At 73.8% G+C, this 451,259-nt stretch carries 446 protein-coding genes, 9 tRNA genes, 2 pseudogenes and 1 riboswitch (2 of these 458 only partly in view); of the genes and pseudogenes, 170 read left to right on the top strand and 287 right to left on the bottom strand.

Annotation, left to right across the window (positions count from 1 at the left end):
- The 20 genes from RM425_RS03375 to RM425_RS03280 form a co-directional block, all read right to left on the bottom strand.
- Positions 1–3,349 carry the 5' portion of a DNA-directed RNA polymerase subunit beta' gene (locus tag RM425_RS03375; RefSeq protein ID WP_311343763.1) on the bottom strand. It extends 569 nt beyond the left edge of the window, so 3,349 of the gene's 3,918 nt are visible here — the first part of the coding sequence; its start codon is at positions 3,347–3,349; the stop codon falls past the left edge of the window.
- Between the two features lie 93 nt (positions 3,350–3,442).
- Positions 3,443–6,949 (bottom strand): DNA-directed RNA polymerase subunit beta, encoded by a 3,507-nt coding sequence (gene rpoB / locus RM425_RS03370; protein ID WP_311343762.1) that lies wholly within the window; start codon positions 6,947–6,949, stop codon positions 3,443–3,445.
- Positions 6,950–7,362: 413 nt separating this feature from the next.
- Entirely contained in the window at positions 7,363–8,064 is a 702-nt protein-coding gene (locus RM425_RS03365) for a hypothetical protein (protein WP_311343761.1), read from the bottom strand.
- A gap of 121 nt (positions 8,065–8,185) precedes the next feature.
- A complete protein-coding gene (locus RM425_RS03360; protein WP_311343760.1) occupies positions 8,186–8,878 on the bottom strand; it encodes a hypothetical protein in 693 nt (230 codons plus the stop codon).
- A gap of 49 nt (positions 8,879–8,927) precedes the next feature.
- Positions 8,928–10,214 (bottom strand): MlaD family protein, encoded by a 1,287-nt coding sequence (locus RM425_RS03355; protein WP_311343759.1) that lies wholly within the window; start codon positions 10,212–10,214, stop codon positions 8,928–8,930.
- Positions 10,211–11,503 carry an MCE family protein gene (locus RM425_RS03350; protein ID WP_311343758.1) on the bottom strand — a complete coding sequence of 431 codons (1,293 nt, stop codon included), beginning with the start codon at positions 11,501–11,503 and terminating at the stop codon, positions 10,211–10,213. The genes RM425_RS03355 and RM425_RS03350 overlap by 4 nt, the downstream gene beginning before the upstream one ends.
- Positions 11,500–12,735 (bottom strand): MCE family protein, encoded by a 1,236-nt coding sequence (locus RM425_RS03345; protein ID WP_311343757.1) that lies wholly within the window; start codon positions 12,733–12,735, stop codon positions 11,500–11,502. The genes RM425_RS03350 and RM425_RS03345 overlap by 4 nt, the downstream gene beginning before the upstream one ends.
- On the bottom strand, positions 12,735–13,766 hold the full coding sequence (locus RM425_RS03340) for an MCE family protein (RefSeq protein WP_311343756.1): 1,032 nt from the start codon (positions 13,764–13,766) through the stop codon (positions 12,735–12,737). Before RM425_RS03340 ends, RM425_RS03345 begins: the two co-directional genes overlap by 1 nt.
- A complete protein-coding gene (locus RM425_RS03335) occupies positions 13,766–14,824 on the bottom strand; it encodes an MCE family protein (protein WP_311343755.1) in 1,059 nt (352 codons plus the stop codon). The genes RM425_RS03340 and RM425_RS03335 overlap by 1 nt, the downstream gene beginning before the upstream one ends.
- The gene (locus RM425_RS03330) at positions 14,821–16,200 is read right to left on the bottom strand and encodes an MCE family protein (protein WP_311343754.1); all 1,380 of its coding nucleotides are present in this window, start codon (positions 16,198–16,200) and stop codon (positions 14,821–14,823) included. Before RM425_RS03330 ends, RM425_RS03335 begins: the two co-directional genes overlap by 4 nt.
- A gap of 4 nt (positions 16,201–16,204) precedes the next feature.
- The gene (locus RM425_RS03325) at positions 16,205–17,071 is read right to left on the bottom strand and encodes an MlaE family ABC transporter permease (protein ID WP_311343753.1); all 867 of its coding nucleotides are present in this window, start codon (positions 17,069–17,071) and stop codon (positions 16,205–16,207) included.
- Positions 17,071–17,886: an MlaE family ABC transporter permease gene (locus RM425_RS03320; RefSeq protein ID WP_449495068.1), complete on the bottom strand. Its 816-nt coding sequence runs from the start codon at positions 17,884–17,886 to the stop codon at positions 17,071–17,073. Before RM425_RS03320 ends, RM425_RS03325 begins: the two co-directional genes overlap by 1 nt.
- Positions 17,883–19,013: an ABC transporter ATP-binding protein gene (locus RM425_RS03315; protein WP_311343752.1), complete on the bottom strand. Its 1,131-nt coding sequence runs from the start codon at positions 19,011–19,013 to the stop codon at positions 17,883–17,885. Before RM425_RS03315 ends, RM425_RS03320 begins: the two co-directional genes overlap by 4 nt.
- Before the next feature lie 320 nt (positions 19,014–19,333).
- The gene (gene rplL / locus RM425_RS03310) at positions 19,334–19,723 is read right to left on the bottom strand and encodes a 50S ribosomal protein L7/L12 (RefSeq protein WP_311343751.1); all 390 of its coding nucleotides are present in this window, start codon (positions 19,721–19,723) and stop codon (positions 19,334–19,336) included.
- Positions 19,724–19,740: 17 nt separating this feature from the next.
- A complete protein-coding gene (gene rplJ, locus RM425_RS03305; RefSeq protein WP_311343750.1) occupies positions 19,741–20,355 on the bottom strand; it encodes a 50S ribosomal protein L10 in 615 nt (204 codons plus the stop codon).
- Between the two features lie 394 nt (positions 20,356–20,749).
- A complete protein-coding gene (gene rplA / locus RM425_RS03300; RefSeq protein WP_311343749.1) occupies positions 20,750–21,469 on the bottom strand; it encodes a 50S ribosomal protein L1 in 720 nt (239 codons plus the stop codon).
- A 95-nt stretch (positions 21,470–21,564) separates the two neighbouring features.
- Positions 21,565–21,996 (bottom strand): 50S ribosomal protein L11, encoded by a 432-nt coding sequence (gene rplK, locus RM425_RS03295; RefSeq protein WP_311343748.1) that lies wholly within the window; start codon positions 21,994–21,996, stop codon positions 21,565–21,567.
- Between the two features lie 99 nt (positions 21,997–22,095).
- Positions 22,096–22,977 carry a transcription termination/antitermination protein NusG gene (nusG, locus tag RM425_RS03290; protein WP_311343747.1) on the bottom strand — a complete coding sequence of 294 codons (882 nt, stop codon included), beginning with the start codon at positions 22,975–22,977 and terminating at the stop codon, positions 22,096–22,098.
- Between the two features lie 44 nt (positions 22,978–23,021).
- Positions 23,022–23,537: a preprotein translocase subunit SecE gene (gene secE / locus RM425_RS03285; protein ID WP_311343746.1), complete on the bottom strand. Its 516-nt coding sequence runs from the start codon at positions 23,535–23,537 to the stop codon at positions 23,022–23,024.
- Positions 23,538–23,610: 73 nt separating this feature from the next.
- A tRNA-Trp gene (locus RM425_RS03280) sits at positions 23,611–23,686 on the bottom strand.
- A gap of 199 nt (positions 23,687–23,885) precedes the next feature.
- Here RM425_RS03280 and RM425_RS03275 point away from each other — a divergent pair.
- The gene (locus RM425_RS03275; protein ID WP_311343745.1) at positions 23,886–25,139 is read left to right on the top strand and encodes a pyridoxal phosphate-dependent aminotransferase; all 1,254 of its coding nucleotides are present in this window, start codon (positions 23,886–23,888) and stop codon (positions 25,137–25,139) included.
- Between the two features lie 3 nt (positions 25,140–25,142).
- Here the strand turns inward: RM425_RS03275 and RM425_RS03270 are convergent, their stop codons facing one another.
- From RM425_RS03270 to RM425_RS03230, 9 genes are all read right to left on the bottom strand, one after another.
- Complete coding sequence (locus RM425_RS03270; protein ID WP_311343744.1) at positions 25,143–26,567, bottom strand: M1 family aminopeptidase; 1,425 nt, start codon at positions 26,565–26,567, stop codon at positions 25,143–25,145.
- A complete protein-coding gene (locus tag RM425_RS03265) occupies positions 26,564–26,992 on the bottom strand; it encodes a MaoC family dehydratase (protein WP_311343743.1) in 429 nt (142 codons plus the stop codon). The genes RM425_RS03270 and RM425_RS03265 overlap by 4 nt, the downstream gene beginning before the upstream one ends.
- Positions 26,989–27,429 carry an FAS1-like dehydratase domain-containing protein gene (locus RM425_RS03260; protein ID WP_311343742.1) on the bottom strand — a complete coding sequence of 147 codons (441 nt, stop codon included), beginning with the start codon at positions 27,427–27,429 and terminating at the stop codon, positions 26,989–26,991. The genes RM425_RS03265 and RM425_RS03260 overlap by 4 nt, the downstream gene beginning before the upstream one ends.
- Positions 27,430–27,462: 33 nt before the next feature.
- Positions 27,463–27,627, bottom strand: a complete 165-nt coding sequence (gene rpmG / locus RM425_RS03255; RefSeq protein ID WP_091770212.1) for a 50S ribosomal protein L33 — start codon at positions 27,625–27,627, stop codon at positions 27,463–27,465.
- A 106-nt stretch (positions 27,628–27,733) separates the two neighbouring features.
- A tRNA-Met gene (locus RM425_RS03250) sits at positions 27,734–27,807 on the bottom strand.
- A gap of 58 nt (positions 27,808–27,865) precedes the next feature.
- A tRNA-Thr gene (locus RM425_RS03245) sits at positions 27,866–27,938 on the bottom strand.
- A 79-nt stretch (positions 27,939–28,017) separates the two neighbouring features.
- Entirely contained in the window at positions 28,018–30,558 is a 2,541-nt protein-coding gene (locus RM425_RS03240) for a putative bifunctional diguanylate cyclase/phosphodiesterase (RefSeq protein WP_311343741.1), read from the bottom strand.
- A 438-nt stretch (positions 30,559–30,996) separates the two neighbouring features.
- Positions 30,997–33,072 (bottom strand): hypothetical protein, encoded by a 2,076-nt coding sequence (locus RM425_RS03235; protein ID WP_311343740.1) that lies wholly within the window; start codon positions 33,070–33,072, stop codon positions 30,997–30,999.
- A complete protein-coding gene (locus RM425_RS03230; protein WP_311343739.1) occupies positions 33,069–33,353 on the bottom strand; it encodes a hypothetical protein in 285 nt (94 codons plus the stop codon). Before RM425_RS03230 ends, RM425_RS03235 begins: the two co-directional genes overlap by 4 nt.
- Positions 33,354–33,503: 150 nt before the next feature.
- Between RM425_RS03230 and RM425_RS03225 the strand changes: the two genes are divergently transcribed.
- Positions 33,504–33,935: a pilus assembly protein TadG-related protein gene (locus tag RM425_RS03225; protein ID WP_311343738.1), complete on the top strand. Its 432-nt coding sequence runs from the start codon at positions 33,504–33,506 to the stop codon at positions 33,933–33,935.
- Positions 33,936–33,985: 50 nt separating this feature from the next.
- On the opposite strand, the gene RM425_RS03220 is transcribed toward RM425_RS03225, so the two are convergent.
- Positions 33,986–34,067 (bottom strand) — tRNA-Tyr (locus tag RM425_RS03220).
- An 86-nt stretch (positions 34,068–34,153) separates the two neighbouring features.
- Between RM425_RS03220 and RM425_RS03215 the strand changes: the two genes are divergently transcribed.
- The 3 genes from RM425_RS03215 (at position 34,154) to RM425_RS03205 (ending at position 36,649) form a co-directional block, all read left to right on the top strand.
- A complete protein-coding gene (locus RM425_RS03215) occupies positions 34,154–34,645 on the top strand; it encodes a YajQ family cyclic di-GMP-binding protein (RefSeq protein ID WP_311343737.1) in 492 nt (163 codons plus the stop codon).
- 343 nt (positions 34,646–34,988) lie between these two features.
- Complete coding sequence (locus tag RM425_RS03210) at positions 34,989–35,780, top strand: CHRD domain-containing protein (protein WP_311343736.1); 792 nt, start codon at positions 34,989–34,991, stop codon at positions 35,778–35,780.
- Positions 35,781–35,791: 11 nt separating this feature from the next.
- Complete coding sequence (locus RM425_RS03205) at positions 35,792–36,649, top strand: class F sortase (protein ID WP_311343735.1); 858 nt, start codon at positions 35,792–35,794, stop codon at positions 36,647–36,649.
- Positions 36,650–36,775: 126 nt separating this feature from the next.
- Here the strand turns inward: RM425_RS03205 and htpX are convergent, their stop codons facing one another.
- Complete coding sequence (gene htpX, locus RM425_RS03200) at positions 36,776–37,654, bottom strand: zinc metalloprotease HtpX (protein ID WP_311343734.1); 879 nt, start codon at positions 37,652–37,654, stop codon at positions 36,776–36,778.
- A 165-nt stretch (positions 37,655–37,819) separates the two neighbouring features.
- Here htpX and RM425_RS03195 point away from each other — a divergent pair, with 165 nt between their 5' ends.
- Positions 37,820–39,832, top strand: a complete 2,013-nt coding sequence (locus tag RM425_RS03195; protein WP_311343733.1) for a 2-oxoacid:acceptor oxidoreductase subunit alpha — start codon at positions 37,820–37,822, stop codon at positions 39,830–39,832.
- Positions 39,829–40,929, top strand: coding sequence for a 2-oxoacid:ferredoxin oxidoreductase subunit beta (locus RM425_RS03190; RefSeq protein ID WP_311343732.1), 1,101 nt, complete (start codon positions 39,829–39,831; stop codon positions 40,927–40,929). Before RM425_RS03195 ends, RM425_RS03190 begins: the two co-directional genes overlap by 4 nt.
- 240 nt (positions 40,930–41,169) lie before the next feature.
- Here the strand turns inward: RM425_RS03190 and pdxR are convergent, their stop codons facing one another.
- On the bottom strand, positions 41,170–42,651 hold the full coding sequence (pdxR, locus tag RM425_RS03185) for a MocR-like pyridoxine biosynthesis transcription factor PdxR (RefSeq protein WP_311343731.1): 1,482 nt from the start codon (positions 42,649–42,651) through the stop codon (positions 41,170–41,172).
- Between the two features lie 81 nt (positions 42,652–42,732).
- On the opposite strand from pdxR, the gene RM425_RS03180 reads away from it, so the two are divergent.
- Positions 42,733–43,419 carry a pyridoxamine 5'-phosphate oxidase family protein gene (locus RM425_RS03180; protein ID WP_311343730.1) on the top strand — a complete coding sequence of 229 codons (687 nt, stop codon included), beginning with the start codon at positions 42,733–42,735 and terminating at the stop codon, positions 43,417–43,419.
- Here RM425_RS03180 and RM425_RS03175 read toward each other — a convergent pair.
- The 19 genes from RM425_RS03175 to RM425_RS03085 form a co-directional block, all read right to left on the bottom strand.
- Positions 43,403–44,611, bottom strand: coding sequence for a PQQ-dependent sugar dehydrogenase (locus RM425_RS03175; protein WP_311343729.1), 1,209 nt, complete (start codon positions 44,609–44,611; stop codon positions 43,403–43,405). The genes RM425_RS03180 and RM425_RS03175 overlap by 17 nt on opposite strands.
- Positions 44,612–44,623: 12 nt before the next feature.
- Positions 44,624–45,679, bottom strand: coding sequence for a polyprenyl synthetase family protein (locus RM425_RS03170; protein WP_311343728.1), 1,056 nt, complete (start codon positions 45,677–45,679; stop codon positions 44,624–44,626).
- Between the two features lies 1 nt (position 45,680).
- On the bottom strand, positions 45,681–47,240 hold the full coding sequence (nuoN, locus tag RM425_RS03165; RefSeq protein WP_311343727.1) for an NADH-quinone oxidoreductase subunit NuoN: 1,560 nt from the start codon (positions 47,238–47,240) through the stop codon (positions 45,681–45,683).
- Positions 47,237–48,868: an NADH-quinone oxidoreductase subunit M gene (locus RM425_RS03160; RefSeq protein WP_311343726.1), complete on the bottom strand. Its 1,632-nt coding sequence runs from the start codon at positions 48,866–48,868 to the stop codon at positions 47,237–47,239. Before RM425_RS03160 ends, nuoN begins: the two co-directional genes overlap by 4 nt.
- Positions 48,869–48,991: 123 nt before the next feature.
- Positions 48,992–50,899: an NADH-quinone oxidoreductase subunit L gene (gene nuoL, locus RM425_RS03155; protein WP_311343725.1), complete on the bottom strand. Its 1,908-nt coding sequence runs from the start codon at positions 50,897–50,899 to the stop codon at positions 48,992–48,994.
- A 20-nt stretch (positions 50,900–50,919) separates the two neighbouring features.
- Positions 50,920–51,219, bottom strand: coding sequence for an NADH-quinone oxidoreductase subunit NuoK (nuoK, locus tag RM425_RS03150; RefSeq protein WP_311343724.1), 300 nt, complete (start codon positions 51,217–51,219; stop codon positions 50,920–50,922).
- Entirely contained in the window at positions 51,216–52,043 is an 828-nt protein-coding gene (locus tag RM425_RS03145) for an NADH-quinone oxidoreductase subunit J (protein ID WP_311343723.1), read from the bottom strand. Before RM425_RS03145 ends, nuoK begins: the two co-directional genes overlap by 4 nt.
- Positions 52,040–52,678 carry an NADH-quinone oxidoreductase subunit NuoI gene (gene nuoI, locus RM425_RS03140; protein WP_311343722.1) on the bottom strand — a complete coding sequence of 213 codons (639 nt, stop codon included), beginning with the start codon at positions 52,676–52,678 and terminating at the stop codon, positions 52,040–52,042. Before nuoI ends, RM425_RS03145 begins: the two co-directional genes overlap by 4 nt.
- Entirely contained in the window at positions 52,671–54,137 is a 1,467-nt protein-coding gene (gene nuoH, locus RM425_RS03135) for an NADH-quinone oxidoreductase subunit NuoH (RefSeq protein WP_311344025.1), read from the bottom strand. Before nuoH ends, nuoI begins: the two co-directional genes overlap by 8 nt.
- On the bottom strand, positions 54,137–56,671 hold the full coding sequence (locus RM425_RS03130) for an NADH-quinone oxidoreductase subunit G (RefSeq protein WP_311343721.1): 2,535 nt from the start codon (positions 56,669–56,671) through the stop codon (positions 54,137–54,139). Before RM425_RS03130 ends, nuoH begins: the two co-directional genes overlap by 1 nt.
- Positions 56,668–57,996, bottom strand: a complete 1,329-nt coding sequence (gene nuoF, locus RM425_RS03125; protein WP_311343720.1) for an NADH-quinone oxidoreductase subunit NuoF — start codon at positions 57,994–57,996, stop codon at positions 56,668–56,670. The genes RM425_RS03130 and nuoF overlap by 4 nt, the downstream gene beginning before the upstream one ends.
- A gap of 3 nt (positions 57,997–57,999) precedes the next feature.
- Positions 58,000–59,040, bottom strand: coding sequence for an NADH-quinone oxidoreductase subunit NuoE (nuoE, locus tag RM425_RS03120; protein ID WP_311343719.1), 1,041 nt, complete (start codon positions 59,038–59,040; stop codon positions 58,000–58,002).
- Positions 59,037–60,356 (bottom strand): NADH-quinone oxidoreductase subunit D, encoded by a 1,320-nt coding sequence (locus RM425_RS03115; RefSeq protein ID WP_311343718.1) that lies wholly within the window; start codon positions 60,354–60,356, stop codon positions 59,037–59,039. The genes nuoE and RM425_RS03115 overlap by 4 nt, the downstream gene beginning before the upstream one ends.
- On the bottom strand, positions 60,353–61,102 hold the full coding sequence (locus tag RM425_RS03110) for an NADH-quinone oxidoreductase subunit C (protein WP_311343717.1): 750 nt from the start codon (positions 61,100–61,102) through the stop codon (positions 60,353–60,355). The genes RM425_RS03115 and RM425_RS03110 overlap by 4 nt, the downstream gene beginning before the upstream one ends.
- 120 nt (positions 61,103–61,222) lie before the next feature.
- Positions 61,223–61,897 carry a NuoB/complex I 20 kDa subunit family protein gene (locus tag RM425_RS03105; RefSeq protein WP_449495067.1) on the bottom strand — a complete coding sequence of 225 codons (675 nt, stop codon included), beginning with the start codon at positions 61,895–61,897 and terminating at the stop codon, positions 61,223–61,225.
- Positions 61,898–61,919: 22 nt separating this feature from the next.
- Positions 61,920–62,282 carry an NADH-quinone oxidoreductase subunit A gene (locus RM425_RS03100; RefSeq protein ID WP_449495075.1) on the bottom strand — a complete coding sequence of 121 codons (363 nt, stop codon included), beginning with the start codon at positions 62,280–62,282 and terminating at the stop codon, positions 61,920–61,922.
- 96 nt (positions 62,283–62,378) lie between these two features.
- The gene (locus tag RM425_RS03095; RefSeq protein ID WP_311343716.1) at positions 62,379–63,641 is read right to left on the bottom strand and encodes a geranylgeranyl reductase family protein; all 1,263 of its coding nucleotides are present in this window, start codon (positions 63,639–63,641) and stop codon (positions 62,379–62,381) included.
- A gap of 112 nt (positions 63,642–63,753) precedes the next feature.
- Positions 63,754–64,413, bottom strand: a complete 660-nt coding sequence (locus tag RM425_RS03090) for a phosphoribosyltransferase (protein ID WP_311343715.1) — start codon at positions 64,411–64,413, stop codon at positions 63,754–63,756.
- A 183-nt stretch (positions 64,414–64,596) separates the two neighbouring features.
- Positions 64,597–65,319: a demethylmenaquinone methyltransferase gene (locus RM425_RS03085; protein ID WP_311343714.1), complete on the bottom strand. Its 723-nt coding sequence runs from the start codon at positions 65,317–65,319 to the stop codon at positions 64,597–64,599.
- Positions 65,320–65,354: 35 nt separating this feature from the next.
- Between RM425_RS03085 and RM425_RS03080 the strand changes: the two genes are divergently transcribed.
- Positions 65,355–66,605, top strand: coding sequence for an isochorismate synthase (locus RM425_RS03080; protein WP_311343713.1), 1,251 nt, complete (start codon positions 65,355–65,357; stop codon positions 66,603–66,605).
- Positions 66,606–66,624: 19 nt separating this feature from the next.
- On the opposite strand, the gene RM425_RS03075 is transcribed toward RM425_RS03080, so the two are convergent.
- The 4 genes from RM425_RS03075 to RM425_RS03060 form a co-directional block, all read right to left on the bottom strand.
- Complete coding sequence (locus RM425_RS03075; protein WP_311343712.1) at positions 66,625–67,572, bottom strand: discoidin domain-containing protein; 948 nt, start codon at positions 67,570–67,572, stop codon at positions 66,625–66,627.
- Positions 67,573–67,611: 39 nt separating this feature from the next.
- Complete coding sequence (locus RM425_RS03070) at positions 67,612–69,357, bottom strand: streptophobe family protein (protein ID WP_311343711.1); 1,746 nt, start codon at positions 69,355–69,357, stop codon at positions 67,612–67,614.
- Between the two features lie 101 nt (positions 69,358–69,458).
- Positions 69,459–71,156 carry a 2-succinyl-5-enolpyruvyl-6-hydroxy-3-cyclohexene-1-carboxylic-acid synthase gene (gene menD / locus RM425_RS03065; protein WP_311343710.1) on the bottom strand — a complete coding sequence of 566 codons (1,698 nt, stop codon included), beginning with the start codon at positions 71,154–71,156 and terminating at the stop codon, positions 69,459–69,461.
- Positions 71,153–72,118: an o-succinylbenzoate synthase gene (locus tag RM425_RS03060; RefSeq protein WP_311343709.1), complete on the bottom strand. Its 966-nt coding sequence runs from the start codon at positions 72,116–72,118 to the stop codon at positions 71,153–71,155. Before RM425_RS03060 ends, menD begins: the two co-directional genes overlap by 4 nt.
- A gap of 125 nt (positions 72,119–72,243) precedes the next feature.
- On the opposite strand from RM425_RS03060, the gene menE reads away from it, so the two are divergent.
- On the top strand, positions 72,244–73,389 hold the full coding sequence (menE, locus tag RM425_RS03055) for an o-succinylbenzoate--CoA ligase (RefSeq protein ID WP_311343708.1): 1,146 nt from the start codon (positions 72,244–72,246) through the stop codon (positions 73,387–73,389).
- Complete coding sequence (locus RM425_RS03050; RefSeq protein ID WP_311343707.1) at positions 73,390–74,262, top strand: 1,4-dihydroxy-2-naphthoate polyprenyltransferase; 873 nt, start codon at positions 73,390–73,392, stop codon at positions 74,260–74,262. It abuts the gene before it with no gap.
- 3 nt (positions 74,263–74,265) lie between these two features.
- Here RM425_RS03050 and RM425_RS03045 read toward each other — a convergent pair whose 3' ends face one another.
- Both RM425_RS03045 and RM425_RS03040 read right to left on the bottom strand, forming a co-directional pair.
- Positions 74,266–74,598, bottom strand: coding sequence for a DUF4229 domain-containing protein (locus RM425_RS03045; protein WP_311343706.1), 333 nt, complete (start codon positions 74,596–74,598; stop codon positions 74,266–74,268).
- Positions 74,599–74,657: 59 nt separating this feature from the next.
- Positions 74,658–75,095 carry an Lrp/AsnC family transcriptional regulator gene (locus RM425_RS03040; protein ID WP_311344023.1) on the bottom strand — a complete coding sequence of 146 codons (438 nt, stop codon included), beginning with the start codon at positions 75,093–75,095 and terminating at the stop codon, positions 74,658–74,660.
- 110 nt (positions 75,096–75,205) lie between these two features.
- On the opposite strand from RM425_RS03040, the gene RM425_RS03035 reads away from it, so the two are divergent.
- Positions 75,206–75,427: a hypothetical protein gene (locus RM425_RS03035; RefSeq protein WP_311343705.1), complete on the top strand. Its 222-nt coding sequence runs from the start codon at positions 75,206–75,208 to the stop codon at positions 75,425–75,427.
- Position 75,428: 1 nt separating this feature from the next.
- Here RM425_RS03035 and RM425_RS03030 read toward each other — a convergent pair whose 3' ends face one another.
- From RM425_RS03030 to RM425_RS02960, 15 genes are all read right to left on the bottom strand, one after another.
- Positions 75,429–75,728, bottom strand: a complete 300-nt coding sequence (locus RM425_RS03030; RefSeq protein ID WP_311343704.1) for a hypothetical protein — start codon at positions 75,726–75,728, stop codon at positions 75,429–75,431.
- A gap of 141 nt (positions 75,729–75,869) precedes the next feature.
- Complete coding sequence (ccsB, locus tag RM425_RS03025) at positions 75,870–76,835, bottom strand: c-type cytochrome biogenesis protein CcsB (protein WP_311343703.1); 966 nt, start codon at positions 76,833–76,835, stop codon at positions 75,870–75,872.
- Entirely contained in the window at positions 76,825–78,429 is a 1,605-nt protein-coding gene (gene resB / locus RM425_RS03020) for a cytochrome c biogenesis protein ResB (RefSeq protein ID WP_311343702.1), read from the bottom strand. The genes ccsB and resB overlap by 11 nt, the downstream gene beginning before the upstream one ends.
- Positions 78,430–78,445: 16 nt before the next feature.
- Positions 78,446–79,264, bottom strand: coding sequence for a cytochrome c biogenesis CcdA family protein (locus RM425_RS03015; protein WP_311343701.1), 819 nt, complete (start codon positions 79,262–79,264; stop codon positions 78,446–78,448).
- A gap of 1 nt (position 79,265) precedes the next feature.
- Positions 79,266–79,841, bottom strand: coding sequence for a TlpA family protein disulfide reductase (locus tag RM425_RS03010; RefSeq protein WP_311343700.1), 576 nt, complete (start codon positions 79,839–79,841; stop codon positions 79,266–79,268).
- Entirely contained in the window at positions 79,838–80,497 is a 660-nt protein-coding gene (locus tag RM425_RS03005; protein ID WP_311343699.1) for a histidine phosphatase family protein, read from the bottom strand. The genes RM425_RS03010 and RM425_RS03005 overlap by 4 nt, the downstream gene beginning before the upstream one ends.
- Positions 80,494–81,864 (bottom strand): glutamate-1-semialdehyde 2,1-aminomutase, encoded by a 1,371-nt coding sequence (hemL, locus tag RM425_RS03000; RefSeq protein ID WP_311343698.1) that lies wholly within the window; start codon positions 81,862–81,864, stop codon positions 80,494–80,496. Before hemL ends, RM425_RS03005 begins: the two co-directional genes overlap by 4 nt.
- Complete coding sequence (locus RM425_RS02995) at positions 81,861–82,364, bottom strand: hypothetical protein (protein WP_311343697.1); 504 nt, start codon at positions 82,362–82,364, stop codon at positions 81,861–81,863. Before RM425_RS02995 ends, hemL begins: the two co-directional genes overlap by 4 nt.
- A 4-nt stretch (positions 82,365–82,368) precedes the next feature.
- A complete protein-coding gene (gene hemB, locus RM425_RS02990; protein ID WP_311343696.1) occupies positions 82,369–83,397 on the bottom strand; it encodes a porphobilinogen synthase in 1,029 nt (342 codons plus the stop codon).
- Positions 83,394–84,938 carry a uroporphyrinogen-III synthase gene (locus RM425_RS02985; protein ID WP_311343695.1) on the bottom strand — a complete coding sequence of 515 codons (1,545 nt, stop codon included), beginning with the start codon at positions 84,936–84,938 and terminating at the stop codon, positions 83,394–83,396. The genes hemB and RM425_RS02985 overlap by 4 nt, the downstream gene beginning before the upstream one ends.
- A 61-nt stretch (positions 84,939–84,999) precedes the next feature.
- Positions 85,000–85,977: a hydroxymethylbilane synthase gene (gene hemC, locus RM425_RS02980; protein ID WP_311343694.1), complete on the bottom strand. Its 978-nt coding sequence runs from the start codon at positions 85,975–85,977 to the stop codon at positions 85,000–85,002.
- Positions 85,974–87,338: a glutamyl-tRNA reductase gene (locus RM425_RS02975; protein WP_311343693.1), complete on the bottom strand. Its 1,365-nt coding sequence runs from the start codon at positions 87,336–87,338 to the stop codon at positions 85,974–85,976. Before RM425_RS02975 ends, hemC begins: the two co-directional genes overlap by 4 nt.
- A 73-nt stretch (positions 87,339–87,411) precedes the next feature.
- Positions 87,412–88,071, bottom strand: a complete 660-nt coding sequence (locus tag RM425_RS02970) for a redox-sensing transcriptional repressor Rex (RefSeq protein WP_311343692.1) — start codon at positions 88,069–88,071, stop codon at positions 87,412–87,414.
- 245 nt (positions 88,072–88,316) lie between these two features.
- Positions 88,317–88,580, bottom strand: coding sequence for a glutaredoxin family protein (locus RM425_RS02965; protein ID WP_311343691.1), 264 nt, complete (start codon positions 88,578–88,580; stop codon positions 88,317–88,319).
- Positions 88,570–90,180 carry an AMP-binding protein gene (locus tag RM425_RS02960; RefSeq protein ID WP_311343690.1) on the bottom strand — a complete coding sequence of 537 codons (1,611 nt, stop codon included), beginning with the start codon at positions 90,178–90,180 and terminating at the stop codon, positions 88,570–88,572. Before RM425_RS02960 ends, RM425_RS02965 begins: the two co-directional genes overlap by 11 nt.
- Before the next feature lie 193 nt (positions 90,181–90,373).
- On the opposite strand from RM425_RS02960, the gene RM425_RS02955 reads away from it, so the two are divergent.
- The 3 genes from RM425_RS02955 to RM425_RS02945 all read left to right on the top strand — a co-directional run bounded on the left by RM425_RS02955 (position 90,374) and on the right by RM425_RS02945 (position 93,426).
- Entirely contained in the window at positions 90,374–91,126 is a 753-nt protein-coding gene (locus RM425_RS02955; RefSeq protein ID WP_311343689.1) for a sigma-70 family RNA polymerase sigma factor, read from the top strand.
- 112 nt (positions 91,127–91,238) lie between these two features.
- The gene (locus RM425_RS02950) at positions 91,239–92,417 is read left to right on the top strand and encodes a DUF5667 domain-containing protein (protein ID WP_311343688.1); all 1,179 of its coding nucleotides are present in this window, start codon (positions 91,239–91,241) and stop codon (positions 92,415–92,417) included.
- Positions 92,418–92,502: 85 nt separating this feature from the next.
- Positions 92,503–93,426, top strand: coding sequence for an HAD family hydrolase (locus tag RM425_RS02945; RefSeq protein WP_311343687.1), 924 nt, complete (start codon positions 92,503–92,505; stop codon positions 93,424–93,426).
- 160 nt (positions 93,427–93,586) lie between these two features.
- On the opposite strand, the gene RM425_RS02940 is transcribed toward RM425_RS02945, so the two are convergent.
- The 6 genes from RM425_RS02940 to RM425_RS02915 form a co-directional block, all read right to left on the bottom strand.
- On the bottom strand, positions 93,587–94,495 hold the full coding sequence (locus RM425_RS02940; RefSeq protein WP_311343686.1) for a lysophospholipid acyltransferase family protein: 909 nt from the start codon (positions 94,493–94,495) through the stop codon (positions 93,587–93,589).
- Positions 94,488–95,594: an NAD-dependent epimerase/dehydratase family protein gene (locus RM425_RS02935; protein ID WP_311343685.1), complete on the bottom strand. Its 1,107-nt coding sequence runs from the start codon at positions 95,592–95,594 to the stop codon at positions 94,488–94,490. The genes RM425_RS02940 and RM425_RS02935 overlap by 8 nt, the downstream gene beginning before the upstream one ends.
- Positions 95,595–95,604: 10 nt before the next feature.
- On the bottom strand, positions 95,605–95,703 hold the full coding sequence (locus RM425_RS02930; RefSeq protein WP_012854759.1) for a 30S ribosomal protein bS22: 99 nt from the start codon (positions 95,701–95,703) through the stop codon (positions 95,605–95,607).
- A gap of 307 nt (positions 95,704–96,010) precedes the next feature.
- The gene (locus RM425_RS21780; protein ID WP_311343684.1) at positions 96,011–96,355 is read right to left on the bottom strand and encodes a helix-turn-helix domain-containing protein; all 345 of its coding nucleotides are present in this window, start codon (positions 96,353–96,355) and stop codon (positions 96,011–96,013) included.
- A gap of 343 nt (positions 96,356–96,698) precedes the next feature.
- Complete coding sequence (gene proC / locus RM425_RS02920) at positions 96,699–97,517, bottom strand: pyrroline-5-carboxylate reductase (RefSeq protein ID WP_311343683.1); 819 nt, start codon at positions 97,515–97,517, stop codon at positions 96,699–96,701.
- A complete protein-coding gene (locus RM425_RS02915) occupies positions 97,514–98,260 on the bottom strand; it encodes a hypothetical protein (RefSeq protein WP_311343682.1) in 747 nt (248 codons plus the stop codon). The genes proC and RM425_RS02915 overlap by 4 nt, the downstream gene beginning before the upstream one ends.
- Before the next feature lie 79 nt (positions 98,261–98,339).
- Here RM425_RS02915 and RM425_RS02910 point away from each other — a divergent pair, with 79 nt between their 5' ends.
- Positions 98,340–98,891 (top strand): type 1 glutamine amidotransferase domain-containing protein, encoded by a 552-nt coding sequence (locus tag RM425_RS02910; protein WP_311343681.1) that lies wholly within the window; start codon positions 98,340–98,342, stop codon positions 98,889–98,891.
- 21 nt (positions 98,892–98,912) lie between these two features.
- Here the strand turns inward: RM425_RS02910 and RM425_RS02905 are convergent, their stop codons facing one another.
- Positions 98,913–99,920, bottom strand: a complete 1,008-nt coding sequence (locus RM425_RS02905; RefSeq protein WP_311343680.1) for a hypothetical protein — start codon at positions 99,918–99,920, stop codon at positions 98,913–98,915.
- The gene (locus RM425_RS02900; protein ID WP_311343679.1) at positions 99,920–100,864 is read right to left on the bottom strand and encodes a Ppx/GppA phosphatase family protein; all 945 of its coding nucleotides are present in this window, start codon (positions 100,862–100,864) and stop codon (positions 99,920–99,922) included. The genes RM425_RS02905 and RM425_RS02900 overlap by 1 nt, the downstream gene beginning before the upstream one ends.
- Positions 100,865–100,952: 88 nt before the next feature.
- Between RM425_RS02900 and RM425_RS02895 the strand changes: the two genes are divergently transcribed.
- Positions 100,953–101,861 (top strand): hypothetical protein, encoded by a 909-nt coding sequence (locus tag RM425_RS02895; RefSeq protein WP_311343678.1) that lies wholly within the window; start codon positions 100,953–100,955, stop codon positions 101,859–101,861.
- A 21-nt stretch (positions 101,862–101,882) separates the two neighbouring features.
- Here the strand turns inward: RM425_RS02895 and RM425_RS21590 are convergent.
- Positions 101,883–102,245 (bottom strand): annotated as a pseudogene (locus RM425_RS21590) (helix-turn-helix domain-containing protein); the annotation flags it as partial.
- Positions 102,246–102,902: 657 nt separating this feature from the next.
- Here RM425_RS21590 and RM425_RS02885 point away from each other — a divergent pair.
- A complete protein-coding gene (locus RM425_RS02885) occupies positions 102,903–103,121 on the top strand; it encodes a hypothetical protein (RefSeq protein WP_311343677.1) in 219 nt (72 codons plus the stop codon).
- A gap of 10 nt (positions 103,122–103,131) precedes the next feature.
- Entirely contained in the window at positions 103,132–103,326 is a 195-nt protein-coding gene (locus tag RM425_RS02880) for a DUF3072 domain-containing protein (RefSeq protein WP_311343676.1), read from the top strand.
- A 24-nt stretch (positions 103,327–103,350) separates the two neighbouring features.
- Here RM425_RS02880 and RM425_RS02875 read toward each other — a convergent pair whose 3' ends face one another.
- Positions 103,351–104,037 carry a response regulator transcription factor gene (locus RM425_RS02875; RefSeq protein WP_311343675.1) on the bottom strand — a complete coding sequence of 229 codons (687 nt, stop codon included), beginning with the start codon at positions 104,035–104,037 and terminating at the stop codon, positions 103,351–103,353.
- Complete coding sequence (locus tag RM425_RS02870; protein WP_311343674.1) at positions 104,034–105,248, bottom strand: sensor histidine kinase; 1,215 nt, start codon at positions 105,246–105,248, stop codon at positions 104,034–104,036. The genes RM425_RS02875 and RM425_RS02870 overlap by 4 nt, the downstream gene beginning before the upstream one ends.
- A 185-nt stretch (positions 105,249–105,433) precedes the next feature.
- Here RM425_RS02870 and phoU point away from each other — a divergent pair, with 185 nt between their 5' ends.
- Positions 105,434–106,099: a phosphate signaling complex protein PhoU gene (phoU, locus tag RM425_RS02865; protein ID WP_311343673.1), complete on the top strand. Its 666-nt coding sequence runs from the start codon at positions 105,434–105,436 to the stop codon at positions 106,097–106,099.
- 204 nt (positions 106,100–106,303) lie between these two features.
- On the opposite strand, the gene RM425_RS02860 is transcribed toward phoU, so the two are convergent.
- From RM425_RS02860 to mshA, 4 genes are read right to left on the bottom strand one after another with little or no spacing between them, the layout of a single operon-like run.
- Positions 106,304–107,059 carry a phosphoglyceromutase gene (locus tag RM425_RS02860; RefSeq protein ID WP_311343672.1) on the bottom strand — a complete coding sequence of 252 codons (756 nt, stop codon included), beginning with the start codon at positions 107,057–107,059 and terminating at the stop codon, positions 106,304–106,306.
- Between the two features lie 58 nt (positions 107,060–107,117).
- The gene (locus RM425_RS02855) at positions 107,118–108,689 is read right to left on the bottom strand and encodes an MFS transporter (protein WP_311343671.1); all 1,572 of its coding nucleotides are present in this window, start codon (positions 108,687–108,689) and stop codon (positions 107,118–107,120) included.
- Positions 108,686–109,237, bottom strand: coding sequence for a YbjN domain-containing protein (locus tag RM425_RS02850; RefSeq protein WP_311343670.1), 552 nt, complete (start codon positions 109,235–109,237; stop codon positions 108,686–108,688). The genes RM425_RS02855 and RM425_RS02850 overlap by 4 nt, the downstream gene beginning before the upstream one ends.
- Positions 109,234–110,571: a D-inositol-3-phosphate glycosyltransferase gene (gene mshA, locus RM425_RS02845; protein WP_311343669.1), complete on the bottom strand. Its 1,338-nt coding sequence runs from the start codon at positions 110,569–110,571 to the stop codon at positions 109,234–109,236. Before mshA ends, RM425_RS02850 begins: the two co-directional genes overlap by 4 nt.
- Before the next feature lie 104 nt (positions 110,572–110,675).
- Between mshA and RM425_RS02840 the strand changes: the two genes are divergently transcribed.
- Together RM425_RS02840 and RM425_RS02835 are read left to right on the top strand one after the other, a co-directional pair.
- Entirely contained in the window at positions 110,676–111,464 is a 789-nt protein-coding gene (locus RM425_RS02840) for an SDR family oxidoreductase (protein WP_311343668.1), read from the top strand.
- Between the two features lie 8 nt (positions 111,465–111,472).
- Complete coding sequence (locus tag RM425_RS02835) at positions 111,473–111,949, top strand: DUF3995 domain-containing protein (protein ID WP_311343667.1); 477 nt, start codon at positions 111,473–111,475, stop codon at positions 111,947–111,949.
- On the opposite strand, the gene RM425_RS02830 is transcribed toward RM425_RS02835, so the two are convergent.
- Positions 111,946–112,953, bottom strand: coding sequence for a UDP-N-acetylmuramate dehydrogenase (locus RM425_RS02830; RefSeq protein WP_311343666.1), 1,008 nt, complete (start codon positions 112,951–112,953; stop codon positions 111,946–111,948). The genes RM425_RS02835 and RM425_RS02830 overlap by 4 nt on opposite strands.
- A gap of 34 nt (positions 112,954–112,987) precedes the next feature.
- Between RM425_RS02830 and RM425_RS02825 the strand changes: the two genes are divergently transcribed.
- A complete protein-coding gene (locus tag RM425_RS02825) occupies positions 112,988–113,851 on the top strand; it encodes a class I SAM-dependent methyltransferase (protein ID WP_311343665.1) in 864 nt (287 codons plus the stop codon).
- Positions 113,852–113,881: 30 nt separating this feature from the next.
- Here RM425_RS02825 and RM425_RS02820 read toward each other — a convergent pair whose 3' ends face one another.
- The 14 genes from RM425_RS02820 to RM425_RS02755 all read right to left on the bottom strand — a co-directional run bounded on the left by RM425_RS02820 (position 113,882) and on the right by RM425_RS02755 (position 129,219).
- Complete coding sequence (locus tag RM425_RS02820) at positions 113,882–115,060, bottom strand: Kelch repeat-containing protein (RefSeq protein WP_311343664.1); 1,179 nt, start codon at positions 115,058–115,060, stop codon at positions 113,882–113,884.
- Between the two features lie 43 nt (positions 115,061–115,103).
- Complete coding sequence (locus RM425_RS02815) at positions 115,104–115,979, bottom strand: hypothetical protein (protein ID WP_311343663.1); 876 nt, start codon at positions 115,977–115,979, stop codon at positions 115,104–115,106.
- On the bottom strand, positions 115,976–116,485 hold the full coding sequence (locus RM425_RS02810; RefSeq protein WP_311344022.1) for a SigE family RNA polymerase sigma factor: 510 nt from the start codon (positions 116,483–116,485) through the stop codon (positions 115,976–115,978). Before RM425_RS02810 ends, RM425_RS02815 begins: the two co-directional genes overlap by 4 nt.
- Positions 116,486–116,612: 127 nt before the next feature.
- Positions 116,613–117,203 carry a TetR/AcrR family transcriptional regulator gene (locus RM425_RS02805; protein WP_311343662.1) on the bottom strand — a complete coding sequence of 197 codons (591 nt, stop codon included), beginning with the start codon at positions 117,201–117,203 and terminating at the stop codon, positions 116,613–116,615.
- A 35-nt stretch (positions 117,204–117,238) separates the two neighbouring features.
- Entirely contained in the window at positions 117,239–118,660 is a 1,422-nt protein-coding gene (locus RM425_RS02800) for an amidase (RefSeq protein WP_311343661.1), read from the bottom strand.
- A gap of 76 nt (positions 118,661–118,736) precedes the next feature.
- Positions 118,737–121,016 (bottom strand): penicillin acylase family protein, encoded by a 2,280-nt coding sequence (locus tag RM425_RS02795; RefSeq protein WP_311343660.1) that lies wholly within the window; start codon positions 121,014–121,016, stop codon positions 118,737–118,739.
- Positions 121,013–121,996, bottom strand: a complete 984-nt coding sequence (locus tag RM425_RS02790) for a carbohydrate kinase family protein (protein WP_311343659.1) — start codon at positions 121,994–121,996, stop codon at positions 121,013–121,015. The genes RM425_RS02795 and RM425_RS02790 overlap by 4 nt, the downstream gene beginning before the upstream one ends.
- A complete protein-coding gene (locus tag RM425_RS02785; RefSeq protein ID WP_311343658.1) occupies positions 121,993–122,952 on the bottom strand; it encodes a cyclase family protein in 960 nt (319 codons plus the stop codon). Before RM425_RS02785 ends, RM425_RS02790 begins: the two co-directional genes overlap by 4 nt.
- On the bottom strand, positions 122,949–123,617 hold the full coding sequence (locus RM425_RS02780; protein ID WP_311343657.1) for a class II aldolase/adducin family protein: 669 nt from the start codon (positions 123,615–123,617) through the stop codon (positions 122,949–122,951). Before RM425_RS02780 ends, RM425_RS02785 begins: the two co-directional genes overlap by 4 nt.
- 5 nt (positions 123,618–123,622) lie before the next feature.
- The gene (locus RM425_RS02775) at positions 123,623–124,864 is read right to left on the bottom strand and encodes an aminotransferase class III-fold pyridoxal phosphate-dependent enzyme (RefSeq protein ID WP_311343656.1); all 1,242 of its coding nucleotides are present in this window, start codon (positions 124,862–124,864) and stop codon (positions 123,623–123,625) included.
- 107 nt (positions 124,865–124,971) lie between these two features.
- Positions 124,972–126,591, bottom strand: a complete 1,620-nt coding sequence (locus tag RM425_RS02770) for a gamma-glutamyltransferase family protein (RefSeq protein ID WP_311343655.1) — start codon at positions 126,589–126,591, stop codon at positions 124,972–124,974.
- The gene (locus RM425_RS02765) at positions 126,555–126,851 is read right to left on the bottom strand and encodes an amidase family protein (RefSeq protein ID WP_311344021.1); all 297 of its coding nucleotides are present in this window, start codon (positions 126,849–126,851) and stop codon (positions 126,555–126,557) included. The genes RM425_RS02770 and RM425_RS02765 overlap by 37 nt, the downstream gene beginning before the upstream one ends.
- Positions 126,852–126,886: 35 nt before the next feature.
- A complete protein-coding gene (locus tag RM425_RS02760; RefSeq protein WP_311343654.1) occupies positions 126,887–127,948 on the bottom strand; it encodes an amidase in 1,062 nt (353 codons plus the stop codon).
- The gene (locus RM425_RS02755) at positions 127,945–129,219 is read right to left on the bottom strand and encodes a pyridoxal phosphate-dependent decarboxylase family protein (protein WP_311343653.1); all 1,275 of its coding nucleotides are present in this window, start codon (positions 129,217–129,219) and stop codon (positions 127,945–127,947) included. The genes RM425_RS02760 and RM425_RS02755 overlap by 4 nt, the downstream gene beginning before the upstream one ends.
- A 99-nt stretch (positions 129,220–129,318) precedes the next feature.
- On the opposite strand from RM425_RS02755, the gene RM425_RS02750 reads away from it, so the two are divergent.
- Both RM425_RS02750 and RM425_RS02745 read left to right on the top strand, forming a co-directional pair.
- Entirely contained in the window at positions 129,319–130,290 is a 972-nt protein-coding gene (locus RM425_RS02750; protein WP_311343652.1) for an NAD-dependent epimerase/dehydratase family protein, read from the top strand.
- On the top strand, positions 130,290–131,129 hold the full coding sequence (locus RM425_RS02745) for a spermidine synthase (protein WP_311343651.1): 840 nt from the start codon (positions 130,290–130,292) through the stop codon (positions 131,127–131,129). The genes RM425_RS02750 and RM425_RS02745 overlap by 1 nt, the downstream gene beginning before the upstream one ends.
- Positions 131,130–131,151: 22 nt before the next feature.
- On the opposite strand, the gene RM425_RS02740 is transcribed toward RM425_RS02745, so the two are convergent.
- The 7 genes from RM425_RS02740 to RM425_RS02710 form a co-directional block, all read right to left on the bottom strand.
- A complete protein-coding gene (locus RM425_RS02740) occupies positions 131,152–131,436 on the bottom strand; it encodes a DUF2516 family protein (protein ID WP_311343650.1) in 285 nt (94 codons plus the stop codon).
- 118 nt (positions 131,437–131,554) lie between these two features.
- Complete coding sequence (locus RM425_RS02735) at positions 131,555–132,352, bottom strand: hypothetical protein (protein ID WP_311343649.1); 798 nt, start codon at positions 132,350–132,352, stop codon at positions 131,555–131,557.
- Positions 132,349–132,894, bottom strand: a complete 546-nt coding sequence (locus tag RM425_RS02730; protein ID WP_311343648.1) for a helix-turn-helix domain-containing protein — start codon at positions 132,892–132,894, stop codon at positions 132,349–132,351. Before RM425_RS02730 ends, RM425_RS02735 begins: the two co-directional genes overlap by 4 nt.
- Positions 132,895–132,980: 86 nt before the next feature.
- On the bottom strand, positions 132,981–133,964 hold the full coding sequence (locus RM425_RS02725; protein WP_311343647.1) for an asparaginase: 984 nt from the start codon (positions 133,962–133,964) through the stop codon (positions 132,981–132,983).
- Positions 133,965–134,028: 64 nt separating this feature from the next.
- On the bottom strand, positions 134,029–134,586 hold the full coding sequence (locus tag RM425_RS02720; RefSeq protein ID WP_311343646.1) for an RsiG family protein: 558 nt from the start codon (positions 134,584–134,586) through the stop codon (positions 134,029–134,031).
- Between the two features lie 60 nt (positions 134,587–134,646).
- A complete protein-coding gene (gene ygfZ, locus RM425_RS02715; RefSeq protein ID WP_311343645.1) occupies positions 134,647–135,768 on the bottom strand; it encodes a CAF17-like 4Fe-4S cluster assembly/insertion protein YgfZ in 1,122 nt (373 codons plus the stop codon).
- Positions 135,765–136,262, bottom strand: a complete 498-nt coding sequence (locus tag RM425_RS02710; protein ID WP_311343644.1) for a Fur family transcriptional regulator — start codon at positions 136,260–136,262, stop codon at positions 135,765–135,767. Before RM425_RS02710 ends, ygfZ begins: the two co-directional genes overlap by 4 nt.
- A gap of 38 nt (positions 136,263–136,300) precedes the next feature.
- On the opposite strand from RM425_RS02710, the gene RM425_RS02705 reads away from it, so the two are divergent.
- From RM425_RS02705 to RM425_RS02695, 3 genes are all read left to right on the top strand, one after another.
- On the top strand, positions 136,301–137,149 hold the full coding sequence (locus tag RM425_RS02705) for an aminotransferase class IV (protein WP_311343643.1): 849 nt from the start codon (positions 136,301–136,303) through the stop codon (positions 137,147–137,149).
- Between the two features lie 80 nt (positions 137,150–137,229).
- Positions 137,230–138,726 carry a Na+/H+ antiporter NhaA gene (nhaA, locus tag RM425_RS02700; protein WP_311343642.1) on the top strand — a complete coding sequence of 499 codons (1,497 nt, stop codon included), beginning with the start codon at positions 137,230–137,232 and terminating at the stop codon, positions 138,724–138,726.
- A gap of 317 nt (positions 138,727–139,043) precedes the next feature.
- Positions 139,044–139,778, top strand: coding sequence for a hypothetical protein (locus RM425_RS02695; protein WP_311343641.1), 735 nt, complete (start codon positions 139,044–139,046; stop codon positions 139,776–139,778).
- Positions 139,779–139,781: 3 nt separating this feature from the next.
- Here the strand turns inward: RM425_RS02695 and RM425_RS02690 are convergent, their stop codons facing one another.
- The 3 genes from RM425_RS02690 to RM425_RS02680 form a co-directional block, all read right to left on the bottom strand.
- A complete protein-coding gene (locus tag RM425_RS02690; protein WP_311343640.1) occupies positions 139,782–141,536 on the bottom strand; it encodes a DUF885 domain-containing protein in 1,755 nt (584 codons plus the stop codon).
- Positions 141,533–142,081: an FABP family protein gene (locus RM425_RS02685; protein WP_311343639.1), complete on the bottom strand. Its 549-nt coding sequence runs from the start codon at positions 142,079–142,081 to the stop codon at positions 141,533–141,535. Before RM425_RS02685 ends, RM425_RS02690 begins: the two co-directional genes overlap by 4 nt.
- A gap of 136 nt (positions 142,082–142,217) precedes the next feature.
- A complete protein-coding gene (locus tag RM425_RS02680) occupies positions 142,218–143,147 on the bottom strand; it encodes an NAD-dependent epimerase/dehydratase family protein (protein WP_311343638.1) in 930 nt (309 codons plus the stop codon).
- Positions 143,148–143,275: 128 nt separating this feature from the next.
- On the opposite strand from RM425_RS02680, the gene RM425_RS02675 reads away from it, so the two are divergent.
- The 3 genes from RM425_RS02675 to RM425_RS02665 all read left to right on the top strand — a co-directional run bounded on the left by RM425_RS02675 (position 143,276) and on the right by RM425_RS02665 (position 146,025).
- Positions 143,276–143,953, top strand: a complete 678-nt coding sequence (locus tag RM425_RS02675; protein WP_311343637.1) for a TetR/AcrR family transcriptional regulator — start codon at positions 143,276–143,278, stop codon at positions 143,951–143,953.
- Positions 143,954–144,712, top strand: a complete 759-nt coding sequence (locus RM425_RS02670; protein WP_311343636.1) for a DUF4184 family protein — start codon at positions 143,954–143,956, stop codon at positions 144,710–144,712.
- A 71-nt stretch (positions 144,713–144,783) separates the two neighbouring features.
- On the top strand, positions 144,784–146,025 hold the full coding sequence (locus RM425_RS02665) for a PP2C family protein-serine/threonine phosphatase (protein ID WP_311343635.1): 1,242 nt from the start codon (positions 144,784–144,786) through the stop codon (positions 146,023–146,025).
- 107 nt (positions 146,026–146,132) lie between these two features.
- Here RM425_RS02665 and RM425_RS02660 read toward each other — a convergent pair whose 3' ends face one another.
- The 5 genes from RM425_RS02660 to RM425_RS02640 form a co-directional block, all read right to left on the bottom strand.
- Positions 146,133–146,426 carry a DUF1416 domain-containing protein gene (locus RM425_RS02660; RefSeq protein WP_311343634.1) on the bottom strand — a complete coding sequence of 98 codons (294 nt, stop codon included), beginning with the start codon at positions 146,424–146,426 and terminating at the stop codon, positions 146,133–146,135.
- A gap of 6 nt (positions 146,427–146,432) precedes the next feature.
- A complete protein-coding gene (locus tag RM425_RS02655; protein WP_311343633.1) occupies positions 146,433–147,260 on the bottom strand; it encodes a sulfurtransferase in 828 nt (275 codons plus the stop codon).
- Positions 147,261–147,496: 236 nt separating this feature from the next.
- Positions 147,497–147,838: a thioredoxin family protein gene (locus RM425_RS02650; protein ID WP_311343632.1), complete on the bottom strand. Its 342-nt coding sequence runs from the start codon at positions 147,836–147,838 to the stop codon at positions 147,497–147,499.
- A gap of 53 nt (positions 147,839–147,891) precedes the next feature.
- Entirely contained in the window at positions 147,892–148,584 is a 693-nt protein-coding gene (locus tag RM425_RS02645) for an LmeA family phospholipid-binding protein (RefSeq protein ID WP_311343631.1), read from the bottom strand.
- 10 nt (positions 148,585–148,594) lie between these two features.
- Positions 148,595–149,446 carry a hypothetical protein gene (locus RM425_RS02640; protein ID WP_311343630.1) on the bottom strand — a complete coding sequence of 284 codons (852 nt, stop codon included), beginning with the start codon at positions 149,444–149,446 and terminating at the stop codon, positions 148,595–148,597.
- A 169-nt stretch (positions 149,447–149,615) separates the two neighbouring features.
- Here RM425_RS02640 and RM425_RS02635 point away from each other — a divergent pair, with 169 nt between their 5' ends.
- Both RM425_RS02635 and mshD read left to right on the top strand, forming a co-directional pair.
- Complete coding sequence (locus RM425_RS02635) at positions 149,616–150,359, top strand: winged helix-turn-helix domain-containing protein (RefSeq protein WP_311343629.1); 744 nt, start codon at positions 149,616–149,618, stop codon at positions 150,357–150,359.
- 7 nt (positions 150,360–150,366) lie between these two features.
- A complete protein-coding gene (gene mshD / locus RM425_RS02630) occupies positions 150,367–151,281 on the top strand; it encodes a mycothiol synthase (protein ID WP_311343628.1) in 915 nt (304 codons plus the stop codon).
- A 13-nt stretch (positions 151,282–151,294) separates the two neighbouring features.
- Here mshD and tatC read toward each other — a convergent pair whose 3' ends face one another.
- The 4 genes from tatC to RM425_RS02610 all read right to left on the bottom strand — a co-directional run bounded on the left by tatC (position 151,295) and on the right by RM425_RS02610 (position 154,339).
- The gene (tatC, locus tag RM425_RS02625; protein WP_311344020.1) at positions 151,295–152,167 is read right to left on the bottom strand and encodes a twin-arginine translocase subunit TatC; all 873 of its coding nucleotides are present in this window, start codon (positions 152,165–152,167) and stop codon (positions 151,295–151,297) included.
- 74 nt (positions 152,168–152,241) lie between these two features.
- The gene (gene tatA, locus RM425_RS02620; protein ID WP_311343627.1) at positions 152,242–152,505 is read right to left on the bottom strand and encodes a Sec-independent protein translocase subunit TatA; all 264 of its coding nucleotides are present in this window, start codon (positions 152,503–152,505) and stop codon (positions 152,242–152,244) included.
- Positions 152,506–152,542: 37 nt separating this feature from the next.
- Positions 152,543–152,821, bottom strand: coding sequence for a twin-arginine translocase TatA/TatE family subunit (locus RM425_RS02615; RefSeq protein ID WP_311343626.1), 279 nt, complete (start codon positions 152,819–152,821; stop codon positions 152,543–152,545).
- A gap of 90 nt (positions 152,822–152,911) precedes the next feature.
- Positions 152,912–154,339, bottom strand: coding sequence for a PhoX family protein (locus RM425_RS02610; protein WP_311343625.1), 1,428 nt, complete (start codon positions 154,337–154,339; stop codon positions 152,912–152,914).
- A 201-nt stretch (positions 154,340–154,540) separates the two neighbouring features.
- Here RM425_RS02610 and RM425_RS02605 point away from each other — a divergent pair, with 201 nt between their 5' ends.
- The 5 genes from RM425_RS02605 to pstB all read left to right on the top strand — a co-directional run bounded on the left by RM425_RS02605 (position 154,541) and on the right by pstB (position 159,600).
- Positions 154,541–155,179, top strand: coding sequence for a flavodoxin domain-containing protein (locus RM425_RS02605; RefSeq protein ID WP_311343624.1), 639 nt, complete (start codon positions 154,541–154,543; stop codon positions 155,177–155,179).
- A 339-nt stretch (positions 155,180–155,518) separates the two neighbouring features.
- Positions 155,519–156,634: a phosphate ABC transporter substrate-binding protein PstS gene (pstS, locus tag RM425_RS02600; RefSeq protein WP_311343623.1), complete on the top strand. Its 1,116-nt coding sequence runs from the start codon at positions 155,519–155,521 to the stop codon at positions 156,632–156,634.
- 116 nt (positions 156,635–156,750) lie between these two features.
- Positions 156,751–157,701: a phosphate ABC transporter permease subunit PstC gene (pstC, locus tag RM425_RS02595; protein WP_311343622.1), complete on the top strand. Its 951-nt coding sequence runs from the start codon at positions 156,751–156,753 to the stop codon at positions 157,699–157,701.
- Positions 157,701–158,783 (top strand): phosphate ABC transporter permease PstA, encoded by a 1,083-nt coding sequence (gene pstA, locus RM425_RS02590; protein ID WP_311343621.1) that lies wholly within the window; start codon positions 157,701–157,703, stop codon positions 158,781–158,783. The genes pstC and pstA overlap by 1 nt, the downstream gene beginning before the upstream one ends.
- A gap of 37 nt (positions 158,784–158,820) precedes the next feature.
- The gene (gene pstB, locus RM425_RS02585) at positions 158,821–159,600 is read left to right on the top strand and encodes a phosphate ABC transporter ATP-binding protein PstB (RefSeq protein ID WP_311343620.1); all 780 of its coding nucleotides are present in this window, start codon (positions 158,821–158,823) and stop codon (positions 159,598–159,600) included.
- Positions 159,601–159,714: 114 nt separating this feature from the next.
- Here the strand turns inward: pstB and RM425_RS02580 are convergent, their stop codons facing one another.
- A complete protein-coding gene (locus tag RM425_RS02580; protein WP_311343619.1) occupies positions 159,715–161,589 on the bottom strand; it encodes an LCP family protein in 1,875 nt (624 codons plus the stop codon).
- 183 nt (positions 161,590–161,772) lie between these two features.
- On the opposite strand from RM425_RS02580, the gene RM425_RS02575 reads away from it, so the two are divergent.
- The gene (locus RM425_RS02575; RefSeq protein WP_311343618.1) at positions 161,773–162,699 is read left to right on the top strand and encodes a hypothetical protein; all 927 of its coding nucleotides are present in this window, start codon (positions 161,773–161,775) and stop codon (positions 162,697–162,699) included.
- 66 nt (positions 162,700–162,765) lie between these two features.
- Here the strand turns inward: RM425_RS02575 and RM425_RS02570 are convergent, their stop codons facing one another.
- Positions 162,766–163,230 (bottom strand): DUF2795 domain-containing protein, encoded by a 465-nt coding sequence (locus RM425_RS02570; RefSeq protein WP_311343617.1) that lies wholly within the window; start codon positions 163,228–163,230, stop codon positions 162,766–162,768.
- Positions 163,231–163,268: 38 nt separating this feature from the next.
- Positions 163,269–163,478 carry a hypervirulence associated TUDOR domain-containing protein gene (locus RM425_RS02565; protein ID WP_311343616.1) on the bottom strand — a complete coding sequence of 70 codons (210 nt, stop codon included), beginning with the start codon at positions 163,476–163,478 and terminating at the stop codon, positions 163,269–163,271.
- 308 nt (positions 163,479–163,786) lie between these two features.
- Between RM425_RS02565 and RM425_RS02560 the strand changes: the two genes are divergently transcribed.
- From RM425_RS02560 to cysD, 6 genes are all read left to right on the top strand, one after another.
- A complete protein-coding gene (locus RM425_RS02560) occupies positions 163,787–164,608 on the top strand; it encodes a siderophore-interacting protein (RefSeq protein ID WP_311343615.1) in 822 nt (273 codons plus the stop codon).
- Positions 164,609–164,793: 185 nt separating this feature from the next.
- Positions 164,794–165,516 (top strand): response regulator transcription factor, encoded by a 723-nt coding sequence (locus tag RM425_RS02555; RefSeq protein WP_311343614.1) that lies wholly within the window; start codon positions 164,794–164,796, stop codon positions 165,514–165,516.
- Complete coding sequence (locus RM425_RS02550) at positions 165,513–167,063, top strand: sensor histidine kinase (protein ID WP_311343613.1); 1,551 nt, start codon at positions 165,513–165,515, stop codon at positions 167,061–167,063. The genes RM425_RS02555 and RM425_RS02550 overlap by 4 nt, the downstream gene beginning before the upstream one ends.
- Positions 167,056–167,766: a PaaI family thioesterase gene (locus RM425_RS02545; RefSeq protein WP_311343612.1), complete on the top strand. Its 711-nt coding sequence runs from the start codon at positions 167,056–167,058 to the stop codon at positions 167,764–167,766. Before RM425_RS02550 ends, RM425_RS02545 begins: the two co-directional genes overlap by 8 nt.
- A 4-nt stretch (positions 167,767–167,770) precedes the next feature.
- On the top strand, positions 167,771–168,508 hold the full coding sequence (locus RM425_RS02540) for an inositol monophosphatase family protein (RefSeq protein WP_311343611.1): 738 nt from the start codon (positions 167,771–167,773) through the stop codon (positions 168,506–168,508).
- 83 nt (positions 168,509–168,591) lie between these two features.
- Positions 168,592–169,500, top strand: coding sequence for a sulfate adenylyltransferase subunit CysD (gene cysD, locus RM425_RS02535; RefSeq protein WP_311343610.1), 909 nt, complete (start codon positions 168,592–168,594; stop codon positions 169,498–169,500).
- On the opposite strand, the gene RM425_RS02530 is transcribed toward cysD, so the two are convergent.
- Entirely contained in the window at positions 169,491–169,712 is a 222-nt protein-coding gene (locus RM425_RS02530) for a hypothetical protein (protein WP_311343609.1), read from the bottom strand. The two genes, cysD and RM425_RS02530, sit on opposite strands and share 10 nt — an antisense overlap.
- A 68-nt stretch (positions 169,713–169,780) precedes the next feature.
- Here RM425_RS02530 and RM425_RS02525 point away from each other — a divergent pair, with 68 nt between their 5' ends.
- On the top strand, positions 169,781–171,094 hold the full coding sequence (locus tag RM425_RS02525; RefSeq protein ID WP_311343608.1) for a sulfate adenylyltransferase subunit 1: 1,314 nt from the start codon (positions 169,781–169,783) through the stop codon (positions 171,092–171,094).
- A gap of 63 nt (positions 171,095–171,157) precedes the next feature.
- Here RM425_RS02525 and RM425_RS02520 read toward each other — a convergent pair whose 3' ends face one another.
- Positions 171,158–171,325 carry a hypothetical protein gene (locus tag RM425_RS02520; protein ID WP_311343607.1) on the bottom strand — a complete coding sequence of 56 codons (168 nt, stop codon included), beginning with the start codon at positions 171,323–171,325 and terminating at the stop codon, positions 171,158–171,160.
- Between the two features lie 87 nt (positions 171,326–171,412).
- Positions 171,413–171,802 (bottom strand): ATP-binding protein, encoded by a 390-nt coding sequence (locus RM425_RS02515; RefSeq protein ID WP_396137016.1) that lies wholly within the window; start codon positions 171,800–171,802, stop codon positions 171,413–171,415.
- 190 nt (positions 171,803–171,992) lie between these two features.
- Here RM425_RS02515 and RM425_RS02510 point away from each other — a divergent pair, with 190 nt between their 5' ends.
- Positions 171,993–172,370 carry a hypothetical protein gene (locus RM425_RS02510; RefSeq protein ID WP_311343605.1) on the top strand — a complete coding sequence of 126 codons (378 nt, stop codon included), beginning with the start codon at positions 171,993–171,995 and terminating at the stop codon, positions 172,368–172,370.
- A 12-nt stretch (positions 172,371–172,382) separates the two neighbouring features.
- On the opposite strand, the gene hrpA is transcribed toward RM425_RS02510, so the two are convergent.
- Entirely contained in the window at positions 172,383–176,321 is a 3,939-nt protein-coding gene (gene hrpA, locus RM425_RS02505; RefSeq protein WP_311343604.1) for an ATP-dependent RNA helicase HrpA, read from the bottom strand.
- Between the two features lie 167 nt (positions 176,322–176,488).
- On the opposite strand from hrpA, the gene RM425_RS02500 reads away from it, so the two are divergent.
- The 4 genes from RM425_RS02500 to RM425_RS02485 all read left to right on the top strand — a co-directional run bounded on the left by RM425_RS02500 (position 176,489) and on the right by RM425_RS02485 (position 181,287).
- A complete protein-coding gene (locus RM425_RS02500; protein ID WP_311343603.1) occupies positions 176,489–177,076 on the top strand; it encodes a hypothetical protein in 588 nt (195 codons plus the stop codon).
- Between the two features lie 128 nt (positions 177,077–177,204).
- Positions 177,205–177,684 (top strand): MarR family winged helix-turn-helix transcriptional regulator, encoded by a 480-nt coding sequence (locus tag RM425_RS02495; protein ID WP_311343602.1) that lies wholly within the window; start codon positions 177,205–177,207, stop codon positions 177,682–177,684.
- The gene (locus tag RM425_RS02490; RefSeq protein WP_311343601.1) at positions 177,681–179,438 is read left to right on the top strand and encodes an MDR family MFS transporter; all 1,758 of its coding nucleotides are present in this window, start codon (positions 177,681–177,683) and stop codon (positions 179,436–179,438) included. The genes RM425_RS02495 and RM425_RS02490 overlap by 4 nt, the downstream gene beginning before the upstream one ends.
- 52 nt (positions 179,439–179,490) lie before the next feature.
- Complete coding sequence (locus tag RM425_RS02485; RefSeq protein WP_311343600.1) at positions 179,491–181,287, top strand: acyl-CoA dehydrogenase; 1,797 nt, start codon at positions 179,491–179,493, stop codon at positions 181,285–181,287.
- 142 nt (positions 181,288–181,429) lie between these two features.
- Here the strand turns inward: RM425_RS02485 and RM425_RS02480 are convergent, their stop codons facing one another.
- Entirely contained in the window at positions 181,430–181,597 is a 168-nt protein-coding gene (locus tag RM425_RS02480) for a hypothetical protein (RefSeq protein WP_311343599.1), read from the bottom strand.
- A 205-nt stretch (positions 181,598–181,802) separates the two neighbouring features.
- Here RM425_RS02480 and RM425_RS02475 point away from each other — a divergent pair, with 205 nt between their 5' ends.
- A complete protein-coding gene (locus tag RM425_RS02475; RefSeq protein WP_311343598.1) occupies positions 181,803–183,308 on the top strand; it encodes an MFS transporter in 1,506 nt (501 codons plus the stop codon).
- Between the two features lie 106 nt (positions 183,309–183,414).
- Positions 183,415–184,434 (top strand): YihY/virulence factor BrkB family protein, encoded by a 1,020-nt coding sequence (locus RM425_RS02470; RefSeq protein ID WP_311343597.1) that lies wholly within the window; start codon positions 183,415–183,417, stop codon positions 184,432–184,434.
- 463 nt (positions 184,435–184,897) lie between these two features.
- On the opposite strand, the gene RM425_RS02465 is transcribed toward RM425_RS02470, so the two are convergent.
- A complete protein-coding gene (locus RM425_RS02465) occupies positions 184,898–185,398 on the bottom strand; it encodes a hemerythrin domain-containing protein (RefSeq protein WP_311343596.1) in 501 nt (166 codons plus the stop codon).
- Between the two features lie 19 nt (positions 185,399–185,417).
- Positions 185,418–185,603, bottom strand: a complete 186-nt coding sequence (locus RM425_RS02460; RefSeq protein ID WP_311343595.1) for a hypothetical protein — start codon at positions 185,601–185,603, stop codon at positions 185,418–185,420.
- 131 nt (positions 185,604–185,734) lie between these two features.
- Here RM425_RS02460 and RM425_RS02455 point away from each other — a divergent pair, with 131 nt between their 5' ends.
- From RM425_RS02455 to phaZ, 3 genes are all read left to right on the top strand, one after another.
- Entirely contained in the window at positions 185,735–186,916 is a 1,182-nt protein-coding gene (locus RM425_RS02455; protein WP_311343594.1) for an acyl-CoA dehydrogenase family protein, read from the top strand.
- A gap of 203 nt (positions 186,917–187,119) precedes the next feature.
- Entirely contained in the window at positions 187,120–188,814 is a 1,695-nt protein-coding gene (locus RM425_RS02450; protein ID WP_311343593.1) for a PHA/PHB synthase family protein, read from the top strand.
- Complete coding sequence (gene phaZ, locus RM425_RS02445) at positions 188,798–189,622, top strand: poly(3-hydroxyalkanoate) depolymerase (RefSeq protein ID WP_311343592.1); 825 nt, start codon at positions 188,798–188,800, stop codon at positions 189,620–189,622. The genes RM425_RS02450 and phaZ overlap by 17 nt, the downstream gene beginning before the upstream one ends.
- Positions 189,623–189,629: 7 nt before the next feature.
- On the opposite strand, the gene RM425_RS02440 is transcribed toward phaZ, so the two are convergent.
- Positions 189,630–190,520 carry an ABC transporter substrate-binding protein gene (locus RM425_RS02440; protein WP_311343591.1) on the bottom strand — a complete coding sequence of 297 codons (891 nt, stop codon included), beginning with the start codon at positions 190,518–190,520 and terminating at the stop codon, positions 189,630–189,632.
- Positions 190,521–190,617: 97 nt separating this feature from the next.
- Here RM425_RS02440 and RM425_RS02435 point away from each other — a divergent pair, with 97 nt between their 5' ends.
- Genes RM425_RS02435 through RM425_RS02420 form a run of 4 tightly spaced genes read left to right on the top strand, consistent with a single transcriptional unit; the run spans position 190,618 to position 194,630 of the window.
- Positions 190,618–192,333: a phosphatase PAP2 family protein gene (locus tag RM425_RS02435; RefSeq protein WP_311343590.1), complete on the top strand. Its 1,716-nt coding sequence runs from the start codon at positions 190,618–190,620 to the stop codon at positions 192,331–192,333.
- The gene (locus RM425_RS02430; RefSeq protein ID WP_311343589.1) at positions 192,330–192,899 is read left to right on the top strand and encodes a hypothetical protein; all 570 of its coding nucleotides are present in this window, start codon (positions 192,330–192,332) and stop codon (positions 192,897–192,899) included. The genes RM425_RS02435 and RM425_RS02430 overlap by 4 nt, the downstream gene beginning before the upstream one ends.
- A complete protein-coding gene (locus RM425_RS02425; protein WP_311343588.1) occupies positions 192,896–193,975 on the top strand; it encodes a lysylphosphatidylglycerol synthase transmembrane domain-containing protein in 1,080 nt (359 codons plus the stop codon). Before RM425_RS02430 ends, RM425_RS02425 begins: the two co-directional genes overlap by 4 nt.
- A gap of 7 nt (positions 193,976–193,982) precedes the next feature.
- The gene (locus RM425_RS02420; protein WP_311343587.1) at positions 193,983–194,630 is read left to right on the top strand and encodes a phosphatase PAP2 family protein; all 648 of its coding nucleotides are present in this window, start codon (positions 193,983–193,985) and stop codon (positions 194,628–194,630) included.
- Positions 194,631–194,640: 10 nt separating this feature from the next.
- Here the strand turns inward: RM425_RS02420 and RM425_RS02415 are convergent, their stop codons facing one another.
- The gene (locus RM425_RS02415) at positions 194,641–195,258 is read right to left on the bottom strand and encodes a hypothetical protein (protein WP_311343586.1); all 618 of its coding nucleotides are present in this window, start codon (positions 195,256–195,258) and stop codon (positions 194,641–194,643) included.
- A gap of 295 nt (positions 195,259–195,553) precedes the next feature.
- The gene (locus RM425_RS02410) at positions 195,554–198,223 is read right to left on the bottom strand and encodes a putative bifunctional diguanylate cyclase/phosphodiesterase (protein WP_311343585.1); all 2,670 of its coding nucleotides are present in this window, start codon (positions 198,221–198,223) and stop codon (positions 195,554–195,556) included.
- Positions 198,224–198,385: 162 nt separating this feature from the next.
- Here RM425_RS02410 and RM425_RS02405 point away from each other — a divergent pair, with 162 nt between their 5' ends.
- Positions 198,386–198,520, top strand: coding sequence for a hypothetical protein (locus tag RM425_RS02405; protein ID WP_311343584.1), 135 nt, complete (start codon positions 198,386–198,388; stop codon positions 198,518–198,520).
- A 5-nt stretch (positions 198,521–198,525) separates the two neighbouring features.
- On the opposite strand, the gene RM425_RS02400 is transcribed toward RM425_RS02405, so the two are convergent.
- The 6 genes from RM425_RS02400 to RM425_RS02375 all read right to left on the bottom strand — a co-directional run bounded on the left by RM425_RS02400 (position 198,526) and on the right by RM425_RS02375 (position 202,246).
- Positions 198,526–199,692, bottom strand: a complete 1,167-nt coding sequence (locus tag RM425_RS02400) for an NAD(P)/FAD-dependent oxidoreductase (RefSeq protein ID WP_311343583.1) — start codon at positions 199,690–199,692, stop codon at positions 198,526–198,528.
- Entirely contained in the window at positions 199,689–199,940 is a 252-nt protein-coding gene (locus tag RM425_RS02395) for a helix-turn-helix domain-containing protein (protein ID WP_311343582.1), read from the bottom strand. Before RM425_RS02395 ends, RM425_RS02400 begins: the two co-directional genes overlap by 4 nt.
- The gene (locus tag RM425_RS02390) at positions 199,940–200,434 is read right to left on the bottom strand and encodes a DUF2975 domain-containing protein (protein WP_311343581.1); all 495 of its coding nucleotides are present in this window, start codon (positions 200,432–200,434) and stop codon (positions 199,940–199,942) included. Before RM425_RS02390 ends, RM425_RS02395 begins: the two co-directional genes overlap by 1 nt.
- Positions 200,435–200,529: 95 nt before the next feature.
- Positions 200,530–200,748 (bottom strand): hypothetical protein, encoded by a 219-nt coding sequence (locus RM425_RS02385; RefSeq protein WP_311343580.1) that lies wholly within the window; start codon positions 200,746–200,748, stop codon positions 200,530–200,532.
- Between the two features lie 166 nt (positions 200,749–200,914).
- Positions 200,915–200,987 (bottom strand) — tRNA-Lys (locus RM425_RS02380).
- Positions 200,988–201,364: 377 nt separating this feature from the next.
- On the bottom strand, positions 201,365–202,246 hold the full coding sequence (locus RM425_RS02375) for a Rieske (2Fe-2S) protein (protein ID WP_311343579.1): 882 nt from the start codon (positions 202,244–202,246) through the stop codon (positions 201,365–201,367).
- 183 nt (positions 202,247–202,429) lie between these two features.
- Here RM425_RS02375 and RM425_RS02370 point away from each other — a divergent pair, with 183 nt between their 5' ends.
- From RM425_RS02370 to RM425_RS02345, 6 genes are all read left to right on the top strand, one after another.
- Positions 202,430–202,951 (top strand): GtrA family protein, encoded by a 522-nt coding sequence (locus RM425_RS02370; protein WP_311343578.1) that lies wholly within the window; start codon positions 202,430–202,432, stop codon positions 202,949–202,951.
- A 54-nt stretch (positions 202,952–203,005) separates the two neighbouring features.
- Entirely contained in the window at positions 203,006–204,547 is a 1,542-nt protein-coding gene (locus tag RM425_RS02365) for a metallophosphoesterase (protein ID WP_311343577.1), read from the top strand.
- A 23-nt stretch (positions 204,548–204,570) separates the two neighbouring features.
- A complete protein-coding gene (locus tag RM425_RS02360) occupies positions 204,571–204,906 on the top strand; it encodes a hypothetical protein (RefSeq protein WP_311343576.1) in 336 nt (111 codons plus the stop codon).
- A gap of 102 nt (positions 204,907–205,008) precedes the next feature.
- Positions 205,009–205,081 (top strand) — tRNA-Glu (locus tag RM425_RS02355).
- Positions 205,082–205,098: 17 nt separating this feature from the next.
- A tRNA-Asp gene (locus tag RM425_RS02350) sits at positions 205,099–205,175 on the top strand.
- Positions 205,176–205,197: 22 nt separating this feature from the next.
- Positions 205,198–205,271, top strand: a tRNA-Phe gene (locus RM425_RS02345).
- 39 nt (positions 205,272–205,310) lie between these two features.
- On the opposite strand, the gene RM425_RS02340 is transcribed toward RM425_RS02345, so the two are convergent.
- Both RM425_RS02340 and RM425_RS02335 read right to left on the bottom strand, forming a co-directional pair.
- Complete coding sequence (locus RM425_RS02340) at positions 205,311–206,282, bottom strand: glycosyltransferase (protein ID WP_311343575.1); 972 nt, start codon at positions 206,280–206,282, stop codon at positions 205,311–205,313.
- 227 nt (positions 206,283–206,509) lie between these two features.
- Entirely contained in the window at positions 206,510–207,223 is a 714-nt protein-coding gene (locus tag RM425_RS02335; protein WP_311343574.1) for a phosphodiesterase, read from the bottom strand.
- Between the two features lie 288 nt (positions 207,224–207,511).
- On the opposite strand from RM425_RS02335, the gene RM425_RS02330 reads away from it, so the two are divergent.
- Positions 207,512–207,727, top strand: a complete 216-nt coding sequence (locus tag RM425_RS02330; RefSeq protein ID WP_311343573.1) for a hypothetical protein — start codon at positions 207,512–207,514, stop codon at positions 207,725–207,727.
- A 66-nt stretch (positions 207,728–207,793) separates the two neighbouring features.
- Here the strand turns inward: RM425_RS02330 and RM425_RS02325 are convergent, their stop codons facing one another.
- The 8 genes from RM425_RS02325 to RM425_RS02290 all read right to left on the bottom strand — a co-directional run bounded on the left by RM425_RS02325 (position 207,794) and on the right by RM425_RS02290 (position 217,177).
- Positions 207,794–208,777 (bottom strand): phosphotriesterase family protein, encoded by a 984-nt coding sequence (locus RM425_RS02325; RefSeq protein ID WP_311343572.1) that lies wholly within the window; start codon positions 208,775–208,777, stop codon positions 207,794–207,796.
- Positions 208,778–208,850: 73 nt separating this feature from the next.
- A complete protein-coding gene (mftG, locus tag RM425_RS02320; protein ID WP_311343571.1) occupies positions 208,851–210,347 on the bottom strand; it encodes a mycofactocin dehydrogenase MftG in 1,497 nt (498 codons plus the stop codon).
- A 17-nt stretch (positions 210,348–210,364) separates the two neighbouring features.
- Positions 210,365–211,681 (bottom strand): class I adenylate-forming enzyme family protein, encoded by a 1,317-nt coding sequence (locus RM425_RS02315; protein WP_311343570.1) that lies wholly within the window; start codon positions 211,679–211,681, stop codon positions 210,365–210,367.
- A gap of 79 nt (positions 211,682–211,760) precedes the next feature.
- Positions 211,761–212,630, bottom strand: coding sequence for an MBL fold metallo-hydrolase (locus RM425_RS02310; RefSeq protein WP_311343569.1), 870 nt, complete (start codon positions 212,628–212,630; stop codon positions 211,761–211,763).
- Positions 212,631–212,753: 123 nt separating this feature from the next.
- Complete coding sequence (locus RM425_RS02305; protein WP_311343568.1) at positions 212,754–214,049, bottom strand: M23 family metallopeptidase; 1,296 nt, start codon at positions 214,047–214,049, stop codon at positions 212,754–212,756.
- 226 nt (positions 214,050–214,275) lie between these two features.
- Positions 214,276–215,097 (bottom strand): ATP-binding cassette domain-containing protein, encoded by an 822-nt coding sequence (locus RM425_RS02300; protein ID WP_311343567.1) that lies wholly within the window; start codon positions 215,095–215,097, stop codon positions 214,276–214,278.
- Positions 215,094–216,152, bottom strand: a complete 1,059-nt coding sequence (locus RM425_RS02295) for an ABC transporter permease (protein ID WP_311343566.1) — start codon at positions 216,150–216,152, stop codon at positions 215,094–215,096. Before RM425_RS02295 ends, RM425_RS02300 begins: the two co-directional genes overlap by 4 nt.
- A 23-nt stretch (positions 216,153–216,175) precedes the next feature.
- Positions 216,176–217,177 (bottom strand): sugar ABC transporter substrate-binding protein, encoded by a 1,002-nt coding sequence (locus RM425_RS02290; protein WP_311343565.1) that lies wholly within the window; start codon positions 217,175–217,177, stop codon positions 216,176–216,178.
- Positions 217,178–217,320: 143 nt separating this feature from the next.
- Here RM425_RS02290 and RM425_RS02285 point away from each other — a divergent pair, with 143 nt between their 5' ends.
- Positions 217,321–218,385, top strand: a complete 1,065-nt coding sequence (locus RM425_RS02285; protein WP_311343564.1) for a Glu/Leu/Phe/Val family dehydrogenase — start codon at positions 217,321–217,323, stop codon at positions 218,383–218,385.
- A gap of 163 nt (positions 218,386–218,548) precedes the next feature.
- Positions 218,549–218,776 (top strand): DUF3073 domain-containing protein, encoded by a 228-nt coding sequence (locus RM425_RS02280; RefSeq protein ID WP_311343563.1) that lies wholly within the window; start codon positions 218,549–218,551, stop codon positions 218,774–218,776.
- 99 nt (positions 218,777–218,875) lie between these two features.
- Here the strand turns inward: RM425_RS02280 and purM are convergent, their stop codons facing one another.
- The 4 genes from purM to RM425_RS02260 all read right to left on the bottom strand — a co-directional run bounded on the left by purM (position 218,876) and on the right by RM425_RS02260 (position 223,294).
- Complete coding sequence (purM, locus tag RM425_RS02275; RefSeq protein WP_311343562.1) at positions 218,876–219,934, bottom strand: phosphoribosylformylglycinamidine cyclo-ligase; 1,059 nt, start codon at positions 219,932–219,934, stop codon at positions 218,876–218,878.
- Entirely contained in the window at positions 219,931–221,469 is a 1,539-nt protein-coding gene (purF, locus tag RM425_RS02270) for an amidophosphoribosyltransferase (protein WP_311343561.1), read from the bottom strand. Before purF ends, purM begins: the two co-directional genes overlap by 4 nt.
- Positions 221,470–221,567: 98 nt before the next feature.
- Positions 221,568–222,206, bottom strand: a complete 639-nt coding sequence (locus tag RM425_RS02265) for an MBL fold metallo-hydrolase (RefSeq protein WP_311343560.1) — start codon at positions 222,204–222,206, stop codon at positions 221,568–221,570.
- Complete coding sequence (locus RM425_RS02260; protein ID WP_311343559.1) at positions 222,203–223,294, bottom strand: S-(hydroxymethyl)mycothiol dehydrogenase; 1,092 nt, start codon at positions 223,292–223,294, stop codon at positions 222,203–222,205. Before RM425_RS02260 ends, RM425_RS02265 begins: the two co-directional genes overlap by 4 nt.
- Before the next feature lie 203 nt (positions 223,295–223,497).
- Between RM425_RS02260 and RM425_RS02255 the strand changes: the two genes are divergently transcribed.
- Both RM425_RS02255 and RM425_RS02250 read left to right on the top strand, forming a co-directional pair.
- Positions 223,498–224,913 carry an OFA family MFS transporter gene (locus RM425_RS02255; protein ID WP_311343558.1) on the top strand — a complete coding sequence of 472 codons (1,416 nt, stop codon included), beginning with the start codon at positions 223,498–223,500 and terminating at the stop codon, positions 224,911–224,913.
- Entirely contained in the window at positions 224,910–225,071 is a 162-nt protein-coding gene (locus RM425_RS02250; protein ID WP_311343557.1) for an MFS transporter small subunit, read from the top strand. Before RM425_RS02255 ends, RM425_RS02250 begins: the two co-directional genes overlap by 4 nt.
- Positions 225,072–225,126: 55 nt before the next feature.
- Here RM425_RS02250 and RM425_RS02245 read toward each other — a convergent pair whose 3' ends face one another.
- From RM425_RS02245 to rsgA, 11 genes are all read right to left on the bottom strand, one after another.
- Positions 225,127–225,894, bottom strand: a complete 768-nt coding sequence (locus tag RM425_RS02245) for a thioesterase family protein (RefSeq protein ID WP_311343556.1) — start codon at positions 225,892–225,894, stop codon at positions 225,127–225,129.
- 57 nt (positions 225,895–225,951) lie between these two features.
- The gene (locus RM425_RS02240) at positions 225,952–226,341 is read right to left on the bottom strand and encodes a sterol carrier family protein (protein WP_311343555.1); all 390 of its coding nucleotides are present in this window, start codon (positions 226,339–226,341) and stop codon (positions 225,952–225,954) included.
- On the bottom strand, positions 226,341–228,710 hold the full coding sequence (purL, locus tag RM425_RS02235; RefSeq protein WP_311343554.1) for a phosphoribosylformylglycinamidine synthase subunit PurL: 2,370 nt from the start codon (positions 228,708–228,710) through the stop codon (positions 226,341–226,343). The genes RM425_RS02240 and purL overlap by 1 nt, the downstream gene beginning before the upstream one ends.
- A complete protein-coding gene (purQ, locus tag RM425_RS02230) occupies positions 228,707–229,378 on the bottom strand; it encodes a phosphoribosylformylglycinamidine synthase subunit PurQ (protein WP_311343553.1) in 672 nt (223 codons plus the stop codon). Before purQ ends, purL begins: the two co-directional genes overlap by 4 nt.
- Before the next feature lie 7 nt (positions 229,379–229,385).
- Positions 229,386–229,625: a phosphoribosylformylglycinamidine synthase subunit PurS gene (gene purS, locus RM425_RS02225; protein WP_311343552.1), complete on the bottom strand. Its 240-nt coding sequence runs from the start codon at positions 229,623–229,625 to the stop codon at positions 229,386–229,388.
- A gap of 128 nt (positions 229,626–229,753) precedes the next feature.
- Positions 229,754–230,632 (bottom strand): DUF559 domain-containing protein, encoded by an 879-nt coding sequence (locus RM425_RS02220; RefSeq protein WP_311343551.1) that lies wholly within the window; start codon positions 230,630–230,632, stop codon positions 229,754–229,756.
- A gap of 123 nt (positions 230,633–230,755) precedes the next feature.
- Positions 230,756–231,631, bottom strand: coding sequence for a phosphoribosylaminoimidazolesuccinocarboxamide synthase (locus tag RM425_RS02215; protein ID WP_311343550.1), 876 nt, complete (start codon positions 231,629–231,631; stop codon positions 230,756–230,758).
- Positions 231,628–232,935, bottom strand: coding sequence for an adenylosuccinate lyase (gene purB / locus RM425_RS02210; protein ID WP_311343549.1), 1,308 nt, complete (start codon positions 232,933–232,935; stop codon positions 231,628–231,630). Before purB ends, RM425_RS02215 begins: the two co-directional genes overlap by 4 nt.
- Positions 232,936–233,003: 68 nt before the next feature.
- On the bottom strand, positions 233,004–233,402 hold the full coding sequence (locus RM425_RS02205; protein ID WP_311343548.1) for a hypothetical protein: 399 nt from the start codon (positions 233,400–233,402) through the stop codon (positions 233,004–233,006).
- Entirely contained in the window at positions 233,399–234,667 is a 1,269-nt protein-coding gene (gene purD, locus RM425_RS02200; RefSeq protein WP_311343547.1) for a phosphoribosylamine--glycine ligase, read from the bottom strand. The genes RM425_RS02205 and purD overlap by 4 nt, the downstream gene beginning before the upstream one ends.
- 25 nt (positions 234,668–234,692) lie before the next feature.
- Positions 234,693–235,724 carry a ribosome small subunit-dependent GTPase A gene (gene rsgA, locus RM425_RS02195; protein ID WP_311343546.1) on the bottom strand — a complete coding sequence of 344 codons (1,032 nt, stop codon included), beginning with the start codon at positions 235,722–235,724 and terminating at the stop codon, positions 234,693–234,695.
- A gap of 268 nt (positions 235,725–235,992) precedes the next feature.
- Here rsgA and RM425_RS02190 point away from each other — a divergent pair, with 268 nt between their 5' ends.
- Positions 235,993–237,021: a glycerophosphodiester phosphodiesterase family protein gene (locus RM425_RS02190; RefSeq protein WP_311343545.1), complete on the top strand. Its 1,029-nt coding sequence runs from the start codon at positions 235,993–235,995 to the stop codon at positions 237,019–237,021.
- A gap of 244 nt (positions 237,022–237,265) precedes the next feature.
- On the opposite strand, the gene RM425_RS02185 is transcribed toward RM425_RS02190, so the two are convergent.
- Entirely contained in the window at positions 237,266–238,555 is a 1,290-nt protein-coding gene (locus RM425_RS02185; RefSeq protein ID WP_311343544.1) for an adenylosuccinate synthase, read from the bottom strand.
- A 111-nt stretch (positions 238,556–238,666) separates the two neighbouring features.
- Between RM425_RS02185 and RM425_RS02180 the strand changes: the two genes are divergently transcribed.
- The 3 genes from RM425_RS02180 (at position 238,667) to RM425_RS02170 (ending at position 241,303) form a co-directional block, all read left to right on the top strand.
- The gene (locus RM425_RS02180) at positions 238,667–239,281 is read left to right on the top strand and encodes a hypothetical protein (protein WP_311343543.1); all 615 of its coding nucleotides are present in this window, start codon (positions 238,667–238,669) and stop codon (positions 239,279–239,281) included.
- A 157-nt stretch (positions 239,282–239,438) separates the two neighbouring features.
- Positions 239,439–240,509: an ABC transporter permease gene (locus RM425_RS02175; protein ID WP_311343542.1), complete on the top strand. Its 1,071-nt coding sequence runs from the start codon at positions 239,439–239,441 to the stop codon at positions 240,507–240,509.
- Positions 240,506–241,303 carry an ATP-binding cassette domain-containing protein gene (locus RM425_RS02170; protein WP_311343541.1) on the top strand — a complete coding sequence of 266 codons (798 nt, stop codon included), beginning with the start codon at positions 240,506–240,508 and terminating at the stop codon, positions 241,301–241,303. Before RM425_RS02175 ends, RM425_RS02170 begins: the two co-directional genes overlap by 4 nt.
- Before the next feature lie 46 nt (positions 241,304–241,349).
- Here the strand turns inward: RM425_RS02170 and RM425_RS02165 are convergent, their stop codons facing one another.
- The 5 genes from RM425_RS02165 to RM425_RS02145 all read right to left on the bottom strand — a co-directional run bounded on the left by RM425_RS02165 (position 241,350) and on the right by RM425_RS02145 (position 245,169).
- Positions 241,350–241,493, bottom strand: a complete 144-nt coding sequence (locus tag RM425_RS02165; protein WP_311343540.1) for a GPGG-motif small membrane protein — start codon at positions 241,491–241,493, stop codon at positions 241,350–241,352.
- A gap of 181 nt (positions 241,494–241,674) precedes the next feature.
- Positions 241,675–242,097, bottom strand: a complete 423-nt coding sequence (locus RM425_RS02160) for a DUF3151 domain-containing protein (protein ID WP_311343539.1) — start codon at positions 242,095–242,097, stop codon at positions 241,675–241,677.
- Positions 242,097–243,131 carry a class II fructose-bisphosphate aldolase gene (gene fbaA, locus RM425_RS02155; protein WP_311343538.1) on the bottom strand — a complete coding sequence of 345 codons (1,035 nt, stop codon included), beginning with the start codon at positions 243,129–243,131 and terminating at the stop codon, positions 242,097–242,099. The genes RM425_RS02160 and fbaA overlap by 1 nt, the downstream gene beginning before the upstream one ends.
- 61 nt (positions 243,132–243,192) lie before the next feature.
- Entirely contained in the window at positions 243,193–243,813 is a 621-nt protein-coding gene (locus tag RM425_RS02150; protein ID WP_311343537.1) for a pentapeptide repeat-containing protein, read from the bottom strand.
- 3 nt (positions 243,814–243,816) lie between these two features.
- Positions 243,817–245,169 (bottom strand): FAD-dependent oxidoreductase, encoded by a 1,353-nt coding sequence (locus tag RM425_RS02145; RefSeq protein WP_311343536.1) that lies wholly within the window; start codon positions 245,167–245,169, stop codon positions 243,817–243,819.
- A gap of 91 nt (positions 245,170–245,260) precedes the next feature.
- Between RM425_RS02145 and RM425_RS02140 the strand changes: the two genes are divergently transcribed.
- Positions 245,261–246,109, top strand: coding sequence for a class I SAM-dependent methyltransferase (locus tag RM425_RS02140; protein WP_311343535.1), 849 nt, complete (start codon positions 245,261–245,263; stop codon positions 246,107–246,109).
- 5 nt (positions 246,110–246,114) lie between these two features.
- Complete coding sequence (locus tag RM425_RS02135; protein WP_311343534.1) at positions 246,115–247,215, top strand: bifunctional GNAT family N-acetyltransferase/NUDIX hydrolase; 1,101 nt, start codon at positions 246,115–246,117, stop codon at positions 247,213–247,215.
- A gap of 5 nt (positions 247,216–247,220) precedes the next feature.
- Here the strand turns inward: RM425_RS02135 and RM425_RS02130 are convergent, their stop codons facing one another.
- Positions 247,221–248,645: an FAD-binding oxidoreductase gene (locus RM425_RS02130; protein ID WP_311343533.1), complete on the bottom strand. Its 1,425-nt coding sequence runs from the start codon at positions 248,643–248,645 to the stop codon at positions 247,221–247,223.
- A gap of 92 nt (positions 248,646–248,737) precedes the next feature.
- On the bottom strand, positions 248,738–249,292 hold the full coding sequence (pyrE, locus tag RM425_RS02125) for an orotate phosphoribosyltransferase (protein WP_311343532.1): 555 nt from the start codon (positions 249,290–249,292) through the stop codon (positions 248,738–248,740).
- Between the two features lie 69 nt (positions 249,293–249,361).
- Here pyrE and RM425_RS02120 point away from each other — a divergent pair, with 69 nt between their 5' ends.
- Positions 249,362–249,820, top strand: coding sequence for a hypothetical protein (locus tag RM425_RS02120; RefSeq protein WP_311343531.1), 459 nt, complete (start codon positions 249,362–249,364; stop codon positions 249,818–249,820).
- Here RM425_RS02120 and RM425_RS02115 read toward each other — a convergent pair whose 3' ends face one another.
- On the bottom strand, positions 249,821–250,516 hold the full coding sequence (locus RM425_RS02115) for a hypothetical protein (RefSeq protein ID WP_311343530.1): 696 nt from the start codon (positions 250,514–250,516) through the stop codon (positions 249,821–249,823).
- 89 nt (positions 250,517–250,605) lie between these two features.
- A complete protein-coding gene (gene clpB, locus RM425_RS02110; RefSeq protein ID WP_311343529.1) occupies positions 250,606–253,197 on the bottom strand; it encodes an ATP-dependent chaperone ClpB in 2,592 nt (863 codons plus the stop codon).
- Between the two features lie 197 nt (positions 253,198–253,394).
- Here clpB and RM425_RS02105 point away from each other — a divergent pair, with 197 nt between their 5' ends.
- Both RM425_RS02105 and RM425_RS02100 read left to right on the top strand, forming a co-directional pair.
- A complete protein-coding gene (locus RM425_RS02105) occupies positions 253,395–253,850 on the top strand; it encodes a MarR family winged helix-turn-helix transcriptional regulator (protein WP_311343528.1) in 456 nt (151 codons plus the stop codon).
- A gap of 85 nt (positions 253,851–253,935) precedes the next feature.
- Positions 253,936–254,370, top strand: coding sequence for an OsmC family peroxiredoxin (locus RM425_RS02100; protein ID WP_311343527.1), 435 nt, complete (start codon positions 253,936–253,938; stop codon positions 254,368–254,370).
- A gap of 90 nt (positions 254,371–254,460) precedes the next feature.
- Here RM425_RS02100 and RM425_RS02095 read toward each other — a convergent pair whose 3' ends face one another.
- The 7 genes from RM425_RS02095 to dnaK all read right to left on the bottom strand — a co-directional run bounded on the left by RM425_RS02095 (position 254,461) and on the right by dnaK (position 261,459).
- Positions 254,461–256,053: an MDR family MFS transporter gene (locus RM425_RS02095; RefSeq protein ID WP_311343526.1), complete on the bottom strand. Its 1,593-nt coding sequence runs from the start codon at positions 256,051–256,053 to the stop codon at positions 254,461–254,463.
- A gap of 62 nt (positions 256,054–256,115) precedes the next feature.
- On the bottom strand, positions 256,116–256,607 hold the full coding sequence (locus RM425_RS02090) for a MarR family winged helix-turn-helix transcriptional regulator (protein ID WP_311343525.1): 492 nt from the start codon (positions 256,605–256,607) through the stop codon (positions 256,116–256,118).
- A gap of 117 nt (positions 256,608–256,724) precedes the next feature.
- Entirely contained in the window at positions 256,725–257,204 is a 480-nt protein-coding gene (locus RM425_RS02085; RefSeq protein ID WP_311343524.1) for a MarR family winged helix-turn-helix transcriptional regulator, read from the bottom strand.
- Entirely contained in the window at positions 257,201–257,650 is a 450-nt protein-coding gene (locus RM425_RS02080) for a heat shock protein transcriptional repressor HspR (RefSeq protein WP_311343523.1), read from the bottom strand. Before RM425_RS02080 ends, RM425_RS02085 begins: the two co-directional genes overlap by 4 nt.
- Positions 257,647–258,876, bottom strand: coding sequence for a molecular chaperone DnaJ (dnaJ, locus tag RM425_RS02075; RefSeq protein ID WP_311343522.1), 1,230 nt, complete (start codon positions 258,874–258,876; stop codon positions 257,647–257,649). The genes RM425_RS02080 and dnaJ overlap by 4 nt, the downstream gene beginning before the upstream one ends.
- A gap of 22 nt (positions 258,877–258,898) precedes the next feature.
- Positions 258,899–259,591, bottom strand: a complete 693-nt coding sequence (gene grpE / locus RM425_RS02070; RefSeq protein WP_311343521.1) for a nucleotide exchange factor GrpE — start codon at positions 259,589–259,591, stop codon at positions 258,899–258,901.
- Positions 259,588–261,459, bottom strand: a complete 1,872-nt coding sequence (gene dnaK / locus RM425_RS02065; RefSeq protein WP_311343520.1) for a molecular chaperone DnaK — start codon at positions 261,457–261,459, stop codon at positions 259,588–259,590. Before dnaK ends, grpE begins: the two co-directional genes overlap by 4 nt.
- 327 nt (positions 261,460–261,786) lie before the next feature.
- Here dnaK and RM425_RS02060 point away from each other — a divergent pair, with 327 nt between their 5' ends.
- The 3 genes from RM425_RS02060 (at position 261,787) to RM425_RS02050 (ending at position 266,911) form a co-directional block, all read left to right on the top strand.
- Positions 261,787–262,788: a type IV toxin-antitoxin system AbiEi family antitoxin domain-containing protein gene (locus RM425_RS02060; protein WP_311343519.1), complete on the top strand. Its 1,002-nt coding sequence runs from the start codon at positions 261,787–261,789 to the stop codon at positions 262,786–262,788.
- A gap of 347 nt (positions 262,789–263,135) precedes the next feature.
- Positions 263,136–265,436 carry a (Fe-S)-binding protein gene (locus RM425_RS02055; RefSeq protein WP_311343518.1) on the top strand — a complete coding sequence of 767 codons (2,301 nt, stop codon included), beginning with the start codon at positions 263,136–263,138 and terminating at the stop codon, positions 265,434–265,436.
- A gap of 143 nt (positions 265,437–265,579) precedes the next feature.
- The gene (locus tag RM425_RS02050; RefSeq protein ID WP_311343517.1) at positions 265,580–266,911 is read left to right on the top strand and encodes a CynX/NimT family MFS transporter; all 1,332 of its coding nucleotides are present in this window, start codon (positions 265,580–265,582) and stop codon (positions 266,909–266,911) included.
- 27 nt (positions 266,912–266,938) lie between these two features.
- On the opposite strand, the gene dcd is transcribed toward RM425_RS02050, so the two are convergent.
- From dcd to RM425_RS02035, 3 genes are all read right to left on the bottom strand, one after another.
- A complete protein-coding gene (dcd, locus tag RM425_RS02045) occupies positions 266,939–267,523 on the bottom strand; it encodes a dCTP deaminase (protein ID WP_311343516.1) in 585 nt (194 codons plus the stop codon).
- Between the two features lie 357 nt (positions 267,524–267,880).
- Positions 267,881–268,183 (bottom strand): hypothetical protein, encoded by a 303-nt coding sequence (locus RM425_RS02040; RefSeq protein ID WP_311343515.1) that lies wholly within the window; start codon positions 268,181–268,183, stop codon positions 267,881–267,883.
- 154 nt (positions 268,184–268,337) lie between these two features.
- Positions 268,338–270,317 (bottom strand): hypothetical protein, encoded by a 1,980-nt coding sequence (locus tag RM425_RS02035; protein WP_311343514.1) that lies wholly within the window; start codon positions 270,315–270,317, stop codon positions 268,338–268,340.
- Between the two features lie 332 nt (positions 270,318–270,649).
- Between RM425_RS02035 and RM425_RS02030 the strand changes: the two genes are divergently transcribed.
- Positions 270,650–270,723: transfer RNA gene (locus RM425_RS02030), tRNA-Gly, on the top strand.
- 49 nt (positions 270,724–270,772) lie between these two features.
- Here RM425_RS02030 and RM425_RS02025 read toward each other — a convergent pair.
- Positions 270,773–272,842: a putative bifunctional diguanylate cyclase/phosphodiesterase gene (locus tag RM425_RS02025; protein ID WP_311343513.1), complete on the bottom strand. Its 2,070-nt coding sequence runs from the start codon at positions 272,840–272,842 to the stop codon at positions 270,773–270,775.
- 140 nt (positions 272,843–272,982) lie between these two features.
- On the opposite strand from RM425_RS02025, the gene RM425_RS02020 reads away from it, so the two are divergent.
- Positions 272,983–273,429, top strand: coding sequence for a universal stress protein (locus RM425_RS02020; protein WP_311343512.1), 447 nt, complete (start codon positions 272,983–272,985; stop codon positions 273,427–273,429).
- A 93-nt stretch (positions 273,430–273,522) separates the two neighbouring features.
- The gene (locus RM425_RS02015; protein ID WP_311343511.1) at positions 273,523–275,157 is read left to right on the top strand and encodes a GAF domain-containing sensor histidine kinase; all 1,635 of its coding nucleotides are present in this window, start codon (positions 273,523–273,525) and stop codon (positions 275,155–275,157) included.
- Positions 275,158–275,167: 10 nt separating this feature from the next.
- Here the strand turns inward: RM425_RS02015 and RM425_RS02010 are convergent, their stop codons facing one another.
- The 4 genes from RM425_RS02010 to RM425_RS01995 form a co-directional block, all read right to left on the bottom strand.
- Positions 275,168–275,797 carry a response regulator transcription factor gene (locus RM425_RS02010; RefSeq protein ID WP_311343510.1) on the bottom strand — a complete coding sequence of 210 codons (630 nt, stop codon included), beginning with the start codon at positions 275,795–275,797 and terminating at the stop codon, positions 275,168–275,170.
- A gap of 66 nt (positions 275,798–275,863) precedes the next feature.
- Positions 275,864–276,892 carry a type III polyketide synthase gene (locus RM425_RS02005; RefSeq protein ID WP_311343509.1) on the bottom strand — a complete coding sequence of 343 codons (1,029 nt, stop codon included), beginning with the start codon at positions 276,890–276,892 and terminating at the stop codon, positions 275,864–275,866.
- Positions 276,893–276,928: 36 nt separating this feature from the next.
- Positions 276,929–277,636, bottom strand: coding sequence for a methyltransferase domain-containing protein (locus RM425_RS02000; protein WP_311343508.1), 708 nt, complete (start codon positions 277,634–277,636; stop codon positions 276,929–276,931).
- A gap of 4 nt (positions 277,637–277,640) precedes the next feature.
- The gene (locus RM425_RS01995; protein ID WP_311343507.1) at positions 277,641–277,982 is read right to left on the bottom strand and encodes a DUF3140 domain-containing protein; all 342 of its coding nucleotides are present in this window, start codon (positions 277,980–277,982) and stop codon (positions 277,641–277,643) included.
- Positions 277,983–278,028: 46 nt separating this feature from the next.
- On the opposite strand from RM425_RS01995, the gene RM425_RS01990 reads away from it, so the two are divergent.
- The 12 genes from RM425_RS01990 to RM425_RS01935 all read left to right on the top strand — a co-directional run bounded on the left by RM425_RS01990 (position 278,029) and on the right by RM425_RS01935 (position 285,573).
- A complete protein-coding gene (locus RM425_RS01990; RefSeq protein ID WP_311343506.1) occupies positions 278,029–278,529 on the top strand; it encodes a DUF6328 family protein in 501 nt (166 codons plus the stop codon).
- Positions 278,530–278,574: 45 nt separating this feature from the next.
- Positions 278,575–279,501, top strand: a complete 927-nt coding sequence (locus tag RM425_RS01985; protein WP_311343505.1) for a ribokinase — start codon at positions 278,575–278,577, stop codon at positions 279,499–279,501.
- 69 nt (positions 279,502–279,570) lie between these two features.
- Entirely contained in the window at positions 279,571–279,720 is a 150-nt protein-coding gene (locus RM425_RS01980) for a hypothetical protein (RefSeq protein ID WP_311343504.1), read from the top strand.
- Positions 279,721–279,802: 82 nt separating this feature from the next.
- Complete coding sequence (locus RM425_RS01975) at positions 279,803–280,720, top strand: metal ABC transporter solute-binding protein, Zn/Mn family (RefSeq protein ID WP_311343503.1); 918 nt, start codon at positions 279,803–279,805, stop codon at positions 280,718–280,720.
- A gap of 100 nt (positions 280,721–280,820) precedes the next feature.
- Entirely contained in the window at positions 280,821–280,958 is a 138-nt protein-coding gene (locus RM425_RS01970; protein WP_311343502.1) for a hypothetical protein, read from the top strand.
- Positions 280,959–281,127: 169 nt separating this feature from the next.
- Positions 281,128–281,754 carry a TetR/AcrR family transcriptional regulator gene (locus RM425_RS01965; RefSeq protein WP_396137015.1) on the top strand — a complete coding sequence of 209 codons (627 nt, stop codon included), beginning with the start codon at positions 281,128–281,130 and terminating at the stop codon, positions 281,752–281,754.
- 36 nt (positions 281,755–281,790) lie between these two features.
- Positions 281,791–282,216 (top strand): hypothetical protein, encoded by a 426-nt coding sequence (locus RM425_RS01960; RefSeq protein WP_311343500.1) that lies wholly within the window; start codon positions 281,791–281,793, stop codon positions 282,214–282,216.
- Between the two features lie 321 nt (positions 282,217–282,537).
- Entirely contained in the window at positions 282,538–282,708 is a 171-nt protein-coding gene (locus tag RM425_RS01955; protein ID WP_311344034.1) for a hypothetical protein, read from the top strand.
- Positions 282,705–283,064, top strand: coding sequence for a LapA family protein (locus tag RM425_RS01950; RefSeq protein WP_311343499.1), 360 nt, complete (start codon positions 282,705–282,707; stop codon positions 283,062–283,064). The genes RM425_RS01955 and RM425_RS01950 overlap by 4 nt, the downstream gene beginning before the upstream one ends.
- A 141-nt stretch (positions 283,065–283,205) precedes the next feature.
- Positions 283,206–285,050 (top strand): acyl-CoA dehydrogenase, encoded by a 1,845-nt coding sequence (locus RM425_RS01945; protein ID WP_311343498.1) that lies wholly within the window; start codon positions 283,206–283,208, stop codon positions 285,048–285,050.
- Positions 285,051–285,163: 113 nt separating this feature from the next.
- Complete coding sequence (locus RM425_RS01940; RefSeq protein ID WP_311343497.1) at positions 285,164–285,415, top strand: hypothetical protein; 252 nt, start codon at positions 285,164–285,166, stop codon at positions 285,413–285,415.
- Positions 285,412–285,573, top strand: coding sequence for a hypothetical protein (locus RM425_RS01935; protein ID WP_311343496.1), 162 nt, complete (start codon positions 285,412–285,414; stop codon positions 285,571–285,573). The genes RM425_RS01940 and RM425_RS01935 overlap by 4 nt, the downstream gene beginning before the upstream one ends.
- Before the next feature lie 49 nt (positions 285,574–285,622).
- Here RM425_RS01935 and RM425_RS01930 read toward each other — a convergent pair whose 3' ends face one another.
- Positions 285,623–288,598 (bottom strand): EAL domain-containing protein, encoded by a 2,976-nt coding sequence (locus RM425_RS01930; protein WP_311343495.1) that lies wholly within the window; start codon positions 288,596–288,598, stop codon positions 285,623–285,625.
- 351 nt (positions 288,599–288,949) lie between these two features.
- On the opposite strand from RM425_RS01930, the gene RM425_RS01925 reads away from it, so the two are divergent.
- The 3 genes from RM425_RS01925 to RM425_RS01915 are packed head-to-tail and all read left to right on the top strand — an operon-like array spanning position 288,950 to position 292,306.
- Positions 288,950–290,536, top strand: a complete 1,587-nt coding sequence (locus RM425_RS01925) for a chitinase (protein WP_311343494.1) — start codon at positions 288,950–288,952, stop codon at positions 290,534–290,536.
- 20 nt (positions 290,537–290,556) lie between these two features.
- A complete protein-coding gene (locus RM425_RS01920) occupies positions 290,557–291,444 on the top strand; it encodes a 3-methyladenine DNA glycosylase (RefSeq protein WP_311343493.1) in 888 nt (295 codons plus the stop codon).
- Positions 291,445–291,475: 31 nt separating this feature from the next.
- Positions 291,476–292,306, top strand: coding sequence for a tyrosine-protein phosphatase (locus tag RM425_RS01915; RefSeq protein WP_311343492.1), 831 nt, complete (start codon positions 291,476–291,478; stop codon positions 292,304–292,306).
- 12 nt (positions 292,307–292,318) lie between these two features.
- Here RM425_RS01915 and RM425_RS01910 read toward each other — a convergent pair whose 3' ends face one another.
- From RM425_RS01910 to pdhA, 7 genes are all read right to left on the bottom strand, one after another.
- Entirely contained in the window at positions 292,319–294,385 is a 2,067-nt protein-coding gene (locus RM425_RS01910) for a sensor domain-containing diguanylate cyclase (protein ID WP_311343491.1), read from the bottom strand.
- A gap of 255 nt (positions 294,386–294,640) precedes the next feature.
- Positions 294,641–294,790 (bottom strand): hypothetical protein, encoded by a 150-nt coding sequence (locus RM425_RS01905; RefSeq protein ID WP_311343490.1) that lies wholly within the window; start codon positions 294,788–294,790, stop codon positions 294,641–294,643.
- Between the two features lie 200 nt (positions 294,791–294,990).
- Positions 294,991–295,452 carry an SRPBCC family protein gene (locus tag RM425_RS01900; protein ID WP_311343489.1) on the bottom strand — a complete coding sequence of 154 codons (462 nt, stop codon included), beginning with the start codon at positions 295,450–295,452 and terminating at the stop codon, positions 294,991–294,993.
- Between the two features lie 106 nt (positions 295,453–295,558).
- Positions 295,559–295,942 carry a VOC family protein gene (locus RM425_RS01895; protein ID WP_311343488.1) on the bottom strand — a complete coding sequence of 128 codons (384 nt, stop codon included), beginning with the start codon at positions 295,940–295,942 and terminating at the stop codon, positions 295,559–295,561.
- A 93-nt stretch (positions 295,943–296,035) separates the two neighbouring features.
- A complete protein-coding gene (locus RM425_RS01890) occupies positions 296,036–297,517 on the bottom strand; it encodes a dihydrolipoamide acetyltransferase family protein (protein ID WP_311343487.1) in 1,482 nt (493 codons plus the stop codon).
- Between the two features lies 1 nt (position 297,518).
- Positions 297,519–298,523, bottom strand: a complete 1,005-nt coding sequence (locus RM425_RS01885; protein WP_311343486.1) for an alpha-ketoacid dehydrogenase subunit beta — start codon at positions 298,521–298,523, stop codon at positions 297,519–297,521.
- 79 nt (positions 298,524–298,602) lie between these two features.
- Entirely contained in the window at positions 298,603–299,766 is a 1,164-nt protein-coding gene (gene pdhA, locus RM425_RS01880) for a pyruvate dehydrogenase (acetyl-transferring) E1 component subunit alpha (RefSeq protein WP_311343485.1), read from the bottom strand.
- 214 nt (positions 299,767–299,980) lie between these two features.
- Between pdhA and RM425_RS01875 the strand changes: the two genes are divergently transcribed.
- Entirely contained in the window at positions 299,981–300,460 is a 480-nt protein-coding gene (locus RM425_RS01875; protein ID WP_311343484.1) for an Lrp/AsnC family transcriptional regulator, read from the top strand.
- 72 nt (positions 300,461–300,532) lie between these two features.
- Here RM425_RS01875 and RM425_RS01870 read toward each other — a convergent pair whose 3' ends face one another.
- Positions 300,533–300,778 carry a DUF3253 domain-containing protein gene (locus RM425_RS01870; RefSeq protein WP_311343483.1) on the bottom strand — a complete coding sequence of 82 codons (246 nt, stop codon included), beginning with the start codon at positions 300,776–300,778 and terminating at the stop codon, positions 300,533–300,535.
- Between the two features lie 93 nt (positions 300,779–300,871).
- Here RM425_RS01870 and RM425_RS01865 point away from each other — a divergent pair, with 93 nt between their 5' ends.
- The 5 genes from RM425_RS01865 (at position 300,872) to RM425_RS01845 (ending at position 304,430) form a co-directional block, all read left to right on the top strand.
- Positions 300,872–301,528: a hypothetical protein gene (locus RM425_RS01865; protein ID WP_311343482.1), complete on the top strand. Its 657-nt coding sequence runs from the start codon at positions 300,872–300,874 to the stop codon at positions 301,526–301,528.
- Positions 301,525–302,043 (top strand): hypothetical protein, encoded by a 519-nt coding sequence (locus tag RM425_RS01860; RefSeq protein WP_311343481.1) that lies wholly within the window; start codon positions 301,525–301,527, stop codon positions 302,041–302,043. Before RM425_RS01865 ends, RM425_RS01860 begins: the two co-directional genes overlap by 4 nt.
- Positions 302,044–302,080: 37 nt before the next feature.
- Positions 302,081–303,157, top strand: a complete 1,077-nt coding sequence (locus RM425_RS01855) for a hypothetical protein (protein ID WP_311343480.1) — start codon at positions 302,081–302,083, stop codon at positions 303,155–303,157.
- A 39-nt stretch (positions 303,158–303,196) separates the two neighbouring features.
- Positions 303,197–303,715, top strand: a complete 519-nt coding sequence (locus tag RM425_RS01850) for a hypothetical protein (protein ID WP_311343479.1) — start codon at positions 303,197–303,199, stop codon at positions 303,713–303,715.
- Positions 303,716–303,806: 91 nt separating this feature from the next.
- A complete protein-coding gene (locus tag RM425_RS01845) occupies positions 303,807–304,430 on the top strand; it encodes a pyridoxamine 5'-phosphate oxidase family protein (RefSeq protein ID WP_311343478.1) in 624 nt (207 codons plus the stop codon).
- Positions 304,431–304,437: 7 nt separating this feature from the next.
- On the opposite strand, the gene RM425_RS01840 is transcribed toward RM425_RS01845, so the two are convergent.
- Together RM425_RS01840 and RM425_RS01835 are read right to left on the bottom strand one after the other, a co-directional pair.
- A complete protein-coding gene (locus RM425_RS01840; protein WP_311343477.1) occupies positions 304,438–305,763 on the bottom strand; it encodes a serine hydrolase domain-containing protein in 1,326 nt (441 codons plus the stop codon).
- A 78-nt stretch (positions 305,764–305,841) separates the two neighbouring features.
- Positions 305,842–306,177 (bottom strand): DUF3817 domain-containing protein, encoded by a 336-nt coding sequence (locus RM425_RS01835; protein WP_311343476.1) that lies wholly within the window; start codon positions 306,175–306,177, stop codon positions 305,842–305,844.
- 112 nt (positions 306,178–306,289) lie between these two features.
- Between RM425_RS01835 and RM425_RS01830 the strand changes: the two genes are divergently transcribed.
- A complete protein-coding gene (locus RM425_RS01830; protein ID WP_311343475.1) occupies positions 306,290–306,520 on the top strand; it encodes a hypothetical protein in 231 nt (76 codons plus the stop codon).
- Here RM425_RS01830 and RM425_RS01825 read toward each other — a convergent pair.
- Positions 306,490–307,662, bottom strand: a complete 1,173-nt coding sequence (locus RM425_RS01825; RefSeq protein ID WP_311343474.1) for a C40 family peptidase — start codon at positions 307,660–307,662, stop codon at positions 306,490–306,492. The two genes, RM425_RS01830 and RM425_RS01825, sit on opposite strands and share 31 nt — an antisense overlap.
- 305 nt (positions 307,663–307,967) lie before the next feature.
- On the opposite strand from RM425_RS01825, the gene RM425_RS01820 reads away from it, so the two are divergent.
- Positions 307,968–308,864, top strand: a complete 897-nt coding sequence (locus tag RM425_RS01820) for a YhjD/YihY/BrkB family envelope integrity protein (protein WP_311343473.1) — start codon at positions 307,968–307,970, stop codon at positions 308,862–308,864.
- Between the two features lie 8 nt (positions 308,865–308,872).
- On the opposite strand, the gene RM425_RS01815 is transcribed toward RM425_RS01820, so the two are convergent.
- The 6 genes from RM425_RS01815 to RM425_RS01790 form a co-directional block, all read right to left on the bottom strand.
- Positions 308,873–310,927, bottom strand: coding sequence for a HelD family protein (locus tag RM425_RS01815; protein WP_311343472.1), 2,055 nt, complete (start codon positions 310,925–310,927; stop codon positions 308,873–308,875).
- 579 nt (positions 310,928–311,506) lie between these two features.
- Positions 311,507–312,175, bottom strand: coding sequence for an acVLRF1 family peptidyl-tRNA hydrolase (locus RM425_RS01810; RefSeq protein ID WP_311343471.1), 669 nt, complete (start codon positions 312,173–312,175; stop codon positions 311,507–311,509).
- A complete protein-coding gene (locus tag RM425_RS01805) occupies positions 312,172–313,434 on the bottom strand; it encodes an alpha/beta fold hydrolase (protein WP_311343470.1) in 1,263 nt (420 codons plus the stop codon). Before RM425_RS01805 ends, RM425_RS01810 begins: the two co-directional genes overlap by 4 nt.
- A complete protein-coding gene (locus RM425_RS01800; protein WP_311343469.1) occupies positions 313,435–314,649 on the bottom strand; it encodes an MFS transporter in 1,215 nt (404 codons plus the stop codon). It lies immediately after the preceding gene.
- A gap of 191 nt (positions 314,650–314,840) precedes the next feature.
- Positions 314,841–315,347 (bottom strand): SRPBCC family protein, encoded by a 507-nt coding sequence (locus RM425_RS01795; protein ID WP_311343468.1) that lies wholly within the window; start codon positions 315,345–315,347, stop codon positions 314,841–314,843.
- Positions 315,344–315,673, bottom strand: coding sequence for an ArsR/SmtB family transcription factor (locus tag RM425_RS01790; protein WP_311343467.1), 330 nt, complete (start codon positions 315,671–315,673; stop codon positions 315,344–315,346). Before RM425_RS01790 ends, RM425_RS01795 begins: the two co-directional genes overlap by 4 nt.
- Positions 315,674–315,746: 73 nt before the next feature.
- On the opposite strand from RM425_RS01790, the gene RM425_RS01785 reads away from it, so the two are divergent.
- Positions 315,747–315,950, top strand: a complete 204-nt coding sequence (locus RM425_RS01785) for a hypothetical protein (RefSeq protein ID WP_311343466.1) — start codon at positions 315,747–315,749, stop codon at positions 315,948–315,950.
- A 67-nt stretch (positions 315,951–316,017) separates the two neighbouring features.
- A complete protein-coding gene (locus RM425_RS01780; protein WP_311343465.1) occupies positions 316,018–316,260 on the top strand; it encodes an acyl carrier protein in 243 nt (80 codons plus the stop codon).
- 45 nt (positions 316,261–316,305) lie between these two features.
- On the opposite strand, the gene RM425_RS01775 is transcribed toward RM425_RS01780, so the two are convergent.
- A complete protein-coding gene (locus tag RM425_RS01775; protein ID WP_311343464.1) occupies positions 316,306–316,866 on the bottom strand; it encodes a TetR/AcrR family transcriptional regulator in 561 nt (186 codons plus the stop codon).
- A 56-nt stretch (positions 316,867–316,922) separates the two neighbouring features.
- On the opposite strand from RM425_RS01775, the gene RM425_RS01770 reads away from it, so the two are divergent.
- Entirely contained in the window at positions 316,923–317,897 is a 975-nt protein-coding gene (locus RM425_RS01770) for a DUF2867 domain-containing protein (RefSeq protein WP_311343463.1), read from the top strand.
- A gap of 64 nt (positions 317,898–317,961) precedes the next feature.
- The gene (locus tag RM425_RS01765) at positions 317,962–318,924 is read left to right on the top strand and encodes an NAD(P)H-dependent flavin oxidoreductase (protein ID WP_311343462.1); all 963 of its coding nucleotides are present in this window, start codon (positions 317,962–317,964) and stop codon (positions 318,922–318,924) included.
- 85 nt (positions 318,925–319,009) lie between these two features.
- Here the strand turns inward: RM425_RS01765 and RM425_RS01760 are convergent, their stop codons facing one another.
- From RM425_RS01760 to RM425_RS01750, 3 genes are all read right to left on the bottom strand, one after another.
- Entirely contained in the window at positions 319,010–319,702 is a 693-nt protein-coding gene (locus RM425_RS01760; protein WP_311343461.1) for a DsbA family oxidoreductase, read from the bottom strand.
- A gap of 150 nt (positions 319,703–319,852) precedes the next feature.
- The gene (locus RM425_RS01755) at positions 319,853–320,230 is read right to left on the bottom strand and encodes an FKBP-type peptidyl-prolyl cis-trans isomerase (RefSeq protein ID WP_091768897.1); all 378 of its coding nucleotides are present in this window, start codon (positions 320,228–320,230) and stop codon (positions 319,853–319,855) included.
- 77 nt (positions 320,231–320,307) lie between these two features.
- Positions 320,308–320,703, bottom strand: a complete 396-nt coding sequence (locus tag RM425_RS01750; protein ID WP_311344019.1) for a VOC family protein — start codon at positions 320,701–320,703, stop codon at positions 320,308–320,310.
- Positions 320,704–320,850: 147 nt separating this feature from the next.
- Here RM425_RS01750 and RM425_RS01745 point away from each other — a divergent pair, with 147 nt between their 5' ends.
- From RM425_RS01745 to RM425_RS01725, 5 genes are all read left to right on the top strand, one after another.
- Complete coding sequence (locus RM425_RS01745) at positions 320,851–321,243, top strand: VOC family protein (RefSeq protein ID WP_311343460.1); 393 nt, start codon at positions 320,851–320,853, stop codon at positions 321,241–321,243.
- 100 nt (positions 321,244–321,343) lie between these two features.
- Positions 321,344–321,805: an SRPBCC domain-containing protein gene (locus tag RM425_RS01740; RefSeq protein WP_311343459.1), complete on the top strand. Its 462-nt coding sequence runs from the start codon at positions 321,344–321,346 to the stop codon at positions 321,803–321,805.
- Between the two features lie 5 nt (positions 321,806–321,810).
- Positions 321,811–322,170, top strand: a complete 360-nt coding sequence (locus RM425_RS01735) for an ArsR/SmtB family transcription factor (RefSeq protein WP_311343458.1) — start codon at positions 321,811–321,813, stop codon at positions 322,168–322,170.
- 14 nt (positions 322,171–322,184) lie between these two features.
- Positions 322,185–322,628: an SRPBCC family protein gene (locus tag RM425_RS01730; RefSeq protein WP_311343457.1), complete on the top strand. Its 444-nt coding sequence runs from the start codon at positions 322,185–322,187 to the stop codon at positions 322,626–322,628.
- Between the two features lie 79 nt (positions 322,629–322,707).
- Positions 322,708–324,435 carry a glycoside hydrolase family 13 protein gene (locus tag RM425_RS01725; protein WP_311343456.1) on the top strand — a complete coding sequence of 576 codons (1,728 nt, stop codon included), beginning with the start codon at positions 322,708–322,710 and terminating at the stop codon, positions 324,433–324,435.
- A 118-nt stretch (positions 324,436–324,553) separates the two neighbouring features.
- On the opposite strand, the gene RM425_RS01720 is transcribed toward RM425_RS01725, so the two are convergent.
- Together RM425_RS01720 and RM425_RS01715 are read right to left on the bottom strand one after the other, a co-directional pair.
- Positions 324,554–325,333 (bottom strand): alpha/beta fold hydrolase, encoded by a 780-nt coding sequence (locus RM425_RS01720; RefSeq protein ID WP_311344018.1) that lies wholly within the window; start codon positions 325,331–325,333, stop codon positions 324,554–324,556.
- A gap of 117 nt (positions 325,334–325,450) precedes the next feature.
- Positions 325,451–326,821: an acyl-CoA dehydrogenase family protein gene (locus RM425_RS01715; protein ID WP_311343455.1), complete on the bottom strand. Its 1,371-nt coding sequence runs from the start codon at positions 326,819–326,821 to the stop codon at positions 325,451–325,453.
- Positions 326,822–326,930: 109 nt separating this feature from the next.
- Here RM425_RS01715 and RM425_RS01710 point away from each other — a divergent pair, with 109 nt between their 5' ends.
- Positions 326,931–327,590: an NUDIX domain-containing protein gene (locus RM425_RS01710; protein ID WP_311343454.1), complete on the top strand. Its 660-nt coding sequence runs from the start codon at positions 326,931–326,933 to the stop codon at positions 327,588–327,590.
- 20 nt (positions 327,591–327,610) lie between these two features.
- Here the strand turns inward: RM425_RS01710 and RM425_RS01705 are convergent, their stop codons facing one another.
- From RM425_RS01705 to RM425_RS01695, 3 genes are all read right to left on the bottom strand, one after another.
- Positions 327,611–328,984 (bottom strand): hypothetical protein, encoded by a 1,374-nt coding sequence (locus tag RM425_RS01705; protein ID WP_311343453.1) that lies wholly within the window; start codon positions 328,982–328,984, stop codon positions 327,611–327,613.
- A gap of 1 nt (position 328,985) precedes the next feature.
- Complete coding sequence (locus RM425_RS01700; protein ID WP_311343452.1) at positions 328,986–329,504, bottom strand: SigE family RNA polymerase sigma factor; 519 nt, start codon at positions 329,502–329,504, stop codon at positions 328,986–328,988.
- A gap of 75 nt (positions 329,505–329,579) precedes the next feature.
- On the bottom strand, positions 329,580–331,535 hold the full coding sequence (locus RM425_RS01695; protein WP_311343451.1) for an acetoacetate--CoA ligase: 1,956 nt from the start codon (positions 331,533–331,535) through the stop codon (positions 329,580–329,582).
- A 63-nt stretch (positions 331,536–331,598) separates the two neighbouring features.
- Here RM425_RS01695 and RM425_RS01690 point away from each other — a divergent pair, with 63 nt between their 5' ends.
- Positions 331,599–332,003, top strand: a complete 405-nt coding sequence (locus RM425_RS01690; RefSeq protein ID WP_311343450.1) for a DUF2237 family protein — start codon at positions 331,599–331,601, stop codon at positions 332,001–332,003.
- A gap of 6 nt (positions 332,004–332,009) precedes the next feature.
- On the opposite strand, the gene RM425_RS01685 is transcribed toward RM425_RS01690, so the two are convergent.
- Positions 332,010–332,210, bottom strand: a complete 201-nt coding sequence (locus tag RM425_RS01685; protein WP_311343449.1) for a hypothetical protein — start codon at positions 332,208–332,210, stop codon at positions 332,010–332,012.
- 127 nt (positions 332,211–332,337) lie between these two features.
- Here RM425_RS01685 and RM425_RS01680 point away from each other — a divergent pair, with 127 nt between their 5' ends.
- From RM425_RS01680 to RM425_RS01655, 6 genes are all read left to right on the top strand, one after another.
- Positions 332,338–332,832 (top strand): glutathione peroxidase, encoded by a 495-nt coding sequence (locus RM425_RS01680; RefSeq protein WP_311343448.1) that lies wholly within the window; start codon positions 332,338–332,340, stop codon positions 332,830–332,832.
- 68 nt (positions 332,833–332,900) lie between these two features.
- Positions 332,901–333,611, top strand: coding sequence for a mycothiol-dependent nitroreductase Rv2466c family protein (locus RM425_RS01675; RefSeq protein WP_311343447.1), 711 nt, complete (start codon positions 332,901–332,903; stop codon positions 333,609–333,611).
- A 78-nt stretch (positions 333,612–333,689) separates the two neighbouring features.
- Positions 333,690–334,751 carry a FecCD family ABC transporter permease gene (locus tag RM425_RS01670; protein ID WP_311343446.1) on the top strand — a complete coding sequence of 354 codons (1,062 nt, stop codon included), beginning with the start codon at positions 333,690–333,692 and terminating at the stop codon, positions 334,749–334,751.
- Positions 334,748–335,830, top strand: a complete 1,083-nt coding sequence (locus tag RM425_RS01665; protein ID WP_311343445.1) for a FecCD family ABC transporter permease — start codon at positions 334,748–334,750, stop codon at positions 335,828–335,830. Before RM425_RS01670 ends, RM425_RS01665 begins: the two co-directional genes overlap by 4 nt.
- Positions 335,831–335,843: 13 nt before the next feature.
- Complete coding sequence (locus RM425_RS01660; RefSeq protein ID WP_311343444.1) at positions 335,844–336,683, top strand: ABC transporter ATP-binding protein; 840 nt, start codon at positions 335,844–335,846, stop codon at positions 336,681–336,683.
- Positions 336,684–336,791: 108 nt separating this feature from the next.
- On the top strand, positions 336,792–337,799 hold the full coding sequence (locus tag RM425_RS01655; RefSeq protein ID WP_311343443.1) for an ABC transporter substrate-binding protein: 1,008 nt from the start codon (positions 336,792–336,794) through the stop codon (positions 337,797–337,799).
- Positions 337,800–337,886: 87 nt separating this feature from the next.
- Here the strand turns inward: RM425_RS01655 and RM425_RS01650 are convergent, their stop codons facing one another.
- Positions 337,887–339,800 carry a BCCT family transporter gene (locus tag RM425_RS01650; protein WP_311343442.1) on the bottom strand — a complete coding sequence of 638 codons (1,914 nt, stop codon included), beginning with the start codon at positions 339,798–339,800 and terminating at the stop codon, positions 337,887–337,889.
- A 191-nt stretch (positions 339,801–339,991) separates the two neighbouring features.
- Between RM425_RS01650 and RM425_RS01645 the strand changes: the two genes are divergently transcribed.
- The 8 genes from RM425_RS01645 (at position 339,992) to metX (ending at position 347,681) form a co-directional block, all read left to right on the top strand.
- On the top strand, positions 339,992–340,795 hold the full coding sequence (locus RM425_RS01645) for a thioesterase family protein (RefSeq protein ID WP_311343441.1): 804 nt from the start codon (positions 339,992–339,994) through the stop codon (positions 340,793–340,795).
- A gap of 61 nt (positions 340,796–340,856) precedes the next feature.
- The gene (locus RM425_RS01640) at positions 340,857–341,762 is read left to right on the top strand and encodes a mechanosensitive ion channel family protein (RefSeq protein ID WP_311343440.1); all 906 of its coding nucleotides are present in this window, start codon (positions 340,857–340,859) and stop codon (positions 341,760–341,762) included.
- Positions 341,759–342,280, top strand: coding sequence for a hypothetical protein (locus tag RM425_RS01635; protein ID WP_311343439.1), 522 nt, complete (start codon positions 341,759–341,761; stop codon positions 342,278–342,280). Before RM425_RS01640 ends, RM425_RS01635 begins: the two co-directional genes overlap by 4 nt.
- Before the next feature lie 85 nt (positions 342,281–342,365).
- The gene (locus RM425_RS01630; RefSeq protein ID WP_311343438.1) at positions 342,366–343,283 is read left to right on the top strand and encodes an ABC transporter substrate-binding protein; all 918 of its coding nucleotides are present in this window, start codon (positions 342,366–342,368) and stop codon (positions 343,281–343,283) included.
- 17 nt (positions 343,284–343,300) lie between these two features.
- Positions 343,301–344,254 carry an amino acid ABC transporter permease gene (locus tag RM425_RS01625; protein WP_311343437.1) on the top strand — a complete coding sequence of 318 codons (954 nt, stop codon included), beginning with the start codon at positions 343,301–343,303 and terminating at the stop codon, positions 344,252–344,254.
- Complete coding sequence (locus RM425_RS01620; RefSeq protein ID WP_311343436.1) at positions 344,251–345,027, top strand: amino acid ABC transporter ATP-binding protein; 777 nt, start codon at positions 344,251–344,253, stop codon at positions 345,025–345,027. Before RM425_RS01625 ends, RM425_RS01620 begins: the two co-directional genes overlap by 4 nt.
- 109 nt (positions 345,028–345,136) lie before the next feature.
- Positions 345,137–345,255, top strand: a riboswitch (SAM riboswitch).
- A 42-nt stretch (positions 345,256–345,297) separates the two neighbouring features.
- Positions 345,298–346,590: a bifunctional o-acetylhomoserine/o-acetylserine sulfhydrylase gene (locus RM425_RS01615; RefSeq protein ID WP_311343435.1), complete on the top strand. Its 1,293-nt coding sequence runs from the start codon at positions 345,298–345,300 to the stop codon at positions 346,588–346,590.
- Between the two features lie 17 nt (positions 346,591–346,607).
- Positions 346,608–347,681, top strand: a complete 1,074-nt coding sequence (gene metX / locus RM425_RS01610; RefSeq protein WP_311343434.1) for a homoserine O-acetyltransferase MetX — start codon at positions 346,608–346,610, stop codon at positions 347,679–347,681.
- Here the strand turns inward: metX and RM425_RS01605 are convergent, their stop codons facing one another.
- The 5 genes from RM425_RS01605 to RM425_RS01585 all read right to left on the bottom strand — a co-directional run bounded on the left by RM425_RS01605 (position 347,682) and on the right by RM425_RS01585 (position 351,738).
- A complete protein-coding gene (locus RM425_RS01605; protein ID WP_311343433.1) occupies positions 347,682–348,071 on the bottom strand; it encodes a VOC family protein in 390 nt (129 codons plus the stop codon).
- A 97-nt stretch (positions 348,072–348,168) separates the two neighbouring features.
- A complete protein-coding gene (locus RM425_RS01600) occupies positions 348,169–348,702 on the bottom strand; it encodes a gamma carbonic anhydrase family protein (RefSeq protein ID WP_311343432.1) in 534 nt (177 codons plus the stop codon).
- A 52-nt stretch (positions 348,703–348,754) separates the two neighbouring features.
- Positions 348,755–350,104: an NADP-specific glutamate dehydrogenase gene (gdhA, locus tag RM425_RS01595; protein WP_311343431.1), complete on the bottom strand. Its 1,350-nt coding sequence runs from the start codon at positions 350,102–350,104 to the stop codon at positions 348,755–348,757.
- A gap of 61 nt (positions 350,105–350,165) precedes the next feature.
- Positions 350,166–351,056, bottom strand: a complete 891-nt coding sequence (locus RM425_RS01590; protein WP_311343430.1) for an NAD(P)H-hydrate dehydratase — start codon at positions 351,054–351,056, stop codon at positions 350,166–350,168.
- Positions 351,037–351,738: a histidine phosphatase family protein gene (locus RM425_RS01585; protein WP_311343429.1), complete on the bottom strand. Its 702-nt coding sequence runs from the start codon at positions 351,736–351,738 to the stop codon at positions 351,037–351,039. The genes RM425_RS01590 and RM425_RS01585 overlap by 20 nt, the downstream gene beginning before the upstream one ends.
- 137 nt (positions 351,739–351,875) lie before the next feature.
- On the opposite strand from RM425_RS01585, the gene RM425_RS01580 reads away from it, so the two are divergent.
- A complete protein-coding gene (locus RM425_RS01580) occupies positions 351,876–352,475 on the top strand; it encodes a YdeI/OmpD-associated family protein (protein WP_311343428.1) in 600 nt (199 codons plus the stop codon).
- Here the strand turns inward: RM425_RS01580 and RM425_RS01575 are convergent.
- The 8 genes from RM425_RS01575 to RM425_RS01540 all read right to left on the bottom strand — a co-directional run bounded on the left by RM425_RS01575 (position 352,463) and on the right by RM425_RS01540 (position 360,764).
- The gene (locus RM425_RS01575; RefSeq protein ID WP_311343427.1) at positions 352,463–353,929 is read right to left on the bottom strand and encodes an APC family permease; all 1,467 of its coding nucleotides are present in this window, start codon (positions 353,927–353,929) and stop codon (positions 352,463–352,465) included. The genes RM425_RS01580 and RM425_RS01575 overlap by 13 nt on opposite strands.
- Positions 353,930–354,007: 78 nt before the next feature.
- Positions 354,008–355,036, bottom strand: a complete 1,029-nt coding sequence (locus tag RM425_RS01570; protein ID WP_311343426.1) for a C40 family peptidase — start codon at positions 355,034–355,036, stop codon at positions 354,008–354,010.
- A gap of 146 nt (positions 355,037–355,182) precedes the next feature.
- Complete coding sequence (locus RM425_RS01565; RefSeq protein ID WP_311343425.1) at positions 355,183–355,500, bottom strand: hypothetical protein; 318 nt, start codon at positions 355,498–355,500, stop codon at positions 355,183–355,185.
- A gap of 213 nt (positions 355,501–355,713) precedes the next feature.
- Positions 355,714–356,016 carry a hypothetical protein gene (locus RM425_RS01560; protein WP_311343424.1) on the bottom strand — a complete coding sequence of 101 codons (303 nt, stop codon included), beginning with the start codon at positions 356,014–356,016 and terminating at the stop codon, positions 355,714–355,716.
- Between the two features lie 286 nt (positions 356,017–356,302).
- Entirely contained in the window at positions 356,303–357,277 is a 975-nt protein-coding gene (locus RM425_RS01555; protein ID WP_311343423.1) for a hypothetical protein, read from the bottom strand.
- Positions 357,274–357,768, bottom strand: coding sequence for a sigma-70 family RNA polymerase sigma factor (locus RM425_RS01550; protein WP_311343422.1), 495 nt, complete (start codon positions 357,766–357,768; stop codon positions 357,274–357,276). The genes RM425_RS01555 and RM425_RS01550 overlap by 4 nt, the downstream gene beginning before the upstream one ends.
- 93 nt (positions 357,769–357,861) lie before the next feature.
- Positions 357,862–359,253 carry a metallopeptidase TldD-related protein gene (locus RM425_RS01545; RefSeq protein WP_311343421.1) on the bottom strand — a complete coding sequence of 464 codons (1,392 nt, stop codon included), beginning with the start codon at positions 359,251–359,253 and terminating at the stop codon, positions 357,862–357,864.
- Positions 359,250–360,764, bottom strand: coding sequence for a TldD/PmbA family protein (locus tag RM425_RS01540; RefSeq protein ID WP_311343420.1), 1,515 nt, complete (start codon positions 360,762–360,764; stop codon positions 359,250–359,252). Before RM425_RS01540 ends, RM425_RS01545 begins: the two co-directional genes overlap by 4 nt.
- 42 nt (positions 360,765–360,806) lie before the next feature.
- On the opposite strand from RM425_RS01540, the gene RM425_RS01535 reads away from it, so the two are divergent.
- Entirely contained in the window at positions 360,807–361,625 is an 819-nt protein-coding gene (locus RM425_RS01535) for an MBL fold metallo-hydrolase (protein WP_311343419.1), read from the top strand.
- On the opposite strand, the gene RM425_RS01530 is transcribed toward RM425_RS01535, so the two are convergent.
- Positions 361,609–362,700, bottom strand: a complete 1,092-nt coding sequence (locus tag RM425_RS01530; RefSeq protein ID WP_311343418.1) for a flavin-containing monooxygenase — start codon at positions 362,698–362,700, stop codon at positions 361,609–361,611. The two genes, RM425_RS01535 and RM425_RS01530, sit on opposite strands and share 17 nt — an antisense overlap.
- Positions 362,701–362,831: 131 nt before the next feature.
- Here RM425_RS01530 and RM425_RS01525 point away from each other — a divergent pair, with 131 nt between their 5' ends.
- Positions 362,832–363,185 (top strand): cupin domain-containing protein, encoded by a 354-nt coding sequence (locus RM425_RS01525; RefSeq protein WP_311343417.1) that lies wholly within the window; start codon positions 362,832–362,834, stop codon positions 363,183–363,185.
- Here RM425_RS01525 and RM425_RS01520 read toward each other — a convergent pair.
- The 5 genes from RM425_RS01520 to RM425_RS01500 all read right to left on the bottom strand — a co-directional run bounded on the left by RM425_RS01520 (position 363,121) and on the right by RM425_RS01500 (position 366,985).
- On the bottom strand, positions 363,121–363,588 hold the full coding sequence (locus RM425_RS01520) for a DoxX family protein (RefSeq protein ID WP_311343416.1): 468 nt from the start codon (positions 363,586–363,588) through the stop codon (positions 363,121–363,123). The genes RM425_RS01525 and RM425_RS01520 overlap by 65 nt on opposite strands.
- Positions 363,585–364,085, bottom strand: a complete 501-nt coding sequence (locus RM425_RS01515) for an SRPBCC family protein (RefSeq protein WP_311343415.1) — start codon at positions 364,083–364,085, stop codon at positions 363,585–363,587. The genes RM425_RS01520 and RM425_RS01515 overlap by 4 nt, the downstream gene beginning before the upstream one ends.
- A complete protein-coding gene (locus RM425_RS01510; protein WP_311343414.1) occupies positions 364,082–364,435 on the bottom strand; it encodes an ArsR/SmtB family transcription factor in 354 nt (117 codons plus the stop codon). Before RM425_RS01510 ends, RM425_RS01515 begins: the two co-directional genes overlap by 4 nt.
- 82 nt (positions 364,436–364,517) lie before the next feature.
- Positions 364,518–365,660 carry an FAD-dependent monooxygenase gene (locus RM425_RS01505; protein WP_311343413.1) on the bottom strand — a complete coding sequence of 381 codons (1,143 nt, stop codon included), beginning with the start codon at positions 365,658–365,660 and terminating at the stop codon, positions 364,518–364,520.
- A gap of 26 nt (positions 365,661–365,686) precedes the next feature.
- The gene (locus RM425_RS01500) at positions 365,687–366,985 is read right to left on the bottom strand and encodes an amidohydrolase family protein (RefSeq protein ID WP_311343412.1); all 1,299 of its coding nucleotides are present in this window, start codon (positions 366,983–366,985) and stop codon (positions 365,687–365,689) included.
- A gap of 72 nt (positions 366,986–367,057) precedes the next feature.
- Between RM425_RS01500 and RM425_RS01495 the strand changes: the two genes are divergently transcribed.
- The 3 genes from RM425_RS01495 to RM425_RS01485 are packed head-to-tail and all read left to right on the top strand — an operon-like array spanning position 367,058 to position 369,017.
- On the top strand, positions 367,058–367,735 hold the full coding sequence (locus RM425_RS01495) for a DedA family protein (RefSeq protein WP_311343411.1): 678 nt from the start codon (positions 367,058–367,060) through the stop codon (positions 367,733–367,735).
- Positions 367,732–368,400, top strand: coding sequence for an HAD-IA family hydrolase (locus RM425_RS01490; RefSeq protein WP_311343410.1), 669 nt, complete (start codon positions 367,732–367,734; stop codon positions 368,398–368,400). Before RM425_RS01495 ends, RM425_RS01490 begins: the two co-directional genes overlap by 4 nt.
- A complete protein-coding gene (locus RM425_RS01485; protein ID WP_311343409.1) occupies positions 368,397–369,017 on the top strand; it encodes an alpha/beta hydrolase family protein in 621 nt (206 codons plus the stop codon). The genes RM425_RS01490 and RM425_RS01485 overlap by 4 nt, the downstream gene beginning before the upstream one ends.
- Positions 369,018–369,129: 112 nt before the next feature.
- On the opposite strand, the gene RM425_RS01480 is transcribed toward RM425_RS01485, so the two are convergent.
- The 4 genes from RM425_RS01480 to mftF all read right to left on the bottom strand — a co-directional run bounded on the left by RM425_RS01480 (position 369,130) and on the right by mftF (position 374,589).
- Positions 369,130–370,359 (bottom strand): SRPBCC family protein, encoded by a 1,230-nt coding sequence (locus RM425_RS01480; RefSeq protein WP_311343408.1) that lies wholly within the window; start codon positions 370,357–370,359, stop codon positions 369,130–369,132.
- 107 nt (positions 370,360–370,466) lie between these two features.
- On the bottom strand, positions 370,467–371,717 hold the full coding sequence (locus RM425_RS01475; protein WP_311343407.1) for an MFS transporter: 1,251 nt from the start codon (positions 371,715–371,717) through the stop codon (positions 370,467–370,469).
- 5 nt (positions 371,718–371,722) lie between these two features.
- Positions 371,723–373,009 carry a multidrug effflux MFS transporter gene (locus tag RM425_RS01470; protein WP_311343406.1) on the bottom strand — a complete coding sequence of 429 codons (1,287 nt, stop codon included), beginning with the start codon at positions 373,007–373,009 and terminating at the stop codon, positions 371,723–371,725.
- Positions 373,010–373,137: 128 nt separating this feature from the next.
- Complete coding sequence (mftF, locus tag RM425_RS01465; protein ID WP_311343405.1) at positions 373,138–374,589, bottom strand: mycofactocin biosynthesis glycosyltransferase MftF; 1,452 nt, start codon at positions 374,587–374,589, stop codon at positions 373,138–373,140.
- Between the two features lie 116 nt (positions 374,590–374,705).
- Between mftF and RM425_RS01460 the strand changes: the two genes are divergently transcribed.
- Complete coding sequence (locus tag RM425_RS01460; RefSeq protein WP_311343404.1) at positions 374,706–375,704, top strand: iron-siderophore ABC transporter substrate-binding protein; 999 nt, start codon at positions 374,706–374,708, stop codon at positions 375,702–375,704.
- A 39-nt stretch (positions 375,705–375,743) separates the two neighbouring features.
- On the opposite strand, the gene mftE is transcribed toward RM425_RS01460, so the two are convergent.
- Together mftE and RM425_RS01450 are read right to left on the bottom strand one after the other, a co-directional pair.
- Complete coding sequence (gene mftE, locus RM425_RS01455; RefSeq protein ID WP_311343403.1) at positions 375,744–376,436, bottom strand: mycofactocin biosynthesis peptidyl-dipeptidase MftE; 693 nt, start codon at positions 376,434–376,436, stop codon at positions 375,744–375,746.
- Positions 376,437–376,497: 61 nt separating this feature from the next.
- Entirely contained in the window at positions 376,498–377,265 is a 768-nt protein-coding gene (locus RM425_RS01450) for a response regulator (protein WP_311343402.1), read from the bottom strand.
- 173 nt (positions 377,266–377,438) lie between these two features.
- Between RM425_RS01450 and RM425_RS01445 the strand changes: the two genes are divergently transcribed.
- Both RM425_RS01445 and RM425_RS01440 read left to right on the top strand, forming a co-directional pair.
- Entirely contained in the window at positions 377,439–377,816 is a 378-nt protein-coding gene (locus RM425_RS01445; protein ID WP_311343401.1) for a YchJ family protein, read from the top strand.
- 37 nt (positions 377,817–377,853) lie between these two features.
- On the top strand, positions 377,854–378,333 hold the full coding sequence (locus RM425_RS01440; RefSeq protein WP_311343400.1) for a pyridoxamine 5'-phosphate oxidase family protein: 480 nt from the start codon (positions 377,854–377,856) through the stop codon (positions 378,331–378,333).
- 14 nt (positions 378,334–378,347) lie between these two features.
- On the opposite strand, the gene mftC is transcribed toward RM425_RS01440, so the two are convergent.
- Genes mftC through mftA form a run of 3 tightly spaced genes read right to left on the bottom strand, consistent with a single transcriptional unit; the run spans position 378,348 to position 380,052 of the window.
- Positions 378,348–379,598 carry a mycofactocin radical SAM maturase gene (gene mftC / locus RM425_RS01435; RefSeq protein WP_311343399.1) on the bottom strand — a complete coding sequence of 417 codons (1,251 nt, stop codon included), beginning with the start codon at positions 379,596–379,598 and terminating at the stop codon, positions 378,348–378,350.
- Entirely contained in the window at positions 379,595–379,903 is a 309-nt protein-coding gene (gene mftB / locus RM425_RS01430) for a mycofactocin biosynthesis chaperone MftB (protein WP_311343398.1), read from the bottom strand. The genes mftC and mftB overlap by 4 nt, the downstream gene beginning before the upstream one ends.
- 32 nt (positions 379,904–379,935) lie before the next feature.
- Positions 379,936–380,052 carry a mycofactocin precursor MftA gene (mftA, locus tag RM425_RS01425; RefSeq protein WP_311343397.1) on the bottom strand — a complete coding sequence of 39 codons (117 nt, stop codon included), beginning with the start codon at positions 380,050–380,052 and terminating at the stop codon, positions 379,936–379,938.
- Between the two features lie 123 nt (positions 380,053–380,175).
- On the opposite strand from mftA, the gene mftR reads away from it, so the two are divergent.
- Both mftR and mftD read left to right on the top strand, forming a co-directional pair.
- A complete protein-coding gene (gene mftR / locus RM425_RS01420; protein WP_311343396.1) occupies positions 380,176–380,778 on the top strand; it encodes a mycofactocin system transcriptional regulator in 603 nt (200 codons plus the stop codon).
- Between the two features lie 141 nt (positions 380,779–380,919).
- On the top strand, positions 380,920–382,155 hold the full coding sequence (gene mftD / locus RM425_RS01415) for a pre-mycofactocin synthase MftD (RefSeq protein WP_311343395.1): 1,236 nt from the start codon (positions 380,920–380,922) through the stop codon (positions 382,153–382,155).
- Positions 382,156–382,163: 8 nt separating this feature from the next.
- Here mftD and RM425_RS01410 read toward each other — a convergent pair whose 3' ends face one another.
- Both RM425_RS01410 and RM425_RS01405 read right to left on the bottom strand, forming a co-directional pair.
- A complete protein-coding gene (locus tag RM425_RS01410) occupies positions 382,164–382,688 on the bottom strand; it encodes a hypothetical protein (protein WP_311343394.1) in 525 nt (174 codons plus the stop codon).
- 67 nt (positions 382,689–382,755) lie between these two features.
- Positions 382,756–384,189, bottom strand: coding sequence for a bifunctional 3-(3-hydroxy-phenyl)propionate/3-hydroxycinnamic acid hydroxylase (locus RM425_RS01405; RefSeq protein WP_311343393.1), 1,434 nt, complete (start codon positions 384,187–384,189; stop codon positions 382,756–382,758).
- Positions 384,190–384,348: 159 nt separating this feature from the next.
- Here RM425_RS01405 and RM425_RS01400 point away from each other — a divergent pair, with 159 nt between their 5' ends.
- A complete protein-coding gene (locus RM425_RS01400; protein WP_311343392.1) occupies positions 384,349–385,476 on the top strand; it encodes an NDMA-dependent alcohol dehydrogenase in 1,128 nt (375 codons plus the stop codon).
- A 337-nt stretch (positions 385,477–385,813) separates the two neighbouring features.
- Here the strand turns inward: RM425_RS01400 and RM425_RS01395 are convergent, their stop codons facing one another.
- From RM425_RS01395 to RM425_RS01380, 4 genes are all read right to left on the bottom strand, one after another.
- A complete protein-coding gene (locus RM425_RS01395; RefSeq protein ID WP_311343391.1) occupies positions 385,814–387,694 on the bottom strand; it encodes an AAA family ATPase in 1,881 nt (626 codons plus the stop codon).
- 101 nt (positions 387,695–387,795) lie between these two features.
- The gene (locus RM425_RS01390; RefSeq protein ID WP_311343390.1) at positions 387,796–388,470 is read right to left on the bottom strand and encodes an LPS-assembly lipoprotein LptE; all 675 of its coding nucleotides are present in this window, start codon (positions 388,468–388,470) and stop codon (positions 387,796–387,798) included.
- Positions 388,471–388,569: 99 nt separating this feature from the next.
- Positions 388,570–389,238 (bottom strand): phosphotransferase, encoded by a 669-nt coding sequence (locus RM425_RS01385; protein WP_311343389.1) that lies wholly within the window; start codon positions 389,236–389,238, stop codon positions 388,570–388,572.
- Between the two features lie 39 nt (positions 389,239–389,277).
- Positions 389,278–389,847 carry an MOSC domain-containing protein gene (locus RM425_RS01380; protein WP_311343388.1) on the bottom strand — a complete coding sequence of 190 codons (570 nt, stop codon included), beginning with the start codon at positions 389,845–389,847 and terminating at the stop codon, positions 389,278–389,280.
- Between the two features lie 70 nt (positions 389,848–389,917).
- On the opposite strand from RM425_RS01380, the gene RM425_RS01375 reads away from it, so the two are divergent.
- Complete coding sequence (locus RM425_RS01375; RefSeq protein ID WP_311343387.1) at positions 389,918–391,213, top strand: M18 family aminopeptidase; 1,296 nt, start codon at positions 389,918–389,920, stop codon at positions 391,211–391,213.
- Positions 391,214–391,297: 84 nt separating this feature from the next.
- On the opposite strand, the gene RM425_RS01370 is transcribed toward RM425_RS01375, so the two are convergent.
- The gene (locus RM425_RS01370; RefSeq protein ID WP_311343386.1) at positions 391,298–392,134 is read right to left on the bottom strand and encodes a PRC and DUF2382 domain-containing protein; all 837 of its coding nucleotides are present in this window, start codon (positions 392,132–392,134) and stop codon (positions 391,298–391,300) included.
- A 340-nt stretch (positions 392,135–392,474) separates the two neighbouring features.
- Between RM425_RS01370 and RM425_RS01365 the strand changes: the two genes are divergently transcribed.
- On the top strand, positions 392,475–393,284 hold the full coding sequence (locus RM425_RS01365; RefSeq protein ID WP_311343385.1) for a DUF3097 domain-containing protein: 810 nt from the start codon (positions 392,475–392,477) through the stop codon (positions 393,282–393,284).
- A 36-nt stretch (positions 393,285–393,320) separates the two neighbouring features.
- Entirely contained in the window at positions 393,321–394,760 is a 1,440-nt protein-coding gene (locus RM425_RS01360) for a hypothetical protein (RefSeq protein WP_311343384.1), read from the top strand.
- A gap of 59 nt (positions 394,761–394,819) precedes the next feature.
- Here RM425_RS01360 and RM425_RS01355 read toward each other — a convergent pair whose 3' ends face one another.
- The 6 genes from RM425_RS01355 to RM425_RS01330 form a co-directional block, all read right to left on the bottom strand.
- The gene (locus tag RM425_RS01355) at positions 394,820–395,629 is read right to left on the bottom strand and encodes a M15 family metallopeptidase (protein WP_311343383.1); all 810 of its coding nucleotides are present in this window, start codon (positions 395,627–395,629) and stop codon (positions 394,820–394,822) included.
- 91 nt (positions 395,630–395,720) lie between these two features.
- Positions 395,721–398,399 carry an FtsX-like permease family protein gene (locus RM425_RS01350; RefSeq protein WP_311343382.1) on the bottom strand — a complete coding sequence of 893 codons (2,679 nt, stop codon included), beginning with the start codon at positions 398,397–398,399 and terminating at the stop codon, positions 395,721–395,723.
- Positions 398,396–399,124: an ABC transporter ATP-binding protein gene (locus tag RM425_RS01345; RefSeq protein ID WP_311343381.1), complete on the bottom strand. Its 729-nt coding sequence runs from the start codon at positions 399,122–399,124 to the stop codon at positions 398,396–398,398. Before RM425_RS01345 ends, RM425_RS01350 begins: the two co-directional genes overlap by 4 nt.
- Positions 399,121–399,696 (bottom strand): PadR family transcriptional regulator, encoded by a 576-nt coding sequence (locus RM425_RS01340; RefSeq protein ID WP_311343380.1) that lies wholly within the window; start codon positions 399,694–399,696, stop codon positions 399,121–399,123. The genes RM425_RS01345 and RM425_RS01340 overlap by 4 nt, the downstream gene beginning before the upstream one ends.
- Before the next feature lie 186 nt (positions 399,697–399,882).
- The gene (locus RM425_RS01335; RefSeq protein WP_311343379.1) at positions 399,883–400,734 is read right to left on the bottom strand and encodes an aldo/keto reductase; all 852 of its coding nucleotides are present in this window, start codon (positions 400,732–400,734) and stop codon (positions 399,883–399,885) included.
- A gap of 72 nt (positions 400,735–400,806) precedes the next feature.
- Positions 400,807–402,060, bottom strand: a complete 1,254-nt coding sequence (locus tag RM425_RS01330; protein WP_311343378.1) for an MFS transporter — start codon at positions 402,058–402,060, stop codon at positions 400,807–400,809.
- A gap of 134 nt (positions 402,061–402,194) precedes the next feature.
- On the opposite strand from RM425_RS01330, the gene moaA reads away from it, so the two are divergent.
- From moaA to RM425_RS01315, 3 genes are all read left to right on the top strand, one after another.
- On the top strand, positions 402,195–403,250 hold the full coding sequence (moaA, locus tag RM425_RS01325) for a GTP 3',8-cyclase MoaA (protein WP_311343377.1): 1,056 nt from the start codon (positions 402,195–402,197) through the stop codon (positions 403,248–403,250).
- Between the two features lie 5 nt (positions 403,251–403,255).
- On the top strand, positions 403,256–403,501 hold the full coding sequence (locus RM425_RS01320) for a MoaD/ThiS family protein (RefSeq protein WP_311343376.1): 246 nt from the start codon (positions 403,256–403,258) through the stop codon (positions 403,499–403,501).
- Positions 403,502–403,677: 176 nt separating this feature from the next.
- Positions 403,678–403,872 (top strand): hypothetical protein, encoded by a 195-nt coding sequence (locus RM425_RS01315; RefSeq protein ID WP_311343375.1) that lies wholly within the window; start codon positions 403,678–403,680, stop codon positions 403,870–403,872.
- On the opposite strand, the pseudogene RM425_RS01310 reads toward RM425_RS01315, so the two are convergent.
- From RM425_RS01310 to RM425_RS01245, 14 genes and pseudogenes are all read right to left on the bottom strand, one after another.
- A pseudogene (locus tag RM425_RS01310) lies at positions 403,793–404,451 on the bottom strand (PP2C family protein-serine/threonine phosphatase). The gene RM425_RS01315 and the pseudogene RM425_RS01310 sit on opposite strands and share 80 nt — an antisense overlap.
- A 145-nt stretch (positions 404,452–404,596) precedes the next feature.
- Positions 404,597–405,376: an SRPBCC family protein gene (locus RM425_RS01305; RefSeq protein WP_311343374.1), complete on the bottom strand. Its 780-nt coding sequence runs from the start codon at positions 405,374–405,376 to the stop codon at positions 404,597–404,599.
- A 13-nt stretch (positions 405,377–405,389) separates the two neighbouring features.
- A complete protein-coding gene (locus RM425_RS01300) occupies positions 405,390–406,253 on the bottom strand; it encodes an FAD binding domain-containing protein (RefSeq protein ID WP_311343373.1) in 864 nt (287 codons plus the stop codon).
- Between the two features lie 31 nt (positions 406,254–406,284).
- Positions 406,285–408,780, bottom strand: coding sequence for a xanthine dehydrogenase family protein molybdopterin-binding subunit (locus RM425_RS01295; protein ID WP_311343372.1), 2,496 nt, complete (start codon positions 408,778–408,780; stop codon positions 406,285–406,287).
- Positions 408,777–409,277 (bottom strand): (2Fe-2S)-binding protein, encoded by a 501-nt coding sequence (locus RM425_RS01290; RefSeq protein WP_311343371.1) that lies wholly within the window; start codon positions 409,275–409,277, stop codon positions 408,777–408,779. The genes RM425_RS01295 and RM425_RS01290 overlap by 4 nt, the downstream gene beginning before the upstream one ends.
- Positions 409,278–409,393: 116 nt before the next feature.
- Positions 409,394–410,515 carry an XdhC family protein gene (locus RM425_RS01285; protein WP_311343370.1) on the bottom strand — a complete coding sequence of 374 codons (1,122 nt, stop codon included), beginning with the start codon at positions 410,513–410,515 and terminating at the stop codon, positions 409,394–409,396.
- The gene (locus RM425_RS01280; RefSeq protein ID WP_311343369.1) at positions 410,508–411,650 is read right to left on the bottom strand and encodes a vWA domain-containing protein; all 1,143 of its coding nucleotides are present in this window, start codon (positions 411,648–411,650) and stop codon (positions 410,508–410,510) included. Before RM425_RS01280 ends, RM425_RS01285 begins: the two co-directional genes overlap by 8 nt.
- Positions 411,643–412,575: an AAA family ATPase gene (locus RM425_RS01275; protein ID WP_311343368.1), complete on the bottom strand. Its 933-nt coding sequence runs from the start codon at positions 412,573–412,575 to the stop codon at positions 411,643–411,645. Before RM425_RS01275 ends, RM425_RS01280 begins: the two co-directional genes overlap by 8 nt.
- The gene (locus tag RM425_RS01270; protein ID WP_311343367.1) at positions 412,572–412,997 is read right to left on the bottom strand and encodes a molybdenum cofactor biosynthesis protein MoaE; all 426 of its coding nucleotides are present in this window, start codon (positions 412,995–412,997) and stop codon (positions 412,572–412,574) included. The genes RM425_RS01275 and RM425_RS01270 overlap by 4 nt, the downstream gene beginning before the upstream one ends.
- Complete coding sequence (locus RM425_RS01265; protein ID WP_311343366.1) at positions 412,994–413,572, bottom strand: nucleotidyltransferase family protein; 579 nt, start codon at positions 413,570–413,572, stop codon at positions 412,994–412,996. The genes RM425_RS01270 and RM425_RS01265 overlap by 4 nt, the downstream gene beginning before the upstream one ends.
- 136 nt (positions 413,573–413,708) lie before the next feature.
- A complete protein-coding gene (locus RM425_RS01260) occupies positions 413,709–414,755 on the bottom strand; it encodes an ABC transporter ATP-binding protein (RefSeq protein ID WP_311343365.1) in 1,047 nt (348 codons plus the stop codon).
- A gap of 16 nt (positions 414,756–414,771) precedes the next feature.
- Complete coding sequence (locus tag RM425_RS01255; protein WP_311343364.1) at positions 414,772–415,572, bottom strand: ABC transporter permease; 801 nt, start codon at positions 415,570–415,572, stop codon at positions 414,772–414,774.
- On the bottom strand, positions 415,569–416,312 hold the full coding sequence (modA, locus tag RM425_RS01250; protein ID WP_311343363.1) for a molybdate ABC transporter substrate-binding protein: 744 nt from the start codon (positions 416,310–416,312) through the stop codon (positions 415,569–415,571). Before modA ends, RM425_RS01255 begins: the two co-directional genes overlap by 4 nt.
- On the bottom strand, positions 416,309–416,701 hold the full coding sequence (locus RM425_RS01245) for a TOBE domain-containing protein (RefSeq protein WP_311343362.1): 393 nt from the start codon (positions 416,699–416,701) through the stop codon (positions 416,309–416,311). The genes modA and RM425_RS01245 overlap by 4 nt, the downstream gene beginning before the upstream one ends.
- Before the next feature lie 226 nt (positions 416,702–416,927).
- Between RM425_RS01245 and RM425_RS01240 the strand changes: the two genes are divergently transcribed.
- The gene (locus tag RM425_RS01240) at positions 416,928–417,206 is read left to right on the top strand and encodes a hypothetical protein (protein WP_311343361.1); all 279 of its coding nucleotides are present in this window, start codon (positions 416,928–416,930) and stop codon (positions 417,204–417,206) included.
- Between the two features lie 4 nt (positions 417,207–417,210).
- Positions 417,211–418,635, top strand: a complete 1,425-nt coding sequence (locus RM425_RS01235) for a phospholipid carrier-dependent glycosyltransferase (protein ID WP_311343360.1) — start codon at positions 417,211–417,213, stop codon at positions 418,633–418,635.
- Here the strand turns inward: RM425_RS01235 and RM425_RS01230 are convergent.
- Positions 418,573–419,817, bottom strand: coding sequence for a glycosyltransferase family 87 protein (locus tag RM425_RS01230; RefSeq protein WP_311343359.1), 1,245 nt, complete (start codon positions 419,815–419,817; stop codon positions 418,573–418,575). The two genes, RM425_RS01235 and RM425_RS01230, sit on opposite strands and share 63 nt — an antisense overlap.
- 112 nt (positions 419,818–419,929) lie before the next feature.
- Here RM425_RS01230 and RM425_RS01225 point away from each other — a divergent pair, with 112 nt between their 5' ends.
- From RM425_RS01225 to RM425_RS01210, 4 genes are all read left to right on the top strand, one after another.
- Entirely contained in the window at positions 419,930–420,613 is a 684-nt protein-coding gene (locus RM425_RS01225; protein WP_311343358.1) for a hypothetical protein, read from the top strand.
- 145 nt (positions 420,614–420,758) lie between these two features.
- Positions 420,759–422,498, top strand: a complete 1,740-nt coding sequence (locus RM425_RS01220) for a RecQ family ATP-dependent DNA helicase (protein WP_311343357.1) — start codon at positions 420,759–420,761, stop codon at positions 422,496–422,498.
- A 104-nt stretch (positions 422,499–422,602) separates the two neighbouring features.
- Positions 422,603–424,267 carry a carbamoyltransferase family protein gene (locus RM425_RS01215; RefSeq protein WP_311343356.1) on the top strand — a complete coding sequence of 555 codons (1,665 nt, stop codon included), beginning with the start codon at positions 422,603–422,605 and terminating at the stop codon, positions 424,265–424,267.
- A 112-nt stretch (positions 424,268–424,379) separates the two neighbouring features.
- A complete protein-coding gene (locus RM425_RS01210; protein WP_311343355.1) occupies positions 424,380–424,847 on the top strand; it encodes a DUF4383 domain-containing protein in 468 nt (155 codons plus the stop codon).
- 118 nt (positions 424,848–424,965) lie between these two features.
- On the opposite strand, the gene RM425_RS01205 is transcribed toward RM425_RS01210, so the two are convergent.
- On the bottom strand, positions 424,966–425,166 hold the full coding sequence (locus RM425_RS01205) for a hypothetical protein (protein WP_311343354.1): 201 nt from the start codon (positions 425,164–425,166) through the stop codon (positions 424,966–424,968).
- A gap of 91 nt (positions 425,167–425,257) precedes the next feature.
- Between RM425_RS01205 and RM425_RS01200 the strand changes: the two genes are divergently transcribed.
- Complete coding sequence (locus RM425_RS01200) at positions 425,258–425,632, top strand: DUF1801 domain-containing protein (RefSeq protein WP_311343353.1); 375 nt, start codon at positions 425,258–425,260, stop codon at positions 425,630–425,632.
- A 3-nt stretch (positions 425,633–425,635) separates the two neighbouring features.
- Here the strand turns inward: RM425_RS01200 and RM425_RS01195 are convergent, their stop codons facing one another.
- Both RM425_RS01195 and RM425_RS01190 read right to left on the bottom strand, forming a co-directional pair.
- A complete protein-coding gene (locus tag RM425_RS01195; RefSeq protein WP_311343352.1) occupies positions 425,636–425,851 on the bottom strand; it encodes a hypothetical protein in 216 nt (71 codons plus the stop codon).
- Entirely contained in the window at positions 425,848–426,390 is a 543-nt protein-coding gene (locus RM425_RS01190) for a GNAT family N-acetyltransferase (protein ID WP_311343351.1), read from the bottom strand. Before RM425_RS01190 ends, RM425_RS01195 begins: the two co-directional genes overlap by 4 nt.
- Before the next feature lie 78 nt (positions 426,391–426,468).
- Between RM425_RS01190 and RM425_RS01185 the strand changes: the two genes are divergently transcribed.
- Both RM425_RS01185 and RM425_RS01180 read left to right on the top strand, forming a co-directional pair.
- Positions 426,469–426,777: an ArsR/SmtB family transcription factor gene (locus tag RM425_RS01185; RefSeq protein WP_311343350.1), complete on the top strand. Its 309-nt coding sequence runs from the start codon at positions 426,469–426,471 to the stop codon at positions 426,775–426,777.
- Positions 426,762–427,145, top strand: a complete 384-nt coding sequence (locus RM425_RS01180; RefSeq protein ID WP_311343349.1) for a VOC family protein — start codon at positions 426,762–426,764, stop codon at positions 427,143–427,145. The genes RM425_RS01185 and RM425_RS01180 overlap by 16 nt, the downstream gene beginning before the upstream one ends.
- A 25-nt stretch (positions 427,146–427,170) precedes the next feature.
- Here the strand turns inward: RM425_RS01180 and RM425_RS01175 are convergent, their stop codons facing one another.
- Positions 427,171–428,757 carry an LCP family protein gene (locus tag RM425_RS01175; RefSeq protein WP_311343348.1) on the bottom strand — a complete coding sequence of 529 codons (1,587 nt, stop codon included), beginning with the start codon at positions 428,755–428,757 and terminating at the stop codon, positions 427,171–427,173.
- Positions 428,758–428,988: 231 nt separating this feature from the next.
- On the opposite strand from RM425_RS01175, the gene RM425_RS01170 reads away from it, so the two are divergent.
- The 4 genes from RM425_RS01170 (at position 428,989) to RM425_RS01155 (ending at position 434,041) form a co-directional block, all read left to right on the top strand.
- Positions 428,989–429,939 carry an acyl-ACP desaturase gene (locus RM425_RS01170; protein WP_311343347.1) on the top strand — a complete coding sequence of 317 codons (951 nt, stop codon included), beginning with the start codon at positions 428,989–428,991 and terminating at the stop codon, positions 429,937–429,939.
- A gap of 229 nt (positions 429,940–430,168) precedes the next feature.
- Positions 430,169–430,972: an exodeoxyribonuclease III gene (locus tag RM425_RS01165; protein ID WP_311343346.1), complete on the top strand. Its 804-nt coding sequence runs from the start codon at positions 430,169–430,171 to the stop codon at positions 430,970–430,972.
- Positions 430,973–431,038: 66 nt separating this feature from the next.
- Positions 431,039–431,785 (top strand): peroxide stress protein YaaA, encoded by a 747-nt coding sequence (yaaA, locus tag RM425_RS01160; protein ID WP_311343345.1) that lies wholly within the window; start codon positions 431,039–431,041, stop codon positions 431,783–431,785.
- 129 nt (positions 431,786–431,914) lie between these two features.
- Positions 431,915–434,041 carry a SpoIIE family protein phosphatase gene (locus RM425_RS01155; protein WP_311343344.1) on the top strand — a complete coding sequence of 709 codons (2,127 nt, stop codon included), beginning with the start codon at positions 431,915–431,917 and terminating at the stop codon, positions 434,039–434,041.
- Here RM425_RS01155 and RM425_RS01150 read toward each other — a convergent pair.
- On the bottom strand, positions 434,038–435,702 hold the full coding sequence (locus tag RM425_RS01150) for a DEAD/DEAH box helicase (RefSeq protein WP_311343343.1): 1,665 nt from the start codon (positions 435,700–435,702) through the stop codon (positions 434,038–434,040). The two genes, RM425_RS01155 and RM425_RS01150, sit on opposite strands and share 4 nt — an antisense overlap.
- A gap of 62 nt (positions 435,703–435,764) precedes the next feature.
- Between RM425_RS01150 and RM425_RS01145 the strand changes: the two genes are divergently transcribed.
- A complete protein-coding gene (locus RM425_RS01145) occupies positions 435,765–437,183 on the top strand; it encodes an amidase (protein WP_311343342.1) in 1,419 nt (472 codons plus the stop codon).
- Between the two features lie 118 nt (positions 437,184–437,301).
- Here the strand turns inward: RM425_RS01145 and RM425_RS01140 are convergent, their stop codons facing one another.
- From RM425_RS01140 to RM425_RS01125, 4 genes are all read right to left on the bottom strand, one after another.
- Complete coding sequence (locus tag RM425_RS01140; protein WP_311343341.1) at positions 437,302–438,678, bottom strand: glucose-6-phosphate dehydrogenase; 1,377 nt, start codon at positions 438,676–438,678, stop codon at positions 437,302–437,304.
- A complete protein-coding gene (locus RM425_RS01135; RefSeq protein WP_311343340.1) occupies positions 438,675–440,534 on the bottom strand; it encodes a glycoside hydrolase family 15 protein in 1,860 nt (619 codons plus the stop codon). Before RM425_RS01135 ends, RM425_RS01140 begins: the two co-directional genes overlap by 4 nt.
- A gap of 104 nt (positions 440,535–440,638) precedes the next feature.
- Positions 440,639–445,630 (bottom strand): NAD-glutamate dehydrogenase, encoded by a 4,992-nt coding sequence (locus tag RM425_RS01130; protein WP_311343339.1) that lies wholly within the window; start codon positions 445,628–445,630, stop codon positions 440,639–440,641.
- Between the two features lie 57 nt (positions 445,631–445,687).
- Positions 445,688–446,059 (bottom strand): phage holin family protein, encoded by a 372-nt coding sequence (locus RM425_RS01125; RefSeq protein ID WP_311343338.1) that lies wholly within the window; start codon positions 446,057–446,059, stop codon positions 445,688–445,690.
- A 115-nt stretch (positions 446,060–446,174) separates the two neighbouring features.
- Between RM425_RS01125 and RM425_RS01120 the strand changes: the two genes are divergently transcribed.
- Both RM425_RS01120 and RM425_RS01115 read left to right on the top strand, forming a co-directional pair.
- On the top strand, positions 446,175–446,633 hold the full coding sequence (locus RM425_RS01120; protein WP_311343337.1) for a hypothetical protein: 459 nt from the start codon (positions 446,175–446,177) through the stop codon (positions 446,631–446,633).
- Between the two features lie 75 nt (positions 446,634–446,708).
- Positions 446,709–447,902 (top strand): ATP-binding protein, encoded by a 1,194-nt coding sequence (locus tag RM425_RS01115; RefSeq protein ID WP_311343336.1) that lies wholly within the window; start codon positions 446,709–446,711, stop codon positions 447,900–447,902.
- Between the two features lie 18 nt (positions 447,903–447,920).
- On the opposite strand, the gene RM425_RS01110 is transcribed toward RM425_RS01115, so the two are convergent.
- Positions 447,921–449,756: a SpoIIE family protein phosphatase gene (locus RM425_RS01110; protein ID WP_311343335.1), complete on the bottom strand. Its 1,836-nt coding sequence runs from the start codon at positions 449,754–449,756 to the stop codon at positions 447,921–447,923.
- Between the two features lie 139 nt (positions 449,757–449,895).
- Between RM425_RS01110 and RM425_RS01105 the strand changes: the two genes are divergently transcribed.
- Positions 449,896–450,333, top strand: coding sequence for an ATP-binding protein (locus tag RM425_RS01105; RefSeq protein WP_311343334.1), 438 nt, complete (start codon positions 449,896–449,898; stop codon positions 450,331–450,333).
- Between the two features lie 262 nt (positions 450,334–450,595).
- On the opposite strand, the gene RM425_RS01100 is transcribed toward RM425_RS01105, so the two are convergent.
- Both RM425_RS01100 and RM425_RS01095 read right to left on the bottom strand, forming a co-directional pair.
- Positions 450,596–451,087, bottom strand: a complete 492-nt coding sequence (locus RM425_RS01100; RefSeq protein ID WP_311343333.1) for a hypothetical protein — start codon at positions 451,085–451,087, stop codon at positions 450,596–450,598.
- A protein-coding gene (locus RM425_RS01095; RefSeq protein WP_311343332.1) for a response regulator crosses the window boundary here: on the bottom strand, positions 451,084–451,259 show its end. It continues 187 nt past the right edge of the window; 176 of the gene's 363 nt are visible here — the last part of the coding sequence; its start codon lies off the right edge, out of view; its stop codon occupies positions 451,084–451,086. The genes RM425_RS01100 and RM425_RS01095 overlap by 4 nt, the downstream gene beginning before the upstream one ends.

Here is a 451,259-nt window from a genome sequence, read left to right as displayed (position 1 = left end):
GGGGGCCCATGATCCGCAGCACCTCGTGCGGGTCGACCGCACCCTCGGTGAGCTGCTCGCCCACCTCGACGTGCGACCCGTCCTCGACCCGCAGCCGCGAGCGACGCGACAGCTTGTCGTAGACGACCTCGTCCGAGCCGTCGTCCGGGGTGATGGTCAGCTTGCGGAACTGCTCGCTGTCCTCGATCCGGACGGTGCCGGCCAGCTCCGCGATCGGCGCCTTGCCCTTGGGGACGCGGGCCTCGAAGAGCTCCACCACACGCGGCAGACCGTGCGTGATGTCGGCACCGGCCACACCACCGGTGTGGAAGGTGCGCATCGTCAGCTGCGTGCCGGGCTCGCCGATGGACTGGGCGGCGATGATGCCGACGGCCTCGCCGACGTCCACCAGCTTGCCCGAGGCCAGCGAGCGGCCGTAGCAGGTGGCGCAGGTGCCCAGCAGGGACTCGCAGGTCAGGACGCAGCGGACCTTGACCTCGGCCACGCCGGCGTCGATCAGCGTCTGGATCAGCACGTCACCCAGGTCGGCGTTCGCCGGGGCGATGACCGTCCCGTCCTCGGCCACCACGTCGGCGGCCAGGGCGCGGGCGTAGACGCTGGTCTCCACGTGCGCGTCACGAGTCACCGTCACGCCGGCCCCGTCACCGGACACCGTGCCGATCGGCATGACGACGCCGCGCTCGGTGCCGCAGTCCTCCTCGCGGATGATGACGTCCTGCGACACGTCCACCAGACGACGGGTGAGGTACCCGGAGTCGGCGGTCCGCAGGGCGGTGTCCGCGAGGCCCTTGCGGGCACCGTGCGTGGAGATGAAGTACTCCAGCACGGACAGACCCTCCCGGAAGTTGGCCTTGATCGGCCGCGGGATGATCTCGCCCTTCGGGTTGGCGACCAGACCGCGCATACCGGCGATCTGGCTGATCTGCATCATGTTGCCTCGGGCGCCCGAGTTGACCATGACCCAGACCGGGTTGGTGGTCGGGAAGTTGTCCACCATCGCCTGGGAGACCTCGGCCCGCGCACGGGTCCAGATCTCGATCAGCTCGCCACGACGCTCGGAGTCGGTGATGACGCCGCGCTCGTACTGCTTCTCGATCTTGGCGGCCTCGGCCTCGTGCCGGTCCATGATCTCGCGCTTGGCCGGCGGCGTGACGACGTCGTCGATGGCGATCGTGACGCCCGAGCGGGTCGCCCAGCGGAAGCCGGCCGACTTGAGGGCGTCCAGCGTCGCCGCGACCTGCACCTTGGGGTAGCGCTCGGCGAGGTCGTTGACGATCGCCCCGAGCTCCTTCTTCGGCACCTGGTAGTTGACGAAGCGGTAGTCCTCGGGCAGCGCCTCGTTGAACAGCACGCGGCCCAGCGAGGTCTCCACCAGCGCCGGCGCACCCGGCGTCCAGTCCTCGGACTGCTCCCAGGCCGGGTTGGCCTTGCCGTTGTCGACGCCGAACACCTCGTCGAGACGGATCAGCGCGCGCTCCTGCAGACCGAGGGCGCCCATGTCGTAGGCCATGACCGCCTCGGAGGCCGAGGAGAACGACGCCGGCGAGCCACCGTCGGCCTCGTGCCGGCTCGGCACCAGGGTCGTCACGTGGTACAGGCCCAGCACCATGTCCTGGGTCGGCGCGGTGATCGGACGACCGTCGGCCGGGCTCAGGATGTTGTTCGAGCTCAGCATCAGGATCCGGGCCTCGGCCTGCGCCTCGGCGGACAGCGGCAGGTGCACCGCCATCTGGTCACCGTCGAAGTCCGCGTTGAACGCGGTGCAGACGAGCGGGTGGATCTGGATGGCCTTGCCCTCGACCAGCTGGGGCTCGAAGGCCTGGATGCCCAGGCGGTGCAGCGTCGGTGCGCGGTTGAGCAGCACCGGGTGCTCGGTGATGACCTCTTCCAGCACGTCCCACACGACCGGGCGCGCACGCTCGACCATCCGCTTGGCGGACTTGATGTTCTGCGCGTGGTTGAGGTCGACCAGCCGCTTCATGACGAAGGGCTTGAAGAGCTCGAGGGCCATCTGCTTGGGCAGACCGCACTGGTGCAGCTTCAGCTGCGGGCCGACGACGATGACCGAACGGCCGGAGTAGTCGACGCGCTTGCCCAGCAGGTTCTGGCGGAACCGGCCCTGCTTGCCCTTGAGCAGGTCGCTCAGGGACTTCAGCGGACGGTTGCCGGGACCGGTGACCGGGCGGCCGCGACGGCCGTTGTCGAACAGCGCGTCCACGGACTCCTGGAGCATCCGCTTCTCGTTGTTCACGATGATCTCGGGAGCGCCGAGGTCCAGCAGACGCTTCAGCCGGTTGTTCCGGTTGATCACGCGGCGGTACAGGTCGTTCATGTCGCTGGTGGCGAAGCGGCCACCGTCGAGCTGCACCATCGGGCGCAGGTCCGGCGGGATGACCGGGACGCAGTCCAGCACCATGCCCATGGGCGAGTTGCGGGTCTGCTGGAAGGCCGCGACCACCTTGAGGCGCTTGAGGGCCCGCAGCTTGCGCTGACCCTTGCCGCTGCGGATGGTCTCCCGCAGCGAGGTGGCCTCGGCGTCGAGGTCGAAGCCGGAGAGCAGCTTCTGCAGCGCCGCGGCGCCCATGCCGCCCTCGAAGTACTCGCCGAAGCGGTCGCGCAGCTCGCGGTAGAGGCTCTCGTCGGCGATGAGCTGCTTGACCTCGAGCTTGCGGAAGGTGTCCATCACCTCGTCGAGGCGGTCGATCTCCCGCTGCGAGCGGTCGCGCAGCTGGCGCATCTCGCGCTCGCCGCCCTCGCGCACCTTGCGTCGGACGTCGGACTTGGCGCCCTCCGCCTCGAGCTCGGCCAGGTCGGCCTCGAGCTTCTGCTGACGGGCCTCGACGTTGGCGTCGCGCTGGCCCTCGAGGTTGGACTTCTCGGCGCTGATCTCGGCCTCGATGGTCGGGAGGTCGCGGTGCCGCGCCTCGTCGTCGACCGAGGTGATCATGTAGGCCGCGAAGTAGATGATCTTCTCGAGGTCCTTGGGCGCCAGGTCGAGCAGGTAGCCCAGGCGCGAGGGGACGCCCTTGAAGAACCAGATGTGGGTGACCGGCGCGGCCAGCTCGATGTGGCCCATCCGCTCACGACGCACCTTGGCGCGGGTGACCTCGACGCCGCAGCGCTCGCAGATGATGCCCTTGAACCGGACCCGCTTGTACTTGCCGCAGTAGCACTCCCAGTCCCGGGTGGGACCGAAGATCTTCTCGCAGAAGAGACCGTCCTTCTCCGGGCGGAGGGTGCGGTAGTTGATGGTCTCGGGCTTCTTCACCTCACCGTGGCTCCACTGGCGGATGTCGTCGCCGGTGGCCAGCCCGATGCGGAGCTCGTCGAAGAAGTTGACGTCGAGCAAGGTGTGACCCCTTTCAGGGGCTAGTGCTTCGCTTCTATGACTAGGAGTGGGTGGCCGGCCGGCCCTGATCGCTCAGGGCCGGCCGACTGCCGATCAGACGTCTTCGACGGACGACGGCTCGCGACGGCTGAGGTCGATGCCCAGCTCCTCCGCGGCCCGGAAGACCTCGTCGTCGGTGTCGCGCAGCTCGATCGCGTTGCCGTCGCTGGAGAGGACCTCCACGTTGAGGCAGAGCGACTGCAGCTCCTTGAGCAACACCTTGAACGACTCGGGGATGCCCGGCTCGGGGATGTTCTCGCCCTTGACGATCGCCTCGTACACCTTGACGCGGCCGAGGATGTCGTCGGACTTGATGGTGAGCAGCTCCTGCAGCGCGTAGGCCGCGCCGTAGGCCTGCATCGCCCAGCACTCCATCTCGCCGAAGCGCTGGCCACCGAACTGCGCCTTACCGCCCAGCGGCTGCTGGGTGATCATCGAGTAGGGGCCGGTCGACCGGGCGTGGATCTTGTCGTCCACCAGGTGGAGCAGCTTCAGGATGTAGACGTAGCCCACCGCGATCGGCTCGGGGAAGGGCTCCCCGGAGCGGCCGTCGAACAGCCGCGCCTTGCCGGTCTCCTTGACCATCCGGTTCCCGTCACGGTTCGGCGTCGTGGAGCCGAGGAGGCCGATGAGCTCGTCCTCCTTGGCGCCGTCGAACACCGGCGTCGCGGTACGCGTGCCCGGCGCGGCCGACTTCGCCGCCTCGGGCAGGTTGGCCGCCCAGTCCGGCGTGCCCTCGACCTGCCAGCCCTGCTTGGCGATCCACCCGAGGTGCATCTCCAGGACCTGGCCGACGTTCATGCGGCCGGGCACACCCAGCGGGTTCAGGACGATGTCGACCGGGGTGCCGTCCTCGAGGAACGGCATGTCCTCCTGCGGCAGGATCTTCGAGATGACGCCCTTGTTGCCGTGGCGTCCGGCGAGCTTGTCGCCGTCGGAGATCTTGCGCATCTGGGCGACGTAGACCCGGATCAGCTCGTTGACGCCGGCGGGCAGCTCGTCGCCGTCCTCGCGGGAGAACACGCGGACGCCGATGACCTTGCCGGACTCACCGTGCTTCACCTTGAGCGACGTGTCGCGGACCTCGCGCGCCTTCTCGCCGAAGATCGCGCGCAGCAGCCGCTCCTCGGGGGTCAGCTCGGTCTCGCCCTTGGGCGTGACCTTGCCGACGAGGATGTCGCCGGGGACGACCTCGGCACCGATGCGGATGATGCCGCGCTCGTCGAGGTCGGCGAGGACCTCCTCGGAGACGTTCGGGATGTCCCGGGTGATCTCCTCGGCACCGAGCTTGGTGTCGCGGGCGTCGACCTCGAACTCCTCGATGTGGATCGAGGACAGGACGTCGTCCTGCACGAGGCGCTGCGACAGGATGATCGCGTCCTCGTAGTTGTGGCCCTCCCACGGCATGAAGGCGACGAGCAGGTTCTTGCCCAGCGCCATCTCGCCCTGGTCGGTGCAGGGACCGTCGGCGATGACCTGGCCGACCTCGACGCGCTGGCCCTCGTCCACGACGGGGTTCTGGTTGATCGAGGTGCCCTGGTTCGAGCGCTGGAACTTCAGCAGCCGGTAGGTCTGACGGGTGCCGTCGTCGGCCATGACCGTCACGTAGTCGGCGGTGGAGTCCTCGACCACACCGGCCTTCTCCGCCACGACGACGTCGCCGGCGTCGACCGCGGCACGCAGCTCCATGCCGGTGCCCACGAGCGGGGCCTCCGAGCGGAGCAGCGGGACGGCCTGGCGCTGCATGTTGGCGCCCATGAGCGCGCGGTTGGCGTCGTCGTGCTCGAGGAACGGGATCATCGCCGTCGCGACCGAGGTCATCTGCCGCGGCGAGACGTCCATGTAGTCCACGTTCTCGGGGGCGAGGTAGTCGACCTCACCGCCCTTGGTGCGGACCAGGACGCGCTCCTCGGCGAGGCGACCCTGCGCGTCGAGCGGGCTGTTGGCCTGCGCGACGACGAAGCGGTCCTCCTCGTCGGCGGTCAGGTAGTCGATCTGGGTGGTGACCTGGCCGTTCTCGACCTTGCGGTACGGCGTCTCGATGAAGCCGAAGGCGTTGACCCGGCCGAACGAGGACAGCGAGCCGATCAGGCCGATGTTCGGGCCTTCCGGCGTCTCGATCGGGCACATCCGGCCGTAGTGGCTCGGGTGGACGTCGCGGACCTCCATGCCGGCGCGCTCACGGGACAGACCGCCGGGGCCCAGCGCCGACAGGCGGCGCTTGTGGGTCAGGCCCGCGAGCGGGTTGGTCTGGTCCATGAACTGCGACAGCTGGCTGGTGCCGAAGAACTCCTTGATGGAGGCGACGACCGGGCGGATGTTGATCAGGGTCTGCGGCGTGATCGCCTCGACGTCCTGGGTCGTCATCCGCTCGCGGACCACGCGCTCCATGCGGGAGAGGCCGACCCGGATCTGGTTCTGGATCAGCTCCCCGACGGTGCGCAGGCGACGGTTGCCGAAGTGGTCGATGTCGTCGGTGCCGTGATCGGGCTCGCCGGCGTGCAGGCGCACGACGTACTCGATGGTGGCGACGATGTCGTCCTCGGTCAGCGTCTGCGTGCCCTGGGCCACCGAGACGCCCAGCTTCTTGTTGACCTTGTAGCGGCCGACCTTCGCGAGGTCGTAGCGCTTCGGGTTGAAGAAGAGGTTCTCCAGCAGCGCCTGGGCCGACTCGCGCGTCGGCGGCTCGCCCGGACGCAGCTTGCGGTAGATGTCCAGCAGCGCCTCGTCCTGCCCGGCGATGTGGTCCTTCTCCAGCGTGGCCAGCACCGTGGGCGACCACTGGAAGTGCTCGCGGATGCGGTCCTCGCCCCAGCCGAGCGCCTTGAGCAGCACGGTGACCGGCTGACGGCGCTTGCGGTCGATGCGGACGCCGACGGTGTCGCGCTTGTCGACGTCGAACTCCAGCCACGCACCGCGGCTGGGGATCACCTTGGCGCTGAAGACGTCCTTGTCCGACGTCTTGTCCAGCGACTTGTCGAAGTAGACGCCGGGGCTGCGGACGAGCTGGGAGACGACGACGCGCTCGGTCCCGTTGATGACGAACGTGCCCTTGCTCGTCATGATCGGGAAGTCACCCATGAACACCGTCTGGCTCTTGATCTCGCCGGTGGTGTTGTTCATGAACTCGGCGGTGACGAACAGCGGCGCCGCGTAGGTCATGTCCTTGTCCTTGCACTCCTCGAGGGACGCCTTGACGTCCTCGAAGCGCGGGTTGGAGAAGGACAGCGACATGGAGCCGCTGAAGTCCTCGATCGGCGAGATCTCCTCGAGGATCTCGGCCAGGCCGCCGACGGCGGCCGCCTGCTCCTCGGGGGAGAGCGTCTCGCGCCACTCGGGGCTGCCGATCAGCCAGTCGAAGGAGGTCGTCTGCAGGGCCAGCAGGTCCGGGACCGCGAGCGGCTCGGAGATCTTGGCGAACGAGACGCGCAGCGGGGCGCCGGGGATCTTCTGCTGGTCGGCCTCGCCGGTGCGGGGGCCGTCCTGCGGTGCGGGGGCCGTGCTGGTGGTGCCGGACTCGGTGGTGCTGGGGTTGATGCTGGTGGGGCGAGAGCCTGCCAAGATGCGTCCTTCCAAGGACCTCACGACGTGCGGGCGGTGGGTGCGGGTCGTCCTGGGTCGTCGTCGGTGATGGCGAGGCTGTCCGCGACGGCCGCGAACACCCGGATCGACGGTCGGCGAGGGAGGCACCGGTGTGGGTTCCGGGCACCCGTCGTGACCCGTCTCAGCGGGCAGGCAGTCAGAGGGCAGCGCAACAGGAGACCCTACCCCTGCTGTTGCGTGATGTCCACGCCAGGGGTACCGGTGCGACCGGCGCCACAACCAGGCGCGACACGGTCCGCGAACCGGGGCGGTGCGCCCATGATGCCAGCCGCCCGGGCAGCCTCCGACCGCCACGCCGACCAGCGGCGGAAGGCCCCCTCGCAGGGGCCCGCCGCGAGCGTGCGAGCAGTGGGGGGCGAGGGGGTCCTCTTTCAGCTCGTGGTGAGCACCGTGAGTTCGCTGATCTTCCAGTCGCCGTCGACGTCGACCAGCGTCACCCGGACCGTCTGCACGCAGGACTGGGCCCCCTCGGGCGTCACCTGGCACTCCGACCCTTCGGGGGCCGGCTGGGTACCGCTGTTGACCGATTCCAGGACGTACTGACCGAAGACGACCACCGTCGCGGAGTCCTGGGACTCGTCGACCTGCTGCAGGCCGATGTCGAGCACCTCGTAGCGGGTCGTCGCCGACACCTGCTCGTAGGAGCTGATGATGCCGCCCTCGGTGAGGTCCCGCTCGTACTGCTCGCGCAGATCACCCGTGAGGGCGTCCAGCTTGCCCTGCACGCTGCCCTCAGAGTCCTCGTAGTCGTAGGCGTAGACGGCCTGGATGCCGTCGCGGGCGGCAGCGAAGATCTCCGGGTCGACGTGGGACGGGTGCAGCCGCTGCCAGAGCAACACACCCCCGCCGGCGGCGGCGAGCACGCAGAGGAGCGCCAGGACCAGCGCGGCGGCCGGGACGCGGCGCCGGACGCCTGCGCCGGGAGCCGCGGCGGCACGCGCGCCCGCGGACGACGAGGTGCGCCGAGTGCGCGCCCGCGCCGGAGCGGCGGTACCCGCCCCCTCCTGCTCCGGGACCGATGCGCCCGCGGTGGTCGGGACCTCCGCCGTCGCCGGCCGGGTCGCCGGGTCCACGGCTTCCTCGCGTTCCCGGCGGCTGCCGGCGACACGGGGCCGGGGGCTGGGGCGCGGAGCCGCGGGACGGGCCCGGGGCGAGGGCCGTGGGCGCTCGTCGGGGGCGCGGTTCTCGTGACCGTCACTCATCGCCGGCCGACCCCGTTCCCGTGATGCCGGACAGCAGCCATCGATCGCCCGGCTTCTCGAGGTTCACCTCGAGCCGGTACCGCGAGATCTGCACCTGCTGGCTGGCCGCGCTCTCCTGCGTCGCCTGGATCACCAGCAGGACGGTCGCATCGTCGGCGTCGGCCCGGGTGACGCCCGCCCCGATGATCTCGGTGTTGACGACGGCCTCCAGGTCGGCGATCTCCTGGCGCCGGTCCTCGAGCTCGGCCACCGACGCGTCGCGGAGATCCCCGGTGGCGACCCGCCTGATCTGCTCGATGTCGTCGTCGAGGGTCAGGTAGTCGAAGGACGTGAGGTCCACGACGCCGGACCGGGCCGCCTGGAGCGCCTCCGCGTAGTCGCCGGTGCGGACCGCCGAATCCCCGGGACGGGTGAACCAGAGGAACGCCACCCCGGCTGAGAGCAGCACCAGCAGGGTCGCGAGTGCGGGCAGCACCGGGACGGACAGCCGGAACCGCCGCCCGTCCACCAGCGGCTCGCGATCGGCGCCCTGCTCGCCGGCGTCTCCCGCGTCGCCGGTCCGGTGGCCGTCCGCCGCTGTCCGCCCGGCGATCTCCTCGCCCGGCGCACCGGCGGCTCCGTCCCCGGCAGCCGGGGACGTCGCCTCCTTCTCGGCCCGCACGCTGGGCCGCTCATCGCTCGTCACCCGGGTGATCCTCCTCGACCGTGATCGGTGTCGGCCTTCGGCATGCCGGTCACCCCTCGATGCTGGAGAAGGGAGTGGCCTGGAGCAGTCCGCCCAGGAGGTCGGTGATCGGGGCGAGCGGCGCAGGGGGCGCGGGGAGCCCTCCCCCGTCGGCCTGACCCGACTCGGGGCTCGCGGCCTGTCCGCCGTCCCGGCCGATGTTCTGCTCGCCGCGGATGTTCGACCCGGTCTCGTCGTAGCCGTCCCCGGGTGCGGGGTCGACGCCGTTGATCACGCCGCAGCCCACGGCGTCGGTGTCCACGGCAGCGACCGCCCCTTGCGTGGGGGTGGTCGCGCTCTGGACGTAGCCGGTGGTGCAGGCGTGCGGCTCCCCCGCGTTCAGCACGAAGCCGAAGTGGGAGCGCAGGACGCCGTCCTCGTCGCGGCGGACGACGGTGAACCCGCCGGTCACCGCGTCGGGGTAGGTGACCAGCATCTGCTGCACGCCGTCGAGCCGCGGGATCATCACCCCGTTGAGGATGTCGAGGTTGCGGACCAGCGACCCGAGGCCGGGGCCGGCGTCGTCGACGAGGGTCTGGAGGGCCTCCCCGGCATCGGGCGCGTTGACCACGATCTCGCGCAGGTCCGGGTCCATGTCGACCAGGGTGTCGGTGATCAGCCGCAGGTCGGCGGCCCAGGCGCGGATCGCCGAGCGGCTGTCCCGCTGCGTGTCCAGCACGGTCTGGCCGTCGGTGATCAGCTCCAGGGTCTGCGGGAGGGACTCCGTGGCCCGGGCGAGCAGCAGGTTCCCGTTGTCGATCAGGCGCCCGAGGTCGTCCCCGGCGCCCTGGAAGGCCCGCCCGAGCTCCTCGATCACGATCCGGAGGTTCTCCTGGTCGATCGAGCCGACCAGCTCGTCGAGGTTGAGCAGCATCTGCTCCACCGGGACGGGGGTGCTGGTCCGTTCCATCGGGATGACCGCGCCGTCGTCCAGGTAGGGCTCCCCCTCGCTGGTGGGGCGGAGGATGACGTACTGCTCCCCCACCGCGCTGCGGGTGGCGACCGCAGCCTCCGTGTCGGCGGGGATCGGCTCGGCGTCCGGATCGATGCGGAGCACCACGCGGACGCCGTCCTCCACCACCTCCATGTCGGTGACCCGGCCGACGGCGACGCCCCGGTAGGTCACCTCGGCGTTGACGAAGATGCCCCCGGAGTTCTCGAAGTCGGCCGCCACCTCGTAGCTGCCCCCGAACAGGACGCGGTCCAGGCCGACGTACGTGAAGCCCAGGTAGGCCATCCCCACGACGGCGAGGGCGGCGAACGCCAGCAGCTTGAGCTTGGTCGCGCGGGCGATCACGGTCCCACCTCCGAGACCAGGGGAAGACCTGGCAGGCCGGCTGACCGGTCATCCAGCGGCAGCTGCTCCAGGAGCTGCCCGGGGATGTCGCCGAGCCCGGGCAGCCCACCCTGCGGCGACGGGGCGGCGGGCGTACCCCCGCCTCCGGCCGTGGACGTCCCGCCACCTCCAGCCGCCTGGCCCGTGCCGGCGTCGACGCCGCACCTGCCCTGGCTGAGGGCCTCCGTCAGCGGGAGTTCCCGGAGCGCGCCGCTCTGGTCGACGACGTACCGGCACAGCAGCTGGGTGAGGTCCAGGTCCACCGTCGCGGTCATGTTGGTGAACAGCGCCACGCCACCGGACTGCGCCTGCCGGTAGTTCAGCGCCGACAAGGAGCTGTCGGGGAACGGGTAGGTCAGCAGCAGCTCCAGCGAGTTCGCGAGGTCGGGGCCGGCCGCGGCGAGCTGGGTGAGGATCGGCTGCAGGAGCTCGAGGTCCTCGATCGTGTTGGCCGCCGACGCGTTGATGATCCGCGTGCCGACGTCACCGAGGCGGGCAAGGCCTTCGAGCATCGACACGAGCAGACCCCGCTGCTCGTTGATGACGTCCAGCCCGGGGCCGATGGTGTCCAGGGCCGTCTCGATGGTGGCCGTGCGCTCGGCCAATGACGCCGAGAGCTCGTCGGCGCGGTCGAGAGCACGGTTGATCTCGGCCCTCTGCTCGTCCAGGCCACCTATGAAGGTGTCGAGCTGGTCCAGGGTGTCCTTGATCTCGGCTTCGCGTCCTGCCAGCGCCTCGCCGAGCTCGCGGTTGATCGTCTGGAGCTGGGTGAGACCGCCGCCGTTGAGCACCAGGGACAGGGCACCGAGGAGTTCCTCGACCTCGACGTTGCGGTTCGTGCGGTCCAGCGGGATGCGCGACCCGTCGTCCAGGCGCCCCTCCGGCTCCGCGTTCCCCGGGGCGGCCAGCTCCACGTACTTCTCACCGAGGAGCGAGGACTGCTGGATCGCCGCGACCGCGTTGGCCGGGAGGTCGACGTCGCCGTTGACCTCGATCGTGACGACCGCCGTCCAGTTCTCCTCGTCGAGCTCGATGGCGTCCACCCGCCCCACCGGCACGTCGGCGACGCGCACGCCGGACTGGGGCACGAGGTCGAGGACGTCGAGGAACTCGACCTCCACCGTGTACGGGTCGTCGCCGAGGTCGGCACCTCCCGGGAGGCTCACCGAGTACGCGCCGCGGAAGCCGCAGCCGCCGAGCAGCAAGACACCGGCCGCCAGTGCACCGACCCGGTGCAGTCGGCGGTTCACGGGGCACCCACCGGGAGGACCGGCGGGAGCCCGGGCAGCACGCTGCCGCCCCCACCGCGTCCACCGAGGAGGGCCTCGCGCAGCTCCTCGTAGTCCGGGACGCCGTTGCCGTTCAGGTCGTCGACGCTGCCGTCGGCATCGGCGTCACCGGAGAGCAGGCGCGAACAGACGTCCTGGACCGTGTCGCGCAGCGGGCCCGTGAGGTCGGGGAGCGGCAACGGCAGCTCGAGCTGGATCCGGCCGGTCTGGGCGAGCAACCCACACACGACCACCTCGGCGTTGAGCGAGCCGAGCCCGTTGTCCCGCGTGTCGAGCGTGCCGTAGTCGGGGTTGTAGGCGCGAGCGAGGTTGCTCAGCGCCGCAGGCGCCACGTCGAGCACCTCGGCGAGCTTCGCGCGCTGCTGCACCAGCACCAGGGTCACGTCCGCCAGCCGGTCCACGTTGGTGGTCAGCAACGTGGTGTTGTCGCGCACGAAGCCGGCCACGTCACCCAGCGCGTCGCTGAGCAGCGCCACCGCCTCCTGGAGGTCCGCCCGCTCGCCCTCGAGCAGATCGGCGACCGCGGCCATGTTGCCGTTGAACTGGCCCACCTGCGCGTCGATCGTGGCCAGCGCGCTCGTGAACGTCTGCAGGTTGTCCAGGGAGCCGAACAGGTCGTCGCGGTTCTCGGCGAGCGTCTCCACCGCCCGCGAGAACCCGGTGAGGGTGCGGTTCAGCTCGTCACCGTTGCCTTCCAGGTTCGCCGCCCCGACGTCGAGGAGGTCGGACAGTGCACCGTTCGCGTTGCCTCCGCTGGGGCCCAGTGCCGCCGACAGCTCGTCGAGTGCGCCGTACACCGCGTCGAGCTCCACCGGGATGGCGGTCCGGTCCAAGGGGATGTCGGCGCCGTCCTCCATCGTCGGCCCACCGTCGTAGACCGGGGCCAGCTGCACGTAGCGGTCGGAGACCAGCGAGGGCGCCAGGATGATCGCGTTCGCGTCGGCGGGGACGTCGTAGTCCTCGTCGATGCTCATCTCGACGCGGACCTTGTCGCCCAGGGGCACCACGTCGTCGATCGTCCCGATGGCGATGCCGAGCACCCGGACGTCCGAACCGGGGTACAGGCCGACCGTCTCGTCGAACCAGGCCGTCACCCGGTACTGACCGGCCGGGCGCAGGATGGTCCATCCCACCGCGACCAGGAGCACGAGCGCCGCCGTCAGGGCGACGGCTCGCTGCAGGCTGCCGCTCATCACCGGCCTCCCTCGGTCGGCGTGCAGCCGGTCACCGGGGTGCCGGTCGCACCGCAGACCGCTGCGCCGACGACGGTGGGGATGAGGTCGTTGACGAAGCTGTCGAACCAGCGGCCGTTGCCGAGGGTGTTCGTAAACACCCGGACGAAGGGCGCCAGCTCCTTCACCGTCTCGGCCAGGGCGGCCCGGTTGCGCGACAGGATGTCCGTGACCCGCGAGAGCTGCTGCAGCGCCGGGGTCAGCACCTCCCGGTTGTCCTCCACCAGGCCGGAGAGCTGCCCGGCCAGCTGCTGGGTGCTCTCCAGGACGGAGTCGATGAGCTCGCGCCGCTCCTGCACCTCGGCGAGCAGCGTGTTCGAGTCGAGGATCAGCCTGGTGAATTCGCCGTTGCGGTCGGCGAGCACCTCGGTGACCTGGCGGGTCGCCGACAGGAGCTCGCGCAGCTCCGCATCCCGCGAGGCGATGGTGTCCGAGAGGCGGGCCAGGCCCTCGAGCGAGGTCTGCACCTCCTCGGGCGTCTCCGCGAAGGTGTCGGCCAGCACCTCGAAGCTGGTCGCGAGCTGAGCGGTGTCGATGTCCTGCACCGTCGTCGAGAGGTCGGCGAAGGCCTCGACGACGTCGTAGGGCGACGCCGTCCGTTCCAGGGGGATGCGGTCGTCGGGGTCCAGCTCCTCGGCCCCCCGGGGGACCAGCGCCACGTACTTGGCACCGAGCACGGTCTCGATCTTGATCGCCGCCTCCGACCGGTCCCCGACGAACGCGTCCTTAACCCGGAACTCGACGGTCACCGCCCCGTCCTCGAGCGCGAGGCTCTCGACGTTGCCGACCTTGACCCCGGCGACGCGCACCGGGTCGTCGGCCTGCAGGCCGGCGGCCTCGGAGAACTGCGCCTTGTAGACCGTCCCCCCACCGATCAGGGGCAGCGACTGCGCGTTGAAGGCGAGGAGCACGACGGCAGTGACCACGGCGAGGCTCACCGCACCGACGATCACCGGGTTGCGGTCTCGGAAGTTCGTGGACCGGCGCGCCATCAGCTGCACCCCTCCGCACCGCTCTCGAACTCGAACGTCTGGGCCACCGGCGCCCCGCCGAGCGGCGTGGCGGGCAGCGTGACGGTGCCCCCGGCGCGACACAGGAAGAAGTTGAACCAGCTGCCGTTGATGGCGGTCCGCGTCGTGAGGTCGAGCTTGGCCGGCACCGTCTGCAGGAACCGCTCGACCACGTCGCCGGTGTCGCCGAGGTTGCGCGACAGGTCGTCCAGCGCCTGGATGTCGGCGGTCAGCGGTGCCCGCGCGTCCTCCAGGAAGCCGCTGGTGGTGACCGCCAGCTCGTCGATCGCGGCGAGCGAGTCGAAGATGACCTCGCGGTCGCCGGCCAGGCCGGTCACGAACTGCTGGAGGCTGACCACCAGGCCGGACAGCTGCTCGTCCCGCGCGGCGAGAGTCCCCATCACGGTGCTCAGGTTGTCGATCACGCTGCCGATGACCTGGTCACGGTCGGCCAGGCTGCTGGTCAACGACCCCACGTGCCCGAGCAGGCTCTCCACGGTTGCCCCCTCGCCCTGGAACACCTGGATGATCTCGAACGAGACCCGGTTCACGTCTTCCGGCGAGAGCGCCTGCAGCAGCGGCTGGAAGCCGCCGAACAGGATCGTGAGGTCGAGGGCGTTGGTCGTCCGTGCCAGCGGGATCACCGCTCCCGCGGCGAGGGTCTCGCCACCGGCTCCCTCGCCCTCGGTGAGCGCGATGTACCGCTGGCCCACCAGGTTGCGGAAGCGGATGGTCGCCTCGACGCTCCGCGGGAGCGGCACCGACTCGCCGACCTCCAGTTCCACCTCGGCGACCGGACGGTCCGTCCCCTCCGCCACCCCGATGCCCACCACCTGGCCGACGCGGACACCGGCGATGCGCACCTCGTCGCCCTCGACCAGCCCGGCGACATCGGTGAACTGGGCCCGGTAGGTCAGCTGCTCCCCGTAGCCGGCATTCGTGATGGTCGTGATGAGGACGTAGGCCGCCAACACGGTCACCAGCGCGAAGGCCACCAGCTTGGTCAGGGGGGCGGCCAGGCCCCTCAGCTGGCCCTTCATCGGAACATCACGTTCTTCCCCCGCAGGACCGGCGCCAGGGTCGCAGCAGCCAGGTCGGACACCTCACCGGGCTCCTCCCCCGTCTGGTACGCCAGGATGCTGCGCACGAAGTCCAGCTCTGCGGTCGAGCCGGCGAGCACGTCGGGCAGCGACTGCCCCCGCTGCGCCGCGCCCGGCACGTTGTCCGGGTTGCCGCCGTCGTCGGCCCCGCCCTCGTAGCAGGCCGGCTCGTCGCGCATCTCGCTCTCCGGGGACTCGACGCCGTCGAGGGGCGGGTACGGGCAGTAGTACTCGCCCGCCTGCGCCTGGGCGATCTCCCCGTCGATGTCGTCCAGCCCACGGCAGTCCGGGGCCGCCGTGTCGGCGTAGATCGGCTGGTCACCCGGCACGTAGGGGTTCCGCGGCGGCAGGGTGAACACGATGTTCAGGTTCAGCGCCGGGTCCCCGTCGGTGCCGAAGGTCTCGCCGATGCGCGGGACCGACTCGGCGAGCCCGTCGAGCAGGCACGGGTAGATGGGCGAGTACTCGGCGAACAGCCCGAGCACCGGCCGCGAGGTCTCCGCCAGCGAGATGAGGCTGCGCTCGTTGCGCTCGAGGAAGCCCGCGGTCACGTTGGAGGAGCTGGTGCCGACCGTGAAGGTCCGGCGCAGCTGCTCGGCCTGGTCGACCACGGTGGAGTTGGTGACGGCGAGGTCGTCCAGGACGGCGAGCAGGTCGTCGGCGGCGCTCTCGTAGGTCTCGGCGAAGTCCGCGAGGCCCGAGATGTCGGCCTGCAGCTCGGGTAGCACGGTGTTGATCTGCCCGATGTACTCGCCGGTCGCGGCCAGGTTCGCACCGAGCTCGTCACCGCGGCCGCGGAGGGCGTCGGCGACCGCGCCCAGGGTGAAGGCGAGGTCCTCCGGCGCCACCGCCTGCAGCAGGGGCAGGGTGTCGTCGATGACCCGCTGCAGCTCGATGGCGTTGCTGGTGCGGTCCTGGCCGATGACGTCGCCGTCGGCCAGTCGCTCCGCGCTCGGGTTCTCCGGCAGCTCGAGGGACACGAACCGCTCGCCGAAGAGGGTCTTGGGGAGCAGCCGCGCGGTCACGTCGGCGGGGATCTGCTCGAGGTGCCCGGGGTCGAGGGCGAGCTCGATGACGGCGCCGTCCACGCTGGCCCGCACGTCCCGCACCTCGCCGACGATGACGCCGCGCACCTTGACGTCGGAGGCCTCCTGGAGCTGGTTGCCCGCTGTGTCGGCCTCCAGCGTCACCCGGGCGACGTCGGCGAAGGCCTTGTTGTACTGCGCCACGGCCAGACCGAGGAGGAGCGCGAGGACGACGAGGAACGCCACGCCCTGCAGGCGGGTGCGGATGACCTCGGCTCGGCTGCTAATCACGGCGTCACCCCGCGATCCGGACGGTCGTGGTCGAGCCCCAGATGGCCAGGGACAGGAAGAGGTCGATGACGTTGATCGCCACGATGGAGAAGCGCACCGCCCGGCCGACCGCCATGCCGACGCCCGACGGGCCGCCGCTGGCCCGGTAGCCGTAGTAGCAGTGGGTCAGGATGACCACCACGGCGAACACCAGCACCTTGAGGAACGACCACAGCACGTCCTCCGGGGGGAGGAACAGGTTGAAGTAGTGGTCGTAGGTCCCCGTGGACTGCCCGTACGCCTGCGTGACGATGGTGCGGGTGGCGAAGTAGCTGGTCAGCAGGCCCAGGACGTAGAGCGGGATGACGGCGATGAAGCCGGCGATGATGCGGGTGGTCACGAGGAACGGCAGCGAGGGCACACCCATGACCTCGAGGGCGTCGATCTCCTCGTTGATGCGCATGGCGCCGATCTGTGCGGTGAACCCGCAGCCGACCGTCGCCGAGAGCGCGACGCCGGCGACCAGCGGCGCGATCTCGCGGGTGTTGAAGTAGGCCGACAGGAAGCCGGTGAAGGCCGCGGTGCCCAGCTGGTCGAGGGCCGCGTAGCCCTGCAGGCCGACGGCGGAGCCGGTGAAGAAGGAGAGCGCCGCGATGACCCCGACCGTCCCGCCGATGACCGCCAGCGCCCCGGTCCCGAAGGTCACCTCGGCCAGCAGCCGCATGACCTCCTTCTTGTAGCGCCGGAGCGTGCGGGGGGTCCACGCCAGGGCCCGGCCGTAGAAACCGAGCTGGTCGCCCAGGTCGTCGAGCGTCTCCAGCGGTCGCCTGCCCGCGCGCCTGAGCCGCCGCAGGCCCACCTTGACCCGGTCCACCGGGGAGAGGAGTGCCATCACTGCCCCTTCGGCGGGACGAGCTGGAAGTAGATCGCGGTCATCACGAGGTTCACCGCGAAGAGCAGGATGAAGGTGATGACGACGGACTGGTTCACCGCGTCACCGACGCCCTTCGGGCCACCTCCCGCGTTGAGGCCCTTGTACGACGCCACGATCCCGGCGATGAGCCCGAACACGAGTGCTTTCGTCTCGGAGGCCCAGAAGTCCTCGATCTGGGCCAGCGCGCTGAAGGACGCCATGTAGGCCCCGGGTGTCCCGCCCTGCAGCACGACGTTGAAGAAGTAGCCGCCCGCGACGCCGACGACGCTGACCAGCCCGTTGAGCAGGACCGCGACCAGCATGGCGGCGAGCACCCGCGGGACGACGAGGCGCTGGATCGGGCTGATGCCCAGCACCTCCATCGCGTCGATCTCGTCGCGGATCTTGCGGGCCCCCAGGTCGGCGCAGATGGCGGAGCCACCCGCGCCGGCGATCAGCAGCGCCGTGACGATCGGGCTGGCCTCGCGCAGCACGGCGAGGACCGAGGCCGAGCCGGTGAAGGACTGCGCGCCCAGCTGCCGGGTGAGCGACCCCAGCTGCAAGGCGATGACCGCGCCGAAGGGGATGGCCACCAGCGCCGTGGGGATGATCGTCACGCTCGCGACGAACCATGCCTGCTGGATGAACTCGCGCAGCTGGAACGGCCGCTTGGGCAGCGCCTTGAGGACGTCGAGCGCGAAGGCGAACAGGTTGCCGCTGGCGGCCAGCGGGCGGGTGGGCGAGAACTTCCCGTCGAGGAGGCCGGGCGCCTTCGGCGCGTCGCCGGTGCTCACGACTCACCGCCCGGCCTCGGCAGCACGGCGGTGGCGGTCGTGCCGGTGGCGTCGGCCTGGAGAGCCCAGTGCCGACCGCCCTGACCCGGGGTCGGCGCGAAGACACCGGCGTCGGCCTGCGCCAGCAGCTCCTCGGGGAGCGACTGGCGGATCGCGGCCTGCGTGGTCTCGTCGAACTCGTGCAGCATGCGGGCCACGCGCTCCTGCCGGCGCCGCTCGGCCCGACGCTCGGGCAGCCCCTCGGACGGGGTCAGCTGCGGCGGTACGGCCTCGCCGCCGCTGGCGCCCTTCGGGCCGATGCCGTTGTGCGAGTCGCCGCCGCGGGCCTCCAGGGCAGCCATCTCGGCCTCCACCTGGGCGACGTCCTTCTCCTCGCTCATCCCGATGGGCCCCTCGCGGCGGCCGTTGAGGAACTGGCGGACCACCGGCTCCTGCGAGGTGAGCAGCTGCTCGCGGGGGCCGAACATCACGAGGTGCTTGCGGAAGAGCAGACCCAGGTTGTCCGGCACCGTGCGCGCCGTGCCGATGTCGTGGGTGACGATGAGGAAGGTCGCGTCGATCTGGGCGTTCAGGTCGACGATCAGCTGGTTGAGGTAGGCCACGCGGACCGGGTCCAGGCCGGAGTCCGGCTCGTCGAAGAGGATGATCTCGGGGTCGAGCACCAGGGCCCGGGCCAGGCCCGCACGCTTGCGCATCCCGCCGGAGATCTCGCCGGGCAGCTTCCCCTCGGCGCCCTGCAGGCCGACCATGTCCATCTTCTCGAGGACGATCCGCCTGACCTCGGACTCGGACTTCTTCGTGTGCTCCCTCAGCGGGAAGGCGATGTTGTCGAACAGGTTCATCGACCCGAACAAGGCGCCGTCCTGGAACAGCACCCCGAAGAGCTTCCGGATCTCGTAGAGCTTGTGCTCGCTGGTCCGGACGATGTCGGTGTCCTTGATGACGATCGAGCCGCGCTCGGGCTTGAGCAGGCCGACCAGCGACTTCAGGAACACGGACTTGCCGGTGCCGGACGGGCCCAGCAGGACGGAGATCTCCCCTGGCGGCAGGGTGAGGGTGACGTCGCTCCAGATGTTCTGGCTGCCGAACGACTTCGACAGACCCTCGACCTCGACTGCGACGCCCACGATCCCCGCCTCCCGCTCGGCATTTCTGCCGGTCCCCGTCCCGTCGCATCGACGAGCTTCGGCACAGTGCAGCGGCACGGCCCCCTCTGCATCCGGAGGGTGCCGTCCACGCACTGACTACTCGTCGGTAACGAATGCGAAGCGCAGAGGTTACGTGTGTCACGCCTTTCACGTGACCCGGATCTCCATGCACTTCCTCCGGCGGTGCGGCGCGTTCCCTCTCCCGGGGGATGCAGCAGGGGCCGCCCTCCCGAAGGAGGACGGCCCCTGCCGTGCGGTGCGAGTGGTGCTACCCGGCGATCAGGACCGCCGGGTGGGGGTCACTTGACGGTGACGGTGGCGCCGGCGCCCTCGAGGGCAGCCTTGGCCTTCTCCGCGGCGTCCTTGGCGACCTTCTCCAGGACCGGCTTCGGCGCGTTGTCGACCAGGTCCTTGGCCTCCTTGAGGCCGAGGGACGTCAGACCGCGCACCTCCTTGATGACCTGGATCTTCTTGTCGCCGGCAGCCTCGAGGATGACGTCGAACTCGTCCTGCTCGGCAGCGGCCTCGGGAGCGGCACCGCCACCGGCGGGGCCGGCAGCCGCGACGGCCACGGGAGCAGCAGCGGTGACCTCGAAGGTCTCCTCGAACTGCTTCACGAAGTCGGACAGCTCGAGGAGGGTCATCTCCTTGAACGCGTCGAGCAGCTCTGCGCTGGAAAGCTTGGCCATGTCGATCTCCTTCTGGGTCAGTCGTCGCTGGCCGCGTCGGCGGCGGCAGCGTCGGTCTCGGGGGTGGTGTCAGCAGCAGGTGCGTCGTCAGCGGCAGGAGCCTCGGCAGCCGGAGCGTCGGCGGCCTTCTTCTCCTGCAGCGCGGCGGCGAGGCGGGCGACCTGCGACAGCGGGGCCTGGAACAGCCCGGCAGCCTTGGTGAGGTTGCCCTTCATCGCGCCGGCCAGCTTGGCCAGCAGGACCTCACGGGGCTCGACGTCGGCGAGGCGGGTGACCTCGGAGGCGTCGACCGTGCGGCCGTCGACCACGCCGCCCTTGACGACGAGCAGCGGGTTGGCCTTCGCGAAGTCGCGGAGAGCCTTGGCGCCCTCGACCGGATCGCCCTCGATGAAGGCGATCGCGGTCGGGCCGTTGAGCAGCGGGGAGAGGTCGGAGAAACCGACCGAGTCCGCAGCCCGCTTCGTCAGGGTGTTCTTGACGACGGCGTACGTGCTGCCCGCACCGAGGGAACGGCGCAGCTCGGTCAGCTGCGCCACGGTCAGCCCGCGGTACTCGGTGAGCACCGCCGCACTCGAGTTCTGGAACCGCTCGGTGATCTCGTCGATCACCGCGGCCTTCGCCTGCGTGGGCATGGGCCTCCTCTCGTCTGTCGGGCGACCGCTGGCCGGCCGCGCGAACGCGGACGATCGGCGCCCCGGAGACGAGGAACGCCCCGGCGCAGCGCGCACGGGGCGAGAGGCAGGCGCGAGGGCCTGTCGATCGAACCGTCCACCTGCGCGGGTCGCCCGGAACTCCGGGACCTTCGATCGCACGCGGACGTGCGACGACCAACGGTCTTGGGGGGAACGGCTGCAAGAGTACGCGATACCCGCACCGGACCGCCGCCCGCCCTGCGATGACCGTCCCGGCGACCACGTCGCCGGACGCACGGAGGCCCCGCCGCGCGTGCGCGTGGCGGGGCCTCCGTGGCCTCGTCCCGGGGCCCGCCCTGAGCTTGCGAAGGGTGGGGAGGACGAGGTCCTTCTGTTACTGGGCGGGCTCGTCCGCCAGCATGTTGCGGGTGCGGTTCGGGTCGACCGGGATGCCCGGGCCCATCGTCGTGGAGATGGTGACCTTCTTGACGTAGCGCCCCTTGGCCGAGGACGGCTTGGCCCGCAGCACCTCGTCGAGGGCGGCCGCGTAGTTCTCCACCAGCTTCTCCTGGTCGAAGGACGCCTTGCCGATCACCAGGTGCAGGTTGGCCTGCTTGTCGACGCGGAAGTTGATCTTCCCGCCCTTGATGTCGTTGACCGCCTTGGTGACGTCGGGGGTCACCGTGCCGGTCTTCGGGTTCGGCATCAGGCCACGGGGGCCGAGGATGCGCGCGATCCGGCCGACCTTGGCCATCTGGTCCGGCGTCGCGATCGCGGCGTCGAAGTCGAGGAAGCCGCCCTGGATCTTCTCGATCAGGTCGTCCGAGCCGACGACGTCGGCGCCGGCGGCCTCGGCCTCGGCGGCCTTGTCACCGGTCGCGAAGACGATGACGCGGGCGGTCTTGCCGGTGCCGTGGGGCAGGTTGACCGTGCCGCGGACCATCTGGTCGGCCTTGCGGGGGTCGACGCCCAGCCGCATCGCGACCTCGACGGTGGCGTCGTAGGACGTCGTCGACGTCTCCTTCGCCAGTGCGGCGGCCTGGAGCGGGCTGTAGAGGTTGTCCCGGTCGACCTTCTCGGCCGCGGACCGGAACTTCTTGCCGTGCTTCGCCATGGTGGTTCCTCTCGCCCGGTCGGTGCCGGGGATCGTGTGGTTCGCGGGCCAGGCGTGGCCCTCCCACGAGTGCTGGTGGAGCGGTGGTGCAGGGATCAGCCGGTGACCGTGATGCCCATCGAGCGGGCGGTGCCGGCGATGATCTTCTCGGCCTGGTTCAGGTCGTTGGCGTTGAGGTCGACCATCTTGGTGGTGGCGATCTCGCGGACCTGGTCACGGGTGACCGTGGCGACCTTGGTCTTGTGCGGCTCGCCCGAACCCTTCTCGACACCGGCGGCCTTGAGCAGCATGCGCGCCGCCGGCGGGGTCTTGGTGACGAAGGTGAACGAGCGGTCCTCGAAGACCGAGATCTCGACGGGGACCACGTCGCCGCGCTGGGACTCCGTGGCGGCGTTGTAGGCCTTGCAGAACTCCATGATGTTGACGCCGTGCTGGCCGAGCGCCGGACCCACGGGCGGCGCGGGGGTGGCCGCACCGGCCTTGATCTGGAGCTTGATGACCGCGGTCAACCGCTTCCTGGGGGGCATGTCCGTTTCCTTAGGTGACGTGCGTGCGTGGACGTGGATGGAAGGCCCCGGTGCAGGGTCCCGGCCCGAGCGGAGCGAGGGCCGGGGGGCACCGGGGTCCTACAACTTGCTGACCTGGTTGAACGACAGCTCGACGGGCGTCTCGCGGCCGAAGATGGAGACCAGCACCTGCAGCTTCTGCTGCTCGGCGTTGATCTCGTTGATCGTGGCGGGAAGGGTCGCGAACGGCCCGTCCATGACGGTGACGGACTCGCCGACCTCGAAGTCGACGAGCGCGGCCGGCGCGGCGGCGGCCGGAGCGGCCTCGCCGCCGGTGGTCCGGGCGGCCTGCGGGGCGGTGGCCGGGACGAGGATCTTGACGACCTCGTCGAGGGTCAGCGGCGAGGGCTTGGACGTGGCGCCGACGAACCCGGTGACCCCGGGGGTGTTGCGCACGGCGCCCCACGACTCGTCGTTGAGCTCCATGCGCACGAGGAGGTAGCCCGGCAGCACCTTGCGGTTGACCTGCGCGCGCTTGCCGTTCTTGATCTCGGTGACCTCCTCGGTGGGCACCTCGATCTGGTAGATGTAGTCCTCCACGTCGAGGGACTGGATGCGCGCCTCGAGGTTGGTCTTCACCTTGTTCTCGTAGCCGGCGTAGCTGTGCACGACGTACCAGTCGCCGGGCGCGATCCGCAGCGCCTTCTTCATCGCCTCGGCCGGGTCCTCGTCGGCCTCCTCGGCGACGTCGGAACTCTCCGCCGGCGCGGCCTCCGGGTCGGCGGCGAGGGTGTCGGGGTCACCGCCCTCGATCTCCGGGACCACGTCGGCGGCCTCGGTGTCGAGGTCCATGGCGGCGGTGTCGCTGGAGCCCTCGGCGGCACCGGTCTCACCCACGCCGGTCTCGACGTCGGCGGCGCCGCGCTGCTCGAAGCGGGCGTCGTCCAGGTCGGTGCCCTCGACCGCGCTGTCGAGGTCGTTGGGCTCACGGGGGTCGGTCACAGATGTCTCTTCCTTGTCGGATGGCGTGCGGGCGCGGGCGGAGGTCAGCCGAAGACGGCGATCACGCCTCGGGAGAAGAGCAGGTCCATCCCGGCCACCAGCGCGACCATGAACGCCACGAAGACGATGACCACGGTCGTGTAGGTGATCAGCTCGCGCCGCCCCGGCCAGATGACCTTCCGCAGCTCGGCGACGACCTCGCGGAGGAACCGGCCGATGGAGCGCTTCCGCCGGATCTCGTCGGCGCGGGCGCGCTCGGCCGCGGCCCGCGACCGGGTGCCTTCGCCGTCGCGGCCGGCGGGCCGGGACGCGGAACGCGCCGCATGGCGCGAGCCGGCCGGCTCGTCGTCGTCCTCATCGGCGGTGATCCGTCCACCGCGGCGCCGGGGCTGGTCGGCGACGACCTTGTCCTCCTCCGCCGAGGCCTCGGCGGCCACCGCGTCCTCGGCCGCCTCGAGCTCATCGGCGTCGTCGACGCCCGGGGTCTCGCGGTCGAGCTGCTCGTCGGTGAGCTCGGCATCGCGAGGGTCGTCCTCGCGTCCCGGCTTCTCGTCGCTCACTGCGCCTCGCTCGCCTCGTGGTGGCGGTCGCTCGGGTGAGCGACCGGGTGGTCGGTCGATACCTGCCGTGCGGTGGCAGGGGTGACAGGACTTGAACCTGCAGCCTGCGGTTTTGGAGACCGCTGCTCTGCCAATTGAGCTACACCCCTAGTCCCCTGGGCGGGGCCCGGGACCGCCCGCCTCACCACGGCAGCGCGGGGCCTCGCAGAGGTTCCGAGGCACGCCGGTGGCGGGGTCAGCTGCCCCAGGTCGGCCAGTGTACGGGACCGGGCGCCGCGGAAGCGAACGTCCCCGGACTGCGACGGAGACGGCTCGCTCGGAGCGGCGGACCTTTGACACGATGGGGGCATGACCGCCGTGTCCCCGGACTCGTCCACCCCGTCCTCCGAGCTGCCGCCCGCCCAGCGGCGGATCTCCCGTCGCATCGCGGGGATCGCCGAATCGGCGACCCTCGCCGTCGACGCGAAGGCCAAGGCGCTCAAGGCGGCCGGCAAGCCGGTGATCGGCTTCGGTGCCGGCGAGCCGGACTTCCCGACGCCGGACTACATCGTCGAGGCGGCCGTCGCAGCCGCCCACCAGCCGGCGATGCACCGCTACACCCCGGCCGGCGGGCTGCCCGCGCTCAAGGAGGCGATCGTCGCCAAGACGGCCCGCGACTCGGGCCTCCAGGTCACCCCCGCCCAGGTGCTGGTGACCAACGGCGGCAAGCAGGCGGTGTACGAGGCGCTGGCCACGATGCTCGACCCGGGTGACGAGGTGCTGCTGCCCGCGCCTTACTGGACCACCTACCCGGAGGCGATCCGGCTCGCCGGCGGTGTCCCGGTGCCGGTCGTGGCCGACGAGCAGAGCGGCTACCTCGTGTCGGCGGCCCAGCTCGAGGCCGCCCGCACCCCGCGCACGAAGGTGCTGCTGTTCTGCTCCCCGTCCAACCCGACGGGCGCGGTGTACCCGGCCGAGCAGGTCGAGGAGATCGGCCGCTGGGCGCTCGACGCCGGCCTCTGGGTGCTCACCGACGAGATCTACGAGCACCTCACCTACGGCGGGGCCACGGCCCCCTCGATGCCCGTGCTCGTCCCCGAGCTGGCCGACCGCTGCGTCGTGGTGAACGGGGTGGCCAAGACCTACGCGATGACCGGCTGGCGGGTGGGCTGGATCGTGGGGCCTGCCGACGTGGTCAAGGCCGCGACCAACCTGCAGTCGCACGCCACCTCGAACGTGGCCAACGTGTCGCAGGCCGCGGCGATCGCCGCGCTGACCGGCGACCTCTCGGCCGTGGCCACCATGCGCGAGGCCTTCGACCGGCGCCGGCAGCTGATCGTCTCGATGCTCCGCGAGATCCCGGGGGTCGCCTGCCCGGAGCCACAGGGCGCCTTCTACGTCTACCCGTCGGTCAAGGGGCTGCTCGGCCGGTCGATCGGTGGCCGTACCGCCGGCTCGAGCGTCGAGCTGGCCGAGCTGATCCTGGAGCAGGCCGAGGTGGCCGTCGTCCCGGGCGAGGCCTTCGGCACCCCGGGCTACCTGCGGATGTCCTACGCGCTGGGCGACGAGGACCTCGTCGAGGGCGTCACCCGGATGCAGCGGCTGCTCACCAGCGCGGACTAGCCGCTAGTCGTCCAGGGCGCCGGCCTCTCCGAGCACCTCGAGGGCCTCGGGGAGGTCGGCCAGGGCGTCGGCGACGTCGTCGGGCGTCGCGATCGCCCAGGCGGTGGCGTCGACGTAGCAGCGCACCGCCGCGTCGAACCCGTCGGCGCCGGCGGCCTCGCGTGCCGCCATCAGCGTCGCCCCGCCCTTGCCGTAGACGTAGGCCACGTACTGCTGCTGGGTGCGGACCTCGTCCATGGCCACGCCGACGTCACCCCGTACGCCGAGGGCCGGCTCCAGGTCCTCGGCGGACGACGGGTTCACCACGGCCTCGGCCCAGGTGGCGAACGCCTCGTCGAGCCACGGGTCGCGGAACTGCGAGTTGCCGACCATCCCGTAGAACCACATGTGCGCCACCTCGTGCACCAGCACCTGGCGACTGGGCGAGGCCTGCAGGATCGAGCTCGGATACTCGATGCCGCCTCCGTAGTCGGGCAGCTGCGGCACGGTGAGCGTCTCGTAGGGGAAGGGGCCCAGGAACTCCTCCAGGTCCGCGATCGCCTCGACGGTCGCGTCGGCCAGCTCCCCGGCGGTGGGCTCGGCCTCCGGCAGTGCGCCCGCGGTCACCCGCACGCCGCCGGGCGTCGTCGCCTCCGCGGTGGTGAACCGCCCGACGGCGACGCTGACGTCCCGGGCCACCGGCTCGGTGGACGTCCAGATGCGCCGTTCCTCGCCGTCGACGGCGGTCGGCTCGGCCTGCGCGCCGGTCATCAGCACCGTGAGGTCCGCGGGTGCCTCGACGCGCACGGTCGTGTCCGCCGCCGGGCTGACGGTCGTCTCCCCGGAGACCGGCACGAACGGGTCGCGCGCCCACCCGACACTGGGCTCCCAGGCGAGCAGCGGGGCGCCACTGGCCCACCACGAGACGCCCTCGTCGGCCCCCACCCGTTCGAACTCCCCCGTGCCCAGCGTGAGCGTGAAGTCCAGTTCGACCTCGGTGGTCTCCCCGGCCTCCAGCGGCTCGTCCAGCTCGACGACGTAGGCCCCGCCCGGGTCGGACGCGCCCAGCAGCTCGTAGCCCGATCCGGCGACGTCGTCACCCCGGACCGCGTCGACGACCAGGCGGGAGCCCGCCGCCGAGACGTCGGGCCCGTTGGGCACCAGCCGGAAGACCAGCTCCTCGACCGGCAGGTCGGGGGTGAAGGAGACGGTCTGCGTGCCGGTCACCGTCCGCAGGTCGTCGGCCAGCCGGAAGTCCAGCGCGATCCGCGGACGATCGGGATCGGGCCGGGCGCGCTCGCCGCAGGACGCGTCGTCGCCGGCCGGCGCCGGTGCCGGGGACGCCGTCGCGGAGGTCGGTGCGGTGACCGTGTCGGCGAAGGAGGTGCAGCCGCCGAGCAGCAGGGCGACGGCCCCGGCGAGCGCGGCGTTCCGCCAGGGGCGGCTCATGCCAGGCGGACGACGGCGCGTGCGAGGGAGAGGACCTTGTCGCCCCCGCTGGTCACCGCGAGGTCGACGCGCACCCGGCCGTCCTCCAGCAGCGCGCCCACCGTGCCCCGCACGGTGAGTTCGGCGCCCGCGTCGTCGTCCGGGACGACGACGGGCCGGCCGAAGCGGACCTGGAACTCGACCAGAGCGGCCGGGTCCCCCGTCCAGTCGGTGACCGCGCGCCCGGCCAGCGCCATGGTGAACATGCCGTGGGCGATGACCCCCGGCAGCCCGACCGTGGTGGCCACCCGCTCGTTCCAGTGGATCGGGTTGAAGTCGCCGGAGGCGCCGGCGTAGCGGACCAGATCGGCCCGGGTGATCCGGTACAGCTGCTGCGGGAGCTCGGTGCCGACGACGACGTCGGCGCGGCGCACGGGCCCGCTCATGCCCTGGCCACCAGCATCGACGTCGCCGTGCAGACCGCCTCGCCGTCCTCGGTGGTCAGGTCCACGCGGGCGGTCAGCAGGTCGTTCCCGGCGACGGTGCGGGCCGCGTCGATGGTCGTCGTCGCGACCAGGCGGTCCCCGGCCCGGATCGGGCGGTGGTGGGCGAACCGCTGCTCGCCGTGCACCACCCGGCCGTAGTCGATGGCCACGTCCGGGTCCTGGAGGACGACCATCGCCGCCTCGAGGCTCACCGCGATGGCGAAGGTGGGCGGTGCGATCACGTCGGGGTGCCCGGCCGCCCGGGCGGCGTCCGCATCGCGGTACAGCGGGGAGGGATCGCCGATCGCGGCGGCGAACTCGGCGATCTTCGCCCGGCCGACCTCGTAGACGGCAGAGGGCGGGTAGCTGCGCCCGACCAGTTCCCGGTCCAGCGCCATGCTCCCGCCCTCTCGCTCAGCCGCAGACCGTGATCAGCGGGTCTCGCGGTGCAGCGTGTGCTTGCGCTCGCGCGGGCAGTACTTCATCAGCTCGAGCCGGTCGGGGTCGTTCCGACGGTTCTTGCGGGTGATGTAGTTGCGGTTCTTGCACTCCTGGCAGGCCAGGGTGATCTTCGGGCGGACGTCGGTGGCTGCCATGGGGCGCTCCTAGCCTTGTGGGACAGGACCCGGGACCGGGCCTGCTGTCGTGCCGGCACGGGTGCCGACACGACGACGGACCCCATCGTGCGGGGTCCGTCGGGAGTAGCGGTGACCGGACTTGAACCGGTGACACAGCGATTATGAGCCGCTTGCTCTACCAGGCTGAGCTACACCGCCGGGACGACCTGCGGCCCGGTCTCGCGACTGGACCGGCTGGTCAGCTTACTTGTTGTAGAGCCCCTTTACGGAATCGAACCGTAGACCTTCTCCTTACCATGGAGACGCTCTGCCGACTGAGCTAAAGGGGCGTGCTCGGAAGCCGGGAAAACTGTACCTCGCGGGTGCTCCCCGGTTCACGAGGGGGGTGCCCACGCGTCGCGTGCCGCCTCAGCCGCGGACGAACAACCGGCGGTGGGCGGCCCCGGGTGCCGCCGACCGCACGCCGGTGCGGGCCAGCAGCCAGTTCTCCAGCCGGTCGTCGGGCAGCGGCCGGCTGACCAGGAAGCCCTGGAGCTTGTCGCAACCCATCTCCGTCAGCAGGTTGCGGGTCATCTCGTCCTCCACGCCCTCGGCCACCACGCGCAAGCCGAGGTTGTGCGCCAGCTCGATGATCGAGCGGGCGATGAAGGCCTCCCCCTGGCTGGTGGACATGCCCAGGATGAAGGACTTGTCGATCTTGACCTCGTCGATGGGCAGCTGGCGCAGCTGGGACAGCGACGAGTAGCCGGTGCCGAAGTCGTCCATCGACAGCCGGAGCCCCAGGTCGTGCAGGTCGGCGAGCACGGTGCTGTCGCGGACCGAGTCGTCGACGACGCTGCCCTCGGTCAGCTCCAGGGTCAGCAGCTCGCCGGGGACGCCGTGCCGCTGCAGGGCGCCGCGCACGCGGGCGACCAGGTCGGGCTCGGTGAGGCAGTGCACGGAGAGGTTGACCGCCACCGAGAGGGCGATGTCCTGGTCCAGCCAGCGCCGGCAGCGGGCCAGCGCCAGGTCGAGGACGTGGTCGGTGACCGCGCCGATGCGGCCGATCTGCTCGGCGAGGTGGATGAAGTCGTCCGGCGGGATCGATCCGTACCGCGGGTGCGCCCAGCGCACGAGCGTCTCGACGGAGACGATGTCGGAGGTCTGCGCGTCGATGATCGGCTGGAAGACCACGCTGATCTGGCCGTCGGCCATGGCCTGCTCGATCTCGGTGCCCAGCTGCAGCCGGCGCAGGCTCTGCTGGTCGAGGACGGGGTGGTAGCTGGCCACCCCGCCGGAGTCGGTCGCGGCGAGCAGGGCGACGTCGGCCCGCTGCATGAGCGTGCCGGAGTCGGTGCCGTGCACCGGCGCCGAGGCGACGCCGATGGTGAGCGTCACCTCCAGGTCCAGCCCGGCGACGCGGACGCGGGTGGCGGCCGCCTCGCGCAGCCGGCGCGCGGCGCGCTCCGTGGCGGCCAGGGACAGCCCGGGCAGGAGGACGGCGAAGCGCTCGCTCTCCATCCGGGCGACCAGCGCCTGCGGCGGTGCGTGCTCGCGCAGCAGGCCCGCGGTGACCAGGAGGAGCTCGTCGCTGGCCGCGTGGCCGAGGGTGTCGGTGACCTCGGTGTAGTTGCCCAGCGCGGCCAGGATGAGCCCGGCACGGCCGCCGGCGGGGTCCGCCGCGAGCAGGTCGTCGATCTCGGCGGCGAGCCGCTGTCGGTTCGGCAGGCCGGTGAGCCGGTCGTGGTCGGCGTCGTAGCGGATTTGGGTGAGCAGCTGCTGGTGCCGGATGGCGGCGTTGACGTGGGTCAGCATCGAATCCATCGCGGCACGGTCGCTGTCGGCGAATGAGACGACGTCGCTGCTGCGGTCGCAGATCTCCAGGTAGCCGGGCTCCCCCGCGGCCGTCGTCAGCGGCGCCGCGAGCAGCTCGGAGACCCCACGCCTGGCCAGGCCGGCGGCCTCCTGCTCGTCGACCCGCCCGGCGGACACCAGGATCGGGCCGTCGGCGGCCAGGACGGCCCTGCGGAAGACGTCGTCGGGGTCGCCCGGCCCGTCGTACCAGGCCTCGCCGCTCTCGGTGGCCACCACGAGGCGGGGCGGCTCGTCGAGGTAGGGGGGCAGCCACAGCGCAACCCGTTCGGCGTTGAGCAGCTCGCGCAGCGAGCGGACGATCTGCATGGTGCCGGCCTCGTCGGCGGCCACCTGCTCCACCTGGCGGGCGAACCCGTAGACGCGCTCGAGCGACTGCCCCTCCCGGGTGACGGTGGCGAAGCGCCGGTACACCAGCACCAGCGCCGCGGCCAGCGGGGCGATCAGCAGCCACGACCAGGCCGTCGCGTCCACCAGCAGCAGGATGGACAGGCCGGCCAGGACGGCGACCGGGCCCACGAGGACGACCGGCGCGAAGACGCCCGTCCACACCGAGCGGCCCGGGTTCCCGTGGGTGGCGGTGATCGCGCCCATGACGAGCAGCGCGCCGACGACGTCGGCGGCCGCGATCGCCAGGAGGTAGGACAGCCAGGTGGCCGGCTCGGCGATGTCGCCGACGGGCAGCACACGCAGCACGGCCACGGCGACGCACACCTCGATGGCGGCGACCGCGACGTTGAAGAGGATCTTGGCCGCGGGCAGCTGCTGGACGACGAGCACGACGGTCACGGCGGCGGCACGGGCCACCGCCGTCCACACCCCGCCGATCTCGACCAGCGCGATGACGAACGCCACCTCGCCCGCCGAGCAGTCGAAGCTGTGCCGCCGGATCTCGAAGTGCAGGGCGATGTACTCCGCGGCCACGAAAGCCAGGAACATGGCCAGGACCCCGGCTGCCGTCGGGGTCTGCGGGCCTCCCGGCAGCACGAGGAGACTCAGCGGCACGGCCGCCGCGACGGCGAGCGAACCGGGTGCCCACGTACTCGTGAGCACCGGTCGCCGGTGCGGCGCGCGGGCATCCTGCTCGGCCACTGTCACCTGCGTTTCCCTGGGAAGATGGGCGCGCGAAGGCTAACAGCGGCGGGCGCTGGGGGGACCCTTCCCTGACTCGTGCGGGTCAGAGTCGGCACACCGGCGCCCGGGACGACTGCGGGGCAGCCGGTCGGTGACCGGCTGCCCCGCAGGGACGTGCGCGGAGGCGGGCGGGAAGCCCGGACCTCACAGGTGGGTCAGCAGCCCCACCGGAAGCCGCGACCCCACCGGAAACCACGCTGCGTGTTGCTGGTCATGACGTCTCCTTCAGCAATGAATGACTGGTCTGCGGCAGTCACTTACGCGCGGGGACAGAGCGTCGTTCGGTACGGACCGCGCTGGGGACATTGCTGCCCGTCACCCTTCCGAGGCAAGCATCGATGATCACGACAGAGTGACGATCTTGCATGTCGTCACTCTGCGTATAGGTATATCAACGCTGGGTCAATCGATCGGGTGACGTCGGTCCGGAACGGCATCCACGAGATCCCGCATCTCCTCCACCAGCTCGCCCCCGAGCTCGATGACGTCCCGGGCGCGACCACCGCCCGGCGCGAGGTCGGCGGCCAGGCCCATCCAGTCGATCGGCGGCGGGTCGGGCGCGGTCGGCGTCCCCAGCACTGCGGCGACCTGCCGGTAGGCCGCCGCCTGGGGCATGTCGGCCGACACCGCGACGTGCTCACCGTCGTCCGGAGCCGCGTCCCAGGTCCCGTCCGCGTCCGCGACGACGGACAGCACGGACACCGCCCTGCCGATCGGGCGCGCCCACACCGGCCCGATCTCCAGCGCTCCGGTGACCACCTCGGTGATGCGGAGGCGGCGTCCGGCCTCCTCCTGGGCCGTGAACTCGTCGAGGGCGTGGACCAGGCGCTGCCCGTACTCGCGGACGGCCAGGTAGCCGGCACCGACGTCCCCCGGCCGCGCCGGGCCGGCTCCCGCTCCCCCGGCCGGGGAGACCACCGCCTCCGGGACGACGTCGTCCAGCACGACGGCGGCCTCCGGCTCCGCGCTCAGGTACCCGAGGCCGCGCAGCAGGAGCTGGTCCCGCTGTCCCGTGCCGGTGGCGGCCCGGGACAGCGGTTCGACCACCACCTCCGGACGGGCGGCCACGGCTGCGGCGAGCGCCGGGGCGACGCCGGCGGCCGTGGTCCGGTCGACGGTCCAGCCGGTGGGGTCGCCGTCGTCCCCGAGCCCGGTCGCGAGTGCCCGCAGCCCCGAGCGCACGACGTCCGCGCCGTCGTCGCCCGGCTCGCCGGCCGCCCGGTCCACCAGCGCGCCGAACGCCGCGCCGTCGTCATCCCACGAGCGGTGCAGCAGATGGGTCCAGGTCGGCTCCGCACCGAGCAGTGCCGCGGCCGGCGCCGGATCGTCGGCCGCGGCGAGCCGGACGAGGACCTCCTCCAGCGGATCCCCCGGCGGTGCGGGAGCAGGCTGCGGACCGAGCCGGTCGACGATCCGCTCGGCGCCCAGCGCGCGTTCGCGCGCGACGATCTGCCGGCCCCATGCCCGGACGGTGGCCGGCGGGGGCCCGGCCCGGTGGTCCCCCCGCCCGGCCGCGAGGACCACGCCCATCCCCAGCGCCACGTGGTCGCTCTCCAGGCTGCGGACGTCGTCGCGGTCGACGTGCCGGGCGTCGCGCACCCGCGCCACCGCGCCGGCGGCCCCGGCCGGGACGGGAGCACCGAGGACGGCGGCCATCGTCCGGGCGAGCGCGCTGCCGGCGGACAGCGAACCGTTCCCCAGCTGCCGGAGGACGTCGCGTAGCCCCCCGGCGCCCAGTTCGGTCAGCACCGCCGAGGCGAGCGCACCGTCGCCCGCCCAGGGCAGCACCTCGCGCGCCGCGGCCTCCAGCGCGGCAGTCCTCTCCAGGTCCGAGCCGTGCCCGGCGCTCCCGAGCTCGGCGGCGAAGTCCCGGCCGCGCTGCCCGAGCAGCGCCTCGTGCCAGCCGGGGAGGAGCTCCCCGAGGTGGTTCTCCACCCGCGCCCGGTCGCCGGGTCCGCCGCTGCCCCCTGCGACGGCGCTGCACGCGGCCAGGACGGCGGCCGTCGCCGCGGCGTCGTCGGTGACCTCCGCCCGGATCGCGACGGCGACGACGCGCCGGGCGGCCTCCGCCCGCTCCAGCTCCTCGAACGGGTCCGCCCCGCCGGCCGCCGGATCGACCACCCCGCCGATCCGCAGCGCGGCAGCGGCGAGGTCGTCCTCCTGCGCACGCCGGAGGACGGCGAGCTCGTCGCGGGCGTCCTCGAGCAGCCGCTGGTGACGGGCCAGCCGGGCGCCGGCGCACAGCAGCGCGTCCGCCGCGTCGCGGGCCAGCTCGCCGACGCACCGGACCTGCGCCGCCGCTGCGTCCGCGTCCCGGCCGGTCCAGGACGACGCGGTGGCCAGCTCGCCGGGCACCTGCGCACCGAGCTCGGCGAGGAGGGCGCCGGCCGCCTCCAGGCGCGCGGCCAGGTCGGCGAGCGCACGCGGGTCCCCCGGCGGCGGATCGAGGGGCACCGGATCGGGTACCAGCGCGGTCACCGGCCGGGCTCCGCTCCCGGGCCGGGGACGAGCGCGGCGTCCAGCTGCAGCCACGAGTCGGCGACACCGGTGACGGTGGTGCCGAGCCGGTCGAGCTCGGCGGCCAGCGCGGCGGCCAGCGTGCCGTGGCACTCGAGGAAGAGCCCGACCGGCGTCTGCAGCGGCCCGTCCACCCCGGTCGCGTCGAGGAGCCGGGCGCGCACCTCCTGGGCGGTACCGGCCCGCCCGGTCAGCGACCGGCCCAGCGCCCGGACCTGCTCGGCAGGCATGTCGATGCTCACCGGCGCAGTGTGTCCGCACCCGGGCGCACCCCGGACGGTCGTCCACAGGGGGATCCGCACCGGCCGCCGCCACCCGATCGGGTGTCCACAGCGTCCACAGGCTCTGTCCACAGGTCGTGGACGACGGGCCGGGCCCCCTACGCTCCCCGCGTGCGGAACGGCAGGGACGACGTCGAGCGCGGCTCGACGCTGCCGTTCGTGCTGGTCTGCTGGCTGGTCGCCGCCCTCATGGTGTTCGGTGCCATCGCCGCCTCCGACGCCTTCCTGGAGCAGCAGGAGGTGCAGGCCGTGTGCGACGGCGCCGCGCTGGCCGCGGCCAACCAGGCCGACGAGGCGGCGATCTACGCCGGTGGGCTGGGCACCGCGCTACCGCTCACCCGCGCCGGCGCGCAGGCGGCGGTGGCCGACCAGCTCGGCGCGGGCGTCTCGGCCCTGGACGCGTGGTCGGCCGAGACCGACGGCGCGGAGGTCACCGTCCGCTGCACCCGCTTCGTCGACGTCGCCTTCGGCTGGCTGTTCCTCGGCGGGGAGCAGCTGGAGCGCACGGCCACCGCCAGCGCGCGGGCGCCGACGCTGGGCTGAGACGGCGAACGGCCCCCGACCGGAGGGTCGAGGGCCGTTCGTACCGGGCGTGGCGGGTGAAGGATTCGAACCTTCGTAGGCTAAGCCGACGGATTTACAGTCCGCTCCCATTGGCCACTCGGGCAACCCGCCGTGCGGTGGTACCGGAGCAGAATACAAGACGGCGGTCGCCGACCTCGCCAGTCCCGAGCGGCGCCCGCCCGATGAGGGGAGTTCCCATGGCCGATGCGTCCTTCGACGTCGTCAGCAAGGTCGACCGGCAGGAGGTCGACAACGCGCTGAACCAGACCGGCAAGGAGTTGTCGCAGCGCTTCGACTTTCGCGGCACCAACGCCACCATCGCCTGGGCGGGCGAGGAGGGCGTGACGCTGCAGGCCGACACCGAGGAGCGGGTCGCGGCCGCGCTGGAGGTGTTCAAGGAGAAGCTGATCAAGCGGAACATCTCGCTCAAGGTGCTGGACGCGGACGAGCCGCAGTCCTCGGGCAAGAGCTACAAGATCTCCGCCCGGATCAAGCAGGGCATCGAGTCCGACGTCGCCAAGAAGATCTCCAAGCTGATCCGCGACGAGGGCCCGAAGGGTGTGCAGGCGCAGATCCAGGGCGACCAGCTACGGGTGAGCGGCAAGAAGCGCGACGACCTGCAGGCGGTGCAGCAGCTGCTCCGCGGCGCCGACCTCGACGTCGCCCTGCAGTTCGACAACTACCGCTGACGCGCCACGTCTCCGCAGTTCGGAGCGCCGCTACGGCGCCTCGGTCCGCACGAGTGCCCAGCGCGGCGGCCATCAGGTCGCCGGCTGCGGCGCGCGTGCGGCCGTCGGCCGCGGGCCAGCGGTGCGAGTGGACGCCGAGCAGTTCGCCGGGGCCGCCGGGTTCGCGATGGCCGGGGGCCGCGAGCGAGAGTCGATGATCAGTACGCGGCACGGAACCCTGTCTTGTGCAATCTTCTGGCGTGGGTCACAGCAGGGGGGTCGGCTACCGATAACAGGTGTGGAAGTCCCGCCTCGACGGCGCCCACACCAGCGGCACCGCGGGGACATCGATGAGAGGTCCACCGTGAACCGCATCACGCGCGCAGCCCTGACCGTCCCGATCGTCAGCCTCACCGCACTGCTGGCGGCAGCGGGTCCCGCCATGGCCGCAGAAGGCTCGGCCCGGGCCGACCTGACACCCGTTCCGGTCAACCCCGTGACTGCCAGCGGCCAGGGGACCGTCCAGATCTCCGGCACCAACCTGTCGTTCACGCTGGCGGCCCAGGGCCTGCTGGCGGACGCGCCGCACGCGGCGCACATCCACTTCGGGGCGACGGCCCGCAACGAGTGCCCCACGGCGTCGGACAACAACGCTGCGGCGCTCGCAGGTGAGACCGACCCCCACACGCACTTCACCACCACCGAGGGCGCTCCGGCCTACGGCGAGATCGTGGTGTCGCTGACCACCTCGGGCGACACCTCCCCCGCCTCCGGCCTGGCCGTGGACCGATTCGCCGTCGGTGACGACTTCGAGTACTCCCGCGGGGACGTCCAGGTGAGCCAAGAGGTCGCCGACGCCATCCTCTCGGGCAAGGCCGTCGTCGTCATCCATGGCGTGGACTACGACGGAGACGGCGCCTACAGCGCCGGGGACCGCGGGGTGTCCGATCTGGACGCGTCGCTGCCGGGCGAGGCCACCGACCCGGCCCTGTGCGGCGTGCTGAAGGCCACGCCCGCCGGCGGGGTCGCCGCCGGCGACGGAAGCTCCGCCACCGACGAGGCCAGCTCGCTGCCCTACGTCCTCGGCGGTCTTGCCCTCACCGCGGCCGGTGGCGCGGCCTTCGCCGCGCGGCGGAACTCCCGCACGACCGCCTGATACCCAGGCACATGCCCGACCGCCCACGCACCGCCCGCCCCGGCTCCTCGGAGACCGGGGCGGGCGGTGCGGCGCGGATCGTGGGTCCGTATCCGCCACCACCACCGCCAGCGCGGACGCCGGTCAGCGACGCCGGGATCCTGGATCTTCTCGCCCGACCGCCAGCTGTCACCCGCTACGGACGATCCGCGCGCCTCGGCCCCGGAGCGAACCGGCCCCGTGCCGGCCGAGCCTGGGCTGCTGCCTCCGTCCTGCTCGCCGCCGCGAGCGTCGGAGCGGTCGTCCTCTTCCCGCAGGACGCCGGCCCTTCCGCCCGCCTCGCCGCTCCTCTCGCCGTCGAGGCTGCTCCGCTCACCGGGGCGCCGCCCTTGCAGGGCCGGTCGGTCTCCCCGGCCGCCGCCCCCCGGGAACTGCCGGCCAGTGAGCCCGTCCGGTTGCAGATTCCGGCCCTGGGCGTGAGCTCGGAGATCATGACGCTCGGCCTCGAGAGCGACGGGAGCATGGAGGTCCCACCCGGCGCCTATCCCGTCGGCTGGTACGACGGCAGCCCGACTCCGGGGCGACTGGGACCCGCCGTCCTGGCCGGCCACGTCGACTGGGAAGGCGAGCCCGGAGCCTTCTACGGGCTGCGTGAGCTGCGCGCCGGGGACACGGTCGTCGTCGACCGCGCAGACGGCACCGTCGCCACCTTCCGGGTCGACCGGGTCGAAGAGCACCCCAAGGACGAGTTCCCGACCGAGGAGGTCTACGGCGGCATCGACCACGTGGGTCTGCGACTCATCACCTGTGGGGGCGCGTTCGAGGACGACACCGGGGACTACCAGGCCAACGTCATCGCCTTCGCCAGCCTCGCAGAAGCCACGGACTGAGAGTCGTGGGCGGCCCGAGGCGACTGCTCCGTTGCGCTGACCGATCCAGCGCCGGCAAGGCGGGTTCCTGCCACTGAGCCGGCCGACCGGGTGCTCGACGCCGGCGGCGGCCGCCGGCGGCGCCGGTCAGTGCTGGCCGAGGTCCCGGGCGATCGCCTCGAGCCGGGCGATCCGCTCGGGCATCGGCGGGTGCGAGGCGAACATCGACGCCATGCCCTGACCGCGGAACGGGTTGGCGATCATCAGGTGGCTCTGGGTCACCAGCCGGTCCTCCTGCGGCAGCGGTCGCGCGCCGGCGCCCCGCTCGATCTTGCGCAGCGCCGACGCCAGCGCCAGCGGGTCCTGCGACAGGTGGGCACCGGTGGCGTCGGCCTGGAACTCGCGGCTGCGGCTGACGGCCATCTGCACCAGTCCGGCGGCCACCGGACCGAGGAACACCAGCAGGAGCCCGCCGAGGGCGTTGCCGCCGCCGCGGTCGTCCCCGCCGCGGCCGCCGAACAGCGAGGCGAACATCGCCATGTGCGCCAGGTAGGTGATGACCGTGGCCATGGCACCGGCGACCGAACTGATCAGGATGTCGCGGTTGTAGACGTGCGAGAGCTCGTGCGCCAGGACGCCGCGCAGCTCCCGCCGGTCGAGCAGCTCCAGGATCCCCTGGGTGACGCAGACGGCGGCGTTGCGGGGGTTGCGGCCGGTGGCGAACGCGTTGGGCTGGTCGGTCGGGCTGACGTAGAGCCGCGGCATGGGCTGGCGCGCCTCGGTCGCCAGTTCGCGCACCATCGCGTAGAGCTGCGGCGCCTGGGTCTCGGTCACCGGGAAGGCGCGCATCGCCCGCAGCGCGAGCTTGTCGGAGTTGAAGTACGCGTAGCCGTTCACCCCGAGCGCTACGACCAGGGCGATGAGCAGCCCGCTCCGGCCGCCGACCAGGGCACCGGCAGCCAGGATGAGCCCGCCCATGAGGCCGAGGAGGACGGCGGTCTTGAGTCCGTTGTTCCAGCGCTGCACGACCTCCTCAACGGCGTCGCGCCGGACGCCGTTCCCGCCCCCCGCCCGGAGGAATGCGGAGCTCCACCGGGTGGTTGATGCAGGTGAATCTGGAATCACCTTCCGGTCTCTGTACCGGGGGGTGCCCCTGCGCACGTAACCTCGGCCGGTGGAGGTACACCACTGATGACTGCCAGCACCCCGCCGCCCATCGGCGCGCCCCACGACGACGTCTCCGCGACGGCCGCGCACTCGGCGACCGGCGGGCTGGTCAAGAGCGTGGTCGCGCTCGACCGCGTCGTGATCCGCCTCGCCGGTGACTCCGGCGACGGCATGCAGCTGACCGGCAACCGGTTCACCAGCGAGACGGCGTCCTTCGGCAACGACCTGTCGACCCTGCCGAACTTCCCCGCCGAGATCCGGGCGCCGACGGGGACCCTGCCGGGTGTCTCCTCGTTCCAGCTGCACTTCGCCGACCACGACATCATGACCCCCGGGGACGCCCCCGACGTCCTGGTGGCGATGAACCCGGCGGCGCTGAAGTCGAACCTCTCCGACCTGCCCGGCGGTGGCCTGCTCATCCTGGACTCCGACGAGTTCACCCCGCGCAACCTGGCGAAGGTCGGCTACGCGACGAACCCGCTGGAGGACGGCTCCCTCGAGGGCTGGCAGACCGTGCCGGTGCCGCTGACCTCGATGACCTTGGACGCGCTGGCCGACTCGGGCCTGGGCAAGAAGGAGGCCGAGCGGAGCAAGAACATGTTCACCCTCGGCCTGCTGAGCTGGATGTACCACCGGCCCACCGAGGGCACGATCCGGTTCCTGGAGCGGACGTTCCGCCGCAAGCCCGAGATCGCGGCGGCCAACATCGCCGCATTCCGCGCCGGCTACAACTACGGCGACACCACCGAGGCCTTCGCCGTCTCCTACGAGATCAAGCCCGCCCCCATGGCAGCGGGGAAGTACCGCAACATCTCGGGCAACCAGGCGCTCGCGCTCGGCATCGTCGCCGCCGGGCAGCGCTCAGGGCTGCCGATCTTCCTGGGCGCCTACCCGATCACCCCGGCCTCGGACATCCTCCACGAGCTGTCCAAGCACAAGGCGTTCGGCGTCCGCACGTTCCAGGCCGAGGACGAGATCGCCGGCATCGGTGCGGCGCTGGGTGCCTCCTTCGGCGGCGCCCTCGGCGTGACGACGACGTCGGGACCCGGCGTGGCGCTCAAGGCCGAGACGATCGGGCTGGCGGTCATGACCGAGCTGCCGCTGCTCATCGTGGACGTGCAGCGCGGCGGCCCCTCGACGGGGCTGCCGACCAAGACCGAGCAGTCGGACCTGCTGCAGGCCATGTTCGGCCGCAACGGCGAGGCGCCCCTGCCGGTCATCGCCCCCCGCTCGCCCGGGGACTGCTTCGACGCCGCGATCGAGGCCACGCGCATCGCGCTGACCTACCGGACCCCGGTCATGCTGCTCTCGGACGGCTACCTGGCCAACGGGGCCGAGCCGTGGGCGGTGCCCTCGACCGACTCGCTGCCGGACCTCACCGGCACGGTCGGGTTCGCCACCGGGCCGAACGCCGAGTCCACCGACGGCACCCCCGAGTTCCACCCCTACCTGCGCGACCCGGAGACCCTGGCGCGCGCGTGGGCGGTCCCCGGCACCTCGGGGCTGCAGCACCGCATCGGCGGGCTGGAGAAGGCCGACGGGAACGGCAACATCTCCTACGACCCGGCGAACCACGACTTCATGGTCCGCACGCGGCAGGCCAAGATCGACGGCATCGCCGCCTCGATCGGCCCGACCGACGTCGAGGACCCGGACGGGGACGCGACCGTCGCCGTCATCGGCTGGGGCTCCACCTACGGCCCCATCGGGGCCGCCTGCCGGCGGATCCGGGCCTCGGGCCGCAAGGTGGCCCAGATCCACGTGCGGCACATCAACCCGTTCCCCGCCGACCTCGGCGAGGTCCTGGCCCGGTACGACCGGGTCATCTGCCCGGAGATGAACCTGGGGCAGCTCGCCCTGCTGCTGCGCGCGAAGTACCTGGTCGACGTGCAGAGCCACACCCAGGTGAGCGGGATGCCGTTCCGGTCAGCCGAGCTGGCCGCGGTCATCCAGGACGCCATCGACACCACGAGCACCGACACCACGAGCACCGAGGCGGTTCCGGCCGGAGCCGCAGCGAACGGAGCCATGCAGTGACCACGCTGGACACCCACGTGCACGACCTGGGCATGCCCGGGAACCCGATCTCGGCCGCGGTGGCCACCTCGGTCGCCGTCTCGGGCGAGAAGAAGACCGACCTCAAGGCCAAGGACCTCAAGACCGACCAGGAGGTGCGCTGGTGCCCGGGGTGCGGTGACTACGTCATCCTCAACGCGGTCCAGAGCTTCCTGCCCAGCCTCGGCATCGCCCGCGAGGACATGGTGATCGTCTCGGGGATCGGCTGCTCGTCGCGCTTCCCGTACTACATGAACACCTACGGGATGCACTCGATCCACGGCCGCGCCCCGGCGATCGCCACGGGCCTGGCCGCCTCCCGGCCGGACCTGTCGGTGTGGGTCGTCACCGGTGACGGCGACTCGCTGTCCATCGGCGGCAACCACCTGATCCACGCGCTGCGCCGCAACGTGAACATGACGATCCTGCTGTTCAACAACCGGATCTACGGGCTCACCAAGGGCCAGTACTCCCCCACCTCCGAGGTCGGGAAGGTCACCAAGTCCACGCCGATGGGCTCCATCGACGCGCCGTTCAACCCCATCTCGCTGGCCCTGGGCGCCGACGCCACCTTCGTGGGCCGGGCGATGGACTCCGACCGCAAGGGGCTCACCGACGTGCTGCGCCAGGCGGCGGAGCACCAGGGGACGTCACTGGTGGAGATTTACCAGAACTGCAACATCTTCAACGACGGCGCCTTCGAGCTGCTCAAGGACCCGACGACGGGCACCCAGTGGTCGATCCCGCTCGAGCACGGCAAGCCGCTGGTCTTCGGGCCCGACGGTGCCGCCTGCGTCGTGCGCGACGACTTCGGTGGATTGCGCATCGCCGAGACCAACCAGGTCGCCGCCGAGGAGATCGTCGTCCACGACGCGACCCGGGAGAACCCGGCGTACGCGTTCGCGCTGTCGCGGCTGTCGTCGCAGGACCTGCGCTACACGCCCATGGGCGTGTTCCGCTCGGTCCAGAAGCCGACCTACGACGGGATGATGACCGAGCAGCTCGACACCGCCCGCGTGCAGGGCGACGCCGACCTCGACGCCCTGCTCGGCGGCGGCGAGACCTGGACCGTGCAGTAACACTGTCGTCCTCCGGACGACACCGCGGCCACGAGCCGTACCCGGCCGCGCTGAGCCGATCCGTCGGCCCTGCGCGGCCCCCTCCGGGGCCCACTCGGGCCGACACCGCACCACGGGCCCGTCTCCCCCCGGGGAGGCGGGCCCGTCGCGCTCCAGGGCGGGCATGCTGGAGGCATGGAGCGGTACGAGCGAGAACCCCTTTCCCCCGCCGGTCAGATCGACTCGTGGGGTGACCTGGCCTCAGGGCTGCGGTCCAACCGACGGGGCCGGCGCCGTGCGTTCCGGATGCTGCTGTGGCTGGCTCTGGCCATCGCGCTGACCGGGCTGGTGCTCATGCTCGCCTGATCCCCGGCCGGCGGCCCGGAGCACCGCGGTCAGGACGGGGAGCGCCCGGTCGAGCTCGGCCCGGGTCGGGGCGGCGAAGCCGAGCACCAGACCGGCCCGGCGGTCCGGACCGTTCCCCTGGTGATGGCGGCCGAGCCCGTCCAGCGCCAGTCCCCGCCGGGCCGCGTCCGCGCGGACGGCCTCCTCCGTCGCGGGGTCCGCCAACTGCACCACCAGGTGAGCACCGGCCGGGTCACCCTCGGCGACGCACCCGGCGGCGGCGACCGCGGCACGCACCTGTTCGCGCCGGCCGGCCATCTCCCGGCGCAGCCGCCGGAGGTGACGGGCCAGGTCGCCCGAGGCGGCCAGCGCGGCGAGCACCCGCTGCCCCGCGCGGGCGGGGCGGATGGCGGTGGCGGTGCGGCGGGCCAGCAGGTCCGCGCGCAGCGGCGCGGGGGCCACCAGCCAGCCGACGCCCAGCGTCGGGCTGAGGATCTTGCTCGAGGTGCCGAGGTGGACCACGACGTCGGGTCCGAGCGCGCCGAGCAATGGCAGGGGGGCGACGTCGAAGCGGAGCTCGCCGTCGTAGTCGTCCTCCAGCACCCACCAGCCCTCCGCGCGCGCCCGGGTGACCAGGGCCAGCCGTCGTGCGGCGGACATCCGCCGGCCGGTCGGGAACTGGTGGGCCGGTGTGCAGTAGACCGCGGCCAGACCGCCCGGCAGGGCGTCGACGACCAGCCCGTCGTCGTCGACGGGGACCGGGACCACCTCGATGCCCGCGTCGCGCAGCGCAGCCACCGCGCGCGAGTAGCCCGGGTCCTCCACGGCGACCCGGCTGCCCGGCGGCAGGATCCGCGCCACCTCGCCCACGGCAGCCGAGGTGCCGGCCGTGGCGAGCACGTCGTCGGGGCCGGCGACCAGCCCGCGGTGCCGCAGCAGGTGGTCCCCCACCGCGGCCCGGAAGGCGGGGTCGCCCGCCGGGTCGGGGCGGAGGTCGGGCGGCTGGTCCCCCGCCGCACGCCAGGCCCGCCGCCACGCGGCGCGGTCCAGCACCTCCAGGCAGGGCGACCCGGCCCGCAGGTCGACCAGCGCGGGCGCCGGCGCGCCCGGTCCCCGCCCGGGGCGTGGTGCTGCCGGGGTCGACGGCACCGCGCCGAGCACGAACGTGCCCACGCCGCGGCGGCCGCCGGCCCAGCCCTCGGCGAGGAGCTGGTCGTACGCGGCGCTGGTGACGGTGCGGCTGACGCGCAGCGCGGCGGCCAGCTCCCGGGTCGAGGGCAGCCGGTCACCGGGCCGCAGGGCGCCGCCGGCGGCGGCCGCCCGCAGGGCGTCGGCGAGCTGCACGGACAGCGCCGTGCCGGATGCCCGGTCGAGCACGACGGGCGGGATGCCGGTCACCGTGCCCCCTCCCAGTGGCCTGCCGGGATGCTAGCCGATTGGCCGTTCCGGAGGTCCACTCCGGCGTCCAGGATCGGGAGCATGGTCTCCGCCACCCCGCTGTCCCCGACCCCGCGCAGCACCGTCCGCCGGGGCGCCAAGCGCGCTCGCACCGACCGCGGCGACCTGTACGCCGTCCTCGACGCCGGCCTCGTCGGCCACCTGGCGGTCGTGCTCGACGGCGCCCCGGTGGTCCTGCCCACAGGCTACGGCCGCTCCGACGACACCCTCTACCTGCACGGCTCCACCGGGGCCGGCACGCTGCGCGCGGCCACGGCCGGCGCTCCGGTCTGCTTCACCGTCACGCACCTGGACGGCGTCGTCTATGCGCGGTCGGCGTTCCACCACTCGCTGAACTACCGGTGTGCGGTGGTCCACGGCACGGCGCGACCGGTCACCGACCCCGACGAGAAGCTGCTGGGCCTGCAGGTGCTCACCGAGCAGCTGGCTCCCGGCTCCTGGACCGCCACCCGGCAGCCCGACCGCAAGGAGCTGGCTGCGACGGCGGTGCTGGCCCTGGACCTCGCCGAGGCCAGCGTCAAGATCCGCACCGGTCCGCCCGGGGACGACGAGGCGGACCTGGCCGCTCCGGGTGATTCCGATCCGGTGTGGGCCGGGGTCCTGCCGTTCCGGACGGTGTCGGGGACGCCCGAGCCCTGCCCACTCCTGCCCGTCGGCGTTCCCGTCCCGGGCCGGGTGCGGAACCGGGCGCTCAGCCCGCCGGCGTGACGCGGAGCAGCTGGTCGGAGCCGCCGCCGTTGTCGGTGGTCACGTAGAGCGCACCATCGGTGCCCTGCTCGACGGTGCGGATGCGCCCGTAGTCGCCGTCCAGCTCAGGCAGCCGGAACTGCTCGGTGAGAGTGCCGGACTCGTCCAGGCGGAGCGCCAGCACGTGCTCGCCGCGCAGCGCGCCCAGCAGGAGCAGTCCGTCGTAGTCGGCCCACTGGTCGCCGTCGAGGAAGGTGCCGTCGCTCGGCGCGATGGGCGGGGCGCCGGAGTCCCAGACGGCCGGCACCGCACCGTCGATCTCCGGGTCGGTCATCGGGACGCTCTCGTCGTACTCCCCGTCGCCCACCGGGTCCCAGCCGTAGTTGCCGCCGGGCTGCAGCAGGTTGACCTCGTCGTTCCGGTCGGGGCCGTGCTCGACCGAGTACACCTGATCGGTGCCCGGTCGGACGGCCAGACCCTGCACGTTGCGGTGCCCGTAGGTGTAGATCAGGTCGGCAGCCCCGTCGTCCGGCGCGGCGAACGGGTTGTCCGGCAGCGCCTCCCCGGTCGCGGAGTCCGCCCGCAGCACCTTGCCGGCCAGCGAACCGAGGTCCTGCGGGAAGGTGCTCACGGCGTTGTCCCCGGTGCCCACGAGCAGCGCCCCGTCGGGTGCGAACTCCAGCCGGCAGCCGCCGTGCCGGCCGATGTCCTCGTTGACCGGGATGCCGCCGATGAGCGGGTCCTGGACGCGGTCGGCGGCCTTCCATTCGTCGTCCATCGTCCAGGCGATCACCTCGATCGAGGCATCGCCGCCGTCCGTGACGCCCTGGCACGTGTAGAACCGCCGGTTCTCGGCGAAGGCGGGGTCCAGCGCCAGGCCCATCAGGCCGGTCTCCCCCACGGCGAACAGGTCGCCGAAGTCCGCCGCCACCTCCTGCACGGTGCCGTCCGGCAGCACCGCGGTGAAGCCGCCCGCGCGCTCGTCGAGCAGCAGCGTGCCGTCCTCGGCCTGCGCGACGTCCCAGGGATGGTCGAGCCCGTCGGCCACCACCTCGACCTCCAGCGACGGAGCACCGGTGGGCGCCGAGGTCGTGGGGGGCGTCGACACGGACCCCGCCTCCTCCTCCGCCGTCGACGAGGCGGAGCAGGCGGCGATCAACAGCGCGGCCCCCATGCAGGGTCCCGCCACGAGCGTGCGAGTGGTGGGGGGCATGGGGGTCCTTTCTCAGCTGGTACGCGTCACCACGTAGTCGCACAGCGCCGACAGCGCGTCCCGGACGTCCCCCGCCGGTACGGCGGACAGCCGCGCCCGGGCCCGGTCGGCGTACTCGCGCAGGACGTCGGTGGCCCGCTCCAGCGAGCGGGATGCGCGCAGCAGCCGCAGCGCCTCGGCGTGCTCGGCGTCGTCGGTGACCGGAGCGGCGACGAGCTCGCGCAGCCGTGCCTCCGCCGGGTCGTTCCCGGCCAGGGCGAACAGCACGGGGAGGGTGGCGATGCCCTCGCGCAGGTCGGTCCCGGGCGACTTCCCCGAGGCGCCGGCGACGCTGACGATGTCGATGAGGTCGTCGGAGAGCTGGAAGGCCACCCCGACCTCCTCGCCGAAGGCGGTGAGCGCCTCGACCAGGTCGTCGCCGACCCCGGCGAAGGAGGCGCCGAACCGGGCGGAGGTGGCGACCAGCGAGCCGGTCTTGTCGGCCAGGACCTCGAGGTAGTGGCCGACCGGGTCGTCGCCGGGCTGGGCACCCACCGTCTCGCGGATCTGGCCGGTGACCAGCCGCTCGAACGTGCGCGCCTGGATGCGCACCGCCTCGGGGCCGAGGTCGGCCAGCAGGTCGGAAGCCCGGGCGAAGAGCAGGTCGCCGGCGAGGATCGCGATGCTGTTGGTCCAGCGGCTGTTCGCGCTGGGGGCACCGCGGCGCACGGAGGCCTCGTCCATGACGTCGTCGTGGTACAGCGTCGCCAGGTGGGTGAGCTCGCAGACCACCGCGGCGGAGGTGACCTCGGGGCGGTCCGGATCCCCCAGCTGCGCGGCCAGCAGCGCCAGCATCGGCCGGAACCGCTTGCCGCCGGCCGCCATGAGGTGGCCGGCCGCCTCGCGCACGAAGGGGTGCTCGCTGCCGACCGACTCCGCCAGCGCGGACTCGACCCGGGCGAGCCCCCCGGCCAGGGCCTCGCCCAGGGCGCCGTCGGGCAGCCAGGGCCCCATGGTGGAGGCCGGCGTCGAGATCCGGTGCCAGACCTCCGTGGGGGTGCCGTCGGCTGCGGCACGGGCTCCGGTCATATCAACCGACGAATCTAGCCGCCTGCTCGGCCAGGTCGAGCACCGCCCCGGGGAGGATGCCGAGCGCGAGGGTGGCGCTGGCCGTGACGGCGAGCACGACCGTCGTCGGGATGCCGGGCACGCCCACCGTCGGTCCGTCCGCCGCGGGCGGCGAGAAGTACATGAGCACGATGACCCGCAGGTAGAAGAACGCCGCGACGGCGCTGGCGAGCACCGCCACCAGCACCAGCGGCCAGGCGCCCTCCTCGACGGCGGCGCGGAACACCGCGAACTTGCCGGTGAACCCCGCGGTGAGCGGGATCCCGGCCAGCGCGAGCAGGAACAGGCCCATCACCGCGGCGGTCAGCGGGGACCGCGACGCCAGCCCGGCCCACTGCGACAGGTGCCCGGCCTCGCCGTCGCCGTCGCGCACCAGGGTGAGGACGGCGAAGGCGCCGAGCGTGGTGAGCCCGTAGGTGACCAGGTAGAACATGGTTGCCGCCAGGCCGGACCCGTCCTCGCCCGCGCCAAGCCCCAGCACACCGGTGAGCAGGAAGCCGGCGTGCGCGATCGAGGAGTAGGCGAGCATCCGCTTGAGGTCGGTCTGGGTGAGGCCGAGGACGGCGCCGACGACCATCGACACGATCGCCACCCCGTAGATCAGCGGCCGCCAGGTCCACTCCTCGGCGCCGAACCCGACGTAGAGCAGCCGGAGGATCGCGCCGAAGGCCGCCACCTTGGTGCAGGCCGCCATGAAGGCGGTGACCGGGGTCGGGGCGCCCTGGTAGACGTCGGGCGTCCAGCTGTGGAAGGGCGCGACGCTGGCCTTGAACAGCAGGCCGACCACGAGCAGCGCGAGCCCCAGCACGAGGAGCACGTCGCTGCCGCCCCCGGCGGTGGCCTCGCGGATCTCACCGAGCCGGATGGTGCCGGTGGCCCCGTAGACCAGCGCGAGCCCGTACAGGAAGAACGCCGAGGCGAACGCACCCAGGAGGAAGTACTTGACCGCCGCCTCCTGCGACAGCAGCCGCCGCCGCCGGGCCAGCCCGCTGATCAGGTACAGCGGGAGGCTGAGCACCTCCAGCGCGACGAACATGATCAGCAGGTCGTTCGCGGTGACGAACACCATCATGCCGCCGACGGCGAAGGTGGCCAGCGGGTAGACCTCGGTCTGCACCCGGGTGGCCGTGAGCTGGTCGCGGTCCCGCGGGCTGCCGGCCGGCACCGCGACCGAGGCCACGAAGGCCGACCGGGCCGGGTCCAGGCCGCGCTCGGCGAACAGCAGCACGGCGAGGACCGCGAGGCCGGTGACCGTCGCCTGCAGGAACAGGCCGGCCTTGTCGACGGCGAGCGCGCCGCCCGCAGTGACGTCGCCGGCGCCGTCCCCCCACTCGTGGGTGGCCGCGTACACCAGCGTGGCGGCCAGGCCGCCGCCCGTGCCGACCAGGGCGACGGCGACCTGCACGGGGTGCCGCACGTCCCGGGGCACGAAGGCCTCGACCAGCACGCCGATGCAGGCGGCGCCGAAGACGATCAGCAGCGGCGCCAGCGCCGCCCACGAGAGGTCAGGGGCCTCGATCATGGGGTCCCTCCGAGGTCGTCCAGGGTCGCGACGACCGCCGGCTCGATGATGTCCAGCAGCAGCTGGGGTTGGACGCCGAGCACCACGACCAGCACCACCAGTGGCGCCACGACGGCGATCTCACGGCGGCTCAGGTCGCGGAACCGCACGGCCGCGACGGTCGGCGCGGACAGGACGGCGGTCGCCCCGCCACCGCCGGTCGTCGTCCCGTCGACCGGGTCGTGCCCGTGCCCGTGCTCGTCGGCGGTCATCGGAGCCACGACCCCGCGGGCCGGCCCGTGCATCGTGCGCTGGTACATCAGCAGGATGTAGAGCGCGGCCAGGATGATGCCGACGGTGGCCAGGATCGTGTGGACCGGCCGCTCGGGGAACGAGCCGATCAGCACGAGGAACTCGCTGACGAAGCTGTTGGTGCCCGGCAGCGCGAGCGAGGCCAGGCCGGCGACGAGGAAGACCGCCGCCAGCTTGGGGGCCTGGGCGGCGACGCCGCCGTAGTCGCCGATCTGGCGGGAGCCGCCGCGGGCGATCAGCATGCCGACGACGAGGAACAGCAGGCCGGTCGCGATGCCGTGGTTGACCATGTAGAGCACCGCGCCGGTGGCCGCCTCGGTGGTGAAGGCGAAGATGCCCAGCGCGATGAAGCCGAAGTGCGAGATCGACGTGTAGGCCACGAGCCGTTTCATGTCGCTCTGCCCCATGGCCAGCAGGGCGGCGTACAGGACGCCGACCACGGCCAGCACCAGCACCAGCGGCGCGAAGTACCGCGACGCATCGGGGAACAGCGGCAGGCAGTAGCGCAGGAACCCGAAGGTGCCCACCTTGTCGAGGACGCCGACCAGCAGCACCGCTCCGCCGATCGGCGCCTCGGCGGCGGAGTCGGGCAGCCAGGTGTGCAGCGGGACCAGCGGCGCCTTGATGGCGAAGGCGACGAAGAAGCCGAGGAACAGCAGCTTCTGCACGCCGGGGTCGATCTCCAGTTCGCGCAGCGCGTCGAAGGCGAAGGTCCCCTCCCCGAGCTGGCTGTTGCTCACCACGTACAGCCCGATGACCGAGGCCAGCATGATCAGCCCGCCGACGAGGCTGTAGAGGAAGAACTTCACCGCGGCGTACTGCCGTCGCGGCCCGCCGAAGCTGCCGATCAGGAAGTACATCGGGACGAGCATCGCCTCGAAGAAGACGTAGAACAGGAAGACGTCGGTGGCGGCGAAGACGCCGACCATGAACGCTTCGAGCAGCAGCAGCCAGGCGAAGAAGAAGCGCATGGAGCGCTCCGGTGAACCGGCCGGCGCCTCGTCGGAGCCGGGCGCACGGTCCTCCCAGGAGGCGCCGATGACCAGCGGCACCAGCAGGCCGATGAGGAGGAGCATCACCAGCGCGATGCCGTCGACGCCCAGGGCGAAGTCGACGCCGAAGTCGGGGATCCAGGCCACCGACGTCGTCAGCTGGAACCGTTCGCCGCCGGTGTCGAAGGCGATCGTGGCCAGGACGGCGAGCACCAGCACGACCAGGCTCACGCCCAGGGCCAGCTGCTTGGCGATCAGCTCGCGGCCCTTGGGCAGGGCAGCGACCGCAGCCGCACCGATCGCCGGCACGGCGATCATCGCCACGAGGAACGGGAAGTCAGCCACGTCCTACAACCTCTCCGTTCGTCCTCGGGAAACTGCGCTGTCCGCTCCGTGCAGCCCGTTCGCCACCGCGGCGCGCTCCGCTCCTCGCTCGTTCCTCGCTGCGATGCTCGGGCCCCTGTCCGCTCATCCCGACGTCACCGCCAGCAGTGCACCGGCCACCAGGACCGCGCCGCCGAGCATGCCGAGCGCGTAGCTGCGCACGAACCCCGTCTGCGTCCGGCCGAGCCGCGAGGAGGAGCCCCCGAGCCCGGCGGCCAGCCCGTTGACCGCGCCGTCCACACCGCGGTTGTCCACCCACACCAGAGCGCGGGTGAGCCACTGACCGGGGCGCATGACCAGCGACTCGTTGACCGTGTCCGCGTAGAGGGCGTTGCGGGCCGCCCGCGTGACCGGCGAGACCCGCACCGGGGCCTCGGTCGGCACCTCGCGGCGGCCGACGAACAGCCAGGCCGCCAGCACGCCGAGGAGCATCACCACGGTCACCACGAGGCCGACCGTCGCCGGCGCCACCACGTGCGCCGCCTCCTCCGGCTCGCCGAACACCGGCTCCAGCCAGTCCGACAGCGGGAAGGCCTCGACCAGGAGGAACCCGGCACCGATGGAGCCCAGCGCCAGCACGACCATCGGCGCGGTCATCACCGATGGGGACTCGTGCGGGTGGACCCCCTCGCGCCAGCGGGCCCGGCCGAAGAAGGTCATGAGCATCAGCCGGGTCATGTAGAAGGCGGTGAGGCCGGCACCGAGCACGGCCACGCCCCCGAGGACCCAGCCCCAGACGTCGTCCCGGTCCAGCGCGGCCTCGATGATCGCGTCCTTGGTGAAGTAGCCGGACAGGAACGGGAAACCGATCAGCGCCAGGTAGCCCAGCCCGAAGGTGGCGAAGGTGATCGGCAGCTTCTTCCAGAGCCCGCCGAAGCGGCGCATGTCCACCTGGTCGTCCATCGCGTGCATGACCGACCCGGCACCGAGGAACAGACCGGCCTTGAAGAAGCCGTGGGTGAGCAGGTGCGCCAGGCCGGCGACGTAGCCGGCGGGGCCGAGACCGACGGCCAGGAACATGTAGCCGATCTGGCTCACCGTCGAGTAGGCGAGCACCTTCTTGATGTCGTCGAAGGCGCACCCGGCGATGGCGCCGATCAGGAGCGTGATCGCCCCGACGGCGAGCACGACGGTGCGCGCGGTCTCGGTGAGGTCGTAGATGGGGGCCGAGCGGGCGATCAGGTAGACGCCCGCGGTGACCATCGTGGCCGCGTGGATGAGCGCCGAGACCGGGGTCGGCCCCTCCATGGCGTCGGGCAGCCACGCCTGCAGCGGGAACTGGCCGGACTTCCCGCAGGCACCGAGCAGCAGCAGGAGCCCGATGGCGGTGATCGTCCCGCCGGCCAGCGTGCCCACCGCACCGAAGACGCCGGCGTAGGACGTCGTCCCGAGCTGGGCGAACATGATGAAGATCGCCAGGGCCAGGCCGACGTCGCCGACCCGGTTCATGATGAAGGCCTTCTTGGCCGCCGTCGCAGCCGCCGGGCGGGTGTACCAGAAGGCGATGAGCAGGTAGGACGCCAGACCGACGCCCTCCCAGCCGACGTAGAGCGCCACGAAGCTGTTGCCCAGGACCAGCAGCAGCATCGCCGCGACGAAGAGGTTCAGGTAGGCGAAGAACCGGCGTCGCCCGGGGTCGTGCGCCATGTAGCCGATCGAGTAGACGTGGATCAGCGCGCCGACGCCGGTGATCAGCAGCGCGAACAGCGCCGACAGCGGGTCGTAGAGGAGCCCGGCACGGACGTCGAGCTCACCGGTGGAGATGAAGGTGAACAGGTCGACGTCGACCGATCGCTCCTCGACGTCGGTCAGCTGGACGGCGCAGAGCACGGCCAGCAGGAACGCGCCGACCACCGTCGCCGTCCCCAGCAGGTGGCCCCAGCGGTCGGTGCGCCGGCCGCCCAGCAGCAGCACCGCAGCACCCGCCAGGGGCAGCGCGATGAGCAGCCAGGACCAGCCGAGCAGACCCTCGGCGGGCAGTGCCTCAGACACAGATGTCCCCGTCCCGCGCGTCAGTACTTGAGGAGGTTGGCGTCGTCGACCGAGGCGGACCGGCGGGTCCGGTAGATCGACATGATGATGGCCAGGCCGATGACGACCTCGGCGGCCGCGACGACCATCACGAACAGGGCGATGATCTGGCCGTCGATGGTGCCGGTGGTGCGGGCGAAGGTGATCAGGGTCAGGTTGACCGCGTTGAGCATCAGCTCGACGCACATGAACACGACGATGGCGTTGCGCCGCACCAGGACGCCCACGGCACCGATGGTGAACAGGATGGCCGCGAGCACCAGGTAGTAGGTCGGTGTCATCGGTGCTGACCGCCTTCCCGGCCGCCGGGGATGTCGCTGGGCGCCGGGTCCAGCGTGCCGAGCGCGGCATCCGGCGAGCCGAGCTGCTCCCGGCCGGTGGGACGGGGCATCTGCTCCACCTCGCCGGGCTCGATGCCCGTGGCGTAGCTGTCGGTCGAGGTACGCCCGTCGGGCAGCAACGCCGGGGCGGCGACGGAGTTGGCGCGGGCGTACACGCCGGGGCCGGGCAGGGTCTGCGGCCGGTCGGTGAGGAACCGGGCGCGGGAGAGCTCTTTCTGGCCGCGCCGGGTGCCGGGCTCGCGCTCCATCTGGGTGTAGATCAACGCACCTACCGCCGCGACGATCAGCAGCGCCCCTGTGATCTCGAAGGCCAGCAGGTAGCGGGTGTAGAGCAGCTCGGCGATCGCGACGACGTTGTCGTTGCCGCCGTCGTCGCCCAGGCCCGTCACGACGATGTCCTCGGTCGCGCGGGCGATGCCGGCGCCGACCAGCGCGGCGAAGCCGACGCCCAGCACCGCCGCGGCCACCCGCTGACCGCGCAGCGTCTCGACGACGGAGTCGGAGGAGTCGCGGCCCACCAGCATGAGCACGAACAGGAAGAGGATCATGATCGCGCCGGTGTAGACGATGATCTGCGCGGCGCCCAGGAACGGTGCGGACTGGATGACGTAGAAGACGCCCAGCGACAGCATCGTGGTGACCAGCCACAGCGCCGAGTGGACCGCGTTGCGGCTGAACACCATGCCCAGCGCCCCGGCCAGGGCGACCGGGCCGAGCACCCAGAAGGCGACCGTCTCGCCGGTGCCGATGACGACGTCGTTCACGCCTTCTCCCCCACGACAGCCTCGGCCGCCGATCCCGCCTCCGGCACGCGCAGGTAGTAGTCCTTCTCGTCGTCCCCCAGCCGCATGGGGTGCGGCGGCTGCTCCATGCCGGGCAGCAGCGGCGCCATGAGCTGCTCCTTGGTGTAGATCAGGTCCTGCCGGTTGTCGTCGGCGAGCTCGAAGTCGTTGCTCATCGTCAGCGACCGCGTCGGGCAGGCCTCGATGCACAGCCCGCAGAAGATGCAGCGCAGGTAGTTGATCTGGTAGACCGCGCCGTACCGCTCGCCCGGGGAGTAGCGGGCCTCCTCGGTGTTGTCGCCGCCCTCCACGTAGATGGCGTCGGCCGGGCAGGCCCAGGCGCAGAGCTCGCAGCCCACGCACTTCTCGAGCCCGTCGGGATGGCGGTTGAGCACGTGCCGGCCGTGGTAGCGCGGCTTGGTCACCTTGGGCTCGAACGGGTACTGCTCGGTGGTCACCTTGCGGAAGATCTGGGCGAAGGTGACCCCGAACCCCTGGAGCGGGGCCGGGATCAGGCTGTCGCGGACCGTGCGCTTGGCCAGGTGGCCGGTCGAGGGCCGGGCCACCTCACTGCCGCCGCGGGTCGCGGGCGTGCGCCCAGGCCGGTTCTCAGACATCGGGCTTGTCCTCCTCGACGGTGGTGGTGCCGCGCCGGCCGGTGGCCACGACTGCGCCGCCCTCGCCGGCGGGCTGGTGCCGAAGCCGGGGCGACGGCGGCACCGTGAGGTCCATCGGCGGTACGGGGAAACCACCCTCGGCGCGGCTGGGCCCGCCGGTGGGACGGCGCTGCGCTCCCGCGGGCGGGAGAACCTCCGGCTCGTCCGAGACGGTGTGCACCCCGCCGGCGGCGGCGTGCTCCGCGGCGACGCGGGTCTCGCGGTTAGCCGCCCGGCCACCCAGCGCCATGGCCAGCAGGACCAGGAGCGCGACCGGGACCCCGATGAAGAGCGCGACCTCGCCGGTGGAGAGGTCGGTCTCCCGGGAGACGGTCCGCATCGTGGCGACGACCAGGATCCACACCAGGGCGACCGGGACGAGCACCTTCCAGCCGAACCGCATGAACTGGTCGTACCGGAGCCGGGGCAGGGTGCCGCGCAGCCAGATGAAGAAGAACAGGGCGACGACGACCTTGCCGAAGAACCACAGCATCGGCCACCAGCCCGAGTTGGCGCCGTCCCAGATGGAGAGCGGCCACGGCGCCCGCCAGCCACCGAGGAACAGGGTGGCGGCCAGCGCGGAGACGGTGACCATGTTGATGTACTCGGCCAGGAAGAACAGCGCGAACTTCAGCGACGAGTACTCGGTGTGGAAGCCGCCGACCAGCTCGCTCTCGGCCTCGGGGAGGTCGAAGGGCGCCCGGTTGGTCTCGCCGACCACCGCGATGGCGTAGATGACGAAGGAGACCGGAAGCAGGACGGCGAACCAGCTGGGCCCGGTGAACTCCAAGCCGAAGAGGGAGACCTCGTTGCCGTCGGCCTGGGCGGCGACGATCTCCGAGGTCGACATCGACCCCGCGTAGAGGAAGACGGCGACGATCGAGAGCCCCATCGCGATCTCGTAGCTGATCATCTGCGCCGCGCTGCGCATGCTGCCCAGCAGCGGATAGGTCGAGCCGGAGGCCCAGCCGCCGAGGACGATGCCGTAGATGCCCATCGCCGAGGAGGCGAGGACCACCAGCACACCGATCGGTGCGTCGGTCAGCTGGAGCGGCGTCACCTCGCCGAAGATGCTCACCGCCGGGCCCATCGGGATCACCGAGAAGGCCACGAACGCCGGGACCGTCGCGATCACCGGCGCCAGGAAGTAGACCGGCTTGTCGGCCAGCGCCGGCATGATGTCTTCCTTGAACGCCAGCTTCAGCCCGTCCGCGAGGCTCTGCAGGTAGCCGCGCGGGCCGACCCGGTTGGGGCCGATCCGCTGCTGCATGCGGGCGACGACCTTGCGCTCGAACACGATGGCGAACAGTGTCAGCAGCACCAGGATCACGAAGACGCCGACGACCTTGATGAGGACGATCCACCAGACGTCGTTGCCGAAGTCCTCGAGGGTCGGCTGCTCGGGGCTGGCCAGCAGCATCACGCCATACCTCCCGCCGGGGTGGCAGGGGTGGGAGAGGACATCGTCGTGGCCCCGGTGGGCGAGGACACCCTGGCCGCCGCGGCGAGGCGGACGACGGCGCCGGGTCCGGTGCCCAGGTGCGTGCGCACCTCGCTGCCCGGGGAGCGCATCGGCAGCCAGACCACGTGGTCGGGCATCGGGGTGACCAGCAGCGGGAGGGTGACCGAGCCGGCCGGCCCGGTCACGGTCACCAGCTCGCCGTCGGCGACGCCCAGGCGCGCGGCGGCCTCCGCGCCGAGCCGGACGACCGGCCGGCGGGCGGTGCCGGAGAGCTCCGGCTCGTCCCGCTGCAGGGTGCCGACGTCGAGCAGCTGGCGCCAGGAGGCCAGCAGCGCCTCGTCGGCGCGCAGCGACGGCGCCCCGGCGGCGCCGACGTCGGGACCGGCGATGCCGGCCGACCGCGCCGTGCCCAGCGCGGCGAGCTCCGCCCGTGCCGCCTCGGGCGTCGGCAGCCGCAGGTCGACGTCCATGAGGTCGGCCAGGCCGTGCAGCACCCGGGCGTCGCTCAGCCTGCCGGTGTCGTGCAGCGTGGCGTCGAAGGACCGCGCCCGGCCCTCCCAGTCGAGGTAGCTGCCGGCCTTCTCCGACGCCGCGGCGACCGGCAGCACGACGTCGGCCCACTCGGTGACCGCCGTCGGGAACATCTCCAGGCTGACGACGAAGCGGGCCTCCGCCAGCGCGTTCTCGGCCAGCACGGGATCGGGCAGGTCAGCGGGGTCGACACCGCCGACGAGCAGCCCGGCCAGCCGCCGGTCGCGCACCGCGGCGAGGATGCCGGTGGTGTCCATCCCCGGTCCCGGCGGGATGGCGTCCGCATCGATCCCCCAGCGCGCGGCCACCTCGGCACGGGCAGCGGGGTCGGCGACCGCGCGACCGCCGGGCAGCAGACCGGGCAGGGCGCCGGCCTCCAGGGCGCCACGCTCGCCGGCGCGGCGGGGGACCCAGGCGATGCGTGCGCCGGTGGCCTCCGCCAGCTCGAGCAGCGCGGTGAACGCACCGGGGACCTCGGCCAGCCGCTCCCCCGCGAGGACGACGGCGCCCGGTGTCCGCAGCGCCTCCACCGCCGGGCCGCCCCAGGTGCCGGCGGCCAGCGCCTGCAGCGACCGGGCCTCCGCGCCGGGCAGCGTGGTGAGCACCGTGGCCTGCAGCTTCTGCGCGGCCCGCGTCGGGAAGGGCGCGAGGTCGAAGACCTGGGTCTTCGCGGTGCGCACCGCCCGGCGCAGCCGCAGGAAGACGATCGGTGACTCCTCCTCCGGCTCGAACCCCGCGAGCAGGACGACGGGAGCGGTCCCCAGCTCGTCGTAGGTGACCCCGCCCCGGCCGGGGCCGGTGCCGGCCACCGTGCCGGCCAGGAAGGCCATCTCCTCCGCGGAGTGCGCGCGGGCGCGGGCGTCGACGTCGTTGGTCCCCAGCGCCACGCGGGCGAACTTCGCGTAGGCGTAGGCGTCCTCGACGGTCAGCCGTCCGCCGGGCAGCACCCCGACGCCGCCCGCCTCGCGCGCGGCGGCCAGCCCGGCGGCGGCCGCGGCCCACGCCTCCGGCCAGGACGCCGGCTGCAGCGTGCCGTCGGCGCCGCGGACCAAGGGCGTGGTGAGCCGCTCGTTGGAGGTGACGTAGCGGAACGCGTAGCGGCCCTTGTCGCAGGTCCACTCCTCGTTGACCGCCGGGTCGTCACCGGCCTGGCGCCGGGTCACCTTGCCGCGCCGGTAGTCGGTGCGCATCGAGCAGCCCGACGCGCAGTGCTCGCAGACGCTGTCCTCGCTGCGCAGGTCGAAGGGGCGGGCGCGGAACCGGTACTGGGTGCTGGTCAGGGCGCCCACCGGGCAGATCTGGGTGGTGTTGCCGGAGAAGTAGGACTCGAACGGCTCGTCCTCGTAGATCGCCACCTGCTCCAGCGCCCCGCGCTCGAACAGTTCGATGAACGGGTCGCCGGCCACCTGCTGCGAGAACCGGGTGCAGCGGGCGCAGAGCACGCAGCGCTCGCGGTCGAGCAGGATCTCGGTGCTGATCGCCAGCGGCTTGGGGTAGGTCCGCTTCTCGTCGACGAACCGGCTCTCGGTCCGCCCGTGACCCATCGCCTGGTTCTGCAGCGGGCACTCGCCGCCCTTGTCGCAGGTCGGGCAGTCCAGCGGGTGGTTGATCAGCAGCAGCTCCATCGTGCCCTGCTGCGCCTTGTCGGCCACCGGGCTGGAGAGCTGGGTGCGCACCGCCATGCCCTCGGTGACCGGCATGGTGCAGGAGGCCACCGGCTTGCGCTGACCCTCGACCTCGACCAGGCACTGCCGGCAGGCGCCGACGGGCTCGAGCAGCGGGTGGTCGCAGAACCGCGGGATGAAGACGCCCACCTGCTCGGCGGCACGGATGATGAGGGTGTCCTTGGGCACGGCGACGTCGAAGCCGTCGATCGTGCAGTGGACGGCGTCCGGCGGGGTGTGCGGCCCGGGGGCGCCGGGCGGGACCGCGGGCGCCGGGGTGGGGTTCGTCAGGGTCATGACGGGGCTCCGACCGGCTCGAGGCGGAGGCTGCGGCCCAGCCGGGCCTGCTCCTCCGAGGGCAGCAGGGCGACGTAGTCGTCCTTGAAGTACTTCAGCGAGCTGGCGATGCAGCTGGTCGCACCGTCACCGAGGGCGCAGAAGGAGCGGCCCAGGATGTTGTCGCACGTGTCGAGGAGCAGGTCCAGGTCCCGCGCGGTGCCCCGGCCGTGCGCGATCCGGTCGAGGATCTGCACCAGCCAGTAGGTGCCTTCCCGGCAGGGCGTGCACTTGCCGCAGCTCTCGTGCGCGTAGAACTCGGTGAACCGCAGGGTGGCCTCGACGATCGAGTCGGTCTCGTCGAACACCATCAGCGCGGTCGTGCCGAGCATGGAGCCCGCCGCCGCCACCGAGTCGAAGTCCAGCGGGACGTCCAGGTGCTCAGCGGTGAAGTAGGGCGTGGAGGAGCCGCCCGGCGTCCAGAACTTCAGCTCGTGTCCCGGACGCACGCCACCGGCCATCTCCAGCAGCTCGCGCATCGTCGTCCCCATCGGGGCCTCGTACTGACCGGGGCGGACGACGCGGCCCGACAGCGAGTAGATCTTCGGGCCCGGTGACTTCTCCGGGCCGAACGCCTTGAACCACTCGGCTCCGCCGCGGACGACGAACGGCACGCTGGCCAGCGTCTCGACGTTGTTGATGACCGTCGGGGCGCCGTACAGGCCGGCGACGGCGGGGAACGGCGGCTTGAGCCGGGGCTGACCCCGGTAGCCCTCGAGGGAGTCCAGCAGCGCCGTCTCCTCGCCGCAGATGTAGGCGCCGGCGCCGGCGTGCACCACGAGGTCGAGCTCGTAGCCCGAACCCAGGATGTCGCTGCCGAGATAGCCGGCCGCGTACGCCTCCTCGACGGCGGCCACCAGCCGGCGGTGGGCGTGCACGGCCTCACCGCGGACGTAGATGACGGCGAACTTCGACCGGATCGCGTAGGCCGAGATGATCACGCCCTCGATCAGCGAGTGCGGGTCGGCCATCATCAGTGGCAGGTCCTTGCAGGTGCCCGGCTCCCCCTCGTCGGCGTTGACCACGAGGTACTTGGGCATGGCCGCCGGACCGGTCGGGGTCTCGCCGGGCTTGGGCTGCGGGATGAAGCTCCACTTCATGCCGGTCGGGAAGCCGGCGCCGCCGCGACCGCGCAGGCCGGAGTCCTTGACCATGGTGACCAGCTCGTCGGGGGACATCGACAGCGCCGTCCGCAGGGCGCTGTAGCCCTCCATCGACTCGTAGGTCGACAGCCGCCAGGACTTGTCGGCGCCCCAGCGGGTGGTGAGGACAGGGGTGAGGGGCATGACTCAGGCCTTCCCGGGGCCCGGGGTGGCCCGGGGGTGGGTGGTGGGACCTTGGGCACCAGTGCCCGGCTCGGTCCCCGCAGGGGTGTCGGTGCCTTCACGGCCGTCGGCGAGCCGCCGTCCGGCGGGCTCCGGGGCGTCCGGGCGCGAGCCGGCTGCGCCGGCCCTCTCCGCCGGGGTGTCGGCGGCGGCGACGCGCGCATCGGCCGCCTCCTCGCCGGGCGTCTCGCCGGTCCGTCCGGTGGGGGCGACCGTCTCCGCCGGCTCCTCGGCGTCCGGCTCCGGGACGGCGGTACGACCCATGGGGGGTGCGGACTCCCCGCGCTCCTCCGCCAGCCGCAGCCCGACGAGGGTCGGGCCCCACTCACCGGGCGCGTCGATCGCGGCCCGGGCGGCGGTGGCGTCGTCGTACTGCGAGAAGCCGGCCAGCTGGCGGGAGATGCCCTTGAAGTCGGTCAGGGGCGCACCCCGGGTGGGCAGCGGCTTCTCGCCGCGGCGCAGGGCAGCCACCAGCTGGCGTGCGCTGTCCACGTCCTGCTGGTCGTAGAACTCGTAGTCGACCGTGACCACGGGGGCGTAGTCGCAGGCCGCCAGGCACTCGGCGTGCTCGAGGGTGATGGACCCGTCGGCCGCCGTCTCGTCGTGGTGCACACCGAGGTCGCCCGAGAGCGCGTCCATGATCCGCTGCCCGCCCAGCACGCTGCACAGCGTGTTGGTGCAGACGCTCACCAGGTGCCGGCCGGTCGGGCGGCGCTTGTACATCGTGTAGAAGGTCGCGACCGCGCCGACCTCGGCCTTGGTGAGGCCGAGCTCCTCCGCGCACAGCGTCACGCCCTCGGGCGAGACGTAGCCCTGGTAGCTCTGCACCAGGTGCAGCATCGGCAGCAGGGCCGAGCGCGGCTTCGGGTAGCGGGCGATGATCTCCCGCGCCTCGAGCCGGGTCTGCTCGGTCAGCGGCGGGAGGTCGAGCGGGGCGGGCTCGACCGGGCTGTCGTCGAGACCGGTCGTCGCGGCGGCCTCGGGGCTGCCGGGAAGTGCGCTCATCTGTCGACTCCTCCCATCACGGGGTCGATCGATGCGATGGCCGCGATGACGTCGGCGATCATGCCGCCCTCGCTCATCGCCGCCGTGGCCTGCAGGTTCACGAAGCTGGGGTCGCGCACGTGGACGCGCCACGGGCGGGTGCTCCCGTCGCTCACCACGTGGAAGCCGAGCTCGCCGCGGGGGGACTCGACGGGCACGTAGACCTGGCCGGCCGGCACGCGGAAGCCCTCGGTGACCAGCTTGAAGTGGTGGATCAGGGCCTCCATCGACTGGCCCATGATGTGCCGCACGTGGTCGAGCGAGTTGCCCATGCCGTCGGCGCCGAGGGACAGCTGCGCGGGCCAGGCGATCTTCTTGTCGTCGACCATGACCGGTCCCGGCTCCAGCCGGTCCAGCGCCTGCGCGACGATCTTCAGCGACTCGTTGACCTCGGCCATCCGCACCAGGTAGCGGCCCCACGCGTCGCTGGTGTCCGCGGTGGGCACCTCGAAGTCGTAGGTCTCGTAGCCCAGGTAGGGCTCCACCTTGCGCAGATCCCACGGCAGGCCGGCCGCCCGCAGGACGGGCCCCGTGACGCCCAGCGCCACGCACCCGGTGACGTCGAGGTAGCCGGAGTCCTTGAGGCGGTTCTGCCAGATCGGCTGGCCGGTGAGCAGCCGGTGGAAGTCCGCGACCCGCTTCGGGAAGACCGCCAGGAACTCGCGGATGCTCTCGACGGCACCGTCGGGCAGGTCCTGCGCGAGGCCGCCGGGGCGGATGTAGGCGTGGTTCATCCGCAGGCCGGTGATCTCCTCGAGCAGGTCGAGGACCATCTCCCGCTCGCGGAAGCCGTTGGTCATGCCCGTGAGGGCACCCATCTCCATGCCGAACGTGGCCAGGGCGACCAGGTGCGAGGCGATCCGGTTGAGCTCCATGACCAGCACGCGGATCGTCTGCGCCCGCTGCGGTGCCTCGATCCCGAGCAGCTTCTCGACGGCGAGGCAGTAGCCGGCCTCGTTGAACAACGGGGACAGATAGTCCATCCGCGTCACGAAGGTCGTGCCCTGCACCCAGTTGCGGTACTCGGTGTTCTTCTCGATGCCGGTGTGCAGGTAGCCGATGACCACCCGGGCCTTGGTGACCGTCTCGCCGTCCAGGTCGAGCACGAGCCGCAGGACGCCGTGCGTCGAGGGGTGCTGCGGCCCCATGTTGACGACGAGGCGGTCCTCGCCGTGCGGGTCGGCGAAGGTGAGGTCCCAGTCGCCGCCGGTGACGGTGTAGACGCGGCCCTCGGTGGTCTCGCGCGAGCCGGCGTACGGGTCGTAGGTCGTGCTCATCGGTAGGCCCTCCGGGTGTCGGGGGGCGGGATCGTCGCGCCGTGGTACTCCACCGGGACGCCGCCGAGCGGGTAGTCCTTGCGCTGCGGGAAGCCGTCCCAGTCGTCGGGCATCAGGATCCGGGTCAGCGACGGGTGGCCGTCGAAGACGATGCCGAACATGTCGTAGGTCTCCCGCTCGTGCCAGTCCGCCGTCGGGTAGATGCCGGTCACCGACGGGACGTGCGGGTCCTCCGCGGTGACCGCGACCTCGAGCCGGATCCGCCGCCGGTAGGTCATGGACGTCAGGTGCAGCACCACGTGCAGCCGGGGGCGCCCGGGCGTCACCTCGGGGCCGCCGCTGTCCAGGTAGTCGACGCCGGACACGCTGCTGCACAGCTCGAAGCGCAGCGCCTCGTCGTCACGCAGCGCCTGCGCCAGCGTCAGGAGGTGCTCGCGCGCCACGAAGTAGGTGATCTCGCCGCGGTCGACCAGCACCCGCTGTACCGCGGCGGCGTAGGTGGACTCGCCGACGGCGTCGATCAGGGCGTCGGTGACCTCGTCGAACCAGCCGCCGTAGGGGCGCTCGGTGGAGTGCAGCGCGACCGCGCCGCCGGGCTCCACGCGCACCAGCCCGCCGAAGCCGGAGGTGTCCCCGCTGCCGCTGACCCCGAAGGCACCCTTCCGGAAGCCACCCGAGGGCGCCGTCGCGTCGTCGTAGCCGGCCTCCTCGCGGCCGGGCACGACCTCGCCGCCGTCGTTGCTCATTGCTCGACTCCGGACTCGTTCCGCTCCTCGGTCGCTGTCCCCCGCAAGCGGGAGGTGCCCCCAGCCTGGAGCGATGCTCGCTCGACCGTCGTTCTCGCGGCGCTCATCGCTCGCCCCCGCTCATCGCCGGTCCCCCGGACCCGGCAGCAGCACCGCGTTGCCACCCCGCTGGTCCATGGCGAACTGCCCGGTCCGGCCCTCGGCCGCGGCCGCCTCGTACGCCCGGCGGGCTGCCTTGTCCACGCGCACGGTGGAGGGCATCTCGACCAGGAGGTCCTTCGCGGTGCCGTCCTGGCGGGCGCGCTCCTGCTCGCGGGCGCGCTTGTCACCGAGCGGCTCGTTCATGATCTTGTGGTGCAGCTTGAGGATGGCGTCGGTGAGCATCTCCGGCCGCGGCGGGCAGCCGGGCAGGTACATGTCCACGGGCACGACGTGGTCGACACCCTGCACGACGGCGTAGTTGTTGAACATGCCGCCGGAGCTGGCGCAGACGCCCATGGCCAGCACCCAGCGGGGCTCGGGCATCTGGTCGTAGATCTGCCGCAGGACCGGGGCCATCTTCTGGCTGACCCGGCCCGCCACGATCATCAGGTCGGCCTGCCGGGGCGAGGCCCGGAAGACCTCCATGCCGAACCGGGCCAGGTCGTAGCGCCCGGCGCCGGTGGCCATCATCTCGATCGCGCAGCACGCCAGGCCGAACGTCGCCGGCCACAGCGAGGACTTGCGCGTCCAGTTGACCAGCTTCTCCACGCTAGTCAGCAGCACGCCGCTGGGCAGTTTCTCCTCGAGACCCATGATCAGTCCACCAGTCCCACGTCTAGTCCCATTCCAATCCGCCACGTCGCCACTCGTAGGCGAAGGCGATGAAGACGGTGCCGATGAACACGACCATCGCGACCAGGCCGAAGACCCCCAGGGCCTCGTTGTGCACGGCCCACGGGTAGAGGAAGACGATCTCGATGTCGAAGACGATGAACAGCATCGCGGTCAGGTAGTACTTCACCGGGAACCGGCCGCCGGTGAGCGGCTGGTCCACCGGCTCGATCCCGCACTCGTAGGCGTCGATCTTGGCCCGGTTGTAGCGGCGGGGACCGACGTACGGCGCGGCGGTGACCGAGAACAGCGCGAACGCCGCGGCCAGTGCGAAGAGCCCCACGATCGGGACGTAGGTCGACAGCATCAGCACCAGCCTAGGGTGAGGGCGATCACGTTCCGCGTAGCCGTGGATCGGGTCGTCGCCGTGTCGACCGGGGACCGCATCGCGAACTCGTCCACGTCAGACCGCCGGGGCCAGGCGGGTGAGCACCGTGATGGCGCGGTCGACCGCGTCGCCGTCACGGCCGTCGGTGAGGTTGCCCATGAGGCGCAGCGCCGCACCGGCCAGCGCCGGTCGCCGCAGCCCGTGGGCGGTGACGAAGCGGACGACCTCCGGGCGGGCGAGCAGCGCCAGGAAGCCCAGGCCCAGCCGGTGGTGCCGCCCGTAGGCCGCGCGCAGCCGCTGCGGGTAGCCGTGCAGCACCGCCTCGCGGGCGGGGCCCCCGGGCCGGGCGAGTGCGTCGGCAGCGGCCTCGCCGGCCATCCGGCCGGTCTCGAGGGCGTAGCTGATGCCCTCGCCGTTGACCGGGTTCACCGTGCCGGCGGCGTCCCCGGCGAGCAGCAGCCCACGGGTGTACGCCGGTCCCCGGTTCAGGGCCATGGGCAGGCCGGCACCCCGCAGCGGCGTGACGGCGTCGTCCTCACCGAGACCGTCCTCGGCCGGGAAGGTGTCCAGCCAGGCGCGCAGCACGGCCCGGTGGTCGGCTCCCGTCCCCCGCCGCGTGTCGAGCAGCCCGTACCCGACGTTCGCGGTGCCGTCGCCCATGCCGAAGATCCAGCCGTAGCCGGGCATGGAGTCGCGGGAGGGCCCGGCCGGAGTGAGGTCGAAGGAGATGTCCAGGTAGTCGTCGGTGGTCCGCCGGGAACGCACGTACCGGCGGACGGCGACCCCGAGCGGGCGGTCCTCCCGGCGGACCAGGCCCACCGACTTGGCCAGCCGGCCCGACAGGCCCTCGGCGGAGACGACCAGCGGTGCCCGCCAGACCTGCGGCTCCTTGTCGGGACCCGCGGTGGCGTGCACGCCGGCGACCCGCCCGGCGTCGTCGAGCAGCGGCTCGGTGACGGTGATCCCGGTGTGCACCCGGGCGCCGGCCGCCTCCGCGTGCGCGGCCAGCCGGGCGTCGAGCTCGCTGCGGCGCAGGACGAGGGAGAAGTCGGGCCAGTGCTGCAGGCGGGGCCAGTCCACCTCGGTAACCGTCCCGCCGCCGTGCACCCGGAGCCCCTTGTGGCGGGTCCAGCCGGACGTGTCGACGCCCATGCCCAGGAGGGCCTGCACACCGCGGGGGGTGAGGCCGTCCCCGCACACCTTCTCCCGGGGGAAGTCCGCCTTCTCGAGGACGACGACGTCGCGACCGGCCTGCCGCAGCTGCCACGCGGCGGACGCCCCGGCCGGCCCGGCGCCGACGACGATGACGTCGGCGCTCCGGTCGGTCGTCCCCTGCACGGCGGTTCCACTCCTTCGTCCCGACCTTGTGAATTGATTCACAAGGTCGCCTCGTCACCACTCTAGGCCGGGGTGTGACGAAGGCGACAGCACCCCCCTGGGGAGGGCTGCGTCACAGTTCCGGCGCGGCGCTGCGCAGCAGATCGCGGACCTCGTCGTCCGAGGTCTGCGCGAAGTCGCGGTAGGCCGCTCCGACCGCCCGGAACGACGGCGGGACCAGCAGGGAGACGACCTCGTCGGCGAGGGCGCCGACCTCGTGCAGCGCGCCGGAGGACGCGACCGGTACGGCCACGACGGTGCGCGCGGGCCGCTGCTGCGCCAGGGCCTGCAGGGCGGCACGGACGGTCGCGCCGGTGGCCAGGCCGTCGTCGACGAGGACGACGGTGCGGCCGGCCACGGCCACCGGTGCACGGCTGCCCCGGTAGGCGGCCGCGCGGCGGTGCAGCTCGGCCAGCTCGCGGTCCCGCACCCCGGCGAACGTGGCGTCGTCCACCGCGGCGGCGGCCAGCACCCGGTCGGTGCGCACCGTCTCGACCGTGTCCCCGACGGCGGCGACGGCGCCCATCGCGAGCTCCGGCTGCCCGGGGAGCCCCAGCTTGCGGACCAGCAGCACGTCGAGCGGGAGGTCCAGCACCGCGGCCACCTCGGCCGCGACGACCGCACCGCCGCGCGGCAGGCCGAGCACCACGGCGTCGCCCGGCAGCGTCCCGGCCAGCCGGGCGGCCAGCGCCCTCCCCGCGGCGCGGCGGTCGGCGAAGGGTGCGGTGCGCACCGCTAGACCGGTTGGGGCCCCGTCGGCGGGGGCGCGATCGGGTCGCCGGGGCCGGGCACCGGATAGGGGGCGGGCTCCGGCGGCGGGATCGGATCCGTGGGCGAGGGGGCCGGCGACGGCGGCTGCGGGGACGGCGGGCTCGTCATGGACCGACGCTATGCCCCTCGTGGTCCCACGGGAAGGTCAGGCGGGGCGGCGTCCGCGGTGCAGGGCCACGGCCCCACCGGTGAGGTTCTGCCAGGCGACGTCGGCCCACTCGGCGTCCTGCAGCCGCCCGGCCAGCTCCGCCTGGCCCGGCCAGGCCCGGATCGACTCGGCCAGGTAGACGTATGCCTCGGGGTTGCTGCTGACCGCGCGGGCGATCCGCGGCAGCGCCCGCATGAGGTACTCGAGGTAGACGGTCCGGAACGGCGCCCAGGTGGGCCGGGAGAACTCGCAGACCACCAGCGTGCCGCCGGGACGGGTGACCCGCCGGAACTCCCGCAGCGCCGCATCCGGGTCGGCCACGTTGCGCAGGCCGAAGGAGATGACGACGCCGTCGACGCTCTCGTCGGCGAGCGGCAGCGCCATCGCGTCGCCGGCCACCTTCGGCACCGGCCGGGCGGCGCCGGCCCGGAGCATGCCCTGCGAGAAGTCGCAGGCGATCGCCCGCACGCCCGCCGACGCGAGTTCCACGGTGGAGACCGCCGTCCCGGCCGCGACGTCGAGCACCGTCTGTCCCGGCCGGGCGCCCAGCGCCTGGCGGGTCGCCCGGCGCCAGGAGGCGTCCAGCCCGCCCGAGAGCACCGTGTTGGTCACGTCGTAGCGCTGTGCGACCCGGTCGAACATCGCCGCCACCTCGGCCGGCCGCTTGTCCAGATCCGCGCGCAGTCCGGCAGTGTGCGGGGGATCTCGCCGGTCTGCCACGGCGACGACGCTACAAGGCCTCCTAGGCTGGAGCCGTGCCCGCGCCCGCCCTGACCTCCCGTCCCGCGGGCGCGCGCACCGTCACGACCGCCCGCTCCGAGGCCGCCGGCGAGCTGCTCGCCCTGGTGCCGGCGCACGCCGGGCTGTCCTGGGTGCGCCGCGGAGAAGGGCTGGTCGGCTGGGGCGAGGCGGCGCGCCTCGAGGTCTCCGGCCCCTCCGCCCTCGCCGACGCGGCGGCCTGGTGGGAGGAGTACACCTCCGGGTTGGACGTCGCCGACGACCTCGGCATCCCCGGCACCGGCGCGGTGCTGTTCGGCAGCATCGCGTTCGACCCGGCGGCCGGGACGTCGGTGTTCGTCGTCCCCGAGGTCGTCGTGGGCCGCCGGGACGGCGTCGGCTGGATCACCACCGTGGGCGTCGGAGTGCTGCCCGAGCAGCTCCCCTCCCCCGCGCCGGTCGATGGCCCCCCACCGCGGCTGCGCTACGCCGACGGCGCCCTCGACCCCGCCACCTGGTGCGCCGCCGTCGCCACCGCGGTGGCCCGGGTCGACGCCGGCGAGCTGGACAAGGTGGTGCTCGCCCGCGACCTGCTCGTCTCCGCCGAACCCGCCCTCGACCCGCGACGGCTGCTGCGCCGGCTGGCCGGGCGGTTCCCCGACTGCTGGACCTTCGCCGTCGACGGGCTGCTCGGCGCCACTCCCGAGCTCCTGCTGCGCCGTACCGGACGGGAGCTGTCCTCCCGCGTCCTCGCCGGCACGGCGGCGCGCGGTGCGGGTGCGGAGGACGACCGCCTCGCCGCGGCGCTGCTCGGGTCGGCCAAGGACCGTGCGGAGCACGCCTGGGCCGTCGACTCCCTGGTCGACGCCCTGGCGCCCTACTGCAGCCGGCTCACCGCCCCGGCCGAGCCCGAGCTGCTCACGCTGGCCAACGTGCGGCACCTGGCCACCGACGTGACCGGCACCCAGCGCGGCTCGGCAGGCCTGCTGGAGCTGGTCGGCGCGGTGCACCCGACCGCGGCGGTGTGCGGAACGCCCACGGCCGACGCCGCCGCGCTGATCGGCGAGCTCGAGGGCATGGACCGCGGTCGCTACGCGGGACCGGTCGGCTGGCTGGACGCCCGGGGCGACGGCGAGTTCGGGCTGGCCCTGCGCTGCGCCGAGCTGACCCCCGACGGCGGTGCCCGGCTGTTCGCCGGCTGCGGCATCGTGGCGGGCTCGGAGCCGGCCGCGGAGCTGGCCGAGACCCAGGCGAAGTTCGCCGCCTTCCAGAACGCGCTCGAGGGCTAGGTGGACAGCTCGGCGCGGGTCAGCCCGACCCGGCGAAGGCGACGTCGCTGATCGTCGTGAAGTCCCGGATCGCGCCGTCGTTGCCCGTGCCCGCGACCTCCAGCACCACCCGGGACGTCGTCACGGGCCCGGGCAGCACGGCCCGCGCCATCTCCCGGCCGGGGACGGCGATCTCCTGCCGGTGGACCGTTCCACCGTCGAAGCCCCACGTCACCGCGGTCACCGTCCGGTTCTCGCCGAAGCGGTCCGTGCCGTCGACCGGGTCGGTCTTGTCGTAGCCCGGGACGAGGCCCACCGAGGCGAGCACCACCGGGCGGCCGAAGTCGAAGACCAGGCGCTGGCCGACGGCAGACCCCGCGCAGCGCCAGGCGGTGCCCCCGACGCCGTCCAGGGTGTTCGCCGGGTCGTAGGTGACCGGGGCGCCCGAGGCGTCCACCCCGGACGGCGCCTGGCAGGTGGCGCTGACCGACCGCGGGCGCAGCGGACCCGTGCCGGCCGAGGGGGCAGCTACCTCGCCGGGCGGCGGGGCGGGCACGACGGCGGGCGGCGGGACGGCCTCCACGTCGGCCGCCTCCTCCCCGACGTCCACGGTGTCGGCGTCCCCGGCCGGACCGGGGCCGGGCTCACCACCAGCCACCTCTGCCGGCGGCGGGCTGCCGTCGCCCACCAGCAGGCGGTCGCCGACCACGTAGCCACCGCCGACGACGAGCAGGCCGGCGAGCACGAGCGCGCCCACCAGCGGCCGTCGCCCGTCCGGCTCCGGGGGTGCCTTCCAGGACCCGGGATCCTCCGCCGCCGGCGGTACCTGCGCCACCGGCCACCCCGCGGCCGGCACCGGGTACGCGAAGACCGGCTCCGGGGGCGTACCGCGTCCCGACGCGGCCGCCGGGTGCAGGTTCGCCCCGCAGGAGATGCAGAAGCGCTGACCGTGCCCGGCCTGGACGCCACAGCTGCCGCAGAACCTCATGCCGCGTCGCCGTCCTCGTCGCAGCTCATCGGCGGACTCCTACTGGCTGGGCGGCGGAACGGGCGGGAGGGGCTGCTGCGGGTAGGGCGGCGGCTCGTACGAGGGCGGCAGCCCGTACGACGGCGGCGGTCCGTACGACGGCTGCCCGTAGGGCTGCTGCTGGGCGTGCGGCGGCTGCGCGAACTGCTGGGTGGGCTGCTGCTGCCAGCCCTGCTCGGCCGCGGGAGGAGGTGCGAGCGGCCGCGGCGCCGCGACGCCGAACCGGCCGCGCAGACGGGTGACGAGCGTGCTGGGGATCCGCGTGGCGAGCACCGGTCCCAGCAGCCCGGCGACCAGGCCCCACAGGCCGAGGGCGACCGCGGCGATGAACGGGTTGAACGTCGCCGACGCGTCAGCCGAGCCCCCGAACACCGCGACCCCGCCGGAGACCTCCGTGGCGACGCGCAGCAGCAGCGCCGCGGCGAACGCCACGACCGCCAGCGCCCCGGCGAACCGGAACCCTTCGCGACGGGCGTCCTCGACGGAGTTCTGGCGGACGGTGAGCACCGTCGCCACCGCCAGCAGGACGAGCAGCAGGACGACGGGCGCGAGCCACACCCAGGCGCTCTCGTCGGTGAAGGTGAACAGGTCGACGCCCTCCGCGGCGGGCCCTCCGGCGACGTCTCCGAGGCCGACGCCGGCGACCCCGGCGTCGGTGTCGAGCGGGACACCCGCCGACCACAGGACGCTGGCGAGCATGCCGTTGCCGGCGCCGAGCACGAAGACGCCGAGCTGCGTCACCCGCTCGTCGAACTGGACGAGGCAGTAGACGAGGAACGCGACGACGCCGAGCAGGCCGGCCGAGAAGACCGCCAGCGCGCCCAGCAGCGGCGCGACGGCCTGGCCGCGGACGGCGGCGAGCCGCCCGGGCAGACCTCCGCGGGTCTGCCGCGAGAACAGCCACACCAGGCCCAGCGTCGCGACGGCGAACAGCAGCGCGCCGGTCAGCGTCGACCAGACCGACACCCCGACCCGGCCGACCGTGCCGAGCACCTCGTCGGACTCGTCGATGCGGTACCGGGTGACCAGGGCCAGCGGGAGGAACAGCACCGTGAAGACCAGGGCCGTGCGGGCGCCCTGCAGGAGGACGTCGCGGCCGCGGTGCACCCCGCGGGCGCGCAGCGACCGGATGAACAGCCAGGCCAGCAGCGTCAGCCCGACGAGGGTCAGGGTGAGCGGCAGGAGCCCGACGCCGGCGGAGCCGCTGACGACGACGCCGCCGCCGAAGAAGTCCTCGCTGCCGCTGTCGAAGAACTCGTCACCGCTGCCGAAGATGTCGGAGGAGGTCTCCATGAAGACGTCCCCACCGACCGCCGTGCACACCGCACCCGCGGTCAGCGCCAGGACCTCGCGGAACCCGAGATCGCCGGCCGCCAGGAGGAGGACGCCCACCAGGGCGAGCCCGAGCATGGCCAGCACGGAGGAGCCGGCGGCCTTGGCGGCCCCGCGCCAGTCCCCACCGAGCAGGGCGTCGATCGCGCCGCGGCCCGCCGGTCCGCCGGCCCGGGGTGCCGCCGAGCCCCACGGGGCACCGCCCTGCGTCGGAGCGCCGTACGGGACGCCCGCCTGGGCCTGGCCGTACGGCGCACCGTGCTGCTGCGGGTGGGCAGGCCCCTGGGGCTGCGCGTAGGGAGCCGCCGGCGCCGGTGCGCCTTCGGCCGGTGCCACCGGGCTGCCGCAGGAGCCGCAGAAGGCCGTGTCGGGCCCGGCCGGAGCCCCACAGGCACCGCAGAAGCGTCCCGTCATGTGTGCTCTCCCCAGAAGTGACGGCGCACGCCGTGTCCGCGCGACACCCTAGGGGCAGGCCGCGCCGATCCGGCTCCGGAGGGAGCGGCGGCGCGGCGCCGTCAGGAGGTCAGGACGGCGGCGGCGGCCGCGCGCAGCTCCCGCCCCAGGCGGGCCTCGGCGCGCTGATCGGTGCGCACGACGACGACCCGCGGCCCACCCAGGCGCAGGGCCGCGGTCAGCTCGTCGGCCGTCGACACCCGCGTCGCGGTCCAGCCGAGCGCCGTGGCCACCGCGGTCAGGTCGCGGCCGTGCGGCGTGCCGAACACCCGGCGGTAGCCCTCGGCGTAGCGGTCCTCCCCCGGCTCGAGCTGGGCGAAGATGCCGCCGCCGTCGTTGTCCGGCACCACGACGGTGAGGTCCGGAACGGGCTCCCCCTCACCGGTCAGCAATCCGGTGAGGTCGTGCAGGAAGGTGAGGTCGCCCATCAGGGCGAACGACGGTCCGCCGTGCACCGTGGCGGCGCCGATGGCCGTGGAGATGGTGCCGTCGATGCCGGCGACCCCGCGGTTGGCGAGCACGGTGAGGTCCGCGCGGGGCCGGGCCCACAGGTCGACGTCGCGCACCGGCGTCGATGAGCCGAGCACCAGCAGCGCCCCGGAGGGCAGGCCGGCCAGGACGTCGCGGGCCACGCGCGCCGCGGTCAGCTCGGGGCGGGCATCGAGCACCTCGTCGACGGCGGAACCCACCCGGGAAGCGGCGTCCCGCCAGGCGTCCAGCGCCGGCGTGCCGACGGCCGGTTCCCCGGGCATCCGCGGCGCCAGGAGCGGGAAGCCGCCGACGGCCGAGGACGACCGCACCGCGTCGGCCCACCGGGGGCCGGCCGGGACGGTCTCCACACGCACCCGGGCGTCGGACAGCAGCGCGTTCACCGGTCGGGAGAGCGTCGGCCGGCCCACCACGAGCACCCGCTCCGGCCGGTGCTCCGCCAGCCACTCCCCCGCACCCAGCAGCAGCACACCGCCCCGCAGCGAGCCGCCCCAGGCCCCGCTGGAGGGCTCCGCGAGCACGGGCCATCCCGCCCTCGCGGCGATGTCGACCGCGACCGCACCGAGGCCGTGCGGCGCGTCGCCGACGACGACCAGGGTGCTCGCGGGCGCCGGCTTCAGGGGCATCGCCAGACCACCGCCGCGCCCCGCCGTCCAGGGCGCGCCGTCCGGCCGGCCGGCCCACGGGCCGTCCAGCGCCTCGCCGCCGTCGTCGTCGGGCATCAGCGGATCCCGCAGCGCGAGGTTCAGGTGCACCGGCCCGGCATCCCCCGACAGCGTGCCGGAGGCGATCGTCAGCGCCTTGGCCACCAGCGAGCGCCAGTAGCGGTTCTGCGCCGCCTCGCGCCCGGCCTCGGGGACGCCGACGTCCGCCGCCCAGCGCACCGCCCCGCCGTAGAGCGCCGCCTGCTCGATGGTCTGGTTCGCCCCGGTGGCCCTCAGTTCCGGCGGCCGGTCGGCGGTCAGCGCCAGCAGCGGGACACCCGCGGCGTCGGCCTCGAGCACGGCGGCGTGCAGGTGCGCCGCCGCCGTCCCCGACGTGGTGAGGACCGGCACCGGGCGGCCGGAGGCCTTCGCCAATCCGAGCGCCAGGAAGGACGCCGTCCGTTCGTCGATGCGCACGTGCAGCCGCAGCCGGCCCGCCCGCTCGGCCGCGGCCAGGGCGAGCGCGACCGGCGCCGACCGGGAGCCGGGCGCCAGGACGGCATCGGTCACGCCGCCGCGCAGCAGCTCGTCGACCAGCACGCGGGCGAAGGCGGTCGAGGGGTTCACCCGGCGCTCACCGCGGCCATGCGCGCTGCCCAGCGCGCCGCGACGTCCGCGTCGGCGGCCACCGCGTCGATACGGTCGGGCTCGGGGCGGACGACGGGCAGGGCGCCGTCGACCGGGAGCAGCGGGGTGCTCGACACGTCGTCGGTGAACAGCGCCACGGTGGCCAGCCCGCAGGCGAACGGAAGCTCCGGCAGGGCCGCGGCCAGCGCCACTCCCGCGGCGATGCCGACCGAGCTCTCCAGCGCCGAGGAGACCACGCACGGCAGGCCGTGCGCCTCGGCCACCCGCAGCGCGGCCCGCACGCCACCCAGCGGCTGCACCTTGAGGACGACGACGTCGCCGGCCTCGCGCAGATCGACCGCCAGGGGATCGGCCGAGCGCCGCACGCCCTCGTCGACAGCGATGCGGACGTCGATCCGGCGGCGCAGCGCGGCGAGCTCCTCGAGCGTCGCGCACGGCTGCTCGACGTACTCCAGGCCCACCGCGGCGTCCAGTGCCCGGATGCGGGCCACGGCGGTGTCGACGTCCCAGGCGGCGTTGGCGTCCACGCGGACGGCGCCCGACGGTCCGAGCGCGTCGCGCACGGCCTCGACGCGGGCGAGGTCGTCGGACTCAGTCTGCCCCGGCTCGGCGATCTTCACCTTGGCGGTGCGACAGCCCGACGCGGCGACGATGGCGTGCGCCCGTCCGGCGTCGACCGCGGGAACGGTCACGTTCACCGGGACGGCGTCGCGCACGGGCGCGGGCCAGCCCTCGGTGGCGGCCTCGACGGCGGCGGCCCACCAGCGCCGGCTCTCGGCCACGTCGTAGTCCCAGAACGGGGAGAACTCGCCCCAGCCGGCCGGTCCGCGCAGGAGCACGCCGTCGCGGACGTCGATGCCGCGGAACCGGGTGCGCATCGGCACCGAGTAGACCCGTGCCTCCAGCGCCGGTCCACCGCCGGGCGCGGGGTTCGGGATCACGCCACCACCCTAGTTAAAGGACCCCGCTGCCCCCCGACGCTCGCAAGCTCGCGGCGGGATCCTGCAGCGGAGCCGACGACCACCTGTCCCTCCGGGGCGTTCCTCCGGCCGTACGCTCGTCGCTCGTGGCCCGGCACCTGACCCTCGTCCCGGCCGCCGAGCTGACGCGGGCCGACGTGCGTGCGGCGCTGGCCGGCGACCGGCCGCTGGCCGTCCTCCCCGCCGGCCCGCCGGCCGCGGTCGACGCCGCCCGGGCCGTGCTCCGCGAGGACGAGCCCCTCGAGGACGGCACGGACCTCGTGGTGGTGACCTCCGGCTCCACCGGCACGGGCCGCGGCGCGCTGCTGTCCGCCGCCGCCGTGCGGGCCTCGGCGCACGCCACCCTCGACCGGCTCGGCGGACCGGGCAGCTGGCTGCTCGCCCTGCCCGTCTCCGCGATCGCCGGCCTGCAGGTGCTCTGCCGCAGCGAGGTGGCCGGCCGCGCGGCGGTGGAGCTGGGCAGGGGCGAGGACCTCGCCGCGGCGAGCGCCCGGCTGCCGGTCGGCGACCGCCGCTACACCGCCCTCGTGCCCACCCAGCTGGTCCGGTTCCTCGACGCCGAACCCGACGCGCTGCGCGGCTTCGACGCGGTCCTGGTCGGCGGGGCTGCCACCGACCCGGCGCTGCTGGCCCGCGCCCGGGCGCAGGAGGTCCGCGTGGTCACCACCTACGGGATGACGGAGACCGCGGGCGGCTGCGTCTACGACGGCGACCCGCTCGACGGGGTGCGGGTCCGGGTGACCGACGGCGGGCCCGCGCGACCCGGCAGTGGGGGCGTCGAGCTGGCCGGGCCGGTGCTGGCGCACGGCTACCGCCTGGACCCGGCGGCCACGGCCGACGCGTTCCAGGACGGCTGGTTCCGCACCCGCGACGCCGGCAGCCTGGACGACGACGGCCGGCTCACCGTGCACGGCCGGCTCGACGACGTGCTCATCAGCGGCGGGGTGAACGTGGCCCCGGCGGCGGTGGAGGCGGTGCTGCGCGAGCACGCCCGCGTCGCCGACGCCGTCGTGGTCGGGCGACCCGACCCGGAGTGGGGTCAGCGGGTGGTCGCCGCCGTCGTGCCCGCCGGCGACCGCGCTCCCGACCTGGCCGACCTGCGCCGCTGGGTCGGCGACCGGCTGGGGGCGGCCGCGGCACCCCGGCAGCTGCACCTGCTGGCCGCCGTCCCGACCCTGCACACCGGCAAGCCCGATCGCCGCGCGGTCGCGGCCCTGATCCCGGAGGTCTGAGTGGCCACCCCCGCCCAGTGGCTGGCCGGTGCCCGGCCCCGCACCCTCCCGGCCGCGCTCGCGCCGGTGCTCGTGGGCACCGGCGCCGCCGCCGCGCTCGACGGCTTCCGCGCCTCCACGGCGCTCCTCGCGCTGGTCGTCGCGCTCGCGCTGCAGGTGGCCGTCAACTACGCCAACGACTACTCCGACGGCACCCGCGGCACCGACGCCGACCGGGTCGGGCCCATGCGGCTGGTCGGCTCGGGTGCGGCGTCCCCGCGGGCGGTGCTGGGAGCCGCGATGCTCTCCTTCGCCGTCGCCGCGGTGGCCGGGCTGGTGCTGGCCGCGCTGACGAGCTGGTGGCTGGTCGCCGTGGGGGCGGTCTGCATCCTGGCCGCCTGGACCTACACCGGCGGGCCGATCCCCTACGGCTACCGGGCGCTGGGCGAGGTCTTCGTCTTCGTCTTCTTCGGCCTCGTCGCCGTCGTCGGCACCACGTACGTGCAGACCGGCACGCTGCCCGGGCTGGCCTTCGCCGTCTCGGTGCCGATCGGGCTGCTCATCGTGGCGATCCTGGTCGTCAACAACCTGCGGGACATCGACGGCGACGCCCAGGTCGGCAAGCGCACCCTGGCGGTGCTGCTGGGCGAGCGCGGCACCCGGCATGCCTTCGCGGGCCTGTTCGTCGTCGCGCTGCTCGTCGTCCTCGCCGTGGGGATCATCCGCCCCTGGGCGTTGCTCACCCTGCTCGCGGTGCCGCTGGGCATCCCGCCGCTGCGCTCCGTGCTGGGCGGCGGCCGCGGCCCCGCGCTCATCGCCGCGCTGGCCGGCACCGGCCGGCTCACGCTGGCGACCGGCGTGCTCCTGGGGGCCGGCCTCGCGCTCAGCGGCTGAACGTCAGGCCGGCGGCTGCTCGCCGCTGAGCCGGTCGCGGAGCTGCTCCTTCTCGGCGCGGCGGGCCATGCTGCGGGCGACGAGCGCCTCGCTGAGTCGCTCCCGCGAGGGCCGCAGCGCCAGGTAGGCGATCGGCATCGACAGCAGCAGCCCGAACAGCATCCCGGAGAAGAAGTCCAGCCCGGCCCACCAGAGCACCAGGGTCAGCAGAGCGAAGATGCCCAGCCGGCCGACGGTGTGCAGGAGCAGCCAGGGCAGCACCTTGGGCGGCGTCGCCGGACCGCCCGCCGGCCCGGCCGGGGCCGCCGAGGCCCCCGCGGTCTCGTTCTCAGCCATGCCGGCCCTCCCACTTGGTCACTGAAGGCTGTCCGAACCCGTGCGGAACCGGTCGCCGCTCACCCATGCCGCCCCTCCCACTTGGTGGAGAGGACGACGGTGGTGCGGGTGCGCGCCACGCCCCTGATCCGGTTCAACGCGTTGACGGTGGCCTCGAGTGCCGGGATGTCGGCCACACGCACCTTGAGCACGTAGCCCTCGCTGCCGGCCACCCGCCAGCAGTCCTCGATGCCCGACACCTCGCGCATGGCGGTCTCCAGACCGGTGTCGTCGACCGAGTCGCTCTCGATCACGCCGATGAGCGCGGTGACGTCCAGCCCGACCGACGCGGGCTCGATGACCGCCCGGTAGCCGGTGATCACGCCGGCCGCCTCCAGCTTGCCCACGCGCTCGTGCACCGCGGGCGAGGAGAGGCCCACCTGCCGCGCCAGCTCGGCGTAGCTGGCCCGGCCGTTGGCCCGCAGCAGCTCGATCAGGTGCCGGTCGACGGCGTCGATGGCGTGGTCTCCGTCCTCCTGGCGGCCGGGGTTCCGGCCGTCCGCCCGTTCATGGTCGGCACCGAGTATCGCCGCGGTCGTACGCTGGGTTCTGACGAGGGGGTGGGACCATGATCTTCCTGGTGGTGCTCGTGGTGGCGATCGTGGTGATCGCGCTGGTCATGAAGGCTGCGGCAAGTCCGGGCGGGCCCGGTGGTGGCCTGCGCGGGCCCCGGCCACCCCGCGGTCCCCGGCCGCAGCGGCCCACCCGCCCGCTGGCGCCGGACGACGACCCGGAGTTCCTGCGCGAGCTCGAGCGCCGCGCCCGCCGGGACGACGGCTCCCCCGCCTGACTCAGGCGGCCGGTCTCACCCCGAACAGCCGCCACCAGCCGCGGCGCGGCGCCGCGAGGGCCGACGGCTCCTCGCCGTCGGCCTCCCCGCCCACGGCCTCCTGCGTCTTGCCGCCCTGATCCGGGCGGGTGTCGTCCGGCCAGCCCACGGCGCCACCACTGCCATGAGGCGGCTCGGGCCAGCCCGTGCTCGAGCCCCGGTGCTCGCCGTGCGCCGCGGCCGGTGCGCCGGCGCGGCGGACCAGCGCATCGGCGACGAGCGGGTGCACCCCCGAGTCGTCCGCCGCGGAGTGCCTACCCACGGTGACCTCCAGGAGACCTCGGTCCAGGCGCCGTCATGCCTGCATGGAAGCACGCGGGTCCGACAGCCGTCACGGACCCGGCGCGCGCCTCGCCGGAGACGGGTTCACTGCGCGTGAGCACCCGCCCTCCGGGACGGGGGGCTACTCGACGCCGGCGTAGCTGTGCAGGCCGCTGGAGACCAGGTTGACGAAGGTCAGGTTGAAGATCATCACGACCAGGCCGATGACGTTCACCCACGCCGCGGGCCGCCCCCGCCAGCCGGCGGTCGTGCGGGCGTGCAGGTAGGCGGCGTAGACGACCCAGGCGATGAACGACCAGGTCTCCTTCGGGTCCCAGCCCCAGAACCGGCCCCAGGCGCTCTCCGCCCAGATGGCCCCGGCGATGACCGCGAAGGTCCAGATCGGGAAGCCGAACACCGCGGTGCGGTGGGCGAGGCGGTCGAGCACCGAGGACTCCGGCAACCGGGCGACGAAGCCGGCGCCCCGCTCCTCGGCCGGCTTCTGCTCGTCCTTGGAACGGACGAGGTACAGGACGCTGGCGATGCCGCTGACCAGGAAGATCCCGAAGCCGATGATGGCGGTGCTGACGTGGATGGCCAGCCAGCTCGACCGCAGCGCGGCGATGAGCGGGCCGCCCTCGACGTAGAGGAACAGACCGATCGCCACCATGCCCAGCACGACCGGCGCGAGCACGAAGACCCCGATGTGCCGCAGGGCCGGCGAGCGCACCGCGAGCACGACGTAGGCGATCACCGCCACGAGCACGACGGCGGTGGCGAACTCGTACATGTTGCCCCAGGGCAGCCGGTCCAGCGCCAGCCCGCGGCAGAGCAGCACACCGGCGTGGGCCAGCGCCCCGAGAACGGTCAGGCCGATGGCGACGGCGCCCCAGCGCTGCGCACGGCGCGGCCCGGCGAGGTCGGCGTCGTCGGCCGCGCGTCCGCCCGGGGTCCCCGCAGCACCCGCGGCCACCAGCTGCCGAGCCTGTGCCGGACGTCGCCCGAACGCCAGCTGCGCGCAGAACGCCACCAGCGCGACGGAGTACAGCGCGACGGTGATCGAGAAGAGGGTGTCCGACAGGTCGAGGAGCGACTGGTCAGGAGTCACGCGGGGGGACCTCCGAATGCGGTGCGGTGCGGGCGGCGAGCGCGGCCCTCAGGTCGTCGGTGAGGGAGGCGAACCGTGGCGCGCTCTCGCCGCTGCCCCGCGTGAGCGAGGCCAGCGTCAGCACGGTACCGCCGCCGTCGGGGGCGGATCCGGACCGGGCGAACACCCGTTCCCGGCGCAGGAGGAGCAGGCCGAGCAGGCCGGTCAGCAGCGCGATGGCCGACACCAGCACCCACACCTGGCCCGGGTCGTGCGAGTACTGGAGGGCGGCGAACTCCTGGACGCCGCTGAACGTGACGACCGTGCCGTCCTCGAGGGTCATCGAGTCGCCGACGGACAGGTTCGCCGCGCCCGCCTCGACCAGCCGGCCCCGCTCGATCTGGCTGGCGTCCAGCGAGTAGACCGACTGCGGGATGCCGGAGTCCAGGCCGAGGTAGCCCTGGTAGGCCACGACCGCGACCTTCGGGTCCAGCGGACGCGGGTCGATCGAGGTGAGGACGCCGCCCTGCACCAGGCCGGTCGGTGCGAAGAAGCCCTCCAGCGCCAGCTGGCCGCGGCTGTCGCCCCCGACGTCGGGCAGCTTGAGCGCGCCCTCGCTGGCCATCGTCGACGGGTCCGACGGCAGGAACGGCACCGAGATGTCGGTGAACGCCGTGCCGTCGGGGAGCGTCACGCTGAAGGTGGGGCTGAAGCCGTGGCCGGTGACGTACAGCCGGTCGCCGTCGGTGCGCAGCGGGGAGTTGACCCCGATCGTCGTCGGCCGCCCCTCCTCGCCAGGGCCGCCGTACCGGATGTCGGCGGTGAACGACGACGCGGTGAGGTCGGGCTCGTACTCCGCCTTGAAGTCCTCGAGGGTCACGCAGGTCGGCGAGAGGTCGCCGCTGTCGATCAGCGCGCCGGCCGAGTAGGTGTCGTACTGCTGGAAGGAGTTGCAGAAGCCGTCCCCCTCCGTGACCAGGATGCTGCCCTCGTAGCCCCACAGCTTGCCGCCGGCCAGCCCCAGCAGCAGGGCGATAAGCGACAGGTGGAACAGCAGGTTGCCGGTCTCCTTGAGGTAGCCCTTCTCGGCCGAGATCTCCCCCTCGCGGCGGACGACGCGGAACCGCCGGACCCGGAGCTCCTCCTCCACGACGTCCAGCGCGGCGGCGGGGGCCAGCGGCGTCGCCACCTCGCCGGAGTCGGGCAGTCGCAGCAGGTTCCGCGGGGCCGGCGGCGGAGCGGAGCGCAGGGCGCGGGCGTGCTCCACGGCGCGCGGCAGCACGCAGCCGATGAGCGAGATGAACAGCAGCAGGTAGACCGCGGCGAACCAGGGCGAGCTGAACACGTCGAACAGGTAGAGCCGGTCGAGCACCGGCGCGAGGTCGGGGTGGTCGGCGAAGTAGCGCCGGACGTTGGTCTGCGACAGCGAGCGCTGCGGGAGCAGCGAGCCGGGGACGGCGGCCAGCGCGAGCAGGAACAGCAGCACGATGGCCGTGCGCATCGCGGTGAGCCGGCGCCACCAACCCAGCAGCCGGCCGGTGATCCGGCGTCCGAGCGACGGGCCGGCCGGGGGCGGCGGCGCGGCGGCCTCCCGCGGTGGGGCGATGGTGCTCATGACCGGGCTCCAGGGTTCACAGCGAGGTGTCCGCGAGTCCGCTGGCCGCCAGCCAGCCCTGCAGCCAGCGCATCATCTCCGCCCAGGCACCGGTCAGCAGCAGCAGACCGATGATCACGAGGACCGCCCCGCCGATCCGGGTGACCGCGGCGGCGTGCCGGCGCAGGAAGTCGGTCGCGCCCACGGCCCACCGGGCGCCGAGCGCCACGAGGACGAACGGCACGCCCAGCCCGAGGCAGTAGGCCGCGCCGAGCAGCGCCCCCCGCCCGGCGGAGGCCTCGCTCACCGCGAGGGAGTACACGGCGCCGAGGGTGGGACCGAGGCAGGGCGTCCACCCGAGCCCGAAGACGACGCCCAGCAGCGGTGCGCCGGCCAGCCCGGCCGCGGGCCGCACCGACAGCTTCTTCGTGCGCTGCAGCAGGGGCAGCCGGCCGAGGAACGCCAGTCCGACGACCACGGTGACCAGCCCGAAGACGATGTCGAGGGTCCGCGCGTACTGGAGCGCCAGCCGGCCCAGCCCGCCGAACGCCGTCGCGAAGACGATGAACACCGCGCTGAAGCCGAGGACGAAGAGCACCGCGCCCAGCACCATGCGCCCGCGCGGAGCGCGCTCGTCCGTGCGCACCGCGGTCGCCGTCCCGCCGCCGGACGGGGCCGGGGTCGTCGCGGTCGTGCGCGCGCCGGAGCCCACCAGCCCGGTGACGTAGGACAGGTAGCCGGGCACCAGGGGCAGCACGCAGGGCGAGGCGAAGCTGATCAGCCCGACCAGTGCGGCGACCGCGGCGGCGACCAGCAGCGGCCCGTCGCTGACCAGGTCGGCGAAGGTCTCCCCCACGTCAGCCCTCCTCGGTCAGCAACCGGTCGAGGACGGCCCCCAGGTCGTCCTGCCGCACCGCGCCGGTGTACACGGCAGCCACCCGCGACTCCCGGTCCAGCACGATGGTGGAGGGGATGGCGCTGGCCGGGTAGTCCCGGAACGCCAGCGCCACCTCGCCACGCGGGTCGTCCAGCGAGGGGAACTCGATGCCGAAGTTGTCCTCGAACGCCCGGGCGAGCTGGTCGGTGTCCTTGACGTTGATCCCCAGGAACTGCACGCCGTCGTCGCGGACCTCGGCGTAGACCTCCTGGAACTCCGGCGACTCCACCCGGCAGGGGGCGCACCAGGACCCCCAGAAGTTGAGGACGGCGACGTCGCCGGCCAGCTCCGTGGAGGCGAACTCCTCGCCGTCGAGCAGCGTGCCGGCGAACTCGGGCGCGGTCGCCCGCTCGTCCGGCGGGATCACCTCACCGCTCGGGGTGCCCTCGACGAACCGGAACTCCCCGCCGTTGTTCACCGACACCGCCCCCTCGCCGGTGGTGCAGCCGGTCAGGGCGAGCGCTCCGGTGACCAGGGCGAGCAACAGCTTCCTCATGCGCCCGGGACCGCGTCGGAGGGGGTGGCGCCGGCCGGCTCGGCGTAGGTCAGGCCGGCGAACCGGTCGCCGTCGTAGGTCACCGACGTGACGCTGGCCAGCCCGCACTCGCGGCGGCGCGGGTCGTGCAGGTAGCGGCGGCCCTCGAGGTGCAGCCGGGTCGTCCAGATGGGGAGCTGGTGGCTGACCAGGACGGCCTCGTGCCCGCGGGCGGCGTCCCGGGCCGCCTCCACCGCGCGGAGCATGCGGGCGGCGATCTCGACGTAGGGCTCGCCCCAGGACGGCTGGAACGGGTTGCGGAACCGCCACCAGTTGCGCGGCGCCCGGAAGACGCCGCCCGCCCCGCCGACGACCATGCCCTCGAACGCGTTGCCCGCCTCGATCAGCCGGTCGTCGGTGCCGATCTCCAGACCGGCGGCCTCCGCCAGCGGGCGGGCCGTCTGCTGCGCCCGCTCCAGCGGGCTGGAGACCAGGTGGGTGACGTCGTGCCCGGCGAACCACTCCGCGGCCGCGACCGCCATCGCCTCGCCGGTGGTGGACAGCCGGAATCCCGGGAGCCGCCCGTAGAGGACCTTGCCCGGGTTGTGCACCTCACCGTGCCGGAGCAGGTGCACCGTCGTCCGCTCGCTCATGCGTGAGCTCGCGAGCTCGCTCACGTGGACCGCTCGCTGTCGACGGGCCCGGCCGGCTCCGTCCCGTCCGCCTCGGCCGCGGCGCGCGCGGCGGCCGGCAACGCCTCGAGCACGCGGTCCAGCGCCTCGCCGGAGAGCTGCGCGTTGACGAACCACGACTCGAACGCCGACGGCGGCAGGTAGACGCCGCGGGCCAGCATCGCGTGGAAGAAGGCGGTGTAGCGGAAGGCGTCCTGGGTGCGGGCGTCGTCGTAGTTCCGCACCTGCCGCTCGTCGGGCACGAAGAAGACCGAGAACATGTTGCCGGCCTGCTGCACCCGGTGCGGCACCCCGGCGGAGAACAGCGCGGCGCTGGCCGCCCCGCGGAGCACGGCGGCGACCTCGTCGCAGTGCGCGTAGACCTCGTCGGTGCAGTGCCGCAGCGTGGTGAGCCCGGCGGCGACGGCGACCGGGTTCCCCGACAGCGTGCCCGCCTGGTAGACCGGCCCGGCCGGGGCCAGGTGGTCCATGAGGTCGGCGCGGCCGCCGAACGCCGCCGCGGGCAGCCCGCCGCCCATCACCTTGCCGAAGGTGAACAGGTCGGCGTCGACCGGGTCCAGGCCGTACCAGCCCGACCGCGACACCCGGAAACCGGTCATGACCTCGTCGAGGACCAGCAGGGCGCCGTGCTCGGCGGTGATCCGGCGCAGCGCGGCGTTGAAGCCGGGCTCCGGGGGGACGACGCCCATGTTGCCGGCCGCCGCCTCGCTGATGAGCGCCGCGATCTGCGGGCCGCGCTCGGCGAAGACCGCCTCGACGGCGGCGACGTCGTTGTACGGCAGCACCACGGTGTCGGCGGCGGCACCCGTGGTGACGCCCGGGGTGTCGGGCAGCCCGAGGGTGGCGACGCCGGAGCCGGCGGACGCGAGCAGCGCGTCGACGTGGCCGTGGTAGTTGCCGGCGAACTTCACGATCAGCGGGCGGCCGGTGACGCCGCGGGCCAGCCGCACCGCCGAGAGCACGGCCTCGGTGCCGGAGTTGACCAGCCGGACCCGCTGCACCGGCGGCATCCGGTCGCGGATCTCCTCGGCCAGGTCCAGCTCGCCCTCGGTGGGCGCCCCGAAGGTCGTCCCTCGCCGGGCGGCCGCGATGACGGCCTCGACGACGGCGGGGTGCGCGTGCCCCAGCAGCAGCGGTCCCCAGGAGCTGACCAGGTCGACGTAGCGCCGTCCGTCGGCGTCGGTGATCCACGGTCCGGAGCCCTCGACCATGAACCGCGGGGTCCCCCCGACCGCCTGGAAGGCGCGCACCGGGCTGTTCACCCCACCCGGGGTGACGCCGCGGCCGCGGGCGAAGAGCTCCGCGGAGACGGGGGCCTCGTAGGGGAAGGGGGAGCTGTCCGGCGAGGTCACGACCCCAGTGTCCCCTGTGATCCCGGGGCCTCGCCGGGGGTGTCGACCGCCGTGTCGGTGACGCGCACCACCAGCGCCTCGTACAGCGGCGCCGGGTCCCGCGTCGGCACCAGGACCGTGCGCCCGTCGGTGAACTTCAGCGGCAGGCCGGTGCGTCCACGGGGCAGCGACCAGCCGCCGCCGAGCACGGGTGCGCCGGCGTCGACCCCCGAGTCGACGGCCCGGAGGTGGTCGACGTCGATCTGCGACAGCGGCACCCGTTCCCGTCCGACGGCGAGCACCGCGTCCGGGCCCAGGCCGTCCACGCGGACCGTCCACATGCGGCGGGCCGACAGGCAGCCGATGCCGACGATGCCGAGCACGACGACCAGCGCCGACCAGCCGGACCACGGCAGGTCCCGGCCCGGGAGTGCGATCTCGAGCCCGACGAACGCCGCCACCGCGGCCGCCACGATCCAGAACGGCCGCCAGGAACCCCCGTGCTCGACGAACGGCGTCATGGGATCAGCCGCGGGCGAGCCAGCGCGCGGCCTCGACGGCCCAGTAGGTGAGCACCTGACCGGCGCCCGCGCGGCGGATGGCGACCAGCGTCTCGAGGATCGCGCGCTCGCGGTCCACCCAGCCGTTCGCCGCGGCCGCCTCGAGCATCGCGTACTCGCCGCTGACCTGGTACGCCGCCACCGGCACGGAGACCGCGTCGGCGACCTGGCGGACGATGTCCAGGTAGGGCAGGGCGGGCTTCACCATGACGGCATCGGCGCCCTCCGCGAGGTCCTGCGCCACCTCGCGCAGCGCCTCGTCTGCGTTGGGCGGGTCCATCTGGTAGGTCGAGCGGTCGCCGAACTGCGGCGCGCCCTCGGCCGCCTCGCGGAACGGGCCGTAGAAGCCCGAGGCGTACTTGGCCGCGTAGGCCAGGATCGGGACCTCGGTGAACGCGGCGCTGTCCAGGCCCGCGCGGATGGCCGCGACCTGCCCGTCCATCATCCCGCTGGGCGCGACCAGGTGGGCCCCGGCCTGCGCCTGCGCGATCGCCACCGCGGCGTACCGGTCCAGCGTCGGGTCGTTGTCCACGACCATCTCCCCGCCCTGCCCCCGGAGCCCACCCCTGGCGGGGGTGACGACGCCGCAGTGCCCGTGGTCGGTGTACTCGCACAGGCAGAGGTCGGCCATGAGGACCAGCTCGTCGCCCAGGTCCGCCCGCAGCTGCTGCAACGCCACGTTGACGATGCCGTCGGCGGCGTCGGCCTGGGAGCCCACCGGGTCCTTCTCGGCCGGGATGCCGAAGAGCATCAGCCCGCCGATGCCGGCCTCGGCCGCCTCGTGGGCGGCCTTCCGCAGGCTGTCCAGGGAGTGCTGGACGACGCCGGGCATCGAGCCGATCGGCACCGGCTCGGTGATGTCCTGCTTGACGAACACCGGCAGCACCAGGTCGGCCGGTGCCACCCGGGTCTGGGCGGTCAGCCGACGCAGCGCGGGCGTCGACCGGAGCCGGCGCCCGCGCGCGAAGCCGGGGTTCGCTCCCCCGGAGCTCACTTGCCCTCGCCGTCCTCCGCCTCGCGCAGCGACAGCGCGAACTCGGCCAGGGCGTCCACCAGCGGGGCGACGGCGGCCGTCTCGGGCTGCACGTCGACGCGCAGGCCGAACTCCTGCGCGCTGGCGGCCGTCGCCGGGCCGATCACCGCGACCACGGTCTTGGCGTGCGGCTTGCCGGCGATGCCCACGAGGTTGCGGACGGTGCTCGACGAGGTGAAGCAGACCGCGTCGAAGCCGCCGCCCTTGATCGCCTCGCGGACCGATGCGGCCGGCGGCGCGGCGCGCACGGTGCGGTAGGCGGTGACGTCGTCGACCTCCCAGCCGCGCTCCACCAGGCCGGCGGCGAGCACCTCGGTGGCGATGTCGGCGTGCGGCAGGAGCACGCGGTCGATCGGGTCCAGGACGTCGTCGTACTCGGGGAACTCGGCGAGCAGGCCCTGGCTGGACTGCTCGCCCGCGGGCACCAGCTCGGGCACGATGCCGAACGCGCGCACCGCGTCGGCGGTCTGCTCACCGACGCAGCCGACCTTGACGCCGGCGAAGGCGCGGGCGTCCAGGCCCAGCTCGGCGAACTTCTCGCGCACGGCCTTCACCGCGTTCACCGAGGTGAAGACGATCCAGCCGTAGCGGCCGGTGACCAGGCCCTTGACCGCGCGGTCCATCTGCGCGGGGCTGCGCGGCGGCTCGACGGCGATCGTCGGCACCTCGACCGGGACCGCGCCGTAGGCGCGCAGCCGGTCGCTCATCTCGCCGGCCTGGTCCTTGGTGCGGGGAACCAGCACGCGCCAGCCGAACAGCGGGCGGCTCTCCCACCACGACATCCGGGCCCGCTTGTCGACGGCCGCGCCGACGGTGACCACGACCGGTCCGGTGAACGAGTCCAGGCCGGCCGCCTTCTCGGCGACGGCGGACAGCTTGGCGACGACGCTCTTCTGGGCCGTCGAGGAGCCGCCGGTGGTGACGACCACCGGGGTGCTGCCGGACAGGCCGCCCTCGACCAGCCGGGCGGCGGCGTCGGGGAGCTCCTCGACGGTGGCCCGCAGCACCAGGGTGCCGCCGGTGGACGCGGTGGCCCCGGCCAGCGCGCCGAGGTCCACCCCGCTGCGCAGGTCGGCGGACAGCGCCGTGCTGCCGGGGGCGACGCCCGCGAAGGCGGGGACGGCGGTGGCCGGCGCGACACCGGGCACCACGTCGAAGACGACGGAGGTGCGGCCGACGGCGAGCACCTCCTTGACGGCGGCGTCGTCGGTGTAGGGGTCGCCGGCGACCAGCCGCACGACGACCGCGCCACCCTTGGCCGCCGCGACGGCGCCCTTGGCGATCTCGGCCGGCTCGCCGGAGACGGGGACGAGCTCCACCGCGGGGTTGATCCCGCGGACGGCGTCCTGGACGGCGGCCGGCACGTCGACGTCGACGAGCACGGAGGCCGCCTCGGCGATCGCGGCGGTGGCGCGTGCGGTCAGCATGCCGGGGTCACCCGGTCCGGCGCCGACGAAGACGACCCGGCCGGTGCTGCCGACGGTCTTGCGGAAGCGCGTCATCGCGTGCTCCTGATCCTGGCCCGAAGGGCCTTTGTTGCGGGGGTCTCGGGGGTGGCGGGACTCATCCGGTCACCGCCATGAGCTCGACCGCGCCGCGGTCGAGCAGGTCCTCGGCGAGCGCGCGCCCCAGGGCCGAGGCCTGGTCGAGCGCGCCGCTGAGGGAGCCGCGGACGCCGTCGCTGCCGTCGATGGCGGTGACGGACGCGCGCAGGAAGAGCTCGGGGCCGTGCTCGCCCTCGGCCACCTCGGCGTAGGCGGCCACCGGCGCGCTGCAACCGGCCTCGAGGGTGGCCAGCGTGGTCCGCTCGGCCAGGGCGCAGGCCCGGGTCCGGGAGTCCTCCAGCCGGCCGAGCAGCTCGCGGGTGCGGGCGTCGCTGGTGCGGCACTCGACGGCGAGCGCGCCCTGCGCCGGAGCGGGCAGCACCTGGAGCGGGTCGAGGGTCTCGGTGATGACGTCGAGGCGGCCGAGCCGGGACAGCCCGGCGCGCGCGAGGACGACCGCGTCCAGGTCCCCGGGGCCCGTGGCGGAGCCGGCGACCCGGCCCAGGCGCGTGTCCACGTTGCCGCGGATCGGCACGACCTCCAGACCGAGGCCCAGAGCCCGCAACTGGGCGACGCGGCGGGGTGCGCCGGTGCCCACCGTGGAGCCCGCCGGCAGCTCACCGAGGGTCAGTCCGTCGCGGGCGACCAGCGCGTCGCGCGGGTCCTCGCGGGGTGGCACCGCGGCGAGGATCAGGCCGGGCGCCGGCGCGGTGGGGAGGTCCTTGTAGCTGTGCACGGCGAGGTCGATCTCGCCGGCCAGCAGCGCGTCGCGCAGTGCGGTGACGAAGACGCCGGTGCCGCCCAGTTGGGCGATGGCGGCCTGCGACCGGTCGCCCTCGGTGGTGATGTGGACCAGCTCCACCGGGGTGCCGGTCGCGGCGGTGATCGCATCGGCGACGGTCTGGGACTGGGTGCGCGCCAGCACGCTGGCGCGGGTGCCCAGCCTGAGCACGGCCGTGCCCGCGGTGGTCTCGGCGGAGGTACGGACAGCGGTCATGCGGCACCTCCCGTGCGCTCGGGGTCGACGGTGACAGCGTCGGCCAGACTGGTGGTCTCGCCGGCGACGTCGGCATCGATGCCCAGGCCGAACAGGGCGCGGAGCGCCCCGGCGTAGTCGGTGCCGCCGGGGACGGCGGCCAGTTCCTTCACCCGCACGGTCGGCTCGTGCAGCAGCTTGTCGACGACGCGGCGGACCGTGCGCGCGATCTCCTGCCGCGAGCGGGGATCCAGGTCGGGCAGCCGAGCGGAGAGCCGGAGGAGCTCGGCGTCGACGACCTCGGCAGCCTGGCTGCGCAGGGCGGAGACGGTGGGCGCCACGGCGGCCGCCTGCTGCTCGGCGCGCAGCAGCGCGGCCTCGGCCTCGATCATCGCGTGCGCGGCGGCGATGTCGTCGGCGGCCACCGGACCGGCCGTCGGTGCGCCGGCCTCGCGGGCGGCCACCCGCTCGCCCTGCAGCAGGGCCAGGTCGACGACGTGCACGCCCGGCAGCGCGGCCACCCCCGGGTCGACGTCGCGGGGCAGCGCCAGGTCGACGACGGCCATGGGGCGGCCCGTGCGCTGCTGCATCGCCGCGGCCACGGTGTCGGTGCTCACCACGATGCCCGAGGCGCCGGTGCAGGACACCAGCAGGTCCGCGGCGGCGAGTTCCCCGGCCGCGTCGGCCAGCTCGATCGCCCGGCCGCCCAGGGTGGTGGCCAGCCGCTGCGCGGTGGCGTGGGTGCGGCTGCCGATGACGACGTCGGCACCACGGCGGGCCAGGGTGGTGGCGGCCAGCGCGCCCATGGAGCCGGCACCGACGACGAGCGCGCGGCGGCCGGCGAGGTCTCCGATGCGGGCCTCGGCGCGGTCCAGCGCCACGGAGACCAGCGAGGCCCCCGCGCGGTCGATACCGGTCTCGGAGTGCACGCGCTTGCCCACCCGCAGGGCGCGCTGGGCGATCGGGTGCAGCGCCCGCCCGACGGTGCCCTCCTCGCGGGCCAGGGCGTAGGCGGCGCGCAGCTGGCCGAGGACCTGCGTCTCGCCGACCACCATCGAGTCCAGCCCGGCGGCGACGGTGAACAGGTGCGTGACGGCCTGGTCCTCGTAGTGGACGGTCACGTACGGGGAGAGCTCCTCGACCGAGGCGCCGGCCTGGCGGGCGAGCACCCGGCTGACGTCGGTGACGCCGCCGTGGAAGCGCTCGACCTCGGCGAAGACCTCGATCCGGTTGCAGGTGGCCAGCACCAGCGCCTCGGCGACGTGGTCGCCGTCGACCAGCTCGTGCAGGGCCTTCACCCGGTCGTCGTCGGACATCGCGAACTGCTCGAGCAGCGCGACGGGTGCGGTCCGGTGACTGATCCCCACTGCCAGGAGGCTCATGCCGCCTCCTCGCTGGCGCTCGTCGGCAGCATTCGCAGGCTCGCCGTGTCCGTGGCGGAACTCGCACGCTCGTTCACGCGGACTCCCCCACCCCGGCGGGCACCCGCTGCTGCCCGAGGAAGGCCAGCACCTGCAGCTCCACGGACAGATCGACCTTGCGGACGTCCACACCGGCGGGAGCGGTGAGCGTCACGGGCGCGAAGTTCAGGATGCTGCGCACCCCGGCCGCGGCCAGCCGGTCGCACACCCGCTGCGCCACCTCGGCCGGCGTGGTGAGGACGCCGATGGAGGCGCCCGTCGCGGCGACGACGTCCTCCAGCTCGTCCAGCGCGCGGACCTGCAGGCTCCCGATGCGCTGGCCGATCCGGGCCGGCGAGGCGTCGAACAGACCGACGAACTCGAAGCCGCGGGTGCCGAAGCCGGCGTAGTCGGCCAGGGCCGAGCCGAGGTTGCCGATGCCGACCAGGACGCAGCCGTGGGCCCGCTCCACGCCGAGGACGCGGGTCAGCCGGTCACGCAGCAGAGCGACGTCGTAGCCCACGCCCCGCACGCCGCACGGCCCCAGGTGGGAGAGGTCCTTGCGCAGCCCGGCAGGGTTCACGCCCGCGGCCGAGGCGAGCTCCCCGGAGGAGACGGTGCTCCGACCGCCGTCGGCGAGCGTGGCCAGCACCCGGAGGTACACGGCCAGGCGGGCGACGGTGGCCTCCGGGATGGTCCGGGGCCGCGGCTGCATCAACGGGCTCTCCACAGCGGCCGCCCCCGACGACCGGCAGCAGCCGGGCGGTGCGACGACACGCAGAACGACGACAAGGTTCGATGATCCGCGGGCACGAGGTGACCGCGGACGCCACGGTAGCCGCTTGTGAACGCAGGAACAAAGTGCCGGACGACGCGTCAGCCCGCCGACCTGCCCGAACGGGTGGCGCTGTGGCGGAGACCACGTCGACGGGCGCCGTGCACCCGCCGTTCACACCTAGTTCAGGCGAGTCCCAGATCCCTGCGCAGGCGCGGCACGTCGACGGTGAAGTAGGAGTGCTCGCGTCCGTCGAGCAGGATCACCGGCACGCGGTCCCCGAACTCCGCCTGCAGCGCCGGGTCGGCGTCCACGTCCACCGTCTCCGGCACCAGCCCGGCCTCCCCGGCGATCCGCCCGAGGGTCTCGGCGGCCACCTCGCACAGGTGGCAGCCGGCCCGGGTCAGCAGCCGCAGCCGGGGCCCCGCCGACCCTGGATCACTCGTCATCGGACTCCGGCTCCACTCCGGACAGGCCCAGCTCGCGCAGGCGGGCACGGCTGACCTTGCCGGTCAGCGAGTGCGGCAGGCTGGGCAGGAAGTGCACCGAGGTGGGGACCTTGTAGCGGGCCAGCGAGCCCGCGGCGTGCTCGCGCAGCTCCTCGACGGTGAGCCTCGAACCCGGTTCCAGGGCCACCACCGCCCGCACCGCGGCACCGGTGCGGGGATCGGCGACACCGATGACGGCGCTCTCGGCGACGGCCGGGTGGGTGTCGAGGACGCGCTCCACCTCGGCCGGGTAGACGTTGAACCCGCTCACCAGGATGAGGTCGCTGCGCCGGTCGACCAGGTGCAGGTCGCCCTCGGCGTCCCGGTAGGCGAGGTCGCCGGTGCCGAGCCAGCCGTCGGCGTCCGGCCCGTCGGCACCGTCGGGCCAGTAGCCGGAGAAGAGGTTGGGCCCGCGGATCCACAGCTCGCCCGGACCCTCGCCGGGGCCGTCGTCCGGGCCTTCCTCCTCCGCCCCGTCCGCCGTCCCCTCGCCGGCCGTCGGGACGGCGTCGTCGATGTCGGTCGGGTCGGCGGTGTCCGCGGTGTCGCGCAGGGCCACCTCGATGCCGGGTAGCGGGCCACCGATGCAGTTGGGCTTGGGCCGGCCGGTGACCACGGTGCTGGCCACGACGGGCGAGGCCTCGGTCAGCCCGTACCCCTCCCAGACCGTGACCGCGGCCCGGTCGCGCATCGCGGTCCAGACCTCCTCGGGGAGCGGCGCCGCACCGGAGGACGCCACCCGCACCGCGGCGAAGGCGCGACGAAGGGAGGTGGAGGGGCGGGTGGGATCGTTCGCCGTCTCGGCGTCGGCCAGCGCCAGCCAGGCCTGGTACATCGGCGGTGCGCCGGGCACCGCGGAGACGTGCTCCTCAGCCATCACGGCCAGGGTGGCGCGCGGGTCGAAGGTCTCCTCGAGCACCGCGCAGGCACCCGTGGCGGCGACCAGGCCGAACCCGGCGTTCAGGCCGTAGACATGGAACAGCGGGAGCACCAGCAGCACGCGGTCGTCCGCGCGCACCGGCGGCGGCTCCATGGCCAGGCACTGCTCCTGATTGGCGCGCAGCGCCCCCGAGGTCAGCATCGCGCCCCGCGGCCGTCCGGTGGTGCCGCTGGTGTAGCAGAGGAAGGCCAGCTCCGAGGGGTCGTCGGCGACCGCGGGCGGCGGGCCGTCGCTCTCGGGTGCTCCGGGACAGACCGGCACCCCGGCGATGGCGTCGCGCTCCACCGGCGCGACGAGCAGCGCGGCGCCGGAATCGGTGAGGACGTACTCGAGCTCGGGCTCGGTGTAGGCGGTGTTCACCGGCACCACCACCAGCCCCGCGCGCAGCGCCCCCAGCACGGCACGGAGCCAGGCCAGGCCGTTGGGCAGCTGCACCGCCACCCGGTTCCCGGGCACCAGGTCGCGCGCGGCGTACCCGGCGGCGGCACGGTCCACCGTGGCATCGAGCTCCGCCCAGCTCAGCCGCTCGTCGCGGGTGACGACGGCCGGCGCGTCGGGGCGCTGACGAGCCGCGGACCGCACCAGTGCGGCCAGCGACCTCCCTGCCTCCAGGTCCGACACATCTCCTCCGTTGGCGCGGGCCTCGCGCTCCGCCGGCGACACCGGCGATTCGTCCGGCGGGCTGGCGTGGACGGGCTGGGGCGATGTTGTCACCATGGGGCCAGCCCCGCAGCTCACGCGCCGTATGTCGCCGAGCGCGTCGGGGAGGAGACGGTCCAGGCACGGCGGGCCGACGAGGAGGTCATCGCCCGCAATGCCGCACCCCCTCGACGCCGGCCAGCCGGCGCCGGCCGAGGCCCGGCGCCCGCGGCCGAGCCCGCGGCCGCGGCCGACGCCGCACCCCCGGCCGAGCGCGGAGAGGCGTCCGGCCGGCGTCGCCGACCCCGACGTCGCGGCGCCGGACGTGGCGCTGCCCGTCACCCGCGGTTCCGAGGACGCGGGCGCCCCGGCGGCCGCCGACGGCCCGGACGTCTGGGACTGGGTCCGGCGCACGCAGGAGGGCGACGCCGAGGCGTTCGGGCAGCTCTACGACCACTACGTCTCGCTGGTCTACCGGTACGTCTACAACCGGATCGGCGACCGGCCGACCGCGGAGGACGTGACCAGCGAGACCTTCGTGCGGGCGCTGCGCCGGATCGACTCGCTGAGCTTCCAGGGCCGGGACGTCGGCGCCTGGCTGGTCACCATCGCGCGCAACATCGTGCTCGACCACGTGAAGAGCAGCCGGTACCGGCTGGAGGTCGCCACCGCGGACATGCGGGACGCGGACCGGGTCACCGACGGACCCGAGGACGCCGTCGTCGCCCACCTGACCAACCGCGAGCTGCTGGCGTGCGTGCAGCAGCTGGGCAGCGAGCAGCAGGAGTGCATCGTGCTGCGCTTCATCCACGGCCTCTCGGTGGCCGAGACGGCAGAGATCATGGGGAAGAAGGACGGCGCGATCAAGGCGCTGCAGCACCGCGCCGTGCGTCGCCTCGCCGGGCTCCTCCCGGACGGTCTGCGATGAGAGCGACACCATGGCTCCGGGGCGTAACCGGGTGCCCCCCGGTCTCGTTGAGCCGTCTGCGAGCGAGTGCGCCGACGACCGGCCGCGCCGCCCCGGCGACCGGAGGTACCCCGTGACCACGCACGAGAGCAACGCGGCGCCGCCCCGCCGTGCTGCCCTCGACGCGGACAGCCGGGACGCCCGGGTCGTCACGATGCTGCAGGAGCTCGCACCCCATCTCGAGGCCGAGCCGGACCCCGAGTTCCGCCGGGCCACCCGGCAGCGGCTGGTGGCGATGGCCGCCGTCCGCACGCCCGAGCCGGCCCGCCCCTCGGCGCTGCGCCGGCTGCTCGCCGCCCGCGCCGCCGATGCCCCCGCCGGCCGCTGGCGGACCCGAACGACCGCCGGCCTGGCCGGCGCGGCCCTGACGGTGACCTCGCTCGCCACGCTGGTGGCGCTGTCCAGCGCAGCTCGACCCGGCGACGTCCTCTACGGCGTGAAGCGCGGCACCGAGCAGACCCAGCTGGCGCTGGCCGGCGACTCCCGGGGCCAGGCCCTCCTGGACCTGGCGCGGACCCGCCTCGACGAGCTCGCCGATATCGACGGCGACGCGGCCCTGGTCTCGTCGACCCTCGCGACGATGGACGAGCAGACCCGCGAGGGCGCCTCCTGGCACTTCACCCGTGCCCTGGACTCCGCCGACACCGCGTCGCTGGACCAGCTGTCCGGGTGGACCGCCGACCAGTCCGCACAGCTGGACGCGGTGCGGAGCGAGGTCCCGGCGGCGGCGAGTGACGACGTCGCCGGGTCCATGGGGCTGCTCGCCGACATCACCGAGCGCGTCGACGTCCTGCGCGCGGCCCTCGACTGCCCGACCCGCCCGGCTCTCGTCGGCGCCGACCGGCTCGGCCCCGTGCCCGGGACCTGCGTTCCGCCCAGCCAGGCGCCGCAGAGCCCTGGTGCTCCCGCGGGCCCGGACAGCTCGGTGCCGGGCGGCCCGGCCCCGACCACCGCTCCGGACCCGGCCGCCGATCCCACCACGCCGGCCGGCCCGACGGGTGAGCAGCCGGCACCGGCGCCCGCTCCGGCACCGGCACCGGCACCGGGGCCCGCTCCCGCGCCCGCACCCGCACCCGCACCCGCACCCGCACCGAGCAGCGCTCCCGGTGGCCTGCTGCCCCTGCCCCTGCCCCCGGTACCGAGCGCGCCGGCGCCGTCGACGGCCACGCCGGAGCCCGTGCTGGAGGTGCCCCTCGGCCCCCTGCCCGTGGGTGTCTGCGTCGGCGGCCTGCTGCACCTGGGAGAGTGCTGAGCAGCCGCTTCGACCGGGTCCACGGGCCCGGCTAGGGTCGCTGACGTCGGTGCCCGCCCGCACGGGAGGGCCGGATCCAGGGAGGATGACCGTGCCGCGACTGCCCTTCCGGAGCCGCAAGGACATCCGTCCCGGTGAACCGGGCGGTGAGGAGACCCGCGCCCACGTGGCCGGTGCCGCGTCCGCCGCGGCCGCCGACGTCGCGCCGCCGCCCGCGGTCGAGCCGGACCCGGCCGCCGCGGCGTTCTTCGACGTCGACAACACGATGATGATGGGCGCCTCGCTCTTCTGGTTCGCCCGCGGCCTGGCAGCCCGGAAGTACTTCTCCACCCGGGACATGGCCGGCTTCGTGTGGCAGCAGGCCAAGTTCCGGATCGGCGGCAACGAGGGCAACCCCGACGACATGCTGACCATCCGCGAGAACGCCCTGGCCTTCGTCGCCGGCCGAGAGGTCTCGGAGATCGTCCGCCACAGCGAGGACATCTACGACGAGCTGATGGCCGACCGGATCTGGGCCGGCACCCGGGCGCTGGCCCAGCAGCACCTCGACCGGGGCCAGCGGGTCTGGCTGGTCACCGCGACGCCGGTCGAGCTCGCCTCGATCATCGCCCATCGGCTCGGCCTCACCGGGGCGCTCGGGACCGTCTCCGAGATCGTCGACGGGCGGTACACGGGGCGGCTGGTCGGTGAGCTCATGCACGGACCCGCCAAGGCGGAGGCGGTGCTGGCGCTGGCGGAGCGGGAGGGGCTGGATCTCTCCCGCTGCACCGCCTACAGCGACTCGGCGAACGACCTGCCCATGCTCTCGCTCTGCGGCACGGCGGTCGCGGTCAACCCCGACACCGAGCTGCGCGCCGTCGCCAAGGCGCGCGGCTGGACGATCCGCGACTTCCGCACCGGCCGGAAAGCCGCGAAGATCGGCGTTCCCACCGTGGCCGCCGCGGCGCTGTCCGGCGGCCTCGTCGGCGGCGCCCTCGCGCTGCGCCGCCGCAACAAGTTTCCCTTCTGATTGTCGGCCTCCCGCCGACACCGCAGCCACGAGCCGTACCCCTGCTGCGACGAGCCGCCCCTGCCCCTCGTCAGGGAGCCTCCGGACCCGTTCCTCAGGGCACCTCGCAGAGCGGCTTCGAGCCCCTCCTCGCGGACCCTCCGGGCCCACTCGTCGAAGCTCAGCCGAAGATGCCCTTGCGCTGCATGAGCAGGCGGTAGAGGGACTGCTGGATGGTCTCGCGCACCTGGTCGGTCAGGTTGAAGACCAGCATCGGGTCCTCGGCCGCCGCCGGACCGTAGGACGCCGTCTCGATCGGCTCTCCGAAGGCGATCAGCCACTTCGAGGGCAGCGGCACCAGCCCCAGTGGGCCGAGCAGAGGGAACGTCGGCGTGATCGGGAAGTACGGCACCCCCAGCAGGCGCGCCGCCGTCTTGGCGTTGCCGAGCATCGGGTAGATCTCCTCGGCGCCCACGATCGCGCACGGGATGATCGGCACACCGGTGCGCAGAGCCGCACTGACGAAACCGCCCCGGCCGAACCTCTGCAGCGTGTAGCGCTCGGAGAACGGCTTGCCGACGCCCTTGAAGCCCTCGGGGAAGACGCCGACCAGCTCGCCCTCGGTCAGCAGCCGCTCGGCGTCCTCGTTGCAGGCCAGCGTGGTGCCCAGCTTGCGCGACAGGGCGCCGACGAAGGGTGCGTCGAACACCAGGTCCGCTCCGAGCAGCCGCAGCCGGCGCTGGGCCGGGTGCTCGTCGTGCAGCGCCACCGTCGTCATCAGCGCGTCGACCGGGATGGTGCCGGAGTGGTTGGCCACCACGAGCGCCCCACCGGTGTCGGGCACGTTCTCCAGCCCCTGGGTGTCGACCCGGAACCACGAGCGGAACAGCGGCCGGAGCAGGGGCAGCAGGAGGTGGTCGGTGAGGTCCGGGTCGAAGCCGAACTCGTCGGTCTCGTACTCACCGGTCACACGGCGGCGGAGGAACTCCAGCGCGCCCGCCAGCTGGTCCTCCCACCCCGGGGGCGGAGTCGGCGGCACGAACGGCTCGTCGTCATCGGGGCGCAGCGGGATGACGCGCGCCTCAGGCATCGCGCACCGCCCGCAGCCCGGGCGCCGGGGGCGCCGGGCTCAGCCGCTCACCGACCGCCGCGGCCACCGAGCCGGCCCGGCCCAGCGCCGAGCGGAGGCGGGAGGACGTCGTCGCGACCAGCTGCGGTGAGACCACCGGCGGCACCGTCCGCGCGTAGTCCGCCAGCGCCTCCGCCGTGGTGTACCGCGGGACGTAGCCGAACCGGGTGCGCAGGACCGTGGTGTCGACGACGCGCCCGAAGTTGAGGAACCGCATCTGCTCGGGCGAGTAGTCGACGAAGCCGAAGCGGCGGGAGACCCTGCCGACCGAGCCCAGGGCGGGCGAGGGCAGCGGCGCCTCGATGCGGCCCAGCCGGCGGATGGCCTGCGAGAGCAGCAGGGTGCCCTTGCCGCCGACGTTGACCGTGCCCACGAAGTCTCCGGTGGTCGCACGAACGAGGACCGCCAGGGCGTCGTCCTCGTGCAGCAGCTGGACGCGGGCGTCGTAGCCCATCGCCGTGGGCACCACCGGCATGCGCAGGAAACCGGTCAGCAGCGAGTCGATCCGCGGGCCGATGAAGTTGGTGAACCGGAGCACCGCGATGTCGACGTCGGGGCGGCGGCGCCCGAAGGAGCGGACGTAGCCCTCGATGTCGACACTGTCCTTGGCGAAACCGCCGGAGGGCACCTGCCGGGCCTGCATCTGCTCGCTGAAGACGGCGGGGTCGCGCGAGGAGGCCCCGTAGACGGCGGTGGTCGACTTCAGCACGAACCGCCGGACCGACGGCGCCGCCTGGCACGCGGCCAGCAGCTGCATCGTGCCGATGACGTTCAGTTCCTTCATCGGGGCACGCCCCCCGGAGCCGGCCGGGGTCGAGCTGATGTTCATGTGCACGACTGTGTCGACCGACGCCGCCGCGATCACCTTGCCGATCAGCGGATTGCGGATGTCGGCCCGCACGAACTCGGTGCGGCCCAGCCGGCGCAGCATGGCCGGCGACGGGGGGACGGTGTCCACCCCGATCACCCGCCCGATGGCGGGGTCAGCCGCGAGCTCGGCCGCCAGCGCTCCGCCCAGCCACCGGCTCACACCGGTGACGAGGACGACCGCGGGCGGCACGAGCGTCAGCTCACTTCTTGTTGCGTCGCTGGACGCGCGTCTTCTTCAGCAGCTTGCGGTGCTTCTTCTTGGCCATCCGCTTGCGCCGCTTCTTGATGACAGAACCCACGTGGTGCTCCCGACTTCGTCATGACTGAACAGCCCGATCGTGACCGCGGGCCCGCGGCCCGGGGTCACCCGGCGTCCGAGCGTACCGGCCGCTATAACTCTGTCGCCCTCCGGGCGACACCGCGGCCAATTGCCGTTCCCCGCCGAGCCGAGCCGCTGCGTCACGCCTGCGCGGACCCCTTCGGGGCCCACTCGGCGCGACAAGATGGCGAGGTGGCACGGGCGCCGGCTCCCGTCGGGTGGAGCCGGCCCGTCGCGCCTACGCGGACCCCTGCGGGGCCCACTCGGCACGACCGAACAGAAAGATCTCAGGCGATGTCGGTGTAGGCGTCGCGCAGGTAGTCCTGCACGGCGCGCTCCGGCACGCGGAACGAGCGGCCGACGCGGACGGCGGAGAGGTCGCCGGCGTGGACGAGGCGGTACACGGTCATCTTGGAGACGCGCATCATCGCGGCGACCTCGGCGACGGTCAGGAAGGTGACGGCGGCGCGGGGGGCCGGAACGCTCGGGCGGCCCAGGGGCATGGCGGCCGGGTGGGCGGCGGGCACGGGACGGGCGACGGCGGAGGCCTGCATCGGACGGCCCATCGGACGCTGGCCGGGGATCCCCGGGCGGACGACGGTGGCGGCGTGGTGGCGCTGGGGCATGGTCATGACTTCGTCTCCGGACCTAGCTCGCGTCGTGGCGCCGGCTTCCCCACCGGCAACTGAACACGCACGTGCTGCAACAGAGCGTAAGGGGGCAGGCGTGACAGGAGCGATGGATGAATCGAACAGACGGACCGATCCGTCCTGGGCAGATGTGCACCTATGTCGACCGATCGACAAGTAGATCCGCGTGTCACGCAGACGGGTGACGAGAAAATGACGCAGCGTGCTCGATTTGCCGCGCTTCCCCCGTTAGTGTGTTCGCCCGCTCGCGCGGAGTGAGCACGAGGAGGCGACAGGCGGATCAGCGGTCACCCGCTCCCCTGTCCTGACACCGGACCCGGAGGCCTCAGGCGTTCGCCGTCCCCAGTTCCAGCGAACGCGCGTGCGCGGCGGACACGGCCGCCGCCATCGCCGCCCGCACGTCGTGCCGGTCGAGCTCGGCGACGGCCGCGACCGTCGTCCCGCCGGGGCTGCTGACGGCGGCCCGCAGCGCCTGCGGCTCCTGCCCGGAGTCACGCAGCATCACCGCCGCCCCCAGCGCCGTCTGCACGATCAGGTCGGCGGACAGCTCCCGGGACAGCCCCAGCGCCACCCCGGCGTCGACCATCGCCTCCACCAGGTAGAAGAAGTACGCCGGACCACTGCCGGAGAGCGCGGTGACGGCGTCCTGCTGCGCCTCGGGCACCCGCCGCACCCGACCCACCGCGGCGAGCAGCGCCTCGGCCTCGTCGAGGTGCACGTCGCCGGCGTGCGCGCCGGCCGAGAGGACGCTCATCCCCTCCTCCACCAGCGCCGGGGTGTTGGGCATGGCCCGCACGACCGGGACCCCCGCGGGCAGCGCCGCCTCGATCCGGGCGGTGGTCACGCCGGCCGCGACCGACACGACGAGGTGGTCACGGTCCAGGTGCTCGGCCAGCAGTCCCAGCGGGACGTCGATGTCCTGCGGCTTCACCGCGAGGAGCAGCACGCGGGACCGAGCCGCCGCGCCCGCGAGGTCGACCAGGTCCACCCCGTACCGCTGGGCGAGTTCGGCGCCCCGTTCGGCGCTTCGTTCGCAGACGACGACGTCCGCCGGACCGCCGCGCCGGACCATCCCCGCCAGCAGCGCCTCACCGATCCGGCCACCGCCGACGACGGCCACGCCGCGGCGCTCCGGGGCGCTCACCGGAGCCCGCCCGGGCAACCCAGGAGGGCGGCGACCGCGCCCGCTCCGGAGACGACGGCCACCCGCACCGTCGCACCGGCGGCCGCGAGCCGCTGCTGCTCGGGGGTTCGGACGTTCCAGGGCATGACATGCTCCCAGCTCTCGGGCGCGCGGCCGTGCCAGGCCGCACGCTCACCGGTGATGGCGACCAGTCGTGGATCGCCCGTGGCGACGGCGGGACCGCCGTCGCCGGCCATCAGGATGTCGACGCAGCGGACGAAGGCCGGCCGGGCAGCCGGCCCCGAGCCCCGCAACCGCACCCGGCTCCCGGCGAGGGCCCGGCAGCGCGCCTGCGCCCCCGGCTCGCCCGCCCGGACGACGGTCCGTGCGCCGGGGTGCCGGCCCAGCAGCGCGTCCACCGGCTCCGGGTCGCCGTCGAACGCGACGCCCAGCCCGGCCGCGGCCGCCTCTCCGGCGAGCCGCCGCGCGACGTCCGGCCGGTCCACCGGCACCGTGAGCTCGCAGTCCCCGGGCGGCCCCGAGGACCGGACGAGGGCGATCAGCGCGGCCAGCTCGGCGGCCCCGTCGTCCCCGGGTCCCGGCCGGTGCTCCAGCGCCACGGGGTGCCCCTCGGCGGCGAGCGCGGCAGCCACGCCCAGCCCGTCCTCGGCCCGCACGCCGGCGACGAGCCGGCCGGCGAGCAGCCGGCCCAGCACGGGGCGCTCCACGAGTCGCCGCACCTCGGGGCGGGTGAGCACGGACACGACCGAACCGTAGTGCGCCGGTGTGTGTGCCGGCCGGGCCCCGGGTAGCGGCGGCGACATGGCAGGAGAGCTGAGCGGGATGAGGGTGGCGGTCCTGGCGACCGACGGCGTCGAGCAGGTCGAGCTGGACCGGCCGTGGCAGGCGCTGGAGGAGGCCGGCGCGGAACCGGAGCTGGTGTCGCTCGAGGCGGGCACCATCACGGCCTACGACCACATCGACAAGGGCGACACCAAGAAGGTCGACAGCACGGTCGCCGACGCCGACCCCGACGACTACGCGGCCCTGGTCCTGCCCGGCGGGGTGATCAACGGCGACTTCGTCCGGGCCGATGCCGACGCGGTGGCCTTCGTGAAGGCGTTCTTCGAGGCCGGCAAGCCGGTGGCCGCGATCTGCCACGCCCCGTGGGTGCTCGTGGAGGCCGACGTCGTCCGCGGTCGGCGGATGACCTCGTGGCCGTCGCTGCAGACCGACCTGCGCAACGCCGGCGCGAACTGGGTGGACGAGGAGGTCGTCGTCGACGGCAACCTGATCACCAGCCGCAAGCCCGACGACCTGGAGGCCTTCGGTTCGGCCATCGTGGAGGAGTTCGCCACCGCCCAGGACGACGAGGCGGCCGACGCGACCGCGTGAGCGGGACCGGCGCGCTGCGGATCAGCGGGTGGCGAGCAGCTGCGCCGCGGGAACGATGGTGAGCAGCGTGCCGGCGAAGACGAGGAGGGCGAGCAGGCGGGGGCCGACGGGGTCGGCCCCCTGCCGCTGCCGCCACATGCCGACACCGGCGACCAGACCGGTCACGGCGAGCGGCACCAGCAGCAGCGCGACGTAGGCGGCCATCTCCCACAGCACCGTGGCGGCGAAGAAGACGCCGACGCCCACGGCCAGGGCGATGACCAGCTCGCCCACGAACCGCAGCCAGGCCAGCGGGCTGGCGTCCTCGTCCAGGTCGTCGACCTCGGCAGCGCGCACGACGGGGATCGGGCCCGTGGAGGTCAGCTCGTCGCGGTGTGCGGCCCGGTGACCGGGACGGACGGCGCGATCCGTGAGGCGGCCGGTGTCCCGGCCGACGGCACGATCGGCGACCCGACCGGTGTCCCGGCCGACGGCACGATCGGCGACCCGACCGGTGTCCCGGCCGACGGCGCGGTCGGCCACCCTGCCGGTGTCCCGGCCGACGGCGCGGTCCGTGACGCGGCCGGTGTCCCGACCGCTCACGCGCTCCGCGACGCGGTCACCGCGCAGCGCACCCAGCGGGATGTCGGGGAGCGGAGCCGACGGGTGCGGCACCCCCGGTGAGCGGGCGGGCCGCACCTCCGGGATCGCGGTGGTCGAGGGCCCGGCCACCGCGCGCCGGTCTCCGGAGGGCCGGACGGGTGGGGACCCGGTGCCGGGAGCGGCCCGGGACGCGCTGAGCTGGCGGGAGCCGGCGCGGGTGGCGCCGGACCGGACGGCACCGGTCTCCTGCTCCTCCGCGTCGCTCCGGCGGCGGCCGAAGGGCCGGTCGGCAGGTGGCTGGGCGTCGGGACGGCGCTGGCGCACGGGCTCGTCGGGCTCGTCCCACCGCCGCCGCTTGGCCGCCCGCGAGGTGTCGATGCCCGCCTCGCGCAGGATCTCCGCGAGCGGGCGCCCACCCGTGTCCGGGTTCCAGTCCGGTTCGGCCATCACGCTCCTCCCAACGAGTCCAGCCTCCGCAGGATCACACCCTCGCGCAGAGCCCAGGGGCATATCCGCACGAACGGTACGTCCAGGAGACGCATGGAGGCGGCAGCGACAGTCGCTCCCGCAGGAACCTGGTGCGCCCGATTCGCCGAGACCCCCGGCAGCTCGGCCAGCGCGCCGGACTCGATCCGCGACACGAAGCGCACCAGCTGGTCCAGTCCGGTCAGCGACAGCTCCCGCGGGGTCCGGATCCCGGCCGACGACGGCGCCGCCCCGGTGAGCCGCGCGAGGGTGCGGAAGGTCTTGCTGGTCGCCGCCACCAGGTCCGGCGGTCCGGCCGCCCGCAGCTTCTCCACCGCCGGCTCGAGCAGCGCGGTCGCGTGCTCGTCGAGTTCGGCGAGAGCGGCCAGGTCGGGGCGACCGCCCGCGAGCGCGTCGGGCAGGAAGCGGCGGGTCATCCGTCCCGCCCCCAGCGGCAGCGAGAGCGCCACGTCGGGCAGTTCGTCGATCCCGGCGGCCAGCTCCAGGGAGCCGCCGCCGATGTCGAGCACGAGCAGGCGGCCGGCGCTCCACCCGAACCAGCGGCGGACCGCGAGGAAGGTCAGCCGCGCCTCGTCCTCGCCGGTGAGCACCTGCAGCTCCACCCCGGTGGAGCGCCGGATGCGGTCGAGCACGTCCTGTCCGTTGCGCGCCTCGCGGATCGCCGAGGTGGCCAGCGCCATGAAGTCGTCGCAGCCCTGCTTCTCCGCCTGGTCGCAGGCCTCCTGCACCGACTGCAGCAGCGCCTTCTCCCCCACGCGCGACAGCACGTCGTCCGGCCCGACGTGCTCGGCCAGGCGCACCGCCCAGCGGTCGTCGTGCATCGGGGTGGGGTGCGCACCGCGGTGGGCGTCGACGACCAGGAGGTGGACCGTGTTGGAACCGACGTCGAGTACACCCAGCCGCATGGGGCCAGTCTGCCTGGCCCCGTCCAGAGGCTCGCGCCGAGCGGAGCGAGGCGGGAGGAGGTCGGGGTCCTCTCACTAGGCTGGGCGGGTGCCGGACGAACCACCCGACGAGGTACCCCTGGACTTCGCCCGGGAGTGGGTGGAGTTCGCCGACCCCGCCGATCCCGGGCACGTCGTCCGCGCCGACCTGACCTGGCTGGCCTCGGCCTGGACGTGCATCTTCGGCCGTGGCTGCGCCGGCGTCGTCGAGGGGCGGCCCGACGACGGGTGCTGCAGCCACGGCGCCTTCTTCACCGACGAGGACGATCTGGCCCGCGTCACCGCGGCCGTCGCCGACCTCGAGGACGAGGACTGGCAGCTGGCGCCCGTGGGGCGCGGGGCCTGGACCGAGGAGGACAGCGCCGAGGAACCGGAGGCATCGGGTGCGGCCGAGGAACCGGAGGCATCGGGTGCGGCCGAGGAACCGGAGGCATCCAGCGTGGCCGACGACGCCGAGGAGGGCGCCCGGTCGCTGCGCACCCGCGTGGTCGACGGCGCCTGCGTGTTCCTCAACCGGCCGGGGTTCCCGGGTGGAGGCGGGTGCGCCCTGCACCGGATGGCGCTGCGGCACGACCTGCACCCGCTGACCACCAAGCCCGACGTCTGCTGGCAGCTGCCGGTGCGCCGGGAGCAGGAGCACGTCGACCGGCCCGACGGCACCCGGGTGCTGGTGAGCACGGTGGGCGAGTTCGACCGGCGCGGTTGGGGTCCCGGTGGGCAGGACCTGCACTGGTGGTGCACGGGTGCGCCCGCCGCCCACGTGTCGCCCGAGCCCCTCGTCGACACCTACGCCGCCGAGCTGACCGCCCTGGTGGGGGCGGCCGCCTACGCGGAGCTACGCCGGCTGACCGAGCTCCGCCTCGACCAGGGGATGATCGCTCCGCACCCCGCGAGCCCGTCCCCCACCCTCCGGCCCCGCGTGACGCCCGTCCAGCTGCACCTGCGCCGCCCCTCCTGACCGGAAGGTCTGCCGGTAGGCGCGCGGGGAGACCCCCCGCCGGCGCGCGAACTGCTCGCGCAGCCCGGCGGCGGTGCCGAAGCCGACCAGCCGCGCGATCTCCTCGACCGGGGCGTCGCTCTCCTCCAACAGCGTCTCGGCCGCCGAGAGCCGCTGGCCCAGCAGCCAGGCGTGCGGCGTCGTCCCCGTCGTCGCCTTGAAGCGCCGGGCGAAGGTGCGCGGGCTCATGAGCGCCCGGCGGGCGAGGACCTCCACGCTCAGGTCCTCGGCCAGGTGGGCGCTCGCCCACTCCAGGACGACGCCGAGCAGGTCGTCCTCGCACCGGGCGACGGGCGCGTCGACGAACTGCGCCTGACCGCCGTCGCGGTGCGGCGGGACGACCATCTCGCGGGCGAGCGAGTTCGAGGCCGCCGCGCCCCACTCGCGGCGCACCAGGTGCAGCAGGGTGTCCACCCCGGCGGCCGTGCCCGCGCCGGTGAGGATCGTGCCGTTGTCCACGTAGAGCACGCCCGGGTCGACCTCGAGCCCCGGGAAGCGGGCGGCGAGCTCGCCGGCCCACCGCCAGTGCGTCGTCACCCGCAGGTCTTCGAGCAGGCCGGCGGCGGCCAGCACGAAGACGCCCGTACAGGAGCTGATCAGCGTGGCACCGCGGGCGTGCGCGGCGCGCAGCGCGTCGAGCAGCGCCGGCGGCGGGACGTGCTCGAACAGCTCCCAGGCGGTGATCAGCACGATGTCCGACCGGTCGAGTCGGTCCAGGCCGTGCTCGACGAGCACGCCCAGGCCGGTGTCGGTCCGCAGGATCCCGCGCGTCTCGGCAACCACCGCGAAGTCGAACCGCGGCAGGCCCAGGTGGCTGCGGTCGTAGCCGAACACCTCGTGGCAGACGCCCAGCCCGAAGCTGCCGATGAGCCCGTCGGCGACGACGGCGCTGACCACGAGCGGACGGTCGGGAAGCGTCATGCGGGCATGATGGCAGAAAACCTGCGGCGATGGTCACTCCTGCCACTCGTTCGGGCCGTCTCCTCCGAGCAGGCTGCCCGCATGTTGCCGATCAGCTGCCCCACCACCGGGAACCGCGTCCTGGCGTCGCTGGACGCCGTCCGGATCATCAACCACCCCGACCACATCGCGGCGCACGTCACCTGCCCCGCGTGCGGCGGCGAGCACGTGCGCCGGACCGGGCGCGCCCTGCACCGGGCCCGGCAGGACGCCGCCCTCGAGGTCGCCGTCCGACGGGCGGAGACGCCGGTCCCGGCCTAGCATCGAACACATGAGCGAATCGCAGCAGCAGTCCGACCCGACCGCCGAGAAGGACCCCTCGACCTGGGTGACCGGCGACGAGCCGGCCACCGGCGCGCAGAAGAGCTACCTCGAGACCCTGTCCCGGAGCTCCGACGAGGACGTCGAGACGGAGGACCTGACCAAGGCCGAGGCCTCGGAGAAGATCGACGAGCTGAAGAACTAGCGACCGGCCCTCCCGGCACCGCGGTCAGGCGTCGAACTTGTAGCCCAGGCCGCGGACGGTCAGCAGGTACTTCGGGTTGGCCGGGTCGGGCTCCAGCTTGGCCCGCAGCCGCTTGACGTGGACGTCGAGGGTCTTGGTGTCGCCCACGTAGTCCGCGCCCCACACCCGGTCGATCAGCTGGGCGCGGGTCAGCACCCGGCCGGTGTTGCGCAGCAGGAACTCGAGCAGGTCGAACTCCTTGAGCGGCAGGGCGACCGGCTCGCCGTCCATGGCCACAACGTGCCGCTCGACGTCCATCCGGACCGGACCGGCCTCGAGCACGGCCTCCGCCGACGCCGACTCGGTCGACTCACCCCGGCGCCGCAGCACCGCCCGGATCCGCGCCACCAGCTCGCGGGCGGAGTAGGGCTTGGTGACGTAGTCGTCGGCACCCAGCTCCAGGCCGACGACCTTGTCGATCTCGCCGTCCTTCGCGGTGAGCATGATGATCGGCACGCCGCTTCGGGCACGGAGCGCGCGGCAGACCTCGGTGCCGGGGAGGCCCGGCAGCATCAGGTCCAGCAGGACGATGTCGGCTCCGCCGCGGTCGAACTCGGCGAGCGCCTCCGGGCCGGTGGAGGCGACGACGGCGTCGAAGCCCTCCCTCCGGAGCATGTAGGACAGCGCGTCGGAGAAGGACTCCTCGTCCTCCACGACCAGCACGCGGGTCATGCGGTCCCCTTTCCGGGGTCAGCGGCGACGGCGTCGCCGGTAGCAGGTGCGTCCGATGCGGAGGCCTCGGGAGGTGCGGCGGCGAGCGGGATGCGGAGCGTGAAGGTCGAGCCCAGCCCCTCCTCGCTCCACACGGAGACCGATCCACCGTGGTTGCTCGCGACGTGCTTGACGATGGCCAGGCCCAGCCCCGTGCCCCCGGTGCTGCTGGCCCGCGACTGGTCCACCCGGTAGAACCGCTCGAACACGCGCTGCCGGTCCTGGCGGGGGATGCCGATGCCGCTGTCGGTCACGGTGATCTCGGCGAAGCCCGACCGGGCCCGGGCGGCCACGGCGATGCGCGACTCCCCCGTGCTGTACGCGACCGCGTTGGCGAGCAGGTTCGTGACCGCGGTGGCGAGCTGGCTCTCCACCCCGCGGACCACCAGTCCGGCCTGACCGCCGAGGGCGATGTCCAGCCGCTTGGCCCGCGCGGCGGTCCGGGTGCGGTCGACGGCCTCGGCCAGCACGCGGTCGACCGGCACCGGAACCAGCTCGGGCAGCGGCTCGCCGCCCTGCAGCCGGGACAGGTCGATGAGCTCGCGGACGAGGCGGGCGAGCCGGTCGGCCTCGTGCGCGATCCGGGCGGCGAACCGCTGCACGGCCTCCGGGTCGTCGGCCGCGCCCTCGATCGCCTCCGCCAGCAGCGACAGCGCACCGACCGGCGTCTTCAGCTCGTGGCCGACGTTGGCGACGAAGTCACGGCGCACCGCCTCGGTGCGACGGGTCTCGGTGACGTCCTCGAGCACGAGGGCGACCGGGCCGGGGGGCGGGGCGGCGCCACTGTCCAGCCGCACCCCGTGCACGCTCATCATCCGCGGACCTGCACCGACCAGGTTTCCGGGCAGCCGGACGTCGGTACGCCGGCCGCCGCCGGAGCGCACCGCGTGGGCCAGCTCCAGCAGCTCCGGCACCAGCAGCCGGGTGCCGCGCACGATGCCGAGCGCGCGGGCGGCCGGGTTGGCCAGCAGCACGGCGTCGTCCGCGTCGACGACGAGCACCGCCGGATCCATCAGGTCGAGCAGCCGCCGGGCCATCGAGGCCTCCGGCAGGGGGACGACCTGGGTGTCGGACCGGGGCCCGTCGAAGCTGCGACGCGAGCCGAGCACGACCGTGAGGGCCACGACCCCACCCAGGACGAGGCCCACCACGAGGGCGACCGACGGACTCACGGTGCCGATGCTAGGTCCGCCGGGAGCCCGCTCCGGACCGAACACCTGATCGGGCGCCCCGGACGAGGGAGTGTTCACGCCTGCGTGGGTCGTCGTTCACCTGGGGGCGGCCGGGTACCTCCGCAACCGGCCTAAGGTCGGGCAGGAGCGGTGCGGCGTGGTGCCGCACCACCGGGGAGGACGACGTGCGCGACAGCTACCACGAGGAACTCGACGACATCCGCGGCTGCCTGGTCGAGATGGCCAACTCCGTGGGGTCGCAGATGAGCACCGCCACGACGGCGCTGCTGGACGCCGACGTCGCCCTCGCCGACCTGGTCATCGCCGGCGACGAGCAGATCGACGCGACGCGGGAGAGCATCGACCAGCGCTGCTTCACGCTGCTCGCGCGCCAGCAGCCGGTCGCGACGGACCTGCGCACCATCGTCGTCTCCACCCGCATCGCCAGCGACCTCGAGCGCATGGGTGACCTCGCCGAGCACATCGCCAAGGTGGCCCGGATGCGCTTCCCCGACCACGCCGTCCCGCAGGAGGTGCGCCCGGCGTTCCTCGAGGCGGGGCACGTCGCGGAGATGCTGGTCGCGAAGGCCGGCACCGTGATCGCCTCGCAGAACGTCGAGAAGGCACGCGAGCTGGAGACCGACGACGACGCGATGGACCGCATCCACCGCGGGCTGTTCCGGGAGCTGCTCGCCGACAGCTGGCCCTACGGCGTCGAGACCGCCATCGACGTGACGCTGCTCGGCCGCTACTACGAGCGCTTCGCCGACCACGCGGTCAGCGTCGCCCGCCGGGTGGTCTACCTGGTCACCGGCGAGCGACACGTCCCCGAGGCCAGCACGCCCATTTGATTTGTCGTCCTCCGGACGACGACCGCGGCCATGACACCGTCGTCCTCCGGACGACACCGCGGCCAGGAGCCGTCCCCCTGCTGAGCTGAGCGCCACCGTCGCGCCTGCGCGGACCCCTCCGGGGCCCACTCGGCACGACCAAACAGTGCAGCGGGGCGGCTCCAAGCTCCTCCTCGGGGACCCTCCGGGCCCCCTCGTCGGTGCTTAGTGCTTGCCCTGGTTCTTGACGGCTTCGATGGCGGCGGCCGCCGCGTCGGGGTCGAGGTACTGCCCACCGGGGGTCACCGGGCGCAGGTCGTCGTCCAGGTCGTAGCGCAGCGGCACGCCGGTCGGGATGTTGAGGCCGACGACCTCGTCCTTGCCCAGCCCGTCCAGGTGCTTCACCAGCGCGCGCAGGCTGTTGCCGTGCGCGGCGACGAGCACCGTCTTGCCCTGGCGCAGGTCGGGCACGATCGCGTCGTACCAGTAGGGCAGCATGCGCACGACGACGTCGGCCAGGCACTCGGTGGCCGGGCGGGCCTCCGGCGGCAGGAAGGCGTAGCGCGCGTCGCCGTCCTGGGCGAACTCGCTGCCTGGCTCGATCGGCGGCGGCGGGGTGTCGTAGGAGCGGCGCCAGGTCATGAACTGCTCCTCGCCGTACTCGGCGAGGGTGGCGGCCTTGTCCTTGCCCTGCAGGGCGCCGTAGTGCCGCTCGTTGAGCCGCCAGGAGCGGTGGACCGGGATCCACTGCCGGTCGGCCTCGTGCAGGGCCAGCTCCGCGGTCATGATGGCCCGGCGCAGCAGCGAGGTGTGCGAGACGTCGGGGAGCAGCCCGTGCTCCGCGAGCAGCTGCCCACCGCGGGCGGCCTCCACGCGGCCCTTGTCCGTCAGGGGGACGTCGACCCAGCCGGTGAACAGGTTGGCCTTGTTCCACTCGCTCTCGCCGTGGCGGAGCAGCACGAGGGTTCCCGTAGAAGTCACGACCACATCCTGCCCGAACGACGTCCGGCCGCAGCGCGACCCCGGTCCACGCGAGGCCTCACCGGGTGGCCGCCGCCACCCGGTCGCGGCGCCCCGGCAGCCAGACGAGCACGACGACGACGGCGATCGCGCCGGCACCCGCCGTTCCGATGGCGGTGATGTGCATGGCGTCGACGAAGGCCTCCTGGGCGGGCTCCACCAGCCCCGCCGCCGCGGCCGCCGCCTCGGGATCGCCTGCCTCGCCCACCTGGCCGATGGCTTGGAGCGTGCTCACGATCGACTCACCGGCCTGCTCACGGACCTCCGCGGGCAGCACGTCGGTGGCGTTCCCCAGGTTGGCGGTGTAGGTCCCACCCAGCAGCGAGCCGAGGATCGCCACCCCCAGCGCTCCCCCGACCTGGCGGACGGAGTTGTTCACCGCCGCGCCCGCTCCGGCCTTCTCCCGCGGGACGACGGACATGATCGACTCCGTCGCAGGTGCCATGACCGAGCCCATGCCCAGGCCCTGCACGGACAGGATCACCAGCAGCAGCCACAGTGGCGAGTCGGCGCCCAGCAGCTGGAAGCCCAGGAACGACGACGTGATCAGCGCGAAGCCGACGGCGCAGACGGCCTTGGCGCCGTACCGCTCGGCGAGGACGGAGCTGCGCGGACCCATGATCGCCATGCCGAGGGCCACCGGGATGAGCGTCGCACCGGCCTGGAGCGGGCTGTAGCCCAGCACCCCCTGCAGGTAGAAGACGACGTAGAACGTCGCGCCCAGCAGGGCGAAGAAGTTCAGGCCGAGCGCGGCCGCAGCGGCCGAGAAGGCCGGGTTGCGGAACAGCGTCACGTCCAGGGCGGGGTGCGCCGAGCGGCGCTGCAGCTGCACGAACAGCCCCAGCAGCAGCAACCCGCCGACGAGCGGGACGAGCACGCCCGGCGTCGTCCAGCCCGCGCCCTCGCCACCGCGGATGATCCCGTAGACGATGCCGCCGAGCGCCACGATGGACAGCAGGACCCCGGGCACGTCGAGCCGGCCGGGATGGGGATCCTTGGACTCCGGGACGATGGCCAGCACGCCGACGATGCCGAGCACCGCCACGGGCACGCCGACGAGGAAGACCGCCCCCCACCAGAAGTGCTCGAGCACCGCGCCGCCCGCGAGCGGGCCGCCCGCGACCGCGATGCCGGCGGTACCTGCCCACACACCGATGGCCCGGCCGCGCTCGGGACCCGGGAAGACGTTGGTGATCACCGCGAGGGTGGTGGGCTGCACGGCCGCACCGCCGACGCCCATGACCGCCCGCCAGGCGATGAGCTCGGCCGGGCTGTCGCTCAAGGCGGCCATGACCGAGGCGACCGCGAAGATCGACAGGCCGATGACCAGCACCCGGCGGCGCCCGATGCGGTCGCCGATGACGCCCCAGGAGAACAGCAGGCCGGCGAAGACGAGGATGTAGGCGTCCACCGCCCACTGCAGCTCGGCCTGGCTGGCGCCGAGATCGCGCTGCAGGGTCGGGAGGGCGACGTTGAGGATCGTGTTGCCCATGATCACCACGAGCAGGCACACCGTCATGGTGGCGAGCACCCACCAGCGGCGGGCGTAGCCGGGAGGCGCCTCCTCGGCCGCGGTGCGGTCCGTCGTCACTCCCCGCGGGTGGGGCCGATGCTGCCGTCGGCGTCCCGTCGGGCGGGGTCGGCGAAGGCCGCGAAGGCCTCCAGGTTGCGCAGCGACTCCCCGCGCTTCACCCGCCAGTCCCACTCGCGGCGGATGGACGTGCCGAAACCGATCTCCAGCATGGTGTTGAAGTGGTCGTCGGCGTAGGTGAGGACCGAGCCGAGGATGCGGTCGAGCTCCTCGGGGGTCACCGCCGCGTGCGGCAGCCGGCCGGTCAGGTAGACGTCACCGACGTTGTCGATCGAGTACGAGACGCCGTACATCCGGGCGTTGTGCTGCAGCAGGAAGGTCCACAGCTGCTCGCGGTTCTCGTCGGGCTGGCGGCAGACGAAGGCCTCGATCCGCAGCGCGTGCTCGCCGACGCTGAGCCCGCAGACCGTCTTGAGCTTCTTGGTGCCGGGCAGGTCGACGAGCCAGACCCCCGGCCCCGGGTGCTCGTGCACCAGGTCGGCGTCGCGCAGCGTCTGGTCGATGACCGCGTCGAGCTGCTCTGTGCTCCGGCCCCCAGGCGCACTCATCGCGCCACCTGGATCCCGGGCAGCACGCGCAGCGGTCCGAGCAGGCGCTCCCGCGCGGGGCGGACGGGTGCGGCGGCCATGTCGCTCGCCGCCGCGGTGTAGGCCTCGATCAGCGCGTCGGCCGTGCGGTCCCAGGAGAACCGCCCGGCGTGCCGCCGCGCGCCGGCGGCGAGCAGCTCGTGGCGGGCCAGCACCGCACGCACCGCGACCGCGTAGTCGCCCGCGTCGTGACCGGCGACCAGCACACCGGACACGCCGTCGCGCACCGCCGTCGGCAGGCCACCGACGGCCGCGGCGACGACCGGCGTGCCACAGGCCTGGGACTCCAGGGCGACGAGGCCGAAGGACTCGTTGTGGCTCGGCACGACCGTGACGTCGGCGGCGCGGTAGTGGTCGGCCAGCCGCTCCGGCGGCTGCGGCGGGAAGAAGGTGACGACGTCGGCGATGCCCAGCGCCCCGGCCAGCTTCTGGAGCTGCTCGGGAGCGTCCAGGCCGGAGCCGCTGGGGGCGCCGACGACGTGGACACGCAGCCGGCTGCGCAGCCCGGGGTCGTCCTGGAGCAGGGCGGCCGCGGCGTGCAGGAGGACGTCGGGCGCCTTGAGCGGCTGGATGCGGCCGACGAACAGCAGCACGATGGCGTCCTGCGGCATGCCGACCGCGCGACGGGCGGCGGCGCGGTCGCCCGGGGCGAACCGGTCGAGGTCGACGCCGGGCGGGACGACGAGGGTGCGGGCCGGGTCGGCGCCGTAGAGGCGCACGAGCTGGCGGGCCTCCTCGTCGGTGTTGGCGATCAGCCGGTCGGCCTCGGCGACGACCTGCTGCTCGCCGATGACGCGGGCGCGCGGCTCGGGGCGGTCACCGGCGGCCAGCGCCTCGTTCTTGACCTTGGCCAGCGTGTGCGCGGTGTGGATCAGCGGCACGCTCCACCGGTCGCGGGCCAGCCAGCCGACCTGCCCGGACAGCCAGTAGTGCGAGTGGACGACGTCGTAGTAGCCCGGCTCGTGCTGTGCCTCCTCGCGCAGCACGGCGGCGGTGAAGGCGCACAGCTGCGCGGGTAGCTCCTCCTTGCCCAGGCCCTCGAACGGTCCGGCGTTGACGTGCCGGACGGTCACGCCCGGGCTCATCTCCACCACGGGCGGCAGGTCGCTGGAGGTGGCGCGGGTGAAGATGTCGACCTCGATGCCACGGGCGGCCAGCCGCCGCGAGGCCTCGACGATGTAGACGTTCATGCCACCGGCGTCGCCGGCTCCGGGCTGGTCGAGCGGGCTGGTGTGCACCGAGAGCGTGGCCACGCGCCGGGGCGCGCCGGGACGGAACGGGCGGGAAGCGGGCACGTGCGTTCCTCCCGCTCTGCAGTTCCTGTGGTCCGGACAGTTGCTGAGGGCAACGCCGGCGACCCCGTCGTCCTTCCATCCTGCAACAGGGTCAGGATGAGCACATGTCAGGTGTCCCACCTCTCACCCGCTCCGGTGGCTCCGAGGGGCCCGGTGCGGGCCGCACCGCCGTCGTCACGGGAGCGTCCAGCGGCATCGGCGCGGCCACCGCCACGCGGCTGGCGGCCGACGGTTTCGACGTCGTCGTCGGCGCCCGGCGGGTCGACCGGCTGGAGGAGCTGGCGGCGGCGATCGGGGCCCGGGCCCTGCCGCTGGACGTCACCGACCAGGCCTCGGTGGATGCCTTCGCAGCGGCGCTGGAGCGGGTGGACGTGCTGGTCAACAACGCGGGCGGGGCGTTCGACGCGAACGCCGTCGCCGACGCCGACCTCGACTCCTGGGCCCGCACCTACGAGGTGAACGTGCTCGGTACGGTGCGGGTGACCAAGGCGCTGCTGCCGGCACTGCGGGCATCCGGCGCGGGCGACGTGCTCGTCGTCAGCTCGACCGCCGGACTCGTCACGTACGAGGGCGGGAGTTCCTACACGGCGGCCAAGCACGGCGTGCACGCCATGGTCGGGGCGCTGCGGCTGGAGCTGGTGGCCGAGCCCGTGCGGGTCATCGAGATCGCGCCCGGCATGGTGCACACCGAGGAGTTCTCGCTCAACCGGTTGGAGTCCCAGGAAAAGGCCGACGCTGTCTACCGGGGCGTGCGCGAGCCGCTGGTCGCCGACGACGTCGCCGACTGCATCGCCTGGGCGCTCACCCGCCCGCACCACGTCAACGTGGACCTCATGGTGGTCCGCCCCCGCGCCCAGGCCGCCCAGCACAAGGTCTTCCGCGGGCAGGACTGAGCCCTCCGGTGCTGCGCTGGAGGGGATGGTCGGTCGTGGCGGCCTGCTGGGCGGCTCTCTTCGCGGTGGTGCACTTCTACTGGGGCCTCGGCGGCTCTCTCGGCCTGGCCACCTCGGCCGGCGAAGAACTCGCCGACGAGCGTCCGGCGTGGTTCGTGGCGGGCGGGCTCTGGGGCGTAGGAGTGCTCCTACTGGCCGGCACGGGCCTCGCCGTCGCACTGGCCCGCGAGCGGTCCACGGGGCGGCGACGGCGGCGGCTCCTGCTCCTGGGCGGCGCAGGCGTCGGCGTGCTCCTTCTCGCGCGCGCGATCGGTGTCCACGTCCTGCTGCTGAGCGGAGCGCTCGACGGGAACGCCGCGATAGGGCCCGACCAGCGGTACTGGGCACTGGTTCTCTGGAACCCGTGGTTCGCGGTGGGTGGCCTCGCCTTCGCCCTCTCCGCCGCGGCGCTGTGGCGACGGGGCCGCGCAGCCAGGCCCGACTAGGGGCGGACGGCGGTCGGTTCGCGGTCGAGGTGGACGCCGAAGCGCTCCTGCACGGTGGCGACGATGCGGTCGGCGAAGGCGAGCAGCTCGGCCGCCGTCGCGCCGTCCTCGGTGGTGAGCGCCAGGCTGTGCCGGGACGACGTTCCCACGTGGCCGTCGCGCGTGCTGCGGCCGAAGCCGGCGTGCTGCACCAGCCAGGCGGCGCTGAGCTTGACGTGCCCGTCCCCGGCCGGCCAGCTCGGACAGCCCTCGACGGCGCGCGCGGCCGGGACGATCGGGTTGGTGAAGAAGGAGCCGGCGCTGCGGGAGTCCGGGTCGGCCGGGTCCCAGACCATCCCCTTGCCGCGCCGCAGCTGCAGCACCGCATCGCGGACGTCGGCGAGCGGGGCGGGCTGCCCGATCTCCACGCCGAGCGTCCGGGCCAGCTCGGCGTAGCCGACCGGCCGGGACAGCGGCCCCGGGTGCAGCTCGAAGGCGACCTCGAGGACGACGAAGCGGCCGGGCTCCCGCTTGAGTCGGCTGTCCCGGTAGGCGAACCCGCACTCGGCCGGGGTCAGGTCGCTCTCCACCTTCTCGGCGCGGTCGTACACGCGGACCGCGGCGATCGTCTGGGCCACTTCCTGCCCGTAGGCGCCCACGTTCTGCACGGGGGTGGCACCGGTCGAGCCGGGGATCCCCGACAGCGCCTCCATGCCGGCCAGCTCCTCGGCGACGGTGCGGGCGACCAGCCCGTCCCAGTCCTCCCCCGCCTGCACGGTGAGCCGGTTCCCGTCCCGGCGGATGCCGCGGGTGCGGACGGCGACGACGTCGCCGGGCCAGCCCTCGTCCGGGGCGATCACGTTGGAGCCGCCCCCGAGCAGCAGCAGCGGACGGCCGGCCTCGTCGGCGTCGCGGACGGCGGCGACCAGCTCCTCGGCGGTCTCCACCTCCAGCAACCGCTCGGCCGGCCCGCCCACGGCGAGGGTGGTGAGGCCCGCCAGCGGGACGTCGGATCGCGGCTGCACGGCTCGACGGTAGCCGGGACTAGGCTCTCGCCCGGTGAGCGAGGCGGGCAACGACCACAAGAAGCGGGCCTCGCTGTCCCCTCAGCCGCAGCGCAGGGCCCCCCGGCTGGCCGCCGGCCGGGCCCGCGCGCTGGGTCTCCCCACCCGTGGGACCACCAACGCCAACCGGCTGCGGCGGGTCGACCGGTGGATCCTCGCCACGCAGGTGCCCCGGTTGCGCGACTCCGCCCGGCCCCTGGTCGTGGACCTGGGCTACGGCGCCTCCGCCGTCACGACGCTGGAGTTCGTGGAGCGGCTCGGGCCCGAGGTGCAGGGGCTGGAGGTCGTGGGCCTGGAGATCGATCCCGAGCGCGTCGCGGCGGTCGCCGACGACCGGAACCCGCCGCGGGTGGACTTCCGCGTGGGCGGGTTCGAGCTGGCCGGCCTGCAGCCGGTGCTGGTGCGCGCCTTCAACGTGCTGCGCCAGTACGACGAGGAGTCCGCCGCGCGGGCCTGGGACACCATGCGCGCCGGGCTGGCGCCGGGCGGAGTGGTCGTCGAGGGCACCTGCGACGAGTGGGGACGGCGCTCGGCGTGGGTGGCGCTGGACGCCGACGGGCCGCTCACCCTGACGCTGGCGGCGCGGGTCTCCGACATCGACACCCCCTCCGACCTGGCCGAGCGGCTGCCCAAGGCGCTCATCCACCACAACGTCCCCGGCCAGCCGGTGCACGAGTTCTTCCGCGCGTTCGACACGGCGTGGGCGAGCGCGGCGGGGCTGTCGACCTTCGGGCCGCGGCAGCGCTGGGTCGCCGCCGTGGAGTCGCTGGCGGAGCAGGGCTGGCCGCTGGTCGGCTCCTCCCGGCGGTGGCGGCACGGCGAGATCACCGTCCGCTGGTCGGCGGTCGCGCCGGTCTGACCACAGGCGGACGCCGACGGGCGTCCCCGGTCAGCCGGTAGGAGCGCTCCACAGCCACGCGTCGCCGACCAGTTCGCCGTCGTACCCACCGGACCACCGCTGTCCGCCGTGGATGACGAGGTCCCGTCCCAAGGCGGTGCTCGAGCCGCCCGACACGTCCTCCCGGCCGGGCGGCGGGCGCAGCGTCAGGAAGTCCCCCGTGGCGCTGTGGAAGACGACGGGGGTCGCGTACGTCGGTCCGCCGAGCGCACCTTCGAGGCCGTAGGTGGCCCGGTCACGATCCAGCACGCCGTCGACGTCGTCGTCTTCACGGGTGCTCTCGCGTACCTCCGTCCACGTCCACGTGCTGGGGTCGAGGAGCCAGTTCGGCCCACCCCGCGTGCTGCCGGCGAGCAGTGGCCCCTGGTCGGTGGGGAACAGCTCGTACCCCGGACCGGGCGCATCCGGGAGTGCCACCCACCGTCCGGCGGCGACGTCGAAGCGGGCGGCCGTCTTGGCTGGTTGCTCCTCGGTACCCGGGGCTGTGATCGGGGAGCCGGCGACGACCAGCTGGTCCTCGACCTGCACGAGGAAGCGGTCGTAGACGGGTGGCAACGGGTCGTCGGGCAGCTCGGTCCAGGTGGACCTCGCCGGGTCGAACACGACGTCGATGAACTGGTCGGGGGCGCTGCCGCCGGAGATCACGAGCGTCGAGCCGACAGGCGTGACCCGGCCGCCGTACTCGAGTCCGGGCACCGCGCCGTGGTCGGCCCACCGGTCGTCGGCCGGTCGGTAGGACAGCAGCCGTGGTGGTGCGCCGCAGGCCGGGCCGTCGGCGCACCTGGTGACCAGGTAGGCGGTCCCCTCGAGACCGGCGGTCGTCCCGCCGTGACCGCGCACCCCGAACGGCGCGGGCGCAATGCGGCGCCAGGAGTCGCTGGACGCGTCGTAGAGCGCGCCGTCGGGGAACAGCGGCTCCGACGGCGTGGCGCAGCCCGCGCCGGGCGGGCAGTAGAACTCCCAGCCACCGACGACGAGCACGCGGTCGCCGAGACCGACGAGCACCGCCTCGTCGCGAGGGCTCAGGGGTGGGTCCGGCAGCCGCCGCCACTCCGCGCTCCCGCCCTCGGGTGCCGGCGCCGGGTCGGCGTCGGCGTCGCCCGAACAGCCGGCCGTGCCCGCCACGAGGAGGGCGCCGACGAGCACCGCGCGAAGGATCTTGGTCTCCATGCCACTCAGACAGGTGGCGGGACGATTCGACTCCGGCACGGGGTCAGTCCTCCAGGGTCTCGAAGGGCACGATGCGCGCCGGCTGCTGGGCCGCCGCGCGCAGGCTGTCCAGCGTGGGCGTCTGCGTCAGCCACTGCTCGGCCCAGTAGGGCTCGACGGCCGGCAGCGTCAGCCGGCCGTCGGACTCGACCTCGGCCAGCACCGAGCCGTCGAAGGCGACGCTCCAGATGCCCGGCTCGTAGTCGTAGACCGCCGACCCCGACTGCAGGAAGAAGACCAGATCTCCAAGGGCCGGCAGGCCGGCGGCCAGGACGTCGAAGGACCGGCCAGCGCCGAAACCGACGACGATCGTGTCCTCCCGGACCTGACCGCCCAGGACCTCCGTGACGGCCACCTCGGCGTGCGCGGTCCGCCACATGGCGCGGGAGTCGTCGAACGGCACCTCGGTGGTGGAGTGCTCGTCGTCGTCGTAGTGGAAGGCGCGGCCCGGGCTGACGCTCGTGACATGGCCGACGACGACCGCATCGGTCAGCGTCGTCCGGGTCCCGTTGCGCACCAGGTACGTCGTGTTGGGCAGGAACTCGGTCAGGGATTCGGGACCGATCGCGTACGACGCGGCCGAGCTCCCGCTCCCGTTCGCGAGGCTCTCCCGGTAGGCCGCCGCGGCGGCCTCAACGTCCACCTCGGTCTCCACGTCCACCCCGGCCGCCGCATCGACACCCCGGTCCTGCTCGCGGACTCCGTCGAGGACGGAGACCCCGACCACCGCCACGGCGATCGCGAGGACACAGCCCACGACACCGGTCAGCCGGCGGCGGCGGCTGCGCCGGCCCGCAACCCGGTGGACCAGGTCGGTCGGCGGCAGGCCGGCCAGCTCGGCGTCGCGGCGCAGCGCCTCGCGCAGTTCGTCGGTGTTCATGACGCGTCCTCTCGGTGCATCAGCAGGTCGGCGGGGGGAGACAGCTCGACGCGCAGGCGGGCCAGTCCGCGGGAGGCCTGGCTCTTGACCGATCCGACCGAGCAGCCCAGCGCCGCGGCGGTGTCGGCCTCGGACAGGTCCTCGTAGAACCGGAGCACGATCACCGCCCGCATCCTCGGCGGCAGCGCGTCCAGCGCGGCCACCGCCCGGCCCGTGGGCACCGGCTCGCCGCCTGCTCCTCCGTGCTCGGGCAGCTGGTCGGTGAGCACCTCGCCCACCCGGTGACGACGGCGCCAGCTCGCATACGTGGTGACCAGCACTCGGCGCACGTAGGGATAGGCGGCCCGGTGGTCGGCCAGTTTCGACCACCGCCGCGACGTCTTGAGCAACGCCGTCTGCAGCAGGTCCTCCGCCAGCCCCCGGTCACCGGTCAGCAGGAAGGCCACCCGCAGCAGCGCCGGCGACCACTGCCCGACGAAGTCGGCGAACCCGGCCTCGCTGTCCATGGTCACGGCACCCTCCGGTCGAGCGCCCCGTCTCGGGCGCTGCTACCTGTACACACGCCTCGCCGCACCGCTGGGGTTGAGAGCGACCAGGAAATTCCGCCCCAGGGTCACCGGTTCCCCGGGGCCCTCAGGGGACAGCGCTGCGGATCCGGTCGAGGATCGCGTCCAGCATGGCGGTCTGCTGCTCCGCCGAGGCACTGTGCGGGTACAGCGCCGCCTGGCTGCTCAGCCCGTCGTTCAGGACGTGCAGCTCGTGCACGACCGCCTCGACGTCGACCTCCGGCCGCAGCTCCCCCTGCTCGTACGCCTGCGCGAGACGGACGCGTAGCTTGCCGCGGAACCCATCCAGTTCGCCGGCGTACACGTCGATCAGCCGGGAATTGCCGACCGCCTGCCCCCAGAAGCTCACCTCGACGACGGCCAGGAACCGGCGCCGCTCGTCCAGCGGCAAGCACTCGAGCATGTACTGGCGGACCGAGGCCAGGCCGGTCAGCTCCGGGTCCAGCCGGGCGTGCACCTCGGCGTGCGCCGCGAGCATCGCCGAGGCCATGAGCTCGGCCTTGTCGGCGAAGTAGTGCGCCAGCACCCCGCTGGAGCAGCCGGCCTCCCGGGCGATGCCGCGGGTGGTCGCGCTGGCGATGCCCTCCCGCGCGATCACCCGCCAGGTCGCCTCGATCAGCGACCGCCGGCGTTCGTCGTGGTCGACGATCTTCGGCACCCGTGCATCCTCCTGTCCCGACGGAGCGACGACGGTCAGCTCAGGGCCGGCCAGCGGTCCACCAGCCCGAGGCGCTGCTCGAGCACGTGGGCGACCTGGAGGACGTCGATGTCCTGGTTGCGCCGGCCGACGATCTGCAGGCCGACTGGCAGCCCTGCCTCGGTCCAGCCGCAGGGGATGGAGATCGCCGGCTGCCCGGTCAGGTTGAACGGGTTGAGCAGGAACGAGCGCCCCCGGGCGCCCAGCCGCACACCGTCGATCTCCTGCGGCCCGGGGCCCGGCTCCGCGGACCAGGCCTCCAGCGGCATGGCCGGCGTGACGAGGAGGTCGATCTCCTCGAACAGGGTCCGGGCGGCGTCGTAGAGGCGGCCCCGCTGGATCTCGGCCGCCTTGAGGTCGACCGCCGAATGCGACCTGCCGTACTCGATCAGCCGCTTCAGGTCGTCCTCGAGCCAGTCCGGCTCCCGGTCGGCGAGCGGCCCGACGCCCACGGCGAGGCCGCTGGAGTAGATGACCCGGTGGAAGCGGCTGGGGTCCTCCCAGCCGGGGGCCTTCTCCTCGACCGAACCGCCGAGCTCCTCCAGCACGGAGACCGCCTCGGCGACGATCTGCACCACCTCCGCGCTGACCGCGCCGTACCCCAGGTCCGGGCTCCAGCGGATCCTCCGGCCGGCGAGCGGCCGGTGGGACTCCGGCAGCGGCACGAACTCCCCCATCTCGCTGGTGAGCGAGAGGGGGTCGCGGTCGTCGTTCCCCGCCATCACCGACGTCATGAGGGCGGCATCCGCCACCGTGCGGGTCAGCGGTCCCATGTGGGTGCGGTGCGCCCAGTACTCGCGGATCGGGTGCACCGGGATGCGCCCGAACGAGGGCTTGAAGCCCACGACTCCGCACAGCGCCGCGGGGATGCGGATGGAGCCCGCCCCGTCCGACCCCTGCGCCAGCGGGCCCATCCCGGCGGCGACGGCGGCGGCGGCGCCACCGGAGGACGCCCCGGTCGTCCGGGAGGTGTCCCACGGGTTCACGGTCGTCTCGGCGACCAGGTTGTCGGCCATGTCCTTCCAGCCGAAGGCCGGGGTGTTGGTCTTGCCGAGCAGCACGCCACCGCTGGAGCGGAGCCGGCCCGCGACGACGCTGTCGGTGTCGGGCACGTTGTCCGCGAAGAACCGGGTCCCCTGCGTGGTGCGGATGCCCGCGGTGTTCTCCAGGTCCTTGATCGAGTACGGGATCCCGTCCATGGGGCTGATCCGCTCGCCGCGGGAAGCGCGCTCGGTGGCCGAGGCCGCCTCTGCGCGCGCGAGATCGGCGGTGACGGTGATGAACGCGTGCACCTTCGGCTCGACGGCGTCCATCCGGCCGAGCACGGAGTCGAGGATCTCGGTCGGCGAGACCTCCTTCGCCTGGATCATCCGGGCCAGGTCCGTCGCCGGCGTCGCCCACAGCTGGTCGTGGCTCACGTGCACTCCTGTCGTCGTGCCGCGCGGCTACCGGGCGGCTGGGTGGGTGGGCTGCTCCGCAGCTGGGTCGAATGCCTCAGTCGGTGGTGGGGCGCAGCAGCGTCAGCTGCGCCGCGGCCGCGATCGCCGTCCAGTCGTAGCGCATGGGGACCGTCTCGCCGGCCGCCCAGATGCGGTGCTGGTCCAGGTAGTGCGGGTCGTCCGGATCGCCGGACGCCCCCGTGAGGACCACCCAGGAGCTGTCGTCCCAGGCGCCGACGTCGAACACGTAGCGCGCCACCGCCCCGTAGACGGCCCGCGTGCCCGTCGACGAGTAGCAGCCGTTGGCGAGCACGGTCTCGTTGTCCCCGCCCACGTGCGCGCCGGGCGGGTTCAGCCGGCCGGCCTCGGCGGGGAACGCGCCGGCCAGGGGATGGGTGAACGCGACCGGGTGCCGCTCCGCCCACGGCGCGCCGTCCACCGCGTCCACCGCGCGGCGCAGCGCCTCCACCGCGGCCTGCGCCCAGGTCCAGCCGCCCAGCAGTGAGGTGTCGTCGGCCCGGACCAGCCCGGGGAGAGCCCACCAGAGCTGGTTGCCGGCGTCCACGCCGGGCTGCATCGGGACGACGACCGGATCGCCCGCAACCCCGCTCAGCCCGGACCGCTCGGTCAGCACCCCGGCCAGCGCCCAGCGGAAGGCCGTGTACGCGGTGGCGGCCACCGAGTCCGCGGCCATCCGGGCGTCCCAGTCGACGACGAGGTCCCGCAGCTCCGCGCACCGCGGGTCCGGCACGTCGACCGCGGCGAGCACCCGCTGGAACAGCGGCGCGCTGAGGCTCTGCACGTCGGAGGAGATCGCCCGCATGTCCTCGGCCGTGGCCTGCGGCAGCTCCGACAGCCGGTCCTCGACGCGGCGGGCGCGGTAGGAGGGGTGGCAGTCGGTCATGAGGTAGTCGCCGTCGGCGGAGTCCGCGACCACCCGGTTGTTCGCCGTGGCGAGGTACCCCCGGGGCGGGTCGAACGTCCGGGGCATCGCCTCGAACGGGATCATGCCGTCCCAGTCGTGCTCCCCCGTCCAGCCCGGCACCGGCAGCCAGCCGTTGATCCGGGGCCGCCGGGGGACGACGGCGCGGACGAGGTGCCCGATGCTGCCCGACGTGTCCGCGGCCACGAGGTTGTGGTCGATCAGCCCCCAGCCCTCGCAGGCCTCGAACAGCCCGGCTGCGGTCCGCGACCGGAGCATCGGCAGCAGGCAGTCGAACGACCGGTCGGTCTCGGCGAACTGCATCGACCGCAGGGTGAGCGCGGCGCCCTGCGCGGGATCGCCGGCGACGACCGGGCCGTGGTGGGTCTCGACGACCTGGACGTCGACCGGATCGGCGCCCGCCACGAGGACGCGTTCGGTGCGGACGCTCGTGGAACGCCAGCCGTCCCGGAACCGGTACTGGCCGGCATCGGGTGAGAACAGGTCGACGTACAGGTCGTGGAGGTCGGCGAAGGCGTGCGTCACCGACCAGGCCACGGAGCCGTTGTGCGCGAAGTGGGGGAAGCCCGGCACCCCCGGGACGGTCAGGCCGATGGCGTCGAAGTCGTCGCAGGCCAGGTGGGCCTGGGTGTACATCCCGGGCATGTCGAAGGCGCGGTGCGGGTCACCGGCGAGCAGGGGCCGTCCGGAGGCGGTCCGCGCGCCGGACACCGCCCAGTTGTTGCTGCCTCCCCCGGTGGCGTCGGCATCCGCCAGCGCGGCCATGGCCTCGAGGGCCGGGGCCAGGTCCTCGAGGCTGGCGACCCAGCGCTCGGCGTCGGCACCGGGCGGGATGCAAAGCCGGTCGGAGCCGCCGTCGTCGTACCGCAGCACGCCGACCTGGTCGGGGCCGACGGCCCGCACCGCCGCGGCCCGCCAGAGCTTAAACCAGACCGAGCCCATGAGGTAGCCCCGCTGCCGCATCGCCGCGATGCTGTGCCACGGCTCCCAGGCCTCCGGCTCGACACCGAGCAGCCCGTACTCCATCGGCAGCCGGTCCAGGCCGGCGAGGTGGGCGTTCACCCCTGCCGCGTAGGCGGTGAGCATCGCCTCCGTCTCGTCGTTCGCGACGTCGAGGTCGCGTCGGCAGGCCGCGACCACCCCGAGCCGTCGGGCGAGGGTGTCGGCCGGCACGCCCGTGGGCCCCACCCACTCGGCCCAGCGGCCCTCCATCTTGCGGCGGGCCGCGTCCATCTGGAACAGCCGGTCCTGGGCGTGGACGTACCCCTGCGCGAAGAAGGCGTCGTCGGAGGACCGCGCGCGGACGTGCGGGATGCCCCACTCGTCCCGGTGCACCTCGACGTCGTCGGTCAGGCCGGCCAGGTGGACCGTGCTCCCGGGATCGCTGCTCATGGTCGCTCCGCTCGGTCGGGCCGGTGGTCGTCGAGGAAGGCGAGGGTGGAGTCCAGGTCCCGGAGGCCGGCGTCGGAGCCGAGGCCACCGGCGGTGAGGGTGCCCGAGGCGATGCCCAGCCAGGCGGCGTCCTCCAGCGACCGGCCGAGGGTGAGCCCGCGGATCACCCCGGCGCAGAAGGCGTCGCCGCAGCCGGTGGAGTCGACGACGTCCCCGGGGATGGCCGGCAGGGAGAACTCGCCCTCGGCGCTGACGCCGAAGCACCCGTCGGCGTCCAGCTTCACGATGACGGCCCGCGCGCCGAGGTCCAGCAGCGCCCGGGCGCCGTCCTGGGGCGAGGAGAGGCCGGTCAGCCGCGCGACCTCGTCCCGGTTGGGCATGAAGACGTCGACGTGCGGCAGCGACGCGGCGAAGGTGGCGAGCGCATCCGTGCGCTTCACGCCGAGGCAGTCGGCCGTCGTGATGGCGCCGTGCGCCCGGGCGTGGGAGAGCAGCTCGCGGGACGGGTCGCCGTCGAGCCCCGGCAGCGCCGAGACCCCGCCGTAGTGCAGGACGTCGACGTCGGCGAGGGCGTCCCAGGGCAGGTCGTCCCGCCCCAGTTCGGCGTTCGCGCCCCGCACGTGCCAGGCGGGGCGGACGCCGGCGCTGCTGATCGGGAGCATCGTGGCCGAGGTCGGCAGCCCCGGCTTTACCACCAGGCCGCTCGCATCGACGCCCTCCTGCTGCAGCAGGGTGCGCACGAAGGCCCCCACGTTGTCCGCTCCCACGGCGCCCACGGCCAGCACGTCGGCACCCAGGCGGGCGAGGTCGACCGCCGTCCCCCCGGCCGTGCCGGCCACCGTCATCCGGATCTCGTCGATGACCACGGCGGACTGGGTCGTGGGCAGGACGTCGATCGCCCGGCCCAGGACGTCGAGGATGTAGATGCCCACGCAGGCGATCCGCGGCGGCCGCTCCTCGGCGGGCACCGTGCCGCTCACTTGATCGCCAGGGCGTTGGCCGGGGACCCGATCCCGCCGGGCACATGGAGCGGCGCGCTGCAGAGCAGGAACTCGTACCGCCCGTCCGCGGCGCAGTCCGCGGCGAGGTCGTCGAGCGCCCACAGCTCGCCGATCGCCAGCCCGAACTGACCGATGAGGACGTTGTGCAGGAAGCCGAAGGGGGCCGCCTCGGGACGGGGGTCCGGCGGCCACACCTCGAGCGCCGGCGCGTCACTGGCGAACGCGGCCGCGCCGCTGTCCCACACGTAGCGGGCCATCGCCTCGCTGTGGTCGATGCCGGCGGCGGTCAGCCGCCCACGGGACATGGCCTGCCGCGCTCTGTCGTCCTGACCCCGGTACCAGTCCACGAAGCCGGTGCGCACCAGCACGACGTCGCCCGGCCGGAACTCCACACCGGCCTGGGCCCGCGCCAGCTCGAGGTCCTCGACCGTCAGGGCCGTGCTGCTGCCCGGGTCGAGGGGCCGCCCCGCCGCGGCGAGCGCGCGGGCGACGTCGAGCAGGACGCCGCGGCCGGCGATGCCGCGCTGCGCCCACGCCTCGATGCCGTTGCGGCCCTCGCGCGCGATCTCGTCGGCGGTGACCCCCTGGTAGAACACGTCGGGCCGGTACGCCACGTGGGACAGCGCGTCCCACTGGCTGGAGGCCTGCGGGTAGTAGTTGTCGTAGACGTCGTCGAAGCCGGTGCCACCGGGGCTGGGCAGCCGCGTGTGCCGGATCGCGCCGCGGCCGTACAGCGGCGGGTCGAACAGGTCCTGCGGGGCGTTCAGCGGGAAGACCGCGCCGCGGACGACGGACCGCGCGGCCGCAGCGACCGCCTCGGGCGACTGCAGGTTCATCCGGCCGACGGCGTCGCCCGCGCCGAAGACGCCCCAGCCGACCGGCGCGCCGGCCTCGTCCCGGGGCAGGTCGTCGTACGCCGGGATCCCGCCGCTCATCGCGTTGTCCCGGCTGCGGCGCCGTACCGGCGGCGGGCGGACTCCGACGCGACCTGGCCGAGCTCCTCGTCGGTCAGGATGCGCGGGGCGCCGAAGCCGCTGGCGGCCAGGTGCACGTCGGCCAGCCACTCGACGAGCTGGGCCCGCTCGTAGGCCTCGGCCAGATCGCGGCCGTAGGTGATCGCCCCGTGGTTCTGCAGGAGGACCGCCGTCCGCCCCTCCAGGCCCGCGACGGCCGCCCGGGCCAGCTCGTCGGAGCCGAACCGCTCGTACGGCGCGACGCGGATGGTCGGGCCGCCCCCGGCCCGCAGGATCGAGTAGTGGACCGCCGGCAGCTCGTCCACCACGGTCGACGCCGCCACCGCCCGCGGCGAGTGGGTGTGCACGACCGCCGCTGCCGTCGTCGTCCGGTAGACCGACAGGTGCATGGGCGTCTCCGACGAGACCCGGCCCTCACCCCCGACGTGCTCCCCGTCCAACGTCACGAAGCAGATCGACTCGGGCGTGACCTCGTCGTAGCGGATCTGGGACGGCGTGATGGCGACGACGTCGTCCAGGCGCACGCTCAGGTTCCCGGCCGGGCCGACCGCGAGGCCGTCGGGGTTCATCCGCCGGCCGTACCGCACCAGGCTCTCCGCGGCCGCGTGCCACCGGGCGTCGTCCATCCCCGTCAGCCCCGGAGGCGGGCGAGCTCGGCGAACGCGTCGTCGGTCCGCTCGAGGGCCAGGTCGATGTCGTCGGCGGTGTGGGCGGCGCTGAGGAACCAGTTGTGCACCGGGTGCAGGTACACCCCGCGCTTGACGGCCTCGTTGGTCCAGGTCCGCGCCATCGTGGAGGCGGCGTCGTCGTCCAGGAAGCGCAGCAGGGGCATCTGGACGGGGCCGGTCTGCGAGGTGGCGAAGCCGTGGGCGGCGGACTGGGCGGCCAGGCCGTCGCGCAGCCGCTGACCCGAGGCGGCCATCCGGGCCATTGCGTCGGTGTCCCGCAGCTGGGTGAGCGTGGCGATCGACGCCGCCATGGACACCGCCGAGTACCAGAAGGAGCCGGTGACGTAGATGCTCGAGGCCGCCGCGCGGAGCGGGTCGCGCCCGGTGATCGCGGCGAGGGAGTACCCGTTGGCGATCGCCTTCGACCAGGCGGAGAGGTCGGGCCGGACCCCCAGCGGCTCCCAGCTGCCGCCGAGGTCCAGGCGGAACCCGCAGCGCACGTCGTCGAGGATCATGACCGCGCCCGTGCGGTCGCAGGCGGCCCGGATCGCGCGGGCGAACTCGACGGTGGCCATCTCCTGGTCGCGGGCGAGCTCCTGGCGCACCGGCGAGACGATGACGCCGGCGAGGTCGTCGCCGGCCTCGGCGACCGCGGCCTCCAGCGAGGCGACGTCGTTGTAGTCGAAGTAGCCCAGGTGCGCCCGGTCCTCGGGGAGGACACCGCCCGGCCGAGGCGTGCACCACGGGATCGCGCCGTGGTACGCCCCGGTGGCGAGGAGCACCTTGCGCCGTCCGGTGGACGCCCGGGCGATGCTGACGCACGCGGTGGTGGCGTCTGTGCCGTTCTTCGCCAGCATCGCCCAGTCCGCGTGCGGGACCAGCTCCACCAGCAGCTCCGCGAGATCCACCATCACCGGGGAGGGGCCGTCGAGCAGGTCCCCGACGTCCAGCTGCGCGCGGACCGCCGCCTCGACGACCGGGTCCTTGCGTCCCAGGACGACCGGCCCCCAGCCGCACATGAAGTCGAGGTACTCGTTGCCGTCGGCGTCCCACACCCGGCTGCCCTCGCCGCGGGTCATGAACTGCGGATAGGCGTCGGGCAGGCCCGCCGCGTTCATGTGGCCGTACATGCCACCGGGGATCACCGCACCGGCCCGAGCGCGGAGGGCCGCGTCCACCGTGCGCGTGGGGAGTAGCTGCGTCATCTCGTCGACTCTTCCGCTCGAGTGGCGCCCGGAACTGCGGCGCAGGCCGGACCGCTTTTTTTCTATCAGTTGTCCGATAAACGCACCAGGCTCCGCGGCCCCCGGGATCAGACGGCGACGGCCGCGCCGATCAGTGACCGGGCGTCCGCTGCCCCCCGCGGCGGGCCGTCGGCCGGGAAGTCGATCAGGTGGGCGTGCCCGAAGCCGGCGGGGTCCGGCCGCGCCGTCTCCACCCGGTGCCCGCGTTCCTCCAGGCCGGGACGCCACGACGCGGGGGCGTGCGCCTCGATCCGGACGCGGTGCCCGGCGGGCTGCTCCCACACGTTGAAGTTCGTGCCGCCCTCGGTGCCCAGCACCCACCGCGGAGCGCCGATGACCGCGGCCGGGTCGTCGCCCGTGACGAGCAGCCGGGCGAGCAGCTGCAGGACGAGCTGGGTCTGGGAGTCCCCGCCCATGGTCCCCAGCAGCGCGCGCAGCGACCCGTTGGGACGGGTCACGAGAGTGGGCGACAGCGTGTGCGGCGGCCGCCGTCCCGGGCCGTACTCGGCCGGGTGCCCGGGCTCCAGGCTGAAGCCGATGCCGCGGTTGTGCAGCAGCACCCCGGTGCCGGGCACCGCCACGTGGCAGCCGAACTCCTTGGCGTTGGACTGGATGAGGCTCACGCCCATGCCGTCGCCGTCGGTGGCGCACAGGTAGATCGTTCCGCCCCCGGCGTAGCGGTCGTCCCGGAGCACCGTCCTCTGGGGATCGACCATCGCGGCCCGTGCGTCCAGCCGGTCGGACGCGATCAGCTCGCGACCGTCCGCGCCCTCGAAGAGCCCCCGGGGGCGGTCGAGCCCGGCCAGTCGCGCCGCCTCCACGGTGAGGTGCGCCCAGGCGGGGTCGTCGGGATCGGCACCGAGGCCGGCGCGCTCGGCGATCCCGGCCCCGGCGAGCGCGAGGACGCCCGCCGAGTTCGGCGGCACGGTCCACACCCGGTGGCCCCAGACCTCGAGGACCAGGCCCTCCACCCAGTCCGCGAGCGGCCGGTCGAGGTCCTCGTGCAGGTACTCCCCCGCCCCCGCCTCCAGCAGCCGTTCGCCGAACTCCCCGCCGTAGAAGCCGGCGCGCCCCTCGGCGGCGATGGCCCGCAGCATGCGGGCGGGCCCGGGACGGCGGAGGGATTCCCCGGCCGCGACCCCCGCCTCGACGAGCTCGTCGCAGCCGGTCACCCCGGCCAGCTTCGGCAGCAGGAAGGCGAGCATGGGCGAGGTCGGGAAGCCCCTCTCGGCCAGCTCGACCGCCGGTGCCAGCACCTCGGCGAGCGGGAGCCGCCCGAGGCGGCCGTGCAGGGTCAGCCAGCCGTCGACGCACCCGGGGACCGGAGCGCTGCGGACGTCGCCCAGCGGCGGCATGGTGCGGTGGCCCTCGGCCCGCAGCCGGTCCGGATCCGCACCGCTCCCGGCCCGGCCGGACGCGTTCAGCACCAGCGGCTGCGCCGGACCGGTGCCCGGCCCGGCGACGAGGGCCATGAGATCACCGCCCATCCCGCACATGTGCGGAGTCGTCACGGTCAGCGCCGCGCTGGTCGCGATCGCCGCGTCCACGGCGTTCCCGCCGGCGCGCAGGACCGCGGTGCCGGCCTCCGAGGCCAGCCGGTCGACGCTGCAGACCAGCCCGTCAGGACCCTCGACGGTCTTCGTCTCCCACGTCACCGCACCCTCGCCGACGGCGCTACGAGCGGCCACGGGCGCTCGCGCTCGAACAGCGCCGCGACGGACAGCAGCAGCGGGTCGCTGTGCCGGGGCCCGACGATCTGCATCCCGATCGGCATTCCCCGCGGCGACAGCCCGGCCGGCACGCTGATCGCCGGCACGCCGGTGATGTTCATGCCCATCGTCAGCCGGCCGGTGTTGCCGAGGCCCTCGACGTCGATGTCGCCCGCGCGCTTGGGCCCCGGCCCCTCGGCGGCGTAGGGATCGTCCGGGTTGGTCGCGGCGAGGACCAGGTCGACGGACTCGAACAGGTCCGCGAAGGATTCGTTCAGCTGTTTGCGCAGGGGTCGACGGCCGCCGCATCGGCCATGCTGAACGTCTCCGAGCGGGCCATCAGCGCCGCGACCTCGTCGGTGAGCAGCTCGCGGATCTGCGGCCAGTACGCGTGCATGCCGTGCCACATGGTCGGCAGCGAGGCCCCGGACCAGATCGCGGCCATGTCCGGCACGGCGAACTCGACGTCGACCCGCCGCATGCCGGCCGCGGCGATCAGCGCCCCGGCGGCGTCCTCGATCGCGGCCACGACGTCGGGGTGCACGACCGTGCCGCCGAAGTCGGGGAGCACGGCGACCCGCAGGCCCGCGAGCTCGTGGGTGCCCAGCCCCGCCTCGAACCCGTCGACCCGCGGCAGGCTGAACGGATCGCGCGGGTGCGCCCCGTTGGCCACGTCGAGCCAGCGGGCGGTGTCCCGGACCGAGCGGGACAGGCAGCCCACCGTGGAGTGCAGCGGCTCGATCTGCGCGAACGGCGCGAACGGGATGGTGCGGAAACTGGTCTTGATGCCGACCAGCCCCGCGTAGCCGGCCGGGATGCGGATCGACCCGCCGCCGTCCGTGCCGGTGCCGATGGGCACGACTCCGCCGGCCACGGCGGCCGCGGTGCCCCCGCTGGACCCGCCCGGCGTCAGGTCCGGGTTCCACGGGTTGCGGGTGGTGCCGTGCAGCTTGGTGGAGGTGTAGCCGACCAGCCCGAACTCGCTGCTGGTCGTCTGCACCACGGGAATGGCGCCCCCGAGATCGCGGATGCGTTCCACGTGGACCGTGGTGAACGGCCCCGTCGTCCCCTCGAGCAGCTTGCTGCCCCGCGGGAACGGCCAGCCCTCGACCGGTTCCAGCTCCTTGACCGCGAACGGCACGCCGCCGAAGGGCGTGCCGACGTCGGCGTCCCGTGCCGCCGCCAGGGCGTTCTCGGCATCCACGTGGCAGACGGCGTTCAGCTCGCTGGCCTCGACGGCGTCGAGCACCGCCTGCACCGCCTCGACGGGGCTGATTTCCCGCGCCCGGAACGCGTCGACCAGCGAGCAGGCGTCCTGCAGCCAGGGCTCGGTCATGCGGAGCGCTCCCCGCTGGGGAGGGCTGCGCCGTAGACGGCCGGGCCGCTGTCATACGTCCCCCCGCCGCGGGCACGGTCGACGGCGACGGCCAGCGCCGCCAGGAACTCGTCGGCCACGTGCACGTGGAACGGGGAGACCATCAGGTGCAGCCCACCGGGCTGCCGGTTCGGGAACCAGCCCTGCTCGGCGAGGGCGTCGGCCACCACCTTCATGTCCAGGACGTCGCTGCCGAACTGGAACACGCAGAGGTCCGGCGTCGAGGTGATGGACAGGCCCTCGATCGCCTCGACCCCGGCCATCAGCCGCCGGGTCGCGTCGCGCACCTTGGTCGCCTGGCGCAGGTAGCCGTCCTCGCCGAGGTGCCGCAGCGCCGCCCAGGCCCCCGCGATGGGTGGCGCGGGCCGGGTGCCGGCGGCGGTCGGCGAGCCGTACAGCCCGCCGCCCCAGGCGCCGTCGTCGAACCACCACTGGGTCCGGTACTGCTCGACGTCGCGGTGCAGCAGCACGCTGGCGCCCTTGAAGGCGTAGCCGTACTTGTGCAGGTCGGCGCTGATGCTCGTGACGCCCTCGACCCGGAAGTCCCACGGCGGCACCGGCTCGCCCAGCCGCTCCCAGAAGGGCAGCATCATCCCGCCCAGGCAGGCGTCGACGTGGCAGAGCACCCCGGCCTCCCGGGCGATCGCCGCGACGTCGGCCACCGGGTCGATGACGCCGTACGGGTAGCAGGGGGCGCTGGCCACGACCATCGCGGTGTCGGGGCCCACCGCGGCGCGCATCTCCGCGACGTCGACCCGGAAGCCCTCGTCGACCGGCACCCGCACCTGCCGCATGTCCAGCAGGTGGCAGGCCTTGGCGAACGCCGGGTGGGCGGTGATCCCGGTGACCAGCACCGGGTCGGTGATGCCCTTCTTCCGGGCCGTCTCCCGCGCGACCAGGACCGACATGAAGATCGACTCGGTGCCGCCGCTGGTCAGGCCACCGGCGCCTGGGGTGCCGTGCAGCAGTCCGGCGACCATGTCCGCCGCCTCGCGCTCGAGGCGGGCCAGGCTCGGGAAGCGGACCGGGTTCAGGGCGTTCTCCGCCAGGTACTCGCGGCTGACCTCGGCGAGCAGCTCCTCGAGCTCGTCGTCGTCCGGGTGGAAGATCAGCCCGAAGATGCGGCCGTTGCGCCAGTCGGCGTCGTCGTGCCGGTTGGCGCGAAGCCGGGCGAGGACGTCAGCCCCGTCCGTGCTCTCGGCGGGCAGTTCGGCGGATGGTGCGGCGGACACGGTGCCTCCCCGGGTGTGGCGGCGGTCACCTCCGCCGTCCGGCGGACCCTATCCGCCGCAGCCCGCCGGCACCGGCCCGCCCGCCGTTATGGTCGGCCGGTGAAGATCCTGGTGCTGGGCGGTACGTCGTTCGTCGGACGCGCGATGGTCGAGGAGGCGCTGGCACGGGGCGACGAGCTCACCCTGTTCAGCCGCGGCCGCACCGGCACCGACCTGTTCCCCGACGTCGCCCGACTGGTCGGGGACCGGGAGACCGGCGACTACTCCGCCCTCCAGGGCACGGACTGGGACGCCGTCCTGGACGTGAGCGGCTACGTCCCCCGCCACGTGGCGCAGGCCGCCGACGCGCTCGCCGGATCCACCGGCCGCTACCTGTTCATCTCCACCGGTGCCGTCTACGACGGCCGCACGGAGGGCCCCCTGGACGAGACGGCGCCCCGCCGGGAGCCCGAGGTCGGCACCGAGCAGGTCGACGGGCGCACCTACGGCCCCCTGAAGGTGGCCTGCGAGGACGAGGCGCTGGCGCGCTACGGCGACCGGGCGACGCTCGTCCGCCCGGGGATCGTCGCCGGACCGCACGACCAGACCGACCGCTTCACCTGGTGGGCCCGCAAGGCCTCCCGCGGGGGGACGGTGCCGCTGCCCGGCCGCCCGGACCAGCCGGTGCAGGTCGTCGACAGCCGCGACCTCGCGCGCCTGGTCGTCACGCTGCTGCACGACGACCGGCCCGGGACCTTCAACGCCGTGGGCCCGGCCGAGCCGGTCACCCTCGCCGGGCTGGTGGAGGCGTGCGCGCGCGGGACCGGCGCGACCGTCGACGTCGTCCCGGTCGACCCCGCCCTCGCCGGCGGCGCGGTGCCCCTCGTGCTCCCCGACCCGCGCTTCGACGTCGGCATGCGCCGCAACGCCGACCTCGCCCGATCGGTCGGCCTCACAGCCACCCCGCTGGAGCAGACGGCGGCCGACGTCGTCGCCTGGGATCGCGGACGCGGCGAGCCGGCCCTGGCCGTCGACCTGCCGGCCGACCGGGACGAGGCCCTGCTGGCGGCCGCGGGGGCGTCGGGCCGCTGATGCGGACGCCTCCCGGCCCGGTGCCCGTGGCCGGCGGTACCGCCGAACTCCTCGCCGATGCCGACCGCGACGGGTCCTGGGTGCTGATGGTGAACGGCACCCCGCAGTCGCACGTCGACCTGGCCGACCCCACCCACCTGGAGTTCGAGTACGTCCGCCGGATCGGCCACGTGCTCGACCTCGCCGCGGCCGCGGGCGAGCCGCTGGACGTGGTCCACCTCGGCGGCGGCGCGCTCACCCTGCCTCGGTACGTCGCCACCACGCGGCCTGGCTCGCGCCAGCGCGTGGTCGAGATCGACCAGCCGCTCACCGACCTCGTCCGCGAGTACCTGCCGCTGCCGCGCAACGCCCGGGTGCGCGTCCGGGCCGCCGACGCCCGCGCCGCGCTGGTCACGCTGCACCCGGCCAGCGCCGACGTCGTCGTCACCGACGTGTTCGCCGGCGCGCGGACACCGGCGCACCTGACCACCGTCGAGTTCGCCCGCGAGGTGGCCCGGGTGCTCCGGCCCGGCGGCATCTACGCGGCCAACGTCGCCGACGGGCCACCGCTGCGCTTCGCCCGCGGGCAGGTCGCCACCCTGCGCCAGGTGTTCCGGCACGTGTGCCTGCTCGCCGAGCCGGGCACGATGCGCGGCCGCCGCTTCGGCAACCTGGTCGCCGTGGCGTCCGACGGCGAGCTGCCGCTGGCCGGCCTCAGCCGCGCCTGCGCACGCGATCCGATGCCCGCGCGGGTGGTCGACGGCGAGGACCTCGAGCGCTTCGCCGGGCGGGCCCTGCCGGTCTCCGACGCCGAGGCGCAGCCCTCACCCGAGCCGCCCGCGGGGGTCTTCGCCCGGTGAGGCCCCGCGGTGCGCGCTCAGCTCACCAGCTGTTGCCGCGGCTCAGACCGCGGACGGCGGGGCGCACGTCCACCAGGTAGACCACCGCGGCGATGACGGCCGGGAGCCCGAACAGACTCATCGCCCCGAACAGGTAGACGAAGACGGCCGCGAGCCCGGTGATGCCCGCCCACGCGGGCTTGGAGAGCTTCTCCGTCGCCACGAAGGCGGAGGCCGGGCGGATCAGCGCGTCGACGAACGCCCAGATGGTCAGCGCCTGGGCCGCCCAGTAGAGCGCCACGAACACCAGACCGTCGAACTCCGCCATGCGCCAGAGGGTACGCGCCGGAGGCGCTGCTCCCCGGACACGACAGGACCGCCCCCGGACGCGACAGGGCCCCGGAGCGCTCGCGCAGCTCCGGGGCCCTGGTTCGTGGGGTGGCGTGTCAGCCGTTGCGCTTGGCCGGCACAGCCGCCGGGTCGGTCCGCTTCGCGGTCCGGGCCCGGGTCACGCGCGCCGAGGTCGCCTTGGCGGACGAGGTGCCGGCAGCGGCACTGCTCTTCTTACCGGTCGCCTTCTTGGCGGGCTTCGGCGCCTCCACGGCGTCCTCGAGCTCGTCCTTGGTGGCGTCGGCGGCCTGCTCGACCGACGACTCGGCCTTGGCGGCCACCTTGCCGGCCTTGGCGGCGGTCTTCTGCGCGACCGAGGTGACCTCGTCCGAGGCCTCGGCCACGGCCTCGGCGGTCTCCTCGAGGATGTCCTCGAGCGCGTCCTCGACGGTGTCGACGGCCCGCTCGGCGCGACGCACGACCCGGCGGAAGCCGGGCTGGCGGCGGAGGTCCTCGACGACCTCGGCACCGCGCCCGGCCAGGGTCTCCAGGGTCGTGGTCGCCTGGGTGCGGGCGGTCTCGACCAGGTCGTTGACGGTGCTGCGGAGCGCGTCGGGACGGACGGCACCGGCCAGCTGCTGCGCCGTGGTGCGGGCGGTGGCGGCGGCCTCGGTGGCCCGGGTGCGGGCCTCGCGGACGGCGAGGTCGGTCTGGACCTGCGCCTCGCCCGGCAGGGCCACGATCGAGGAGGTGGCCTTGCTGCGGAACTGGTCGAGGACCGTCCTGGCGTGCGCGACGGCGAGGTCACCGGCGCCGACGACGGCGAGGATCGGGGTGCGGGCCTGCTCGGCCAGCGAGCGGCCCTGGGCGACGGCGATCTCGCCGTACTGCTTCACGGTCTGGGTGGTGGTCATGCCGACTCCTTGGTGGGGCGGGATGGTGGGTGCACGGGTGGGGATGCGGGTGCGGCCTGGGGAGCGGCCTCGCGCACCGCACTGGCCTGGTGCTCGCGGACGTAGGTCTCGTAGAGCTCCAGCAGCACGGCCTTGTGCCGTTCGGACAGCGCATCGTCCGAGCGGATCGCCGCCAGGGTGTCCGGGTTGCCGGAGCGCCGGTCGAGGATCCCGGCCTGCTCGTAGAGCGACTCGGCCGAGATCTTCAGGCCCCGGGCGATCGACGCGAGGATCTCCGCTGACGGCTTGCGGAGGCCTCGCTCCACCTGGGACAGGTAGGGGTTGCTGACGCCGGCGGTGCGGGCCAGCTCCCGCAGGGACACCTGGGCGGCGCTGCGCTGCTCGCGGATGTAGTTGCCCACCTGCGAACCGACGGCGGTCACATTGGTCGTCGAGGCGGTCGTGGCCTCGGCGACGGACTCCGCCACGCTGCCGGCGACGCGGTCCACCGTGGAGCGGACCGTGCTCACCTGCTCGCGAACGAAGTCTCCGGGTGTCTGCACGGATACGACACTAACCGCCGGTGCTAGCTCCTGCAAGCGGTACAGCTAGCACCAGGTGTCGGCCTGGTCACACCGCTCGCTGCAGGTCAGGGACGCACCGCGGCCGCCGCGCGCACGGCGCCCACCACCCCGCCACCTCCGTGCACCGGCTGCTGCAACCACGGGGCGAGCGGCTCGGCGGGCACGCCCAGCCGGCGCAGCCCGGCGGTGAGCGCGGGCATCCGGCCGCGGTCACCGCCGTCGTCGAGCTTGAGCGCCACCGCACCAGCCCCCGGCACGGCCGCGACGTGCACGCCGTCGGCACCGCCCTTGACCAGCAGACCGGGCACGGCCTGCATCAGGCCGGTGTCCTCGCGGCCGGTGCCGGCCACGAACCACGGCTCGGCCCGCATCGCGTCGGCGACCGCGCGCGCCCGCGAGCCGGCGTCGGCCTGGACCAGGGTGAGGAACCCGCGCGCCAGGCCGGTCGGCGAGAGCGCGTGCTGCGGCGCGCCGCACCCGTCCACGACGACAGCCGACACCGGCTCCCCGGCCGCCTCGCCCAGCCGCTCCTCGATGGCCCGCTGCAGCGGGTGGTCCCGGTCGAGGTAGCCCTCGACCGGCCAGCCGGCCGCCACGCAGGCGGCGAGCATCGCCGCGTGCTTGCCCGAGCAGTTCATCGCCAGGCGTTCCGGAGCCCGGCCGCCGGACAGCCACGCCACCCTGGTCGCCTCGTGCGACGGCAGCGCGGGCGGGCACCCGAGGTCCCCGGGCCCCAGACCGGCGCCGTCGAGGATCGCCGCGGCGCGCTCCCGGTGCCCGTCCTCGCCGGTGTGCGAACCGGCGCCGATGGCCAGTTCGGCTGCCGACCGGGGTTCCCAGCCGGCCGCGAGCAGTGCCGTCGCCTGCACCGGCTTGTTGGACGACCGCGGCAGGACCGGCCGGTCGACGGCGCCCGCGGCGAACAGCACGTCGCCGTCGGGCCCCAGCACCACCAGCGAGCCGCGGTGGACCGACTCCAGGAACCCCGACCGCTCGACCTCGACCAGGACCGGGTTGTCCGGCCAGTTGAAGGACCCCGTCCCCCTCACCCCTCGCACGCTCGGGATGAGCCTCCGGACGGGGCCGGAGATGCCCAGCGGTGTTGCACCGTTCCTATCGCCCTTCGTCGGCCAGCAGGGCGGCGACGTCGGCCTCGCCGTCGCGGTACCGGCGCCCCAGCTCGGCGGCGAGGGCGTCCATCACCTGCTGCACGCCGCGCCGCCGCTCCGACAGCCCGGCCTCGGCGGCAGCGAGCGCACGGGCGCCCTGCTCCAGCTTCGCGTCACTCAGCGCGGTGATCGAGGAGAGGTCGACCCCGGGGGTCAGCGCGTTGACCCACGACTCGTAGGCGTTCGGGTCGGCCGGCTGCACCGTCTGGTGCCGGCCCAGACCGTGCGCCGGCCCCCGGCCCTTCTCGGCCAGGATCTCCGGCAGGAGCTCCACCAGCGACCGGCCGTCGTGCTCGGCGCGGCGCTGCAGCTCGCGGCGCACGATGTCCAGGCGTCCCTGCAGGAGACGCCGGGTGTAGGAGAGGTTGACCTCCTCCTGCTCGGCCTGGCGGCGCAGGGTGCGCACCTCGGCCATGGACAGCCGGGTGGCGTCCTCGAGGAACGCGGGCTCCAGCAGCGCGTCGACGGCGGCGCCGCCGGCAGGACTGGTCGTGGCACTCACGGGTTGGCCTCCATCGGCTCGACGCTCCGAACGGCCGGGGCGTCGGCGGTCATCATCTCGTCACGCTCGCGGCATCGTCGCAGACCGGACCGCCCGGATCCGCTCCCGCGCCGCCGCCCGGGTGTCGTCGACCTCGGCGACGGCGTCGTCGGGATCGATCGCCGCGACCGAGCCGCCCACGGTCAGCGCGGCGTCGTGGGCCACCGACTGCTTGACCAGCGCCAGCGCGATGACGCCCAGCTCGTGGTGGCGCACGACGGTGCCGACCCGGCCCACCTCGCGGGTGCCGGCCAGTACCGGGGCGCCGGGCTCGGTCAGGTCCTCGCTGACGCCGTCCAGGTGCAGCAGCACCAGCCGGCGCGGCGGCCGGCCCAGGTTGTGCACCCGGGCGACGGTCTCCTGCCCGCGGTAGCACCCCTTGTCCAGGTGCACGGCGCTGGTCAGCCACTCCAGCTCGTTCGGGATCGTGCGGTGGTCGCTGTCCGCGCCCAGCCGGGGACGCCGCGCCTCGACGCGCAGCGCCTCGTAGGCCTGCACCCCCGCGAGGCGGGCGCCGGCGGCGAGCAGCCGGTCGGCGAGGCCGTCCACGGCGGTCCGGGGCACGACCAGGTCCACGACGAGCGCCGTGCCGTCGCCGATCGGGCGCATGCGCCGGGCGAAACCGCCGTCGGTCAGCGGCTGGACGGCGTACTCCGCAGCGGGCGCGGGCAGCCCCGCCGCGGTCAGCACGTCCAGCGCCCGCGGACCCACCAGGGAGAGCACCGCCTCCTGCCCGGTCCGCAGCTGCGGCTCGACCCGCAGCATGAACCGCATCCGCTCCAGGAAGGCGTGCAGCGCCACGCCCGTGGCCGGCTCGACGTCGACCCAGGTGCTGCCGGCCAGCTCGGCCAGCACCAGGTGGTGCTCGACGTGCCCGTTCGGGGAGAGCACCAGCGCCTCGCTGCCGGTGGCGTCGGCCAGCCGGTCGAGGTGCTGGCTGGTCAGGCTGTGCAGCCAGGACAGCCGGTCCGCGCCGGGGACGACGAGCACGTCGCGGTCGCTGCGGTCCACCAGCCCGGCGCCCTCGGCGAGCAGCCGCTGCTCGCGCAGCGGGTCCCCGTAGTGGGCGGCCACGGCGGGAGCGGCCTCGACCGGCTCATCGACGGCGACGGCGCCCGGGCGGGACAGCAGGGGTGAACTCATGGGGTCTCCGATCCAGCTCGATCACGGCAGGCGCGGCAGGTCCCGGACAAGGCGACGTGCCCCACGTCCACGGTGAAACCCAGATCGGCGGCCAGACGTTCCGCGGCCCCGTCGAGCAGGTCGGGGGCGACCGAGTAGATCTCGCCGCAGGAGGCGCAGACGACGTGCAGGTGGGGGTGCTCGGAGGCGTGGTAGACCGGCGCCCCCTTGCCCAGATGGGTGTGCCAGACGAAGCCGAGGCGCTCGAGCAACTCCAGGTTGCGGTAGACCGTCGAGGCGTCCGGCGCCGACCCACCGGGCCCCGCCTCCTCGCGCAACCGCGCCCCGATGGCCTCCGGGGTGGCGTGCTCCAGGGCCGCCACCGCCGCCAGCACCCGCCTGCGCTGCGGGGTCAACCGCAGGCCGCGCGCCCGCAGCCGCTCCGCCAGCGGGGCGCCCCCGTCGGTGGCGTGCCCGGGAGCGGTGTGCTCGTCGGCTCCGGCGTCGTGCCCCATGACGCGACCCTATGCCCGCCGTCGGGCAGTCTGGACCGGTGACCGAACAGCGCAGCGTCGCGATCTGGCGGGACGGCGCGGCCGTCGCCGTCCCGGCGGACGAGCCCGTCCTCACCGCCGCCGACCACGGCCTGGTCCGCGGGGACGGCGCCTTCGAGTCCGTCGCCGTGCTCGACGGGAGGACGCCGCACCTCGCCGCGCACCTCGCCCGGCTGGCCCGGTCCGCCGCGCTGCTGGAGATCCCTCCTCCCGGCGACGACGTCTGGCACGCCCTCGTCGACGCGGTCCTGGTGCGCTGGCGCGCAGAGACCGAGGGCGTGCTCCGCCTGTTCCTCACCCGCGGTCCGGGCGACGAGGCGCCACCCACCGCGCTCGCACTGCTGGCCCCCGTCCCCGCGGAGACCGTGCGCCAGCGCACCGCCGGCATCTCGGTGGTCAGCCTGTCGCTCGGGATCCCGGCGGACTTCCGGGCGCAGGCGCCGTGGCTGCTGGGCGGCGCGAAGACCCTGTCCTACGCGGTGAACATGGCCGCCTACCGGCACGCGCACCGGCTCGGCGCCGACGACGTCGTCCTCACGTCGCTGGAGGGGGAGCTGCTGGAGGGGCCGACGTCGACGGTCGTGTGGGCGGCCGGCGGCACGCTGCACACCCCGCCCACGGAGACCGGCATCCTGCCCGGCACCACGGTGGCCCGGCTGTTCGAGCGCGCCGAGGCCGACGGCTGGCCGACGGCACGGAGCCACGGCACCGTCGACGACCTGCACGCGGCCGACGCCGTCTGGCTGATGTCGGGCGTGCGCGGGGCCGCACCGGTGCACACGCTCGACGGCGTGCGCCGCGCCGACGCGGGGCTGACGGCCCGCGTGCGGGGTCTGCTCGCCCGGTAACCTGGGTCCAGGTGCGCCGGGAAGTCTGGTCGGCAGCGTCCCACCCGACCCCGCACGACACCGCACCTGGAGCCGCCCCCGTGAGCACGCCGCCGTCCCCCCGTCTCCTCGGTCGCGGTTCCTGGCGCGAGACGCAGCGCGTCGCCACCGTCCTGCGCCGCGAGACCGTCGGCGGCGCCCTCCTGCTGCTGGCTGCGCTGATCGCGATCGTCTGGGCCAACTCGCCGTGGGTCGAGACCTACGAGTCGCTGCGGGAGACCCGGGTGGGGCCGGCGTCCCTGCACCTGGACCTCACCCTGGGCACCTGGGCGGCCGACGGCCTGCTGGCGATCTTCTTCTTCGTCGCCGGCCTGGAGCTCAAGCGCGAGTTCGTCGCCGGCGACCTCCGCGAGCCCCGCCGCGCGGCGCTGCCGATCGCCGCGGCCGTCGGTGGGATGGCGGTGCCCGCCCTGTTCTTCGTGCTGCTGAACCTGGGGAGTCCCGGGGACGCGCTGCAGGGCTGGGCGATCCCGTCGGCCACCGACATCGCGTTCGCGCTCGCCGTCCTCGCCGTGATCAGCACGCACCTGCCCAGCGCGTTGCGCACCTTCCTGCTCACCCTGGCCGTGGTCGACGACCTGCTCGCCATCATGGTCATCGCGATCTTCTACACGGCCGCGCTGAACGTCCCGGCCCTCCTGCTCTCACTGGTGCCGCTGGCCGTCTTCGGCTTCCTCGTGCAGAGGCGCATCCGCTCCTGGTGGCTGCTGCTGCCGCTGGCGCTGCTCACCTGGGTGCTGATGCACGAGTCGGGCGTGCACGCGACGGTCGCCGGTGTCCTGCTGGCCTTCACCGTGCCGGTGGTGCGCAGCCAGTCCACTGGCGGACCCGACGCCGGGCCGGGCATGGCAGAGCACTTCGAGCACCTGATCCGGCCGATCTCGGCGGGGGTCGCCGTTCCGGTCTTCGCGTTCTTCTCCGCGGGGGTCGCCGTCGGCGGCGTCTCCGGGCTCAGCGAGTCCCTGGGCGACAGCATCGCGATCGGGATCGTGGTCGGGCTGGTCGCCGGCAAGGCGATCGGCATCACCGGGGCCACCTGGCTGGTCTCCCGCTTCACCCGGGCGCAGCTGGACGAGAACCTCGGCTGGCCGGACGTCGTCGGACTGGCGCTGCTCGGCGGGATGGGCTTCACCGTCTCCCTGCTGATCACCGAGCTCGCCTACGTCGACGATCCCGAGAGCTTCGAGCACGCGAAGGTCGGCATTCTCTTCGGGACCCTGCTCGCCGCCGCGCTCGCCGCCGTGATCCTGCGGCTGCGGAACCGCCGCTACAAGCAGATGTACGCCGCGGAGTCCCGCGACCTCGACCAGGACGGCATCCCCGACGCCTGGGACACCGTCGACGACCGCGCGGAGCACCGGCCCGATTGGGAGGGTGCACCGCCCCCCGGGAGCACCTACGCCGGCGCCCCGCTCGGGGACGAGGACCACGCTCCCCCGCCGGCCTACGAGACGGTCGACGACGAGGCCGAGCACGACCCGGACTGGAAGGGCACGCCCCCGCCGGGGCGGTCGGCCAGGCCGTTCGCCGACGGCTGACAAATTCTCGTTGCCGAGCCTCGACGGGCGACGTACTTTCGTCGTACACGAGAGAGGAGGTGGTCCGTAACTTTGCATAGCTACAGGACTCGTGAGGTGGCTGTCCGCTAGCCGCCGTCCAGATGGGCCGCCCGCTCGGACTCGCGTCCGAGCGACGGCAGATCGCCCGTCCGTCGTACGGCGGCGAGCGAGAACCGGACAGTCACCCGACCCCCGGGCCGCCGACCAATGTCCAGTCGGCCCGCGTGCAGCTTCCTTCCGGGGAAGCGCCGCGGAGCAGCCCGGGGGTTGTCCGTTCTCCAGGTAGTTTGCGATTCATGCACCTGGGCGGCCTGCCGGTCGAGACCGACGTCTCCTGCGGGGTCTGGATCTCCTCCGCCCGGCGGCGGGCGGAACCCCGAACCGTCGCCGCCCTCCTCCCCGAGACGTTCGAGGCCTACGCCCGGGTCTTCCACCCCGCGGTCAGCTACGCCGGGGACGACGACGTCGAGGTGCCCTGGGCCGAGGTGGCCGACTACAACGGCACCACCGTGCACCCGCTCATGCAGTGGCACACGATCACCGGCAGCTGGGACGCCCAGCCTTCCGAGGACCAGGCGATGGTCTGGGACGACGGCCCCCCGGAGGGGCACCTGCCGGTGCAGGTGGCCGCCCGGCTCGCCGGGGTCCTCGCCCGGCACACCGCGACCCCGGAGGACTGCGTGTTCGGCCGGTGGGACGGCTTCGGCTACGACCTCCCGGATCCCGGGACCCCGCCCCGGCTGCTGCTGCGCGGCGAGCACGACGTGGTGCTCGTCCGGGGAACCGTGGCCGACGCGACCCGGAACCTGGCTCCCGAGCCGCACGAGCAGAGCGCCAACCTCTGGTGGCCGGCCGACCACGCCTGGTGCGTGGCCACCGACCTCGACCTCACCAGCACCTACGTCGGCGCCACGATCGCCTGCATCGCCGAGCTGCTCGGCACGCCCGGCGTGGAGGCGCTGCCCGTCCGCCCGCCGGATCCGACCTCACTGGGATGCGACGACGTGAACCCGGTTCCCCCGGGGCGCTGAGACCTAGAGCTGGGCGAGTTCGGCCTCGAGGTCGTCGAGACCCAGCGAGCCCTGCGACAGCGCGGCCATGTGCCACGCCTTGAGGTCGAAGGCCGCACCCCGGGTCTGCTGGGCCTTCTCCCGGCCGGCCAGCCACGCCCGCTCCCCGAGCTTGTAGCTGATCGCCTGCCCGGGGATGCCCAGGTAGCGGACCAGCTCGCTGTCGAGGAACGCGAGCGCCGCACCGGAGTTCTCGCCCAGGAAGGCACGCGCCAGGTCCGGCGTCCACGGCTGCCCGCGGTGCTCGGCCAGCGCGCCCTCGGCGTCGTCGGGGATCGGCAGCTGCAGGTGCATGCCGATGTCGATGACCACCCGCACCGAGCGCAGCTGCTGGGCGTCGAGGAAGCCGAGCCGGGTGCCCGGGTCCGGGAAGTAGCCCAGTTCGTCCATGAACCGCTCGGCGTAGAGCGCCCAGCCCTCGACGTTGGCACCCACCGAGCCCACCGAGGTCTGGTAGGTGGAGAGCTCCTGCGCGACGTGGGCCCACTGCGCCAGCTGCAGGTGGTGGCCGGGAACGCCCTCGTGGTACCAGATCGACACCAGGTCCCAGAGCGGGAAGCGCGTCCGGCCCAGGGTGGGCAGCCAGGTGCGGCCCGGCCGGGAGAAGTCCTGCGAGGGGCGCGTGTAGTACGGCGCCGCGGCGCTGCCGGGGGGCGCGATCATCGCCTCGACCCGGCGCAGCGGCTCGGCGAGGTCGAAGTGGGTGCCGTCGAGCTCGAGGATCGCCTCGTCCATCATCGCCTGCAGCCGGACGCGAATCTCCTCCGCGCCCTCGACGGCGGGGCCGCTGGTGGCCAGCAGCCGCATCGCCTCCATCGGCGTCGCACCGGCCTGGACGCGGTCGGCCTCGAGCCGCTGCTCGGCCAGGATCCGCTTGTGCTCGGCCCAGCCCCAGGCGTAGGCCTCCTCGAGGCCCCGGTCGGGACCCAGGTCCGAGCCGGTCCACCGGCGCACCGCCATCGCGTACCGCTCGCGGCCGACGGCGTCGGGCACCCCCTCGGTGCGTGGGCCGTACTCGTCACGCAGGTGGTCGCGGATGTCGGCGACCGCACCGTCGGCGGCCGCCGCGGCGGCGAGCAGCTCCGACTGCAGGACCTCGGGACCCGACGCGACGAACGCGGTGAAGAACGGGCCGGCCAGCCACTCGTCGAGCTGCTGGACGACGGTGCGCACCTGGCGCGGGGCGACCAGCAGGTCGCGGCGCACCGCCTCCTCGAGCGTCTCCCGGTAGCCGCGGTAGGCCTCGGGCACGCGGGCGATGCGGCGGGCCACCACCGCCCAGTCCTCGTCGGTCGCCGTCGGCATCAGGGTGAAGACCTGGCGGACCGCGTGGATGGGCGAGAAGAGGATGTTCAGCGAGCGGAAACCCTCCCCCGCCCAGTGCGCGTCCAGCTCGGCGGTGAGCCGCTCGCGCAGCAGCCGGGCACACCGCCGCTCGACCGGGTCGTCGTCGAGCGCGGGGTTCTCGGCCAGCACCCGGTCGAGCTCGGCCAGCGTGCCGCGCACCAGCGCGACCTCGGCCTCCAGCCCCTCCGGGGAGAGGTCGGGCAGCCGGTCGTCGTCCGGACGGGCCCCGAGCTGGGTGGCGAGGATGGGGTCGAGCTCGCAGGCGGCGGCGACGTAGGCGTCGGCCACGTGCCTCGGGGTGGTGGGGCGGGTGGGCGCTTGCGTGGCGGGGCGGGTGGGCGATGGCGGCGTGGTGGGGACCGCGTCGGTCATCGGATCCGCTCCAGCCGGGCGGACATCGTCGGCCGCAGCGGCCCGTCCCCCACCGCGCGGTCGACGGCGTACATCAGCGCGCCCTCGACGATGCCGTAGAGCCGGACCGCGCGGGTCACCTCGGGGGCATCGGGCGTGCGGGCGACGACGTCGGTGGCCAGCTCCCAGCTCGTCATCGTGCGCGCGGCGCCGACGTAGATCTCCAGCACCCCGTCCGCACCGGCGACCAGCAGCTCGACGTCGTCACCGTTCCCGCGCGGCCGCCAGAAGCCCGTCTCGCGGAGATCGGGGCCGACGATCTGGCCGTCGTCGGTGAGCCGCCACGTGCGGGACTCGTAGGCCAGGAACCCGCGCCCGTCGTGGCTGAAGCGCACCCACTGGCCGAAGCGGAGGTCCTTGTCGGACCCCGCCGCAGCGCCGCTCAGGATGCCCTCGCCGTGCCACTCCCCCAGCAACGGCAGCACCGCCAGCAACTGGTCGGAGACCTCAGGACCGCTATGGACGTCGACGGTGTCGGGGACCGGCAGCTCGGTCGGCGCGCTCATCGCCGGCCCGCAGTCGGACGGCGGGACAGCCGTACGGCGCCGTAGCCGCAGGAGAGCGCGGCCAGCGCCGCCAGGGTGACGAGGACCCAGGCAGAAACCATGGGTGCCACGGTAGTGACGCCGGCCCGCCGCGGCCTCAGGCGGTCACCGGCACCCCGGCGACCGTCGCGTGCACCACCTCGTCCCACGGGGTCGCGGTCAGCCCGAAGGTGGCCGTCGTCGCGGGCGCGTCGCAGACGTAGTCCGCATCCCACTGGTGCCGGATGTCCACGACCTCCCGCATCATCGGCACGGCCAGTCCGACCGCCCGCAGCACCGGCCACGGGATCCCGCTGACCCGCGCGGGCGGGAGGGACATCGCCTCGGTGAGGTCCGTCAGCGCCTGGCGCTGGCTGCGCGGCGGCGTGGTGGGCACGTGCCAGGCCCGGCCCAGCGCCCGCTCGTCGGTGCCGAGGGTGGCCAGCGTGGCGGCGACATCGGGCAGGTACGCCCAGCTGCGGCGGACGTCCGGGTCGCCGACCACCCAGGCCCGGCGACCGGCGCGCAGGGCGGGCAGCTGCCGGACCAGGTGCGACTGGGCCGCGGGAACCTGCGGCCCGACGAAGTCCGCGGCCCGGGCCTCGGTCACCCGGACCCGGCCGGCCCCGTGCGCGGCCAGGGCGTCGGCCCACATCCGGTTGCGGACCCGGCCCTTGACGTCGGTGGCCGCGAGCGGCGTCTCCGGCGTCATCGGGCCCGAGGGCCGTCCGTAGCCGTACAGGTTCCCCATGGTCACCAGGACGGCCTCGGTGCGCTCGGCCGCGGTCAGCAGCGCCGCGGCGACGGGCGGCCAGTCGGTGGCCCAGCGGTGGTAGGCCGGGTTGACCGCGTTGTAGAGCACGTCGGCGCCGGCCGCCGCCCTGACCAGTGCGTCGGCGTCCCCGGCGTCCACCTGGCGGTGCTCGGCCGCGTCGGTGGAGACGCCGCCGCTGCGGGAGAGGACCCGCACCCGGTGCCCGCGGGCGGTCAGCTCCTCCGCGGTCGTCGTGCCGACCGGACCCTTGCCGACGATGACGTGCAGTGCCATGGCGATCTCCTCCGGAACATCGAGAGCGGTGCTCTCGTTCGGAAGCGATGCTCCAGCCGGACCCCTTGTCGTGTCAAGAGCGATGCTCTCTCTTGCGATCAGTGATCTCCCCGGCCACCATGGAGCGCATGCCGACCGCCCGCGAACGCGTTCGCGCCGAGGTGACCGCCGAGATCACCGACGCCGCCCGCCGCCAGCTGGCCGAGGTCGGTGCCGCGGCCCTGTCGCTGCGCGCCGTCGCCCGCGACGTCGGCCTGGTGTCCTCGGCGGTCTACCGGTACTTCCCGAGCCGGGACGACCTGCTGACCCGGCTGATCATCGACGGCTACGACGCCCTGGGAGCGGCCGCCGAGGCGGCCGACCGTCCGGACGACGCGCCGCGGGCGCGCTGGCTCGCGGTCTGCCGCGCGGTGCGGTCGTGGGCCCTGGGCCACCCGCACGAGTACGCGCTGCTCTACGGCTCCCCCGTACCCGGCTACGCCGCGCCGCAGGACACCGTGCCGGCGGCCGCCCGGGTCGGCGTGGTGCTGGGCCGCATCCTCGGCGACGCCGCCCGGTCCGGCGTCCTGCCCGAGGGTGCCGGGAAGCAGGACACGCACGTGGTCAGCCGCGAGACCGCGGAGGTCCTGGGCGGGGACCACCCGGCGCTCGACGACGCCGTGCGCGTGCGGGCCCTGCTCGCCTGGAGCTCGGTGTTCGGCACGCTCAGCTTCGAGCTGTTCGGCCACTTCGTCGGCTCGGTCGAGGACGCCGACCGCTACTTCGACCGGGCGATGACCGAGCTGGCGTCCCTGATCGGCCTCTGAGTGCCCTTCACCCCGAGCCATGCGGCGGCCGTGCTGCCGTTCCTCCGCACCCCGCTGCCCGCCTCCGCCCTGGTCGCCGGCAGCATGGCCCCCGACCTGCCGTTCTACCTCCCGGTCGAGTGGCCCTGGCCGACGCACACCGCGACCGCCGTCGTCTCCACCGACGTGCTGCTCGCCCTCGCGGCCTGGGCGCTCTGGCACGGGCTGCTCGCGGAGCCGGCGCTGCGCGCCGCACCCGCGGCACTGCGCGGCCGGCTGACCGGCGTCCCCGTCGGGCTGCGCGTCCGGGTCTCGACGGCGAGCCGGGTGGCCTGGACCGTGCTCGCGGCCGCGGTGGGCGCTGCCACCCACGTCCTGTGGGACGAGTTCACCCACGCCGGGCGGTGGGGGCCCGGGACGTTCCCCGTCCTCGCCGATCAGTGGGGGGTCATGCCCGGCTACCGGTGGCTGCAGTACGTCGCCAGCGTGCTGGGCGGTCTGGTGCTGGTCGGCTGGGTGGTGCGCTGGTGGCTGCGGGCGCCGGTCCGCCCGTCCGGCCGGCCCGGTCGCCGCTGGCCGTGGGTGCTGCTGGCGGTGACCGGCTGCGTCACGGGCACGGCCGCCGCCGCGTCGGCGGACGGCGTCGGCGAGGCCGTCTACGACGCAGCCACGTGGGGCGGGGGCTCCGCCCTGGTCGTCGCTTCCGCGTTGGCTGCCGCCTGGCAGCTCCGCCACCGCGGCCACCGGACCGGCCGGGAACCGCTGCCGCGGCGCTTATAGTCCGTGGGAGCGGGACCTGCGACGCCGGCAGCCGGTCCGGCGCGATCCCCGGCCACGACACGGAGGTGCGCGTGCGGACGCCCGAGGAGGAGCTCGCACGCGCCAACGCCCGCTACGAGTGGGTCCTGGCCAACGTCGCCGACGGGATCTACGGCCTGGACGCCGACGGGCGCGTCGACTTCGTGAACCCCTCCGCCGTCCGCATCACCGGTTACCCGCTGGAGGAGCAGCGCGCGGTCGACCAGCACCGCCTGCTGCATCACCACCGACACGACGGCTCTCCCTACCCGCGGGAGGAGTGCCCCGTCTGGCGGGCCATGCGCACCGGCCGGACGGTCACCGCCGACGACGAGGTGTTCTGGCGCAAGGACGGCACGCCGGTGCCGGTGGAGCTCATCGCGGTGCCGACCGTCGAGGACGGGGCGGTGACCGGCGTCATCGTCTCCTTCCGCGACCTCACCGAGCGGCGCGCGGCCGAGCAGCAGGCCACCGAGATCGACCGGCTCGCGCACGAGGCCGCCACGTCGCGCGCCCTGTCCGACCGCCTCCAGCAGGCGCTCCTCACCCCGCCGCCCGAGCCCGACCACCTGCACGTCGTCGTCCGCTACCAGCCGGCCGGCCACGAGTCGCAGGTCGGCGGCGACTGGTACGACGCGTTCATGCAGCCCGACGGCGCGACGGTGATCGCCATCGGCGACGTCGTGGGTCACGGCAGCGACGCGGCGGCCGCGATGGGCCAGCTGCGCGGGCTCCTGCGGGCCCTGGCCTACGACAACGACGAGACGCCCGCGACGACGCTCGGCCGCACCGACCGGGCCGCCCGCGGGCTCGCCGTCGGCACCCTCGCCACCGCCATCCTCGCCCGCATCGAGCGCCACCCCGACATCCCCGTCGCCGGGCGCCGGGTGGTGCGCTGGAGCAACGCCGGTCACGTCCCCCCGCTGGTGCTCGCGCCCGACGGCAGCTCGCGCGTCCTCGAGACCCGGCCCGACCTGATGCTCGGCGTCGAGCCGTCGGCCGAGCGCCACGACCACACCGCCGACCTGGACTCCGACCACACGCTCCTGCTGGTCACCGACGGCCTCGTCGAACGGCGCGGCGCCGACCTGGACGAGGGCATGGCCCGGTTGCAGGGCGCGCTGCGCGACCTCGGCGGGCGGCCGCTGGACGAGCTGCTCGACACCCTGCTGGACCGGCTGGTGCCGCGGGCGGGCGAGGACGACGTGGCGATCGTCGCCGTGCGCGCCTACCCCGAGGACCGCCCCCGGCCGCCCGAGGCCGGCCCCAACCGGCTGCCGCCCGGCCTGGACTGATCCGACGAGCGCCCGCCCCGGCCGGAGCCGGGACGGGCGCTGTGGTGTCCTTCCGGCCCCCTGCAGGGTCCCGCCGCGAGCGTGCGAGTGGCGGGGGCAGGGGGTCCTTATTCGATGACGATGGTCGTCTCGTTGAGGCCGACCTCGGCGTCGACGACCCGCTCGCCCTTGCCCACCGGCGCCAGGCTCCGGACCTTCCAGGTGCCCGGCGCGGCGAAGAACCGGAACTCACCCTCGGGGCTGGTGACCACCTCGGCGGTGAACTCGTCGGTGCCGTCCAGCAGCCGGACGTAGGCACCGGCCACCGGGGCGCCGTCGTGCCAGACCGAGCCCTGGATCACCGTCTGCGTGCCCAGGTCGATGCCCGCGAGGGTGCCGCCCTGCTTCGGTGCTCCGCACATGTCAGCTCACTTCTCGATCGGGACGCCGACGAGCGAGCCGTACTCGACCCAGCTGCCGTCGTAGTTCTTGACGTTCTTCTTGCCGAGCAGCTCCTGCAGCACGAACCAGGTGTGGCTCGACCGCTCGCCGATGCGGCAGTAGGCGATGGTCTCCCGGCTGTCGTCGAAGCCCTGCTCGGCGTAGAGCGCCGCCAGCTGCTCGTCGGACTTGAAGGTGCCGTCCTCGTTGGCCGCCTTGCTCCACGGGATGTTGATCGCGGAAGGGACGTGCCCGGCCCGCTGCGACTGCTCCTGCGGCAGGTGGGCAGGGGCGAGGATCTTGCCGGAGAACTCGTCGGGCGAGCGGACGTCGACCAGGTTCTTGCTGCCGATGGCGGCCACGACCTCGTCGCGGAAGGCGCGGATCGACAGGTCGGGCTCGGAGGCCACGTACTGGGTCGCCGGGCGCTGCACGGCGTCCTTGGACAGCGGGCGGCCGTCGAGCTCCCACTTCTTGCGGCCGCCGTCCATCAGCTTGACGTCGCGGTGGCCGTAGATCTTGAAGTACCAGTAGGCGTACGCGGCGAACCAGTTGTTGTTGCCGCCGTAGAGCACCACGGTGTCGTCGTTGCTGATGCCGCGGGACGAGAGCAGCGCCTCGAAGGCGGTCTTGTCGAGGTAGTCGCGGCGCAGCGGGTCCTGCAGGTCCTGCTTCCAGTCCAGCTTGACGGCGCCCTCGATGTGGCCGCCGTCGTAGGCGCTGGCGTCCTCGTCGACCTCGACGAAGACGATGCCGGGCTGGCCCAGGTGGTCCTGGACCCAGTCGACGGTGACGAGCACGTCATTGCGGCTCATGGTGGTGGTCCTCCGGATGATCGGTGTGCGGTGGGATCGGTCAGGTGCGAGCAGCTGGACACGGATCGCCCGAACGCGCGGATCAGGGGAGAAAGGGACATCCCGACGGCGTTCGCGCGCGTCTGGACGACAGGAGTGCCGCCCTCAGGGGGCCGGACACAGGCAGCTGCCGACGCGGCACAGGTCGACTGTGCGGCGCGAGGTCAGCAGGATGCCCACGGCGCGAGGGTAGCGGATCACCGGCCGGCCTCCAGCCGGGCGTCGACCAGGGCGGTCAGCTCCGCGGCGCCGAGCGCCCGGTCGCTGCGGCCGCGCACCGCGCCGGTGCGGTCCAGGAAGAACAGCGTGGGGGTGCTGCGGACGTCCAGGGCGCGCACCTCGTCGAGGTGGCTCTCCGCGTCGACGTGCACGTAGGCGAGGCCGGGGCGGGTGGTCCGCAGCTGCTGCAGCCGGGCCTTCGTCGCCCGGCACGGGCCGCAGAACGCCGTCGAGAACTGGACGACGGTCAGGTCCGCCTCCCCCGGGCGCACGCCCAGGCGCGCGAGGGCCGCGGCGGCCGGTGCGGTCTGCAGCGTCACCCCACGCGCAACCGGTCCGCGGCGGCCGGCTATTCCGCCGCCGGCACCCCGCCCTACTGCGCCGTCAGCACCGAGTCGGTCGCCTCGACCCGCACGCGGACGCCGTCGGTCGCAGGTGTCACGCCGGTGAGCTGCAGCCCGAACGGCAGGTCCGGGACGGTGTAGCGCAGGTCCAGCAGATCGCTGACCCGGTCGACGAGGGGGGCGGGGATCTCCACCCCCGCCCCCCTGGCCCGGTCGACGTCGATCACCAGCTGGCCGTCCTGGAGGACGACGGTCCCGGCGGCGGAGACGGGCAGCGTCCGGCCGAGCAGCTCGATGGTGCGGTCGATCCGCAGGCCGTTCCCCTCCGGGGCGAGCGTGGTGCCGGCGCCGATCTCGGCGGCCAGCCGGTCGTAGGAGAGCGTGGCGGCGCCGTCGATCCGGTCCACCGGCACCTCCGTGACCGATCCGGCCAGCACCGCCGACAGCGGCACCTGCACCCCCTGGAGCGAGACCGAGGCCCTGGTGCCCTCCGGCTGCGCGAGCCCCTCGGCGTCGAACGCCACGCGCACGTCGTCGTAGCGGCCGGCGAGCACCTGGGTGAGGAAGGGGAAGCCCGTGATGTCCACCTCGGGGGTGCCGACCACGCCCCCCGTGCCGGCCAGCTGCTGGGCGATCCGGTCCTCGGCGATGCCGACGGCCACCCGGTCGGCCAGCAGCCCCAGGCCGCCGAGCAGGAGCACGACGACCAGCAGTGCCCTCACCGGGCCCCGCTCACAGGGTCGCCTGCAGGGCCAGGACGACAGGGGCGCAGGCAGCCAGCGGGAGGGCCACCTGGATCACCGGCAGCAGCCACCGGGAGACGTTCTGCTCGCCGGCCGTCTCGTCGGGGTCGTCCCCGGCGGTGGCCTCGACGACGACGTAGCTGGCCACCAGGGCGGTCAGCGCCGCCACCCCGGCCACCACCCCGCCGTGCACCAGGGCCCGCTCGCCGTCGAGCGCGTCCCCGGCGCCGGCCGCCACGAAGGCCACCGCCGCACCGGCGAGGACGGCGAGGACCACGGCGACCAGCCCGCGCGGGACGCCGTCGGCCAGGTGCGGCCGGGGCAGGACCAGGTCCACGAGATGACCGACCAGCAGCGCCGCGCCGACCGCCAGCAGTGCCACGAGCGCCCGCTCGGAGCCGGCGTCGGTGCGGCCGAGCAGCAGCAGGGCGGCCAGCGAGGCGACGGCGACCAGCAGGAGCACCGAGAGCGACAGCGAGGCCACCAGCTCGGAGCGGGGGCGGCGGAGCATCTGCTGCAGCACCAGTGCCAGGAACCCGAGCCCGATGACCGCGAGCAGATCGCCGAGCTCGGGCTCCTCGGGCAGGACGAAGGCCAGATCCGCGGCCACCGCGGCGCCCGCCCCCACCGCCAGCGACCCGGCGAAGCCCTGGACCCCGGTGACGAGCGCCCAGCACAGGACGAGCCCCAGCTGGAGCACGAGCACGGCGGCCAGCCGCCCGGTCTGGCCCAGCACCTCGGGCAGCCCCACGAGCAGCGCGACCGCGAGGACCGCGAACGCCGCCGCGGGCAGGTGGTGCTCCCGCGCGGTCAGTCGGGACGTCGGGGCGGCGCTGGTCACGTCGTCGATGGTGGCAGACCACCGCCGTCCGGCCGGTCACCGCCGCGAGGGAGGTTGGGCACCGGTAGCTGCCCGGACGCGGGCCCGTCGGTTATCCTGCCCACTCACCTCGACAGCGTCGTCGACGGCCGCCACGGCTGCGCGTCGTGGGAACCCTCGAGGAGACGACATGCGACTGGTCCTCATGACCTCGGCGCGACAGGCCACGACCGAGGTGCTGCCGGCCCTCGGCCTGCTGGGTCACCAGGTCCGCGTGGTCGCTCCCGAGCTGTCCAGCCTGCTCGATGGTGACTGGGGGGCCGCGGGGGGCGACGTCGTCCTGGTCGATGCCCGCCACGACCTCATCCGCGCCCGGACGCTGTGCGGCCTCCTCTCCTCGACCGGCGTGGCCGCGGCCCTGGTCGCGGTGCTCTCCGAGGGCGGCCTCGTGGCGCTGTCGGCGGACTGGGGTGTGGACGACGTCCTGCTCGACACCGCCGGCCCCGCCGAGGTCGATGCCCGGCTCAAGTGGGCCACCGCCCGCCGGCTGGCCGCCGCGGCCCCGGCCGACGGCGCCGACAAGGGCGTGACGCGGGCCGGCGAGCTCGTCATCGACGAGCACAGCTACTCGGCGAAGCTGCGGGGCCGCCCGCTCGACCTCACCTACAAGGAGTTCGAGCTGCTCAAGTACCTGGCCCAGCACCCGGGCCGGGTCTTCTCCCGCGCACAGCTGCTGCAGGAGATCTGGGGCTACGACTACTTCGGGGGTACCCGCACGGTCGACGTCCACGTGCGCCGGCTGCGCGCCAAGCTCGGCACCGAGCACGAGGCGCTGATCGGCACCGTCCGCAACGTCGGCTACAAGCTCGACCAGCAGGTGGCCGACGCGACCTCCCGGGCCCCGAAGGCGGAGAGCGACGCCGAGCTGGTCTGATGGGCCGGTGAGCCCGGAGCCCGACGTCGACGCGATCCTGTCGCTGCTGCGTGCCGCGGCGGCGGCCGACGGTGTCCGTCCGGTCTCCGAGGAGACCGAGCTGCGCCTGCAGCACGGCGGCGCCGGCGGACGCGACCTCGTCGTGCGCGACGGTGCCACGCTCGCCGGGTACGCGCGGTACGACGACGGCGTGGCCGAGCTCGTCGTGCACCCCGGGCACCGGCGGAGGGGCCACGGCCGGGCGCTGCTCCGGGAGCTCCTCGACCTGGCCGGCGACCGCCCGCTGAGCGTCTGGGCGCACGGCGACCTGCCCGGGTCGGCGGAGCTGCTGGCGCCGCACGGCTTCGCCCGTGCGCGGGTGCTGCTGCAGATGCGGGGCGACCTCGCCGGCATCGACCCCGACCCGTACCCGGAGCTGCCGGGCGACGTGCAGGTCCTCCCCTTCCGTCCCGGAAGGGACGAGGAGGCGTGGCTGCGGGTCAACGCGCGGGCCTTCGACTGGCACCCCGAGCAGGGGCGCATGACGCGGACGGACCTCGAGCTACGGGAAGCCGAGCCGTGGTTCGACCCGGCGGGCTTCCTGCTGGCGTGGCGCGGGGACCCGGACGCCGGGGGCGCCCTCCTGGGCTCCCACTGGACCAAGGTGCACCCCGCCGGGGACGCCGGGCCCGATCCGGTCGGGGAGATCTACGTGCTCGGCGTCGACCCCGACGCCCAGGGGCTGCGGCTGGGCGGCGTACTCACCGACCTCGGCCTGGCCCACCTGCGGCGGAAGGGGCTGGACTCGGTCCTCCTCTACGTCGAGGAGGACAACGAGGCCGCGGTGCGGCTGTACGAACGCCGCGGGTTCACCCGGTACGCCGTCGACGTCGCGTGGCACCGTCCGGTCCCCGGGAACGCGCAGCCGCCGACGACCGGCTGACTGCACGTCCCACTCAGCGGCCCGACCGCGTCGAGAGGACCCGCTCGTCCTCGCCGGGCGTATCCGGGGACTCGTCCAGCCGGGACGGTGCCACGTCCAGGGGGGACGCCTCGTCGTCGTCGAGGGCGTGGAAGGAGTCGAGGGCCGCCTTCCGTGCCCGTCGCCGGTCCACGATCCTGGCCAGCTGGATGGCCAGCTCGAACAGGATGATCATGGGTGTCGCCATCGCCAGCATGGTGAACGGATCCTGTGTCGGCGTCACGAAGGCGGCGAACAGCACGGTGAGGAAGTAGATCCAGCGTCGCGCGCCCGCCAGTGCGGCATGGGACAGGACGCCCAGGAGGTTGAGCACCACGGCGACCAGGGGGAGCTCGAAGGACACGCCGAACGCCACCAGCAACGAGAGCACGAACCCGATGTAGTCCTGTGCGGTGAGCGCGACGATCGTCCCCTCCCCCGCCAGACCGAGCAGCAGCCGCAGGCCTGCGGACAGCGACAGGTAGGCCAGCAGCGCCCCGAGTGCGAAGAGCGCCGACGATGCGCCCACGAACGCCACCCCGTAGCGCTTCTCGTTGCGCTTGAGGCCCGGGGTGAGGAAGCGCCACACCTGGAAGAGCCACAACGGCGCCGAGATGACCACGCCCACGATGAAGCTGATCTTCAGACGGATGAGCGCGCCCCCGAACACGTCGGTGATCAGCAGCCCGCAGTCGCCCGTCTCGCCCCCGTAGCGCAGCTCGTCCGGCAGACCGCAGTACGGCGCCCGGATGAACTCACCGAGGCCGTGGTCGTACCACCAAAAGGACACCGCCGCGCCGACCATGACGAACAGGAGGGCGCGGCCGACGCGATTGCGCAGCTCGGTCAGGTGCGCGATCAGAGACATCACGGCTTCCGCCTCGCGCGGCGCCCGCCGGCGACGGCGCCACCGGCGGGCCTCCGGCGTCAGTGCTGTCCCGGTCACCGCGCCGGGTCGGCCTCGGCCGCCGTCGGGTGGTCGCGGGGCTCGGTGCCGGCAGGACGCGCCGCCGGGAGCAGCTCACCGTGGACGGGGACCGCGGGCTCCCCTCGTCCCTTGTCGTCGTCCTTCATGCCCTTCATCTCGCCCTTGAAGATGCGCAGCGAGCGGCCGAGGGAGCGGGACGCGTCGGGCAACTTCTTGTAGCCGAAGAGCAGGAGGACGGCCAGCAGGACGAGACCGATCTCCATGGGTCCGAGATTCATCGAGTTCTCCTCGTGGTGCGGTGGATCAGGGGGGTGGTCATCGAGCGGTCCGCGTCTCGGGGGCGTCGTCGCCCAGGAGGTGCCGGCGCACCACCTCGCGGGGCTGGTACTGCCGCAGGTCGAGGTCGCGCAGGGCGCCGAAGTCGTCGCCGAGGCTCTCGTCGAGCTGGCCTCGCATGCCGGCCATGGCCCCGCGGAGCTTCTTGAGGCCGGCGGCGGACTCCCGGGCCATGTCCGGCAGCCGTTCCGGACCGAAGACGAACAGTGCGACCAGGGCGAGCACGATGATCTCGCCCCAGCCGATCGAGTTGAACACGGGCACTCCCTCGGTCAGGCCTCGGTCGCCTCGGCGGACGTCCCCGGCGCCTCGTGGCACCGGGGACGTCCGGGTTCGGGGTCGCTCGGGTCAGAGCGCGCCCTTCTCCCACGGGCCGCGGATCGCGAAGCTCACGCCCGGGGTCTGGACGTTGACGAACATGACGTCGCCGTCCGGGCTGAAGCAGGCGCCGGCGAACTCGGCGTCGCTGGTGCTGTTCTTGGCGAAGTCGAAGATCTCGCCCCGCTCGTTGAGGGCGCGGACGAACTGCTCGCCGCCGCCGTCCTCGCAGAGCACCAGGCCGCCGCGCGGGCTGACGCAGATGTTGTCGGGGGCGTCGAGCACCTCGGGGGACGGCGACTCGAAGATGAGGATGAGCTGCCCGCCGGAGCGACCGCGCGGCCGGTACTCCCAGACCTGACCGGCCTTCCGGTCGCCGCCGCTGGTCGCGTTGAAGAAGATGCTGCCGCCGTCGTACCAGCAGCCCTCCAGCCGGGCGAAGCTCGCCGCACCCTTGGCCCACCCCTGGTTGAAGACCGAGTCACGGGTGATGTTGGCGGGGTCCGGGTCGTCGATGGTGACCCACTCGACCGGCATGGGGTTGCCGACGCGGTTGCTGACCCCGGTGTTCGTGGCGAACTGCGGCCGCTCCTTGACGGCGAGCATCTGCAGCACGCCCCCGGCCGCCAGGTTGCCCGGCTCCGTGGGCAGGAAGCGGTAGAAGCCCGAGGTGTCACCGTCGTCCTCGGTCTCGTACACGATGCCGGTGGCGGGGTCGACCGCCACCGCCTCGTGGGCGAAGCGCCCCATGGCCCTGTACGGCTGCGGGTCGTCGACCGGACCGCCGTGGGCGGGCACCTCGAACACGTAGCCGTGGTTCTTCGGGAACCCGTTCTGGGTGCCGTTCACCGTCTCCTCGCAGGACAGCCAGGAGCCCCACGGGGTGAGCCCGCCGGCGCAGTTGACCGAGGTGCCGTTGAGCGAGATGAAGCTGTCGGTGAGCCGCAGCGCATCGGTGTCGAAGGTCAGCGTCGTGGTGCCACCGGCCGCGAGGGGGTCGTAGGCGTTGCCCTCGTCGCCGATCCGGATCCTGTCGTAGGCGCGGGTGGCGGCCTCGGTGGTGGAGTAGCCCTGCTCGTGGTTGCGCACCAGGCGCACGGTGCCGTCGGTGGACGTCGGGAAGGCCGCCATGCCGTCGTGCCGCCCCGGGGTGGGATAGCCGTCGGAGCCGGTCGTCGGCAGGCCGCGGGGCGCGGCGAAGCTCGCCTCGTGGCCGAAGGAGGCGTACTCGAAGCCTGCGGGGAGCCACAGCAGCTGCTCGCCGGTGGTCCTGTCGGTGGCTGGGACGATGGCGCCGTAGCCGCCGTTGTTCGGGGCCTTCACCTGCTGGCCACGGCGGCCCGGTGCGGCGAGGGCGCCGTGCGCGGTCAGGGCGTGGGTGCCACCGGCCAGCAGGGTGCCGGCGGTGACGACGGCGCCGCGCTGGAGGAACTTGCGGCGGTCGAGGGAGCTGGACACGAGGGGCTCTCCTTGCGAGGTCTTCCTGGGACGGACCGCTGCGACGCTAGGGACGGGAGGGGGCCGTAGCGGAACGGTCACGCGAACCCCCGGCCAACGGTCACCTCCCGGGCGGAACCCGGTGTTCCATCCGCCTTCACCCAGCGGCAGCCCGGGCTCCCTACCGTGCGGGAGCACCGCCCAGCCGACACAGGGGGAACCATGACGACAGCGCTCTGCTCCTCTCCGGGACACCCCGCCGCCATGCCGGGGGCCGGGGCGACGTGGGGTCCCGCCGCACCTCCGTCCCCGGGCGGCGAGGGGCCCCGGATCCTCGTGGTCTTCGCCGGGCTGCACGGTTCGACCCGGGAGATCGCCGCGCGGCTGGCCCGCTCGCTGACGTGCAGCGGGGCCGGCCGCCGCATCGGTCTCACGGCCGCTCTCGTGCCGGCGCAGCAACGCCCCGACCCCGCTCCGTTCGACGCCGTCGTGCTCGGCAGCGCCGTCTACGGCGGACGCTGGCTGGCCCCCGCGGTCAGCTACCTGGAGACCTACGCCGCCACGCTCGCACGTCGTTCCACCTGGTCGTTCTCCAGCGGCTTGTGCAGCCGGAGTTCCGTGCCTCCGCTGGGCGTCGAGCCCTCCCCCCTGATGCACGTGTCGATCGGTCCGCGCCAGCACCGCTGGTTCGCCGGCCGCCTCGAACGACGGCTGCTGTCCGCCGGGGAACGACGGGCCCTCGAGGGGCATCCCCCGTCGGTGGACCACCGGGACTGGCAGGGCGTCCACCAGTGGGCCGACGAGATCGCCGGCGCCCTGAAGGCTGCAGACGTGCGGTCCCGGCGCCACGACGTCGCCTGAGACGCCGACTCCCCGTCGCCAGCCTGCCCGCCGGCTGGATCTCCTACTGTCGACACGTCCAGGTCCGGGAGGCGGCAGAACACGCCGACGATCGGCCCGGGCCGATCGTCGGCACCCCAAAACCGCTTTCTCTACCGTTATCCGACCGTTATGGAAAGGTCGCCACGCCAGGATTTGCCATCCCGATGTGGCCCGTCCCACTCATGGTGCGCAAGCGCTCAGGAGGCATTCACCCCCCGTTCACCTGTGCCGGGGAAACCGGCCACCTCGGCTCCCTAGCTTCTCCCTCGTTGGTCCTGAAGCCCGGCAACGGTCCGGGCCCTGTCGAGAGGCTCAGAGTTGAAGCTCAGCACCAAGTCGCGCGCAGCCACCCTGTCGGTGGCCCTGGCCACGACCCTCGCGCTCTCCGCGTGCGGCGCCGAGAACGAGTCCGGCGGCGGCTCGAGCAACGGCGACAGCAACGGTGGCGGTGAGCTCAGCGGCGCCCTGGTCGGCGCCGGAGCCAGCAGCCAGCAGGCCGCGATGGAGGCCTGGCAGGCCGGCTTCCAGGGCGAGTACCCGGACGTCCGCTTCAGCTACGCCCCCGAGGGCTCCGGCGCCGGCCGCGAGCAGTTCATCGCCGGCTCCGTCGACTTCGCCGGCTCCGACGCCGCCCTGGACGAGGAGGAGCTGACGGCCGCGCAGGAGCGCTGCGCCGGCGGCGAGGTCTTCGAGCTGCCCAACTACATCTCCCCGATCGCGGTGGCCTACAACCTGGAAGGCGTCGAGGACCTCAACCTCTCGGCGTCCACGATCGCAAGCATCTTCTCCGGCGCGATCACCAACTGGAACGACCCGGCCATCGCCGAGGACAACCCCGACGCCACGCTGCCGGACCAGGCCATCACCGCCGTGCACCGTTCGGACGACTCGGGCACCACGGAGAACTTCACCGACTATCTGTTCCAGACCGCCGGTGACGTCTGGACCGCCGAGCCCGACGGCGTGTGGCCGCTCCCCGGCGGCGAGGCCGCCAGCGGCACGTCCGGCGTCGTCAGCGTCACGGAGCAGACCCCCGGCGCCATCACCTACGCCGACGCCAGCCGCGCCGAGGGCCTGGGCGTGGCCAACATCGCGGTCGGCGAGGAGTTCGTCGCCCCCAGCGCCGAGTCCGCCTCCGCCGTCGTCGAGAACTCCCCGGCCGTCGAGGGCCGCGGCGAGTACGACTTCGCCATCGAGCTCAACCGGGAGACCGAGGGTTCGGGCGAGTACCCGATCGTGCTGGTCAGCTACCACCTGGGCTGCATCGAGTACGAGGAGCAGGAGACTGCTGACAACGTGAAGGCCTTCATGGAGTACGTGATCAGCGAGGAGGGCCAGCAGGCCGCCGAGGAGAACGCCGGCAACGCGCCGATCTCCGACGCACTGCGCGAGCAGGCTCAGGGCGCGATCGACGCCATCACCGCCGCGAGCTGATCCCAGCCCGCCGCGATGGCCCGGGACGTCGTACCGACGTCCCGGGCCTTCGCACCGCCCGGACCCCGGGCACGGAACCACGACGACCCGGATCCACGAACTCCGACGGAGCAGCGGTGACCGCCACGAAGGCCCCGACCGAACCCCCCAGCCAGCGCACGGTGCGACGCCCGGGTGACCGCATCTTCGCCGCCAGCGCCAAGGGCTCCGGCATCTTCATCCTCCTGGTGCTCGCCGGGGTGGCCGCCTTCCTCATCAGCGAGGCGCTGCCGGCCCTCACCGCCCCCGCCGAGGACATCCCCGGCGGCGAGGGGCTGGCCAGCTACATCGCGCCGCTCGTGGTCGGCACGCTCCTCGCGGCCGTCCTCGCGCTCCTGGTGGCGACCCCGCTCGCCGTCGCGATCGCGCTGTACGTCGCCTACTACGCGCCCCGCCGGATCGCCGCAGGCCTGGGGTACGTGATCGACCTGCTGGCCGCCATCCCGAGCGTCGTCTACGGGTTCTGGGGTCTGGCCGTCCTGGCCCCGGCCCTGGTGCCCTTCCACGAATGGGCCGCCGACCACCTCGGCTGGATCCCGCTGTTCGCCGGGCCGGCATCCAGCACCGGCCGGACGATGTTCACCGTGGGCCTCGTGCTCGCCGTCATGATCCTGCCGATCATCTCCGCCATCTCGCGGGAGGTCTTCACCCAGGCGCCGGCGCTGCACCGCGAGGCCGCGCTCGCCCTCGGGGCGACCCGCTGGGAGATGATCAAGATGGCGGTCCTCCCCTACGGCAAGTCCGGCATCATCGCCGGCGCGATGCTGGGCCTGGGCCGCGCGCTGGGCGAGACGATGGCCGTCGCCATCGTGCTCTCCGGCGGCGCCGCGGCCACGCTCAACCTGATCAGCAACTCCAGCCCGTCGACGATCGCGTCGAACATCGCGCTCCGCTTCCCCGAGGCGACCGGCCTGGACGTGAACACGCTGATCGCCAGCGGTCTGGTGCTCTTCCTCATCACCCTGGCGGTCAACATGCTCGCCCGATGGATCGTCAACCGCCGCGCCGACTTCTCCGGAGCCAACTGATGAGCATCGAGACCCAGTCCCCGGTCCGTACCGCCGAGGAGCCCCGCAGCGGCTCGATCCGCTCGCAGCGCCGGCTGCCCCGGCTGGCACCGCTCGGCCTCTACGCCGGCGGGATCGCGCTGGGCGCCCTGCTGTCGGCCCTGAGCGGCTTCAGCATCGTCCTGACCGTCGTCTACGGCGCGTTCCTGGGCACGCTCGCCGTGTACGCCGGCTCACGGGCCGTCGAGGGCCGCCGCAAGGCCACCGACCGGCTGGTGACCGCGCTGGTCACCACAGCCTTCGCCATCGCCATGGTGCCGCTGGTCTCGCTGGTCTACACCGTCCTCGACAAGGGCCTGGCCCGGTTCGACAGCCAGTTCTTCACCAACTCGATGTTCCGGGTCGTCGGCGAGGGCGGTGGCGCCTACCACGCGATCCTCGGGACGCTGATCATCACGGCGCTGGCCGCGGCCATCTCCGTCCCGATCGGGCTGCTCACCGCGATCTACCTCGTGGAGTACGGCTCCGGCCGGCTGAAGAAGGCCATCACCTTCTTCGTCGACGTCATGACCGGCATCCCGTCGATCGTCGCCGGGCTCTTCGCGTTCGCGTTGTTCACCTTGATCTTCGGCGGCGGCATCCGGCTCGGCGTCATGGGCGCCGTGGCCCTCTCGGTGCTGATGATCCCGGTGGTCGTCCGGTCCTGCGAGGAGGTGCTCAAGCTCGTCCCCAACGAGCTGCGGGAGGCCGCCTACGCCCTCGGCGTGCCGAAGTGGCGGACGGTCGTCAAGGTCGTCCTGCCGACCGCCATCGCCGGCCTGGGCACCGGGGTCACGCTGGCCGTGGCCCGCGTCGTCGGCGAGACGGCACCGCTGCTGGTCACCGTCGGCCTGATCACCGGCACGAACCTCAACCCGTTCGACGGCCGGATGGCGACCCTGCCGGTCTTCGCCTACTACCAGCTGACCCAGCCGGGCGTGGACAGCCAGGCGTTCCTCGACCGGGCCTGGACGGCAGCCCTGCTGCTCATCATCCTGGTCATGGCGCTCAACATCGTCGCTCGCCTGATCAGCCGCTTCTTCGCTCCCAAGACCGGTCACTGACCGGGCCCGACGCTCCTACCGACCAGAGGACACGCACGTGGCCAAGCGCATCGAGGTCTCCGACCTCAACATCTACTACGGCAACTTCCTGGCCGTGGAAGGTGTCAACGTCTCCATCGAGCCGCGCAGCATCACGGCGCTGATCGGGCCGTCCGGGTGCGGCAAGTCCACCTTCCTGCGCTCCATCAACCGGATGCACGAGGTGCTGCCCGGCGCCCGCGTCGAGGGCAAGGTCGTCATGGACGGCCAGGACCTGTACGGCGCCGACACCGACCCCGTCGACGTCCGCCGGCAGATCGGCATGGTCTTCCAGCGGCCCAACCCGTTCCCGACGATGTCGATCTACGACAACGTCATCGCCGGCAACCGGCTGAACAGCAAGCGCATGAAGAAGTCCGAGACCGACGACCTGGTCGAGCGGTCCCTGCGCGGCGCCAACCTCTGGAACGAGGTGAAGGACCGGCTCGACCGTCCCGGTTCGGGCCTCTCCGGCGGGCAGCAGCAGCGCCTGTGCATCGCCCGGGCGATCGCCGTGGAGCCCGACGTGCTGCTCATGGACGAGCCCTGCTCCGCCCTCGACCCGATCTCCACGCTCGCCATCGAGGACCTCATGGCCGAGCTCAAGGAGCGGTTCACCATCGTGATCGTCACGCACAACATGCAGCAGGCCGCGCGCGTGAGCGAGCAGACCGGGTTCTTCAACCTCAACGGTGTCGGCCAGCCGGGTCGGCTGATCGAGTTCAACCCCACCGAGAAGATCTTCAGCAACCCCGACCAGAAGGCGACCGAGGACTACATCTCCGGCCGCTTCGGCTGAGCACATCGTCGTCCTCCGGACGACACCACGGCCAGGAGCCGTGCCCCTGCGACGCGGAGTGTGTTCCCGTGCCCCGGTCGGGGACCTTCCGGGCCCCACTCCTCGCGACCATGCCTAACAGCGGACTGCGGCCGCCTCCGCATCGGGGGCGACCGCTCTCGTGTCCGCCACCGGCTCCGGAGCAGCGGCGGCCGGGGGTGGCACCGGCACCACGGACTCGTATCCGGGACCGATGACCAGCTGCACGGTCTCCCCGATGGCATCGCTGCCCTGGAGCACCGAGCCCGGGACGGCGGCGGCCACCGTGCGCGCCTGCGCGACCATCCCGGGTCCGTGCCGCACCACGGACTGGCTGACCGTGCCCTCGGCATTGCCGACGGCCCCGACGACGAAGCCCTCGCCCCGGAGCGCATCGGCGACGGTGGCGGCCAGCCCCCGCGTACCGGTCCCGTTGAGCACGTCGACGGCCACGTCGGCCGGCGGGAGCACGGCGGTGCCCGGGTCGACCGGTGCCGCCGGCTCCGCCCCGCGCTGCGGGACCGGCTCGTCGCTCTCGGCGGCGAAGCCCTCCGGAACCCGGCTGCCGTCGATCACCGCGTCGAACAGGGAGCGGGTGCCGGCGCCGTCGAGCAGCACGTAGCTCTCGTCGCCACCGACGGGCACGTGGCCCACCTGCGCCACCGGGAGCCCGGTCCGCACCACGGCGTCGCCGGAGATGTCCCCCAGGGAGGTCGCGAGCTGCCGGAGATCGCCGAGGGTCGTCTGCTCGTCCACGGTCAGGGCGTCGGCCGCCTGCGTGAGGAACCGGGCGAGGGTGAGCGGGTCGAGCACGTTGTCCCGCGACATCGCCGCCCGCAGCGTCGAGGTCAGCAACCGCTGGGTGCGCTCCGCGACCGCGGTCCCGGTGGCGTCGCTGCCGTCACCGGCCGGCCGCAGGTAGCCGGCGGCCGTGTCACCGGAGAACTCCGACGGACCTGGCGGGGGCGGCGCGGCGGCCGCGGCCGTCGCCCGGGAGGGCACGACGCAGACCGGGACGCCGCCCAGCGCGTCCACCATCCCGGGCAGCCGCGCGAGGTCCACCCCGAGGTAGTGGTCGATCTGCACCCCGGACAGCTGCTGCACCGCACGCACCATGCAGGCCGGCCCGCCGTCGAGCAGGGACCGGGCGAAGGCCTCGGTCGTGGGCGCGCGCACCTCGCCGTCGGCCGTGCGGCACTGGGGGGTGTCGACCAGCGCCGTCGGCGGGAAGCCGACGAGCACGGCGCGCTTTCCGTCGTCGGACACCGAGGCGAGCAGCGTCGCCACCGAGGACGGACCGTCCTGGTCCGGGACACCGGTGCCGACGACGAGGTAGGTCTCCGATGTCTCCTGCAGCTGGGCGGCGAGGATCTCCGGTCCGTCGGTGGCCAGGGCGTCCACGCGGCCGATCTTCTGGTCGACGTAGAAGTAGAGCCCCAGGTGGTACAGCAGCACCACGCCGGCGACGGCCGCGAGCGCGACCGCGGCACGGATGAGCCGGCGGCGCCCCGGCGTCCGGGGCGCCGGCCGCGGCGGACGCATCCGGGTGCTGCCGGTGCGCGGAGGCGGCGGGACCGTTCCGGGCAGCGGCGGGATCGGGCCGCTCCGGCGTGACGGCCGGGGATCGGGCTGCCAGGCGGCGGGCGCGCCTGCGACGGGTGGCCGGACCGGCCTGGGCGCGGCACCGGGCACCGGCGGCAGACCGGGCTGGGGCGCGGGCGGCGGGGGCGCGGACGGCAGGGCGGTGCCCGCGCCGGGCACCGGGGGCAGCCCGTTGCGCACGCCCGGTGGGGGCGCGGCCGGCGCGGAGGGCAGGCCGCCCTCGCGGCGGGCGGCGCGGCGGCCCGAGGTGCTCCCCGGGCGGGCGAGCAGCTGTTCGACGGTGAGCGGCGCGGGTCCGCCCCGGTGTCGCCGGGAGCCGTCGGGGCCGCCGCGGTTGCCCGCGTCGTCGGCCGTCGGCTCGTCCCCCACCGGTGCGACACCCTCTGTTCGTGGTCTGCTCTGGTCCCGCGCCCGGGGGCGGGAGCCCACCACGATACGGGGGCGGGGCGCGCCGCTCCCTCGACGCGCGCAACGCAGCGTGCCCGCGTCGACACGATCCGATCGTGGGCGATCGAGATGTGGGCGACCGGGGACGTGCGTAGCGTGCGGCTGGTGAGACTGCCCTCCCTGCCCGGCCCCTCCGACGTCGTCGCCGCCGTGACCGGCGCCCGGGACGGGGTGGCGGACGCTCTCGCGCTGGTTCCCCGGGCCGCCGCGGTGCTCGGCCGGGTGGAGGAACTGCTCGACCAGGTCTCCGCGCTCCTGAACCGGGTCGACGGGGTGGTCGGCCGCGTGGACGAGGTGATCGACGGGGTGGCCCGGACCAACGACCAGGCCGACGCCGCCATCGAAGCGGTGTCGCGGACCAACGCGAAGGCCGACGCCGCCATCGAAGCGGTGTCGCGGACCAACGCGAAGGCCGACGCCGCCATCGAAGCGGTGTCGCAGACCAACGCGAAGGCCGACACGGCGATCGAGGCCGTCGGCCGTACGACCACCCTGGCCGACACGGCGATCGAGGCCGTCGGCCGCACCAACACCCTGGCCGACACGGCGATCGAGGCCGTCGGCCGTACGACCACCTTGGCCGACGCCGCCATCGAGGCCGTCGGCCGCACCAACACCCTGGCCGACGCCGCGATCGGGGCGGTCGAGACCACGTCGTCGCGCGCCGACTCCCTCATCGGGCGCGCGGAGGGCATGGTCGGGCGGGTCGAGCCGATGCTGGACGACTACGCGCCGGCTCTCACGGCACTGGCGCCCTCGGTGCGGAAGCTGGCGGCCAGCTTCGAGCCGGCCGAGGTCCAGGCGCTCATCACCCTCGTCGACCGGCTGCCGCAGCTGATCATCCACCTCGACGAGGACATCCTGCCGATCCTGGAGACCCTCGGCGACGTGGGCCCGAACCTGAACGACCTGGTCGACACCGTGCAGGACATGCGCCAGGTGGTGAAGGGGTTCCCGGGCTCGAAGCTGTTCCGTCGCCGTGGTGCGGAGGAGATCGCCGGGGAAGCCCAGGAGGAGAACAGCCAGGCCTGACGGCAGCGGCCGCCTCACGCGCCGTCGGGCGGGGGAGGCGGCCACTGGGGGACCGTGCGGCTGCGCCTAGGCCTGCGGCTCCGTGGCACCCGGGCCCGGGCCGGTCTCGGTGGGGTACCCGAGCGCCCGGACGACGTCCCCGATGCGCTCGAAGGTCTGGCCCGCGGGCAGCCGCTCGAGCTCCGCCGCCACCACGTCGGGCGCGCGGTGGTCCCGGGCCGCCTCGACCAGGTCGGGTCCGGTGCTCGGGAAGTCGGCCCGGTCGAGCCAGCGGGCCAGCTCCGTGCGGGCGACCACCGCGTCGGAGTCCATCCCGACCGGCGTCCCGCCCACCAGCGTGCCGGCCGGGTCGGCGTCGATGTCGGGGCCGCCCTCGGCGACCGGCTCGACCTCGCGCCACTCGTTGGCGCGCGTGGACCGCTCGGCCTTGAGCATCCCCTGGATCTCGTGCTCCAGCTCCTCGTCGACCCGCGGGCTGTGCTTGGTGCTCCGCTGGCTGGCGCCGGCGAAGTCGTCTCCGGACTCGGTCACGTCGTCTCCTGTCGCTTGCCCCGGCGGGTGCCGGGCGGTCAGTCCTTGTCGAGCGCCGAGGGCTTGTGCACCGCCGTGCGGCCGCTCTTGTCGCTCTTCACCTCGTACTGCGGCTCGTCCTTGCTGGCGCGCACCGTGCGCCCGGAGGCCTCGGTGTCCGAGGTGATCTTCCGTTCCACGGTCCCCTCGGTCGTGTTCCCGTGGCTCTGCCAGGTGACGTGGTCACCCTTCTTCAGTTCATCGGCCATGACGGGCTCCTCGCGCTGGTGGGCAGGGACGGGTTCCCCGTGCCCGCCCCGGCCCCCGCACACACATCCCCGTGACCTCTGGCTCGATCACCCGTTCGGGGGCAGGCGTCACCCGTGCGGGCGCTGCCAGGAGCCGATCGGTCACCTAGCGTGGTCATCGACGAGCAACCAGGCCACGTCCAGCGTGCCGACGCCACGATGTCGTCACCGTGCGTGAGCCCAGCCGTCCGTGATCGCCGGCCCGGTCGACCCCATTCCCCCGGGGACGGCCGGGTCGGCCCCCGCCGCCGCCGATTAGCCTCCGACCCATGTCCTCCATCGACGGGGTCTCCCTCGACGGTCCCGTCCCTGACGGCCCCGCCTCGGACGGGCTGCGCGCCGTCGAGGTCCTCACCGTCACCGCGGTCAGCGACGTGACCCCGTCGGTCCGTCGCGTGCTGCTGACCGGCAGTCCGGACGCCGTCGCCGCCGCCGGTCCGACGGTGAACCTGCTGGTGCCGCGGGTGGGGGACGCCGACCCCCGGTGGCCCCGGATCCAGCGCGACGGCCGCATCGTCTGGCCCGAGGGGAGCCACGGCGTCGCGCTGCGCAGCTACACCGCCCGGCGGCAGGACCCCGCCGCCGGGAAGATCGAGATCGACTTCGTGCTCCACGGCGACGGGCCGGCCGCCGCCTGGGCCGCCGCCGCACGGCCCGGTGCGCTGCTCGCCGTCGCGGGGGCGGCGTCGCTCGCCGAGCGCCCTGCCTCGTGGCTGCTGCTCGCCGGGGACGAGACGGCGCTGCCCGCGATCAGCCGGCTGCTCGCCGGGGCCGCTCCGGCGGCGACGGGCGTGGCGTTCCTCGAGGTGGCCGGCCCGGAGGAGGAGCAGCCGCTGGCGGCCCCAGCCGGCATCGCCGTGCACTGGCTGCACCGGCGGGGCACCCCGCCGGGCGAGAGCACGCTGCTGGTCGATGCGGTCGCGGCGCTGGACCGGCCCGGCACCGACGACCTGTTCGCCTGGGTGGGGGCCGAGTCCGCCGCCGTGCGCGCGATCCGCGCCGACCTGCGGAGCCGGTGGGGCCTGAGCCGGGCGCAGCACCATGCCATCGGGTACTGGCGCCGCGGCCGCGCGATGTCGCCCGCCGGCTGACAGCGCCGGGAGCATCGCAGCGAGGAACGAGCGAGGATCGGGCCGGTGCGCGGAAGCCGGCCAGTCGGACACGGCCGGCTGAGCGCTTCCCAGCGGGCTCACAGGTAGCGTCCAGACCGACGTCAGCTCGGCCCGCCAGGCTCGAGCGCATGACGACGGCACCCGCTCGCTCGACCGGAGGATCCGTGGCCGGTAGCTCGCAGAACCGGACCCCCGAGGCCCGGCTGCTCGTGGTGGACGACGAACCCAACATCCGCGAGCTGCTCTCGGCGAGCCTGCGCTACGCGGGCTTCGAGGTCGCCACGGCCGCCGACGGCCAGCAGGCGCTCGCGCTGGCCGAGGCGTTCCGGCCCGACCTGCTGGTCCTCGACGTGATGATGCCGGGGCTCGACGGGTTCGGCGTCGTCCGCCGGATGCGGGAGTCCGGGCGGCGCACGCCGGTGTTGTTCCTGACCGCGCGGGACGCCGCGGAGGACAAGGTCTCCGGGCTGACCCTCGGCGGCGACGACTACGTCACCAAGCCGTTCAGCCTCGACGAGGTCATCGCCCGCATCCGCGCCGTCCTGCGGCGCACCGCCGGTGCCCAGCAGGCGGCCGAGGCCCCGCGGCTGACCTTCGCCGACATCGAGCTGGACGAGGAGAGCCACGAGGTCATCAAGGCCGGCACGCTGATCAGCCTGTCGCCGACGGAGTTCAAGCTGCTCCGCTACCTGATGGCCAACGCCGGGCGGGTGCTGTCCAAGGCGCAGATCCTCGACCACGTGTGGAACTACGACTTCAACGGCGAGGCCAACGTCGTCGAGTCCTACATCTCCTATCTGCGGCGAAAGATCGACACGACCGAGCCCAGGCTGCTGCACACCATCCGGGGGGTGGGCTACACGCTCCGGCTGCCGCGGGGCGCATGAGCGCACCGTCCCCGGCACCGGTCCGCAGCGGTCCACGGGTACCGCTGCGGGTCACGCTCGTCGCGCTGCTGGTGGCGCTGCTCAGCGTCGCGCTCCTGGCGACCGGCTTCGCCACCGCGTCCCTGCTGGGCGACTATCTGGAGCAGCAGCGGGATGACGAGCTGCGCGCCACCGTGGCGAACAACCTGCGCCCGCAGGTGGTCACCGCCTGCGATCAGGGCGGTTACCCCCAGCCCAGCTCCATCTACGTCGCGTGCCTCCCCCCGGGCGGTGACGCACCGGTCGTCCTCGGCGAGCCGCGCGGGCCCGGCAGGGACGTCATGCCCCGATTGGACGCCGAGGAGGTCGCGGAGCTGCGCGACGGTGGGCAGCCCATCACGGTGCGGGCCGGCGGGGAGCAGTGGCGGATGGCCGCCGGCGAACTGCCCGAGGGCTATACGCTGATCATCGGCACGGACATGGAGAGGGAAGAGAAGGCCATCTCCCGGCTCGTCGCCATCGAGGCGATCGTCGGCCTCATCGTGCTGACGCTGCTCGGCGTCGCCGGGTACCTGCTCGTCCGCAACTCCCTGCGGCCGCTGGCCGAGGTGGAGCGCACCGCGCAGGCCATCGCCGCCGGCGACCTCTCCCAGCGCGTGCCCGACGGGAACCAGCACACCGAGGTGGGCCGGCTGTCCGCGGCCCTGAACGGGATGCTCGGCCGCATCGAGAGCGCGTTCCGCGCCCAGCAGGCCTCCGAGGCCGAGGCCCGCGGCTCCGAGGAGAAGATGCGCCGGTTCGTCGCCGACGCCAGCCACGAGCTCCGCACTCCCCTGACCTCGATCCGCGGGTTCGCCGAGCTCTACCGGCAGGGCGCGGTGGGCTCGGACGAGGAGATCGCCCGACTCATGGCCCGGATCGAGGCCGAGGGCGGCCGGATGGGTGTCCTCGTCGAGGACCTGCTGCTGCTGGCCCGCCTCGACCAGCGCCGGCCGCTGACCGTCACGCCGGTCGACCTCGCCGAGATCGCCGGTGACGCGGTGCACGACGCCCGCGCCGTGCAGCCCGACCGGCCCATCGCACTGCACCTGGACGAGTCGCTCACCGACGTCCCGGTCGTGCTCGGCGACGAGGGCCGGCTGCGCCAGGTGGTGGGCAACCTGGTGACGAACGCGCTCACCCACACCCCGCCCGGGACGCGGGTGACCGTCACCGTCGCCCAGGAGGACGAGGACGTCCTGCTGCTGCGCGTCAGCGACGACGGGCCGGGCATGGACGCCGCCGACGCCGCCCGGGCGTTCGAGCGGTTCTACCGGGCCGACACCTCCCGGACGCGGAGGAGCGAGGGCACCGAACCCGGCGGGACCGGGCTCGGCCTGGCGATCGTCGCCTCCCTCGTCGCCGCGCACGGCGGCACGATCGCCCTGGACACCGCACCCGGCCGCGGCGCCGCCTTCACCGTCCGCCTGCACCGCGGCGGACCGCCGGCTCCCCCGCCGGAGAGCCGCGAGGGCGGGGGCGCCGACCAGCCGGCGGAACCGCACCTGTCACGATCCGTGGGTGACTGAGAACGACGGCGACGCCGCACCCCTCGCCGAGCTGATGACCGCGACGACCGAGCTGGGCGCCGCACTGCGCGAGCTGATCGAGGTCTCGGTGATCACCACCGCCGACGCCGGCGAGGTGGCCGCAGCGGCCGACCTGGTGCGGGCGGCGACGGCGCGGATCGGCGACGCCCGGCGCCCGGTGTCCCAGCTGCCCCGCCTGGACGACCCGTCGGAGGGCCGCCGGGTGTTCAACCCGGTCACCGGCATCGCCAACCCGATGGCTCCGCCGCTGGTCGTGCGCGCCGACGGCGACGGCGTCGTCGCCGAGGCGACCCTGGGCCTGGCCTACGAGGGCCCGCCGAGCTTCGTGCACGGCGGCATGAGCGCGCTCTTCATGGACCAGATGCTGGGCAGCGCGGCCGGCGCGGCAGGGCTGTGGGGCATGACCGCCCACCTCGAGCTGGACTACCGCGGCCCGCTGCCCCTGCAGACGCCCCTGGTGCTGCGCGCCCGCGTGGAGTCGCACGAGGGACGGAAGGCGCACATCTCGGGCACCATCGCGCTCGCCTCGGCGCCGGAGAAGATCCTCGTGGAGGCGCGCGGCCTGTTCGTCATGCCCCGGCCCGAGAAACAGGCGGCCTACTTCGGTGCGATCACCGACGCCTCCGGCCGGCACGCCCCGCCCCGCCGTCCCGGTGACGCGACCGCGCTCCGGCCGGCCTGACCCGGTGGACGACGTCGCGGTCGCGGCCCGCGCCGCCCGCGCGGCGGCCGAGGTGCTGCTGGCCCTGCGGGCCGACGCCGCGCTGACCGGCCGCGCGCTCGGGGACGCCGGCGACGCCGCGGCGCAGGAGGCCATCAGCGCCGTGCTGGCCGCCGCGCGGCCGGACGACGCCGTGCTGAGCGAGGAGGCCGCCGACGACGACCGTCGGCTGTCGGCCGACCGCGTGTGGATCGTCGACCCGCTCGACGGCACCCGCGAGTACGGCGAGGCCGGGCGCTCCGACTGGGCGGTGCACGTCGCGCTCTGGGCCGGCGGGGATCTGCGGACTGCGGCGGTCGCGCTCCCGGCGCTCGACCGGGTGCTCGTGACCGACCCGCCTCCGCCGGCCCCTGACCGGCGGGAGGGACCGGTCCGGATCGCCGTCAGCCGCACCCGTCCGCCGGCCGAGGCCGAGACCGTCGCGCGGGCCCTGGGCGGCGAGCTCGTGCCGATGGGATCGGCCGGCTACAAGGTGCTGGCGGTGGTGCGCGGGGAGGTCGACGCCTACGTGCACGCGGGCGGGATGTACCAGTGGGACTCCGCGGCGCCGGTCGCCCTCGCCCGTGCCGCCGGCCTGGCCACGAGCCGGATCGACGGCGCCCCGCTGGTCTACAACGCCGCCGAGCTCGCCCTGCCCGACCTGGTGGTCTGCCGTCCGGAGCTGGCGGCGCCCATCCTGGCTGCGGTGCGCGCGGGGCGATAGCGGACACTGGAGGGAATCCGCACCGAACTGATCGGGTTGGTGCTGGTGCGCCGTCCTGCCCTCGAACCCCGGAGTTCTCCCCCGTGACCACGCCCGACTACCGGCTGAGCCAGCTGGAGACGCTGGAGGCCGAGTCCATCCACGTGATCCGCGAGGTCGTCGCCGAGCTCGAGCGGCCGGTGCTGCTCTTCTCCGGCGGCAAGGACTCGATCGTGATGCTGGAGCTGGCCCGCAAAGCGTTCGCGCCGGCCCGCATCCCGTTCCCGGTGATGCACGTGGACACCGGGCTGAACTTCCCCGAGGTGCTGGAGTTCCGCGACAAGCGGGTGGCCGAGCTCGGCGTGCAGCTCGTCGTGGCCTCGGTGCCCGACGCGATCGCCGCCGGCACGGTCAAGGAGGAGCCCAACGGCTCCCGCAACCGGATCCAGACGCCGGTGCTGCTCGACGCGGTCGAGGAGCACGGCTTCACCGCCCTGTTCGGCGGGGCCCGGCGCGACGAGGACAAGGCGCGGGCCAAGGAGCGGATGTTCTCCTTCCGCGACGAGTTCGGGCAGTGGGACCCGAAGAACCAGCGCCCCGAGCTCTGGGACCTCTACAACGGCCGGATCCACCTCGGTGAGTCCATCCGGATCTTCCCCCTGTCGAACTGGACCGAGCTGGACATCTGGCAGTACATCCTCAGCGAGGAGATCGCGATCCCCGCGCTGTACCTCGCGCAGGAGCGGGAGGTCGTCGAGCGCCAGGGGATGCTCTACGCGGTCAACGAGTTCATCCGCCCCCGCGAGGGCGAGCAGGTGCGCCGGGAGACCGTCCGCTACCGCACCGTCGGCGACGCCAACCTGACCGCCGCCGTGCCGTCGGAGGCCACCACGGTCGAGGAGGTCATCGCCGAGATCGCGGTGACCCGGATGACCGAGCGCGGCGCCACCCGCGGCGACGACAAGGTCAGCGACGCCGCCATGGAGGACCGCAAGAAGGAGGGCTACTTCTGATGAGCCGCACCCTTGCGCCGGCGCCACAGCAGGAGCATCACCCGCACGACGACCGCCAGCAGCAGCAGGCCGGTCGTCCAGCCGACCCGCTCGGCCACCACCGGGGACGACGGACCGAACAGCCCGCTGAACCACGCGCCCGCCGCGTAGCCCACGGCGTAGCCGAGCACGACGACCAGCAGCGCGGGCGCGGCCACCGCGAACACGAACATGCGCACCTCTCCCCGGGTCCGCGCCCCAGGGTGCGCCGCCCCGCCGTCCGCTGCCAGGAGACCGCCCGATGACCCCCGTCCAGGCGCCCGTCGACGTGCACTCCGCGGCGGCGGCGCAGGCCCATGACATCGCCGTCGCCCGCAAGGACATCCTGCGGATCGCCACCGCAGGCTCGGTCGACGACGGCAAGAGCACGCTGATCGGCCGGCTGCTGTACGACAGCAAGGCCGTCTTCGAGGACCAGTACGAGGCGGTCGAGCGGGCGAGCAAGGGCGACTACGTCGACCTCGCGCTGCTGACCGACGGGCTGCGCGCCGAGCGCGAGCAGGGCATCACCATCGACGTCGCCTACCGGTACTTCAGCACGCCGCGGCGCACGTTCATCCTGGCCGACACCCCGGGGCACGTGCAGTACACCCGCAACATGGTCACCGGCGCCTCGACCGCGGACCTGGCGATCGTGCTCGTCGACGCCCGCAAGGGCATGCTGGAGCAGAGCCGGCGGCATGCCTTCCTCGCCTCGCTGCTGCGGGTGCCGCACCTGGTCGTGGCGGTCAACAAGATGGACCTCGTCGACTGGTCGGAGGCCTCCTACGAGGCGATCCGCGAGGAGTTCACCGCCTTCGCCGCGAAGCTGAACATCCCCGACCTGACCGTCGTCCCCATCTCGGCGCTCAACGGCGACAACGTGGTCACGCGCTCGGAGAACACGCCCTGGTACGAGGGCCCTTCCTTGCTGCACCACCTCGAGCACGTGCACGTGGCCAGCGACCGGAACCTCGTCGACACCCGGTTCCCCGTCCAGTACGTGATCCGGCCGCAGTCCGACGCCCACCACGACTACCGCGGCTACGCCGGACGGGTGGCCAGCGGCGTCCTGCGCACCGGGGACGAGGTGCAGGTGCTGCCCAGCGGCCTGACGACGACGATCGCCGGCATCGACGGTCCGCGCGGCCCGGTGGACGAGGCGTTCCCGCCGATGTCGGTGACCGTGCGGCTCAGCCACGACCTCGACGTCTCCCGCGGGGACCTGATCTGCCGGCCGGCCAACGCGCCCCACGTCACCCAGGACCTCGACGCGCTCGTCTGCTGGATGGCCGACGAGCCGCTGCGCCCGCGCCAGCGGCTGGCCGTCAAGCACACCACCCGCTCGGTGCGCGCCGTGGTCAAGGACCTGGCGTACCGGCTCGACGTCAACACCCTTCACCGGGACCAGGAGGCGGCGGAGCTCGGGCTCAACGACATCGGCCGGGTGCGGCTGCGCACCACCCAGCCGCTCTTCGTGGACGACTACGCGCGCAACCGGGCCACCGGCCGGTTCATCCTGGTCGACGAGGCCACCAACGCCACCGTCGGCGCCGGGATGCTGGTCGCCCCGTAGGTCCCCGGACGCACGCGGTCCCGGCTCCCCGTGCGGAGAACCGGGACCGCGGTCAGCTGGGGATCAGGCCTGGTCGGTCGGGGCCGGGGCCTCGCTCGGGTCGCCGTTCCAGTCCTTGCCGGCCACGTCGGCGTTCTCGGAGGCGCTGTCGGTCTGCCCGGCGACGCTCTCGATCATCTCCTCGTCGGAGACGCCCTCTCCTGCGGCATGGGTGTCGTTCGACTCGCTCATCGCCGTCCCTTCCTCTCGGTCGTGTTCCCCCGAGCCCTCCCCGATCACGGGCGGCGGCAAACCAGCCGTCCGGTCACACCCGGGGATTCAGCGGCCCGGCGGCCGGAGCTCGAACCAGACGCGCTTGCCGCCGAGATGATCCTCGGCACCCCAGCGGTCGGCGATCGCCTGCACCATCCGCATGCCCCGGCCCCGCGGCTCGTCCAGCGAGAGCTCCCGCACCACCGGACGGATGGCCGAGCCGTCGACGACGGCGATGCGCAGCCAGTTCTCGGAGGCGCCGATCTCGAGCGTCAGCTCCGCGTCGCCTTCGACGTGGTCCACCACGTTGGCCACCAGCTCGGTGACCAGGAGTGCGGCGTCCTCCCGATCGTGCGGGACGCCCCAGGCCCGCATGAGCTCCAGCACGACGTGACGCGCGACGCGCATGCTGCCCGTCGTCGGCGGTAGATCGAAGCTGGCATTGCGACTGGACATCGGGCTCCGATCTGCAGCGGCGTCGTGGGCCACGGTGAGTCCGCCGGCTGCGTTGCGCACAACCAACCACGTCCAGCGACCATGCGCAAGACCCATTGCATGTCATGGGTCTTGCGTAGCAATGGCGGTTGCACGCAACCCCCCTTCGCTTTGGTAGTGTGCAACCGGTCCCGCGCGGAAAGGGAAGGCCATGAGCGACGATGCCGGTTCCACCTCGTCCCCTGACGTGGCCGAACAGGCCCTGACGGACCTGCTCACCGAGCTCGACCGGTGCGTGGACGAACTGGTCCAGTCGCGAGCCCGGGCCGAGACCCTCCTCCGGCGCCGGCAGAGAGGCGAACCCTGGCTGGAGATCGTGACCAGCGAACCCCGCCCCCTCATCGTCGAGCGGATCTCCACCGTGCTCGCGTCGCTCTCCGCGGCCGGGCACACCTGGCGACGCGAGCAGGCCGCCGCGCTGCAGGCGGAGCAGATCAGCATCAACCGGATCGCCGCCCTGTTCGGCGTGACCCGGCAGCGCATCTCGGCGCTGCTGCGGGAACCGGAGCCGCGGAACCGGGCGGAGTGAGGCGGCGAGCCGTCAGGCGATGAGCGCGTCGATCGCCTTGTAGACGCGTTGCTCGCTGATCGGGCGCGGCGTACCGATGCCCTGGGCGAACAGCCCGACCCGCAACTCCTCGATCATCCAGCGCACCCGCGTCACCGGGTCGTCGGGCGCCCCGGTCGAGGGGACCTGGGCGCGCAGCTGTTCGTACTCGGCGAGCACCCCCGCCAGCTGCGCCGTCCACAGCTCGTCCCGGATGGCGTTGGCGGGCAGCTTCTCCAGCCGGTGGGCCATCGCCCGCAGGTAGCGGACGAGATCGGGCAGCCGCCGTCGGCCGGCCGCAGCGACGAAACCGCGGTGCAGCAGGCCGGTCATCTGCCGACGGAGGTCGGCGACCGCCGCCTCGGGCACCCGCCGTCCGGGCGCCGCCCCGATCGCGACCGCGACCTCCCGCGCCTGGGTGAGGACCGCTTCCACCTTCTGGACCGTGTCGACCGTGAGCGGGTGCAGCTCCCGCTTCGCCGTCGCGACCAGCGCGTCGAAAGCGGCCTGGTCCCGCGGTGGGCCACCGGCCGCGGCGATCAGCTCCACCGCGGCGGCGTCCACGCAGTCGTCGACCAGGGCGGGAATCTCGCCGTCCGGGTTGAACTGCAGCGCCAGCCTGGTGCGCGGGCCGAGGCTCTTCACCACCTGCCTGGTGGGTGAACCGGCGACGAGCACCAGCAGCCGCCGCGCCCCCCGCCAGGTGAGCCGGGTGGCCTCCACCTCGGTGGGGACGACGCGGACACCGACCGTCTCCCCTTCGTCGACGAGCGCGGGATAGGCGGTGACCAGGTGGTCGCCACGGCGCACCTGGACCGTCCGGGGCAGCGTGCCCACGTCCCAGGTGATCATCCGGCTGCGCTCGACGCTGGCCGCCGCGGCGGCCAGCGTGGCCCGCGCCTGCGGGGCCACCTGCGCCTTGAGCGCGGCGAGGTCCTTGCCGGTGGCCAGCGGGCGCTGCTGGTCGTCGAGCACCCGGAACGTGGCGCGCAGGTGGTCGGGCACCTGCGCGGGCTGCCACGCGTCGGGCGGGACGACGACGCCCGCCGCCCGCCGCAGCTCGCGCTCCAGCGCCGGCAGCAGCGGCTCACCCGGATCGATGTGCGGCAGCACCTGCCGGACCCGGTCGGGGATCGGCACGAGCGCGCGGCGCTGCTGCTTGGGCAGGGTGCGCAGCAGCGCGGTCACCAGCTCCTCGCGCAGCCCCGGGACGGTGAACGCGAGCGACTCCCCCGACGTCCGGTGGGCGACGGCGTCCAGGACGCCCAGCGGCACGTCGACGGTGACGCCGTCCTCCGCCGCTCCCGGGGCGAACGCGTAGGACAGCGGCAGCGTGAGCCCCTCCGTCAAGGGCACCTCGTCCGGGAAGTCCTCCACCCGCACCTGACCGGCCGCCGCGGCGTTGGTCAGCATCTCCGGCGTGAAGGCGAGCAGGTCCGGCGTCTGTCGCGAGGCGGACTTCCACCAGCGGTCGAAGTGCCGGGTCGAGACGACGTCGGCGGGGATGCGGGCGTCGTAGAGCTCGAACAGCGTCTCGTCGTCGACGGCGATGTCCCGCCGGCGGGCGCGCTCCTCCAGCTGGGCGACCCGCTCGATGGCGCGGGCGTTGTCGGCCCAGAAACGGTGGTGCGTCGTCCACTCGCCCTGCACCAGCGCGTGCCGGATGAACAGCTCCCGGCTCACCTCGGGGTCGATCGAGCCGTACTGCACCCGCCGGCCGACGACCAGCGGCAGGCCGTAGAGGGTGACCCGCTCGGTGGCGACGACGGAGCCCCGCTTGGCGTCCCAGCGAGGCTCGGAGTACTGCCGCTTGACCAGGTGGTCGGCGAGCTTCTCCACCGTCTCGGGGTCGATCCGCGCGACCGTGCGCGCGAAGAGCCGGCTGGTCTCCACCAGCTCCGCGGCGACCACCCAGCGCGGCGGTTTCCTGGCCAGCGGCGTGCCGGGCGCGAGCACGAACCGGGTGTTGCGGGTGCCCAGGTACTCCCGTCCGGGCCGCCCCGGCTTGCCGTCCCGCCCCTTGACCGGCTCCACCTGCAATCCGACCTGCGACAGCAGGCCGGCCAGCAGGGACGCCGTGATGCCGCGCTCGTCCGGCTCGGTCGCGGCCTCGCCCAGGTTCATCCCGAGCCGTCGTGCGGTCCCGCGGAGCTGGCCGTGCAGGTCCTGCCACTCGCGGATGCGCAGGTAGTGCAGGAACTCGCGCTTGACGGTGCGCCGGAACTGGTTGCCCGACAGGGCCTCGGCCTGCTCCTCCAGGTAGCGCCACAGGTTGAGCAGCGCGAGGAAGTCGGAGTTCTCGTCGGCGAAGCGACGGTGCGTCTCGTCGGCGGCCTGCTGGTGCTCCGTGGGCCGCTCGCGCGGGTCCTGGATGGTGAGCCCCGCGGCGATGACGAGGACCTCCTCCAGCACCCCGCGGCGGTCGGCCTCGACCACCATGCGGGCGATGCGCGGGTCCAGCGGCAGCGCCGCCAGCGACCGGCCGGTCGGGGTCAGGGCGCCGTGGGCGTCGAGCGCCCCCAGCTCCTCCAGCAGGGCCAGCCCGTCGGCGACGGCGCGCCGGTCCGGCGGGTCGACGAACGGGAACTCCTCGACCGGGCCGAGGTCGAGGGCGGCCATCTGGAGCAGCACCGAGGCCAGGTTGGTGCGCAGGATCTCGGGGTCGGTGAACTCGGGCCGCGCCTCGAAGTCGGCCTCGGTGTACAGCCGGATGGCGATGCCGGGCCCCAGCCGGCCGCACCGGCCCGAGCGCTGCCGCGCCGAGGCCTGGCTGACCGGCTCGATCGGCAGCCGCTGCACCTTGGTGCGATGGCTGTACCGGGAGATCCGCGCGCTGCCCGGGTCGATCACGTAGCGGATGCCCGGGACGGTCAGGGACGTCTCGGCGACGTTGGTGGCCAGCACGATCCGCCGCCCGGTGTGCGGGGCGAAGACCTTGTGCTGGTCGGCGGCCGACAGCCGGGAGTAGAGCGGGACGACCTCCGTGTTCGGCAGTCCCCGCTCCGCGAGCGCGTCCTGGGTGTCGCGGATCTCCCGCTCCCCGGCCAGGAAGACCAGGATGTCGCCGGGGCCCTCGGCGGTCAGCTCGTCGACGGCGTCGAGGATCGCGCTGACCTGGTCGCGGTCCTCGTCCGCCTCCGGATCGTCGGGGTCGACGACGGGGCGGTAGCGCACCTGCACCGGGTAGGTGCGGCCGCTCACCTCGACGATCGGGGCCCCGGCGAAGTGGGCGGCCACCCGCTCGACGTCGATCGTCGCCGAGGTGATGACCAGCTTCAGGTCCGGGCGCCGGGGCAGGATCTGCGCCAGGTAGCCCAGCAGGAAGTCGATGTTGAGGCTCCGCTCGTGGGCCTCGTCGAGGATGATCGTGTCGTACTGGCGCAGCAGCCGGTCGCGCTGGATCTCGGCCAGCAGGACGCCGTCGGTCATGAGCTTGACCAGCGTGGCATCGCCCACCTGGTCGTTGAACCGCATCTTGTAGCCGACGGCCTCGCCCAGCGGGGTGTCCAGCTCCTCGGCGATCCGCTCGGCGACGCTGCGCGCGGCGATCCGGCGCGGCTGGGTGTGCCCGATCCGGCCGCGCACGCCGCGGCCCAGCTCGAGGGCGATCTTGGGCAGCTGCGTCGTCTTGCCCGAGCCGGTCTCGCCGGCGACGACGACGACCTGGGCGTCGCGCAGGGCGGCGGCGATGTCGTCGCGGCGCGCGCTGACCGGGAGGTCCTCCGGGTAGGAGATCGCCGGGACGGCGGCCCGCCGGCGGGCGATGCGCTCCTCGGCGGCCTCGATGTCGGCGGCGATCCGCTCGCGCTGCCGCTCCCGTGCCGCGGGGTCCCGGGTCTTCCGCAGCCCGTCCAGGCGGCGGCGCAGCCGGTGCTCGTCGGCCAGGGTGAGCGCCGGGAGCCGTGCCCGCTCGTCGTCGGTGGGGGCGTTCACGGGCGGTCTGGGGTTCCTCTCGGCGCGATGCGTGTGGTGGTCCAGAACCCCAGGGTCCCACTGCTGCCCCGTGTCGTTCCCATGACGTTGCCGCCACGGGACGAACACCACGGCCCGGATGGGGCAGGAGACCTCGGACCGTTGCGCCCCAGCGTGAGGACTTCCCCGTGACCGCACCACGTACGACCGGCGCCACCGCGGCGGGCGAGCACGACAAGCGCACCCTGTGGCCGTGGCTGCTGCTCGCCACCCTCCTCGCGGGACTGCTCGTCTGGTGGCTCGTCGCTGCCATGGACGGGGACGGCGACGACGTCGATCCCGGCGCCTCCACGGCGATCGAGGAGACCAGCGACCCCGCCGGCGATGACGCCGAGTCGACCGCGGACGCCGCCACGCCGGTGGGCGGCACGTTCCTGGTCGACGGCAGGGGCCTGTTCGACCCCTCGACCGATCTGGCCGCGTCGGTCGGCCGGACCGTGGAGGCCGACACCGTCTTCGTGGTCGCGGTCGTCGCCGACGACGCCTTCCTCGCGGGCCGGGACGCGAGCCAGAACATCCTGGTCCGACTGACCGGGTCCGCCGGCGGGGGCGGGCTCCCGTCGGACCTCCGGGCGGGCGAGCAGATCAGCTTCAGCGGGACCCTCGCGCAGGTCGACCAGGCGCTGCTCTCCGAGCTGGCGTTGTTCGCGGAAGCCCCGGACATCCAGCCCGGCGACTACTACGTCCGGGCCGAGGAGATCAGCCCCGTCGACTGATCCACGGTCACGCACCGACGTGCTGTTCGACCGTTCCCGGCGACGATTGTGTTCTGCAACAGGTTGTAGAGTGCACCTGTACCTCTCGTCCCTGGAGTCCTGTGTCCCTCCCCGACGGTGCAGCAGCCGTGCAGCCCCGCGAGGTCGTGGTGCTCTCCGAGCAGCTACCCCGGTTCATGCGGCTCGCGAACGTCCTGAAGAGCCAGCTCGCCGGTCCCGAGGGCCACGACCGGGCCGCCCTGGTGCTGCTGTACCCGCTGACCCGCCTCGGCCCTCTCCGGCAGGGCGCCCTCGCCGACGAGCTCCGGGCCGATCCCTCGACCGTCAGCCGGCACGTCGCAGTCCTCGTGGGGGAGGGCCTCGCGCGGCGCGTGGCCGACCCGGCCGACGGCCGGGCCACCCGCCTGGTGGTGACCGATGCCGGGCTCGCCGCGCTGGCGGCGATGCGCCGGGAGCAGACGGCGATGCTCTCCCGCATCACCGCCGACTGGGACGAGGCGGACCTCACCGTGTTCACCGGCCTGTTCAACCGCTTTCTCGACGACTTCGCCGCTGCCCTCCCGGCCGACGCGGCGCCCTCCACCCCCACTCCGGGAGATCTCAGATGAGCCAGTCCACCGCGGCCGAGCGGGGGGCCCGGCGGCGCAGCGCCGCGGCGCCCGACGCCGACGGCGCATTCACCCACCGCCAGATCGTCACGATCCTCGCCGGGCTGATGGTGGCGATGTTCCTGGCCGCCCTGGACCAGACGGTCGTCTCCACCGCGATCCGGACCATCGCCGACGACCTGCAGGGCTACGACCTGCAGGCCTGGGCGACGACGGCGTTCCTCATCACCTCGACGATCGCCACGCCGCTGTACGGGAAGCTCTCCGACATCTACGGTCGCCGGCCGTTCTACCTGTTCGCGATCGGCGTCTTCATCATCGGCTCGATCCTCTGCGGCATGGCCGGCACGATGTACCAGCTGGCGGCCTTCCGGGCGGTGCAGGGCATCGGCGCCGGTGGGCTGATGTCGCTGGCGCTGGCGATCATCGGGGACATCGTCCCCCCGCGGCAGCGGTCGAGGTACCAGGGCTACTTCATGGCCGTCTTCGGCACCTCCAGCGTGCTGGGGCCGGTCATCGGCGGTTCCTTCGCCGGCCAGGCCTCGCTGCTGGGCATCGACGGCTGGCGCTGGATCTTCTACGTCAACGTGCCGCTGGGCGCGCTCGCCTTCGTCGCGGTCTGGCGGGTGCTGCACCTGCCGCACGAGCGCCGCGAGCACCGCATCGACTGGCCCGGGGCGCTCGCGCTGATCACCTTCCTGGTGCCGCTGCTCGTGGTGGCCGAGCAGGGCCGGATCTGGGGCTGGACCTCCGGGCGGGCGGTGCTCTGCTACGCCATCGGGGCGGTCGGCTTCGCCCTCTTCGTGCTGGCCGAGCGGGCCTACCGCGACGACGCGCTGCTGCCGCTGCGGCTCTTCCGCAACCGGAGCTTCACCGTCAGCGGCATCGGGTCGGTCGTGATGGGCGCCGGCATGTTCGGCGGGCTGCTCCTCCTGCCCCAGTACCTGCAGATCGTGCAGGGCTCCAGCGCCACCGTCGCCGGGCTCCAGATGGTCCCCCTGGTCCTCGGGATCATGACCGGGGCCATGAGCTCGGGCATCGCGATCTCGAAGACCGGCAGGTACAAGGTGTTCCCGCTGGTCGGCATCGCGCTGATGGTGGTCGCGCTGGTGTCCATGTCGTTCGTCGTCGGCGTCGACACCTCGGTGTGGGCCCTGGTGCCCTTCATGGTCATGCTGGGTCTGGGCCTGGGCTTCAACTTCCAGCCGGTCATCCTCGCCGTGCAGAACGCCGTCTCCCCACGGGAGATGGGCGTGGCGACGTCGTCGGTCACGTTCTTCCGGCAGATGGGCGGCACCATCGGCGCGGCGGCGTTCCTGTCGCTGCTGTTCACCCGGCTCCCCCAGGAGATCGGCGACCGGATCACCGAGGCGGCGGCGAACGATCCCGCGGCCGCCCAGCAGGCGCTGCAGCTCCAGCGGGCGGGCCTGGAGGAGGTCACGTCCGACACCACCCGCATCGCGGAGTTCCCGCTGCTGGTGACGCCGTTCCGCGAGGGCTTCACCGCCTCGATCGACCTGGTGTTCCTCATCGCGGCCGGGATCGTGGCGATCGGGTTCTTCGTGTTCCTCTTCCTCCCGGAGCTGCCGCTCAGCGACAAGTCCGGCATCCAGGCCCGTCAGGGCGAGGCGGCCGGCACGGCGACGAGCGATCCCGGCGACCCGGCCGAGGAGGCCGTGGAGGCGGTCGGCGCCGCCGCGCCGACGTCGGTCCCGCCCCCGGTGGGCCGGCCCGGGGACGACCCGTCGCGCTGACCGCCCCAGCGCTGAGGACGGCGGGCCGACGGGGACGGGGACACTGGGCGTCATGGCCACCTCGTCGACGATCCTGTCCCGCCGCGACCTGGACTTCCTGCTGCACGAATGGCTGGACGTCGAGTCCCTGACGAAGCGGCCGCGCTTCACCGAGCACTCGCGGGACACCTTCGACGCGGTGCTCGACCTGGCCCAGCAGGTCGCCACCGAGCACTTCGCCCCCCACAACCGCACGGCCGACGAGAACGAGCCGCGGATGGTCGACGGCCGGGTGGAGCTGGTCCCCGAGGTCGGCCGGGCGCTGGCGGTCTTCGCCGGGACCGGGCTGATGGCCGGCTCGTTCGACGAGGCGTTCGGCGGCATGCAGCTGCCGCACACGGTCGGTCAGGCGGTGCTGGCCTGGTTCCAGGCGGCCAACATCGGCACGTCGGCCTATCCGTTCCTCACCATGGCCAACGCCCGTCTCCTGCTGACGCACGGCAGCCGGGAGCAGATCGACACGTTCGTCGCCCCGATGGTCGAGGGCCGCTGGTTCGGCACGATGGCGCTGTCGGAGCCTCAGGCCGGCTCCTCGCTGGCCGACATCACCACGAAGGCCGAGCGCCAGGACGACGGCACCTACCGGCTCACCGGCAACAAGATGTGGATCTCCGGCGGGGACCACGAGCTGACCGAGAACATTGTCCACCTGGTGTTGGCGAAGGTCCCCGGCGGTCCGGCCGGCGTGAAGGGCATCTCGCTGTTCGTCGTCCCCAAGTTCCTGGTGGAGCCCGACGGCTCGCTGGGGAACCGCAACGACGTCGTCCTGGCCGGGCTCAACCACAAGATGGGCTACCGCGGGACGACGAACACGCTGTTGAACTTCGGCGAGGGCGTGCACACCCCGGGCGGGCGCGGTGGCGCGGTCGGCTACCTCGTGGGCGAGGAGAACCGCGGCCTCACCTACATGTTCCACATGATGAACGAGGCGCGGATCGGCGTCGGGATGGGCGCGTCGGCGCTGGGCAGCACCGGTTACCTGCACGCGCTGGAGTACGCGCGCACCCGCACGCAGGGCCGCCCCGCCGGCGCCAAGGACCCTGCCTCCCCCATGACGCCGATCATCGAGCACCCCGACGTCCGCCGGATGCTGCTGGCCGCCAAGAGCTACGCCGAGGGCGGGCTGGCGCTGGGCCTGTACTGCGCGCGCCTGGTCGACGAGGAGCAGACGGCCGGGAGCGCCGACGAGCGGGACCGCGCGCACCTGCTGCTCGACACGCTGACCCCGGTCGCCAAGGCCTGGCCGTCGCAGTGGGGGCTGGCCGCCAACGACCTGGCCATCCAGGTGCACGGCGGGTACGGCTACACCCGCGACTACCCGGTCGAGCAGTTCTACCGGGACAACCGGCTCAACCCGATCCACGAGGGGACCCAGGGCATCCAGTCCCTGGACCTGCTCGGCCGCAAGGTGGTGCTGCAGGACGGTGCCGGGCTCGCCCTGCTCGCGGAGACCATCGGGGCCACGACGAGCCGCGCCGCCGGCACGGAGTGGGCCGGCTTCGCCGCCGACCTGGACGCCGCCGTCGCCCGGCTGGTCGCGGTCACCGCCACGCTGTGGGGCACCGGCGATCCCGACCTCGCGCTGGCCAACTCGCACGTCTACCTGGAGGCCGCCGGGCACGTCGTCGTCGCCTGGCTGTGGCTGGACCAGGCGCTGGCCACCGGCGGCGGCACCGGCGCCTTCTACGACGGCAAGCGCGCCGCCGCCCGCTACTTCTGGCGCTGGGAGCTGCCGCGTACGGGCGCGCAGTTCGACCTGCTCGGGTCGCTGGACCGGACGGTGCTGGACACCCCTGCCGACGTGCTCTGACCAAGGACCCCCGGCCCCCCGCGACTCGCACGCTCGCCGCGGGACCCTGCCGGGGGCCGTCCGACAGGAAGGGTCCGGACATACCGACGCCCCGCCTGCTCCACGAGGGAGCGGGCGGGGCGTTCGAGGTCCGTCGTCGGCGTCAGGCGGCCTGCGCCGCGCCCACGGGTTCCGCGGTGGCGTGCCGGGCACCGGAGGTGCGCTCGGCGCGCTCGCGCTCGTACCGGGCGGTGGACTGGATGCCCATCGCGATCACCAGGGCCGTCAGGACCAGGAAGCCGATCAGCGTCACGGCCGGCCACATCACCATTCTTGTATCTCCCCAAGCATCGAAACCCGCCGTCGGGTCACGGACGGCGGCACGTCTTCGATGGCCTCTGTCCCCCGTCCTTCCCCGTCTCAATCGTCGAGTCGCGCACTTCACCTGACGGGGTGTGATCAGCGTCATGCCCAGCGGTTGCCGACGGCCCCGGATCCGGGGACGGCGCGCCCGGTGGCCGTGGTCTGATCGACGGGTGTCCGACCGCGCGCAGCCCGCTGTCCGGGGCGGTACGGCCGCCGCGGTGCTGCTCGTGGTCGCGCTCTCCCTCGTCGTCACGACCCTCTCGCTGCTGCAGAGCCTCGTGGTCCCGGTCCTCGACCGGATCGCCGAGCAGCTCGACGTCTCCCCCAGCGCGGCCGGCTGGGTTCTGACCGCGAACCTGCTCGCCGCCACGGTGCTCACGCCGGTGCTGGGCCGACTGGGTGACCTCAAGGGCGAGCGCCCCGTCATCCTCGGCATCCTGGGAACGGTCGCGGCGGGCACCGTGCTGGCGATCACGACGGAGTCCCTGCCCCTGCTGCTGCTGGCCCGCGTGCTCCAGGGCGCGTCCTACGGGCTGTTCCCGCTGTCCATCAGCGTGCTGCGCCGCGAGCTGCCCGAACGCCGGCTCGGCGTCGCCATGTCCGTGGTCAGCAGCACCCTGGGCGTCGGGGGCGTGGCCGGGCTGGTCGCGACCGGGCTGCTCGCCGGTGACGACGCCGACTACCGCCGGCCGTTCTGGATCGGGCTGGCCATCACCGTCGTGGCGTTCGGGCTGTGCCTGCGCCTGCTCCCCCGCCGCTCGGCGACCAGCTCGGGCGGGGTGGACTGGCTGGGCGCCGCCGTCCTCGGCCTCGGCCTGAGTCTCCTGCTGCTGTTCGTCTCGCAGGGCAACTCCTGGGGCTGGTCCTCACCGGCGGCCCTCGGCTGCCTGGCCGGATCAGTCGCGGTCCTGAGCGCGTGGATGGTGCAGCAGCGGCGGAGCGCCGAGCCGCTGATCCGGCCCGCGATGCTCGCCGACCGGCGCACGATCATCCCCAACGTGGTCGGCCTGCTGGCCGGCGTGGCGATGTTCGCCTCGTTCCTCGCCGTCCTGCAGTACGTGCAGAGCCCGCCGGAGGTCACGGGGTACGGCTTCGGGGCCTCGGTGCTCGTGGCGACCGTCGTGTACCTGCTCCCCGGCGGGGTCGTCGGCATCGTCCTGGCCCCCTTCGCCGGCTCCGTGGTCACCCGCTTCGGGGGGCTGCCGACCCTGGTCGTGGGGTGGACCTTCGGCCTGGCCGGGTTCGCGCTGCTGACCTGGGTCCGCAGCGAGCCGTGGGCGGTGATCGGCGCCGGGCTGCTGACCCAGGTGGCCGTCACCATCACCTACGCCGCGCTGCCCTCCCTCATCGTGCAGGCGGTGCACGAGGACGAGACGGGGGTGGCCAACGCCGTCAACTCCATCGCCCGCTCGGTCGGCCAGGCCCTCGGCAGCGCGCTGACGGTCACCCTCATCGCCGCGCACCTCGATCCCGGGTCGGGCCTGCCCCGGAACATCGCCTTCACGCTGGTGGGCGCCATCGGCATCGGGGTCTCGGTCGCGATCCTCGCCGCCGCCCTGCTCGGGCTCGCGGGGGACCGCCGTGCCACCCGCTCGCGGCAGCAGGACCCGACGGGCGAGGTCGAGGAGGCCACGGCCGGGGCCGGTGAGTGGTCCACGGTGTCCGGCGTGCGCTGATCTCCCTTTCGCAACGCCGCGCCCGGGCGGAGCATGGAACGGGACGGTCCGGGGCATCCACGTGCCCGATCGAGGCTCCGCGCCTTCCCCCGACCCGGAGGACTCCATGACCCGTCCCACCGGCTCGTCCAGCCGGGCGAGCACGTCCGCCGGCGGCGACCCCGCCCCCGAGGACGACAACGTCAGCGGTACGCGCGCCGACTACGCGCCCACCGGCGCCGACCCGTCGCCGACCACCGGCGGCACGCTCAAGCGCACCGCCAAGGAGTTCAGCGAGGACAACCTCACCGACTGGGCCGCCGCGCTCACCTACTACGGCGTGCTGGCGCTCTTCCCCGCGCTCACCGCCCTGGTCTCCATCGTCGGCCTGCTGACCGACCCGCAGCAGCTCACCGACGCGCTGACCGAGGTGGTCCCGGCGGACGCCGCCGAGACCATCGACCCGGTCATCCAGCAGATCGCGGGCAACTCGGGCGCGGCCGGCTTCGCCCTGGTCCTCGGTCTCGTCGGCGCCATCTGGACGGCGTCGGGCTACGTCGGGGCCTTCACCCGGGCCGCCAACGTCGTCTACGAGACGCCCGAGGGGCGCAAGATCTGGAAGCTCAAGCCGCTGCAGCTGCTGATCACCCTGATCGGCATCCTGTTCGCCGCGCTCATCCTGGCGATGCTGGTGCTCAGCGGCCCGGTGGTCGACGCGGTCGGGCAGGCCATCGGCCTCGGTGACACCGTCCTGACCGTCTGGACCTGGGCGAAGTGGCCGGTGATCCTCGTCCTCCTCGCGCTGATGATCGCGGTGCTCTACTACTCGACGCCGAACGTGAAGCTGCGCGGCTTCAAGTTCGCGAGCCCGGGCGCCGGGGTGGCCATCCTGGTCGCTGTCGTGGCGTCGGCGCTGTTCGCCTTCTACGTGGCCAACTTCGGCAGCTACAACGCCACCTACGGGGCGCTGGCCGGGGTCGTCATCTTCCTGATCTGGTTCTGGCTGATCAACGTGTCGCTGCTGTTCGGCATCGAGCTCGACGCCGAGGTGGAGCGCACGAAGGAGCTGAAGGACGGCGTGCCGCGGGCGGACAAGGAGATCCAGCTCGACGCGCGCGACGACCCCAAGGACAAGCAGACGACCTGATCCGTCGTCCGGCACGACAGCGGCCCCCTCCCGGTTGCCGCCTGTGCGGCTCTTGGTGTGGGTACACGGCGCACGAAAGGCGCACGCCACATGTGACGCAGCGTGGCCCCGGTCCAGTCGGACCGGGGCCACGCTCGTGCCTGCGTGTGGTGGCGCGCCGGGGCGGTCAGGGTGGCGCGGCGTGTGCCGGCTCCTCGGGGAGTGGGCCCATGTCGGCGTGTCGGGCTTTGGCACGAGCTCGCGCGTCGTGCGTTCTGCCGGGCGGGTCGTCGGCGCGCGCTGCGGCGCGGCCTATTCGCGCAGACGCGTGACCTGGCCGAACAGGCGGTTCCCGGGAGGGGGGCCTTCGTGCGTCGGGCCACGCTCCTGTCTGTGGCGTCGGCGCGGGACCGGGCGCAACTGCGGGGAAGAAGGCGTCCCAACGCCCTCGGGAAGCCCTTCTTCCCCGCAGATGGCGGGACGGCTACCGGCTCGTCGGCGGCTCGTCACCCCGGCGGGACAGCGGGATCCGCTCGACCAGGCCGGCGAGCCCGGCCAGGCCCTGACTCAGCGCACGGCCGGCCGGGACGAACCGGTCCGGCGCGCGGCGCACGCCGGCGGCGACCACGTCCCGGGTCCGGTCGATCAGCGACAGCAGGAGCCCGGACAGCGCGTTGCCCGGGGGACGACGGGACACCGTCGGATGCGGCCGGGTGGGCGAGATGCGGCGCATGACCTCCCAGCGCCGCCCCAGGGAAAGCAGCTCGGCCGGATCGAGCTCCTGCTGGAGGCGGGGGAACAGCACGTCCTCCTCGTCGCGGACGTCCTCACGCAGCACCTCGGTCAGCCGCCGCAGCCGCGCCGGCCGCTCGGGGTGGTCCAGGCCGTCCCGCTCCAGGACGGTGACGAGCTCGTTGACCTCCTGGTGCTCCTCCTCCACCTGACGCGTCAGCGCGTCGCCGTCGGGCAGGACCCGCCGGATCACCGGCCAGAGGACGGTTTCCTCAGGCGTTGGCGTGGCTGAACACCAGCCGGTCGATCCGGCCGAGCACCTCCTCCTGGGCGGTGCCGGTGGCCCCGTCGAGCTGGTGCAGCAGGCGGTCGAGCTCGACGTGGTCGCGTCGCTGGCGGGCCAGCACGCTGCCCTGCCCGCCGAGCTCGTCGTCGGTCTGGTCGGCGATGGATCTCACGGTCGCACTCCTCGGGGACGTCGGATCGGGACTCCTTGCCCGAACGGGTGCACCGGCATTCGTCACGTTGCGGGCGATCCCGCCCGGGTAGGGGCTGACGAGTTCCTTTCGACTGCAGGGAGACCCAGCCCATGAGCGAGCGCCCTCCGGAGACCTCGGACTTCTACGACCTGGAGGCGCTGCTGCCCGACGACGAGCGTGCGCTGCTGCACCGGGTGCGCGCATTCATGGACACCCACGTCGAGCCGGTCATCAACGACTACTGGACCCGCGCGGAGTTCCCGCACGAACTGATCCCGGGCCTGGCCGAGCTCGGCATCGCCGGCAACCCGTACTCCGGCTACGGCTGTCCGGGCCGCTCGTCGCTGTTCGACGGCATGCTCGCCATGGAGCTCTCCCGCGGGGACGCCTCGATCTCGACCTTCATGGGCGTGCACGGCGGGCTGGCCATGGGCTCGATCTACCTGTGCGGCTCCGAGGAGCAGAAGCAGCGCTGGCTGCCGGCGATGGCCCGCATGGAGCTGATCGGCGCGTTCGGTCTCACCGAACCGGAGGCCGGCTCCGACATCGCCCGTGGCGCGCAGACCACCTGCCGGCGGGAGGGCGACACCTGGGTGCTCGACGGCGAGAAGAAGTGGATCGGGAACGCCAGCTTCGCCGACCTGATCATCATCTGGGCCAAGGACGAGGAGACCGACGACGTCCTCGGCTTCGTCGTCGAGAAGGGGACGCCCGGCTACTCCACGGTCGACCTCAAGGACAAGATCGCGCTGCGGGTCGTGCAGAACGCGCTGATCACGCTCGAGGACGTGCGCGTGCCCGAGGCGAACCGGCTCCAGGACGCCCGCAGCTTCCGCGACACGGCGAAGGTGCTGAGGATGACCCGCGCCGGCGTCGCCTGGTCGTCGGTCGGCTGCTCGCGCGGCGCCTACGAGCACGCGCTGCGCTATGCCACGGAGCGCGAGCAGTTCGGACAGCCGATCGCGGAGTTCCAGCTGGTGCAGGACCTGCTGGTGCGGATGCTGGGCAACATCACCGCCTCGGCCGCCATGTGCGCGCGGCTCTCCCAGCTGCAGGACGCCGACACGATGACCGACGAACAGGCGTCGCTGGCCAAGGCCTTCTGCACCATGCGGATGCGCGAGACGGTCGGCTACGCCCGCGAGCTGATGGGCGGGAACGGGATCCTGCTGGAGAACCACGTCGCCCGGTTCGCCGCCGACGCCGAGGCGATCTACTCCTACGAGGGCACTCGCGAGGTGAACACGCTGATCGTCGGCCGGGCGGTGACCGGCACCAGTGCGATCGTCTGACGATCGCCGCGGGAGCATCGCAGCGAGGGACGAGCGCCGGTGGCCGCACTGCAGGGTCCCGCCGCGAGCGTGCGAGCGGTGGGGGGCAGTGGGGTCCTTCTACGGGGCGCGGAGTCGGACGGTGATCGTCCGGTCAGCCCCGCTGCCAGGCCGCGTCAGGTGTGCTTCAGTGAGGCCAGTCACCCCTGCCGCGAGGAGATCCGATGGCCCAGCCGGACGTTCCCGAAGCCGCCGCAGAGGGGGCGCTCGGCCTGGACATGGTCCTGGTCGACGCCGCGCGCGGCCCGTTGCGCCGGATGGTGCCCCCGGCCGGCACCGCGCTGCGGTTCGGCGCGGCCCTCGCGCGGCAGCCCGGCACACTCGCGCGGCGGACCGGGGAGCTGGCCCGGGAACTCAGCCTGATCACCCTGGGCCGGTCGGAGCTCGCGCCGGGCCGCAAGGACAAGCGGTTCGCCGATCCCGCCTGGTCGGGCAACCCGCTGCTGCGGCGGGCCATGCAGACCCACCTGGCCACCGCGCGGACCACCTGGGAGCTGATCGAGGACGCCGACCTGGACTGGCAGGACGACGAGCGGATCCGGTTCACCGCGACCAACCTGGTCGACGCCCTGGCCCCGTCGAACGTGCCCGTGCTGAACCCGCTGGGCTGGAAGGCGCTGATCGACACCGGCGGGAAGAACGTGGTCCAGGGGCTCCGGCGCATGGCCACCGACCTCGCGGCGCCGCCACGGGTGCCCTCGATGGTGGAGCCGGACGCCTTCACCGTCGGGGAGGACCTCGCGGTCACCCCGGGCGTGGTGGTGTTCCGCACCGACGTGTTCGAGCTGATCCGCTACCGGCCGACGACGGACACCGTCCGCGAGGTACCGCTGGTGATCGTCCCGCCGACGATCAACAAGTACTACATCACCGACCTCGCGCCCGGCCGCAGCATCGTCGAGCACTACCTGGCCGCCGGCCAGCAGGTCTTCATGATCTCCTGGCGCAACCCCGACGAGCGGCACGCGGACTGGGACCTGGACACCTACGGGCAGGCGCTGCTCGACGCGATGGACGCGGTGGAGCAGTCCTCCGGCAGCGAGCGGGTGGCGCTGCAGGCGTTCTGCTCCGGCGGGATCATCACCGCCATGGTGCTGGCCCATCTGGCCGCACAGGGTCGCCAGGACCGGGTGAGCGCGGCCAGCTTCGCCGTCACCGTCCTCGACTGGGCGCGCGCGGGCACCGTCTCGGCGCTGATGGACGAGGAGTCGGTCCGGGCGGCGACCGAGCGGTCACGGCAGAAGGGCTACCTGGACGGCGCACAGCTGGCCGAGGTGTTCGCCTGGCTGCGACCCAACGACCTGATCTGGAACTACTGGGTCAACAACTACCTGCAGGGCAAGCCGCCCCCGAACTTCGACATCCTGTTCTGGAACGCCGACACGACCCGGATGAGCGCCGGTCTGCACCGCGACTTCATCGACGTCGCGCTGGGCAACGCGCTGACCGAGGCGGGTGCGGCGACCATGCTGGGCACCCCGGTCGACCTGTCCTCGGTCACCGTGGACACCTACGTCACGGCGGGAATCGCCGACCACCTCTGCCCGTGGCAGGCCTGCTATCGCAGCACCCAGCTGCTGGGCGGGGAGAGCCGCTTCATCCTCTCCACCAGCGGGCACATCGCCTCGCTGGTGAACCCGCCGGGGAACCCGAAGTCCACCTTCCAGGTCGCCGGCCGGACGCCGGCGGACCCGGAGGAGTGGCTGGCGGCGGCCCGCACGGAGAAGGGCTCCTGGTGGCCGGACTTCACCGCCTGGCTCGGCGACCGGTGCGGCGGGCAGGTGCCGGCACCCACCGAGCTCGGCGGGGCGCTGGAGGTGCTGGGGGACGCGCCGGGCACCTATGTCTTCGACAAGTAGCGGCGAGCGGGTCCGGACGATCACCGCCGGCGGGCGGACGCTGCGGACGTCGGTCCGGCCCGGGACCGACACCGACGTCCCGCCGCTGCTGCTGATGAACGGGATCGGCGCGAGCCTCGAGGTCCTCCAGCCCTTCGTCGACGCGCTGGACCGCCGGCGCACCGTGGTCCGGTTCGACGTCCCCGGCGTGGGCGGGTCGCCGCCTCCCGTCGTCCCGTACAACCTGGCGACGTTCGGCCCCGTCGTGACCGGCCTGCTCGACCGTCTCGGCTTCACGCGCGCCGTCGACGTCCTCGGCCTGAGCTGGGGCGGCGGGCTCGCGCAGCACTTCGCCGTCCAGCACCGCCGCCGGTGCCGCCGGCTGGTGCTCGCCGCGACCGGCACCGGTGCCCTGATGGTGCCGGCGCACCCCCGGGTGCTCGGCCGCATGCTCACGCCCCGGCGGCACCGCGACCCCGAGTACGCGCGGCGCATCGCCGGTGACATCTACGGCGGCACGATGCGCAGCGAACCGGAGCGCGCGGCGCGGGTGCTGCACGCCGAGACCCGTCTGGGCCCGCGCCGCGGTTACTACTACCAGCTGGCCGCGAGCACCGGCTGGAGCAGCCTGCCGTTCCTGCGGCTGATCCGGCAGCCCACGCTGATCCTGGCCGGCGACGACGACCCGATCGTGCCCGCGGTCAACGCCCGCCTGATGACCCGCCTGCTCCCCGACGCCCGCCTGCACCTCTACCGCGGTGGGCACATCGCGCTGGTCACCGAGGCCGCGGAGCTGGCCCCCGTCGTGGACGGCTTCCTCGACGGCTGAGGCGCGGTCACTGGGCGTCCCACCAGAGCGCCGCGGCCTCCGCCACCGACCGGCCGTCGAGCTCCACGGCGCGGTTGAGCTGGACGAGGTCGTCGGTCGTGAGCCGGGCACTGGTCTCGTCCAGCGCCTTCCGCAGCCGGTCCCCCCAGCGATCCGCCGCCTCGGCCCGCACCATCGGCACGACGTTCTCCCGCGGTTGCAGGGCGCGGTCGTCCTCCAGCAGCACCACGGGGGCCACGGCCAGCCGGGCGTCGGTGGTCTCGAGCATGCCGACGTCCACCTGCCCGGACAGCAGCGCCTCGAGCGTGGCCGCCCGCGTGGGCATGGCGAGCACGTCGGCGAACCGGACTCCGTAGACCTGCTCCAGCCCGAGCAGGCAGAAGGGTCGGTGGGGGCACTCGGGCGGGCCGCCGAAGACGAGGCCGGGAGCGAGCGGGGCCAGCTCCGACAGCGTGCGGACGTGGTGCTCGGCCGCGAAGGCCCGGGTGACGACGAAACCGTTCTGGTCCTCGGCCGCGGCCGGCGCGAGGACGTCGACCCCGCGCCCGCCCATGGTGCGGCTGAGCACCGCGTGCATCTCCTCGGGCACGACCGGCGGGCGGGGGAACTCCGGCCGGGCGAAGGCCAGCGCCGTCCCCAGGTAGTCGACGACGACGTCGACGACGCCCTGCTGCAGCGCGGGTGAGACGACCTCCCGGGTGCCGATGCCGTGCTGCACCGAGACCGGGATCCCTGCGCGGCGCACCGCCTCGGCGTAGACCTCCACCAGGATCTGGTTCTCGGGGAAGTCGTAGGAGGCGAACCGGACGGAGTCGACGGGCGCCGGGGCCGGTCCGGCGCCTCCGGTGCAGCCGGCGAGCAGGAGCAGCACCACCAGGACCGCGCCCCGAGCACGCACCGTGTCACCTCCGCCCCGTGGGGACGGGCAACGGTAGAACGCGGGCGGGACGAAAGGGGATGGTCGCGACGCCGCGCGGGGGGCACCATTCCCCGGCATGGCGTCCGTGCCGCAGGCGCTGCCGACCGCGGGCACGACGGGCCCGGCCGTCCGGCCGGGACCGCCGGCCATCGCGCGCGTCCGCCGCCGTCGCCGCCCGTCGGGCGAGCCACCCGCGCTGCCCCGGCAGCTGCGCACCTCCGGCAAGTGGTGGCTGGCGCTCAGCGGCGCGGTGCTGCTCGCCTGGGCGGTCGTCATCGTCACCGGCACCATCCGCTACTTCGACGTCGCCGACACCCGGGTCCTCCAGGCGTTCGCGGAGCTGCGCTCCCCCCTCGCCACCGACGTCGCGCAGGCGGTCGGCCTGCTGGCCACCGAGCGGGCGCTGCACGCCATGTGGCTGGCCAACCTGGTGCTGCTCGTGGCGTTCCGCCGCTGGCGGCACCTGTTCGTCTGGTTCGGCGTCGTCCTGGTCGTGGTGAACGTCGCCGCGGTGATGGCGACGACGCTGCAGCGCCCGCGCCCGTTCGAGGTCGAGCTCCTGGGGTCCTGGTCGGGCTTCTCGATGCCCTCGCTGCCCATGACCGTGCTGGCCGCGTTCCTGGTCAGCACCGTGTACGCGCTGGTCCCGCCCGGCCGCACGCGCACGATCGGCAAGTGGGTGGTCTGCGGTCTGCTCGTCGTCACCGCGCTGTCCCGGCTCTACCTGGCCCAGGACCATCCGTCGGGCATCGTCGCCGGCGTCGTGCTCGGCGTGGCCGCCCCGCTGGCCGCGTTCCGGCTGCTCACGCCGAACTCCGTGTACCCGGTGCGGTACAGCCGCGGGCGGCCGGCGCACCTGGACGTCTCCGGGGAGCGAGGGGACGCGATCGTGCGCGCGCTGCAGGACCAGCTGGGGCTGCTCGCCACCGACGTCACGCCGTTCGGCCTGGCCGGCTCGGGCGGGTCGACGCCGTTGAAGATCACCGTCAAGGCGCACCCGTCCTCCGGCGAGGGCGAGAGCTGCGTGTTCGGCAAGCTGTACGCGATCACCCACGTGCGTTCGGATCGCTGGTACAAGCTCGGCCGCACCCTGCTCTACGGCCGGCTCGAGGACGAGAAGCCGTTCCACAGCGTGCGCCGGCTGGTGCAGTACGAGGACTACATCCTCCGGCTGTTCTGGGAGGCCTCGCTGCCCGTGCCGCATCCGCTCGGCATCGTGGAGATCACCCCCGAACGCGAATACCTGCTGGTCACCGAGTTCATCGCCGGCGCGCAAGAGGCCGGCGACGCGGAGATCGACGACCGGATCATCGACCAGGGCCTGGCCGCGGTGCGGCGGATGTGGGACATCGGCATGGCCCACCGCGACATCAAGCCCGCCAACCTGCTGGTGCGCGACGGAGACCTGTTCCTCATCGACTCCGCCTTCGCCGAGGTGCGACCCAGCCCGTGGCGGCAGGCGGTCGACCTGGCCAACATGATGCTGGTCCTGGCCCTGCGCACGGACGCCGCACAGGTCTACGCCCGGGCCCGGCGGCAGTTCACCGACGAGGAGATCGCCGAGGCGTTCGCGGCCACCCGCGGGCTGACCATGCCCACGCAGCTGCGCCGGATGCTGCGCCAGCAGGGGCGGGATCTGCACGCCGACGTCCTGCGGCTGCTGCCCTTCCAGCTGCCCCCGGTGCACATCCAGCGGTGGACCTGGCGGCGGTTCGGGCTGACCGTCGTCACCGTCGTGGTGGCCGGCGTCGCCGCCGTCGTCACCGTCGGCCTGCTCGGGTCGCCGCTGTGAGGGTCCGCCCGGGCCCGGTCCTGGCGGCCCTCGCCCTGCTGCTGCTCCCCGGCTGCGTGCGGCCGGTGCTGCTGGACTCGGAGGTGCTCGCCTGCCGCGAGGGCGACGAGGGCACCCCGGCCAACGGCGTCGTGCTGCTGGCCCAGTCGGTGCCGTCGGCCGCCTGGGTGCCGTGCCTGGAGACCATCCCCCTGGGCTGGGACGTCTCCGGCCTCGAGGTGACCGACGAGGAGGCCCACTTCTGGCTGGACTCCGACCGCGACGGGGCACGCGCCGTGGAGATCCGCCTCGACGAGGGCTGCGACACCACGGGCGCGACCCGGATCCCCAGCGACCGCGAGGCGATGCAGCGCTGGGAGCGCGTCACCCAGGTGTTCCCTCAGTACGTGGGCACCCGCATCTACGTCTTCGACGGCGGGTGCATCAGCATGCTGTTCCGGCTCGCGGGCGAGAACCGGGCCGAGCCGCTGGGCTTCGCCACCCAGGGCATCGGCGCGGTCCCGCGGGACGCCGTCCGCGCCGCCGTCCACGAGCAGACCGACGGCCGGCTCGAGCTCGGCTCATGACCGCCGCCCCGGTCCCCCGGCGCCCGCGCGGCCGCCGGCTCGTGGGCGGCGTGCTATCGCTGGCCCTGGTGGCGGCGGTGTTCGTCTGGTTCCTGCCCCAGTTCACCAGCCTCGCCGACGTCTGGACGTCGGTGCGCGGCATGACGTGGCGGGAGGTGACCCTCCTCGCCCTCGCCGCGGCGTGGAACCTGGCGACGTACCAGTTCGTCATGGTCGCGGCCACGCCGGGGCTGACCCTGCGGCAGGCGCTGGTCTCCACCCAGGCGACGACGGCGGTCTCCAACACCGTGCTCGGCGGCGCCGCCGTCTCGCTCGGCCTGACCTACGCGATGAACTCGTCGTGGGGCTTCTCCCGGTCCCGCACCTCGGTGGCGCTGCTGGTGTCAGGGCTGTGGAACAACTTCGCCAAGCTGGGCCTGCCCGTGCTCGCCCTCGCGCTGCTGGCGCTCGGCGCTCCCCCGTCGGCCGGCCGGATCGGCGCCGGCCTCGCCGGGCTGGGCGTGCTGGTCCTCGCCGTCGTCCTGCTGGGGGCGCTGCTGCGCAGCCGGGAGGGTGCCGAGCGGCTCGGCTCGGCCGCCGGCCGGATCGCCACGGCGCTGTGCGGCCCGTTCGGCCGCGGCCCGGTGACCGGCTGGGACCGGGCCACGGCGAAGTTCCGCGACCGGACGGCGCTGCTGCTGCGGGCCCGCTGGCCCTGGATCACGCTCGCCACCCTGGTCAGCCACCTGTCGCTGTTCCTCGTGCTCCTGCTCGCGCTGCGCTTCGTCGGGGTGGACGGCGGCCAGGTGAGCGCGGTGGAGGCGCTGACGGTCTTCGCCTTCGCCCGGCTCCTGACCGCCGTCCCGTTCACCCCGGGCGGCCTGGGGGTCGTCGAGTTGGCGCTGATCACCGGACTGGCTGCGGCGGGTGGCCCGCGAGCGCTGGTCGCCGCCGCCGTCCTGGTCTTCCGCGCGCTGACCTACGTCCTGCCCATCCCGATCGGCGTGGGCACCTACGTGTTCTGGCGCCGCAACCGTTCGTGGCGGCGCGAGGCCAACACCGCGCCGCGCACGCGGCTGGTGCCCGAGTCGGTGTGAGCCGCTGATGCTGGTCGATGCGCGCCGGGGCCTGGTGGTCAGCGGCACCCTGCTGGCCGGTGCCGTGGTGGTCGGCGCCCTCGTGGTGGTCCCGGCCACCCGGCCGGCGGTGCAGGCGGTCGACGACGCCGTCTGGCGCTGGGCCGGGGACCTGCAGAACGGGCCGGCGACGGCGATCGCGGAGGCGTTGTCCGTGCTGGGCAGCACGTACGTCAACTGGCCGCTGCGCGTCGCGGCGCTGGTGCTCATCGCCTGGCGCCGGCACTGGCTGCGGCTGGCCGCCTTCGCCCTCGCCGTCGTCACCAGCGAGCTGTTCATCGGGCCGGGCAAGGCCGCCGTCGACCGGCCGCGCCCACCCGGCGCGCTGATCGAGACCACGGCCGCCTCGTTCCCCTCCGGGCACGCCATCGCGGGCACGGTCACCGCCGTCGGCCTGGTGCTCGTGCTCGCCTCCCCCGGTCCCTCGCGCTGGCGCTGGGAGGTACGCGCGGCGGTGTTCGGTGCGGTGATGGCGCTGTCCCGGGTCTACCTCCGGGCGCACTGGCTCTCGGACACCGTGGCCGGCGCGCTGCTGGGTGCCGGCCTCGCGCTGGGCTTCCCGGCGCTGCTGATGGCCGTGCGCGAGCGGGCGCAGCGCGTGCCACCGGTGCGGTGAGCGACCCGCCTCAGCCCTCCCGGCGGACGACGACGGCCCCGCCCCAGGCCTCCGGCGCCAGGCCACGGACGGCGAGCACCTCGGCCAGTGCCCGGTTCATGGCCTGCTGCACGGCGGAGTCGGCCGTGGCGCCGTGCACCTGGTCCAGGCTCATCCGGTCGTGCTGGCGCCACGCGACGACGACGCCGTCGAGGTCCGGCGTCGGGGTGAGGCAGGCGCCGCCCAGCGCCCCATCGGCCCCGGTGGCGTCGTGCACCGGCAGACCGGCCTCGCTCAGCGCCGCGGTCACCTCGACCAGGAGCGTGGTCAGCGGGTCCTCCTCCGCGAGCAGGGGGGCCCACTCGTCGGGCAGCCGGTCGAGCTGCGCGGTGAGGTGGTCCAGCCACGCCCACTCCTGCGGCGACGGGCGCCGGCGCAGCGAGCCGTCGGCCCGGCGGACGCCGTAGGCCGGACGCGCGGCGGCGCCGTCCGCGAGGGCCGTGCTCGACCAGCCGGCCGCGGCGCGATCGGGGAACGGGCCCGCGAGCACCCGACCGGGCGCGTCCTCGCTCCCGTCGACGAGCCACCAGCCCTCGACGCCCGTGTCGACGACGACAGAACTGCCCGGCAGACCACCCATGACACTCATTGCGATCCATCCATCCATGGAGGTCCCGCCCCGGGGGAAGAGAGGCGGGCACCGCGTCGCCGGCCGTGGCGGCGCGATGGGAGGAAGGTAGGCGCCGGCGACCGCGCGCGGACGCTTCACGGGCGCGTTCCGGGACTCGCGTGTCCGGATCGTTGCGGAGGCCGCCGCCGGGGCCGCTGACCCACCGCCCGCGGGGACCACAAGTCGACAGGAGACGCCGTCCCCGGGCGTGTTCCCGCAGGACGACGGGCCGGTCACCCCGGGACACGCGGCTCCGGCCGCCGGTCCGCGGGGCTCACACCGAGCCGGCAGCCTCCGTCGTACGGAGCAGTGCGCCGGCCTCGGGAGCACGCATCGGGCGGTAGAGCAGGTAGCCCTGCGCCTGGTCGCACTCCTGCGCCTTGAGCCGCGCCAGCTGGGCGGGCTCCTCCACGCCCTCCGCGACGACGGTCAGCCCGAAGGTGTGCGCCGCCCGGATCATCAGTGCCACGAGCTCACGGTGGGCGGGCTCGGTGGACGCGACGAAGCTCCGGTCGATCTTGAGGGTGTCCACGGGCATGTTCCGCAGCTGCCCGATGGAGGTGTAGCCCGTGCCGAAGTCGTCGATGGCGATGCCGACCCCCATGGAGCGCAGCTCGGTGAGGTGGTCGTAGGCGAGCGGGTCGTCGACCAGCACCGTCTCGGTGACCTCCAGGACGAGCAGCTCGGCCGGCAGCCCGGACGCGGCGAGCGCGTCGGCGACGTCGGTGATCACCCGCTGGTCGGCGAGGTGCCGGCCGGAGATGTTCACCGCGATCGTCGGGTGGGGTTCGCCCGGCGCGGCGGGGCACTCGGCCCGCCACTGGGCCAGCTGGCGGGTCGCCTCGTGCAGCATCCAGCGGTCGACGTCGCCGATGAGGCGTGAGCCCTCGGCCACGGGGATGAACTCGTCCGGGGGCACCAGGCCGACACCGGGCCGCTCCCAGCGGATGAGCGCCTCGTAGCCCATGAGCCGGTCCGTGGCGACGTCGATCACGGGCTGGTAGGCCACCTGCATCTCGCCGTTCACCAGGCCGGAGGCGATGGCGGCCTCCAGCTCGGCGCGCTGGTGGAGCTGCAGGCGCAGCGTCTCGTCGAACAGCTCGGCGCGGCCCCGGCCGTGCGCCTTGGCGCGGTAGGCGGCGGTGTCGGCCTCGGCGAACAGCGCATCGGCGTCGGTACCGCCGTCCCGGCTGATCGCCACGCCGATGCTGGCGCCGATCCGGACGCCGGCGCGCCCCGCCACGATCGGCTCGCTGACCGCGGCGATCAGGCGGTGGGCCAGCTCCAGCAGGTCGTGCTCGCTGTGCACGGACTCCACGAGGACGACGAACTCGTCGCCCCCGAGCCGGCAGACGACGTCCCCCGGTCGGACGGCGGAGACGAGCCGGCGGGCCACCTCGCGCAGCACCTCGTCACCGGCCGCGTGGCCGTGTCCGTCGTTGACGGCCTTGAAGCCGTCGAGGTCCACGAAGAGCAGGCCGGTCATCGCCCCGGAGCGCCGGCCGCGGTGCAGTGCCCCGGTCACGAGCGTGACCGCCTGGGCGCGGTTGGGCAGCTCGGTGAGCGCGTCGTGCGTCGCCTGGTGGGCCAGGGCGAACTGCAGCTCCTCGCGCTGGCGTACCGAGTGCACGATCTCCTTGACCGACGCGTGCACGACCTCGCCGAGCGGGCCGGGCAGCGGCTGGTCGAGCAGGGCGTCGTCCAGGTCGCCGCGCGCGACGGCCTGTGCCTGGTCCTGGATGCGGCGGAGCCCGGCGACGGCGGAGCCGAGGGCGCGCGAGACCGTGCGCACCTCGCGGGGTCCGGCCACCTCGACCTCCACCAGGGATCCGCGGCTGATCTCGGTGGCCTGCCCGGCGAGCAGCCGCAGCGCCCGCGCGACGCTGCGGCCGAGGAGCAGGGCCCCCAGCAGCGAACCGGCGAGCAGACCGGCACCGAGGACGAGGACCAGCTGCAGGCGGTCGTTGGCGCGCGCCCGGTCGGCGGCCATGAGCTCCTGGGCCTCGTCCACCGCCGTGCCCACGAGCTCGGCGAGCAGGGTGCCGCGTGTCTGGCCTGCCGTGATCAGCGTGATCAGGTCCCCGAGCGTCGGCGGGGTGCCCGTGTCGGCGAGACCCGCGGCGAGCAGCTCGTCGACCTTCTCCATGGCGTCCTCCGCCCGGAGGTCCTCCCACGCGGCGCGGAGGGAGTCCTGCGAGAGCCCGTCCATCTGCCGCTGGGCGTCCGCGTAGTCGAGCCAGGACGTCTGCCAGGCCGTGCGCGACCCGATGATGCTGTCGCCGCTCGAGACGAACATGGAGCCCAGGTACATCGGCATCTGCCGGCTCGCGTTGTGGGCCAGCCGCGCGACGGTCTGCACGTCGCGGATGGCGCGCAGCGTGGCGCCGGGGACGCCCTCGGACGTGGCGGCGGCCGCCGCCGCCTCCTGCGCGGTCATGAGGTCGGTGGAGACGGCCAGGAAACGGAGGTACACGTCCTCGATCTCCGCGGTCTCCGCGACGCCGCCGTTCCGCAGTTCCTCCAGGTCCACCGCGGCGCGCCCCGCGGCGGCGGCGCCGACCGAGCCGGCGGGGAGCTGTGCCAGGGCGTCGTCGGTCCGCCGGGCGAAGCGCGCGGCGTCCGCGGATGCGGTCGAGCGCTGCATCTCGATCAGGTGCTCGGGGATGCCGAGGGACGAGGCGAGCACCGGGTTCCCGATGACCTTCAGCGACAGGACCGGGATCAGCTCCTGCTCCACCCCGCTGCGGGCCGCGTCCAGGAGCGACACGATGCGCATGGCCTCCTCGGCACGAGCCGCACCCGCGGCCTCGTCCTCACGCGCCTGTGCCGCGGCGGTGGCCAGGACGACGACGCCGACGAGCGGGAGCAGCACGAGGGCGGTCAGGTACCGCCAGAGCGGCGCACCGCGCCGGCGGCCGCGCGCTGTCGTCCGGAGGAATCGCACAGTTCCGTATCGGGCCCGGCCCGCCACCTCTTGAGAACTGCACCCACCCCGTTGGGAGGATGTACTCCTCGGAGAGTGACAGGGAGCTCGCAGGTCACGGCCGCGGAACTGTCAGACCCCTCCTCGATGCTCGGGACCATCGCAGGACCGAGGAGAGTTGAGATGGACATGACCACCCGCCCCGACCGCGCGAGCGCGGTCCACCACCAGTCCGTCACCGGTCACCGCCTCCCGGGACGGCTGCGCAGCCGTCGCGAGCTCGTCGTGCCGCCGGCGCAGGGCACCGCCCGCGGCTGACCGGCTCAGGACCGGCTCGCCAGCGGGGACGTGAGCCGGCCCGGGGTCGCCGGGGTCGGGAACGACCGGTCCCCGAACAGGATGCTGCCGGCCACCGCCCGCCCCGGCGGCGTCCGGAGCAGCGCGAACGCAGCCGCGGCGACGCCGGGCGTGCGCACCCGGGCCAGCCCCCGGCGCAGCAGCACCCTCCCCCGGAACCCTGCCCGGAGCGCGGCGCCGTCGTAGCGGGCGAGCGCATCGCGCTGTCCGGTGCGCAGCGCCTCGTCCAGCACGGCGGCGGCGTGCTCCGACAGCCGGAGGCAGGGATCGAGGCCTCCGGCGGTCAGCGGGGAGACCGCGCCCGCCGCATCGCCCACGAGCAGGCCGTCGGGGCAGCTGATCCGGCGCAGCAGGCCGCCCACCGGGATCGGCCCTCCCCGCCGGTCGACCTCGTCCGGACGGTCGACGCCGGACAGCCCGGGTGCCGAGGCGCTGAAGCGCCGCAGGGCGGCCACCATGCCGTCGGGGAAGCGGTCGGCGTACCCCGCGACGCCCACGTGTCCATGTCGCCCGTCGTTGACGACCCACGCCAGGTAGCCGGGCGCGATCGAGGGGTCGAGGACGCAGTGGAACGCCGGGGGTTCGGCACTGCAGGCCACCGGGAAGACCTCCTCGGCCCCGACCAGCAGCTGCCGGTTGCGGTCCAGGGCGAGATCGCGGGCCACCCTCGACCGTGCGCCGTCGGCACCGACGAGGAAGCGGGTGCGCACCGAGGTGGGCCCGTCCGGGCCGACCAGCAGGGCGGAGCTGAGCCCGCGGCCGGTGTAGCGCGTGCCCAGCGCGATCCGCACGCCGGACTCCACCGCCGTACGGGCCGCGGCCAGGTAGAGCGGCCCCATGTCGCCCACCCGGAACTCGTCCCGCGGGCTGTCGAGGGTCACCGGCCGCGCCCGTCCCGGCGGGTAGAGGACCACCCGCCGGATCGGGGGGCCGAGGCACTCGGCCGGCAGCGGGAAGTCGTCGAGCGTCTTGCGGACGAAGATGCCGGTGGTGCGGATGGCCGTGGTGAGGTCGGCCCGCCGGTCGACCAGCATCACCTCGTGTCCGCGACGGGCGAGCAGCGTGGCCGTGTGCAGCCCCGCCAGCCCGGCGCCGACCACCAGCACGTCGACCGTCTCCGCGGCGCCGCTCACCGGTTCGCGGCTTCCCGCGGTGCGGCGTCGGAGCTCGGCTCGCCGTCCGGGACCCACTCCAGCAGGTCGCCGGGCTGGCAGTCGAGCACCCGGCACATGGCCTCCAGCGTGCTGAAGCGCACCGCCTTGGCCCGGCCGTTCTTCAGCACGGCCACGTTGGCCGGGGTGAGCCCGACCCGCTCGGCGAACTCCCCGACGCTCATCTTGCGCCGGGCCAGCTCCACGTCGATCCGCACGACGATGGGCATCAGATGACCGCTTCCATGTCGGTCCGCAGCGCCGTCGCCTGCCGGAGCAGCGCACGCATGACCACCATGAGCAGGCCGAGGACGGCGCCGACGAGCAGCAGCAGCAGCAGGACTGCGGGGAGGACGGCGTCGTCGCTGACCTCGTCGACGACGAAGTAGTACGAGCAGACGAAGGTCACCACGAGCATCAGCCAGCCGGCGACCACCGCCCGGACGATCCCGTTCACCCAGCGCAGGGCGCCGTCGCTGAAGATCCGGTCGTCGGTGACCAGCGTGAGCAGCTGCCAGGTGCAGACGACGACGGCCTGGACGCACGCCAGCCCGAGCACCGCCGCGGCAAGCATGATCCCGCGCATGGAGGACCTCTCCAGCGACGGCTCGGAGATGTCCGGCAGCACGGCCGGCACCGCCCAGACCTGGGCGGCGAGCAGCGCGGCGAGGGCGATGACGAGCAGGATGCGAAGGGGCACCACGACGTGGCGCAGGTGCGTCATACCATCGACAGTCGTGCACTAACTATCGAAAGTCAATCGACAGCGGCTGAACCGCGATGCGTGTCGCCCGGTCGATGAAGCGCGGTACGGGACCGCTAGCGCGAGCCCTGCCTGCGTGCGACGACCACGAGACCCACCAGCACGAGGGCCAGCGGCGCCCATCCCGGCAGCCCGAACGGCCCCAGCACGAGCTCGGCGACGAACAGCAGCAGCTGGAAGGCGATGAAGATGCCGACGAACAGGACCACCAGGAAGAGCACCGGATTGTCCGCCTGCAGGCGGCGCATGAAGTCCATCGATGTCTCCTCGGTCATACCGGCACGGCGGGATCTGCACCCACCCTCCCAGCATCGGCTGCACCGGCGGTCGACTGAAGGCCGATTGCGGAGCGAGCCGGCACGAACGGGGGGGGTCGACCCCTCGAGCCCGGGCCGGTAACGGCCCCCGACCGGCGGACGCGTCGGCAGGCACCGTCGTGAGTGGGCCCCGTGGGGATCGAACCCACAACCCGCGGATTAAAAGTCCGCTGCTCTGCCAGTTGAGCTAGAGGCCCTGGCCGGAGCCAGTCTCCCAGACCCGACTCCAGCCCCCCGCGTCACAGCACGTCGAGGACGAGGAGCAGGAGGACGGTGAGCAGCGCGGAGAGCGCCAGGGAACCGAGACAGCCCAGGCGGCTGGAGAAGAGGAAGAACATCCCCGCCGGGTGCCCGGCCCACCCACGGGTGAACCCCCGGCGAGCCGGGGAGTGAGCTATCCGTGACCACGCCGTCCGGTTTCCACCCGATCAGGGGATGCCGCCCGCGGGCCGTGATTACGTACGGTCATCACCGATCCGCCCGGCTTCGCGCACGGGCGGCCCCGTGCCCCGGCCCGGCCGACCCGTTCCCCCCGTTCCCCCCGGGCCGGCCGGGCCGGCTTCTTTCTCCGGCCTCAGCGGTGGCGGCTCGGCACGCGGGCCATGACCCGCCCGGCCTCCATCCGCACCTCGAGCTTCTCCTGCGGGTTCGCGGCCGGCCCCCGTCGAGGCTCCCCGTTGTCCAGGTCGAACGCCGAGCCGTGCCACGGGCACACCAGGCACTCCGAGCCGCGCACCTCCTCGACCGTCCCCTCCTGCAGCGGCCCGGAGAGGTGCGAGCAGGCCCCGACGAAGACGTCGACCCGCGCGCCCCGCCGGACCACCGCGAGCGGGACGTCGGCCGAACCCCCCGAGCCCGTGCGCAGCGCCGGCCGCCCCTCGGGGAAGTCGTCCAGCGGGCCGAGGTCCAGCCAGTCGGTCGAGAGGGCACGCACCGCCGTCGCCGCGTGCGAGGCGCCGGAGGACTGCGCGTAGGACATGTGACCGCCGATGGCCGCCGACCCGCCGGCGAGGGCCAGGCCGCTGTAGGACAGCACGCGCCCGAGCCCACCCCGGTCCTTGGCCCGCGCCGCCAGCGATCCGACGTACAGCCCCAGGGCGACGGAGTTCATCACCGCGTGCAGCGCGCCCAGGCGGCGCACACCGGTGCCCTGCTCCGACCAGTCGGCCGCTCCGGAGGCCGCCGCGGGCACCGCCGCGGCCACCCCGGCACCGATCAGCACGGTGGCTGCCGGCCGCAGCCGCGGAACGGCGTCCAGCAGACCGGCGGACACCCAGCTGCCCACCGGCACCTGGACGAGGATCGGGTGCAGGGGGTGGCCGATCCAGGTGCCGTGCAGGAGATCCTTGACCGCGGGCGGCTTCAACACGCTCACCACTGCACGGCGGGCCGGTTCGATCACCTTGTCGAACGTCGCGACGTCGGCGACCCGGTCGAGGAACCCCATGAGACTCATGAGCGCCCTCTACCCGTGGCACCCGGCGGCGACTCCCCGGTCACGAGCCGGTCTCGTCCGGGTGCTTCCCGGAGAAATCGGTTCTTCCCGTCAGTGGGAACGGGCATGCTGCCCTGTGACAACGCGCGATCCGAGGAGGACCCTGGACCGCGCTCACCCCACCCCCGGCCCGGAAGGACCTCCGTGACCCGCCCGTCGCTGCTGCGCCGCTGCGCTGCCGCGCACGACGCTGCGGAGGAGACGGTCCCGGAGGCACCCGCCGCGAGCAGGTGGACCGTACGACTCGCGGAGCGGCTGCGACAGGACGACACCCTGGCCCAGTTCGCCCGCTTCGTGCTGGTCGGTGGTTCCACCACCCTCGTCTACGCCCTGCTCTTCATCCCCTTCGAGGGGCTGGGATACCTCGTCGCGCACCTGATCGCCACCGCCGCCTCCACCGTGCTCGCCAACGAGATGCACCGCCGGCTGACCTTCCACGCCGAGGACCGGGTCGGCTGGTTCACCGCGCAGTGGGAGGCGAGCACCGTCGCCGCCATCGGCCTGGTGGCCACCAGCGCCACTCTGGGCTGGGTGAACACCACGGCGGCCGAAGCCCCCGTCGCACTCCAGATCACCGCCGTGGTGACGGTGACGGCGATCATCGGACTGCTGCGCTTCATCGCGCTGCGCTGGATCTTCCGCCGCCCCGCCGTCACCGAAAGGTGACCGCCCGCAGTTCGGTCCCGTCCCGTCCGCAATCGGCTCACTAGCCTGGGCGGGGTGACCGAGCCACAGGACGACCCGACCTCGCCGTGGCACCGCCGGGGTCGCCTGGCCGGTCTGTGGGCGGCCCGCGTCGGCCTGGCCCTGGTCGGTGCGTTGATCGCCGTCCTGCTCTTCGCCCGCATCTCCGCACCGATCGGCCCGTTCGAGGCCAGCCTCGCCATCCGCCCGGGGTCCGGCGGCGCCGAGGTGGCCGTCCCGCCGCTCGGCTCCCTGGCCGCCGACGTCTTCGACGGGCCGCTGCGCCTCGACGTCCGGCTGCAGAGCGTGGACCAGGTGCGTGCCCAGGCGCTCGCCAACGACCCGGTCCGGCTGGCCGGCGTCGTCGACCGGGTCACCGAGGACCTGCAGGACGCCGTCGTCGAGCTGGTGGTCATCACCGTCCTGGCCGCCGTCGGCGGCGCGGCGCTGGTGTCCTGGGTGGTCCTGCGGCGACGTCGCGAGCCGTTGATTGCCGCGGGCCTGACCGGCGCGCTGCTGCTCGGCATCGGCGGCGTCGGCGCGTCCACCTGGCGGCCGGAGGCGCTGTCCACGCCCACGTACACCGGCCTGCTGGTGAACGCGAACAGCCTCATCGGCAGCGCTGAGGACCTCCTCGCCCGCTTCGACGCCTACCGCGCATCGCTCACCGACCTCGTCGCCAACGTCGGCTCTCTCTACAGCACCCTCTCGGCGCTGCCCGCGCCCGGCTCCACCGACGAGACGGTGACGCTGCTGCACGTGTCCGACATCCACCTCAACCCCGCGGGCTTCGACCTCGTGGAGCAGGTGGTCGGCTCGTTCGAGGTCGACGGCGTGCTGGACACCGGGGACATCACGGACTGGGGCAGCCCACCGGAGGGCCAGATGGTCGACTCGATCCGCACCCTCGGTGTGCCCTACGTGTTCATCCGCGGCAACCACGACTCCGTGGCCACCGCCGAGCGCGTCGCCGCCCAGCCCAACGCCACCGTCCTCGACTTCTCGGCCACCGAGATCGCCGGCATCTCGATCGTCGGCGCGAAGGATCCCCGGTTCACCCCGGACAAGAGCACCGGTGACGACGACGCCGGCCCCGAGGTGCTGGTCCGCTCCGGCGAGCGGCTGGCCGAGCTGATCGACTCCCTGCCCGAGCCGCCGGACATCGCCCTCGTCCACGACCCGAAACAAGCCCCCCCGGTGGACGGCCTGGCGCCGTTGATCCTGGCCGGGCACACCCACGACCGTCAGGTCTCCGAGCTGGACGACGGATCGCTGCTGATGGTCCAGGGCTCCACCGGCGGAGCAGGTCTGCGGGCGCTCGAGGGCGAGTTCCCCGAGCCGCTGACCTGCACGGTGCTCTACTTCAACGCCGACACCGGCCGCCTGCAGGCCTACGACGACATCACCCTCGGCGGCCTCGGCGAGTCCGAGGTGACGATCGAGCGCACCGTCGTCCCCGAGCTCCCGGCCGGGGAGCAGAGCGGCGCCGCGGAGGACGAGGCCGATGCCGCGGAGGGCGGGGCCGGTGCCGCGGAGGGCGAGGACGCCGACAGCAGCCCGGCGTCCCCGACCGGCTGACCCCGCGGACCTACGCTGCGGCCATGCCCGTGACCACGACGCCCCGCGCCCGCCTGGCCGGCGGGCTGCTCGCCGGTGGGCTGGGCCTCACCGCCCTGACCGGGTGCTCGTTCGGCACCGAGAACGTCACCTGCACGACCAGTTCGTGCACCGTCACCCTGCAGAGCAGCGACGCACAGGTGGAGCTCCTGGGCACCACGCTGGCGTTCACCGGGACGGAGGACGGCCGCGCCTCGCTGCGCGTCGGCTCCGCCGACGTCTCCTGCACCCAGGGCGAGCAGGTCTCGGCCGGCAGCCTGGACCTCGAGTGCTCCTCGGTCAGCGCCGACGGGATCGAGCTGACCGCGTCCCTGGGCTGAGGCCGCAGACGGACCCGCCCCGACCTGGCGCCACGACCCGGCGCCCCGGTGCGGAGCGCCCTCCGGTGGCATGTATTGTTTCTCCTGCCCCCGGCAGAACGAGCCCTCATCGTCTAGTGGTCCAGGACGCCGCCCTTTCAAGGCGGTAGCACGGGTTCGAACCCCGTTGGGGGCACAGCATCACCACAGCAAGGCCCTGTAGCGCAGTTGGTTAGCGCGCCGCCCTGTCACGGCGGAGGTCGCGGGTTCGAGTCCCGTCAGGGTCGCCACCCGGTGCGCGAGCACCGGGAGGGGCAGGTAGCTCAGTCGGTACGAGCGCTCGCCTGAAAAGTGAGAGGTCGGCGGTTCGACCCCGCCCCTGCCCACCCTCTTCTCTTCCCCCGCCACCGGATCCGGTCGCGGACTCAGACCCAGCTGCGGTCCGCCGCCACCTGGGCGTAGACCTCCGCGTGCACCCGCCGGACCGCCTCGGCCTGCTCACCGCGCCACGTCCGGTCGGCCGGCCGCGGCATCGGCCGGGTCAGCGCCGCCGACACCGCAGCGGTCAGCGACACCGGGTCCAGGCCGTCGACCTCGTCGTTCCCGTAGGTCACGACCTCCGACCACTGGTCGGCGAAGAAGCCGCAGCTCGGCGCCACCACGCGGGTGCCGACGTCGCGGCAGACCTCCAGATCGCGGGAGTGCGTCCCGCACCGCTCGGGGAGGACCGCCACGTGCAGCTGCTGCAGCTGGTCGGCCACCTCCTCGGGCCGGTGCACCACCAGCTCCAGCTCGCCGTTCCCGGCCATCTCTCGCACCCCGGGGTCGACGTCCGACCCCACCGGCGCCAGCACCCGCAGTCGGCCACCGCCGGAGACGGCACCGGACGCCGCGGCGCGCGCCACGGCCGCAGGATCGGGCACCGCGGCCGACGCCGTGCCCAGCTGCACGCCCACGAGCCCCCGCTCGGCACCCAGGTCCGGGTCCGGCACGGCCAGGGAGGGGTGCGCCAGCACGATCGCGGTGCGCCCGTAGCGGTCGGCGATCTCGTCCGCGGCCGACGGCGTGAGCGTGAGCACGACCTCCGCCGTCCCCAGGACCGACTCCAGGTGGGCGTCGTGCCGGGCGCGGGAGCTCTGCCCGGCGTCGCGGAGCTGGTGGACCGTGACGACCAGGGGCACGCCCAGCCGCCGGACCGCCTCGGCCCAGCGCTCGAGCTGCAGCACGCCGAGGTGGGCGTAGCCGCTGTGCAGGTGCAGCACGTCGATCTCGGCGGCGTGCTCGGTCAGGTACCGCTCGTCCAGCCAGCGGCTCGGCTCATCCGGCGTACCCACGCGGACCGCGCCCGTGGGCAGCACGGCGTCGACGTACCGGTCGCTGAACGGCACGCTGGCCACGCGGAGCGGGCTCGGCGTCCCGGCAGAGGGCTCACCGGGATCGGGGTCTGCGGACATCACTGGCGGGGTTCTGCTCCTCGGGCGTTCGAGCACCGCAGCGTTCGCGGTGCCCGGCGCGGGCACCCCGGTCAGGCGGTTCCGGCGGGGTGACGGCTCGTCTCCCTACCCTGCCACCTCGTTGTCAATCCGTGACCAACTCCATCGGGTGAGCACCCGGATCCGAGCCGTCAGTGCGCTCGCGCGGACGACGGCGTGCCGACGTCGCCCCTCGCCTCCTGCGCGGCCGCGTAGGCGGGCTGCCGGAAGCGGGCGAGCGGGCCGTCGGGCGACAGGCCCGGCGGGGGACGGCGCACCGCGTCGAACCGCAGGTCGGGGTCGAGCGGCCGTACCGCATCGTGGATCGTGAGCCGGGCGAACGGGCGCCAGGGCTCGAGGCCCCGAGCCGCGGCCAGCTCGAAGACCAGTGACCGCCGACGGACCGACTCGGCCAGCGGCCCCGGCTCGGACGGGATCCCCTGGGTGGTGGGCAGCGCCGCCAACCGGATCGGCCCGGCGGCCGAGCGGTAGGCCATGATCGAGCCGTAGACCGAGGCCGTGTCGCGCCGGAGCGCCGGAACCACCCGCGTCAGCGCGCCACGGCCGGTGGTGGAGAGCAGCAGGTCGACCGGCTCGCCCGAACCGCCGTCCACGCGCACGGCGAGGCCGAGCAGGTCGGGCAGTGGAGCCGGCAGCCCCGCCCCCCGGGACAGCCGGACGACGACGTCGTCGCACGACGTCGCGTCGAGGAAGGCCACACCCCAGGGCCGGTCGCCGCCGTGCCGGTCCAGGACCGCGGAGAACACCGCCCCGCGCGGGTGCATCGGCCTGCCGTTCCGCCACCGGGCCAGCGCGGCCAGCGGCACGGCCACGACCCGGCCGGCCCCCCGCGACACGTCTGCCACGTGGACTCCTCTCGACCCGCACCACCCTCGACTCCCGCCCTCCCTACCCCCGGATCCCGGGACCACGCGGCTCCGTCGCCCGAGGGTCGGCGCACCGTTCCGCTGCGCCGGGGGGACCGCTACGGTGGCCGGGTCCGGACCCGTGGCGTCTCGTGCACTCCTGTGCCCCGTCCAGGCCGAATGCCGTGGCCGGACGGCGAGTTGTGCAGATCCTGCCGCCGACGTTCGGCGGATTCTGACCGCCGCGCCCCGGTGACACGGACCGATCCGGACCACTACTTTTTGTACATGCTCTCGACGCTCCTGGTTCTCTGCGCCGTCCTCGTGGGGCTGCTCGTCCTGCTGGCCCTCATCGTCAGCCTCAGCGCCCGTCCGGCGACGGTCGCGCGCACGACGACCACCGGGCGGGGCGAGACGTGGGTGGCCCAGGCCGGCCGGCCGCACCCCGACGCGTGGGCACCGATGGCCTCCACGTCGACGAGCGAGCTGCCCGCCGTCCGCTGATCCAGGGCGGGCCCCCGACTCCGGCGTCCCGGCGGCTGCGGACTGCGCGCCGCCGGGACGATCCGGTCACGAGTCTGGCTGCTGGAAGTAGCGCCGCGGGTTGGTCACCAGCATCGTGTCGATCTGGTCCTCGGTCACGCCGTGCTCACGCAGGTACGGGAGCACCTCCGCGTGGATGTGCGTGTAGTTCCACTGGGGCAGCATCGCCAGCACCTGGGGATCGATCCAGTCGATGTAGCAGGCGGCGTCCTGGGAGAGCACCATCCGCTCTGCGTAGCCGCGACGGCACATCTCCACGACGACGTCGGCCCGCGCCTCGAACGGCATGTCCAGGTACAGCCCGAACCGGTCCATGCCCAGCAGGAAGCCTGCGTCGGCCAGCGCGCTGAGGTGGTCGGCGTCGGCCGAGTCCCCGCTGTGCCCGAGGACGATGCGGCCCGGGTCCACGCCCTCCTCGCCGAACACCCGCTGCACGAGCAGTCCCGCCTGCGTGCCGGGGTGGGTGTGCACCGTGATGGGGACGCCGGTGCTTTGGTGGGCCTTCGCCACGGCCCGCATCACGCGCTCCACGCCCGGCGTCAGGCCCGGAGCGTCGATGGCGCACTTGAGGAAGGCCGCCCGCACACCGGTGCCGGCGATGCCGTCGGTCACGTCGCGCACGAACAGGTCGACCATCGGGTCGGGCACCTCGGCGCCGACCGCCGCGTTCAGCGCCGGCCCGCGGTGGTGGAAGAAGAAGGGCACGTCGTCGTAGGTGTAGCAGCCGGTGGCGACGACGATGTTGAGGTCGACCTGCTCGGCGATGCGCTGGATCCGCGGGATGTAGCGGCCCAGCCCGACCACGGTCGGGTCGACGATCGTCCGGACGCCGACGGCCGCCAGCGCCTGCAGCTTCTCGACGGCGTCGGCGACGCGCTGGTCCTCGCTCCCCCACTCCTCCGGATAGTTCTGCTGCACGTCGGCGGTGAGCACGAAGACGTGCTCGTGCATCAGCGTCTGGCCGAGCTCGGCGACGTCGACGGGGCCTCGCACGGTCTGGACCTGCGGCACGGTTCCTCCTGGGGACGGGGCGGTGGTGATGGCGCTCACACTGCCGCACCGCTCCGGCCCGCCGTCCACCGGCTCAGCCCGCGGTCATCAGCTCCGCGGCCCGCTCCCCCACCATCACCGCCGTCGCCGCGGTGCCCCTGCTGGGCACCCACGGGAGCACGGAGGTGTCGACGACGCGCAGCCCGGCGACGCCACGGACCCGCAGGTGCTGGTCCACGACCGCGCCGGGATCGGTGTCCGCACCCATCGGCGCGGTGCCGGACAGGTGCACCGCCGTGCCGATCCGGGCCGCGATCCAGCCGTCCAGGGCGGCGTCGTCCTCCAGCACCGCAGCAGGCAGCGCCGTCGACGGCGTGGCCGTCCCCGCGAACGCGGCCGTCCCCAGCAGCGCGGACGTGAGGCGCACACCGGTGCGCAGGCCCCGCCGGTCGGCCTCCTCGGTCAGGTACCGGTACGCCAGTCGCGGCGGTCCCGAGGACCGGCGCGGGTCCAGGCCCAGCCGGCCCCGGGACACGGGGCGCTGGAGCCCGACGCCCACCATCGGCTCGGCATCGGCGTCGAAGGGCCGCAGCCAGGGCAGCACCTCGACCTCGCCTCCGCCGTCGACGGGTGCGTGCAGGACGCCGTGCAGCGGGAACGCGGAGGCGGACAGCCCCGGCGTCGGCCGGTAGGGCAGGTACACCAGCGGATGGTCGCTGAAGGCGGTGCCCACCCCGGGCAGATCGGCGACGACGTCGAGTCCCGCCGCGGCCAGCTCGACGGCGGGGCCGAGGCCGGAGAGCAGCAGCAGGTGCGCCGAGCCCACCGCGCCGGCGCTGAGCACCACCTCGCCCGCGCGGACCGGCCCGTCGTCGGTGAGCACGCCCACCGCCCGGCCCCGCTCCACCAGGACCCGGCGCACGACCGTCCCGCCGCTCACGGTGAGCGCCGGCAGCTGCCGCCGGGGGGCGAGGTAGGCCATCGCGGTGTTGATCCGCACGCCGCCGTCGACGTTGAACGGGATGGGCCCGTACCCCGGTGCGGCGTCGCCGTTCTTGTCCGGTTCGGCCGGGAAGCCGAGCTCGGTGCTCGCCGCCGCGAAGGCGTCGGCCAGCGGCGAGGGGCTCGGCAGCCGGCGCACGGGCACCGGTCCGTCCGCCCCGTGCGCCGGCCCGTCGCCGTAGTCGGCGTCCGCCTCCGACCTGCGGAAGGCCGGCAGCACCCGGTCGTGCGCCCAGAGCGGGTTCCCGGCGGCGGCCCAGCCGTCGAGGTCGGCACGCGTGGCCCGGACCCACACCGCCGCGTTCAGCGCGCTGGACCCGCCGGCGATGCGGCCGCGGGGCACCCGGACGGCCTGGCCCGGGCGCACCTCGGCGGCCAGGTCCCAGTTGGCGGGATGGCCGGGCGCGGTGGCGGCCAGGCTGGTCGGGTCGCGCATCTCGGGGGGCCAGTCCGCGGTCGCCACCGGCACCGGGCCGGCCTCCAGCAGCAGCACCCGGCGGCCGGCATCGGCGAGCCGGGCAGCCATCGCGCAGCCGGACGTGCCGGCGCCGACGACGACGACGTCCCACGCCCCCTCAGGGGCGGCCATGTCCACCCTCCGGCAGGTCAGGCACCGTCGAGCCCGAGCGCTCCGGGCAGGTCCAGCCGGCGCACCTTGCCGGTCGAGGTCCGCGGCAGCTCCTCCACCTGGTGCAGGCCCTTCGGGCGCTTGGCGGCCCCGAGCCGTTCCCGGGCCCATGTGGTCAGCTCCTGGACGTCGGCGTCGCCCACGTAGGCAGCCACCACGCGCTGACCCCACTCCGGGTCGGGCACGCCGAAGACCGCGCTCTCCACGACGTCCGGGTGCGCGTCGAGCACGGCCTCGACCTCGGCCGGGTAGACGTTCACGCCGCCGGAGATCACCAGGTCCTCGCGGCGCCCGTCCAGCCAGACCACGCCGTCGTCGTCGATGCGGCCGAGGTCGCCGACGGTGACGCGCTCGCCGCGCCACGCCGCCGCTGTCTTCTCCGGGGCCCGCCAGTACTCGAACCGAGCCCAGCGGGGCACCGCGCACCACAGCTGGCCGCGCTCGTCGGTCTCCAGGCGCCGTCCCGGCCGCGCCCGGCCGACGCTGCCCGGGAAGGCGAACCAGTCCTCGGGCGAGCAGACGGTGAACTGGGCCTCGGTGGAGCCGTAGAACTCCCACACGGAGCCCTCGGGGAGCGCCTCGAGCACCGCGCGCTTGAGCGGCTCCGGGCAGGGCGCGCCGGCGTGCACGAGCCGGCGGAAGGACGACCATTCCACGTCGCCGCGGGCCGTCAGGCGCTGCAGGTGGGTCGGCACGCAGAAGGTGGTCGTGGGTCGCAGCGCGCTGATCGCCTCGGCCGCCCGGGCCGCGTCGAACGGGCCGGGCAGCAGGACCTCGCCCCCGGCGAGCAGGGTGTGGATCGCGAACCGCAGCGGCGCACTGTGGTGCAGCGGCGAGAGCACCAGGTGCCGGTCGTACCGGTCGAACCCCCAGAGCTCGATCTCCTCGGCGGCCAGCGCCCGGGCGTCGTCGTCGGTCAGCACGCCGGACCACACGCCCTTGCGCCGCCCGGTCGTCCCGGAGGTGTAGTGCATGGGACGGGCCAGCGGCACGTCCGCGAGCTCCGCCTGCTCCGACCCGGAGAGCAGCTGCGCGGGGTCGTCCCCCACGTCCAGGGCCGCGTCGGCGTCCTCGGCGAGCGCCGCCCGCTCCGCGGCCGGCAGCCCCGGATCCAGGACGACGGGGACGACGCCGGTGCGCAGGGCGCCGAGGACGACGGCCAGCAGCGCCGGCGACGCGGCGGCGGAGACGAGCAGCCGGTCCCCGCGGCGGACCCCTGCGGCCGCGAGCGCCGCGGCCGCCCGGCGCTGGTCCTGCTCGCTGTCCGCGCTCCGCACCACGGGAACGGTGCTCACTGCTCGACTCCGGTCTCGTTCCGCTCCTCGGTCGCTGGCGCTCCCTGCGATGCTCGCTCGACCGTCGTTCTCGCGGCGCTCACGCCGGGCGCACCGTTCCGTCAGGGGCCTGCTCGACCCGCCCCTCGGCGCTCAGCTTGTCGAGGGTCGCCCGCGTCGACTGGGCCGCCGCGAACCAGACCGACCGTGGCACCTCCGCGTAGATGGTCGCCACGAGCTCGTCCACCGTCGTCGCCCCGCCCCGCAGGGCCGCCAGCACCTGCCCCTCCCGGTAGGCCCGGTGGGCGAGGTAGTACTCGAGGACCGCGCCGGGGTCCTCGGTCAGCTCGGGCCCGTGGCCGCAGTAGAGGGCGCTGGGGCCCAGGTCGCGCACGGTCCGCAGCGACTCCAGGTAGGCGACCACGTCGCCCTCGGGGTGGGTCACCACCGACGTGCCGCGGCCCAGGACGTGGTCGCCGACCAGGACGGCGCCGGACTCCAGGCGGAAGGCCAGGTGGTCCGCGCAGTGCCCGGGGGTCGGGACGACGTCGAGCGTGGTGCCGGCCAGCCGCAGCCGGTCCCCGCCCGTGAGGACGCGGCCGTCGGGGCCGGCGACCTCGCCGCTCCCGGCCATCACCTGCACGCCGAACCGGGCCGACCACGGCAGCGCCGCCTCGGCGTGGTCGCCGTGGTGGTGGGTGACCAGCACCGCGGCACACCGCGCGCCGCGGGCGGCCAGCGCCGCCTCCACCGCGTCGAGGTGGGCCGGGTCGTCGGGGCCGGGATCGACCAGCACGGCCTGGCCGCTGCCCGGTGCGCCCACCAGGTAGCTGTTGGTGCCGTCGAGGGTCATCCCCGACGGGTTGGGCGCCAGGACACGGGTGACCAGCGGCTCCAGGTCGGCGGTGCGCGGCATGCCGCCGAAGGCCGGGAGCTGCCAGCTGGTGCGCGGATCGAGCGGGGCGTTCACGCGAGGCACGCTAGCCCCGCGGTTCCGGCTGCGACCACCCGCGTCATTGCCGGCCTCCCTGCAGGGTCCCAGCGCGAGCCTGCGAGCGGTGGGGGGCAGGGAGGTCCTTCTGCCATGCCGGCCTCAGCCTCCGCAGCCGCCGACGGTGATGCCGCGGGCGTTCAGCCAGCGCACCGGGTCGGTCTGCCCGCCGTGCAGGACGCCCCGCGGGTGGGCCTCGAAGTGCAGGTGCGGCCCGGTCGACTGCCCCCGGTTCCCGACCTCGGCGATGACCTCACCGGCCCGCACCCGTTCCCCGGCGCGGACGAAGTACTTGTGCACGTGGCCGTAGACGGTGACGTAGCCGTCGTCGCCCAGGATGTAGACGGCGTACCCGAACCCGGTGGCCGGGCCGGCACGCTGCACCACGCCGGAGTGGGCGCTGTAGACCGGGGTGCCGATCGGGGCGGCGATGTCCACGCCACCGTGGAAGGTCCCCCACCGTGCGCCGAAGCAACTCGACACCCGGCCCGACGTCGGCTTCACGTAGGCGCCGGACGAGCCACCGCTGTCGCCACGGACGGGGCCGGCGGACGAGCCGCCACCGCCGCCACCGCCTCCGCCGCCGGAGCTGGTGTTGCGGGCAGCCGCCGCAGCGGCAGCTGCCTCGGCCGCGGCCCGCTCCGCCGCCTGGCGCCGCGCGGCCTCCTCGGCCGCCTGCTGCTGCTGCCACTGCTGGTGGGCGTTCCGGGCGCCCTGCAGCTGCAGCAACCGGATGTTGGCGTCCTCGAACTGCTGCTCGTAGACCGCCTTCTGCGCCTCGATCTCGGCGTAGGCGCCGCGCTGGACGGCGACCTGCGCGTCCGCCGCCGCCTTCGCCGCCGCCGCGCTCTCCTCGGCGGCCGCCATCTCGTCCCGCGCGGTGCGTGCCTGCGACTCGGCGGTGGCCTGCGCGATGCGCGCGACCTCCATCCCGGCCAGGACGTCCACCTTGTCGGCGGCGACGTAGTCCAGCATCGCGGCGCGCTGGATCAGCTCGGAGGGACCTCGCGCGTCCAGCAGCACCGCCGTGGTGCTCATCGACGGGCCGGTGATGTAGCTGTCGCGGGAGAAGTGGGCGATGCGGACCTGTGCGGCGGCGACCGCGTCGGCGGCCTGCCGCAGCAGTGCGGCCGCTTCGTCGGCCCTCTCCTGCGCCGCCTGCAGCGCCTGGTTGGCCACCTCGTAGGCGGTGCCGGCCGCCTCGGCCTGGTAGCCCACGCGCTCGAGCTCGGCCTCGGCAGCGGTCACCAGGCCGGCGATGCGTCCGACCTCGGCCGCCGCGGCGTCCTGCTGGGCCTTGGCGTCACCGAGCTGGCTGTCGGTCGGGTTCGGCGGCGGCGGTGCGGCGAGCGCGGGCACGGCGGTGACCACCAGCGTCGTCCCGGCCAGGACCGCCACCAGACCGGTCCGTAGGGATCGGGCCGGACGGGGGCGCCGGGCACCGGGGTGCGCGGTCGCCGGTCGGCGCTGGAACATGACTCGCTCCCGGGGAAGGGGAATGGGGTTGGTGCCCAGCGAGAGTTGCACCGTCACCAGGAGTCACAAAGGCAACACGCGCAACACGGGACGCGCCCAAATGAGAACGGTGAGTGACCGTCTCGGTGCGGTCAGTATGTCGACACGATCAGGTCGACGGCCGCTCGAGCTCGTGCGCCAACTGGTCCAGTTCGGCTCCGCCGGCCATCAACCGGGTGAGCTCGTCCCGGCTGACGTCGGCCTTCGCGAACGACCCCAGGCTGCGGCCCCGGTTCAGCACGAGGAAGCGGTCCCCCACGGGATGGGCGTGATGGGGGTTGTGGGTGATGAGCACGACGCCGACCCCGCGGTCGCGCGCCTGGGCCACGTAGCGCAGCACGACGCCGGCCTGCCGCACACCCAGCGCGGAGGTCGGCTCGTCCAGGATCAGCACCCGGGCGCCGAAGTGCACCGCCCGGGCGATCGCCACCGACTGCCGCTCACCGCCCGACAGGGTGCCCACCGGCTGGTCGGGGTCGCGGAGGTCGATGCCCATGGCGGCCAGTTCCCGGCGGGTGATCTCCTTCGCCCGGGCCGCGTCGAACCGCCGGAAGGGGCCGCGGCCTCGGGTGGGCTCGGCCCCCAGGAAGAAGTTCCGCCAGATCGCCATCAGCGGGATCATCGCCAGGTCCTGGTGGACCGTCGCGATCCCCGCGTCGAGCGCCTCCCGCGGCGAGCCGAAGTCGGCCGGCCGGCCGTCCAGCAGCAGCTGCCCGCGGTCGGCGCGGTGCACGCCGGCCAGGATCTTGATCAGCGTGGACTTGCCCGCCCCGTTGTCCCCCAGCACGCAGGTGACCTCGCCGGCCCGCACGCTCGTGCTGATGCCGTCGAGGGCGATGACCGAGCCGTAGTCCTTGCCGACGCCGCGCAGCTCCAGCAGCGGCGCAGCGGGGTCCGGGGCGGTCACCGGCGGGGTGGGTGGGGGGTTCATCGCCGGGCCGCCTCGGCGGACCGCCGGACGAGCCGGTTGGCCAGCACCGCGAGCAGCAACATGGCCCCCAGGAAGAAGTAGAACCAGTCGGCGTCCCAGCGCAGGTACGGGATGCCCAGCAGGGTCATGCCGAAGACCAGCGCGCCCAGGGAGGCGCCGATCGCCGAGCCGAAGCCGCCGGTGAGCAGGCAGCCGCCGATCACGGCCGCCACGATGTAGATCAGCTCCTGGCCGATGCCGGTGTTCGCCTGCACCGAGGTCAGCCGCACGGCCAGCGTCGTCCCGACGAACCACGCGGCGGCAGCCGTGGTCATGAACAGGGTGATCGTCGTCCGCCGGGCCGGGACGCCGACGTTGCGGGCGGCGACCTCGTCGCCGCCGGTCGCGAAGACCCAGTTGCCGAAGCGCGTGCGCAGCAGCACCCAGGTGGCCAGGGCCGTGAACAGCACCCACCACAGGACCGCGACGCGCACCTCCGCGCCGAGGATGGTCATGCGCGAGGCGAAGACCCACTCCGCACTGCCGAACCCGGGCGCCGAGGCCAGCCCACCGGCGGTGACCGTGCCGGTCAGGAGTTTCGTCAACCCGAGATTGAGCCCCTGGAGCATCAGGAACGTGCCCAGCGTGATGATGAAGCTGGGCAGGCCGGTGCGGGTCACCAGCCAGCCGTTGAAGAAGCCGATCAGCAGGGCCACTCCGAGCGAGATGCCGATGGCCACCCAGATGTTCTGCTCGAACTCCACCGCGACGATCGCCACGGTCAGCGCCGTCGTCCCGGTCATGACGCCGGCCGACAGATCGAAGTGCCCGCCGATCATCAGCAGCGCGACGGCCACCGCCATGATCCCGAGCGTCGAGGCCGGGTCGAGCCAGTTGGCGATGCCGCGGGCGGAGCGGAAGACCTCGGACTGCACGGCGAAGAAGGTGAACACCGCGACCGCGCCGACCAGCGCCCCGAGCTCGGGCCTGACCAGCAGCCGGCGCAACGGGCCGGCGGCGGTCAGCCGCTCGTCGGCCCGCCGCGTCGACGGCTCCCCCGCCTCCCCGGTGCCCACCGGGAGCGGTGCTCCCGCGGTGCTCAGCGCGTGCCGGCCGAGGCCAGGTCGGCGATCTCGTCGACGTTCGAGGAGTCGACGATCCCGGGGCCGGTGAGCACCGGCTGACCGCCGCCGACGGTGTTGAGGTTCTCCGCGTAGAGCTTGAGCATCACGACCGGCAGGTAGCCCTGCTCGTACTGCTGCTGGTCCACGGCGAAGGCGATCGAGCCGTCCTGGATGCCGCTGATGACGTCCTGGTTCAGGTCGAAGGTCGCGACCTCGGCCTCGGCCCCGGCGTCGGAGACGGCCTCGACGGCGACGGCGGCGACCGCCGAGTTCAGGGTGAGCACCGCGTCGATCGACTCGTCCGCCTGCAGCTGCGCCGTGATGGCCGACTGGGCGCCGGTCAGGTCGTTGATGTCCACCTGCATCACGGTGAAGTTGCCGGGCGCCGAGCCCTCGGCGGCGAAGCCCTGCGACGCGCCCGAACAGCGCTGGTCCAGGCCGATGTTGCCGGCCTCGTGGGTGACGCACAGCACGCTGGTCGCACCGTCCCGCCCGAGGCGTTCGCCGGCACCTCGCCCCGCGACGACCTCGTCCTGCCCGACGTGGCCGATGGCGCCGAACTCCGCCGACCGGTCGCCGCCCGAATTGATGGTGACCACCGGGATGCCGGCGGCGACCGCGGCCTCCACCGACTCCTGGATCGCGTCGGGGTTGGCCATCGACACCACGATGCCGTCCACGTCCTGGTTGACCGCGGCGTCGATGAGCTGCGCCTGGCGCTGCGGGTCGCCGTCGCTCTGGTAGTCGACGTCGATGCCGAGGTCCTCCCCGGCGGCCTCGGCGCCGTTCTGCACGACGTCCCAGAACGCGTCACCGGCCGAGCCGTGCGTGATGACCGAGAAGGACAGGTCCCCGTCCCCACCGCCGCCGTCCGCCGGGCCCCCGCCGCCGGCGTCGTCGCCGCCGTCGGTGGTGCACCCCGCCAGGAGCAGCGGAGCGGCCAGCGCGATCGCGAGAAGTCGCCGGGGTGCGGGCATGGGAGTCCTCCTGTGTGCCGCGGAGGAGCTGCGCTGCCCTCCGCCGATGTCCGACGGGACATCATGCCTGCCGCCGGGGCACCGGGCGTGCCCGACCGGTACGACGCACCGGGGAACGGTGCGGTGGTCCTACGCTCGGCGCCGTGGACATTCTGGGCTCGGACCACGAGCAGGTCGTCTTCTGCAGCGACCCGGCGTCCGGCCTGCGGGCCGTCATCGCGATCCACTCCACCGCGCTGGGCCCCGCGCTGGGCGGCACCCGCTTCTACCCGTACGCCACCGAGGACGACGCCGTCGCCGACGCGCTGCGGCTGTCCCGGGCCATGTCGTACAAGAACAGCCTCGCCGGGCTGGACCTCGGCGGCGGCAAGGCGGTGATCATCGGGGATCCCCGCACGGACAAGACGGAGGCGCTGCTGCGCGCCTACGGCCGGTTCGTCGAGGCCCTGGGCGGGCGGTATCTCACCGCCTGCGACGTCGGCACCTTCAACGCCGATCTGGACGTGGTCGCCCGCGAGACACGCTTCGCGCACGGACGCTCGCTGGCCTACGGCGGCTGCGGCGACTCCTCCGTGCTCACCGCCTACGGCGTCTTCCAGGGCATGCGCGCCGCGGCGCTGCACTGCTGGGGGCAGCCGACGCTCGCCGGCCGCACGGTGGCGGTGGCGGGCGTCGGCAAGGTCGGCTCGGAGCTGGTCGACCTGCTGGTGGCCGACGGCGCCGAGCTCGTCATCACCGACGTCGACCCCGCCGCGGTCGAGCGCGTCCGCAGCCGGCACCCCCAGGTGCGGGCGGTGGCCGACACCGCCGCGCTGGTCGGTACGCCGCACGACGTGTACGCGCCGTGCGCCCTGGGCGGCGCGCTCGACGGTCCCACCGTGGCCGCGCTGCCCGCGCGGATCGTCTGCGGCGGCGCCAACAACCAGCTGGCCGCCCCCGGGATGGCCGACGAGCTGGGCGCCCGCGGGATCCTGTACGCCCCCGACTACCTGGTGAACGCCGGCGGCGTCATCCAGGTCGAGGACGAGCGGCACGGGTTCTCCTTCGAGCGCGCCCGCGCCCGGGCGGCGGGGATCCTCGACGTCGCCCAGCGGGTGTTCCGTGCGGCCGACGCCGACGGCCTCTCCCCGGCCGTCGCGGCCGACCGGCTGGCCGAGGAGCGGATCCGCTCGGTGGGCCGGCTGGCCACGATCCGGCTGCCCCGCTGACGTCGCACCACCCGGGTGCACCCGTCCGGGGAGGGGACGTGCACCCGCCCGGGATCCGTGTCGTAATGTTGTCCGAGACATAGTCACTCAGCCGGGGTCGCCACGCGGGCCGTCACGCCCACGGGGCCGGACGCCCGCACTCCGTAGCGAGGGGGTCGAGCCGATGGGGCGCGGCCGAGCGAAGGCCAAGCAGACACGCGTGGCCCGTGAGCTCAAGTACAGCTCACCCAACACCGACCTGACCGCGCTGCAGCGGGAGCTGGCCGGTTCGTCGTCGACCTACACCGCGCCCAGCGCGGCCACGGACGACGACGAGGACGAGGAAGACGACGAGTACGCCGATCGCTGGGCGGACGACGACTCCGGCGACGACTGGGCCGCCAGCCGCTGACGCGGCCGGTTCCCCGTCCGGCTCGACAGCACCGCCTCGCCTCCGGGCGAGGCGGTGCTTCGTGCGGTCAGGGCCCCGGTAGCGGGTGGCGCCCGACGCTCAGCGGTAGGAGCCGACCAGCCGTGCCGCGTCGTTCCCCGAGCGCGGCTCGACGCTGCCCGCGACCCAGGCGGGCACGCCCGCCGCGGTGAGCTGCGCGACCACGTCGTCGGCGATCTGCGGTGCGACGGCGGCCACCATGCCGACGCCGCAGTTGAAGGCGCGCTCGGACTCCGCGCGCGGCACCCCGTGCTCCTCGAGCAGGTGCACCGCCGGCGGGAGGGCCCACGTGCCCCGGTCCAGCACCGCCTGGAGACCGTCGGGCACCACGCGTGCCGTGTTGCCGGCCAGCCCACCGCCGGTGATGTGCGCGAAGGCGTGCACGGCGTCCACGCCGTGCCGCTCGACCAGCGCCAGGCACTGCAGGGCGTAGATGCGCGTGGGCTCGAGCAGCTCCTCGCCGAGCGGCCTCTGCAGGCCGGCCGGGGTGGCGTGCAGGTCCAGCCCCGCCGCGGCGACGACGCGCCGCACCAGGGAGTAGCCGTTGGAGTGCAACCCGGACGACGCCATCGCGACGACGGCGTCCCCGGCGCGGACCCGCTCCGGGCCCAGGACGGCGTCGGCCTCCACCACGCCGACGGCGGTGGCGGCGAGGTCGTACTCGTCGGCGTCCATCAGGTCGCCGTGCTCGGCCGTCTCCCCGCCCACCAGGGCGGCACCGGCCAGCGTGCACCCGGCCGCGATGCCGGTGACGATCGCCGCGATCCGCTCGGGGACGACCTTGCCGCAGGCCACGTAGTCCTGCAGGAACAGCGGCTCGGCGCCACAGGCCACCAGGTCGTCGACGACCATGGCGACCAGGTCGATGCCGACGGTGTCGTGCCGGTCCAGCTGCCGCGCGAGGGCGATCTTCGTGCCGACCCCGTCGGTGGACGACGCCAGCAGGGGCCTGCGGTACTTCGCGGTGTCCAGCGCGAACAGCCCGGCGAAGCCGCCCAGGCCACCGACCACCTCGGGGCGGTTGGTGCGCTCGACCGCCGACTTCATCAGCGTGACCGCGCGCTCGCCGGCGTCGATGTCGACGCCGGACGCGGCGTAGGTGAACTCGGCGCCGGTCACGGGCGGAGGAGGGCGTCCTCGGCGCCGCCGGGGACCGTGGCGCTGCCGGCCTGCTGACCGGTCCACCCGGTCAGCGCGCGGCTCTCGATGCCCTCGAGCACGTGCTTGCCGAGCACCTCGGGCTGCTCCAGCGGGATCGGGTACTCCCCGGTGAAGCAGGCGGTGCAGAGCCGGTTGGCCGGCTGCTCGGTCGCGGCGATCAGCCCTTGCTCGGAGACGTAGCCCAGCGAGTCGGCGTTGACCGAGGCGCGCACGCCGTCGATGTCCAGGCCGTTGGCGACCAGCTCCGCCGGGCTGGCGAAGTCGATGCCGTAGAAGCAGGGCCACTTCACCGGCGGCGAGGCGATGCGGACGTGCACCTCGACGGCGCCCGCCTCGCGCAGCATCCGGACGAGGGCCCGCTGGGTGTTGCCGCGGACGATCGAGTCGTCGACGACGACCAGCCGCTTGCCGCGGATGACGTCGCGCAGCGGGTTGAGCTTGAGCCGGATGCCCAGCTGCCGGATGGTCTGGCTGGGCTGGATGAACGTGCGCCCGACGTAGGAGTTCTTGACCAGGCCCAGGCCGTAGGGGATGCCCGAGGCCTGGGCGTAGCCGACTGCCGCCGGGGTGCCGGACTCCGGCACCGGGATGACCAGGTCGGCCTCGACAGGGTGCTCCTTCGCCAGCCGCCGGCCGATCTCCACCCGGGCCGCGTGCACGCCGCGGCCGGAGATCGTGGTGTCCGGCCGGGCCAGGTACACGTACTCGAAGACGCAGCCCTTGGGCTGGGCCGGCGCGAAGTGCTGGCTGCGCAGCCCGTTCTCGTCGATGGCGATGAGCTCACCGGGCTCGACCTCGCGCACCACGGAGGCGCCGACGATGTCCAGCGCCGCGGTCTCGCTGGCCACGACCCAGCCGCGCTCCAGTCGGCCGAGCACGAGCGGGCGGACGCCCTGCGGGTCGCGGGCGGCGTAGAGGGTGTCCTCGTCCATGAAGGTGAGGCTGAACGCGCCGCGCAGCTGCGGCAGCACCTCCATCGCGGCGGCCTCGACCGAGAGGTCGGGGCGGGCGGCGATGAGTGCGGTGATCAGGTCGGAGTCGTTCGTCGCCACGAACGCGCCCGGCACGCCCGCGTCGGCGGCCTTGACGGCCAGCTCTGCGGTGTTGACCAGGTTCCCGTTGTGGCACAGCGCCAGGCCGGTGCCGGCCTCGGTGGTGCGGAACGTCGGCTGTGCGTTCTCCCAGGTGGAGGCGCCGGTCGTGGAGTAGCGGGTGTGGCCGACGGCCTGGTGGCCGCGCAGGCTGCCCAGCGTCGCCTCGTCGAAGACCTGGCTGACCAGCCCGAGGTCCTTGTAGACGACCACGGACGTGCCGTCGGACACCGCGATCCCGGCCGCCTCCTGACCGCGGTGCTGGAGGGCGTACAGACCGAAATAGGTCAGCTTCGCGACCTCTTCGCCCGGGGCCCAGACGCCGAAGACGCCACAGGCGTCCTGAGGTCCGGGGGATTGGGGGTCGAGGTCGTGCGTGAGCCGTCCATCACCGCGAGGCACCCCCAGAGAGTACCGGCGCGGGACGTGCTGCCCAGACCGCGCGCGGTGGTCCCCGTCACTCCGCTGCGTGTCGGCGCAGCTCATCGCCGTGTCGCGGGTCAGCCGGCGACGTTCCGCAGTTCCGCGTCGATCGTCGTGTCGTCGCCGTGCCCGGTCCTCACGACCGTGTCGCCGTGCAGGCTGAACAGCTGGGCGCGGATCGAGTTCACGATCGTCGGGTGGTCGCTGAACGAGCGGCCGGTGGCGCCCGGACCGCCGCAGAACAGCGTGTCCCCGGTGAACACGGTGGCCAGGTCCGCGGCGTGCAGGCACGTGCTGCCCGGCGAGTGCCCCGGGGTGTGCAGGGCGGTGAGCGTGGTCCCGGCGACGGCGAACCGCGTGCCGGCGACCAGGTCCTGGTCCGGCGCCGCAGCTCTGCCCGCATCCCCGCCGCCACCCTCGAACGTCATGTCCCAGAGCATCCGGTCGGCGGGGTGGAACCAGATCGGGGCGCCGGTGGCCTCGCGCAGCGCGGGCGCTGCGGTGATGTGGTCGTTGTGCCCGTGCGTGAGCACGATCGCGGTGACCGTCCGTCCGCCGACCGCCTCGACGATCGGGGCGGCGTCGTGCGGCGCGTCGATCACGAGCACCTCGTCGTCGTTCCCGACGAGCCAGACGTTGTTCTCGACCTCGAAGTCCTGCCCGTCCAGGGAGAAGACGCCGGGGACGACGACCTTGTCGATCCGTGCGGTGCTCACTTGTCGAACACCACCACGGAGCGCAGGACCTCACCCTTGTGCATCTTCTCGAAGGCCTCCTCGACGTCCCCGAGCCCGATCGTCTCGGAGACGAACGCGTCGAGGTCGAACCGACCCTGCAGGTACAGGTCGATCAGCATCGGGAAGTCGCGGCTGGGCAGGGAGTCGCCGTACCAGGAGGACTTGATCGACCCGCCCCCGCCGAAGATCTCGATGGCCGGCAGCGTGATCTCCATGTCCGGCGTCGGGACACCGACCATGACCACGCGCCCGGCCAGGTCGCGGGCGTAGAAGGCCTGCTCGAACACCTTCGGGTGCCCGACGGCGTCGATGGCCACGTCCACGCCGAACCCGCCGGTCAGCGCCTTGATCGCCTCGACGGCGTCCGTGTCCGTCGAGTTCACCGTGTGCGTGGCGCCGAACTTCTTCGCCCACTCGAGCTTGGTGTCGGAGATGTCGACGGCGATGATCGTCGTCGCGCCGGCCAGCTTCGCCCCGGCGATCGCGGCGTCGCCGACGCCGCCGCAGCCGAAGACCGCGACGCTCTCGCCGCGCTGGACCGCGCCGGTGTTGATGGCGGCGCCCACGCCGGCCATGACGCCGCAGCCGAGCAGACCCGCGGACGCCGGCGGCGCGGCCGGGTCGACCTTGGTGCACTGGCCGGAGTGCACCAGCGTCTTCTCGGCGAAGGCCCCGATGCCGAGGGCCGGGGAGAGCTCGGTGCCGTCGGCCAGCGTCATCTTCTGCGCGGCGTTGTGGGTGTCGAAGCAGTACTTCGGCTCGCCCTTGAGGCAGGCGCGGCACTGCCCGCAGACGGCCCGCCAGTTGAGGACCACGTAGTCACCGACCGCGACGTCGGTGACGCCCTCGCCGACGGCGGCGACGGTGCCGGCGGCCTCGTGACCCAGCAGGAACGGGTAGTCGTCGTTGATGCCGCCCTCGCGGTAGTGCAGGTCGGTGTGGCATACGCCGCACGCCGCGATGTCGACGACCGCCTCGCCCGGCCCGGGGTCGGGCACCAGGATCGTCTCGATCGTCACCGGGGCACCCTTGCTACGGGCGACGACGCCCTCCACCTCGTAGGCCATGCCCCGAGCCTAGGCGGGGAGGCGCGGGCCGACCCGGCGGTCCCGCGCACGGGTCCGCGGTCACGCGTTCGTCACGGTCGCCGATTGAGCGCGCGAGCACCCTGCAGGCGTCGTACGTTCTCTCCGGTTGTGACACGCACCACCGTGCACGACCGAGGCGCGTCCGACCGGCCGCGCCGCGTCCCGTCCCGGAGGTCGTGTCCGTGGCCGTTCCCGCCTTCCTGTCCCGAGAGCGCATCATCGCCCGGCCAGGCTTCAACCGGTGGCTGATCCCGCCGGCCGCGCTCGCCGTCCACCTGTCCATCGGCCAGGCGTACGCGACCAGCGTCTACAAGACCGCGCTCGTGGAGCACTTCGACGCGAGCCTCACCCAGATCGGGATCATCTTCTCGATCGCCATCGTGATGCTCGGCCTGTCGGCCGCGGTGTTCGGCACGTGGGTGGACACGAACGGCCCCCGAGCCGCGATGTTCACCTCCGCCGTCTTCTGGGTGTCCGGCTTCCTCGTCGGCGCCCTGGGCATCTACACCGATCAGCTGTGGCTGCTGTACCTGGGCTACGGCGTCCTGGGCGGCATCGGCCTGGGCATCGGCTACATCTCGCCGGTCTCCACCCTGATCAAGTGGTTCCCCGACCGCCCGGGCCTGGCCACCGGCATGGCGATCATGGGCTTCGGCGGCGGCGCCCTCATCGCCTCGCCGCTGTCCCGCCAGCTGATGAACTGGTACGACCCGAGCTACGACGGGACGGCCGGCACCGTGCCCGACGGGGCGAGCGTCGCCGGGCTGTTCCTGACCCTGGGCCTGATCTACCTGGTCTTCATGATGTTCGGCGCGTTCATCATCCGGGTCCCCGCCCCGAACTGGCGGCCACACGGCTTCGACCCGGCCACGGTCAAGTCGAAGTCGCTGGTGACCACGGAGAACGTGTCCGCCAACAACGCGATCCGGACGCCGCAGTTCTGGCTGCTGTGGACGGTGCTCTTCTGCAACGTGACCGCCGGCATCGGCATCCTCGAGCAGGCCGCGCCGATGATCCAGGACTTCTTCCGCACCGGTGCGACCTCCACGGTCCTCGCCGCCACGGCCGCCGGGTTCGTCGGCCTGCTCTCGCTGTTCAACATGGCGGGCCGGTTCGTGTGGTCCTCGACCTCGGACTACATCGGGCGCAAGCCGATCTACATGGTCTACCTGGGTGTCGGGATGATCCTGTACGTCATCCTGGCCACCCTCGGCAGCACGGCCACCTGGATCTTCGTCCTGACCGCCGCGATCATCATCAGCTTCTACGGCGGCGGGTTCGCGACGGTCCCGGCCTACCTGCGCGACCTGTTCGGCACCTACCAGGTGGGTGCCATCCACGGCCGGCTGCTGACCGCCTGGGCGGCTGCCGGCATCGCCGGTCCGCTGATCATCAACGGCGTCCTGGACGCCCGCGGGACCCCGGGTGAGCTGGTCGCCGGCGACTACCGGCCGGCGCTGTTCATCATGGTCGGCCTGCTGGCCGTCGGTTTCGTGGCCAACCTGCTGATCAAGCCGGTCGCCGACAAGTGGTGGGAGCCCAAGCCCACCGACGTCCCCACCGCCGCAGCCGCACCCGAACGGAGCACGGTCCGATGAGCACCCCCGCCTCGACACGGAACGACCCGACCGGGAACGAGCAGCCCACCACCCACACCCCCGTGGGGCTCATCGCCTTCGCCTGGGCGCTCGTGGGCGTGCCGCTCGTGTACGGGCTCTACAACACCGTGAAGGCCGCCAGCGCGCTCTTCGGCTGACGGCCCGCAGCACCCCGGCGCCCCCGCCCGCGACGTCGCGGGCGGGGGCGTCGCGCTACCGGTGGCGGGCCTTGATCCGCGGATCGGGCAGCGCGGCGGCGACGCAGTGGCCGATCCGGCCCTCCCGGTCGTACATCCAGGTGGTGCCGAACCCGATGCCGTCGGCGCCGAGGTGGCCGGCGCTCTCCATCCCGATCCACTCACCGCGCGGGTCCCGCGTCAGGTACATCGTCACGTCGACGTTGATGAACGCCAGCCCGCCCGTGCCGGAGTTGGCCAGCGGGTTGGTGAAGTCGGCCATCAGCGCGGCGCGCAGCATCGGCGTGAGCGGCTGCCCGGCGACGAACTCGGCCGTCTCCCGCATCCACACCTTGCCCGGACCGCCGTCGCCCCACGGCGTGATCCTGCGGATCTCCCACGGCATCGGCCCCCCGGCCGTGCCCTCGATCTGCTCGGGCGGCGGGACGTCCCACGGCTCGGGCGCCCACGGCTCGGCGTCCGGGTGCTCGGAGCGGCGCAGCAGCAGGACCGATCCCCGGATGACCTCGACGTCCCCGTCGAGGACGGCGACGTCCAGCACCCGGAGCCGGCGCCCCTCGCGGCCGGGGCGCGTCTCGACGCGCAGCGGCCGCATGGGCACGGCGCGCACCATGTCGACGGTCATGCGGGCCAGCTGCAGCTCGGGGTCCGGCTCGTCGCGCTGCGCGCCCCACGCCACCAGACCGCCGATGTGGTGGCCGTTGACCATCTCGTCCGACCACGGGCTCGCTGCTGTCGGCGTCGGCACCAGCAGGTCCCCGTCGGGCATGAACGACGCCTGCATGACACCTCCGTGCGAGGGCGGCCGGTCCGCCCGCAGGTCGAGCATGCCCGACGGCCGTCAGGGGCGGCTCAGCGGCCGGAGCGGCAGCAGGTGCGACAGGTCGGCGCGGTTGCCGCTGGCGACGACCTTCCCCTCGGCGACGGCGTCGGCCCACCCGAGCCGGCCGCTGGCCAGGCGCAGCCAGGTGGCCGCGTCGGTCTCGATCACGTTGGGCGGCGTACCGCGGGTGTGCCGGGGCCCCTCGATGCACTGGACGGCGACGTGCGGCGGCACCCGCAGCTCCACCGACCGGCCGGGCATCTGCTGGGCCAGCCAGCGGGTGCTCGTCTTCACCGCGATGCCGACGACGGCCCGCGGCGGACGCTCGGCCTCGCCGTCGAGCCACGCGCGCACCGGCTCGAGGGCGGCCCGCAGCTCCTCGGCCGGGATGGGGGCGGTGCCGGCCATCAGCTGGTCGGGACGGTGCCCGCCGGGACGGTGGACGGAGTGCCGTGCTCCGGCCCGCCGAACAGGGCGGGGAGCGTGGCGCTCCACGCGGCTCGCAGCTCGGCCAGCGGCAGGTCCAGCAGCCCGTCCAGCACGAGCGCGTCGCCGCCCGTCGTCCCCAGCTCGGTGACCGGGACGCCGGCCCACTCCGCGGCGCGCTTCACGCCGCCGGGGTCGGACGTGGTGACGACGACCCGCGCCGTGGACTCGCTGAACAGCGCGGTGAAGACGTCGTCGTCCAGGGCGAGCCGGGCGCCGGTGCCGTAGCGCAGCGCGGACTCGGTGAGGGCCTGCGCCAGCCCGCCGTCGGCCAGGTCGTGGGCGGAGCTGACCAGCCCCTCCCCGCCGAGTGCGCCGAGCAGGTCGGCGAGGGCGCGCTCGGCCGCCAGGTCCAGTGCCGGGGGACGGCCGCCGAGGTGGCCGTGCACGACGCTCGCCCAGGCGGAGCCGCCGAACTCGGCCCGGGTCTCGCCGAACAGCAGGACCGTCTCCCCCGCCGTCCGCCAGCCGGCGGGCACGCGGGTGCGCACGTCCTCGTGCACGCCCAGCACGCCGATGACCGGCGTCGGGTTGATGGCGACGTCGCCGGTCTGGTTGTAGAGGCTCACGTTGCCGCCGGTGACCGGCAGGCCCAGCGCACGGCAGCCGTCGGCCAGGCCGCGGACGGCCTCGGCGAACTGCCACATGACCTCGGGGTTCTCCGGCGAGCCGAAGTTCAGGCAGTTGGTGACCGCCAGCGGCTTCGCGCCGGTGGCCGCGACGTTGCGGTAGGCCTCGGCCAGGTTCAGCTGCGCGCCGGCGTAGGGGTCGAGGCGGGCGAAGCGGGCGTTGCCGTCCAGCGACAGCGCGATGCCGCGGTGCGACTGCTCGTCGATGCGGACGACGCCGGCGTCCTCGGGCTGGGCGAGCACCGTGTTGCCGCGCACGTAGCGGTCGTACTGCTCGGTGACCCAGCTCTTGTCCGCGCCGTCCGGGCTGCTGACGACGGCCAGCCAGTGCGCCTGCAGCTCGGCCGCCGTGGTGGGCCGGGGCAGCCGGGCGGGGTCGTCGGCCTGCAGCGCGTCGAGGTCGGCCGGGCGGGCCATCGGCCGCTCGTAGACCGGGCCCTCGTGGGCGACGGTGCGCGGCGGGACGTCGACGATGCGCTCGCCGTGCCAGTCGACGGTCAGCCGGTCGCCGTCGGTGACCTCACCGATGACGGCGGCGCGGACGTCCCACTTCCGGCAGACGGCGAGGAACTGCTCGACCTTGCCCGGCTCGACGATGGCGCACATGCGCTCCTGCGACTCGCTCATCAGGATCTCGGCGGGCGTCAGCGTGCTGTCGCGCAGCGGGACGGTGTCGAGGTCGACGTGCATGCCGCCGGTGCCGGCGCTGGCCAGCTCGCTGGTGGCGCAGGACAGGCCCGCGCCGCCGAGGTCCTGGATCCCGGTGACCAGGTCCTGCGCGAAGAGCTCGAGGCAGGCCTCGATGAGCAGCTTCTCGGTGAACGGGTCGCCGACCTGGACGGCCGGACGCTTGGCGGGGCCCTCTGCGTCGAAGGTCTCGCTGGCCAGCACGCTGACACCGCCGATGCCGTCGCCGCCGGTGCGGGCGCCGAACAGGATGACCTTGTTGCCGGCGCCCTCGGCCTTGGCCAGGTGCACGTCCTCGTGCTTCATGACGCCCACGCACAGGGCGTTGACCAGCGGGTTGCCGGCGTAGCACTCGTCGAAGAGCAGCTCGCCGCCGATGTTGGGCAGCCCCAGGCAGTTGCCGTAGCCGCCGACGCCGGCGACGACGCCGGGCAGCACGCGGGCGGTGTCGGGTGCGTCGGCGCGGCCGAAGCGGAGGCTGTCCATGACCGCGATCGGGCGGGCGCCCATGGTGAGGATGTCGCGGACGATGCCGCCCACACCGGTGGCCGCGCCCTGGTAGGGCTCGACGTAGCTGGGGTGGTTGTGGCTCTCGACCTTGAAGGTGACCGCGTAGCCCTCGCCGACGTCGACGACGCCGGCGTTCTCACCGATGCCGACCAGCAGGGCGTCGCTCTTCGGCAGGTCGCCGAACTGGCGCAGGTGCACCTTGGAGCTCTTGTAGGAGCAGTGCTCGCTCCACATGACGCTGTACATGGCGAGCTCGGCCGTGGTGGGGCGGCGGCCGAGGATCTCCTTGATGCGGGCGTACTCGTCGGCCTTGAGGCCGAGCTCGGCCCAGGGCTGCTCGTCGTCCGCGGTGCTCGTCGCGAGCTCGACGGTGTCGAGGCGGTCGGCGAGCCTGCCGGGGCCGGTGTCGAGATCGGAGAGCCCTGCGGTGGCGCTGGCCTGTCCCGCCGTCACGTCCTCGCTCACGCGCTGACAACCGCCTTCAGGATGCTGGTGAAGAAGCCGAGCCCGTCGGTGCTCGGGCCGGTGAGGTCCTCGATCGCGTGCTCGGGGTGCGGCATGAGGCCGACGACGCGACCGTTCTCGCTGGTCACGCCGGCGATGTCGCGGGAGCTGCCGTTCGGGTTGCCCCCGACGTAGCGGAACACCACCCGGTTCTCGCCCTCCAGCCGGTCGAGGTCGGCGTCGGAGCCCACGTAGCGGCCCTCGCCGTTCTTGACCGGGATGAGGATCTGCTGGCCCTGCTCGTAGTCCCCGGTCCACGCGGTGTCCGCGCGCTCGACGCTCAGCACCTGGTCGCGGTTGCGGAAGTGCAGGTGGCTGTTGCGCGTCAGCGCACCGGGGAGCAGGCCGGCCTCGCAGAGCACCTGGAAGCCGTTGCAGATGCCCAGCACGGGGAGGCCCTGCTTCGCGCCCGCCACGACGTCCTGCATCAGGGGCGAGCGGGCGGCGATGGCCCCGGCCCGCAGGTAGTCGCCGTAGGAGAAGCCACCGGGGAGGACGACGGCGTCGACGTCCTTGAGGTCGTGGTCCCCGTGCCACAGCGAGACGGGCTCACCGCCGGCGAGACGCACCGCGCGTGCGGCGTCGACGTCGTCCAGGGAGCCCGGGAAGGTGATGACACCGATGCGCACGGTTCGCTCAGTCCTTGGAGAGGTGCAGTTCGACGTCCTCGATGACCGGGTTGGCCAGCAGCGTCTCGGCGATCTGCCTCAGCTCGGCCTCGTCAGGGGTGCCGTCGACCTCGAGCACGAAGTGCTTGCCCTGGCGGACGCTGCGCACGCTGTCGTGGCCCAGTCGGCCGAGCGCGCCGAGGACCGCCTGCCCCTGGGGGTCGGAGATCTCCGGCTTGAGGACCACGTCGACGATCACCCGGGACACGCCGACGAGGGTACCGGGACCGCCGCACACCCCCCGGTGACCCTCATCTCGCCGACCTCCCGCTGCCGAATGCGACGAAGTGGTGGCGATCAGGCCTTGATGGCCACCACTTCGTCGCATTCGGCTAGTCAGCTGAATCCCAGAGCGGCGCCGATCGCGGCGACCACCTGACGAGGGCGCCCGAGGACGTCGGCGGAGGTGAACCGGAGCACCGTCCAGCCCGCCAGGACCAGGCCGTTCTGCCGGCGGATGTCGTCGACGAAGACCTTGCGGTCGCGGTGGACGTTGCCGTCGAACTCCACGAGCACCCGGCGGTCGGGCCAGGCCATGTCCACCTGACCGAGAAAGCGACCGTCGTGGCGGACGACGTGCTGCAGGACCGGCCGGGGCAGGCCTGCCTCGTGGATCAGCCACCGGAGGACCGACTCCATCGGCGAGCCGGACAGCGGGTCCCCGATGGCCATCACTGCCCGAGCGCGTGCGACCCCTCGGCGTCCGTGCGACCGCGCGACGACGACCGGGAACTCGTCGGCCGGGAAGCGCCGCGACAGCATCTGGTCGGTGACCGCGAGTAGAGCGCCCGGAGGCAGCAGCGGAGCCAGATCGATCCAGGTCCGGCTCGGGGAGGTGACCAGCAGACCTGCGACGCGACGCGTCTCGGGGGGTGGAACCGACGCCACGTGGACCAGGCGGTCCGCGCGCGACCGCACGCGACGATCGGGGGGCACGGTGAGGTGCACCCGCCGGTCGTCGTCCATCAGCGGCACCTCGAGCCGCCACAGAGCCGCAGCCGTCAGGTGACTGAGCACCGCGCCGGGCGGCGCGCCCAGGAGAACCGCATCGATGCGATGGCGCAGCACGTCCGCGGAGGCCTGCGGCAGGTACGTGTCGCGCGACGTCCGGGCGACCTCACGGTGCCGGAGCTGCCAGCCGGTGATCCCCTCCGCCAGGGCTGTCCGCCGGTCGGTCGGGTGGCGGACACGAGACGGCACGGAAGGCGTCGGCACCGGCGCAGCGTGCCGGTTTCCACCGCCTCGCCGCTCCGGCCGTCCACAGGCGCATCGAGTGCGACGAAGTGGTGGTGATCAAGCGCTGATGGCCACCACTTCGTCGCACTCGGCGGGGGCTGGCTAGCCGAAGGGGGTGCCGGTGAGGCGCTCGTAGGCGGTCACGTAGCGCTCGCGGGTGGCGGCGACGACGTCGTCGGGTAGCTCCGGCGGCTCCGAGACGCGGTCCCAGCCGGACGAGGTCAGCCAGTCGCGCACGAACTGCTTGTCGTACGACGGCTGCACCGAACCCGGTGCCCAGGACGACGTCGGCCAGAAGCGCGACGAGTCCGGGGTGAGCACCTCGTCGCCGAGCACCAGACCGCCGGAGGCGTCCAGCCCGAACTCGAACTTCGTGTCGGCCAGCACGATCCCGGCGTCGCGGGCGATCTCCGCACCGCGTCGGTACAGCGCCAGCGTGAGGTCCCGCAGCTGGTCGGCGCGCTCGGCACCCACGGCCGAGACGACGGCGGGGAAGTCGATCGGCTCGTCGTGCTCCCCGATCTCCGCCTTGGTCGACGGCGTGAACACCGGCGCGGGCAGCTGCGAGCCCTCGACCAGCCCGGCCGGCAGGACGACGTCGCGGATCGAGCCGGTGCGCTCGTACTCCTTGGTGCCGCCTCCGGAGAGGTAGCCGCGGGCCACGCACTCGACCGGCAGCATCTCCAGCCGCCGCACCAGCATCGCCCGCCCGGCGACCTCCGCGGGCACCCTGTCGTCCGCCCCCGGAGCCGCCGACACCAGGTGGTGCGAGGCCCCGAACTCCGCCAGCACCGGCGCCAGCTGGTCGAACCACCACACCGACAGCTGCGTGAGGACCCGTCCCTTGTCCGGGATCGGCGTGGGCAGCACCCAGTCGTAGGCAGAGATCCGGTCGGATGCCACCAGGAGGAGCCGGTCGGACCCGGCGTCGTAGATCTCCCGCACCTTGCCACGGGCGACGAGCGGGAGGTCGATCACGACAGCGCAGCCAGCCGGTCGAACAGCGGGCCGAGGTTGGCGACGTAGCGCTCCGGCCGGCAGATCTCGTCCAGCCGCGGCTCGTCCAGCGTCACGTCCGAGGCGGCGGCCCGCGCGCGCAGCGTCTCCCGGAACGGCGTGCCGCTGTTCCACGTCTCCATCGCCGCCGTCTGCACCAGCGAGTAAGCGTCCTCCCGGGACAGCCCGCCCTCGACCAGCTCGAGCAGCACCGACGAGGTGTAGATCAGCCCGCCGGTGGACTCCAGGTTCGCCCGCATCCGGTCGGCGTCCACGACCAGGTTCTCCACCAGTCCGGCGGTCAGGTGCAGGAGGTAGTCGGTGGTGATCGCGGCGTCGGGCAGGAAGACCCGCTCGGTGGAGGAGTGCGAGATGTCGCGCTCGTGCCACAGCGGGATGCCTTCCATCACCGGTACGACCGCCGCCCGCACGACCCGGGCCAGGCCGGCGATGCGCTCGGAGCGGATCGGGTTCTTCTTGTGCGGCATCGCGCTCGAGCCCTTCTGGCCCGACCCGAACGCCTCCGAGAGCTCCCGCACCTCGGTGCGCTGGCCGTGCCGCACCTCCAGGGCGATCGCCTCGCACACGGTCGCGATCACCGCGAGCGCCGAGACCCACTCCGAGATGGAGTCGCGCAGCACCACCTGGGTGGAGGCATCGGCCGGCTCCAGGTCCAGCGCGGTGGCCACGGCCACCTCGACCGAGGGGTCGATGAGCGAGTAGGTGCCGACGGCGCCGGAGATGGCGACGACGCCGACGCGCTCGCGCGCCGCCCGCAGCCGGTCCCGCGAGCGCGCGGCGGCGAAGGCGAGGTCGGCGACCCGGTGGCCCCAGACGACGGGCTCGGCGTGCACGCCGTGCGTCCGCCCGACCTTGATCGTCGTGCGGTGCGCCAGCCCGTGGTCGCGCAGCGCGGCCACCAGCCGGTCGGCCTTGGCCAGGAGCACGTCAGTGGCGTCGGTCAGCTGCACGGCGAGCGCGGTGTCGAGCAGGTCCGACGACGTCATGCCGTGGTGCACGTAGGCCGCGGCGGAGCGGGGCTCGGTGTTGTCCGCCCACGCGGTGAGGAAGGCGATGACGTCGTGCTGCGTCGTCTCCTCGATCTCCGCGACCCGCTCGGGCGTGGGCGGCGGCGCGTTGCGCACCGGCTCGACGACGTCGGCCGGTACCCGGCCCGCGGCAGCGTGCGCCTCGAGCACCAGCGTCTCGACGCGGCACCACAACTCGTACTTGTGCTGGTCGCTCCAGACCCGCCCCATCTCGGGGAGCGTGTAGCGCTCGATCATGCGGCCCACCTCGTCGCCATCAGCACCCGGACAGTCTCCCGCAGCGCGGATCCGCCGGTGCGCGGGGCTCAGGACTCGAGCGGCGCGTAGGCCTCCGGGTGGCGCTGCAGGTGGGCCCGGAACGCGCGCTCGATCGTCTCGTCCCACTGCGGCAGCGCCTCGCCGTAGCGCCGGCCCGCCTCGACCTCGAGGCGCTCCTCGGCCGCGGAGTCGTTCGCCGCCAGCCTGGCCGCCCCCTGCGCGACGGCCTCCACAGCACGGGCGGCGTCGTCCAGGCCGAGGAGGCGGAAGCCGGCCACGGCCCGCTCCCGCTGGTCCTCCTCCAGCCCCTGGACGGCATGGAGGAGTCCGCCGTTCATGGCCATCCCGTGGCAGAGCAGGACGGCGGCGAGGGCGTCGTCGCCGGGGTGGGTGAACGGGCCGTCCGGATCGCAGGCACGGTTCCAGATCTCGTCCTCGCTGCTCACAGGACGATCCTCCCCTCGACGGCGGCCAGGGCGATGTCGGTGCGCCAGTGCGCGCCGGCCAGCCGCACGGCCGCCACCCGCTCGTAGGCGGTCTGCCGGGCCGCCGCCAGGTCCTCGCCCACAGCGGTCACCGAGAGCACCCGGCCACCGGCCGACCGCACGGTCCCGTCGTCGGCCACGGCCGTTCCCGCGTGCAGGACGCCGTCCCCGTCCGCCCCGGTGACCGGATCCCCGGTGCGCGGCGCCTCCGGATAGCCCGAGGCGGCGACCACGACGGTGACGGCGGAGCCCGGGCGCCACTCCAGCGGCGGGTGCGCGGCCAGCGTGCCGGTCGCGGCGGCGTGCAGCAGCCCGGCCAGCGGGGTCTGCAGCAGCGGCAGCACGACCTGGGTTTCGGGGTCGCCGAAGCGGGCGTTGAACTCGACCACCCGGACGCCGCGGGAGGTGAGCGCGAGGCCGGCGTAGAGCAGGCCGCCGAACGGCTCACCGCGCCGGGCCATCTCGTCGACCGTCGGCTGCAGCACGGTGGCCATCACCTCGTCGACCAGGCCCGCCGGCGCCCAGGGCAGCGGCGCGTAGGCCCCCATGCCGCCGGTGTTCGGGCCGCCGTCGCCGTCGTCGCGGCGCTTGAAGTCCTGCGCGGGAACCAGGGGCAGCACCGTCGTCCCGTCGGTGACGGCGAACAGCGACACCTCGGGTCCGTCGAGGTACTCCTCGACCAGCACCGCTCCCCCGGCGTCGAGGACGCCGCGCCCGTGGGCCAGGGCGGCGTCCCGGTCGGGGGTGACCAGCACGCCCTTGCCGGCGGCCAGGCCGTCGTCCTTGACGACGTACGGCGCCCCGCCGGTGAGCGCGGCCACCTCATCGAGCGCCGTCTCCAGCTCCGCGGGCCCACCCACCGGCCAGGCCCGCGCCGTGGGCACCCCCGCGGCGGTCATCACGTGCTTGGCGAAGGACTTGCTGCCCTCCAGCTGCGCGGCCTGGGCCGACGGGCCGAAGCAGGCGATGCCCGCGTCGCGGATCGCGTCGGCCGCACCGGCCACCAGCGGCACCTCCGGGCCGACGACGACGAGGTCGGCCCCCCACGTGCGGGCCAGGCCGGCGATCGCATCGGGGTCGCGGACGTCCAGCGCGAAGGCCTCGGCGAGCGCACCGGTGCCGGCGTTGCCGGGCGCGCAGGCCAGCGCCTCGACGGCGGGGTCGGACGTCAGAGCCACGCACAGGGCGTGCTCCCGGGCACCGGAGCCGATCACGAGCACGCGCACGGGGCGCAACGCTACCGACGAGGCGTCAGCGCGGCCTGGAGGGCAGGTCCCGGCGGGAGCGGTGCAGCGAGCGCAGCCGGGCGCGCTCCTCGGCCCGGGCCCGGGCGTCCACCCGGAGCCGCTGCCGGTGGGCCTCGGCCTGGAGCTTGCGCCACCCACGGAACCGCGCGGGGTCCAGCCGGCCGTCGTCGAGGGCCGCGGCCACCCCGCAGCCCGGCTCGCCGCCGTGGGCGCAGTCCCGGAACCGGCAGTCCAGGGCCAGGTCGGCGACGTCGGCGTAGGCGGCCTCCACTCCTGCGGCGTCGTCGTACAGCGCCAGCTCGCGCATGCCGGGGGTGTCGATCAGCAGGGCGCCGCCGGGGAGGAGCTGGAGCTCCCGGGCGGTCGTCGTGTGCCGTCCCCGCCCGTCCTCGCGGATCTCCCGGGTGCCCGCGACCGGCTCGCCGGCCAGGGCGTTGAGCAGGCTGGACTTGCCCACCCCCGACGGCCCGACCATCGCCGCCGTCCGGCCCGGCGCGAGCAGCGCCCGGAGCGCGGCGATCCCCTCGCCGGTCGGGGAGCTGACCGCCAGGACGTCGACGCCCAGCGCGTCCTCGCGCACCGCCTCCACCCCGGCGACGACGTCGTCGCAGAGGTCGGCCTTGGTGAGGACGACGACCGGCGTCGCTCCGCTGCTCCAGGCGACGGCCAGGTACCGCTCCACGCGGCGCAGCCGGGGATCGGCGGTCAGCGCGTCGACGACCAGGACGAGGTCGAGGTTGGCCGCCACGACCTGCGCCGCCGACGAGCGCCCGGCCCCCGTGCGGACGAAGGCGCTGGTGCGGGGCAGCAGGGCGACGGCCAGTTCGTCGCGCAGCGCGACCCAGTCCCCGACCGCGGGCCCGCCGAGGGCGGCATCGGCGTAGAGACCTGCGCCGGGGTGCACCCGCCGTTCGCCGTCCCCGGTCAGCACGCCGAGCCGGCCGCGGTCCACGCGCACCACCCGGGCGGGCGCGGTCCCGGCCGGCAGCTGCGCGGCCAGCTCGGGGCGCCAGCCCAGGGCCGGAAGAGGAGTCACGCGGCCGATGGTGGGCTCCGGGTCGGCCCGGTGTCACCCGGATTGATGGGACCCCGGCCGCAGCGGGCGAGGAGGGGTCGGTGGGACGCCGGGGACGAGCGGGACGCCCGTGACCTGCAGCTTCCGTGCCGCAACACGAACTCAAACCTGAGAGATGCGTCACTAAGCCCATGCCTCGTTGCTGGTCAACGCGCTGTGCGTCCGATCGTGCGCAACACGTTCCCTTCAGTTCGCCCACTCGCCACCCGATTGAGGTGTTGTGGGATCCATGCACGCGACCGAGTCGCTGGCCATGCCGCCCGTGACCCGCCTTCCCCGACCCGCTGTCATCGGGCACCGCGGTGCCCCCGCCTACCGGCCCGAGCTCACGGCCGCCAGCTTCGAGCTGGCGATCGACCTGGGCGCCGACCTCATCGAGCCCGACGTCGTGGTCAGCCGCGACGGCGCCCTCGTCGTCCGCCACGAGAGCGATCTCTCGCTCTCCACCGACGTGGCCCAGCGCGCGGAGTTCGCCGACCGGCGCACCCGCCGCACCGTGAAGGGCAAGACGGTCACCGGCTGGTTCACCGAGGACTTCACCCTCGCCGAACTGCGCACGCTGCGCGCCCTCGAGCGGATGCCCGACCTCCGGCCGCTGAACACCGCCTACGACGGCCGGTTCGGCATCCTGACCCTCGCCGAGGTCGTCGAGCTCGCCCGGAGCCGCTCCACGCCCGACCGCCTCGTCCAGGTGCTCGTGGAGCTCAAGAACGTGACCTGGCCCGAGGGCACCGGCCCGACGCTGGCCGCGCTGGCCGCCGACGAGCTGCAGCGACTCGGTGTGGCCTCGGTGGCCGGTCCGGTGCTGGTGCAGTCGTTCGACACCGCCCTGCTCCGGGAGCTGCGCGCCCGGCTCGGTGAGCAGGGGCCCCGCATGATCCAGCTCGTGGGGAACGGCGCGGAGGGCAACCGGATGGTCACCCGCGCCGGGCTGCGCGAGATCTCGACCTACGCGCAGGGCATCGGGCCCAGCCGCGAGCGGATCCTGCGCGCCGCCGAGGGCAGGGGCGGAGTCTGCCCGCTGGTCGTCGAGGCCCACCGTGCCGCCCTGTCGGTCTTCTGCTGGACGCTGCGGGCGGAGAACGTCTTCCTGCCGGCGCACCTGCGCCGCGGCGAGGAGCCCGGCGCCCACGGTGACGCCGTCGCCGACGCCCGGCACCTGCTGGACCTGGGTCTCGACGGCCTGATCACCGACTCCCCCGATCTCGCCGTCACCGCGCTGCGCAGCCGCACCCGCCAGCGGAGCTTGACGGCCTGACGAGCGGGGGCCGGAGGCTCCCCGAGGAAGGCCGTCGGAGCCGCGGCAGGCAGGTGAGTCCTACGGACGTCGCGGCCCTCGCGCGAGCCGCCCTGCGGGGCGGTCCCGACGACGGAGGGCCGGAGGCTCTCCAGAGGAGGGGCCGGGACACGCTCAGCGCAGCAGCAGCGGGCTCCTGGCCGCGGTGTTGATCCGGAGCATCAACCGATCAACACGCTCCTGGCCGCGGTGTTGATCCGGAGGATCAACCAATGAGGTCGCGGAGCACGACGTTCTCGTCGCGGCCCGGGCCGACGCCGATGACGCTGATCCGCGCGCCGGAGAGCTCCTCGAGGCGCTGGACGTAGGCCTGGGCGTTCGCGGGCAGCTCGTCGAAGGTGCGGCAGTGCCGGATGTCCTCGAACCAGCCCGGCATCTCCTCGTAGACCGGCTTCGCGTGGTGGAAGTCGGTCTGCGTCATCGGCATCTCGTCGTGCCGGACGCCGTCGATCTCGTAGGCCACGCAGATCGGCACCGTCTCCAGGCCGGAGAGGACGTCCAGCTTGGTGAGGAAGTAGTCGGTGATGCCGTTGACCCGGCTGGCGTACCGGGCGACGACGGCGTCGAACCAGCCGCAGCGGCGATCGCGGCCGGTGGTCACGCCGACCTCGCCGCCCTGCTTGCGCAGGTACTCGCCCCACTGGTCGAACAGCTCGGTGGGGAAGGGCCCGGAGCCCACCCGGGTCGTGTACGCCTTGAGGATGCCGACGACCCGCTCGATGCGGGTCGGGCCCACGCCGGCGCCGACGGCGGCGCCACCGGCGGTCGGATTCGACGACGTCACGAACGGATACGTGCCGTGGTCGACGTCGAGCAGCGTGCCCTGCGAGCCCTCGAGCAGCACCCACTCGCCGGCGTCGAGGGCCTTGCCCAGCAGCAGCCGGGTGTCGGCGATGCGGTGCTTGAGCTGCTCGGCGTATCCCGCGTACTCCTCGACGACCTCGTCGACGTCGATGGCCTTGCGGTTGTAGACCTTGACCAGGATCTGGTTCTTCTCCTGCAGGGTGCCCTCGAGCTTCTGCCGGAGGATGGAGAGGTCCAGCAGGTCCTGCACCCGGATGCCGGTGCGGGCGACCTTGTCGCCGTAGGCGGGGCCGATCCCGCGGCCGGTGGTGCCGATCTTCCGCTTGCCCAGGAAGCGCTCGGTCACCTTGTCCAGTGCCCGGTGGTGCGGCATGATCAAGTGCGCGTCCGAGGAGATGGTCAGGCGCGAGGTGTCCACGCCCCGTTCCTCCAGGCCGGCCAGTTCGTGGATCAGCACCTCGGGGTCGATGACCACGCCGTTGCCGATGACCGGGGTGCAGCCCGGCGTCAGGATGCCCGACGGGATCAGGTGCAGCGCGTACTTCTCGCCGTCCGGGGTGATCACCGTGTGTCCGGCGTTGTTGCCGCCCTGGTAGCGGACGACGTAGGGGACGCGCCCACCGAGCAGGTCGGTGGCCTTGCCCTTGCCCTCGTCGCCCCACTGGGCGCCGATCAGCACGACTGCGGGCATCGGGGCTGGCTCTCCTTCGGTCGGGACGGCAGGCAGGTCGCTCGGTGCGGCGGGGTGGGGCGGGGCGTGGCCGTACCGGGCGCACGGCCGGTCGGATGGCAGGGTATCCGCATGGGTTCGCTGGAGCTGGATCTGCGCCGCCTGGCGGCCGGCGAGGCCCCGCGCGCGGCCTCCGTGGCCGGGGCCGCCGACGCCGGCTCGGTACTGGTCCGTGGACCGGTGGCCGGGCTGGCCGCCGTCCTCACGGTGCTGCTCAAGGCGGGGCGGACGGCCGAGGTGCCGGTGTCCTGGGAGCCCGGCGGCGACAAGGACTCCACCGGGCTGGCCCGGGACCTCGGCATCGGCTCCGGCGGCCCGCGGGAGCTCTCGCTGGTCCGGGACGACCACGGCGGTGTGCTGCTGCACCACGGCCGGATCGAGGCCGACGGCGACGGGCGGCGCTCGCTGAGCCGTCGGCTGGGCCTGCAGGCGCACCACGACGACATCCGGGTGGCCAACGGCGAGATCACCCGCATCGACGTGCGGCCCGACTGGACGGCGGTCGACACGATCGGCGTCACGGTGATGACGCTGCCGCTGCGGCCCACCCGCCGGACGAGCGGCCGCGCGCTGCAGGTGGCCTCCGACCCGGCACGGGTCATCCGCGACGGCGTCCGCTACCCGCGGGCGGTGCAGCGCTGGACGTGGTTCGCCGACGACCGGGTGCGCTGGCTGCTGCACCCCTGAGCGGTAGGAGGACCACCCTTCCCCCACGCCTCGCGAGCTCGGCGCGGGCCCCTGAAGGGTGGCCGTCCCAGCACCTCCCCCAGTCGTGGACACTGGGAGGCACGCTCGTCGAGGAGGCTCCGCTGCCGTCGTCCCCCCGTCCCGCCGGACACCGCCGGTGAGAGCCGACCGCCTGTCCACGTCCGTGGCGCCGCGCGCCGCGACGCCCCGGGACGCGCGGAGCAGGTGGGTACTCCAGCGGGCCCTGACCCGGCCCAGCCTGCCGGCCCTGGTGGGACTGGTCCTCGTCCTCGCGTTCTTCGCCCTGCAGGCCCCCGAGCTGATCAGCTCCGGCGGGCTCGCCGGCGTCCTGGACGTCGCCGCCACCCTCGGCATCGGCGGGGTGGCCGTGGCGCTGCTGCTGATCGCCGGGCAGTTCGACCTGTCCGTCGGGGTGCTCGCCATCTCCAGCGCGGCCATGACCGCCCTCCTGATCGGCCACGCCGGCTGGAGCACGTGGCCGGCGCTGCTGGCCTCGCTGGCGTGCGCCCTGCTCGTCGGCCTGGTCAACGGCGTGCTGGTCGTCAACACCGGACTGCCCAGCTTCCTGGTCACGCTGGCGACGTTGCTCGTCCTGCAGGGGACGACGCTGGCCGGCGTCCGGGCCGTCGCCGGCTCCGGGCGGGTGGACGGCCTGGACGGCGCACCGGGATGGTCGTCGGCCGCCACGCTGTTCGGCTCGACCGCGCAGCTGGGCGACGGCCGGTTCCGCGTCTCGCTGCTGTGGTGGCTCGGCGTGACCGCGGTGGCGACGTGGGTGCTGTGGCGCACCAAGTTCGGCAACGCCGTCTTCGCCAGCGGCGGGGCCCGCACCGCCGCCCGGGAGCTCGGCGTGCCGGTGCGCCGCACGACCGTCGCGCTGTTCTGCCTGAGCGCCACGGCGGGGTGGCTGATCGGCGCGCTGACCCTGGTGCGGCTGGGCGGCGTCCAGGTGAGCAGCGCCGGCCTGGCCACCGGGATCGACTTCATCGTAGTGGCGGTGCTCGGCGGCTGCCTGCTCGCCGGCGGCTACGGCTCCGCGCTCGGCGCCTCGATCGGCGCGCTGCTCTACGCCGTCGCCCGGCAGGGCATAGCGCTGGCGGGCTGGGACCCGCCGTGGTTCCAGGCCCTGCTCGGCGTCCTGCTGGTGGTGGCCCTGGTCGCCAACGGCGTGGTCGGGCACCGGCTCAAGGGGGTGCCGCGCTCGTGAGCGACGGCGGACTCGAGCTGCGGGGGGTGACCGTGCGCCACGGCAGCGTGCCCGCACTGTCCCGGGTGAGCGCAGCCTTCCCCGCCGGGGAGATCAGCTGCGTGCTGGGCGAGAACGGCTCGGGCAAGTCCACCCTGGTCGCGCTGCTGTCCGGGCTGCGCCGGCACGACGAGGGCGAGCTCCGGGTGGCCGGCACGGCGGTCCGCTTCCGGTCACCCCGGGCGGCCCGGAGCGCCGGCATCGCGACCGTCTGGGAGGACCTCGCGGTCGCCCCGCTGCTGTCGGTCTGGCGGAACTTCTTCCTGGGTGCCGAGCCGACGCGGGGCGTGTGGCCGCTGCGCCGGCTCGACCTCGACTCGGCGCGGGAGACGACCGCGCGGGCGATGGCCCGGGTGGGCGTGCCGGGGCTGGACCCCGATCAGCCGGCCAGCCGGCTGCAGGCCGGCGAGCGGCAGAGCCTCGCGGTGGCCCGGGCGCTGCACTTCGGCGCCAGCGCCCTGGTCATCGACGAGCCGACGGCACCGATGACGGTGGCGCGTCAGACGTTGTTCGGGCAGGCCATCCTCGCCGCGCGCGCCCAGGGGCTGGCCGTGGTCGTCGTCACGAACAACCCGCGGTACGCGCATCTCATCGGCGACCGGTTCCTCCTGCTGGCGGGCGGTCAGGTCGCGGGCAACCTCACGCGGGAGGACGTCGACGCCGACGGCCTCACCGCGCTGATGGCCGGCGGCGACCAGCTGAACGTGCTCACCGACGCCCTCACGGCACTGCACCCGGAGCTCGGCGGCCGCTGAGACGAGGGGGGTGACCCCGGGCCCGGACAGCGGACCCGGGGCTCGCTCAACTGAGGATGCTGACCCCGCCGGGGCCGACGAGCAGGCCGATGACGATGAGGACGATCCCCCACAGAATCTGCTTGCGGACGATGGCGACGACGCCGGCCACCACCAGGACGACGGCGAGGATCCAGAGCAGGAATTCCACGTGATGTCTCCGTTCGTGCGGGCGCCGCGACACGGCGCCGTGCACTCTGAGTAGTGACCATCACGACCGAATCGGAAACCTGAGCGGGAAAGCCCAGGTAGATCGGGCACAACGGATGTGCCGGTCCGACTAGGGGTTACACACCGTTACACCCACGTTCGTCATCCGGAGTGGCGCCGGATCAGGGCGCCAGGGTGGGATCGCAGTCGCGCAGCAGCTGGATGCAGCGCTCGTGCTCGTCGTGCTCCCCGATCGCCTCGGCCGCGGTGGCCAGCACGGTGACGCAGCGCAGGAACCCGCGGTTGGGCTCGTGCGACCACGGCACCGGGCCGAAGCCCTTCCAGCCGTTGCGGCGCAGCGCGTCCAGCCCCCGGTGGTAGCCGGTGCGGGCGTAGGCGTAGGCCTCGATGGTGTCGGACAGCAGCCGCTCGGTCCGGCCCAGCGCCTCCTCGGCCAGGGCCGCCCAGGCGGCGCTGACCGTGGGGTGGTGGGCGGCGACCTCGGCAGCCGGGATGCCGGCGGCGAGCGCGCCGTCGGCCTGCGGGTTCGCCGGCAGCAGCGTGGGGTCCGGCTCGCCGAGCAGGTTGCCGTGGGAGTGGGACATCAGGCTCCTTGGGACTGGCCGGCGGAGAGCAGGTGCTCGCACGCCTCGACGATGCGGGCGGCCATGCCGGCCTCGGCCGCCTTGAGGTAGCTGCGCGGGTCGTAGGCCTTCTTGTCGCCGACCTCGCCGTCCACCTTCAGCACGCCGTCGTAGTTGCTGAACATGTGCGCGGCGACCGGCCGGGTGAAGGCGTACTGGGTGTCGGTGTCGACGTTCATCTTCACGACGCCGTAGGAGATCGCCTCGCGGATCTCGGACTCCGCGGAACCCGAGCCGCCGTGGAAGACCAGGTTGAACGGCTTGGCGCCGTCCCCGAGACCGAACTCCTGGGCGACGACGTCCTGGCCCTGCTTGAGGATCTCGGGACGGAGCCGCACGTTGCCCGGCTTGTAGACGCCGTGCACGTTGCCGAAGGTGGCCGCCAGCAGGTACACGCCGCGCTCACCCAGGCCGAGCTTCTGCGCGGTGCGCAGGAAGTCGCCGTCGGCGGTGTAGAGCTTCTCGTTGATCTCGGCGACGACGCCGTCCTCCTCGCCGCCGACGATGCCGATCTCCAGCTCCAGCACCAGCTTGGCCGCCGCGGACTTCTCCATGAGCTCCTCGGCGATGTCGAGGTTCTCGCCGAGCTCGATGGCCGAGCCGTCCCACATGTGCGACTGGAACAACGGCTCCTGGCCGGCGTCCACCCGGTCCTGGGACAGCGCGATGAGCGGGCGGACGTAGCCGTCGAGCTTGTCCTTGGGGCAGTGGTCGGTGTGCAGCGCGACGTTGACCGGGTACTTCTCGGCGACGACGTGGGCGAACTCGGCCAGGGCGACCGCGCCGGTGACCATGTCCTTCACCTTGGAGCCGGAGCCGAACTCCGCACCGCCGGTGGAGAACTGGATGATCCCGTCGCTGCCGGCATCGGCGAAGCCACGCAGGGCCGCGTTGATCGTCTCCGACGAGGTGCAGTTGATCGCGGGGTAGGCGAACCCACCCTCCTTGGCCCGACTGATCATGTCGGCGTAGACCTCGGGGGTCGCGATGGGCATGCGGGGCGCTCCTGTCGTTGACGATCTGCACTGATCGGCGCTCAGTATCGCGCCGTGCCCGCTACTCCGGGGCGTCGGGGCCGACGTGCAACCCCAGTGTGGTGACGAGTACGACCGCTTGGGTGACGTCGATCCGCGCCCCGGCGAGCTCGGCGTCGCGGGGGTCCAGGGCGCTCAGGTCGCTGCCCCGGAGGTCGGCGCCGCTCAGGTCGACGCCCGACAGCTCTGCAGCGGAGAGGTCGAGCCCGCGCAGCGTGGCCCCGGCCGCGCGCACGCCGGTCAGGTCGGCCTCGCGCATGCGGGCGCCGGCGAGCGTGGCGCGCGCCAGGTCGGCCCCGGGCAGGAGGACGAAGGACCAGTCCCCGCCGTCGACGCTCATCAGGTCGAAGGTGCAGCGCTGGAACCGGCTGCCCACGAACTTGCACGCGGTGAACTCGGCCTGGAAGAAGGAGCAGCCGGTGAAGGAGCAGTTCAGGAAGGCGGCGTCGGTGAAGCGGGTGGCGCTGAACCTGCAGTCGACGAAGGCGCAGTCGGTGAAGACCGCGCCGTCACCGGTGGCCTCGGTGAGGTCGACGCCGGAGAACCGGACACCGTTGTGCTCCCGGCCGGACAGGTCCTCGCCGTACCAGTCGGCGTCACGGATCTCGGTGGCTGCCGATCCGCTCCCCGTCGGCCCGCCCATGTCTCAGCCCTGCTCGATCCGGCTGACCACGCGCGCGGCGACGACCACCGGGTCGTAGGTCGGGGAGAAGGGCGGCGCGTAGGAGAGATCGGACCCGGCGAGGTCCTCGGCGGTCATGCCCGCCCAGATGGCGGCGGCCAGCACGTCGATCCGCTTGCCCGACCCGGGCCCACCGACGATCTGGGCCCCGAGCAGCCGCCCCGATCCCGTCTCGCTCAGCAGCTTGATCGCGATCTCCTCGGCGCCGGGGTAGTAGCCGGCCTTCGTCGTCGCCTCGATGGTGTCGGTGCGGTAGTCGAACCCCGCCTGCTCGGCCTCGGTGGTGCACAGCCCGGTACGGCCGATCTCCAGGTCCCCCACCTTGGTCAGGGCCGTGCCCAGCACCCCGGCGAAGCGGGCCGCGCGCCCGCCGATGACCGAGCCGGCCACCCGGCCCTGCTTGTTCGCATGGGTGCCCAGCGCGATGTGGGTGGCCTCGCCGGTGACCCGGTGGAACGTCTGCGAGCAGTCCCCCGCGGCGTAGATCTCCGGGTGCGAGCGGGTGCGCTGGGTGCGGTCGACGGCGATGGCGCCGGTGGTGCCCAGCCGGATGCCGGCCTGCTCGGCCAGCGCCACCTCGGGGCCCATGCCCAGGCCGAGCACGATCAGGTCGGCGTCGTAGCTGCCGGCGTCGGTGCGCACACCCCGCGCGCGGCCGGACTCGTCCACCAGGATCTCGCGGACCGCCTGGTCGGGGTGCATCTCCATGCCCATGGCGCCCATGCCGGCGCACACCCGCTCGGCCATGTCGCTGTCCAGCAGCTGCATCGGCAGCGGGTCGGCGAGGACGACGGTGACCGCCAGCCCCCGCCGCTGCAGCGCCTCGGCCATCTCCAGCCCGATGTAGCCGCCGCCGAGGACCAGCGCACGGCGCGGCCCGGCGTCCAGGGCGGCCCGGATCGCGGCGCCGTCGTCGAGCCGGTGGACACCGAAGACGCCGGTGGCATCCAGGCCGGGGATCGGCGGGCGGTTCGGGCGGCCGCCGGTGGCCACCAGCAGCCGGTCGTAGCCGATCCGCTCGCCGCCGTCGGTCACGACCTTCCCGGCGTCGGCGTCGATCTCCACCGCCCGGGTGCCGGTGCGCACGGTGATGTCCCGGGCGGCGAACTCCGCCGGCGTGCGCGCGATCAGGTCGTTCCGCTCCTCGACCTGCCCGCCCACCCAGTAGGGGATGCCGCAGGCGGAGTACGAGACGACGTCGCCCTGCTCGAGGACGACGATCTCCAGGTCGTCCGCGCCGCGCAGCCGCCGGGCCTGCGCCGCCGCCGACATCCCTGCGGCGTCCCCGCCGATGACGACCAGCCGATCGGTGCTCACGGCCACAGCGTGTCACCCGGGACCGACGATCCGCAGCCCCGCGGTGGCCGGGAGGCTGTCCAGGCGGGTGGATCCGGCCTAGGGTCCCGGCGTGTCCAACGGTGGGGCCCCGGCCGGCGTCTTCGGCGATCGCGCCGGCGAGTGGGCCTCCTGGCAGGCCTCGCCGTGGGGCCGGCTGCGCTACGACGTGGTCCGGGAGACGACGGCGCGGGCGGTGGCGGCGCTGCCCGGCCGGCTCCGCGTGATCGACGTCGGCGGTGGCGACGGCGCGGACAGCCTGCCGCTGGCGGCCCGGGGCCACGACGTGACGGTGCTCGACTTCGCGCCGGACCTCCTGGCGCAGGCGGAGCAGGCGGCGGAGGCCCGGGGCGTCGCGGGCCTCGTCCGGGTGGTCTCCGCGGACCTCGACGACCTGGTCCGCGGCGAGCTACCCGGGGACGTGCCCCTGGGCGCCTTCGACGTCGTCCTCTGCCACAACGTGCTGCACTACCGCACCGACGTCCCGGCCACCGTGCGGTTCCTCGCGTCGCTGGCCCGGCCTGGCGGGGTGGTGTCGGTGATGGCACCGAACCCGGCGATGGACGTGCTCGCGGCCGCGATCCGCCGGATGGACCCGGAGCGCGCCCGCGCCGTCCTGGACTCCCCGACGGTGCACGGCGAGACCTTCGACCACCCGATGCGGCGCCTGGAGACCGACGAGGTGGAGCAGGCGCTGGCCGATGCCGGGGGCACCGTCGAGCACCGATTCGGCATCCGCTGCCTGATGGACCTCATCGCCGACGACGAGCGCAAGTCCGAGCCCGACTTCTACCGGCGGCTGCTGGAGCTCGAGCTGCTGCTGTGCGAGCGGGAGCCCTACTGGCGGACCGCGCGCTTCTGGCAGCTCACCGCGCGCACCGGGACCGCCGCGGACGGTCCCGCGACATCCGACGAGGGGTAGCCGGCGTGGAGGGGCCCACAGCCGTGGGGCGCACCCGGGCCGTCCACGTCCGACGCCGGTCGGACGACGACCTGCCGGCGCTCCGCCGGCTGGCGGAGTCCATGCTGCAGCGCGACGGATACCCTCCGCGCGTACCGCACGACCTCGGCCGGTTCATCGCTGCACCAGGCGCGCTCGCCGCGTTCGTCGCCGTCAGCGACGGGGAGGTGGTCGGCCACGTGTGCGTCAGCCCCTCGGGTTCGCCGGAGGTGCTCGACCTCGCCCGTCGCGCCCTGGGCGTGCCGGAGCAGCGGCTGGCGGTGGTGGCCAGGCTCGTGGTCGCGCGACCGCATCGTCGGCAGGGGACGGCCCGGACACTCCTCGCGGAGGCCCTGACGGAGGTCCTCCGCCTCGGCCGCACCCCGGTCCTCGACGTGGCCACCCACCTCGCCGGGGCGATCGCGCTCTACGAACGAGCCGGGTGGCGCCGGCTCGGACAGGTGTCGGTGGCGATCTCCGGCGCGGAGCCGCTGGACGAGTACGTCTACGTCGGTCCGCTGGGGCTCGCTGCGGACGGCCGCGCCGATGTGGGCGACGAGCGGGCCGGGGACGCTGGTGGCGGGCCAGGAGTGCGCTCGGCGCGACGGCTGACGGCGATGGCCGGCTGGCATCCCGACTGCTACCAGCGGGCGATCGCCTACGTCACCGACCCCTCCGGGCGGCTCCTCGTGTTCGAGCACCTCGACGTGGCGGCGGGGACGCAGGTCCCCGGTGGCGGCATCCACGTCGGCGAGTCCGCCGAGGAGGCCGTGCTCCGGGAGCTCGCGGAGGAGTCCGGTCTCGACTCCGCCCTCGTCGTCCGCAAGCTCGGGGAGGCGTGGAACCGGTCGGAGCCCGGCAACGTGCCGGCGGGGCTGGAGGAGCAGATCCAGCACGCCTTCCACCTACGGCTCGGGGATGCCCCGCGGCACGAGCGGTGGGAGTGGGAGGAGCGATCCGGTGGCGACGTGGTCGAGCATCGCCACGAGTTCCGCTGGATCGCCGTCGACGAGGCCGAGCGGGTGCTCTGGCCCTCCCAGGCGATGTGGGTCGACGCCGTCCGGCTCTCGCTCCGCCACCCCGCCTGACCGGCTCAGCGTCCGGTCAGCTCCGCGACGGCCGCGAGGTCGCGCACGCTCGCCCGGCGGAACACCTTGCCCGGGTTGAGCAGGCCCATCGGGTCGAGCGCGTCCTTGATCGCGCGGTGCACGTCGAGGGCCACCGGTCCGATCTCGCGCTCGAGCCAGTCCAGCTTGATCGAGCCCACGCCGTGCTCCCCGGTGATCGTGCCGCCGAGGGACAGCCCGAGTTCGCAGATGTCGTCGAAGGCGGCGTAGGCCCGCTCGCGCTGGCCGGCGCCGGAGGGGTCGAAACAGATGGTCGGGTGCATGTTGCCGTCGCCGGCGTGGCCGACGACGCCGATGGTGAGCCGGCGGGTCGCGGCGATCGCGTCGCAGCCGTCGAGGAACGCCGCGATGCGGGAGCGCGGCACGGCGACGTCGTCGATGAGCGTGGTGCCGAGCAGCTCCAGGGCCGGCAGCGCCATGCGCCGGACCTGCAGCAGCAGGTCGCCCTCGGCGGGGTCGTCGGTGGTGTGCACGAACTCGGCACCGGCCTCGCGGCAGAGCTGTGCGAGCGCCTCGATCTCCTCGGCGGCGACCGCTCCCCCGGAGTCGGACTGGGCCACCAGCAGCGCGTGGGCGGAGCGGTCGAGGTCGGCCTTGAGCAGGTCGTCCACGGCGCAGATGCAGGTGTTGTCCATGACCTCGAGCAGGCTGGGCACCAGGCCGCTGGTGACCACGCGCTCGACGACCTGGCCGGTCTGGGCCGTCGTGGCGAAGGAGGCGGCGAGCGTGACCGGGCGCTCCGGGGCCGGCCGCAGGGCCAGCGTCGCCTCGGTGATGACGCCGAGGGTGCCCTCCGAGCCGACGAACAGCCGGGGCAGGTCGTAGCCGGCGACGCCCTTCACGGTGCGTCGTCCGGTGCGCAGCACCCGCCCGTCGGCGAGCACCACCTCGAGGCCCATCACGTAGTCGGTCGTGACGCCGTACTTCACGCAGCACAGACCACCGGAGTTGGTGGAGAGGTTGCCGCCGATCGTGCACCAGTCGTAGCTGGAGGGGTCCGGTGGGTAGAACAGGCCGAAGTCCGCGACGGCGTCGCGCAGCGTCTTGTTCACCACGCCCGGCTGGACGACGGCGAGCCGGTCCGCGGGCGAGACCTCCAGGACGGCGTCCATGCGGGTCATGACCAGGGTGATCGCGCCGTCCACGGCGTTGCTGGCCCCGGCCAGCCCCGATCCGGCGCCGCGCGGCACGACGGGCACCCCGTGGCGGGTCGCGACCTGCATGACCGCGACGACGTCGGCGGTGCTGCGCGGGAGGACGACGGCGGCGGGCAGGCCTGCGGGCGCCATCATCGCGGCGTCGCGGGCGTACCCGGCGGTGACGTCGGGATCGGTGAGCACGCTGTCAGCGCCCACCGCGTCCTGCAGCTCGGTCACCCAGGAAGTGGTCACGGTCACACGGTACGACGCCGTCCCCGCCGCGAGATCTGCACACTCGGGCACATCAAGGCCCCGAATGCCACGACCGTGCAGATCTCGTGTGGTCAAGCGAGGCCGAGGTCGGACAGCTCGTAGGCGGCGCGGTACTCGAACCCGGCTGCCTCGACCGCCGCACGCGCCCCGCGGTCGACGATCACCGCCACGGCGATGACCTCCGCACCCGCCTCCTGCAGCGCCTCGGCCGCGGTGAGCGGGCTGCCGCCGGTGGTCGAGACATCCTCGACCACCAGGGCGGCGCGGCCGGCGACGTCCGGGCCCTCGATCCGCCGCTGCAGGCCGTGCGCCTTGCCCTCCTTGCGCACCACGCAGGCGTCGAGGAAGCCCTCACCGGCCGAGGCCGCGTGCAGCATCGCCATCGCCACCGGATCGGCGCCCAGGGTGAGCCCGCCGACGACGTCGTAGCGCAGGTCGCCGGTGAGCTGGCGCATGACGCGGCCGACCAGCGGGGCGCCCTCGTGGTGCAGCGTGAGCCGGCGCATGTCGATGTACCAGTCCGCCTCCCGCCCGGAGGAGAGCGTCACCTTCCCGTGCACCACCGCGAGGTCGACGATCAGGTCCAGCAGGCGGTCGCGGTCGGGCAGGGTGGCGGGAGCCGTCATGGGCCGAACCCTAATGAGGTCGCCGCACCGCCTGCTGGCCGGCGGCGCCGGGTCTGCCAGGGTGGACCCGTGGCCAAGCCTCCTGTTCCCGGTGACCCCGCGCCGGTCATGCCCCCCTCGGTCCGGGTCGCCGTCGGGGTGATGGCGGTGCTCGCGCTCCTGCTGCTGTCCAACGCCGTGCTGCTCTGGGTCGGCTTCGACGTCGCCGTGGACCGCATCGTCGAGGAGGCCGACGACGTCTCGCGCGCCGAGGCCGAGCAGTTCGTCCTGCTGTCCCTGGTCCCCTACCTCCTGCTGGGGCTCCTGCTGGTCGTGGCCGCGGTGTTCCTGGCGCGGCGCCGCAGCTGGGCGCGGTGGGCCGGCGTGGCCGCCACGGCGCTGCTCACCCTGCTCACCGTCGTCAGCGTGCTGGCGACCGGTGGCGTCAGCGTGGCCTCGCTGCTCCTGCTGGTGCTGTCCGTCGCCGGGCTGACCAGCCTGATGGCGGGCACGACCCGCGGCTGGCTGGCGGGAGCCGGCCCGGCGTGATCAGCGCTGCTGGCCGTAGGTGCGCGCCCAGCCCGTGTACCGGTACCACTCGTTGCTGGGCTTCAGCGCCAGCAGCACGATGCCGGCGATCAGGGCCAGCAACTGGAAGACGCTCAGCGCCGTCAGGAAGTCGGTCGCGCCGGTGCCGCCACCGAGCGTGCTGAAGCCGCTCAGGACGGCGAGGCCGCCGAGCACCCACAGCATGATCCGCGCCCAGTTGCGGCCGCGCCAGGCCCACCAGATGAACAGCGCGTGCAGCACCACCAGCACCAGGCCGATGCCGGCAAACAGCAGGATGGCGGTGCGCAGGACCTCCTCGCTCACGTCCGGGTCGTTCGTCTGCAGGGCCGCCTGCCGGACGAGGCCGTCGATGTCGGCGAAGGCCACCAGCGCGCTCACCAGGCCCAGCACGAAGTTGACGACGAACGCGCCGATGCCGGCCCGCACCGTCAGCGGCCGCTCGGCCGAACCGGGCGGGGGCGGCGGGACGTACGGGGCGGCGTAGCCGGACCACTGCTGATCCTGCGGCTGCCATCCCGGGGGCGGGGCGTTCCAGCCGCCCTGCTGCGGAGGCGGCGCGTTCCAGCCCTGCTGCGGGGGCGGCGCGTTCCAGCCCTGCTGCTGCGGGGGCCCGTCGGAGCCGTCCTCGGGGCGGCCCGTGGGCTCGCCGTACCGGCCGCTCTGGTCGGACGTCATCGCTACCTCCCGGCCTCGGTGTGCCCCCTGATCATGTCGGACGCGGGCGCGGCCCGCCGGGGTCGGGTGGACCCCGGCGGGCTCGCGGCTCAGCCGCGGGTGACGCTCAGCCCGGCGTCGCCCTCGGCGACGTCGGCCGGCCAGTCGACGACGACCTCGTCGCCGTCCCGGATCTCCCCGGCCAGCAGTGCCCGCGCGAGCTGGTCGCCGATGGCGGACTGCACCAGGCGGCGCAGCGGCCGGGCCCCGTAGACCGGGTCGAAGCCGCCCCGCGCCAGCCACTCGCGCGCGGCGTCGGTGACCCGCAGGGTGAGCCGTCGCGCCGCCAGCCGCCGGCCCAGCACGCCGACCTGGATGTCGACGATGCCGGCGAGCTCGTCGGTGCCGAGCGCCCGGAAGACCACGACGTCGTCGAGCCGGTTGAGGAACTCCGGCTTGAAGTGCGTCCGGACGACGTCCATGACGGCTGCGCGCCGGCGGTCCTCCGGGGTCGACTGGTCCGCGATGATCTGCGAGCCGAGGTTCGACGTCAGGATCAGGATGGTGTTCCGGAAGTCCACCGTGCGGCCCTGACCGTCGGTGAGCCGGCCGTCGTCCAGCACCTGCAGCAGGACGTCGAAGACGTCGGGGTGCGCCTTCTCCACCTCGTCGAGCAGGACGACGGTGTAGGGCCGCCGCCGCACCGCCTCGGTGAGCTGGCCGCCGGCCTCGTAGCCGACGTAGCCCGGGGGCGCCCCGATCAGCCGCGCCACGGAATGCTTCTCGGAGTACTCGCTCATGTCGACGCGGACCATCGCCCGCTCGTCGTCGAACAGGAACTCCGCCAGCGCCTTGGCCAGCTCGGTCTTGCCGACGCCGGTGGGGCCGAGGAACAGGAACGACCCGGTGGGCCGGTCGGGGTCGGCGACGCCGGACCGCGCGCGGCGGACGGCATCCGAGACGGCCCGGACGGCAGCCGGCTGCCCGACGACCCGGCGCGCGAGCTCGTCCTCCATCCGCAGCAGCTTCTGCGTCTCGCCCTCGAGCAGCCGACCGGCGGGGATGCCCGTCCAGGCCTGCACGACCTCGGCGATGTCGTCGGGGCCGACCTCCTCCTTGAGCATCGACTCGCCGGTCGCCACCGACGTCTCGGCGTCGGTGAGCGACCTCTCCAGCTCCGGGAGCCGGCCGTAGCGCAGCTCGGCGACGCGCGCGAGGTCGCCGTCCCGCTCGGCCCGCTCGGCCTCCAGGCGGAGCCGCTCCAGCTCCTCCTTGATCGCCTGGATGCGCCCGATCGCGCTCTTGTCCTGCTGCCACCGGGCGGTCAGCTCGGCCAGCTCCTGGCGCCGGTCGGCCAGGTCCGACCGCAGCGCTGCCAGCCGCTCGATCGAGGACGGGTCGTCCTCCTTGGACAGCGCCATCTCCTCGATCTCCAGCCGGCGCACGGCGCGCTCGACCTCGTCGACCTCGACCGGCCGGCTGTCGATCTCCATGCGCAGCCGGCTGGCCGCCTCGTCGACCAGGTCGATCGCCTTGTCCGGCAGGAAGCGGGCCGTGACGTACCGGTCCGACAAGGTGGCGGCGGCGACGATCGCGGTGTCGGTGATGCGCACACCGTGGTGGACCTCGTAGCGCTCCTTGAGCCCGCGCAGGATGCCGATGGTGTCCTCGACGCTGGGCTCGCCGACGAAGACCTGCTGGAAGCGCCGCTCCAGCGCAGGGTCCTTCTCGATGTGCTCGCGGAACTCGTCCAGCGTCGTCGCGCCGACCATCCGCAGCTCGCCGCGGGCGAGCATCGGCTTGATCATGTTGCCGGCGTCCATGGCGGAGTCACCCGTCGCGCCGGCGCCGACGATCGTGTGGAGCTCGTCGATGAAGGTGACGATCTGCCCCTCCGCGTCGGTGATCTCCTGGAGCACGGCCTTGAGCCGCTCCTCGAACTCACCGCGGTACTTCGCGCCGGCGACCATGGAGCCGAGGTCGAGCGCCATGAGCCGCTTTCCCTTGAGGCTCTCCGGCACGTCACCGGCGACCATGCGCTGCGCCAGCCCCTCGACGATCGCGGTCTTGCCGACGCCGGGCTCGCCGATGAGCACCGGGTTGTTCTTGGTGCGGCGCGACAGCACCTGCACCACGCGGCGGATCTCGGTGTCGCGGCCGATGACCGGGTCGATCTTGCCCTCACGGGCGCGCTCGGTGAGGTCGACGGCGTACTTCTCCAGCGCCTGGAAGGTGCCTTCCGGGTCCGGCGTCGTCACCTTGCGGGTGCCGCGGACGGTGCGGAACGCCGCGAGCAGCGCGTCCCTGGTGGCACCGGCGCCGGTCAGCACGGAGCCGGCCTCGCCCTGCGAGCCGGCCAGCCCGACCAGCAGGTGGTCGGTGGAGATGTACTCGTCGCCGAGCGCGCTCGCCTGCTCCCCGGCGTCGTTCATCACGCGCAGGAACTCGCGGCTGGGCGAGGGCGCCGGGACGGTGACCCCTGAGACGCTGGGCAGGCGGCGCACGGCGGCGTCGGCCTTGGCGCGGACGTCGGCGGCGTCGGCGCCCACGGCCTTCAGCAGCGGCCCGGCGATGCCGTCGTCCTGCTCGAGCAGCGCGGCCAGCAGGTGCAGCGGCTCGAGGGCGGCCTGGCCACGGGCGACCGCGAGCCGCTGGGCGGCGGCGATGGCCTCCTGCGAACGGGTGGTCAGCTTGCTCTCCATGGTGGTGGTCCGCGTCCTCTCGTCGGTCGTGCGGGTACGGCCGGCCCGGCGGTCTCGGCTGTCACAGGATCGAACGACCGAGGAGTTGAGTCTGTTCCACTCAACCTGCCTGAGTCCACCCACTGCACACGCGATCTCGGAGCGCGCGAATGGGCGCAGCCACTGGTATCCGCCCCGACGCGCCCTAGACTCTGGGCATGACCGCACTGCCGGCGCCGAGCGTGGCGCTCGACGACCAGCTCTGCTTCGCGCTGTACGCAGCCTCGAGAGCCGTGACCGCGCGCTACCGGCCCATGCTCGAGGCCATCGGCCTGACCTATCCGCAGTACCTGGTCATGATGCTGCTCTGGGAAGAGGACCACCAGACCGTCGGCCAGCTCGGCTCCCGGCTGGCGCTGGACAGCGGCACGTTGTCGCCGCTCCTCAAGCGACTCACCACCGCCGGTCTGGTCACCCGGCACCGCCGTGTCGAGGACGAGCGCTCGGTGGCCATCGCCCTGACCGACGCCGGTCGTGCGCTGCAGGACAAGGCGTACGCCATCTCCGAGGAGATGATCGGCGCCATCGGCTTCGACAGCGGCGAGTTCGCCGAGCTCAAGGCCCGGCTGCAGGTGGTCATCGAGCGGGTGAACAGCGGAGAGGTCATCTGCTGAGCGCGTTGACCCAGCTCGTCACCGGGTAGGGGGTGCGTCGACGCGCCGTCCAGGAGCGGGCGGCGCCCGGCCCGGAAGAAGGAACATGCCCACTCGTACCGCACGCACCGCCTGGAACGGCACCCTCCAGGAGGGCTCCGGCCAGGTCGAGCTCTCCAGCTCCAAGATCGGCACCTACGAGGTCTCGTTCCCCAAGCGGGCCGCCGACGAGGCCGGGGGCACCACCAGCCCCGAGGAGTTCATCGCGGCCGCCCACTCGTCGTGCTTCGCCATGGCGCTCTCGAACGAGATCGGCAAGGCCGGGGGGACGCCGACCGCACTGGAGGTGACCGCGGAGGTCACGCTCGGCCAGAAGGACGGCGCCTCGGCCATCACCGGGATCGCCCTCACCGTGCGCGGCGAGGTCGAGGGGCTCGACGCCGACGCCTTCCAGACGGCCGCCCAGGCGGCGAAGGTCGGCTGCCCGGTCAGCAAGGCGCTCGCCGGCACCGAGATCACCCTCGACGCCTCGCTCGACTGACGAAGGAGCCCTCCTCCCGCCCGCTCCGGGCGGATCCGGAGGGTGCCGCACGGCCCGCCTCCAGCCGGAGGCGGGCCGTCGTCGTCGGTCCTACTGCGCCTGCTCGCCGGCCTCGCGCTGCAGCCGCTCCTCGCCGCTCTCCGTGCCGAGCGCGATCTCGCGGATGAGCAGGATGGCGGCCACCGCGATGACCGCCACCACGGCCGACACGAGGAAGATTCGGCCGGTCGCATCGCCGTAGGAGAGCCGGATGAGCTCCTGGACGGCGGGCGGGGCATCGGCGAGGTCGGCCAGGCCCACCTCCCCCGAGCCGGCCGCCTCGGCCGCACCCGGGATGCCCCCGAGCCGCTCGGCGATGATGCCACTGACCCGGCTGGACAGCACTGCGCCGAGCACGGACACACCCACCGTCCCGCCCAGGCTCCGGAAGAAGGCGACCGCCGAGCTCGCCGCCCCCAGGTCCTTGGCCGCCACGGTGTTCTGCACCGCCAGCACCAGGTTCTGCATGGTGGCCCCGATGCCGGTGCCCAGCACGAACAGGAAGCCGCACATCGCGACGATGTTGGTGTCGTGGTCGAGCGTGGAGAGCATCGCGAACCCGGCGACGACCAGCAGCGAGCCGCCGACCAGGAAGCGCTTCCAGCGGCCGGTCCGGGTGATCAGCAGACCCGACCCGGTCGAGGAGATCAGGATCCCGGCCACCATCGGCACGGTGAGCAGGCCGGCCGCGGTCGGTGAGTAGCCGCGGGAGATCTGCAGGTACTGGCCCAGGAAGACGGTCGACCCGAACATCGCGACGCCGATCGCCGCGCTCGCGGCGATCGCCAGCGTCGTGGTCCGGTCGCGGAACAGCCGCAGCGGGACGATCGGTTCCTTGGCCCTCAGCTCCGCGACGATGAAGGCGGCGATCGCCAGCGCGCCGCCGCCGACGTAGTACGCCGTCTCGACCGACGCCCAGGCGAAGCTGTTGCCGGCGAGGGTGACCCAGATGAGCAGCGCAGAGACACCGGCGGTCAGGAAGGCCGCACCCATGTAGTCGATGTGCACGTCCCGCTTGGTCACCGGCAGGTGCAGCGTCCGCTGGAGCAGCACGAGGGCCGCCAGGGCGAAGGGCACGACGACGTAGAAGCACCAGCGCCAGCCCAGCCAGCTGGTGTCCACCAGCAGGCCGCCGATCAGCGGGCCGCCGACGGTGGCCACGGCCATGACGCTGCCGAGCAGGCCGGAGTACCGGCCGCGCTCGCGGGGGCTGATCATCGCGGCCATCGCGATCTGCACCAGCGCCTGCAGCCCGCCGAGCCCGAGGCCCTGCACCACCCGCCAGGCGATCAATGTCTCCACCGACTGCGACAGGCCGGCGAGCATCGACCCGACGATGAACACCACGATGGCCAGCTGGAGCAGCAGCTTCTTGCTGAACAGGTCGGCGAGCTTGCCCCAGATGGGGGTCGAGGCGGTCGAGGACAGCAGGGTGGCCGTGACGATCCAGGTGTACTGGCCCTGCGAGCCGCGCAGCTCGGTGATGATCGTGGGCAGCGCGTTGGAGACGATCGTCCCCGACAGGAACGCCACGAACATCGCGAGCATCATCCCGGACAGCGCCGACAGGATCTGCCGGTGCGTCATCCGCCCCTGCTGCTCGACGGGGGCCTCGGCGGCCGGCCTGTCGGCGGTGCTGGTCATGGGTCTCCTGGGCTGCTGCGAGGGGCGGTCGTGCGCGGTGGCCGGGACGGCGCGGGCGCGGGTCATCGCCCGGCTCCCAGCGGCTCCCGGGCGGCGGACGGCGCCGCCGGGACGGCGACCTCGATGTCGGCGCGCAGGCGATCGAGCAGGTCGGTGAGCCGGCGGGCGTCGTGCTCGGACCAGCCGGACAGCGCAGCCAGCGCCCAGTCGGCGCGCATGGCCCGGGTGGCGGCGAGGGCCTCGGCACCCTGCGGCGTGAGCCGGAGCAGGGTGGCCCGCCCGTCGCGCGGGTCGGGGTGACGCTCCACGTACCCCGACCGCTCCAGGACGGCGAGCTGCCGGCTGGCCACCGAGACGTCGATGCCGGCGCGCGCGGCGAGCGCGCTGCAGCGCTGGTCGCCGTCCTGCTCCAGCGGCAGCAGCAGCGTCCAGCCGTAGGACGGCAGCTCGCCGTAGAGCTGGCTGGCCGCGCGGGTGCTGATCTGCCGGCCCGTGCGGATGAGCTGGGCGATGCTGGCGGTCAGCCGGTCCCGTGTGTCGGGGCTGATGGACATGAGCGGAGTTCCTGACGGTCGAGACGTGTGCAGAGTGCAACCATAAACCATTTGGTTGTGGTCTGCAACGAACGACACGACTCCCGCCCTGTCCCCTCTCACCCGCCCGACCCGCCCCTATGCCTCCGGCGTCTCCCCGGCCTCGCGGGCTCGCGCGTCCCCGATCCGGTTGAGCCGGGCCAGCAGCTCGGCCAGCCTGGCGACGTCCTCGGCCGGCCAGTCCCCCATGTCGGCCTCCCAGCGCTCGCGCCGGGCGGTGCGGATGTGGGCCAGCCGGGCCGCGCCCTCGGCCGACGGCGTCAGCACCTGCGCTCGGCCGTCGTCGGGATCGGCGCTGCGATCCACCAGGCCCAGCGCGACGAGGCTGGCCACCTGACGGCTCACCGTGCTCTTGTCCAGCCCGAGCCGGGCGACCAGGTCACTGGCCCGCAGCGGACCGGCGTCCTGCAGCAGGGCGAGCAGACCGAAGGCCGCGCCGTCGAGGTCGGGGTGCAACTGGCCGGCGAGCCGGGCCGAGATCGCCCGCGAGCGGCGCAGCAGCAGGCCGATCTCCCGCTCCAGGTCGACGAAGGCCGCGTGCGGGTCGGGCCGGCTCACCGGCCGCTCCGCGGTCGCCAGACGACCAGCGCGTTGCCCGGCCGCCGCTGCGGGACCAGCTCCGCCCGGTAGCCCACCGGGACCGCGGCCTCGGCGGCGATCCGGCGGTGCTCGCTGTGCTCGAGCTCGGCCAGCAGCTCGTGCACCCGCGCCTGCAGGGCCTCGACCTGCGACTCGAGCTCGATGATCCGCTTGATCCCGGCGAGGTTGACGCCGTCCTCCTGCGACAGCCGCTGGACCTCGCGCAGCAGCGCGACGTCGCGGGGGCTGTAGCGGCGGCCACCCCCGGGGGTGCGCCCGGGGCTGACCAGCCCGAGCCGGTCGTACTGGCGCAGGGTCTGGGCGTGCATGCCGGCCAGCTCGGCCGCCACCGAGATCACGAAGACCGGCGCGTCCTCGGCGACGGACCGGGCGGCACCCGGCACCGGATCGACCCGCCCGGTCACCGGTCGGCTCCCGCCTGCAGGGCCGCGGTGATCTGCGGGCGCGGGTCCTCGTCCATCTCCCCGGCGAGCGCCTCGATGGCCTTCCGCTGGGCCGGCGTGAGCCGCACGGGCACCGCGACGTCCAGCGTGACCAGCAGGTCGCCGGTGCGCCCCTTCGCGGGGACGCCCCGTCCCCGCACCCGCAGCGTGCGGCCGCTCGCGGTGCCGGCGGGCACCTTGAGCGAGACCGTGCCGTCGAGCGTCGGCACCGTGAGCGTCGTCCCCAGGGCCGCCTCCGCGAAGGTGATCGGCACGTCGAGAGTCAGGTCGTCGTCCTTGCGGCCGAAGAGGCTGTGCTCGGCGACGTGGACGACGACGAACAGGTCACCGGCCGGCCCTCCGCGCCGCCCCGGCGCGCCCTTGCCGGCCAGCCGGATGCGCTGGCCGTCCTTGACGCCGGCCGGCATCCGGACGGTGATGGTGCGGGTCTGGCTGGTGATGCCGCTGCCCGAGCAGGTCGAGCAGGGGTCGTCGACGACGGAGCCGGTGCCGCGGCAGTTGCGGCAGGGCTCGGAGAAGGCGAACGCCCCCTGGCTGCGGCTGGTCACACCGGCCCCCTGGCACACCGGGCAGGCGTGCGGGCTGGTCCCGGGCTTGGCGCCGCTGCCCGCGCAGGTCGGGCAGCTGCCCGGGCTCTGCATGCGCAGCGGCACCGTCACGCCGAGGACGGCCTCCTCGAAGGAGAGGGTCGCCTCGGTCTCGACGTCCTGACCACGCGCGGGGCCGGACGCCGCCTGGCTGCGCGCGCGAGCTCCGCCCCCGGCGCCGCCGAAGAGGCCGCCGAGCAGGTCCCCCAGCCCGCCGGGCCCACGGCCGGCGGCTCCCGGGCCGCCGGCCGCGCCGGGGCCGCCCGCGGCGCCCCCGAAGAGGTCACCGAAGTCGAAGGTCTGCCCGCCGCCGGGGAAACCGCCGCCGCCCGGGAAGCCGGCACGAGCGCCCGCTCCCCCGGCCCCGAACAGCCGCCGCGCCTCGTCGTACTCGCCGCGCCGCTTCGGGTCGGAGAGGACGTCGTAGGCCTCGGAGACCTCCTTGAACCGGGTCTCCGCCTCGGCGTTGCCCGGGTTCTTGTCCGGGTGCAGTTCCTGCGCCAGCTTGCGGTAGGCCTTCTTGATCTCCGCCGCGTCGGCGCTCTGGGGGACGCCCAGCGCGCCGTAGTAGTCCTTCTCGATGAAGTCCCGGGTGCTCATCGGGTATCCCCCTTCCTGGGAGTCAGTCGGACGCCGCGGCGCCCGGGTCGGCCGGCACGGCGCCGTCGCCGGCGGGTGCCGGGCTCTCCGGCTCGGTGACCGCGACCATCGCGGTCCGCAGCACCCGGTCGCCGCGGCGGAAACCCTGCCGCAGGACCGTCGTCGCGGTCGGGACCGTGACGTCGGGGGACGTGTCGTGCATGACCGCCTCGTGCAGCGACGGGTCGAACTCGTCGCCGGCCTTGCCGAACGCCGCCACGCCGAGGCCGTCGAGGAGCCCCAGGATGCGGTCGGCCACCAGCTTGAACGCACCGGTCAGGTCACCGTGGTCCCGCGCCCGCTCGATGTCGTCCACGATCGGGATCAGGCCGGTGGCGAACCGCTCGGCCGCCTGGTCGACGACGAGGGTCCGGTCGCGGTCCACCCGGCGCCGGTAGTTGGCGTACTCCGCGGTGACCCGCTGCAGGTCCTCGGTGCGCTCGGCCAGCTGCGCGGCGAGGTCGTCGCCGGCTGCACCCGCCGTCGGCGGGACCTCCGCCTGCGGCTGGTCGTCCACGGGCATCTCCTGCTCGCTCATCTGCTCCCCTGCGACGGTCGGGTCCGGCCGGGCACCGGCCGGCTGCTCGCCGGCCGGTGCCCGCACCTCACCACTGATCGGGTCGATGCGCCGCTTGTCGCGGATGACGACCCGCGGCTGCTCTTCCCCGCTGCTCATCGGCGGTCGTCGTCCTCGTCCACGATCTCGGCGTCGACGACGTCGTCGTCCGCGGTCGTGGACCCACCGGCCTGCGCCCCGCCCGGGGCAGCGCCCTCGGCACCAGTCGCACCCTCGGCGGCCTCGGCGTTCTGCGCGTACAGCGCGCCGCCGACCTCCTGCGAGACACGGGCGACCTTCTCCTGGGCGGTCTTGATCGCCTCGATGTCCGACCCGCCCAGCGAGGAGCGGAGCTCGGTCAGCGCCTCGCCCAGCTCGTCCTTCTTCTCGGCCGGGATCTTGTCGCCGTTCTCGGCCAGGAACTTCTCCGTTTGGTACTGCAGCGACTCGGCGAGGTTCCGCGTCTCGGCCTCGTCGCGGCGCTTCTTGTCCTCCTCGGCGTGCGCCTCGGCGTCCTTCATCATCCGCTCGATGTCGTCCTTGGGGAGGGCCGAGCCGCCGGTGATGGTCATCGACTGCTCCTTGCCCGTGCCCAGGTCCTTCGCGTGGACGTGCACGATGCCGTTGGCGTCGATGTCGAAGGCGACCTCGATCTGCGGGACGCCGCGGGGCGCCGGGGGCAGACCGGTCAGCTCGAACATGCCGAGCTTCTTGTTGTAGGCGGCCATCTCGCGCTCGCCCTGGAACACCTGGATCTGCACCGAGGGCTGGTTGTCGTCGGCCGTCGTGAAGATCTCGCTGCGCTTGGTCGGGATCGTGGTGTTGCGCTCGATGAGCTTGGTCATGATCCCGCCCTTGGTCTCGATGCCCAGGGACAGCGGGGTGACGTCCAGGAGCAGGACGTCCTTCACCTCACCGCGGAGGACTCCGGCCTGCAGCGCGGCACCGATCGCCACGACCTCGTCGGGGTTGACGCCCTTGTTGGGCTCCTTGCCCCCGGTGAGCTCGCGGACCAGGTCGGAGACGGCCGGCATGCGGGTCGAGCCACCGACGAGGACGACGTGGTCGATCTGGCCGACGGAGATACCGGCGTCGCGGATCGCCTGGTTGAACGGCGCGCGGGCGCGGTCGAGCAGGTCCTGGGTCATCCGCTGGAACTCGGCGCGGGTGATCGTGACGTCGAGGTGCAGCGGCCCCTCGGCGCCGGCGGTGATGTAGGGCAGGTTGATGTTGGTCGACTGCGCGCCCGACAGCTCGATCTTGGCCTTCTCGGCGGCCTCGCGGAGGCGCTGCATGGCCAGCTTGTCCTTGGACAGGTCGATGCCGTTGGAGGCGTTGAAGGTCTTGACCAGGTGGTCCATGACCTTCTGGTCCCAGTCGTCACCACCGAGGTGATTGTCACCAGCGGTGGCCTTCACCTCGATGACGCCGTCCCCGATCTCGAGCAGGGAGACGTCGAAGGTGCCGCCGCCGAGGTCGAAGACGAGGATCGTCTGCTCGGTCTCGCCCTTGTCCAGGCCGTAGGCCAGTGCGGCCGCGGTCGGCTCGTTGACGATGCGCAGGACGTTGAGGCCCGCGATCTCACCGGCCTCCTTGGTGGCCTGGCGCTGCGCGTCCTCGAAGTAGGCCGGGACGGTGATGACGGCGTCGGTGACCGGCTCGCCGAGGTAGGTCTCGGCGTCCCGCTTCAGCTTCTGCAGCGTGCGGGCGCTGATCTCCTGCGCGGTGTACTTCTTGCCGTCGATCTCGTCGGTGGTCCAGTTCGTGCCCATGTGGCGCTTGACCGACCGGATGGTGCGGTCGACGTTGGTGACGGCCTGGTTCTTGGCCGACTGGCCGACGAGGACCTCGCCGTTCTTGGCGAACGCGACGACCGACGGGGTGGTGCGCGAGCCCTCGGAGTTGGCGATGACGGTGGGCTCACCGCCCTCGAGGACCGTGACGACGGAGTTCGTGGTGCCGAGGTCGATACCGACAGCTCGAGCCATGGGGATGGCCTCTCTTCCGTGTGCTGGGGTGGTACTGGTCCGTGGAGGAGTCGAGTCCGGACCGCCTTGCGCGCAGTCCGCTCAACTTTCCTGCCCACCATAACGGCAAGGCGTCGGACCGTGTTCCCGGGGGCGCACCTCGTCCTCGCCCCCCTCGCCGTCCGTCCTCGCCTGACGACCTCGCCCTCGCCGTGCTGCAGTCGCCCGCGCGGTCGACGGCGTGGGTGAGAGCTGCAGCGCGCGGGTGATCCCGCGGGGCGAGGGCGGGTCCGCACGGTTGTCCACAAGGCCGCCCGCCCGAGGCCCCGCGGACGACAGACTTCCGCCGTGCACCCGCTCCTCGGCGCTGCGGCCGATCGCCAGCTGGGCCTGTTCACCGCGCTCGACGCGCGCCGCGCCGGCTACGAACACGCGGAGATCCGGCACCTGTGCTCGTCCGGCGCGTGGACGCGTGTCCGCCGGGGCGTCTACGGCCGCACCGACGAGGTGGCGTCCGCCCGGGCATCGGGACGGCAGCACGCCCTCGACAGCGCCGCCGTCCTGCTCGACCTGGGGCGACCGGAGGCCGCGGTCAGTCACACGTCCGCACTGCGGCTGCTCGGTCTGCCGGCCAGCCGGGCGCTGCTCCCCGACACCGTGCGGCTCACCCACCCGGCCCTGTGGCGACGGGGCAAGGGCTTCGTGGTGAACCAGGCGCCGCTGCCGCCGGCCGACGTCACCCACCACGGTCCGCTGCGGCTCACCACCCCGCCCCGCACGCTGGTCGACTGCGCGCGCGAGTGGCCGCTCGAGGACGCCGTCGTGGCGATGGACGCGGCCCTGCTCCGGGGCGCCGTCGCTCCCGCGGAGCTGGCAGCGGCCGTCGCGGCTGCCCGCTCGTGGCCCGGGGCGCCGCGAGCGGCGCGCGCGGCCGGGCTGGCCGACGGGCGGGCGGAGTCGCCGCTGGAGACGCGGGGCCGGCTCCGCATCATCGGGGCCGGCCTGCCGACCATGGAGCTGCAGGTCGAGATCCGGATCGGCAGGCGACTCGTGGCGGTGGTCGACGGCTGGTTCGACGACGCCGCCGTCGCCGTGGAGTTCGACGGTCGCGTGAAGTACACCGACCCCTGGGGCGGCCGCAGTCCCGGACGTGTGCTGTGGGAGGAGAAACGGCGCGAGGACGCGCTCCGCTCCGCCGACGTCCGCGTGGCCCGGATCGTCGATGCCGATCTCGAGGGCGGCTGGCAGGACACGGAGGCCCGGCTGCGGTCGCTGCTCGCCGTCCCGGGCCCCGCCCGGCGGAGCTTCACCGCAACCGCCCGGCAACGCGGCGTCGTCCGCGCCGGCTGACCTCGTCCTCGCCGTGCGGCAGCCGCCCGCGTCGTCGACCGCGCGGGTGACTGCCACACCGCGCGGGTGAGCGCGCGAGACGTGGAGCAAGGGGCGAGGGGCACGCGTGCCGGGGCGCGTGGACGGGTGGTGGCCCGATCGTGATCACCGCCCTCCGACTACGCGCGAGTAGCCTGCGGGCGCGCCAGCTATCGTGCGATCCGTGCAGGCACGCCGTGCCCGCATGCGTTCCGCGCGCCGGTCCCCGACCGGCGCGGACGACGGCGCGTGCACCGACCAGAGCTTCGCCGTCGCGCAACGGCGCACGGGAGTCAACCGACGCCGCCAGGCGTGCGGGGGAGGAAAACATGACGGGCCCGCTGCAGATCGTCCTGGGGACGATCAGCGTCCTGTTCCTGATCGTCGCGTCCGTGATGGCCTACCGGGCCGTCCGGGCCATGGTGCGGATCATCCGGACCGGCCAGCCCGACGGCACCCGGTGGGGGCCGGTGAAGACCCGGCTGAAGACGACGGCCATCGAGTCGCTGGGCCACACCCGGATGCTCAAGTGGTCGTCCATCGGCGTCGCCCACTGGTTCGTCTTCGTCGGCTTCTACGGGCTGTTCCTCACGCTCGTGGAGGCCTTCGGTGAGGTCTGGAACCCGGCGTTCCACCTGCCGCTCATCGGCGAGTGGGCCATCTGGAACCTCTTCGCCGACATCATCGGCACCGGCACGATCCTCGGGATCATCTACCTGATCTACCGGCGGCAGAAGGACCACCCGCGCCGGCAGGGCCGCACGAGCCGCTTCGCCGGCAGCAACGAGGGCCGCGGCTACTTCGTCGAGGCGGTCGTCCTCACCGTCGGCGTCGCCATCCTGCTGATCCGCTCGCTCAAGGTCTCCTCGGACCTGACCGACGCCCCCGGCTGGTCGCACCCGATCTCCGGCGCCCTCGGCCAGATCCTCCCGGACAGCCCCGACCTGCTCACCGTCGTGGCGTTCGTCAAGATCGTGGTCAGCCTGACCTGGCTGGTCGTGATCAGCCGGATCCTGAACATGGGCGTGGCCTGGCACCGGTTCAGCGCGTTCCTGAACATCTACGCCAAGCGCAACGCCGATGGCGCCCCCGCGCTCGGCCCGCTGCTGCCGATGACCTCCGGCGGCAAGCCGATCGACTTCGAGGACCCGGGCGAGGACGACGTCTTCGGCCGCGGGAAGATCGAGGACTTCACGTGGAAGGGGATGCTGGACTTCACCACCTGCACCGAGTGCGGGCGGTGCCAGAGCCAGTGCCCGGCGTGGAACACGGGCAAGCCGCTCAGCCCGAAGATGGTGATCATGGACCTCCGCGATCACCTCTACGCGAAGGCTCCCTACCTGCTGGGTGAGAAGACCGCGTCGGAGACGGCCCCGGACTACGACGTCCTCAAGCCCAGCGACGAGCAGGTCTGGGCCAGCGGCTACGCCCGCATCGAGGGCACCAACGACGCGCAGGCGCACCGCCCGCTGGTCGGCACCCTCGAGGAGGGCGGGGTCATCGACCCCGACGTCCTGTGGAGCTGCACCAACTGCGGCGCCTGCGTGGAGCAGTGCCCGGTGGACATCGAGCACATCGACCACATCGAGGACATGCGCCGCTACCAGGTGCTCATCGAGTCGAACTTCCCCTCCGAGGCCGGCGTGATGCTGACCAACCTGGAGAAGCGCGGCAACCCCTGGGGCATGGGCGGCAACGTCCGCGAGGACTGGATCAAGGAGCTCGACTTCGAGGTCCGCATGGCCGACGGCCCGCTGCCCGCCGACGTCGAGTACCTGTTCTGGGTCGGCTGCGCCGGCGCGGTCGACGACCGCGCCAAGAAGGTCACCAAGGCCGTCGCGGAGCTCCTGCACACCGCAGGCGTCGAGTTCGCCGTCCTCGGCAACGGGGAGACCTGCTCCGGCGACCCGGCCCGCCGACTGGGCAACGAGTTCGTCTTCCAGCAGCTGGCCATGGAGAACGTCGAGACCCTCAACGGGGTCTTCGAGGGCCGCGTGCCCGGCACCCGCAAGATCGTGGCGACCTGCCCGCACTGCTTCAACTCGCTGGGCAAGGAGTACCCGCAGGTCGGTGGCGAGTACGAGGTCATCCACCACACGCAGCTGCTCGGCCAGCTGATCGAGGAGGGCCGGCTGGTGCCGGTCACCCCGATCGACCGCAAGGTGACCTACCACGACCCGTGCTTCCTGGGCCGGCACAACAAGGTCTACACGCCTCCGCGCGAGATCCTGGACTCCGTCCAGGGCCTCACCACGCAGGAGATGCACCGCTGCAAGGACCGCGGCTTCTGCTGCGGCGCCGGCGGAGCCCGCATGTGGATGGAGGAGAAGATCGGCAAGCGGATCAACGTCGAGCGCACCGAGGAGGCGCTCGAGCTGGACCCGGACGTCATCTCCACCGCGTGCCCGTTCTGCATCACGATGCTCTCCGACGCCCTCACGTCGAAGAAGCAGAACGGCGAGGCCGGCGAGCACGTCGAGGTCCTCGACGTCAGCCAGATCCTGCTGCGCTCGATGCAGCCGGTCGCTGCCGGCGTCCAGGGCGCGGCCTCCGGCCCCGGTGTCGGCACCGAGGCCGACGACGTGGTCGGTCTGGACTCCGCCGCGACGGAGCACGACCCGAAGGACTGATCGCACACCGCACCGACGGCGGCGCGCGCCCCCCGCCAGGGGGACGCGCGCCGTCGTCGTTCCGCCAGGCGCCCCGGTCGGGCCGTCACGCGAACTCACGACCCGGCAGCGGAGAACGGTGCCCGATGGAGGATCATGCCCGCGTGACCCGCACCGTCCCGAGCGATCGCAACACCTGGGCCGGCGGCCGGGACGGGGTCCTGCTGATCGCCCTCGCGATCATCCTCACCGCGCTCAACCTGCGGACGGCGGTGACCAGCGTCGGCCCCGTGCTGGAGGAGATCCAGCGCGGGCTGGGCATCTCCAGCAGCCTGGCCGGGGTCATCACGACGATGCCGGTCCTCTGCTTCGCGCTGATCGGCTTCGCCGGCCCGGCGCTGTCGGCGCGCTACCGCGACTCCCACGTGCTGGCCGGCGCCCTGGTCGCCATGGCCGCGGGCCTGGTGTTGCGCAGCCTGGCCGGTGGGTTCCCGCTCTTCCTCACCGGCACGGCGCTGGCCATGGCCGGCGGGGCCCTGGGCAATGTCATGCTCCCGGGCCTGGTGAAGCGCCACTTCCCCGACCGGACGGGGCCGCTGGTCGGCGCCTACAGCACGGCCATGGGACTGGGCGCCGCCCTGGCCGCCATGTCCGCGCAGCCGATCGCCGACGCCGCGGGGGACGACGGCTGGCGCTGGGCGCTCGTCGTGTGGGCGGTGCCCGCGATCGGCGCGGCGGCGGTGTGGCTGGCCGTCCCGGCGCGGCCCGGTGTCTCGCGCGCGAGCCACTCCGCCGTCCGCATGCGGGCGCTCGTCCACAGCCCGACGGCGATGGCGCTGACCGCCTTCTTCGGCGTCCAGGCGCTGCAGGCCTACGTGGTCATCGGGTGGTCGGCCCAGTACCTGCGCGATGCCGGCCTGACCGCGGCGACCGCGGGGCTCCTGCTCGGTCTGAACGCGGTCGTCGGCCTGCCGCTGAGCGCGGTGATCCCGTCGCTCACCGTCCGGCCGCGGCTGCAGCGGCCGCTGCTGCTGGGCTTCGTCACCAGCTACGTGACCGGCTGGATCGGGCTGTGGACCGCCCCGACGTCCGCCCCGTGGCTCTGGATGACCCTCATCGCCGTGGGCATGGGCACCTTCTCGATGGTGCTGACCCTCATCGGCCTGCGCGCCCGCACCCCGGAGACCGTCGCGGCGCTGTCCACGGTCGTCCAGAGCTGGGGCTACGTGCTCGCCGGTACCGGCCCCCTGCTGGTGGGCGTGCTGCGCGGCGCCACCGGCTCCTTCACCGGCATGTTCGTCATCGTGCTGACCGGCGTCGCGGTGCTCGCCGTCGCCGGCTGGATCGCCACCCGGCAGGTCTTCGTCGACGACGAGGTGGAACGGTCCGTTCCGGGCTGGTCGTCGGCGGCCCGACCGACCGAGGTCCTCGAGACCGCGGGCGCCGAGCCGCCGGCCAACGCGCGCGTCCCCGACGCCCCTCCACCGCGCGTCTGAGCACCCTCCGGCACGAGGCCCGCGGGGCTAGGTGCGCCGGGTCTGCGCGCGGGTGAAGTTGCGGTAGGAGCGCGACGGGGTGGGCCCGCGCTGGTCCTGGTAGCGGGAGCCGTAGACGGCCGAGCCGTACGGGTGCTCGGCCGGGCTGGTCAGCCGGAACATGCACAGCTGCCCGATCTTCATGCCCGGCCACAGCGTGATCGGCAGGTTGGCCACGTTGGACAGCTCCAGCGTGATGTGCCCGGAGAAGCCCGGGTCGACGAAGCCCGCGGTCGAGTGCGTGAGCAATCCGAGACGGCCCAAACTCGATTTCCCTTCGAGTCTCGCTGCGAGGTCGTCAGGGAGGCTGATGACCTCGAGCGTCGAGCCGAGCACGAACTCGCCCGGGTGCAGCACGAACGGTTCGTCGCCCTCGGGCTCGACCGGCGTCGTGAGGTCGTCCTGCTGCTCCGCCGGGTCGATGTGGGTGTACCGCGAGTTGTTGAAGACGCGGAAGAACCGGTCCAGGCGGACGTCGATGCTCGAGGGCTGCACCAGGCCGGGGTCGTAGGGCTCGATGCCGAGGCGTCCCTCGGCGATCGAGGCCGTGATGTCGCGGTCGCTCAGCAGCATGGCGCGGAGTCTAGGGAACGGCCCCACCGACTCCGTCGGGGTGAACCTGCTCGAGGCCGCCCGCGCGCACGCCGTCGACAGCGCGATGACGCCTGTCGGCGCCCCGGGGGGCGCCGGCTCCTCCCGGAGGGGCCGGGGGGCGTGCGGAGGGCTCGCCGCGCGCCTGACCGGCGCCTCCCGGACCACCGTGCCCCATCCGACTTCGCCACACGGACGGGCACGGTGTCGTCCCGGCCCGGTGCCGTCCTCCCTCACGCCTGCGATGGGAAAGCCGGAACCGGAACGGACACCGACCGGGCCACCGCGCCGATGGGTCCCGGCGGCTCATCCGGCTCTCATCGGGCTCCCATGTGCCCGCTAGCGTGGCCGGTCGTCATCCGGCCCGTCGTCATCCGGCCCGTCGTCATCCGGCCCGTCGTCATCGTCGTCGTCGGGCAGCGGCGGTGGGGGGACGACGTCGGTCGGCACCGGGGTGGGCTCCTGTGGCGTAGCCGTCGGCAGCGGCGGGGGCGGGGTGGCACCGGAGGGCTGCGCGGGCACCGTGATGGGCGCGGGCACCGTGCCGCTCGCCGGGTCCACCGGGCGCATCAGCAGCCAGCCCCCGAGGAGGACGGCGAGGAGGACGACCGCCGAGGCAGCGAGCAGGGCCGGGCGGTTCACGGCGCCCAGCCTGCACCCAACCGGTGACCTGCCCGTGAGAACTCGATGAGAACGCTCTCATCCAGCTCGGCGGACCGCGCCTCCTCGAGGATTCGGAGGCGCGGCCACGTCGAGGCATCCCTGGACGTGGGGCCCTCGCCGAGGCGGTCCGCCCTCAGTCGCCGACCCGCCTCCAGGTGCCGCAGTCATCGGACACGAACCCGGCGTCCGCCCCGTAGATCTGCACGTACTGCTGTCCTGCACCGAAGTGGTTGTCGATCACGTCGTCCAGGTCCCCGGAGAAGCCGGAGAGGCGCGCCCAGTAGCACGTCGACGTCCCGGGAGCCTCGTAGAGCCCCGGTCGCAGGTGCTCACCGACCGCGACCATTCCGCCCCCGACGCTGACCCGCGGCACCGCGAGTGGCACCAAGCGCGTCCACGATCCGCACCCGCTCGTCGTGAAGTACCGGTCGGTGCTCGCGATGCGGACGATCCGCTGGCCGCCGCCCAGGTCGTTGGCGATGATGCCCTCGAAGTCGTCCCCGGCGTACGAGCGTCGCTCCCAGTAGCAGAAGTCCGACGACGCCTGGGAGACGTACGTCCCCGCCCCGATCTCCGCGCCGACCCGGAAGGTGCCGTCTCGCGTGACTGTCGGCCGTGGCGGCGCGACCGACGCCGTGGGCCTGCTCGTCCGGGCCGTGGAGATGTACGCGGTGCGCTTGCCGGTGACCGTCACGGTGATGGCGCGCTGGTGGTCTGCGGCGACAAGCCTGTACGTGCGGCCCGTCGCTCCGGCGATCGCGACGCCTCCGCGCTTCCACTGGTAAGAGACGGTGGCACTGGGCGTCCAGGCGCGGACATCGGCCGTGAGGGTCGACCCGACCCGCGCAGTCCCGGTGATGGTCGGAACCGCGACGGTGGTGAAGGGCTTGACGATCACCGTGGTCGCCGCGCTGGTGCGGCTCGCCGACGCGTAGCCGGATCGTGCAGCGGTCGCTCGCACGGTGATGCGCTTGCCGTGGTCGGCCGAGGTGAGCCGGTACGTCGCTGCCGTCGCTCCAGGGATCGAGACGCCGTTCCGCAGCCACCTGTAGGCGACGCGAGCAGTCGGCGACCAGGTGCCCGGGACGGCTGTCAGCACGGCCCCCACACGGGTCGAGCCCGTGATCCGAGGCAGAGGCGCAGCGGCGAAGACCCCGGCACCGACGGTCGCGGCACCACTCGTGCGGGTCTGCGACGCGTAACCCGGTCGCTGCGCGGTGACGCGCACGCTCAACGTCCGGCCGCGGTCGCCCGCGACGGGACGATAGGTCCGAGCCGTGGCACCGGCGATCGTGGCGCCGTCGCGCCGCCACTGGTAGACGAAGGTCGCTGCGGGGGCCCATGTGCCGGGTTGTGCAGTCACGGTCGACCCGACGCGGACAGCGCCGGTGAGCGTGGGGATCGGCGCCTGGTCGAACACACCGGCGACCACCGGGGCCGTGGACTGACTGGTCTCGGTCGTGCTGGCGTACCCCGCCGACGAGCCCGTGACGCTGACGGTCAGCTGCTTGCCGACGTCGGTGGTCGTCGGCGTGTAGGTGGTGCCGGTCGCGCCGGTGATCGGCGTGGCGCCCGCAGACCACTGGTACGCGAACCCGGCTGCCGGGGTCCACGAGCCGGTGCTCGCCGTCAGGGGTCGGCCCACCCTCGGCACCCCGCTGACGATCGGCTTCCTGGTCACCGCGAACTGCCCTGCGGCAACCAGGACCGGTGCGGACACCCTCGTCTCGCTCGACTCGTCCGGGCCGGTACCCGTCACCGCGACGGTCAGGTACGTGCCCTCGAGCTGGGCCGGGATGCCGAACTGGCGGCCGGTGGCTCCCTCGATGTCCGCACCGTCGCTGCGCCACTGGTACTCGAAGGTCGTACCCGGGGGCTCCCAGAGCCCTTCCTCGGCGGTTCCGGTCCCGCCCACCGCGACCGTGCCCCCGATGACGACCTCCGTCGGCGCGACCACGCTGGCCGGAGCCTCCGTGCCGGGAACAGCGCGAGCGGGAGTGACCATCCCGGGGCCCGATGTGAGGGCGGCGAGGACGGCGACGACGACCACGCCGTTCCTCACGTGCCACGACCGGGCGACGGGCCGGCTCACCGGACCCGGACGAAGAGCCACGGTCATTGCGTGCATCCCGTCGTGGTGTTCGAGCGTGCGAGGCAGCTCCCCCCGGCAGCGGCCAGCGGCCGAGCCGGCGGGGACGTTAAGGGACGCCGCAGTTCCGGCCGGTCACCTTGCGGTGGACTCGCACCGCCGGCACCACACGCCCCAGAGGTCCGGCCGGCCACGCCGTCCGTGTGCGTCCTGCCGCGTTCGCCAGGGCCGTAGCCGGTCGCGCAGGCGACGACCCGGGGGTCCCTCCCCGGCCGGGCAACGTGTACTCTCGCCGGGACGCTCGATCGGCTCCGGCCACGGTCTGCGGAAGATGTACACGCAGGTCAGAGCGGTACGCGGGTGTAGTTCAATGGTAGAACATCAGCTTCCCAAGCTGACAGTGCGAGTTCGATTCTCGTCACCCGCTCCACATCGGGTCCACCGACCGCACGCGCCGGCCGGGGACGACGGCCACGCGGTCAGCGGTCGGCCGGCACCTCGGGTGCGTAGATGGTGCCCATCCGCACCAGCAGCTCGGTCATCCGGTCGGCCGCCATCGGCCGGCCGTAGTGGTAGCCCTGGGCGATGTCGCAGCCCAGCTCCCGCAGCGTGGCCACGTGCTCGACGCTCTCCACGCCTTCCGCGACGACCGTGAGGCCCAGGTTGTGGCCCAGGTCGACGGCCGTGCGGACCAGCACGAGGTCCTGCGGGGTGGTGGTCATGCCCATGACGAACGAGCGGTCGATCTTGAGCTCGTCGACCGGCAGCCGGCGGAGGTAGGCCATCGAGCTGTACCCGGTGCCGAAGTCGTCGATCGAGAGGTGGACGCCGAGGTCGTGCAGCCGCTGCAGGACGTCCATGCAGCGGGCGGCGTCGCCCATGACGGCGCTCTCGGTGACCTCGAGCCGCAGCAGATGCGCGGGGACGCCGTGCTCGGCCAGCAGCCGCTGCACCAGGTCGGGCAGCGAGGCGTCGAGCAGGCAGCGGGTGGACAGGTTGACCGCCACCGGGACCGCGGTACCGCCGTCCATCCACCGCCGCTGCTGGGCGAGCGCGAGGTCCAGCACCCGCTCGGTCAGCCGCAGGATGATGCCGGTGCCCTCGGCGACCAGGATGAAGTCGCCCGGCGGGATGAGCCCCTGGACGGGGTGCTGCCAGCGCAGCAGCGCCTCCATGCCCTCGATCCGCTCGCCGTCGAGGGTGACCTTGGGCTGGTAGTTCAGGAACAGCTCGTCGTCGCTGTCGAGCGCGCGCCGGAGGTCGCCGAGGACGGACAGCCGGACCGGGGTGGTGGCGTGCACCTCGGGCTGGAAGACGACCGCGCCACCCTTCAGCTCCTTGGCCGCGTACATCGCGATGTCGGCGTTGCGGAGCAGTTCCTCGCTGTCGGCGCCGTGCCACGGGGACAGCACGATGCCGATGCTGGCCTCGACGTCGAGGATCACGCCGTCGACGTCGAACGGCTGGTGCAGGGCCTGGCGGAGCCGCTCCGCGACGGCCTGCGCCTCGGCGACGCCGTCCACCGCGGGCAGCAGGACGACGAACTCGTCGCCGCCCAGACGGCCGACGGTGTCCATGTCGCGCAGGACCGAGCGCAGCCGCGGCCCGACCTGCACGAGCAGCTTGTCGCCGTAGGAGTGGCCGAGGCTGTCGTTGATCTCCTTGAAGCGGTCCAGGTCGATGAGCAGGAGGGCTACCTCAGTGTCGGACCGGGTGGCGGCGGCGAGGCCCTGGCCGAGGCGGTCCCGCAGGAGCACCCAGTTGGGCAGGCCGGTCAGCGCGTCGTGCGTGGACCGGTGGCGGTCGCGGTCGGCGGAGTCCTGCAGCGCCGCGGACTGCCGGCGCATCCGAGTGGAGGCCGAGGCGATCAGGCGGAAGACGACGAGGTAGAAGACGGCCAGGCTGATCGCCAGCGTTACGGTCATGGTGCCGACGTCGTCGCGGATCGCAGCCGCCACCGGGGCGTACGGCAGGTAGAGCTCGATCGCGCCGGCCGGAACGGCAGCGCCGTCGTACTGGAGGGGCACGTAGACCTCGAGCAGCTGGTGCTCCCCGTCCTCGCTGTCGGCGCCGTCGTCGGCGGAGTGGGCGAAGCCCGAGACGACGTACCCCTGGAGCGCGGAGCCGAGCTCCCCGGACCTCGAGGTCTCGCCGACGAGCTCGGGGTGCGCGGAGTGGTAGAGGATCGTCCGGTCGGCGCCGAAGACCTTCAGCTCGACCGGGTCGAAGGCGGCCAGCGCCGTTCCGCGCTCGCCGAACTGCGCGGAGGCGTGCTCGACGGCCTGCTCCACGTCCGCCAGGCGGGCGGCGTCGAACCCGCCGGCGAGGTCGGCCCGGCTGAACTGCGGCTGGAGACCGAGGCGCACCGCCATGAGGGCGGCGTCCTCCGCCTGCTGGCGGGCCCGCTCCTCGATGACGGTGGTGAGTACCGAGGAGAGGACGACGCCGACCGCGACGGTCAGCAGCAGGCTGAGCGCCGCGAACCGGGTCAGCAGGCTGGTCGCCCGCAACCGGCGGAGAGGGTCCATGGGTCCCGCATCGGAGCGCACGACGCTCTCCTTGAGTAGGCGGTATCACACTCCCCCGTCCGGGCGAGACCGGTGCGACCCGCTCCGGGAGAGCCAGCGGCCGCCCCGAGGGGGCCCTTGGTCCCTGGGGCCGGACGGCCGAACGGGTCACGATCGACCGTATGAGCCCGCCCGCTCCGTCCACGCACGTGACACCGATCCCGTCGCGTCGTCGTGCGCCGTGGCTGCTCGTCGAGGTGGACGACTCCGCGGAGGGACACCACGCCCTGGTCTGGGCGCTGCGTGAGGCCGCCCGGCGCGAGGCCACCGTGGTGGCCGTCAGCGTCCTCGACGCACCCGGGGGCGATCCACTGACGGGCACCTCCCGGATGCCGCCACGCACCCGGGAGGCGGCCCGGGACCGCCTGGAGGCGCTGGTCCTGCGCGCCGTCGCCGAGACCGGCATCAGCGGGCGGACGCGCACCGCGGTCCTCGAGCGCCCCGTCTTCGAGGCGCTGGACGCGGCGCTGCACGGTGCCGACCTCGTCATGGTGGGCGCCGGCCGCAAGCGCGTGCTCCGTCCCGCCCTCCCCCGCCCTCCGCTCCGCCGCGTCGCGCGTGGCGCCTGACCGGCGGTCCGGACCGCCGCAGCATCTCCTTCCCGGGGGCGACGGGCCCCCCTACCGTCGGGCCGTGACCCCGCCCGACCTGGGGGTGGCCCGATGAGCGACGACTCCCCGCGGAGCACTCCGGAACTGGCCGTCGCCGTCCTGGCCGCCGCCTCCGGCAGCCATCTCGAGGCGACCCTGCACGAGGTCGTGCGCGCCGCCGTGCAGCACGTGGAGGCGACCTACGGCGCGCTGGGCGTGCTCAGCGCCGACGGCCGCCGGCTGGACCGGTTCGTCATCGAGGGGATGGACGAGGACACCCGGCGGCGGATCGGCACGCCGCCCACGGGGCAGGGTCTGCTCGGGCTCCTGGTGGCCGAACCGGTCGCCCTCCGGCTGGACGACCTCGCCGACCACCCGGCCTTCCGGGGGTTCCCGGACGGGCATCCGCCGATGCGCTCCTTCCTCGGCGTGCCCGTCTGCGTCGGCGACGCCGTCTTCGGCAACCTCTACCTGACCGAGAAGCGGGGCGGTGGCCCGTTCACCGACGCCGACGTCGAGGCGACGGAGGCGCTGGCCGCGGTGGCCGGGCTGGCCATCGAGAACGCGCGCCTCCTGGAGCGGGCCGAACGGCGGCGCGCCTGGGCGCAGGCGGGGATGGACATCTCGACCACCCTCCTGGAGGGCGCGGACCCCGACGAGGTGCTGCGCATCGCCGCGCCCCGGATCGCCGAGTTGTCCCAGGCGCAGGCAGGCGGCGTGCTGGCACCCGTCCCAGGCGACGACGCGTCGCTGCGCGTCATGGTCGCGATCGGGCCGAGGGGCGCCGAGGCGGAGGGCGTGCGGGTGCCGTTGGACGACGAACTCCTGCGCGAGGTGCACACGTCCGGCGTCCCGAGGCTGGTCACCGACGTCGAGTTCCACCGGCTGGCCGGCTCCGCTCCGGCGCTCGCCGCGGAGTTCTCCTACGAGTACGGCCCGGCCATGCTGATCCCGGTGGGCGGGCCGCCCGCGCTGGGCACGCTGGTGGTGATGCGGCGGAGGGACCGGGAGCCGTTCGAACCGGAGCTGCTCGACCTCGCCGCCGCCTTCGCCGCACAGGCGACTGTGGCACTGGAACTGGTCCGCAGCCAGCAGCGGGAGCGCCGGCTGCAGGTGCAGTCCGACCGCGACCGCATCGCCCGCGACCTGCACGACCACGTGGTCCAGCGGATCTTCGCGACCGCCCTCGCGCTGGACCGCATCGGGCGCTCGCTCGAGGCGGAGCTGCCGGACGTGGCCGCGCGCCTCGCCGAACGGGTGGACGAACTCGACGGCACGATCTCCCGCATCCGGTCGTCGATCTTCGAGCTCCAGCACCAGGATGTCTCGCCCGCAGGCGTGCGCCACCGGCTCGCCGAGGTCGTCCGCTCGGTGGTCGACGGCCACGGGCTGCGACCGGACCTCCGGGTGCACGGAGAGGTGGAGGAGCTGCCCGCCGAACTGGTGCCCGACGTCGTCGCCACGGTTCGCGAGCTGGTGACCAACGTGGTGCGGCACGCCCGTGCCGATCGGGTCACCGTCACGGTCACCGTCACCGACGTCCTCCGCGTGCAGGTGACCGACGACGGTCACGGGCTGCCGTCGATCACCGTGCGCAGCGGGCTGGCCAACCTGGCAGACCGCGCCGAACGGCGGGGCGGACGGCTTGCCGCCTCCGGCGGGCCGTCGGGTACCGAGGTCGAGTGGACCGTTCCGCTGGCCCGCTGACCGCAGCTGCTCAGCCGGCGGCCGGGTCCCTCAGCTGGGTGGCCAGGATGGCTGCCTGCGTGCGCCGCTCGAGCCCGAGCTTGGCCAGCACGTGGCTGGTGTAGTTCTTCACCGTCTTCTCGGCCAGCCCCATGCGGGCGCCGATCTGCCGGTTGGTCAGGCCCTCGCCGATCAGCCGCAGCACGATGCGCTCCTGGTCGGTGAGCAGCTCGAGGCGGTCACCGGCCGCAGGCAGGCGGGGACGCGGCGGTGCCGCGGGCAGCTCGTCGAGCAGCGTGCCGCCGGCGGCGACGGTGTGGACGGCGGAGACAAGCGCGGGCCCGCGCACCTGCTTGAGCAGGAAGCCCGTAGCCCCGGCCCGTACCGCCGCCTCCCGCGCCTCGGGCTCGGAGAAGCTGGTCAGGACCAGGCAGGGCAGACCGGGCAGGCGCTGGCGCAGCGACCGGCAGAGATCCGCTCCGCTGCCGTCGGGCAGGCGCATGTCGAGCACCACGACGTCGGGCCGGACCGCGGGAACCCGCGCCAGCGCCTCGGCCACCGATCCCGCCTCCCCGGCCACGACCAGAGCGGGATCGTCCTCGAGCACCTCGGCGACGCCGCGGCGGACCACCTCGTGGTCGTCGACGAGGAAGACCCGCACGGCCGCACCCTCGCCTATCACCGACCACCTCCGGAGCTGTGACCCGAGCCACAGACACTAGGCGCGTCAGGCCGGGAGCAACAGCGCCGCGTACAGCGTCAGGCCGGGGCCGAATGCCATGGCGACCACCGGGCCGTCGACGTCGGCCATCTCCTGCAGCACCAGCAGCACCGTGGCCGAGGAGCAGTTGCCGTGCTCGGAGAGCACGTGGCGGGAGGCGGCCACCTGCTCCTCCGCGAGCCCCAGCTCGTCCCGGACGACGTCGATGATCCGCGGCCCGCCGGGGTGGACGGCCCAGCCGGCGACGTCCTCGACGCGCAGCCCGGCGCCGGCCAGCAGCTCCTCGACGGCCTCGCCCACGTGCTTGGACAGCACGCCGGGCACCCGCGGTGACAGGCCCATGCGGAAGCCCAGGTCGGTGACGTCCCAGGTCATGAGGTCGGCGGTGGAGGCATCGGTGCGGGCCACCACGCCGGCCAGCCGGCGGCCGCGGCCCGCGCCGGGCTCGACGACGACGGCGGCCGCTGCGTCGGAGAACAGCGCGTGCGCCACGACCTGCTCGAGGTCCCGCTCGGCCGGCTGGACGTGCAGGCTGGTCAGCTCGCAGCAGAGCAGCACCGCCGGCCGGGAGCGCGCGGCGACGAAGTCCCCCACCGCGGCCAGGCCGGGGATCGCGGCGTAGCAGCCCATGTGCCCGATCAGCAGCCGCTGCAGGCCAGGAGGCATGCCCAGGTCGCTGGCCAGCCGGATGTCGAGGCCCGGGGTGGCGTACCCGGTGCAGGTGGCGACGGCGAACAGGCCGACGTCACCGGGCGCCAGCCCCGCGGCGTCCAGCGCCCCGGCCACGGCCTGCTTCCCGAGCGGCAGCGCCTCCTGCACGTAGCGCGCCATGCGCGCGCCGGTGCCCCAGTTGCTGAGGTCCTCGTCCAGCGGGTTGGCCACGGCGTGCCGGCGGCGCACCCCTGCGCCCAGGAAGATGCGCTTCGCGGCCCGGACGTCGGCGTAGTGGCCGGCGAAGAAGCCGTCCCAGGCCGCCTCCTGCTCCAGCGCGGCGGGGAGGGCCGATCCGGCCCCGGTCAGGACGGCGTCGCTCATGCCACGACGGTACGTGCGGTCCGCATCCCCTGCCGCTCAGCGCTTGCGCCCGTACCCGGCGAAGAGGGCGGCGGTGGAGCGGACCGGCTTCATGCGGACGCCGGGGCGCCGCCCGGCGAGCCAGCGGACGGCGTCGCGCAGCGAGGGTCGCAGCCCCACGAGGCGCAGGTCCAGGCCCAGCCGGTCGGCCGCGGCCAGCAGGCGGGCGCGGTCGACGAACAGCGCCGGGTCGTGGATGCCCGGCGGTGGGCCCCCGGGCAGCCGCTCGGCGATGGTGACCGTGAGGAAACGGCCGATCCGGGTGGCGGCCAGCGCGTCGATGACGAGGACGCCGCCCGGGCGCAGCAGCCGGGCGCACTCCGCCAGCACGGCGACGTCGTCCTCGACGTGCTCGAGGATCTCCCCGGCCACGACGACGTCGGCGCAACCGTCGGCCAGCGGTACCGCCAGCACCGAGCCGACCACCGCCAGCACGCCGTGCGCCGCGGCCACGCGCAGGCTCGCCTCCCCCACGTCCACGCCGACGTGCCGGTAGCCGAGCCGGGCCGCGTGGGGTGCCATCAGCCCGCCGCCGCAGGCGAGGTCGACCAGCACCGATCCCGGCCGCTGCGCCGGAGGGATGTGCTCGGCCCGGGAGGCGGCCAGCCAGTGCAGCGCGGCAAAACCGCCGGCCGTCTCCCACCACTGGTCGACCAGGTCGTCGTACTGCCCGGGATCGTTCGGTCGGCGGGGCGTCGGAGGCACGGGGCTAGCCCTTCTTCAGCGGATCGTGCCCCCAGTTCATCAGGGAGTACCGCCACTTCGAGGTCTCGACGTCCTCCTTCGACGGCTCCTGCGCCAGATGCCGCTGCACGTAGCCGTGCACCTTCCGCATGTGGGCGAGGTCGTCGTCGGTGAGGTCGTCCTTCTTCGTGCGCAGCAGTTCCACGATCCGGCGGCCGGATGCGTGCCCGGTGGACTCGCCGTCGCCGTCCTTCTGCCCCACGGCCTGCGACTCGTCGCTGCCGAGCCAGCGCTCCAGTTCCGCCGCGGTCATGTTCACGGCCGCACGGAACTCCTGCCGCACGGTGTCACGGTCGTCGGTCGCCATCGGTCCTCCTGGTGTCGGCGGGTCCTGCGCGCGGTACCGCAGGCCGGTGAACCGGAAACCGACCGACGCCGCGGCGTCCGCGCAGGCGCGGGGCGAGACCCGCGACCAGGTGCTCGACCGCAACGTCAACGAGGTCCTGCAAGAGGTCCGCGTCGTCCTGACCGGGGTGCAGGTGCTCTTCGCCTTCCTGCTGGGCCTCGCCTTCACCGGGCGGTTCCAGGAGCTCGGCACCTTCGGGACGACGGTCTACACGATCACCCTGCTCGCGACGGCGAGCGCCACCGTGCTGCTGGTCGCGCCCGTGGCCTTCCACCGCACGCTGTTCCGGCTGCGGCGCAAGGAGGAGCTGGTGGCCTACGCCGACCGCTCCCTCCGGGCGGGTCTGGCGCTGCTCCTCGTCGGCATCGCCAGCGCGGTGCTCCTGGTCCTCGACGTGGCGCTGGGCCGCGTCCACGCCATTGTCGGCTGCGCCGGCCTCGTCGTGCTCGGTGGGCTGGCCTGGTACGCGCTGCCGCTGCGGGCCCGACGCCGTGCCCGGGAGAGCTGACCGGGTCTGGTACTCCTGAGGCCCCGTCCCGCCCCAGGAGGTCCCGTGTCCGTCACCGTCGTCGGCAGCGTCAACGAGGACGTGCTCATCGCGGTGGACCGGTTGCCGGGGCGTGGCGAGACGGTCGTCGGCCGGTCGTCGACGCGGGCGCCCGGCGGCAAGGGCGCCAACCAGGCCGCCGCCGCCGGCCTGCTCGGACCGGGGGTGCACATGGTGGGCCGGGTGGGCGAGGACCCCGCCGGCGACCGGCAGCTGGCCGCGCTGGCGGGCTCGCGGGTCAACGTCAGCCGGGTGCACCGCACCCCGGGCCTGCCCACGGGCACGGCCACCATCCCCGTGGAGGAGGCCAGCGGCGAGAACCTCATCGTCGTGGTGCCGGGCGCCAACGACGCCCTCACCCCCGCCGACGCGGACGTGGAGCCGGTGCACCGCGCCGACGTGCTGCTGCTGCAGCTCGAGGTGCCGGTGGAGACGGTCCTCGCCGCGGCGGGGGCCGCGGGCGGAACCGTCGTCCTCACGCCGGCACCGCCCCGGTCGCTGCCCCGCGAGCTGCTCGACCGCGTCGACGTGCTGGTGCCCAACGAGCACGAACTGGTGCAGCTGGCCGGTGCCGCGCCCGCCGAGCGGACACCGGCGGAGCTGGCCGGCCTGGCCCGCGGCCTGGGCGTCCGGGCCGTGGTGGTCACGCTCGGCTCGCGGGGAGCGCTGGTCGTCCCCTCCGACGGCGGCCCGGTCCTGCTGCAGGAGCCGCCCGCGGTGGGGGTCGTGGACACCACCGGTGCGGGCGACTGCTTCACCGGGGCGCTGGCGCAGGGCCTGGCCGGCGGGCAGGACCTGCGCGGCGCCGTCCGCTACGCCGTCGCCGCCGCCGCACTGTCCACGACCGGCGCCGGCGCACGGGGCGGGCTGCCCGGCGACGACGAGGTCCGCGCGGTGCTCCCTCGCGTACCGCCCGCCGCGGAGGTGGCCTGACCGTTTCCGGTCGGGGTGGTTGCGGGCACAGGTCCGACGACACCGACCGCGTCCCGAGGAGCACCCGCGATGACCGAGACCGAGCGCGCCACCGACGTCGACCAGCCCGAGGGCGGCGCCCCGTCGCGCGAGTCCGACGGATCGGGCACGACGCCCCACCCCGACCAGCCGGCGGAGGGCGAGGAGCGCGAGGGGGGCGCCGACACCCCTGACGTCTGAGCCGCCCCTCCGGCCCCCGTCCTGGCGGACGATCCGGTCCGCCATACTCGGGCCGAGACCGGTCGTCGTCGAGGGAGGACGCGTGCGGCACCCCTCCCTCCTCGCCGGCCTGTCGGCGCTGGCGCTCCTGGCGCTGCCCGCCTGCTCGGACGACGGCGCACCCGACAGCACGGCCGCCGTCGTCCCCGGCGACCCGGCCGCCTGTCCCGGCGAGGTTCTCGACGTCGTGGCGTCCGTGGCGGCGTGGGGCGGGGTCGTCCAGCGGCTGGGCGGCGACTGCGCGACGGTCACCACCATCACCGGCTCCGCGGCCGACCTGTCCCCGGCCGACCGGGCCGTCGTCGCCGCCGCGGACCTCGTGGTGGTCAACGGGATCCGCTACGACGAGGCCGCGATCGAGGCGGCGGAGGCGGCGTCGGGCGACCCCGTCGTGGTGAGCGCCGCAGAGGTCGTCGGTCGCGCGGCGCAGCGTCGCGACCCGCACCTCTGGTACGAGCCGGCCGCCGTTCCCGAGGTGAGCGCCGCGATCGCCCGGCAACTCGCCGACCTCTCCCCCGACGCCGCTCCGTACTTCGACGCGCAGCACACGGCCTGGACCGCCGAGCTGCAGCCCGTCCTCGCGGCGGTCGCCGCCCTCCGGGACGAGGCGGCCGGCCGGACCTACGCCGCGACCCGGCCGCTGTACGGGCGCACTGCCGAGGCCGTCGGGCTGGTCGACGAGACCCCGCGGGGGTTCCTCCGCAGCATGCGGTCGGGGACCGACCCGTCGCCGGACGACGTCGCCGCCTTCGAGTCGCTGCTGCGCGACGGGGCGGTCGAGGTCCTGATCCAGGACGGCGCGGGCGAGGGAGACGTCCCGGAGCAGCTGCGCGAGGCGGCCGACGACGGGGACGTGCCCGTCGTGGCCGTCACCGAGGGGCCGCCGGACGACGTCCCGTTCGTCGAGTGGCAGCTGGAGCAGCTCACCTCGCTCGCCGAGGCGCTCGCGGAGGACGGCTGACCGGGACGTGGTGCGGACCGTGACGGATCTCTCCCCTCCTGAGCGGTGACATGCCCCGTCCGCCTGGTTTCCGGGCGAGGCGCGGGGGCAGGCTGCACCCATGGACGACGACCAGCGCGAACCCCGAGCAGCCGACTCCTCGACGCGACCCACGACCGGCGAGGAGCGGGAGGCCACCTCCCCGGCTGCCGCCGTGGCCCGGATGCTGGCCAACCCACGCCGCGTGCGCCGCTCCTGACCCCGGCGGGGACCGCCCCGCCACCGGACCGAGCGGTGACGGTCGGTGATCACACCGGCCTCAACAGCCCGTCCCACCTCGCACGGCCCGTAAACCTCTGATCACTCAGAGCGAGCATGATCGGCGTGCCGCGAACTCCTCCGTTCCGAGCTGGGGCAGCATGCCTCCCGTGACCGCCGCCCTCCCACTCGCCTCCGTCGACGACATCTCGACCCCTGTCCGGCGGAGCCGTGCCGAACGTCAGGCGATCGTGCTCGACACCGCGGAGCGGCTGTTCTCCAGCCGCAGCTCGCGCAGCGTCGGCATGGACGAGCTCGTCCGCGAGACCGGTCTGGGCAAGATGACCGTCTACCGGCTCTTCAAGAGCAAGGACGACCTGGTCGGGGCCTACCTCGCCCGCAAGTCCGCGACCGTGCTCGGCTTCATCGACGCCGAACTCGGCCGGCTGGAGGGCGATCCACGCGCCGCACTGCTGTCCGTGGTGGACGCCGTCGAGCGGGACGTCACCCGCGTCGGCTTCCGCGGCTGCCCGTTCACCAATGTGAGCAGCGAGTACGACGACCCCCAGCACCCGGCCCGCAGCGCCGCGGCCGACTACAAGTTCGAGCTGCACACGCGCCTCGAGCGGCTGACCGACCAGATCGTGCCCGGTGGCGGAGAGGACCTGGCCGCGCAGATCCACCTGATCATCGACGGCATGTACCTCTCCGGCGGCCTCCTCGGCCCGGACGGCCCGGCCGCGCACGGCCGCCGGCTGGCCGAGAAGCTGGTCGACGCGGCGGTCGCCCGCGCCTGACCTGCGGGTCGCGCACCCGCGCCGCAGGATGGGCGGGTGACCAGCGATCGCACCCGACCGGATCTCGACGACGCGACCGTCGAGGCGCTGGGCAAGCTCTCCGAGGCCCTGGAGACCGTCGACCAGGCCCGCGGCTTCCTCTACGCGTTCCACCAGCTCACCGGGAAGGCCGACCGCCTCCTGCAGGAGTCGGTGGACCTCTTCGAGCAGGCCGGCGCGACCGAGCTGGCCGCCGACCTCGACCGCGACCTCGTCGGGCGGAACGTCATCGCCGACCGGTGGACCTTCCAGATCGTCGAGGACTTCGACGCCGGCTACTGGGACGCCTTCCGCAGCTACGACGCGCAGGCCCGCGACGAGCTCGCCGACGGCGAGCGGCACGTCTTCGAGGCGCGCATGAAGCAGCGCGAGCGCACGGCCGGCCACCCGCGGCACGAGGCGGGGCCCGCGCTCAGCGACTGAGCGAGCGACGTCGGCCGGACGGAATCCGGGTGGACCGGTCGCTGGGGCCGGAGGCTGCCCGACCGGGACACGGGCAGCGGCTCCGCGCAACCGGGGGACGGCAAGTGGCCGCGGTGTCCGTGGATCGGTCGCGGGGGCCGGAGGCTCCCCGACCGGGACACGGGCAGCGGCTCAGTGGGTCCGGGGGACGGCAAGTGGCCGCGGTGTCCGTGGATCGGTCGCGGGGGCCGGAGGCTCCCCGACCGGGACACGGGCAGAGGCTCAGTGGGTCCGGGGGACGGCAAGTGGCCGCGGTGTCGCCCGGAGGGCGACAATGTGATCGTGACCATGCCCGACGGAAACAACGCAGGATCCGACCGCGAGGCCAAGCCCCTGGGGGCCGACAAGGCGCCCGGCGAGGACCGCGACTCCCTCGGGGCCGTGGAGGGCCCGGCCGACGGCATCGCCGGCCCGGCCTACCCGCCCGCCGACACCGAGCCGGACGCGCAGTGACCGCCCCCGATCCCCGCGCGGCGGGCGGTGCCCGTGACCCGCTGAGCGTCGGACTCGACCACCCGACCGGGGCGCCGGCCTCCGAACCGGCTCCCGCGACGCCCTCGGGGCCGGGCCGCACGCGCCACGCGGGCCGCACCATCGGACGGTCGCTGGCGCTCGGACTGCTGATCTTCGTCACGGTCGTGCTGGTGCTGTTCGTCGTCTTCAACGGCGAAACCGTGCCGATCAGCCTGGTCTTCACCGACGTCCGGGCGCCGCTCGTCGTGGCACTGCTGATCGCGGCCGGGCTCGGCGCCCTGGTCGGCTGGCTCTTGAGCCTGGTGCTCCGCACCCGCCGCCGCCACCGCTCCTGACCCATCCTCCACGCGGGCACCCCTCCGGGGCGTGTCCGCGTGGAGTGCTGCCCGCGCCGCGCTACCAGCCGGTAACATCCGTTGTTACTGGCGAGTAGCAACAGCCGTCCACCGGCACGGAGCACGGGAGCACCTACAGCGATGACGCACTACACCGCCAACCTGCGGGACCTCGAGTTCAACCTCTTCGAGTTCCTCGACACCAAGGACCGGTTCGGCACCGGGCCCTTCGCGCAGATGGACGCCGATACCGCGCGCGGTGTGCTCGCGGAGATCCGGAAGCTCGCCGAGGGACCCATCGCCGCTTCGTTCACCGAGGCGGACCGCAACCCGCCGGTGTTCGACCCGGCCACGAACTCGGTGACCCTTCCCGAGTCGTTCAAGAAGTCGGTCCGCGCACTGGACGCCGGCGAGTGGTTCCGCCTCGACCTGTCCGAGGAGCTCGGCGGCTTCGGGGCGCCGGCGGTGCTGACGTGGGGCGCCTTCGAGATGGTGCTCGGCGCCAACCCGGCCGTGTTCATGTACGGCTCCGGCCCCTCCTTCGCCCAGACCCTGTACGACCTCGGCACCGAGGAGCAGAAGAAGCTGGCGCTGCTCATGATCGAGAAGGGCTGGGGCGCCACCATGGTGCTCACCGAGCCCGACGCGGGGTCCGACGTGGGCGCCGGCCGGACCAAGGCCGTGCAGCAGCCTGACGGCTCCTGGCACATCTCCGGCGTGAAGCGGTTCATCACGTCGGCCGAGCACGACCTCAGCGACAACATCATCCACCTCGTGCTGGCCCGCCCCGAGGGCGCGAAGGCCGGCACCAAAGGCCTGTCGCTGTTCGTCGTCCCCAAGTTCCACGTCGACCTCGAGACCGGCGAGCTCGGCGAGCGCAACGGCGCCTACGTGACCAACGTCGAGAAGAAGATGGGCCTCAAGGTGTCCACGACCTGCGAGGTCACCTTCGGTGACGGCCCCGTTCCCGCCCAGGGCTGGCTGGTCGGCGAGGTGCACGACGGCATCGCCCAGATGTTCAAGATCATCGAGTACGCCCGGATGTTCGTCGGCACCAAGGCGATCGCGACGCTGTCGGCCGGCTACCACGTGGCCCTGGACTACGCGAAGACCCGGGTCCAGGGTGCCGACCTGACGGCGACGTCCAAGGACGCCCCGCGGGTGACGATCACCCACCACCCCGACGTCCGCCGCTCGCTGATGCTGCAGAAGTCCTACGCCGAGGGCATGCGGGCGCTCTACCTGTACACGGCCAGCTTCCGCGACCAGGTCACCGCCGCCGAGGCCGACGGCACCGCGGACAGCGAGGAGGCGACGCTGGCCGCCCGACTCAACGACCTGCTGCTGCCGATCGTGAAGGGCTTCGGCTCCGAGCGTGCGACCCAGCTGCTCACCGCCGAGTCGCTGCAGACCCTGGGCGGGTCGGGATTCCTGCAGGACTACCCGATCGAGCAGTACATCCGCGACTCCAAGATCGACACGCTCTACGAGGGCACCACGGCGATCCAGGGCCAGGACTTCTTCTTCCGGAAGATCGTCAAGGACGGCGGGGTCGCGCTGACCTGGCTGGCCGGGCAGATCCAGGCGACCGTCGAGTCCGAGGCGGGCAACGGCCGCCTCAAGGAGGAGCGCGCCGCGCTCGCGGCCGCGCTCAACGAGGTGCAGGGCATGCTGACCGCGATGTTCGGCCACCTCACCGAGGCCCAGCAGGACATGAAGGCGCTGTACAAGGTCGGGCAGAACAGCAGCCGCCTGCTCCTGTCGGTCGGCGACCTCGTCACCGCCTGGCTGCTCGTCCGCCAGTCGGAGGTCGCCCTCGCGGCGCTGGCCGGGGACGTCAGCGAGAGGGACCGGTTCTTCTACGAGGGCAAGCTGGCCGCGACCCGCTTCTTCACCAGCCAGGTGCTGCCGCGGCTGGCCTCCGAGCGGATCATCGTCGAGAACACCGACAACGCCCTCATGGAGGTCGACGAGGCCTGCTTCTGAGCGCCTCCCTCACCGCCGACGCACCGCTTCTCCCGTACGGGAGGCGCGGTGCGTCGCCGTTTCAGGCCCGGACCGACGGGCATGGCTGGGGCGACCACGAGCGAGGAGGCACCGTGAGCGACCCCCAGGGCAGCGACCGGATCCAGCAGGACGTCCCCACGGCCTCCGGCACCGGGGACAACAGCGACATCGCCTCCGGCTTCGACGACGTGCCCCTCACCCGCGAGGACGCCCTGGAGCGCGATGCCGCCCAGGGCGACGACCTGCCCGCCGGGGCCGACGGCGACGTCGCGCGGGCCCGGCGGGCCGGCGCATCCGGCGAGGTCACCGATCCCACGACGAGATCCGGAGGACGAGACGTATGAGCGAACCCGAGGGCACCGGCTACCGGGACTCCCCCGACACCACCGATGGCACCGCACCCGCCCCGGACGATGCCCCCGAGGGAGCGGCGACGCTGACCACCGACGACGAGGCGCAGCGCGACGACGGGGTCGCCCGGCCCGGCAACGAGGCCGACTGATCAGGGCCGTACCGCGCCGCAGCACGCGGTGCGGTACGGCCCCGCAGCCTCAGTCGACCGGAGCGGCCGCCACGGCCGGACGCCTCGCTCCCCGGCCGGCCGGCGCGGGCAGGCCGAGGAAGAAGCCCTGGCCGAACTGCACTCCGCAGGACCGCAGCGCATCCCGCTCGGCCGCTGTCTCCACGCCCGACGCGATCACCTGGCAGTCGCGCTCCGCCGCGAAGGGGACGAGCGCCGCGAGCAGAGCGCGCCGGGCCGGGTCGTCATCGATGCCCGCCGTGCTCTCCCGCCCGAGCTTGAGGAACGCCGGCCGGTACTGCTCGACCCTGCTGAAGCTCTCGTAGCCGACGAGCGCGTCCTCCACGGCGACCTGGACACCGGTCGGGACGTCGGCGGCCGAGAGACCACGCCCTGCGTGGAGCGCGCCGGACTCCAGCACGACCGGGCACGTGGATTCGCCGAGGATGGCGGACAGCTCGCGCCGCGCGTCCCACATCGCCGGTGACACGTTGACCGAGACCCACGCCCCCTCGGGGAGCGATGCGGCGGCGGCGAGCGAGGCGCGCATCATCGCGCTGTCCAGTTCCACTCCGAGGCCGCTGCTGCTCGCGGCGTCGAGCCGCTCCTGCGGCGGACGGCCGTCCGCGAAGCGGCACAGTGCCTCGTACCCCACCGGCTCACCGGTCGCCAGGTCGACGACGGGCTGGAAGACGGTGAAGAAGATGAAGTCCCGGAACGCCGAGACTCCGGCGCGCTCGTCGGGGCCGGGGTGCCTGGGCGCGGGAACGGGCGGGCGGTGCTGGGCAGTGCCCGGCCCGACCGGCTCCTCCACGGATGCTGCGCCCTCGGTACCGGGAACGCCGTAGTGCAGCACCGAGGCCCAGTCGAGGGCCGGCGCGTCGGCGGCGGTACGCCGTTCCTCGGCGCCCAGGGCACCGGAGGCCCGCGGACGGAGACCGGAGGCGACCGGTCGACGGCTGTCCACCGGCCGGTACAGCCAGTCCCGCAGGTGCACCCACAGATCGACCATGCTGTTGCCGATGCCCACGAAGGCGACCATCGCGTACGTGGCCAGGGTGAAGTTCAGCAGCGCGTAGACCAGGTGTCCCCACTGCTCGCGCTGGATGTCGATCACGACCGAGTAGCCGGCGAGCGTGATCAGCGCAAGCGGCGCGAGGATGAAGAAGGCGCCGGCCGTCGTGCGGTCGCGGACCTTGGGAGTCCGCTTGAAGGCGCTCTTCTCCCCCGTGATCAGCTGCAGGATCGACGCGAAGGATCCCGACAGGTTGACCGGCAGCAGGACGAGGTTGAACCCGTAGATGCGCAGCACGTCGGTCCGGCGGTAGCCGGTCGCCCGCAGGTCTCCGGCCATCATCAGGAAGTACGGGATCGACACCAGCAGCAGCAACGGGTTGAGCAGCTCGGCGTTGAACGGGTAGACGAGCATGGTCACCAGGCAGACCGAGCTCCAGAAGATCGAGGCCATGTAGTTCACCCGCAGGAACAGCTCGCCGAAGCGGTTGCGCTCCCCTCGCGCCCGGCGGGCCCGCATCTGCTCGCGCAGCTTCGACAGGATCAGCAGGCCACCGTTGGCCCAGCGCTGGCGCTGGATGCACAACGAACCGAAGTCGGGCGGGGTGGCCGAGTAGGCCAGGCGCTCCGGGTAGTTGACCAGCTGCCACCCGTGGACGCCGAGGTCGATGGTCGACTCGGTGTCCTCGATGACGGTGCGGTCCTGGATGTAGCGGCGGATCTCGAAGTCGCCGTCGTAGTCGACCTCGACGATGTCGTCCAGGGCCTTCTTGCGGAGCACCGCGTTCGCGCCGACCCAGAACGTCGCGTCGTACTGGGTCATCCCCTGGTGGACGATGTGCTGGAGGTCCGTCGAGGCTCCGGAGATGCGCTCCAGGCGGGTCGCCGCCCCCGGGAAGGAGCTGTACGGGGTCTGCGCGACGGCCACTCCCGAGTGGGCGCTCTGCGCGAGGAGGTGCACCATCCGGGCCGCGTACTCCGGCAGCAGCATGCTGTCGGCGTCCAGGGTGAGGACGAAGGCCGGCTCGTCGACGACCAGGTCGGCCGCTCGCGCTGACGAACGCACCAGCGCCAGACCCACCGGCGTCTGCACCTCCTGGTAGCTGCCACCCATCAGGCCGATGTAGCTGTTGAGGTTCATCGCCTTGTTCGGCTCGTGCGACAGCGACCGATAGCGCTTGCGCTCGAAGCTGGTGACCCGTGCCCCGAAGGTGGCGACGAGCCGGCGGTAGAGCTGCAGCAGCCGGCCGGCGGGCAGCACGATGCCCTCGTCGGCGCCGGAGGTCAGGGCCGTCCCCACGGTGGCGAGGTCGGTTGCCAGCGCCCCGAGCACGTGGTCGACGAAGAAGAGATCGGTGTGGTCGATAACCTCGTGCCGAGCCGCCAGGTCGTCCAGCCACTCGACGGCGAACCGGTAGTGCCCGGCGAGCTCCTGCAGGTCCTCCGTCGTCGCGGCTCGACCGGCGCCCTCGCCGATCGCGCGCTCGAAGGCGTCACGGGCGGTGCGGAAACGGCTCGCGGGTACCCCCAGCTCGTCCTCGATGATGCCGGGCAGCGCGCGGGCGTCGTCCAGCAGTGCCCGGGCCCGCCGGGTCGTCGGGTGCTGCGGATCGTCGATGAGCAACACGACCTGCAGCGCCGGGTACTCCTGGAGCGCCGCGGACAGCAGCGTGGTGCGGATGACCCGCTCGTCCTCCTGGTAGGACGGGACCAGGACGGTCACCGGGGCCGCGGGCTGGTCGAAGAACGCGTCCAGGACCACGCGGGAGGCGCGGGCATGCCCGCGGCTCCGGTAGAAGAATCCGATGCGGGTGATCAGGTAGGCCATCGCCGAGGTGGCCAGCCCGGTGACCATGAGGAGATAGACGATCGCCTCGATGACCAGGCGCGCGCTGTCGGCCTTGCCCTCGATGAACTGCTGCTCGATCGTGAAGGCCACGTACACGGCCCACGCCGAGACGGTGAGCACGATGGCCAGCCGCCCGATCGCCATCCGTCCCTCGGACACCTTCGGCGGCACCAGCGGAAGCGGCTCACGTCGACGGTCACTGCCCCACTGCCGCCGGACGCTCGGCCGGCGGGGATCGGGAACGGTGCGTTGCATCGAGGGTCCACCTTCTGCTCGTCAGGTCAGACGGGCACCAGGCAACCGGCCTGAGCTCGCGACGTCCTCCGGCATCCTGGGGTCGCCCACCTCCTCGACGCTGCCCCCGCTCACCCGTCGTGGTGACCTCGGCGCCCGGCGCCGCCGTCCCGGGCCGAGCAGGTGGCACCGTCTGTCCGAGCTGATCAGAGGAAGTGCGCGGTCCCGCCCGGTGCTGCGTCGACGAGAGCGAGGCCTTCCATGCGCGCAGCGCGCGCCGCATCCCCCGCGGGTAGCACCGACGACGAGCAGCCGGTGGCGCGCCGCCTCTCCTGGACGCGCCTGGGACTGCTGCTCCTGCTCGTGGGGGCGGTCGCCGGCGGCACCTTCGCCTCCCTGACCGGGGCCGTCGGCCGGGCGACCGCCGCCGCGACGACGACGTCGTGGAGCGTCCCCTACGTCGACGTGACCCTCACCCCGACGTTCCAGTTCCAGGATCCGGCGGCCAACCCCGCCCGCACCGTCGCCCTCGCGTTCGTGGTGGCCGATCCCGACGACGGCTGCGCTCCCAGCTGGGGTACGTACTACTCACTCGACCAGGCCGGTTCCGACCTCGAACTCGACCGCCGCATCGAGCAGCTGCGGTCCGCCGGCGGCGACGTCATGGTCAGCTTCGGCGGGCAGGCGAACGACGAGCTGGCCGTGACCTGTGCCGACACCGGCGACCTCACCGGCGCCTACCGGGAGGTCGTGGAGCGCTACGACCTGACCGCGATCGATCTCGACATCGAGGGCACGGCCATCGCCGACCAGCCCGCCGCCGCGCGGCGGGCCGAGGCCCTGGCCACGCTGCAGCGCGAGCGGGTGGCCGACGATTCCTCGCTGGACGTCTGGCTCACCCTGCCGGTCGCGCCGACCGGCCTGACGGCCGAGGCGCTGGACCTGGTGCGCACGACCTTGGCCGGCGGCGTGGAGCTGACCGGAGTCAACGTGATGACGATGAACTACGGCGCGCCCCGGCCCGAGAACCAGTCGATGATCCTGGCGACCGAGCAGGCCCTGCGGTCGACGGCCGAGCAGGTGGCGGCGGTCTACGAGGAGCAGGGCACCAGGCTCAGCGACGCGCAGGCCTGGAGCCGCGTCGGCGCGACACCGATGATCGGCCAGAACGACGTCGAGGGCGAGGTGTTCACCCTCGCCGACGCCGAGGAGCTGACCGCCTTCGCCCGGGACGAGGGCCTGGGCCGGGTCTCCCTGTGGTCGCTGAACCGGGACAACCGGTGCAGCGCGAGCTTCGCCGACGTCGCCGTGCACTCCAACACCTGCAGCGGGGTCGAGCAGGAGTCGCTGGACTTCGTCGACGTCTTCTCCGGGCTCGCCGGCGACGGTCCCGCCGTGCGGGTGAGCGACGTGGTCCGGGACCCCGAGCGGCAGCCGGTCGTGGACGACCCGGCCACGAGTCCCTACCCCATCTGGCGTGCCGAGGGGCAGTACCCGGCCGGCTACAAGGTGGTCTGGCACGGCGACGTCTACCAGGCCCGCTGGTACGCCGCGGGTGTCGACCCGTCCGTTCCCGCCACCGCCGGGACGCCGTCACCCTGGGCGCTGCTCGGCGCCGTGACCACGCGAGAGGCCGCACCTGCGCCGGTCCCGACCGTCACTGGCGTGACCGAGGTCTGGAACCCCGAGGTCCTCTACCAGCGGGGCGCCCGCGTCCTCCTGGACGGCCTGCCCTACGAGGCGCGCTGGGCCAGCCGTGGGGCGCCCCCGGGCACCTTGTTCCCGATCGGGTCCGACGAGGCCTGGGAACCGCTCTTCACCATCCCCGGCCAGCCGGCGGGGAGCTGAGCGCGACCTACGCTGACCGGGTGCCGTCCGCCTCCGCTGTCGCGACCGTCCTGGCCGAGCCGGAGTGGCAAGCGCGGGCGGCCGCGCACGAGGCGCGCATCGACCGCTGGGCCGTGCCGCACCGCGAGCGACGCATGCACGGCGAGACGCACCCGGTGCACGACTTCCTGTTCACGTACTACTCCGAGACCCCCGGGCGGCTGCGCCGGTGGCACCCGGGCGTCGGCACGGCGCTCGCGCCATCGGCGGACGGCCCGGCGCCACACGCTGCCTGGCGCTGGTACCGCACCGACGACGACGGCATCGTGTCCCTGGACCGCGCGCGCTACCTGGCCGACCGCGGGTCGACGGTGGACTTCGTCCACGGATTCCTCGCCGCCACGGCGGGCCGCCCCGTCTTCGCCGGCTGCTTCGGGCTGCACGAGTGGGCCATGGTCTACCGCGCCGACGAGCGACGGCACGCCCTCCCGCTCCGGCTGGGCCGGGCGGGCACCGATGCCGTCGTCGAGGGGCATCCCATCCGCTGCAGCCACTACGACGCCTTCCGGTTCTTCACCCCGGGGGCGGTGGGCCGCAACCGGCTGCAGCCCACCCGGGAGACCCAGGCCGCGATGGAGCAGCCCGGCTGCCTGCACGCGACGATGGATCTCTACAAGTGGGCCTACAAGCTCGGCCCGGCCGTGCCCGGTGAGCTGCTCGCCGACTGCTTCGCCCTCGCCACCGAGGTGCGCGAGCTGGACATGCGCGCGTCGCCGTACGACCTGCGCGACCACGGCTATGCGCCGGTCGCCGTCGAGACGCCGGAGGGCAAGGCCGAGTACGCGGCGGGCCAGCGCGCGTTCGCCGGTCGCGGGGCCGAGCTGCGCCGCCGCCTGGTGGTCGTCTGCGAGACGCTGACCCAGGCATGAGAAGTTCACCTCGTCGCCGTACCGTCAGGCTGTGACCTCCCTCCACGACACCCGCTGGTTGCAGCTCGACGGCACCGCGAACACCCGCGACCTGGGCGGGCTGCCCACCACCGACGGCGGCCGCACGCTGCCGTTCCGGATCCTGCGCAGCGACAACCTGCAGACCCTCAGCGACGCCGACGTGCAGCGTCTGGTCGAGGAGATCGGGCTGCGCGAGGTCATCGACCTGCGCACCTCCGCGGAGGTGCTGCTCGAAGGGCGCGGGCCGCTGCGGGCCCGGCCGGAGGTCACCCACCGGCACTTCACGCTGCTGCCCGAGCGCGGCCAGTACACCGACGTGTTCGCCGCGGAGGAGCCCGAGGTCCCCGAACTCCAGTCCGGCTGGCTGGAGTCGGTGCTGCCGCGCCAGGTCGCGGAGCACGACGAGGGCGAGCCGCCGCCGGTGAAGAGCTACCTCGGCTACCTGTCCCATCGTCCCGAGGCGGTCGTCGGTGCGCTGCGCGCGCTGGCGGCCCCGGCCGAGGGCGCCTCGGTCGTCAACTGCGCCGCCGGCAAGGACCGCACCGGCGTGGTCGTGGCCCTCACGCTCGCCGTGGCCGGCGTGCCGCACGAGGAGATCGCCATCGACTACGGCCTCAGCGGTGACGTGATCGACGGCATCTTCGCCCGGTTGGCCGCGACCCGTACCTACGGGGGGGACGTGGAGCGCCGGGACACGGCTGCGCACGCTCCCCGCCGGGAGACGATGGACCGGGTGCTCGAGCTGCTCGACGAGCGGTACGGCGGCCCGATCGGCTGGCTGGAGCAGCACGGCTTCGGCGCCGACGAGCAGGCCGCCCTCCGCGCCCGCCTGCGCGGCTGACCGACCGGCCGGTCAGCCGGCCGGTCGGGGGGAACGGTGCCCCTGCTTGTGCCGGTACATCGCGGCGTCGGCCTGCCGCAGCAGCTCCTCGGCGCTGCTGCCGGGCTCGTGCACGGCGACGCCGACGCTCGTGCCGACCGCCACCTCGCGGCCGTCGAGCCGGAAGGGCTCCGCGAAGCAGTCCGCCACGCGACCGGCCAGCCCGTAGGCGTCCTGCGGGTCGACCAGGCCGGGCAGGATGAGCGCGAACTCGTCGCCGCTGAGCCGACCGACGGTGTCGCACGGGCGGATGACGGCGCGCAAGCGGGCGGCGACCTGGCGGAGCAGCTCGTCACCGGCCGCGTGCCCCAGGGCGTCGTTCACCCCCTTGAAGCGGTCGAGGTCGCAGAAGAGCACGGCCAGGTGGGCCTGCTCACCGGACGACGACAGCTCCGCGAGCAGCCGCTCCCGGAAGAGCACCCGGTTCGGCAGCCCGGTGAGGGCGTCGTGGGTGGCCTGGTGGCGCACCGTCTCCAGCAGCTGGGCCCGTCGCAGCGCCGAGGTGGCCTGGTCACCGACGCCGCGGAGGCGCGCGAGCACGTCACCGTGCAGTTCCTCGGGCGCCTCCCCGACGTCCCAGCTCGCGGTGGCGACCCCGACGAAGGTGCCGTCCGCCACGAGGGGGAGGGCGACGACGTCCGCGACGCCGATCTGCGCCAGCAGCCGTTGCAGCCCCGGGCTGCTGTCGGCGTCCCGGATGATGCGCGGTTCGCGGGTGGTGAGGAGATCGACCAGCTCAGGGGTGTCCTCGGGGCGGAGCGGTGTCTCGACGAGGATGCCCGACCGCTCCCGGGTCAGGTTGGCCGACGCCAGAGCCTTCAGCTGACCGGCCGACGCGTCCCAGAGCATGACCGAGGCACTGCTGCACCCGACGACCCGTGGGAGCGCCTCGGCGACCACCGAGGAGATCGAGTCGACGTCCTCGGCCGCGGCGAGTTCGTGGGCGAGCGCGAGCAGGGCCCCGGCCCGGCTGGCCTCGAGCCGGGCGCCGTCGAGGGCGAAGAGCAGTTCCAGGGCGGCCGCCGCATGTCCCGCGTAGGCGGCCAGCATGGCGTACTCGTCGTTCATCGACCCCTCGCCCGAGGGGTACACGGCGGCCAGCCGACCGTGCCACCGGCGCGCGGACGCGACATCGACGACGACGGCGGCGGAACCGAGGTCCTCGCCGGCCAGCAGCCGGCGGGCCAGTTCCTGCGCCTGGTCGTCGGGGATGCCGGCGCTGTGCACCAGCGGCCGGCCGCCGCCCGGCGCCGCGACGGCGAGCAGATGGGCCGGTGCCAGCACGGCCTCACCGGCCCTCGCCACGATCCGGCTCAGCACGGTGTCGAGGTCGTCGCTGCCCACCAGGTCGGTGGCCGCGGACTGCAGCGTGTGGAGCTGGCCGCGCAACGCGGCGAGCTCCCGGTCGGCTGCGCCGTCGCTGCGCCGGCGCCGCCCGAGCCGTGACCGGCGTTCCCACGTGACCTCGTAGACGCACGTGCGGCCGCCGCCGACCCGGCACTGGGAGGAGACGATCACGCCGGGGGGCAGCCCGAAGATCTCCGGCACCGTGGTGGCGAGGCCGCGGGCGTAGTCGCAGTCCAGCGCGGAGTGCTCGTAGCCCTCGTGCAGGTGGAGGGCGGCGGTCGCCGACGTGGCCGACGTCGTGAGGATGTCCATGGTGGAGACCGTGGTGAACTTCGCCGCGGTCCGGGGCATCCGCCGGAAGACCTGGCGGGGCGTTCCCAGGGCCCGCAGCACCAGCAGCAGGGAGTGGGCCAGCCCGCTGCGCATCGCGGCGGCCCCGACGTGGAACATCACGTCCGGGTCGTCGAGCACCTCGGTCGCCGCCGAGAACAGGCGCACCCGCGTCGCGTAGCTGAACCACCGCGACTGATCGGCGAGCTCCTCGGCGGTCGCGGTGACGCCTGCCCGCTCGAGGAGCCGGGCGACGGCGTCCCGACCCCCCTGGGCCTCGACGTAGGTCAGCAGCCCCGCGGTGGTGACACCGGACGTCTCGCGCGCCTCCGGTCCGGCGCTGCGTCCTCCACTGAGGGTCACCGCGAACTCCTCGTCGAGTCGGGACACGCCGATGGCGCGAGCGGGACCCTAGCGCCTGAGCAGGGCGCATGACTGGTCGTCCGTACGCGCGTCACGAGGAAAGATCGGCATCCACCGGCGCCGACCTGAGCGGGACCACCCCGATAGGGGGAGGCGCCGCCCGGCGAGCGCCCCCCGGACAGCGGACGACCCCGGTCTCGGGCGAGACCGGGGCCGGGCGAGGGGCGCGCCGGCGGAGAGGCCGGCGCGGGCGGCTCAGCGCCGCAGGTGGGAGCGGGTGCTCGCGAGGGTGAGGAGCTCGTCCCGCATCGCCGGGCTGCTGCTGCGCGCCAGAGCCTCGTCGATGGCGCGGCGGGTACGGGCCGCCTGGCGCCGCTGCCGCCAGCTGGACGTGACGCTGTTCATCGGTGGTGCCTCTTTCGTCGGTGATGGACGCCCTACGTCTAAGACAAGCAGGGCATGCACCACCATATTCCTACGATCCGTAGGCCAGCCGCTGGCAACGCCGACGTTCTCTCATCCGCGCGGGTGACCCTCCTCACCGCAGACGCGACGGCGCCCGCCCTCCGCTCGGGAGGACGGGCGCCGTCGTGAGCGCGTGCTCGTCAGCTGGGGCGCGGCACGTCCCCGCGCCACGCGCCGGTCTCGTTGCCGCGGCTCTCGATGAACTCCTTGAACTTCTTCGCGTCCGCCTTCACCTGACGGTCGTCGAAGCCCAGGGCCGCCCCGGTCTTCTCGACCAGGCCCTCGGGCTCCCAGTCGATCTGGATCATCACCCGGGTCTTGGCGTCGTCCAGGCGGTGGAAGGTGACCACCCCGGCGTGCTTGGCCTCGCCGCTGGTGCTGGTCCAGGCGACGCGCTCCTCGACGTGCTGCTCGGTGATCTCGGCGTCGAACTCCCGCTTCACGCCGTCGATGTTGGTGACCCAGTGCGTGTGCGTGTCGTCGATCTGGGTGATCTTCTCGACCCCGCCCATGAACTGGGGGAAGGACTCGAACTGCGTCCACTGGTCGTACGCAACCCGGATCGGGACGTCGACGTCGACGGATTCCTGCACGCTGGCCACGTTCTCAGCTCCTCGTGTCGCTTGCTCGGTCGTGTGCGACCTACCCCTGGCCCGCGCGGCCGACACGTGGGACGCCGCCCGGCAGCCGTGCACGGCCCGCGCTCGCTCAGCGCTGCAGGCAGAACTCGTTGCCCTCCGGGTCCACGAGGACGACGTGGTCGTGGTGGCTCGCTTGGACCCGGCCGCCGAGCCGGGCGATCCGGGCGATCTCGTGGTCCACGTCGGCGGAGCGCAGGTCGAGGTGCAGCCGGTTCTTGGCCGACTTCGCCTCGGGTACGAGTTGGAAGAACAGTCTCGGCCCGCCCTCCGGACCCGGTTCGACGAGCACCGTGGGGTCGTCCTCCGGAGAGTGCACACCTGCGGCGTGCAGGCGCGCTATCTCCGCCGCGTCGTACGGAGCGACGGCGTACCCGTCCAGCACCGCGGCCCAGAAGCGGGCGAGCGAGGCCGGGTGGCGGCAGTCGACGACGACGTCACGGATGCGGGCCACGCAACGGACCATGCCCTGCCCCTGCGGATCGCGGAAGGCGGTCCTGCGCCCCGGTTCCCTCGACGTGCGGCACCCTGCCGCCCGCGGCGCCGGTCAGAACGCCAGCGCCGCCCCGGGATCGGACAGCACCGTGCCGACGTCGACGAGGAACCGCGAACCGAGCTCGCCGTCGATGATCCGGTGGTCGAAGGAGAGCGCCAGCTGCGTGACCTGCCGGACCCGGAGTTTCCCCTTGTGCACCCACGGCCGCTCGCGGATCGCGCCGACCGCCAGGATCGCCGCCTCCCCGGGGTTCAGGATCGGTGTGCCGGTGTCGACACCGAACACGCCCACGTTGGTGATCGTGAACGTGCCCCCGGACATGTCGGCCGGAGACGTGCGCCCGGCGCGCGCGGTCGCGGTCAGCTCGGACAGGGCTCCGGCCAGTTCGACCAGGGAGAGCCGACCGCCGTCCTTGATGTTCGGCACCAGGAGGCCGCGCGGGGTGGCCGCGGCGATGCCGAGGTTCACCTGCCCGTGGACGACGATCTCCTGGGCGGCGTCGTCCCACGAGCTGTTCACCGTCGGATGCCGCTCGGCGGCCAGCAGCACCGCCTTGGCCACGAACAGCAGCGGGCTCATCGCGACGCCGGCCATCTCCGGCCGCTCGGCCAACCGGCGGCGCAGCTTCATCATCCGCGTGACGTCGACGGTGAGGAACTCCGTGACGTGCGGCGCGGTGAAGGCACTGGCCACCATGGCGGCCGCGGTGTGCTTGCGGACGCCGGTGACGGGGATGCGCTGCTCCCCGACCCGTGGGTCCCGAGGGCCCGTGGTGGCGCCTGCCGTGGCGGGAGCCGCGCGGAACGCGTCGATGTCGGCCCGCGTGATGACACCGCCCGGGCCGCTGCCGGTGAGCTGCGCCAGGTCGACGCCGCAGTCCTTGGCGTACTTGCGGACCGGCGGCTTGGCCAGCGGCCGCGGGCCGCGCCGGCCGGGCGCGGCGGACGAGGCGGAGGCGGCGTCCGCGCGGACCGCGGCGGCCTCGGCCTGCCGTCCGACCTCCAGGCCACCGTGGCGCATGGGCTTGCTGCGGGCGTCCGGTGCCGTGGCGAGCAGCGGCGGCCGGTCGGTGCCGGGGCCGTGGTCGGCCTCGGCCAGGACGGCCTGCGGCGCGGCGGCCCGGGCTGCGGCGGCGTCGCCGGACCGGCGGGGGCGACGGCGGGCCTCGGTGGTGCGGGGGCCGTAGCCGACGAGGACTGCGGTCCGGCCGTTGGCGTTGGTCTCGCCGGTCAGCCCCGTGCCGCCGGGCTCCGGGGGCGGCTGGTCCTCGGCGCCCTCGCCGGTGTCGATGGTGATGATGGGCGTCCCGACGTCGACGGTTGCGCCCGCGTCGACCAGCAGCTCGACCACCCGGCCGGCGTACGGCGAGGGCAGTTCGACGGCCGCCTTCGCCGTCTCGACCTCGCACAGCGGCTGGTTGACGGTGACGGTGTCGCCGACCGCCACCAGCCACTGGAGGATCTCGCCCTCGGTCAGCCCCTCGCCGACGTCGGGCAGCGTGAACCGGCGCAGCGCACCCGCGGTCTGCGTCATCTCAGAAGCCCATAGCGCGGTCGACGGCGTCCAGCACCCGGTCGAGGTCGGGCAGGTACTCCTCTTCCAGCTTCGACGGCGGGTAGGGGGTGTCGTAGCCACCGACCCGGAGCACCGGCGCCTCCAGGGAGTGGAAGCAGGTCTCGGTCACGCGGGCGGCGATCTCCGCACCCGGTCCGAGCGTCGTCGCCGCCTCGTGCACGACGACGCACCGGCCGGTGCGACGGACCGACTCGTGGACCGGGTCCAGGTCCAGCGGGGAGATGGTGCGCAGGTCGATGACCTCCAGCGAGCGACCCTCCTCGGCGGCGGCCTCGGCCGCCTGCAGCGCCGTCTTCACCATCGGGCCGTAGGCCAGGACCGTGACGTCGTCGCCACCGCGCACGACCCGGGAGCGGAACAGCGGCTCCGGCGTGGCGGAGGTGTCGACCTCCGCCTTCTCCCAGTACCGCCGCTTCGGCTCCAGGAAGACGACCGGGTCGGGAGCGGCGATGGCCTGCTGGATGCCCCAGTAGGCGTCGACCGGGTTGCTGACCGCGACGACCTTGAGGCCCGGCGTGTGCGCGAAGTAGGCCTCGGGGCTCTCGCTGTGGTGCTCCACCGCCCCGATGCCGCCGCCCATCGGGATGCGGATGACGATCGGCATCGGCACCGTGCCCCTCGAACGGGCGTGGATCTTGGCGACCTGGGTGACGATCTGGTTGTAGGCGGGGAAGACGAAGCCGTCGAACTGGATCTCGCAGACCGGCCGGTAGCCGCGCATCGCCAGGCCGACCGCGGTGCCGACGATGCCCGCCTCGGCCAGCGGGGTGTCGACGACGCGGTCCTCGCCGAAGTCCTTCTGCAGCCCGTCGGTGATCCGGAAGACGCCGCCGAGCTTGCCGATGTCCTCGCCCATGAGCACGACCTTGGGGTCGTCCTCCATGGCGCGGCGCAGCCCGAGGTTGAGCGCCTTGCCGATGGTCATCGTCTGGGTCGCCGGCGCGTCCAGCAGCTCGGTGCTCATGACTCGACTCCGCCTTCGTTCCGCTCCTCGGTCGCTGGCGCTCCCTGCGATGCTCGCTCAGGCGTCGTCCTCGCGGCGCTCACTCCTGGTCACCCTCGAACGACGCCCGGTAGGCCTCGAACTCGGCCCGCTGGGCGGCCAGGGGCGGGGTCTGCTCGGCGTAGACGGCGTCGAACATCGCAGTGGGCGGGGGATCGGGCATCTCGACCGTGCCGCGGCGGATGCGCGCGGCGAGCCGGTCGGCCTCGGCGTCGACGTCCTCGAAGAAGGCGGCGTCGGCCAACCTGCTGCGGGACAGGTAGGCCTTGAGCCGGGCGATCGGGTCACGCAGCTTCCACTCCTCGACCTCGCCGGCCAGGCGGTAGCGGGTCGGGTCGTCCGACGTGGTGTGCGCGCCCATCCGGTAGGTGAAAGCCTCGATGAAGGTCGGGCCCTGCCCCTCGCGGGCGGCTTGCAGCGCGGCGCGGGTCACCGCCAGCACGGCGAGCACGTCGTTGCCGTCCACCCGGACGCCGGGGAAGCCGAAGCCGGCCGCGCGGCGGTACAGCGGCACCTTGGACTGGCGCTCGAGCGGCACGCTGATCGCGTACTGGTTGTTCTGGCAGAAGAAGACGACGGGTGCGGAGAAGCTGGCGGCGAAGACCATCGCCTCGTTGACCTCGCCCTGGCTGGTGGCGCCGTCGCCGAGGAAGGCTAGGACGGCGCTCTCGGCACCGTCGCGCTGCACGCCCATGGCGTAGCCGGTGGCGTGCAGGCACTGAGCGCCGATGACGATTGTGTACAGGCCGAAGCCGCGCTCGACCGGGTTCCAACCGCCGCTGTCGACGCCGCGGAACAGGCTCATGACGTGCAGGGGGTCGACCTCGCGGGCCCAGGCGACGCCGTGCTCGCGGTAGGTCGGGAACGCCATGTCGCCGTCCTGCAGCGCCCGACCCGCGCCGAGCTGGGCGGCCTCCTGGCCGAGGAGGGAGGCCCAGATGCCCAGCTCGCCCTGGCGCTGCAGCGCCGTCGCCTCGACGTCCCACCGGCGGACCAGCGTCATGTCGCGGTAGAAGCCGCGCAGCTCCTCGTCGGTGACGTCCAGCGGGTAGTCGGGGTGCTCGATCCGCTCGCCCTCGGGCGTGAGCAGCTGCACCAGGTCCGGCTGCCGCGGCGAATGCGGGGCGCCGGCCCCGGGCACGGGATCGACGACCTCCGTGGCGTCGCCGATGTCGGCCTCGATCTCGTCGCGCACCGCGGTCATGGCTCGCTCCTCGCCGTCGGCCGCCCGGTCCGGGGTCACCGGCGCCGTGCGGAGATGGACGTCGTGCGACGCCCAGGTGTGGCGCCGCTCACACATCCTGCCCGACGGACTTCCGGCCTGGCAAGGGCCCCGGCGGGGGATCTGCACAGCCGGTGGCGTCGGCGTTGCGCAGAAAGCGCGGTCGACGCCGCTTCCGCGTGCCAGACTGCGCATCGTGACCGTCGGCCCGGATCGCCTCGACCCCACGGACGCCCGTCTGCTCCTGGCGCTCCGCGAGGACCCGCGGGCCAGCGTCATGGCGCTGTCCCAGCGGCTGGGCCTCGCGCGCAACACCGTGCAGACCCGCCTCGCGCGGCTGGACGCTGCGGGCGTCCTGGCGCCGTTCGACCGCCGGGTGCGCCCCGAGGCGCTGGGCTACCGGCTGGGCGCGTACGCCACGGTGCAGGTGGCGCAGCGCAGCCTCACCGACGTGAGCGATGCGCTCGCCGAGATCCCCGAGGTGCTCGAGGTGACCGGGCTGTCGGGGGCCGCGGACCTGCTGGTGCAGGTGGCCGCCGTCGACGCCGACGACCTCTGGCGGATCACCGAGCAGGTGCTGGCCATCCCCGGCGTCCAGCGGCTGGACACGGCCCTGGCCATGCGGCGGTTCGTCGAGTACCGGACCGCCCCGCTGCTCGACCGGGCCGCCGACTGAGCGCCGATCGCGGCCGAGTGCGACGAACCGGTGGCGATCGGCCGGTGATCACCACCAGTTCGTCGCACTCGTCTACCTCCGGCGGATCCGGACCGGGCCCCTGGCGCTGGCGACGTCCACGACCTCCCCGCCCTGGGTCACCTCGACCTGGCCGGCCGCCGCGAGCCGTCCGGCGGCGTCCCGGGCCGCGGGCGTGAGATCCCGCCACAGCTCGGGCGCCACGCGGCGGGCCGCCTCCGACGGGCAGATCGTGGTGCCCGCGCCCCGGAGCTCGAGCAGCTCGGTGATCGCCTGCTCCAGGTGCGCGTCGACGTCCATCCCCCGAGCCTGAGCGGTGCCCGGTCCGGCCGCCAGCGCACCGCCGCCGCAGGGGTACTGGCGCCGGCGTCCGGCGCAGGGCACGCTGCGCCCGTGCGACGTCCCGCCGTGGTCCTGCTGCTCGGTGCGCTGCTGAGCGCTCTCGGCATGTGGGCGGCCGCTCCCGCCCAGGCTTGCAGCTGCGCAGGTGGCACCACGGCCCACTTCGCGGAGCGCGCGGATGTCGTCTTCACCGGCCGGCTCGAGTCACGCGAACCGGCGCCCGGCTCGCTGTCCGACGTGGCCGTGCACGTGTTCGCGGTCGACTCCGTCGTCAAAGGGAGGGTGCAGGCCCAGCAGGAGATCGTGTCCGCGGGCTCCGGCGCGAGCTGCGGCCTCGAGCTGTCCGGGCGGGGCCCCGTGGTGGTGTTCGCGTCCCGGTCGCTGGACCTGCCCGCCACGGCCTCCACCGGACTGGAGGACGGGCAGTACGCCGCATCGCTGTGCGGCGGAACCGCGCCGCTGACGCCCGAGCTCGAGGCCGAGTTGGCCGCGGTGCCCGCCACCGGAGCGACGGCCGCACCGCAGGAGCCGGAGCCGCAGGCCGGGCCGGGGCCGCAGGCCGGGCCGGAGCCGCGTTCGTCCTCGACGGAGAACCCGACGGACCGCACCGGGCCGGTGATCGCGGGCCTCGCCGCGCTTGCGGCGCTGGCCGCGCTGGGTGGCGCCACCCTCGTCCGGCGCCGACGCGCGCAGGCCGGTCGCCCGTGAGGCCCGAGGCCCACCGGCGGGAGCTCCCCGGTCCTCTCGCGGCGATCGACGCCGCGCTCGCCGATCCGGTCCGGCTGGTCGCGGTCCTCGTCGACGCCGAGGACGACGAGGACGCCGTGCGGAGGGTGCGGGACGCCTTCGACCTCACCGACGAGCAGGCCGGATCGGTCCTGGACCTGCAGTTCCGGCGCCTGCACCGCGCAGGGCGCGCCCGCGTGGCCGAGGAGCTGCGAGTACGGCGCACCGAGTGGGGGCCGCCGCTCCCCGGGACGCTGACGTTCTCCGGTCGCCGCTCCGCCGTCCTCACCGTCGACGGTCAGGAGCGCCGGTTCACCGCCGGCGGAGTGGAGTCCGTGCTCAGCCGGGTCAGCGCACGCCTGCTCGACGAGGTGGCGACGCCGGGCCTGCGGCCGGTGGTCGTGGAGGTGTCCGGGCTGCCCGGCGGGCCGGTGCGGTTCACCGTCACGCCGCCCGGGACCGCGTCCTTCGAGTACGACGACGAGGTCCCGGGGTAGGGCGATCGGGTTGCCGCCCATCGCCTCGAGGAGCCCCGTGACCACCGACGACCGCCAGCTGCTGCAGGAACTGCTCCACGCCTACGGTCCCGGCGACCAGGAGCACCAGGTACGGGCGATCTGCAGCAGGGAGCTCACGCCCCTGGCCGACGAGATCGACGTGGACGCCTCGGGCAACCTGGTGGCGCTGTTGCGCGGCAGCGACCCCGATGCCGCCCCGGTGCGCGTCATGGCGCACATGGACGAACTCTCGATGATCGTCAAGCGGGTCGAGGACGACGGCTCGCTGCGGCTGTCGCAGCTGGGCACCATGTACCCGGGCAACTTCGGGCTGGGACCACTGACCGTCCTGGGCGACACCGAGGAGTTCACCGCGGTCCTCCTGCTCGGCTCCGAGCACACGACGCCGGAGACCTCGCAGGTGTGGCAGACCAAGCCCGACGGCGGCGACCAGGCGATGCAGTGGAGCCACGTCCGCGCTTTCACCGGGCGCACCCCCGGCGAGCTGGCCGAGGCGGGCGTCCACCCCGGCACCCGGGTCTGCGTGCACCGGAGCCGGCGGGACGTCGTCGAGTCCGGCGACTTCATCGGCTCCTACTTCCTCGACGACCGGGCCGCGCTCGTGGCACTGATCAGCGCCGCCCGGCTGCTGCGCGAGTCCGGACGCCTTCCCGTGGCCGACGTCCACCTCGTCTGCACCACCGGCGAGGAGATGGGCGGCATCGGCGCGGCCTGGGCCTCCCGCACGCTTCCCGGCGAGATCACCCTGGCCCTCGACGTCGGCCCGGCGGAGGCCGAGTACCAGGTGCCGGCCTCCTCGGGGCCGGTGATCAGCTACGCCGACGACGCCGCGGTCTACGACAAGGTGCTCGCCGACCACCTCATGGCCCTCGGGTGCGAGCTCGACCTGGCGCCGCGCGCGGCCGTCTGGGAGGCCTACGACTCCGACGCCTCCCGGTCCAAGGCCAGCGGGCAGGCGGCCCGGGCGGCGTTGCTGTCCCTGCCCACGCTCAGCACCCATGGCTACGAGGTCCAGCATCGCGAGACGTCGGGCCGCGTCGCGCGGCTGCTGGCCGAGTTCCTGGCCCGGCCGGTGCCCCCGAAGACCGGCTGACGGGCGGGTTGCCGGCCGGGGGACGGGTATTGACGTCGCATGGCGAAGCGGACACCCCTCGGCGTGAGCGGCAAGGGGAAGCGGGGCATCAGCACGCTCGGCTGGGCCCTGCGCGGTGCGGCCGCCGGCGCAGCCGGCAGCACGGCGCTCAACGCCGTCACCTATCTGGACATGGCGGTCCGGGGACGGGGCACGAGCTCCACCCCCGAGGACACCGTCGAGCAGCTGGCCTCGGAGGCGCACGTGCCGATCCCCGGTGACGGCGACACCCGCGCGAACCGGGTCCAGGGCCTCGGGCCGCTCCTCGGGCTCGTGGCGGGGGTGGGCGTGGGCACGGTCGGCGGCCTCGCCCGGGCCGCGGGCTACCTCTCGGCCAAGCCGGTCGGTGTTGCCCTGACCACCCTCGGGGTGATGGTGGCGGCCAACGGCCCCATGGCCGCGCTCGGCGTCACCGATCCGCGCACCTGGTCGGCGAAGGACTGGCTCAGCGACGTCGTGCCGCACCTCGCCTACGGCGTCGTCGTCAAGAACACGATCGACGCCTTCGACCGCCCCTGACGTCCCGCCGGATCTGCGCGCTCGGGGCCTCCGGCGTCCCGATCGGCAGACACATGCAGATTCCGGGGCGCGAGGGGTGCAGGATGCCCCCGTGGACGAGATCACCAGCGAGGCCCAGCTGCGGGCACTGCTCGGAGAGCCGATGCCCGCCGCGCTGGCCAAGGAGCGGACCGCGCTCGCCGATGTCGATCGGGAGTGGCTCGCCGCGTCCCCGTTCTGCCTGGTGGCCACCAGCACCGCGAACGGCGAGTGCGACGTCTCCCCGAAGGGCGATCCGCCCGGCTTCACGCTCGTCCTGGACGAGCGCACGATCGCTATCCCCGAGCGGGCGGGCAACCGCCGCGCCGACGGCTACCGCAACATCCTGGCCAATCCGCACGTCGGGCTGATCTACCTGCTGCCGGGCCGCACCGACACGCTGCGGATCAACGGCCGTGCCCGCCTGGTCACCGAACCGGCACTGCTGGACCGGATGGTGGTCAAGGGTCACCGCCCGGTCTTGGCGGTGGTGGTCGACGTCGAGCAGGTGTTCCACCACTGCGGCAAGGCCTTCCTGCGCTCGCAGCTGTGGGACCCCGAGAGCTGGCGCCCCGACGCCGTGCCCACCCGGGCACGCATCGCGCACGCCCTGGAGCGCAAGGACGAACCGCTCGAGGAGCTGGAGCGCTACTACTCCACCGCGACGTACTCGGCCGGCCTCTACCCCACCACCTGACGCCGGGTCAGGCCTGCCAGCCGCGCTCGTCCACGCCACCGGGCACGGGGGCGGCGGGGTCGTACGGGGTGCGGGTGAAGATGAACGTGCCCAGGTCCAGGTGGTCCTCGGCGATGCGCAGCGTCTCGCCGGCGTAGTAGCCGTCCAGCCCGACCCAGCGGCCGTCCGCACGCTGCTCGAACCGGCTGGCCCGGCCGCCGCGACCGGGCAGCGGCCCCAGGTGCAGCCGCCCACCCCCGACCGCGCGCAGCACGGACGGGGACACGCCCCAGAACCAGACGCCGAGGGACTCCAGCGGCACCGGGGACGGGGACGGCGTCCATGCGTCGACGATCCGCGGCTCGGCGGCGCGCAGGTCGGCCAGCAGACCGAGGACCACCGGCTCCACGCCCGCGGTGGCGTTGGCCAGCGAGACGGCCCCGGTCTGCTCGTCGCGGTCGACGAAGACGCCGGCCAGGAAGCCGGGCATCGACCCACCGTGCCCGACCAGCCTCCGCCCGTCCACGCGCATCACCTGCAGGCCCAACCCGTAGGCCGACCAGCCGGCGGCGGAGGAGTCCACGCCGGCGGGCTCGGTCATCTCCTCGAGCGTCGCGGGGTCCAGGACCTCGGCGGTGTCACCGAGGAGGAAGGCGGCGAACCGGCCCAGGTCGGCCAGCGTCGCCCACAGCTGCCCGGCGGCGGCCATCACGCCGGCGTGGTGCTCGGGCTCGGGGAGGACGGCGTCGGCCCACGGGTGCACCGCCCGTCCCTCGGCCGCCGCGCCCGAGGGACGCGGGCTGGTCCGGGTCATCCCCAGCGGCGCCAGCACCTCGGCGTGCACCGCGTCGTCCCAGGACGTCCCCCGCTGGCGCGCCACCAGCTCGCCGAGCAGGCCGAACCCCAGGTTGGAGTAGTGGAAGCGCCGGGCCGCGCCGAGGACGACGTCGTCCTCTCCCAGCGCCAGGTCCGCCAGCGAGCCGCCGGGCACGCGCTCCCACCAGCCGCCCGGGCTCTCGGCGGAGGCGCCGGCCAGGTGCGAGAGCAGCTGGCCGATGGTGCGCCCGCCCAGCGGCGTCCCCGGCAGGTGCCGCTCCAGCGGGTCGTCGAGGGACAGCCGGCCCTCGTCGCGCAGCCGCATCACCAGGACCGCGGTGACCGTCTTGCTGATCGACCCGAGCCGGTACTGGACGTCGGCGTGCGGCTCGGCGACGGCGCCGCGGCCGGCCGACCACGCCAGCCCGCCGTCGCGGACGACCCCGGCGACGAGGCTGGGCGCGCGCCCGTCCCGCTGCGTGCGGGCCACGCGGGCGAGCAGGGTGCGGGCGGTCGCGGGCAGCACGGCTTCGGGCATGCCGGCACGGTAGGGGGACGGTCGTGTCCGCGACGAGCGGGGGCCCGCAGGGTCTCCCGAGGAGTGGACGATCCGGCTCTACTGCACCGGGGACGGCACGTGGTCGCGGTGCGGCCCGGAGGGTCGCGATGTCATCACCCAGCGCTCGAACCAGATCGTCACGAACGGCGGCACGGAGGCGGCCAGCCCGAGCAGCGTGGTGCCGGGCGACCAGCGCAGCACGCGGGCCGCCACCAGCGTGACGAGCACGTAGGCGACGAAGACCCCGCCGTGGATGGGCCCGAAGATCTTGACGCCCAGCTCGGAGGTCTCCGGCACGTACTTGATGAACATCCCGATCAGCAGCCCGAGCCAGGAGAGGGCCTCGGCGACGGCGACGACGCGGAACGCGGTGGCGACGGTGCGGGGGTTCATCGGGGCGACGTCCTCAGGTGTGCGGCGGTGGGTCCTGGGGGCTCAACGGCCGGACGGGGGCCGACGTCCCCACGTGCGGTGTGATCCTGCCGCCAGTGGCAGGGTCGCTCCCGTGCGGGGGCTGGCGCGGCGGGAGTTCTGCCTGGTCCTGCTGCGGCGGATGGCCGACGTCCGGCCGGATCTGGTGGCCGAGGCGCTCCCCCGGCTGGACGCGACCCGCGCCGAGCCTGCGAGGTGGGAGGGGGACGGGGTCCTTCTCCTGCCCGGCGGCGTGCGGACGACCTTCGTGTGGGGGCTGCTGCAGCGGGTCGATCAGGCGGCGATGCGGCGGGCGCCGGCGTAGCCGCCGAGCGCGTCGACCGGCGCAACCTTGACGACGTCGCCGGACGTCGGCGCGTGCACCATCTGGCCGCCGCCGATGTAGATGCCGACGTGGCTGACCGGGCTGTAGAAGAACACCAGGTCACCGGGCTGCAGGCTCCCGCGGGGCACGGACTGGCCCATCTGGGCCTGCATGCGGCTGGAGTGCGGCAGGTTGATGCCGGCGGCCTTGAAGGCGTACTGGGTGAGGCCCGAGCAGTCGAACGATCCGGGACCGTCGGCGGCCCAGACGTAGGGCTTGCCGCGCTGGGCCATGGCCGTGTCGACCGCGATCTGGGCGGCGCCGCTGTTGGCGACGACGGGCGCCGACGCGGCGGCGAGCGGCTCGGTCCGCTCACCGCGGCTGGCCCGCGAGGAGGGCGCGGAACCGCCGGACTGGGCCGCACCGCCGGACTGGGCCGCACCGCCGGACTGGGCCGCACCGCCGGACTGGGCCGCACCGCCGGCGTGCGCGGAACCGTCGGCGTGCGCCTGGGCGGCGGCGGCTGCGACGGCCCGCTGCTCCGCGGCGCTGAGCCGCTCGTGGACCGCCTTGTACTCGGCGATCTGGCGCTCGAGATCGCTCTGCTGGTCGACGACGGCGTCGTACTGGCGCTGCGCCTCGGCGACCGACACCCGGACCTGCTCCTGCGCGGCCGCGGCCGCGACGTTCGCATCGGCCGCCACGGTGAGCAGCTGGTTCTGGTGCCCGGCCACCATCTGCAGCGTGGACATGCGGTTGACGAACTCGTCGGCCGAGCCGCTGATCATCAGGGCCTGGAAGGAGTTGAGCCCCTCGCCGGTGTAGGCGGTGCGGGCGATGCCCCGCACGCCCTGCTGCGCCGCCGCGAGCGCGGCCGTGGCGCGGTCCAGCTCCGTCTGCGCGGCCTGGGCAGCGGCCTGCTGCGCCCGCAACACCTCGCGCGCCTCGTTGAACTGCTCGGAGAGCGCCTCGAGGTCGTGGCCGCGGGCGGCGACCAGTTCCGCTGCCTCGGCGGCCGAGCCGGGGTTCCCGGGAGCGGCCGAGGCGGGCACGGTGGCCAGCAGAATGCCGAAGGCGCCGACGAGGGCGAGGGCGGCGCGTCGGACGGTGCGGCCGCGAGCGGGCTGCAGGGGAAACGCCATGAGCGGCGGCTCTCCGTTTCATTCGGTTGCTGCGACGGGCCGCCACCCGGATGGTGACTGATCGCCTCGGCAGGCACACTGACGGTAAGCCTGTTACCGAGCCGTGACAATGGGTGAATCACAACTATGTGGTTTGCCGTGCTGAGGCGTGGGTAACAGGGTCTGGTTGCGGTCACCGGAGTGTGACGGACCTGTTCACTCTCCGCTGTTGGTCCGGTGTGCGGAGCGCATCAGGACCGGGGAACGGTTTCGGGGCGCCCCCGCCGGCCCACTACGGAGGCAGACACCTCCGCCGTCCGCTCGCCGTGGCCGGATCGCTGGTCGCCCGACGCCGAGGGACGGGAGGAACACCGCTGACGCCGGAGTCCGCCCGCCCGGTGCGCTCCTGGTGGCGGGCCCTGCTGGCGGGCGTGCGCCACCGGCTCGAGGGCCGCGATCTCGCGCTGATCGCCGCAGGACTCACCTTCTACGCCGGCATCGCCGTCGTGCCGCTGCTGGTGCTGGCCTTCTCCTTCACCGCCTGGCTCACCTCCGCGGAGCGGGTCCGGGAGCTCGGCGAACGGCTCGCCGGCCTGCTGCCCCCGGAGCTGGGCGCCCCGGACGCGGTAGCCCGGCTGGTGGAGGCGGGCGTCGACCTGGACCCGCTGCACGGGTTGCTCGCCCTGCTGCCCATGTCGCTGTACGGCGAGGGCGTCCGGCGGGCACTGCTGCGGTTCAGCGCCCGCGAGGAGGGCCTGACCAGCTGGCGGGGCCGGCTCACCGCCCTGCCGCTCCTGCTGCTCGCCCCCTTCCTGCTCTACCCCTTGCTGCTGGCCGCCGACGCCATGGCCGCTCTCGCCGACAGCGGGGGCGCCTGGGCGACGGTCGGCCGGGTGGCGGTCGGCTTCTACGCGGTCCTGGCCGCGCTCACGCTCCCGTTGGCCTGGGGCTTCCGGGTGGTGGGCGGGGACCGGGTGCGGTGGCCGGCGCTGGTGTGCGGCGCACTGTTCACCGCGGCGTGCCTGTCCGGCTTCCTGCAGGGCTTCGTGCTCTTCCTGTCCCTGCCGCTGGACCTCGGCGCCCCCTTCGGCGGGCTGACCGTGGTCGGCGGCGTCGTCGCGGTCGGCTTCTGGCTGTGGCTGCTGCACCTGGTGATGCTCGGCGGCTGGCTGGTCACCGATTCGCTGGACGAGCTGCTGGAGCGGCGCCGGACAGGGGCCTGACGCCGGCCTCAGCCGGGGACGGCGGCCAGTTCGGCGGGCAGGTCGTCCCGGTGCAGCACGACCAGCGTGCTCACCGCCCGGGTGAGCACGACGTAGAGCCGGTGCAGCCCCCGGGGCTCGGCCGCCACGATCGCCGCCGGGTCGGCCACGACGACCGCGTCGAACTCCAGCCCCTTGGCGAGCGTGGCGGGCACGACCGCCACCCGCGACGGCGGCTCGCCGTCGTCGACCAGGGCGGTGGCCGGTATCCCGGCACCGGTCAGCAGGCCGACCACCTCGTCGACGACGCCGTCGGCGCAGACCACCCCGATCGACCCCGGCTGCGCGGCCAGCTCCTCGACCACCCCGATCAGCGGGCCGGCGAGATCGGCCGTCGACCGGACGCGCAGTGATCCGGGCTCGCTCCGGACGGCGGTGGCGGCCGGCAGGCCGGGAGCGATGACGGGGAGCAGGCGGTTGGCGTAGTCCAGCACCTCCGCCGGGACCCGGTAGCCGCGGGTGAGCGGGCGCACGACCGTGCCGGGCCGCCCCAGTCCGGCCAGGGTCTGCCCCCAGTCGGCCGCCGACCACGGGCTGGTCGCCTGCGCCAGGTCGCCGAGCACGGTCAGCGACCCGGCCGCCAGCCGCCGGGCGACGGCCCGGCACTGCATGGGGGACAGGTCCTGCGCCTCGTCGACGACGACGTGGCCGAAGCCCTGGGTCCGCTCGAGGAGCCCCGCGACCTCGTCGACGAGCACCGCGTCGGCCTCCGTCCAGGGCGCGGAGCGGGTCGACCGCGCGGGCACCGGCCAGCGCAGCAGCGCCTGTTCGGCGTCGTCGAGGACACCCCCGGCCGCGCGGGCGAGCAGGGCCTCGTCGGTGAACAGCGCCGCCACCAGCGCCCCGGCGTCGCGGACGGGCCACACCCGGTCGCAGAAGGCGCGCACCTCCGGGCTGCGCGCGGCCTTCCGGGTCTCGGCGTCGGTCGGCGCACCCCCGGCCGCCTCCTTCTGCCGGCGGGCGTCCCCGGCCAGCAGCATCGCCAGCCGCTCGCGACCGGCGGCGTAGTGCAGCAGCTGCTGGTCGTCGTCCCGGCGGGCGCGGCGGCGCAGGTCGTCGACGTAGCGCTTGAGCCGCTCGACCGGGACGCGGTACCGGCGCCCCGTCAGCGGGACCAGGACGTCGTCGGACGGCTTGGCGATCTGCCCCCACAACGCCTGGCGGAGGACCTCCGCCATGCGGGCGTCCCCCTTGAGGACGGCGGCCGCAGGCAGGTCGACGGCACGGACCGGCACCCGGCCGGTGAGGTCTGCGACGGTCGACTGGGTGACGTCCACCTCGCCGAGCGTGGGCAGCACCTGCTCGATGTAGCGCAGGAACGCGCGGTTGGGCCCCACGACGAGGACGCCGGTGCGCGCCAGCTGGCCGCCGTGCGTGTAGAGCAGGTAGGCGGCGCGGTGCAGGCCGACGGCGGTCTTGCCGGTGCCCGGGGCGCCCTGCACGCAGATCGACTCGCTGAGCGGGGCGCGCACGATGTCGTCCTGGTCGGGCTGGATGGTCGCGACGATGTCGCGCATCGGCCCGCTGCGGGGACGCTCGATCTCCGCGCGGAGGAACTCCCCCGGGCCGTCGTCGCCGGCCTCGAGGCGCTCGTCCTCGTAACCGGTCAGCTCGCCGCCGGCGAACCCGAACCGGCGGCGGCGCGCGACGCCCTGGGGGTCGGTGGCGGTGGCCTGGTAGAACGGCCGGCTCATCGGGGCCCGCCAGTCGATGACCACCGGGTCGCCGGCGTCGTCGCGCACGTGCCGGCGGCCGATGTGGAAGGTCTCGGGATACAGGCCGCCACTGTCGGTGCGGCCGAAGAACGGGGGCACGCCCGGGTCAGCGGCCAGCGCGCGCAGCCGTTCGGCGCGCGCCGCGCCCAGTCGTTCGGACGCCCAGGCGTCGACGCCGGCGTCGGTCACCGCGGTGGCGGCGACCCGCATCCGGGAGAGGCAGTCCTCGGCCCGCGCCAGGTGGGCGCGCTCGGCGACGAGGACGGGATCGGGAGGGGGAACGGTCTCGGAGGGGGCGACGGGAGACACGGTCGGAGGACGTTACGCCGCAGCGCCGGGCCGGTCGAGGGCCTTCCGGCACCGAGCGGAGTGCAGGACGGCGGAGCGCAGGGACCAGGCCTAGGACGACAGCGACGCGAGAGCCGCCGGGAAATGGCGGTTCTCGCGTCGGTGTCGCGGCCCGCCCTCCATTCCGGAGCGCGGGCGAATGGCTCAGCTGTGGGTGCGGAGGATACGTCCCAGACGAGCGATGAACCGCACGCCCTCACCCTGCGACGCGCCCATCGGGGCGCGGTCGGCCTCGAGGTAGGACGGGTCCGCGAAGAGCATCGGAGCGAAGCTCATCGGGATGTTGCCCATCGTGCTGGGCCTGTGAGCGGTACGCGTTCCCATGACTGTCTCCTGACGAGTGGTCCGTGGTCGCTTTCTTCATCGGCCACACCTGGTGTTGCTTTAGTGATAACCCCGGAAAGCGCAGATCGGTACCCGGAAAGCCTGAGATGCTGCTCACCAGAAAGGCGAAAAGTGTCGGAGGCCACTCTGCGGGAGTGGCCTCCGACACCTTTCCCGCCATTCGGCACAATTCCGGCCGGATCACCCGGTCCGCGGTCAGGCCCGGTCGGCGGGCTCCACGATCGTCACCTCGACGGCGCGCAGCTGCGCCGGCGTCTCCAGGAGCACGGCCTTGGTGGGCTCCCCGACGTCGAGGTGCGGCTCCCGGCGCAGCGCGGCGAGCCTTGTCAGCCGCCGGTCGGCGAGGACCTCGTCGACCAGCCCCCTGTCTCCGCCGGTGAACAGCGAGACGACGTCCGCGAGGTGCGGGAGCAGGACCCGGGCCGCGGTGTCGGCGGCCGAGGTGACGACGGCGTCGGTCTGGTGCCCGCGGCGGCGGGCGAACCGCTGCTGGGACCACCCGCCGGCCGCCGTCCGCCCCTGGACCTGACGGGCGTCGACCTTGGACACCACCAGCCGCTCCCCGGTGAAGACGCCCACCGCCCAGCGGCCGCGGCGGACCAGGAGGACCGCCGCCGTCCGCTCGGCGCGGGCGGCCGCGGTGAAGCCGGCGAGCACCGGCTGCTCCGGCGTCCAGCCGAAGGGCGCGCGCAGCACGACCGTCGTCGTGTCGGCACAGGTGAGCCGGACCGTGCCGTCGTCGTCCGGGACGACGTCGGTGAACGCGCCGTGCCGCTCGGCGACCCCGTCCAGCCACCTGCCCAGCCGCTCCGGGGCGACGCCGAGCCGCCGTCCGCCCCCGGGCGCCGGACGGGGACGGGTCATCGGGAGCGGAGGTCGAGCAGCCGGCCCAGGACGTCCCCGGTCCGCAGGCCGTCGTGCTCGTACTCGTTGGTGACCCACGTCCGCACGTTCCCCACGGCGGCGGCCGTCTCCAGCGACAGTTCCGCGTCGACGTACATGTCGTCGAAGTAGACAGCGGCGTCGACCGGCACCTCGTTGGCCGCCAGCCGGGTCGGGTCGTAGAGCTCCGGCAGGTCCTCGCGGGCGGCGAGCGCATGCGCGGCGGGACCGAAGGGCCGCAGCGAGGCGATCTCGTCGAACATCCAGGGATAGACCATCTCGCCGGTGAACGGCAGCGGGCGCACGTCACTGTCGAAGGCCGGGGTGCGCTCGGCCTCCGCTGCCCAGGCGGTGGCGCCCGGGCCCGAGGCGTAGATGCTCTCGTGGAGGGCGGCGTAGAGCGGGTTGTCCCAGAAGGAGGTCCGGCGGGCGACCTGGTCGAGGAAGGTGTCCGACAGACCGCTCGGGGAGCCCTCGTCGAGGGCCTCCTCCAGCAGCCAGTGCAGCTCCTCCGCGCCGGCCTGGGTGCCGAGGACCTGCCCGACGGTCTGCAGCCGGCGCACGGACAGGACGTCGCCGTCGGGGAGGCGCACCGGCGCGGCCGCGAGCCGGTCGGCGACCGCGGCGGCGCGCGCGACGTCGTGCGGATACCACTCGTAGAAGCGCCGCACCTTGCCCGCCACCCGGGGATAGGTGCGCCGGTAGAGCTCGCGCGCGTCGGGCTCCAGGGCGGGCAGCCCCCCGGTGACCAGGCAGCGCTCGAGCCCGTGCGGCGCCCGGGACAGGTAGGAGAGCGTGACGAAGCCGCCGTAGCTCTGCCCGAGGGTGGTCCAGCGCCGGCCGCCGTACAGGGCGGCGCGCACGTGCTCGGCGTCGGCGACGATCGAGTCGGCCCGGAAGGCGAGCAGGTGCTCGGCCGCGGACCGGGCGTCGGGGAAGCGCGCCATGGTGGCGGCGGTGATCCGGGAGCTGCGGCCGGTGCCGCGCTGGTCGAGGAGCACCACGCGGAAGTCCTGCAGCGCGCGGGGCAGCCACCCGCCCCGGGTCGGCCGGGGCGACTTCCCGCCGGGGCCGCCCTGCAGGAACAGCAGCAGCGGCAGCTCGCGGTCGCGCGTGTCCGGGTGCACGAGCTCGCGGACGAAGACGTCGATGCCTTCGCCGTCATCGGCGGACCAGTGCAGTGGCACGGTCACCGACCGGTCCCGGACCAGCGCCCCCGGGAGGGCGTAGCGCTCGTCCACCTAGCGGGCCAGCGCAGGCACGGCCGCGTGCTCGGCCGGGACGTGCAGGGCCCGCTGTGCCAGCGCGACGACGACGGCGGCGACGGCGGCCGCGACGGAGGCCACCGCCAGGGCGGCGTTGGCACCGGAGACGTCGACGATCTTGCCCGACACCGAGGCCCCCAGGGCCACGCCCAGCGCCAGCGCCGTGCCGATCCAGGTGAACGCCTCCGTGACGGCGGCCCGTGGCACGAGCCGCTCCGCGAGAGTGAAGGCGCTGATCAGCGCCGGCGACACCGCGATGCCCGCCAGCACGACGAACGGGACCATCAGCCAGGCGTCCCGGACCAGCATCAGCGGCGCGCTCAGCAGGGTGAGCAGCACGAGCACGCCGGCCAGCCGATGACGCAGCGGCAGCCGCCAGTGGACGGCCCCCCAGCCGATGCCGCTGATCATCGAGCCGACGGCGAGACCGGCGATGAGGACCCCGGTCATCGGCTTCTCGTCCAGCTCGTCGGCGAAGGCGACCAGCGAGATCTGCAGCGTGCCGAGGACCGTGCCCACCGCGGCGGACACGACGAACAGCACCTTGAGCCCGTCGGACCGCATGGCCGAGGACATGCTCCGGTTCTCGACGGCGGTCGGCACGGGTTCGGTGCGGCGCTGCGCGGCGAACAGCAGGCTGCCGACGGTCGCCAGCACGAACGCCGTCACCAGGCCCGAGGTGGCATGGCCGGTGGTGGACAGGATGGTGACCAGCACCGGGCCGAGCACGAACACCATCTCGTCGACGACGGACTCCATGGCCAGCGCCGTCGGCAGCCGGTGGCTGCCCCGGAGCAGGTGGGTCCACCGCACGCGGATCATCGAGGAGACCGGTGGCAGGCAGGCGCCGGCCAGGCCGGCCGAGGCGAACACCAGGATCAGCGGCCAGTCCTGGCGGACGGCCAGCAGGAAGGCGCTCCCGGAGGTGACGAAGACGGCCAGCACGGGCAGCAGCACCCGGCGCTGGCCGTGGGCGTCGGACAGCCGGCCGATGAACGGCCCGGCCACCGCCGTGGTGACCGCACCGACCGCGGCGACGGCGCCGCCGAGGCCGTAGGACCCCGTCTGGTCGGCCACCAGGAGGACGCAGCCCAGCCCGACCATGGACAGCGGCAGCCGACCGATGAAGGCAGCCAGCACCATGGGCACGGTGTGCGGCGTGCGCAGCACCTGCAGGTAGGGATTCGCCACGTGGGGAAGAGCCTCCGTCGAACGGGTTGCGGCTCTCCCACGCTAACCGACCTGGGGCGGCGTCACCGGACGGGCGCGACGGCGCGCAGCGTGGTCGATCCGGCCGCCGACGCCGTTGTCGGCGGTCGGATCCCCGGCACGCTATCGCGCCGCCCCGGGTCGGTCCGCGGTCCGCGGACGCGTCTCCCCCGTCAGGGTCGGCCGTACGCGGGGCCGACCTGCGCCAGGAAGGCCGCCCACTCCCCGGGGGCCGGTGAGCCGTCCACCTCCGCACCGAACTTCGCGAGGTACCAGTGCCAGCCCAGGGCGAAGTCGGTGACGTCGGCGTCGGCACCGAAGACCTGCACGAACCGCAGCACCGTCCGGTCGCCCTCGGTGGACAGCCGGAGGTCGACCCGCCAGGCGTCGGTGTCCTGCTGGACCCACTCGACGACCAGCCGCCGCGGCGGGTCGCACTCGACGATCGTCATCGGCTCACCGACCGGCTCCTCCTCGTGGGTCATCGTGAAGGTGCCCGTCGCCCCGACGGCGCGCTCGCCCTCGTAGGTGCCGATCCAGCGGGCCATGCGGTCGGGCTCGGTGAGCGCCGCCCAGACGTCCTCGACCGGGTCGGGCCACGAGCGGCGGAACTCCAGCCGCTGCCGCCCGTCGCCAAGGCGCGTCACGACGCCCCGCCGCGTCTCCAGGTCCTCGCTCATGCCGGTTCTCCGTTCCTCCGCGCCCGCCGGCCGCGGGCGATCTCGGTGTCCAGTGCGTCCAGCCGCTGGGCCCACAGGTCGCGGTAGGGCTCCAGCCAGTCGTCGAGCTCCCGCAGCGGCCGCGGGTCCAGGGCGTAGAGACGCCGCTTCCCCTCGGCCCGCACCGTGACCAGCCCCGCCTCCCGCAGCACCCGCAGGTGCCGGCTGACGGCCGGCCGGCTCACCGGGAAGCGGTCGGCCAGCTCGCCGGCGGCCACCTCCCCGTGCGCCAGCAGCTCCACCAGTGCCCGGCGGACGGGGTCGGCGAGGGCAGCGAGGGCTTCCACGCGGACATGCGTAACACATGGGTTACGCGATGGCCAGGGATTCCTACGCCGCCGGTCGGGGCATCCCCCCGGCATGACCGTCACCGATCCCGACACCCCGGACCCGCTCAACGACCCCCGCACCCTGCAGGCCGACCCGGGCGCGCTGGGGCAGGGCGAGGACCTCGCCTCGACCGCCGACGACCCCGTCGCCTCCGGCGAGGACGAGCTGGCCCGGGACGGAACCGACGAGGGGGACGCCACCGGCGGGGCGTTCTCGGAGGCCCCGACGTCCTGATCCATGTGACGGATCGGTCCGGCACGGGTAGTCCACGAGTCCACCGTCGAGCACCCGAGGAGAACCCATGGCCACCGGTGAGACCGGCTTCGAGGACGTCTTCTACGACCTCGTGTCCGTCCAGTACCACTCGTTGAAGGCGGGCCACGACTACGGCCAGTACGTCCGGGACGCCGAGAACGCGGGCCTGCAGGACGTCGCGAGCTTCTTCCGCGAGGTGATGGAGCAGGACTCGGCCCGGGCGAAGCGCTGCCACGAGTTCCTGGGCCGGCTGCAGGGCACCGACCAGGGCGGCCCCGCCACGCAGTAGGGCGGGCGCCCCGCTCGGACCCAGCCGATGAGCGGAGCCCCCGGGTCAGCGGATGAGCAGACGCATCATCGAGTCGACGAACTCTGCCGCCTGCTCCCGCTGGGGAAGCACGCCCGGGGTGCTCCGCATCATCGTCGACCAGCCGAGGTACGAGGTGTAGGCCAGGACCGCACGATGCCGGGACTCCTCTGCGTCGATGCCCGCGGCCACCAGCTGCTCGGCCACGTAGTCGATGCGACGGCGCGTCACCCTGGTGAGGACCTCCTGCACCGCCGGATGACCGGTGTCGGCCGCCAGTCCGACGCTTCGGTCGGGCGCTTCGGCATGGGTGAGGAAGATCGCCGTGAGCAGCCCCCGCAGGCGGGAGCGACCGTCGGCCAGCGGCCCGAGCATGGCGATGACCGCGTCGGTCTCCTGGTTCTCCCAGCGCTCGAGGGCTGCCTGGATGAGGTCCTCGCGGTCGCGGAAGTGCCAGTAGAAGCTGCCCTTGGTGGTGCCGAGCGACCTCGCCAGCGGCTCGATGGCCAGGCCGGCCACGCCGCGCTCGCCCATGACGTCCAGGGCCGCGCGCGCCCAGACGTCCCGGTCCAGCCGTTCGCCCGCCATCTTCCGTACGGTACCGTACGGAGGGACCATACGGTCCCGTATGGAAGGTGGTTCCCGTGCAGGTCCACAACGTCCACGAACGCTTCGTGCCGGCTGCGCCGCACGCCGTAGGAGCTCTCCTCGACACCCTCGGTGGCGTCGAGGACGCGGTCTGGCCGCGCGACGACTGGTGGCCGATGGAGCTCGACCGCCCGCTGGGCGAAGGCGCCGTCGGCGGACACAGCGACATCCGCTACGACGTCGAGACGTACGAGCCCGGTCGCCGCGTCGTCTTCCGGTTCGACCCCGCCTGCGGGCTCGAGGGCACCCACACCTTCGACGTGCAGCCCCGGCCCGGTGGCGTGCTGCTGCGCCACGAACTCACCGGTCGTGCACTCGGCCGCACCCGCCTGCTGTGGCCACTGGTGATCCGCTCGGTCCACGACGCCGTCGTCGAGGACGCCTTCGACCGGGTGCACGAGCGGTTCGTGCCCGACCGGCATCGCACACCCTGGTCCCCCTACGTCCGGCTGCTCCGCCGGATGGCCGGGCTGACCCGCGGGGCCGGCCGCGTCCAGGCCGCGCCGCCGCCCACGGACGGCCTGCTCGCCGGGGTCGTACCCGACGTCGCCGACTCGTTCGTCGTCGCGCTGCCGCCTGGCGCGCCCACCGACATCGAGGTCTGGCGACGGAACCTCTTCGCCTCCCCACCGCCGATCGTCCAGCGGCTGCTGCGGCTGCGGGACCTCCTCGTGCGCCCGCTGGGACTGCGCACGGCGTCCCGGGCCGACCCGCTGGAGGGCTTCCCGGTGCTGGGCCGTCGCGACGACGAAGTGTTGATGGGTCTCGACGACCGGCACCTGGACTTCCGCGTCAGCTTGCGTCTGCTGCAGTCCGGTGGCGCGGCGGAGCTCCAGCTGACGACGACGGTGACCTTCCACGGCGCTCTCGGACAGCTCTACTTCGCGCTCATCCGCCCCTTCCACCGGCGGATCGTCCCGGCGATGCTGCGGTCCGCCGGCAGGAGAGGACCGGCACCCCAGCCGGCCTGACATCGCCGGCTCGCCCGCGACCGCGGGGTGGGCGGAGCAGGATGGGCGACGGCACGATGGGGCCGTGATCCGGACGCCGCTGACCCGCTGGTTCGACCTCTCCACGCCGGTCGTCGGTGCGCCGATGGCCGGCGTCTCCGGCGGCGCGCTCGCCGCCGCTGTCTCGCGGGCCGGCGGGCTCGGCATGATCGGCGTGAGCGGCCGGCACAGCGCCGGGTTCGTGACGTCGGAAGGCGCTATCCCTGCCGAGGCCGAGCTGCCGTTCGGCGTCGGGCTGATGATCTGGACGCTGGCCGAGCGGCCGGAGCTCTTCGAGGCCACGGTCGCGGCAGCGCCGAGCCTGGTGTCGATGTCGTTCGGGGATCCGGCGCCCTACGTCGGGCCGCTGCACGACGCGGGGATCGCGGTCGCCGCGCAGGTGAACACCGTCGCCGACGCACGGCGGGCGATCGACGCGGGCGTCGACGTGCTCGTCGCCCAGGGCACCGAGGCCGGCGGGCACACCGGTCAGCGCACGCTGCTGCCGCTGCTGCAGGAGGTGCTGACCCTGACCGACCGGCCGGTGGTCGCCGCCGGTGGGATTGCCACGGGCCGCGCCATGGCCGCGATGCTCGTCGCCGGCGCGGCCGGGGTGTGGGTCGGCACGGCGCTGCTGTCCTGCACCGAGGGGCTGAACGCAGCCTCGGTGCGGGCGCGCGTGCGGGAGGCGACGGGGGACGAGACCGTGCTCACCCGCGCCTTCGACGTCGCGGAGGGCATCGCCTGGCCCGAGCGCTGGCCCGGCCGGGCGCTGGTCAACGACTTCTCCCGGACCTGGCACGGCCGTGAGGAGGAGCTGCTCGGCGACGACGCCGCCCGGCATCTCGTGGTCGAGGGCCGGCGATCGGGCGATCCGGCGCACGCCCCGCTCTACGCCGGGGAGGCTGTGGGGCTTGTGACGACGGAACGCTCGGCGACCGACGTCGTCCGCGACCTCACCGCCGACGCGGAGGACGCGCTGCGCGCCGTGCCTCGGTTGCTCGGCTAGCTCCGGCGGGTCACGACTGCGCGCCTGTCCACCTCTCAGAAGCGCTGAGAGGTGGACGGGCGCGCAACGGCCGAGGCCTCCGGCCTCAGACGGCGCAGGTGTCGTCGGCGCAGCCGTCGGCGGGCGGGACGGTGACCAGCGGGTGGGCGTCGGCCCACGCGCGCTCGAGGAGCTGCAGCAGCACCTCGGCCGGCTGGGCACCGGGGGCGGCATACTTCCGGTCGACGACGAAGAAGGGGACGCCCCGCGCGCCGAGCTCGATGGCCGTCGCACTGTCCTCGCTGACCGCCCAGCGGAAGCGCCGGTCGGTCAGCGCCTCGCGCACCTCGACCTCGTCCAGGCCCACCTCGACGGCGAGGGGCACGAGCGACTCGACGTCGAAGACCGAGCGCTGCTCCTCGAAGTAGGCGTGCAGCAGCCGCTCCTTGAGCTCGTTGCGCTTGCCGTGCTCGGCGGCCAGGTGCAGCAGCTCGTGGGCCAGCAGGGTGTTGCCGCTGACGCCGTCGGCCAGGTGGTACTCCAGCCCCTCGGCGGCGGCGGTCTCCTCGAGGCCGCGCATGTTCTCGCGCATCTGCTCGACGCTGGTGCCGTACTTGGCGGCCAGCGCCGGGAGCGTCGGGTGCGTCTCGCCTTCGGGGGCGGTCGGGTCGAGCTGGAAGGACCGCCAGACGACCTCGACCTGGTCGCGGTGCGGGAACCGCTCCAGGGCGGTCTCCAGCCGGCGTTTGCCGACGTAGCACCACGGACAGACGACGTCGGACCAGACCTCTACGCGCATGCCCGGCCCAACGTCGTCGCCCGCAGGAGGATTCCGCGAAGCGGTGTCGCGCCGAGTGGGGCCCGGAGGGCTCCGCGCAGGCACGACGGAACGGCTCAGCTCACCAGGGGAACGGCTGCCGGCCGCGGTGCGATCCGGAGGATCGCAGTGTCATCGCACGCCGACGAGGTCGACGACGAAGACGAGGGTGGCGCCGGGCTTGATGACGCCGCCGGCGCCCCGTTCGCCGTAGGCCTTGTGCGGCGGGATGGTCAGCCGGCGCCGTCCGCCGACCTTCATGCCGGTCATGCCCTCGTCCCAGCCCTGGATGACCATGCCGACGCCCAGCCGGAACTCCAGCGGGTCGCCCCGGTCCCAGGAGGCGTCGAACTGCTCGCCGCCGTCGTGGGTGACGCCGACGTAGTGGGCGCTGATCAGGTCGCCGGCCTTGGCCTCCGGACCGTCGCCGACGACGAGGTCCTCGATCACCAGGTCGTCGGGGGCGGGTCCGGTCGGCGGCTCGACGTCCGGTCGCTGCAGCTCGGCCACGGTGCTCCCTCCTGCGCCGGGGCTCTCCCGGCGCCGCGACCCATCCAATCAGCGCGCGGAGCAGGTCGCCCGGGCGGTCACTGCACCGCGGACGGGTCCATCCACATGGTCTCCCACACGTGCCCGTCGGGGTCGGCGAAGCTGGTGCCGTACATGGAGCCGTGATCCTGGGCCGGCTGCCACGGCTTGCCACCGGAGTCCAGGGCGCGAGCGAGCATGTCGTCGGCCTCCTCGCGCGAGTCGACGGACAGCGTGTTGAGCACCGTCGTGGCCTGGGCCGGGTCGCCCACGACACCACCCGGCACGAAGTCGGCGAACCGCTCGCGGGTCAGCAGCATGACGGTGATCTGCTCGCTGATGACGACCGATGCGGCGCTCTCGTCGCTGAACTGCTCGTTGAAGCCGAAGCCGAGGCCGCCGTAGAAAGCCTTGGCCCGGGCCAGGTCGGCGACAGGGAGGTTGATGAAGATCATTCGCACGGGTGTCTCCTCGCTCTCCGACCGGCCGTCCGGCCGGCTGGGTGGCTGGGTGGCACGCCCTCGCGTGCCGTCAGCTCATCCGACCGGCGCCCGCAGCGGAACTCATCGACCGATGTCGGTCCTCGTCGCTACGGTCCGGCCATGATCGACCACCTGGGCCTGCAGTGCGCCGACGCCGCGGCGGCGGCCGCCTTCTACGAGCGGGTCTTCGCGCCGTGCGGGGTGCGCGAGCTCATGCGGTACGACACCCCGCACGGGCCCGTGATCGGTCTGGCCGGGCCGGACGGGATGCCCCAGCTGTGGACGTCTCCGCTGGAGGAGCCGGGGAACCGGCCGGTGCACCTGGCGCTGACCGCACCATCCCGGAACGCCGTCGATGCGGTGTTCGCCGCGGCGCGCGAGGCGGGCGCGGAGATCCTGCACGAGCCGCGGGAGTGGCCGGAGTACCACCCCGGCTACTACGGCGTCTTCTTCCGCGACCTCGACGGCAACAACGTCGAGGCCGTGCACCACGGGTTCCCCGAGCCCGCCTGACCGAAGCGTCGCCCCGCCCATCCGCAACCAGTGGTTGCGCTGGCCGCCGTTCCTCGCTACCGTCATCCGCAACCAAACGTTGCAGGAAGGGCGGCAGGACATGGACCACGGGACGATCGAGCGGGAGCTCCACATCGACGCCTCACCGGAGGTGGTCTTCGACGTGGTGAGCAACCCCGAGCACGTGCGCGAGTGGTGGCCGGACGAGGCGGAGTACCCGGTGGTGCCCGGTGGAGCGGGACGGATCTGCTTCGGCGACCCCGCTGACGGCGGCACCTGGGTGCAGTTCACCGTGGTCGACGCCGTCCCCCCGCGGCTGTTCTCCTTCCGCTGGACGTACACCGACGGCCAGGTCGCCGCGCCCGGCAACTCGATGCTCGTCGTCTTCGAGCTCGAGCCGGCCGGGAGCGGGACGCGGCTGCGGATGACCGAGAGCGGGTTCCGCGAGCGCGGCTGGGACGAGGCGAAGGTCGCCGCCGAGCACGCCGACCACGTCACCGGGTGGGACTTCTACCTGCCGCGGCTGACCGCGTACGCCGCGCGCCTCGGGACGAGCGCCTGACCGCGATGGTGGACGACGACCTCTGGTCGGCCGTCGGCGACCCGACCCGGCGGCGGATGCTCGATCTGCTGCTGAGCGAGGGCGGCGGAACGGCGACCAGCCTGAGCGAGCGTCTGCCCGTGACGCGTCAGGCGGTGGCCAAGCACCTCGTCGTCCTCGACCGGGTCGGGCTGGTGCACGCCACCGCCATCGGCCGCGAGCGGCAGTTCCGCGTCGACCCCGAACAGCTCGCCCGGGCCGTGGCCCAGCTCGCCGACGTCGGCGCGGCCTGGGACGCCCGCCTGCACCGCATCAGGCGCATCGCCGAGACGATCCAGCATCGCGCGGACGAGAACGGACAGCAATCCACCGAGAAGGAGCAGTAGAGAGGACCACGGAGATGGCAGACATCCTGCACCGCGTCGGCGTCGAGCACTCGTCGCCGCAACGGGTGTACGACGCGCTCACCACACTGGACGGCCTGTCCGGCTGGTGGGTCGAGAAGACCACCGGCGACACCGGGCGCGGCGGCGTCGTCGAGTTCCGGTTCGGTCCGGGCGGAATCGACATGGAGGTCGCCGAGCTCGATCCGGGCCGGCTCGTCCGCTGGGATGTCGTGGACGGGCCGCAGGAGTGGATCGGCACGAGCGTCCAGTGGGACATCCGGCAGGACGGCGACTGGACGATCGTGCTGTTCCGGCACGAGGGCTGGCGCGAGCCGGTCGAGTTCATGCACCACTGCAGCACCAAGTGGGCCACGTTCCTGATGAGCCTCAAGGAGCTCCTGGAGACGGGAACGGGCGCACCGGATCCGCGGGACGTGCGAATCAGCGACTGGCACTGAACCGCACCGCGGGACGGTCCGGCATCCGCCGGGTCGTCCCGCGGGTGCGCGGAGGCGGGCACCGTGCTGGGCTGGGCCGATGACCGACTCCCAGCTCGCGGACGAGCGGCAGCCCTGGTGGACCCGCGCCGTCGTCTACCAGGTCTATCCGCGCTCGTTCCACGACTCCGACGGTGACGGCATCGGTGACCTGGGCGGGATCCTGCAGCGTCTGGACCACCTGGCCGACCTGGGCGTCGACGTCCTGTGGCTCTCGCCGGTCTATCCCTCGCCGATGGCCGACAACGGCTACGACATCAGCGACTACCGCGGCGTCGACCCGATGTTCGGCTCGCTGGAGCAGCTCGACGAGCTGATCGCCGCCCTGCACGCGCGCGGGATGAAGCTGCTGATGGACCTGGTGGTCAACCACACCAGCGACGCCCATCCCTGGTTCGAGGAAAGCAGAGCGAGCAGGTCGTCTCCCAAGCGCGACTGGTACTGGTGGCGGCCGCCGCGCGGAGGCTTCTCCGGCGGCGACCCCGGCGCCGAGCCGACCAACTGGCAGGCGGCGTTCTCCGGGCCCACCTGGACCTACGACGAGGCGAGCGGCGAGTACTACCTGCACCTGTTCGACCGCCGGCAGCCCGACCTCAACTGGGAGAACCCCGAGGTCCGGCAGGCCGTGCACGAGATGATGCGGTGGTGGCTCGACCGCGGGGTCGACGGCTTCCGCATGGACGTCATCAACATGATCTCCAAGGACGTCGCCGAGGACGGCCACCTGCACGACGGGCCCCCGATCCCCGGGACGTCGCTGGGTGACGGCTCCGCGTCGTTCATCTGCGGCCCGCGCATCCACGAGTTCCTGCAGGAGATGCGGCACGAGGTGTTCGCCGGACGGAACGGAACGTTCCTCACCGTCGGCGAGATGCCCGGGGTCACCATCGAGCAGGCGCGGCTGTTCACCGATCCGGCCCGCGCCGAGGTGGACATGGTGTTCCAGTTCGAGCACGTGAACCTCGACCACGAGGGCAGCAAGTGGCGCCACGTCCCCCTGCGGATGCGCGACCTCAAGGCCTCCTTCGGACGCTGGCAGGCGGGGCTGGCCGACGTGGGGTGGAACTCCCTCTACTGGGACAACCACGACCAGCCGCGGGCGGTCTCCCGCTTCGGTGACGACTCCCCGGAGTTCCGGCGCGACTCGGCGACCTGCCTGGCCACCCTGCTGCACCTGCACCGCGGGACGCCCTACGTCTACCAGGGGCAGGAGATCGGGATGGCCAACTTCCCGTTCACCTCGCTCGAGGAGTTCGCCGACGTCGAGTCGCTCAACCACCACGTGCACGCGGTGTCGGCCGGGCACGATCCCGCCGAGGTGCTGGCCGCGCTGCGGACGATGAGCCGCGACAACGCCCGCACGCCGGTGCAGTGGGACGCCTCCCCGAACGCCGGGTTCACCACGGGCACGCCGTGGCTGGCGGTGAACCCCGACCACGTCGAGTGGAACGCGGCGGCGCAGCGCGAGGACCCGGCGTCGGTGCTCGCGCACTACCGCCGGCTGATCGCGTTGCGCCACGAGCTCCCGGTGGTGGCGCTGGGCGACTTCGCCATGCTGCTGCCCGAGCACGACCACGTGTACGCGTTCACCCGCACGCTGGAGGGCACCACGCTGCTCGTCGTCTGCAACCTGTCCCGCACGTCCTACGAGCTGGCCACGCTCCTCCCCGAGGCGCTGGGCGCGGAACTCGTGCTGGGCAACCTGCCCGACGACGACCCGATGGTGCTGCGCCCCTGGGAGGCGCGCGTCCTGCGGCTGGATGCGTGAGGTTGCGTGACCGTCGACCCGGTCGAGGGCCGAGGGTCCGGCTCGTGGAGGAACGCATGCGGGCGATCGGCCGGCTGCTCATGCCCATCCGGCTGGCCTGACCGGCCGCCCCGGCCCGTCAGCGCGACGTGCGGTCCAGGACCAGCCGCACGGTCTCCGCCGGCTCGTCCCACAGCGGGAAGTGGCCGGACCGTGCGAACCAGTGCAGCTCGGCGTCCGGGAACGACGCGACGGCCCGGGACGCCTGCCGGGCGAGGGTGACCCGGTCCCGGCGGCCCCAGCCGATGGTCAGGCGCCCGGGCAGCGTGCCCGCCGGTGCACCCTGCTGCTTCGGCCCGCGGGCCAGGTCGTCGAGCACCGCGCCGAAGTCCGGCGAGTCGAGGTAGCCCTCGAGCTCGGTGCGGACCACGTCGCCGTCCAGGGCCCACGGGCGGGCGGAGAACTGCGCCAGCAGGGCGGTGCGGCCGGCCGGGTTGCCCAGCAGAGCGGGCAGCGCGGGGCGGATGCGGCGGAGCAGCGCCACCGACGCCGCGATGCTGGTGCGGAAGACCGCCGCCTCCCGGTCGGTCCAGAAGCCCCCCGGATCGAGCGCGACGTTGTCCGCACCGATGCCGCGGCGGCTGAGCTCCAGCACCATCCTCGCGCCCAGCGAGCTGCCGACCAGCGAGGCGCCGGCCAGCCCCTCGGCGCGCAGCCACTCCTGGAGGGCGTCGGTGAGCGCCGCCATGGACGGATCGGGCAGGGGCGGGGTGTCCCCCGCGAACCCCGGCAGGTCGACGGCGACGACGCTGCGGTGCGCGCGCAGCCCGTCGAGCACCGGTTCCCAGGTGCGCCACGACCCCCCGAGCCCGTGCACGAGGACGAGCGGAGGGCCGGATCCGGAGCGGTGCGCGGTCATCGTCACCGCTCGCCCCTACCCGCACCGGCGTCAGCGCGATCATCGTGCGAGCTACGGCGTGGTTGCGCGCTGATCCACGTCCCAGGTCGTGGGAGACGTGGATCAGCGCGCAACGATTCAGCTCAGGGGCGAGCGCGGGAGCAGGCGGTCGCTGATGATCCGCTTCTGGATCTCGCTGGTGCCCTCGAAGATCGTGGTCAGCCGGGCGTCGCGCCAGTGCCGCTCGACCTGGCGCTCGGTGGTGTAGCCGTTGCCGCCGTGCAGCTGCATGGCCTGGTTGGTCACACGGACCGACATCTCGGTGGCCTCGAGCTTGACCATCGAGGCCTCCTTGGCCACCGGCATGCCCAAGTCGATGAGGTGGGCGACCTGCCGGTAGAAGGCCCGGGCCTGCTCGATCTGCGCGGCCATCTCGGCGACGGCGAACCGCAGCGCCTGGAAGTCGCCGATCGGGTGGCCGAACTGCTCGCGCTCCTGGAGGTAGAGGATCGAGTCCTCCAGCGCGGCGCGGGCGAGGCCGACGGCGCGGGCGGCGGTGTGCACGCGGGCGGTGTTGAGGAACTTCTGCGCCTCGGCGAAGCCGGCCTGCTTGGCCGCCTCGCCCTCCTCGCCGCTGTCCTCCCGGGCCGCCTTGGCCTCGTCGATGATGTTGTTCTCGGGGATGCGGACGCCGTCGAAGGTGAGGTCCCAGGTCAGGAAGCCGTGGTAGCCGATCTTGTCGATCGGGGAGCCGGAGAGGCCCTCGGGGAACGAGCCGCGCTCCTTCTCCAGCAGCAGGTTGATCAGCCCGGCCGAGCGGGACTCCCCCTCTTCCGGCTCGCGCTCGCGCACCAGCACCTGGATGAAGTCGGCCGCCTCGGCGTTGCCGCACCACCGCTTGTGCCCGGTCACGACCCACTCGTCGCCCTCGAGGACGGCGCGGGTGGAGACGCCGGCGAGGTCGGAGCCGGCGTCGGGCTCGGACAGCGCGATCGCGCCGATCCACTCGCCGCGGGCGCTGCGCCGCTGCAGCTCCTCGCGCCGGTCGGCGTCGGGCACCGCCGTCCCCAGGCCCTGGGAGCGGGCCAGGATGCTCGCCGTCGACATCCAGGCGCGGGCCAGCTCCTCGCTGACCATGCAGTACTCGAAGACGCCCAGGCCCAGCCCGCCCTGCTCGGCGGGCACGGTGATGCCGAAGTAGCCCAGCTCGGCCAGCCGGGACAGCAGGGAGGCCGGGATGAGGCCCTTCTGCGGATCCAGCTCGTTCGCGAGCGGCAGCACCTCGTTCATCGCGAACCGGCGCGCCTGCAGTTGGAGCTCCTCGCGCTCGGGCGTGTGCCACGGGGGCAGCAGCGCGGGCGGCGGGGGCTGCAGGGTCTCGGTCTCTTCGGCGCTGGCGCTCGACGTCATCGTCGGTCGGCCCTCCTCGACGGCGGATGTTCCGTTCACCTTGGTGGCTGCACCGTGCCCCCGCACGCCGCCGTCATCCACGCAGGTGACCAGCCTCACCGGCGACCTCCCGCCGCTCGGCACGACGTCCCGCCGCGGTGCACACCGGCGGGAGGTCGCGTGGTGCGGCGGGAGGTACGGGTGCAGCCTCACCGGCGATGATGTCCGCATGAGCGTGCCCGGCATCGACGTGCCCGACGCCCGCGGCCGCACCGGCCTCGACCGGGCGGGACGCGACCTGACGGGCAATCCCGATGTCGTCGTCCGCGACGTTCACCTGCTGGCCAGCAGCTGGAACGTGCTGCGGAGGACCACCCTGGCCCGGCGGCGTCGTGACGGCGCGTGGCTGACCGAGCAGCGCGACACCTACGACGCGGGCGACGCCGCCGCACTGCTGCTGCACGACGTGGAGCGGGGCACGGTCCTGCTCAGCCGCCAGTTCCGGTTCGCCGCCTACGCCAACGGCCATCCCGACGGGATGCTGGTGGAGGTCGCCGCCGGCGCGCTGGACGGCGAGTCGGCGGAGGCGGTCGCGCGACGGGAGGCCGAGGAGGAGCTCGGTGTCTCCGTGGCGGACGTCGAGCATGCCTTCGACGCCTTCATGAGCCCCGGCGCGATGACCCAGCGGATCCACTGCTTCGCCGCCCCCTACCGCCCGGCCGACCGCACGTCCGCCGGCGGCGGGCTCGCCGACGAGGGCGAGGACATCGAGGTCGTCGAGCTGCCGTTCAGCGAGGCGCTGGCCATGGTGGACGACGGCCGCATCGCCGACGCGAAGACGATCATGCTGCTGCAGTGGGCGGCTCTGCGGGGACCGTTCCGCGGTTGAGCCGGTCCCCGCAGCACCCGTCAGTCGCGCAGCTGCTCGACAGCACCCAGGGCGATCTCCTCGAGGACGCCACCACCGGCCTCCAGCGCGACCACGGAGCCCAGGCCGTCCGGCGCCGGTCCCACCCAGGCCGGGCCGTCGACCGGCCGGGTGTCGAGGACGGAGCCCGAGACGCCGACCAGCCGCAGCTGCGTCGTGCCGGCGGGCGGGACGACGACGAGCTGACTGCCCAGGTTCGCGCCGTCCTCGAGGCTGTAGAGGTCGCAGCGCATCGCGACCGAGGTCACCTCCGTGCCGGCCGGGAGGACCTGGCGCAGGCAGGCTCCCCCGCCGGTCAGCACGTCCGCCCCGTTCGGCTGCTGCGTGTCGGAGTAGCCACCCACCGCTACGACGGCGCCCGACGGCAGCTGCACGGTCAGCACCGCAGCCGCGACGTCGGGCCGATTGCCGTTGCCGATGGGCCCGCCCCACAGCACGTCGGCGGTGACCTGGTCGGCGGTCAGCCCCAGCTCGTCAAGCACGCCCTCGACGAGCAACCGCACCAGGTCGGCATCGACCTCGCCGACTGCTCCCGCGAGCGCGGTCGACGGGTCGAAGCCCGTCCGGCCCCCCCCGGAGCTGCCGCCACCCGCCGGCCCCTCGCTCACGACCACTCCGCCACGGGTGATGCGCAGGGCAGAGGTCATCAGGTTGAGCCCGGCGGCGTCCACGACGGCCACCCCGTCGGCATCCCCGACGACTTCGTACGGCGCCTGGACGATGAAGCCGTCCGCGGTGATGTCCTGGCGCGGCGAGACCTCGATCGTGTCACCGGGACGGGCGAGGACGATGAGGGCGCCGACCCCGTCCTGCGTCCGGGTGAAGCTGAGCGGCTCGTCATCGGCCACCGGGTACGGCTCGTTGGACGGTTCCAGCTCCGCGGGCGCCGTGCCGGCCGGCCCGTGGAGCCACTGCCCGACCCGGGCGCCGTCGAGCCAGCCGGTGACCAGTGCCTGGATTCCGCCGGGCACCTCGGCGGCGAAGAGCACCTGCCGGGTGTCCTGCGGAGGCTCCGGGAACTCCGGCGAGGCGAACCAGTCGCGCGTCAGCAGGCCGTCCACGTAGGCCGCGTCGTCGGCCAGGTTGCCGCGCGGGCCGAAAGGATAGGGCTCGTAGGCGGCGAGCTCGGCCGTCCGGTCCGACCCGCCGCCGGTGCTCCCGGACTCGGTGGCGACGGTGACGAGCGGGATCGCCACGGCCGCGACGGCCGCGCAGACGCCGGCCGCGAGGAGGCCGGCGCGGCGCCGGTTCTGCCGGCGGTGGCCGGCCAGCACGGAGTCCAGGATGCCGGGGGCCGCGTCGATGTCCGACGCCCGGTCGGCCAGGCCGATCCGCAGTCGCTGTTCGATGTCCATCTCAGCGCTCCTTCCCGGAGCAGGCAGGGGCGGGCCGGTCGGCGGCGAGCAGCTCGCGCAACCGGGCCAGGCCCCGGGTGGTGTGGGTCTTCACGGTGTTGACCGAGCAACCGAGCACCTCGGCGGTCCCGGCCTCGGAGAGGTCCTCCCAGTAGCGGAGGACCAGCACGGCGCGCATCCGCGGCGGCAGCTGGGCCAGCGCGGCGACCATCGCCTGCCGCTCGCCGACGTCGATGCCGGGCTGCTCGTCCCCGCGCAGCAGCGGGGTCTCGGAGACGAACTCGCTGATCCGCATCCGCCGGCGCCAGCCCGCGTGGGTGGTGACGAGCACCCGGCGGACGAACGCCGTCGGGTCCTCGCGGTTGGTCAGCCGGTCCCAGTGCCGGTAGGTCTTGATCAGGGCGGTCTGCAGCAGGTCCTCGGCGTGGCCGCGGTCCCCGGTGAGCAGGTACGCCGTCCGGAGCAGCGCCGTCGACCGCTCGGCGACGAACGCCTCGAAGTCGGCGCGGGCTGCGCTCATCGTCTCCCCCAGGAATGCACGCAGTTAAGACGTCACCGCGCGGCCACCCAGGGTGACACCGTTACCGGACCGTGATCAGCGGCGCTCCCGCGCCAGGGCGATGTAGTGCTCGACGGCAGCCGGGTCGTCCACGGTTCCCACGTTGACCGCCTTCGCGGGGTCCACGCCCTGGAACAGCCGCTTGAGCGGCACCTCCAGCCGCTTCCCGGTCCGGGTGTGCGGCACCGCGGGCACGGCGAGGATCTCGTCGGGCACGTGCCGGGGCGAGGCCTGCTCGCGGATCACCGCCCGCAGCCGCGCGACGAGTTCGTCGGACAGCTCCACTTCGGGCGCCAGCTGCACGAACAGCGGCATCCAGTAGCCGCCGTCGGCCTGCTCCACCCCCAGGACGACGCAGTCCACCACCTCGGGCACCGACTCGACGGCGGCGTAGATGTCGGCGGTCCCCATGCGCACGCCACCCCGGTTGAGCGTGGAGTCCGAGCGGCCGGTGATCACGCAGGTGCCGCGCTCGGTGATCTCGATCCAGTCGCCGTGCCGCCACACCGCGGGCCACGGCTCGAAGTAGGCCGCGCGGTAGCGCTCGCCATCGGGGTCGTTCCAGAACCGCAGCGGCATCGAGGGCATCGGCTCGGTGATCACCAGCTCGCCGAGTTCCTCGGTCACCGCCTCCTCCGCCGGGTTCCACGCGGCGGCGGCGACGCCGAGCAGCGGCCGCTGCAGCTCCCCCGCCGTCACCGGCAGCAGGGGCGAGGCGCCGATGAAGCCGGTCGCGACGTCGGTGCCGCCGGACAGGGAACCGAGCAGCACGTCGTCGGCCACCTCGTCGTAGACCCAGCGGAATGCGGCGGCCGGTAGTGGGGAGCCGGTCGAGCCGACACCGCGCAGTGCGGAGAGGTCGTGGTCGCGCCCCGGCCGCAGACCTGCCTTCTCGCAGGCGCTCAGGTAGCCCGCGCTGGTGCCCAGGTAGGTGATCCCGGTGCGCGCGGCCAGGGCGAACTGGGCGTCCGGCGCCGGGTAGGCCGGTGCGCCGTCGTGCACCACGAGCGTGCAGCCCGAGAGCAGCGTCGACGTCGCGATGTTCCACATGATCCAGGCGGTCGAGGCGTACCAGAAGAACCGGTCGCCGACGCCGACGTCCATGTGCAGCTCGGCCAGCTTGCGCTGCTCCAGCACCACCCCGCCGTGCCCGTGCACGATTCCCTTGGGCAGCCCGGTGGTCCCGGACGAGTAGACGATCCACAGCGGGTGGTCGAAGGCGGTCGGCTCGAACACCGGCTCCTGCCCGTCGGCGACCGCATCGACCCAGGCCAGCGCACCCTCGGGCAGCTCTGCCCGGAACAGCCGGGGGACGGCGATCGTCGTCCGCACGCTGGGCAGCGCGGCCCGCAGCTCGGCGACGACGTCGCGCCGGTCGAACTCCCGTCCGTTGAACCGGTAGCCGTCGACGGCGACGAGCACGGTGGGCTCGATCTGGGTGAACCGGTCCAGGACGGCGCGGGTGCCGAAGTCCGGCGCGCAGGCCGACCACACCGCGCCGACCGCCGCCGCGCCGAGGAACGCGACCACCGCCTCCGGCACGTTGGGCAGGTAGCCGGCCACCCGGTCGCCGGGGCCCACGCCGAGCCCGCGGAGCGTGGCGGCGAAGGCGCCCACCTGCCCGCGCAGCTCCGCCCAGGACATCTCGGCCGGATCGGTGTCCTCGGCCGTGACGACCAGCGCCGGGTGGGCGTCGGTGCTCTGCCGGAAGACCTGCTCGGCATAGTTGACGGTCGTGCCGGGGAACCACTGCGCGCCGGGCATCCGGCGGTCGGTCAGCACGCGGTCGTCGGGCACGTCGAGCACCCCGGTCCAGCGCGCCAGGTCGCCCCAGAACCGGTCCAGGTGCTCCACCGACCAGCGCCAGAGGGCGTCGTAGTCGACCGGATCGCCGAAGGAGAGCCCCCGCCGCCGCGCCACCTCCTCCGCGAACGCCGCGATCCGCGTGCCACGGATGCTCTCGGGGGACGGCTGCCACAGGACGTCACTCACGTCATGACCCTGCCATCCTGGGACGGCGCCGGCCACGGCGTGCCCCCGGCGACAGGAGCCCCCGTGCAACCCGATCCCGCCGACGAGCGGAACGTGCTGGGCGGGCCCCTGGAACCCTGCGGCGTCGACCCGGTCACCGGCTTCTACCGCGACGGGCACTGCGCCACCGGGCCGGAGGACCTGGGCTCGCACACCGTCTGCGCCGTCGTCTCCGCCGAGTTCCTCGCGATGCAGCGCGAGCTGGGCAACGACCTGTCCACCCCCCGGCCCGAGTACGGCTTCCCCGGACTGCGGCCCGGCGACCGCTGGTGCGTCGTCGCCGTCCGGTGGCTGCAGGCCTACCAGGCCGGGGCCGCGGCGGGCGTCGTCCTGGCCGCCACGAACCAGCGTGCGCTGGAGATCGTGCCGATCGAGGCGCTGCGCCAGCACGCGGTCGACGTCCCGGACGACGCCAGCGGGCTGGGCTGACCGCGGTCAGCCGCCGCTGCCCCCGCCGCCGAGCATCCAGCTGTTCCGGTTGACCGCGCCGCGCGCGTCGGGCCCGTCGAGGCGGTCCTGGTCGAGACGGCCGTCGGGCAGCTCGTCGGTCCAGCTCGCGGGCGTCCGCCGCCGGCGCACGTACAGCGTGGCCACGGCGACCACCGCGACGGCGAGCACGACGAGAACCCACTCCATGGCACCTCCCGGTTCGGGCTCCCACGGTAGGTCCCGCCTCCACCTGCTGCACACGGAGGAACGACACGGTGCCAGAAGCTGTCTCGCCGGCCGGAATGCCGGGAGCACCTCCGCGGGTTCCCCGGTCATGAGCGACCTCCTCGACGTGCCGGTGACCACCCTCCAGGGCAGCGCGACGACGCTGCGGGAGCTGACCGGCGGCGGGCCGGCGCTCGTGGTGAACGTGGCCAGCAAGTGCGGCCTGACCCCGCAGTACACCGCCCTCGAGGCGCTGCACGAGGAGTTCTCGCCACGCGGGTTCACCGTCGTCGGCGTGCCGTGCAACCAGTTCATGGGCCAGGAGCCCGGCACCGCCGAGGAGATCGAGGAGTTCTGCTCCGCCACCTACGGCGTCACCTTCCCGATGACCGAGAAGGTGGAGGTCAACGGCGAGGGCGCCCATCCGCTGTTCCAGCAGCTGACCGCCGCCCCCGACATGGACGGGAAGGACGGCGACGTGTCCTGGAACTTCGAGAAGTGGGTCGTGAACGGCCAGGGCGACGTCGTGGCGCGGTTCCGGCCGATGACCACCCCCGACGCCCCCGAGGTCCGCGCGGCGATCGAGTCCGTCCTCCCCGGCTGACCGGACCGCGGCCGGACGACGTCCGGCGGGGACGGGCGGGGACGGGCGGGAGCACCTACCGTCGGGCCATGGCCGACCTCCGCTTCTGGTTCGACCCGGTCTGCCCGTTCGCCTGGATGACCAGCAAGTGGGTCCGCCAGGTGAGCGCGCAGCGCGACTACGCCGTCGAGTGGCGGTTCATCTCGTTGCGCCTGCTCAACGCGCACATCGACTACGCCAGCCACTTCCCGCCCGAGTACGAGGCCGGTCACACCGACGGCCTGCGGCTGCTGCGGGTGGCCGCCCGGGTACGCGCGGAGCACGGCCCGGACGCGGTGGGCCCGCTCTACGAGGCACTCGGCGAGCGCATCTTCGAGGTGGACGCCGCACCGGGCGCCGGGCGCCGCGGCACCGAGGACTTCCTGACGCCGGTACTGGCCGGGCTCGGGCTGCCCGCGGACCTGACCGGAACCCTGGACGACACGGCCTGGGACGAGCAGATCCAGGCCGAGACCGACGAGGCCCTCGCGCTCACCGGCAAGGACGTCGGGACGCCGATCCTGCACTTCCAGCCGCCCGAGGGCGTCGCGTTCTTCGGGCCCGTGATCAGCCGGCTGCCCGACGAGGCGGACGCCGTCGCGCTGTGGGACCACGTGGTCGCCCTCGCCGCCTTCCCCGGCTTCGCCGAGCTGAAGCGCAGCCTGCGGGAGCGCCCGCAGCTACCCGCGTTCGGCGTGCCGAAGGGGGAGACCGGGCGGCAGGAGGACTGGCACGGCGGCAGTCGCCGGCAGAAGCGGTAGCGCCCGGGGCGGACAGCGGGGGACGCGCGCGGCTAAGGTAAGCCTTAGCAAACCGTCGCCGTCGTCCAGGAGCCGCTCGTGACCACCACGGCCGACGCTCCCGTGCGGAACGGCGCGTCCGTCCGCCCGTCGGCCGGCGGCCCGCGCGCCCGGCGGCTGCTCGTGCTGCTGGCGCTGCTCGGGCTGGTCGCGGCCGCTGCGCTGGCCAGCGTCGCCGTCGGCACCCGGTCCCTGGCGCCCGGCGAGGTGTGGCGCGCCCTGTTCGACAGCGACCCCACCAGCGAGGCCGCCGTCATCGTCCAGCAGCTGCGGGTGCCGCGGACGCTGCTGGGCCTGATGGTCGGGGCCGCCCTGGGCATGTCCGGCGCCCTCATGCAGGGCCACACCCGCAATCCGCTCGGCGATCCCGGCCTGCTCGGCGTCACCGCCGGCGCCTCGCTGGCCGTCGTCGTCGCGATCGCCTTCCTCGACATCACCTCGGTCCCGGGCACCGTCTGGTTCGCCTTCGCCGGCGCGCTGGCCGGCACCGTCCTGGTCTACGCGATCGGCTCGGCCGGCCGGGGCGGGGCCACGCCGATCACCCTGGCGCTGGCCGGCGCGGCGCTCTCGGCGCTGCTCTACGCGCTGGTCCGCGCCATCGTGGTCAGCGACACCGACACCCTGGACTCCTTCCGGTTCTGGCAGGTGGGCGCACTGGCCGGCCGGGGCGCGGAGGTCGCCTGGCAGGTCGCGCCGTTCATGGCCGTCGGGCTGGTGCTGGCGCTGGCCAACGCCCCGGCGCTGAACCTGCTGGGCCTGGGCGAGGACGTGGCCCGGGGGCTCGGGCAGCGCATCTGGCTGGCCCGCGTCGTCGGGCTGGCCGCCATCACGCTGCTGTGCGGCGCGGCCACCGCGGCCTGCGGTCCGATCGCGTTCGTGGGGCTGGTCGTGCCGCACGTGGTGCGCGCCCTCACCGGCCCGGACCACCGCTGGCTGGTCCCCTGCTCGGCGCTGCTGGGTGCGGCGCTGCTGCTCGTCGCCGACGTGCTCGGCCGGGTGCTCGCGCGCCCCGGCGAGCTCCAGGTCGGCATCGTGCTGGCCCTGATCGGCGCACCGTTCTTCGTCGCGCTGGTGCGCCGCCGCCGGACGATGGCGCTGTGACCGGGACCCTCGAGCGGCCGGTCATGGGCCCGCGCGGCCGGACGGCGGTCCGCATCGGCCCGGTGTCGGTGGTGCTCCGCTGGCGGCAGCTGCTGGTCCCGCTGATCGCGCTCGTCGTGCTGGTCCTCGTCTCGGCGGTCAGCATCGGCCGCGGCGACTACCCCATCGCCCTCCCCGACGTCCTGCGCACCCTCGTGGGCCTGGGCGAAGGACCGCAGAACTTCATCGTGCTGGAGCTGCGGGCGCCGCGGGTGGTCGTCGGGCTGCTCGTCGGCCTGGCCCTGGGCGTGGCCGGCGCGCTGTTCCAGACCTTCGCCCGCAACCCGCTGGCCTCCCCGGACACCCTCGGCATCACGACCGGCGCCTCCGTCGGCGCCGTGGCCGCGATCGTGCTCAGCGGCGGCAGCTCCGTCGGGGCCGTGCTCGGCGGCTTCGGCGTCCCGCTGGCCGCGCTGTGCGGCGCCCTGGGCACGGGCCTCCTGCTCTTCCTGCTCGCCTGGCGGGCCGGCATCGACGGGTACCGGCTGGTGCTCGTCGGCATCGCGCTGTGGTCGATGGGCACCGCCCTGGTCGACTGGCTGCTCACCAACGCCCAGATCTACGACGCCGCCGCGGCCTACGTCTGGATCACCGGGTCGCTCAACGCCCGCACCTGGGACCAGGCGGTGCCCCTCGCCATCGCGCTGGCCGTGCTCCTGCCGCTGGCCCTGGCGACCGGCCGGGCGCTGGGCGTCATGCAGTTCGGCGACGACACCGCGCGCGGGCTGGGCCTGCGGCTGGCCGGAGGGCAGACCGTGGTAGTCCTGCTGGCCGTCGCGCTCACCGCCGCAGCCGTCTCCGCCGCCGGGCCGATCACCTTCGTGGCGCTCGTCGTCCCCCAGGTCGCCGTCCGGCTCACCGGCGGCTCCCGGCCCCCGTTGCTCGCCTCCGGCCTGCTGGGCGCCGTCCTCGTGGTGGGCGCCGACCTGGTCACCCGCACCGCGCTCCCCGAGGACCTGCCCGTCGGCATCCTCACCGCCGTGATCGGCGCGCCCTACCTGCTCTGGCTCCTGGTCCGCGGAAGGCGGCAGTTCACATGAGGACGACGCAGCCATGACGGCCGACCTGCAGCACGAGAGCCCGCCCGCGGCCGCCGTCCGCCCCGGGCGGGTGCGGCTGGCGGCCGAGCGCGTCCGCCTCGCCTACGACGACACCGTCGTCGTCCACGACCTGGACCTCGAGCTGACCGAGGGGTCGTTCACCGCCATCGTCGGTCCGAACGGCTGCGGCAAGTCCACCCTGCTGCGGGCGCTGGGCCGGTTGCTCCGGCCGACCGGCGGCCAGGTGCTGCTGGACGGCCGGGCGATCGCGCGGACGCCGACCCGTGAGGTGGCCAAGGTCCTGGGCCTGCTCCCCCAGTCACCGATCGCGCCCGAGGGGCTGACCGTCGCCGACCTCGTCGCCCGGGGCCGGCACCCGCACCAGAGCTGGGTGCGGCAGTGGTCCCGCGACGACGAGTCCGTGGTCGCGGAGGCGCTGGACTGGACCGACATGGCCGCCCTGTCCGCGCGTCCGGTCGACCAGCTGTCCGGCGGCCAGCGCCAGCGGGCCTGGATCTCGATGGCGCTGGCGCAGGGCACCGACCTGCTGTTGCTGGACGAGCCCACGACCTACCTCGACCTGGCGCACCAGATCGACGTCCTCGAGCTGGTCGGGCGGTTGCACGCCGAGCGCGGCCGGACCGTCGCCGTCGTGCTGCACGACCTGAACCTGGCCGCCCGCTACGCGCAGCGGCTGGTGGCCATGAAGGACGGCGTCCTGGTGGCGTCGGGGACGCCGGCCGAGGTCCTCACGCCGGAGCTGCTGGCGGGCGTGTTCGACCTCGAGGCGCGCATCGTGCCCGACCCGGTGACGGGCACGCCGATGGTCGTCCCGGTGCGCCGGCTGCGCTGATCCGCCTCAGCCTTCGGTCCGCCAACCGCCTGCCGCAGGGAAGTTAGGGCAGGCTAACCTTCCCGGCGAACGGGGATGATCGTCATCCCTCGACCCGAGGGAGCTCCCTTGCACCGCACATCCCGCCGCCTGCTCGGCGGCCTGATCGCGCTCACCGTGCTCGGCCTGAGCGCCTGCTCCGGTGGCGACGACGGCGACGAGAGCTCCGGCGCCTCCGGCGAGGGCTGGTCGTTCACCGACGACCTGGGCACCACCGTCGAGCTGGACGAGGCGCCCGACCGCGTCGCCGGCATCAACGACGTCATGTCCTCGCTGTGGAACTACGGCATCGAGCCGGTGGCCACCTTCGGTCAGACCTCCACCGCCGACGACGTCGCGTTCGAGGGCCGCGATCTCTCCGACGTGGAGATCCTCGGCGAGAGCTACGGCGACATCGACCTCGAGCAGCTCGCGGCCGCCGCCCCCGACGTCATCGTCACGACGGCCTACCCGACCGACTCGGAGGGCACCCTCGACGAGAGCCAGCCCCTGTACGGCTTCGAGTCCCTCGAGCAGCAGGAGCAGGTCGGCAAGATCGCCCCGATCATCGCGATCGCCTGGCGCGGCTCGGCCGCCGACGTCATCGAGCGCACCGCCGAGCTGGCCGAGGCCCTGGGCGCGGACATGGACGGCGACGAGGTCCGCGCCGCCCGCGAGGACTTCGAGGCCGCCGGCGAGGCGCTGACCGAGGCCGCCGCGACGGGGCTGACCGTGCTCCCCGTGGCCGCGTACGCCGACGAGGGCTTCTACATGGCCAAGGCCCCGGACGAACCCTCGCTGCGGATGTACGCCGACCTCGGCGTCCAGTTCGTCGACCCGGGCGGCGAGGGGTACTACTGGCAGACCGCCGGCTGGGAGGACGTGCCGCAGTACCCGAGCGACATCCTGCTGTACTCGCTGCGGGGCGCGCTCCCGCCGGAGCAGATGGCCGAGCAGCCCACGTACGACCTGCTGCCCGCCGTCCAGGCCGGCCAGGTGCACCCGTGGAAGTACATCGGGATGGACTACGCCGCGCAGGCCGCCTACATGGAGGAGCTCGCGGGCTGGCTGGACGCCGCCGAGGACGTCACCCCCTGACCTCAGCGGCTGCCGGGGTCACGTGACCCCGGCAGCGTGCGCGCCCGCGGAACCGCCGAGATCGCGCGATCTCGGCGGTTCCCTGCGTCAGGCGCCGTCGCGGCGCGACTCCGCGGGCAGCGGGGAGCCGACCTCGGCCGTGCCGGCCGTCCCCGACGCCCGTTCCCGCTGGGCGGCGGTGCGGACGGGACTCGGCACGTCGGGCACGCCGTCCCCGTCGGTGTCGGGCGCCGGCTTCACCGACAGCACGAAGTCGTCCCCGTGGTGCCGGATGCCGTGCACCACGGCCTGCTCCACGGCCTCGACCGCGGCGGTCCGGCGCAGCACCATCGGGTCCGAGCGCACGTCCTTGGCAAGGGACACGGCCAGCCCGACCATGACCAGCGCGAACGGCAGCGCGGCGATGATCGTCAGGTTCTGCAGGCCGGTGAGCGCCTCGTCCCCGCCGACCAGCAGCATGATCGCCGCCACGGCGCCCATCACGACGCCCCAGAAGATCACGATCCGCCGGGTGGGCTCGATCGTCCCGCGCTCGGACAGCGAGCCCATGACGATCGAGGCGGCGTCGGCACCGGAGACGAAGAAGATCGCCACCAGCAGCATGACCAGCACCGTCATCACGGTCGCCAGCGGGTAGGTGTCCAGGACGCCGAAGAGCTGCCCCTCGCTGGTCGACTGCCCGGCGACGTCCGTGCCGTCGCGCTGGGCCGCGATGCCGGCACCGCCGAAGATCGCGAACCAGACCAGGCTGACCACGCTGGGCACGAGCAGCACACCGGTGACGAACTGGCGGATCGTGCGGCCGCGGCTGATCCGGGCGAGGAACAGCCCGACGAACGGCGTCCAGCTGATCCACCAGGCCCAGTAGAAGACCGTCCAGCCGCGCAGCCACTCGGCCATGGGGTCGCCCCCGCTGGCCTCGGTGCGCCCGGCCATCTCGGCCAGGTCGGAGAAGTAGGCGCCGATGGCCCCCGGCACGAGGTTGAGGATGAGGACCGTCGGGCCGACGACGAAGACGAACAGCGCCAGCACGCCGGCCAGCACCATGTTGATGTTGGACAGCCACTGGATGCCCTTGGCCACCCCGGACACCGCCGAGGCGACGAATGCGGCGGTGAGCACCGCGATGATCGCCACCAGCAGGCCGTTGCCGGTGTCGCCGAGCCAGCCGAGGATCTCCACGCCGCTGCCGATCTGCAGCGCACCGAGGCCGAGCGAGGCCGCCGAGCCGAACAGCGTGGCGAAGATCGCCAGGACGTCGATGAACTTGCCCGCCGGGCCCTCGGTCCTGCGGCGGCCGAACAGCGGCGCGAACGCGGCGCTGATCAGCTGCGGGCGGCCCCTGCGGAACGTGCCGTAGGCGATGGCCAGGCCGACGACGGCGTAGATGGCCCACGGGTGCAAGCTCCAGTGGAACAGCGTGGTGGCCATCGCCGTCGAGATCGCCTCGGGCGTCTCGGCATCGACCGTCCGCGGCGGCGGCGACACGTAGTGGGTCAGCGGCTCGCTGACGCCGAAGAACATCAGCCCGATGCCCATGCCGGCGCTGAACATCATCGCGATCCAGGAGACCGTCCGGAACTCCGGCTCCTCGTCGTCACGGCCCAGCGGGATCCGCCCGTACCGGCTGGCGGCCAGCCAGAGGACGAAGACGACGAAGGCCGAGGCGAGGAGCACGAACAGCCAGCCGAGGTTGGTTTCGATCCAGGTGAGCGCGCTGCCGCTGGCGCTGCCCAGCCCGGAGGGCGAGAGGAAACCCCAGGCGACGAAGGCCAGCGCCACGGCGGCGGCGATGCCGAACACGGTGGTGTCCAGGCGGCCACCGCGGTCGGCGGCGGACCGGGGCGGCTGGGCCAGCGCGGGGTGGACGGATCCGGCGTCGGCCGGTCCCGTGCCGCCCGCGGGGTGGGCGGCGTCGGCCTCGGCGGCGGCGGTTCCGGTGCTGCCCGCGGGGTCGGTCGACTCCTGCGTGGGCGGTGTCGTGGTCGGGTTCAGGGTCACAATGTCCGGCGCCGGTTGCAGCGCCCCTCCGTTCGGTTCGACGGCGGCTCCGCCCGGCGGTGGACGGAGCGCCGTGCTCCACGGTCCGCACAAGCGGGGGCGCGCGCAAACCGACTGCTCACGCGCGCGGCTCGCGCTCGCCCGACCGGGTGGTCCCCGGCGGCGTCGTACCCGCACGGGAGACTGGGGGCATGGAGCTGCCCGGCGCCCTGTACGCCCCCACCGGCGAGGGGTTCACGGCCAGCGCCCTGACCATCGGGCCGTGGGACCCCGCGCTCCAGCACGCGGGCCCACCGGCGGCGCTGCTGGCCCGCGAGGCGGAGCGCGCCGGCGGCATCCCGGGCGGGCAGACGGTGCGGCTGAACTACGACATCCTCGGCCCGGTGCCGGTCGGGCCGGTGCGGATCAGCACCACCGTCCTCCGGCCCGGCCGCCGCGTCGAGCTCGTCGAGGCCGTGCTGGACGCCGGGGGCCGCCCGCTCATGCGGCTGTCGGCCTGGCGGATGCGCACCCGCACCGAGGGCCTCCCGGCCGCCGCCCCGGGCGTGGCACCGGTCGCACCGCACCCGGCGCCCGCCGGCGTCGCGGACAGCGCGCCCGGTGAGGCAGCGTTCTTCCGCAGCGACGTGGCCTACCACAAGGCGCTGGAGTGGCGGTTCGCCAGCGGCGGCTTCAACTCCCCCGGGCCGGCCGCCGCGTGGACCCGCCCGCGGTGCACCCTCGTCGAGGGCGAGCCGATCAGCCCGCTGCAGCACCTGCTCGTCATGACCGACGCGGCCAGCGGCATCTCCGCGATCCTCGACGGGAGCACCGCCACCTTCGCCAACGTCGACCTGAGCGTGTCGCTGCACCGCCCGCCGCGCGGGGAGTGGCTGGGCATGGACGCGACCACGGTGCTGGGCGACTCCGGGGCCGCGCAGTGCTCGGCCGTCCTCTTCGACGCCGACGGGGCGATCGGCCGCTCCACCCAGTCGCTGTTCGTCGAACCCCGATGAGCAGCCCCCATCCGCGCACGCCAGGCTGGACGACGACGACATCGACGAGGAGGAACCCTTCGTGGGCGACGCGCTGAGAGAGGTCCTGGACTGGCTGTCCGGGCGTGGGCTCGAGGTGGTCCTGATCATCCTGGGCTCGCTGCTGCTGGCCCGGCTCGTGTCGTGGGCCGGCAGCCGGATCACCGACCGCATCGACGCCCGCTACACGGAGGGCGACGCGCTCGTGCGCTCGGAGGCGGCCAAGCACCGGCACTCCCTCACCCAGGTGCTCACCTGGGCCGCCGTCGTCCTCATCTACTCGATCGCGGTCTTCTTCGTCCTCGACCGGCTCGGCGTGCCGATCACCGGCCTGGTGGCCCCGGCGACCGTGCTCGGCGTCGGGCTGGGCTTCGGCGCGCAGCGGATCGTCGGCGACGTCCTGGCGGGGTTCTTCATCATCACCGAGCGCCAGTACGGGTTCGGGGACGTCGTCTCCATCCAGGTCGTGGGCGGGATGGAGCCGGCCCAGGGCACGGTGGAGGACGTGACGCTGCGCATCACCCGCGTGCGCTCCGTCGACGGGGAGGTCGTCACCGTGCCGAACGGGCAGATCGTCAAGGTCATCAACCTGTCGCGGGACTGGGCGCGGGCGGTGGTCGACGTGCCGGTGTCCACCGGTACGGACGTCAACCGGGTCAACGAGGTCCTGCGCACGGTCGGCCGGGAGGCGTTCCGGGATCCCGCGCTGCGCCCGCTGCTGCTGGACCTGCCCAGCGTGATGGGTGTGGAGAGCCTGGGTCTGGAGCAGGTGAACGTCCGGATGGTGGCGCGCACCCTGCCGGGCAAGCAGTTCGACGTCGGCCGCGAGCTGCGCGCCCGCGTCGTCGACGCGTTCCGCGACCAGGGCATGAAGGTCAGCACGCCGTCGGTCTCCGATGACGAGCCGACGGCCCGGCCCGAGCGGGAGAGGGAGAGGGAGGACGCGTGAGCACCCCGCAGGACGACGGGCCCCGCGCTCAGGGCGACGAGCCCACCGTCAGCACGGCCCCGACCAGCGGCACCGCCGCGGCACCGCCGGACTCCCGGTGGTGGAACTGGGGTTCCGTCCCCGACCACCTCGGCCGGGCGCGGACCTCCACGGTGATCCTGTCGGTGCTGTTCCTGGCGATCTTCACGCTGTACCTCAACGTCCGGCCGCCCGACGAGGCGGACACCGCCCCCCGCAGGCCCGCGGACGGAGGCAGCGACGTGGAGGCGCCCGTGGTGCCCGGCCTGCCGACCGAGTCCACCGAGGAGCCCGCGCCCACCGAGGAGCCGTCCCCCACGACCGAACCGGGGACGACCCGCACCCCCACGACCAGCCCGTCCACGACCTCCCCCGGCACGTCCCCGGCCGAGCCGACCGGCGAGCCGGACGAGCCCACGGAGACGTCGGAGCCGGCCGAACCGACCGGCGAGCCGGAGGACGAGGACACCGCCGAACCGACGTCGCCGTCGGCTCCGTGACCGAAGCGGTACCGACCTCGCGCGACGGAACGGGAAACGGCAGGGCAAGATACGGCGTCTGTCCCGCCCGAAGGAGAACCCGCCCGTGTCCGCACGATCCCTGACCCGCCGCGCCGCGACCGCCGTCGCCGCCACCTCCACCACCGCGCTGATCCTCACCGGCTGTGGCGAGGACCCAGACGAGGACGCGAACTCCGCCGGCGAGCCGCGCCCGACCGTCGAGGTGGACGAGGACCTGGCCGCGCGGGTGCCCGACGAGATCGCCGAGGACGGGACGATCACCGTCGGCACCGACTCCAGCTACGCGCCCAGCGAGTTCATCGCCGAGGACGGGAAGACGATCGTCGGCTTCGACGTCGACCTCTTCTCGGCGGTGGCCGAGAAGATCGGCTTCGAGGCGGAGTTCGAGTCGGCCTCGTTCGACTCGATCATCGCCGGCGTGGGTTCGGACCGGTACGAGGTCGGCGTCTCCTCGTTCACCATCAACCCCGAGCGCCTCGCCGAGGCGACGATGGTCAGCTACTTCTCCGCCGGCACCCAGTGGGCCACCCAGGCGGGCAACCCGGAGGGCGTCGACCCGGAGGACGCCTGCGGCACCAGCGTCGCGGTCCAGCGCGGCACGGTGCAGGTCGACGACGTCACCGCCCGCTCCGCCGAGTGCGAGGCCGCCGGCGAGGAGGCGATCGACATCCAGCAGTTCGAGGGACAGGACGAGGCCACCGCCGCGATCGTCTCGGGCCGCGTCGACGCCGGCCTGGCCGACTCCCCGGTCATGGCCTACGCCGTCCAGCAGACCGACGGCCAGCTCGAGCTGCTCGGTGACATCTACGACTCCGCGCCCTACGGCTACGTCGTCCCGAAGGCCGAGGAGGAGTTCGCCCAGGTGCTCGCCGACGCGCTGACGGCACTGATCGAGGACGGCACCTACGCCGAGATCCTCGAGAAGTGGGGCGTCGAGGCCGGCGCCATCGACGACCCGGCCGTCAACCCGACCGTCGACTGACGCCTCCGCACCTCCCCATGCCCGACACGAGCACGACCCCGGCACCGCCCGAGCAGATCCGGGCGGTGCCGGTCCGTCATCCCGGCCGCTGGATCGCCACCGCCGTCATCGCGGTGCTCGCCGCCATGTTCGTCCACATGCTGGCCACCAACCCGGTGTTCCGGTGGGACTTCATGGTCGAGAACATGTTCAGCGACGCCGTCCTCCGGGGCGCCCGGACCACGCTGATCATGACGGTGCTGGCCATGGCCATCGGCATCCTGCTCGGCATCGTGCTGGCGATCATGCGGCTGTCGGCCAACCCGGTCGTCTCCGGCGCGGCGTGGGTCTACATCTGGTTCTTCCGCGCCATCCCACGCATCGTGCTGCTGTTCTTCTCGGCCAGTCTCGGGGCGCTGTACTCGACCTACGAGCTGGGCTTCCCCTTCGACCAGCAGCTGATGGGCTTCTTCGGCTGGCAGGGCGACTGGCGCTTCCTGAGCCTGGACGGCAACGACATCTTCCGCGGGTTCGTCGCCGGCCTGCTGGGGCTGGCGCTGTCCGAGGCCGCCTACGCGGCCGAGATCGTGCGGGCCGGCATCCAGTCGGTCGACCCCGGGCAGACCGAGGCGGCCGCCGCACTGGGGATGAGCCGCGCGAAGACGATGCGCCGGATCGTGCTGCCCCAGGCGATGCGGGTGATCATCCCGCCGATGGGCAACGAGACGATCGCGATGCTCAAGGACACCTCCCTGCTCATCGCGGTGCCGGTGTCCAACGAGCTCAACTTCCAGCTGCGCGCCATCGGCAGCCGTACCTTCCAGGTCATCCCGATGGCCGTCGCCTCGATCCTCTGGTACCTGGCCCTGGCCAGCCTGCTCATGATCGGGCAGCACTTCCTGGAGAAGCGGTTCAGCCGCGGCTTCGGCAACCGCGAGACGCGGCAGCAGCGGGCGGCCCGCGAGGCCGCCCAGGCCGGCAGCGTCCGATGAGCAGCGTGCCGACCCCACCGATGGTGAAGGCCGAGGACGTGCACAAGTCCTTCGGCCACGTGGAGGTGCTCAAGGGGATCGACCTGGAGGTCGCCCCGCGCGAGGTCATGTGCATCGTCGGCCCGTCGGGGTCGGGCAAGTCCACGTTCCTGCGCTGCATCAACCACCTGGAGCGGATCGACGCCGGACGGCTGTCGGTGAACGGCCACCTGGTGGGCTACCGCGAGAAGGGCGGCCGGCTGCACGAGCTGCGCGACGCCGAGGTGGCCGCCCAGCGCCGCGAGATCGGCATGGTCTTCCAGCGCTTCAACCTGTTCCCGCACATGACCGCGCTGGAGAACGTCGTCGAGGCGCCGATCCAGGTGAAGGGCGTGAAGCGGGCGGAGGCCCGCGAGCGCGGCGCCGCCCTGCTGGAACGGGTCGGGCTGGGCGACCGGGTCCACAACTACCCGAACCAGCTCTCCGGCGGCCAGCAGCAGCGGGTCGCGATCGCCCGCGCCCTGGCGATGGAGCCGCAGCTCATGCTGTTCGACGAGCCCACCTCGGCCCTGGACCCGGAGCTGGTCGGCGAGGTGCTCGACGTCATGCGGGGCCTGGCCGCGGACGGGATGACCATGGTGGTGGTCACCCACGAGATGGGCTTCGCCCGCGAGGTGGGCGACAGCCTGGTGTTCATGGACGACGGCGCCGTCGTCGAGGCCGGCGACCCGCGGCGGGTGCTCACCGACCCGCAGCACGAACGCACCCGCTCCTTCCTCTCCAAGGTGCTCTGAACAAGGACCCCGTCCTCCTCACCCCTCGCAAGCTCGGGGCGAGCCTCGGGACGGGGCCGTTGGGGCCCGTGTTTCACGTGAGACATCCGGCGTGCATAAGATCGCGATGGCTCACGAGAGGCAGTGCGAAGCACCTGGCTGACTGCCCGGCAACCTCCTACTCCGTCTGAGGTGCTCCAGGGGAAGAGCCGGCCGTCGCGGCGCCCGCCGCGGGGGCAAGGACGGGGCTCCCGTGCGCCGCGGGATCTCCTGAGCGAGAGGAGACGGCGCATGAGCGACCCGCAGAACTGGAGCTTCGAGACCCGGCAGATCCACGCCGGCACCAGCCCCGACCCGACGACCGGGGCCCGCGCCCTGCCGATCTACCAGACGACCAGCTACCAGTTCCGCGACAGCCAGCACGCCGCGGACCTGTTCGCGCTGGCCGAGATGGGCAACATCTACACGCGGATCATGAACCCGACGCAGGACGCGCTCGAGCAGCGCGTCGCCTCGCTGGAGGGCGGCGTCGCGGCACTGGCGGTCGCCTCCGGGCAGGCCGCCGAGACGCTGGCCATCCTCAACCTCGCCGAGGCCGGCGACCACGTCGTCGCGTCGGCATCCCTCTACGGCGGCACGTACAACCTGCTGCACCACTCGCTGCCCAAGATGGGCATCACGGTCTCCTTCGTCGAGGACCCCGACGACCCGGAGAACTGGCAGTCGCTGGTGCAGGAGAACACCCGGGCCTTCTACGCCGAGACCATCGGCAACCCGAAGGGCGACGTCCTGGACATCGAGACCGTCGCCGGCGTCGCGCACCGCAACGGCGTCCCGCTCATCGTCGACAACACCGTCGCCACGCCCTACCTGATCCGCCCCTTCGAGTTCGGTGCCGACGTCGTCGTGCACTCGGCGACCAAGTACCTCGGCGGGCACGGCACCGCGATCGCCGGCGTGATCGTCGACGGCGGCTCGTTCGACTGGCGCGGGGGCAAGCACCCCATGTTCACCACTCCCGATCCGACGTACCACGGCGTGGTCTACGCCGATCTCGGTGCGCCGGCCTTCGCGCTCAAGGCCCGGGTGCAGCTGCTGCGCGACCTCGGCCCGGCCGTCTCGCCCTTCAACGCCTTCCTGGTCGTGCAGGGCATCGAGACCCTGTCGCTGCGGATGGACCGGCACGTGGCCAACGCCCAGCGGGTGGCCGAGTTCCTCGAGGCCCACGACGCCGTCGACCGGGTCAACTACGCCGGCCTGCCCACCAACCAGTGGCACGCGGCGCAGCAGAAGTACTGCCCGAAGGGCGCCGGCGCCGTCCTCACCTTCGAGCTGCACGGCGGCAAGGAGGCCGGCCAGAAGTTCGTCGAGGCGCTCGAGCTGCACAGCCACGTGGCCAACATCGGTGACGTGCGCTCGCTGGTGATCCACCCGGCGTCGACCACGCACTCGCAGCTGACCCCCGAGGAGCAGCTGACCACCGGTGTCACCCCCGGGCTGGTGCGCCTGGCCGTCGGCCTGGAGGGGATCGAGGACATCCTCGCCGACCTCGAGGCCGGGTTCCGGGCCGCGAAGTCCGCCTGAGCCGGAACGCAGGCGGCATGGGCGGGTGGGTGGAGGGGGATCCGGTCGGTGACCGGCTCTTCCTCGACCTGCCCGCCGTCCCGCTCGAGCGGGGTGGGGAGCTCGCCGACGTGCGGGCCGCCTACGAGACGTGGGGCACGCTCGCCGCCGACGGCGGCAACGCCGTCCTCGTCGAGCACGCGCTGACCGGCGACAGCCACGTCGTCGGCCCCGCCGGGCCCGGTCACCCGACGGCGGGCTGGGGGGAGAGGCTGGTCGGTCCGGGCCGCCCGCTGGACACCGACCGGTGGTTCGTCGTCTGCGCCAACGTGCTGGGCGGCTGCCAGGGGACGACCGGGCCCGGCACCCTCGGCCCGGACGGCGCCCGCTGGGGTTCCCGCTTCCCCGAGGTGACGGTGGGTGACCAGGTGCGGGTCGAGGTCGCCCTGGCCGACGCGCTGGGCATCGACCGCTGGGCCTGCGTGGTGGGCGGCTCGATGGGCGGCATGCGGGCGCTGGAGTGGGCCGTGGCCCTGCCGCAGCGGGTCGGGTCGCTGTTCTTCCTGGCCTCGGGCGCGGCCGCGTCCGGCGACCAGATCGGCACCCAGACCACGCAGCAGGCGGCCATCCGCGTCGATCCCCGGTGGCGCGGCGGCGACTACGACCGGTCCGACCCGCCGTCCGACGGGCTGGGGGTCGCCCGCCGGATCGCCCACCTGACCTACCGCAGCGCGCTGGAGTTCGACGCCCGGTTCGGCTCCCACGTGCAGGAGGACGGCCGCTTCGCCGTCGCCAGCTACCTGGACCACCACGCCGACAAGCTGGCCGGACGCTTCGACGCCGGCAGCTACGTCGTGCTCACCGAGGCCATGAACTCCTGGGACGTGGGCCGCGGCCGTGGCGGGGTCGAGGCGGCGCTGGCCCGGGTGACCGCGCGCGCCGTCGTCGCCGGCATCGACAGCGACCGGCTCTACCCACCGGCGCTGCAGCAGCGCGTCGCCGCCGCGCTCGGGGTGCCGCTGCGGCTGATCCCGTCGCCGTACGGGCACGACGGCTTCCTCGTCGAGACCGCGGCCGTGGGCGCCCTGCTCGGCGAGCTGCTCACCGGCTGATCAGCCGGTCGGCTCCAGGAACTCCAGCCGGTTGCCGAACGGATCGGCCGCGTAGAAGCGGTCGTGCCCGGGGAAGTCGTCGTCCCAGGTCACCGGGTGGCCGGAGGACTCCAGCGCTGCCGCGACGGCCCGCAGGCCGGTCACGAGCAGCCCGGGGTGCGCCTTGCGGGCCGGCGTGAACGGCTCCTCGACGCCGAGGTGGACTTCGAGGGCGCCGCCGCGGAACCAGCAGCCGCCGCGCGCCGCGAGGACCGGGGGCTTCTCGAGTTCACGCATGCCGAGCACATCGCGCCAGAAGGCCCGGCACGCGTCCTCCCCTCCGCGGGGGATCGCCAGCTGCACGTGGTGCAGCGGCAGCAGCTCGAACGGCGACACCCCGGTCTCGGCCACGCCGCCACGCTAGCGAGCCGCCGGTCGATCGGCTCCCGAGTGCGACGAAGTGGTGGCCCTCAGCGGCTGATGGCCACCACTTCGTCGCACTCGCCGGTCAGCCCTCGATGCGGCGCACCCGCCGGGCGCCGTCGAGGCGGTCCGCGTAGGCCGTCGCGTTGTAGCGGATGTGCAGCTGGTCGTCCTCGGTTGCCTCGCGCATCACCTTGGCCGGGACGCCGGCGATGAGCGACCGCGGCGGGAAGACCTTGCCCTGCGTGACGACGGCGCCGGCCGCCACGATCGAGCCCGAGCCGATGTGCGCGCCGTTCATGACGACGCTGCCCATGCCGACGAGCACGTCGTCGTCGATGCGGGCGCCGTGCAGCACGACCCGGTGCCCCACCGACACCCGCTCCCCCACGACCAGCGGGAACCCGGGGTCGGAGTGCAGCGTGCAGCCGTCCTGGATGTTGGAGTCGGCCCCGATCTCGATGACCTCGGCGTCGGCGCGGACCACGGCGCCGTACCAGATGCTCGACCGGGGGCCCATCGTCACCGCACCCACCACGACGGCCGTGGGCGCGACGAACGCCTCGCCGTCGATCGCGGGAGTGCCGAAGTCCAGGGCGCCGATGAAGTTGTCGCTCATCCCTGCACCCCAGCACAGCGGGCCCGGCGCGGCGCGGCCGGGGCGCCGGGCATCAGATCAGCCCGTGGGCGTGCACCGCCTCGGCCACCTGCAGGAACCCGGCGACGTTGGCGCCGAGCACCAGGTCGCCCGGGGAGCCGTACTCCTCGGCGGTCTCGTGGCAGCGCGCGTGGATGCCCCGCATGATCTCCTCGAGTTTGGCCTCGCTGTGGTCGAAGGTCCACCGGTCCCGCGAGGCGTTCTGCTGCATCTCCAGCGCCGAGGTGGCCACGCCGCCGGCGTTGGCCGCCTTGCCCGGCGCGAAGCCGATACCGGCGGCCCGGAAGACGTCGACCGCCTCGGGAGTGGCCGGCATGTTGGCCCCCTCGACGACATACCGGCAGCCGTTGCCCACCAGCGTGCGTGCCGCCGCCCCGTCGAGCTCGTTCTGCGTGGCGCTGGGGATGGCGACCTCGCAGGGGACGTCCCAGATGCTGCCGTCCGCGACGAAGGAGGCGCCGTCCACCCGCTCGGCGTAGACGCTGATCCGGGCCCGCTCGACCTCCTTCACCTGCTTGAGCACCTCGAGGTCGATGCCCTTCTCGTCGACGACGTAGCCGCTGGAGTCCGAGCACGCCACGACGGTGCCGCCGAGCTGGTGCACCTTCTCGATCCCGTAGACGGCGACGTTCCCCGACCCGCTGATCACGACCCGCCGGCCGTCGAAGGACTCCCCGCGGGCCCGCATCATCGCGTCGGCGAAGAACGCGGCGCCGTAGCCGGTCGCCTCGGTGCGCACCAGCGCCCCGCCCCAGCCCAGCCCCTTGCCCGTGATGACCCCGGACTCGTAGCGGTTGGTGATGCGCTTGTACTGGCCGAAGAGGTACCCGATCTCGCGGGCGCCGACGCCGATGTCGCCGGCCGGGACGTCGGTGTACTCGCCCAGGTGCCGGTAGAGCTCGGTCATGAAGGACTGGCAGAACCGCATCACCTCGGCGTCCGACCGCCCCTTGGGGTCGAAGTCCGAGCCGCCCTTGCCGCCGCCGATGGGCATCCCGGTGAGCGCGTTCTTGAAGATCTGCTCGAAGCCGAGGAACTTGACGATGCCGAGGTTCACCGAGGGGTGGAACCGCAGGCCGCCCTTGTAGGGCCCCAGCGCGGAGTTGAACTCCACCCGGAAGCCGCGGTTGATCTGCACCTCGCCGGAGTCGTCCTGCCAGGGCACCCGGAAGATGATCTGCCGCTCGGGCTCGCAGATCCGCTCGATGGTCTTCATCTCGGCGTACTCGCTGTGCCGCCCGAGCACGACGGCCAGCGACTCGAGCACCTCGTGCACCGCCTGGTGGAACTCGGCCTCACCCGGGTTCCGCCGCAGCACCTCGGCGTAGATCTCCTCCACCTTGGCCGGTACGTCCACGTGCATGCGGTCCTCCGTACTGCTCGTCCCCCGACGGGCGATCAACGTACGCGCGACGGGGCCGGGCTCAGGGGGCCACCTCCGCGAGCGCGCCCGGCACCTGGCCCGGCAGCTCCCGGGCGAGGAAGCCCATGGGGCCCACCGACGACGCCAGCCGCTCCCCGGACCGCCCGTGCAGCCAGGAGGCCCACAGCGCGGCCTGGGCCGGCTCGGCGCCGCGGGCGAGCAGGCCACTGGTGATGCCGGCGCGCACGTCGCCTGAGCCGGAGACGCCCAGCCCGGCGTTGCCGCTGTCGTCCCGCCACAGCCGCCCGTCGGGCGCGGCGATCCACGAGGTGCCCCCGCCCAGCCCCACCACCGCCTTCGTGCGGCCGGCCAGGTCCGCGGCGGCGCCCGCCGGGTCCTCGTCGATCTCGTCCTCCTCGACGTGCAGGGCGTAGGCGGCCTCGGTGGGGTTGGGGGTGAGCACGACCCGGCCCTCCAGGTGGTGCACGCAGGTCTCCTCGGCGGTCACGGCGGCCAGGCCGAGGGCGTCGAGTGCCAGCGGCCCGCTCAGGTGAGGGAGCAGGCGCTCGCCGAAAGCCTGGGTCGCCTCCTTGTCCGCCATGCCGGGCCCGATCAGCACGGCGTCGGCCGCCTCGGCCAGGTCGCGGACGACGTCTGCCGCGTCCGGGGCGATGGCGCCGCCGCCGGTCTGCGGGAGGGCCCGGACCAGCGCCTCGGGCAGCGCGGTCGCCACGTACGGAGCCATCGCGGCCACCGTCGCCACCTGCAGCTTGCCCGCGCCCGCCCGCATCGCCGCCTCGGCGGCCAGCAGCACCGCGCCGAGCGTCTCGGTGCAGCCGCCGATCACCAGGATCGAGCCGCGGGCGTTCTTGCCACCGGACGGCTCGGGCAGCGGCCACGCCCGGAGCACCCCGGGGGTGACGGTGGTGGGCTCAGGCCTGCTGGGGGACATCGGGCTCCTCGGTGATCTGCTCGTCCTCGGCGGCCAGGTGGTCCACCTCGTTGAACGCGACCAGGCGGAAGTCGCCGGACTCCTCGCGCCGGTACCGGGTGAGCGAGGCGTTGGCGACCTGCTCCTCGCGGTCGACGGCGAGCAGCTCCTGCTCGGTCAGCCCCTCCAGCACGTACCGGAAGACCATGATCACGGCCTGGTGGGCGACGACGACCAGGCGCTCGCAGTCGTGCCGCAGACCCTCGGTGGCCAGCAGGCTGCGGATGCGCAGCGCGACGTCGGCCCAGCTCTCCCCGCCCGGCGGCCGGTAGTAGAACTTGCCCAGCAGATCGCGGCGCGAGGCCTCGTCCGGGAACTGCTCGCGGATGCCGGCGCCGGTCATCCGGTCGAACATGCCGAAGTCGCGCTCGCGCAGCCGCTCGTCGGTGCGGACCCGGAGGCCGAGGTCGGCGGTGGCGAGCCGGGCGGTGGTCAGCGCACGGTCGAAGGGGGAGCTCAGCACCGCTGTGGGGCGCTCGTCCTGCGGCAGCGCGGCCAGCCAGGCGCCGAGCGCCTCCGCCTGCGACCGGCCGGTGTCGGAGAGGGGGACGTCGGGATCCCGGATGTCGAGGTCGAGCCGGCCGGCCCCGGCCTGCTGGGCGTGCGCGTCGGCGAGGTTGCCCATGCTCTCGCCGTGCCGCACGAGCCACAGCGCCGACGGTCCTGGTTCCCTGCTCGCCACCCGTACCCCCGCCCGCGCCGCACCGTGCAGCCGTCCGCCCGCCGGTAGCCGCGCGGGAGGATGCCGAAACCGTCGGCCCCCGCGGGCACGATGACGCCGTGACGCTCCCCACCGACCTGCCGGTGCTCGCCTTCCCCGACCAGGCCGCCCTCGAGGCGTGGCTGGAGGAGCACGCCGGGACCGCGCCCGGGCTCTACGTGAAGATCGCGAAGAAGGCGTCGGGCATCCCCTCGGTGAACTGGGAACAGATGGTCGAGGTGCTGCTCTGCTTCGGCTGGATCGACGGCCGCGCCAACCGGCTGGACGACTCCTTCTACCTGCAGCGGATCACGCCCCGGCGGCCGAAGAGCGTCTGGTCGCTGAAGAACGTCGCGACGGTGGAGCGACTGACCGCCGAGGGGCGCATGCGCCCGGCCGGCCTGGCCGTGGTGGAGGCGGCGAAGGCCGACGGGCGGTGGGAGCGGGCGTACGCCGGCCCGGCCGCCATGACCGTCCCCGACGACCTGGCCGCCGCCCTGGACGCCGAGCCCGCCGCACAGGCGGCCTTCGACGCGCTGGACGCCCAGAACCGCTACGCCGTCCTGTGGCGGGTGCGGACGGCGAACACGGAGAAGACCCGCGCGAAGCGGATCACCGCCGCGGTGGAGCTGCTCTCCGCCGGCGGGATGCCGCACCCGCCGCCGGGTCAGCCGGGGTAGACGCTGCGCCGCTCGCGCCAAAAGGTGGCGTCGCGCCGGCGCCACCAGAGCATCAGGCCGGCACCGGTCGCCATGACCCCGATGCCGATGACCAGCGGCGGCCCGACGCCCAGCCAGGCCTGGCCGGTGTAGGAGCTCTCCGCGTCGGCGAGGTCCCGGACCGACAGCACGAGCAGCCAGGCCAGCATCACCGCCCCGGTCAGCGGTCCCACGCCCAGGAGCAGGAAGTTGCGCACGCTGGAGAGCAGCTGCCGCCGGAAGTAGACGGCGCAGGCCAGACCGGTCAGCGCGTAGTAGAGGGCGATGAGCAGCGAGAGCCCGGTGATCGAGTCGAACAGTGCGTTCTCGCTGACCAGCCCGACGCCGACGTACCAGGCCACGCCGATCCCGGCGACCCACCAGGTGGAGACGTCGGGCGTGCGGTGCGCGGGCGAGATCGAGGCGAACCGGCGCGGCAGCGCGGCTCGCCGGGCCATCGACAGCCCGGTGCGCGAGGCCGGGATGATGGTCGTCTGCGTCGAGGCGATGGCAGAGGTGGCGACGGCGACCAGCACCACCCAGTCCCAGCCGCCGAGCGCCTGGGTGGACAGCAGCGCGAAGACCGCCTCCTCCTCGTCGGCGTTGCCGGCCAGCCACTCGGTGCCCGCGAACGCGACGACCGCCGTCGCCACGCCCAGGTAGGTGACCAGCAGGACCACCGTCGACCAGACGCCGGCCCGGCCGGGCGCGCTCAGCGGGTCGCGGGTCTCCTCGGTCAGGTTGATTGCCGACTCCCAGCCCCAGTACGCGAAGACGCCAAGCAGCAGCCCGCCGGTCAGCGCCGCTCCGCCCGACCCGAACGGGTCCAGCCAGCTCCACTCCGGCGTCAGGCCCCCGAACGGGCTCGTCCCCCGGATGCCGCGCACCAGGGCGACGATCGCGAAGACGGCGAGCGCCACCGTCTGCGCCACGATGAGGCCGTTCTGCAGCCGCGCGGAGAGCTCGGTGCCGCGCACGCAGATCGCCGCCATGACCACCACGAGCAGGACCGACAGGGCCAGGACGACCGGGGTGGACTCCGTCCAGCCGTCCAGCCCCACGGCCAGCAGCGTGAAGCGGACGCCCACCTCGGCGAGCGAGCCCAGCACGAGGACACCGGTCATGGCGATCGCCCAGCCGCCCAGCCAGCCCGCCCAGGGGCCCAGCGCCCGGGTGACCCAGGAGAAGGTGGTGCCGCAGTCGGGGTCGGCCCGGTTGAGCGCGGCGAAGGCCCCGGCGATGAGCAGCATGGGCACGAACGAGGCCAGCAGCACGCCGGGGGCGTGCACCCCCACCAGGGCGACGATCGGCCCGAGCACGGCGGCCAGCGAGTAGGCCGGCGAGGTGGCCGCGAGGCCGATGACGAGGGTGTCCAGGAAGCCGACGGCATCGGGGCGGAGGGTCGGCGCCTGGGAGCCGGTCCCGGTGGTGGTCACCCGGAGCGGGGGATCGAAGCGGTCACGAGCCGATTGTGCCGACGCGGCCGCTCCGCGCTGTACCGGGTCGGTGGCGGATCAGCCGCCGAGGCGGACGCCGAAGCGGTAGCCGCGCTGGTCGACGCTCGTCACGGCGACCGGCTTCCCGTAGGTGCGCGCGTGCACGATCATCCCGTTGCCGATGTAGAGCGCCACGTGGCTGATCGGCGTGTAGTAGAAGACCAGGTCACCGGGCCGGAGCTCCTGCCGGGACACCTGCCGCCCGAGCTGGGACTGCGCGCGGCTCGAGTGCGGCAGCCGCACGCCGGCGGCCGCGTAGGCGTACGAGGTGAGGCCGGAGCAGTCGTAGGCGTTCGGGCCGGTGCCACCGGCGGCATAGGCATCGCCCACCTCGGCCAGCGCCGCCTGGATGGCCACGGCGGCCGCCGTCCCGGGGACCACCGGGAGCTCGTCGACGGAGGGGGCGTCCAGCGAGCGGCCGGCCACGGCGGTGGTCACGCGCTCCTGCTCGGCGGCCGAGAGCCGGGCGAAGTCGGCCTGGTAGGCGGCCGCCCGCTTCTCCACCTCGGCCTTCTGCTCGCGCAGCTGCTGCACGCCCGCCTCGGCGGTGGCGGCGGCCGCGTCGGCGGCCGCCTGGGCCTCGCGGGCCGCGTCCTGGGCGGCGTCCGCTTGGATCACGACGGAGTTGGTGTGGTCGGCGATGAGGTCCAGCGTCGTCATCTGCTGGACGAGCTCGTCGGCGGACTCGCTGGTGAGGAAGGCGGCCATGCGCGACTGGGTCTTCTCGGTGTAGCCGCTGTACGCGATGGCCCGGAGCCTCGGCTCGAACACGGCCATCGCGGCATGCGCGGCAGCGGCCTGCTCGGCGGCGGCCGCGGCCGCCTCCCGCTGGGCGGCGACCGCCAGCTCGGCCTCGTGCAGCTGCTCGTCGACGACGGTCAGCTCCTGCGCGGCCTTCTGGACGAGCTCCCTCGCCTCGGCGGCGGTGCCCGGCGTGGCGCCCGCGGGAGCCGGCGCCAGCACGCCCGTGGCGGCGGCGACGAGCGCCACCCCCACCGCGAGGAGGGCCCGGGAACGGCGTCGGGGGGTCGTGCGCGCGGACTGCACCGTCGGCCTCCGATCAGCTGCGCCGGTGCCGGGGAAGGGCACTGTTCGTTGCGCGTCGGTACGCACCGTAAGGAGGTCGTGTCGACACGTAGCGGACGCCGCGCGGGATCGGAAGCCCTGCGCTCGCCCCGTTCGTCACATGCGCCTCATCCGTTCCCCCGGGCCCCGCGAGCGGCCCCGCCCGGGCCCCGGTCGGCGGCCAGCGGGACCAGCCGATCGGCGACGACGCCGGTGACGAAGGAGTAGACGGCCTTGTGGCCCACGTCGACCACCTGGTCGCGACGGGACCAGGTCCACGGCGGCGCGCCGACGCCGGTGGCGTTCTCCAGGATCTGGTCGGTGGCCAGCCGCACCGAGGTGTGCCAGGCCGAGGCGCGCCAGCCGCGCACTCCGGAGGCGGACCAGATCCCGCGCAGCGCGCCGACCGCCGCACCGGTCCCCCAGTGCATGAGGTGGTTGCGCACCGGGGGGCGCGGAGCCCGGCAACCGCCGGCCGGTCCGGCCCCGTCCAGGGCACCGTCGCGAGCGTGCGAGCGGTGGGGAGGACGGGGTCCTTCTACTTCTCCGCCAGGGTCATGACAGCGACGCCGGCCAGACCGGCGAGGGCTCCGCGCAGCGCGGCTCGTCCCAGCATGCGTCTGCCCCTACCCGGGGGACGGGCAGGAGCAACGCGTCGCTCAGCCGGCGAGAGGCTCCTGGACCTGGAGGCCGGCGACCGTTTGGAAGTCGCGGAGGATCGCGGAGAGCTCGTCGGCCGTCCACGCCTCGCAGCAGTCGCAGCCGCCGTCGGCGAAGCTGACCAGACCGAGGCGGCCGCCCGCCTGATCCTCCTCGATCGCGAGGCGACCGGCCGACGGGTGGCGGTGGCAGGCGCAGGCCGCGGCGCACAGGCCCAGACCCCACCCGGAGATGACGACGGTGTGGCCGTCATCCCGGACCTTGCCGACCTGGAAGACGGACGGCTTGTGACTCCGGCTCATGGGAGTCCTCCCCTCGACAGCCCGTTCCGGAGAGCGGGGCCCGTGCTCGGTTGAAAAAAGGAGCTACAAGAGGTTTCGGCAGATGTCGTCCTGCGGTAAAGCTCTCTGTTGCACCGACTTTCAGCACCCACGGTAACCCTGCCACCACGACCCGTCGCCGTCACAAGTTCCCAGGCGTGGCTGCGCCGCGTTGGCGGAACTACACCGGCCGGAGCCCGTTCTGCGACGGGTGTGACGGACGGGTCCGCCGGGGTGGCGGCAGCCCGTGTCCACCACCCCGTGCGGGTCAGCTCCGCCCGACGCCGTCAGCCACCTCCACGACCTGCTCGGGTGTGAGGTCCAGTGGCGCCTGGAGGGTGAACACCGTCCCGTCGGCCAGTGACGCCTGGAGGAACCAGACCTCCGACGTCGGCAGCAGGTAGCCCGGCCGCCCCTGGACGGTCACCTCGTCCATGCGGCCGTCGGTGGCGCCCACGTCGCGGGGAAGGTCGGCCGGCGCGCTGGGCTCCGGCGGCAGGTGCACGGTGAGGGTACGGGCGGACGCCTCGGTCGCGGGGCGACCGGCGGGGTCGGCGAGGGTGAGGACCCGGTCCATCTTGTAGGCGACCACGACCCAGCCGCGCGGCGCGAGACTCACCTGCAGCGGCACCGCGAAGCCCCGGTCGACCACCCCGCGGGCAAGGTCGACCACCGCTGCCTCGGAACCGAACCGGCCGGAGCCGGTCACCCCGACCCACTGGTCGTCGGTCCGTTCCCACACCACGGAGAACACGTCTGCGCCGCCGCTGACCTCGCTCCGGTACACGGTGGCGTCCTCCCCGGCGATCTCGGCGTCGCCGACCTCGTCCGCGCCGTCCATGCCGGGCCCGTCGGCTCGGACGGACAGCCCGATCCCCGAGTCCGGGTCCGCCGGGTCGCTCCACCCGGCGTGCGCCGTACCCGGCCCGACCTCGTCGAAGGACGGGTCGAGCGAGGCGTGCGGTCCGTCGAGCCCCGCGGGCAGGCGCTCGAACGACAGCGGGAAGGCCGGCACCGAGTAGTCGACGAGCTCGACCGGGCCGGGAGGCCCGAAGCTCTCGTCCTCCCGGACGACCGTCACGCCGACCGCGACGGCGGCTGCGACGAGCAGGGCGGGCGCCGCCTGCCGGGCCCGACGGGCGCGGCGGATGCGCCGCCCTCGGCGCACGATCTGCTCGAGCGGGTCGGCGAGGGTGACGTCGGCGTAGGCCCGCGTGACGTCGGTGCGCAGGTCGGTGCTCATGAGCAGGCCTCCAGGTCCGGGGAGAGGGTGGCACGCAGAGCGGCCAGCGCCCGGTGCAGATGGGCGGTCACCGTGCCGGGCGAAAGATCGAGTGCCTCGGCGGTCCGCTGGGTGTCGAGGTCGAGGAACATCCGGAGCGCCACGACCTCGCGCTGCCGGCGGGGCAGGGCGGCGACCGCGCGAAGCAGGTCGTCCCGCTCGGGATGTGCCGCGTTCAGAGCGATCACGCCGTCGGCGATCTCGGTGGTCAGCGCCACCTCCCGACGGGTGCGGCGCCACCGGGAGACCCGGTGGTTGAGCGCGGTGCGGACGATCCATGCCGACGGAGCGGGGTGGCGGCTGACCTTCGGCCAGCTCGCCCACGCGCGGGAGAAGGCCTCGGCGACCGCCTCCTCCGCCGTCGCGCGGTCGGTGCCACTCGCCACCACCGCACGCAGGCATGGGTCCTTCCACGCCGCATAGAACTCGGCGAAGGACTCCTCGGGTGTCATGCCCTGTACACGCCGCAGGAGGTCCCGGCACTTACCGGTTCCGGACACGACTGGGTCACGATCCGCAGTCTGGCGACTGCGCACGGAGGCGGGTCAGCTGGCCGGTGACACGGAGCTCATGTTGAAGTCCGGCACCCGCAGCATCGGCATGGCCGCGCGGGTGAACCAGTCGTTCCACTCCCGGGGCAGGGTGCGCTCGGTCCGGCTGGCCTGCACCGCGCGGCCGAGCAGGTCGACCGGCGACTCGTTGAACCGGAAGTTGTTGACCGCCCCGGTCACCTCCCCGTTCTCCACCAGGAAGACGCCGTCGCGGGTGAGGCCGGTGAGCAGCAGGGTCTGCGGGTCGACCTCGCGGATGTACCAGAGCGTGGTCAGCAGCAGGCCGCGCTCGGTGGCCGCGACCATGTCGGCGGGGTCCACCGACGCGGAGCGGTCCTCGAGGATCAGGTTGTCGACGGCGACCGTGGCCGGCGCCGTCTGCTTCAGCGCCCAGGCGCGCGGGCGGACCAGGTTGGTGAGGACGCCGTCGGTGATCCAGTCGATCGCCGGCGAGGCGAGGCCGTTGTCGAACACCGAGGCCGCGCCGGACGAGGCGGACACCACCTGGAACGCTGCGGTCTCCAGGCCCGGTGCCGCCGGATCGCTGCGCAGGGTGAGCGGGAGCTCGGCGAGGCGGTCGCCGATCCGGTTGCCACCGCCCTGGCGGGCGAAGACGTTGCGGCCCTCGTCGGCGTCGCGGGCCTCCATCGTCCAGTAGAGGTAGATCATCAGGTCGCTGACCGCCGAGGGCGGCAGCAGCGTCTCGTAGCGCCCGGCCGGGAGGTCGATGCGGCGCTCCGACCAGCGCATCTTCTGCGCCACGTCGGCGGCGAGCGCCGGCACGGACACGTCCCGGAAGTCGCGCGTGCTGGTGCCCGACCAGACCGAGCGGGAGAAGTCCGGGCTCTTGCCGTTGAGCTCGACGCGGCCGGTGGGCTGGTCGGTGCGCAGGCGCAGTCCGGTGGACGTGCCCAGGTAGGTGGTGCTGAGCGAGTGCTCGGCGAAGCCGAAGAGCAGCTCGCCGCGGTCCCGTGCCTCGCCGAAGGCCTGCCCGAGCGCCGGCGCGAACTCGGCGAACACCTCGATCGAGGTCTCGGCCGGGTCGGCCGACCAGTCCCCGGTGCCCGGCGGCGGCTCGGAGACCAGCGGGACGGCGTCCTCGGCGGGGCCGGCGTCGCGGGCGGCGCGCTCGCTGGCGGCGACCAGCTCGGCGATGTCCGGCGTCCCGGTGCGCGACACCGTGCCGGCGGCCATCCCCGCGCCGCCGTCCACGAAGGAGATGACGACGACCGAGCGCGAGCGCATCGCGCCGTTGGTGGTCAGGCTGTTGCCCGCCCAGCGCAGGTTGGCCTCGGAGTGCTCGGTGACGTAGGTGACCTGGCCGTCGGCGGTCGAGGCGGCCAGGCACTGCTCGACGAGCTCCTGCGCGGAGCGATGGAGACTCATCGGCCGGCCTCCTGGACGGTGTTGAGGACCGACACCTGGTCGAAGCGGGCGGTCGGGCAGCCGTGGCTCACTGGCGCAGCCTGCCCTGGCTGGGCCTTGCCGCAGTTGAACGCCCCGCCGAGGACGTAGGTCTGCGGCCCGCCCACCACCGACATCGAGCCCCAGAAGTCCGTCGTCGTCGCCTGGTAGGCGACGTCGCGCAGCTGGCCGGCCAGCTTCCCGTTCTCGATCCGGTAGAACCGCTGGCCGGTGAACTGGAAGTTGTAGCGCTGCATGTCGATCGACCAGCTCTTGTCGCCGACGACGTAGATGCCGCGGTCCACCCCGCCGATGATCTCGTCGGTCGACGGCCCGTCGGGCGCCGGCCGCAGGGACACGTTGGCCATCCGCTGCACGGGCACGTGGCCCGGCGAGTCGGCGAACGCGCAGCCGTTGGAGCGCGGGAGCCCCCGGAGGCGGGCCATGTTGCGGTCGACCTGGTAGCCCACCAGCACGCCGTCCTTGACGATGTCCCACTCCTGCCCGGCGACGCCCTCGTCGTCCCAGCCGACGGTGGACAGGCCGTGGGCGGCGGTGCGGTCGCCGGTGACCTGCAGCAGCGGGGAGCCGTACTGCAGCGTGCCGAGCTTGTCCACGGTCGCGAACGACGTGCCGGCGTAGGCGGCCTCGTAGCCGAGTGCCCGGTCGAGCTCGGTGGCGTGCCCGATGGACTCGTGGATGGTCAGCCAGAGGTTCGAGGGGGCGATGACCAGGTCGTAGCGGCCGGCCTCGACCGAGGGGGCCTTGGTCTTCTCCCGCAGCAGCTCGGGCAGCTCGGCCAGCTCGCCCGCCCAGTCCCAGCCACCGCCGGTCAGGTACTCCCAGCCGCGGCCGGCCGGCGGGGCGAGGGTGCGCATGCTCTCGAAGGAGCCGGTGGCGCGGTCGACGGTGAGCGCGGTGAACTCCGGGTGGATGCGCACCCGCTGCTGCCTCGTGCGGGTGCCGGCGGTGTCGGCGTAGTACTTCTGCTCCTTGACGTGCATGCAGCTGCTCTGCACGTGCTCCACGCCGTCGGCGGCCAGGAGCCGCTCGGAGAACTCGGTGAGCAGGGCGGTCTTCTCGGTGTCCGGCAGCTCGAACGGGTCGACCTCGTACTCGGAGACGTACGTGGCGTCGGGGTACACCGGCTCGGGGGCCAGCTCCACGCGGTCGGTGTTGATCGCCGCCGACACCGTCGCCACGGCGACGGCCTGCTCGGCCAGCCGGACGGCCTCCGCGGCGGTGAGGACGACGCCGGCCGCGAAGCCCCAGGTGCCCTCGTGCACGACCCGGACGGCCAGCCCGAGGTCCTCGCCGTCGGTCACCGCCTCCGGGCGGGCGTCGCGCAGGCTGATCGTCTGGGTGCGGATCCGCTCGACCCGGATGTCGGCGTGCTCGCAGCCCAGATCCACCGCCCGGGTGAGGGCGGCGTCGGTGAGCGCGGACAGCGGGAGCGCGAGGAAGGACTCGTCGACGGTGCGGGTTCCTGGCACCCGGCCTGTCTACCAGCACCCGTCCCCGGGTAGCCCGGATTCATGGTCGACCCCGCACCTCAGCCCACGGACGACGTGACGATGACCTTCGTCGGCAACGCGACGATGCTGCTCCGGCTCGGCGGGTTCACCCTGCTGACCGACCCGAGCTTCCTGCACCGCGGGCAGCGCGCCTACCTGGGCAAGGGCCTGTGGACCAGGCGGTTGACCGACCCGGCGATGGAGCCGGGCGAGCTCCCGTCGCTGGACGCCGTCCTGCTCTCGCACATGCACGGCGACCACTGGGACGACATCGCCACCCGCAGCCTGGACAAGGCCACACCGGTGGTGACCACCCAGGCGGCCGCGCGGGCGCTGGGGCGCAAGGGCTTCACCGCGACGTCGGACCTGCGGCCCTGGCAGCAGCACGTCCTGTCCGCCGGCGACGACGACGAGCTGCGGATCACCTCGGTACCGGGCGTCCACGGGCCGGGACCGCTGGCGAAGGTGCTCCCGCCGGTGATGGGCAGCGTGCTGGAGCTGGTGCGGGGCGGCGAGGTCGCCTGGCGGGGATACATCTCCGGCGACACCCTCTACCGGCCGTTCCTCGGCGAGGTGCTGGAGCGCTGCGGCCCGCTCGACGTGCTCATCCCCCACCTGGGCGGCACCAAGGCGCTCGGGTTCACGGTCACCATGGACGCGCGCCAGGGCGCCGACCTCGTGGAGTTGTTGCGGCCGCCGGTCACCGTGCCGGTGCACTACGACGACTACGACCGGTTCAGGAGCCCGCTGGGCGACTTCGTCGCGGAGGTCGGCCGCCGCGAGCTGCCCGGGAGCGTCCGGACGGTGCAGCGCGGCGAGACGATCAGTCTGCGCGCCTGAGCGGAGCGTCGGCACGCAGCGCCGCAGCGATCCGGCGCGCGGTCCGCCGGGCGTCCCGGTCCACGCCGTCGATCAGCGAGCTGTTGACCCGCGTCTGCCACGGCAGGCCCATCCAGTGCAGCCCGGGCAGCGGGGAGGCGCCCTTCTCGTGCCGGGGCGAGCCGTCGTCGGCCAGCGCGCCCGGCACGTCGATCCACGCGGTGTCGGACTCGAAGCCGGTGCACCACAGCACGCTCCGCGGCCGCAGCGACGTGCCGTCGGCCAGGCACACGCGCGGGCCGTCCGCGGCCACCACCGGCGAGGCGTGCAGCCGCACGGCGCCGGCCCGCACCGCCCGGCGGAGCTGCCGGCCCAGCACCGCCTCGGGGCGCGAGCGCACGAACCGGCCCACCGGCGTCCCCGTCCCCGCGTTGAGCACGCCACTCAGCAGCAGCCACCAGTAGATGCTCACGCCCAGCAGTCGCTCGGGCAGGAAGGGCGGCACCACCGGTGCGGCCACGGTGACCTCGTGCCGCCCGGCGAGCTCCAGCGCCAGCTGAGCGGCGGAGTTGCCACCGCCCACCACGAGCACCGGCCCCTCGGGCACGTCGCCGGGCCGCCGGTAGGACGACGAGTGCAGCTGGTGCACGGACCCGTCGAGGTCGTCCGCGGCCGCGGGCACCCGCGGCCGCCCGTAGGCGCCCGTCGCCACCACCACGTGCCGTGCGCGGACGGCACCCTGCGGGAGCTGCGCCACGAACGCCCCGTCGTCCAGCGCGAGCAGCCGCACCGGCGCCGCCGTGCGCACCGACAGGCCGTACCGGGCCACGTACGCCGCCAGGTAGTCGGCCATCTCGAGCCGGGACGGCGTCGCCGTCGGCCCGGGCGGGAAGGGCATGCCCGGCAGCGAGCTGAACCGGCGCGGCGTGAACAGCTGCAGGCTCTCCCAGCGGTCGCGCCACACCTGGCCGACCGCGTCGGCGGCCTCCACCACGAGGACGTCGTCGATGCCTGCCCGGCCCAGCCAGTGCGCCGTGCCCAGCCCAGCCTGCCCGGCGCCCACCACGAGGACGTCGACCACCGGCTGCCCGTTCATCGTCCCCATCCTCCCCGGTTCCCCCGGCGTCAGACCCGCCGACGCCGTGCGCGGCCGGCTGCTCGACCGCCGCTGATCCCGGCTCACGCCCCGGGGCGTGAGCGGGGAACGGCAGGGGTACCCGGCGTGCCGTGAGCGAGCACACGGACGGCGTGGACAAGATCACGGTCACCTCGGCGGGGACCGGTGAGATGGGCCAGCGGTACCTGGCCTCCGGGTCCCGGGTCGCCATGCGACTGTGGTCCGGGCAGCCGACCAGCAGCGGCAAGCCGCAGGCGGCGCGCGAGTACGAGACCGTCGGCTACGTCGTCTCCGGTCGGGCACGGCTGGTGACCGGCGCCGAGACCCTCGACCTCGGGCCCGGCGACTCGTGGGTCGTACCGGCCGGCGTCGAGCACACGTACGAGATCGTCGAGGAGCTCACCGCGGTGGAAGCCACCGCCCCGCCGGCGCGGGAGGCCGGCCGCGACGCCCCGACCGGCTGACGGATCCGGCTGGCGCGCGGAGGTCGTCCCGTCGGAACCAGGCGACCACCGCGGCCCCGACGAGGAGGGCGATCGTCAGCGCCGGGCCGACCTCCAGGACGAGCACGTTCGTGAGCGTCGCGCCGGTCATCAGGCCGACCAGGCCGACCGCCGCCCACCCGGCCACGGGCGGAAGGAGCAGCCCGACGGCAGCGGCGAGCTCCAGCGCCCCGACGAGGTGCCGGAGCCACTGGCCGGCCCCGATGTCGGCGAACATCTCGACCATCGCGGCGTCGCCGGCGAGCTTGGCCGCACCGGCCGCGGCGAACACCGCTGCCAGCCCCAGCCGCAGCACCCGGAGGGCGATCGTCCGCGGGCGTGTGCTCCCCCGGTGCCGTCGGTCGACGGTGGCCGTGGCGGTCACCGTGCGCCGCCCTCGTCGCGGGCGAGGAGGTCGTCGAGCTTCTCGTAGCCCTCGGTGACGCCGGCCTCCATGCCGCTGGCGACGAAGCCGTCGCGGCCCTCGAACGAGTCGACCAGCGACGTCGAGGTGAGCCGGGTGCGCCCGTCGCCCAGGTCCTCGAGGAGGAGCCGCTCCAGGGCGACGTCGTCCGGCATGCCCTCGAAGGCGAACGTCTGGACGATGAGCTCGTTCGCGCGCACCTCGTGGAAGACGCCGTTGAAGCCGTAGTCCTCGCCGTCCTGCGACATCACGTAGCGGTAGGAACCGCCGGTGCGGCAGTCGTACCGGTCGATGCACATCTCCATGCCCTTCGGCCCCGTCCAGCGGGCGAACAGCTCCGGGTCGACGTGCGCCCGGAACACCTTCTCCGGCGGGGCGTCGAACTCGCGCACGATCCGGACGAGGGGGACGTCGGGGTCGACGAGGATCTGGGTCTCGTGGTGCGTGGTGCTGGTCATGACGTGGTTCCTTCCTGGGCTGGGGGGCCGGCGTCCGGCATGTCGCGCAGGACGTCGTCGAGACGGCGGTAGCGCTCCTCGGCCTGCCGCCGGTACCGCTCGATCCACTTCGTCATCAGGTCGAACACCTCGGCCTCGAGGTGCACCGGGCGGCGCTGGGCCTCCCGGCTGCGGCTCACCAGGCCGGCGTCCTCCAGCACCTTGAGGTGCTTGGAGACGGCCTGGACGGTCACGTCGTAGGGCGCGGCGAGCTCGTTGACCGTGGCATCGGCGACCGCGAGCCGCGCCACGATGTCCCGCCGGGTGGGGTCGGCCAGCGCCGAGAACACCCGGGAGAGCGGATCCGCCACCGTGTTCCTCCTTTTCAACCTTCCGGTTGAAGAAGACGGTAGACCGGAGCGCCGACCTTGGTCAACCGGTTGGTTGAGAAGATCAGCCGAGCCGCGCCGGGACGTCCCACTGCAGGACGTCGTCGAGCTGGCGGCGGGTGAGCAGGTCCGGGGTCCACCGGATGACGTGGTCCCGCGCCGCGCTGCTGAACCGCCCGTCCAGCTGGGCGATCCTCCCGATCTGGGCCGAGCGTCGCGCGATGCGCCGGGCCCGCGGACGTCGTGCGCGGTCGTAGGCGGCCAGCCCGGCGTCGACGTCCGCGCCGGCCGGGAGGAGCACCGCCCCGAGCGTCGCCGCATCCTCCAGCGCCTGGCAGGCGCCCTGCCCGAGGTTCGGGGACATGACGTGGGCGGCGTCCCCCAGCAGCACCACCCGGCCCCGGACGTAGGACCGCGGGTGCGGGAGGAGCTCGTACACGTCGTGGCGGAGCACGGCGCCCGGATCGGTGGCGCGGAGGACGTCCGGCACGGGGGCGTGCCACCCCGAGAACCTGCGGAGCAGCTCGGCGTGCTCGCCGTCGGGCGACCGACCGCCCTCGGGGGCGTTCGCCGTCGCGAACCAGTAGATCCGTCCGTCCGCCAGCGGCACGATGCCGAAGCGTTCCCCGCGCCCCCAGCTCTCGGTCGCCCCATCCGCCACGGCGGTTCCCGGGCCGGCTTCCATCACGCCCCGCCACGCGGTGTACCCGGCGTGGACCGGCCTCGGTCTGCCGCCGGTGACGAGGCCGCGCGTGCCACTGGCCGCCCCGTCCGCCAGCACGACCAGGTCCGCACCCAGCTCCTCCGTGTCGTGGCGGACCACCAGCGGTCCGCCGTCCCCCGCCCTCACCTCCGCGACACGGGCACCCGTCATGACCGTGCCCGGGACCAGGGCCTCCAGCAGAACGCGCTGCAGCGAGGCGCGGTGCACCGCTACGAGCGGGGCGCCGTACCGCTCGGGGTAGGCGGCGGGGTCGCTGCGCGACAGCCAGCGACCGTTCCTGGCGCGGATCCCGCCGGGCCCCGGAAGCCGGCCGGCGGGAAGCTCGACGCCCAGCGCGCCGAGCGCCCGCACGGCGTTGGGGAACAGGCTGAGCCCGGCGCCGAGCGATTCCAGGTCGGCCGCGCGTTCGAGCACCCGGACCGACCATCCGGCCAGCTGGAGACCCCGGGCCGCGGCCAGACCGCCGATTCCCCCGCCCACCACGACCGCACGCGGTGCGCGGCCCGGGGTCACCGCCCGGCCAGCCGGGCGGCGCGCTCGGCGACGTCGACGCGCAGCGCGGCGGCATCCACGCGCGTGGACCGGCCGTCCTGCACGACCTGGCTGCCGCCCACCCACACATCGCGGACGTGTCGGCCGTCGGCGGACCAGACCAGGTGCGCGAGCAGATCGGCGGCGTCGCCGACGGGCTCGAACACGAGGTCCCGGGTGTCCACGTGCACCAGGTCGGCGCGGCGGCCGGGCGCCAGCACGCCGAGGTCGGGGCGGCCGATCGCGTCGGCCGCCGCCCCGGTGGCCAGCCAGAACGCCTCGGCTGCCGTCAGCGCCGTCGCCGACCGCTCGCGCAGCCGCGCCATCGACGCGGCCAGGCGCTGGTCGGCGAGCAGGTCCAGGGAGTCGTTGGACGCCGGGCCGTCGGTGCCCAGGCCCACCCGGATGCCCCGGTCGAGCATGTCGCGGACGCGGGCGACCCCGCTGGCCAGCTTGGCGTTGCTGGCGGGACAGTGCGCCACGGCGACGTCGTACTCGCGCCACAGGTCGAGGTCGCCGTCGTCCATGTGCACGCAGTGCGCCGCGAGCACCCGTCCGCCCAGCACGTCGTGGGCCGCCAGCAGCGAGGGCACCGACAGGCCGTGCGCGGCGAGCAGGTCCTCCCCCTCGGTCGCGGTCTCGGCGACGTGCAGGTGCAGCAGCAGGCCGTGCTCGCGTGCCGCGGTGGCAGCGTCGCGGAGCACGGGGAGCGGCACGGTGTAGGCGGCGTGCGGACCCAGACCGAACTCGACCGTGCCGTCGTCCGGAGCACCGGCGGCCAGCGCGACGGCGGCGCGCAGCTGCTCCTCCATCGGTGGCATGCCCGGCAGCGGGAGCAGCGGCGTGGCGATCACGGCGCGGGCACCGGTGACGCCGACGGCGGCGGCGATCCGCTCGGGCTGGAAGTACATCTCGACGCTGGTGGTGATCCCGTTGCCCAGCATCTCGGCCGATGCGGCGGTCATCGCGACCTCGACGTCCTCGGGGGTGAGCCGGGCCTCCCGCGGCCACATCACCTCGCGCAGCCAGCGGTCCAGGGGCAGCCCCTCGCCCTGACCGCGGAACAGCACCATCGGGGCGTGCGAGTGGGCGTTCACCAGCCCGGGAGTGAGGACGCCGGGCAGCGCGACGGTCTCGGCACCGGGCTGCGGCGGGGCCTCGGCGGCCGGGCCGATCCACTCGATCGAGCCGTCCAGGGCGTCGACGACGGCATCGGGGACGACGGTGCCGGCGCGGTCCCCGACCACGGCGGCGCGGGCGGTGAAGCGCTGGCGCATACCTGGCGACGCTAGCCGCGCCGTCGGTCGGCGTCGCGGCAGCGCACCGGAGCCGCCGATACCGTGGGCGGCATGGACCTGCTCGCCGCTGCCGCCTCCGACGAGGGTGGGATCACCGGATTCCTGCTGGACCTGGTCAACTCGCTCGGCCCGGTGGGCGTGGGGCTGGCCATCCTGGCCGAGACCGTCATCCCGCCCATCCCGAGCGAGGCCGTGCTCGGGCTGGCCGGAGTGCTCATCAACGACGGCGAGATGAACATCGTGCCGGTCGTCCTCTTCGCCACCCTGGGCTCGCTGCTGGGCGCGGTGTTCTTCTACTACGTCGGCCGCGCGCTGGGGCCCCGCCGGTCGCACGCCTTCCTCGACCGGCTGCCGCTGGTGGAGACCGGGGACGTCGACAAGACCTTCGAGTGGTTCGCGCGGCACGGGCGGTCGGCGGTGTTCTTCGGCCGCATGGTGCCGATCGTCCGCAGCTTCATCTCCGTCCCCGCGGGCGTCGTCCGGATGCCGATCGGCCAGTTCCTGCTGTTCACCGCCGGCGGCAGCCTGATCTGGAACAGCGTGCTCATCGGGCTGGGCGTGGCGGCGGGCGACTTCGTGCAGGACAACCTGCACTGGCTGGACTACGCGCTCGTCGTCGCCGTGGTCGCGGCGGTGGCCTGGTTCACGTACAAGAAGGTGACCGGGCGGCTGCGCCGTCCGCCGGCGGCCGCGGCGTACCTGCCCCCCGACGAGCGGGACGAGGCGTGACCCGCCTGCGCCCCGCGGTCGTCGCGTTCGACGTCAACGAGACGCTGCTCGACCTGGCACCCGTCCGCGCCACGCTGGTGGAGGCCGGCCAGCCGGAGTCGCTGCTGGGCACCGTCTTCGCGCGCACCCTGCTCACCGGCTTCGCCGCCACCGTCGTGGGCGACTGGTGCTCCTTCCGCGACGCGTTCGACTCCGCCCTGGCGCAGGAGAGCCCCCTGCCGGCCGACACCCGCGCCACGGTGCTCGACGCCTTCGCCGAGCTGTCACCGCACCCGGACGTGGAGCCGGCGCTGCGCCGGCTGACCGAGGCGGGCGTGCGCGTGGTGACGCTGTCGCACGGCTCCCCCGGCGTGGCCCAGGCCGGCCTGGCACGTGGCGGCCTCACCCCGCTGGTCGCGGCGACGCTGACCAGCGAGGCGATCCGCGCCTGGAAGCCGGCCCGCGAGGTCTACCTCTGGGCCGCGGGCCGGTGCGAGGTGGCCCCGGAGCGCCTGGCGCTCGTCGCCTCGCACGGGTGGGACGTGCTCGGCGCCCAGCGGGCCGGTCTCACCGGCGCCTGGTTCCCGCGCAGCGAGCGGGTGTACCCCGCGGTCTACGAGGCGCCGCACGTGCAGGCCGACGACCTCCTCGGCGCGGTCGAGGGGCTGCTGGCGCTGCCCGCATGACCGAGCTGGTCGACACGCCGCTCGGCCCGGCGCGCGTGCTCAGCGCCGGCGACGGAGCCGCCGGCACGCTCGTGCTCGGGCACGGTGCCGGCGGCGGCTCGGAGTCGGCCGACCTGACGGCGGTCGCGGCCGAGGCGGTGGACGCCGGGTGGCTGGTGCACCGGGTGGACCAGCCGTGGCGGGTGGCGGGCAAGCGGATCGCGCCGGCGCCGCCGCGGCTCGACGAGGCGTGGGGCGCCGTGCTGGACCGGCTGCGGTTGACCGACCGGCTGCCCGGCCGGCTGGTGCTCGGCGGCCGCAGCGCCGGCGCGCGGGTGGCCTGCCGGACGTCGGCCGCCGAGGGCGCCGCGGGAGTCCTGGCACTGGCGTTCCCCCTGCACCCGCCGGGGAAGCCGGAGAAGAGCCGCGCCTCCGAGCTCACCGGCGTGGGCGTACCGATCGTCGTGGTGCAGGGCGAGACCGACGCGATGGGCCGCCCCGAGCACGTCGCGGCAGCGCTGGCCGGCCAGGGGCTCGCGTCGGTGTACGCGGTGCCGGGCGATCACTCGCTGAAGAAGAACCCCGGCCTCGTGGCCGCGGCGGCGCTCTCCTGGCTCACCGAGGTGCTCCCGGGCTGAGCTCAGCCGTTGCACCGCCCGACAGGGCGCGCGGATGCGCCGTCCACAGCTCCGGAACGACGCATCGGCGCACCCTGTAGCAGGTCCGTGCGACGTCTACGCGGTGCGATGTCTACGCGGTGCGACGGCGCCGGCGACGGCGGACGAGCAGCACCAGCGCGGCGAGTGCGGCTGCGGCGCCCACGACGGGTGCGTAGCGGCCGGCCGCGCTCGCGCCGGAGACCTCGAGGAGGTCGATCGGCTCCGGCCGGGCGGGAGCGCTCGACGCTGCGGGCGTCGCCGGACGCGGTCCGGCCGACGGGACGCTGCGGACCGGCGCGCCGGTCGCCGGGCGGGACGGTGGCGCCGACGTCCCCGTCGGGGGTCCGCTCGGCCGCCGGGCGCCGGCACCAGCCGGGGCCACGTCCGGGATCGGGGCCGTCGAGGCGGGAGCCTCCTCGGCCTTCGCCGGCGCGGCCTTCTTGGCCGGCTCGGCCTTCGCGGCCTGGGCCTGCTTCGCCGGCTCGGCCTTGGTGGTCACGCTCTTCTTCGCAGGCTCGGCCTTCGCCTCGGGCGCAGCCGCCTTCGCGGGCGTCGTCCCGGCGGACGCCGCCTTCTTCGCCGGAGCGGCCTTCGCGGGAGCGGCCTTCGCGGGAGCGGCCTTCGCGGGAGCGGCCTTCGCGGGCTGAGCCTTCGCGGCCGGGGCCTTCTTCGCCGGAGCCGCCTTCTCGACGGGCTCGGTCACCTTCTCGGTCGCGCCGGCCGCGGCCTTCTTCGTGGCCGCCGCCGCCTTCTTCACGGCCGTGGCCGCAGGGCCGTCGGCGGGCAGCTGCTCGACGGAGGCCGCGACCTCCTCGATCGCGCCGGTCGCCGTGGCCGCGGCCTTCGCCACCGGCCCAGGCGAACCCACGACCGGCGCGGGGGCACCGAGCTGGGCGGCCAGCTTGTCCGAGAACTGGCCGAGCAGTTTGTCCCCGACGTCGGTCATGACGCCGCGGCCGAACTGCGCCGGGCGCCCGGTGATGGTCAGGTCGGTGACCACGTCGACCCGCGTCCCCGAGCCCTCGGGCACCAGCACCGCCGTGATGACCGACGCCGCGGTGCCATTGCCCCGCTGGTCCTTGCCGCGGGCCTCGATGACTGCGCGGTGGGCGGCGTCGTCCTTCTCGGTGATCGAACCCCTGCCCTGGTAGGTCAGGTTGATCGGCCCGAGCTTGACCTTGATCGAGCCGGTGAAATCGTCGCCGGACACGGAGTCGAGCACGGCACCCGGCATGCACGGGGCGATCCGCTCGATGTCGAGCAGCACCCGCCACGCCTCGTCGACGGGCAGGGGCACGCTGAACGAGTTCTCCAGTTGCACGGCTGGATCCTCCTGAGGCTGCGTTTCACCGGACCCACGCAGGGCCCCGGCCGGGACGGACGGGTACGCACCGGCGGCTGCCCGACGCTACCGCCCGGCCCGCCCCCTCATCGTGCGGCGCGAGCGGGCTGGGCCGGGTGGGGCAGGTGTTCCGGCAGCGCACCGGCAGCTCGCAGCTCCCGTCGGCGCAGGACGCCCGAGGCGGCGAGCGCGAGCAGGCCCGCGGCCGCCAGGCCCGCACCGAGCAGGCCGGGTGCGGTGTACCCGTGCCCCGCGGCGATGACCAGCCCGCCCGACCACGCGCCCAGGGCGTTGGCGGCGTTCAGGGCCGAGTGGTTGAGCGCCGCTCCCAGCATCTGCGCCTCGCCGGCGACCTCCATGAGGCGCATCTGCAGGCAGATGACGAGGGTCGAGGCGCCCGCACCGAGCAGGAAGATCGCCGCGACGATCGTGACCGGCGTCCGGGCCGCGAGCGGGACCAGCGCCAGGAGGACGCCGGTCACCACGTTCGCGCCCACGAGCGACCGGAACAGGGCCAGGTCGGCGAGCCGCCCGCCGAGCGCCGTCCCCACCACACCACCGGTGCCGAAGGCGAGCAGCACCAGCGGGATGGAGCCGCGGGACATCCCGGTGACCTCGGTGACCAGCGGCGCGACGTAGCTGTAGACGGCGAACATCCCGCCGAACCCGACGACCCCCACCAGCAGGGTCAGCAGCACCTGCGGACGGCGCAGCGCGCCCAGCTCGGTGCGCACGGTCGCCGCGCGGTTGCCCGGGGACGCCGGCACCACCGTGGCGACGGCGACGATCGTCAGCGCGCCGATCACGACCACCGCCCAGTAGGCGCTGCGCCAGCCCAGCTGCTGCCCCAGCCAGGTCGCCGCCGGCACCCCCGCCACATTGGCGACCGCCAGCCCGAGCATCACCGAGCTGACCGCCCGTCCGCGCAGGTGCGGCCGCACCAGCGAGGCGGCCACCAGGGACGCCACGCCGAAGTAGGCGCCGTGCGGGACCCCCGCCACGAAGCGGGCCGCCAGCAGCGAGCCGTAGCCCGGCGCGACCGCGGTGAGCACGTTGCCGGCGATGAAGGCGACCATGAGCCCGATCAGCAGGCCGCGGCGCGGCAGGGTGGTGCCGAGCGCGGCGATCACCGGCGCACCCACGACGACGCCGAGCGCGTACAGCGAGATCACGTGCCCCGCGGTGGGGATGTCGACGTCGATGCCCTCGGCCACGTCGGGCAGCAACCCCATCGTGACGAACTCGGTGGTGCCGATCGCGAAGCCACCGAGGGCCAGGGCGACGACGGCGGCGGCCACGCGTCCCGGCGACAGCGCGGGGCGGACCGGGTCGATCACGCCGGTCAGTGGACCGCAGCCGGCTCTGCGGCGTCGTCGACGGGCAGCCGCCACGGGCGGACGACGACGACCAGGAGGACGATCGCCAGCCCCAGGGCGGTCACCACGACCGTGCCGATGGCCACCGCGTCGTTGCCGAGCAGGCCCACGACCGGCGAGACCAGGGCACCGACGCCGAACTGGACCGCCCCCAGGAGCGCCGCGGCCGTGCCGGCGGCGTCGCCGTGGCGGGACAGCGCCAGGGCGGGGGCGTTGGGCAGGGCCAGGCCACAGGCGAAGAGCACGGCCCACAGGCTGAGCGCCACGGCCCACAGCCCGCCGGTGCCGGTGGCGGCCAGCGCCACGAGCACGACGCCCGCGACCGCCCCCGCCACGGTTCCCGCGACGAGGACCTGCGCCGGGGACCAGCGGCGGAGCAGCACCGGGTTGAGCTGCGTCGCGGCGATGAGCCAGAAGGCCCCGGCGCCGAAGAGCAGGCCGAACTGCTGCTCGTCCAGGCCGAACTCGCCCTGGTAGACGAAGGCCGATCCGGACACGTAGCTGAACAACCCGGCCATCGTCAGTCCGGCGACCAGCACCAGGCCCACGTAGGGGCGGTCACGGAGCAGCTCGCGGTAACCGCGCAGCGTGCCGGCGACCCCGCTGGACCGGCGGCGCTCCGGCGGCAGCGTCTCCGGGAGCAGCCGCGCGCCCACGACGACCATGACCAGGCCGTAGGCCGCCAGCAGCGCGAAGATCCCGCGCCACGAGCTGAACCGCAGCATCTCCCCGCCGATCGTCGGCGCGAGGACCGGCGCGGCGCCGAGCACCAGGAACAGGCGGGAGAGCATCGTGGCGGCCGCCCGGCCGTCGTAGAGGTCGCGCACGATGGCGAGGGCGATCACCGCCCCGGCCGCCGTCCCGACGCCCTGAAGCACCCGGAGCGCGCCGAGCACGGCCAGGTTCGGCGCGATGATCACGAGCAGGGACGCCAGCACGTGCAGAGCGGTGCCCGCCAGCAGCGGGCGCTTCCGCCCGATCGCATCGGACACCGGGCCCAGCACCAGCTGCCCGAGGGCGAGCCCGATCAGGGTGCCGGTCAGGGTGAGCTGCACCGCCGCCGACGTCGTCTCCAGCTCCCGGGTGATGGTGGGCAGCGCCGGCAGGTACATGTCGATGGTCAGCGGCCCGATGGCCACGAAGGCGCCCAGGACGAGGGCGGTGCGGGCCCGGCCGGGCGGCTGCACCGGCAGTGGGGACGCGGACGCCGGCAGCGCCGGTGCCAGCGCCGGCCGGTCGTGCAGGGTGGTCACAGGTGGTCCTTCGGGAGCGCGACGGAGCGGGGACCCACGCTGGCCGGGCCGCAGTACGAGGGCTCCAAGTCGAGACGGTCACCGCGCATTCCGGGCCGGCGCGGAATCACCGGCAGTTCACCTGGCCGTCATCCGCGGGGCGGCCGGGGCGGGCGGGTCGGGCGGGTCGGCAACAGCGCCCGCGCCGAGCGTGCCCGCAGCGCCCCCGCCCACAGCCCGGAACCGTAGGCGAGGTCGTCGAGCCGGCGCGCCACCAGGTGACGGACCGGTCCGGTCCGCCGCCGGTGCGGCAGCCAGGCGAGCAACCCGTCGGCGACGGCCAGCAGCAGAGCTCCCCGCCGGGCACGGCGCGAGACCAGGGCCGCGATCAGCGTCAGCGGCCAGTGGTGGCGGGTGACCGACCGGGACAGTGCTCGCGCGGCCGCACCGGCGCTGCGCCCGACGAGGAAGACGGCCAGCCCCACCCGCGGGCGCTCGCCCGGCCGCGCGAGCCGCCCGGCCAGCCGAGCGGCCCGCACGGCCAGCGTCGCCAGCCCCGCGGCCCGCCCGGCCCGGCCGCCACCGGCGACCAGCGCCACGGCCGCCGCCAGCTCCGGGGCGATCACCAGCGGCGACACGAGACTCCCGTGCCGGGCCGCCAGCAACGCGGCCCCGGTGCCGTAGAACGCCCGGCGGCGCACCCACTCTCCCGTTCCGGTCGGGTGCTGGTGCGCCACCTCGGCGGACGGGTCGTACCGCACCCGCCAGCCGGCCGCGGCCAGCCGCCACACCAGGTCGACGTCCTCCGCCACCCGCAGCGCCTCGTCGAAGCCCGCCCCCAGGGCCGACCGCCGGCACAGCAGCGCCGCGCTCGGCACGTACGACACGCCCGACAGCGGCCGCACCGGAGCGGCACGCTGCCCCATGTCCAGCGCGCCGTCCACCGCCTCGTGGTCCGCCAGCCACCCCCGGCCGGGCAGCCCGACGATCCGCGGCGCGACGATCGCCAGCCGGGGATCGGCCAGGTGCGGCAGCAGCGCGGTCAGCCAGCCCGGCCGCGGCACGCAGTCGGAGTCCAGGAAGGCGACGAACGGGGTCCGGACCGCTCGCAGCCCGGCGTTCCGCGCCGCCGCGGGGCCGCGCGCCTCCTCGTGCCGGACGACGACGACGCCCTCGGCGCGCACCGGGGTGGCCGATCCGTCGTCCACCACCACGATCGGCAGAGCGGCGGTGCCCGGACCGGCACGCAGGGCGGCGAGCAGCCGGGCGAGCTCGGCCGGCCGGTCCTTGACCGGCACGACGACGGTCACGTCGGCACCGCCGTCCCCGGCTGATCCGGCCGCGAGATCGGGATGCGCCAGCCCCGCGTCCAGCAGGCTGGCCGCGAGGGATGCGGTGGCGGCGTCCCGGACCACCAGCCGGTCGCCGGTCAGCAGCTCGCGCGCCCGCGGGGCCAGCCGCAGCAGCCGCAGCGGCGAGCCACCGAGCAGCGTCGCCCCGCCGTCCCGGCGTCGGGTCCGCGGATCCAGGCGGACGGCGAAGCCGTCGGGCAACCGGTCCTCCGGTGCGACGCCGAGCGCCGCCGGTGCCGATCCGTCCACCGCGCCAGTCTCCCCCGGCCCTCCTCCCGGCCCGACCGGGGCGGGGCGGGGCGGTGGGCGACACACGACGGCACTGTGGTTAGGTCAGCCTTACCTGATCGTTCGAAGGAGCTCGCATGTCCCCCCGTCCCTTCCTCCGCGGCGCCGCAGTCCTGGCCGCCGCAGCACTCGTCGTCACGGGTTGCGGTTCCGACGACGACACCGGCAGCAGCGCCGGTGGCGACGGCGGCAGCAGCTCATCAGGCGCCTTCCCGGTGACCGTGTCCACCGCCTTCGGCGACGTGGAGATCGAGGAGGAGCCCACCCGCGTCGTGGCCCTCGGCTGGGGCGACGCGGAGACGGCGCTGGCCCTGGGCGTGCAGCCGGTCGGTGCCAGCGACTGGCTGGCGTTCGGCGGCGAGGGCGTGGGCCCGTGGTCCGAGGGGCTCTACGACGAGGCCCCGGAGATCATCGGGACGATGGAGCCGAGCTTCGAGGCGATCGCCGCACTGGAGCCCGACCTCATCCTGGACACCAAGTCCGCCGGCACCCAGGAGCGCTACGAGCTGCTCAGCCGGATCGCGCCCACCGTCGGCATGCCCGAGGGCGTCGACGCGTACCAGACCACGTACGAGCAGCAGCTCGAGCTGGTCGGCCAGGCGCTCGGCCGGACCGACGAGGCCGAGGAGCTCGCCGCCGACGTGGCCCAGGCGTTCGACGACGCCGCCGCCGCACACCCCGAGTTCGAGGGCACCGAGGTCGCCGTCGCCGCCTTCACCTCCGAGGGCTTCGGCGCGTACGTGCAGGGCGACGCCCGTGTCGACTTCATGGAGGAGCTGGGCTTCGTCAACGACCCGGAGATCCAGGAGCAGGCCACGGACAGCTTCTTCGTCGGCGTGAGCGAGGAGCAGGTGTCCCTGCTGGACGCCGGCCTGACCGTGGCCTTCCCGATCGGCACGGAGGCATCGGAGTTCACGTCGAACCCGCTGTGGCAGGCGCTGCCCTCGGTGCAGGACGGCCGGGTCGTCGTCCTGGACGACCCGGTGCTGGCCAACGCCTTCTCCATCGGCACTGCTCCGGGCATCCTCTACGCGCTCGAGGAGACCGTGCCGATGTTCGCCGAGGCCCTCTCCTGAGCCGGCCCGCCTGAGCACCGGACCCCGTCGGACGACTCCTCAGCCGAGCCGTCCGGCGGGGTCCACCTGCCACTCCCGCACCGCGGCGATCAGCCGCCCGGCCAGCTCGGCCACGAGCTCCACCCCCTCGGCGGCCGAGGCGCCGGCGGGGTCGCCGAGCACCCCGTTCGGGCTGACCGCCCGCACCCCCTCGGCGCGCAGCCGGGGCAGGATCTGCGCCAGCGGCGCCGTCTCCCCCGCCACTGCGGCCGCCTCGCGCACCCCCCGGGGTTCCACGTGCAACATCAGCGACGTCTCAGCGCGCCCGGCGTGGGCATCGCCACCCGGCACACCGCACGCGAACCAGGCCACGTCCCGCCGCTCGGACCGCAGCAGCGGCACCGCGGCCCGCAGTGCCGCCAGGTTGCCGCCGTGACCGTTGACCACCAGCAGCCGCGGCGCCCACCGGCAGGCCGAGCGCCCCAGCTCCACCAGCAGTCCGGTCAGCGCCTCGGTGCCGATCGAGACCGTGCCGGGGAAGCCCTCGTGCTCGCCGCTGGCCCCGTAGGGCAACGCGGGACCCAGCAGCGCCCCGTCGAGCCCGGGCAGCGCGGCCCGCGCGACCGCCGTCGCCACGGCGGTGTCCGTGGCCAGCGGGAGGTGGTGCCCGTGCTGCTCCACCGACCCGAGCGGGACGACGAGGAGCGGGGCCTCGGGGACGTCCGGCCAGACGGCACCGGCGAGCTCGGTCACCGCGGCAGCCTAGGCGCCGGGGACAGCGACCCCGGCACCGATCCGGGCCGCGGTGCAGGCCTCAGACGGCCGGGGACACCTCGTCGGGGACGAGGACGTCGTCCTCCAGCTCCTCGGCGAGTTCGGTGAAGACCCGGCAGGTCCGGTCCAGATGCTCGGCGGTCAACCGCACGGCGTCCACGCCGGCGACCTCGCCGGCCCGCGCACGCTCCTCGAGCGACCGCAGGGTCGCGGCCAGGGCGTCCGCCCCGAGCGTCGCCGCACCACCGGCGAGCCGGTGCGCGGCCGCCTCCAGCGCCGCGGCGTCCGCAGCTGTGACCGCCCGCTCGACAGCGGCCATCCCGATCGGCGCGCTCGCCACGAAGGTGCGCAGGAGCCGGGCGGTGAGCGCCCGCTCCGCCTCCTCCTCCACGCCGGCGACGTCACCGAGCCGACGGCGGACGACGTCCTCGAGCTCGTCGGTGGTCGTTCCCGCGGCCTCGTCGATCGCCCGGGCCAGGTCGGCCAGGCTGCAGGGCTTGGCCAGGTAGGTGGCCCCGAGGGACCGGCCGGCCGCGACGTCGCCGGGCAGCGCCCTACCGCTCAGGAAGATCACCGGCAGGTCGGCGCAGCTCGGGTGCTCCCGCAGCGCGTGCACCAGGCTCAGACCGCTCCCCCCGGGCATGAACATGTCCGTGACCACGACATCGGGCTCGAAGACGCCGTCCAGCACGGTCGTCGCCTCGTCGGCGGAGGACGCCGCCCGGACCCGGTAGCCCGCCCAGGACAGCCGCCGCTCGAGCATGAGGCGGGTCGTGTCCTCGTCCTCGACCACGAGCACCTTCACCACGCTGCATCTCCCTGGTTCGACGGCATCGACCGGGAACTCCGGCCGGGTCGGGGCCCTGCGGCGCCCCGACGTCCTCCCGTGTCATCGGCAGACCGGCCGCTCCCCTACAGCGCACGTCCCTCGCCAGCCCACCCGAGGACGGGACCCGCGTCGGGGCGGGCAGACTCGGCGGCATGGCGAACCGGCGCTGCCCCTGCGTAACGGGACTTCCCTACGCCGAGTGCTGCGGCCCACTGCATGACGGCGCCACGGCGGCCGCTACCGCCGAGCAGCTGATGCGGTCCCGGTACAGCGCCTTCGCCGTCGGGGACCCGGACTACCTGCTCGCCACGTGGCACCCGAGCACCCGGCCGCCGTCGCTGGAGCTGGATCCCGGCGTCCGCTGGGTGGGGCTCGACGTGCTGGCCACCGACGGCGGCGGACTGCTGGCGGCCGACGGGACCGTCGAGTTCACGGCGCACCGCATCGCGGACGGCGAGCGGGGCGCGCAGCACGAGGTCAGCCGCTTCGTCCGCGAGCAGGGCGCCTGGCGGTACCTCGACGCGGTGTGAGGGTGTCGGGGCCAGCGACCGTGGGAACGGATCCCCCATGAGCGCAGAGGACACCCGCAAGGTCGCCGAGCTGCTGAAGGACCAGCGATTCGGCTTCCTCACCACGACCACGCCCGAGGGCAAGCTGACCAGCCGCCCCATGACCCTGCAGGAGGTCGAGTTCGACGGTGACCTCTGGTTCTTCGCCGAGCGCGGCTCGCACCCGGTGGAGCACATCCGGGCCGCACCCCAGGTGAACGTGGGCGTGGGCTCCGGTGGCACCTGGGTCTCGCTGACCGGCCGCGCCTCCGTGGTCGAGGACGTCGCGAAGAAGAAGGAGCTGTGGAACGGCGGGGTCGAGGCCTGGTTCCCGCAGGGCCCGGAGGACACGTCGGTCGTCCTGCTGCGGGTCGAGGGCGACTCGGCCGAGTACTGGGACAGCCCCGGCGGTCGGCTGGCGACCGCCTTCAGCTTCGTGAAGGCCAAGGCCACCGGCGAGCGGATCGACGCGGGCGAGAACGAGAAGGTCGACCTCTAGGCCGGCGCCCCGGCTCAGCGCAGGTCCAGACCCGCCAGCGGCGACTCGTCGCAGATCTTGGCGGGGATGGGCGGGATGCCCAGCAGCGTGGGCTGGCCGCGCACCGGCCCGCTGTGCGAGTGGTCGATGTGGCTGCGCGGGGTGACCAGCTCGAGGTCGCGGGCGGCCAGGGCGGTCTCGCCGTAGCCCTGCACGCACTCGGGGTCCGGACCGTCCAGCGGCAGGCCGGTGAAGAACTTGGCCGCCATGCACCCGCCGCGGCAGGCGTCGAAGTGCGCACACTTGGTGCAGGCGCCGCCGGTCTGCGGATTGCGCAGGTCGGCGAACAGCTCGCTGGACTGCCACACCCGCTGGAAGCCGCCCTCGTCGCGGACGTTGCCGGCGAGGAAGTTCTCGTGGATGGCGAACGGGCAGGCGTAGACGTCGCCGACCGGGTCGATCAGGCAGACCACGCGCCCCGCGCCGCACAGGTTCAGGCCTGGCAGTGCCTCGCCGAACGCCGACAGGTGGAAGAACGAGTCACCGGTCAGGACGCCGTCACCGTTGGCGAGCAGCCACTGGTACAGGTCCTTCTGCTGGGCCATCGTCGGGTGCAGCTCGTCCCAGACGTCCGCCCCGCGGCCCGACGGCCGCAGCCGGGTGATCCGCAGCTGCGCGCCGAAGGAGTCGGTGAGCGCCTTGAACTCGTCGAGCTGCCCGGCGTTCTCCCGGGTGACGACGACGGAGACCTTGAAGTCCTTCATCCCGGCCTCGGCCAGGTTCTCCAGCGCCCGGATCGCCGTGGCGTAGGAGCCGGTGCCGCGGACGCGGTCGTTCACCTCGGCGGTGGCGCCGTCCAGGGAGATCTGCACGTCCACGTAGTCGGTGCGGGCCAGCTGCGCGGCGCGGGTCCTGTCCAGCTTGATGCCGTTGGTGGAGAACTTGACGCCGACGTCGTGGGCGATGGCGTAGTCGAGCAGGTGCCAGAAGTCCGGGCGGACCGTGGGCTCGCCACCGCCGACGTTGACGTAGAAGACCTGCATCCGCTGCAGCTCGTCGATGACCGCCTCGGCCTCGGCGGTGGAGAGCTCGCGCGGGTCCCGCCGTCCGGAGGAGGACAGGCAGTGGGCGCACGCCAGGTTGCAGGCGTAGGTGAGCTCCCACGTCAGGCAGATGGGGGCGTCCAGGCCGTACTCGAACTGGTCGATCAGCCGGCCCCCGACGGGCCGGTCCGGGGTGGTGGGGCGGGCGGAAGGCGGAGTGCGGGACGGCAGGACGGCGGTCACGGGGTCCCCTCGGGATTCGGTTCGATCATCTGGGAGCGGGCGAGGTCGGCCAGCGCCTTCTCGTAGGCGGGGCGCTGGGCCTCGCCCACGCCGCAGGCGACGAGCGTGGCGCTCGCGCTCGGGTGGTCGGCCAGCGCCTCGACGACGGCGACCAGGGTCTTCGACTTCAGGAAGGACAGCTTCCGGTTGCCGAAGTGGTAGACCAGCGCGCCGAAGGGCTCGGGCCGCAGCGCGACCGAGCGGGCGCGCCGCCAGGGCGCGGCCGGGTCGAACGCGACCTCGGCAGGGGACACCGCCGTGGTCACCGGGGCGCCGTGCGAATCGATGTGCCGGCCGCTCAGTAGACGCCGCACATGCCGTCGATCGAGACCTCTTCGACCAGCGACTCCTCGACCAGGGTCTCCTCCGCGGCGGGGGCCGGGGCGGCATCGACGTCGGCGTGGGTCTCGGGCATGGCGCACTCCTGGTGATCGCAGTCACGGACGGATGCAGGGAGGCTAATGACACCCGGTGCCACGCGGCAACCGGGGGCGCGCGATCCCTCGGTGGCCGCCGGCGGAGCGGGCACAATGCGTCCGTGACCGCCATCGAGACCGCCGCGACCGGCGTCCCGGCCGAGGGCACGCGTGCCCGGGTGGAGCGGGCGGCGCTGGACCTCTTCACGCTGCGCGGTTTCGAGCGGGTCACCACCGACGAGGTCGCGGACGCGGCGGGCATCAGCCGGCGCACGTTCTTCCGCTACTTCGCCACCAAGGCCGACGCCGTCTGGGGCGATTTCGCCGCGCACGTCGCTCGGCTGGAGGGGCTGCTCGACGCCACCGCCCCCTCCCGGCCCGTGCTCGCCGCGGTCTGCGCGGCCTACGTCGAGGTCAACGACTACGCGGCTCGGGAGCTGCCGCTGCTCCGCGAGCGGATGCTGCTGATCCTGACCGAGCCGGCGCTGCTCGCCCACTCGCAGCTGCGCTTCGCGGAGGTCGACCGGGTGGTGGCCCGGTACGTCGCCGCACGGTCGGACGCCGCGCCCACCGACCTGGTGCCCCGGCTGGTCGCCGCCACCACCCGGACCGCCGCGACGACGGCCTTCGAGACGTGGCTGGCCGACGAGCACTCCGCTCTCGGCGGCCACCTCCGGCAGGCGTTCGCCGAGCTCACCGCCGGTTTTCCGAGCCTGTCCCGCTGAGGTCTCTCCCCCACAGGTGTGGCGCCGATCTCCCTGCCTGCGGGTAGCCTGGCACTCAGTGCCACCGGCCGGTCCCGGCTGGTGCGGCAGATCAGGTGGCCTCCCGGCGCACGGGGCGGCCCGGCGACAGGAGAGCAGCAGATGGCGAATCCCTGGTTCGAGTCAGTGGCGGAGGCGCAGCGGCGCGCCAAGAAGCGCCTGCCCAAGGGGGTCTACGGCGCGCTGGTCGCCGGCTCCGAGCGGGGGCTGACCACCGAGGACAACCTCGCCGCGTTCGCCGAGATCGGCTTCGCACCGCACACCGCGGGCCTGGCCAACGAGCGCAACATGGGCGTCACGGTCATGGGCCAGGAGATGTCCATGCCGGTGATGATCAGCCCGACCGGCGTGCAGGCCGTGCACCCCGACGGCGAGGTCGCCGTCGCCCGCGCCGCAGCCAACCGCGGCGTCGCGATGGGCCTGTCCTCCTTCGCGAGCAAGCCGATCGAGGAGGTCGTGGCGGCCAACCCGAAGACCCACTTCCAGATGTACTGGGTCGGCACCCGCGACGAGATGCTCGCCCGCATGGAGCGCGCCAAGCGCGCCGGCGCCGTCGGCATGATCGCCACGCTGGACTGGTCGTTCGCCTACGGCCGCGACTGGGGCAGCCCGTTCATCCCCGAGAAGATCAACTTCGAGGCCGCGCGCCGCTACGCCCCGCAGGTGCTGCTCAAGCCGCGCTGGCTGCTCGACTTCGCGAAGACCGGGAAGATCCCGGACCTCAAGGTGCCGAACATGGTCGCCACCCCCGGCGAGGAGGCGCCCACCTTCTTCGGTGCGTACGGCATGTGGATGCAGTCGCCGATGCCGACCTGGGAGGACGTCGCCTGGCTGCGCTCGCAGTGGGACGGGCCGTTCATGCTCAAGGGCGTCATGCGGGTCGACGACGCCAAGCGCGCGGTCGACGCCGGCGTCACCGCGATCTCCGTCTCCAACCACGGCGGCAACAACCTCGACGGGACGCCGGCCTCGATCCGCGCCCTGCCCTCGGTGGCCGCGGCGGTCGGCGACCAGATCGAGGTCCTCCTCGACGGCGGGATCCGCCGCGGTGGCGACGTCGCCAAGGCCCTCGCCCTGGGCGCCAAGGCCGTGATGATCGGCCGCGCCTACCTGTGGGGCCTCGGCGCCAACGGCCAGGCCGGCGTGGAGAACGTGCTGGACCTGCTGCGCGACGGCCTCGGTTCGGCCATGGTCGGCCTGGGCAAGGCGAACGTCGGCGACCTCAGCAGCGACGACCTCGTCATCCCGGCCGGCTTCGAGCGCCAGCTGGGCGACGTCGCCGTCGCCAACGCCACGCTCAGCACGTCGCCGGCGGCGTCCCGCACCCGCGAGGCCTGACCGCGTCGTCAGTGCGCCGGTGGCGCGCCGGGGGCGAGGAGCTCCGCCCGGGCACGCATCCGGTTGCGCAGCCAGGGGTGCCCGGCCGCGGCGGCCAGCCACACGGGGACCGTCACCCACACCCACGCGGGACCGGTGAGCGCCACCCCCGCCGCCAGCACGGCCGTCACCACGAACGTCGCCGGCGCCCAGTACCGCTGCCCCTCGAACACGCGGAGGTGGTCGAGGGCGATGTCGTGCGCCGCCTCGCGCTCGTCGGGATCCTCGGGTACCGGCCCGCGCGACGCCGCCCGGCGTACGCGGCGGCCCACCGCCCGCGGGGACCGGTCGTCCGGGTCGTCCGCGCGCCGCTGCCGATGGGCGAACGCCACGACCGCTCCCGCCACGAGCCCCACGACCACAGCGCGCACGAGGACCTCGGCCCAGCTCTCGTCCCGCACGAGCACGCCCCAGAGGACGACGACCGCGAAGAACGTGACCACCGAGACCACCGTCGACCGCCAGGCAGGGGCATCCAGGAGTCGCGCGCGCATCCCCCGATCGTGCCCGGTCCGGGTGGGGACGGGCGACCGACCCCACCGCGCCACCCGGACGGGCTGCTCAGCGGACCGATCCGACGACGCGGTCCGGGCGGATCCGCACGGCCCGCGCCGGGCCGAGCCAGCGGCGCAGCGTCCCAGTCGGGTCCTCGACGCGGACCTCCGTGCCGTCGGCCCGGTGCACGTCCAGGTCGGCGGTCAGCGTCGCCGCGCCGTCACCCAGGACGTCGTCCAGGCGGCACCGGCGCCCGTCGACCGTGACCCACGGCTGCGGGACCAGCGTGCCCGCCAGCCGGCGCCCGGTTCGCCCGCTCCGGTCCACCAGCGGCCCGCGCAGCGGCGGGGTCCGGCTGTCGGTGGCCAGCCGCGCCACCGCGGGGATCCTGCGCACGGCGGCCAGCACGGCGCGGCGCAGCACCGCCGCGCCCCGACCGCCCCCGGTCATCAGCCGGCCGACCAGCAGGGCCAGCCGGATCAGCGCCCGGGCGTGCGGCCCGCGCTCGGCCTGGTGACTGTCCAGCAGCTCGTCCGCGGCCTCTCCGGCGAGGACGGCGGCCAGCTTCCAGCTCAGCTGGTGCACGTCCCGCAGCCCCAGCCCCAGCCCCTGCCCGACGAACGGCGGGGTGAGGTGCGCGGCGTCGCCCGCCAGCAGCACCCGACCGGCCCGCCAGCGGTCGGCCAGCTGGGCCCGGAAGGTGTACTCGACGGCCCGCACGACCTCCACAGCTGCCGGGTCCACCGGCGCGAGCAGGGAGCGCAGGGCCGCCGTCGTCGTCAGCTCGGCGACGGTCTCCCCCGGATGCAGGCGGAACTCCCAGCGGTAGCGGTCGCCCGTGACCGGCATGCGCGTCGCGGCACGGGCGGGGTCGCAGACCTGGGAGACGCCCGGCCAGAGGGGCAGCGCGACCGGGGAGCGCACGTCCAGCACCAGCCACCGGTCGGCCGGCGCCAGGTCGCGCATCCGGGCGCCGATCAGGTCGCGCACGGTGCTGTTGGCGCCGTCGCAGCCCAGCACCGCAGCCGCCCGGACGGACCGGTCCGCCCCGTCGTCCCGGCTGCGGACGGTCAGCCTCACGCCGTCGCCGTCCGCCTCGAGGCCGGTCACCTCGGCTCCCCGGCGCAGCTCGACCCCCGGCGTACGGGTGACGGCGGCCGCGAGCACCGCCTCCAGCTCGGGCTGGTGCACCAGCGAGCCCTGCGGCCAGCCGTTGAGACCCGCCGCCGGATCGCGGCGGAACTCGGCCAACAGCGATCCTCCGGCGTCGACGAGCCGCAGCCCGGCCAGCGGACGGGTCAGCGCGGCCACCTCGTCGGCGACGCCGGCGTCCTGCAGCACGCGGAACACCTCGTCGTCGAGGTGCACCGCGCGGGGGAGGTCGTAGGGCGTGCGGTGGCGCTCGAGCACCAGCACCCGGAGCCCGCGCCGGGCGAGCAGCAGCGCCGCCGTCAGCCCCACCGGCCCGGCGCCGACCACGACCACGGGCTCCCCGGACACGCCGATCAGTGTCGTCCGGCGCGGCGCGGCGCCGCACCCGGGCCGCCCGGACGGGGCCCCACCTTGACGGGCCGGTCAGACCTGCACAGGCTGTGACCCGGAGCACGGCCGCGTGGCCGTCCCCCCGCCGACGAGGGCGGGACGTCTGAAAGGAAATACGTGAAGACCAAGGGCGCAATTCTGTGGGGCGTGGGCGAAGAGTGGTCGGTCGAGGAGATCGAGGTCGGCGATCCCGTCGCCGGTGAGGTCACCGTCGAGCTGGCCGCCTCGGGCCTGTGCCACTCCGACGAGCACCTCGTCACCGGCGCCACCCCGGTCGGCTTCCCGTCGCTCGGCGGGCACGAGGGCGCCGGCGTCGTCACCAAGGTCGGCCCGGGCGTCACCGGCCTCAAGGAGGGCGACCACGTCGTCACCGCCTTCATCCCTGCCTGCGGGGTCTGCCCCCCGTGCTCGCGCGGCCAGCAGAACCTCTGCGACCTCGGTGCCCACCTGCTCGGCGGCAAGGCGATCTCCGACGGCACGCACCGGGTGACCGCCAAGGGCCAGGGCGTCTCGCCGATGTGCCTCCTCGGCACGTTCTCGCCGTACATCACCGTCAACCAGGCCTCGGTCGTGCGCATCGAGCCGGACATCCCGCTCGAGATCGCCGCACTGGTCGGCTGCGGCGTCACCACCGGCTGGGGCTCGGCGACCAAGGTGGCCGACGTCCGACCCGGCGAGAACGTCGTCGTCATGGGCGCCGGCGGCGTCGGCATGAACGCCGTCCAGGGCGCGGCCGCGGCGGGCGCGAAGCGGGTCATCGTCATCGACCCGGTGGCCAAGAAGCGCGAGTGGGCCATGGAGATGGGCGCCACCCACACCTTCGCCAGCATGGAGGAGGCCACCCCGGCCATCAACGAGCTGACCTGGGGCCGGATGGCGGAGAAGACGATCATCACCGTCGGCGACATCCAGGGCGAGGACGTCGCCGCCGCCATGAGCGTCACCGGCAAGGGCGGGCGCGCGGTCGTCACCGGCATGGGCAGCTTCGACAAGGTCGACGTGAAGCTCAGCCTCTTCGACCTCACGCTGATGCAGAAGGACCTGCAGGGCGCCATCTTCGGCGGCCTCGCCCCGCGCAACGCCATCCCCGAGCTGCTCTCGCTCTACCAGGAGGGCCAGCTCAAGCTCGAGGAGCTCGTCACGACCAAGTACGAGCTCGAGGACATCAACCAGGGCTACCAGGACATGCGCGACGGCAAGAACATCCGCGGCATGATCGTCTACACCGACGCCGACCGGAAGTGATGCGATAACACCGTCGTCCTCCGGGCGACACCGCTACAACTCCGTCGTCCTCCGGACGACACCGCGGCCAGGAGCCGTACCCCCGGGGAGTGGAGCCCATCCAGCCACTCCTCGGGGGAGCCTCCGGGCTATCACACCGTCGTCCTCCGGAAGACACCGCGGCCAGGAGCCGTACCCCCGGGGAGTGGAGCCCATCCAGCCACTCCTCGGGGGAGCCTCCGGGCTATCACACCGTCGTCCTCCGGACGACACCGCGGCCAGGAGCCGTACCCCGAGTGAGCGGAGCGAGTCCGCACCGCTCCTCGGGGGAGCTTCCGGCCCCCCGCTCGTCGGGTACCTAGCCCAACAGGCGCGTCAAGGCGGGCCCGAGGTCGGTCAGGGACCGCACCGGCTCCATCCGCCCGCCGCCGCGCGCGGCCAGCAGGCGGGCGGTGTCGAGGGCCTCGTCGCTGGGCAGCGGGCACAGCACGTGCAGCCGGTCGATGCCGGCCAGCGCCGACTCGGCCGGCTCCCCCGACGTCGACAGGCAGTCCGACAGCAGGACGACGACCCGCTCGTCGGCCGTCGCCGGCACCAGCTCCCGCCGGGCGCCGCGGAGCGCGCCGGCGATGTCGGTCTTGCCGTGCCCGCGCAGTCCCACCAGCTCCAGGACGACGTCCTCGGCCGCCCGGTGCCTGCCCAGGGGCTGCAGGACGGTCACGTCGTCGGCGAAGGTGAGCACGCCGGTCTGCAGCCGCTCGTCGGCGGCCAGCACGACGCCGGCGGCGGCGACCGCGGCGATCGCGACCCCCAGCCCCTGCATGGACCCGGACCGGTCGACGACCAGGCAGACGGCCCGTCGCGACCCGGTCCAGTTGCGGGTCACCAGGTCGTCGGCGGCCGGGGGCCAGATCCCCGACCAGCGGTCCAGCGTGCGGTCCAGGTCCAGGTCGCCCTCGGGACGGCGGGTCGGCACCAGCCGCCGGGTCCCCCGGGCGCGGGTGGCACCGACCCGGCCGACCTGGACGAACACCCGGGCAGCGAGCCGGCGGGCGGCCGACCGCAGCTCCCGGTCGGTGGCGGTCGCGAGGTCGGCCAGCAGCGCGGCGGCCGCATCGGGATCGGCACCCATCAGACCGGCGAAGGCGTCCTCGTCCAGCTCGCCCACCTCGGGGCTCACCGACGCGAAGGACTCGTGCCGCAGCTGCATCTCCCGGCGCCCGGTCGTGCGCGGTCCGCGCCGGGAGGCCGCGTCGCGGCGCGGCGTGTTCTGCTCGGTGCCCGTCTCAGCCGACGGGCCGGGGGCTTTTCCCTGACCACCACCACCGAGGAGACCCGCGTCGTCCGGGGAGCCCTCGCCGGGGTCGGGTGGCACCGTGCCCACCGGCCACACCTCGTCCAGGATCTCGTCGAGGACGGCCTCCGGTGTGCGCTCCACGCCCTCGGCGACCCGGATCCGACCCGACAGGGCGGCGTGGGCGGCGTCCCGCGCCGTCTCGCGGCCCCCGTCCAGGTCCTCCCCGCGCATCCGCAGCAGGCCGTCGAGCAGCAGCACCAGGTCGATGGCGCCGCGCACCGACGAACCGGTGCGCAGGTCGCGGTGCTCCCGGGTGGCCCGCACGAGGCGGACGGCGAGCGCGATCTGCGGCGCGCCGGCCCCGGTGACGCCCGCGACGATGGCCCGCTCGGCCTCCTCCGGCTGGTAGCCCAGCACGACGCGGCACATCCGGTCGGCGATCGCCTGGCCGACGCGCGCGGTGCCGATGGCGTCGAAGGGGTTCATGGCCGCGATCAACCGGAAGCCCGACGTCGCCCGCACCGTGCCCAGCCGCGGCACGGCGATCTCGCCCTCCGTGAGCACCGTGATGAGGACGTTGAGCGTCTCCTCGGGGATGCGGTTGAGCTCCTCGAGGTACAGCAGGCCCGCGCCGCGCATCGCCGTCAGCAGCGGCCCGTCGGTAAAGTTCTCCGGCAGGTAGCCACCCGCCAGCACCGCCGACGGGTCGTACTGCCCGATCAGCCGGGCGGGGGTCAGCTCGGCGTTCCCCTCCACGAAGACGACGTCCTGGCCGGTCTCGGCCGCCACCGCGCGCAGCAGCGTGGACTTGCCGGTGCCCGGCGGGCCCTCGAGGACGACGTGCCGGTGGGTGGCGAGCGCGACGGTGAGGACCTCCCGCTCGCGCCCCAGCCCGACGACGGAGCCGTTCGCCGGGGGATCGGTCGGGCGTGCGACGGTCATGGGGCCTTCCTGGGGGCGCGGCCGGACGGCCGTCGGGCGAGGACGGGACCGGCCGGGACCCCGGTGCGAGGTCCCGGCCGGCCACCGGTGGTGCGGCGGACTCAGCCGCCCATGACGCTCTCGAGGTCCATCACGTCGTCGGGAGCCGAGATGTCCTGCTCCTCGCCGTGGTCGCTGAAGGTCACGGTGCCCTCGGAGTCCCCGCCACCCGACATCTGCAGCGGGTAGGGCGGGTCGTCGTCGGCGACGGTCAGGCTGCTGCCGTCCTCCTGCTCGACGATGACGACGTCGTCGCCGTCGAGCTCGTCCGTGCGGGTCTCGTCCTTGATCTCGCCATCGGGCGAGCGGAGCTCGTCGGCGATGCCGGCCAGGGAGAACTCCGCGAAGTCCTCGGCGGCGTCACCGGGGACGGCGACCCACTGGTCCTCGAACTCCGCGGCGGCCTCCTCGGGCATGCCGAAGGACGCCCAGAACTCCGGGGCTGCCTTCATGTAGACATCGCCGCCGACGCTGATGAGCTCGATCTCGACCCCACCGATGCTGATCGACCCGGCGGCGTCGTCGCCCTGCAGCTGCAGGTCGACCTCGCCCTCCTCGCCGTCGGTGGTCATCGTGCCGGACATGCGGACCGCACCGGAGTCCTCGAGCGCGTCGGCGGCCAGCTCGGCGACCTCGGACCCGGTCTTGCCCTCGACCGGGCTGTCCCCGCCGCACGCGGTGAGCAGGAGGGTGCCGGCGACCAGGGCGGCGGGAGCGGTGAACGAACGGATGCGCATGGGACTCCTCGGACGTCGGACCCGGGTTCCCGGGCGCCGCCGATCCTGCCAGGCCGGGGGCTGCGCGTGGGCACCCCCGACATCCACGGGGTGACCGGGCTACTCGTCCGGCAGCCCGGCCAGGTGCCGGATCCGCCGGCGTTCGCGGACGCCGAGGTTGCGGTCGGCGAGCCGGCGGGCGGCGGCGGCCGGCAGCGCCGACGTGAGGTCCAGCCCGGCCGCCCGCCGGAACAGCCGGGCGAAGGAGCCCTGGGCGGCCGCCACGACGGCGGCCCGGGAACGGCTGCCGGGGACGCTCGCCGCCGAGATGACGAGCCACGCGTCGGCCACGTCGGCTGCGGCCGGTCCGCGGGCCGCGTTGGTCCAGTCGATGACCACCGGGCCGGACGGCGTCAGGAGCACGTTCTCCGGGTGCAGGTCCAGGTGCAGCAGCGCGTCGCCGTTCCCGGCGGGGGCGTCGAGCCAGGCCGGCGCCGGCACCGCGTGCACCAGCTCGTGCAGCCGGGCCAGGGTGCGCGCCTGCCCGCCCATCGACCACGGCCGGCGCACGAGCGCGTCGGCCATCGTCGGACCGGCCACGCGCGCCATCACCAGGTCCGGACCGGCCACGTCGTGGACCTCCGGGACCGGCAGGCCACGGGAGCGCGCGTACGTCATGACCGCCGCCTCGCGTTCCGCCGAGCGGCCGGCGTCCCGGTAGCGACGCAGGACCCGGTCCCCGTCGAGGGCGAAGACATCGGCATCGCGCCCCGCGCCGACCAGCTGCACGGGCAGGAGTGTGGCAGAGCCGCGGGGCCGCCGGTCCGCTCAGCGGCGTGCGACGGGGCGGACCGGCGCTCCGGCAGCGGCCGGATGCAGCGGCACGCCCGAGCGGAGGACGGCGGGCCCCAGCCGCAGCACACCCCCGGTGAGCGCTGCGCAGCGGACGCCGGCCCGGCCACGCAGCCCCCGGTGGGCACCCGGCGCGAGCACGGTGTCCAGCCAGGCGCAGGGATTCGCCGGACGGCCGCCCCGCAGACGCACCTCTCCGCTGCCGCAGTCCAGGGAGAACTCCACACCGCGCAGCGCCTCCACCTCCGCCCCGCGGAGCACGACGGTCCGGCGCATCAGCAGCGGGTCCAGGGGGCCGGCCCCCAGCTCCGCGGCGAGCGCCTCGACCGCCTCGGCGGCGAGCACGGTGAGCTGCGCGTCGCGGTGCGCGGCCCGGCCGGCATAGCGGTCGCCGACGACGCCGTACCCCGCGCGCACCTCGATCTCCTGCCGACGGTCGTCGTCCTGCTCGGGCACGACGCCCCCCGGCCGCCCGTCGTAGCGGTGCCGGGGCGCGGCCACCAGCCCGACGACCTCCACGTCGTAGCGGTGCGGCAGCTCAGCCACGGGCGGACACGTCCCGCAGCATCCCACCTCGGCGTCGGCCGCGGCCTCCCCCGTCGGGCACGATGGCGGCATGCCCACGCCGGATGCGCCCCCTGCCGACGACCTCGCCCTCGGCGACGACCTGCGGGCCTTCGTGGACGCGTCCCCGTCCCCGGGACACGCCGTGGCGGAGCTGGTCCGTCGGCTGAGCGCCGCCGGCTTCACCGAGCTCGCCGAGATCGACCGGTGGACGCTCGCCGCGGGCGGACGGCACTACGTCGTCCGCCACGGCAGCCTCATCGCCTTCCGGCTGGGCAACGGGCCGCTCGGCGACACCGGCATGCGGCTGGTCGGCGCGCACACCGACTCCCCGACGTTCAAGGTCCGCCCGCACTCCGGCATCCACCAGGCCGGGTACCGGCTGGTCGGTGTCGAGCCCTACGGCGGCGGGCTGTGGCACACCTGGCTGGACCGGGAGCTGACCGTGGCCGGGCGGGTCGCGCTGCGCGGCGGGGGCACGGCACTGGTCCGGCTGCCCGGGGCACCCCTGCGCTTCCCGTCGCTGGCCATCCACCTCGACCGGTCCGTCCGGGAGGGGCTGACCCTGGACCCCCAGCGTCACCTCGTGCCGGTCTGGGGCGGCGACCTGGGCGAGGAGCCGGGGCTGGTCGAGGCCGTCGCGGCCGCCGCGGGAGTCGGCACCGACGACGTCGTGGGCCACGACCTGGTGCTGGCCGACACCCAACCGGCCGCGCGCGCCGGCGCGGACGGCAGCTGGATCGCCGCCCCGCGACTGGACAACCTGACGTCCTGCCACGCCGGCCTGCTGGCACTGCTCGCCGCGCCCGCCGGGGAGCGCACCCAGGTCCTGGTGTGCAACGACCACGAGGAGGTCGGCAGCGGCTCGATGGCCGGCGCACGGGGGAGCTTCCTCGAGGACGTCGTCCGCCGGCTGGCCACGGCCACGGACCCGGGCGACCCGGAGGCGGTGCACCGGGCGATCGCGCGGTCCTGGCTGGTGTCGGCGGACATGGCGCACGGCGTGCACCCCACCCGGGCGGAGCGGCACGAGCCGGCGCACCAGCCGCGGCTCGGAGGTGGCCCGGTGGTGAAGCTCAACGCCAACCAGGCCTACGCGACCGATGCGGCGACCGGGGGCTGGTTCCGCGAGCGGTGCGGCGAGGCCGGCGTGCCGGTGCAGTCCTTCGTCATGCGGGCCGACCTGCCGTGCGGCAGCACGATCGGGCCGCTCACGGCGACCCGGCTGGGGATCGCCACGGTCGACGTCGGCATCGCGCAGCTGGCCATGCACTCGTGCCGTGAGCTGACGTCGGCGCTCGACGTGCCGCTGATGGTCGACGCGCTGACCGCCTGCTTCACCGACTGACGACGAACGACGACCGGCCGGGGCATCTGAGGTCGCCCGGCCGGCCGCCGCCGTCTGTCGTCCCCGGCGTTACCGGGGCGGAGGTCAGATCCGCCGGTCGTTGTCCGTGGCGCCGTCGACCTCGATCTCCTCCTTGCGGAGGTCGGCCGAGACCTGCTCCTGCTCGGTCACGGTGGTCTTGTCCAGGCGGACGCGCTCGACGGGCACGGCCTCCTTCTCGACGACGGCACGCTCGGCGTGGAGCGTGACCTCGTGCTCCTCCTCGCTGATGGCGGGGCCGTCCATCGCGTTGCCCACGTTGCCGTCGGTGATGGGCTCGCGCTCGACGCGGACCTCCTCGTGCGCCACCGGCACGGTCTCCGTCACGTTCTCGTTGACGACGTACTTGCGCAGGCGGGCCCGGCCCGTCTCCTCGCTGCGGGTGCCGACGTTGAGGCGCTCCTCGGAGCGGGTCATGGCGTCGTCGGTGGTGGGGCCGGAGGTGTCGTGCCCGACGGTCCCGTGCCGGTTGGTGTCGGTGTCGGTCGTGCCACCGGCGGCCATGCCTGCGGTGCCGGCGGACGCCATCCCGGTGGTGGACTCGGTGCGGTCGGTGCGACCGGTCGTCCCCGTGCCCATGCCGTAGTAGCGGTAGAGCTCCTGCTCCTCCTGCGGCGACAGGTGCCCGTCGGTGTCGATCTTCGGGGCGTCCTTCACCCGGTCCTTGCTCACGGGTACGCGGAGGCCGTCGTTGGTGAGGTCGGCATCGCGGATGGGCACGAAGGACTCCTTCGTGCCGAACATGCCGGTGCGCACGGTCACCCATTCGGGCTGGCCGGTCTCGTCGTCGAGGTAGACCTCTCCGGCGGAGCCGATCTTCTGGCCCGACTCGTCGTAGACGTCCTTGCCGATAACGCGGTCGAGAGTGTCGGTTCCGATCATGGTGAAATGCGCTCCCATTCCTGCTCAGGGTGTTCGCGGTCACTCTCTTGGGTGACCGTGACGAACGATGCGAAACGACGGGCGGGCGCCCGCCACGCCCGACCGCGTGACTGCTGAGCTCCGGTTAGCCGTGACATACGGTCACTTCAACCGGCCCGGCGCCCGCATCTCTCCTGCTCAGCGCGGTGGGACATGCGGTCAGGACACCCGCGTTGCGGGGTGCAACCGTTCCGACCGGTCGACCACGAAGAGCGACCTCCGCCACACTCGGGCGTGTCGGGGCAGCCGTCCCCGGCGCGTCCTGCGTGACCCCCGACGCCAGTCTGCCTAGCGTCGTCGGGTGCCTCCCCGTTCGCCGTACGACAACCTGGTCCACCCGCGCGCCGTCAAGAAGCCGGTGCCCACGGTCGACGCCGAGAAGGACCTCGTCGTCGAGGACCCGAGTTCGGGGTTCGTCGGTGCGGTCGTGCGCTGCGAGAAGGACGTCGTCCACCTGGAGGACCGCCACGGACGGGTCCGGGGCTACCCGCTGGGGCCCGGCTTCTGGGTGGAGGGACGGCCCGTCGTCCTGGTGCGGCCCAAGCAGACGGCGCCCACGGCCCCGGCGCGGAGCGCGTCCGGCTCCACGTACGTGGCAGGCGCCCGGGCCCGGGTGGCCCGCGAGGGCCGCATCTACGTGGAGGGCAAGCACGACGCCGAGCTCGTGGAGAAGGTCTGGGGCCACGACCTGCGCATCGAGGGCGTCGTCGTCGAGCCGCTGCACGGCGTCGACGACCTGCCGGGCATCGTGCGGGAGTTCCGGCCCACGTCCGGACGTCGGCTCGGCGTGCTCGTCGACCACCTGGTGCGCGGCTCCAAGGAGAGCCGCATCGCCGAGCAGATCACCGGCGAGCACGCCCTGGTCGTCGGCCACCCGTTCATCGACATCTGGCAGGCCGTCAAGCCCTCGGTCGTCGGGATCACGGCCTGGCCGACCGTGCCCAAGGGCGAGGACTGGAAGACCGGCGTCTGCCGGCGGCTGGGCTGGGAGGACGACACCGGCTACGTCTGGGCGCAGCGCATCCTGGCCCGCGTGCGCACCTGGACCGACCTCGAGCCGCAGCTGATCGGCCGGGTCGAGGAACTGATCGACTTCGTCACGACGGACTGACCCCCGTTCCAGACCGGTCGCGGGCAATCTGCTCCCGTGACCTCGCGGAGCAGGGTGCGGACGACGGTGCTGGCCTGCGTACTGGTCGCGGGCGTGACCGGGTGCGCGGACGCAGGCAAGGGCCCCACGCGCCCGCCGGCGGGCGGCGAGGACCTCGTCGTCGACGATGAGCCACTCGAAGTACCCGCCCTCCTCGACCCGGTGCCGGACGGGTTGATGCTCACCGAGCTGTCGTACGACCCGCCGGGGAGCTACCTCCTCTACAACGAGACCTCCGGGCGCTACGAGCCGTCCCGCGCAACCCTGTACGGCAATCCCGATCTGGCTGACACCCTCGACGGGCCGGTTCTGCTGGTGGGGACCAGCACAGGCTCGGCCACCATCGCGGGCCCGGGATACGAGGCGCCGGGCGAGGAGGTCGATCTCGGCGGTGGACGGACCGGCCGGGTGGTGCCCGACGCCGACCGGGTCTGGGTCGTGATCGAGCACAACGACTACACCGAGTTCGTCGTCGGGCGGGGCATCGACGAGGACGAGCTCGTCGCCGCGGCGCGCGGAGCGGATTTCGAGTCAGGCACCGCGGCGCTCGCGCCGGACGACGTCCCGGCCGGGCTGGAACCGCTGGTCGCCGGCAGCCCGCAGGACAGGCCGGGCGGCGGTTCGGGCGAGCGCATGTTCTTCCAGGGGAGCGCGAGCTATCTCTCCGTGTACGCGGTGCGCGCCGACCCCCGCCTCGCCGCGCTGTGGGGGTTCTGGATCGAGGACGCCTCGGGCACCGAGGTGCGTGGCCATCCGGGCTCTGCGGGTGACCTCCAGGGGGCGAACGTCGGGGATCCGGAGGCCCGGGGGCGGGTGTGGGCCGAGGACGGCATGGTCGTGGCGGTCGTCCTGACCATGGACGGGGACGGGGACCGGGAAGAGGACTCGGACCGGCTGCTCGACCAGGTGGTCGACAACTTGCGGGTGGGCACCTGGGAGGAGTTCGAGGCGCTGGACGGGGAGGTCCGGACACGTCCGCCGACCCGCGAGGAGGCGGGCTGCGGTCTGGACGGCGGATTCGTCAGCGGCGTCGAGGGAGCGATTCGCTGGGCGTTCCAGCTGACCCCTGGTTCCGTCGCCGGCAGGGACGAGTGGCTGACCTGCTTCGTCGAGCTGGCCTCCGGCGGGGGCGGCTCCACCCTCGTCCCTGCGCCGGTGGGCGAGCTGGTCGTCGACGCGATGGGGTCGAGCAGCGGTGCCGGTGGCATCGGCTCCACGGCGCTGGGCGGCGTAGCCCCGCCTGACACCGCCAGGGTCACGGTCACGACCGCCGACGGGCGCGCGCTGCTGGCGCAGCTCGCCGACCAAGGCCCGCGTTCCGGCGAACGGGTCTGGGGCGCCTACCTCCTGCAGGTGCCGCCGTCGGCCGGCGGCCCGCCGCTCACCGTGACCGCCTACGACGCGGCGGGCGCCGTCCTGGACAGCACGCCCGTGTAACCGGGGCGACGCAGTCACCCGTGGCGCACAGGCCTCCGCCCTCGCCTGCCCGGTCGCGCTCAGCCGAGCGCGTACTCCGGGGCGGGCGGGAGGCCGAAGAACTCCTCCAGGGTGGCGACCCCGGTCTCGTGCATCTCCGTGGCGAGCTCCGGGCCGACGTAGCGGAGGTGCCAGGGCTCGTACTGGTAGCCGGTGATCTGCTCGGACCCCGCCGCGTAGCGGACGAGGAAGCCCGAGCGGTGCGCGTTGGCGGCCACCCAGCGGCCCTCCGGGGTGTCTCCGAAGCAGCGCTCGATGTCGCACCCCCCGCCACCGACGTCGACGGCCAGCCCGGTCTGGTGCTCGCTGTGCCCGGGGCGGGCGCTGCGCTGCTCCGCGCCCTCGGCGCCGAAGCGGCCCACGGCGTCGGCGAACAGGCCCTCCTGGTACTCGTAGGAGCGGTAGGCGCTCTGTACGGCGATGCCGTGCCCCGCCGCCGCGGCCTCGGCCTGCAGGTCCGCTACCGCGAGCGCCGCCTCGGCGCGGAGCAAGTGCCCGCCGCCGACGTCGACGAGGTCCGCCGGCGCGTACCCGACCGGGTCCAGCGGCCGCAGCTTGTTCACGACCACCCAGGTGCTGTCCGGGGAGTCGAGCGATCGCTGGGTGCGGTCGAAGGCCGGCGGCGCAGGCGCCGGAGTGGGAGGGCCGGCCGGGGCCGCGGTGGCGGCGGCCGCCGCGGGTGACGGCGTCGTCGGCGGCGCGCCCGACGGGGTTCCGGTCAGCGCGCCGGCGAACGACGGCGGACGCAGCAGGACCGCCGCGGCCACGGCCGCACCGACGACCAGGAGCAGGAGGGCGAGCGCGAGGAGCGGGCGGCCGGGTGATCGCACGGCACGGTCGGTGCGCAGGGCGACTCCCCTCGGTTGCCGTTCCCTCGCGGTCACGGCGCCGGAGGGTTCGGCCGCCGATCATGCCCTCCCGCTAGGCCATCCGGCGCGCCATGGGCAGCCGGGAGCGGACGAACAGCCCGGTGACGGCGACGGCGACCAGTGGGACGGCAACGCCGACGGCGGCCAGCACCTCCCACGGGATCTCGAGCACCGGATCGACCCCGTAGCCGTAGTCGGTGCTGGTCAGCGGATAGGCGACGGCGATTCCCGGCGCCATCCCCACGGCGACCCCCAGCACGGCGCCCCCGCCGCCGACGATCGCGGCCGAGGCCATGGCCATGGACCGGCGGGTGCGCGGCGCGGCGCCCACCGCCGCCAGGGTGGCGAAGTCCGGCCGCGCGTCGGTGAGCGCCAGCCCGGTGGCGGTCAGCGTGGCGATGAGCACGAGCGCGCCGCCCACCCCCACCAGGATCAGCCGGGCCAGCGCGAGGTCGTCCTGCCAGCCGCGCTCGACCTGCAGGCCGCCCTCGCCGGTCGCGGCGGCCAGCGCCTCGTCGATCCGTTCCTCCTGCTCCTCGGTCACCGGGTCGCCGGGGCCGCCGGTCACCAGGGAGGTCGTGCCCACCGGCATGGGGAGCTGCCCGGTCAGCGACGGCGGCACGACCACGAGCGCCGGCACCTCCACGCCCCGCGTCCCCGCCTCGGGCAGCGGCACCTGGACCGCCGGCAGCTCCGCGGTCCCCTCCACCGCCGCCGGCGAACGCACCACCGTGGTGGCGCCCGTCTGCAGGTCGTACTCGACGCCGACCACCGTCACCCGCCCGGCGTCGTCAACGGCGCCCGACCCGAACACCGCGGCGCGCCCGGCGTCGAGGGCGTCGTAGACCTCCCCCGGCAGTTCACCGGTGCTGACCGTCCGCAGCGCGTCGGCGTCGGCGACCAGCAGCTCGCCGTGCGTCGTCATGACCGCGTTCGCCTCCCGCGGGTACCAGCGGCAGATGGACACACCTCCGGCGCATCCGTCGGCCAGCACCGCCACCTCCGCCTGCGTGTCCGTGTTGGTCCAGACGTTGCCCCGCAGGCGGTGCACCGGCCGGCCGGGCGCCTCGCGGGTGAGGACGCCCACCACGGCGTCCCAGTCCGCCTCCGCCATCTCCCCGTTGCCGTAGACCTGCCCGGCACCCATCGGAGCCGCGGCGACGTAGTCCCGCTCCGCCTGGGCGCTGTCGCTCGCGCTGCCGATGGCCAGCGCGGTCACGCCGGCCACGGTCGCCATCACCGCGGCCACCGCCGGCGCGGTGCGGCTGCGGTTGCGGGTCGCGTCGCGCACGGCCAGCCGTCCGGAGACCGGCAGCCAGCGCGCCAGCGGAGCGAGCAGGCCGACCAGCCACGGGGTCGCGACCACGATGCCCACGACCAGCAAAACCGCACCACCGGCGACGGCGAGCTCCGTGCCACGGGCACCGAGGACGACCAGCGCCAGCCCCGCCCCGCCGAGGACCAGGCCGGCCACGGGGGAGCGCCACGAGGTCCGCACCTGCCCACGCCGCCCGGCCAGGGCGTCGACGACGTCGGCGCGTGCGGCCTGCCGGGCGGGGAACCAGGAGGCCGCGACGCCGGCGAGGAGCCCGACGGCCACGGTGAGGGCGACGTCGAGGACCGGCACATCGAAGGGGCCGAACACCTGGTCGCTGCGCGCCTCGATCACCGGGATCGCTGCCCCGGCCAGCCCGATGCCGGCCGCTGCGCCCAGGACCGCCGCGCCGCCCCCCAGCACCACCCCGTTGGCGAGGACGATCCGCCGCAGGTCACCGGCGGAGCCACCGGTGGCCCCGATCAGGGCCAGGTCGCGGCGCTGGCGGCGGACGCCGACGGCGAACGCGGGCCCGGCCAGGAGCACCACCTCCAGGACGAGAGACGCGATGACGAGTGCGAGCACCGCCGTCTCGGCCGCGTTGCTGCCGGCCTCGTCGTATCCGACGTCCCGGGCGGGCAGCCAGGCCGCATCCGGCGGCGGATCCGCGGCCACCTCGCGGGAGAGCACGGCCAGGCCGCGCTCGTTGAGCGCCTGCACCTCCGGCCAGCCCAGGCCGCCGGGCACGGTGGCGTAGAAGCGGCTCAGCGGGTCCCCGAGGAGCCCGGCGTCCTCCGCGGGGAGGACGACGAAGTCGCCCGAGCGGTCCGGCCACCGGACGACACCGACCACCTCGGCCGGCACGTCGTCGCGGGTGAGCCTGATTTCCTCGCCCAGCCCCGCGGCACGCTGCACCACCTTCGGGCTGACCGCGATCTCCCCCGCGCGCTCGGGCAGCCGTCCCTCGACGACCTCGAAGCGTCCCTCGGACATCGGGTCCACGGCGTCCTCGGCGTAGCCCTCGACGCGCGCGTAGCCGCCCTCGGTGCCCACGTAGATCCAGCCGGTCACGCTCTCGACGACGCGCGTCCCGTCGGGCAGCACGCCGACGACCTCGTCCCGGGTCCACGGCGGGTCCGCCGTCGCCGCCTTGGCCCACACGATGCCGCTGGCCGGGTCGACGGCGATCGCCTCCCGCGACTCGCCGCTGAGCCGGGCATCCGCACCGCCGAGCGCCGCGGGCAGCGCCTCGGCCGGGCCGACCTCGGAGGTCCGGAACAGCGTGTCCCCGCCCGCGATGGCCATCACCGGCAGCCCGACCATCAGCACGACCAGAACGGTGCGGCCCTTGTGCCGCAGCGCGTCGCGCCGGGCGATGCGCAGCGCCAGGCGCCAGCGCGCGAACCAGCCGGTCACGCTCCGCCGCCCGTGGCGAGCAACGACTCCGCGCCCGGCACCGGGCCGCTCTGGTCGACCACGACGCCGTCGCGCAGGAACACGACGCGGTCGGCCCAGGCGGCGTGCCTTGCCTCGTGGGTGACCAGGACGCCGGCCGCGCCCGCCTCGCACCGGGCCCGCAGCACCCGCAGCACCTCCTCGCCGGTCTGCGAGTCCAGCGCGCCGGTCGGCTCGTCGGCCAGCAGCAGCCGGCGCGGACCCACGAGGGCGCGGGCGATGGCCACCCGCTGCTGCTGGCCGCCGGACATGTCGTCGGGGAAGCGGCCGGCGAGGTGGCCGACGCCGACCTCCTCGAGAGCGTCCCGGGCGGCGCGCCGGGCCAGCCCGCCGCGGGCGCCGTCGAGCTCGAGCGGGAGGGAGACGTTCTCCAGCGCGGTCAGCGAGGGCAGCAGGTTCAGGTCCTGGAAGACGTAGCCGATGCTCCGCCGGCGGACGGCGGCCACCTGCGCCGCCGAGAGCTGGGCGAGGTCGCGGCCCTCGACGACCACGGCGCCGGAGCTGGGCGTGTCCAGGCCGCCGGCGATGTGCAGCAACGTCGACTTGCCCGAGCCCGACGGGCCCATGACGGCCACGAGCTCGCCGGGATGAACGGCGAGGTCGACGCCGCGCAGCGCGTGCACGACCGTGTCGCCCTGCTGGTGCTCACGGGTCACCCCGCGCAGCAGGAGCATGGGGGCGGTCATCGCTGCGCCGCCCGGTCGGTGGCGGCCGGCGCGGCGACGGTGTTCTGCGGCCGGCGGGCGGCCGCCCGGGCCACCCGCGCCTCGCAGTGGTCCAGCCAGCGGATCTCCGCCTCCGCGCGGAAGACCAGCGAGTCGAGGACCAGCGACCAGGCCAGGTCGTCGTCGGCACCGCGGGTCTTGAGCCGGGTCAGCTCCTGGAGGGTCGCCATCGTCCCGGTCCGCTGGGTCTGCACGACGGCGAGGACGTCGACGCCCGGGGTGGTCACCGCCAGCGCAAGCTTGATCGCCAGCTCGTCACGGGGCGCGCTCCTGGCGCTCACCGGCGAGCGGAACCAGGTCTGCACCTCCGCCCGGCCGGCATCGGTGAGCCGGTAGGCGATCCGGCCGTCGGGGTCGGGCTCGCCGTCCTGGACGACGAGGCCGTCGCGCTCCAGGCGGTCGAGGGTCGTGTAGACCTGCCCGACGTTGAGCGGCCACGTCGCGCCGGTCGAGGCGTCGAACTGGGCGCGCAGCTGGTAGCCGTGGCTGGGACCGCGCTCCAGGAGCGCCAGGAGACCGTGTCGGATGGACATGGATACGGAGTATGCATACTAGGTATGGGTGTGCCAAGGACCTCCGTCGTGTCGTGCGGACACGGCGTCGGGCGACCCGCGGCGCGGGAGCCGGAGGTCTCCCGCCGCGGACCGCGGACCCGCTCAGCTCACCGCGCCCGGCTCCCTGGCCGCGGTGTGACGCCGATCCTCACAGGGTGCACAGCGTCACGGGACGTAGTTGAAGGTGTCCGGGTCGGGGCCGGTCCGCTCCCCGCGGTCCAGTCCGGTGAGGGCCGCCATGTCCGACGTCGACAGCTCGAAGTCGAACAGCGCGAAGTTCTCCTGCATGCGCTCCCGGGAGGACGACTTCGGGAAGACGACGTCGCCGCGCTGGACGTGCCAGCGCAGCACGACCTGGGCGGGCGTCCGCCCGATCCGCTCGGCGATCGCGGTGATCGCGGCGTCGCCCAGCACCCGGCCCTGCGCGATCGGCGACCAGGCCTCGGTGACGATCTCGTGCTCGGCGTCGAACGCGCGCAGCTCGTCCTGCGCGAGGTAGGGGTGCACCTCGATCTGGTTGACCGCCGGGCGGACCTCCGTCTCGGCGAAGAGCCGACGCAGGTGGTGGGCGTTGAAGTTGGAGACGCCGACGGCCTTGCTGCGGCCGCTCGCGTAGATCTCCTCCATGGCCTTCCAGGTCTCGACGTAGTCGACGTCGATGCCCGGCAGCGGCCAGTGGACGAGGAACAGGTCGAGGTAGTCGGTGCCGAGGTCGGCCAGAGTCCGGTCGAAGGCGCGCAGCGCGTCGTCGCGACGGTGGAAGCCGTTGTTCAGCTTGCTGGTCACGAAGATCTCGCCGCGGTCGATGCCGGAGCGGGCGATGGCCTCGCCGACACCCTTCTCGTTGCGGTACATCTCGGCGGTGTCGATGTGCCGGTAGCCGACCTCGAAGGCCTGCGACACGACGTCAGCGGTGTCCTCCGGCGGAACCTGGTAGACGCCGAAGCCGAGCTGGGGGATCTCGACGCCGTTGTTCAGAGCGATGGTGGGCACGCCGGAGACGGGGGCTGTGGGCACGAAGGATCCTTTCGGAGGTGAGGGACGGGCCGTGCGCCGCGATGGGCGGCGTGCGATCGACCGGTGCACGACCTACCCCTTGATGCCACCCTCAACCAACTGCTCGCCGGGGCCGCCCCCGGCGCCCGGGACCCGCTGCCGCAGCAGGGGTGCGCCCGCCAGCGAGAGAACTCCGGCGCACGCCGCGGCCAGCGCCGGGACGGCGAACGCGGTCTGCGCACCCCAGGCGTCGACCGCCGCTCCGGCCAGCGCCGAGCCGGCCGTGACGCCCAGCGTGAGGCCGGTGATCGTCCAGGCCAGCGACTCGGTGAGCACCCCGCGGCCGACGCGGGACTCCACCAGCGAGGTGCCCGACACGAGCACCGGCGCGATGGTCAGCCCGGCGAGAAAGCCGCAGACCACGAGCCCCGGTAGCGAGCTCACCGCCCACAGCAGCTGGGCGGCGACACCGAACGCGACCGCGGTGCCGACGAACCGGGCGGCCAGCGAGCGGGCCGGCCGGGCGAGGCCGTAGGCCAGCCCGGCGACCAGGCTGCCGCCGGCGAAGACGGCCAGCGCCGCGCCGGAGAGCGCCTTCGCCCCCTCCGCCTCGGCGAAGGCGATGACCACCACGTCGATGGCGCCGAACACCGTGCCCACGGCCAGGTAGCTGAGGACGACGACGAGGAGGGTGGGGGTGAGCACGGACCGCCGCCGGCCGGGCGTCGTGTCGACCGGGTGCAGCGGCGGCTCGCTGGACCGCTGGGCGGCCAGGGCCAGGCCGCCGCCGACGCCCAGCGCGATGCCGGTGAGGAAACCCACCGGCGGGGCGATCAGCGTCGCCAGCAGGGTGACCACCACCGGCCCCAGGACGAACACGAGCTCGTCGGCGACCGCCTCGAAGGCGAATGCGGTCTGCCGGCCGGCGGAGTCCAACGCCGCGGACCACCGCGCCCGCACCATCGAGCCGACGTTCGGCGCCGACCCGCCGGTCAGGGCCGCGAGCAGGAACCAGCTCCACCGGGGAGCGCCCGCCTCGACGGCCACCACGAACGCCGCACCGGTCAGCAGGAGGGCGACCATCGCCAGGCGCAGCACCACCCCCTGGCCCCGGCGGTCCATGGCGCGGGCCCACTGCGGCCCGGCCAGGGCGTAGCTCAGCGCCAGCGTGCCCGAGACGGCACCGGCCAGGCCGTAGCTGCCGGTCGCCTCCTCCACGAGCAGGACCGCACCCAGGCCCAGCATCGGCGCCGGCAGCCGGGCGACCCAGCCGGCGAAGGAGAAGGCCCGCGAGCCGGGGACGGCGAACAGGCGCAGGTAGGGATCGAAGACGGTGCGGGGTGACACGGGCTCTCGCGCTTCCTGGCCACGGGCGAGTGCGGGCCCTGGGCTCCGCCGGTCCCTCGGGTGGCCCCGCGAGACTAGCGGGGCTGCCGGGCGCACCGGCATCGCAATTCCGTCAGCGCGGCTACATTCGGGCCATGACCGGTGCCGAACTGCCCGACCCGGTGATCCGGCGCGCCGGTGACGCCCCGGCTCCCGGCAGCGGCGGGCTGGTCGACCGGCACGGCCGGGTCGCCACGGACCTGCGGGTGTCGCTGACCGACCGGTGCAACCTGCGCTGCACCTACTGCATGCCGCCCGAGGGGCTGGACTGGCTGCCCAAGGTCGAGGTGCTCACCGACGAGGAGATCGTCCGGCTGGTCCGGATCGGGGTCGAGCAGCTCGGCATCGACGAGGTGCGCTTCACCGGGGGCGAGCCGCTGCTGCGCCCCGGGTTGGTCGGCATCGTCGCAGGCGTGACGGCGCTGGCGCCGCGGCCCGAGGTCAGCCTCACCACCAACGCCATCGGCCTGGCCCGGGTGGCGCCGGCGCTGGCCGCCGCCGGGCTGGACCGGATCAACGTCAGCCTCGACACCGTCGACCGCGACCGGTTCACGCAGCTCACCCACCGCGACCGCTTCGACGACGTCCTCGCCGGGCTGGCGGCCGCCCAGGCGGCGGGCCTCACCCCGGTCAAGGTCAACGCCGTCCTGCTGCGCGGGATCAACGAGGCCGACGCCGTCCCGCTGCTCGACTTCTGCCTCGAGCACGGCTACCAGCTCCGCTTCATCGAGCAGATGCCGCTGGACGCCCACCACGCGTGGACCCGCGGCGAGATGGTCACCGCCGAGGACATCCTCGGGCGGCTGTCGGCGGCACACAGCCTCACCCCGGACACCGAGGCCCGGGGCTCCGCCCCCGCCGAGCGCTGGCTGGTCGACGGCGGCCCCGCGACGGTCGGCGTCATCGCCTCGGTCACCCGCTCGTTCTGCGGCAGCTGCGACCGCACTCGGCTGACCGCGGACGGGCAGATCCGCAACTGCCTGTTCGCCCGCGAGGAGTCCGACCTGCGCACCGCCCTGCGCGAGGGCGCCAGCGACCAGGAGATCGCCGACCGCTGGCGGATCGCGACGCTCGGCAAGCTCCCCGGTCACGGCATCGACGACCCCAGCTTCCTGCAGCCCGCGCGGCCCATGTCGGCCATCGGCGGCTGACCGGCATGACCACCGTGACCGTCCGGTACTTCGCCGGCGCCCGGGCAGCCTCCGGCGTCGACACCGAGACCCGCGAGGCCCGCTCCCTCGACGAACTGGTCGGCCAGATCGTCGAGACGCACGGGGAGCGGATGGCCCGCGTCCTGACCGCCTGCTCGTTCCTCGTCGACGGAACCACCACCCGTGACCGGGCGTTGGAGCTGTCACCCGGCGCGGTGGTCGACGTGCTGCCGCCGTTCGCCGGAGGGTGACAGGCCCGGGAGCATCGCAGCGAGGGACGAGCGAGGAGCGGACCGGGCCGCGGAAGCCGACCCGGGGCATGGAGGGTGACAGGCCCGGGAGCATCGCAGCGAGGGACGAGCGAGGAGCGGACCGGGCCGCGGAAGCCGACCCGGGGCATGGCGGGTGACTGGGGAAGGATGACGGCATGAGCATCTTCGAGAAGGCCAAGGCCAAGGCCGAGGAACTGCTGGGCCGGGCCGAGCAGGTCTACGGCGAGTCCCACGGGGACGCGGCCGCCACGGTCGCCGGCGAGGCGCACGTCATGGAGGCCCAGGCCGAGGAAGAGGCCCTGGAGCGGGCGGAGAAGCCGGACGACGACGGGCTGGCCGGCGTCCGCTAGTCCCGGCGGGCGCGCAGCCGGATCGCGACCAGGGCGACGTCGTCCTCGGCGCGGCCGTCCACCATCTGCTCGAGGAGCTCGTCGCAGAGGTCTTCAGCGACCGGCCGGCCAGCTCGCGGGCGATCGCCCGCAACCGCGCCATCCCGGTGTCCAGATCGTGCGACCGGCGCGCGAAGAGCCCGTCGGTGGACATCAGCACCGTCGAGCCCTCACCGAGCCGGACGACGCAGTCGCGGCGCGGCGCCGCGGGATCCACGCCGAGCATCAGGTCCCCCTGCCACTCCCCCGGCTCCGCCAGCGTCCCGTCCGGGTGGACCACCAGCAGCGGCAGGTGCCCGGCGTTGGACCAGCGCATCCGCACCGCGCCCGGAGCCGGGTCGTCGTCGGGCTCGAAGCAGGCGACCGCGGCCGTCGCGTAGGTGGCCACCTCCAGCTGGGCCATCGCGCCGTCCAGCCGCGCCGCACCTCGGCGGGCGATCCGTCGCTGTAGGTGGCGATGCCCCGCAGCAGCGCCCGCAGCTGGCCCATGGACGCGGCCGCCTCGGTGTCGTGCCCCACGAGGTCGCCGATGACCAGCATCGAGGTCCCCGACGGCTGGACGGACGCGTCGTACCAGTCACCGCCCACGCGCGCGGCCTCGGCGGCCGGGGTGTAGCAGACCACGATCTCGGCCTGCTCGGGCTCTCGGGTGGATGGGGCCGAAAGCCTCGTGCGGGTCGGCGGTTCAGCGGCGCCGGCGGACGAACACGAGGACCAGCAGCAGGACGGCGGCCGCGGCCGCGGGTCCGGCATAGCGGGCCGCCGCGGCGCCGCCGGCGACCTCCAGGAGGTTGATCGGCTCCGGATCCGCGGCCGACCCCGGGCGTGACGCCGGGACGGAGGCGGGCTCCTCGACCGGGCGCGGGATCGACGGCACCGACCGCACCACCTCGGTGATCGGCGTGACCTCGGGCACCGTCGCCGGCCCCGTGGCCGGGTCCGCCACCGGCCCCATGGCCGGGTCGGTGACCGGCTCCGCGACCGGCCGGGGGACCTGCTCCGCGACGGGCTGCGCCCGGTCACCCTCCCCGAGCTGCGCGGCCAGCTTGTCGGCGAACTGCCCGAGCAGCTTGTTGCCGACGTCGGTCATCACGCCGCGGCCGAACTGGGCCGGCCGCCCGGTGATGTTGAGGTCGGTGAGGACGTCGACCCGGGTCCGGTCGCCGTCGGCGGCCAGCGTGGCGGTGACGACGGCGGCGGCGGTGCCGTTGCCCCGCTGGTCCTTGCCGCGGGCGTCGATGACCGCCCGATGGGCCGCCTCGTCCTTCTCCACGAACGAGGCCTTGCCCTGGTAGGTCATCGTGATCACGCCGAGCTTGACCTTCACCCGCCCGGTGAACTCGTCGCCGGTCACCGTGTCCAGCGCCGCGCCGGGCATGCAGGGTGCGATCCGCTCGATGTCGAGCAGCACCCGCCACGCCTCGTCGACGGGCACGGGCACGGTGAACGAGTTCTCCAGTTGCACGTGAAACCAGCCCCTAGCCCTGGATCCCGGCGGCCGCGCTGACCGCCCGGCGGGTCAGCACCTGGGCCAGGTGCCGGCGGTAGTCGGCCTTCGCGTTCAGGTCGTCGCTGGGTTCGGTGCCCTCGGCTGCGTGCTGCGCCGCCTCGGCGATCGCCCCGGCGTCCGCGGCCGCTCCGGCCAGCGCCTGCTCGGTGGCCGTCGCCCGCAGCGGCGTGGGGCCCATGTTGGTCAGCCCGATCCGGGCCTCGGCGATGTGTCCGTTCTCGCGCCGCACCGCCGCGGCGACGGCGACGATCGACCAGGCCTGGGCCACGCGGTTGAACTTCTCGTAGCGCATCCCCCACTGGCCGGCCAGCTTCGGGATGCGCACCTCGACGAGGATCTCGTCCTCCGCCAGCGCCGTGGTCAGGTAGTCGACGAAGAACTCCCGTGCCGGCACCGTCCGCCGCCCGCCCGGGCCGGCGATGACGAATCCGGCGTCCAGGGCCAGCGCGACCGCCGGCAGATCACCGGCCGGGTCGGCGTGGGCCAGCGCGCCACCGAAGGTGCCCCGGTGGCGGACCTGCCGGTCGGCGACGGTCTCGGTCGCCTCGGCGATCAGCGGCGCGTGCTGCTGGATCAGCGGGTCGGCGACGACGTCGGAGTGGGTGGTCATCGCGCCGACGACGATCGCGTCGCCGTCCTCCCGGACACCGCGCAGCTCGGCCACCCGGGTCAGGTCGACGACGGTCGACGGCGCCGCGAGCCGCAGCCGCATGACCGGGATCAGCGACTGCCCGCCGGCGAGGATCTTGGCGTCCTCGCCGCCGTCGGCGAGGGCCTGGAGCGCCTCGTCGATGGTGCTGGGGCGGGCGTAGTCGAAGGCCACGGGGATCATGAGCGGGCTCCCTGGACGAGGTCGAGCGTGGTCATCGATCGCCACCCAGCCGCGACTCCGGCGTCGAGACGCCGGCGGTGGTCTCGGTCTGCGCGCCGCCGTAGGCGTTGGTGCCGGCGGTGGCGCGGTCCCCGCCGTCGCCGCCCTCGTGGATCGCCCGCCAGACCCGTTCGGGTGTGAGGGGCATGAGGATGTCGGACACCCCGAGATGGCGGACGGCGTCCAGCGCGGCGTTGACGACGGCCGGCGTCGAGGCGATGCAGCCCGCCTCGCCCACGCCCTTGGCCCCGATCGGGTTGCCGGGTGCGGCGTGCACGGTGTGGCCCGTGTCGAAGTGCGGCAGGTCGGCGGCCGAGGGGACGAGGTAGTCGACGAAGGTGCCGGTGGTCAGGTTGCCGTCGACGTCATACACCGCCTCCTCGTACAGCGCCTGCGCGATGCCCTGGGCGAGGCCACCGTGCACCTGCCCCTCGACGATGAGCGGGTTGACGATCGTCCCGACGTCGTCGACGCAGGCGTACTTGCGGATCCTCACCATGCCGGTCTCGGTGTCGACCTCCATGGCGCAGATGTGCGTGCCGTGGGGGAACGAGAAGTTGACCGGGTCGAAGGTGGCGTCGGCGTCGAGCGAGGGCTCCACGCCGTCGGGGAAGTCGTGCGCCGCGAAGGTGGCCAGCGCGAGTTCCTGGATGGAGATGCCCGTGCCCGGGGTGCCCCGCACCGAGAAGGACCCGCCCTCGAACTGGAGGTCCTCCTCGCCGGCCTCCAGCAGGTGCGCGGCGATCGTGCGGGCCTTGGCGACGACCTTCTGCGCCGCGTTGACCACCGCGGCGCCCCCGACCACCAGCGACCGGGAGCCGTAGGTGTCCAGCCCGCGCGGGGAGATGGCGGTGTCACCGTGCAGGACCTCGATGTCCTCGAACGGGACGCCGAGCTCGTCGGCGACCAGCTGGCTCCACGCCGTCTCGTGGCCCTGCCCGTGCGGGGTGGAACCGGTGACGACCTCGACCTTTCCGGTGGGCAGCATGCGGATCGAGGCGTGCTCCCAGCCACCGGCACCGTAGGACAGCGAGCCGAGCACCCGCGAGGGCGCCAGGCCGCACATCTCGGTGAAGGTGGAGAACCCGATGCCCAGCTGCACCGGGTCGCCGGACTCCCGGCGGCGGCGCTGCTCCTCGCGCAGCTCGTCGTAGCCCAGCAGCCGCAGCGCCTGCTCGGTCGCGCCGTCGTAGTCTCCGCTGTCGTACTCGAGCCCGGCCACCGTGGTGAAGGGGAACTCCCCGGCCCCGATCCAGTTCTTCCGGCGCAGCTCGAGCGGGTCCATCCCGAGTTCGACGGCGAGCTCGTCCATGATCCGCTCGATGGCGAAGGTGGCCTCGGGCCGCCCGGCGCCGCGGTAGGCGTCCGTGGGGGTCTTGTTGGTGAAGACGCCCTGGCAGTCGAAGCGGTAGGCGGGGAACTTGTAGATGCCCGGGTACATGAAGGCACCCAGGATCGGGACGCCCGGGCTGACCAGGCGCAGGTAGGCGCCCATGTCCGCGAGGATGTGGACCTTCAGGCCCAGGACGTTCCCCTCGCGGTCGGCCGCGATGTCGACGTACTGGATCTGGTCGCGGCCGTGGTGGGCGCTCATCAGCGACTCGCTGCGGGTCTCGGTCCACTTGACCGGCTTGCCCAGCCGCCGGGCCACCAGGAGACTGATCACCTCCTCCGGCGTGACCTGCAGCTTCCCGCCGAAGCCGCCGCCGACGTCGGGGGCGATGACGCGCAGCTTGTGCTCGGGGATGCCGGTGACCATCGCCAGCATGATCCGCAGGATGTGCGGCACCTGGGTGGAGGACCACATCGTGTAGTTGTCGCCCTGGGGCTGGACGACGGTGGACCGGGGCTCCATGAACGCGGGGATCAGCCGCTGCTGGACGAACCGCCGGCTCACCACCACGTCGGCGTCCGCGAAGGCCTGGTCGGTGGCCTGGCCGGTGCCGGCGTCGCCCGCGTCGAAGATCCACCGGAAGCTCTCGTTGGACGACAGGTGGTCGTGGGTCAGGTCGGTGCCCTCGCCCAGGGCCTGCTCCATGTCCAGGACGACGGGCAGCGGGTCGTAGTCGACGTCGACGAGCTCCACGGCGTCCTGGGCGGCGGCCTTGCTGCGGGCGACGATGACGGCGACCGCCTCGCCGACGTGGTTGACCTCGTCCACGGCGACCGAGGGGTGACCGGGGTTGACCATCTCGGGCGTGACGGGCCAGGCGCACGGGATGGAGCCCTGCTCCTCGGCGAGGTCGCGGCCGGTGAACACGGCGACGACGTTCGGCGCCGAGCGCGCGGCCTCGACGTCGATCGCGCCGAGCCTGGCGTGCGCGACGGGGCTGCGGACCACGGCCAGGTGCAGCATCCCGGGCAGCACCATGTTGTCGGTCCAGGTGGTCCGCCCGGTGATCAGCCGCGCGTCCTCCTTGCGCTTGCGCGCCTGCCCGACCTCCTTCGCGGGAGCCTCGGCGACGGGCCGGTCCTCCACCGCCGTCATGACTGGGCCCCCAGCGCGTCCGGCGTGGCGGCGGCGCGCATCTCGGCCGCGGCCTGCTGCACGGCACGGACGATGTTCTGGTAGCCGGTGCAGCGGCAGAGGTTGCCCTCGATGCCCTCGCGCACCTCGTCCTCGCTGGGGTCGGGGGTGTCGCCCACCAGGTCGATCGAAGCCATGATCATCCCCGGTGTGCAGTAGCCGCACTGGAGACCGTGCAGCTCGTGGAAGGCCTTCTGCATGGGATGCAGCGAGCCGTTCGCAGCGATCCCCTCGATGGTGGTGACCTCGCTGCCGTCGGCCTGGACCGCCAGCACCGTGCAGCTCTTCACCGCCTCGCCGTCCAGGTGCACGGTGCAGGCGCCGCAGTTGCTGGTGTCGCAGCCGACGACGGTGCCCACCTTGCCCAGCTGTTCGCGCAGGTAGTGGACGAGCAGCGTCCGGGGTTCGACCTCGTCCGCATAGGACGCCCCGTCGACGCGCACCGAAATCTGGGTCACGAATCCTCCACTCGGATCGCAGCTCCGCGTGGCCCGGGTGGGGGCGGCGGGGTGTGCCCGAGTCTTACCCGCAGAAGGTGATCTGTGCCACACCAATCGGCGCGTCGGTCCGCAGCTCAGCGCTCTGCCGTCGGGTGGATGGGCCCCTCGGTGCCGGTCAGCCGCTCGCCTGACCCGCCCCAGCGGCCGGCGATGATCTCCGCCGCGATGGACACGGCCGTCTCCTCCGGCGTCCGGGCGCCGAGGTCCAACCCGATCGGCGAGGACATCCGGTCGAGCTCGTCCGCGGACAACCCCGCCTCGGAGAGCCGCTCCCGTCGTTCCTCGTGCGTGCGCCGCGAGCCCATCGCGCCGACGTAGGCCACCGGCAGCCGCAGCGCGACCTCGAGCAGCGGGACGTCGAACTTCGGGTCGTGGGTGAGCACGCACAGCACCGTGCGCTCGTCGATCCGCCCTGCGTCGGCCTCGGCCCGCAGGTAGCGGTGCGGCCACTCCACGACCACCTCGTCGGCCTCGGGGAAGCGCCGCGGTGTCGCGAACACCGGCCGGGCGTCGCACACGGTGACCCGGTAGCCGAGGAAGGACCCCACCCGGGCCACGGCGGCGGCGAAGTCGATCGCGCCGAACACGAGCATCCGCGCGGGCGGGGCGAAGGAGTTGACGAACAGCGCCAGCTCGTCGCCGCGCCGCTCGCCGTCGCGCCCGACGTGCAACATGCCGGTGCGGCCGGCGGCGAGCATCCCCCGCGCATCGGCAGCGACGGCGTCGTCCAGGCGCTGCAGGCCCAGGCTGCCCGAGGCCCGGTCGGGCCAGAGCACCAGCCGTCGGCCGAGGCGGTCGTCGGGTCCGGTCACGCAGGTGACGACGGCGACCGGTTCGTGCCGGCCGACCGAGGCGGCCACCTCGCCGAGCTCGGGGAAGGACTCGCGCGAGACGGGCTCGACGAAGACGTCCAGGATCCCGCCGCAGGTCAGCCCGACGGCGAAGGCGTCGTCGTCGCTGACCCCGTAGCGCCGCAGCGTCACCTCACCGGTGTCGACGACGTCCTTCGCCTCCTCGTAGACCGCGCCCTCGACGCAGCCGCCCGAGACGCTGCCGACCGCGGTCCCGTCCGGACCGACGAGCATGGCGGCGCCCGCCGGGCGCGGCGCGGAGCGCCAGGTGGCCACCACGGTGCCCATGCCGACGGTCTCCCCCGCCTGCCACCAGCCGATCAGGTCGTCCAGCACGTCACGCACGCTGGATCACCCCCGTGAGCTCCTCGAACGCGGCCATGCTGTGTCCGGCGACGAACCGGTCGACCCAGGGCAGCGCCGCCTGCATCCCGGCGGCGAGGGGCTCGTAGCCCGGCCGGCCCTTGTGCGGGTTGACCCACACGACCGCGTGCGCCAGCCGCCGCAGCCGCGCCATCTGCTCGCCCAGGACCTCGGTGCCGCCGCGTTCCCAGCCGTCGCTGCACACGACGACGACGGCGCCGCGGGCCGTGCCCCGCTGGCCCCACCGGTCGAGGAACGCCTTGAGCACCTCGCCCAGCCGGGTGCCGCCCGACCAGTCGGGGACGGCCGAGCCGGTGGCGGCCAGCGCCCGGTCGGGATCGCGCAGCCGCAGCTCGCGGGTCACCCGGGTCAGCCGCGTGCCGACGGTGAACACCTCGGTCGACGACGGTCGCGCGCGCACCGCGACGTGGGCGAACCGCAGCAGCGCGTCGGCGTACGGACTCATGGAGCCGGACACGTCGACCAGGAGGACGACGCGGCGGGGCCGCGGAGCCGCCCGCCGGCGCAGCAGGCGGGTCACCTCCCCGCCGTCCCGCAGCGCCCGGCGCACCGTGCGGGCGGGGTGCACGGCGCCGGCCGGGCCCGGCCGCCGACGCCGCGAGGGGCGCATCGGCGCGGCCGGCCGCAGCACGGCGAACAGCCGGCGCAGGTGCTCCCGCTCGGCGGGGGTCAGCTCGGCCACGTCGCGGTGCCGCAGCACCTCGGTGGCGCTGGCCCGCACCGCGAGCTCCGGCGCGCCGGTCAGGTCCTCGGCCGAGCCGGGGCCGGCGTCCAGCGGTGCCATCGCGGAGACCACCGGCCGCTCGGCCGGCGCGCGGCGCGGCGCACGCGGCCGCTCGCCGCCGAACCACGCGGCGAAGGCAGCGTCGTAGCGGTCCAGGTCGTCCGGGCCGGCGCACAGGGTCAGCCGACCGGCCCAGTAGACGTCGGCCGGGACCAGCACGTCGAGCTCACCCGCCGCGGCGAGCATCGCCGCCACGCGGTCGGGGGACGCGGCGACCCCCGCCGCGCGCAGCGTGCGCGCGAACCCCAGGACGGTGTCCACCACGTCGCGCGGCGAGGTCGCCTCCGCGGTCCCTCCCGAGGTGCTAGCCACCGAAGAGCGCTCCCCCGGCGTGCAGCTGGACCCGCTCGGTGTCCTCGCGGTACTTCAGCACGGCGCCCAGCGTGCGGGCGGCGGTGTCGGGGTCGAGCCGCCGCGCCCCGAGGGTGTGCAGCGCCGTCGCCCAGTCCAGCGACTCCGCCACGCCGGGCGGCTTCAGCAGGTCCAGCGTGCGCAGCGTCGCCGTCGCCCGGGCCACCTCGCGGACCAGCTGCTCGGTCACGTGCGGCAGCCGCCGGCGCAGGATCGCCACCTCGCGGTCGAAGTCCGGGAGCTGCAGCCAGTGGTAGAGGCAGCGCCGCTTCAGCGCGTCGTGCACCTCGCGGGTGCGGTTCGAGGTGAGGACGACCAGCGGCGGCGTGCCCGCGCGCACCGTGCCCAGCTCGGGGATGGAGATCGTGAAGTCGGAGAGGATCTCGAGCAGGAAGGCCTCGAACTCGTCGTCGGCGCGGTCGATCTCGTCGATCAGCAGCACCGAGGGCGAGTCCTCCAGCGCCTGCAGCAGCGGGCGGGCGAGCAGGAAGCGCCGGTCGTAGAGCGAGGCCTCCAGCGCCCCGGGGTCGTCGGCGGCGTGCGCGGCCTCGGCGGCGCGCAGGTGCAGCAGCTGCCGGCCGAAGTCCCAGTCGTACAGGGCCTGACCGGCCTCCAGACCCTCGTAGCACTGCAGGCGGTAGAGGGGCCGGCCGGTGACCTGGGCCAGCGCGGCGGCCAGGGCGGTCTTGCCGACGCCGGCCTCGCCCTCGAGGAAGAGCGGCCGGTGCATCGCCAGGGCGAGGTAGGCGGCGGTCGCCAGGCCCTCGTCCGGCAGGTACCCGGTCGCCTCCAGCGCCGTGGCGAGCTCCTCCGGACCGGCCGGTTCGCTCGTCGGTGCCGGTGTGAGGTGCGTCACGTCGTCGAGCATCCCACCCACGACCGTCACGGGCAGGCGACCCACTCCTCCTCGCCGTCGGCGAAGACCTGCCGCTTCCAGATGGGCAGCCGCTTCTTCACCTCGTCGACGAGGTCCGCGCAGGCGGCGAAGGCCTCGCCGCGGTGGGAGGAGCTGACTGCGCAGGCCAGGGCGACGTCACCGATGCCGAGCAGGCCGATGCGATGGCTGACGGCGACGGCGTGCACGCCCTCGCGGGCGGCGAACTCGTCGGCCAGCTCGCGGATCACGTCGGCCGCGGTCGGGTGGCCGACGTACTCGAGCTCGGTCACCGAGCGGCCGCCGTCGTGGTCGCGGACGACGCCGGCGAAGGAGACGACGGCGCCGGCTGCCTTGTCGGCGACGGCCTCTTCGTGCTCGGCGACGGACAGCGGCGCGTCGACGACTCTGGCGATCAGGTGGCCGGCGATCACGGCGCCGAAGGTACCCCGGACGGCGGCACGTCGAGATCGGCCGGATCGGCCAGGCGGGTGCAGTCGACCTCGGTGACGTCGTGCGCCGCCAGGTAGCGGCGGGCGCCCTCGTCACCGGTCGCCGTCTCGATCACGCCGGCCCAGTGGTCACGACCGAGCAGCACGGGGTGCGCGCGGACGCCGTCGTAGGTGGCGACGGCGAGCGCGCCGGGGGCGGCGTGGTCGGCGACCGCGGCCAGCGCCGACGGCGTCATGCCCGGCATGTCGACGAGGGTGATCAGGGCCGCATCCACGGTTCCGGGGAAACCGCGCAACCCGTCCAGCCCGGTCCGCAGCGAGGAGGCCATCCCGGTCTCCCAGTCCTTGTTCGCCACCACGGTGGCGCCGCGGAGGTCCGCGGTGCGCCACACGTCGAGCGCCTGCGCGCCGAGCACCACCAGCACGACGTCGCACGCCCACCCCGCCGTCCGCACCGCACGCTCGACCAGCAGGCTGCCCTCGTACTCGACCAGCGCCTTGGGCATCCCGTAGCGGCGGCCGCCCCCGGCGGCGAGGACGACGGCGGCGCAGGTCATGGCCTCCACTCTCCCAGCGGCTCCCCGCGACGATCAGCCCACCTGATCGTGCAGCGTCCTCCCTCACGGTGGGCGGTGAGGGAGGACGCTCGATGATCAGGGTCCCTGATCGTCGCCGCTCCCCCGGCAGGTCCGGTCAGCGCGCGTAGACGGCCACCTCGGACGCCTTCACGGCCGCCCACACCTGCGCGCCGGGCACGAGCCCGAGCTCGGCGAAGGCCGCGGCGGTGACATCGGCGACCAGCGGCACCGCGCCCTCCAGCTCGCAGCGCACCGTGGTCCCGTGCGGCACGGCGCCGGCCAGCCGCAGCGGCCACACGTTGCGCGGGCTCCCCTCGGGCCGGGCCAGGTACAGCGCCACCGACTCCGGTCGCACCGCCGCGAACACCGCTCCGGCCACCTCCTCGGCCACCGTCACCTCCCCGCCACCGTCCAGCCGCACCGACCGGCCGGCTCCGGTGCCGGGCAGCAGCGAGAGCCCGACCAGCCGGGCCACGTAGTCGGTGCGCGGCCGCCGGCTGATCTCCGCGGGCGTGCCGGCCTGCACGACGCGGCCCTCCTCGATGACCACGACACGGTCGGCCAGGGCCATCGCGTCGACCGGGTCGTGGGTGACCAGCACCGTGCTGCCCGCGAACTCGGCCAGGTGCCGCCGCAGCTCCGCGCGGACGGTCAGCCGGGTGCGGGCGTCCAGCGCCGACAGCGGTTCGTCCAGCAGCAGCAGCGCGGGGTCCCCGACGAGCGCCCGCGCCAGGGCGGCCCGCTGCGCCTGCCCGCCGGAGAGTTCCGCGGGCCGCCGTCCGCCCAGGCCCTCGAGTCCCACCCGGGCGAGCCATCCGGCCGCCGCCGCCCGCGCCGCCGCGCGGCCGGCCCCACGGGTGCGGAGCCCGAAGGCGACGTTGTCGGCCACGCTGAGGTGGGGGAACAGGAGCGCGTCCTGGAAGACCATGCCGAGCGGGCGGCGGTGCGGGGGCAGGAGCGCACCCTCGCCGTCCCACACCTCCCCGCCGACGACGACCCGGCCCGTGTCGGCCGGCAGCAGGCCGGCCAGGACCCGCAGCAGCGTCGACTTCCCGGCACCGTTGGGTCCGAGGACGGCGAGCACCTCGCCGTCGGCCACCTCGATGTCGACGTCCAGCGCGAGCGAGCCGCGCCGGACCGCCACCCGCGCCGTCAGGCTCACGGGCTCCCCCCCCCGTTCACGACGCCGCCCGGCCCAGCCAGTTGTCGCGCAGCAGGAGCAGGGTGGCCAGCGATACCCCGAGCAGCACCAGGGACAGGACGACGGCCGCCTCCGGGTCGCGCTGCAACGCCAGGTACACCGCCAGCGGCATCGTCTGCGTCGTCCCCGGGAAGTTGCCCGCGAAGGTGATCGTCGCGCCGAACTCCCCCAGCGCCCGCGCCCAGCAGAGCACCGCCCCGGCGGCCACGCCGGGCGCCACCATCGGCAGGGTCACGCGGCGGAAGGTCGTCCACCGGTCGGCGCCCAGGGTGGCCGCCACGTCCTCGAACCGGGCGTCCGCGGCCCGGAGCGCCCCCTCGACGCTGATCACGAGGAACGGCATGGCCACGAAGGTCTGCGCGAGGACGACGGCGGACGTGGTGAAGGGGATGGTGACGCCGAAGGCGTCGTCCAGCCACGAGCCGACGATCCCCTGCCGGCCGAACACCAGGAACAGCGCGACACCGCCCACCACCGGCGGCAGCACCAGGGGCACGGTCACCAGCGCCCGCAGCAGGCTGCGCCCCCGGATGCGGGCGCGGGCGAGCACCCAGGCCATGGGCACGCCGAGCACCAGCGAGACGAGGGTGGCCAGCGTCGAGGAGACGAGCGAGAGGCGCAGCGCCGCGCCCACCCCCGGCGCAGCCAGCTGCTCGCCCAGCGACGACCAGGGGGCACGCACCAGCAGCCCGGCCAGCGGCAGCAGGAGGAAGGCGACGGCCAGCGCCGCCGGGACGAGCAGGGGCGCGGGCACCGGGGAGCCGGACCGGCGGCTCACGGTGGCCGGAACCCGGCGTCGGCGAGGATGCGGCGGCCTTCGGCGGAGAGCACCAGGTCGACGAAGGCCTGCGCAGCCTCCGGACGAGGGGCGTCGGCCAGCACGCAGACCGGGTAGACGGTGACCACGGACGCGGCCTCGGGGACCTCGACGACGTCCACGGCGTCGGCGCGGCTCCGCGCATCGGTGACGTAGACCAGCGCCGCGTCCACTTCGCCGAGGGCCACCTTGGTCAGCGCGGCCCGCACGTCCTCCTCGTAGGTGTCCGGCACCGCCTCCACCCCGGCGACGTCGAGGAGCTCGGCGGCCGCCGCACCGCAGGGCACCTGCGTCGCGCAGACGGCCAGCGTGAGCTCCTCCCGGGCGAAGTCGGCCAGCCCGGTGACCCCTGCCGGGTTGCCCTCCGGGACCGCGATCGTCAGGGCGTTGGCGGCGAAGATCTCCGGATCCGCGGCGAGGCCGGCGCCCGTGACGACGGCCATCTGCCGTTCGTCGGCCGAGGCGAAGACGTCCGCCGGCGCGCCCTGCAGCAGCTGCGCGGCCAGCGTGGCGCTGCCGGCGAAGGTGAAGCGCACCTCCAGCCCCGGGCGCTGGTCCTCCAGCACCGCGCCGAGCTCGGTGAACACGTCGGTCAGGGAGGCGGCGGCGGCAACCGTGAGGGTGCCGCCCTGGTCGTCCCCCGACGTCCCGCAACCGGCCAGCAGCACGGTGGCCGTGCAGAGCGCCACGCGGCGTCTCACGGGACGTCCACGCTGACGTTGGTCGCCTTCACCGTGGCGACCGCGCGCACGCCGACCTCCAGCGCCAGCTCGTCGGCGGCCTCCCGCGACATCAACGAGACGACGCGGAAGGGCCCGGCCTGGATCTCCACCTGCGCCATCACGCCGTCCCGGACGACGCGGGTCACGATGCCGGTCAGCCGGTTGCGAGCCGACGACGGCGTCGTCCCGGGCTCGGGCGCGTCGCGGAGGCCGGCGGCCAGCCCGGCCAGTTCCGCGCCGTCGATTGTCGCGGGGCCGGCGCCGTCCCGGTGCACCGTCAACCGTCCCGCATCGACCCACCGGCGCACCGTGTCATCGCTCACACCGAGCAGAACGGCTGCCTCGGCGATGCGGAACCGGGAGGACATGACCGCAGTCTATGCACGCAGCTGCGGCGGCAAAAGCCTCAAGAGTCCGCAGACGCGGAGGCAGCGAGCGCTTTCCCTTCTCCGATCCGATTCACACGTGAATGGTCCGCATCGTTCCATGGAGAAGTTGTCACTGATTCGTGACCACCCATGAATGTGTCGTCGCGGCGTCAGCGGACATGCATTGATCGCCACGTGCAATCGATATGTGTGACAGGAGTACAACATGAACCGAATCGTCAAGGGTCTTACCAGCGCGTCCTTCGCCGGCGTCCTCGCCCTCGGCCTCGCCGGCTGCGGTGAGGACGAGGAGGGCACCGTCGAGGTCACCGAGACCGAGGAGGTCACGGAGACCGAGGAGGAGGAGACCGAGGTCACCGAGACCCTCGAGCCGACCGAGACCGAGACCGAGACCGAGACCGAGGTCGTCGAGACCGAGACCGAGGTCGACACCGAGACCGAGACCGAGTTCGAGGGCGAAGAGGACGACGAGCTCATCGAGTGATCCGGTGAGCACCGCCGTCACACCGACGGCCCTGGACACAGCGGGCGGCGCCTACGGGCGCCGCCCGCTGTCGGCCTGGGTCGTCCCGCTCGTCCTGGTCGGCATCGCCGCGGCCGTACGGCTGTGGGATCTCGGCGACCCCGACCGGCTGTACTTCGACGAGAAGTACTACGGCGTCGACGCCCGCGACTACGTGACCCGCGGCGTCGAGGAGGGCCGACCGTCCCATCCGCCGCTGGGCAAGTGGGTCATCGCGCTCGGCATCCAGATCTTCGGCTACACCCCGTTCGGCTGGCGGATCGGCGTCGCCGTCGCCGGCTCGCTCACCGTGCTGCTGACCTACCTGTGCGGCCAGCGGCTGTTCCGGCGCACGGCACCGGCCGCCCTGGCGGCGCTGCTGGTGGCCCTGGACGGACTGGCCGTCACCACCAGCCGCCTGGCCATGCTGGACGCCGTCCTGGCCCTGTTCGTGGTCGCCGCGGTGTGGCTGGTCCTGCTCGACCGCGACGCGCGACGGCGCAGCCGCGGGCCCGGCGAGGACCTCCGGCGCTCGTTCCTCGGCTCGCGCTACCGCTGGCTGTCCGGGCTCGCGCTCGGGCTGGCGATCGCCACCAAGTGGTCGGGGCTGCTGGCCGTCGGGGTCGCCGGCGTGCTGATCCTCGCCACCGAGCTCGCCGGCCGCGGGGACGGACTGCGGCGGGGCGCGCAGCGGGCCGCCGCCGTCACCGCCGGTGCGCTGCTGAGCTTCCTGCTGCTGCCGGCCGCCGTGTACGTCGCCGCCCACGCCGGCTGGTTCGTCCACTACGAGGACAGCTACGCGGGGTCCCGCGCCTGCGGACCCGGGGAGTGCTCCGCCGGTCCCGGGGAGCGGCTGGCGACGTGGTGGGACACCCAGACCGACCTCGTCGAGTACCACTCGGCCCTCGAGGCCACCCACCCCTACCGCTCCGACCCGCTCGGCTGGGCCTGGCTCGAGCGACCGGTCCTCGTCTACGCCGAGAGCTGCACCGACGCCCAGGAAGAGGCGGGCGAGTGCCAGGTGCCGCCGGACACCGTCGCCCGGATCACCATGGTCGGCAGCCCGGCGCTGTGGTGGCCGGCCCTGCTGGCCTACCCGGTCCTGCTGTGGCGGGCCGCCGTCCGCCGGGACGGCGTCGCCGCCACGATCCTGGTGCCGCTGGCCCTGCTCTGGCTGCCCTGGCTGGCGGCCGGCAAGCCCGGCTACTTCTTCTACCTCACCCCCGTGGTGCCCTTCATCGCGCTGGGCCTGGTCCGGGCCGTGCAGGTCGGCCCGCGCCCGCGCCTGGTCGGGAGCGGGCTCGCCGTCCTGGCCGTCGCCGCCTTCGCCTTCTTCGCCCCCATCTGGCTAGGGATCCCGCTGGACCGCGACGCCCTGGACCTCCGGTACTGGCTCTCGACCTGGCGGTGACCCGGTCGGCCGCCGCACCACCTCGACGGCCACCCACACCAGCGCGGCGGCCCGCAGGGCGACCGCCACACCCATCACCGGATAGGGCAGCCCGTCGCCGTAGCCGGCCCGGCCGGCGAGGAACGGGAACTCCACCGCGTGCACCAGGAGGTCACTGGCCATCACGGCGACGAACGGCGCGACGCGCGGCAGCACCAGAGCCATGAGCGGCACCAGCCACAGGGTGTACTGCGGCGAGTACACCTTGTTGGCGAGGATGAAGCAGATCAGCACCGGCAGCAGCAGCTGCCACCACTGCTCGGGAGGACGCCGGCGCGCGCCGAGGACGACGACCACGGCGGCCCCGCACCCGAACGACGCCAGGCTGAGGACACCGAGCACGTCCCGCCCGACCTCCGGGCCACCGAGCTGCGCGAGCAGGTACCAGAGGCTGTCGACGTGCATGGCGCGCCCACTGCTGTTCTCGTAGAACCGGTTCCAGCCCTCGGGAGCGAGCACGTAGGCGGGCACGTGCACCGCGACGAACGCCAGCACCGCGGCGCCACCGTGCAGGAGGGCCTCGCGGGGGCGCCGACGGGCGAGCAGCGCCAGCACGACCAGCGGGACCAGGAACCCGGGGAAGATCTTCGCGGCGGCACCGAGCCCGGCCAGGACGCCCGACGCGGTGTGGTGGCCACGCTGGTGGAGCAGCAGTGCGGCCAGCAGCAGGACCACCGGCAGCGTGTCCCAGTTGTAGAAGGCGTACAGGAGCAGCGGGGGAGCCGCCGCCCACCACAGCAGCCGCCGCGGCCCCAGGCCCAGCCGGCGCAGCAGGGCGAGGGCCATCAGCACCTCGACCACCACGAACAGGCCGTTGGTCGCGGTGAACACCAGGACGGTCGCCTCGCCCGGCAGGACGTGCGCGAGCACGGCGGCCAGCCAGATGCGGACGGCGAGCACGGGCGGGTACTCCAGCGGCTCGGCCCCGTACGGTCCGCCACCCTCGTCCAGCCCGCGCTGGAACCACAGCGGGGCGACGTCGGAGTAGCAGTAGCCGTAGAACTGCTCGCCGTCGGCCCAGCCACCGCCCAGGCAGCGCGCCTTGGCCCACCACCCGACGGCCATGACCAGCAACGCGGAGGCGACCACCACGACGTGAGCGGCCGACCGGTCGCGGATGTCCGGCACCCGTCCGCCGGTCATCCCTCGCCCCTCCCATCGGCCCCCTGGCGCGCGGGAGCGCCGTCGCGCCATCCTGCCAGCTAGCGTGCGGCTCGCCCGACGGATCGCGCCACCGGGCAGGACGGGTGGGGACGTGGAGCGGCTGAGGACGGCGGTACGGGAGCAGCGCGCGCCGGTGGGGGTGCTCGCCGCCGGCACGGCCGGCCTGCTCGCCCTCGGCATCGCCACCGGGCAGGACAACTGGCCGGTGTACGCGGGCGTCGTGCTGGCCGGCGCGGCCGTGGTCGCCCGCGTCCACGTGCGGGCCGGGCTCAGCACCGCCACCATCGCGGGCCTGGTGGCGTTCGCGCTCGGCCACCTGGCCGGCGGGATGGTCCCCGTGGGCGACGGCGTCCTCTACCAGTGGTGGCTGGTCGATGGCGTCCTGCGCTACGACAACGTGCAGCACGCCGTCGGCTTCGGCTTCGTCGGCCGGGCGATCTGGGAGACGCTCCGACCCCGCCTGGCGCCGTCCCCGGGCGACCTGCCCGCGGTCACCCGGTGGGTCGTCGTGCTCGGGGCGGCCGCCGCGGGGGCGGTGAACGAGATCGCCGAGTACCTGCTCACCCTGGTCCTCCCCGAGCACCAGGTGGGCGGCTACGACAACACCGCCCGCGATCTGATCGCCAACCTCGTCGGCGGCCTCGTCGTGGGCTGGTGGACCGCACGCCGGCCGCAGCCCGCGCCGGGGGGCTCTTCCGGGCGTGAGCTGCGCCCCGCTGCCGCGCGACACGATCTCGCCCGCCGGCTCCCGTCGGAACGAGGCCTGGCGGGCTGACCCGGCGTTCCCGCGGGAACGACCAGCAGGACACGCCGGCCCGAGAGGGCGCCGCAGGAGCCGGTCCGGCTCCAGCAGCCCCGGGCCCACCAGCGGTGACTGCGGGCACGGTTTGCTGATCTCGCCCGCCGGGGAGAGGGACCCGGTGCCGCGCGCCTCCACCGAGACCCCTCCCACCCGTGCCAGTACCGATGAGAATCCGGCAGGCGCCACCGCCTCCGTCCGCACCCGCCGGATCCGGGCGTTCGCCCGCGAGGTGCTCGGCTACGAGACGTTCCGGCCCGGCCAGGAAGAGGCCATGCAGGCGGTGGTCGGCGGCCGCGACACCCTTGCCGTGCTGCCCTCGGGCGCCGGGAAGACCGCGATCTACCAGGTCGCCGGGCAGTTGCTCGACGGACCGGTCGTCGTCGTCTCACCGCTGATCGCCCTGCAGCGCGACCAGGTGGAGCGGCTGGGTGAGCTCGAGGACGAGGCCGGGCGCGCGGCCCAGCTGAACTCGACCCTGTCGGCCGGCGACCAGCGCGAGGCGCTGGAGGGGGTCGGTGACGGAACGGTCCGCTTCCTCTTCCTCGCCCCCGAGCAGCTGGCCAAGCCGGAGGTGGTGGACGCCCTCGGCGCGGCCGGCCCCGCGCTGTTCGTCGTCGACGAGGCGCACTGCGTGTCGGCCTGGGGACACGACTTCCGCCCCGAGTACCTGCGGCTGGGCGGCGCCGTCGAGCAGCTGGGCTCGCCGACGGTGCTGGCGCTGACCGCGACCGCTGCGCCACCGGTGCGCGCGGAGATCGTCGAGCGCCTGGGCATGCGCGACCCCGCGATCGTCGTCGCCGGTTTCGACCGGCCCGAGATCCGGCTGGAGGTCGACCAGCACGCCGACGCCCGCGGCAAGGAGCTGGGCGTGCTCGACCGGGTGCTGGCCGAGGTCGGCGAGGGACGCGGCCCGGGCATCGTCTACAGCGCCACCCGCAAGGGCACCGAGGCCATCGCCGACGAGCTGCGCGAGCGCGGCCTGCGCGCCCGGCACTACCACGCGGGCCTGAACCGGGGCGACCGCGAGGACACCCAGCGGGCCTGGATGGACGACGAGCTCGACGTCGTCGTCGCCACCACGGCGTTCGGCATGGGCATCGACAAGCCCGGCACCCGCTTCGTCATCCACGCCGAGCCCGCCGACTCCGTGGACAGCTACTACCAGGAGATCGGCCGCGCCGGGCGCGACGGCGAACCGGCGCTGGCCGTGCTGGTCTACCGCCAGGAGGACCTGGGGCTGCGCCGCTTCTTCGCCGCCGGCACGCCCTCCGAGGAGGAGCTGCAGCAGGTCGCCGGCCTGATCGCCGCCGCCCCTGCCGCGGGCCTGGAGGACGGCGTCGACGTCAAGGCCCTGCGCGAGGAGACCGGCCGAGCCGCCAGCCCGCTGGTCCGCGACCTGAACCTCCTCGAGCAGGTCGAGGCCGTCGTCATCGACGAGGAGGGCGCTGCCCATCCCGCCGAGGACGCCCCGAGCCCCGGCGAGGCGGCCGCGGCGGCCCGCGAGCTGGCCGAGCACCACGAGAAGGTCGACCAGAGCCGTGTCGAGATGATGCGCGGCTACGCCGAGACCACCGAGTGCCGTCGCCAGTTCCTGCTCGGCTACTTCGGCGAGCAGCTCGACCAGCCGTGCGGCAACTGCGACAACTGCACCAGCGGCACCGCCCAGGACAACCCCGGACCCGAGGAGCACGACACGCCGTTCCCGGTGGAGACCCCGGTCGAGCACACCGAGTGGGGGAACGGCGTGGTCATGCGCGTCGAGGACGACCGCATCACGGTGCTGTTCGACGAGGTCGGCTACAAGACCCTCGGCCTGGCCGCCGTCGCGGACAACGACCTGCTGCGCACCCGCGGCTGAGTCGTTTCGAGCTGCGGGCGCGGCCCGTGGGCTTGATCATCAGCACGACGACGGGTCAGCGCCTGGAGCAGACGGGCAACGACCCTGTGAGAAGGAGTGCACGCGTGAAGGTCCTCGGCATCAACGCGATCTACCACGACCCGGCGGCGGCGCTCGTCGTCGACGGCACGGTCGTGGCCGCCGCGGAGGAGGAACGGTTCAGCCGGCGCAAGCACGGCAAGCGCCCGCTGCCGTGGAGCGCGTGGGAGCTGCCCGAGCTGTCCGCGGCCTGGTGCCTGAAGGAAGCCGGCATCCGGCCAGAGGACCTCGACGCGGTCGCCTACTCGTTCGACCCCGGGCTGATGACGACGCCCGAGGACACCGGCCTGTTCGACGACGGCGACGTCATGCGGAAGAAGTACGCCGAGATGGCGCCGGACTTCCTCGCCCACGGCCTGCCCGGGCTGGACCCCGCGAAGGTCCGGTTCGTGAAGCACCACGTGGCGCACGCCGCCTCCGCCGGGCTGGCCGTTCCAGGGTTCGACGGCCGGCGCGACAACGCCGTCCTGGTGCTGGACGGCCGCGGCGAGGCGCACAGCCACCTGGCCGGGCGCTACGTGGACGGGCAGCTGGAGGTGCTCGCCGGACAGGCCCTCCCCCACTCCCTCGGGCTGATGTACGAGGAGCTCACCGACCACCTGGGCTTCCTGCGCAGCTCCGACGAGTTCAAGGTCATGGCGATGGCCTCCTACGGCAAGCCCCGCTTCGTGGGCGACCTGGCGGAGCTGATCCGCGCCACCGACGACGGCGGCTTCCGCACCGAGAAGATCGACTTCACCGAGTTCGCGCCGCGCCTGGGCAAGGGCGACCAGTGGACCGAGGCGCACGCCGACCTCGCGGCCAGCGTGCAGACGCGCCTGGAGGAGGTCCTGGTCGACCTGGCCCGCTGGGTGCACGCGCAGACCGGCGACCGGGTCCTCACCCTGGCCGGGGGCACCGCGCTCAACTGCGTGGCCAACACCCGCATCCTCGCCGAGAGCCCGTTCGAGCAGGTCTGGGTGCAGCCCGCCGCCGGCGACGCCGGTACCGCGCTGGGTGCCGCCTTGCACGTGGCGCGCGAGCTCGGCGAGCAGACGCAGCCGATGCCCGGCGCGGCGCTCGGCCGCGGCTGGAGCGACGACGAGATCGAGCAGGTCCTGCAGACCGCGGCCATCGACTACGAGCGCCCCGACGACGTCGCCGAGGCGGTCGCGGAGGTGCTCGCCGACAACGGCATCGTCGCCTGGTTCCAGGGCCGCAGCGAGTACGGCCCCCGCGCGCTCGGCCACCGCTCGCTGCTCGCGCACCCCGGCCACGAGGCCAACCTCGAGCGGATGAACGACGTGAAGGGCCGCGAGCAGTTCCGCCCCGTCGCGCCCATGGTGCTGCTCGAGAAGGCCCCCGAGATCTTCAGCCGCGGCCCCATCCCCTCGCCGTACATGCTCTTCGTGCACGACGTCGCCGAGGAGTGGCGCGACCGCATCCCGACCGTCACCCACGTCGACGGGACGGCGCGGATCCAGACGATCGACCCTGAGCAGCAGCCCCTGGTGCACCGGATGATCTCGGCGTTCGAGCGACGCACCGGGATCCCGGTCGTGGTCAACACCAGCCTCAACACCGCCGGCCGGCCGATGGTCGACGATCCCCGTGACGCGCTGGAGTGCTTCGGGTCGGCCCCGGTCGACCTGCTGGCGATCGGCCCGTTCGTCGTCCGGCGCACGAAGCCGACCTCGCGCACGGGGGGGTGAAGGGATCACGATCCGGCCACACGTCCGGGTGACCGGCGTTACCGCTGGTGGGGCGGGGGTATGGGGGAGCCAGCCGCCTGCATCGGGCGGCAACGACTCTCGGGAGGACCACATGGCCGCATCCGCGGACCGCAGCGGGACCGGACGCGCCGGCAAGACCTGGCCGGAGCTGCTCGCCCTGGCCTTCGGCGCCATCTACCTGCTCATCGGCATCATCGGCTTCTTCATCACCGGGTTCGAGAACTTCTTCGGCAATGAAGCGACGCCGGACGTGCACCACGAGGACGCCTCGCTGCTCGGGTTCATGATCAACCCGATGCACAACGTCGTGCACATCCTCATCGGTGCCGCAGGTCTCGCCCTGGGCCGCACGCTGGCCGGTGCCCGCACCTACGGCTGGCTGCTCGCGGTCGGTTACGGGGCGGCGTTCGTCTACGGCCTCATCGCGGTCGGCGAGGAGTGGGACTTCCTCAACCTGAACGCCGCTGACAACGTGCTGCACATCGTCACCGCGATCATCGGCCTCGTCATCGCGCTGGGCCCGGTGCGGGACGCCGTCGACAGCCACCGTCGCGCGTAACCAGCACCACCCGCACACCCTGCCGTCCGGGCCGGGTCCCGTCCCCCCCGGGGGCCGGGGCCCGGCCCGGGCGCATTCCGTGGTGGGGCTGCCGGTGTGCCGCCGGGCGGCGCGATCGCTACGGCGCGATCGTCCCGCCCAGGGCGCCACCGGCCAGCTTGGCCATCAGCTGCGTCCGGTCCAGGCCGACGGCGGCCAGCGCGTCGGCGTCCCGCTCGGTGTCGATCCGATCGGGCAGCTGCGCCTCGACCCGGTCGGCGGTGTCGTTGTCGCCCTCGGTGCGCAGCACGCGCACCAGTTCCTGCCTGTCGAGTTCCACGACGGCGAGTGTGACCCGCATCACCTCCGAGCACAACGGGCCGCCGCCGGCTGCGTCCCGGATCGTCGGTGGGCGGGCGCATGCTGGGCCCGTGCCGCAAGATCCCGAGGTCGACGCCCTGCTCGCCGAGCACACCCCTGACGTGGCGGCGGCCGCCCGGCGCCTCCGCGCGGCCGTCCTGCGCGGCCTGCCCGACCTGGCCGAGCGGGTCCGGCACGGCTGGCACTCGATCAACTACCGCGATCCCGCGGCCGGATTCGTGTGCGCGATCTTCCCGATGGCCGACCGCGTGCGACTCGTGTTCGAGCGAGGCGTCCTCCTGCCCGACCCCGCCGGTCTGCTCGCGGGCTCCGGACGCCAGGTCCGCTCCCTCGAGTTCGCCGACGCGAGCGGCGTCGACGACGGCCTCGTCCAGGAGTTCCTCGACCACGCCGTCGCGATCGGCGCGGGTCTCCGCGGGCTCTGAGGCTCAGCCGCGGGAGCGGGCGCGGCGGACCAGGAAGCCCCCGACAGCTGCGACCACCAGGCCGCAGATCACCTGCGCGATGCCGACGCCGGCCTGGTCGCTGCCGAACCAGGTCACCGACGACACCAGGAGGACGGCGGCGACGCCGAGCACGAACAGGCCGACGAGGCGCTCGCGGCCCGCAGGGGTACCGGGCTGGTCGGGGGGGCCGGAGGTCATGCCCCGGGTCTACCAGAGGCTCGGAGCGTGCGGGCGAGCAGGATCTCGTCGCGGTCGTCGCCGGGTGCCACCCGGATCGCGCCCGGCAGCCGGCCCACCTCGGTGTAGCCCAGGCCGCGGTAGAACGCGTCGACGCCGGTGCCGCCGCGGGCGGTGAGCGACAGGAACTCCCACCCCTGCTCGGCGGCGATGCGGTGCACGCCGTCCATGAGCGCCCGACCCAGCCCGGCGCCCTGCCGCGCGGGGTGGACCTGCACCCGGAGCACGGTGGCCCAGTGCCGGCGCAGCGGCGACGTCGAGCCGACCAGCGCCGCGAAGCCCGCCGTCCCGCCGTCCACGGTGAGCACGCACAGCACGTCACGCCCGGAGACGACGCCCTCGAGCAGCCGGTCGAGGACCGGGGCGACGTCCACGCCGGACACCGGGGGCACGAAGCCGACGGCACCCCCGGCGTTGGTGACGGCGACCCAGCAGTCGAGCAGCTCGGCGCGCAGGACGTCGTCGACGGCGGTCACTGCCCGGACGTCGACGGCTGCCACGCCCCCATCCTGCCGCGCCGCTTCCGGCGCGCCGCCGGGGGTTGTCATGCAAGCCGCTGCTTGCCTATGGTGGCGGTCGTGGGCGATGTCTTCCGGGCCCTCGCCGATCCGACCAGACGGGCCATCCTCGACGAACTGCAGGAGCACTCCGGCCAGACGCTGTTCGAGCTGATCAACCGGCTGGTCACCCGGCACGGGCTCTCCTCGACCCGCCAGGCGGTCTCCCAGCACCTCGCCGTCCTCGAGGCGGTCGGGCTGGTCCGGACCCGGCGGGAGGGGCGCTACAAGTTCCACGAGCTGGACACCGCACCACTGCGCGCCATCACCGAACGGTGGCGCCCGACATCGGAGACAGGCCCCGAGGAGGACCCGTGCGGATCACCCTGACCAGCGTGTTCGTGGACGACGAGGACAAGGCGCTGCGGTTCTACACCGACGTGCTGGGCTTCGTGGCGAGGAACGACGTGCCGATGGGCGCGCACCGCTGGCTCACCGTGGTCTCCCCGGAACAGCCCGACGGTGTGGAACTGCTCCTCGAGCCCGACGAGCACCCGGCGGCGCAGGCGTACAAGCAGGGGCTGGTCGCCGACGGGATCCCCTACAACTCGTTCACGGTGCCCGACGTGCACGCGGAGTACGACCGGCTGACCGCGCTCGGCGTCCGGTTCACCCAGCCGCCCACGCAGATGGGTCCGGTCACCACCGCCGTGCTCGACGACACCTGCGGCAACCTGCTCCAGATCGCCGCGATGTGAGCCGCCGACGCGCAGCCCGAGGTGGTCAGTCGCCCCGTGTCGGGGGCTTGCCCGCGGCGAGGGCGAGCCGGGCGGCCGCCCGGTCGTAGGCGCAGGCGTCGCGGACGTCGCTCGGGGCGACCAGCTCGTCGGGCTCCTCGCCGGCCGACGGCGAGGTGACCGGGTCGTCGTCGCCGACGGCGTCGTCGTCGACGGCGTCGTCGCCGGGCACCGGGACGTCCGGGTCGGCACCCTCACCGGCGAGCTCCAGGGACGCGGAGACGATGCTCCGGATCCGGTCGTAGTCGGGGTAGGCCGGGTCGATCACCGTGTCGTCGAAGACGACGCTGCCGATCTCCGCGTCCTTCACCAGGAACGCCAGGTCGACGAAGTCGTCCAGCCTCGAGCGGGGGATGTCGGTGAACACGACGTCCCGGGTGGTGCGGGCCAGTTGCTGGTACTTGCTCAGCAGGGTGATCGGTTCGGCGGCGTCGACGATCGCGTCGATGGTGCAGCGCTGCCGGGCCATCCGGTCGTAGTCGCTCATCCCGTACCGGCCACGGGCGAACTCCAGGGCGGTGAAGCCGTCCAGGGTCTGGTCGGGACCGGGGGCGATGTAGTCGTCGGGGAGGATGCGCAGCGTCGGCTCGCCGCCGATGGGCACCCAGTAGTTCACGTTGACGGTGATGCCGCCGAGGGCGTCGACCAGGCGGCTGAACCCCTCGAGGTTGATCAGGACGTAGTAGTCCAGTTCCAGGCCGAGCGCCTCCCCCACGCCCAGCTTGAGGAAGTCGGCCCCGGCGTTGTCCGTGGGCCCCAGGGCGTCGGGGTACATGGCCGGGCCGTTGCGGTAGACGGCGTTCAGCAGGCTCTCGGCCTCGCTGCCGGCGTCGAAGCCGTCGGGGTAGAGCTCGTCCAGCGGGCTGTCCGCGGGGAAGGGCAGCTCCTGGAGGTTGCGGGGCAGGCTGAACAGCGTCGTGTCACCGGTGGCGGTGTCGATGCTGGCGACGATGACCGTGTCGGTGCGCACCCCTTCGCGCCCCTCGCCGCCGTCGCCGCCGAGCAGCAGGACGTTGACCCGCTCCTCGCCGCCGAACGGAGCGGGCCCGTCCTCGTCGTCCTCCGCCACCGTCGCCGAGCGCCCGTCGTCGGTGAAGACGTCGGAGATTAGGTCGCGGTGCTCGAGGGCCAACCGGCCGGCGGCGACGGCAGGGACCACGCCGGCGGCGAGGACCAGCAGGACCACCGCGCCACCCAGGGCCCGCCGCCCGGGGCCGGTGCCGCGCGGCACGAGCAGCAGGTGCGCGGCGACCACGACCACCGCCCACAGCAGCGTGCCGGCGGCGATGCCCGCGACGATCCACAGCAGCGAGGAGGTGTCCACCGCCGCACGGAGGGCGGAGCGCTGGCCCCCGGTGGCGAGCCAGGCGCCACCGGCGGCGAGGAGGAGGAAGAGAGCGAGGACGACGCCGCCGAGGACCCGCCGCCCGGTCGCCAGGAAGCCCGTGCCGGGGAGGAGGGCGTTGAGCGCCGTCCAGCCGAGGGCCGCCGGGAAGCTGCGCGCTCGGCGCGGGGCGGGGTTCGAGGGCGCTGCGGGGGACGCGCCTGCGGGCGTCCCGGACGAGTCGCTCACCGCCGCGCCGCCGCGGTCCAGACCCAGGTCACGCCCCCATCGTCCCACCGATGCCGGCCCGGGGCCGGGGCACCGGGCGCACGAGGACGCGCCACCCCCGGGCGGGCGACACGCCGACGCCGGTCCAGGGGCGTGCGATCGCCCCGGAGCGGGCACTCAGCGGGTACGTGACCTGATGGTTACGGCCGCGTAGGTTACGACGGCGTAGGTCGAGTCGACCCGGAGGTTCCCGTGCCCCAGACGTCCCCGCAGGCAGCCGTGCTGACCGAGCTCGAACCGGTCGTGGCGGAGAACCTCGACCGGCACATCGCGATGGCCAAGGAGTGGCATCCGCACGACTACGTCCCCTGGGACGAGGGTCGGAACTTCGCGTTCCTCGGCGGCGAGGACTGGTCGCCCGAGCAGTCCCGGCTGGACCAGACCGCCAAGGCCGCGATGTTCGTGAACCTGCTGACCGAGGACAACCTGCCCAGCTACCACCGGGAGATCGCCACCCGGTTCGGCCGGGACGGCGCCTGGGGCCAGTGGGTGGGCCGCTGGACGGCCGAGGAGGGCCGGCACGGCGTCGCGCTGCGGGACTACCTCGTCGTCACCCGCGGCGTCGACCCGGTGGAGCTGGAGCGGGCCCGGATGGACTACATGACCACCGGCTACGACTCCGGCGACAAGAGCCCGCTCGAGGCCGTCGCCTACGTCTCGTTCCAGGAGCTGGCGACCCGCGTCTCGCACCGCAACACCGGCAAGGCCACCGGCGACCCGATCGCGGACAAGCTGCTGGCCCGCATCGCGACCGACGAGAACCTGCACATGATCTTCTACCGGAACCTGGTGACGGCGGCGTTCGACATCGATCCGGACGAGACGATGAAGGCCGTGGCCCACGAGGTCATGAGCTTCGAGATGCCCGGCGCGAACATGGCGAACTTCCGGAAGAACTCGACGATCATCGCCAAGGCCGGCATCTACGACCTGCGCCTGCACCACGACGAGGTGGTCAGCCCCATCCTGCGCACCTGGAAGGTCTTCGACCGCAGCGACCTCGGTCCCGAGGGCGAGCAGGCGCGCGAGCAGCTCGCCGAGTTCCTGACCGGCCTCGACGCCCAGGCCACCAGGTTCGTGGAGAGCCGCGAGCGGATGCGTGCCCGCATGGCGGCCAAGGGCGAGACCCCCGTCCAGGTGTGACGGCCCGAGCGGGGACCCGGAGGGTTCCCCGAGGGCCGTCACGTCCCGATCGACGAGTGGGGACCACGACACTGCGGCCCTCCGGACCGCACCGCGGCCAGCAGCCGTGACACCGCGGCCCTCCGGGCCGCACCGCGACCAGGTGCCGTCCGCTCGGCGTGGAGCGTGTCCAGTCACCTGCGGGAGACCCTCCGGGCCACCACTCGGCGCGACAAGACACCATGACTCCATGCGGCTGGCGACGTGGAACGTGAACTCGATCCGCACCCGGGCCGACCGGGTGGCCGCATTCCTGCAGCGTCACGACGTCGACGTGCTCGCGCTGCAGGAGACCAAGTGCCGCGGCGACCAGTTCCCCGAGATGGTCTTCGGCGCGCTGGGCTACGAGATGGCGCACGTCGGCCACTCGCAGTGGAACGGCGTCGCGATCCTGTCGCGCGTCGGGCTCGACGACGTCACGGAGGGGTTCCCCGGGATGCCGTCCTGGTCGTCCAGGGAGGGCGTGGACCCCGCCCCGGAGGCGCGCGCGCTCGGGGCCACCTGCGGCGGGGTGCGGGTGTGGAGCCTCTACGTGCCCAACGGCCGCTCGCTGGCCGATCCGCACCTGGGGTACAAGCTGGAGTGGCTGGAGGCGCTGCGGGTCGCCGCCGGCGGCTGGCTGGCCGCCGAACCGGAGGCACCGATCGCCCTGGTCGGCGACTGGAACATCGCCCCGCAGGACGACGACGTCTGGGACATGTCCGTCTTCACCCACTCCACGCACGTCTCCCCGGCCGAGCGCGCCGCCTTCCAGGGCGTCGTGGACGCCGGATACGCCGACGTGGTGCGCCCGCTCGCCCCCGGCCCGGGCGTCTACACCTACTGGGACTACACGCAGCTGCGCTTCCCGCGCCGCGAGGGCATGCGGATCGACTTCGTCCTGGGCTCCCACGCGCTGGCCGGACGGGTGAGCGGTGCGGTGATCGACCGCGAGGAGCGCAAGGGCAAGGGCGCCAGCGACCACGCACCGGTGATCGTCGATCTCACCGACTGACAGACCGGCACAGCTCCAGCGCCCGCCTCCGCTACTGCGCCCGGGCCGCACGTACCGTCGACCCCCGTGCTCGTCCTGCTGCCGCCGTCGGAGACCAAGCGCCCGGGCGGGGACGGCGCTCCGCTGGACCTGACCGCTCTGACCGCCCCGGAGCTCACCGGGGTACGCACCCGGCTGGCCGAGGCGCTGGTGGAGCTGGCCGGGGACGTCCCGGCATCCCGCGCCGCGCTCGGGGTGTCGGCGGCGCAGGACGCCGAGATCGCCCGCAACGCCGCGCTCCGGACGAGTGCGACCCTGCCGGCCGTCGAGCGGTACACGGGCGTGCTCTACGACGCCCTCGACGTCCGCTCGCTGACCCCCGCCCGGCGCGCGCGGGCCGACGCCCGCCTCGCCGTGGGCTCGGCGCTGTTCGGCCTGGTGGGCGCCGCGGACCGGATCCCGGCCTACCGGCTGTCGGCCGGCTCGGCCCTGCCCGGTTTGCCGACGCTGCGCGCCCTGTGGAAGCCGGCCCTCGCCCCGGTGCTGGCCGCCGTCCCCGACCTGGTGGTGGACCTCCGGAGCGGGTCGTACGCCGCGCTGGCCCCGGTGGCGGGCGCCGTCACCGTCCAGGTCCTCAGCGAGCGACCCGACGGCACGCGTGCGGTCGTCAGCCACTTCAACAAGGCGCACAAGGGCCGGCTGGCCCGGCTGCTCGCCGGCACACCGGCCGAGCCGACCGACGTCGTGGGGCTGCGGCGGCTGCTGAGGCGCGCGGGGTTGCACGTGGAACATGACGGCGGAACCGCCCTCACACTGGTCGTGCCCGCGACCTGACGTCGGGGCGCCGTCCCCGTCCTTGCGGAGGGCGTGCCCGCCGTGACATAACTTCGACGGACGGTGCGTGGCTCGAGCAACGGGGCTGCACCGCACGGACCGGGCCGTACCCGGGCAGAAGGGCTCACCGTGGACTCAACTCCCGCCCGGACGACCGCCGCTGACGGCGATCGTCCGGCTACCGGGGCGCGCCTGGACGAGGACACGGCGAGTGCACGGCTCGCCGCCCTGCAGAAGCAGTACGACAGCGACCGGCTCCGCTGGGAGCTGGCCAAGGTCGCCGGTGGGGTGGGCACCTTCGACTGGGACCCGGTCGCAGGCCGGCTGCTGTGGGACGAGCCGCTCCAGCGCATGTTCGGCTACGACGACCCGGACTCCTTCGACGAGTCCCTCGCCGCCTTCAACGCCCGGGTGCACCCCGACGACGAGGACTGGCACGCCGACGCGCTGCAGACCAGCACCGACACCTGCGGCGAGTACGACGTCGAGTACCGGATCGTGCTGCCGGGCGGGGAGACCCGCTGGATCCACGCCCGGGGGCAGTCGCTCCCCGGACCGGACGGCCGCACCGAGCGGCTCGTCGGCGCGGCGTACGACACCACGGGCGAGCGCGAGGTCGCCTCGCGGGTGACCCGCGTCCTGGAGGCCATGCCGGCCGGCTTCTACTCCCTGGACCGCGAGTGGCGGTTCACCCACGTGAACGCCGAGGCCGAGCGGCTGCTGGGGCACAGCCGCGACGAGCTGCTGGGCAAGGTCCTCTGGGAGGCCTTCCCCGCGACGCCGGGCAGCGTGTTCGACGAGAGCTACCGCAGGGCGGTCACGACCGGGGAGCCCGTCTCGTTCGACGCGTACTACCCGGCACCGCTGGACGGCTGGTACGAGCTGCGGGCATGGCCGACGCCCGATGGGCTGTCGGTCTACTTCCTCGAGGTGACCGAGCGGCGGGCGGCCCAGCAACGGGCCGAGCGGTGGGCCCGCCAGCTGGCCACCCTCGCCCAGGTGAGCGCCGAGCTCGCCGGCACCCTGGACACCCAGGTGGCCACCGCCCGGCTGCCGCGGCTGGTGGTGCCCGCGCTGGCCGACTTCTGCGTGGTGACGGTCATCGGCGCCGACGGAGCACCGCGCGACGTCGGCAGCTGGCACGTCGACCCGGCCGCCCGCCCGCTGCTGGAGCGCTACCGCGCGGTCCGGCTGGACGCGATGCCGATGACCGCGCCGGTCGCCCGCGCCCTGCACACCGGCCAGGCGGCCACCTTCAGCGGCGGCGACGTCCTCGAGGTGCTGCCGCCCGGCCCGGCGCGGGACCTGCTCGCGATCCTGGACCCGGCCACGGAGGTGGCGCTCCCGCTCAGGGCCCGCGGCCGGACCGTCGGGCTGCTCACCCTCTTCTACGCCGCCGGTCACGCGCCCACCGACGAGGACGTCGCCATCGCACAGGACGTCGCCGACCGCGCCGGCCTGGCCTGGGACAACGCGCGCCTGTTCAGCACGCAGCAGCAGCTGGCCGAGGGCCTGCAGCGCAGCCTGCTCACCGAACCGCCGGCGATCGAACACGCCGAGATCGCGGTGCGCTACCTGCCGGCCGCGGAGGCCGCTCGGGTGGGCGGCGACTGGTACGACGCGTTCCTGCAGCCCAGCGGGGACACGATGCTCGTGATCGGTGACGTCGTCGGCCACGACACCGAGGCCGCCGCGGCGATGGGGCAGCTGCGCAGTCTGCTGCGCGGGATCGCCACCTACGGGGACGCCGGACCGGTCGAGGTCCTGCGCGGGCTCGACAGCTCCATGGGGACGCTCCAGCTCGGCACGCTGGCGACCGCCGCGATCGCCCGGTTCGAGCAGACCCCCGAGGACCGCCGCCGCGGGCTCACGCGGATGCGCTGGGCCAACGCCGGGCACCTGCCGCCGATGGTGCTCAACCACGACGGCACCGTGGCCGAGCTGGCGCCCTGGGTGGGCGACCTCATGCTGGGGGTCGACCCGTCGTCCGTGCGCCGGGAGTCGGTCGTCCTCCTCGACCACGGCTCCACCGTGCTGCTCTACACCGACGGCCTGGTCGAGCGCCGGGACTCCGACCTCGACAGGGGTGTGGCCCGGTTGCGGGAGGCGCTGGTGGACCTGGTCGACCTCCCGCTCGAGGAGTTGCTGGACGAGCTGCTCGAACGGCTCGTCCAGGGCCGCCCGGACGACGACGTCGCGCTGGTCGCCGTCCGCCTCCACCGCCTGGAGCTGCCCGGGCCAGGGCCCTCCGCCTAGCCGCGGTCGCGCCGGACGGTCGCCTTGCGGCCCTTGATCATCGTGGCGCGCAGGGCCTGCACGACCTCGTCGGCCGCCGGTTCGGGGACCTCCACGAGCGCGAACCGCTGGTGGATCTCGATGGCCCCGATGTCGCGGCCGGTGAGGCCCGTCTCGCCCGTGATCGCGCCGACCAGGTCTCCCGGGCGGATGCCCGCTTCCCGACCGAGGCCGACGAAGACCCGGCCCGTCGGGCCGCCCGAGGACCGGCGGGCCGGCCGCTCGCCGCGCGGACCGGCCGGGCCCCGGCCGCCGTCCCGATCCGTGCGGAAGGCGACCTGCGGGATCTCCTCGTCGTCGTCGACGCCCCCGGTGGCCTCGTGCGCCAGCTTGACCGCGGCCAGCGCGACCTCCATGAGGTCGAACTCGTCGGCGAGGGTCTCGACCACCACGCGGAACCGGTCGAGCTCGTCGCCGAGCAGGCTCTCGCGCAGGGCCGCGCGGGTCAGGTCGAGCCTCCGGGCGCGCAGGTCGGCCACGGTGGGCACGGTCTGCACCGAGATCGTCGCGCCGGCGACCTTCTCGATCGTCTTGAGCTGCCGGTGCTCCCGCGGCTCGGCCAGGGTGATGGCGACGCCCTCGCGCCCGGCCCGGCCCACCCGGCCGATGCGGTGCACGTAGGACTCCGGCGCCGACGGGACGTCGTAGTTGACGACGTGGGTGAGCTGCTCGATGTCCAGGCCGCGGGCGGCCACGTCGGTGGCCACGAGCAGGTCCGCCGTCCCGCCGCGCAGGCGGCCCATCACCTTGTCCCGCTGCTCCTGGCTCATGCCGCCGTGCAGCGGCTCGGCGCGGTACCCCCGGCCGTTGAGGGTCTCGGTGAGGGTGTCGACCTCCTCGCGCGTGCGGCAGAAGACGATCGCCGCCGTGGGCGCCTCGATGTCGAGGATGCGGCCCAGCGCCGCCGGCTTGGCCGCCCGCGGGACGACGTAGGCGGTCTGCCGCACCCGCGGCGCCTCGCCCTCCTGAGCCCGCTCCCTGGCGATGGTGATGCGCGCCGGGTCCCGCAGGTGCCGGCGGGCGAGGGCGTCCAGCCGGCGGGGCATGGTCGCGGAGAACAGCACGGTCTGCCGCTGCTCGGGCGTCTCGTCCAGGATCGCCTCGAGGTCCTCGGCGAAACCCATGTCGAGCATCTCGTCGGCCTCGTCGAGCACGACGGTGGCGATCTCGTCCAGCCGCAGGCTGCCGCGGTTGAGCAGGTCCAGCGCACGGCCCGGCGTGGCGACGACGACGTCGACACCTGCCTCGAGCGAGCGCAGCTGGCGGACGATCGGGGCGCCGCCGTAGACGGGGAGCACCCGGGCGCCCAGGTCCTTGCCGTAGCGGTGCAGCGCCTCCGACACCTGGACGGCGAGCTCCCGGGTGGGCACGAGCACGAGCGCGACCGGCGACCGGCCGGAGCGGTGCGCCTCCAGCTGCTGCAGCACGGGCAGGGAGAACGCCGCCGTCTTCCCGGTGCCGGTCGCCGCCTGGCCGAGCAGGTCGCGCCCCCCGACCAGCGGCGGGATCGCCTCGAGCTGGATGGGGGTGGGCTCCTCGTAGCCGAGGGTGGTGAGCGCCTGCAGCAGCTCGGGCCGCAGGCCCAGCTCGGCGAAGGTGGGGCCGTCCTGATCGCTGTTCATCGCCGTCCATGGTCCCTGCCCGGCCCACGGCGGCGCGCGCGGGCGGCTGGCAGGCTCGCCGGGTGACCTCCGGCGACGAGCTCTGCACCCGCCCGGCCACCGAGCTCGCCGCCCTGGTGCACTCGCGCGCGATCTCCGCGCGTGAGCTCCTGGAGGCACACCTGGCCCGGATGGACCGCTACGACGCGGTCCTCAACGCCGTCGTCACCCGGGACGACGCGGCGGCGCGGGCGGCCGCGGACGCCGCCGACGCCGCCCTGGCCGCGGGCGCACCCGTCGGCCCCCTGCACGGCCTGCCGGTGGCGCACAAGGACACCCATGCCACCGGTGGCATGCGCACGACGTGGGGTTCGCCGCTGCTGCGGGACACCGTGCCGCGCGCCGACGAGCTGGTGGTCGCCCGGCTCCGCGCGGCGGGCGCGATCCGGGTGGGCAAGACCAACGTGCCCGAGTTCGCGGCCGGCTCGCACACGGTCAACCCGGTGTTCGGCGCGACGCACAACCCCTACCGGCACGGGCTGTCGGCCGGGGGCTCGTCCGGCGGGGCCGCGGCCGCGCTGGCCGCGGGTCTCGTACCGCTGGCAGAGGGCAGCGACATGGGCGGCTCGCTGCGCAACCCGGCGGCCTTCTGCAACGTCGTCGGCCTGCGCCCGACACCGGGCCGGGTGCCCACCTGGCCGGCCCCGATGGGCCGGTCGACGCTGTCGGTCCAGGGGCCACTGGGCCGCACCGTCGCCGACGTGGCGCTGCAGCTGTCGGTTCTGGCCGGCCCCGATCCCCGGGTGCCGATCTCGCTGTCCGACGACCCGGCCGGGCTCGCCGCACCCCTGCCCGAGCGGCTCGACGGTCTGCGCGTGGCCTGGGCGCCGGACCTGGGGGGCCGGGTGACCGTCGACCCGGCCATCACGACGGTGCTGACGGCGTCCCTGCCGGTGTTCGAGGACCTGGGCGCCTCCGTCGTCGAGGACTGCCCGGACCTCTCCGGCGCCGACGAGGTCTTCGGCACGCTGCGCGCGTGGCTGTTCGACGCCTCGTTCGGCGACCTGGTCCGCCGGCACCCCGACCAGATCAAGGAGACGATCCGCTGGAACGCGGGGCTCGGCGCCCGGCTCACCGGCACCGACCTCGCCCGCGCCGAGCAGCGGCACACGAGGCTGCACGAGACGGTGGTGGAGTTCTTCACCCGGTACGACGTCCTGCTGGCGCCCACGACCCAGGTGCTGCCGTTCCCGGTGGAGGTCGAGTACCCGACCGAGATCGCCGGGGTGCCGCAGGAGGACTACCTGGCGTGGATGCGCTCCTGCACGCTGCTCTCCCCCACCGGCTGCCCGGCGCTGTCCGTGCCCGGGGGCTTCACGCCCGGCGGGCTGCCGGTGGGGCTGCAGGTCGTGGCGGCGCCGCGGTTGGACCGGCGGGTGCTGGAGGTGGGGCACGCCTTCGAGCAGGCCACCCGCTTCGGCGAGCACCGTCCGATCCTCTGACCCTCTCTACGCTTGTCTAGCCGTAACGCTAGACGGTCTGAGATCCGTCTCGACGGCGTCCTCCCTCGCCGTCCCGCGTCCTCCCTCACCGCCCACCGTGAGGGAGGACGCTCGATGATCAGGTTCCCTGATCGTGGCGATCGGGAAGGGGGCCGTCGGAGCCGGCCGGGTACTCCTCGAGCGGCACCTCGCCCGCCCGCCAGGCCGCGAGCACGGGCGCGACGATGCGCCACGACTCCTCCGCCTCGACGTCGCTGATCGACAGCGCGGCGTCACCGGCCAGCATCTCCCGCAGCAGCAGCCCGTAGGCCGACAGCCCGGCCGGGGGCAGGTCGATGTCCAGGACCCGCCGTTCCAGGTCGAAGGGGTCCCCCGCCCCGTTGAGGTTGACCTCCAGTGCGATGCCGTCGGGGTCCAGGCGCAGCCGCAGCACGTCGGGCTCGGGGTTCTCGTCGGTGAAGGCCAGGTGCGGCACGGGCTTGAACCGGATCACGATCTCCCGCCGGTCGGCGCCCAGCGCCTTGCCGCTCCGCAGGCGGAACGGGACGCCGGACCAGCGCCAGTTGTCCACGGTCACGGTGAACTCCGCGTAGGTCTCGGTCTCCCGGCCCGGGTCCACGCCCTCCTCGGCGGCGTAGTCGGGCAACCGGCGCTCTCCGACGGTGCCTGCGGTGTACCGGGCCCGCACGGTGTCCCGGGCCATGTCGGCCGGCGGCCGGACGGCGCGCAGCACGTCGCCCTTGCGCGCCGCGAGACCCGCGGCGTCGACGGTCAGGGGCGGCTCCATCGCCACCAGCGCGAGCAGCTGCAGCAGATGGTTCTGCAGCATGTCGCGCAGCGCGCCTGCCGTGTCGTAGTAGCCGGCCCGGCCCTCGAGCCCCAGGGTCTCGTCGAAGACGATCTCCACCTGCTCGACGTGGGCCGAGTTCCACACCGGCTCGAACAGCCGGTTGGCGAAGCGCAGGCCCAGGACGTTGAGCACCGTCTGCTTGGCCAGGAAGTGGTCGATGCGGAAGACGGCGTCCTCGGGCGCCAGCCGGGAAAGGACGCGGTTGAGCTCGCGCGCGTCGGCCCGGTCGCGGCCGAACGGCTTCTCCACGGCGACGATGCCGCCGTCGGGGAGCCCGGCCTCGGCCAGCGCTTCGAGGGTCGGCAGGAAGATCGTGTTCGGCAGCGCCAGGTAGACGACCGGCACGTCCTGCACCCGGTCCAGCGCCCGCCGCAGGTCGGCGGCCGCGGTGACGTCGCCGCGGACGTGGCCGAGGCGGCCGACGACCCGCTCCCGGGTGGCCTCGGGGACGTGCGGGGCGTGGGCGGCCAGCCGACGGCGCGCCCAGTCCCGGTACTGCTGGTCGTCCCACTCCTCCCGGCTCACTGCCAGGACGTCGACCTCCTCGTCGAGCACCCCGGCCTCGAACAGCTCGGCCAGGCCCCGGAGCAGCAACCGGCCGGTCAGGTCACCGCTGCCACCGAGGACGACGAACGACCGCTTCACGACGACACCTCCCCCGACGCGGCCCGCTCGGCGCGGGCCAGGTTCCATCCGCTGGTGATGACCCCGACGTGGCTGAACGCCTGGGGGAAGTTGCCCAGGAAGGCGCCGGTCGACGGGTCGATCTCCTCGGCCAGCAGCCCGACCTCGTTGGCCCTGCCGCAGAGGCTGTCGTAGAGCCGGTGCGCCTCCTCCAGCCGCCCCTGGCCGGTGAGGTTGTCGACCAGCCAGAAGCTGCAGAGCAGGAAGGCACCCTCGCCCCCGGCCAGCCCGTCGGGCGACTCGGTGTGCAGGTAGCGGTAGAGCAGCCCGTCCCCCGCATCCAGGTGCCGGCGGACGGCCTCGGTGGTGGCGACCATGCGCGGGTCGTCGGCCGGGACGAGACGGCGCAGCGGCAGGGTGAGCAGCGAGCCGTCGAGGCCGCCCCCGTTGCGCTCCCCGGACGGCGCCAGGTGCTCGGTGAAGGAGCCGCGCTCCGGATCCCAGGCCTCCTCGAGCAACGTCGTCCGGATCCGGTCAGCCTCCTGGCGCCACCTCTCCCCCGGATGGGGCAGCCCGCACGTCTCCGCGATCCGGACGGCCCGGTCGACGGCGACCTGGCACATGGCCACGGAGTAGGTGAAGGGACGGCCGGCGTCCCGGATCTCCCAGATGCCGTTGTCCGGCGTCCGCCAGTTGGCGATGGCCTGCTCGGTGAGGGCGCTCAGCGCCCGCCAGAGCGGCTCGCCCACCACTCCCCCGGCACGCACCCACTGGTAGGCGACGTCCAGCAGCTCGCCGTACACGTCGTGCTGCACCTGGCGCGCCGCCCCGTTACCCCAGCGGACCGGCCCCGAGCCCCGGTAGCCGGACAGCGCGAGGTCCTCCCACTCCAGCCCCGGCCGCCGTCCGTCGAGGGTGTAGACGATGCTGGTCCGCTCGTCCCGCTCCACGTTGCGCAGCGTCCACGCCAGGAACGAGTCGGCCTCCTCGCGCATGCCGATGCGGCGCAGCGCGTAGGAGGTGAACGCGGCGTCGCGGACCCAGGTGTAGCGGTAGTCCCAGTTGCGGACGCCGCCGATCTCCTCCGGGAGCGAGGACGTGGCCGCCGCCATCACCGCACCGGTCGACGCGTGGTCGAGCAGCTTCAGGGTCAGCGCCGATCGGCGGACGAGTTCCCGCTGCGGCCCGTCGTAGTCGATGTGCCCCGCCCAGGCCCGCCACGCCGCGACGGTCTGGTCCACCAGCCGCTGGGGGGCGGTGCGGGCGCGGGTGTGCGTCTGTCCCGACCAGTGCAGGGTCAGGGTGAGCAGTTCGCCCTCGCGCAGCCGGATCCGGCCACCGATGCTGCCGTCGCGGCCCACGCCGATCTCGTGCGAGCACCACAGGTAGAGCTCCAGCTCCGGGTGCGCGGGCCACAGGATCCGCCAGGAGCCCAGCTCCTGGCGGACCTGGACGCCGTCCAGCGGCGTCAGCCGGACGTCCACCTCCACCGTGCCGGACACCGCGCGGGCCAGGCGGAGCAGCTCCCCACGGCCGGCGGGCACCTGCTCGCCGAGATCGGCCCCGGCGCGCAGCGTCATGCAGTCGGTCAGCTCCAGGCGGCCGTCGGGAGCCTGCAGATCGGTGACCAGGACGCCGGTGTCGGGCAGATAGCGCTGCGCTGCTGCCTGCAGTCCCACCGGCGTCACGTCGAGACTGCCGCCGCGGTCGGCGTCGAGCAGGCCGGCCACGAAGGGCCGGCTGTCGAAGTTCGGCAGGCACAGCCACGGGATGCTCCCGTCGCGGCCGACCAGGGCGCTGGTCGCCCCGTCCCCGATCAGCCCGTGGTCCTCGATGGGCAGGTATCCGTCGGTGCGGACGATGGGGCGCAGCGGCACAGGAGATCCTCGGTTCGGTGACAGACCACCCACCGAGTGCCCCCGTCGCGGCCGGAGAACCCCGCTGCGTGTGACGGTTTCGTGATTAGCCCTCCCGCCCGGCCCTACTGGTCGCCGGGGCGCGGCAGGCGCCGGGCCTCCCGCCGACGACGCAGGCCGCGGAGGGTGCGCACGGCGACCAGCAGCTCGGCCAGCTCCTGCCGGTCCCCGCCGGCGATGTCGGCGAGCTGTGCGGCGGCGCGGTCCTGGGCCGGGTCCCACCCCTCGGCCCACATCGCCACGAGCTGGTGCGGGTCATCGGCGTCGCCGCTGCGGAGGCTGAGCACGTCCTCGGTCAGCGAGGCCTGCTCCAGGGCCAGGTCGTCGCGGAGGGAGGCCCGCGCCATCGACGGCCAGCGCCGGTCGCGGGGCAGCGCGGTGACCAGCTCCCGCAGCGGCACCAGACCCAGCCGCTCGGACAGGCACTGCATCACCCGGCCGGCCTGCTCCACCGGGGCGCCGGTCCGCTCGGCGACGACGGCCAGGTCGAGCGCGGCCGGCATGAGCGGCGCGGCGGCGACCTCGGCGGCCAGCTCCCCGGGCACCCCGGCCTCCTGCAGCCGGGCGGCCCGTGCGGAGAACGCCTCGGCCTCCGCCCCCAGCAGCCAGCCGGGCAGGCCGGCGCGGACGGCGGCCACCGGTGGGCCGAACCGATCCGTCACACTCCCGAGCGGCGACGGCGGCTCGGCGGTCACGTCGCGCTGCCGCAGCAGCCAGCGCGTCCCCCGCTCGGCGAGCCGGGTGGCCTCGCCGCGCAGCTCCACCTGGACGGCGGCCGGCACCCGGTTGTCCAGCGGCCGGACGGCGTCCCACAGCCGATCGACGTCGAAGACCGTGCGGGCGACGGCGTGGGCCCGCACGACGACCGCCGGAGGGACGCCGCTCTCCTCCGACAGCCGGTAGAGCCCGGTGGCCCCGGCGATGTTGACCGCGCGGTTGGTGAGCGCCGTCGCGACGATCTCGCGACGCAGGGGGTGGGCGGCGACGGCATCGGGGAACCGTTCCCGCAGCGGCCGGGGGAAGTACTCGACGAGCAGGGCGTCCAGCGCCGGGTCGTCGGGCAGCGACGACCCCAGGACCGCGGCGTCGGCGTCCAGCTTCGCGTAGGCCAGGAGCACCGACAGCTCGGGGCCGGTGAGCCCCTGGCCGTCCCGCCGCCGCTCGACCAGCTGCCGGTCGTCGGGAAGCGCCTCCACCGCCCGCTGCAGCCGGCCCGAGCGCTCCAGCGCCCGCATGAACCGTTCGTGGGCGTCGAGCAGGCTGCGTGCCGCCGCGGCCTCGGCGGCCAGCGCCGCGTTCTGCGCGTGGTTGTCGGTGAGGACGGCGGCGGCCACCTCGTCGGTCATCTCGCCGAGCAGCTCGGCCCGCTGCCCGGCGTCCAGCCCGCCGCGCGCCATCACCGCGTTCAGGGCGATCTTGATGTTGACCTCGTGGTCGGAGGTGTCGACGCCGGCGGAGTTGTCGATGGCGTCGGTGTTCACCCGCCCGCCGGCCAGCGCGTACTCGATCCGGCCGCGCTGGGTCAGCCCCAGGTTGCCGCCCTCGCCGACGACCCGGACACGCAGCTGCCCGCCGTCCACCCGGACGGCGTCGTTGGCCTTGTCCCCCACGTCGGCGGCGCTCTCGCCGGAAGCCTTCACGTAGGTGCCGATGCCGCCGTTGAACAGCAGGTCCACCGGCGCCAGCAGGACGGCGCGGATCAGCTCCTCGGGGCTCAGCGCGGTGACCCCCGCGTCCAGGCCGAGCGCCTCCCGCATCTCCCCGGACACCGGGATCGACTTCGCCGTTCGCGGCCACACCCCACCGCCCGGGCTGATCAGGGCGGGGTCGTAGTCGGCCCACGAGGAGCGCGGCAGCCCGAACAGCCGCCGTCGTTCGGCGAAGGACACCGCGGCGTCCGGCGCCGGGTCGACGAAGACGTGCCGGTGGTCGAACGCCGCGACGAGCCGGATGTGCTCGGACAGCAGCATCCCGTTGCCGAAGACGTCTCCGGACATGTCCCCGACGCCGACGACGGTGATGTCCTGCGTCTGGACGTCGATGTCCAGCTCGCGGAAGTGCCGGGTCACCGATTCCCAGGCGCCGCGGGCGGTGATGCCCATGGCCTTGTGGTCGTAGCCGACCGAGCCACCGGAGGCGAAGGCATCGCCCAGCCAGTAGCCGCGCTCGAGCGAGATCGAGTTGGCGAGGTCGGAGAAGGTCGCCGTCCCCTTGTCGGCGGCGACCACCAGGTAGGTGTCGTCGCCGTCGTGCCGGACGACCCGCTCGGCGGGCACGACCTCGCCGTCGATCAGGTTGTCGGTGAGCGAGAGAAGCGCGCCGATGAAGATCTTGTAGCAGGCCTGGCCCTCGCCGAGCTGTGCCTCGCGGGAGGGGTCGGCAGGCGGCTGCTTCACCACGAAACCGCCCTTGGCGCCGGTCGGCACGATGACGGTGTTCTTGACCATCTGCGCCTTGACCAGGCCGAGGACCTCGGTGCGCAGGTCCTCGCGGCGGTCGGACCAGCGCAGCCCACCACGGGCGACGGCGCCGAAGCGCAGGTGGACGCCCATGACCCGCGGCGAGCTGACCCACACCTCCCGCGCCGGCCGCGGCTCGGGCAGGTCGGGCACCGACGCCGGGTCGATCTTCAGCGCCAGCGCGGGGTGCGGCGGGGCGGACATGGCGTAGTAGGTGGTGCGCTGCGTCGCGGTGATCGCGGCCAGGAGCGAGGAGAGCACGCGGTCGGCGTCCAGCGACTCGACCTCGCCGATCGACCGGCGCAGCGAGTCGGCGAGGACGGCCTGCCGCTCGTCGCGCCCGCCGGTGGTCCGCGGCGAGAACCGGGCCTCGAACAGCGCCACGAGCCGCGACACGACGTCGGGGTGTGCGGCGAGGGTCGACTCCACGTAGGCCTGGCTGAACGGCAGCCCGGCCTGGCGCAGCCACTGCACGTAGGCCCGGACGACGGTGACCTGGCGCCAGTTCAGGCCGGCCAGCATCACCAGCGCGCCCAGGCCGTCGTCCTCGGCCTCCCCGCGCCAGACGGCACCGAGGGCCTCGGTGAACCGCTCGGGCAGGGAACGGAGCAGCGGCAGGTCCACGGCGGGGACCGCGACCCCGAAGTCGTAGATCCACGACCGCGCGCCGCCGATGCGCTCGATCTCGTAGGGCCGCTCGTCGACGACGGACACACCCATGTTCTGCAGCAGCGGCAGCACGTCGGACAGGAGCAACCGCTCCCCGACGCGGTAGACCGTCAGCCGGCGCTCGCCCGGGCCGGCGCCCGCCGGCGTCCACAGCCGCAGGGACAGCTGACCGGCGGTCAGCCCCTCGAGCCGGGCGAGGTCGTCGACGGCCCGCTCCGCCGGGAAGTCCTCCTGGTAGGCGGCGGGGAAGGCGTCCGCGACGCGGGCGAACAGCTGCTCCCCCTCGGCGCCGTGCCGGCCGGTCAGCGCGTCCGCGAGGTCGTCGGTCCAGCTGCGGGCGGCCGACGCCAGCTCGGCCTGCAGCGCGTCGGCGTCGACCGCCGTCGGTCCCGGGCGCCCGCTGCGGCTCACCGGCAGGCGGACGACGAAGTGCAGGCGGGCCAGCACCGACTCCGTCGACCGGGCCGTGTACTCGACGCCGGAGCCACCCAGGCGTTCCAGCAGCAGCTGCTGCATGCGGGTGCGTACCTCGGTCGTGTACCGGTCACGCGGCAGGTAGACCACGGCCGACCAGAACCGGCCGGTGGGGTCCTGGCGGAGGAACAGCCGGGTCTGCCGCCGCTCCTGCAGGTGCAGGACGGCGTCGGCCACGGGCAGCAGCTCGTCCGTGCTGACCTGCAGCAGCTCGTCGCGGGGATAGGTCTCCAGGACCTCCAGCAGCTCCTTGCCCGTGTGGCTGTCGGCGGGCACGCCCGAGCGGGCGATGACCTCGGCGACGCGCCGCCGCACCAGGGGCACGTCCAGCACGCTGGCGCTGTACGCCGTCGAGGGGAACAGCCCGACGAACCGGTGCTGCCGGTGCCCGGCCCCGTCGCCGCGGGGCAGGGTGACGACGATCAGGTCGAGCCAGGCGCGGCGGTGCACCGACGAGCGGGCGTCGGCCTTGGTCACGGTGAGCAGGTGCCGCCCGGTCACCTGCGCGGCCTCGGGAGGCGGCGAGGGAGCGCGCAGGTCGGTGTCGCTGCGCAGCACGCCCAGCCCGCTGCCGGGCACCGGCCGCATCGACGGGTCCTCCCCCGCCGCGGCGAGGTCGACGTCGCGGGCCCCGAGCAGCACGACGTTGCCGTCGGCCAGCCAGCGCAGCAGCGCGGCCGCCTCGGCGGGGTCGTCGGCCGGGTCCGTGCCGTCGGCCGGGGTGACGGTGCCCGCCCCGCTCTCCAGCGTGGTCGCGAGGTCCAGCAGCCGGGCGCGCAGGCGCGGGCCGTCCTCGTGGACCGCGCGGACGTCGTCGAGCACGGTGCGCAGGCCGGCGACGAGGTCCTCGGCCGCCTCGTCGTCCAGCGGGCCGTCCAGCACCACCGCCATCCAGGACTCGGCGAGGGCGTCGGCGCCGCAGCCCTCGGGCCCGGCGCTGTCGCAGAACGCGAGGAGCCGGCCCCGCACGTCGCGGCGCACCACGAGCACCGGGTGCACGACGTGCGCGATGCCGACGCCCTGCCGGACGACCTCGGCGGTCACCGAGTCCACCAGGTAGGGCATGTCGTCGGTGGCCAGCCGGACCACGGCGACACCGTCGCGCGACCGGAGCACGTCGACCAGCGCGGAGCCCGGCGGCCGGGTCGCGGCCACGGTCACGTGGCCGAGCGCGAGGTCGGCCAGCTCGCGCGGCCGGCGCCGGAGCACCTCGGCGGCGGGCTCGCTCCAGTAGTAGCGGCGCAGGAGCCCGGGGAGGTCGTCGGCGGTGCAGCCCGCGGGGTAGGCGTCCGGGCCCAGGGCGGCGACCGCCGAACGAGCCGCCTCCTCCAGGAGTCGTCGCTTCTCGTCGCGGGCGGCCTCCAGCGCGGCCAGCTCGGTCAGGGAGCCGGTCGTGGAGCTCCCGTCCGGTGCGCGCGCCGGGGTGTCCGGGGCGACGCCGGTGGTGCTCGGCATGGGACCGACGCTACTGCGGTCGCGGTTCCCCGGCCCGACGACGGACCGGTCGCGGGATCAGCGGTCCAGCACCTGGTCGGCCGCCCAGCCCGCGATGGCCAGGATCAGGCCGCCGAGGACCGCGGTGCCGAAGCCGTCGATGGTGAGCCGGTCGGTGATCGCCGCCGTCAGACCGAGCAGCGCGGCATTGATGACCAGCAGGAACAGACCCAGCGTGAGCAGCACGAAGGGCAGCGACAGGAGCCGCAGGACCGGCCCCACGATCGCGTTGACGACGCCGAAGATCAGCCCGATCCACAGGTAGGTGCCGTACTCGCCCAGCGGGCCGTCCACGTTCGGGACGATGTCGAGGCCGGGGAGCACGTCGAAGTACGTGAGGGCGTAGAAGACCGCCCCCAGGACGACCACCTTGAGCAGGAACTTGATCACGGCGGCGACGCTAGCGGTCTGCCGTCCCCGGCTGGGGGACATCGGGTCACCTAGCCGTGTCTAGCCGAACCGCTAGACGGCGGCAGAGAGGCCTCGACGGCAGCATGATCACGCGGTGACGTCCGCCGAGCAGCAACTGGTGCTCCGCCCGCCTGGCTGGGCGCGCGGGTGGGTCGTGGTGTTCCCCGTCCTCTTCGCCGGCTTCCTCTTCTTCATCCTGCGCCCTGACGAGCCGCCGGTCTGGGCGCTCGCGTCCGTGATGCTGGCCGGCACCTGCGTGCTGGCCTGGCGGCTGCACCGCCTCGCCGCGATCGGTGGGACCGACGGCGCCCTGGTCGTGCGCAACCACTGGCGGGACCTCAGCCTCGACCGCGCCGACATCTCCGCCGTGGAGATCGGCCGGGTGCGTGGGGGAACCGGCAACCTGGCCGTCCAGCTGACGGTGCAGGGTTCCTCGACGGTGCGGCTGGACGTCACCGAGGTTCCGTTCCGGCCCGTGTTCGGCCGACGCCTCGAGCGGCAGGCGGATCAGGTCCGCGCGTGGGTGTCCGGACGACCCCAGCCGTACCGCTGAACGACCCGCGACACGCGCTAGGTCGTTCTACCGACGTCTAGGGAACGAGCTAGACGAACGCATACGGTGCTCGACATGGATCCCGTACGGAACCCGTACGCCCCCGGCGCCGGCCAGCGACCGCCCGAGCTGGCCGGCCGGGACACCGAGCTGTCGGCCTTCGACGTGGTGCTGGAGCGGATCGCGCACGGCCGGCCCGAGCGCTCGCTGGTGCTCACCGGACTGCGCGGCGTGGGCAAGACGGTGCTGCTCAACCAGCTGCGCTCGGCAGCGATCTCGCGCGGCTGGGGCACCGGCAAGATCGAGGCGCGCCCGGACCAGTCACTGCGCCGGCCGGTCTCCTCCGCTCTGCACATGGCGCTGCGCGAACTGGGCCCCCGGCACGGTGACCAGGACTCGGTCGCCGAGGTGCTGGGCGTGGTGAAGGCCTTCGCCCAGCGGGTGGCCCCGGCCGATGCCAAGGTGCGGGACCGCTGGCAGCCCGGCATCGACGTCCCCGCGGCGACCGGCCGGGCCGATTCCGGCGACATGGAGATCGACCTGGTCGAGCTGCTCAGCGACGTCGCCGGGGTGGCCGCCGACATCGGCAGCGGGATCGCGCTGTTCATCGACGAGATGCAGGACGTGCAGCCCGACGACGTCTCGGCCATCTGCGCCGCGTGCCACGAGCTGTCCCAGCAGGGCGCGCCGCTGATCGTCGTCGGCGCGGGGCTCCCCCACCTGCCCGCCGTCCTGTCGGCCTCGAAGAGCTACTCCGAGCGGCTGTTCCGCTACCTGCGGATCGACCGGCTGGAGCGCGAGGCAGCCGACCGCGCGCTGATCGCGCCGGCCGAGCGCGAGGACGTCGAGTTCGAGCAGGGCGCGCTGGACGCCCTGTACGAGGCGGCCGACGGCTATCCCTACTTCGTGCAGGCCTACGGCAAGGTGACCTGGGACGTCGCCGCCTCCTCCCCCATCACCGCCGCCGACGTCGCCATGGCCGCACCGGTCGCCGAGGCCGAGCTGGCCGTGGGCTTCTTCGGCTCCCGCTACGACCGCGCCACCCCGGCCGAGCGCGAGTACATGCACGCCATGGCCGAGCTGGGCGGGCCGCACGGCGCGGCCGTCGCGACGTCCGAGGTCGCCGTCTCGCTGGGCCGCAAGCCCGCGTCCCTCTCCCCCGCGCGCGACTCGCTGATCAAGAAGGGGCTCGTGTACTCGGCCGAGCGCGGCCAGATCGCGTTCACCGTGCCGCACTTCGGCCGCTACCTGCTGCGCCACCCCGAGTAGCGGCCCGGAGCGGCGTCGTCAGGCCTGGGGCAGGGCCGCGGGGAGCACGGTGGGCCCGGCCCCGGCCGGGCGCTCGACGTCCAGCGGGTGCATCCGCACCCCCAGGAGCGCGACGTCGTCCTCGACGTCGGGACCGAGCATCGCGGCCAGCAGCCGGTTGCACAGTGCGTCGAGCGGCAGCCCGGCCGACCCGGCGACCAGGTCGCGCAGCAGGTCCCGCCCCTCGTCCAGCAGCATGGTGCGCCGCTCGAAGAGGCCGTCGGTGAACAGCAGCAGGGTGCTGCCGTCGGGGAGCGGGCTGATCTCGTCGGTCCGCGGGCCCAGCCAGCCGATCCCGACCGGCGGGCCGATCGGCGCCCTCAGGTCGAGCACCGTGCCGTCCTCGAGCAGCAGCAGCGGGTCGGGGTGCCCCGCGGTCGCCCAGCGCAGCCGGCGGGCGGGCCGGCCGGCGGCGTCCACCCCGAGCTCCACCCGGGCGACCAGCGCCGTGGCCATCGCCGGGACGTCCAGACCGACCACGGCGTGGTCGACGCGGCGGAGCAGCTCGGCCGGCGCCTCGAGGCGGTCGTAGCCGATCCCGCGCACCAGCGTCTTCACCTGCCCCATGGCGGCCGCGGCCTCGATGTCGTGCCCCATGACGTCGCCGATGACCAGCACCGTGTCGCCGTCGGGCTGGAGGAAGGCGTCGTACCAGTCACCGCCGATGGCGATCCCCCGCGTCGCCGGCCGGTACCGCACGGCCAGCTCGAGGGAGTCCGGCTGCACCGGGGGCGACAGCAGGCTCAGCTGCAGCCGCTCGGCGACCTGCTGCTGGGCGGCGGCGAGCCGGGCGTTGTCCAGGGCCAGCGCGGCCCGCCGGGACGCGATCTCCGCGGTCCGCAGCTCCTCGGCGGTGTGCGCGCCGCGCCCGACACCGTTGGCGAGGGTGACAGCCCCGAAGGTCTCCCCGCGCGCGACCAGGGGGAACACCGCGACCGCAGAGACCTCGAGCGCCGCCAGCGCCGTCCGGCTCGCCTCGTCGGAGACCATCGCGCGGACGTGGGCCGGGGTGAGCTCCGGGATGATCACCGGCTCGCCGCTGCGCAGGGCCGTGGGCACGGGCGCCTGGGCGAGGTTGCTGGCCACCCGCGCGTCGGCGTAGCGGTGCAACGCCTCGAGCATCTCGGGGTCGCGGTGCGCCCGGCCGACGTCCCGGCGCGTCCCATCGGGGTCGACCACGCTGACCAGGCAGAGATCGGCCAGCAGCGGCGTCACCCGTCGAGCGAAGCGCTGCACCGCCTCGTCGATGTCGTAGGTGGAGGTCATCGCCAGGTTGATGTCACCCAGCAGCATGAGGTGCCGGCCCGCCTGCTCGGCCTCGCGCGCCGCCGCCGAGGCGGCCGCGGCCGCCTGTTCCCGGGCGTCGACCGCCGCGGCGCGCTCATCGGCGACCCGTCGCTGGTCGGTGACGTCGTCGTAGGTGACCACCAGCCCGGCTCCGGTCAGGAAGGCGTCGGCGCGGAACCACTTCCGCAGCGGCCCGAACCACGCCTCCGTCGTCCCGTTCCCGCCGGTTGCCCGCACCTCGCGGTAGAGGTGCTCGAACGGGCCGCCGACCGCCTCCGGGAACTCCGCCCAGATGTCCCGGCCGACCAGGTCGGCGACGGTCCGGTCCAGCACCCGGGCGCCGGCCGGATTGACGTAGCGTAAACACCACTGCTCGTCGAGGACGAACATCGGCCGGTGCATGCCCTCGACGGCCTGCAGCAGCAGGTCACCCGGCAGCGGGGCCGGATCCTCGGGGGCACGGGCCCACTGTGCCGCATGCCGCGTCGCTGCCGAGAACGACCGGGGGCACCGGGCACCGGAATTCACCCTGCTGGTCAGGGTCGCTCCTCCCACGGGGACAGATGTGCCGCGCAAGGCGGTTTCCGGCGGGCGTCTCGGGGCACTGACGGGACGTCCAACTCAGGGCACACCGGGGGGTAGCGTGGTTCGTCGTCTGTTGTGGCCGTTGCGACCGCTGCCGGACGGCCGCGGTGAGGTGTGGCGCTGGGACCTCGGGGCGCTCGCCGAGCTGCCTGCCGCACGAGCCGGCCTGCGCGCCTGCCTGGGCCGCGCCGGATTTCCACCCGAGGACGAGGACGAGTCCGGCGAGCAGCTGGTGATGGCCTTCGACGAGCTGGCCTCGAACGCCCTGCGGCACGGCGAGTCGCCGGTGGTCGCGACGGTGGTCGCAGGTACCGGCGGCTGGCTCCTGGACGTCAGCGACCGGGCACCCGAGGCGATGCCCGCCCCTGCGGTCGACCGGGACCCCGCCCTGGGCGGGATGGGCCTGCACCTGGTGGCGCGGCTCTCCGTCGCGCACGGGTGGTACGTGGATGCCGGCACCAAGCACGTGTGGGCCTGCCTGCCCAGCGAGATCGCGGAACGGGAGGCGGTCTCCGCCTGAGTGGCGATCGGGGCCGGCAGCTTCCTGGTCAGCACAGCGCCCGAGGCGGCGGGAACCGGAGTTCCAGCGCCGCCCCGGGGCGTCTGTGGGTAGTGCCTTCGCTGCGCTCCTCCGCCCTGTCGCCTCGAGTGGGCCCCGGAGGGGTCCGCGCAGAGGTGACGAGGCGGCTCAGCACACGTGGGGTACGGCCGTTGGTCGCGGTGCGGTCCGGAGGACCGCCACGTTGTCGCGGTGCGGTCCGGAGGACCGCAGTGTCACAGTGTTACGGCAGGACGAGGGAGATGGCGCCCTTGCCGTAGGTCGGGACCTCGATGGCCAGGTCGACCCGGTTGAACGCGGCCAGCATCCCGGCCAGGTCACCCGGCAGCTCCTCGCCCGGGGCGTAGAGCTTGTGCAGCTTCGAGTGCGGAGCACCCTCGGTGTTGAACAGGGCCGAGAGGACGTTGACCACCTCGTGCAGCGCCTCGACCTGCATGCCGGTCAGCTCGCCGTCCTCCTCGACGGCGTCCTGGCAGCCGCCCGGGGGCAGCAGGGCCAGGGCACCGCCGGTGTAGGCCGACGCGCCCAGGTCCATCAGGCACAGGGCGTTGACATTCATGTGCGGGTCGACGTACACGGCCACGGCGACCGGACGGTCCGGAGCCGGGGTGACCGGGGCTCCGGGGGTGACGTTCACGGGCTTGCCCACCAGGCCGGTGAGCATGTCGCGCACGTCCTTGGCCGCGGGCAGCGGCACGGTGCCGGCGGCGGTCATGCGATCACCCCGCTGAGCGCGTCGGCGAAGGTGTCCTCGTTGAACGGCTTCGCGATGAGGAAGAGCGCGCCGGCGTTGGCGGCCTTCTCCCGCATCTCGGGCGAGCCCTCCGAGGTCACGAACCCGAACGGGACGCTCGAGCCCGACGAGCGCAGCGCCTGCAGGCACTCGA

The sequence above is a fragment of the Blastococcus goldschmidtiae genome (assembly GCF_031845325.1).
Lineage (GTDB): Bacteria > Actinomycetota > Actinomycetes > Mycobacteriales > Geodermatophilaceae > Blastococcus > Blastococcus goldschmidtiae.
The sequence above is the reverse complement of the archived record's forward strand: the minus strand, read 5'-3'. Positions and strand labels throughout refer to the sequence as shown.

Coding starts and splice junctions, on each gene's coding strand:
- RM425_RS03345 (WP_311343757.1), bottom strand. CDS start 12,735: ATGAGCGGCAGCCTGCAGCGAGCCGTCGCCCTGACGGCGGCGCTCGTG.
- RM425_RS03340 (WP_311343756.1), bottom strand. CDS start 13,766: ATGGCGCGCCGGTCCACGAACTTCCGAGACCGCAACCCGGTGATCGTC.
- RM425_RS03335 (WP_311343755.1), bottom strand. CDS start 14,824: ATGAAGGGCCAGCTGAGGGGCCTGGCCGCCCCCCTGACCAAGCTGGTG.
- RM425_RS03325 (WP_311343753.1), bottom strand. CDS start 17,071: ATGGCACTCCTCTCCCCGGTGGACCGGGTCAAGGTGGGCCTGCGGCGG.
- rplL (WP_311343751.1), bottom strand. CDS start 19,723: ATGGCCAAGCTTTCCAGCGCAGAGCTGCTCGACGCGTTCAAGGAGATG.
- rplJ (WP_311343750.1), bottom strand. CDS start 20,355: ATGCCCACGCAGGCGAAGGCCGCGGTGATCGACGAGATCACCGAGCGG.
- rplA (WP_311343749.1), bottom strand. CDS start 21,469: ATGGCGAAGCACGGCAAGAAGTTCCGGTCCGCGGCCGAGAAGGTCGAC.
- rplK (WP_311343748.1), bottom strand. CDS start 21,996: ATGCCCCCCAGGAAGCGGTTGACCGCGGTCATCAAGCTCCAGATCAAG.
- RM425_RS03275 (WP_311343745.1), top strand. CDS start 23,886: ATGACCGCCGTGTCCCCGGACTCGTCCACCCCGTCCTCCGAGCTGCCG.
- RM425_RS03270 (WP_311343744.1), bottom strand. CDS start 26,567: ATGAGCCGCCCCTGGCGGAACGCCGCGCTCGCCGGGGCCGTCGCCCTG.
- RM425_RS03265 (WP_311343743.1), bottom strand. CDS start 26,992: ATGAGCGGGCCCGTGCGCCGCGCCGACGTCGTCGTCGGCACCGAGCTC.
- RM425_RS03260 (WP_311343742.1), bottom strand. CDS start 27,429: ATGGCGCTGGACCGGGAACTGGTCGGGCGCAGCTACCCGCCCTCTGCC.
- rpmG (WP_091770212.1), bottom strand. CDS start 27,627: ATGGCAGCCACCGACGTCCGCCCGAAGATCACCCTGGCCTGCCAGGAG.
- RM425_RS03215 (WP_311343737.1), top strand. CDS start 34,154: ATGGCCGATGCGTCCTTCGACGTCGTCAGCAAGGTCGACCGGCAGGAG.
- RM425_RS03205 (WP_311343735.1), top strand. CDS start 35,792: ATGCCCGACCGCCCACGCACCGCCCGCCCCGGCTCCTCGGAGACCGGG.
- RM425_RS03195 (WP_311343733.1), top strand. CDS start 37,820: ATGACTGCCAGCACCCCGCCGCCCATCGGCGCGCCCCACGACGACGTC.
- RM425_RS03180 (WP_311343730.1), top strand. CDS start 42,733: ATGGTCTCCGCCACCCCGCTGTCCCCGACCCCGCGCAGCACCGTCCGC.
- RM425_RS03175 (WP_311343729.1), bottom strand. CDS start 44,611: ATGCCCCCCACCACTCGCACGCTCGTGGCGGGACCCTGCATGGGGGCC.
- RM425_RS03170 (WP_311343728.1), bottom strand. CDS start 45,679: ATGACCGGAGCCCGTGCCGCAGCCGACGGCACCCCCACGGAGGTCTGG.
- nuoN (WP_311343727.1), bottom strand. CDS start 47,240: ATGATCGAGGCCCCTGACCTCTCGTGGGCGGCGCTGGCGCCGCTGCTG.
- nuoK (WP_311343724.1), bottom strand. CDS start 51,219: ATGACACCGACCTACTACCTGGTGCTCGCGGCCATCCTGTTCACCATC.
- nuoI (WP_311343722.1), bottom strand. CDS start 52,678: ATGTCTGAGAACCGGCCTGGGCGCACGCCCGCGACCCGCGGCGGCAGT.
- nuoH (WP_311344025.1), bottom strand. CDS start 54,137: ATGCTGCTGGCCAGCCCCGAGCAGCCGACCCTCGAGGACTTCGGCAAC.
- RM425_RS03130 (WP_311343721.1), bottom strand. CDS start 56,671: ATGACCCTGACGAACCCCACCCCGGCGCCCGCGGTCCCGCCCGGCGCC.
- nuoF (WP_311343720.1), bottom strand. CDS start 57,996: ATGCCCCTCACCCCTGTCCTCACCACCCGCTGGGGCGCCGACAAGTCC.
- nuoE (WP_311343719.1), bottom strand. CDS start 59,040: ATGAGCGCACTTCCCGGCAGCCCCGAGGCCGCCGCGACGACCGGTCTC.
- RM425_RS03115 (WP_311343718.1), bottom strand. CDS start 60,356: ATGAGCACGACCTACGACCCGTACGCCGGCTCGCGCGAGACCACCGAG.
- RM425_RS03110 (WP_311343717.1), bottom strand. CDS start 61,102: ATGAGCAACGACGGCGGCGAGGTCGTGCCCGGCCGCGAGGAGGCCGGC.
- RM425_RS03105 (WP_449495067.1), bottom strand. CDS start 61,897: ATGGGTCTCGAGGAGAAACTGCCCAGCGGCGTGCTGCTGACTAGCGTG.
- RM425_RS03100 (WP_449495075.1), bottom strand. CDS start 62,282: ATGCTGTCGACCTACGTCCCGATCGTGGGGCTCTTCGCACTGGCCGCG.
- RM425_RS03075 (WP_311343712.1), bottom strand. CDS start 67,572: ATGAGGTTCTGCGGCAGCTGTGGCGTCCAGGCCGGGCACGGTCAGCGC.
- RM425_RS03070 (WP_311343711.1), bottom strand. CDS start 69,357: ATGACGGGACGCTTCTGCGGTGCCTGTGGGGCTCCGGCCGGGCCCGAC.
- RM425_RS03045 (WP_311343706.1), bottom strand. CDS start 74,598: ATGGCTGAGAACGAGACCGCGGGGGCCTCGGCGGCCCCGGCCGGGCCG.
- RM425_RS03035 (WP_311343705.1), top strand. CDS start 75,206: ATGATCTTCCTGGTGGTGCTCGTGGTGGCGATCGTGGTGATCGCGCTG.
- resB (WP_311343702.1), bottom strand. CDS start 78,429: ATGAGCACCATCGCCCCACCGCGGGAGGCCGCCGCGCCGCCGCCCCCG.
- RM425_RS03010 (WP_311343700.1), bottom strand. CDS start 79,841: ATGAGGAAGCTGTTGCTCGCCCTGGTCACCGGAGCGCTCGCCCTGACC.
- RM425_RS02995 (WP_311343697.1), bottom strand. CDS start 82,364: ATGACGCCGTTCGTCGAGCACGGGGGTTCCTGGCGGCCGTTCTGGATC.
- RM425_RS02985 (WP_311343695.1), bottom strand. CDS start 84,938: ATGACGCGCTTCCGCAAGACCGTCGGCAGCACCGGCCGGGTCGTCTTC.
- hemC (WP_311343694.1), bottom strand. CDS start 85,977: ATGACCGCTGTCCGTACCTCCGCCGAGACCACCGCGGGCACGGCCGTG.
- RM425_RS02975 (WP_311343693.1), bottom strand. CDS start 87,338: ATGAGCCTCCTGGCAGTGGGGATCAGTCACCGGACCGCACCCGTCGCG.
- RM425_RS02970 (WP_311343692.1), bottom strand. CDS start 88,071: ATGCAGCCGCGGCCCCGGACCATCCCGGAGGCCACCGTCGCCCGCCTG.
- RM425_RS02965 (WP_311343691.1), bottom strand. CDS start 88,580: ATGACGAGTGATCCAGGGTCGGCGGGGCCCCGGCTGCGGCTGCTGACC.
- RM425_RS02955 (WP_311343689.1), top strand. CDS start 90,374: ATGCCGCACCCCCTCGACGCCGGCCAGCCGGCGCCGGCCGAGGCCCGG.
- RM425_RS02945 (WP_311343687.1), top strand. CDS start 92,503: ATGACCGTGCCGCGACTGCCCTTCCGGAGCCGCAAGGACATCCGTCCC.
- RM425_RS02940 (WP_311343686.1), bottom strand. CDS start 94,495: ATGCCTGAGGCGCGCGTCATCCCGCTGCGCCCCGATGACGACGAGCCG.
- RM425_RS21780 (WP_311343684.1), bottom strand. CDS start 96,355: ATGACCATGCCCCAGCGCCACCACGCCGCCACCGTCGTCCGCCCGGGG.
- RM425_RS02910 (WP_311343681.1), top strand. CDS start 98,340: ATGAGGGTGGCGGTCCTGGCGACCGACGGCGTCGAGCAGGTCGAGCTG.
- RM425_RS02905 (WP_311343680.1), bottom strand. CDS start 99,920: ATGGCCGAACCGGACTGGAACCCGGACACGGGTGGGCGCCCGCTCGCG.
- RM425_RS02900 (WP_311343679.1), bottom strand. CDS start 100,864: ATGCGGCTGGGTGTACTCGACGTCGGTTCCAACACGGTCCACCTCCTG.
- RM425_RS02885 (WP_311343677.1), top strand. CDS start 102,903: ATGTTGCCGATCAGCTGCCCCACCACCGGGAACCGCGTCCTGGCGTCG.
- RM425_RS02880 (WP_311343676.1), top strand. CDS start 103,132: ATGAGCGAATCGCAGCAGCAGTCCGACCCGACCGCCGAGAAGGACCCC.
- RM425_RS02875 (WP_311343675.1), bottom strand. CDS start 104,037: ATGACCCGCGTGCTGGTCGTGGAGGACGAGGAGTCCTTCTCCGACGCG.
- RM425_RS02850 (WP_311343670.1), bottom strand. CDS start 109,237: ATGAGTGCGCCTGGGGGCCGGAGCACAGAGCAGCTCGACGCGGTCATC.
- RM425_RS02840 (WP_311343668.1), top strand. CDS start 110,676: ATGTCAGGTGTCCCACCTCTCACCCGCTCCGGTGGCTCCGAGGGGCCC.
- RM425_RS02820 (WP_311343664.1), bottom strand. CDS start 115,060: ATGGAGACCAAGATCCTTCGCGCGGTGCTCGTCGGCGCCCTCCTCGTG.
- RM425_RS02815 (WP_311343663.1), bottom strand. CDS start 115,979: ATGAACACCGACGAACTGCGCGAGGCGCTGCGCCGCGACGCCGAGCTG.
- RM425_RS02810 (WP_311344022.1), bottom strand. CDS start 116,485: ATGGACAGCGAGGCCGGGTTCGCCGACTTCGTCGGGCAGTGGTCGCCG.
- RM425_RS02795 (WP_311343660.1), bottom strand. CDS start 121,016: ATGAGCAGCGATCCCGGGAGCACGGTCCACCTGGCCGGCCTGACCGAC.
- RM425_RS02785 (WP_311343658.1), bottom strand. CDS start 122,952: ATGAGCGGCGGGATCCCGGCGTACGACGACCTGCCCCGGGACGAGGCC.
- RM425_RS02780 (WP_311343657.1), bottom strand. CDS start 123,617: ATGGACGACGCCCGGTGGCACGCGGCCGCGGAGAGCCTGGTGCGGTAC.
- RM425_RS02775 (WP_311343656.1), bottom strand. CDS start 124,864: ATGACGCAGCTACTCCCCACGCGCACGGTGGACGCGGCCCTCCGCGCT.
- RM425_RS02760 (WP_311343654.1), bottom strand. CDS start 127,948: ATGACCGAGCCCTGGCTGCAGGACGCCTGCTCGCTGGTCGACGCGTTC.
- RM425_RS02745 (WP_311343651.1), top strand. CDS start 130,290: ATGCGGACGCCTCCCGGCCCGGTGCCCGTGGCCGGCGGTACCGCCGAA.
- RM425_RS02740 (WP_311343650.1), bottom strand. CDS start 131,436: ATGGCGGAGTTCGACGGTCTGGTGTTCGTGGCGCTCTACTGGGCGGCC.
- RM425_RS02735 (WP_311343649.1), bottom strand. CDS start 132,352: ATGACCACCACCCAGACCGTGAAGCAGTACGGCGAGATCGCCGTCGCC.
- ygfZ (WP_311343645.1), bottom strand. CDS start 135,768: ATGAGTTCACCCCTGCTGTCCCGCCCGGGCGCCGTCGCCGTCGATGAG.
- RM425_RS02710 (WP_311343644.1), bottom strand. CDS start 136,262: ATGGGGCACGACGCCGGAGCCGACGAGCACACCGCTCCCGGGCACGCC.
- RM425_RS02695 (WP_311343641.1), top strand. CDS start 139,044: ATGCACCTGGGCGGCCTGCCGGTCGAGACCGACGTCTCCTGCGGGGTC.
- RM425_RS02690 (WP_311343640.1), bottom strand. CDS start 141,536: ATGACCGACGCGGTCCCCACCACGCCGCCATCGCCCACCCGCCCCGCC.
- RM425_RS02685 (WP_311343639.1), bottom strand. CDS start 142,081: ATGAGCGCGCCGACCGAGCTGCCGGTCCCCGACACCGTCGACGTCCAT.
- RM425_RS02680 (WP_311343638.1), bottom strand. CDS start 143,147: ATGGCACTGCACGTCATCGTCGGCAAGGGTCCGGTCGGCACGACGACC.
- RM425_RS02675 (WP_311343637.1), top strand. CDS start 143,276: ATGCCGACCGCCCGCGAACGCGTTCGCGCCGAGGTGACCGCCGAGATC.
- RM425_RS02660 (WP_311343634.1), bottom strand. CDS start 146,426: ATGTGCGGAGCACCGAAGCAGGGCGGCACCCTCGCGGGCATCGACCTG.
- RM425_RS02655 (WP_311343633.1), bottom strand. CDS start 147,260: ATGAGCCGCAATGACGTGCTCGTCACCGTCGACTGGGTCCAGGACCAC.
- RM425_RS02635 (WP_311343629.1), top strand. CDS start 149,616: ATGCGACTGGTCCTCATGACCTCGGCGCGACAGGCCACGACCGAGGTG.
- tatC (WP_311344020.1), bottom strand. CDS start 152,167: ATGTCTCTGATCGCGCACCTGACCGAGCTGCGCAATCGCGTCGGCCGC.
- tatA (WP_311343627.1), bottom strand. CDS start 152,505: ATGAATCTCGGACCCATGGAGATCGGTCTCGTCCTGCTGGCCGTCCTC.
- RM425_RS02605 (WP_311343624.1), top strand. CDS start 154,541: ATGACGACAGCGCTCTGCTCCTCTCCGGGACACCCCGCCGCCATGCCG.
- pstA (WP_311343621.1), top strand. CDS start 157,701: ATGAGCATCGAGACCCAGTCCCCGGTCCGTACCGCCGAGGAGCCCCGC.
- RM425_RS02565 (WP_311343616.1), bottom strand. CDS start 163,478: ATGGCCGATGAACTGAAGAAGGGTGACCACGTCACCTGGCAGAGCCAC.
- RM425_RS02560 (WP_311343615.1), top strand. CDS start 163,787: ATGTCCTCCATCGACGGGGTCTCCCTCGACGGTCCCGTCCCTGACGGC.
- RM425_RS02550 (WP_311343613.1), top strand. CDS start 165,513: ATGAGCGCACCGTCCCCGGCACCGGTCCGCAGCGGTCCACGGGTACCG.
- RM425_RS02530 (WP_311343609.1), bottom strand. CDS start 169,712: ATGTTCGTGTTCGCGGTGGCCGCGCCCGCGCTGCTGGTCGTCGTGCTC.
- RM425_RS02525 (WP_311343608.1), top strand. CDS start 169,781: ATGACCCCCGTCCAGGCGCCCGTCGACGTGCACTCCGCGGCGGCGGCG.
- RM425_RS02520 (WP_311343607.1), bottom strand. CDS start 171,325: ATGAGCGAGTCGAACGACACCCATGCCGCAGGAGAGGGCGTCTCCGAC.
- RM425_RS02515 (WP_396137016.1), bottom strand. CDS start 171,802: ATGTCCAGTCGCAATGCCAGCTTCGATCTACCGCCGACGACGGGCAGC.
- RM425_RS02510 (WP_311343605.1), top strand. CDS start 171,993: ATGAGCGACGATGCCGGTTCCACCTCGTCCCCTGACGTGGCCGAACAG.
- RM425_RS02490 (WP_311343601.1), top strand. CDS start 177,681: ATGAGCCAGTCCACCGCGGCCGAGCGGGGGGCCCGGCGGCGCAGCGCC.
- RM425_RS02485 (WP_311343600.1), top strand. CDS start 179,491: ATGGCCACCTCGTCGACGATCCTGTCCCGCCGCGACCTGGACTTCCTG.
- RM425_RS02480 (WP_311343599.1), bottom strand. CDS start 181,597: ATGGTGATGTGGCCGGCCGTGACGCTGATCGGCTTCCTGGTCCTGACG.
- RM425_RS02470 (WP_311343597.1), top strand. CDS start 183,415: ATGACCCGTCCCACCGGCTCGTCCAGCCGGGCGAGCACGTCCGCCGGC.
- RM425_RS02455 (WP_311343594.1), top strand. CDS start 185,735: ATGAGCGAGCGCCCTCCGGAGACCTCGGACTTCTACGACCTGGAGGCG.
- RM425_RS02450 (WP_311343593.1), top strand. CDS start 187,120: ATGGCCCAGCCGGACGTTCCCGAAGCCGCCGCAGAGGGGGCGCTCGGC.
- phaZ (WP_311343592.1), top strand. CDS start 188,798: ATGTCTTCGACAAGTAGCGGCGAGCGGGTCCGGACGATCACCGCCGGC.
- RM425_RS02435 (WP_311343590.1), top strand. CDS start 190,618: ATGGCGTCCGTGCCGCAGGCGCTGCCGACCGCGGGCACGACGGGCCCG.
- RM425_RS02425 (WP_311343588.1), top strand. CDS start 192,896: ATGACCGCCGCCCCGGTCCCCCGGCGCCCGCGCGGCCGCCGGCTCGTG.
- RM425_RS02420 (WP_311343587.1), top strand. CDS start 193,983: ATGCTGGTCGATGCGCGCCGGGGCCTGGTGGTCAGCGGCACCCTGCTG.
- RM425_RS02415 (WP_311343586.1), bottom strand. CDS start 195,258: ATGAGTGTCATGGGTGGTCTGCCGGGCAGTTCTGTCGTCGTCGACACG.
- RM425_RS02405 (WP_311343584.1), top strand. CDS start 198,386: ATGGACATGACCACCCGCCCCGACCGCGCGAGCGCGGTCCACCACCAG.
- RM425_RS02395 (WP_311343582.1), bottom strand. CDS start 199,940: ATGCCCATCGTCGTGCGGATCGACGTGGAGCTGGCCCGGCGCAAGATG.
- RM425_RS02390 (WP_311343581.1), bottom strand. CDS start 200,434: ATGACGCACCTGCGCCACGTCGTGGTGCCCCTTCGCATCCTGCTCGTC.
- RM425_RS02385 (WP_311343580.1), bottom strand. CDS start 200,748: ATGACCGAGGAGACATCGATGGACTTCATGCGCCGCCTGCAGGCGGAC.
- RM425_RS02375 (WP_311343579.1), bottom strand. CDS start 202,246: ATGAGTCTCATGGGGTTCCTCGACCGGGTCGCCGACGTCGCGACGTTC.
- RM425_RS02360 (WP_311343576.1), top strand. CDS start 204,571: ATGCCCGTGACCACGACGCCCCGCGCCCGCCTGGCCGGCGGGCTGCTC.
- RM425_RS02330 (WP_311343573.1), top strand. CDS start 207,512: ATGCTCTCGACGCTCCTGGTTCTCTGCGCCGTCCTCGTGGGGCTGCTC.
- mftG (WP_311343571.1), bottom strand. CDS start 210,347: ATGGCCGCCCCTGAGGGGGCGTGGGACGTCGTCGTCGTCGGCGCCGGC.
- RM425_RS02300 (WP_311343567.1), bottom strand. CDS start 215,097: ATGAACCCCCCACCCACCCCGCCGGTGACCGCCCCGGACCCCGCTGCG.
- RM425_RS02290 (WP_311343565.1), bottom strand. CDS start 217,177: ATGCCCGCACCCCGGCGACTTCTCGCGATCGCGCTGGCCGCTCCGCTG.
- RM425_RS02280 (WP_311343563.1), top strand. CDS start 218,549: ATGGGGCGCGGCCGAGCGAAGGCCAAGCAGACACGCGTGGCCCGTGAG.
- RM425_RS02260 (WP_311343559.1), bottom strand. CDS start 223,294: ATGGCCTACGAGGTGGAGGGCGTCGTCGCCCGTAGCAAGGGTGCCCCG.
- RM425_RS02250 (WP_311343557.1), top strand. CDS start 224,910: ATGAGCACCCCCGCCTCGACACGGAACGACCCGACCGGGAACGAGCAG.
- RM425_RS02245 (WP_311343556.1), bottom strand. CDS start 225,894: ATGCAGGCGTCGTTCATGCCCGACGGGGACCTGCTGGTGCCGACGCCG.
- RM425_RS02240 (WP_311343555.1), bottom strand. CDS start 226,341: ATGGCCGGCACCGCCCCCATCCCGGCCGAGGAGCTGCGGGCCGCCCTC.
- purB (WP_311343549.1), bottom strand. CDS start 232,935: ATGATCGAGCGCTACACGCTCCCCGAGATGGGGCGGGTCTGGAGCGAC.
- RM425_RS02190 (WP_311343545.1), top strand. CDS start 235,993: ATGCACGCGACCGAGTCGCTGGCCATGCCGCCCGTGACCCGCCTTCCC.
- RM425_RS02185 (WP_311343544.1), bottom strand. CDS start 238,555: ATGCCCGCAGTCGTGCTGATCGGCGCCCAGTGGGGCGACGAGGGCAAG.
- RM425_RS02180 (WP_311343543.1), top strand. CDS start 238,667: ATGGGTTCGCTGGAGCTGGATCTGCGCCGCCTGGCGGCCGGCGAGGCC.
- RM425_RS02160 (WP_311343539.1), bottom strand. CDS start 242,097: ATGTCCCACTCCCACGGCAACCTGCTCGGCGAGCCGGACCCCACGCTG.
- fbaA (WP_311343538.1), bottom strand. CDS start 243,131: ATGCCCATCGCGACCCCCGAGGTCTACGCCGACATGATCAGTCGGGCC.
- RM425_RS02150 (WP_311343537.1), bottom strand. CDS start 243,813: ATGGGCGGGCCGACGGGGAGCGGATCGGCAGCCACCGAGATCCGTGAC.
- pyrE (WP_311343532.1), bottom strand. CDS start 249,292: ATGACGGCTCCCGCCACCCTGCCCGACCGCGACCGCCTGCTGGACCTG.
- RM425_RS02115 (WP_311343530.1), bottom strand. CDS start 250,516: ATGACGTCCGACCAGAGCGGCCGGTACGGCGAGCCCACGGGCCGCCCC.
- clpB (WP_311343529.1), bottom strand. CDS start 253,197: ATGGAGAGCAAGCTGACCACCCGTTCGCAGGAGGCCATCGCCGCCGCC.
- RM425_RS02105 (WP_311343528.1), top strand. CDS start 253,395: ATGACCGCACTGCCGGCGCCGAGCGTGGCGCTCGACGACCAGCTCTGC.
- RM425_RS02100 (WP_311343527.1), top strand. CDS start 253,936: ATGCCCACTCGTACCGCACGCACCGCCTGGAACGGCACCCTCCAGGAG.
- RM425_RS02095 (WP_311343526.1), bottom strand. CDS start 256,053: ATGACCAGCACCGCCGACAGGCCGGCCGCCGAGGCCCCCGTCGAGCAG.
- RM425_RS02090 (WP_311343525.1), bottom strand. CDS start 256,607: ATGTCCATCAGCCCCGACACACGGGACCGGCTGACCGCCAGCATCGCC.
- dnaJ (WP_311343522.1), bottom strand. CDS start 258,876: ATGAGCACCCGGGACTTCATCGAGAAGGACTACTACGGCGCGCTGGGC.
- grpE (WP_311343521.1), bottom strand. CDS start 259,591: ATGAGCAGCGGGGAAGAGCAGCCGCGGGTCGTCATCCGCGACAAGCGG.
- dnaK (WP_311343520.1), bottom strand. CDS start 261,459: ATGGCTCGAGCTGTCGGTATCGACCTCGGCACCACGAACTCCGTCGTC.
- RM425_RS02055 (WP_311343518.1), top strand. CDS start 263,136: ATGACGGGCCCGCTGCAGATCGTCCTGGGGACGATCAGCGTCCTGTTC.
- dcd (WP_311343516.1), bottom strand. CDS start 267,523: ATGCTGCTGAGCGACCGCGACATCACGGCCTCGATCGCCGAGGGACGC.
- RM425_RS02020 (WP_311343512.1), top strand. CDS start 272,983: ATGAGCCCGCCCGCTCCGTCCACGCACGTGACACCGATCCCGTCGCGT.
- RM425_RS02015 (WP_311343511.1), top strand. CDS start 273,523: ATGAGCGACGACTCCCCGCGGAGCACTCCGGAACTGGCCGTCGCCGTC.
- RM425_RS02005 (WP_311343509.1), bottom strand. CDS start 276,892: ATGAGCGACGCCGTCCTGACCGGGGCCGGATCGGCCCTCCCCGCCGCG.
- RM425_RS01995 (WP_311343507.1), bottom strand. CDS start 277,982: ATGGCGACCGACGACCGTGACACCGTGCGGCAGGAGTTCCGTGCGGCC.
- RM425_RS01980 (WP_311343504.1), top strand. CDS start 279,571: ATGACCGAGACCGAGCGCGCCACCGACGTCGACCAGCCCGAGGGCGGC.
- RM425_RS01970 (WP_311343502.1), top strand. CDS start 280,821: ATGGACGACGACCAGCGCGAACCCCGAGCAGCCGACTCCTCGACGCGA.
- RM425_RS01945 (WP_311343498.1), top strand. CDS start 283,206: ATGACGCACTACACCGCCAACCTGCGGGACCTCGAGTTCAACCTCTTC.
- RM425_RS01935 (WP_311343496.1), top strand. CDS start 285,412: ATGAGCGAACCCGAGGGCACCGGCTACCGGGACTCCCCCGACACCACC.
- RM425_RS01930 (WP_311343495.1), bottom strand. CDS start 288,598: ATGGCGATCGGGCGGCTGGCCATCGTGCTCACCGTCTCGGCGTGGGCC.
- RM425_RS01925 (WP_311343494.1), top strand. CDS start 288,950: ATGCGCGCAGCGCGCGCCGCATCCCCCGCGGGTAGCACCGACGACGAG.
- RM425_RS01905 (WP_311343490.1), bottom strand. CDS start 294,790: ATGAACAGCGTCACGTCCAGCTGGCGGCAGCGGCGCCAGGCGGCCCGT.
- RM425_RS01890 (WP_311343487.1), bottom strand. CDS start 297,517: ATGACGCAGACCGCGGGTGCGCTGCGCCGGTTCACGCTGCCCGACGTC.
- RM425_RS01885 (WP_311343486.1), bottom strand. CDS start 298,523: ATGAGCACCGAGCTGCTGGACGCGCCGGCGACCCAGACGATGACCATC.
- pdhA (WP_311343485.1), bottom strand. CDS start 299,766: ATGACCGCGGTGCGCGACGAGATCGAGGCCGACATCGGCGACGCCACG.
- RM425_RS01870 (WP_311343483.1), bottom strand. CDS start 300,778: ATGGACGTCGACGCGCACCTGGAGCAGGCGATCACCGAGCTGCTCGAG.
- RM425_RS01850 (WP_311343479.1), top strand. CDS start 303,197: ATGGCGAAGCGGACACCCCTCGGCGTGAGCGGCAAGGGGAAGCGGGGC.
- RM425_RS01840 (WP_311343477.1), bottom strand. CDS start 305,763: ATGCCCGAAGCCGTGCTGCCCGCGACCGCCCGCACCCTGCTCGCCCGC.
- RM425_RS01835 (WP_311343476.1), bottom strand. CDS start 306,177: ATGAACCCCCGCACCGTCGCCACCGCGTTCCGCGTCGTCGCCGTCGCC.
- RM425_RS01825 (WP_311343474.1), bottom strand. CDS start 307,662: ATGGCGTTTCCCCTGCAGCCCGCTCGCGGCCGCACCGTCCGACGCGCC.
- RM425_RS01810 (WP_311343471.1), bottom strand. CDS start 312,175: ATGACCCGTCCCCGTCCGGCGCCCGGGGGCGGACGGCGGCTCGGCGTC.
- RM425_RS01795 (WP_311343468.1), bottom strand. CDS start 315,347: ATGAGCGAGGACCTGGAGACGCGGCGGGGCGTCGTGACGCGCCTTGGC.
- RM425_RS01785 (WP_311343466.1), top strand. CDS start 315,747: ATGACCGTCACCGATCCCGACACCCCGGACCCGCTCAACGACCCCCGC.
- RM425_RS01780 (WP_311343465.1), top strand. CDS start 316,018: ATGGCCACCGGTGAGACCGGCTTCGAGGACGTCTTCTACGACCTCGTG.
- RM425_RS01775 (WP_311343464.1), bottom strand. CDS start 316,866: ATGGCGGGCGAACGGCTGGACCGGGACGTCTGGGCGCGCGCGGCCCTG.
- RM425_RS01760 (WP_311343461.1), bottom strand. CDS start 319,702: ATGCGCGTAGAGGTCTGGTCCGACGTCGTCTGTCCGTGGTGCTACGTC.
- RM425_RS01750 (WP_311344019.1), bottom strand. CDS start 320,703: ATGATCTTCATCAACCTCCCTGTCGCCGACCTGGCCCGGGCCAAGGCT.
- RM425_RS01745 (WP_311343460.1), top strand. CDS start 320,851: ATGATCGACCACCTGGGCCTGCAGTGCGCCGACGCCGCGGCGGCGGCC.
- RM425_RS01740 (WP_311343459.1), top strand. CDS start 321,344: ATGGACCACGGGACGATCGAGCGGGAGCTCCACATCGACGCCTCACCG.
- RM425_RS01735 (WP_311343458.1), top strand. CDS start 321,811: ATGGTGGACGACGACCTCTGGTCGGCCGTCGGCGACCCGACCCGGCGG.
- RM425_RS01730 (WP_311343457.1), top strand. CDS start 322,185: ATGGCAGACATCCTGCACCGCGTCGGCGTCGAGCACTCGTCGCCGCAA.
- RM425_RS01725 (WP_311343456.1), top strand. CDS start 322,708: ATGACCGACTCCCAGCTCGCGGACGAGCGGCAGCCCTGGTGGACCCGC.
- RM425_RS01720 (WP_311344018.1), bottom strand. CDS start 325,333: ATGACCGCGCACCGCTCCGGATCCGGCCCTCCGCTCGTCCTCGTGCAC.
- RM425_RS01710 (WP_311343454.1), top strand. CDS start 326,931: ATGAGCGTGCCCGGCATCGACGTGCCCGACGCCCGCGGCCGCACCGGC.
- RM425_RS01705 (WP_311343453.1), bottom strand. CDS start 328,984: ATGGACATCGAACAGCGACTGCGGATCGGCCTGGCCGACCGGGCGTCG.
- RM425_RS01700 (WP_311343452.1), bottom strand. CDS start 329,504: ATGAGCGCAGCCCGCGCCGACTTCGAGGCGTTCGTCGCCGAGCGGTCG.
- RM425_RS01685 (WP_311343449.1), bottom strand. CDS start 332,210: ATGGAGTGGGTTCTCGTCGTGCTCGCCGTCGCGGTGGTCGCCGTGGCC.
- RM425_RS01680 (WP_311343448.1), top strand. CDS start 332,338: ATGAGCGACCTCCTCGACGTGCCGGTGACCACCCTCCAGGGCAGCGCG.
- RM425_RS01675 (WP_311343447.1), top strand. CDS start 332,901: ATGGCCGACCTCCGCTTCTGGTTCGACCCGGTCTGCCCGTTCGCCTGG.
- RM425_RS01660 (WP_311343444.1), top strand. CDS start 335,844: ATGACGGCCGACCTGCAGCACGAGAGCCCGCCCGCGGCCGCCGTCCGC.
- RM425_RS01645 (WP_311343441.1), top strand. CDS start 339,992: ATGGAGCTGCCCGGCGCCCTGTACGCCCCCACCGGCGAGGGGTTCACG.
- RM425_RS01625 (WP_311343437.1), top strand. CDS start 343,301: ATGCCCGACACGAGCACGACCCCGGCACCGCCCGAGCAGATCCGGGCG.
- RM425_RS01620 (WP_311343436.1), top strand. CDS start 344,251: ATGAGCAGCGTGCCGACCCCACCGATGGTGAAGGCCGAGGACGTGCAC.
- RM425_RS01615 (WP_311343435.1), top strand. CDS start 345,298: ATGAGCGACCCGCAGAACTGGAGCTTCGAGACCCGGCAGATCCACGCC.
- metX (WP_311343434.1), top strand. CDS start 346,608: ATGGGCGGGTGGGTGGAGGGGGATCCGGTCGGTGACCGGCTCTTCCTC.
- RM425_RS01600 (WP_311343432.1), bottom strand. CDS start 348,702: ATGAGCGACAACTTCATCGGCGCCCTGGACTTCGGCACTCCCGCGATC.
- gdhA (WP_311343431.1), bottom strand. CDS start 350,104: ATGCACGTGGACGTACCGGCCAAGGTGGAGGAGATCTACGCCGAGGTG.
- RM425_RS01590 (WP_311343430.1), bottom strand. CDS start 351,056: ATGTCCCCCAGCAGGCCTGAGCCCACCACCGTCACCCCCGGGGTGCTC.
- RM425_RS01560 (WP_311343424.1), bottom strand. CDS start 356,016: ATGAGCCGGAGTCACAAGCCGTCCGTCTTCCAGGTCGGCAAGGTCCGG.
- RM425_RS01555 (WP_311343423.1), bottom strand. CDS start 357,277: ATGAGCACCGACCTGCGCACCGACGTCACGCGGGCCTACGCCGACGTC.
- RM425_RS01550 (WP_311343422.1), bottom strand. CDS start 357,768: ATGACACCCGAGGAGTCCTTCGCCGAGTTCTATGCGGCGTGGAAGGAC.
- RM425_RS01545 (WP_311343421.1), bottom strand. CDS start 359,253: ATGAGTCTCCATCGCTCCGCGCAGGAGCTCGTCGAGCAGTGCCTGGCC.
- RM425_RS01535 (WP_311343419.1), top strand. CDS start 360,807: ATGGTCGACCCCGCACCTCAGCCCACGGACGACGTGACGATGACCTTC.
- RM425_RS01530 (WP_311343418.1), bottom strand. CDS start 362,700: ATGAACGGGCAGCCGGTGGTCGACGTCCTCGTGGTGGGCGCCGGGCAG.
- RM425_RS01515 (WP_311343415.1), bottom strand. CDS start 364,085: ATGACCAGCACCACGCACCACGAGACCCAGATCCTCGTCGACCCCGAC.
- RM425_RS01500 (WP_311343412.1), bottom strand. CDS start 366,985: ATGCGCCAGCGCTTCACCGCCCGCGCCGCCGTGGTCGGGGACCGCGCC.
- RM425_RS01495 (WP_311343411.1), top strand. CDS start 367,058: ATGGACCTGCTCGCCGCTGCCGCCTCCGACGAGGGTGGGATCACCGGA.
- RM425_RS01485 (WP_311343409.1), top strand. CDS start 368,397: ATGACCGAGCTGGTCGACACGCCGCTCGGCCCGGCGCGCGTGCTCAGC.
- RM425_RS01460 (WP_311343404.1), top strand. CDS start 374,706: ATGTCCCCCCGTCCCTTCCTCCGCGGCGCCGCAGTCCTGGCCGCCGCA.
- RM425_RS01445 (WP_311343401.1), top strand. CDS start 377,439: ATGGCGAACCGGCGCTGCCCCTGCGTAACGGGACTTCCCTACGCCGAG.
- RM425_RS01440 (WP_311343400.1), top strand. CDS start 377,854: ATGAGCGCAGAGGACACCCGCAAGGTCGCCGAGCTGCTGAAGGACCAG.
- mftA (WP_311343397.1), bottom strand. CDS start 380,052: ATGCCCGAGACCCACGCCGACGTCGATGCCGCCCCGGCCCCCGCCGCG.
- mftD (WP_311343395.1), top strand. CDS start 380,920: ATGGCGAATCCCTGGTTCGAGTCAGTGGCGGAGGCGCAGCGGCGCGCC.
- RM425_RS01410 (WP_311343394.1), bottom strand. CDS start 382,688: ATGCGCGCGCGACTCCTGGATGCCCCTGCCTGGCGGTCGACGGTGGTC.
- RM425_RS01395 (WP_311343391.1), bottom strand. CDS start 387,694: ATGACCGTCGCACGCCCGACCGATCCCCCGGCGAACGGCTCCGTCGTC.
- RM425_RS01390 (WP_311343390.1), bottom strand. CDS start 388,470: ATGCGCATCCGTTCGTTCACCGCTCCCGCCGCCCTGGTCGCCGGCACC.
- RM425_RS01375 (WP_311343387.1), top strand. CDS start 389,918: ATGCCCACGCCGGATGCGCCCCCTGCCGACGACCTCGCCCTCGGCGAC.
- RM425_RS01370 (WP_311343386.1), bottom strand. CDS start 392,134: ATGATCGGAACCGACACTCTCGACCGCGTTATCGGCAAGGACGTCTAC.
- RM425_RS01345 (WP_311343381.1), bottom strand. CDS start 399,124: ATGACCGCCCCCATGCTCCTGCTGCGCGGGGTGACCCGTGAGCACCAG.
- RM425_RS01340 (WP_311343380.1), bottom strand. CDS start 399,696: ATGTCCATCCGACACGGTCTCCTGGCGCTCCTGGAGCGCGGTCCCAGC.
- moaA (WP_311343377.1), top strand. CDS start 402,195: ATGACCGGTGCCGAACTGCCCGACCCGGTGATCCGGCGCGCCGGTGAC.
- RM425_RS01320 (WP_311343376.1), top strand. CDS start 403,256: ATGACCACCGTGACCGTCCGGTACTTCGCCGGCGCCCGGGCAGCCTCC.
- RM425_RS01315 (WP_311343375.1), top strand. CDS start 403,678: ATGAGCATCTTCGAGAAGGCCAAGGCCAAGGCCGAGGAACTGCTGGGC.
- RM425_RS01300 (WP_311343373.1), bottom strand. CDS start 406,253: ATGATCCCCGTGGCCTTCGACTACGCCCGCCCCAGCACCATCGACGAG.
- RM425_RS01295 (WP_311343372.1), bottom strand. CDS start 408,780: ATGACGGCGGTGGAGGACCGGCCCGTCGCCGAGGCTCCCGCGAAGGAG.
- RM425_RS01265 (WP_311343366.1), bottom strand. CDS start 413,572: ATGACCTGCGCCGCCGTCGTCCTCGCCGCCGGGGGCGGCCGCCGCTAC.
- RM425_RS01245 (WP_311343362.1), bottom strand. CDS start 416,701: ATGTCCTCCCGGTTCCGCATCGCCGAGGCAGCCGTTCTGCTCGGTGTG.
- RM425_RS01240 (WP_311343361.1), top strand. CDS start 416,928: ATGAACCGAATCGTCAAGGGTCTTACCAGCGCGTCCTTCGCCGGCGTC.
- RM425_RS01230 (WP_311343359.1), bottom strand. CDS start 419,817: ATGACCGGCGGACGGGTGCCGGACATCCGCGACCGGTCGGCCGCTCAC.
- RM425_RS01210 (WP_311343355.1), top strand. CDS start 424,380: ATGGCCGCATCCGCGGACCGCAGCGGGACCGGACGCGCCGGCAAGACC.
- RM425_RS01195 (WP_311343352.1), bottom strand. CDS start 425,851: ATGACCTCCGGCCCCCCCGACCAGCCCGGTACCCCTGCGGGCCGCGAG.
- RM425_RS01165 (WP_311343346.1), top strand. CDS start 430,169: ATGCGGCTGGCGACGTGGAACGTGAACTCGATCCGCACCCGGGCCGAC.
- RM425_RS01150 (WP_311343343.1), bottom strand. CDS start 435,702: ATGAACAGCGATCAGGACGGCCCCACCTTCGCCGAGCTGGGCCTGCGG.
- RM425_RS01130 (WP_311343339.1), bottom strand. CDS start 445,630: ATGCCGAGCACCACCGGCGTCGCCCCGGACACCCCGGCGCGCGCACCG.
- RM425_RS01115 (WP_311343336.1), top strand. CDS start 446,709: ATGGATCCCGTACGGAACCCGTACGCCCCCGGCGCCGGCCAGCGACCG.
- RM425_RS01100 (WP_311343333.1), bottom strand. CDS start 451,087: ATGACCGCCGCCGGCACCGTGCCGCTGCCCGCGGCCAAGGACGTGCGC.